Source organism: Micromonospora palomenae (assembly GCF_007829925.1).
GTDB classification, from domain to species: Bacteria; Actinomycetota; Actinomycetes; order Mycobacteriales; family Micromonosporaceae; genus Micromonospora; species Micromonospora purpureochromogenes.
Genome location: NZ_VIXA01000002.1, coordinates 1,073,815 through 1,530,266, shown reverse-complemented (window position 1 = coordinate 1,530,266; position 456,452 = coordinate 1,073,815). Strand labels below are relative to the sequence as shown.

At 72.4% G+C, this 456,452-nt stretch carries 414 protein-coding genes, 12 tRNA genes, 3 rRNA genes, 1 other RNA gene, 9 pseudogenes and 1 riboswitch (2 of these 440 only partly in view); of the genes and pseudogenes, 238 read left to right on the top strand and 201 right to left on the bottom strand.

The genetic code is table 11. The features are described 5' to 3' along the window. The 3 genes in view from mycP to FHX75_RS18240 are tightly spaced (at most 42 nt apart) and all read left to right on the top strand, a layout consistent with a single transcriptional unit that may run on beyond the window. Positions 1-619 carry the end of a type VII secretion-associated serine protease mycosin gene (gene mycP / locus FHX75_RS18250; protein WP_154941347.1) on the top strand. Its footprint begins 743 nt before the window's first position, so 619 of the gene's 1,362 nt are visible here — the last part of the coding sequence; its start codon lies off the left edge, out of view; its stop codon occupies positions 617-619. Between the two features lie 42 nt (positions 620-661). Then, complete coding sequence (locus tag FHX75_RS18245) at positions 662-1,462, top strand: phosphatase PAP2 family protein (protein ID WP_154941346.1); 801 nt, start codon at positions 662-664, stop codon at positions 1,460-1,462. 30 nt (positions 1,463-1,492) lie between these two features. After that, a complete protein-coding gene (locus FHX75_RS18240) occupies positions 1,493-2,215 on the top strand; it encodes a phosphatase PAP2 family protein (protein ID WP_154941345.1) in 723 nt (240 codons plus the stop codon). Positions 2,216-2,250: 35 nt separating this feature from the next. Here FHX75_RS18240 and FHX75_RS18235 read toward each other — a convergent pair whose 3' ends face one another. From FHX75_RS18235 to FHX75_RS18210, 6 genes are all read right to left on the bottom strand, one after another. Continuing rightward, the gene (locus FHX75_RS18235; RefSeq protein ID WP_088959917.1) at positions 2,251-3,429 is read right to left on the bottom strand and encodes a MarP family serine protease; all 1,179 of its coding nucleotides are present in this window, start codon (positions 3,427-3,429) and stop codon (positions 2,251-2,253) included. A gap of 58 nt (positions 3,430-3,487) precedes the next feature. Continuing rightward, positions 3,488-4,183 carry an NUDIX hydrolase gene (locus tag FHX75_RS18230; protein WP_154941344.1) on the bottom strand — a complete coding sequence of 232 codons (696 nt, stop codon included), beginning with the start codon at positions 4,181-4,183 and terminating at the stop codon, positions 3,488-3,490. Between the two features lie 114 nt (positions 4,184-4,297). After that, positions 4,298-5,023, bottom strand: coding sequence for a TlpA family protein disulfide reductase (locus FHX75_RS18225; RefSeq protein ID WP_154941343.1), 726 nt, complete (start codon positions 5,021-5,023; stop codon positions 4,298-4,300). Beyond that, complete coding sequence (gene nth, locus FHX75_RS18220; RefSeq protein ID WP_154941342.1) at positions 5,020-5,799, bottom strand: endonuclease III; 780 nt, start codon at positions 5,797-5,799, stop codon at positions 5,020-5,022. Before nth ends, FHX75_RS18225 begins: the two co-directional genes overlap by 4 nt. Before the next feature lie 51 nt (positions 5,800-5,850). Next, positions 5,851-7,008, bottom strand: a complete 1,158-nt coding sequence (locus tag FHX75_RS18215) for a CapA family protein (RefSeq protein WP_154941341.1) — start codon at positions 7,006-7,008, stop codon at positions 5,851-5,853. A 56-nt stretch (positions 7,009-7,064) separates the two neighbouring features. After that, the gene (locus FHX75_RS18210; RefSeq protein ID WP_154941340.1) at positions 7,065-7,727 is read right to left on the bottom strand and encodes an adenosylcobinamide amidohydrolase; all 663 of its coding nucleotides are present in this window, start codon (positions 7,725-7,727) and stop codon (positions 7,065-7,067) included. A gap of 222 nt (positions 7,728-7,949) precedes the next feature. Between FHX75_RS18210 and FHX75_RS18205 the strand changes: the two genes are divergently transcribed. Continuing rightward, positions 7,950-8,627 carry a Crp/Fnr family transcriptional regulator gene (locus FHX75_RS18205; RefSeq protein ID WP_067306583.1) on the top strand — a complete coding sequence of 226 codons (678 nt, stop codon included), beginning with the start codon at positions 7,950-7,952 and terminating at the stop codon, positions 8,625-8,627. A gap of 64 nt (positions 8,628-8,691) precedes the next feature. Here the strand turns inward: FHX75_RS18205 and FHX75_RS18200 are convergent, their stop codons facing one another. Beyond that, positions 8,692-8,937 carry a hypothetical protein gene (locus FHX75_RS18200; protein ID WP_154941339.1) on the bottom strand — a complete coding sequence of 82 codons (246 nt, stop codon included), beginning with the start codon at positions 8,935-8,937 and terminating at the stop codon, positions 8,692-8,694. A 231-nt stretch (positions 8,938-9,168) separates the two neighbouring features. Here FHX75_RS18200 and FHX75_RS18195 point away from each other — a divergent pair, with 231 nt between their 5' ends. The 9 genes from FHX75_RS18195 to FHX75_RS18155 all read left to right on the top strand — a co-directional run bounded on the left by FHX75_RS18195 (position 9,169) and on the right by FHX75_RS18155 (position 20,479). Continuing rightward, on the top strand, positions 9,169-9,912 hold the full coding sequence (locus FHX75_RS18195) for a metallophosphoesterase family protein (protein ID WP_154941338.1): 744 nt from the start codon (positions 9,169-9,171) through the stop codon (positions 9,910-9,912). A 180-nt stretch (positions 9,913-10,092) separates the two neighbouring features. After that, a complete protein-coding gene (locus FHX75_RS18190; protein ID WP_154941337.1) occupies positions 10,093-10,749 on the top strand; it encodes a TetR/AcrR family transcriptional regulator in 657 nt (218 codons plus the stop codon). Positions 10,750-10,788: 39 nt separating this feature from the next. After that, positions 10,789-11,646, top strand: a complete 858-nt coding sequence (locus FHX75_RS18185; protein WP_154941336.1) for a maleylpyruvate isomerase family mycothiol-dependent enzyme — start codon at positions 10,789-10,791, stop codon at positions 11,644-11,646. Then, a complete protein-coding gene (locus tag FHX75_RS18180) occupies positions 11,643-13,370 on the top strand; it encodes an acyclic terpene utilization AtuA family protein (protein WP_154941335.1) in 1,728 nt (575 codons plus the stop codon). The genes FHX75_RS18185 and FHX75_RS18180 overlap by 4 nt, the downstream gene beginning before the upstream one ends. Beyond that, positions 13,367-14,563 (top strand): acyl-CoA dehydrogenase family protein, encoded by a 1,197-nt coding sequence (locus tag FHX75_RS18175; RefSeq protein ID WP_154941334.1) that lies wholly within the window; start codon positions 13,367-13,369, stop codon positions 14,561-14,563. Before FHX75_RS18180 ends, FHX75_RS18175 begins: the two co-directional genes overlap by 4 nt. Beyond that, positions 14,560-16,161, top strand: a complete 1,602-nt coding sequence (locus FHX75_RS18170) for an acyl-CoA carboxylase subunit beta (protein WP_154941333.1) — start codon at positions 14,560-14,562, stop codon at positions 16,159-16,161. Before FHX75_RS18175 ends, FHX75_RS18170 begins: the two co-directional genes overlap by 4 nt. Before the next feature lie 11 nt (positions 16,162-16,172). Then, entirely contained in the window at positions 16,173-18,218 is a 2,046-nt protein-coding gene (locus FHX75_RS18165) for an acetyl/propionyl/methylcrotonyl-CoA carboxylase subunit alpha (protein ID WP_154941332.1), read from the top strand. Continuing rightward, entirely contained in the window at positions 18,215-19,378 is a 1,164-nt protein-coding gene (locus FHX75_RS18160; RefSeq protein ID WP_154941331.1) for an acyl-CoA dehydrogenase family protein, read from the top strand. Before FHX75_RS18165 ends, FHX75_RS18160 begins: the two co-directional genes overlap by 4 nt. Positions 19,379-19,489: 111 nt before the next feature. Further along, positions 19,490-20,479, top strand: a complete 990-nt coding sequence (locus FHX75_RS18155) for a hypothetical protein (RefSeq protein WP_154941330.1) — start codon at positions 19,490-19,492, stop codon at positions 20,477-20,479. Positions 20,480-20,569: 90 nt separating this feature from the next. Here FHX75_RS18155 and FHX75_RS30870 read toward each other — a convergent pair whose 3' ends face one another. The 4 genes from FHX75_RS30870 to FHX75_RS18135 form a co-directional block, all read right to left on the bottom strand. Next, positions 20,570-21,610, bottom strand: coding sequence for a hypothetical protein (locus FHX75_RS30870; protein WP_088959903.1), 1,041 nt, complete (start codon positions 21,608-21,610; stop codon positions 20,570-20,572). Next, positions 21,607-22,545: a transporter substrate-binding domain-containing protein gene (locus FHX75_RS18145; RefSeq protein ID WP_154941329.1), complete on the bottom strand. Its 939-nt coding sequence runs from the start codon at positions 22,543-22,545 to the stop codon at positions 21,607-21,609. The genes FHX75_RS30870 and FHX75_RS18145 overlap by 4 nt, the downstream gene beginning before the upstream one ends. A gap of 150 nt (positions 22,546-22,695) precedes the next feature. Further along, positions 22,696-24,498 carry an alpha/beta hydrolase gene (locus tag FHX75_RS18140; protein WP_154941328.1) on the bottom strand — a complete coding sequence of 601 codons (1,803 nt, stop codon included), beginning with the start codon at positions 24,496-24,498 and terminating at the stop codon, positions 22,696-22,698. Between the two features lie 170 nt (positions 24,499-24,668). Continuing rightward, positions 24,669-25,127: a hypothetical protein gene (locus FHX75_RS18135; protein ID WP_154941327.1), complete on the bottom strand. Its 459-nt coding sequence runs from the start codon at positions 25,125-25,127 to the stop codon at positions 24,669-24,671. Positions 25,128-25,245: 118 nt separating this feature from the next. Here FHX75_RS18135 and FHX75_RS18130 point away from each other — a divergent pair, with 118 nt between their 5' ends. Continuing rightward, positions 25,246-25,563 (top strand): hypothetical protein, encoded by a 318-nt coding sequence (locus tag FHX75_RS18130; RefSeq protein ID WP_154941326.1) that lies wholly within the window; start codon positions 25,246-25,248, stop codon positions 25,561-25,563. On the opposite strand, the gene FHX75_RS18125 is transcribed toward FHX75_RS18130, so the two are convergent. The 7 genes from FHX75_RS18125 to FHX75_RS18100 all read right to left on the bottom strand — a co-directional run bounded on the left by FHX75_RS18125 (position 25,550) and on the right by FHX75_RS18100 (position 33,447). Next, positions 25,550-27,073, bottom strand: coding sequence for a serine/threonine-protein kinase (locus FHX75_RS18125; RefSeq protein WP_154941325.1), 1,524 nt, complete (start codon positions 27,071-27,073; stop codon positions 25,550-25,552). The two genes, FHX75_RS18130 and FHX75_RS18125, sit on opposite strands and share 14 nt — an antisense overlap. Positions 27,074-27,104: 31 nt before the next feature. Next, positions 27,105-27,596: a hypothetical protein gene (locus tag FHX75_RS18120; protein ID WP_246158172.1), complete on the bottom strand. Its 492-nt coding sequence runs from the start codon at positions 27,594-27,596 to the stop codon at positions 27,105-27,107. Between the two features lie 146 nt (positions 27,597-27,742). Next, positions 27,743-31,336, bottom strand: coding sequence for an adenylate/guanylate cyclase domain-containing protein (locus tag FHX75_RS18115; RefSeq protein WP_154941324.1), 3,594 nt, complete (start codon positions 31,334-31,336; stop codon positions 27,743-27,745). Next, entirely contained in the window at positions 31,333-32,166 is an 834-nt protein-coding gene (locus tag FHX75_RS18110; protein ID WP_154941323.1) for an MBL fold metallo-hydrolase, read from the bottom strand. The genes FHX75_RS18115 and FHX75_RS18110 overlap by 4 nt, the downstream gene beginning before the upstream one ends. A gap of 134 nt (positions 32,167-32,300) precedes the next feature. Then, entirely contained in the window at positions 32,301-32,762 is a 462-nt protein-coding gene (locus tag FHX75_RS18105; RefSeq protein WP_154941322.1) for a RidA family protein, read from the bottom strand. Between the two features lie 5 nt (positions 32,763-32,767). Then, the gene (gene sp36 / locus FHX75_RS30865) at positions 32,768-32,923 is read right to left on the bottom strand and encodes a Sp36 family protein (RefSeq protein ID WP_088959894.1); all 156 of its coding nucleotides are present in this window, start codon (positions 32,921-32,923) and stop codon (positions 32,768-32,770) included. A gap of 47 nt (positions 32,924-32,970) precedes the next feature. Further along, positions 32,971-33,447 carry a hypothetical protein gene (locus FHX75_RS18100; protein WP_154941321.1) on the bottom strand — a complete coding sequence of 159 codons (477 nt, stop codon included), beginning with the start codon at positions 33,445-33,447 and terminating at the stop codon, positions 32,971-32,973. Positions 33,448-33,774: 327 nt separating this feature from the next. Between FHX75_RS18100 and FHX75_RS18095 the strand changes: the two genes are divergently transcribed. Genes FHX75_RS18095 through bagB form a run of 3 tightly spaced genes read left to right on the top strand, consistent with a single transcriptional unit; the run spans position 33,775 to position 36,566 of the window. Next, positions 33,775-34,356 (top strand): Rv0361 family membrane protein, encoded by a 582-nt coding sequence (locus FHX75_RS18095; protein ID WP_154941320.1) that lies wholly within the window; start codon positions 33,775-33,777, stop codon positions 34,354-34,356. Between the two features lie 26 nt (positions 34,357-34,382). Then, positions 34,383-35,360: an ATPase BagA gene (bagA, locus tag FHX75_RS18090; protein WP_154941319.1), complete on the top strand. Its 978-nt coding sequence runs from the start codon at positions 34,383-34,385 to the stop codon at positions 35,358-35,360. A gap of 54 nt (positions 35,361-35,414) precedes the next feature. Then, positions 35,415-36,566 (top strand): ArsA family ATPase, encoded by a 1,152-nt coding sequence (gene bagB, locus FHX75_RS18085; protein WP_170285399.1) that lies wholly within the window; start codon positions 35,415-35,417, stop codon positions 36,564-36,566. Between the two features lie 6 nt (positions 36,567-36,572). Here bagB and FHX75_RS18080 read toward each other — a convergent pair whose 3' ends face one another. Further along, positions 36,573-36,893 carry a WhiB family transcriptional regulator gene (locus FHX75_RS18080; RefSeq protein WP_088959889.1) on the bottom strand — a complete coding sequence of 107 codons (321 nt, stop codon included), beginning with the start codon at positions 36,891-36,893 and terminating at the stop codon, positions 36,573-36,575. 405 nt (positions 36,894-37,298) lie between these two features. Here FHX75_RS18080 and FHX75_RS18075 point away from each other — a divergent pair, with 405 nt between their 5' ends. Next, a complete protein-coding gene (locus FHX75_RS18075; protein ID WP_154941317.1) occupies positions 37,299-39,734 on the top strand; it encodes a penicillin-binding protein in 2,436 nt (811 codons plus the stop codon). A gap of 63 nt (positions 39,735-39,797) precedes the next feature. On the opposite strand, the gene FHX75_RS18070 is transcribed toward FHX75_RS18075, so the two are convergent. Then, complete coding sequence (locus FHX75_RS18070) at positions 39,798-40,253, bottom strand: GatB/YqeY domain-containing protein (RefSeq protein ID WP_154941316.1); 456 nt, start codon at positions 40,251-40,253, stop codon at positions 39,798-39,800. A gap of 25 nt (positions 40,254-40,278) precedes the next feature. Between FHX75_RS18070 and FHX75_RS18065 the strand changes: the two genes are divergently transcribed. Both FHX75_RS18065 and FHX75_RS18060 read left to right on the top strand, forming a co-directional pair. After that, on the top strand, positions 40,279-41,172 hold the full coding sequence (locus FHX75_RS18065; RefSeq protein ID WP_154941315.1) for a metallophosphoesterase: 894 nt from the start codon (positions 40,279-40,281) through the stop codon (positions 41,170-41,172). Positions 41,173-41,259: 87 nt separating this feature from the next. Further along, positions 41,260-41,336, top strand: a tRNA-Pro gene (locus FHX75_RS18060). Between the two features lie 58 nt (positions 41,337-41,394). Here FHX75_RS18060 and FHX75_RS18055 read toward each other — a convergent pair. Beyond that, positions 41,395-42,621 carry an epoxide hydrolase family protein gene (locus FHX75_RS18055; protein WP_154941314.1) on the bottom strand — a complete coding sequence of 409 codons (1,227 nt, stop codon included), beginning with the start codon at positions 42,619-42,621 and terminating at the stop codon, positions 41,395-41,397. A 377-nt stretch (positions 42,622-42,998) separates the two neighbouring features. Between FHX75_RS18055 and FHX75_RS18050 the strand changes: the two genes are divergently transcribed. Continuing rightward, on the top strand, positions 42,999-43,346 hold the full coding sequence (locus FHX75_RS18050) for a DoxX family protein (protein WP_154941313.1): 348 nt from the start codon (positions 42,999-43,001) through the stop codon (positions 43,344-43,346). A 72-nt stretch (positions 43,347-43,418) separates the two neighbouring features. On the opposite strand, the gene FHX75_RS18045 is transcribed toward FHX75_RS18050, so the two are convergent. From FHX75_RS18045 to FHX75_RS18035, 3 genes and pseudogenes are all read right to left on the bottom strand, one after another. Next, a complete protein-coding gene (locus FHX75_RS18045) occupies positions 43,419-44,855 on the bottom strand; it encodes a PKD domain-containing protein (protein WP_154941312.1) in 1,437 nt (478 codons plus the stop codon). A 464-nt stretch (positions 44,856-45,319) separates the two neighbouring features. Then, a pseudogene (locus FHX75_RS31700) lies at positions 45,320-45,766 on the bottom strand (SRPBCC family protein); the annotation flags it as partial. Positions 45,767-45,924: 158 nt separating this feature from the next. Beyond that, positions 45,925-48,588: a right-handed parallel beta-helix repeat-containing protein gene (locus FHX75_RS18035; protein ID WP_154941310.1), complete on the bottom strand. Its 2,664-nt coding sequence runs from the start codon at positions 48,586-48,588 to the stop codon at positions 45,925-45,927. Positions 48,589-48,760: 172 nt separating this feature from the next. Between FHX75_RS18035 and FHX75_RS18030 the strand changes: the two genes are divergently transcribed. Next, entirely contained in the window at positions 48,761-49,867 is a 1,107-nt protein-coding gene (locus FHX75_RS18030; RefSeq protein ID WP_211364494.1) for a calcium:cation antiporter, read from the top strand. A gap of 75 nt (positions 49,868-49,942) precedes the next feature. Here the strand turns inward: FHX75_RS18030 and FHX75_RS18025 are convergent, their stop codons facing one another. From FHX75_RS18025 to FHX75_RS18015, 3 genes are all read right to left on the bottom strand, one after another. Next, on the bottom strand, positions 49,943-52,561 hold the full coding sequence (locus tag FHX75_RS18025; RefSeq protein WP_170285398.1) for a right-handed parallel beta-helix repeat-containing protein: 2,619 nt from the start codon (positions 52,559-52,561) through the stop codon (positions 49,943-49,945). A 169-nt stretch (positions 52,562-52,730) separates the two neighbouring features. After that, positions 52,731-55,340, bottom strand: a complete 2,610-nt coding sequence (locus tag FHX75_RS18020; RefSeq protein WP_170285397.1) for a right-handed parallel beta-helix repeat-containing protein — start codon at positions 55,338-55,340, stop codon at positions 52,731-52,733. Between the two features lie 206 nt (positions 55,341-55,546). After that, positions 55,547-56,020, bottom strand: coding sequence for a hypothetical protein (locus FHX75_RS18015; protein WP_211364493.1), 474 nt, complete (start codon positions 56,018-56,020; stop codon positions 55,547-55,549). A 119-nt stretch (positions 56,021-56,139) separates the two neighbouring features. Here FHX75_RS18015 and FHX75_RS18010 point away from each other — a divergent pair, with 119 nt between their 5' ends. Continuing rightward, positions 56,140-57,420 carry an MFS transporter gene (locus tag FHX75_RS18010; RefSeq protein WP_154941307.1) on the top strand — a complete coding sequence of 427 codons (1,281 nt, stop codon included), beginning with the start codon at positions 56,140-56,142 and terminating at the stop codon, positions 57,418-57,420. 300 nt (positions 57,421-57,720) lie between these two features. Here the strand turns inward: FHX75_RS18010 and FHX75_RS18005 are convergent, their stop codons facing one another. Next, positions 57,721-59,433 carry a bifunctional metallophosphatase/5'-nucleotidase gene (locus tag FHX75_RS18005; protein WP_154941306.1) on the bottom strand — a complete coding sequence of 571 codons (1,713 nt, stop codon included), beginning with the start codon at positions 59,431-59,433 and terminating at the stop codon, positions 57,721-57,723. 320 nt (positions 59,434-59,753) lie between these two features. Here FHX75_RS18005 and FHX75_RS18000 point away from each other — a divergent pair, with 320 nt between their 5' ends. Beyond that, positions 59,754-60,551, top strand: a complete 798-nt coding sequence (locus FHX75_RS18000) for an alpha/beta fold hydrolase (protein WP_154941305.1) — start codon at positions 59,754-59,756, stop codon at positions 60,549-60,551. A 192-nt stretch (positions 60,552-60,743) separates the two neighbouring features. Here FHX75_RS18000 and FHX75_RS17995 read toward each other — a convergent pair whose 3' ends face one another. The 3 genes from FHX75_RS17995 to FHX75_RS17985 all read right to left on the bottom strand — a co-directional run bounded on the left by FHX75_RS17995 (position 60,744) and on the right by FHX75_RS17985 (position 62,885). Beyond that, complete coding sequence (locus tag FHX75_RS17995; protein WP_154941304.1) at positions 60,744-61,199, bottom strand: lamin tail domain-containing protein; 456 nt, start codon at positions 61,197-61,199, stop codon at positions 60,744-60,746. A 266-nt stretch (positions 61,200-61,465) separates the two neighbouring features. Then, on the bottom strand, positions 61,466-62,095 hold the full coding sequence (locus FHX75_RS17990; RefSeq protein ID WP_246158170.1) for a histone deacetylase: 630 nt from the start codon (positions 62,093-62,095) through the stop codon (positions 61,466-61,468). Positions 62,096-62,105: 10 nt separating this feature from the next. Further along, positions 62,106-62,885, bottom strand: coding sequence for a phosphodiesterase (locus tag FHX75_RS17985; protein WP_154941303.1), 780 nt, complete (start codon positions 62,883-62,885; stop codon positions 62,106-62,108). A gap of 253 nt (positions 62,886-63,138) precedes the next feature. Here FHX75_RS17985 and FHX75_RS17980 point away from each other — a divergent pair, with 253 nt between their 5' ends. Beyond that, positions 63,139-64,515 (top strand): sensor domain-containing diguanylate cyclase, encoded by a 1,377-nt coding sequence (locus tag FHX75_RS17980; protein ID WP_425463518.1) that lies wholly within the window; start codon positions 63,139-63,141, stop codon positions 64,513-64,515. Between the two features lie 55 nt (positions 64,516-64,570). Here the strand turns inward: FHX75_RS17980 and FHX75_RS17975 are convergent, their stop codons facing one another. Beyond that, entirely contained in the window at positions 64,571-65,632 is a 1,062-nt protein-coding gene (locus FHX75_RS17975; RefSeq protein WP_154941301.1) for an aspartate-semialdehyde dehydrogenase, read from the bottom strand. Between the two features lie 5 nt (positions 65,633-65,637). Further along, positions 65,638-66,903 carry an aspartate kinase gene (locus FHX75_RS17970; RefSeq protein ID WP_154941300.1) on the bottom strand — a complete coding sequence of 422 codons (1,266 nt, stop codon included), beginning with the start codon at positions 66,901-66,903 and terminating at the stop codon, positions 65,638-65,640. A 249-nt stretch (positions 66,904-67,152) separates the two neighbouring features. Between FHX75_RS17970 and FHX75_RS17965 the strand changes: the two genes are divergently transcribed. The 3 genes from FHX75_RS17965 to leuA all read left to right on the top strand — a co-directional run bounded on the left by FHX75_RS17965 (position 67,153) and on the right by leuA (position 70,689). Continuing rightward, positions 67,153-67,938 carry a hypothetical protein gene (locus FHX75_RS17965; RefSeq protein ID WP_246158168.1) on the top strand — a complete coding sequence of 262 codons (786 nt, stop codon included), beginning with the start codon at positions 67,153-67,155 and terminating at the stop codon, positions 67,936-67,938. Positions 67,939-68,023: 85 nt separating this feature from the next. Then, the gene (locus FHX75_RS17960; protein ID WP_088959871.1) at positions 68,024-68,554 is read left to right on the top strand and encodes a nitroreductase family protein; all 531 of its coding nucleotides are present in this window, start codon (positions 68,024-68,026) and stop codon (positions 68,552-68,554) included. Between the two features lie 383 nt (positions 68,555-68,937). Then, positions 68,938-70,689, top strand: a complete 1,752-nt coding sequence (leuA, locus tag FHX75_RS17955) for a 2-isopropylmalate synthase (protein ID WP_154941299.1) — start codon at positions 68,938-68,940, stop codon at positions 70,687-70,689. Between the two features lie 50 nt (positions 70,690-70,739). On the opposite strand, the gene FHX75_RS17950 is transcribed toward leuA, so the two are convergent. Continuing rightward, complete coding sequence (locus FHX75_RS17950; RefSeq protein ID WP_154941298.1) at positions 70,740-70,943, bottom strand: DUF1737 domain-containing protein; 204 nt, start codon at positions 70,941-70,943, stop codon at positions 70,740-70,742. Positions 70,944-70,995: 52 nt separating this feature from the next. Then, the gene (locus FHX75_RS17945) at positions 70,996-72,429 is read right to left on the bottom strand and encodes an MFS transporter (protein WP_154941297.1); all 1,434 of its coding nucleotides are present in this window, start codon (positions 72,427-72,429) and stop codon (positions 70,996-70,998) included. A gap of 107 nt (positions 72,430-72,536) precedes the next feature. Here FHX75_RS17945 and FHX75_RS17940 point away from each other — a divergent pair, with 107 nt between their 5' ends. After that, positions 72,537-73,196, top strand: a complete 660-nt coding sequence (locus FHX75_RS17940) for an HNH endonuclease family protein (protein WP_154941296.1) — start codon at positions 72,537-72,539, stop codon at positions 73,194-73,196. Beyond that, a complete protein-coding gene (locus FHX75_RS17935) occupies positions 73,178-73,639 on the top strand; it encodes a hypothetical protein (protein WP_154941295.1) in 462 nt (153 codons plus the stop codon). Before FHX75_RS17940 ends, FHX75_RS17935 begins: the two co-directional genes overlap by 19 nt. Before the next feature lie 53 nt (positions 73,640-73,692). On the opposite strand, the gene FHX75_RS17930 is transcribed toward FHX75_RS17935, so the two are convergent. The 5 genes from FHX75_RS17930 to FHX75_RS17910 all read right to left on the bottom strand — a co-directional run bounded on the left by FHX75_RS17930 (position 73,693) and on the right by FHX75_RS17910 (position 79,746). Next, a complete protein-coding gene (locus FHX75_RS17930) occupies positions 73,693-74,787 on the bottom strand; it encodes an ABC transporter ATP-binding protein (protein WP_154941294.1) in 1,095 nt (364 codons plus the stop codon). Beyond that, positions 74,784-75,770 carry an ABC transporter ATP-binding protein gene (locus tag FHX75_RS17925; protein WP_154941293.1) on the bottom strand — a complete coding sequence of 329 codons (987 nt, stop codon included), beginning with the start codon at positions 75,768-75,770 and terminating at the stop codon, positions 74,784-74,786. Before FHX75_RS17925 ends, FHX75_RS17930 begins: the two co-directional genes overlap by 4 nt. 169 nt (positions 75,771-75,939) lie before the next feature. Next, on the bottom strand, positions 75,940-76,968 hold the full coding sequence (locus FHX75_RS17920; protein ID WP_246158166.1) for an ABC transporter permease: 1,029 nt from the start codon (positions 76,966-76,968) through the stop codon (positions 75,940-75,942). Continuing rightward, a complete protein-coding gene (locus FHX75_RS17915; RefSeq protein ID WP_154941292.1) occupies positions 76,965-77,972 on the bottom strand; it encodes an ABC transporter permease in 1,008 nt (335 codons plus the stop codon). The genes FHX75_RS17920 and FHX75_RS17915 overlap by 4 nt, the downstream gene beginning before the upstream one ends. Positions 77,973-78,072: 100 nt before the next feature. Next, positions 78,073-79,746, bottom strand: a complete 1,674-nt coding sequence (locus FHX75_RS17910; protein ID WP_154941291.1) for an ABC transporter substrate-binding protein — start codon at positions 79,744-79,746, stop codon at positions 78,073-78,075. Positions 79,747-80,662: 916 nt separating this feature from the next. Here FHX75_RS17910 and FHX75_RS17905 point away from each other — a divergent pair. After that, positions 80,663-81,256 (top strand): hypothetical protein, encoded by a 594-nt coding sequence (locus FHX75_RS17905; RefSeq protein WP_154941290.1) that lies wholly within the window; start codon positions 80,663-80,665, stop codon positions 81,254-81,256. A gap of 316 nt (positions 81,257-81,572) precedes the next feature. On the opposite strand, the gene recR is transcribed toward FHX75_RS17905, so the two are convergent. The 4 genes from recR to ffs all read right to left on the bottom strand — a co-directional run bounded on the left by recR (position 81,573) and on the right by ffs (position 85,659). Beyond that, on the bottom strand, positions 81,573-82,166 hold the full coding sequence (recR, locus tag FHX75_RS17900) for a recombination mediator RecR (RefSeq protein WP_154941289.1): 594 nt from the start codon (positions 82,164-82,166) through the stop codon (positions 81,573-81,575). Positions 82,167-82,174: 8 nt separating this feature from the next. Continuing rightward, positions 82,175-82,483: a YbaB/EbfC family nucleoid-associated protein gene (locus FHX75_RS17895; protein WP_218896632.1), complete on the bottom strand. Its 309-nt coding sequence runs from the start codon at positions 82,481-82,483 to the stop codon at positions 82,175-82,177. Positions 82,484-82,591: 108 nt separating this feature from the next. Further along, on the bottom strand, positions 82,592-85,462 hold the full coding sequence (locus tag FHX75_RS17890; protein ID WP_154941287.1) for a DNA polymerase III subunit gamma and tau: 2,871 nt from the start codon (positions 85,460-85,462) through the stop codon (positions 82,592-82,594). 107 nt (positions 85,463-85,569) lie between these two features. Continuing rightward, positions 85,570-85,659: signal recognition particle sRNA small type (gene ffs, locus FHX75_RS17885), an RNA gene on the bottom strand. An 81-nt stretch (positions 85,660-85,740) separates the two neighbouring features. On the opposite strand from ffs, the gene FHX75_RS17880 reads away from it, so the two are divergent. After that, a tRNA-Ser gene (locus FHX75_RS17880) sits at positions 85,741-85,825 on the top strand. A gap of 66 nt (positions 85,826-85,891) precedes the next feature. Here FHX75_RS17880 and FHX75_RS17875 read toward each other — a convergent pair. Together FHX75_RS17875 and FHX75_RS17870 are read right to left on the bottom strand one after the other, a co-directional pair. After that, the gene (locus FHX75_RS17875; RefSeq protein ID WP_154941286.1) at positions 85,892-86,140 is read right to left on the bottom strand and encodes a flavin reductase; all 249 of its coding nucleotides are present in this window, start codon (positions 86,138-86,140) and stop codon (positions 85,892-85,894) included. Next, complete coding sequence (locus FHX75_RS17870) at positions 86,137-86,382, bottom strand: hypothetical protein (RefSeq protein ID WP_154941285.1); 246 nt, start codon at positions 86,380-86,382, stop codon at positions 86,137-86,139. Before FHX75_RS17870 ends, FHX75_RS17875 begins: the two co-directional genes overlap by 4 nt. A gap of 195 nt (positions 86,383-86,577) precedes the next feature. Between FHX75_RS17870 and FHX75_RS17865 the strand changes: the two genes are divergently transcribed. The 6 genes from FHX75_RS17865 (at position 86,578) to FHX75_RS17840 (ending at position 91,807) form a co-directional block, all read left to right on the top strand. After that, the gene (locus FHX75_RS17865; protein ID WP_154941284.1) at positions 86,578-87,345 is read left to right on the top strand and encodes a helix-turn-helix domain-containing protein; all 768 of its coding nucleotides are present in this window, start codon (positions 86,578-86,580) and stop codon (positions 87,343-87,345) included. Next, positions 87,336-87,527, top strand: coding sequence for a DUF397 domain-containing protein (locus FHX75_RS17860; protein ID WP_154941283.1), 192 nt, complete (start codon positions 87,336-87,338; stop codon positions 87,525-87,527). The genes FHX75_RS17865 and FHX75_RS17860 overlap by 10 nt, the downstream gene beginning before the upstream one ends. A gap of 88 nt (positions 87,528-87,615) precedes the next feature. Continuing rightward, positions 87,616-87,807: a DUF397 domain-containing protein gene (locus FHX75_RS17855; protein WP_154941282.1), complete on the top strand. Its 192-nt coding sequence runs from the start codon at positions 87,616-87,618 to the stop codon at positions 87,805-87,807. A gap of 158 nt (positions 87,808-87,965) precedes the next feature. Beyond that, positions 87,966-88,580 carry a hypothetical protein gene (locus tag FHX75_RS17850; protein WP_154941281.1) on the top strand — a complete coding sequence of 205 codons (615 nt, stop codon included), beginning with the start codon at positions 87,966-87,968 and terminating at the stop codon, positions 88,578-88,580. Between the two features lie 32 nt (positions 88,581-88,612). After that, on the top strand, positions 88,613-89,107 hold the full coding sequence (locus FHX75_RS17845; RefSeq protein ID WP_425463517.1) for a hypothetical protein: 495 nt from the start codon (positions 88,613-88,615) through the stop codon (positions 89,105-89,107). Between the two features lie 378 nt (positions 89,108-89,485). Continuing rightward, positions 89,486-91,807 (top strand): hypothetical protein, encoded by a 2,322-nt coding sequence (locus FHX75_RS17840; RefSeq protein WP_154941279.1) that lies wholly within the window; start codon positions 89,486-89,488, stop codon positions 91,805-91,807. A gap of 148 nt (positions 91,808-91,955) precedes the next feature. Here FHX75_RS17840 and FHX75_RS17835 read toward each other — a convergent pair whose 3' ends face one another. From FHX75_RS17835 to FHX75_RS17820, 4 genes are all read right to left on the bottom strand, one after another. Continuing rightward, positions 91,956-93,392 carry a YncE family protein gene (locus tag FHX75_RS17835; RefSeq protein WP_154941278.1) on the bottom strand — a complete coding sequence of 479 codons (1,437 nt, stop codon included), beginning with the start codon at positions 93,390-93,392 and terminating at the stop codon, positions 91,956-91,958. Positions 93,393-93,620: 228 nt separating this feature from the next. After that, positions 93,621-95,261: an FG-GAP repeat protein gene (locus FHX75_RS17830; protein ID WP_154941277.1), complete on the bottom strand. Its 1,641-nt coding sequence runs from the start codon at positions 95,259-95,261 to the stop codon at positions 93,621-93,623. Between the two features lie 275 nt (positions 95,262-95,536). Next, the gene (locus tag FHX75_RS17825) at positions 95,537-97,177 is read right to left on the bottom strand and encodes an FG-GAP and VCBS repeat-containing protein (RefSeq protein ID WP_154941276.1); all 1,641 of its coding nucleotides are present in this window, start codon (positions 97,175-97,177) and stop codon (positions 95,537-95,539) included. A 169-nt stretch (positions 97,178-97,346) separates the two neighbouring features. Beyond that, positions 97,347-98,144 carry a DUF3152 domain-containing protein gene (locus FHX75_RS17820; RefSeq protein WP_154941275.1) on the bottom strand — a complete coding sequence of 266 codons (798 nt, stop codon included), beginning with the start codon at positions 98,142-98,144 and terminating at the stop codon, positions 97,347-97,349. Between the two features lie 161 nt (positions 98,145-98,305). On the opposite strand from FHX75_RS17820, the gene FHX75_RS17815 reads away from it, so the two are divergent. Both FHX75_RS17815 and FHX75_RS17810 read left to right on the top strand, forming a co-directional pair. Then, positions 98,306-98,809, top strand: a complete 504-nt coding sequence (locus FHX75_RS17815; protein ID WP_154941274.1) for a SigE family RNA polymerase sigma factor — start codon at positions 98,306-98,308, stop codon at positions 98,807-98,809. Further along, the gene (locus FHX75_RS17810) at positions 98,806-99,537 is read left to right on the top strand and encodes a hypothetical protein (protein ID WP_154941273.1); all 732 of its coding nucleotides are present in this window, start codon (positions 98,806-98,808) and stop codon (positions 99,535-99,537) included. Before FHX75_RS17815 ends, FHX75_RS17810 begins: the two co-directional genes overlap by 4 nt. Before the next feature lie 65 nt (positions 99,538-99,602). Here the strand turns inward: FHX75_RS17810 and FHX75_RS30860 are convergent. Next, positions 99,603-99,701: transfer RNA gene (locus tag FHX75_RS30860), tRNA-OTHER, on the bottom strand. Between the two features lie 148 nt (positions 99,702-99,849). On the opposite strand from FHX75_RS30860, the gene FHX75_RS17805 reads away from it, so the two are divergent. The 3 genes from FHX75_RS17805 (at position 99,850) to FHX75_RS17790 (ending at position 103,632) form a co-directional block, all read left to right on the top strand. Further along, on the top strand, positions 99,850-100,683 hold the full coding sequence (locus tag FHX75_RS17805; RefSeq protein ID WP_154941272.1) for a hypothetical protein: 834 nt from the start codon (positions 99,850-99,852) through the stop codon (positions 100,681-100,683). 219 nt (positions 100,684-100,902) lie between these two features. Beyond that, positions 100,903-101,496 carry a hypothetical protein gene (locus FHX75_RS17800; protein WP_154941271.1) on the top strand — a complete coding sequence of 198 codons (594 nt, stop codon included), beginning with the start codon at positions 100,903-100,905 and terminating at the stop codon, positions 101,494-101,496. A 1,674-nt stretch (positions 101,497-103,170) separates the two neighbouring features. Beyond that, positions 103,171-103,632, top strand: a complete 462-nt coding sequence (locus tag FHX75_RS17790; RefSeq protein ID WP_246158335.1) for a DUF1877 family protein — start codon at positions 103,171-103,173, stop codon at positions 103,630-103,632. Between the two features lie 211 nt (positions 103,633-103,843). Here the strand turns inward: FHX75_RS17790 and FHX75_RS30855 are convergent. The 3 genes from FHX75_RS30855 to FHX75_RS17780 form a co-directional block, all read right to left on the bottom strand. After that, positions 103,844-103,971: transfer RNA gene (locus FHX75_RS30855), tRNA-OTHER, on the bottom strand. A 1,346-nt stretch (positions 103,972-105,317) separates the two neighbouring features. Continuing rightward, positions 105,318-106,232, bottom strand: coding sequence for an IS3 family transposase (locus FHX75_RS17785; protein WP_154940196.1), 915 nt, complete (start codon positions 106,230-106,232; stop codon positions 105,318-105,320). Continuing rightward, the gene (locus FHX75_RS17780) at positions 106,229-106,522 is read right to left on the bottom strand and encodes a transposase (RefSeq protein WP_170285395.1); all 294 of its coding nucleotides are present in this window, start codon (positions 106,520-106,522) and stop codon (positions 106,229-106,231) included. The genes FHX75_RS17785 and FHX75_RS17780 overlap by 4 nt, the downstream gene beginning before the upstream one ends. Positions 106,523-107,078: 556 nt before the next feature. Between FHX75_RS17780 and FHX75_RS17775 the strand changes: the two are divergent. After that, a pseudogene (locus FHX75_RS17775) lies at positions 107,079-107,336 on the top strand (tyrosine-type recombinase/integrase); the annotation flags it as partial. An 85-nt stretch (positions 107,337-107,421) separates the two neighbouring features. Here the strand turns inward: FHX75_RS17775 and FHX75_RS17770 are convergent. Further along, positions 107,422-107,508, bottom strand: a tRNA-Ser gene (locus FHX75_RS17770). Positions 107,509-107,583: 75 nt separating this feature from the next. Here FHX75_RS17770 and deoD point away from each other — a divergent pair. The 3 genes from deoD (at position 107,584) to FHX75_RS17755 (ending at position 109,517) form a co-directional block, all read left to right on the top strand. After that, positions 107,584-108,291: a purine-nucleoside phosphorylase gene (gene deoD / locus FHX75_RS17765; RefSeq protein WP_088959848.1), complete on the top strand. Its 708-nt coding sequence runs from the start codon at positions 107,584-107,586 to the stop codon at positions 108,289-108,291. A gap of 123 nt (positions 108,292-108,414) precedes the next feature. Then, positions 108,415-109,050 (top strand): TetR/AcrR family transcriptional regulator, encoded by a 636-nt coding sequence (locus tag FHX75_RS17760; RefSeq protein WP_154941268.1) that lies wholly within the window; start codon positions 108,415-108,417, stop codon positions 109,048-109,050. Beyond that, positions 109,050-109,517 carry an acyl-CoA thioesterase gene (locus FHX75_RS17755; RefSeq protein ID WP_154941267.1) on the top strand — a complete coding sequence of 156 codons (468 nt, stop codon included), beginning with the start codon at positions 109,050-109,052 and terminating at the stop codon, positions 109,515-109,517. Before FHX75_RS17760 ends, FHX75_RS17755 begins: the two co-directional genes overlap by 1 nt. 72 nt (positions 109,518-109,589) lie before the next feature. Here FHX75_RS17755 and FHX75_RS17750 read toward each other — a convergent pair whose 3' ends face one another. The 4 genes from FHX75_RS17750 to FHX75_RS17740 all read right to left on the bottom strand — a co-directional run bounded on the left by FHX75_RS17750 (position 109,590) and on the right by FHX75_RS17740 (position 111,519). Then, positions 109,590-110,036, bottom strand: a complete 447-nt coding sequence (locus FHX75_RS17750; protein WP_211364524.1) for a nucleoside deaminase — start codon at positions 110,034-110,036, stop codon at positions 109,590-109,592. A 208-nt stretch (positions 110,037-110,244) separates the two neighbouring features. Further along, complete coding sequence (locus FHX75_RS17745; protein WP_154941266.1) at positions 110,245-110,772, bottom strand: tRNA adenosine deaminase-associated protein; 528 nt, start codon at positions 110,770-110,772, stop codon at positions 110,245-110,247. A gap of 119 nt (positions 110,773-110,891) precedes the next feature. Then, positions 110,892-111,059, bottom strand: coding sequence for a hypothetical protein (locus tag FHX75_RS30850; RefSeq protein WP_170285394.1), 168 nt, complete (start codon positions 111,057-111,059; stop codon positions 110,892-110,894). 73 nt (positions 111,060-111,132) lie between these two features. Continuing rightward, positions 111,133-111,519: a hypothetical protein gene (locus tag FHX75_RS17740; RefSeq protein WP_246158163.1), complete on the bottom strand. Its 387-nt coding sequence runs from the start codon at positions 111,517-111,519 to the stop codon at positions 111,133-111,135. A gap of 79 nt (positions 111,520-111,598) precedes the next feature. On the opposite strand from FHX75_RS17740, the gene FHX75_RS17735 reads away from it, so the two are divergent. From FHX75_RS17735 to FHX75_RS17725, 3 genes are all read left to right on the top strand, one after another. Beyond that, positions 111,599-112,360: a M23 family metallopeptidase gene (locus FHX75_RS17735; protein ID WP_154941265.1), complete on the top strand. Its 762-nt coding sequence runs from the start codon at positions 111,599-111,601 to the stop codon at positions 112,358-112,360. A gap of 168 nt (positions 112,361-112,528) precedes the next feature. Beyond that, positions 112,529-115,447: a glycosyl hydrolase gene (locus tag FHX75_RS17730; RefSeq protein WP_154941264.1), complete on the top strand. Its 2,919-nt coding sequence runs from the start codon at positions 112,529-112,531 to the stop codon at positions 115,445-115,447. Positions 115,448-115,521: 74 nt separating this feature from the next. Beyond that, positions 115,522-116,592, top strand: coding sequence for a PHP domain-containing protein (locus tag FHX75_RS17725; RefSeq protein ID WP_154941263.1), 1,071 nt, complete (start codon positions 115,522-115,524; stop codon positions 116,590-116,592). On the opposite strand, the pseudogene FHX75_RS17720 reads toward FHX75_RS17725, so the two are convergent. Next, positions 116,475-117,697: pseudogene (locus tag FHX75_RS17720) on the bottom strand (DMT family transporter); the annotation flags it as partial. The gene FHX75_RS17725 and the pseudogene FHX75_RS17720 sit on opposite strands and share 118 nt — an antisense overlap. Positions 117,698-117,870: 173 nt before the next feature. On the opposite strand from FHX75_RS17720, the gene FHX75_RS17715 reads away from it, so the two are divergent. Continuing rightward, entirely contained in the window at positions 117,871-118,539 is a 669-nt protein-coding gene (locus FHX75_RS17715; RefSeq protein WP_154941261.1) for a Uma2 family endonuclease, read from the top strand. Further along, on the top strand, positions 118,523-120,193 hold the full coding sequence (locus tag FHX75_RS17710) for a DUF885 domain-containing protein (RefSeq protein WP_154941260.1): 1,671 nt from the start codon (positions 118,523-118,525) through the stop codon (positions 120,191-120,193). The genes FHX75_RS17715 and FHX75_RS17710 overlap by 17 nt, the downstream gene beginning before the upstream one ends. 62 nt (positions 120,194-120,255) lie before the next feature. Here the strand turns inward: FHX75_RS17710 and FHX75_RS30845 are convergent, their stop codons facing one another. The 6 genes from FHX75_RS30845 to FHX75_RS17680 all read right to left on the bottom strand — a co-directional run bounded on the left by FHX75_RS30845 (position 120,256) and on the right by FHX75_RS17680 (position 130,923). Continuing rightward, entirely contained in the window at positions 120,256-121,743 is a 1,488-nt protein-coding gene (locus FHX75_RS30845; protein ID WP_170285393.1) for a DUF6114 domain-containing protein, read from the bottom strand. An 83-nt stretch (positions 121,744-121,826) separates the two neighbouring features. After that, on the bottom strand, positions 121,827-122,432 hold the full coding sequence (locus tag FHX75_RS17700) for a DUF6230 family protein (protein WP_154941259.1): 606 nt from the start codon (positions 122,430-122,432) through the stop codon (positions 121,827-121,829). Positions 122,433-122,828: 396 nt separating this feature from the next. Beyond that, positions 122,829-124,010, bottom strand: a complete 1,182-nt coding sequence (pgfA, locus tag FHX75_RS17695) for a cell envelope lipid trafficking protein PgfA (protein WP_154941258.1) — start codon at positions 124,008-124,010, stop codon at positions 122,829-122,831. Between the two features lie 69 nt (positions 124,011-124,079). Further along, positions 124,080-124,895, bottom strand: a complete 816-nt coding sequence (locus FHX75_RS17690) for a class I SAM-dependent methyltransferase (RefSeq protein WP_154941257.1) — start codon at positions 124,893-124,895, stop codon at positions 124,080-124,082. Continuing rightward, positions 124,892-129,265 carry an alpha-(1->3)-arabinofuranosyltransferase gene (locus FHX75_RS17685; protein ID WP_211364492.1) on the bottom strand — a complete coding sequence of 1,458 codons (4,374 nt, stop codon included), beginning with the start codon at positions 129,263-129,265 and terminating at the stop codon, positions 124,892-124,894. The genes FHX75_RS17690 and FHX75_RS17685 overlap by 4 nt, the downstream gene beginning before the upstream one ends. Continuing rightward, positions 129,262-130,923, bottom strand: a complete 1,662-nt coding sequence (locus FHX75_RS17680; protein WP_154941256.1) for a substrate-binding domain-containing protein — start codon at positions 130,921-130,923, stop codon at positions 129,262-129,264. Before FHX75_RS17680 ends, FHX75_RS17685 begins: the two co-directional genes overlap by 4 nt. Positions 130,924-131,183: 260 nt before the next feature. Here FHX75_RS17680 and FHX75_RS17675 point away from each other — a divergent pair, with 260 nt between their 5' ends. Next, positions 131,184-132,344 carry a glycosyltransferase family 4 protein gene (locus tag FHX75_RS17675; protein WP_154941255.1) on the top strand — a complete coding sequence of 387 codons (1,161 nt, stop codon included), beginning with the start codon at positions 131,184-131,186 and terminating at the stop codon, positions 132,342-132,344. Positions 132,345-132,417: 73 nt separating this feature from the next. Here the strand turns inward: FHX75_RS17675 and FHX75_RS30840 are convergent, their stop codons facing one another. Together FHX75_RS30840 and FHX75_RS17670 are read right to left on the bottom strand one after the other, a co-directional pair. Further along, the gene (locus FHX75_RS30840) at positions 132,418-132,582 is read right to left on the bottom strand and encodes a hypothetical protein (protein WP_157745799.1); all 165 of its coding nucleotides are present in this window, start codon (positions 132,580-132,582) and stop codon (positions 132,418-132,420) included. Beyond that, positions 132,579-134,297 (bottom strand): MmpA family trehalose lipid delivery protein, encoded by a 1,719-nt coding sequence (locus FHX75_RS17670; RefSeq protein ID WP_154941254.1) that lies wholly within the window; start codon positions 134,295-134,297, stop codon positions 132,579-132,581. The genes FHX75_RS30840 and FHX75_RS17670 overlap by 4 nt, the downstream gene beginning before the upstream one ends. A 151-nt stretch (positions 134,298-134,448) precedes the next feature. On the opposite strand from FHX75_RS17670, the gene FHX75_RS17665 reads away from it, so the two are divergent. Then, entirely contained in the window at positions 134,449-136,794 is a 2,346-nt protein-coding gene (locus tag FHX75_RS17665; RefSeq protein WP_154941253.1) for a hypothetical protein, read from the top strand. 15 nt (positions 136,795-136,809) lie between these two features. On the opposite strand, the gene FHX75_RS17660 is transcribed toward FHX75_RS17665, so the two are convergent. Next, the gene (locus tag FHX75_RS17660; RefSeq protein WP_154941252.1) at positions 136,810-137,565 is read right to left on the bottom strand and encodes an FkbM family methyltransferase; all 756 of its coding nucleotides are present in this window, start codon (positions 137,563-137,565) and stop codon (positions 136,810-136,812) included. A 167-nt stretch (positions 137,566-137,732) separates the two neighbouring features. Between FHX75_RS17660 and FHX75_RS17655 the strand changes: the two genes are divergently transcribed. Then, positions 137,733-138,947 (top strand): polysaccharide biosynthesis protein, encoded by a 1,215-nt coding sequence (locus FHX75_RS17655; RefSeq protein WP_154941251.1) that lies wholly within the window; start codon positions 137,733-137,735, stop codon positions 138,945-138,947. Between the two features lie 101 nt (positions 138,948-139,048). On the opposite strand, the gene nudC is transcribed toward FHX75_RS17655, so the two are convergent. Beyond that, the gene (gene nudC / locus FHX75_RS17650) at positions 139,049-139,972 is read right to left on the bottom strand and encodes an NAD(+) diphosphatase (protein ID WP_154941250.1); all 924 of its coding nucleotides are present in this window, start codon (positions 139,970-139,972) and stop codon (positions 139,049-139,051) included. A 158-nt stretch (positions 139,973-140,130) separates the two neighbouring features. Between nudC and FHX75_RS17645 the strand changes: the two genes are divergently transcribed. Beyond that, entirely contained in the window at positions 140,131-141,927 is a 1,797-nt protein-coding gene (locus FHX75_RS17645) for a VanW family protein (RefSeq protein WP_170285392.1), read from the top strand. Between the two features lie 64 nt (positions 141,928-141,991). Here the strand turns inward: FHX75_RS17645 and FHX75_RS17640 are convergent, their stop codons facing one another. The 6 genes from FHX75_RS17640 to FHX75_RS17615 all read right to left on the bottom strand — a co-directional run bounded on the left by FHX75_RS17640 (position 141,992) and on the right by FHX75_RS17615 (position 150,052). Further along, positions 141,992-142,618, bottom strand: coding sequence for an NADPH-dependent F420 reductase (locus tag FHX75_RS17640; RefSeq protein ID WP_154941249.1), 627 nt, complete (start codon positions 142,616-142,618; stop codon positions 141,992-141,994). Between the two features lie 278 nt (positions 142,619-142,896). Then, positions 142,897-143,013, bottom strand: a 5S ribosomal RNA gene (gene rrf / locus FHX75_RS17635). Positions 143,014-143,106: 93 nt separating this feature from the next. Then, a 23S ribosomal RNA gene (locus tag FHX75_RS17630) occupies positions 143,107-146,216 on the bottom strand. Positions 146,217-146,584: 368 nt separating this feature from the next. Then, positions 146,585-148,101, bottom strand: a 16S ribosomal RNA gene (locus tag FHX75_RS17625). Together the 16S, 23S and 5S rRNA genes form the textbook arrangement of a ribosomal RNA operon. A 1,097-nt stretch (positions 148,102-149,198) precedes the next feature. Then, the gene (locus FHX75_RS17620; protein ID WP_154941248.1) at positions 149,199-149,450 is read right to left on the bottom strand and encodes an SCO4848 family membrane protein; all 252 of its coding nucleotides are present in this window, start codon (positions 149,448-149,450) and stop codon (positions 149,199-149,201) included. 137 nt (positions 149,451-149,587) lie between these two features. Continuing rightward, positions 149,588-150,052, bottom strand: coding sequence for a hypothetical protein (locus tag FHX75_RS17615; RefSeq protein WP_154941247.1), 465 nt, complete (start codon positions 150,050-150,052; stop codon positions 149,588-149,590). A 284-nt stretch (positions 150,053-150,336) separates the two neighbouring features. On the opposite strand from FHX75_RS17615, the gene FHX75_RS17610 reads away from it, so the two are divergent. The 6 genes from FHX75_RS17610 (at position 150,337) to FHX75_RS17590 (ending at position 155,955) form a co-directional block, all read left to right on the top strand. After that, positions 150,337-150,774 (top strand): PRC-barrel domain-containing protein, encoded by a 438-nt coding sequence (locus FHX75_RS17610; protein ID WP_154941246.1) that lies wholly within the window; start codon positions 150,337-150,339, stop codon positions 150,772-150,774. 49 nt (positions 150,775-150,823) lie between these two features. Beyond that, entirely contained in the window at positions 150,824-150,991 is a 168-nt protein-coding gene (locus FHX75_RS30835) for a hypothetical protein (RefSeq protein WP_170285391.1), read from the top strand. A gap of 95 nt (positions 150,992-151,086) precedes the next feature. Then, complete coding sequence (gene trpS / locus FHX75_RS17605; RefSeq protein ID WP_154941245.1) at positions 151,087-152,142, top strand: tryptophan--tRNA ligase; 1,056 nt, start codon at positions 151,087-151,089, stop codon at positions 152,140-152,142. Positions 152,143-152,430: 288 nt separating this feature from the next. After that, the gene (argS, locus tag FHX75_RS17600) at positions 152,431-154,149 is read left to right on the top strand and encodes an arginine--tRNA ligase (protein ID WP_154941244.1); all 1,719 of its coding nucleotides are present in this window, start codon (positions 152,431-152,433) and stop codon (positions 154,147-154,149) included. Positions 154,150-154,192: 43 nt separating this feature from the next. Beyond that, a complete protein-coding gene (locus FHX75_RS31695; RefSeq protein WP_246158161.1) occupies positions 154,193-155,257 on the top strand; it encodes a DUF3885 domain-containing protein in 1,065 nt (354 codons plus the stop codon). Between the two features lie 266 nt (positions 155,258-155,523). Beyond that, entirely contained in the window at positions 155,524-155,955 is a 432-nt protein-coding gene (locus tag FHX75_RS17590; RefSeq protein WP_154941243.1) for a protealysin inhibitor emfourin, read from the top strand. A gap of 57 nt (positions 155,956-156,012) precedes the next feature. On the opposite strand, the gene FHX75_RS17585 is transcribed toward FHX75_RS17590, so the two are convergent. Both FHX75_RS17585 and FHX75_RS17580 read right to left on the bottom strand, forming a co-directional pair. Next, entirely contained in the window at positions 156,013-156,858 is an 846-nt protein-coding gene (locus tag FHX75_RS17585; protein WP_154941242.1) for an alpha/beta fold hydrolase, read from the bottom strand. Positions 156,859-157,040: 182 nt separating this feature from the next. Beyond that, positions 157,041-157,565 carry a hypothetical protein gene (locus FHX75_RS17580; protein WP_154941241.1) on the bottom strand — a complete coding sequence of 175 codons (525 nt, stop codon included), beginning with the start codon at positions 157,563-157,565 and terminating at the stop codon, positions 157,041-157,043. A gap of 223 nt (positions 157,566-157,788) precedes the next feature. Here FHX75_RS17580 and FHX75_RS17575 point away from each other — a divergent pair, with 223 nt between their 5' ends. Further along, positions 157,789-159,288 (top strand): GGDEF domain-containing protein, encoded by a 1,500-nt coding sequence (locus FHX75_RS17575; RefSeq protein ID WP_154941240.1) that lies wholly within the window; start codon positions 157,789-157,791, stop codon positions 159,286-159,288. Positions 159,289-159,590: 302 nt separating this feature from the next. Then, positions 159,591-160,886 (top strand): lactonase family protein, encoded by a 1,296-nt coding sequence (locus FHX75_RS17570; protein WP_154941239.1) that lies wholly within the window; start codon positions 159,591-159,593, stop codon positions 160,884-160,886. Between the two features lie 91 nt (positions 160,887-160,977). On the opposite strand, the gene FHX75_RS17565 is transcribed toward FHX75_RS17570, so the two are convergent. Then, positions 160,978-161,394 (bottom strand): GNAT family N-acetyltransferase, encoded by a 417-nt coding sequence (locus FHX75_RS17565; protein WP_154941238.1) that lies wholly within the window; start codon positions 161,392-161,394, stop codon positions 160,978-160,980. A 60-nt stretch (positions 161,395-161,454) separates the two neighbouring features. On the opposite strand from FHX75_RS17565, the gene FHX75_RS17560 reads away from it, so the two are divergent. Continuing rightward, positions 161,455-161,601, top strand: coding sequence for a hypothetical protein (locus FHX75_RS17560; RefSeq protein ID WP_246158159.1), 147 nt, complete (start codon positions 161,455-161,457; stop codon positions 161,599-161,601). 405 nt (positions 161,602-162,006) lie between these two features. Then, positions 162,007-162,996 (top strand): hypothetical protein, encoded by a 990-nt coding sequence (locus tag FHX75_RS17555; protein WP_154941237.1) that lies wholly within the window; start codon positions 162,007-162,009, stop codon positions 162,994-162,996. A 271-nt stretch (positions 162,997-163,267) separates the two neighbouring features. On the opposite strand, the gene FHX75_RS17550 is transcribed toward FHX75_RS17555, so the two are convergent. After that, entirely contained in the window at positions 163,268-163,768 is a 501-nt protein-coding gene (locus FHX75_RS17550) for a hypothetical protein (RefSeq protein WP_211364491.1), read from the bottom strand. A gap of 380 nt (positions 163,769-164,148) precedes the next feature. Between FHX75_RS17550 and FHX75_RS17545 the strand changes: the two genes are divergently transcribed. After that, complete coding sequence (locus FHX75_RS17545; protein ID WP_154941236.1) at positions 164,149-165,453, top strand: pentapeptide repeat-containing protein; 1,305 nt, start codon at positions 164,149-164,151, stop codon at positions 165,451-165,453. Between the two features lie 265 nt (positions 165,454-165,718). Here FHX75_RS17545 and FHX75_RS30830 read toward each other — a convergent pair whose 3' ends face one another. The 4 genes from FHX75_RS30830 to FHX75_RS17530 form a co-directional block, all read right to left on the bottom strand. Continuing rightward, the gene (locus FHX75_RS30830; RefSeq protein ID WP_170285390.1) at positions 165,719-165,859 is read right to left on the bottom strand and encodes a hypothetical protein; all 141 of its coding nucleotides are present in this window, start codon (positions 165,857-165,859) and stop codon (positions 165,719-165,721) included. A gap of 108 nt (positions 165,860-165,967) precedes the next feature. Then, on the bottom strand, positions 165,968-166,783 hold the full coding sequence (locus FHX75_RS17540; RefSeq protein WP_246158156.1) for a hypothetical protein: 816 nt from the start codon (positions 166,781-166,783) through the stop codon (positions 165,968-165,970). A 97-nt stretch (positions 166,784-166,880) separates the two neighbouring features. Further along, positions 166,881-168,110, bottom strand: coding sequence for a helix-turn-helix domain-containing protein (locus tag FHX75_RS31265; RefSeq protein WP_154941235.1), 1,230 nt, complete (start codon positions 168,108-168,110; stop codon positions 166,881-166,883). A 200-nt stretch (positions 168,111-168,310) separates the two neighbouring features. Continuing rightward, a complete protein-coding gene (locus FHX75_RS17530) occupies positions 168,311-168,670 on the bottom strand; it encodes a GntR family transcriptional regulator (RefSeq protein WP_154941234.1) in 360 nt (119 codons plus the stop codon). Between the two features lie 149 nt (positions 168,671-168,819). Between FHX75_RS17530 and FHX75_RS17525 the strand changes: the two genes are divergently transcribed. From FHX75_RS17525 to FHX75_RS17495, 7 genes are all read left to right on the top strand, one after another. Next, entirely contained in the window at positions 168,820-169,239 is a 420-nt protein-coding gene (locus FHX75_RS17525; protein ID WP_154941233.1) for a hypothetical protein, read from the top strand. Positions 169,240-169,330: 91 nt separating this feature from the next. After that, positions 169,331-169,789 (top strand): hypothetical protein, encoded by a 459-nt coding sequence (locus FHX75_RS17520; RefSeq protein WP_154941232.1) that lies wholly within the window; start codon positions 169,331-169,333, stop codon positions 169,787-169,789. A 3-nt stretch (positions 169,790-169,792) separates the two neighbouring features. After that, on the top strand, positions 169,793-171,223 hold the full coding sequence (locus FHX75_RS17515; protein ID WP_154941231.1) for an FtsK/SpoIIIE domain-containing protein: 1,431 nt from the start codon (positions 169,793-169,795) through the stop codon (positions 171,221-171,223). Then, a complete protein-coding gene (locus FHX75_RS17510) occupies positions 171,220-171,834 on the top strand; it encodes a DUF2637 domain-containing protein (RefSeq protein ID WP_154941230.1) in 615 nt (204 codons plus the stop codon). Before FHX75_RS17515 ends, FHX75_RS17510 begins: the two co-directional genes overlap by 4 nt. A 71-nt stretch (positions 171,835-171,905) precedes the next feature. Beyond that, positions 171,906-173,558 carry a replication initiator gene (locus FHX75_RS17505; RefSeq protein WP_246158333.1) on the top strand — a complete coding sequence of 551 codons (1,653 nt, stop codon included), beginning with the start codon at positions 171,906-171,908 and terminating at the stop codon, positions 173,556-173,558. Continuing rightward, on the top strand, positions 173,555-173,797 hold the full coding sequence (locus tag FHX75_RS17500; protein WP_211364490.1) for a helix-turn-helix domain-containing protein: 243 nt from the start codon (positions 173,555-173,557) through the stop codon (positions 173,795-173,797). Before FHX75_RS17505 ends, FHX75_RS17500 begins: the two co-directional genes overlap by 4 nt. Before the next feature lie 125 nt (positions 173,798-173,922). Further along, positions 173,923-174,993, top strand: coding sequence for a tyrosine-type recombinase/integrase (locus FHX75_RS17495; protein ID WP_211364489.1), 1,071 nt, complete (start codon positions 173,923-173,925; stop codon positions 174,991-174,993). Between the two features lie 73 nt (positions 174,994-175,066). On the opposite strand, the gene FHX75_RS17490 is transcribed toward FHX75_RS17495, so the two are convergent. The 3 genes from FHX75_RS17490 to FHX75_RS17480 form a co-directional block, all read right to left on the bottom strand. Continuing rightward, positions 175,067-175,139, bottom strand: a tRNA-Arg gene (locus tag FHX75_RS17490). A 36-nt stretch (positions 175,140-175,175) separates the two neighbouring features. Then, a tRNA-Ser gene (locus FHX75_RS17485) sits at positions 175,176-175,266 on the bottom strand. Positions 175,267-175,756: 490 nt separating this feature from the next. Then, complete coding sequence (locus FHX75_RS17480; protein WP_154941228.1) at positions 175,757-176,398, bottom strand: hypothetical protein; 642 nt, start codon at positions 176,396-176,398, stop codon at positions 175,757-175,759. 97 nt (positions 176,399-176,495) lie between these two features. On the opposite strand from FHX75_RS17480, the gene FHX75_RS17475 reads away from it, so the two are divergent. Further along, positions 176,496-177,140, top strand: a complete 645-nt coding sequence (locus FHX75_RS17475; RefSeq protein WP_246158154.1) for a hypothetical protein — start codon at positions 176,496-176,498, stop codon at positions 177,138-177,140. Here the strand turns inward: FHX75_RS17475 and FHX75_RS17470 are convergent. After that, positions 177,127-177,900, bottom strand: coding sequence for a CPBP family intramembrane glutamic endopeptidase (locus FHX75_RS17470; RefSeq protein WP_154941227.1), 774 nt, complete (start codon positions 177,898-177,900; stop codon positions 177,127-177,129). The two genes, FHX75_RS17475 and FHX75_RS17470, sit on opposite strands and share 14 nt — an antisense overlap. Before the next feature lie 123 nt (positions 177,901-178,023). Between FHX75_RS17470 and FHX75_RS17465 the strand changes: the two genes are divergently transcribed. Continuing rightward, positions 178,024-179,142, top strand: a complete 1,119-nt coding sequence (locus FHX75_RS17465; RefSeq protein WP_154941226.1) for a globin domain-containing protein — start codon at positions 178,024-178,026, stop codon at positions 179,140-179,142. A gap of 109 nt (positions 179,143-179,251) precedes the next feature. Here the strand turns inward: FHX75_RS17465 and FHX75_RS17460 are convergent, their stop codons facing one another. After that, entirely contained in the window at positions 179,252-180,757 is a 1,506-nt protein-coding gene (locus tag FHX75_RS17460) for a peptide deformylase (RefSeq protein WP_154941225.1), read from the bottom strand. Positions 180,758-181,043: 286 nt separating this feature from the next. Here FHX75_RS17460 and FHX75_RS17455 point away from each other — a divergent pair, with 286 nt between their 5' ends. Then, positions 181,044-181,823: a ferric iron reductase gene (locus tag FHX75_RS17455; protein WP_154942015.1), complete on the top strand. Its 780-nt coding sequence runs from the start codon at positions 181,044-181,046 to the stop codon at positions 181,821-181,823. A 6-nt stretch (positions 181,824-181,829) separates the two neighbouring features. On the opposite strand, the gene FHX75_RS17450 is transcribed toward FHX75_RS17455, so the two are convergent. Continuing rightward, positions 181,830-183,656 carry a DUF6311 domain-containing protein gene (locus tag FHX75_RS17450; RefSeq protein ID WP_246158151.1) on the bottom strand — a complete coding sequence of 609 codons (1,827 nt, stop codon included), beginning with the start codon at positions 183,654-183,656 and terminating at the stop codon, positions 181,830-181,832. Between the two features lie 209 nt (positions 183,657-183,865). Between FHX75_RS17450 and FHX75_RS17445 the strand changes: the two genes are divergently transcribed. Then, entirely contained in the window at positions 183,866-184,576 is a 711-nt protein-coding gene (locus FHX75_RS17445) for a class I SAM-dependent methyltransferase (RefSeq protein WP_154941224.1), read from the top strand. Positions 184,577-184,688: 112 nt separating this feature from the next. On the opposite strand, the gene FHX75_RS17440 is transcribed toward FHX75_RS17445, so the two are convergent. Continuing rightward, the gene (locus FHX75_RS17440; protein ID WP_154941223.1) at positions 184,689-185,222 is read right to left on the bottom strand and encodes a YbhB/YbcL family Raf kinase inhibitor-like protein; all 534 of its coding nucleotides are present in this window, start codon (positions 185,220-185,222) and stop codon (positions 184,689-184,691) included. A gap of 126 nt (positions 185,223-185,348) precedes the next feature. Between FHX75_RS17440 and FHX75_RS17435 the strand changes: the two genes are divergently transcribed. Together FHX75_RS17435 and FHX75_RS17430 are read left to right on the top strand one after the other, a co-directional pair. Continuing rightward, positions 185,349-185,798: a hypothetical protein gene (locus FHX75_RS17435; RefSeq protein ID WP_154941222.1), complete on the top strand. Its 450-nt coding sequence runs from the start codon at positions 185,349-185,351 to the stop codon at positions 185,796-185,798. Beyond that, the gene (locus tag FHX75_RS17430; protein ID WP_170285389.1) at positions 185,795-186,151 is read left to right on the top strand and encodes a DUF5615 family PIN-like protein; all 357 of its coding nucleotides are present in this window, start codon (positions 185,795-185,797) and stop codon (positions 186,149-186,151) included. Before FHX75_RS17435 ends, FHX75_RS17430 begins: the two co-directional genes overlap by 4 nt. Positions 186,152-186,177: 26 nt before the next feature. On the opposite strand, the gene FHX75_RS17425 is transcribed toward FHX75_RS17430, so the two are convergent. Then, entirely contained in the window at positions 186,178-187,077 is a 900-nt protein-coding gene (locus FHX75_RS17425) for a 2-hydroxyacid dehydrogenase (protein ID WP_246158148.1), read from the bottom strand. Positions 187,078-187,460: 383 nt separating this feature from the next. Between FHX75_RS17425 and FHX75_RS17420 the strand changes: the two genes are divergently transcribed. Continuing rightward, entirely contained in the window at positions 187,461-188,960 is a 1,500-nt protein-coding gene (locus tag FHX75_RS17420; RefSeq protein ID WP_170285388.1) for a gamma-glutamylcyclotransferase family protein, read from the top strand. Positions 188,961-189,056: 96 nt separating this feature from the next. On the opposite strand, the gene FHX75_RS17415 is transcribed toward FHX75_RS17420, so the two are convergent. After that, positions 189,057-189,143 (bottom strand) — tRNA-Ser (locus tag FHX75_RS17415). A gap of 95 nt (positions 189,144-189,238) precedes the next feature. Between FHX75_RS17415 and FHX75_RS17410 the strand changes: the two genes are divergently transcribed. After that, a complete protein-coding gene (locus tag FHX75_RS17410; RefSeq protein WP_154941219.1) occupies positions 189,239-189,778 on the top strand; it encodes an AAA family ATPase in 540 nt (179 codons plus the stop codon). A gap of 9 nt (positions 189,779-189,787) precedes the next feature. Further along, positions 189,788-190,765: an NAD(P)H-quinone oxidoreductase gene (locus FHX75_RS17405; RefSeq protein WP_154941218.1), complete on the top strand. Its 978-nt coding sequence runs from the start codon at positions 189,788-189,790 to the stop codon at positions 190,763-190,765. Here the strand turns inward: FHX75_RS17405 and soxR are convergent. Beyond that, positions 190,752-191,216 carry a redox-sensitive transcriptional activator SoxR gene (gene soxR, locus FHX75_RS17400; RefSeq protein ID WP_154941217.1) on the bottom strand — a complete coding sequence of 155 codons (465 nt, stop codon included), beginning with the start codon at positions 191,214-191,216 and terminating at the stop codon, positions 190,752-190,754. The two genes, FHX75_RS17405 and soxR, sit on opposite strands and share 14 nt — an antisense overlap. 45 nt (positions 191,217-191,261) lie before the next feature. On the opposite strand from soxR, the gene FHX75_RS17395 reads away from it, so the two are divergent. Together FHX75_RS17395 and FHX75_RS17390 are read left to right on the top strand one after the other, a co-directional pair. Further along, positions 191,262-191,963 (top strand): transketolase, encoded by a 702-nt coding sequence (locus FHX75_RS17395; protein ID WP_154941216.1) that lies wholly within the window; start codon positions 191,262-191,264, stop codon positions 191,961-191,963. 4 nt (positions 191,964-191,967) lie between these two features. After that, a complete protein-coding gene (locus FHX75_RS17390) occupies positions 191,968-192,861 on the top strand; it encodes a transketolase family protein (protein ID WP_154941215.1) in 894 nt (297 codons plus the stop codon). On the opposite strand, the gene FHX75_RS17385 is transcribed toward FHX75_RS17390, so the two are convergent. Then, positions 192,847-193,554, bottom strand: coding sequence for a glycosyltransferase family 2 protein (locus FHX75_RS17385; protein WP_154942013.1), 708 nt, complete (start codon positions 193,552-193,554; stop codon positions 192,847-192,849). The two genes, FHX75_RS17390 and FHX75_RS17385, sit on opposite strands and share 15 nt — an antisense overlap. Before the next feature lie 123 nt (positions 193,555-193,677). Between FHX75_RS17385 and FHX75_RS17380 the strand changes: the two genes are divergently transcribed. Together FHX75_RS17380 and FHX75_RS17375 are read left to right on the top strand one after the other, a co-directional pair. Next, positions 193,678-195,984, top strand: coding sequence for a hypothetical protein (locus FHX75_RS17380; RefSeq protein ID WP_246158145.1), 2,307 nt, complete (start codon positions 193,678-193,680; stop codon positions 195,982-195,984). A gap of 222 nt (positions 195,985-196,206) precedes the next feature. Beyond that, positions 196,207-197,802, top strand: coding sequence for a ricin-type beta-trefoil lectin domain protein (locus FHX75_RS17375; protein ID WP_154941214.1), 1,596 nt, complete (start codon positions 196,207-196,209; stop codon positions 197,800-197,802). A 52-nt stretch (positions 197,803-197,854) separates the two neighbouring features. Here FHX75_RS17375 and FHX75_RS17370 read toward each other — a convergent pair whose 3' ends face one another. The 8 genes from FHX75_RS17370 to FHX75_RS17335 form a co-directional block, all read right to left on the bottom strand. Continuing rightward, complete coding sequence (locus tag FHX75_RS17370) at positions 197,855-198,457, bottom strand: hypothetical protein (protein WP_154941213.1); 603 nt, start codon at positions 198,455-198,457, stop codon at positions 197,855-197,857. A 56-nt stretch (positions 198,458-198,513) separates the two neighbouring features. Continuing rightward, positions 198,514-199,992: a sensor histidine kinase gene (locus FHX75_RS17365; RefSeq protein ID WP_154941212.1), complete on the bottom strand. Its 1,479-nt coding sequence runs from the start codon at positions 199,990-199,992 to the stop codon at positions 198,514-198,516. Further along, on the bottom strand, positions 199,985-200,677 hold the full coding sequence (locus FHX75_RS17360; RefSeq protein WP_154941211.1) for a response regulator transcription factor: 693 nt from the start codon (positions 200,675-200,677) through the stop codon (positions 199,985-199,987). Before FHX75_RS17360 ends, FHX75_RS17365 begins: the two co-directional genes overlap by 8 nt. Positions 200,678-200,745: 68 nt before the next feature. Further along, complete coding sequence (locus FHX75_RS17355) at positions 200,746-201,258, bottom strand: hypothetical protein (RefSeq protein ID WP_154941210.1); 513 nt, start codon at positions 201,256-201,258, stop codon at positions 200,746-200,748. 121 nt (positions 201,259-201,379) lie between these two features. After that, positions 201,380-202,312 carry a DUF1906 domain-containing protein gene (locus FHX75_RS17350; protein WP_154941209.1) on the bottom strand — a complete coding sequence of 311 codons (933 nt, stop codon included), beginning with the start codon at positions 202,310-202,312 and terminating at the stop codon, positions 201,380-201,382. Positions 202,313-202,461: 149 nt separating this feature from the next. After that, complete coding sequence (locus tag FHX75_RS17345; protein ID WP_246158142.1) at positions 202,462-203,337, bottom strand: DUF1906 domain-containing protein; 876 nt, start codon at positions 203,335-203,337, stop codon at positions 202,462-202,464. Between the two features lie 166 nt (positions 203,338-203,503). After that, positions 203,504-204,502, bottom strand: a complete 999-nt coding sequence (locus tag FHX75_RS17340; RefSeq protein ID WP_154941208.1) for a phosphotransferase family protein — start codon at positions 204,500-204,502, stop codon at positions 203,504-203,506. An 82-nt stretch (positions 204,503-204,584) separates the two neighbouring features. Continuing rightward, a complete protein-coding gene (locus FHX75_RS17335) occupies positions 204,585-205,757 on the bottom strand; it encodes a thiolase family protein (protein WP_154941207.1) in 1,173 nt (390 codons plus the stop codon). Between the two features lie 101 nt (positions 205,758-205,858). On the opposite strand from FHX75_RS17335, the gene FHX75_RS17330 reads away from it, so the two are divergent. Continuing rightward, a complete protein-coding gene (locus tag FHX75_RS17330; protein ID WP_154941206.1) occupies positions 205,859-206,296 on the top strand; it encodes a PH domain-containing protein in 438 nt (145 codons plus the stop codon). 34 nt (positions 206,297-206,330) lie between these two features. Here the strand turns inward: FHX75_RS17330 and FHX75_RS17325 are convergent, their stop codons facing one another. Beyond that, complete coding sequence (locus tag FHX75_RS17325; protein WP_154941205.1) at positions 206,331-207,278, bottom strand: rhomboid family intramembrane serine protease; 948 nt, start codon at positions 207,276-207,278, stop codon at positions 206,331-206,333. A gap of 27 nt (positions 207,279-207,305) precedes the next feature. After that, positions 207,306-207,836 carry a peptidylprolyl isomerase gene (locus FHX75_RS17320; RefSeq protein ID WP_154941204.1) on the bottom strand — a complete coding sequence of 177 codons (531 nt, stop codon included), beginning with the start codon at positions 207,834-207,836 and terminating at the stop codon, positions 207,306-207,308. 84 nt (positions 207,837-207,920) lie between these two features. Here FHX75_RS17320 and FHX75_RS17315 point away from each other — a divergent pair, with 84 nt between their 5' ends. Next, complete coding sequence (locus tag FHX75_RS17315) at positions 207,921-208,754, top strand: hypothetical protein (protein ID WP_154941203.1); 834 nt, start codon at positions 207,921-207,923, stop codon at positions 208,752-208,754. A 112-nt stretch (positions 208,755-208,866) separates the two neighbouring features. Here the strand turns inward: FHX75_RS17315 and corA are convergent, their stop codons facing one another. The 3 genes from corA to FHX75_RS17300 all read right to left on the bottom strand — a co-directional run bounded on the left by corA (position 208,867) and on the right by FHX75_RS17300 (position 212,066). After that, positions 208,867-210,015, bottom strand: coding sequence for a magnesium/cobalt transporter CorA (corA, locus tag FHX75_RS17310; protein ID WP_154941202.1), 1,149 nt, complete (start codon positions 210,013-210,015; stop codon positions 208,867-208,869). A 401-nt stretch (positions 210,016-210,416) separates the two neighbouring features. Beyond that, positions 210,417-211,511, bottom strand: coding sequence for an aminotransferase-like domain-containing protein (locus FHX75_RS17305; protein WP_154941201.1), 1,095 nt, complete (start codon positions 211,509-211,511; stop codon positions 210,417-210,419). A 165-nt stretch (positions 211,512-211,676) separates the two neighbouring features. Beyond that, on the bottom strand, positions 211,677-212,066 hold the full coding sequence (locus FHX75_RS17300; protein WP_154941200.1) for a CBS domain-containing protein: 390 nt from the start codon (positions 212,064-212,066) through the stop codon (positions 211,677-211,679). Between the two features lie 115 nt (positions 212,067-212,181). Between FHX75_RS17300 and FHX75_RS31690 the strand changes: the two genes are divergently transcribed. The 5 genes from FHX75_RS31690 (at position 212,182) to FHX75_RS17275 (ending at position 215,732) form a co-directional block, all read left to right on the top strand. After that, positions 212,182-212,358 carry an NUDIX domain-containing protein gene (locus FHX75_RS31690; RefSeq protein WP_246158139.1) on the top strand — a complete coding sequence of 59 codons (177 nt, stop codon included), beginning with the start codon at positions 212,182-212,184 and terminating at the stop codon, positions 212,356-212,358. After that, positions 212,355-213,125, top strand: a complete 771-nt coding sequence (locus tag FHX75_RS17290; protein ID WP_154941199.1) for a hypothetical protein — start codon at positions 212,355-212,357, stop codon at positions 213,123-213,125. Before FHX75_RS31690 ends, FHX75_RS17290 begins: the two co-directional genes overlap by 4 nt. A gap of 123 nt (positions 213,126-213,248) precedes the next feature. Continuing rightward, positions 213,249-213,980, top strand: coding sequence for a phosphocholine cytidylyltransferase family protein (locus tag FHX75_RS17285; protein ID WP_154941198.1), 732 nt, complete (start codon positions 213,249-213,251; stop codon positions 213,978-213,980). Further along, complete coding sequence (locus FHX75_RS17280; protein WP_154941197.1) at positions 213,968-215,035, top strand: iron-containing alcohol dehydrogenase family protein; 1,068 nt, start codon at positions 213,968-213,970, stop codon at positions 215,033-215,035. The genes FHX75_RS17285 and FHX75_RS17280 overlap by 13 nt, the downstream gene beginning before the upstream one ends. Then, on the top strand, positions 215,010-215,732 hold the full coding sequence (locus FHX75_RS17275; protein ID WP_154941196.1) for a CDP-alcohol phosphatidyltransferase family protein: 723 nt from the start codon (positions 215,010-215,012) through the stop codon (positions 215,730-215,732). The genes FHX75_RS17280 and FHX75_RS17275 overlap by 26 nt, the downstream gene beginning before the upstream one ends. An 85-nt stretch (positions 215,733-215,817) precedes the next feature. On the opposite strand, the gene FHX75_RS17270 is transcribed toward FHX75_RS17275, so the two are convergent. Then, the gene (locus FHX75_RS17270; RefSeq protein ID WP_154941195.1) at positions 215,818-217,074 is read right to left on the bottom strand and encodes a glycosyltransferase family 4 protein; all 1,257 of its coding nucleotides are present in this window, start codon (positions 217,072-217,074) and stop codon (positions 215,818-215,820) included. A 137-nt stretch (positions 217,075-217,211) separates the two neighbouring features. Between FHX75_RS17270 and FHX75_RS17265 the strand changes: the two genes are divergently transcribed. The 5 genes from FHX75_RS17265 to FHX75_RS17245 all read left to right on the top strand — a co-directional run bounded on the left by FHX75_RS17265 (position 217,212) and on the right by FHX75_RS17245 (position 222,688). Beyond that, positions 217,212-218,072 (top strand): Fpg/Nei family DNA glycosylase, encoded by an 861-nt coding sequence (locus tag FHX75_RS17265; RefSeq protein ID WP_154941194.1) that lies wholly within the window; start codon positions 217,212-217,214, stop codon positions 218,070-218,072. Between the two features lie 268 nt (positions 218,073-218,340). Then, the gene (locus FHX75_RS17260) at positions 218,341-219,912 is read left to right on the top strand and encodes a sugar transferase (RefSeq protein WP_211364523.1); all 1,572 of its coding nucleotides are present in this window, start codon (positions 218,341-218,343) and stop codon (positions 219,910-219,912) included. Positions 219,913-219,980: 68 nt separating this feature from the next. Then, a complete protein-coding gene (locus FHX75_RS17255) occupies positions 219,981-221,204 on the top strand; it encodes a sensor histidine kinase (RefSeq protein ID WP_154941192.1) in 1,224 nt (407 codons plus the stop codon). After that, a complete protein-coding gene (locus FHX75_RS17250; RefSeq protein ID WP_154941191.1) occupies positions 221,201-221,971 on the top strand; it encodes a LytR/AlgR family response regulator transcription factor in 771 nt (256 codons plus the stop codon). The genes FHX75_RS17255 and FHX75_RS17250 overlap by 4 nt, the downstream gene beginning before the upstream one ends. Before the next feature lie 63 nt (positions 221,972-222,034). Then, positions 222,035-222,688 (top strand): DUF5701 family protein, encoded by a 654-nt coding sequence (locus FHX75_RS17245; RefSeq protein WP_246158136.1) that lies wholly within the window; start codon positions 222,035-222,037, stop codon positions 222,686-222,688. 53 nt (positions 222,689-222,741) lie between these two features. Here the strand turns inward: FHX75_RS17245 and FHX75_RS17240 are convergent, their stop codons facing one another. The 4 genes from FHX75_RS17240 to FHX75_RS17225 form a co-directional block, all read right to left on the bottom strand. Continuing rightward, the gene (locus FHX75_RS17240; RefSeq protein ID WP_154941189.1) at positions 222,742-224,823 is read right to left on the bottom strand and encodes a hypothetical protein; all 2,082 of its coding nucleotides are present in this window, start codon (positions 224,821-224,823) and stop codon (positions 222,742-222,744) included. Positions 224,824-224,992: 169 nt separating this feature from the next. Then, the gene (locus FHX75_RS17235; RefSeq protein ID WP_154941188.1) at positions 224,993-227,071 is read right to left on the bottom strand and encodes a hypothetical protein; all 2,079 of its coding nucleotides are present in this window, start codon (positions 227,069-227,071) and stop codon (positions 224,993-224,995) included. A gap of 65 nt (positions 227,072-227,136) precedes the next feature. Beyond that, positions 227,137-228,408: a hypothetical protein gene (locus FHX75_RS17230; protein WP_154941187.1), complete on the bottom strand. Its 1,272-nt coding sequence runs from the start codon at positions 228,406-228,408 to the stop codon at positions 227,137-227,139. Positions 228,409-228,598: 190 nt separating this feature from the next. After that, a complete protein-coding gene (locus tag FHX75_RS17225; RefSeq protein WP_154941186.1) occupies positions 228,599-229,975 on the bottom strand; it encodes a hypothetical protein in 1,377 nt (458 codons plus the stop codon). A gap of 233 nt (positions 229,976-230,208) precedes the next feature. On the opposite strand from FHX75_RS17225, the gene FHX75_RS17220 reads away from it, so the two are divergent. Together FHX75_RS17220 and FHX75_RS17215 are read left to right on the top strand one after the other, a co-directional pair. Beyond that, positions 230,209-230,622, top strand: a complete 414-nt coding sequence (locus FHX75_RS17220) for a DUF485 domain-containing protein (protein ID WP_088959760.1) — start codon at positions 230,209-230,211, stop codon at positions 230,620-230,622. A gap of 1 nt (position 230,623) precedes the next feature. Then, positions 230,624-232,264: a sodium/solute symporter gene (locus tag FHX75_RS17215; protein WP_154941185.1), complete on the top strand. Its 1,641-nt coding sequence runs from the start codon at positions 230,624-230,626 to the stop codon at positions 232,262-232,264. A gap of 161 nt (positions 232,265-232,425) precedes the next feature. Here the strand turns inward: FHX75_RS17215 and FHX75_RS17210 are convergent, their stop codons facing one another. Together FHX75_RS17210 and FHX75_RS17205 are read right to left on the bottom strand one after the other, a co-directional pair. Further along, complete coding sequence (locus FHX75_RS17210; RefSeq protein ID WP_154941184.1) at positions 232,426-233,283, bottom strand: hypothetical protein; 858 nt, start codon at positions 233,281-233,283, stop codon at positions 232,426-232,428. After that, positions 233,276-233,776 carry a SigE family RNA polymerase sigma factor gene (locus tag FHX75_RS17205; protein ID WP_154941183.1) on the bottom strand — a complete coding sequence of 167 codons (501 nt, stop codon included), beginning with the start codon at positions 233,774-233,776 and terminating at the stop codon, positions 233,276-233,278. Before FHX75_RS17205 ends, FHX75_RS17210 begins: the two co-directional genes overlap by 8 nt. A 142-nt stretch (positions 233,777-233,918) precedes the next feature. Here FHX75_RS17205 and FHX75_RS17200 point away from each other — a divergent pair, with 142 nt between their 5' ends. From FHX75_RS17200 to FHX75_RS17130, 15 genes are all read left to right on the top strand, one after another. Next, complete coding sequence (locus tag FHX75_RS17200) at positions 233,919-234,683, top strand: ABC transporter ATP-binding protein (protein ID WP_154941181.1); 765 nt, start codon at positions 233,919-233,921, stop codon at positions 234,681-234,683. Further along, positions 234,668-236,356, top strand: a complete 1,689-nt coding sequence (locus FHX75_RS17195; protein ID WP_154941179.1) for an ABC transporter permease — start codon at positions 234,668-234,670, stop codon at positions 236,354-236,356. The genes FHX75_RS17200 and FHX75_RS17195 overlap by 16 nt, the downstream gene beginning before the upstream one ends. Further along, the gene (locus tag FHX75_RS17190; protein ID WP_154941177.1) at positions 236,356-236,871 is read left to right on the top strand and encodes an SRPBCC family protein; all 516 of its coding nucleotides are present in this window, start codon (positions 236,356-236,358) and stop codon (positions 236,869-236,871) included. Before FHX75_RS17195 ends, FHX75_RS17190 begins: the two co-directional genes overlap by 1 nt. Before the next feature lie 235 nt (positions 236,872-237,106). Further along, the gene (locus FHX75_RS17185; protein ID WP_154941175.1) at positions 237,107-237,682 is read left to right on the top strand and encodes a flavin reductase family protein; all 576 of its coding nucleotides are present in this window, start codon (positions 237,107-237,109) and stop codon (positions 237,680-237,682) included. A 199-nt stretch (positions 237,683-237,881) separates the two neighbouring features. Then, entirely contained in the window at positions 237,882-238,253 is a 372-nt protein-coding gene (locus FHX75_RS17180; RefSeq protein ID WP_154941173.1) for a DUF485 domain-containing protein, read from the top strand. Then, positions 238,231-239,904, top strand: coding sequence for a solute symporter family protein (locus tag FHX75_RS17175; protein WP_154941171.1), 1,674 nt, complete (start codon positions 238,231-238,233; stop codon positions 239,902-239,904). The genes FHX75_RS17180 and FHX75_RS17175 overlap by 23 nt, the downstream gene beginning before the upstream one ends. Before the next feature lie 99 nt (positions 239,905-240,003). Beyond that, on the top strand, positions 240,004-240,978 hold the full coding sequence (locus FHX75_RS17170) for an NAD-dependent epimerase/dehydratase family protein (RefSeq protein WP_154941169.1): 975 nt from the start codon (positions 240,004-240,006) through the stop codon (positions 240,976-240,978). 78 nt (positions 240,979-241,056) lie between these two features. After that, positions 241,057-242,289, top strand: coding sequence for an LCP family protein (locus FHX75_RS17165; protein ID WP_154941167.1), 1,233 nt, complete (start codon positions 241,057-241,059; stop codon positions 242,287-242,289). Between the two features lie 294 nt (positions 242,290-242,583). Then, complete coding sequence (locus tag FHX75_RS17160; protein WP_154941165.1) at positions 242,584-243,795, top strand: LCP family protein; 1,212 nt, start codon at positions 242,584-242,586, stop codon at positions 243,793-243,795. A gap of 211 nt (positions 243,796-244,006) precedes the next feature. After that, the gene (locus FHX75_RS17155; protein ID WP_484213864.1) at positions 244,007-244,945 is read left to right on the top strand and encodes an LCP family protein; all 939 of its coding nucleotides are present in this window, start codon (positions 244,007-244,009) and stop codon (positions 244,943-244,945) included. Between the two features lie 58 nt (positions 244,946-245,003). Continuing rightward, the gene (locus FHX75_RS17150) at positions 245,004-245,339 is read left to right on the top strand and encodes a rhodanese-like domain-containing protein (protein ID WP_088959745.1); all 336 of its coding nucleotides are present in this window, start codon (positions 245,004-245,006) and stop codon (positions 245,337-245,339) included. Positions 245,340-245,350: 11 nt separating this feature from the next. Further along, entirely contained in the window at positions 245,351-246,142 is a 792-nt protein-coding gene (locus FHX75_RS17145) for a glycerophosphodiester phosphodiesterase (RefSeq protein ID WP_154941163.1), read from the top strand. Between the two features lie 52 nt (positions 246,143-246,194). After that, complete coding sequence (locus tag FHX75_RS17140; protein ID WP_154941161.1) at positions 246,195-247,652, top strand: PAS domain-containing sensor histidine kinase; 1,458 nt, start codon at positions 246,195-246,197, stop codon at positions 247,650-247,652. 74 nt (positions 247,653-247,726) lie between these two features. After that, positions 247,727-248,143, top strand: coding sequence for an ATP-binding protein (locus tag FHX75_RS17135; protein WP_425463516.1), 417 nt, complete (start codon positions 247,727-247,729; stop codon positions 248,141-248,143). 61 nt (positions 248,144-248,204) lie between these two features. Beyond that, the gene (locus FHX75_RS17130; protein WP_154941157.1) at positions 248,205-249,089 is read left to right on the top strand and encodes a DUF5926 family protein; all 885 of its coding nucleotides are present in this window, start codon (positions 248,205-248,207) and stop codon (positions 249,087-249,089) included. Between the two features lie 52 nt (positions 249,090-249,141). On the opposite strand, the gene FHX75_RS17125 is transcribed toward FHX75_RS17130, so the two are convergent. Further along, entirely contained in the window at positions 249,142-250,353 is a 1,212-nt protein-coding gene (locus FHX75_RS17125; RefSeq protein ID WP_154941155.1) for an arginine deiminase, read from the bottom strand. 162 nt (positions 250,354-250,515) lie between these two features. On the opposite strand from FHX75_RS17125, the gene FHX75_RS17120 reads away from it, so the two are divergent. From FHX75_RS17120 to pheA, 5 genes are all read left to right on the top strand, one after another. Beyond that, entirely contained in the window at positions 250,516-251,253 is a 738-nt protein-coding gene (locus tag FHX75_RS17120; RefSeq protein ID WP_088959739.1) for a hypothetical protein, read from the top strand. Positions 251,254-251,436: 183 nt separating this feature from the next. After that, complete coding sequence (locus tag FHX75_RS17115) at positions 251,437-251,895, top strand: PAS domain-containing protein (RefSeq protein ID WP_154941153.1); 459 nt, start codon at positions 251,437-251,439, stop codon at positions 251,893-251,895. 76 nt (positions 251,896-251,971) lie between these two features. Next, positions 251,972-252,361 (top strand): ACT domain-containing protein, encoded by a 390-nt coding sequence (locus tag FHX75_RS17110; RefSeq protein WP_154941152.1) that lies wholly within the window; start codon positions 251,972-251,974, stop codon positions 252,359-252,361. 99 nt (positions 252,362-252,460) lie between these two features. Further along, a complete protein-coding gene (locus FHX75_RS17105) occupies positions 252,461-253,006 on the top strand; it encodes a hypothetical protein (protein WP_154941150.1) in 546 nt (181 codons plus the stop codon). A 10-nt stretch (positions 253,007-253,016) separates the two neighbouring features. After that, complete coding sequence (gene pheA / locus FHX75_RS17100) at positions 253,017-253,973, top strand: prephenate dehydratase (protein ID WP_154941149.1); 957 nt, start codon at positions 253,017-253,019, stop codon at positions 253,971-253,973. 39 nt (positions 253,974-254,012) lie between these two features. Here the strand turns inward: pheA and FHX75_RS17095 are convergent, their stop codons facing one another. The 3 genes from FHX75_RS17095 to FHX75_RS17085 all read right to left on the bottom strand — a co-directional run bounded on the left by FHX75_RS17095 (position 254,013) and on the right by FHX75_RS17085 (position 255,719). Continuing rightward, positions 254,013-254,735: an AIM24 family protein gene (locus tag FHX75_RS17095; RefSeq protein WP_154941147.1), complete on the bottom strand. Its 723-nt coding sequence runs from the start codon at positions 254,733-254,735 to the stop codon at positions 254,013-254,015. A 93-nt stretch (positions 254,736-254,828) separates the two neighbouring features. Continuing rightward, complete coding sequence (locus FHX75_RS17090) at positions 254,829-255,188, bottom strand: metallopeptidase family protein (protein WP_211364486.1); 360 nt, start codon at positions 255,186-255,188, stop codon at positions 254,829-254,831. Between the two features lie 99 nt (positions 255,189-255,287). Continuing rightward, entirely contained in the window at positions 255,288-255,719 is a 432-nt protein-coding gene (locus FHX75_RS17085) for an OsmC family protein (protein WP_088959734.1), read from the bottom strand. Between the two features lie 133 nt (positions 255,720-255,852). Here FHX75_RS17085 and FHX75_RS17080 point away from each other — a divergent pair, with 133 nt between their 5' ends. From FHX75_RS17080 to FHX75_RS17070, 3 genes are all read left to right on the top strand, one after another. Then, positions 255,853-256,563: a hypothetical protein gene (locus tag FHX75_RS17080; RefSeq protein ID WP_154941143.1), complete on the top strand. Its 711-nt coding sequence runs from the start codon at positions 255,853-255,855 to the stop codon at positions 256,561-256,563. Between the two features lie 204 nt (positions 256,564-256,767). After that, complete coding sequence (locus FHX75_RS17075) at positions 256,768-257,589, top strand: HAD family hydrolase (RefSeq protein ID WP_154941141.1); 822 nt, start codon at positions 256,768-256,770, stop codon at positions 257,587-257,589. Further along, positions 257,589-258,401 carry an HAD family hydrolase gene (locus FHX75_RS17070; RefSeq protein WP_154941140.1) on the top strand — a complete coding sequence of 271 codons (813 nt, stop codon included), beginning with the start codon at positions 257,589-257,591 and terminating at the stop codon, positions 258,399-258,401. Before FHX75_RS17075 ends, FHX75_RS17070 begins: the two co-directional genes overlap by 1 nt. Before the next feature lie 12 nt (positions 258,402-258,413). On the opposite strand, the gene FHX75_RS17065 is transcribed toward FHX75_RS17070, so the two are convergent. Then, positions 258,414-259,016, bottom strand: a complete 603-nt coding sequence (locus FHX75_RS17065; RefSeq protein WP_154941138.1) for a bacterial proteasome activator family protein — start codon at positions 259,014-259,016, stop codon at positions 258,414-258,416. An 80-nt stretch (positions 259,017-259,096) separates the two neighbouring features. Here FHX75_RS17065 and FHX75_RS17060 point away from each other — a divergent pair, with 80 nt between their 5' ends. Together FHX75_RS17060 and FHX75_RS17055 are read left to right on the top strand one after the other, a co-directional pair. Further along, the gene (locus tag FHX75_RS17060) at positions 259,097-259,894 is read left to right on the top strand and encodes an alpha/beta hydrolase family protein (protein WP_154941136.1); all 798 of its coding nucleotides are present in this window, start codon (positions 259,097-259,099) and stop codon (positions 259,892-259,894) included. A gap of 76 nt (positions 259,895-259,970) precedes the next feature. After that, entirely contained in the window at positions 259,971-261,197 is a 1,227-nt protein-coding gene (locus FHX75_RS17055) for an ABC transporter substrate-binding protein (RefSeq protein ID WP_154941134.1), read from the top strand. 74 nt (positions 261,198-261,271) lie between these two features. Here FHX75_RS17055 and ddaH read toward each other — a convergent pair whose 3' ends face one another. Then, the gene (ddaH, locus tag FHX75_RS17050) at positions 261,272-262,105 is read right to left on the bottom strand and encodes a dimethylargininase (protein ID WP_342798972.1); all 834 of its coding nucleotides are present in this window, start codon (positions 262,103-262,105) and stop codon (positions 261,272-261,274) included. Between the two features lie 59 nt (positions 262,106-262,164). Between ddaH and FHX75_RS17045 the strand changes: the two genes are divergently transcribed. Both FHX75_RS17045 and FHX75_RS17040 read left to right on the top strand, forming a co-directional pair. Then, positions 262,165-262,623 (top strand): Lrp/AsnC family transcriptional regulator, encoded by a 459-nt coding sequence (locus FHX75_RS17045; protein WP_088959726.1) that lies wholly within the window; start codon positions 262,165-262,167, stop codon positions 262,621-262,623. Positions 262,624-262,689: 66 nt separating this feature from the next. Then, on the top strand, positions 262,690-263,646 hold the full coding sequence (locus FHX75_RS17040; RefSeq protein WP_154941131.1) for a zinc-binding dehydrogenase: 957 nt from the start codon (positions 262,690-262,692) through the stop codon (positions 263,644-263,646). A gap of 36 nt (positions 263,647-263,682) precedes the next feature. Here the strand turns inward: FHX75_RS17040 and FHX75_RS17035 are convergent, their stop codons facing one another. The 3 genes from FHX75_RS17035 to mobA all read right to left on the bottom strand — a co-directional run bounded on the left by FHX75_RS17035 (position 263,683) and on the right by mobA (position 265,772). Then, positions 263,683-264,795: a T3SS (YopN, CesT) and YbjN peptide-binding chaperone 1 gene (locus tag FHX75_RS17035; protein ID WP_154941130.1), complete on the bottom strand. Its 1,113-nt coding sequence runs from the start codon at positions 264,793-264,795 to the stop codon at positions 263,683-263,685. A 90-nt stretch (positions 264,796-264,885) separates the two neighbouring features. After that, a complete protein-coding gene (locus FHX75_RS17030; RefSeq protein WP_154941128.1) occupies positions 264,886-265,140 on the bottom strand; it encodes a DUF6457 domain-containing protein in 255 nt (84 codons plus the stop codon). Next, positions 265,137-265,772, bottom strand: a complete 636-nt coding sequence (gene mobA, locus FHX75_RS17025) for a molybdenum cofactor guanylyltransferase (protein ID WP_154941126.1) — start codon at positions 265,770-265,772, stop codon at positions 265,137-265,139. The genes FHX75_RS17030 and mobA overlap by 4 nt, the downstream gene beginning before the upstream one ends. 84 nt (positions 265,773-265,856) lie before the next feature. On the opposite strand from mobA, the gene fdhD reads away from it, so the two are divergent. Beyond that, positions 265,857-266,714 (top strand): formate dehydrogenase accessory sulfurtransferase FdhD, encoded by an 858-nt coding sequence (gene fdhD / locus FHX75_RS17020; RefSeq protein ID WP_154941124.1) that lies wholly within the window; start codon positions 265,857-265,859, stop codon positions 266,712-266,714. Between the two features lie 37 nt (positions 266,715-266,751). Here fdhD and FHX75_RS17015 read toward each other — a convergent pair whose 3' ends face one another. Next, entirely contained in the window at positions 266,752-267,810 is a 1,059-nt protein-coding gene (locus tag FHX75_RS17015) for a DUF4192 domain-containing protein (protein WP_154941122.1), read from the bottom strand. Between the two features lie 151 nt (positions 267,811-267,961). Between FHX75_RS17015 and FHX75_RS17010 the strand changes: the two genes are divergently transcribed. The 5 genes from FHX75_RS17010 to FHX75_RS16990 all read left to right on the top strand — a co-directional run bounded on the left by FHX75_RS17010 (position 267,962) and on the right by FHX75_RS16990 (position 274,684). Continuing rightward, positions 267,962-268,876 carry a fructosamine kinase family protein gene (locus tag FHX75_RS17010; RefSeq protein ID WP_154941120.1) on the top strand — a complete coding sequence of 305 codons (915 nt, stop codon included), beginning with the start codon at positions 267,962-267,964 and terminating at the stop codon, positions 268,874-268,876. Beyond that, positions 268,873-269,886 carry a GTP 3',8-cyclase MoaA gene (moaA, locus tag FHX75_RS17005; protein WP_154941118.1) on the top strand — a complete coding sequence of 338 codons (1,014 nt, stop codon included), beginning with the start codon at positions 268,873-268,875 and terminating at the stop codon, positions 269,884-269,886. Before FHX75_RS17010 ends, moaA begins: the two co-directional genes overlap by 4 nt. A 3-nt stretch (positions 269,887-269,889) precedes the next feature. Then, complete coding sequence (locus tag FHX75_RS17000) at positions 269,890-270,135, top strand: MoaD/ThiS family protein (protein WP_154941116.1); 246 nt, start codon at positions 269,890-269,892, stop codon at positions 270,133-270,135. Positions 270,136-270,147: 12 nt separating this feature from the next. Then, positions 270,148-271,395 carry a metallophosphoesterase gene (locus tag FHX75_RS16995; RefSeq protein WP_154941114.1) on the top strand — a complete coding sequence of 416 codons (1,248 nt, stop codon included), beginning with the start codon at positions 270,148-270,150 and terminating at the stop codon, positions 271,393-271,395. Between the two features lie 94 nt (positions 271,396-271,489). After that, positions 271,490-274,684 (top strand): UvrD-helicase domain-containing protein, encoded by a 3,195-nt coding sequence (locus FHX75_RS16990; protein ID WP_154941112.1) that lies wholly within the window; start codon positions 271,490-271,492, stop codon positions 274,682-274,684. A gap of 35 nt (positions 274,685-274,719) precedes the next feature. On the opposite strand, the gene FHX75_RS16985 is transcribed toward FHX75_RS16990, so the two are convergent. Continuing rightward, a complete protein-coding gene (locus FHX75_RS16985) occupies positions 274,720-275,349 on the bottom strand; it encodes a prepilin peptidase (protein ID WP_154941110.1) in 630 nt (209 codons plus the stop codon). 11 nt (positions 275,350-275,360) lie between these two features. Next, positions 275,361-276,344 (bottom strand): EamA family transporter, encoded by a 984-nt coding sequence (locus tag FHX75_RS16980; protein WP_211364485.1) that lies wholly within the window; start codon positions 276,342-276,344, stop codon positions 275,361-275,363. A 282-nt stretch (positions 276,345-276,626) separates the two neighbouring features. Between FHX75_RS16980 and FHX75_RS16975 the strand changes: the two are divergent. The 3 genes and pseudogenes from FHX75_RS16975 to FHX75_RS16965 all read left to right on the top strand — a co-directional run. Continuing rightward, positions 276,627-277,115 (top strand): annotated as a pseudogene (locus FHX75_RS16975) (LppU/SCO3897 family protein); the annotation flags it as partial. Positions 277,116-277,350: 235 nt separating this feature from the next. After that, positions 277,351-277,761, top strand: coding sequence for an LppU/SCO3897 family protein (locus FHX75_RS16970; protein WP_154942007.1), 411 nt, complete (start codon positions 277,351-277,353; stop codon positions 277,759-277,761). 131 nt (positions 277,762-277,892) lie between these two features. Continuing rightward, positions 277,893-279,134, top strand: coding sequence for an ATP-binding protein (locus FHX75_RS16965; protein WP_154941106.1), 1,242 nt, complete (start codon positions 277,893-277,895; stop codon positions 279,132-279,134). 69 nt (positions 279,135-279,203) lie between these two features. Here FHX75_RS16965 and FHX75_RS16960 read toward each other — a convergent pair whose 3' ends face one another. Then, positions 279,204-279,749, bottom strand: a complete 546-nt coding sequence (locus FHX75_RS16960) for a GNAT family N-acetyltransferase (protein ID WP_154941104.1) — start codon at positions 279,747-279,749, stop codon at positions 279,204-279,206. A gap of 135 nt (positions 279,750-279,884) precedes the next feature. On the opposite strand from FHX75_RS16960, the gene FHX75_RS16955 reads away from it, so the two are divergent. Both FHX75_RS16955 and FHX75_RS16950 read left to right on the top strand, forming a co-directional pair. Continuing rightward, positions 279,885-280,430, top strand: a complete 546-nt coding sequence (locus FHX75_RS16955) for a DoxX family protein (RefSeq protein ID WP_154941102.1) — start codon at positions 279,885-279,887, stop codon at positions 280,428-280,430. A gap of 204 nt (positions 280,431-280,634) precedes the next feature. Then, on the top strand, positions 280,635-282,077 hold the full coding sequence (locus tag FHX75_RS16950; RefSeq protein WP_154941100.1) for a glycosyltransferase 87 family protein: 1,443 nt from the start codon (positions 280,635-280,637) through the stop codon (positions 282,075-282,077). Positions 282,078-282,111: 34 nt separating this feature from the next. Here the strand turns inward: FHX75_RS16950 and FHX75_RS16945 are convergent, their stop codons facing one another. From FHX75_RS16945 to moaC, 4 genes are all read right to left on the bottom strand, one after another. Next, positions 282,112-282,543 (bottom strand): molybdenum cofactor biosynthesis protein MoaE, encoded by a 432-nt coding sequence (locus tag FHX75_RS16945; RefSeq protein WP_280839100.1) that lies wholly within the window; start codon positions 282,541-282,543, stop codon positions 282,112-282,114. Beyond that, positions 282,540-283,799 carry a molybdopterin molybdotransferase MoeA gene (locus tag FHX75_RS16940; RefSeq protein ID WP_154941099.1) on the bottom strand — a complete coding sequence of 420 codons (1,260 nt, stop codon included), beginning with the start codon at positions 283,797-283,799 and terminating at the stop codon, positions 282,540-282,542. Before FHX75_RS16940 ends, FHX75_RS16945 begins: the two co-directional genes overlap by 4 nt. An 88-nt stretch (positions 283,800-283,887) precedes the next feature. Further along, complete coding sequence (locus FHX75_RS16935; protein ID WP_154941097.1) at positions 283,888-284,358, bottom strand: MogA/MoaB family molybdenum cofactor biosynthesis protein; 471 nt, start codon at positions 284,356-284,358, stop codon at positions 283,888-283,890. Next, positions 284,355-284,846, bottom strand: a complete 492-nt coding sequence (moaC, locus tag FHX75_RS16930; RefSeq protein WP_154941095.1) for a cyclic pyranopterin monophosphate synthase MoaC — start codon at positions 284,844-284,846, stop codon at positions 284,355-284,357. Before moaC ends, FHX75_RS16935 begins: the two co-directional genes overlap by 4 nt. A gap of 671 nt (positions 284,847-285,517) precedes the next feature. Between moaC and FHX75_RS16925 the strand changes: the two genes are divergently transcribed. The 5 genes from FHX75_RS16925 to FHX75_RS16905 all read left to right on the top strand — a co-directional run bounded on the left by FHX75_RS16925 (position 285,518) and on the right by FHX75_RS16905 (position 291,196). Beyond that, entirely contained in the window at positions 285,518-288,058 is a 2,541-nt protein-coding gene (locus FHX75_RS16925; RefSeq protein ID WP_246158135.1) for a putative bifunctional diguanylate cyclase/phosphodiesterase, read from the top strand. Continuing rightward, a complete protein-coding gene (locus FHX75_RS16920; RefSeq protein ID WP_154941093.1) occupies positions 288,055-289,350 on the top strand; it encodes a glycosyltransferase 87 family protein in 1,296 nt (431 codons plus the stop codon). Before FHX75_RS16925 ends, FHX75_RS16920 begins: the two co-directional genes overlap by 4 nt. Before the next feature lie 10 nt (positions 289,351-289,360). Continuing rightward, entirely contained in the window at positions 289,361-289,996 is a 636-nt protein-coding gene (locus FHX75_RS16915) for a phosphoribosyltransferase (protein WP_154941091.1), read from the top strand. Between the two features lie 29 nt (positions 289,997-290,025). After that, a complete protein-coding gene (locus FHX75_RS16910) occupies positions 290,026-290,436 on the top strand; it encodes a TFIIB-type zinc ribbon-containing protein (protein ID WP_154941090.1) in 411 nt (136 codons plus the stop codon). Between the two features lie 76 nt (positions 290,437-290,512). Beyond that, the gene (locus FHX75_RS16905; protein ID WP_154941088.1) at positions 290,513-291,196 is read left to right on the top strand and encodes a maleylpyruvate isomerase N-terminal domain-containing protein; all 684 of its coding nucleotides are present in this window, start codon (positions 290,513-290,515) and stop codon (positions 291,194-291,196) included. Between the two features lie 57 nt (positions 291,197-291,253). On the opposite strand, the gene dnaB is transcribed toward FHX75_RS16905, so the two are convergent. Beyond that, complete coding sequence (gene dnaB, locus FHX75_RS16900; protein WP_154941086.1) at positions 291,254-294,073, bottom strand: replicative DNA helicase; 2,820 nt, start codon at positions 294,071-294,073, stop codon at positions 291,254-291,256. A gap of 395 nt (positions 294,074-294,468) precedes the next feature. On the opposite strand from dnaB, the gene FHX75_RS16895 reads away from it, so the two are divergent. Next, on the top strand, positions 294,469-296,037 hold the full coding sequence (locus FHX75_RS16895) for a hypothetical protein (RefSeq protein ID WP_154941084.1): 1,569 nt from the start codon (positions 294,469-294,471) through the stop codon (positions 296,035-296,037). An 81-nt stretch (positions 296,038-296,118) separates the two neighbouring features. On the opposite strand, the gene rplI is transcribed toward FHX75_RS16895, so the two are convergent. The 4 genes from rplI to rpsF all read right to left on the bottom strand — a co-directional run bounded on the left by rplI (position 296,119) and on the right by rpsF (position 297,771). After that, positions 296,119-296,565, bottom strand: a complete 447-nt coding sequence (rplI, locus tag FHX75_RS16890) for a 50S ribosomal protein L9 (RefSeq protein WP_154941082.1) — start codon at positions 296,563-296,565, stop codon at positions 296,119-296,121. Between the two features lie 14 nt (positions 296,566-296,579). Further along, positions 296,580-296,819, bottom strand: a complete 240-nt coding sequence (rpsR, locus tag FHX75_RS16885) for a 30S ribosomal protein S18 (RefSeq protein WP_007073789.1) — start codon at positions 296,817-296,819, stop codon at positions 296,580-296,582. Positions 296,820-296,860: 41 nt separating this feature from the next. Continuing rightward, positions 296,861-297,400 (bottom strand): single-stranded DNA-binding protein, encoded by a 540-nt coding sequence (locus FHX75_RS16880; RefSeq protein ID WP_211364484.1) that lies wholly within the window; start codon positions 297,398-297,400, stop codon positions 296,861-296,863. A gap of 80 nt (positions 297,401-297,480) precedes the next feature. Then, positions 297,481-297,771, bottom strand: a complete 291-nt coding sequence (rpsF, locus tag FHX75_RS16875) for a 30S ribosomal protein S6 (protein ID WP_120328341.1) — start codon at positions 297,769-297,771, stop codon at positions 297,481-297,483. Between the two features lie 641 nt (positions 297,772-298,412). On the opposite strand from rpsF, the gene FHX75_RS16870 reads away from it, so the two are divergent. Together FHX75_RS16870 and FHX75_RS16865 are read left to right on the top strand one after the other, a co-directional pair. Continuing rightward, a complete protein-coding gene (locus FHX75_RS16870; protein ID WP_154941078.1) occupies positions 298,413-299,195 on the top strand; it encodes a deoxyribonuclease IV in 783 nt (260 codons plus the stop codon). Between the two features lie 5 nt (positions 299,196-299,200). Beyond that, positions 299,201-301,489, top strand: a complete 2,289-nt coding sequence (locus FHX75_RS16865; protein WP_154941076.1) for a hypothetical protein — start codon at positions 299,201-299,203, stop codon at positions 301,487-301,489. 151 nt (positions 301,490-301,640) lie between these two features. On the opposite strand, the gene FHX75_RS16860 is transcribed toward FHX75_RS16865, so the two are convergent. From FHX75_RS16860 to FHX75_RS16850, 3 genes are all read right to left on the bottom strand, one after another. Further along, the gene (locus FHX75_RS16860) at positions 301,641-303,152 is read right to left on the bottom strand and encodes a glycosyltransferase family 87 protein (protein WP_154941074.1); all 1,512 of its coding nucleotides are present in this window, start codon (positions 303,150-303,152) and stop codon (positions 301,641-301,643) included. 130 nt (positions 303,153-303,282) lie between these two features. Continuing rightward, entirely contained in the window at positions 303,283-306,060 is a 2,778-nt protein-coding gene (locus FHX75_RS16855; RefSeq protein WP_154941072.1) for a transglycosylase domain-containing protein, read from the bottom strand. 197 nt (positions 306,061-306,257) lie between these two features. Further along, positions 306,258-306,716 carry a DUF5318 domain-containing protein gene (locus FHX75_RS16850; RefSeq protein ID WP_154941070.1) on the bottom strand — a complete coding sequence of 153 codons (459 nt, stop codon included), beginning with the start codon at positions 306,714-306,716 and terminating at the stop codon, positions 306,258-306,260. Between the two features lie 175 nt (positions 306,717-306,891). Here FHX75_RS16850 and FHX75_RS16845 point away from each other — a divergent pair, with 175 nt between their 5' ends. Next, complete coding sequence (locus FHX75_RS16845) at positions 306,892-307,527, top strand: PadR family transcriptional regulator (RefSeq protein WP_154941068.1); 636 nt, start codon at positions 306,892-306,894, stop codon at positions 307,525-307,527. A gap of 23 nt (positions 307,528-307,550) precedes the next feature. Further along, entirely contained in the window at positions 307,551-308,630 is a 1,080-nt protein-coding gene (locus FHX75_RS16840) for an inositol-3-phosphate synthase (protein WP_154941066.1), read from the top strand. A 69-nt stretch (positions 308,631-308,699) separates the two neighbouring features. Here the strand turns inward: FHX75_RS16840 and FHX75_RS16835 are convergent, their stop codons facing one another. Further along, complete coding sequence (locus FHX75_RS16835; RefSeq protein ID WP_154941064.1) at positions 308,700-309,620, bottom strand: hypothetical protein; 921 nt, start codon at positions 309,618-309,620, stop codon at positions 308,700-308,702. A gap of 123 nt (positions 309,621-309,743) precedes the next feature. Next, on the bottom strand, positions 309,744-310,223 hold the full coding sequence (locus FHX75_RS16830; RefSeq protein WP_154941062.1) for a methylated-DNA--[protein]-cysteine S-methyltransferase: 480 nt from the start codon (positions 310,221-310,223) through the stop codon (positions 309,744-309,746). A 234-nt stretch (positions 310,224-310,457) separates the two neighbouring features. On the opposite strand from FHX75_RS16830, the gene FHX75_RS16825 reads away from it, so the two are divergent. Together FHX75_RS16825 and FHX75_RS16820 are read left to right on the top strand one after the other, a co-directional pair. After that, positions 310,458-311,000: a hypothetical protein gene (locus FHX75_RS16825; protein ID WP_154941060.1), complete on the top strand. Its 543-nt coding sequence runs from the start codon at positions 310,458-310,460 to the stop codon at positions 310,998-311,000. A gap of 41 nt (positions 311,001-311,041) precedes the next feature. Continuing rightward, a complete protein-coding gene (locus tag FHX75_RS16820) occupies positions 311,042-312,571 on the top strand; it encodes a flotillin family protein (protein WP_154941058.1) in 1,530 nt (509 codons plus the stop codon). A gap of 44 nt (positions 312,572-312,615) precedes the next feature. Here FHX75_RS16820 and FHX75_RS16815 read toward each other — a convergent pair whose 3' ends face one another. Next, entirely contained in the window at positions 312,616-314,085 is a 1,470-nt protein-coding gene (locus tag FHX75_RS16815; protein WP_154941056.1) for a CCA tRNA nucleotidyltransferase, read from the bottom strand. 129 nt (positions 314,086-314,214) lie between these two features. Between FHX75_RS16815 and murJ the strand changes: the two genes are divergently transcribed. The 7 genes from murJ (at position 314,215) to FHX75_RS16780 (ending at position 322,654) form a co-directional block, all read left to right on the top strand. Beyond that, positions 314,215-315,957, top strand: a complete 1,743-nt coding sequence (gene murJ / locus FHX75_RS16810; protein WP_154941054.1) for a murein biosynthesis integral membrane protein MurJ — start codon at positions 314,215-314,217, stop codon at positions 315,955-315,957. Between the two features lie 434 nt (positions 315,958-316,391). Next, the gene (locus tag FHX75_RS16805; protein ID WP_154941052.1) at positions 316,392-318,002 is read left to right on the top strand and encodes a protein kinase family protein; all 1,611 of its coding nucleotides are present in this window, start codon (positions 316,392-316,394) and stop codon (positions 318,000-318,002) included. A gap of 43 nt (positions 318,003-318,045) precedes the next feature. Beyond that, entirely contained in the window at positions 318,046-318,822 is a 777-nt protein-coding gene (gene sigM / locus FHX75_RS16800) for an RNA polymerase sigma factor SigM (RefSeq protein ID WP_154941050.1), read from the top strand. After that, positions 318,819-319,796, top strand: a complete 978-nt coding sequence (locus FHX75_RS16795; protein ID WP_154941048.1) for a hypothetical protein — start codon at positions 318,819-318,821, stop codon at positions 319,794-319,796. Before sigM ends, FHX75_RS16795 begins: the two co-directional genes overlap by 4 nt. Positions 319,797-319,988: 192 nt before the next feature. Next, positions 319,989-320,942: a thioredoxin-disulfide reductase gene (gene trxB, locus FHX75_RS16790; RefSeq protein ID WP_154941046.1), complete on the top strand. Its 954-nt coding sequence runs from the start codon at positions 319,989-319,991 to the stop codon at positions 320,940-320,942. 36 nt (positions 320,943-320,978) lie between these two features. Next, complete coding sequence (gene trxA / locus FHX75_RS16785) at positions 320,979-321,302, top strand: thioredoxin (protein ID WP_088959679.1); 324 nt, start codon at positions 320,979-320,981, stop codon at positions 321,300-321,302. A 194-nt stretch (positions 321,303-321,496) separates the two neighbouring features. Next, entirely contained in the window at positions 321,497-322,654 is a 1,158-nt protein-coding gene (locus tag FHX75_RS16780; RefSeq protein WP_154941044.1) for an N-acetylmuramoyl-L-alanine amidase, read from the top strand. Between the two features lie 36 nt (positions 322,655-322,690). Here FHX75_RS16780 and FHX75_RS16775 read toward each other — a convergent pair whose 3' ends face one another. Then, a complete protein-coding gene (locus FHX75_RS16775) occupies positions 322,691-323,356 on the bottom strand; it encodes a GNAT family N-acetyltransferase (protein ID WP_154941042.1) in 666 nt (221 codons plus the stop codon). Positions 323,357-323,651: 295 nt separating this feature from the next. Between FHX75_RS16775 and FHX75_RS16770 the strand changes: the two genes are divergently transcribed. Both FHX75_RS16770 and FHX75_RS16765 read left to right on the top strand, forming a co-directional pair. Then, positions 323,652-324,962, top strand: a complete 1,311-nt coding sequence (locus FHX75_RS16770) for an aminotransferase-like domain-containing protein (RefSeq protein WP_154941040.1) — start codon at positions 323,652-323,654, stop codon at positions 324,960-324,962. 7 nt (positions 324,963-324,969) lie between these two features. Continuing rightward, positions 324,970-325,968 (top strand): D-alanine--D-alanine ligase family protein, encoded by a 999-nt coding sequence (locus tag FHX75_RS16765; RefSeq protein ID WP_154941038.1) that lies wholly within the window; start codon positions 324,970-324,972, stop codon positions 325,966-325,968. Positions 325,969-326,270: 302 nt separating this feature from the next. Here FHX75_RS16765 and FHX75_RS16760 read toward each other — a convergent pair whose 3' ends face one another. From FHX75_RS16760 to rpmH, 9 genes are all read right to left on the bottom strand, one after another. Beyond that, positions 326,271-327,152, bottom strand: coding sequence for a hypothetical protein (locus FHX75_RS16760; RefSeq protein WP_154941036.1), 882 nt, complete (start codon positions 327,150-327,152; stop codon positions 326,271-326,273). Between the two features lie 2,202 nt (positions 327,153-329,354). Then, complete coding sequence (locus FHX75_RS16755) at positions 329,355-330,380, bottom strand: ParB/RepB/Spo0J family partition protein (RefSeq protein ID WP_154941034.1); 1,026 nt, start codon at positions 330,378-330,380, stop codon at positions 329,355-329,357. 27 nt (positions 330,381-330,407) lie between these two features. Continuing rightward, on the bottom strand, positions 330,408-331,766 hold the full coding sequence (locus FHX75_RS16750) for a ParA family protein (protein WP_425463497.1): 1,359 nt from the start codon (positions 331,764-331,766) through the stop codon (positions 330,408-330,410). A gap of 228 nt (positions 331,767-331,994) precedes the next feature. After that, complete coding sequence (gene rsmG / locus FHX75_RS16740; protein ID WP_425463515.1) at positions 331,995-332,696, bottom strand: 16S rRNA (guanine(527)-N(7))-methyltransferase RsmG; 702 nt, start codon at positions 332,694-332,696, stop codon at positions 331,995-331,997. Between the two features lie 118 nt (positions 332,697-332,814). Beyond that, a complete protein-coding gene (locus FHX75_RS16735; protein WP_154941028.1) occupies positions 332,815-333,417 on the bottom strand; it encodes a Jag family protein in 603 nt (200 codons plus the stop codon). Positions 333,418-333,631: 214 nt separating this feature from the next. Next, positions 333,632-334,615 carry a membrane protein insertase YidC gene (gene yidC / locus FHX75_RS16730; RefSeq protein WP_154941026.1) on the bottom strand — a complete coding sequence of 328 codons (984 nt, stop codon included), beginning with the start codon at positions 334,613-334,615 and terminating at the stop codon, positions 333,632-333,634. A gap of 3 nt (positions 334,616-334,618) precedes the next feature. Next, complete coding sequence (gene yidD / locus FHX75_RS16725) at positions 334,619-334,906, bottom strand: membrane protein insertion efficiency factor YidD (RefSeq protein ID WP_154941024.1); 288 nt, start codon at positions 334,904-334,906, stop codon at positions 334,619-334,621. Further along, complete coding sequence (gene rnpA, locus FHX75_RS16720) at positions 334,903-335,319, bottom strand: ribonuclease P protein component (protein ID WP_154941022.1); 417 nt, start codon at positions 335,317-335,319, stop codon at positions 334,903-334,905. The genes yidD and rnpA overlap by 4 nt, the downstream gene beginning before the upstream one ends. Positions 335,320-335,354: 35 nt before the next feature. Next, positions 335,355-335,492, bottom strand: coding sequence for a 50S ribosomal protein L34 (rpmH, locus tag FHX75_RS16715; protein WP_117668129.1), 138 nt, complete (start codon positions 335,490-335,492; stop codon positions 335,355-335,357). Positions 335,493-336,127: 635 nt separating this feature from the next. On the opposite strand from rpmH, the gene dnaA reads away from it, so the two are divergent. The 5 genes from dnaA (at position 336,128) to FHX75_RS32245 (ending at position 342,749) form a co-directional block, all read left to right on the top strand. Next, positions 336,128-337,921 carry a chromosomal replication initiator protein DnaA gene (gene dnaA / locus FHX75_RS16710; RefSeq protein ID WP_154941020.1) on the top strand — a complete coding sequence of 598 codons (1,794 nt, stop codon included), beginning with the start codon at positions 336,128-336,130 and terminating at the stop codon, positions 337,919-337,921. Positions 337,922-338,761: 840 nt separating this feature from the next. Further along, positions 338,762-339,895, top strand: coding sequence for a DNA polymerase III subunit beta (dnaN, locus tag FHX75_RS16705; protein WP_088959665.1), 1,134 nt, complete (start codon positions 338,762-338,764; stop codon positions 339,893-339,895). A 41-nt stretch (positions 339,896-339,936) separates the two neighbouring features. Continuing rightward, a complete protein-coding gene (gene gnd / locus FHX75_RS16700) occupies positions 339,937-340,809 on the top strand; it encodes a phosphogluconate dehydrogenase (NAD(+)-dependent, decarboxylating) (RefSeq protein ID WP_154941018.1) in 873 nt (290 codons plus the stop codon). Between the two features lie 16 nt (positions 340,810-340,825). Continuing rightward, positions 340,826-341,959: a DNA replication/repair protein RecF gene (gene recF / locus FHX75_RS16695; protein ID WP_154941016.1), complete on the top strand. Its 1,134-nt coding sequence runs from the start codon at positions 340,826-340,828 to the stop codon at positions 341,957-341,959. After that, complete coding sequence (locus FHX75_RS32245; RefSeq protein WP_425463496.1) at positions 341,949-342,749, top strand: DciA family protein; 801 nt, start codon at positions 341,949-341,951, stop codon at positions 342,747-342,749. The genes recF and FHX75_RS32245 overlap by 11 nt, the downstream gene beginning before the upstream one ends. A gap of 7 nt (positions 342,750-342,756) precedes the next feature. On the opposite strand, the gene FHX75_RS16685 is transcribed toward FHX75_RS32245, so the two are convergent. Then, positions 342,757-342,987, bottom strand: coding sequence for a hypothetical protein (locus tag FHX75_RS16685; RefSeq protein WP_154941014.1), 231 nt, complete (start codon positions 342,985-342,987; stop codon positions 342,757-342,759). Positions 342,988-343,076: 89 nt separating this feature from the next. On the opposite strand from FHX75_RS16685, the gene FHX75_RS16680 reads away from it, so the two are divergent. Then, on the top strand, positions 343,077-343,544 hold the full coding sequence (locus FHX75_RS16680) for a MarR family winged helix-turn-helix transcriptional regulator (RefSeq protein WP_154941011.1): 468 nt from the start codon (positions 343,077-343,079) through the stop codon (positions 343,542-343,544). Positions 343,545-343,600: 56 nt separating this feature from the next. On the opposite strand, the gene FHX75_RS16675 is transcribed toward FHX75_RS16680, so the two are convergent. Beyond that, positions 343,601-344,155 (bottom strand): hypothetical protein, encoded by a 555-nt coding sequence (locus tag FHX75_RS16675; RefSeq protein WP_154941009.1) that lies wholly within the window; start codon positions 344,153-344,155, stop codon positions 343,601-343,603. A gap of 523 nt (positions 344,156-344,678) precedes the next feature. Between FHX75_RS16675 and gyrB the strand changes: the two genes are divergently transcribed. The 6 genes from gyrB to FHX75_RS16650 all read left to right on the top strand — a co-directional run bounded on the left by gyrB (position 344,679) and on the right by FHX75_RS16650 (position 350,826). Continuing rightward, positions 344,679-346,625, top strand: a complete 1,947-nt coding sequence (gyrB, locus tag FHX75_RS16670; protein WP_154941007.1) for a DNA topoisomerase (ATP-hydrolyzing) subunit B — start codon at positions 344,679-344,681, stop codon at positions 346,623-346,625. A gap of 130 nt (positions 346,626-346,755) precedes the next feature. Next, a complete protein-coding gene (gene gyrA / locus FHX75_RS16665; RefSeq protein WP_154941005.1) occupies positions 346,756-349,275 on the top strand; it encodes a DNA gyrase subunit A in 2,520 nt (839 codons plus the stop codon). Between the two features lie 4 nt (positions 349,276-349,279). Continuing rightward, the gene (locus FHX75_RS16660; protein ID WP_154941003.1) at positions 349,280-350,164 is read left to right on the top strand and encodes a DUF3566 domain-containing protein; all 885 of its coding nucleotides are present in this window, start codon (positions 349,280-349,282) and stop codon (positions 350,162-350,164) included. Positions 350,165-350,462: 298 nt separating this feature from the next. After that, a tRNA-Ile gene (locus FHX75_RS16655) sits at positions 350,463-350,536 on the top strand. A gap of 42 nt (positions 350,537-350,578) precedes the next feature. Next, positions 350,579-350,707 (top strand): DLW-39 family protein, encoded by a 129-nt coding sequence (locus FHX75_RS31260; protein ID WP_211364483.1) that lies wholly within the window; start codon positions 350,579-350,581, stop codon positions 350,705-350,707. A 43-nt stretch (positions 350,708-350,750) separates the two neighbouring features. Next, positions 350,751-350,826 (top strand) — tRNA-Ala (locus FHX75_RS16650). Between the two features lie 15 nt (positions 350,827-350,841). Here the strand turns inward: FHX75_RS16650 and FHX75_RS16645 are convergent. From FHX75_RS16645 to FHX75_RS31995, 6 genes and pseudogenes are all read right to left on the bottom strand, one after another. Then, the gene (locus FHX75_RS16645; protein ID WP_246158131.1) at positions 350,842-351,162 is read right to left on the bottom strand and encodes a tyrosine-type recombinase/integrase; all 321 of its coding nucleotides are present in this window, start codon (positions 351,160-351,162) and stop codon (positions 350,842-350,844) included. 779 nt (positions 351,163-351,941) lie between these two features. Next, positions 351,942-354,101: an amylo-alpha-1,6-glucosidase gene (locus tag FHX75_RS16640; RefSeq protein ID WP_246158129.1), complete on the bottom strand. Its 2,160-nt coding sequence runs from the start codon at positions 354,099-354,101 to the stop codon at positions 351,942-351,944. A gap of 236 nt (positions 354,102-354,337) precedes the next feature. Beyond that, the gene (locus FHX75_RS16635; protein WP_281290824.1) at positions 354,338-354,730 is read right to left on the bottom strand and encodes a low temperature requirement protein A; all 393 of its coding nucleotides are present in this window, start codon (positions 354,728-354,730) and stop codon (positions 354,338-354,340) included. A gap of 587 nt (positions 354,731-355,317) precedes the next feature. Further along, a complete protein-coding gene (locus FHX75_RS16625; protein ID WP_170285386.1) occupies positions 355,318-356,490 on the bottom strand; it encodes an LPXTG cell wall anchor domain-containing protein in 1,173 nt (390 codons plus the stop codon). A gap of 179 nt (positions 356,491-356,669) precedes the next feature. Then, positions 356,670-356,960 carry a hypothetical protein gene (locus FHX75_RS31685; RefSeq protein WP_246158381.1) on the bottom strand — a complete coding sequence of 97 codons (291 nt, stop codon included), beginning with the start codon at positions 356,958-356,960 and terminating at the stop codon, positions 356,670-356,672. Positions 356,961-356,969: 9 nt separating this feature from the next. Beyond that, positions 356,970-357,110 (bottom strand): annotated as a pseudogene (locus tag FHX75_RS31995) (class I SAM-dependent methyltransferase); the annotation flags it as partial. 9 nt (positions 357,111-357,119) lie between these two features. Between FHX75_RS31995 and FHX75_RS16615 the strand changes: the two are divergent. Further along, on the top strand, positions 357,120-357,917 hold the full coding sequence (locus FHX75_RS16615) for an inositol monophosphatase family protein (RefSeq protein WP_154940997.1): 798 nt from the start codon (positions 357,120-357,122) through the stop codon (positions 357,915-357,917). On the opposite strand, the gene FHX75_RS16610 is transcribed toward FHX75_RS16615, so the two are convergent. From FHX75_RS16610 to FHX75_RS16585, 6 genes and pseudogenes are all read right to left on the bottom strand, one after another. Then, on the bottom strand, positions 357,914-358,624 hold the full coding sequence (locus tag FHX75_RS16610; protein ID WP_154940995.1) for a VOC family protein: 711 nt from the start codon (positions 358,622-358,624) through the stop codon (positions 357,914-357,916). The genes FHX75_RS16615 and FHX75_RS16610 overlap by 4 nt on opposite strands. Before the next feature lie 167 nt (positions 358,625-358,791). Next, positions 358,792-359,526, bottom strand: coding sequence for a VOC family protein (locus FHX75_RS16605; RefSeq protein WP_154940993.1), 735 nt, complete (start codon positions 359,524-359,526; stop codon positions 358,792-358,794). Positions 359,527-359,576: 50 nt separating this feature from the next. Then, positions 359,577-359,874, bottom strand: a pseudogene (locus tag FHX75_RS16600) (low molecular weight phosphatase family protein). A 15-nt stretch (positions 359,875-359,889) separates the two neighbouring features. Then, positions 359,890-360,363: a GNAT family N-acetyltransferase gene (locus FHX75_RS16595; RefSeq protein ID WP_154942000.1), complete on the bottom strand. Its 474-nt coding sequence runs from the start codon at positions 360,361-360,363 to the stop codon at positions 359,890-359,892. Between the two features lie 47 nt (positions 360,364-360,410). Next, positions 360,411-361,118: pseudogene (locus FHX75_RS16590) on the bottom strand (aquaporin); the annotation flags it as partial. Next, complete coding sequence (locus FHX75_RS16585; protein ID WP_342798926.1) at positions 361,115-361,426, bottom strand: ArsR/SmtB family transcription factor; 312 nt, start codon at positions 361,424-361,426, stop codon at positions 361,115-361,117. The gene FHX75_RS16585 and the pseudogene FHX75_RS16590, both read right to left, overlap by 4 nt. Positions 361,427-361,569: 143 nt before the next feature. Between FHX75_RS16585 and FHX75_RS30815 the strand changes: the two genes are divergently transcribed. The 5 genes and pseudogenes from FHX75_RS30815 (at position 361,570) to FHX75_RS16565 (ending at position 364,247) form a co-directional block, all read left to right on the top strand. Next, on the top strand, positions 361,570-361,719 hold the full coding sequence (locus tag FHX75_RS30815; RefSeq protein ID WP_170285384.1) for a hypothetical protein: 150 nt from the start codon (positions 361,570-361,572) through the stop codon (positions 361,717-361,719). A gap of 20 nt (positions 361,720-361,739) precedes the next feature. Beyond that, positions 361,740-362,198, top strand: a complete 459-nt coding sequence (locus FHX75_RS16580; RefSeq protein ID WP_154940989.1) for an ArsI/CadI family heavy metal resistance metalloenzyme — start codon at positions 361,740-361,742, stop codon at positions 362,196-362,198. Between the two features lie 253 nt (positions 362,199-362,451). Continuing rightward, entirely contained in the window at positions 362,452-362,724 is a 273-nt protein-coding gene (locus FHX75_RS16575; protein ID WP_154940987.1) for a hypothetical protein, read from the top strand. 73 nt (positions 362,725-362,797) lie between these two features. Further along, positions 362,798-363,745 (top strand): annotated as a pseudogene (locus FHX75_RS16570) (L-threonylcarbamoyladenylate synthase); the annotation flags it as partial. Positions 363,746-363,827: 82 nt separating this feature from the next. Beyond that, entirely contained in the window at positions 363,828-364,247 is a 420-nt protein-coding gene (locus tag FHX75_RS16565) for a CBS domain-containing protein (RefSeq protein WP_154940985.1), read from the top strand. A gap of 73 nt (positions 364,248-364,320) precedes the next feature. Here the strand turns inward: FHX75_RS16565 and FHX75_RS16560 are convergent, their stop codons facing one another. Together FHX75_RS16560 and FHX75_RS16555 are read right to left on the bottom strand one after the other, a co-directional pair. Further along, the gene (locus tag FHX75_RS16560; RefSeq protein ID WP_154940974.1) at positions 364,321-365,118 is read right to left on the bottom strand and encodes an MBL fold metallo-hydrolase; all 798 of its coding nucleotides are present in this window, start codon (positions 365,116-365,118) and stop codon (positions 364,321-364,323) included. A gap of 59 nt (positions 365,119-365,177) precedes the next feature. After that, complete coding sequence (locus tag FHX75_RS16555; RefSeq protein ID WP_154940972.1) at positions 365,178-369,683, bottom strand: cation-translocating P-type ATPase; 4,506 nt, start codon at positions 369,681-369,683, stop codon at positions 365,178-365,180. Positions 369,684-369,904: 221 nt separating this feature from the next. On the opposite strand from FHX75_RS16555, the gene FHX75_RS16550 reads away from it, so the two are divergent. The 6 genes from FHX75_RS16550 to FHX75_RS16525 all read left to right on the top strand — a co-directional run bounded on the left by FHX75_RS16550 (position 369,905) and on the right by FHX75_RS16525 (position 374,134). Further along, a complete protein-coding gene (locus tag FHX75_RS16550; RefSeq protein WP_154940970.1) occupies positions 369,905-370,165 on the top strand; it encodes a hypothetical protein in 261 nt (86 codons plus the stop codon). A gap of 89 nt (positions 370,166-370,254) precedes the next feature. Continuing rightward, entirely contained in the window at positions 370,255-371,631 is a 1,377-nt protein-coding gene (locus tag FHX75_RS16545; protein ID WP_246158127.1) for an MFS transporter, read from the top strand. 80 nt (positions 371,632-371,711) lie between these two features. After that, positions 371,712-372,356, top strand: coding sequence for a GAP family protein (locus FHX75_RS16540; RefSeq protein ID WP_154940968.1), 645 nt, complete (start codon positions 371,712-371,714; stop codon positions 372,354-372,356). 52 nt (positions 372,357-372,408) lie between these two features. After that, entirely contained in the window at positions 372,409-373,191 is a 783-nt protein-coding gene (locus FHX75_RS16535) for an SDR family oxidoreductase (RefSeq protein ID WP_154940966.1), read from the top strand. 37 nt (positions 373,192-373,228) lie between these two features. Next, positions 373,229-373,423 carry a hypothetical protein gene (locus tag FHX75_RS16530; protein WP_154940964.1) on the top strand — a complete coding sequence of 65 codons (195 nt, stop codon included), beginning with the start codon at positions 373,229-373,231 and terminating at the stop codon, positions 373,421-373,423. A gap of 162 nt (positions 373,424-373,585) precedes the next feature. Beyond that, positions 373,586-374,134: a YbaK/EbsC family protein gene (locus tag FHX75_RS16525; protein WP_154941997.1), complete on the top strand. Its 549-nt coding sequence runs from the start codon at positions 373,586-373,588 to the stop codon at positions 374,132-374,134. Between the two features lie 80 nt (positions 374,135-374,214). Here the strand turns inward: FHX75_RS16525 and FHX75_RS16520 are convergent, their stop codons facing one another. From FHX75_RS16520 to FHX75_RS16505, 4 genes are all read right to left on the bottom strand, one after another. Beyond that, complete coding sequence (locus tag FHX75_RS16520; RefSeq protein ID WP_154940962.1) at positions 374,215-374,847, bottom strand: DsbA family oxidoreductase; 633 nt, start codon at positions 374,845-374,847, stop codon at positions 374,215-374,217. Positions 374,848-374,867: 20 nt separating this feature from the next. Then, the gene (locus tag FHX75_RS16515) at positions 374,868-375,293 is read right to left on the bottom strand and encodes a SufE family protein (protein ID WP_154940960.1); all 426 of its coding nucleotides are present in this window, start codon (positions 375,291-375,293) and stop codon (positions 374,868-374,870) included. A 135-nt stretch (positions 375,294-375,428) separates the two neighbouring features. After that, complete coding sequence (locus tag FHX75_RS16510) at positions 375,429-375,848, bottom strand: CBS domain-containing protein (protein ID WP_154940958.1); 420 nt, start codon at positions 375,846-375,848, stop codon at positions 375,429-375,431. 56 nt (positions 375,849-375,904) lie between these two features. Further along, positions 375,905-377,674, bottom strand: coding sequence for a proline--tRNA ligase (locus FHX75_RS16505; protein WP_154940956.1), 1,770 nt, complete (start codon positions 377,672-377,674; stop codon positions 375,905-375,907). 513 nt (positions 377,675-378,187) lie between these two features. Here FHX75_RS16505 and FHX75_RS16495 point away from each other — a divergent pair. Further along, entirely contained in the window at positions 378,188-378,808 is a 621-nt protein-coding gene (locus FHX75_RS16495; protein WP_154940954.1) for a dihydrofolate reductase family protein, read from the top strand. Between the two features lie 157 nt (positions 378,809-378,965). Here FHX75_RS16495 and FHX75_RS16490 read toward each other — a convergent pair. Next, a pseudogene (locus FHX75_RS16490) lies at positions 378,966-379,208 on the bottom strand (proline--tRNA ligase); the annotation flags it as partial. A 134-nt stretch (positions 379,209-379,342) separates the two neighbouring features. On the opposite strand from FHX75_RS16490, the gene FHX75_RS16485 reads away from it, so the two are divergent. The 3 genes from FHX75_RS16485 (at position 379,343) to FHX75_RS16475 (ending at position 381,400) form a co-directional block, all read left to right on the top strand. Then, positions 379,343-379,873: a SigE family RNA polymerase sigma factor gene (locus FHX75_RS16485; RefSeq protein WP_154940952.1), complete on the top strand. Its 531-nt coding sequence runs from the start codon at positions 379,343-379,345 to the stop codon at positions 379,871-379,873. Next, on the top strand, positions 379,870-381,039 hold the full coding sequence (locus tag FHX75_RS31255) for a TolB-like translocation protein (RefSeq protein ID WP_211364482.1): 1,170 nt from the start codon (positions 379,870-379,872) through the stop codon (positions 381,037-381,039). Before FHX75_RS16485 ends, FHX75_RS31255 begins: the two co-directional genes overlap by 4 nt. A gap of 115 nt (positions 381,040-381,154) precedes the next feature. Next, positions 381,155-381,400 (top strand): hypothetical protein, encoded by a 246-nt coding sequence (locus FHX75_RS16475; RefSeq protein ID WP_246158125.1) that lies wholly within the window; start codon positions 381,155-381,157, stop codon positions 381,398-381,400. A gap of 17 nt (positions 381,401-381,417) precedes the next feature. On the opposite strand, the gene FHX75_RS16470 is transcribed toward FHX75_RS16475, so the two are convergent. Next, a complete protein-coding gene (locus tag FHX75_RS16470) occupies positions 381,418-381,603 on the bottom strand; it encodes a DUF397 domain-containing protein (protein ID WP_154940948.1) in 186 nt (61 codons plus the stop codon). After that, the gene (locus tag FHX75_RS16465) at positions 381,594-382,397 is read right to left on the bottom strand and encodes a helix-turn-helix domain-containing protein (RefSeq protein ID WP_154940946.1); all 804 of its coding nucleotides are present in this window, start codon (positions 382,395-382,397) and stop codon (positions 381,594-381,596) included. The genes FHX75_RS16470 and FHX75_RS16465 overlap by 10 nt, the downstream gene beginning before the upstream one ends. Before the next feature lie 271 nt (positions 382,398-382,668). Here FHX75_RS16465 and FHX75_RS16460 point away from each other — a divergent pair, with 271 nt between their 5' ends. The 5 genes from FHX75_RS16460 to FHX75_RS16440 all read left to right on the top strand — a co-directional run bounded on the left by FHX75_RS16460 (position 382,669) and on the right by FHX75_RS16440 (position 385,858). After that, a complete protein-coding gene (locus FHX75_RS16460; protein ID WP_154940944.1) occupies positions 382,669-383,016 on the top strand; it encodes a hypothetical protein in 348 nt (115 codons plus the stop codon). 31 nt (positions 383,017-383,047) lie between these two features. Next, the gene (locus tag FHX75_RS16455; RefSeq protein ID WP_211364481.1) at positions 383,048-383,509 is read left to right on the top strand and encodes an HIT family protein; all 462 of its coding nucleotides are present in this window, start codon (positions 383,048-383,050) and stop codon (positions 383,507-383,509) included. A gap of 121 nt (positions 383,510-383,630) precedes the next feature. Continuing rightward, entirely contained in the window at positions 383,631-384,398 is a 768-nt protein-coding gene (locus FHX75_RS16450; RefSeq protein ID WP_154940940.1) for an SGNH/GDSL hydrolase family protein, read from the top strand. Between the two features lie 2 nt (positions 384,399-384,400). Continuing rightward, positions 384,401-384,847, top strand: coding sequence for an imidazolonepropionase-like domain-containing protein (locus tag FHX75_RS16445; RefSeq protein ID WP_154940938.1), 447 nt, complete (start codon positions 384,401-384,403; stop codon positions 384,845-384,847). 108 nt (positions 384,848-384,955) lie between these two features. Beyond that, positions 384,956-385,858, top strand: a complete 903-nt coding sequence (locus FHX75_RS16440; protein ID WP_154940936.1) for a sulfurtransferase — start codon at positions 384,956-384,958, stop codon at positions 385,856-385,858. Between the two features lie 56 nt (positions 385,859-385,914). Here the strand turns inward: FHX75_RS16440 and FHX75_RS16435 are convergent, their stop codons facing one another. Next, entirely contained in the window at positions 385,915-386,499 is a 585-nt protein-coding gene (locus FHX75_RS16435; RefSeq protein WP_154940934.1) for a TetR/AcrR family transcriptional regulator, read from the bottom strand. A 100-nt stretch (positions 386,500-386,599) separates the two neighbouring features. On the opposite strand from FHX75_RS16435, the gene FHX75_RS16430 reads away from it, so the two are divergent. Together FHX75_RS16430 and FHX75_RS16425 are read left to right on the top strand one after the other, a co-directional pair. Next, complete coding sequence (locus FHX75_RS16430) at positions 386,600-387,754, top strand: FAD-dependent oxidoreductase (protein WP_154940932.1); 1,155 nt, start codon at positions 386,600-386,602, stop codon at positions 387,752-387,754. Between the two features lie 9 nt (positions 387,755-387,763). Next, positions 387,764-388,333 carry a VanZ family protein gene (locus tag FHX75_RS16425; RefSeq protein WP_154940930.1) on the top strand — a complete coding sequence of 190 codons (570 nt, stop codon included), beginning with the start codon at positions 387,764-387,766 and terminating at the stop codon, positions 388,331-388,333. Here the strand turns inward: FHX75_RS16425 and FHX75_RS16420 are convergent. Then, on the bottom strand, positions 388,224-389,516 hold the full coding sequence (locus FHX75_RS16420) for an MFS transporter (RefSeq protein WP_154940928.1): 1,293 nt from the start codon (positions 389,514-389,516) through the stop codon (positions 388,224-388,226). The genes FHX75_RS16425 and FHX75_RS16420 overlap by 110 nt on opposite strands. Before the next feature lie 109 nt (positions 389,517-389,625). Here FHX75_RS16420 and FHX75_RS16415 point away from each other — a divergent pair, with 109 nt between their 5' ends. The 8 genes from FHX75_RS16415 to FHX75_RS31990 all read left to right on the top strand — a co-directional run bounded on the left by FHX75_RS16415 (position 389,626) and on the right by FHX75_RS31990 (position 403,449). Then, positions 389,626-391,413, top strand: a complete 1,788-nt coding sequence (locus FHX75_RS16415; RefSeq protein ID WP_154940926.1) for an HSP90 family protein — start codon at positions 389,626-389,628, stop codon at positions 391,411-391,413. A gap of 7 nt (positions 391,414-391,420) precedes the next feature. After that, positions 391,421-394,258: a hypothetical protein gene (locus tag FHX75_RS16410; protein ID WP_154940924.1), complete on the top strand. Its 2,838-nt coding sequence runs from the start codon at positions 391,421-391,423 to the stop codon at positions 394,256-394,258. Between the two features lie 131 nt (positions 394,259-394,389). Beyond that, positions 394,390-395,016, top strand: a complete 627-nt coding sequence (locus tag FHX75_RS16405; RefSeq protein ID WP_154940922.1) for a TetR/AcrR family transcriptional regulator — start codon at positions 394,390-394,392, stop codon at positions 395,014-395,016. 177 nt (positions 395,017-395,193) lie between these two features. Next, the gene (locus FHX75_RS16400; protein ID WP_154940920.1) at positions 395,194-396,531 is read left to right on the top strand and encodes an acetyl-CoA carboxylase biotin carboxylase subunit; all 1,338 of its coding nucleotides are present in this window, start codon (positions 395,194-395,196) and stop codon (positions 396,529-396,531) included. A 154-nt stretch (positions 396,532-396,685) separates the two neighbouring features. Then, a complete protein-coding gene (locus FHX75_RS16395; protein ID WP_154940918.1) occupies positions 396,686-397,606 on the top strand; it encodes a hydroxymethylglutaryl-CoA lyase in 921 nt (306 codons plus the stop codon). Positions 397,607-397,790: 184 nt separating this feature from the next. Beyond that, positions 397,791-399,323: an acyl-CoA carboxylase subunit beta gene (locus FHX75_RS16390; protein WP_154940916.1), complete on the top strand. Its 1,533-nt coding sequence runs from the start codon at positions 397,791-397,793 to the stop codon at positions 399,321-399,323. A 74-nt stretch (positions 399,324-399,397) separates the two neighbouring features. Further along, entirely contained in the window at positions 399,398-400,552 is a 1,155-nt protein-coding gene (locus FHX75_RS16385; RefSeq protein ID WP_154940914.1) for an acyl-CoA dehydrogenase family protein, read from the top strand. A gap of 116 nt (positions 400,553-400,668) precedes the next feature. Continuing rightward, positions 400,669-403,449, top strand: coding sequence for an ATP-binding protein (locus FHX75_RS31990; protein WP_211364480.1), 2,781 nt, complete (start codon positions 400,669-400,671; stop codon positions 403,447-403,449). A 90-nt stretch (positions 403,450-403,539) separates the two neighbouring features. Here FHX75_RS31990 and FHX75_RS16375 read toward each other — a convergent pair whose 3' ends face one another. Next, positions 403,540-403,995: a MarR family winged helix-turn-helix transcriptional regulator gene (locus tag FHX75_RS16375; RefSeq protein ID WP_154940912.1), complete on the bottom strand. Its 456-nt coding sequence runs from the start codon at positions 403,993-403,995 to the stop codon at positions 403,540-403,542. Between the two features lie 81 nt (positions 403,996-404,076). Between FHX75_RS16375 and FHX75_RS16370 the strand changes: the two genes are divergently transcribed. Then, entirely contained in the window at positions 404,077-404,523 is a 447-nt protein-coding gene (locus FHX75_RS16370; protein ID WP_154940910.1) for an SgcJ/EcaC family oxidoreductase, read from the top strand. Positions 404,524-404,812: 289 nt separating this feature from the next. Here the strand turns inward: FHX75_RS16370 and FHX75_RS16365 are convergent, their stop codons facing one another. Beyond that, a complete protein-coding gene (locus FHX75_RS16365; RefSeq protein ID WP_154940908.1) occupies positions 404,813-405,313 on the bottom strand; it encodes a MarR family winged helix-turn-helix transcriptional regulator in 501 nt (166 codons plus the stop codon). Between the two features lie 102 nt (positions 405,314-405,415). Between FHX75_RS16365 and FHX75_RS16360 the strand changes: the two genes are divergently transcribed. After that, positions 405,416-405,994 carry a YceI family protein gene (locus FHX75_RS16360; protein ID WP_154940905.1) on the top strand — a complete coding sequence of 193 codons (579 nt, stop codon included), beginning with the start codon at positions 405,416-405,418 and terminating at the stop codon, positions 405,992-405,994. Positions 405,995-406,237: 243 nt separating this feature from the next. Then, positions 406,238-407,716: a glutamate-cysteine ligase family protein gene (locus tag FHX75_RS16355; RefSeq protein WP_154940903.1), complete on the top strand. Its 1,479-nt coding sequence runs from the start codon at positions 406,238-406,240 to the stop codon at positions 407,714-407,716. Between the two features lie 127 nt (positions 407,717-407,843). Here FHX75_RS16355 and FHX75_RS16350 read toward each other — a convergent pair whose 3' ends face one another. Continuing rightward, positions 407,844-409,226, bottom strand: a complete 1,383-nt coding sequence (locus FHX75_RS16350) for a hypothetical protein (protein ID WP_154941996.1) — start codon at positions 409,224-409,226, stop codon at positions 407,844-407,846. A 116-nt stretch (positions 409,227-409,342) separates the two neighbouring features. On the opposite strand from FHX75_RS16350, the gene FHX75_RS16345 reads away from it, so the two are divergent. Then, positions 409,343-410,026 carry a PASTA domain-containing protein gene (locus FHX75_RS16345; RefSeq protein WP_154940901.1) on the top strand — a complete coding sequence of 228 codons (684 nt, stop codon included), beginning with the start codon at positions 409,343-409,345 and terminating at the stop codon, positions 410,024-410,026. Positions 410,027-410,127: 101 nt separating this feature from the next. Next, the gene (locus tag FHX75_RS16340) at positions 410,128-410,961 is read left to right on the top strand and encodes a PASTA domain-containing protein (protein WP_154940898.1); all 834 of its coding nucleotides are present in this window, start codon (positions 410,128-410,130) and stop codon (positions 410,959-410,961) included. A 12-nt stretch (positions 410,962-410,973) separates the two neighbouring features. Here FHX75_RS16340 and FHX75_RS16335 read toward each other — a convergent pair whose 3' ends face one another. After that, positions 410,974-411,462: a hypothetical protein gene (locus tag FHX75_RS16335; RefSeq protein WP_154940896.1), complete on the bottom strand. Its 489-nt coding sequence runs from the start codon at positions 411,460-411,462 to the stop codon at positions 410,974-410,976. Between the two features lie 101 nt (positions 411,463-411,563). Then, positions 411,564-411,848: a hypothetical protein gene (locus FHX75_RS16330; RefSeq protein WP_154940894.1), complete on the bottom strand. Its 285-nt coding sequence runs from the start codon at positions 411,846-411,848 to the stop codon at positions 411,564-411,566. A 623-nt stretch (positions 411,849-412,471) separates the two neighbouring features. Here FHX75_RS16330 and FHX75_RS16325 point away from each other — a divergent pair. The 3 genes from FHX75_RS16325 to FHX75_RS16315 all read left to right on the top strand — a co-directional run bounded on the left by FHX75_RS16325 (position 412,472) and on the right by FHX75_RS16315 (position 414,101). Continuing rightward, the gene (locus FHX75_RS16325; protein WP_154940892.1) at positions 412,472-413,353 is read left to right on the top strand and encodes a helix-turn-helix domain-containing protein; all 882 of its coding nucleotides are present in this window, start codon (positions 412,472-412,474) and stop codon (positions 413,351-413,353) included. Beyond that, positions 413,323-413,544, top strand: coding sequence for a DUF397 domain-containing protein (locus tag FHX75_RS16320; protein WP_154940890.1), 222 nt, complete (start codon positions 413,323-413,325; stop codon positions 413,542-413,544). Before FHX75_RS16325 ends, FHX75_RS16320 begins: the two co-directional genes overlap by 31 nt. 149 nt (positions 413,545-413,693) lie before the next feature. Beyond that, complete coding sequence (locus FHX75_RS16315; RefSeq protein WP_088959607.1) at positions 413,694-414,101, top strand: hypothetical protein; 408 nt, start codon at positions 413,694-413,696, stop codon at positions 414,099-414,101. On the opposite strand, the gene FHX75_RS16310 is transcribed toward FHX75_RS16315, so the two are convergent. Next, positions 414,069-414,671 carry a hypothetical protein gene (locus FHX75_RS16310; protein ID WP_154940888.1) on the bottom strand — a complete coding sequence of 201 codons (603 nt, stop codon included), beginning with the start codon at positions 414,669-414,671 and terminating at the stop codon, positions 414,069-414,071. The genes FHX75_RS16315 and FHX75_RS16310 overlap by 33 nt on opposite strands. A 217-nt stretch (positions 414,672-414,888) precedes the next feature. Here FHX75_RS16310 and FHX75_RS16305 point away from each other — a divergent pair, with 217 nt between their 5' ends. After that, positions 414,889-416,763, top strand: a complete 1,875-nt coding sequence (locus FHX75_RS16305; RefSeq protein ID WP_154940886.1) for a S8 family peptidase — start codon at positions 414,889-414,891, stop codon at positions 416,761-416,763. Between the two features lie 103 nt (positions 416,764-416,866). On the opposite strand, the gene FHX75_RS16300 is transcribed toward FHX75_RS16305, so the two are convergent. From FHX75_RS16300 to FHX75_RS16290, 3 genes are all read right to left on the bottom strand, one after another. Next, positions 416,867-417,673: a WecB/TagA/CpsF family glycosyltransferase gene (locus tag FHX75_RS16300; RefSeq protein WP_154940884.1), complete on the bottom strand. Its 807-nt coding sequence runs from the start codon at positions 417,671-417,673 to the stop codon at positions 416,867-416,869. Further along, complete coding sequence (locus tag FHX75_RS16295) at positions 417,670-418,743, bottom strand: NAD-dependent epimerase/dehydratase family protein (protein ID WP_154940882.1); 1,074 nt, start codon at positions 418,741-418,743, stop codon at positions 417,670-417,672. The genes FHX75_RS16300 and FHX75_RS16295 overlap by 4 nt, the downstream gene beginning before the upstream one ends. 110 nt (positions 418,744-418,853) lie before the next feature. Then, positions 418,854-418,939: transfer RNA gene (locus FHX75_RS16290), tRNA-Leu, on the bottom strand. A 214-nt stretch (positions 418,940-419,153) separates the two neighbouring features. Here FHX75_RS16290 and FHX75_RS16285 point away from each other — a divergent pair. The 7 genes from FHX75_RS16285 to pknB are packed head-to-tail and all read left to right on the top strand — an operon-like array spanning position 419,154 to position 428,099. Next, entirely contained in the window at positions 419,154-419,948 is a 795-nt protein-coding gene (locus FHX75_RS16285; RefSeq protein WP_154940880.1) for an FHA domain-containing protein, read from the top strand. A gap of 6 nt (positions 419,949-419,954) precedes the next feature. Beyond that, on the top strand, positions 419,955-420,440 hold the full coding sequence (locus tag FHX75_RS16280; protein ID WP_088959602.1) for an FHA domain-containing protein FhaB/FipA: 486 nt from the start codon (positions 419,955-419,957) through the stop codon (positions 420,438-420,440). Beyond that, positions 420,437-421,855, top strand: coding sequence for a PP2C family protein-serine/threonine phosphatase (locus FHX75_RS16275; RefSeq protein WP_154940878.1), 1,419 nt, complete (start codon positions 420,437-420,439; stop codon positions 421,853-421,855). Before FHX75_RS16280 ends, FHX75_RS16275 begins: the two co-directional genes overlap by 4 nt. A gap of 29 nt (positions 421,856-421,884) precedes the next feature. Beyond that, complete coding sequence (locus FHX75_RS16270) at positions 421,885-423,375, top strand: FtsW/RodA/SpoVE family cell cycle protein (protein ID WP_154940876.1); 1,491 nt, start codon at positions 421,885-421,887, stop codon at positions 423,373-423,375. Then, entirely contained in the window at positions 423,372-424,877 is a 1,506-nt protein-coding gene (locus tag FHX75_RS16265; protein WP_154940874.1) for a peptidoglycan D,D-transpeptidase FtsI family protein, read from the top strand. Before FHX75_RS16270 ends, FHX75_RS16265 begins: the two co-directional genes overlap by 4 nt. Position 424,878: 1 nt before the next feature. Then, positions 424,879-426,306: a serine/threonine-protein kinase gene (locus FHX75_RS16260; protein WP_154940872.1), complete on the top strand. Its 1,428-nt coding sequence runs from the start codon at positions 424,879-424,881 to the stop codon at positions 426,304-426,306. Continuing rightward, positions 426,303-428,099, top strand: coding sequence for a Stk1 family PASTA domain-containing Ser/Thr kinase (gene pknB, locus FHX75_RS16255; RefSeq protein WP_154940870.1), 1,797 nt, complete (start codon positions 426,303-426,305; stop codon positions 428,097-428,099). Before FHX75_RS16260 ends, pknB begins: the two co-directional genes overlap by 4 nt. A gap of 71 nt (positions 428,100-428,170) precedes the next feature. On the opposite strand, the gene FHX75_RS16250 is transcribed toward pknB, so the two are convergent. The 4 genes from FHX75_RS16250 to FHX75_RS16235 are packed head-to-tail and all read right to left on the bottom strand — an operon-like array spanning position 428,171 to position 431,829. Then, complete coding sequence (locus FHX75_RS16250) at positions 428,171-428,821, bottom strand: aminodeoxychorismate/anthranilate synthase component II (RefSeq protein WP_154940868.1); 651 nt, start codon at positions 428,819-428,821, stop codon at positions 428,171-428,173. 4 nt (positions 428,822-428,825) lie between these two features. Continuing rightward, on the bottom strand, positions 428,826-429,110 hold the full coding sequence (locus FHX75_RS16245; RefSeq protein WP_154940866.1) for a hypothetical protein: 285 nt from the start codon (positions 429,108-429,110) through the stop codon (positions 428,826-428,828). Positions 429,111-429,115: 5 nt separating this feature from the next. After that, complete coding sequence (locus tag FHX75_RS16240; protein ID WP_154940864.1) at positions 429,116-431,026, bottom strand: class E sortase; 1,911 nt, start codon at positions 431,024-431,026, stop codon at positions 429,116-429,118. After that, positions 431,023-431,829, bottom strand: a complete 807-nt coding sequence (locus FHX75_RS16235) for a DUF881 domain-containing protein (RefSeq protein ID WP_154940862.1) — start codon at positions 431,827-431,829, stop codon at positions 431,023-431,025. Before FHX75_RS16235 ends, FHX75_RS16240 begins: the two co-directional genes overlap by 4 nt. A 230-nt stretch (positions 431,830-432,059) precedes the next feature. On the opposite strand from FHX75_RS16235, the gene FHX75_RS16230 reads away from it, so the two are divergent. Then, positions 432,060-432,323, top strand: coding sequence for a cell division protein CrgA (locus FHX75_RS16230; RefSeq protein ID WP_154940860.1), 264 nt, complete (start codon positions 432,060-432,062; stop codon positions 432,321-432,323). A 285-nt stretch (positions 432,324-432,608) separates the two neighbouring features. Further along, positions 432,609-434,807 carry a (Fe-S)-binding protein gene (locus FHX75_RS16225; protein ID WP_154940858.1) on the top strand — a complete coding sequence of 733 codons (2,199 nt, stop codon included), beginning with the start codon at positions 432,609-432,611 and terminating at the stop codon, positions 434,805-434,807. 69 nt (positions 434,808-434,876) lie between these two features. On the opposite strand, the gene FHX75_RS16220 is transcribed toward FHX75_RS16225, so the two are convergent. Beyond that, the gene (locus FHX75_RS16220) at positions 434,877-435,557 is read right to left on the bottom strand and encodes a GOLPH3/VPS74 family protein (RefSeq protein ID WP_154940856.1); all 681 of its coding nucleotides are present in this window, start codon (positions 435,555-435,557) and stop codon (positions 434,877-434,879) included. Between the two features lie 107 nt (positions 435,558-435,664). Between FHX75_RS16220 and FHX75_RS16215 the strand changes: the two genes are divergently transcribed. The 4 genes from FHX75_RS16215 (at position 435,665) to FHX75_RS16200 (ending at position 440,489) form a co-directional block, all read left to right on the top strand. Further along, positions 435,665-436,972 carry a hemolysin family protein gene (locus tag FHX75_RS16215; RefSeq protein WP_154941995.1) on the top strand — a complete coding sequence of 436 codons (1,308 nt, stop codon included), beginning with the start codon at positions 435,665-435,667 and terminating at the stop codon, positions 436,970-436,972. Further along, positions 436,965-437,969: a hemolysin family protein gene (locus FHX75_RS16210; RefSeq protein ID WP_154940854.1), complete on the top strand. Its 1,005-nt coding sequence runs from the start codon at positions 436,965-436,967 to the stop codon at positions 437,967-437,969. The genes FHX75_RS16215 and FHX75_RS16210 overlap by 8 nt, the downstream gene beginning before the upstream one ends. Positions 437,970-438,132: 163 nt before the next feature. Next, complete coding sequence (locus tag FHX75_RS16205) at positions 438,133-439,149, top strand: C40 family peptidase (protein WP_246158123.1); 1,017 nt, start codon at positions 438,133-438,135, stop codon at positions 439,147-439,149. Positions 439,150-439,299: 150 nt separating this feature from the next. Further along, positions 439,300-439,436, top strand: a riboswitch (cyclic di-AMP (ydaO/yuaA leader). A gap of 12 nt (positions 439,437-439,448) precedes the next feature. After that, on the top strand, positions 439,449-440,489 hold the full coding sequence (locus tag FHX75_RS16200) for a C40 family peptidase (RefSeq protein ID WP_154940851.1): 1,041 nt from the start codon (positions 439,449-439,451) through the stop codon (positions 440,487-440,489). A gap of 42 nt (positions 440,490-440,531) precedes the next feature. Here the strand turns inward: FHX75_RS16200 and dcd are convergent, their stop codons facing one another. Continuing rightward, positions 440,532-441,110: a dCTP deaminase gene (dcd, locus tag FHX75_RS16195; protein WP_154940849.1), complete on the bottom strand. Its 579-nt coding sequence runs from the start codon at positions 441,108-441,110 to the stop codon at positions 440,532-440,534. Positions 441,111-441,188: 78 nt separating this feature from the next. Here dcd and FHX75_RS16190 point away from each other — a divergent pair, with 78 nt between their 5' ends. Beyond that, entirely contained in the window at positions 441,189-441,755 is a 567-nt protein-coding gene (locus FHX75_RS16190; RefSeq protein WP_154940847.1) for a pyridoxamine 5'-phosphate oxidase family protein, read from the top strand. Between the two features lie 64 nt (positions 441,756-441,819). Here FHX75_RS16190 and FHX75_RS16185 read toward each other — a convergent pair whose 3' ends face one another. After that, positions 441,820-442,806, bottom strand: coding sequence for a zinc metalloprotease (locus tag FHX75_RS16185; RefSeq protein ID WP_154940845.1), 987 nt, complete (start codon positions 442,804-442,806; stop codon positions 441,820-441,822). A 235-nt stretch (positions 442,807-443,041) separates the two neighbouring features. Between FHX75_RS16185 and FHX75_RS16180 the strand changes: the two genes are divergently transcribed. The 3 genes from FHX75_RS16180 to FHX75_RS16170 all read left to right on the top strand — a co-directional run bounded on the left by FHX75_RS16180 (position 443,042) and on the right by FHX75_RS16170 (position 444,441). Further along, a tRNA-Gly gene (locus FHX75_RS16180) sits at positions 443,042-443,115 on the top strand. Positions 443,116-443,263: 148 nt separating this feature from the next. Beyond that, positions 443,264-443,704 (top strand): DUF6228 family protein, encoded by a 441-nt coding sequence (locus tag FHX75_RS16175; RefSeq protein ID WP_154940843.1) that lies wholly within the window; start codon positions 443,264-443,266, stop codon positions 443,702-443,704. A gap of 182 nt (positions 443,705-443,886) precedes the next feature. Continuing rightward, positions 443,887-444,441, top strand: a complete 555-nt coding sequence (locus FHX75_RS16170; RefSeq protein WP_154940841.1) for a GNAT family N-acetyltransferase — start codon at positions 443,887-443,889, stop codon at positions 444,439-444,441. 240 nt (positions 444,442-444,681) lie between these two features. On the opposite strand, the gene FHX75_RS31665 is transcribed toward FHX75_RS16170, so the two are convergent. Next, the gene (locus FHX75_RS31665; protein WP_246158121.1) at positions 444,682-445,146 is read right to left on the bottom strand and encodes a tyrosine-type recombinase/integrase; all 465 of its coding nucleotides are present in this window, start codon (positions 445,144-445,146) and stop codon (positions 444,682-444,684) included. Between the two features lie 283 nt (positions 445,147-445,429). Between FHX75_RS31665 and FHX75_RS16160 the strand changes: the two genes are divergently transcribed. Beyond that, positions 445,430-445,885, top strand: a complete 456-nt coding sequence (locus FHX75_RS16160) for a VOC family protein (RefSeq protein ID WP_154940837.1) — start codon at positions 445,430-445,432, stop codon at positions 445,883-445,885. A gap of 326 nt (positions 445,886-446,211) precedes the next feature. Then, positions 446,212-446,793 (top strand): hypothetical protein, encoded by a 582-nt coding sequence (locus tag FHX75_RS16155; RefSeq protein ID WP_246158119.1) that lies wholly within the window; start codon positions 446,212-446,214, stop codon positions 446,791-446,793. Between the two features lie 239 nt (positions 446,794-447,032). Here FHX75_RS16155 and FHX75_RS16150 read toward each other — a convergent pair whose 3' ends face one another. After that, positions 447,033-447,677 carry an SMI1/KNR4 family protein gene (locus FHX75_RS16150; RefSeq protein ID WP_170285383.1) on the bottom strand — a complete coding sequence of 215 codons (645 nt, stop codon included), beginning with the start codon at positions 447,675-447,677 and terminating at the stop codon, positions 447,033-447,035. 145 nt (positions 447,678-447,822) lie between these two features. Further along, complete coding sequence (locus tag FHX75_RS16145; RefSeq protein WP_154940833.1) at positions 447,823-448,416, bottom strand: maleylpyruvate isomerase mycothiol-dependent enzyme family protein; 594 nt, start codon at positions 448,414-448,416, stop codon at positions 447,823-447,825. Between the two features lie 397 nt (positions 448,417-448,813). Here FHX75_RS16145 and FHX75_RS16140 point away from each other — a divergent pair, with 397 nt between their 5' ends. The 5 genes from FHX75_RS16140 (at position 448,814) to FHX75_RS16120 (ending at position 452,661) form a co-directional block, all read left to right on the top strand. After that, complete coding sequence (locus FHX75_RS16140) at positions 448,814-449,368, top strand: RNA polymerase sigma factor (RefSeq protein WP_154940831.1); 555 nt, start codon at positions 448,814-448,816, stop codon at positions 449,366-449,368. Beyond that, on the top strand, positions 449,368-450,384 hold the full coding sequence (locus FHX75_RS16135; RefSeq protein WP_154940829.1) for a CU044_5270 family protein: 1,017 nt from the start codon (positions 449,368-449,370) through the stop codon (positions 450,382-450,384). The genes FHX75_RS16140 and FHX75_RS16135 overlap by 1 nt, the downstream gene beginning before the upstream one ends. A 301-nt stretch (positions 450,385-450,685) precedes the next feature. Then, positions 450,686-451,759 carry an FUSC family protein gene (locus FHX75_RS16130; RefSeq protein ID WP_246158114.1) on the top strand — a complete coding sequence of 358 codons (1,074 nt, stop codon included), beginning with the start codon at positions 450,686-450,688 and terminating at the stop codon, positions 451,757-451,759. A 51-nt stretch (positions 451,760-451,810) separates the two neighbouring features. Next, positions 451,811-452,260, top strand: coding sequence for a VOC family protein (locus FHX75_RS16125; RefSeq protein WP_342798890.1), 450 nt, complete (start codon positions 451,811-451,813; stop codon positions 452,258-452,260). Between the two features lie 20 nt (positions 452,261-452,280). Then, positions 452,281-452,661 (top strand): VOC family protein, encoded by a 381-nt coding sequence (locus FHX75_RS16120; RefSeq protein ID WP_246158322.1) that lies wholly within the window; start codon positions 452,281-452,283, stop codon positions 452,659-452,661. 94 nt (positions 452,662-452,755) lie between these two features. Here FHX75_RS16120 and FHX75_RS16115 read toward each other — a convergent pair whose 3' ends face one another. Together FHX75_RS16115 and FHX75_RS16110 are read right to left on the bottom strand one after the other, a co-directional pair. After that, positions 452,756-453,142: a VOC family protein gene (locus FHX75_RS16115; RefSeq protein WP_154940825.1), complete on the bottom strand. Its 387-nt coding sequence runs from the start codon at positions 453,140-453,142 to the stop codon at positions 452,756-452,758. Then, a complete protein-coding gene (locus FHX75_RS16110) occupies positions 453,139-453,501 on the bottom strand; it encodes a DUF1801 domain-containing protein (protein ID WP_154940823.1) in 363 nt (120 codons plus the stop codon). The genes FHX75_RS16115 and FHX75_RS16110 overlap by 4 nt, the downstream gene beginning before the upstream one ends. Positions 453,502-453,620: 119 nt before the next feature. On the opposite strand from FHX75_RS16110, the gene FHX75_RS16105 reads away from it, so the two are divergent. After that, positions 453,621-454,508, top strand: coding sequence for a LysR family transcriptional regulator (locus FHX75_RS16105; RefSeq protein WP_154940822.1), 888 nt, complete (start codon positions 453,621-453,623; stop codon positions 454,506-454,508). Positions 454,509-454,525: 17 nt separating this feature from the next. After that, positions 454,526-455,092 carry an NUDIX hydrolase gene (locus FHX75_RS16100; protein WP_246158111.1) on the top strand — a complete coding sequence of 189 codons (567 nt, stop codon included), beginning with the start codon at positions 454,526-454,528 and terminating at the stop codon, positions 455,090-455,092. Positions 455,093-455,101: 9 nt separating this feature from the next. Here FHX75_RS16100 and FHX75_RS16095 read toward each other — a convergent pair whose 3' ends face one another. Together FHX75_RS16095 and FHX75_RS16090 are read right to left on the bottom strand one after the other, a co-directional pair. After that, positions 455,102-456,205, bottom strand: coding sequence for a cytochrome b family protein (locus FHX75_RS16095; protein ID WP_154940820.1), 1,104 nt, complete (start codon positions 456,203-456,205; stop codon positions 455,102-455,104). Positions 456,206-456,294: 89 nt separating this feature from the next. Then, positions 456,295-456,452 carry the final stretch of a PadR family transcriptional regulator gene (locus tag FHX75_RS16090; RefSeq protein WP_154941991.1) on the bottom strand. It continues 163 nt past the right edge of the window, so 158 of the gene's 321 nt are visible here — the last part of the coding sequence; its start codon lies beyond the right edge, outside the window — the gene reads right to left on this strand; its stop codon occupies positions 456,295-456,297.

Genomic DNA, 456,452 nt, shown 5'->3' with positions numbered 1-456,452 from the left:
CCGGGAGCCCGGCGTGATCGCCGTGGCCGGGCTGGAGGGCAGCAGCGAGAACCTGTGGTCCGGCTCGATCACCGGGCACGCCACCACCCTGACCGCGCCGGCCACCCGCCTGGTCGGGGCCCGTCCGGGCGGGATCTACTGGGGGGTGCAGGGCACCAGTTTCGCCTCGCCGCTGGTGGCGGCGACCGCCGCACTGGTGCGCGCCCGGTTCCCGGAGATGTCCGCCGGGGACGTGGTCAACCGGCTGCTGGCCACCGCGAAGGACATCGGCCCCACCGGCCGGGACGACCGCTTCGGGTACGGCATGGTCGACCCGGTGGCCGCGTTGACCGCGGACGTGCCGCTGGTGCACCGCAACCCGCTCGACGACCAGACCTCCCCCGGCGTGGTCGGCTTCGGCCCGGCGCCCGGGTCGACCGACGACGCCCAGGCCGGTGGCACCGGCTCCGACCCGCTCGGCTTCACCGCGCCCCGGCAGCACACCCGCTGGTCCGCCCAGCCGGCCGGCGCCGAGGACGACACCGCGCCGCGCCGGCTCTGGACCGGCGTGGCCATCCTCGTCGCCCTGGTCACGGGCACCGCGCTGATGATCCGCCGGTTCCGCCTCTGGGGCCGCTGACCCCGGCCTGATCGGCCGCGTCGCTGGGTAAGAGCTGACGCCATGAACAATCCCGGCCAGCGCACCTCCGTACGCCCGTCGGCCCGCTCCTGGCGGGGTCGACGCCTGGACCGTGACCACTCGCTGGGCCTGCGGCTGACCCTGGCCTCGGCGGCGGCGTTCCTGGTGCTGGTGCCGTTCGCGCTGCTGGCCGTGCTGGTGGTGGGCGCCTGGCCGCCACTGCACCACCTGGACGCGGTGGTGACCGACGCGCTGTACCGCTACGCCGGCGACCATCCGGGCTGGGTGCGGGCGATGAACGGCTGGACCAACGTCTTCGGTCCGGGGCCGCTGCGGGTGGCGGCGCTGGGCGTGGTGGTCTGGCTGTGGACCCGCCGGGCCCGCCGGCTGGCCCTCTGGGTGGTCACCACGATGACCGTCGGCGGGCTGCTCGGCGCGCTGCTGAAACTGCTGGTCGGCCGGAGCCGGCCGGACCTGCTCGACCCGGTGGCCCGGGCGGCCGGCTTCGCCTTCCCGTCCGGGCACGCGCTGAACGCCACCCTGGCCGCCGGCGTGCTGCTGCTGGTCTTCCTGCCGTACACCCGGGGCCGGACGGCCGCGCGGGTGGCGCTCTGGGTGGCGGCGGTGCTGGTGGCCGGGGTGACCGGGCTGAGTCGGGTGGCGCTCGGCGTGCACTGGACCAGCGACGTGCTGGGTGGCTGGCTGCTCGGCGTGGCGGTGGTGGCGGCGACCTCCGCCGCGTTCACCACCTGGCGGGAGCGGACCGGCCGGCCCGCCGCCCGGCCCGCCGCCGAGGGGATGGAACCGGAGCTGGCCGACGACCGGAACGAGCCCGACGCGTAGTTGTGGCCCGGCGGGGGTAATGGGCGGCCCATGTCCGACTTCGCGGTGCAAGTCGTCAAGCGGGTGCTGGTGCCGGTGGCTCTGCTGCTCGCCCTCATGGTCCTGCTGGGGGTGCTGGTCACCCGGGTGCTGGACCGGGTCTGGCCGTTCACCGTGGAGGACGCGGTCAACCGGGAACTGGCCGCCGACCGCACCGGCGGCTGGAACGACGTCTCGCTGGTCTTCAGCACGCTCGCCAGCACCCAGGTGATCGTCCTGGTCACCGCGGTGGCGGCGCTGATCCTGCGGCTGGTGCTGCACCGCTGGCGGGAGCCGCTGTTCCTGTGCGCCGCGGTCAGCGCCCAGGCGCTGGTCTTCCTGCTGACCACGATGGCCATCGACCGGCGTCGCCCGGCCGTCGAGCACATGGACGTCTCGCCGCCCACCTCCAGCTTCCCGTCCGGGCACACCTCGGCGGCGGTGGCGCTCTACGTCGGCATCGCGCTGCTGCTGGCGCTGCGGGCGAGGAGCACCGCCGGCAAGGTCACCTGGTGGGCCCTGCTGGTCCTGGTGCCGGTCGGGGTGGCGCTGACCCGGATGTACCGGGGCATGCACCACCCGAGCGACGTGGTGGCGTCCTTCGTCAACGGCGGCACCTGCGTGGCGATCATGGCCCGGGCGGTGCTCGACCGGACACTGAGCTGGGGCCGGGCCCGGCTGCCCGGGGTCACCCCGTCGGGCGGGGACGTGACCGCCGCCCGCGCCCGGAGCTGACCCCGGCCGCGGTCACCCGGCCACCGTGGCCGGGCTCAGGTGCAGTCGCCCGTGCCCACCCCACGGGTACGCTCCGCGCCCTCCAGCGCCACCGGCCGCGCCTCCGCCGCCGTCACCGCGAAACCCGTGTTCGGGTCGTCCGCCGCCGCCGCGAAGATCACGCCGAGCACCAGGCCGTTGGAGGAGACCAGCGGGCCGCCGGAGTTGCCGCTGCGGACCAGCGCCCGGATCGTGTAGATCTCCCGGGTCACGTCGCCCGAGGAGTAGATGTCCGGCCCGGTGATCCGGTCGACGTCGCGCACCCGGGCCGGCCGGGCGTCGTACGGGCCGTCGAGGGGGAAGCCGAGCACGATCGCGTCCGAGCCGCTGCCGGCCTGCCCGGCGGCGAAGCGCAGGGACGGGCCGGGCAGCCCGGGCACGTGCAGCACGGCGAGGTCGCGGTCCGGGTCGTAGACGACCACCTCGCCGTCGTACCGCTCGCCGCGCAGCTCCACGGCGACGGAACGGGTGCCGGCCACCACGTGCGCGTTGGTCATCACCCGGTCGTCGGCGTACACGAAGCCGGAGCCCTCGATGCGGCGCGCGCAGCTCGGCGCGGAACCCAGCACCTTGACCACCGACCGCTGGCTGTTCGCCACCACCTGCGAGCCGGCCAGGGCCGGGTCGGGCGGGGAGACCTGCCGCGCCTGGGTGCGGCCCAGGCCGTTGAAGACGTCCGGGAAGCCGTCGGTGTCCACCGTGTCGCGCAGGGCGGTGGAGAGCTCCTGGGCCCGGTCGGGCAGCACCCGGTCCACCACGGTCAGCAGCGCGCTGTTCTTGACCGAGGCGGACAGCCAGGGCAGCGGGGAGGAGGCCAGCGGGACGGCGACCAGCCAGGCCACCAGCATCACCGCGAAGAGCGAGACGAACGCGCCGCCGATGTCGTCGGCCCGCTTCGCCACGTCGTTGGTGATCGTCCTGCGCAGGTGCGAGCCGAGCCAGCCGGCGAGCGCCTGCCCGAGCACGGCCAACCCGAAGACGGCGACCAGGGAGATCAGCACCCGGGTGCCGCTGTCGACGAACTGCCGGGCGAAGATCGGGCCGACCTGGAGGCCGAGGAGCGCGCCCAGGAAGAAGCCGGAGAGCGAGAGCGCCCCGATGGCGAAGCCCTGGCGGTATCCGCTGATCGCGAACACGAGCATGAGCAGGAGCAGGACGAGATCCACGACGGACACGCGTCAAGGGTACGGGCACCGGGCACGACCGGGGCGTTGCGCTTGCGGAACGTGACGGTCAGGTCAGCGGGCCAGCCATCTCGTCGACCTCGTCGGTGCCGGCGGACGGCGCCGGGGTGGCCCCGGCGGGCGGCAGTTCGATCACCCGGCCGCGCGGCCAGGGGCGGGCCCAGCCTCCCATCTCCAGCAGCGTGGCGAGCACGCCGGCGGTGAAGCCCCAGACCAGCATGCCGCGCACGGAGAAGGCGGGGCCGATCCAGCCGCTCGGGTGGCGTACCCGCATCCGGTTCTCCGGGTCGACCAGCTCGGCGACGGGCAGCCGGGCGACGTGGGCGACCTCGGCCGGCTCCCGGGGGTGCACCGGGTGCGGCGCGTGCCACCAGGCGAGCACCGGGGTCACCACGAAGTCGCTGACCGGGATCCACAGCCTGGGCAGCTCGGCCAGCACGGTCACGCTGGCCGGGTCGAGGCCGACCTCCTCGTTCGCCTCGCGCAGCGCGGTCGCGGAGGCGTCGGCGTCCTCCGGGTCGGCCGCGCCACCGGGGAAGGCCGGCTGGCCGGCGTGGTTGCGCAGGGTCGCGGCCCGCTGGAGCACCAGCACGTCCGGGCCGACGCCGGGCTCCTCGCCGAGCAGCACCAGCACCGCGCTCTCCCGGCCGCCCTCCTCGGGGGTGGTGAGCCGGGTGAAGTCCTCCACCCGGGCGGTGCCGAGCCGACCGAGCAACGGGTCGATCCAGGCCGGCGGGCGGGTCACGGCGCCACCTTCGTTCGCGACTGCGGGGCTCGCAGAACCGGCTCACTCCTCGCACTCACGGCGCCACCTTCGTTCGCGACCGCGGGGCTCGCCGGACCGGCTCGCTCCTCGCGCTCATTGGGACACCTGCACGCCGAGGTGCTGCCGGACCAGCGCGGCGAGCCGGGCGTCGTCGAGGGCGCCGGTGGCGTCGGTGTGGCGTACCCGGCCCTGGGCGTCGACGAGGAGGGTCAGCGGGAGGGCGTTGCGCCCCAGCTCCCGTTGCAGCGCCTCGCCCTGGTCGAACAGCATCGGGAAGCGGATGCCGTGGTCCTCGCCGATGGACTGGGCGGCGCTGCGGGTGTCCCGGCTGTTGACGCCGATCACCTGGAGCCGGCCGGCCGCACGCTCGCTGAGCCGCTGGAAGGCGGGCAGCTCCTTGCGGCAGGGCGGGCACCAGGAGGCCCAGACGTTGACCACGGCGGGGCCCCGGACGTCGCGCAGCGCCACCGGCGTGCCGCCGGTGAAGCAGGAGAGGATCAGGCCGGGCAGTACAGCCCCGACGGCTCCGCTGGCGGTAGGCGCGGTGGCGCCGGGCGTGGCGGTGCCGGTCGTGGCGGCGCCAGGCGTGGTGGCGCCGGGCGTGGCGGTGCCGGACGTGGCGGTGCCGGACGGGGCGGCACCGGACGGGGCGGCGGCACCGGTCGCGGCCGGCGGGCTGGTCAGCGTCGCGCAGTCGGCGAACGGCGAGGGGCGTTCGGCCCGGGCGGTCGGGGTGGCGGCGCTGCCCTGACCGGTGGCGGTGCAGCCGGCGACGGCCAGCAGCGCGGGGACGAGCAGGGCAGCCAACCGCCGGTTCACGGCGCCTCCGCGGCGACGGCCTGCCGCGGCACCAGCTCGGGGTCGACCCCGGCGGCGGCCGCGAGGTCCCGGGCTCGGGGGCCCTTGAGCAGCTTCGCGGCGGCGGCCGGCTCGGTCGGCCCGGTCCCGTACGACGGGCAGAGCTTCGCCAGCGTGCACGCACCGCAGGCCGGCTTACGGGCGTGGCAGACCCGCCGGCCGTGGAAGATGATCCGGTGCGAGAGCATGGTCCACTCGCGCTTGGGGAAGAGCGCGCCGATCTCGTGCTCGATCTTCACCGGGTCGGTCTGCGCGGTCAGCTTCCAGCGCTGCACGAGCCGCTGGAAGTGGGTGTCGACGGTGATCCCCGGGACGTCGAAGGCGTTGCCGAGGATGACGTTGGCGGTCTTGCGGCCGATCCCGGGCAGCGTCACCAGGTCGGCCAGCCTGCCGGGAACCCTGCCGTCGTACCGCTCGACCAGGGCCTGACCCAGCTTGATCAGCGAGTCGGTCTTGTTGCGGTAGAAGCCGGTCGGCCGGATCAGCTCCTCCAGCTCCGCCCGGTCGGCCCCGGCGTAGTCGGCCGCCGTCGGGTAGCGGACGAAGAGCTTCGGGGTGACCTCGTTGACCTTCTTGTCGGTGCACTGCGCGGAGAGGATGGTGGCGACGGCCAGCTCCAACGCGTTGGAGTGGTCGAGTTCACAGTGCGCGTCGGGGTGCGCCTCGGTCAGCGCCCGGCCGATCCGCCGGGCGCGCCGGGTCCGGCCGAGGTCCGTCTCGGTGGAGCTGATGGTCACGCCGGCCAGCCTACGTCGCCGGGACGACCACCCGCCGGGCCCACGCCCGGCTCAGCCGGCCTGCGGCGCGCTGATCCTGCCCTCGGCGTCGAACCGGGCCCCGGTCCGCGGGAAGTCGGCCCGGCTGAGCTGCTTGATGAGCCCGAGGCCCTGGTCGGCGGAGTCCATGGTCGGCTTGCCGACGGAGTTCATCCGGGTGGAGGTGAAGGAGCCGCCGGCGAAGCTGCCGTCCGGCTTGAGCGACACCTTGAGCACCCCGCCCCAGCCGAGCCGCCCGCTCGGGTTGAGCGACCGGCCGCCGCCGGCGAAGTTGCCGAGGCTGTAGGCGATCAGCCGGCCCTGGTAGAACTCCATGCCGCGCAGCACGTGCGGGCCGTGCCCGACGATCAGGTCCGCCCCGGCGTCGATCATGGCGTGGGAGAACTTCACCGGGTCGCCCCGGTTCTCGCCGTAGAACAGCTCGGTGCCCGGCTTGACCTTGGTCCGGTCGGCCCCCTCGGCACCCATGTGCACCTGCACCACCACGAGGTCGGCCATGGTGGCGGCCTTCTCGATGACCGCCGTCGCCGCGTCGATGTCGGTCAGGCTGTTCGACCAGGGGTACGACGAGAAGCCGGCCACCGCGATCTTGACGCCCTTGACCTCGACCACGGTGATCTGGTCCGGCGCGCCGGTGTGCTTGAGGCCCTGCTTCTCCAGCGCCTTCTGGGTGTTCGCGTACCCCTGCGGGCCGTAGTCGTAGCCGTGGTTGTTGGCCTGGTTGAGCAGCTCGAAGCCGGCGTCCTTGAGGTGGGCGGCGTAGCTGGACGGGGCCCGGAACTGGTAGCAGGCGGTGGAGTTCGCCCCGCACTTGCCGGTGCCGGTGTCCTCGGTCAGCGGCTCCTCCAGGTTGCCCATCACCAGGTCGGCGTCGAGCGCGTCGGAGATCTCGTCGAAGAAGCCCCGCCCGCCGTTGGCGGGGAGCCGGGAGGGGGCGTTGCCCATGATGATGTCGCCGGTCGCCGAGAGCGAGACGGCCTCGCCGGCCGGCGGCGAGGCGCTGCCGGACGGGGCCGGCGCACCGGTGGCGCCCCCGCCGCCGCCGCGCTGCCAGACGGGCGTGGTGTCGTCGTCCGACGTGCTGCAGCCGGCGGTGAGCAGCACGGCGAGGACCGCGCCGACGGCGAGTGCGGCACGGCGGCGGGTCCTGGAAGACGCGGGAGCGGACATCGCTGGCGACCCTACCGGGTAGGTAAGGGCACGACGATGGCCGATCGGACCGAAGTTCATCCCGCCCGCCGGTCGGACCAGGGGACGCAGGGCAGCGACCCGCCGTCCCGGACGGCGGCGTGCACGGCCCGGGCCAGCGGGGCGCCCCAGGTGGACCGGGGGCCGCCGTAGGGCTCGGCGGGGCCGTCGGCCGGGCAGAGCACGGTGACCGCGTCGGTGGGCGTACCGGTGGCGGGCAGGCCGAGTTCCCAGATCGCCTGCGCCTTCGCCTCAGTCGCCGTGGCGACGGCGTTGACCAGGGCGGCGTCGCCGAGCGCCGCCGGGACGTACACGATGATGTTGACCGTGCCCACCCGCTGGGCCGGCGCCGCCGGGGCCGGCGCGGCGGCCCAGACCGGCATGCCCAGCCCGACCGTCGCCCAGGCCCGCACGCCGGTGTCGGCCCGGGCCACCACCTCGGCGACGTCCACGCCGGTGAGCAGGCCGACCCCGGATCCGCCCAGGCCGAGGCCGCCGGCCAGCGCGGCCAGGTGGGCGGCCGGGTCGTCCCGGTGGTACGACATCGGCACGGTCGCGTTCACCACCCAGTTCCGGACGCCGATCCCGCCGCCGAGTGGGCCGGAGCTGGCCGCCCGCAGGGGCGCCCCGGCGCGCCACACCAGCAGCGGGATGTCCCGGCCGTCCTCGGGACGGCTGGTCAGGGTGGGGTCGCTCAGCACGCCCGTCACCCTACGGCCATTGACGACGACGCCCGGTCACTACCCGGGTACGGTCGCGCGATCGTAGCCCCTGATCAGGGCGGGAAGGTTACGCCCAACGATCAAGATTCCAGGGGTGCACCTCTGATTCGTGCTCACGTGCGCCTAGACTTGTCGGCGCGCGAGGGATAAGCGGACGGCGGACCCGGCCGACGGACGGCGGCGCGCAACCGGAGGTGCGCGATGGACGAGGTACTGGCCCGCAGCGGGATCTTCCAGGGTGTCGACCCGGAGGCTGCCGAGGCGCTCGCCAAGGAGATGGAGACGATCGACGTCCGCAAGGGCGAGATCGTGTTCAACGAGGGCGAGCCCGGCGACAGTCTCTACATCCTCCTGTCGGGCAAGATCAAGGTGGGGCGTCGGGCGGCCGACGGCCGGCAGAACCTGATCGCCGTGATGGGCCCGTCGGACATGGTCGGTGAGCTGTCGCTCTTCGACCCCGGTCCGCGTACGGCCACGGCCACCGCGGTCACCGACACCCGGCTGGTGCGGCTGCGCAAGCAGGCGCTGCGGCCCTGGCTGAACAACCGGCCCGAGATCGCCGAGCAGCTGCTGCGGGTGCTGGCCCGCCGGCTCCGCCGGACCAACGACTCACTGGCCGACCTGATCTTCACCGACGTGCCGGGCCGGGTCGCCAAGAACCTGCTCCAGATGGCCGGCCGCTTCGGCACCCGCGACGGCGGCGTGCTGCGGGTGACCCACGACCTCACCCAGGAGGAGATCGCCCAGCTCGTCGGCGCCTCCCGGGAGACGGTCAACAAGGCGCTGGCCGACTTCGCCTCGCGCGGCTGGCTGCGGCTGGACGGCAAGAGCATCATCATCCTCGACCCGGAGCGTCTGGCCCGCCGCGCGCGGGTCTGACCAGGTCAGGACGAACGTCGCCGGCCCGGCCCGCCGTCGTGCGGTCCGGGCCGGCTCTTCGGCGTCACGGCAACGAATCGTCGCGGTGCTCCGGCCGCCACGGGTCCTGCCGCTTGCCGAGCCTGGGCACGGGCCGGCGGTGTCGCCACCGCTCGGCCTGGTTGCGCCAGCGGTCCCAGGTCCACCTGAGGTAGGCGAGGTAGCTCGCGGTGGCCAGCAGACCGATCGCGAGGATCAGCCAACCCCCCTTTTCGGAAGGCTTGCCGCTCGGCAGGTAGACGTAGTCTCGATCCTCCGGGTCGTAGACCACGGTCAGCCGCTGGGTTCAGCCGGTGCGGTCGACGCCACGGCCGACGGTTGGCTGCGCCGCCGGCGCCGCTCGTTCCGACTGGCCACCCACCGCCTCCCGCCCGCCCCCGGCTGGCAATCTCGGGCTCACGGTAGAGCGCGGCACCAAGGTGGGCGGTGCCGGCGATCCAGGCGCGGTCTGCCCGGCGCAGAATTCCTGGACTCCGGCGCGGGTCGGGGCCAGGCTGGAACAATGCTCGAACGTGTCGCCGTTCTCTCCGACATCCACGGCGCGCTGCCGGCGCTGGAGGCCGTACTGGCCGAGCCGGACGTGGCCGCCGCCGATCTGATCGTGCTCACCGGTGACATCGCCGCCGGACCGCAGCCGGTCGAGGTGCTGGACCTGCTGGTCTCGCTCGGCGACCGGGTCCGCTGGGTACGCGGCAACGCCGACCGCGAGCTGGTCGAGGCGCGCGCCGGCCGCCCGTCGCCGATCGAGGTGTCGAACTGGGCCGCCGGCCAGCTCCGCGACGACCACCTCGCCCTGCTCGCCGTGCTGCCGCTGACCGTGACCCTGCCGGTCGACGGCCTCGGCCCGACGCTCTTCTGCCACGCCACCCCGCGCGACGACGAGGAGGTGGTGCTGGTCGACTCCCGACCGGCCCGCTGGGCGGAGGTGTTCGCCGGGGTCCCGGCCGAGGTGCGGGCCGTGGTCTGCGGGCACACCCACATGCCGTTCACCCGGCTGGTCGACCGGCGGCTCGTGGTCAACCCGGGCAGCGTGGGCATGCCGTACGGCGGTCCGGGGGCGTACTGGGCGCTGCTCGGCCCGGGGGTGCAGCTGCGGCGTACGGCCTTCGACGTCGAGGCGGCCTGCGCCCGGGTGGTGGCGGAGTCGGGCTTCCCGGACGCCGCCGACTGGGCCGACGAGTACCTGCGCTCGCGGCACAGCGACCTGGACGCCCTCGCCGCCTTCGGCCCACGCGACGGCCGCTGACCCCCGGTACGACGTCCCCGACCGGCCGGCCTCCGGCTCCTGATCAACTCCATTTCGGCGGAGCTGCGGTATCCGACAGCCGGTGACCCCGCCACACCGGCGAAACGGAGCGCACCCCCGCAGCCCGGCGAAGAAAAAGTCAGGCTTGACTGTTTGTTTCGGGGGCGGCACGCTGTCCCCGTGTCCACCGCATCGACGCGCGTCCCTCAGCAGGAGCGCAGCCGCGCCACCCGGGCCCGGCTGCTGGAGGCGACCGTCGACTGCCTGGTGGAGTACGGCTGGTCCGGCACCACCACCACGGTGGTCGCGGCCCGGGCCGGCGTCTCGCGCGGCGCGCAGCTGCACCACTACCCGACCAGGGCAGCCCTGGTGACCGCCGCCGTCGCCCACCTCGCCGACCGGCGGGCGGCGGAGCTGCGCACCGAGGCCGAGGCCCTGCCGGCCGGGCCGCAGCGGCTCGACCGGGTGGTCGACCTGCTCGGCGTGGCCTTCACCGGGCCGCTCTTCGTCGCCGCGCTGGAGCTCTGGGTCGCCGCCCGCACCGACGCCGAGCTGCGCCGCGCCCTGGTGCCGCTGGAGGCCCGGGTCGGCCGGGAGATGCACCGGCTGACCGTGGCCCTGCTGGGCGTGGACGAGCGCCGCCCCGGCGTACGGGAGGCCGTGCAGGCCACCCTCGACCTGCTCCGCGGGCTGGGCGTGGCCAACCTGCTCAACGACGACTCGGCTCGCCGTACCGCCCTGCTGCACACCTGGAAACGCCAGCTCGCCGCCCTGCTCACGCCCGACGCCGGCCCACCGGAGCGCGCCACGCCGGGGCCCGAGCGCGACAGGCAGTGACCCGCCCGTCCTGACCGGCACACCCCGCCCGGAGGCACCATGGTCGACCTGACAGCACTGCTCGCGGATCTGGCCGCCGAGTCCGAGCAGCTCGACGCCCTCGTCGCGCCGCTGCCGCCGCAGGCGTGGGCGCGGCCCACCCCGGCTCCCGGGTGGACGGTCGGCCACCAGATCGCCCACCTCGCCTGGACCGACGAGATGGCCCGGCTCGCCGCCACCGACGTCGACGCCTTCTACGCCTCGGTCACCTCGGTGCCGGACGTCAGCCGGCTCGTCGACGACGGCGCGGAGCGGTTCCTGGCCCCACCGGCCGAGCTGCTCGCCCACTGGCGTGCCGGCCGGGCCGCGCTGATCGACGCCCTCACCGCCGTCCCCGCCGGGGAGAAGCTGCCCTGGTACGGCACCCGGATGTCGCCCGCCTCGATGGCCACCGCCCGGATCATGGAGACCTGGGCGCACGGCGAGGACGTGGCCGACGCGCTGGGCGTCACCCGCGCCCCGACCGCCCGGCTGCGGCACGTCGCCCACCTCGGCTTCCGTACCCTCGGGCACGGCTTCGCCGCCCACGGCCGGGCGCTGCCGACGGCCCCGGTCCGGGTCGAACTGACCGCGCCGACGAGCGCGAGCGGTGCGCTCGCGAGCCCCGCAGCCGTGAGCGAGGACGGCTCGTCCGGCGACGTCTGGGCCTTCGGGCCGGCGGACGCGGCGGACCGGATCACCGGCCCGGCGCTCGACTTCTGCCTGCTGGTCACCCAGCGCCGGCACCGCGCCGACCTGGCCCTGACCGCCACCGGCGCCACCGCCGACGAGTGGCTGGACGTGGCGCAGGCCTTCGCCGGGCCGCCCGGCGCCGGCCGGGAGCCGCGCGCGGCAAGCGGTGCCGGAGCCCCGGCATGAGCGCCCCGCTCCGGGTCGGCAACGCCTCCGGCTTCTACGGCGACCGCGCCACGGCCTGGCGGGAGATGCTCGACGGCGGCGAGCTGGACGTGCTCACCGGCGACTACCTGGCCGAGCTGACCATGCTGATCCTCGGCCGTGACCGGATGCGCGACCCCGCCCTGGGATACGCGAAGACCTTCCTCCGCCAGCTCGAAGGCTGCCTCGGCACCGCGCTGGACCGGGGCGTGCGGATCGTGACCAACGCCGGCGGGCTGAACCCGGCCGGCCTGGCCGCCGCGATCGGCTCGCTCGCCGACCGGCTCGGCCTCACCGCCCGGATCGGGTACGTCGAGGGCGACGCCCTCACCCGTCCCGACGCGCTCACCGCGAACGCCTATCTCGGCGCGTTCGGCATCGCGGCCTGCCTCGACGCCGGGGCGGACGTGGTGGTGACCGGCCGGGTCACCGACGCCTCGCTGGCCGTCGGGCCGGCGATCGCCCGGTTCGGCTGGGGCCGAAACGACCTGGACGCGCTGGCCGGGGCTACCGTCGCCGGGCACCTGATCGAGTGCGGGGCGCAGGTCACCGGCGGCAACTTCAGCTTCTTCACCGAGCTGCCCGACGGCGGCCACCGGCCCGGCTTCCCGATCGCGGAGATCCACCCGGACGGTTCCTCGGTGCTCACCAAGCACCCGGGGACCGGCGGCGCGGTCACCGTCGAGACCGTCACCGCGCAGCTGCTCTACGAGGTGGGCGGTCCGGCGTACCTGGGGCCGGACGTGGTGACCCGGCTGGACACCGTGCGGCTGCACCAGGACGGGCCCGACCGGGTCCGCGTCTCCGGTGTCCGGGGCACGCCGCCGCCGGACACCCTCAAGGTCGGCGTCAACAACCTCGGCGGGTTCCGCAACTCGATGACGTTCGTCCTCTGCGGACTGGACGTCCCCGCCAAGGCGGCCCTGGTGCGCGGGCAGATCGAGGAGGCGGTCGGCAAGGAGGGGCTGGAGTTCACGCTGGCCCGCACCGACCACCCGGACGCGGCCGACACCGAGGCGGCGAGCGCGCTGCTGCACGTACACCTGCGCGACGGTGACAAGGCGCGGGCCGGGCGGGCCTTCTCGGCGGCCGCGGTGGAGCTGGCCCTGGCCTCCTACCCCGGCTGCACGCTGACCACGCTGCCCGGCGACGCCACCCCGTACGGCGTCTTCACCGCCGACACCGTGCCGCAGGACGCGGTCGAGCACGTCGCGGTAATGCCCGGCGGGGAGCGGGTGCCGATCCCGCCGCCGACCCGGACCGACGCCGCTGCCGCGCACGCCACGGAGGTCACACCGGCCACCGGCGGCACGGCGGCACGGCCGGAGGGCACCGGCCCGACCCGAAGGGCGCCGCTGGGCGAACTGGTCGGGGCGCGCTCCGGCGACAAGGGCGGCGACGCCAACCTGGGCGTCTGGGCCCGCACCGACGCCACCTACGCCTGGCTGCGCGGCTGGCTCACCGTCGAGCGGCTGGCCGAACTGCTGCCGGAGACCGCCCCGCTGACCGTCGAGCGGTACGAGCTGCCGCACCTGCGGGCGGTGAACTTCGTGGTGCGGGGGCTGCTCGGGCAGGGCGTGGCCGCCTCCACGCGGTTCGACCCGCAGGCCAAGGCGCTCGGAGAGCTGCTGCGCTGCCGGGTCGTCGACCTGCCCGCGGACCTGCCGACGGGTCCACCGCAACGAGTCGGGGAGGCCGGCGCATGAGCATCGTGGACACCCCGGAACGGCGCCAGCTACGCGAGCTGACCCGGGCCTTCGTCACCCGGGAGGTGCTGCCGCACCTGGCCGACTGGGAGCGGGCCGGCGAGGTGCCGCGCGAGCTGCACGCCACCGCCGCGAAGATCGGCCTGCTCGGCATCGGGTTCCCCGAGTCGGTCGGCGGCAGCGGCGGCGACCTGCTCGACTCGATCCTCGTCACCGAGGAGATCATCCGCTCCGGCGGCTCGTCCGGGCTGATCGCGGCGCTCTTCACGCACGGCATCGCGCTGCCGCACATGGTCGCCGCCGCCGGCGGCCAGAGCGGCGGCCTGCTCCGCGGCCGGCTCGGCGGCGGCCAGCTCCGGGGCGACGACGACCTCATCGACCGGTACGTCCGGCCCACCCTGGCCGGCACGATGATCGGCGCGCTGGCGATCACCGAGCCGGACGGCGGCTCGGACGTCGCCGCGATCCGCACCACCGCCCGCCGGGACGGCGACCACTACGTGGTGAACGGGTCGAAGACCTACATCACCAGCGGGGTACGGGCCGACTTCGTGACCACCGCGGTCTGCACCGACTTCCCGGGCAGTGGCGAGCTCAGCCTGCTGGTCATCGACAAGGGCACGCCCGGCTTCACCGTCGGGCGCCGGCTGGAGAAGCTGGGCTGGCACTGCTCGGACACCGCCGAGCTGTCCTTCGTCGACGTCCGGGTGCCGGTGACCAACCGGATCGGCGAGGAGAACACCGGCTTCCTCGCGATCATGCAGCACTTCGCCGCGGAACGGCTCTCGCTGGCCACCCAGGCGTACGCGACCGCGCAGCGCTGCGTGGAGCTGGCCACCCGCTGGTGCCGGGACCGCACCACCTTCGGCCGCCCGCTGGCCAGCCGCCAGCTCATTCGGCACCGGCTCGCCGAGATGCACACCCGCGCCGAGGCGGCCCGGGCGTACGTGCACGAGGTGGCCGCCCGGGTCGCGGCGGGCGAGCCGGTGGTGACCGAGGTGGCGATGGCGAAGAACGTCGCGGTGGCCGCCTGCGACCAGGTGGTCGACCAGGCGCTGCAACTGCACGGCGGCTTCGGCTACCTGCGCGACGCCGAGGTGGAGCGGCACTACCGGGACGCCCGGATCCTCGGCATCGGCGGCGGCACCACCGAGATCATGAACGAGATCATCGCGAAGGGCATGGGCCTGTGAGCACACTGGACAGCACGCTCGACCCCGCCTCGCCGACCTACCGGACCAACCGGGAGGGGCTGCTGGAACGCCTCGCCGAGCTGGACGCCGAGCTGGACCGGGCCCGGGCCGGCGGTGGCGAGAAGTACGTGACCCGCCACCACGCGCGCGGCAAGCTGCTCCCCCGGGAGCGGATCGAGCTGCTGCTCGACCCGGACAGCCCGTTCCTGGAGCTGTCCCCGGTGGCGGCGTACGGCACCGACTTCCCGGTCGGAGCCAGCGTGGTGACCGGCATCGGCGTGGTCGAGGGCGTGGAGTGCCTGGTCATCGCCAACGACCCGACGGTACGCGGCGGCGCGGTCAACCCCTGGTCGCTGGCGAAGACCCGGCGGGCCGGCGAGATCGCCCTGGCCAACCGGCTGCCGATGGTCAACCTGGTCGAATCGGCCGGCGCCGACCTGCCCACCCAGGCGGAGATCTTCATCCCGGGCGGCCGGGTGTTCCGCGACCTGACCCGGCTCTCCGCGGCGAAGATCCCCACGGTCAGCGTGGTCTTCGGCAACGCCACCGCCGGCGGCGCGTACGTGCCCGGGATGTCCGACCACGTCATCATGATCCGGGACCGTTCGCAGGTGTACCTGGCCGGCCCGCCGCTGGTGAAGATGGCCACCGGCGAGGTCACCGACGACGAGTCGCTCGGCGGGGCGGCCATGCACGCGTCGACGTCGGGGCTGGCCGACTTCCTGGCCGAGGACGAGCGGGACGGTATCCGGCTGGCCCGGCAGTGCGTGCGCCGGCTCAACTGGCGCAAGCACGGCCCGCCGCCGCGCAACCCCGTCCCCCAGCCCCCCAAGTACGACCCGGAGGAGCTGCTCTGCATCGCCAGCGCCGACCTCAAGGTGCCCTTCGACCCCCGCGAGGTGCTGGCCCGGGTCCTGGACGGCAGCGAGTTCGACGAGTTCAAACCGGCCTACGGCACGGCGCTGGTCACCGGCTGGGGCGAGCTGCACGGGTACCCGGTCGGGGTGCTGGCCAACGCCCGGGGCGTGCTGTTCAGCGAGGAGGCGCAGAAGGCGGCCCAGTTCATCCAGCTCGCCAACGCCGCCGACACCCCGCTGGTCTTCCTCCAGAACACCACCGGCTACATGGTCGGCACCGAGTACGAGCAGCGCGGCATCATCAAGCACGGCGCGCTGATGATCAACGCGGTCTCGAACTCGACCGTGCCGCACCTGACGGTGAACCTGGGCGCCTCCTACGGCGCCGGCAACTACGGCATGTGCGGCCGGGCGTACGAGCCGCGGTTCCTCTTCACCTGGCCGAACGCGAAGTCGGCGGTGATGGGGCCGGCGCAGCTCGCCGGGGTGCTCTCCATCGTCGCCCGGCAGGCCGCCGCCGCCCGGGGGCGCGACTACGACGAGGAGTCCGACGCCGCGATGCGGATGATGGTCGAGCAGCAGATCGAGTCCCAGTCCGGCGCGCTCTTCCTCTCCGGCCGGCTCTACGACGACGGGGTGATCGACCCCCGGGACACCCGTACCGTCCTCGGGCTCTGCCTGTCGGCGATCCACAACGGACCGGTGAAGGGCGCCGACGGCTTCGGCGTCTTCCGGATGTGAGGGGCACACTCATGATCACCCGACTGCTGGTGGCCAACCGGGGCGAGATCGCCCGCCGGGTCTTCGCCACCTGCCGGGCACTCGGCGTCGAGACGGTCGCCGTGCACTCGGACGCCGACGCCGACGCGCCGTTCGTGGCCGAGGCCGACCACGCGGTCCGGCTGCCGGGGAACACCCCGGCCGAGACGTACCTGCGGATCGAGAAGATCCTGGACGCGGCCCGGAGGACCGGCGCGGACGCCGTCCACCCGGGCTACGGCTTCCTCGCCGAGAACGCCGAGTTCGCCGCGGCGGTGACCGACGCGGGGCTGACCTGGGTCGGCCCGCCGGCCAAGGCGATCGCCGCGATGGGCGACAAGATGGAGGCGAAGGCGCTGCTCGCCGAGGCGGGCGTGCCGATGCTGCCGACCTGGACCGACCCCGACCAGATCACCGACTTCCCGGTGCTGGTCAAGGCGTCCGCCGGCGGCGGCGGGCGGGGCATGCGCGTGGTCCGCGACGCCGCGGACCTCGCCGAGGCCGTCGCCTCCGCGCGCCGCGAGGCGGCCGCCGCGTTCGGCGACGGCACGGTCTTCGTCGAGCGGTACGTGGAGCGTGGCCGGCACGTCGAGGTGCAGATCTTCGGCGACACCCACGGCACCGTGGTCGCCCTCGGCGAGCGGGACTGCTCGATCCAGCGCCGGCACCAGAAGATCGTCGAGGAGGCCCCGGCCGTCGTCGGGCCGCAGGTGCGGCAGCGGCTGCACGAGGCGGCGGTGGCCGCCGGCCGGGCCGTCGACTACGTCGGCGCGGGCACGGTGGAGTTCCTGCTCGCCCCGACCGGCGAGTTCTTCTTCCTGGAGATGAACACCCGACTCCAGGTGGAGCACCCGGTCACCGAGGCGGTCACCGGGCTGGACCTGGTCCGGCTGCAACTGCTGGTCGCCGAGGGCGAGCCGCTGCCGGTGGCGGCGACCCCGCCGGTCGACGGCCACGCGATCGAGGCACGCCTCTGCGCGGAGGACCCGGCCCAGGGCTTCCGTCCCGCGACCGGCACAGTGCACCGGTTCGCCGTCCCGGGGATGACCGGGGCGTTCGCCCCGACGAAGGGGCTGCGACTGGACTCCGGCGTGACGGACGGCTCGATGGTGGGCGTGCACTACGACTCGATGCTGGCCAAGCTGGTCGCCTGGGCGCCGACCCGGGCGGAGGCGGTCCGGGCGCTGGCGGGTGCGCTGGCCCGGGCCGAGTTCCACGGCGTCGCCACCAACCGGGACCTGCTGGTCCGGGTACTGCGCAGCGCCGAGTTCGCGGCGGCCGAGGCGGACACCGGTTTCCTGGACCGGCACCCCGAGGTCTTCGCCCCGCTGCTCCCCGCCGACCGTTGGCCGCTGGCGGCGCTGGCCGCCGCGCTCGCCTCGGCCGCCGCCCGCCGCGCCGAGGCGGGCGTGCTCGCCGGGCTCCCCTCCGGCTGGCGGAACGTGCCGGCGTTCCCGCAGGTCACCCGCTACGCCGGGCCGGACGGCGGCGAGATCGAGGTGCGCTACCGACTGGACCGCGCCGGCGCACTGGCGCAGTGGCACACCGACCCGGGCGTGACCTCGGCCGACGGGCCGTCGACAGGACCCGGGGCCGACCCGGCCGGAGCGGATGCCGACCGGTCCGGGCAGCCGCCGACGGTCGAGCTGGTGCAGGCGACCCCGGACCGGGTCGTGCTCGACCTGGACGGCGTGCGCCGGGCGTTCCGCGTACACCGGGTGGGGTCGGCGGTCTTCGTGGACGGCCCGGACGGGGCGACGAGCCTGACCGAGCTGCCCCGGTTCCCGCTGCCCACCACGGAGCTGGCGGCCGGGTCGCTGCTGGCGCCGCTGCCCGGCGCGGTGAGCCGGGTGCACGTGGCGGTCGGTCAGCGGGTCGCCGCCGGCGACCTGCTGCTGACCCTGGAAGCGATGAAGCTCGAACACCCCGTGCTCGCCCCGACCGACGGCGTGGTCGCCGAACTGCCGGTGCCGGCCGGCGGCCAGGTCGAAACCGGCGCCGTGCTGGCCGTGGTCAACTCCGAGGAGGACCCGCGATGAACTTCGACCTCACCCCCGAGCAGGACCAGCTCCGTGACGCCGTCCGCGCGCTGGGCCGGCGGTACGGCCACTCCTACTTCGTCGAGAAGGCGAAGACCGGCGGGCACACCAGCGAGCTGTGGAGCGAGGCCGGCCGGCTCGGCTACCTCGGCGTCAACATCCCCACCGAGTACGGCGGCGGGGGCGGCGGCATCACCGAACTGGCCCTCGTCTGCGAGGAGCTGGCGGCGGCCGGCTGCCCGCTGCTGCTGCTGGTGGTCTCCCCGGCCATCGCCGCCACGGTGATCAACAAGCACGGCACCGACGAGCAGCGCAAGCGCCACCTGCCCGGCCTGGCCGACGGCACCCAGAAGATCGTCTTCGCGATCACCGAGCCGGAGGCCGGCTCGAACTTCCACCGGCTCGGCACGGTGGCCCGCCGCGACGGCGACGACTGGCTGCTCTCCGGCCGCAAATGCTACATCTCGGGCGTCGACGAGGCGCAGTACGTGCTGGTCGTGGCTCGCACCGAGGACGCGTCGACCGGAAAGCTGAAGCCGGCGCTGTTCATCGTGCCGACCGACGCGCCGGGGCTGACCCGCTCCAAACTGGACATGGAGATCCTCTCCCCGGAGAACCAGTTCCTGCTCTACCTCGACGACGTGCGGCTGCCCGCCGACGCGCTGGTCGGCGAGTCCCTGGACGCCGGGCTGCCGGCGCTGTTCGCCGGGCTCAACCCGGAGCGGATCACCGTCGCCGCGATGGGCGCCGGCACCGGCCGGTACGCCATCGAGCGGGCCAGCGAGTACACCGCCACCCGCAAGGTCTGGGGCGGCCGGAGCATCGGCTCGCACCAGGGCGTGGCACACCCCCTCGCGCACGCGGCGGTGCAGGTGGAACTGGCCCGACTGATGATCCACAAGGCGGCCACCCTCTACGACGCCGGCCGCGACCTGGAGGCCGGCATCTCGGGCAACATGGCCAAGTACGCCGCCGGCGAGGCCGCCGCGCTGGCCGTGGACACCGCCGTGCAGGCCCTCGGCGGGGCCGGCATGACCACCGAGTACGGCGTCGCCACCCTGCTCGGCGCGGTACGCGCCGGCCGGATCGCCCCGGTCAGCCGGGAGATGATCCTCAACTTCGTCGCCCAGCACGTCCTCGGCCAGGACAAGTCCTACTGAGCCAGGCGGATCCGGGGCGCGCCGTACCGGAAAGGGTGGCCGGACCGACACCGTGATCCGGCGACTCCCCACTGTCACGATCAGCGGTGACAGACCACAGGGGAGGGTGTCATGGACAGAAGAGCCGTACTCAGGGGGCTCGCGGGCGCGGCGGTCGCCGCGCCGGCCGCCGGGCTGCTCGGCGCCGCGCCGGCCGAGGCCGCGACCCACTACGTGATGGCGACCGAGCAGGCCAGCGGTCGGATCCTCAGGTTCAACCCGGCGGCCTGGAGCAGCGGCACGGTGCTGTGGAAGGCGCCGAGCACCACCGGTACGTGGAAGAACCTCTCCGACGTCAAGCGGCGGGGCACCGCGAAGTGGGGCAACGTCATGCTGATGACGTCCTCCGGGATGGGCGACTACCTGGGCCGGGCCGCGATGATCGACGAGAGCGCGATCGGCTCCTCGCGTACCGGGGGGATCGTCTGGCAGGCCGCCGTGGACGGCAACCCGCACTCGATCGAGCGGATCGAGGGCAAGGGGGCGATCGTGGTGGCCACCTCCAAGGGGCCGACCGGCTCGGCCAGCGGTGGCGGCCTGCACCTGTTCGTACCGTCGACCAACGGCGGCAAGCCGGGCACCCGGGCGGTCAAGTTCTACGGCTTTCCGGGCGCGCACGGGGTCATCTACAACCAGAACGGCTTCGTCATCGCCGTGGGCACCGGTGAGGTCCGCCTCTACGGGATCACCGGCAACGGGTCCAGCACCCGGTTGTCGTACCGGACGAAGCTGACCTTCAGCGACGGCGCGGGGCGGGCGAAGGTCGGGCACGACATCCTGCCCGACCACGACGGCAGCGGCTACTTCTTCACCTCGTCGTACAACGTGCGCTCGCTGCAACTGGTGTACGCCGGCAACAGCTGGCAGTTCACCTCCAGCCAGGTCAGCGGGGCCGACCACGTCAAGGCGTACACCCGGCTGCCGAACGGGGTGCGGACCTGGGTGGTGCCGGGCTCCGGCGAGGGTGACTGGAGCCGCACCATCCACTTCAGCTCCGGCAACCACAGCAAGAGCGGCGCCCGCTTCTACCGGGTGCGGTACTACACCACCGCGTTCGGCTGACCGGCCGCGCGCCCGGGGCCGGCGGGCCGACGCCGGGTCCGGGCGCCGGGCCGGCCGGTTGTACCCGTGGTGACACCGCCCCGGGTCGGCTCAGCCCACGGCGCGGCAGGCGGCGTCGATGCGGTGCACCGGGCGCACCCGCCGGCCCGTCCCCTCCAGCAGCGAGTCCTCGACGTGGAAGTCGCGGATGCGCAGCCGGTGCCGGGGCAGCTCCTCCTCGCTGGGGCAGAGCACCTGGGCGCGCACCTGGTCCACCGGCACGTAACGGACGCCGCCGCGCTCCTGGAGCAGCACCACGTTCACGTCGTCCACGGTCACCACGTGCCCGCGGACGTCCTCGGTGACGCCGGGCGTCGACTCCACGGTGGTGACGGTGAGCGGCAGCACCGGCGTGCTGATCACCGGCAGGGCGGCCCAGACCAGCATGGCGAGCACGGCCGCCTCGGTCAGCGACGCCAGTGGCCGGATCACCGCCGCCGGCAGCGGACCGGTGACGCCGAGCGCGAGCAGCGGCGGCGCGACGAGCAACAGCAGGGCCAGCAGCTCCCCCTGTCGCCAGGCGTCCCGCAGGGTCGGCGCGAGCAGCCAGGCGTACCCGACGAACAGGGCGGCGAGGAGCAGCAGCCGGGGCGCGACCTGCTCGTGCAGCCGGGCCGGGGTGAGCTGGAACGCGGCGACGAACGCCGGGATCAGCAGCGGCAGGTAGAGCAGCTGCCAGGTCACCAGGGCGAGCAGGAAGCTGGCGACCACGAACCAGGCCGGGGTGATGTCCACCCAGCGGGCGAAGAGCGGCCGGCGGAAGCTGGCCGGCATCCGCTCCACGCTCACCCGGAGCACCGCGCCGAGCGCGAAGACCGCGACCAGGCCCGTCGAGAGCAGGCGGGCGGCCGTGGTGAGGAAGCCGGCCAGCAGGTTCACCGGGCCGACGTTCGCCACCAGGAGCAGGGTGGTCTGGAGTTCGCCGCCGGCCTCGACGCCGAGCCGGAGCACGGAGAAGATCGCCGGCACGCCGACCACCGCCGTCCAGAACGACTGGCTGGCCCGGGCCCGCCGCTCGGCCGGGTCACTCCCCTCCCGCGCCGGCCCGGCGGGGCCCACGTCACGCTGGGCGGGCACCGCCGGGGCGCTCACCGCCGGGGCGCCTTGTCGTCGAAGTCGACCAGCTTGGGTACGTCCAGCGGCTGCGGCTGTGACTTCGGCGCCTTCATCCAGGGCCCCAGCGTCCGGTTGTACGCGGTCAGCCAGGGACTGCTGATCCCGCTGCGCCCCTGCTGGTAGCTCTTGTCGAGGAAGAAGGCGACCAGGTCGCGCAGGGCCGGGTCGCCGATCGGCACCCCGATGCCGAGCGTCTCGCTGGTGCCGAACGGCATGTCGACGATCTCGAACTCGGTCGGGTACTGGGAGAGGAAGCCGGCGAGGATGGTCTCGTCGGAGCTGACCGCGTCGTACCGCCCCTCGCGGATGCCGTTGACGCAGTCGCCGACCCGCTTCACCACCAACGCCTTGACCTGGTGTTTCTCCAGCTCGGCCTCGGTGGTGGAGCCGCCACTGGTGCAGATCTTGTACGCCGGGTCGCGGAGGTCCTCGATGGTGCGGATCTTGTCCTTCAACCGGTTCGGGACCATCACCTCCTGGGTGGTGACGAAGTACGGCCCGGCGAAGCCGACCTGCTTCTTGCGCTCCTCGGTGATCGAGAAGCTGGAGACCACCAGGTCGACCACACCTCCTTGGAGGGCCGGAATGCGGTCCTCGGTGGCCAGCGAGACGAAGTCGATCCGCTGGTCGCCCTCGTAGCCCAGCGAGGCGGCGATGTACCGGGCGATCTCGACGTCGAAGCCGACGTAGGTGCCGTTGCGCAGCTCGCCCATCAGCGGCTCGGTGGCCGCCACCCCGATCCTGATCTTCGGCTGGCCGTCGATGTGCGACTCGCGCAACTTGTCCAGCACCGAGGGGAGCGGCGGATCCTGCCGGTTGTCGCACCCGGCCGCGGCGGCCAGCGTCAGGGTCAGCGCCACGGCCAGCGTGGTCGCGACCGAGCGGAACCTCGGGGAGGAGCTGTCGTTCATCGAACTACCTCGCTGACGGACACGGCCTGCGGGACACCGACAGTAGCGGTTTCCCACCACTTCGGTGGTCATCGGAACGGCGTGGAAAGTGACCGGGGTACGACAGGCGACCCGAGCGCCCGCCGTACCCCGGCGTCCTTCAGCGCACCGTCAGCGCAGCGTCAGCGTGCCCACGGCGGGCCGCGGCGCGACGACCGGCGGCAGCCGCTTCGGCTCGCCCCGGGCCGGCTCGCCCTCGGCGGCCAGCGCGCTCTTCGGCGCGGCGGCCCGCGACGTCTCCGGCTCGGCCGGTACCTCGACGAAGGGCTGCACGTCACCGGTGCAGAGGGTGCCCTTCTTCGGCAACGTGCCCTTGAGCAGGTAGGCGTCGACGGCGCCGGTCACGCAGGCGGACGTCCCGTAGGCGGTGTGCCCCCAGCTGTCGCTGCTGAGCAGCCGGCTGTTCGGCAGCAGCTTCGCCGAGCTGACCGCCGCGTCGTAGTTGGTGGCCGGGTCCCAGTAGTTGCCGACCACCAGCACCGGGGCGCTGGTCTTCCGGTTGAACGGACCGGTGTAGGCGTCCTCGTCGCGCACCGTCCAGGTGTCCCGGGCGCACGGCGCGGCGCTCCAGCCCCAGGCCCGCCCGAAGTACGGGGCCCGCTTGTCCTCCTTGGCCGTCAGCGCCGGCCAGGCACCCGCGTCCTTCGGGTGGTACGCGTCGGTGCAGTCGACACCGAGGAACGTCTCCAGCCCGTTGTTGTACGGGAAGTCGTACCGGCGCTGCTGCCGGGCCTGCTCGGCGCGCTTGGCGACGGCCGTGCGGGCCTGCGCCAGGCGGGCCGCGGTGGCCGATCCCGGATCGGTGAGCACCAGCAGGTCGGCGGTGATCGAGGCGATGTCGGCGTAGCCGTACGGGCTGTAGAGGGAGCTGAGGCTGGCGCCGACGAAGTCGGCGTAGCTGACGGTGAACGAGCCCCCGTCCGGGTCGTCGATCACCACCGGCTTCTTGCGCAGCCGCTGCGCCACCAACTCGTACGAGGCGACCGGGTCGCCGGCCGCCAGGGAGCACTTCTCCTCGCCGGCCTTGTCGCAGCGGAGCAGGATCTCGCGCAGCGCCTGGTACGCGCCGTCGGCGCTGCGCAGCCGGGTCTCCTGGAGGTCGCCGCGGGCCTTGCCCTGGCCGACCCAGGCGTTCGGGTCGAGCACCCCGTCGACGACCAGCGCGCGGAACCGGTCCGGGAACATGTTGGCGTAGTACTGGCCGAGCGCGCTGCCGTAGCTGAAGCCGAGGTAGCTGAGCTTCTTGTCGCCCACCGCCCGGCGCAGCACCTCCATGTCCCGGGCGACCTCGGCGGTGGACATCGCCCCGGTCAGCGGCTTGCCGGTGGTGGAGCAGGCCCGACCGACCGCCTTCGACGAGTCGATGTACGCCTTCTCCTCGGCCTTCGTCCACGGGAACGCCACGTTCAGCCCGGCGTACGCCCTGGTCTGGTCCTTGACCGACGGGAAGCATTTGACGTTGTCGCTGGCGGCGACGCCGCGCGGGTCGATGCCGACGATGTCGAAGCGGTCCAGCAGTTCATCGGAGAGGAAGTACGGCGCGGCGAGCGCGATGTCGGTGCCGGAGCCGCCCGGGCCGCCCGGGTTGAGGAAGAGACTGCCGATCCGGCTCTGCTGGTCGCGGGCCTTGACCCGGAGCAACGCGATCTCGGTGGTGGCCCCCTTGGGCTGGTCGTAGTCCAGCGGCAACCGGGTGGTCGCGCACTCGGCGTAGCCGTAGCAGGCGTACCAGTCGAGCTTGGGCGTGGGCACGCGGTCGACCCGCCGGGCTTCGGCGGGACTGGTGCGGTCCGATGTGGTGGGTCGACCCCAGCCGGTGGTGACGGGCGACGCGGTTGCGGGCGCGATCGCCGATCCGGCGAGGAAGAGGCCGGCGATACCTGCCGCGGCCAGGGACCGGGAAGTACGTGGCATGTGCTGCCTTCCGGTGGAGGACGGGGACTGTCGAGGTGACCCTCGACCTTCGTCACCCTAGGGGCGGCAGACAATGATCGCGGCCCGGCGAAACGCCATCAAAGGGACCAATTATCCGGACGATGTAACGAAATTTTCATTGTCGACGCTGTTTGGCATCCTTCCGCCACTCAGGAGCCGACCTCCTCGAACCAGTCCGGCTCCGGCCCGGCCGTCGACCCGCCCGACTCCGGCGGCACGTGGTCGTCGACCACCCGCCAACCGGCGGCGTCCGCACGCAGCAGCAGGAAGGCGTCGATCTCGCTGAATGGCGCGCCGACGGCGTACACGGTGCCGGCGTCCACGGTGGCCTTCTCCAGCGAGCAGACGCCCCGCGGGTCCGGCCGGGCGCCGGCGCAGTCGCCGACGTACCGGTGGTCGCCGCCGTAGCTGGCGGTCACGTAGCGGGACAGGGCCTCGGCGAGGGAGACCCGCGCCGCCGATCGGGTCGCCGGCGGCGGCGAGGGTGCGGCGGCGGAGGTGGTGACCAGCACGGAGGGGCGTGCCTCCTCCGGCGACGAGCCCGACCCGCAGGCGCCGAGCGGGCCCGACACCAGCAGTGCGACGACGATCCGGGACGTGCGGCGCATCGGCGTTCCTCCTTCGGACGAGGTGATCGGATCATCGCACCGGGTGGCCGGCGGATCCGCCGCCGCGACCCACCGGTGCGCGGATTGACAGCGCGTCCCACCCGGAGATGCTTGTCGGGTGGGACGAATCCTCAGGCCGGACCCGCGCGCCGTGGCGGCGGTCGCGTCGCTCGCCGCCGTCGCGGTGCTGGTGACCCTGCTCGTGCGGCACCCCGCCAACATCCTGACGGTGGGGCTGGCGCTGCTCTGCGTGCTGCTGGCCACGGTCGCCGGCACCGCCGTGGCCGCCCTGCGCGAGCAGCCCTCGACGGGCGCCACCCCGCCGGGGCCGCCGGACGCCGGCCCCCCGGTGCTCGACGCGGACACCCTCGACGCCCTGGACAGCGCGGCCGTCCGCGCGAAACTGGAGGAGCTGGACGACCTCAGGGACCGATGAGGGTGGGCGAGGCGAGCGCGTCCACCCCCTTGCCGGCCAGGCAGCGGTACGTCCGGCCGGTGTCCGTGCCGCTCGGCGGCAGGACCTCCAGGTTCCAGCCGGTGGGGTAGGCCAACCCGCTGGTGAGCCGGAAAATCCGCGCGTTGCAGACCCGGCGGACGGTCGGGTCCGCGCTGATCGCGGCGTGCCCCGCGCCGACCAGCGCGGGAGGCAGCTCACCCTCCACATAGGTCTCCCAGGTGTGCCGGCCGTCGCAGGACACCTGCGGCGCCACGGCCCGGTCGCCGCGCAACCGCACCGGCCCGAAGCACTCCAGCCCCGACGCGCAGTGCGCCCCGGGGGGCAGGGTCAGCGTGGACGAGCCGGCGAGGCAGCCCGGCAGCGAGCCCCACGCGGCCGGCGAGGCGGATCCGGTGGCCGTCGGCGTCGGCGTGGGGGCGGCCACGGACGCGGCATTGCCGGCGACCCAGGCACCGGCGCTGGCCGAGGCGGCCAGGGCGAGGACCCCGGCGCCGCCGAGGAACCACCGCCGCCGGCGGCGTCGCCCGTGCGGCACCGTCGGGTGGGCGTCCTCGGGCACCGGCCGCGGCGGGCCGGACCGGTCCACGGTGTACGGCCCGGAGGGGCCCCCGGAGATCGGCGCTCCGCTCACCGGCGCCCCGCTGACCGGGGACGACGGGACGGCGCCGAGCGGCAGCGCGGTGAGCAGGTCCCGCAGCTCGAGCGCGGAGGGACGCGCGCCCGGGTCGTTGGACATCCCGGCGCGCAGCACGTCGACCAGTTCGGTCGGCACCCCGGGCAGCTCCGGGATGGGCTGGTTGAACATCTCCAGCACGGTGACCAGGCTCGGGTTCCGCTCCGACTGCCAGCGGGGCGGGCGTCCGTGCATCACCGCGTAGAGGGTGGCGCAGAGCGCGTACACGTCGACGGCCGGCGAGGGCGGGCTGTGACTGAACATCTCCGGCGGGGCGTACGCCGGGGTGAGCACCTCCAGGGTGACCGAGGCGTCGCGCACCTCGGCCAGCACCGCCAGCCCGAAGTCGGCCAGCACCGCCGGGTTGAAGTGCGAGTGCAGGATGTTGGCCGGCTTGACGTCGCGGTGCAGCACCCCGGCCGCGTGGGAGTGGGCCAGCGCGTCGGCGATCTTGATGCCGAGGTCGCGGGTCTCCGCCGGGCCGAGCGGCGAGGTCCGCATCCGCTCGGCGTACGAGCCGTCGCAGAGCTCCATGATCAGATAAGGGTGCTGGTCGACGGTGACCCCGACGTCGAAGAGGTCCACCACGTGCGGGTGGGACGACATCTTCCCGGCGGCGCGCGCCTCCCGGAGGAACCGGGCCTGGTCCCGCTCGCTGTCCAGCGTGCGGTTCTCCACCTTGACGGCGACCTCGCGCCCCACTGAGATCTGCGTGGCCCGGTAGACGGTCGCGTAGCCACCCCGGGCGAACACCTGCAAATCAGTCAGACCGGGCACGATGGGCAGCCGGAGGGCGCCGGGCGGGGTCTCGGTCACAGCTCTGAAAATACCCGTCCCGCCGGAGCGCTCAGCGGACCGTACCGGCGGCCGGTGCGGGACCGGCGCTCTCACCGGCACCCGGCTCGACGCCGTCCGGGCCATCGACGGATGTCGGCGCGACCGCCCGGCGGGCGTCCCAGCGCAGGCCGACGGCGGTGGCGACCGCCCCCAGCCCCTCCCACGCAGCGACGCCGAGGAAGCGGTCCGGCGCGACGTCGGCCAGCACGATCAGGGTGAAGACGGTGAAGGTGACCAGCCGGAAGACGACGGTGAACCGGTAGAAGGCCCGCCACTCGGTGGCGACCGCCAGCAGGTAGTAGACGCCCATGTTGAACGAGGCCATCGAGGAGGCGGTGAGGAACGTGCCGGTGTAGTCGCCGGCCGCCCGCCGCGCGGGCACCTCGAAGCCGAGCATCCGCAACTGCGCCTCGGGCCAGACCAACCCGAGCGCGCCGAGCAGGAGCGCCAGCACGCCGAAGACCGCGATCGTCCAGCCGGCGCCGGAACGCGGCAGCCTCATCTGTCCTCCCCACCCCCAGGGCGCGGTCGGTCACCCGACCGCGTGGAAGGACACGCTAACCGCCCCCACCGACGCGCACATCCCCGAAACCGCCAGACCTCCCTCCCTCACCACCCCCCGCGCTCAAGCGCGGGCCGGGGGCGGGGTCAGGTTCCGGTGGAGAGGCGGGCGCGGAGGGCGTCGGCGGCGGCGCGTTCGCTGCGCTGCTCGGTCGCGTACGCCAGGCGGACCGCCTCCTCGGCGCAGGCCAGCGCCTCGACGGGCCGACCGCAGGCGGCCAGCGCCTCGGCCAGCACCCTCGCCCCGATCACCTGGCTGCGCACGTCCTCGGCGGGGGCGGCGACGGCCCGCCGGGCCCAGTCCAGCGCCTGCTCCCGCTGGCCGTGCGCGAGCAGGGCGGAGGCGTACCGGGCCATCGTCTGGCGGCGGGAGAAGAGCAGCGTCGGGGCGTTCGCGGCGGTGGTGGCCACCGGGGCGAGCAGCCCGACCGCGGTGGCCGAGTCGCCGGCGGCGAGCCGGGCGGTCGCCAGCAGCACCCGGGGCGCGACCTGGGCCGGCGCCTGCGGGTTGTGCGGTTCGACGGCCGTCAGCACCGCCCGGGCGTCCCGCTCGGCGGTCTCGCAGTCGCCCATGTCGAGCGCGACGAAGCCGCGCAGCGTGCCGGCCATCCCGGTGAGCAGCGGGTGCGAGGTGCGCTCGGCGTACGCGAGGGCGTCGGTGAGCAGGTCGGCGGCGTGCTCCGGCTCGCCCAGGCCACGCGCCACCACACCCCGGACCACCAGGGCGAAGCCGCGCCCCCAGTCGTCGGAGACCTCGGCGAAGTCCCGGTACGCCCGGCGGGCCGACCGGTCCGCCTCGGCGATCTCGCCCAGCTCGGCGCCGGCGAACGCCTCGACCGCGCGCAGCGTGCCGACCGCCCACGCCTCGCCGACCCGTTCGCCGAAGGGCAGGAAGACGTTCGCCAGCCGGCACGCCTCGTTCAGCCGGCCGGCGAGCAGCCGGGCGAACGCGGTGGTGCCGCGCAGCCAGGCCCGCCCGTACGGGTCCTTCAGCTCGGCGAAGAGCCGGGCGGCCCGGCCGAGCACCGCGTCGGTGCCGGCGAAATCGCCCCGGGTGGTGGTCACCCAGGCCAGGTTCTGCAACGACCAGGCCTGCCCCCGCCGGTCCTGCGCGGCGAGGCTGACCTGGTACGACGCGGCGAGGCGGCTGCTTGCCTGGCCGAGCCGGCCGGCGACGAAGTCGGCCATCCCGAGTCGGCGCATCGCCGAGGCGCGCAGCGTCGGCAGCCCGCCGGCGGTGGCCACCTGCAACGCCTCCTGCCAGCAGGTCGCCGCCCGGGCCTGGTCGCCGAGGGTCTGGTGGGCCTGCCCGGCGAGCAGGAGCGCGCTCGTCCGGGTGGCCGCGTCGTCGCCGGCGTTGGCCGCGATCTTCTCGGCGAAGGCGAGCGCGTCGGCGGGGCGGCCCACCTGGAGCAGGGCCCGGGCGTGCACCACCCGGTCGGCGGCGGGCACCCCGTCCCGGGCCAGCTCGGCGGCGCGTTCGGCGTACTCGACGGCGAGGGCCGGCTCGCCGGCGTGCATCGACCGGCGGACGGCCCGGCCCAGCGCGGCCACGCCCAGCGGGGTGACCGTACGGGCCGGCGCGTCCGGCCGGAGCTTGACCGCGTCGGCGAGCACGGCGGCCCGCTCGACGTGCTCGGCGACGAAGTCGTCCCGGGCCGGGTCGGTGAAGCCGCCCGGCGGGGTGACCCGGCTGTCCGGCACCGGGGCCGCCCACCGGGCCAGCGCGGCGTGCCGCTCGGCCAGCTCGGCCTTGCTCACCCCGGCGTACGCGGCCTCCCGCATGAGCGGGGTGGCGAAGGCGTACCCGGTGCGGGTGCGGTGCAGCATGCGGCGTTGCAGCAGCTCGTCGACGGCCCGCTCCAGCTCGACCGCGGCCACCGCGGCGGGCCGGCCGTCCCGCCCGACGCGCAGTTCGCGGAGCGCCTCCAGGGTGCCGGTCGGCACGGTGTCGCCGACCACGGCGGCGTCCCGCAGCACCGAGCGGGCGTCCGCCGGCAGCGCGTCGATGCGGGCGGCGAGCACGGCGGCCAGGTCGCGGGAGAGCAGCCGGCTGCCCAGCGAGCCGGGCGCCAGCCGCCAGCCGCCGGGGCTGCCGGCGCTCCGCTCGGCGACCGCGGTGAGCGCGCCCCGCTCCATCAGCAGCGTGACCAGCTCGGCCAGGTAGAACGGGTTGCCCTGGGCGGTGGCGAGGAGCCGGTCGGCGTCGGCCTGCGGCAGCCGGCCGCCGCCGAGGTAGGTGGTGAGCAGCCGGGCGGCGTCGGCACCGCGCAGCGGGGGCAGCGCGTGCACCTCGGCGTCGGCGACCCGGGTCAGCGCCCCCGCGGTGCGCACCAGCTCCGGCCGGCCGAGCAGCAGCACCAGCGCCGGGCCGGTGAGCCGGGACAGCGTCAGCCCGAGCGCGCTGATGGTCTCGGCGGTGGCGTCGTGCAGGTCGTCCACGACGATCACCAGCGGCGCCTCGGTGGCCAGGGCGCTGAGCAGGCCGGCGACCGCGTTCGGCACTGCCTCGGCGTCGGCGGGCGCGCCGCCGGCGGTCCACTCCCCGTTGTCGGTGGCGCTGCCGTGCCCGCCGGGCAGCTCGGCGTACCCGAGGAGGGCCAGCAGTTGGTCGGTGGCGAGCGGGGTGCCGCCCTGCCGGCCGAGTCGCTGGCCGAGCCGGCGCAGCCGCTCCTCGACGGCCGGGCGGGTGAGCGCGGTGGACGTGTCGTTGGGCAGGCCGACCGCGGCCCGGACCAGGTCGGCCAGCGGGGCGAGCCGGCGCCGCTCGCCGAAGGCGGCGCAGCGGACGGAGAGCACCCGGGCGCCGGTGTGTGCGGCGTACCGGCCGGCACCGACGTCGTAGCCGGCGGCGAGGCGTTCCACCTCGGCGGCGAAGCGGGACTTGCCGATCCCCGCCTCGGCGGTCATCAGCAGCACCCGGGGCTCGCTCCGGTCGATCACCTCGGCGAGCCGGCCGGCGACCCGGCCGATCTCGGTCTCCCGGCCGACGAACGGCGCCTCGTCGCCGAGGCCCGAGCGGGTGCCCGGGGCGTCCAGGAGCCCCAGCAGCTCGTACGCCTCGACCGGCTCGCGCTTGCCCTTGAGCCGCAACGGGCGCAGCGCCCGCCAGGAGGCGACGTGCCGGGTGGCGGCGGAGGTGCGTGCGCCGCCGTAGACCGCGCCGACGGCGGCGGCGTCGGCGAGCCGGGCGGCGGTGTTCACCGTGTCGCCGATGACGGTGTACTCGATTGCCGCCTGGATGCCGGCGATCACGTCGCCGGTGTTCAGGCCGACCCGCAGGCCGAGCGGCGCGCCGCCGCCCCGCTCGTCGTCGAGCACCCGGCGGACCGCCCGCTGCATGGACAGTGCGGCGCGGACCGCCCGTTCGGCGTCGTCCTCGTGCGCGACCGGCGCGCCGAAGACCGCCATGATGCCGTCGCCGGTGAGCTTGTCGACGTGGCCGCCGAAGGTCTTGACCGCTCCGGCGAGCGCGGCGAGGACCCGGTCGGTGACCGCGCCGACCCGTTCCGGGTCCAGGTCCTCCGACCAGGAGGTGAAGTCGGACAGGTCGCCGAAGAGCACGGTGACGACCCGCCGCTCGGCGGCGGGCAGGGTCGCGGCGGCCGGCAGCGCGGCGCCGCAGTTGTGGCAGAAGCGGGCGCCGGGCACGGCGACGGTGCCGCACACGGGGCAGGTCACGGTTGCTCCAACTCCGTGACCCCGGTGCCGGATTCCCGGGGGGCGACCCCGAGGTACTCCAGTTGGGCCCGGACCGACCATTCGGCGGCCCACCACAGCGACCGGTCGACGTCGGCGTAGACCCGGGCGACCACCTCGGGCGCGGTGGTCGCGCCGGCCTCGACCGCCGCGCGGACCTGGTCGAGCCGGGCCCGCCGGTGGGCCAGGTAGAACTCCGCCGCCGCGCCGCAGTCGGCCAGTGCCGGGCCGTGCCCGGGCAGCGCCGGGATCCCCCGGTACGCGGAGAGCAGTTCGAGGCTGGCGAGGTAGTCGCCGAGGTGCCCGTCGGGGTGGGCGACCACGGTGGTGCCCCGGCCGAGGATGGTGTCGCCGGTGAGCACGACCCGCTCGTCGCCGTGTTCGGCGAGGAAGCAGACCGAGTCGGCGGTGTGCCCGGGGGTCGGCACCAGGCGGACGGTGAAGCCGGCGGCCTCCACCGGGGCGTCCGGGGTCAGCGGCGCGGCGCCGATGGTGTGCGCCGGGTCGGCGGCCCGCACGGCGGCCCCGTCGAGCAGGTCGGCGAGGCGGGCGGCGCCCTCGGTGTGGTCGGGGTGCCCGTGGGTGATCAGCACCGAGCCGACCGGGCCGTGCGCGGCGATCCGACCCAGGTGGCCCTCGTCCGCCGGCCCGGGGTCGACCACCACGGCGGGCGCGCCCGGGGCGGCACGCAGCACCCAGGTGTTCGTCCCGTCCAGCGTCATCGGCCCGGGGTTGGGCGCCCGCAACAGGGTCACCCAGCCGGGCAGCCCGTCCGCGAGCGCGGCCACCGGCCCCGTCACATGCCCGCCCATGGCTGCGATCGTACGACCCCGCCCGCCACTCCCCGCGATCTTGCACCTTCGGCCGATGGTTTGTGGCCGTTCGCGGCTTTCAGCGGCCACGGAACCGCAGGATCGCGGGGAGAGGGCGGTGCGGTGCGGTGCGGTCAGGCGACCTCGACGATGACCTCGACCTCGACCGGGGCGTCGAGCGGCAGCTCGGCGACGCCGACGGCGGAGCGGGCGTGCCGGCCGGCCTCGCCGAAGACCGCGCCGAAGAGGTCCGAGGCGCCGTTGATCACGCCGGGCTGGCCGGTGAACCCGGACGCGCTCGCGACGAAGCCGGTCAGCTTCACGATCTTGACGACGTTCTCCAGACCGACCAGGGCGTCGACCGCCGCGAGGGCGTTCAGCGCGCACCGCTCGGCGAGGTCCTTGGCCTGCTCGGCGGAGACGCCGGCGCCGACCTTGCCGGTGGCGAGCAGCTTGCCCTCGGCGATCGGCAGCTGGCCGGAGACGTAGACGTGCTGGCCGGACTGCACCGCCGGCACGTAACTGGCCACCGGCGGCACGACCTCGGGCAGGGCCAGCCCGAGTTCCGCCAGCTTGGCGTGAGGCCCGTTGCTCATGCCCGTCAGCCCTTCGGACGCTTCAGGTAGGCGACCAGCTGGTCCGGGTTCGGGCCGGGGACCACGGCGACCAACTCCCAGCCGTCCTCGCCCCAGTTGTCGAGGATCTGCTTGGTCGCGTGGACCAGCAGCGGGACCGTGGCGTATTCCCACTTCTGCATCGGTGGAAGGCTCCCTTGCCTGGCGTGGACTGGTTTCCAGGCACAGCCTACGGTTTGGGCGTCGGCCGGGGCGCGGGACGCTGCTCGGGGGCGGTCGGCACCTCCCCGCACGGGCCTTCGTGGTCGTACGGCTGGGGGCAGCGGGACTTGTCGGGCAGCAGCAGGTCGCAGAAGACGCGGTGCCGGTTGTTCTGGTCGTCGACGGTCGAGACGGTGGTCTCCCCGGCGTCCAGCTCGGGCAGGAAGCCCAGCGAGACCGCCACCGTGCCGGCCAGCGCGGTGGCCGCCGACAGGTCGGCCACCCGGATCGGCAGGTGGATGACGTAGCCGGGCTCGTCCTCGTCCCGCCCGCCCGTGCGGTTGAGGATGCGCAGCACCTCGTTCGGCTCGGCGCACCGGCGGTACGACCGCTCGTTGATCGGGAGACCGCCGAGCGGCCCGTCCGCGTCCCCCCGGTCGGCGAGCCGGCCCGCCCGGTCGCCGGGCGGGAACTGGGCTCGAGCGATGTTGTCCGCGTCGCGCATGTACTGCCTCCGGGCCTCAAACCATGAACTGACCGCCGTCCGGACCGGACCCACCGCCCGACCCGCTCCCCCGCCGGCACGAACGTAGGACCGCAGCCCAGACGGCCACAACGGGACGCGCATGGTTGATCACCTCAAGTCACATATGCGACACATGCCTCGTCAGTAACGTGACGACGCGGGCCCACGGCTCGTGAACGGTGCGCCACGGAAGGACCCATCGACCGCTACCCTTCTGCCTCGGACGGGCGAGCGACGTCGCCCGCCGCGCCCGCACCCTCTTCCACGCCCAGCGGCGGCGAGGACGCCCATCCCCCGGGGGACCAGATGACCCAACCGCCGAACGACGGAGCGACCGGATCGCCGGCCACCCCCGCGCCGGGCGACACCACCCCCGACGAGCCCGGGCCGGGCGCCATCCCACCGCCCCCGCCCGCCTACCCCGCGTACCAGGCGCCGGTGGCCCGGCGTCGGCGCGGCCTGCTCATCGCCTCGCTCGTGCTGGCCGGCGCTCTGCTGCTCTGCGGCGGGGGCGGAACGGCCGCCTTCCTGGCCCTGCGCAACACCGAGGACGGCGAGGGCGCCAAGGAGCCGGCGGTCGCGGTGGACAACTTCCTCACCGCCGTCTACCGGGACCAGGACGCGAAGAAGGCGGCCGACCACGTCTGCTCGGACGCCCGCGACCAGGAGAAGCTGGACGCCAAGGTGGCCGAGGTGCGCAGGTACGCCGCCGGCTACGCCAACCCGCGCTTCCGCTGGGCCAGCCCGAAGGTGGACAACCAGACCGGGGACCGGGCCACCGTCACCACCAAGGTCACCATGACCACCGCCGACGAGAAGGTCGCCGAGCAGGCGCTGCGCTTCACCGTCGTACGGAAGACGGGTTGGTGGGTCTGCGAGGTGGCCTGACGCCGCCGGGTGGATAGGCTCGACGGGTGCGAGCAGCAGAGCGGCCGGCCGACCCGGCCTCCACCGGATGGCCGGCCCGCCTGCACGTGGTCACCGGCAAGGGCGGCACCGGCAAGACCAGCGTCGCGGCGGCCCTGGCGCTGGCCCTGGCCGAGGGCGGCCGGCGCACCCTGCTGGTCGAGGTCGAGGGGCGGCAGGGCATCGCCCAGCTCTTCGGCACCGACCCGCTGCCGTACGAGGAGCGGCACCTCACCGACGCTCCGGGTGGCGGCGAGGTACGGGCCCTGGCGGTGGACGCCGAGGAGGCCCTGCTGGAGTACCTCGACATGTTCTACAAGCTCGGGGCGGCCGGCCGGGCGCTGCGCAAGCTCGGCGCCATCGACTTCGCCACCACCATCGCGCCGGGGCTGCGGGACGTGCTGCTCACCGGCAAGGTGAAGGAGGCGACCACCCGCACCACCGGCCAGCGCCGGGCGTACGACGCGGTGGTGCTGGACGCGCCGCCGACCGGGCGGATCGGCCGCTTCCTCAACGTCACCGCGGAGACCGCCCGACTGGCCAAGGTCGGCCCGATCAAGACCCAGAGCGAGGGGGTCGCCGCGCTGCTGCGCTCCCCGATGACCGCGGTGCACGTGGTCACGCTGCTGGAGGAGATGCCGGTCCAGGAGACGGTCGACGCGATCGCGGAGCTGACCCAGCTGGGCTTCCCGGTGGGGCGGGTGATCGTCAACGGCGCCCGGCCGCCGGTGCCGGCCGGGCGTGAGGTCACCCAGGCCGAGCTGAAGCGGGGGCTGCTCGCCGCCGGGCTGCCGGCCGACCGGGCCACCGTGGCAGGGCTGGCCGGCGAGGCACGGGACCAGCAGATCCGGCGCGAGCTGGAGGACTCCCTCCGGACGGACCTGGTGGAGCTGGGGCTGCCCCTGACCGAGCTGCCGCTGCTGCCCGACGGGGTGGACCGGGCCGGGCTGGATCGACTCGCCGAACTCCTCGGCCGGGCGGATTGACTCACACCTGACCTCGGCACGGGCGCACGGACCCCACCGGCCCGATACGCTCGATTGGTGCCTTCCGAAGACGCGGCGCCACGGCTGGACGTCGACCAGATCCTCGCCGATCCCGGCGTGCGGATCGTCGTGTGCTGCGGCGCCGGCGGTGTGGGTAAGACGACCACGGCCGCCGCGCTCGCCCTGCGGGCGGCCGAGCGGCACGGCCGGCGGACGGTGGTGCTCACCATCGACCCGGCCCGCCGGCTGGCCCAGTCGCTCGGCCTGACCGAGCTGGACAACACACCCCGCCAGGTCAAGGGGCTCGACGTCGAGGCCAGCGGCGGCGAGCTGCACGCCATGATGCTGGACATGAAGCGCACCTTCGACGACGTGGTGCTCCAGCACACCGATCCGGCGAAGGCGGCGGAGATCTTCGCCAACCCCTTCTACCAGGCCATGAGCTCGACCTTCGCCGGCACACAGGAGTACATGGCGATGGAGAAGCTGGGTCAGCTGCACGCCCGCGGCGAGTGGGACCTGATCGTGGTGGACACCCCGCCGTCCCGCTCCGCGCTGGACTTCCTGGACGCCCCGGCCCGGCTCTCCCGCTTCCTCGACGGGCGGATGCTGCGGCTGCTGCTGGCACCGGCGCGCAGCGGGGGGCGGAGCATGTTCAGCCTCGTCACCGCCAGCTTCGGGATGTTCTCCAAGGTGGTGCAGAAGGTGCTCGGCGCGCAGCTGCTCACCGACCTCTCCGGCTTCGTCGCCGCGCTGGACTCGATGTTCGGCGGCTTCCGGCAGCGGGCGGAGCAGACGTACCGCATCCTGCAGGCCCGGGAGACGGCCTTCCTGCTGGTCGCGGCGCCCGAGCCGGACGCGGTCCGGGAGGCGGCCTACTTCGCCGGCCGGCTGCGCGAGGAGCGGATGCCGCTGGCCGGCCTGGTGCTCAACCGGGTGCACCGGCCGGCGGTGCCCGACCTGGGCGCGGCCGAGAGCGTCGCCGCCGCGGGGCGGCTGGCGGAGCTGGGCGGGCACGACGCGACCGTCGACGTGCTGCGGGCGCACGCCGCGCTGGCCCAGCAGGCGGTCCGCGAACAGCAGGTGGCGACCCGGTTCACCGAGGCGTTCCCGACGGTGCCGGCGGTGTCGGTGACGGCGCAGCCCGCCGACGTGCACGACGTCGACGGGCTGCGGACGATCGGCGCGGCGATCAGCCGGCCGTGACCGGCGTCAGCCGGCGGCGGTGACCAGGACCTTGTCCTTGCCGGTCTTGTCCTTGGCGTTCTTCTTCATCGCGGCCTCGAACATCTTGCGCCAGCTCGTCACCTGCGGGTGCCGGCGCAGCAGCGCCCGGCGTTCGCGTTCGGTCATGCCACCCCACACCCCGAACTCGATCCGGTTGTCGAGCGCGTCGGCCAGGCACTCGTACCGAACTGGGCAGCTCCGGCAGATCCTCTTCGCCACGTTCTGTTCGGCGCCCTGTACGAACAACGCGTCCGGGTCCCCGTTCTGACACGCCGCCAGTGACGGCCAGTCAGTGATCATGCCCATGTGTACACGTCCCCCCTTGCAGTACCTACCGACCTCGTGCGACCAGCCGTGAATTCCCCCCCGGTCGTCCGGCCCGTTCCTTCCCCAAGGAGGCACGGACGACGTGTGGCCCTGTCGCCGCCACCATCATGCTCTGTAGTCGCCTGATTACGCAACGTTGTCGGCGAAATCCATCATTCCGGACACTCCCGGCTTCCCGGGCCTTCGCCCGCCGCTTACCCGGCCCGGGTACGTGAAAACGCTGCGGAGGCTCCACCGTTCGGTGGAGACTCGCGGCAGGTCACACGCAACCACCCACCGGGGGTCGTGCGTTTAGCACAACGAGGTCGGCGCGCGCAGGAAATGGGGAAAGAACGCCCCAGCGCCCCTCGTTCCCTACTCGCGTACCCTGTCGAGGTGACCTGGATGCGGAAACGTGACCACAATGTCTTCACCAACGCCGCATCGCTGCTTGTCTGTGGCCTGCTGGCCGGCGTGGTGGTCGCGGCGGCGGCCTTCCCCGCGGTGGCGATGTCCGGCTTGGCCGCGAAGGCCGGCGCCGAGACCTTCGGCGCGTTGCCGAAGGAACTGACCGTGGCCCGCGCGCCGCAGATCAGCTACCTGCTCGCCTCCGACGGCAAGACACCGCTGGCGACCATGTACGACGAGAACCGGCGGGACGTGAAGCTGGCCGACATCGCGCCGGTCATGCAGAAGGCGATCATCGCCGCCGAGGACCACGACTTCTACAAGCACAACGGCGTCGACCTCAACGGTGTCGCCCGTGCCTTCGTCAACAACCAGTCCGGCGCCAACTCCCAGCAGGGTGCCTCCACGCTGACGATGCAGTACGTCCGGCTGGCCATCGCCTACTCGGCGACCCACCCGGCCGACGTGGTCGCGGCGACCGAGGACACCAGCGCCCGCAAGCTGCGCGAGATGCGCTACGCGATTCAGATCGACAAGGAGTTCTCCAAGGACGAGATCCTGGAGCGCTACCTGAACATCGCCTCGTTCGGCAACGGCGCGTACGGCATCTACGCCGCCAGCCAGGTCTACTTCGGCAAGCCGCCGAGCAAGCTGAAGATCGAGGAAGCGGCGATGCTGGCCGGCATGGTCAAGGCGCCGACCACCAACGACCCGACCACCCGTAGCGGCCGCCCGCTCGCCCTCGACCGGCGCAACTACGTGATCGACAACATGGTCAAGATCGGCGCCGTCAACCAGCAGGAGGCGGACGCCGCCAAGGCGGCCCCGATGGTGGTGAAGGACAAGCGCACCCCGAACGGCTGCGTCTCCACCAACGAGAAGGGCTGGGGCTTCTTCTGCGACTACTTCTACCGTTGGTGGCTGCAGCAGGAGACGTTCGGCTCGACCACGTACGACCGGGAGCGGCGGCTCAAGAGCGGCGGCTACACCATCGTCACCACCCTCGACGCGCAGGCGCAGCGGGGTGCGGACCGGGCGGTGCGCAAGGCGAAGAAGGAGACCGCCAAGGAGGCCGCCATGGTCGCCGTGGTGGAGCCGGGCACCGGTCGGGTCCGGGCACTCGCGGTGAACCGGTCCTTCAAGATCGACGATCCGAAGAGCCCGAAGAACAAGATCTCCAGCGACCCGGCGAAGGCCAAGAAGAAGATCCGCGGTAACTACCCGAACACGGTCAACCCGCTGCTCACCGGCGGCCAGGGCATCACCGGCTACCAGGCGGGCTCCACCTTCAAGATCTTCACCATCGTCGCCGCCCTGGAGAAGGGCATCCCGCTCGGCTACACCATCAACGCGCAGCAGAAGTTCAAGTCGGAATACATCATCGACAGCAGCTCCCCGGCCGCCTGCCCGGGCACGCACTTCTACTGCCCGACCAACTCGACCGGCAAGGCCGGCGGCGTGCTGAACATGTGGAGCGCCTTCTCCCAGTCGACCAACACCTACTTCGTCCCGCTCCAGCAGCAGGTCGGGGCGGAGAACGTGGTCGACGCGGCGAAGCGCCTCGGCATCCAGTTCCGGGCCGCCAACGACGCCAAGTTCGCCGGCACGAAGGACTCGGCGCACCAGTGGGGCGCCTTCACCCTGGGCGTCTCGCAGACCACCCCGCTGGAGCTGGCCAACGCGTACGCGACCCTCGCCGCGGACGGCAAGTACTGCGAGCCGATCCCGGTGCAGGAGATCAAGGACCCGGAGGGCAACAAGCTCGACATCGCCAACCCGCGCTGCGAGAAGCGGGTCAGCACCGAGGTGGCCCGGGCCGCCGTGGACGCCGCCCGCTGCCCGGTCGGCGACAACTCCTCCACCAGCAAGTGCGGCGACAGCCGGACCGCCCGCCAGGTCAAGTCGATCGTCAAGGCGCCGGTGGCCGGCAAGTCCGGCACCACCGACTCGGAGAAGACCGCCGCCCTGGTCGCGATGACCAAGCAGTACGCGGTCGCCGGCATCATGGCCGACCCGGACTGGCCGCAGACCAACGTCAAGATGAAGCACAACCAGCCCGACGGCATCAACCCGCCGGTCATCGAGACGCTCCGCGACGCGATGGAGGGCAAGGAGCGGATCAAGTTCGAGCCGCCGGGCAGGAAGATCTCCGAGGGCGACCAGCGCTCCATCCCGAGCGTCACCTGCCAGGACCTGGACGCCGCCAAGTCCCGGATCAACGGGGCCGGCTTCGAGGCGGTCGTCTCGGACGTCAAGGTCGCGTCGAACTGCCCGGCGGGCAAGGCCGCCGGCACCAGCCCGGAGGGCCGGACCATCAAGGGCGGCGTGGTCACCATCCAGGTGAGCAGCGGCGGCGGCACCCCGCCAACCACGGGCCCCGGCGGCCCCGCCACCCCGCCGACTCCCGGCCGACCCCCTCGGCCCCGCGGCTGACCTCCGCACGAACGACGGGCGGGCACCCTTTCGAGGGTGCCCGCCCGTTTCGCGTACCCGGGGTCAGAGGCCGAGCTGTCGGCGTACCTCGGCGGCCACCCGGCCCCCCTCGGCCTGGCCGGCCACCGCGGCCTGGGCCGCCTTCATGGCCGGGCCCATCTGCGCCTTGCCGGTGAACCCGCCGGCCGCGAGCGCCCCCGCGACCAGCTCGGCCAGCTCGTCGTCGGAGAGCTGCTTGGGCAGGTAGCGGTCCAGCACCTCGCCCTCGGCGGTCTCCTTGGCGGCCTGGTCACCACGGCCGGCCTCGGCGAAGGCGGTGGCGGCCTCACGCCGCTTCTTCGCCTCCTTGGTCAGCACCGCGAGCACCTCGTCGTCGGTGAGCTCGCGCTTGGCCTTGCCGGCGACCTCGGCGGTGCCGACGGCCGCGAGGGCCATCCGCAGCGTGGAGGTGGTCAGCTCGTCGCGCGCCTTGAGAGCGGCGCGCATGTCGGCAGTGAGGCGGTCCTTCAGCGTGCTCATGGACGGTCAAACTACCCTGAACGCCATGCGAAAGCGCACACTATTCCGCCTCGCCGCCGGAACCGTCGCCGCGGGCGCGGCCACCCTGGCGTACGCGTCGCTCGTCGAGCGCAACATGTTCACCCTGCGGCGGTACGACGTACCGGTGCTGCCGGCCGACGCGGAGCCGCTGCGCGTGCTGCACCTGTCGGACCTGCACATGATGCCCGACCAGGCACGCAAGCAGCAGTGGGTGGCCTCGCTGGCCGCCCTCGACCCGGACCTGGTGGTGGTCACCGGCGACAACATGGCCCACCCCGACGCGGTCGGAGGGGTGCTGCGGGCCCTGCAACCGCTGCTCGACTACCCGGGCGCGTTCGTCTTCGGATCGAACGACTACACCGGGCCGGTCTGGAAGAACCCGTTCACCTACTTCCTGCCCAACCGGGAGTACACCGAGGGTGTCGAGCTGCCGCACGAGGAACTGCGGGACGTGTTCACCGGCGCCGGTTGGGCGGACCTGAACAACGCCCGGACCTCGGTGAAGGCCGGCGGCCGCCTGGTGGAGCTGGTCGGCGTGGACGACCCGCACATCGAGCGGGACGACTACGACGCCGTCGCCGGGCCGGTCGCCGCCTCGGCCGACCTCGGAATCGCGCTCGCGCACTCCCCCGAGCCGGCGGTGCTGGACCGGATGGCCGCGGACGGCTTCAGCCTGCTGCTCGCCGGGCACACCCACGGCGGCCAGGTCTGCGTGCCCGGCTACGGGGCACTGGTGACCAACTGCGGGCTGCCCCGCTCGATGGCCCGCGGGCTGCACCGCTGGCCCGGCTCGGACTCCTGGCTGCACGTCTCCGCCGGCCTGGGCACCCACCCCACCGCTCCGGTGCGGTTCGCCTGCCCGCCGGAGGCGAGCGTGCTGACGCTCATCCCGCGCTGAGCCCCCGGCGCCTGCGCCCCGGACCGGGCCGAGGGGGTACCGAGTTTGACCATCGGACCGGGTGGGCTACTATTTGTCGGCACGCCTCGGGGTGTGGCGCAGCTTGGTAGCGCGCTTCGTTCGGGACGAAGAGGTCGTCGGTTCGAATCCGGCCACCCCGACCAGAGGTAAGTGAAGGTCAAGGCCCCTCCACGGAGGGGCCTTGATCCGTTCCTGGGTCGGTCAGCGAAGCGACCGGAAGGCGGTGCGCAGCTCTTCGGACAGGATCTGCGGCTGCTCCCAGGCCGCGAAGTGCCCACCCTTCTCCACCTTGTTGTAGTGGATGAGATTGGAATACGCCTGCTCCGCCCAGCTCTTCGGCGCCTGGTACATCTCGGTCGGGAAGACGCTCACGGCAGCCGGGACGGTGACGCCCTTGGCGGCGAAGAACGAGAGCTTGTTCTCCCAGTAGATGCGGGCCGCGGAATTTCCCGTGTTCATCAGCCAGAAGAGCGTGACGTTGTCGAGGACGTCGTCGCGGGTGAGGCCGACGGATTTCCCGGCGAAGGCCTGGCAGATCAGGTCCAGGCTGGCCGCGTCATGGTCGATCATGTAGCTGGCCAGCGCGATCGGTGAATCCGCGAACCCGGTCAGCGTCTCCGGACGCGTCCCCATCATCAGGGCGTAGGCGGAATGCTGCCAGAAGAAGGCGAGCTTCTCGCAGCATCGCTTCTCCTCGTCGGAGAGGTTGGGCGGCAGCGAGGCCAGCGGGTCGGTGGCTCCCGAGATGCCGCTCTGGAGCAGGGTGTCGATGTCGGGCGGGACGACACCGGGCATGTTGGTGTGGATGCCGGCCAGTTCCGGCGGCCTCTGCAGAGCGATGACGTCCGTGATGAGGGCTCCCCAGTCGCCGCCCTGCGCGACGAACCGCGAGTAGCCGAGGCGCCTCATCAGCTCGATCCAGGCGCTGGCGATGCGCTCCGGGCCCCAGCCGGGCTGGGTCGGCTTGCCGGAGAAGCCGAAGCCGGGCAGCGATGGGATCACCAGGTGGAAGGCGTCCGAGGCGTCCGCGCCGTGTGCCGTCGGGTCGGTGAGCGGGCCGACGATCTTCAGCTGCTCGATGATCGACCCCGGCCACCCGTGCGTGACGATGAGCGGCAGCGCGTCCTCGTGCTTCGATCGGATGTGCAGGAAGTGGATGTCCAGCCCGTCGATCTCGGTGATGAAATTCGGTAGGGCGTTCAGCCGCGCCTCGACCTTGCGCCAGTCGTACTCCTTCTCCCAGTAGCGGGCGAGCGCCTGGCTGGTCTCGAGCGGCACGCCCTGCGACTGGTCGCCGACGGTCTGCTTTTCGGGCCAACGGGTGGCCGCGATACGCGCACGCAGTGCCTTCAGATCCGCCTCCGGCACCTCGATGGTGAACGGCCGGATCTCCGCTGTCCTCGGGCGCGCTTCGGTCTTGACAGCCATGTGGCCACCTTCCGTTCGGGCTGATGAGAGGTCGAGCGGGAATCTTCTGCCCGCGTACCGCGACGCACGGCAAGCACCCCGCTCCTGCCTGGCGGGGGCATTTCGATGACGGCACTACCCGGACTTGCGGCAGGTCACAGAGGTGCGCGGCCCATCTGCCCAGAGCGTAGAACGCCTCGCCACGGGTCGCGGGCCATACAAGCGATCCCGCCCGGCCCTGCGGGCCGAGTCCGCCCGGGTGTCCGAATACCGGTTCCGCAGCGGTGATCCCGTCACGTTCCTGAACGCCTGTCACAACCCCGCGGGGCCCGGGGTCAGTGCGGTGAGGGACCCCGGACGACCCGCCCGGGTGAGCCATACACCGAGGAGCGCTCCTGATGTCCACCACGCACGTCGTCGTGACCCTGCTGGCCGCCGCCATGGTCGGCTTCTCCGCCGCCTCCGTCTTCCTCCGCGCCCCGTGGGTCGTGCAGCCGCTGGCCGACTACGGCGTACCCCGCTCGTGGTGGCCCTGGCTCGGCACCGCCAAGGCGGCCGGCGCGGCGGGACTGGTCGCCGGACTGTTCGTGCCTGTCGTCGGCGTGCTGGCCGGGATCGGCCTGGTGCTCTACTTCACCGGCGCCGTCGTCACCGTGCTCCGGGCGCGCTCGTACTCGCACATCCCGTTCCCCCTGCTCTACGCGGCGCCGGTGGTCGGCTCCCTGGCGCTGGTGGCCGCCTCCTGAGCGGCGTGGATGCCCTGGACAGGACCCGGACGGCGCGGTCGGGTGCGACCGGCCGTCCGGGGCGTCGACGGTTCAGGCGACCTTGACCGGCGCCGAGCGCAGTTCGTTGTCGTACGGGACCGCGTCCCGGGCGTCGAGCAGTTCGGCGACCGCCCGGAAGGAGACCTTGCCGACGGCCAGGTCCGCCGCCGTGACCGTGTAGTCGATGACGAAGCGGGTCGTCTTCCCGCTGTCCGTCGCCGGTACCGGACGGGTGGACGATCCGGCCGGCACGAAGCCGGTGGGGGTGCTGCGCTCGAGGTCCACCCGGACGTTCTCGTCGTACCGGGTGTTCCGGACCTGGACCACGACCCCGATGGTCTGCCCCACCCGCGCCGTCGACGGCACGTTCAGCTTCACGACGGCGACGTCGTGGGTCCGGACCGACACCACGTGGCTGACCGACGCGGTGCGCCCGTCGAGGGTGCGCACGGAATGCCGGACGGTCCAGTCGCCGTCGCCGGGGAACCGGTGCACCGGGTACGGCTCGGTCGACGTCGTCCCGTCCCCGAAGTCCCAGGCGAAGGAGGCGAAGCCCGCGCCGGCCGGGTCGTAGGCGGAGCTGCCGAGGCTGACCTGGTCGTACGAGCTGGGCTCGCTCGGGTAGTGGTAGAAGTCGACGGTCGGGTCGGCCGCCACGTCGAGCTGGAAGGTGTGCGCGGCGCTGCCGTCCGAGCCGACCTGGAACAGGTACGTCCGGCCGGCCTGCGCCACGAAGGTCAACGGGTCGTAGTCGTAGAGGGGCGTGTAGCCCACCAGGGACAGCGCGGTCAGCGAGGAACCGGTGTACGCGGCGATGCCGGCGTAGCCCGGGTTCGTCCGGGCCGTGATCGAGCCGGTGGTCGTCGGCGTGTACGCGTACCAGGCCGTGTAGGCGGAACTGACGTAGAACGAGGACTCCCCGCCCTCGCGGGTCGCGCCGGCGTAGTTCTGGGTGTTCGCGTACGGCAGTGCGCCGACCGTGATCGCGTCGGCGAAGTCGTCGTTGGCGGGGGCCACGGCCTGGTCGAGCGAGAACCGCAGCGAACCGCCGGTGGTGTCGCCGAAACCGCCGGTGCCGACCAGGAGGTGGTACGTCGTGCCCGCGGTGACCGCGAAGCGGATCCTCGACCGCTGGCTGCCGTTGTCGTCGTTGCAGGCCACCTGCGTGAGGGAGCCCTGCTCACCGGTCCAGGCCGAGAGCACGCTGTAGTAGTCGCTGCCGTACGTGTGGGCCTCGACGCGGCCGTCCACGGCCGGGGTGAAGCTGAACCACACGGACCCCCGGTTGGCGCACCCGGTCGGGTCCGTCGGGTCCGTGGTGGCGCCGGTGGTGTCGATGGTGGTGGTGAAGGGAGTGCTCCCCACCGTCGTCGCGGCGGAGAAGTCGTCGTTCGTCGGTGCGGCGTAGGCGGCGGTCTGCCCCGCGACGAGCAGGGCGACCACCGCCGCGCACGCGACGGCGAGCCGGGCGACACTGCGTCTGATCACTGGAATCCTCCTGGGCCCCGTATCCCACCTGGATGGTGACCGCCCGACCGTACGGCGACGAGCGCAGCGCCATAGTTAAATGGATCACTGGTTCCGGTTAAGGGCACAGGCGCGGGGCCCGGCGGTCCGACCGGGTGGTCGGTCCGCCGGGCCCCGCAGGGGGTACGTCAGAGCGGGCGGTTCGGCTCGCTGACCGGGCCACCGGGGTACGTGGTGGCGGCCGGGTCGGGCACGACCTCGACGTCGGTCACCACGTACTCGGTCTCGGTGGTGGTGGTCGTCGGCGTCCGGTCCTCGTCGGCGCCCGTGCGGTGCTTGGCGGCGGCGATCCCGGCGGCGGCAGCGGCACCTGCGGCGGCGGCGCCGGCCGCGACCGCGGTGCCCGAGACACCGGCCTTGCCGCTGTCACCCGCGGACGACGCCGCGTGCGCGACGCCCGGCGTGCCCACGCCGTGCCCCTCGCCGACCGAGCCGCGCCAGGCGCCGGTCTCGGCGCCCCGGGACTCGATGAAGCTCTTGAACTTCTCCAGGTCGGACTCGGCCTGCTTCTCGACGATGTTCAGCTTGTCGCCGGCCTTCTCGACCAGCCCCTCCGGCTCGTACTCCAGGTGCAGCCGGACCATGGTGCGGCCCGCGCCCACCGGCTGGAAGTAGACCGCGCCGGCGTTGGTCGCGCCCTCGGTCGCCGCCCAGGCGACCTTCTGGTCGGGCACCTGCTCCAGGACCCGGGCGTCCCACTCGCGCTTGACGCCGGCGATCTGGGCGACCCAGTGCATCCGCTGGTCGTCGAGCTGGCGCACCTCCTGCACGCCGCCCATGAAGCGGGGGAACTCCTCGAACTGCGTCCACTGGTTGTAGGCGGTGCTGACCGGGACGTCGACTTCGATCGACTTCTCGACCACGGTGGTCATGGCAATCCTCCTCGTTCCGGTCGACCTCCCTCCACGCGGGAGGGAGCAGCGTTTTCTCGTCCACCTAAATCCCTACCCACCGTCGGACGGCTGAACCGGAAAATGCCGGAGCCGGCGACATCCCGCTGGTCACGGGGGTCGCCGGCGCCGGCTGTACGTCAGGACGCGGGCGCGATGAAGTAGCCCGCCTGGTCGACGATCAGGTCCGTCCAACCACTGCTCTGGTGGTACGCGCCGACCTTCATGGCCGTCCCGGTCCGCACGATCGCCAGGTTGGCGGCCGTCTCGCCGGCCACGAAGTTGACGTTCGACGCGGTGGGCGGCGCCGCCCCGGTCTCCGGGTACACGGTGAGCACGCCCGCCGCGCTCGGCCTGGCGACCGTCAGGTTGAGCACGGCGGCGGTGGCCGCCGGGCAGCCGCCGGGGCAGCCGGTCCGCTGGGACGCCGGCACGAGAGCGACCCTCTCGGCCGGGGTGAGCTGGCCGGTGGACGTCCGGCCCTCCAGGCCGATGGACTGCCGGGTGTCGACGATGCGCTGCGGCCCGAGCGGCACGTAGCCGTCGGTGGCCCCGGCGGCGGCCGAGCCGTAGAAGCCGGCCAGGTCGGCCACCACGTGGGTGGTGCCGGAGCTGGCGTTGTGGATGCTCACCCTCCCGGCGACGACCGGCACGATCACCAGGTTGGGGATGGTCTGCCCGGTGACGAAGTTGAGGTTCGACGCCACCGGCACGGCGGCGCCCGCCGGGAAGACCTTCAGCACCCCGTTCGCGGTCGGCTTGGTCACCGTGACGTTGAGGATCGCCGCGGTGGCCCCGGGCGGGAGGCTGCCGGAGAGGTCCAGCTGCCGGGTGGTGTTGGCCGGGAACGGGCCCGTGGTGCCGGCGCGGGTGTCGAGCACCCGGGTCGGCGCGAGCGTCTTCAGGCCGCTACCGCTCGCGCCGTACCAGCCCTGGAGGTCGGCGACGACGTGCACGGTGCCGCTGCCGGTGTTGCGTACCCGGATCTTCCCGTTGCTCATCGGCACGGTGACCAGGTTCGGCACCGTCTCCTTCGGGACGAAGTTGACGCTGGACGCGTTCGGCAGCGTGGTGCCCGCCGGATAGACGGTCAGGAAGCCGGCGGTGGTCGGCTGGGTGGCCGTCACGTTCAGCACGACGGCGGTGATGTCGGCGGCCGGCACGCCGCCGATGCCGGGGATGGCGAGCTCGATCTCCGAGTTGCCGGGCACCGGCGTCCGGGTCGGCACCCCGATCGCGGCCCGGGTGTCCAGCACCCGGGTCGGGTCGACCGGCCGGTACAGCGCCCCGACGGCCGTGGACATCTGCCCGAGGTTGATGTCACCGGCGGCGGCGACGACGACCGCCCGGTCCGCCTTGCGGAAGCCGAGGTAGTTGACCCAGGCGCTGACCGAGACCGGGCCGGCCCGCCGGAACGTGTGGGTCGCCGACGCGTCGTTGCCCACCCGCCAGAACCGTTCGTCGCTGAACTTGAAGGCGACCGTCCCGCCCGGACCGTCGGTCGGGTACGGCAGCTTCGGCGTGACCGTGGCGGCCACCTCCAGCGGGCTGCCGCCGACCGTGCGGCGGAAGCTCTGGCCCGCGACCGAGCCCGTGCCGACGTACTCGACCGCGCCACGGTCGTGGTAGCCCGCACCGGTGCCGGTGTTGGCCACGTCGGGCAGGTCGGCGTGCGGGTTGCGGAGCAGGTCGGTGCCGAGGGCGCCGGGCGCCGCCGCGTCCGCCGAGTCGATCGCCGGCGACGCCGGGGTGGGCCAGTACCAGCCGAACGAGGTGCTCGCCGAACCATCGATCCAGGCCCGGGCCACGATGTCGTGAGCGCCCTGGCCGCTGGCCGCCTGGAACGCGGCGAGGCTGGCGTGGGCGGTGCCGGCCCAGTCGTACGGAGCGCCGCCGCCGGTCGGGTCGATCAGGTTGTGGTCCACCACCGTCCCCGGTGTGGACCCGGCCGACACCGTGATCGCCGTCGCCGCGGACGGGGTGGCGCACCGGGTGGGGGCGTTGGTCGCGCCGGCCGCCGCCTGGACGATGTTGTTGCGCACCGAGACCCCGGTCGAGGCCCCGGTGACCAGGACACCAACGTCGCAGCGGGTGACGATGGTGTTGCCGGTGACCACGGTCCCGGGGGCGTCGGCGACGACCAGCCGGCTGTCCCGGAACGCGTTGCCGGTCACCACCGTCCCGGTGACGCCGGGGTCGACGGCGACACCCGCCGACCCGCCGTAGAAGGCGAGGAAGCTCCGGCTGACCGTGACGTCACGCGACTCGCCGGTGATCCGGACCAGCACCTTGGCGTCGAGGTAGTTGCGGACGGAGAGGCCGTCCAGGGTGATCCGGCTGGAGCTGTCCACCACCACGGTGTCGCCACTGCCCCAGGCACCGACGTAGAAGCCCTGCAGGACGATGTCGTGCACCCGCCACAGGTCGAAGACCGTGTCGCTGATCTGCGTGTTCTGGTACGAGCCGACGTAGACCTCGCCGTCCGGTCCGTTGACCGCCCGGAAGGTGATCGGCGCCTCCGCGGTGCCGGACCGGGGGAAGTACACCCGCTCCGGGTAGATCCCCGGCTGCACCAGCACGGTCTGCCCCGGCTGGGCCACCAGTGCCGCCGCGGTGATGCTGCAGAAGGGCTTCGCCATGCTGCCGTCGGTGTCCAACGGCACGCAGTGCTTCTGGCTGACGTACAGCTCGGTGCCCGGCGTGGCCGCCTGGGTGACGGCGGTCGCGGGCGCCGCCGGCCCGATCAGGCCGAGGCTCGCGACCACCGGTATGAGCGCAAGCTGCGCCAGTCCACGTTTTCTCATCAACCGCCCCCGTGACGTGTCGAATGTGTGTCGCGGCAGCGTACCGGGGCATCGACCGGTCCCGTGGCCCCGTCGGACGGGCGTGACCGGAGACGGCACTGCGGGCACTGACGATGCGCATCCGAGCGGTTACGTTCGGCGTTCGGTCAGCGCGCCTGGCATTGTTGACGGCATGATCGCGCTGATTCGATCCCGTTTGACCAACTGGACCGTATTCATACCCATCCTCGCGGTCGTGCTGCTCGTCCTCACCTGGGGTCGCGACCTCTCCGGGGTCGCGGTCGCGCTGGTGGCTGCCTTCCTGGCCGGCGCGGTGCTCGCGGCCGTCCACCACGCCGAGGTGGTCGCGCACAAGGTCGGCGAACCGTACGGCTCGCTGGTGCTCGCCGTGGCGGTCACCGTCATCGAGGTGGCGCTGATCGTGACCCTGATGATCAGCGGCGGGGAGAAGACCCAGTCGCTGGCCCGGGACACCGTCTTCGCCGCCGTGATGATCACCTGCAACGGCATCCTCGGGTTGTCCCTGCTGATCGGCGCGCTGCGCCGCCGGGTGGCGGTGTTCAACTCGGAGGGCACCGGCGGGGCGCTGGCCACCGTGGCCACCCTCGCCACCCTGAGCCTGGTGGTGCCGAGCTTCACCACCAGCCGCCCCGGCCCCGAGTTCTCCCCCGACCAGCTGGCCTTCGCCGCGGTGGCGTCACTCGCGCTCTACGGGCTTTTCGTCATGGTGCAGACCGGCCGGCACCGCGACTACTTCCTCCCCGTGACCAGCGCGGGCAGGCTGCTGGACGGCGACGGCGACGCGCATGCCGACCCGCCGTCGACGCGGACCGCGCTGGCCAGCCTGGGCCTGCTGCTCGTCTCCCTGGTCGCCGTGGTCGGCCTGGCGAAGACCGTCTCCCCCGCCATCGAGGCGGGCGTCGCCGCCGCGAACCTCCCGCAGGCCTTCGTCGGCGTGGTCATCGCCCTGCTCGTGCTGCTCCCCGAGACCCTCGCCGCGGCCCGGGCCGCCCGTCGGGACCGGGTGCAGATCAGCCTCAACCTCGCCCTCGGCTCCGCCATGGCCAGCATCGGTCTCACCATCCCGGCGATCGCCCTCGCCTCGATCTGGCTGGAGGGGCCGCTGCTGCTGGGCCTCGGCGGCACGCAGCTGGCCCTGCTGGCGCTGACCGCGGTGACCGGGGTGCTCACCGTCGTCCCCGGCCGCGCGACCGTCCTTCAGGGCGGGGTGCACCTGGTGCTGCTGGCCGCGTTCGTCTTCCTCGCCGCCAGCCCCTGACCGCGCCGCAGAACGGCGCAGCGGCCGCGTCCCGATCGAGGAGACCGGGGCGCGGCCGTTGCGAGGCCGGGCTGGTCAGGGGGCAGCGATGAAGTAGCCCGCCTGGTCGACGACGACGTGGGTGCTGCCGCTGCTGTTGTTGTACGCGGCGATCCGGCCGTCGGCGCCGACCTTCACCACGGCCAGGTTGGACGCGGTCTCCTTCGCGACGAAGTTGACGTTCGACGCGGTCGGCGCGGCCTGGCCGGCCGGATACGCGGTGAGCACCCCCGCGGCCGTGGGCGCGGTGACGGTCAGGTTGAGCACCGCCGCCGTCGGCACGGGACATCCGCCGTCGCACTGCTGACTCACCAGGACGCCGGCCGACGCCTTCGCATACTTCGTGAACGGCCCGTCGTAGGGCTTGATCCAGCCGGTGCGGTTCCGGCTGTCGGCGATCCGGTGCGGTCCGTGCGGCATGTAGGTCTGGTCGGCGCCCGACGCGGCCGAACCGAAGTACCCGGCGAGGTCGGCCACCACGTGGGTGGTACCCGAACTGGCATTGCGGATCATCGCCTTGCCGGCGACGACCGGCACGATCACCAGGTTGGGGATCGTCTGCCCGGCCACGAAGTTCAGGTTCGAGGCCACCGGCACGGGCGACCCGTCCGGGTAGACCTTCAGCACGCCGGCCGCGGTCGGCTTCGTGACGGTGACGTTCAGGATCGCGGCCGTCGCGTCCAGCGGCACCCTCCCCGACAGGTCCAACCGCCGCTCACCGTTCGCGGCCAGCGCCGCGCCGGTACGGGTGTCCAGCACGCGGGTCGGGGTGAACGGCTTCAGGCCCGAGCCCTGCCGGCCGTAGAAGCCCTGCAGGTCGGCCACCAGGTGCACCGTCCCGCTGCCGGTGTTGCGCAGGCGGATGCGGCCGTTGGCCATCGGCACCGTGACGAGGTTCGGGACGGTCTCCCCGGCGACGAAGTTGACATTCGACGACTGTGGCGCGCCCACGCCGTCGCCGTCCGGGTAGACGGTGATGAACCCGGCAGCGGTCGGCCTGGTGACCGTCACGTTGAGCACCACCGCGGTGATGTCCGCGGCCGGCGTGCCACTGATGCTGGGAATCGGGAGCACGATCTCGGAGTTCGCGGCGACCGGCGTGGTGGTGGCGGTGCCGACGGCCGCACGGGTGTCGAGCAGCCGCGTCGGCGTCACCGGCTGGTAGAGCGCACCAACCGTGGTGCAGTGGTAGTAGGTGTATTCCGCCCCCAGCCGGAAGTCGGTGAAGCTGGTGTGCGTGGTGACGCACGCCTCCCCACCCCGACGGAACGAGTGGTCCAGCGTCCGCGCGGCGGTGACCCGCCAGAACGGCTCGTCCCAGAACCGGTAGGCGATGGAGCCGCCCTCGCCGTCGGTCGGCCAGGCGTACTGGGGTGCGGCGATCGCGGTCACGGCGAGCGGGTCACTGCCCCGCTTGCGCTGGATGCCCACCTGACCGCCGTTGACGCCACCCTGGGCCTCCACCGCGCCCCGGTCGTGATAACCCGGACCGGTGCCCGTGTTGACGACAGCGGGGTTGTCGCTGTGCGGGTTGAGCAGCATGTCGGTGCGGGTGAGCCCCTTGGCGGCGGCGTTCGCCGAGTCGACCGCCGGTGAGACCGGGTCGATCGGGAAGTACATCCGGGCCGGTCCCTGCCAGGCGCCGATGCGCGGGTCGGCGGCGATGTCGTGACCGCCCTGCCCGGTAGCGGCGCGGAACGACGGCAGGTCGGGGTAGGTGGTCCCGGCCCAGGAGTAGAGGGCGCCGCCGCTGATCGGGTCGATCAGGTTGTAGTCGGCGACGGATCCCTCGGTGGACTGCGGGGAGACCGCGATCGCGGTGGCGTTCTCCGCGGTGGTGCAGGCCGCGCGGACCCGGTTGGTGCGCACGACGTTGTTCTGGATCTCCACCCCGGGAGACGCTCCGGCCACGTCGATTCCCCGAGTGCAGTAGGTGAGCACCGTGTTGTTGGTGACCACCGTGCCGGGAACGTCGGTGGCCAGCAGACCCCCGTAGTAGAGCTGGTTGTGGACGACGACACTGCCGGTGACGCCCGGGTCGATCCGCACCGCCGGCTGCGGATTCGCGGCGACGTTGCTGAAGAAGCCCCGACTGATGGTGACGTCGCTGGACCCTCCGGTGATGCGCACGGCCTCGGGACCGCGCGATACGGAAGCCGTGACGCCGTCGACGGTGACCCGGGTCGAGCGGTCGACCACGAGGGGCGTCTTCTCCGGCTGGGTCGCCAGCCGGAATCCCTCGATCACGACGTCGTGCACTCCGGTCACGGTGAAGACCGTGCCGATGGTGGCGTTACCGTCGACGCTGCCCACGTCGACCCGGCCCTCCGGCCCGTTGACGGCGCGGAAGGTGATGGGCGCAGCCGCCGTGCCCGAGCGGTTGAAGGTCACCGCCTCCGCGTAGGCGCCGGGCTGCACCAGCACGGTCTGGCCCGGCTGGGCCACGGCCGCCGCCGCCGAGATCGTGCAGAACGGCGCGGTCATGCTGCCGTTGCCGCCCGGCGCGCAGTCCTTGTTGCTCACGTACAGCTCGCTCGCCGCCGCCGCGGTGACCGACGCCGGCGCGGCGACCGCCGCGGGCGCCGCCGGGGCCACCAGGCCCGCACCGCCGACCAGTGGTACGACCGCGAGCCGCGCCCACGCACGTCTGTCCATCATCCGCCCCCGTGACGAATCGATCATGCCTGGCCGGAGCGTACCGTGACGAATGCCGATGTGAGCAGGGTCGGACGGGCGGCGCCCGGCGGCCGATCGGCCAGGCCCGGACGGCGCAGCGGCCGCGTCCCGGTGTCGGGGCGCGGCCGCTGCGGACCGGCGGTGACCGTCAGGCCGGGGCGATGAAGTACCCCGACTGGTCGACGATGGCGTGGGTGTCGCCGCTGCTGTTGTTGAACGCCGCGACCTGGCCGTTGGCACCGACCTTGACCACGGCCAGGTTGGACGCCGTCTCCCCGGCGACGAAGTTGACGTTCGACGCGGTCGGCGCCGCCTCACCCGCCGGATACGCGGTCAGCACCCCCGCGGCCGTCGGCGCGGTGACGGTCAGGTTCAGCACCGCGGCGGTCGGCCGGGGACACTCGACGCCACAGCCCGTCTCGCTCTTCACCGCGACGGACGCGCGCTGGTACCTGCCCAGCTTGCCGGGGAAGACCCCCAGCCAACCCGAGCCGTCCCGGGTGTCGGCGATCCGGGTCGGCCCGTACGGCACGTAGACCTGGTTGGCGCCCGACGCGGCCGAGCCGAAGTAGCCGGCCAGGTCGGCGACCACGTGGGTGGTGCCGGAGCTGGCGTTGCGGATCATCACCTTGCCGGCGACCACCGGCACGATCACCAGGTTGGGGATCGTCTGCCCGGCCACGAAGTTGAGGTTCGAGGCCACCGGCACCGGCGAGCCGTTCGGGTAGACCTTCAGCACGCCGGCCGCGGTCGGCTTGGTGACCGTCACGTTCAGGATCGCCGCCGTCGCGTCGGCCGGGAGCCGGCCGACGAAGTCCAGCTGCCGGTCGGCGTTCCCGGCCACCGGCGTCGACGTCCGGGTGTCCAGCACCCGCACCGGGCTGAGCGGTTTGAAGCCGGAGCCCTGCCGGCCGTGGAAGCCCTGGAGGTCGGCGACCAGGTGCACGGTGCCGCTGCTGCTGTTGCGGAAGCGGATGCCGTCGCCCATCGGCACGGTGACCAGGTTCGGCACGGTTTCGTTGGCGACGAAGTTGACGTTCGACGAGCTGGGCAGCGGGGTGCCGTCCGGGTAGACGGTGATGAAGCCCGACGCCGTCGGCCTGGTGACCGTGACATTGAGGACCAGCGCGGTGATGTCCCGGGCCGGCACGCCGCCGACGCTCGGGACCGGCAGGACGACCTCGCCCTTCGGCGGTACCGCCGTGGTGGTGGCGGTGCCGATCGCCGCCCGGGTGTCCAGCAGCCGGGTCGGCGCCACCGGCGTGTAGGGCGCCCCGACCGTGGTGCAGTGGGAGTAGCTGTACTCGGCGGCGACCCGGAACCCGGTGAAGCTGGTCCGGGTCAGTACGCAGGCCGGACCGCCCCGGCGGAAGGAGTGGTCGCGGGTCCGGGCGTCGGTCACCCGCCAGAACTTCTCGTCGGCGAACTTGTAGGCGATGGCGCCACCGTCACCGTCGGTCGGCCAGGCGTACTGCGGGGCGGCGATCGCCGTCACGGCGAACGGATCGCTGCCCCGTTGCCGCTGGATGCCGACCTGGCCGCCGATCAGGCCGCCCTGCGCCTCGACCGCACCCCGGTCGTGGTAGCCGCTCCCGGTGCCGGTGTTGGCGACGGCGGGGTTGTCGGTACGCGGGTTGCCCAGCATGTCGGTGCGGGCGACCCCCTTGGCCGAGGCGTTGCCGGAGTCGACCGCCGGCGAGTTCGACTCCAGGGGGAACCACGACCGCATGGTGGTCCTCTGGCTTCCGAGCAGCGGGTCCGCCACGATGTCGTGACCGCCCTGCCCGGTCGCCGCACGGAAGGCGACCAGGTCCTGGTACGCCGTGTCGCTCCAGGAGTAGAGGGCCCCACCCGTGATCGGGTCGACCAGGTTGTAATCCAGCACTGTGCCGGCCACGGACGAGGCCGAGACCGCGATGGCGGTCGCGTTGGCCGGCGTGGTGCACGCCTGCCGGGCCCGGTTGGTGCGCACGATGTTGTTCTCGATCGACACACCCGGCGAGGCCCCGGTCACGTCGATCCCCCGGACGCAGTTCGTCACGAAGGTGTTGTTGGTGATCGCGGTGCCTGGCGCGTCGGTCACCCGCAGCCCGGAGTAGGAGAACTGGTTGCCGCTCACCACCGCGCCGGTGACCCCGGCGTCGATCGCGAGGCCCGGATTGCCCGCGGGCAGGTTCCCCAGGTAGCTCCGGCTGACGGTGACGCCGTCCGAATCACCGGTGACCTGCACGGCACCCAGCAGCGGACGCGACGCCAGAACGGCGACCCCGTCGATGGTGATCCGGTCCGAGCCGTCCACCACCGCGGCGGCCTGGCCGCTCGCGCTGACCAGACGGAAGCCCTCGATCGCGACGTCGTGCACGCCGGAGAGGGTGAAGACGGTGCCGGTCACGGCCCCGCTCGTGGTGTTGCCGACGGCGACCTGGCCGTCCGGGCCGTTGACCGCGCGGAAGGTGATCGGCGCGCCCTCGACGCCCGAGCGGGTGAAGGCGACCGCCTCCGGGTAGTTGCCCGGCTGCACCAGCACCGTCTGCCCGGACTGGGCCACGGCCGCCGCCGCCGAGACGGTGCAGAACGGCCGGTCCACACTCCCGTCGCCGCCCGGCGCGCAGTCCTTGTTGGACACGTACAGCTCCTCGGCCACCGCCTGGGTGACCGGTGCCGGCGCGGCGACCGCCGCAGGCGCCGCCGGACCCACCAGGCCCGCGCCGCCGACCAGTGGTACGACCGCGAGCCGTACCCACGCACGTCTGTTCATCAACCGCCCCCGTGACAAGTCGATCATGTTGTGCGCGGAGCGTATCGGGACGACTGCCGATTTCATCAGCGCCGATCGGTCGGTGCCCTCGCCCGTTCGGCCAGCGCCGCAACGGGGTGGGCGCCGGCGCGGCGACCGCCGCGGGCGCCAGCGCCGATCGGTCGGCGCCATTGGGCGTTTGGTCGCCCGGACACCCTCGACCAGGCTCAGTCGTGCCGTTCGGTGCGTTCGATCTCGGTGAACGCCGCCCCCAGGTAGCCCTCGACCGGCCGGCCGGTCACCGCCAGCAGATCGGCGACGAGGAGCGGGGCGTGCCGGGCGATCGCCGCCGGGTCGGGCGGGGAGTCGTCCTCGCCCGGGTCGTACACACCGAGCGCGGAGGCCAGCAGGACCAGCACCACGTGCGGGTCGACCTCCGGCCGCCACGGGGCCGCCGCCCGGACGCAGTGCTCCAGCACCTGCCGGACGTCGTCGCCGTCCAGCCCGTCCGGGTGGGTCTCCTCCAGCAGCAGCCGCACCACCGCGCCGAGGACCAGGCCGGACCGCTCGGCCCCGCCGAGCCGCGCGGTCGCCGCCTCGTACGCCGCACCGTCGCGGGCCTTGGCGGCCTCGACGGCGTCGGTCGCGGCGGCGGCGATCTCGCGGGCCGATGCGGGCAGGTGTCGCCAGGTCACGCTCACCGGGCCAGCATGGCAGAGCCGACCGACAGCTCCCGTGGACGTGCGCTTGATCACGTGGCAGGCGTGAGCGGCGGCAAAATGCGTCGCGACCTGTCAGACCCGGTGGACAGAATCGCGGCATGCTGCGCCGATCCCTCCCCCGCCGCCCGGAAGCCCGACGCATCCTGCTCGGCACCCTGCTGTCGGCGATCGGTCGCGGCCTCACTCTGCCGTTCCTGTTCATCTACCTGACCGACGTGCGCGGCCTCTCCGACCCGCGCGCCGGCCTGGTCATCGGCTGGTACGGCGCGGTCACCCTGGCGCTCTCCCCGCTGGGCGGGACGCTGATCGACCGGTTCGGCGCCCGCCGGGTGGTGCTGCCGTCCCTGCTGATCGAGGCGATCGGCACCGGGTCGCTCGCGCTGGTCGACTCGACCGCCTCCGCGTTCGGGGTGGCCACGGTGATCGCGATCGGCAGCTCCGCGATCTGGTCGGGGCAGAACACCATCCTCGCCTCGCTCACCGCCGACGACGAGCGGCAGCGGGTGTACGGGCTGAACTTCGCCCTGCTCAACCTCGGCATCGGCGTGGGCGGCCTGACCTCCGGCGCCATCGTCGACGTCACCCGACCGGTGACCTTCCAGGCGATCTACCTGCTCGACGCGATCAGCTACCTGACGCCGGCGGTCATCCTGCTGACCCTGCCGCACGTCGGGCACCGGCTCGCCGCCGGCGCGGTGGGCGCGAAGACGGGCGGCGGGGGTTACCTCACCGTGCTGCGGGACCGCCCGTTCCGCCGCCTGGTGATCTTCGGGCTGGTGCTCACCACCTGCGGGTACGCCCAGATCGAGGTCGGTTTCACCGCGTACGCGGTCCGGGTGGTCGAGGTGACCCCGCGCGTCGTCGCCTGGGCGCTGGCCGGCAACACCCTGATGATCGTGCTCTCCCAGCTGCTGGTGATCAGGCGGATGGAGGGACGCAGCCGCACCGGGGGGCTCGCGGTGGTCGGCGCGGTCTTCGCGACCGCCTGGCTCACCCTCGGCGCGGCCGGGCTGATCGGCACCGGCAACGCCCTGGCGGCGGCGCTCGGCGTGGTGGCCTGCGCGGCGATCTTCGGGTTCGGCGAGACCATGCTGTCGCCGGTGATGCCGGCGCTGACCAACGCGCTCGCCACCGACGAGCTGCGCGGCCGGTACAACGCGATGAGCTCGATGATCTTCGGGATCAGCGGGGTGATCGGTCCGGTCACCGCCGGTCCGCTGATCGGCGCCGCCGACGGCAAGGTCTGGGTCGCTGTCGTGGTGGGTGGCTGCCTGGCCGCCTCGCTGATCGCTCTCTCCCTGCGCCCCCTGCTCACCGCCATTCAGGACGGCCGCCCCGCCACCACCGCCCACCGCACCCCCGAACCCACCCCCGCCTGACTCCCTGCACCGCCTCCCCAGCCGCGCTTCACCCGCGCCGACGCCTCACCACGCCGCGCCCATCCCGCCGCAAGATCCGCGCACTTTCACGGAATGCGTGGCTATTTGATGCGCCATAGCCACGCATTCCGTGAAAGTGCGTGCGCGACGCGACGCGGCCCGGCGAAGCGCGGCCCGACGGGGGCGGCGCGGCCCGGCGGGGGACGGCACGGCCGGGGTGGCGCGGGGACCGGGGGGCGGAGACGGGGACGGGCCCCGGAGCGGCTGCTCCGGGGCCCGTTCGTGGACGGGGTCCTGCCGTCAGGCGGCGGGGACCTCGGCGGTGGTGCGGATGCGGTCCAGGGCCGGCGCGGAGACCGGCGAGGACGCGGTCAGGTACGCCACGAAGGCATCCAGGTCGATCATGCCGGTGACCTGGTTCGTGCCGCTCTTGAGCGCGGTGAACCCGTCACCGCCGCCGGCCAGGAAGTTGTTCACCGTGACCCGGTAGGTGCCGGCGTCGGTGACCGTCACGCCGCCGAGGGTGAGGCTGCCCCGGACGACCCGGGTACCGGCGCACGGGTCGGCGGTGGTGCCGGTGGTGCCGTTCACGTCGACTGTGTAGCGGACCGTCGAGGACGGGTAGAGGGTCCGGCCGACGACGAACTGCTGCTCCAGCACGCAGTAGAGCTGCGCGCCGGTGAGGTCGAGCGTAACCAGGTTGTTGGCGAACGGCTGGACCGTGAACGCCTCCTCGTAGGTGACCTGGCCGGCGTCGAGGTCGGCGCGGACACCACCGGGGTTCATGAAGGCGCCGAGCGCGCCCTGCTCGTTGTCGGTCGCCGCGAACTGCGCGTCGGCGATCACGTTGCCGAGCGGGGACTCGCCCTTGGCCGTACCGAACAGGGTCTCCTGCACGCGGTTGAGCGGCTCGGCGGTCTCGCCGACGACCTTGGTGGCGACAGGGCCGAGCGCCGTCTTGTAGCGGGTGATCAGCTCGGTCTGCGCCGCGTCCTTGGTGACGTCCCGGGTGACCACGACGTTGTTGGCCTTGGCGGTCAGCACGTCGCCGGTCTTCCGGTCGATCTGCAGGTCGATGTCGGTGACCAGGCGACCGAACGAGCTGGCGCTGGTGACCAGCTTGCCGTTGATCTCGCAGTTGTACGCCTGGTGGGTGTGCCCGCTGACCACGACGTCGATCGACGGGTCCATCCGGTTGGCGATGTCGACGATCGGGCCGGTGAAGCCCTTGCAGTCGTTGATGCCGCCGGTGGCCTCCTGCTGACCGCCCTCGTGCAGCAGCACGACGATGCTCTGCACGCCCTGCGAGCGCAGGATGCGGGCGTACTTGTTGGCGGTCTCCGCCTCGTCGCTGAAGGTGAGGCCGGCGACGCCCTCCTGGGAGACGATCTGCGGGGTGCCCTCCAGGGTCATCCCGATGAAGCCGACCTTGACGCCGTCGACCTTCTTGACCGCGTACGGCGGCAGCAGCGGCTGGCCGGTCGCGGTCTTGAACGCGTTGGCGGAGAGGTACTGGAAGCCGGCGCCCGTGTACGGGGTGCCGTCCGCGCAGCCGTCGACCGGGTGGCAGCCGCCGTTCTGGATGCGCAGCAGCTCGTCGGCGCCCTCGTCGAACTCGTGGTTGCCGACGCTGGCGAAGTCCAGCCCGGCCATGGTGAGCGACTCGATGGTCGGCTCGTCGTGGAACGCGGCGGAGAGCAGCGGGGAGGCGCCGATCAGGTCACCGGCGGCGACCGTGATGGTGCGCTCCTGCTCCTCCTCGGTGGCGCCGCGCAGGGCGGCGAGCTGGGTGGCGAGGTATTCGGCGCCACCCGCGGGCTGGCCGGCGATGGTGCCGCTGGAGCCGGTCGGCGGTTCGAGGTTGCCGTGGAAGTCGTTGAGGGCGAGCAGCTTGACGTCGACCGGCTTGGGGCCGGCCTCGGCCTGGCTCGGGTTGACGGCGACCGTGCTCAGCGCGGCCGCGGCGAGTGCGGTCAGGCCGATGGCGGCCCGACGCATCCCGGGGACGGACATGGAACTCCTCGTGAGGTTCGGCGTGGACGCGGCACGGGCGATGGTTCGCCCGGCCACCCTGATCCGTGCCGTGACAGGGGGGCGATCGCGGATGGCGGCGGTCGGGGGTCGCCGCTCCGTCAGGGGACAGCCTCTCATCTCCGCCACCGCCGGTCGACTGGGGAAGTCGAACAGACCTGCGGATACGTGAGGTGACCCGGCCTGGACGTTCGGACCATTCCGACATGACGGGTAGGTGAAGGCAGTCCGGCGGTCGGCGTCGGATTCGCGTCGGTGGCACCGACCAGGATGGGAGACGACGACGAGGAGAGGATCCACGGATGACTGACGCGACCCTGACGGTGGGCACGGTGCGCTCCGCCGACGGCACGACCATCGCGTACGAGCGCAGCGGCGACGGGCCGGCGATCGTGCTGGTGGGCGGCGCGTTCAACGACCGGACCACCACCCGCGCGGTGGCCGCCGCGCTGGCCGAGGACTTCACCGTGTTCGGGTACGACCGGCGCGGCCGGGGCGACAGTGGCGACACCGCCCCGTACGCGGTGCAGCGGGAGATCGAGGATCTGGCGGCGCTGATCGAGGCGGCCGGTGGCACGGCGTACCTCTACGGGATCTCGTCCGGCGCGATCCTCGCCGCCCTGGCGACCGCCGCCGGGCTCCCGGTCGCGGGGCTGGCCCTCTTCGAGCCGCCGTTCCGGGTCGGGCCGCACGACGGGTCGGGTGCGGCGCTCGCGCCCCGGCTGGCCGAGCTGGTGACGGCGGGCCGGCGGGGCGACGCGGTCGAGTGCTTCCTGCGCGACGCGGTGGGCCTCCCCGCAGACCAGGTACGCGGCATGCGTGACCAGCCGATGTGGCCCTGGCTGGAGATGATGGCCCCGTCCCTGGTCCACGACGCCACGGTCAGCGGGGACGGCACACTTCCCGCCGACCGGCTCGCCACCATCACCGCACCGACGGTGGTGCTGGACAGCACGGGCAGCCCGCAGTGGCTGCGCGACGCGACGGGCGCGACCGCCGAGGCGGTGCCGGGAGCCCGGCGGGTGACCCTGGAGGGCGGTTTCCACGAGGTGCCCGCCGACCGGCTCGCCGCCGAGCTGCGCCGCCTCCTGCTCGGCTGACCGGCCGCAGCGCCGGTCAGCCGAAGGGCGATCGCCGCAGACGTGGTCGACCGCCCCGGGCAGGGGTGGCGGCTCCCGGTGCGGAGGAGCCGGCGCCCGCTGCCCGGGGCGGTCGGATGGCGGGCCGGCATCCCGCCCCTTTTCGGGATGCCGGCCGCCGAACCTGCGGGTCGTGGCCCGCCGGGTGGCCCGTCAGCAGTAGGTGTAGCTGCCGCTGCTGCCCCAGGAGCAGGAGTCGATCGCCGTACCCGCGGAGTTGCGCAGGTAGGCGGTGTCGCCGGTGTTGTTCCAGATGTACGCGCCGGAGCCCCAGTACCGGTGGGTGGAGGTGTTGGTGCCCTTGCCGGTGTGGATGTAGACGCTGGCGCCGGAGGCCAGGCGGAAGTCGCTCCCGAACTTGTAGACGTGGTTCGCCTTGTCGCGCAGCGTCCAGTACTTCAGGTTGATGCTGGTGCTGCGCCGGTTGGTCAGCTTGACGTACTCGGCGTTGAGGCTGCTGTTGGAGCGGTTGTCGGTGCCCGGCGAGTTGTAGTAGACCTTCGTGATCTGAATGGCCGGGGTGGCCGCCTGCGCCGGGGTGGCGACGGCGAGCGTGCCGCCGAGGAGGCCGGCGAGCGCCGCGGCGTACCCGAAGAGCTTGTGCTTCATGTGTTCCCTTACCTGGTCGCGGGCCGACCTCAGGGGGTCGGCCAAGGAGCGGGCCGAGGCTATCGATGCGGTGCGGAAATTGTGGACCGTGAAACCTCTGCGGCGGCAAACAAATCCGCGAGTCCGGTGGGTCGAGACTGGACGGTGATCGAGGCCGGCGCGATCGTCGGCTTCGGAGCAGCCCTTCCGCCGACGCCCGCCCGCCGACCGGTCGGTGACGCGGCCCGATCGGCGGGCCGCCCGCCGGCTGCCCGACGGCGATCAGGTCAGCGTGCCGGCACGGCCGCCACCAGGTCGGTCAGATCGGCTCTGGTCCAGTGCCCGGTCACGCCGGGGCGGTCGGCCAGGTAGGCGACGGTCCGCGCGACCGACCAGCCGTGCGCCGCCCGCAGCCCGGCCGCGATCATCCCCAGGTAGGCCGGCGCCGGCGCGGTCCACTCCACCTCGCCCGCCCGCCAGGGCGCGGTGAAGGTCAGCATCGGCACCCCGTCGCGCACGCCGACCCGCAGCAGCGTCTCGTACCGGCCGGGGCCGAGGGTGGCCCGCCCGGCCTCGACGGCCACGGCGATCAGGTCGAGGTCGGCGCCGGGCGGTCGGTACATCTCCTGCGCGGCGATGTCGGCGAACTGCCCGGCGGTGAGCAGGTAGCCGCGCGCCGCCGCCGTGCCCGGCAACTCGGGGTCGTAGAACGCCATCCCGCCCGTCCAGGCCCGGGACTCCCCGGCGAAGTAGACGCCGCCGGGGACCAGCACCGCTTCCGTCCGGCGCGGTGGCCGGCAGTCCCGACACCCGGGGTACGACGGCAGCCCGCCGGGTGGCCGGCCACCGGAGAGGTACCAGCCGAGCCGTGCCGGATCCATGTTCGACCCGTACGCGACGTACCAGAGGAGCCGCACCCGGCGAAGGTCAGTAGCCGCAGGTCTGCCCGGCGGCGTGGCTGACCTGCACGGTGTGGGTGACGCAGCCGCCGTCGTCCACCGCGTGCAGCAGGAAGGCGGTCGGCTCGTCGACCCAGCCGATCTCGTCGTCGGCGCTCATGGTCAGCGACGCCTGCCGCCAGGTGCTCGGCGCGACGGTCAGCACGGTGCCGGCGTACCCGGTGGTCACCGGGCGGTGCAGGTGGCCGGCGGCGACGCGTACCACGTGGGGGTGTCGGCGGACGACCTCGGCGAGCGCGTCTCCGTCGGCGAGCCGGACGGCGTCGGCGGCCGGGACGCCGACGGCGACCGGCGGGTGGTGCAGGCAGACCAGGGCGGGCACGTCCGGGCGGCCGGCCAGCACCCCGTCGAGCCAGCCGAGCTGGTCCTCGCCGAGCCGGCCGCCGCCCTCCCCCGGGGTCAGCGAGTCCAGCACCACGACGGTCAGGTCCGGATGATCGACGTGGTAGTACGCGGAGAAGCCACCGCCCAGGTACGGGGTGCCGCCGAAGGCGTCCAGCAGCGACTCGCGGTCGTCGTGGTTGCCGGCGACCAGGTGCACCGGCAGGGGGTACCGGCCGATCACCTCGCGCAGCACCGCGTACTCGTCGGGGCGGCCTTGGTCCACCAGGTCGCCGGTGATCACCACGCAGTCCGGGCGGGGGCGCAGCGCCAGCACCCGGCCGAGCGCGCGGTGCAGGCCGGCGGCGGGCACGGCGCCGAGCACGCCGGTGGTCAGGTGCGGGTCACTCAGCTGGGCGATGAGCATTGCTCCTCCACTGCGACCGGGACCTTCACGCTAACCCGGCGAGCCGTCGCGGGCGGGCCCGTCGCGCAGCCCACAGGCCGTGTCCACAGCCTGTGGATGGCACATGTGTACGAACGACAGATGATCTTCCGCGTGGCGGACCGCCATCGGCTGAGTACGCTTGATCGCAGCCCCGGCGCCGGCCGGGCCCGCCCCCACCTGGAAGAACGTGGATCACGAGCGAGTCGTCCGCGACGTCACGGTCCGCCTGCCAATGGCGTCGACCGCCGTCGAGGCGTGCCAGTGGACCGTGGCCGCGCTCGCCCGGTACGCCCCCGCGACGATCTCCGTCCTGCTCCAGGTCCACGACCGGCTGCGCTGCGTCGCCGCCACCGGATCATGGCAGGTCTTCTCCACCGTGCCGCCGAAGTCCGGCATCGTCGGCCGGGTCTACGCCTCCGCCGAGGGGGCCACGGTGCCCGACGTCACCGCCGACCCGGACTACCTTCCGCTGCGCCCGGACGTGACCGCCGAGATCTGCGTACCGGTGCTCGACCCGGCGGGCCGCCCGATCGGGGTGCTCGACCTCCAGTGGAGCGGGCCGGCCGAGCTGGGGCGGTGGCGGCAGACTGCGGAACGGCTGGCCGGCCGGCTGGGCGCGCGGATCGTGGCCCTCGGCGGGCCGCCGGCCGAGAGCCGCAGCGAGAAACTGCTGCGACACGCCACCGCGTTCACCGCCGCCCCGACCGGCCGGGACCTGATGGCCGCGGCCCTCACCGCCGCCCGGGACGTCTCCACCCTCTCCTGCGCCGTGCTGGTGCTCGCCGGCCGGGGCGGCCCCCGCCTCGGCGACCCGACCGGTGCACCCGGCGAGTTGGAGTCGCGCATCCGGGCCGAGCTGAGCGAGGCCGGGGCCGGGCCGCTCAGCCGGATGGTGGCCCGGGCCCACCGGCACGGCACCGCGTACACGCTGGGCGAGGCGGGTCATCCGCCCACGGACGAGTACGCGCCGCTGGCCCGGGCCGGGGTACGCACCCTGGTGTCGGTGCCGTTCGGCCAGCCCGACGCGGGCGGGGTGCTGCTGGTCGCCGACGAGCGGCTGCTGCGGCCCGACCCGACCACGGTCAACCTGATCGAGCTGCTGGCCGGGCAGGCCTGGGGGGCGCTGGACCGGCTCCGTACGCTGGCCCGGCTCCGCGAGCAGGCCAGCTCCGACCCGCTCACCGGGCTCCGGCACACCGGGCCGTTCGGCCAGCGGATCAGGGCGGTCACGCCGGGGCGTACCGCCCTGCTCGCCATCGACGTGGACGGGTTCAAGACGGTCAACGACACGTACGGCCACCAGGCGGGCGACCGGCTGCTGGTCGGACTGGCCCGGGCGCTGGAGGGCGCGCTGCGCCAGGGCGACGAGCTGTACCGGGTCGGTGGCGACGAGTTCGTCGCGGTGATCGAGGTGAGCCGCCCCGAGGAGGCGGTCCGGATCGCCGAGCGGCTGACCGAGGCCGCCCGACGTACCGGGCGCACCATCAGCGTCGGCGTGGCCCTCCCCCAGGCCGGCGAGTCCCCGGAACTCACCCTCCGCCGCGCCGACCAGGCCCTCTACGCGGTCAAGCGCCACGGCCGCGACGGCGTCCGCCTAGCCGCCGCCTAACCCACCCCACCCCACCGACTCTCCGCCCGCGCTTGGGCGGGGGCTCCCGGTCGGGTCAGGGGCGGGTGAGTTCCTTGGCCAGGAGTTCGGCGATCTGGGCGGTGTTCAGGGCGGCGCCCTTGCGGAGGTTGTCGCCGGTGACGAAGAGGTCCAGGGCGCGCGGGTCGTCCAGGGCGCGGCGGATCCGGCCGACCCAGGACGGGTCGGTGCCGACCGCGTCGATCGGCATCGGGAACTCGCCGGCGGCGGGGTCGTCGACCAGGATCACGCCGGGGGCGTTGCGCAGCGCCTCCCGGGCGCCCTCGGCGTCCACCTCGGTGGCGAAGACCGCGTGCACGGCCACCGAGTGGCCGGTCACCACCGGCACCCGTACGCAGGTCGCGGAGACCTTCAGGTCGGGCAGCCCGAGGATCTTGCGCGACTCGTTGCGAATCTTCAACTCCTCGGACGACCACCCGAAGTCGCCGAGCGACCCGGCCCACGGCACCACGTTGAGCGCCAGCGGCGCGGGGAACGGGCCGAGCTCGTCGCCGACCGCCTGGCGCACGTCGCCCGGGCGGGAGCCGAGCACCCGGTCCCCGGCGATCTTGCCGAGCTGGAGGTGCAGCGCGTCCACGCCGGCCTGACCCGCCCCCGACACCGCCTGGTACGAAGCGAGCACCAGTTCGCGCAGGCCGTACTCGCGGTGCAGCGGGGCGATCGCCACGATCATCGCGAGGGTGGTGCAGTTCGCGTTGGCGATGATCCCCTTGGGCCGGTTGCGTACCTGCTCGGGGTTGATCTCCGGGACCACCAGCGGCACGTCGCGGTCCATCCGGTACGCGCCGGAGTTGTCGACCACGACCGCCCCGCGGGACACCGCGACCGGCGCCCACCGGACGGAGATGTCGTCCGGCACGTCGAACATGGCGACGTCGACGCCGTCGAACGCCTCCGGGGTGAGCGCGCCGACGGTCAACTCCTCGCCCCGGCAGCGCAGCTTGCGCCCGACGGAACGTTCCGAGGCGAGCAGCCGGATCTCGCCCCAGACGTTGCGCCGGGAGGAGAGCAGCTCGCACATCACGGTCCCGACGGCGCCGGTCGCCCCGACGACGGCGAGCGTGGGCTGCGCCGACACGGGCGCTACCGTCCCGTCCCCGCGTAGACCACGGCCTCGGAGTCGCCGCCGAGCTCGAACTGGTCGTGGATGGCCCGGACCGCCTTGTCGAGGTCGGTGTCCCGGCAGACCACGGAGACCCGGATCTCCGACGTGGAGATCATCTCGATGTTGACCCCGGCCGCGCCGAGCGCGGCGAAGAAGCCGGCCGCGACACCGGGGTGCGACCGCATGCCGGCGCCGATCAGCGACACCTTGCCGACGTGGTCGTCGTAGAGCAGGCCGCGGAACTTGACGGCTTCCTGGATCTTGCTGAGCGCGGCCATGGCGGTGGGGCCGTCGGTCTTGGGCAGCGTGAACGAGATGTCCGTGCGACCGGTGCCCTCGGTGGAGACGTTCTGCACGATCATGTCGATGTTGATCTCGGCGCCGGCCACGGTGTCGAAGATCCTGGCGGCGGCACCGGGCTCGTCCGGCACGCCGACAATCGTGATCTTGGCTTCACTGCGGTCGTGGGCGACCCCGGTGATCAGTGCCTGTTCCACGGGAAGGTCCTCCATCGATCCGGTGACCATGGTGCCGGTGTTGGTCGAGTATGACGAACGGACGTGGATCGGCAACCCCGCGCGCCGCGCGTACTCCACGCTGCGCAGGTGCAGCACCTTGGCGCCGCAGGCGGCCAGCTCCAGCATCTCCTCGTAGGTGATCTGCTTGATGTGCCGGGCGTTCGGCACGATCCGCGGGTCGGCGCTGAAGATGCCGTCCACGTCGGTGTAGATCTCGCAGACGTCGGCGCGCAGCGCGGCGGCGAGCGCCACGGCGGTGGTGTCCGAGCCGCCCCGGCCCAGCGTGGTGACGTCCTTGGTGTCCTGCGAGACGCCCTGGAAGCCGGCGACGATCACCACCGCGCCCTCGTCGAGCGCGCCCTTGAGCCGGCCCGGGGTGACGTCGATGATCCGCGCCCGCCCGTGCACCGAGGTGGTGATGACACCGGCCTGCGAGCCGGTGAACGAGCGGGCCTCGTACCCCAGGTTGTGGATGGCCATCGCGAGCAGCGCCATGGAGATCCGCTCGCCGGCGGTGAGCAGCATGTCCAGCTCACGGCCCGGCGGCAGCGGGCTGACCTGGTTGGCCAGGTCGAGCAGCTCGTCGGTGGTGTCGCCCATCGCGGACACCACCACCACCACGTCGTCGCCGGCCTTGCGGGCGGCGACGATCCGCTCCGCCACCCGCTTGATGCGCTCGGCGTTGGCGACGGAGGACCCGCCGTACTTCTGCACCACGAGTGCCACGACGGTGCACTCCCTCCCAGCGACGACCCTGAGCGTGCCGACGCCGCCGGTCAGATGGTCCGGCGGCGCGTGTCAGACCTGTCCAGGGTATCGGGCGGTACGCGAGGCCGGGTCGGGTGATCCCACCATCCGGCGGAAGCGGCCGGTGGACGCCCTGCCCAGGGCAGTCGCGCCGAGGCCCGCCGACACGCCGGCCGTCGTCGGCGGCACGGGTCCGTGGACGGCGGGCGGGCGGCGCAGAATGACCCGGTGCCTGCCCATCTGCGCGCGACATTCCGGTCGACCGGCGTCCTGGTCCTGCTCCTGCCGGCGCTCCTCACCGCCTGCACCGCCGACCGGCCGGCCCCGCCACCCACCGCCGGGTCCGCCGACCCGGCACCGGCCGAGGTGGACGCGGCCCGGGACGAGCTGGCCGCGCTGGCGGCGGCGGCGCGGGACCGCCACCTGACCGCCCGCTACACCCTCACCGGCACCGACGGGCCGGCCCGCGACGTCACGGTGACCAGCGCGGCGGACGGCACCTGGCGGGTCGACGTCCCGGGGGGCGTGCTCGGCGGCACGGCGGACGTCTCGCTGGCCGCCACCGCCGACGGGCTCTTCCAGTGCGGCCTGCCGTCGGCCGGCCGCCCCGAGACGGCCGGCTGCGTCCGCCTCGGCGACCGGGACGACGCGGTGCCGCGCCGGCTGGACCCCCGGGTGCAGCACCCGTTCACCGACTGGCTGGAGGTGCTCACCGACCGGCGCACGCCGCTCGCCGTCTCCCCCGCCACCGCGCCGGCCGGCGTCACCGGCACCTGCTACGCCGTGGAGACCACCTCCGCCTCGCTCAACCCACCGCTGGACGTCGGGATCTACTGCTACGAGCCGGACGGGACGCTCACCTACGTCCGCGCCGCCCTCGGCACGCTCACCCTGGCCGGACCACCCGGGCCGGGCCCGGCCACCGCGCCGCTGGCCGGGCCGGTGGTGAACGCCGAGCCGCTGGGCGTGGAGGCACCCGAGCCGAGCGACAGCACGGGCGCGGGAACGTCCTGACCCGGCGCGGCGTTACGGGTGCTCTTGACCACATTTGCCCCCACCCGCCCCTCAGGGCGAATCGCCCATAGGGGACGCTCTTTGCATGGTCGACCTCACCCCGCTGCTCGCCTTCCGTTGGAGTCCCCGGGCCTTCGACCCGGCCGCCGAGCTGACCGGGGAGGAGGCGTCCTCGCTGCTGGAGGCCGCCCGCTGGGCCCCCTCGACGGGCAACGCCCAGCCCTGGCGGTTCGCCCTCGGCCACCGCGACGACGAGACCTGGAAGCGGACCCTGGTCAGCCTCCCGGAACCCGACCAGCGCTGGGCCCGGCACGCCGCCGCCCTGGTGGTGGGCGCGCACGCCGGCACCGACCCGGAGCGGGCCGCGTACGACCTGGGGCAGGCGATGGCCCACCTCACCGTGCAGGCCACTGCGCTCGGCCTGTACGTGCACCAGCTCACCCGCTTCGACCGCGCCGCGCTCTGCGCCGATCTCGACCTGCCGCCCGCCGTACGCCCGCTGGTGGTGGTGGCGGTGGGCCGGCTCGGCGACCCGCTCGACCTGCCCGAGGAGCTGCGCCGGCGGGAGACCGCACTGCGCCGCCGACACCCGGTGCACGCCCTGCTGCTGCGCTGAGCCATCCGACGCCACCCGCTGGCCGGTCGGAGCAGTTGGCCGCCCGCCGCGCGGCGCGTACGTCGGGGCGTTCCGGCTCGGCAGCCAGCTCCAGTACCTGGCCGGCCCGGGCGGGCTGAGCGGGCCGTGACTCCGATCCCATAGTCCGGACCTCCCTTCCCACCCCCCGTCTCACCACGTAGGGTGACCCTGTCATGTGGCAGGCGTACCTCCTCCTTGGTCGCCGCGACGAGGCCTGACCGGCCGGCACCTCGTCGCGGAGTCGAACCGCGCCGTCCAGCACATCCGAACTTCCCCTCGGCACCGCCCGGGCATCGTCGCCCGGCACCCGCCGACACCTTCCGATTGCTGACGCCCGACATGACCCACGGGAGCACTCCGCCATGGCTCAACCCGCCACTGACGCCGAGACCGATCCGATCGCCCGGCAGCGCCCCAGCCGGATGCCGTTCCACCGCTACCAGCCGTACCAGCAGCAGTTCCGGATCGACCTGCCGGACCGCGCCTGGCCGACCCGGCGCGTCGACGTCGCGCCCCGCTGGTGCGCGGTCGACCTGCGCGACGGCAACCAGGCCCTGATCGACCCGATGTCCCCGGAGCGCAAGCGCCGGATGTTCCAGCTGCTGGTGCAGATGGGCTACAAGGAGATCGAGGTCGGCTTCCCCTCGGCCAGCCAGACGGACTTCGACTTCGTCCGGCAGCTGATCGAGCAGGACCTGATCCCGGAGGACGTCACCATCCAGGTGCTCACCCAGTGCCGGGAGCACCTGATCGACCGGACCTTCGAGTCGCTGCGCGGCGCCCGGCGGGCGATCGTGCACTTCTACAACTCCACCTCGACGCTCCAGCGCCGGGTGGTCTTCGGGCTGGACCGCGACGGCATCACCGACATCGCCACCCAGGGCGCCCGGCTGTGCCAGAAGTACGCCGAGATCCACACCCCGGACACCGAGATCCACTACGAGTACTCGCCGGAGTCGTACACGGGCACCGAGCTGGAGTACGCGCTGGAGGTCTGCGCGAAGGTCATCGAGGTGGTCGACCCGACCCCCGACCGCAAGCTGATCGTCAACCTGCCGGCCACCGTCGAGATGGCCATGCCGAACGTGTACGCCGACTCGATCGAGTGGATGCACCGGCACCTGCCCCGGCGGGACAGCCTGGTGCTGAGCCTGCACCCGCACAACGACCGGGGCACCGGGGTGGCCGCGGCCGAGCTGGGCCTGCTGGCCGGCGCCGACCGGATCGAGGGCTGCCTGTTCGGCAACGGCGAGCGCACCGGCAACGTGGACCTGGTGACGCTGGGCCTCAACCTGTTCTCCCAGGGCATCGACCCGATGATCGACTTCTCGAACATCGACGAGGTCAAGCGGGCCGTCGAGTACTGCAACCAGCTGCCGGTGCACGAGCGCCACCCGTACGCGGGCGACCTGGTCTACACCGCCTTCTCTGGCTCGCACCAGGACGCGATCAACAAGGGCTTCGACGCGCTGGCCGCCGACGCGGCCGCCGCCGGGGTGCCGGTCGACCAGCACCCGTGGGCGGTGCCGTACCTGCCGATCGACCCGAAGGACCTGGGCCGCACCTACGAGGCGGTCATCCGGGTCAACTCGCAGTCCGGCAAGGGCGGCGTCGCGTACATCATGAAGACCGAGCACCAGCTCGACCTGCCGCGCCGGCTCCAGATCGAGTTCTCCGGCGTGGTCCAGCAGGTCACCGACCACGACGGCGGCGAGGTCGACCCGGGCACCATGTGGGAGATCTTCGCCCGGCACTACCTGCTCGACCACCAGAGCGACCCGGCCGTCACGCTGTCCGGCTACACGATCGGCACCGTCGACGGCAAGGTCGAGATCGAGGCCGAGGTGGAACTCGGCGGGGAGCGCCGCGCGCTCGCCGCGGTCGGCAACGGCCCGATCGACGCGTACGTCAACGCGCTCCAGTCGGTCGGCGTGGCGGTACGCGTGCTCGACTACCACGAGCACGCGCTCTCCTCCGGTGGTGACGCGCAGGCCGCCGCGTACGTCGAGTGCGACGTCGACGGTCGGACGGTCTGGGGCGTCGGGATGGACGCCAACATCGTCACCGCCTCGGTGAAGGCGGTCATCAGCGCGGTCAACCGCGCCCGCGACTGAGGTGCCACGGCAGGGTCCGGCTCCGGCCGGGCCCTGCCGCCCGCGCCCGGTCAGACCGGGGTGACCCCGGCCGACCAGCCGTCGCCGAGCACCACCGCCTGGGCGACGACCACCCGCTCGCCGTCGAAGGTGATGGCCGGGGAGCCGTGCAGCCGGTAGCCGTCGGCCAGCGCCTCGCTCACCCGACGACAGAAGTCGGCGTCGTCCGGCCCGGTCAGCAGCCGGTAGCGCAGCCGGTCGTCATGATCGTCCATCCGCCGACCGTAGCAACCGGTCCGGTGGGTCGAGGTGGCAGCGAGGGGCGCGCTACGACGGCGGGGCCTGCCGGGGCGGCCGGTGCACGAGCAGGCCGGCCGTGACCGCGCCGGCCAGCAGCAGGCCGGCGCACCAGGCCAGCGCGCCCCGGTACGCGTGGGTCAGCTCGGCCGGCTGCTCGTACCCGGTGCCGGAGAGGCCGACCAGCAGCGGCAGCGCGGCCACCGCGAGCAGGCCGCCCACCCGGGACGCGGCGTTGTTGAAGCCGCTCGCCACCCCGGCGAACCGGTCCGCGACGGCGGCCAGCACCGACGCGGTCAGCGGGGCCACCACCAGCGTCAGCCCCAGCCCGAAGAGGAGCACCCCGGGCAGCACGTCCACCCAGTACGACGTGCCCGGGCCGACCCGGCGCAGCAGCAGCAGGCCCCCGACGGCGATCACCGGGCCGACGGTCAGCGGCAGCCGGGGGCCGATCCGCGCCGACAGGGCGCCGGCCCGGGCCGAGCCGATCAGCAGCAGCACGGTCATCGGGACGGTGGCCAGCCCGGTGCGGACCGCCGACCAACCGACGACGTTCTGTAGGTAGACGGGGAAGAAGAAGGTGAAGCCGCCGAGCGCCGCGTAGACCACCACGGTGAACAGGTTGAGCGCCGAGAAGAGGCGGCTGGTGAACAGCCCGGTGGGCAGCATCGCCGCCTCGCCCCGGCGTCGCTCCACCAGCACGAAGGCCACCGCGCCGAGGACGCCGACCAGCGCGGCCAGCAGCACCGGCAGCGAGCGTGGGCCCCGCGCCGGGGCGTCGATCAGGGCGTACGTGACGCCGGCCAGGCCGAGCGCGCCGAGCAGCGCCCCGGTCACGTCGAACCGCTTCCCCCCGCTGCGCGAGGCGTTCTCGTCACGGCTCTCCGGCACCCAGCGCAGCGCGGCCAGGATCACCGCGACCGCCAGCGGGAGGTTGATGAAGAAGATCCACCGCCAGGAGAGCGCGTCGATCAGCCAGCCGCCGAGGAAGGGGCCGAGCGCGGTGGTCACGCCGGCCAGCCCGGACCAGGCGCCGATGGCCCGGCCCCGGTCGTCGGGGTGGAAGCTCGACTGGAGCACGGAGAGCGAGCCGGGGGTGAGCAGCGCCCCGCCGGCGCCCTGGAGGAACCGGGCGACGACCAGCCAGCCGGTGTCCTGGGCCAGGCCGCAGAGAACGGAGGCGACGGCGAACCAGACCACCCCGAGCAGGAAGACGCGGCGCCGGCCGAAGCGGTCGCCCAACGCCCCGCCGAGCAGCACGAACGCGGCCAGGGTCAGCAGGTAGCCGTTGATCGTCCATTGCAGACCGGAGACGGTCGCCTCGAGTTCGGCGCCGAGCCGGGGCAGTGCCACGTTGACCACCGTGCTGTCCAGGAAGACCATTCCGGAGGCGAGGATCGCCGCCAGCAGCGTGCCCCGACCCGCGCCGCTGCGGAGCCGGAGCGCGTGAGGGGGTGCGGTCATGGGTACCAATCTGCCCGCGCCGCGTGGGAGATTCCACGAAACGCCGAAACGGTGCCCGGGTACTGTGCGGGATCGCCGGGAGCCCGCAAGCTGGAGAGGTGTCGTCTGTGCGTACCAGATCAGGAGCCCGTGGGACGGTGGCCGTCGCGCTCGCCGCGGTGCTCGCCCTCGGCGTGGGCGGTTGCGAGGTCTCGCTCGACGAGCCGGAGGCGCCGCCGAGCAGCGCCGGCAACGTCGGTGAACAGCTGGCCGAGCTGACCGTCGCCAAGGCGGGCTCGATGCGGGGCTACAGCCGCGAGCGGTTCCCGCACTGGCGGGACACCGGCACCAACTGCGACGTCCGGGACAGCGTGCTCAAGCGCGACGGGGAGGACATCCGCCTCTCCGGCTGCAACGTGGTCGCCGGCCACTGGGAGAGCGTCTACGACGGGCGCACCTTCACCGATCCCTCCGACGTGGACGTCGACCACATGGTGCCGCTGGCCAACGCGTGGCGCTCGGGGGCGAACGAGTGGGACGACGCCAAGCGCGGCGACTTCGCCAACGATCTGACCCGACCGCAGCTCATCGCGGTTTCCGCGACCTCCAACCGGGCAAAGGGTGACCAGGACCCGTCGCAGTGGAAACCGGCGAACCGGTCGTACTGGTGCAAGTACGCGGAGAGCTGGGTGACGGTCAAGCATCACTGGCGGCTGACGGTGACCAGCGCCGAGAAGGCCGCCCTCAGCGACATGTTGGAGGGTTGCACATGGGCGAACAAGCCGTGACCGGTGCCGGGGCGACTCCCGCGCCGGAGCAGATGCCGGACGCCGGCGGGGAGGACGCGGCCGCCGCCACCGGCAGCGGTGGCGGCACCGGCACGACGGCCGCCACCGCCGGAATGACCGCGGACGGCCACCCGGCGGCGCCCGCCGCCGTGCCGGGAGCCGGGATGAGCGCCGACGACCGCCCGGACGCGTCACCCCGGGAGCTGACCGCCGACCTGGTCGCCGGGCCCGGCGGCGTGATGACCGACGAGGCCGGCGTGGTGACCGGCGAGCTGACCCTGAGGACCCGGTACGCCGACGGGCAGGTCACCCTCTCCGTGCAGTACAAGGACGCCGACGAGTGGTACGCGGTGACCGGCGGGAAGGCCGCGCTGGCCGACCCGGCCGGGTTGGACGCCGTCCACGCCGTCGCGGTCGCCCTGCTCAACCGCCCGGAGGGCTGAGACACGCCGAGGCCCCCAACCCCCAGGCGGGGGTTGGGGGCCTCGGCACGCGCTCACGGCGTCGGGATCAGCTCACCGGTGTCCGGCGCCCCACCGTCGTCCGGCCGGACCAGCTCCGGCTCCACCTCGTGCGGACGGATCCGGCCGGCCGCGATCTCCTCGGCGTAGTGGCAGGCGACCTTGTGGCCGCCGACCACCTCGCGCAGCGCCGGCCGCTCGTCGGCGCAGCGGGTCGGCTGAGCCCACGGGCACCGGGTGTGGAAGCGGCACCCGGACGGCGGGTTGGTCGGCGAGGGCAGGTCGCCGGCGAGCAGGATCCGCTCGCGGCGGTCCTCCACCAGCGGGTCCGGCACCGGCACCGCCGACATCAGCGCCTTGGTGTACGGGTGCATCGGCTCCCGGTAGAGGTCGTCGCTGGACGCCTCCTCCACCAGGCCACCCAGGTACATCACGCCCACCGTGTCGGCGATGTGCCGGACCACCGCCAGGTCGTGCGCGATGATCAGGTACGTCAGGCCGCGCTCGTTCTGGAGGTCCTCCAGCAGGTTGAGCACCTGCGCCTGGATGGACACGTCGAGCGCCGACACCGGCTCGTCGGCGACGATCAGCTCCGGGTTGAGCACCAGGGCACGGGCGATGCCGATGCGCTGTCGCTGGCCGCCGGAGAACTCGTGCGGGTACTTGCTCAGCGCCGACGCGGGCAGGCCGACCGCCTCCAGGGTCTCCCGCAGCCGCCGGCTCGTCGCCGCCTTGTCGTTGGCGAGGCCGTGCGCCTTGAGCCCCTCGACCAGCAGCGACTCCACCGACTGCCGGGGGTCCAGGCTGGACAGCGGGTCCTGGAAGATCATCTGCATCCGGCGGCGGGCCAGGCGCATCTTCTCGCCCTTGAGCTGCCGGACGTCGGTGCCGTCGAAGAGGATCTCGCCGTCGGTCGGCTCGACCAGCCGCAGCAGGCCCCGGCCCAGCGTCGACTTGCCGCAGCCCGACTCGCCGACCAGGCCGTACGTCTCACCCGCCCGGATGGCGAGCGAGACGCCGTCGACGGCGTAGACGTACCCGACGGTGCGGTCGAAGAGCAGGCCGCTCTTGATCGGGAAGTGGACCTTGAGGTCGCGCAGTTCGACCAGTGGTCCGGTCCGCTCGGTCACGGGACCGCCACCTCCTCGGAAACGGGGTTGTTGCAGCGAAGGTCGCCGCCGGTGGCGGTGGGCTCCAGCGGGGGCGGGCCCTCCAGGCAGGCGTCCACGACGTTGTCGCAGCGGGGCGCGAACGCGCACCCCTCGGCCCACGGGATGTTGTCGGCCACCGAGCCGCGGATGGCGTGCAGCCGCTCGCCGCGCGGCGAGTCGAGCCGGGGCACCGAGCTGAGCAGCCCGTGGGTGTACGGGTGCCGGGCCCGGGCGAACAGCTCGTGCCGGGGGGCCCGCTCGACCACCTTGCCGCCGTAGAGCACGTTCACCGTGTCGCAGAGGCCGGCCACCACACCGAGGTCGTGCGTGATCATGATGAGCGCGGTGCCGGTCTCGTCGACCAGCTGCTTGAGCAGGGTGAGGATCTGCGCCTGGATGGTCACGTCCAGGGCGGTGGTCGGCTCGTCCGCGATCAGCAGCCGCGGCTTGCAGGCCAGCGCGATGGCGATCAGCGCGCGCTGCCGCATGCCGCCGGAGATCTGGTGCGGGTACTCCTTCAGCCGGCGCTCCGGGTCCGGGATGCCGACCGCGTCGAGCAGTTCCCGGGCCTCCCGCAGCGCCTTCTTGCGGTCCATCCCCTGGTGCCGCTCCAGCACCTCGGCCACCTGCACGCCGATCGGGATGACCGGGTTCAGCGAGGAGAGCGGGTCCTGGAAGATCATGCCGATGTCCCGGCCGCGGCGGTCCCGCATGTCGTCCGGGCGGAGCTTGAGCAGGTCGGCGCCGTCGAAGAGCACCTCGCCGCTGACCTTGTTGCCCCGCTTGGGCAGCAGCCCCATGATCGCGAGGCTGGTGACGCTCTTGCCGCAGCCGGACTCGCCGACCAGGCCGACCGTCTGGCCCGGCTCCACGCTGAAGCTCACCTTGTCCACGGCGGTGAACGGCCGCTCGCCCCGCCGCTGGAACACCACGCTCAGGTCGCGTACGTCGAGCAGGCTCATCGGGTCACTTCCTCACTGCACTGGTCGTTCGCTCGCGACTGCGGGGCTCGCAAGCTCACTCCTCGCGCTCGCCGGTACTGGCCCTTCGCTCGCGACTGCGGGGCTCGCAAGCTGACTCCTCGCGCTCGCCGGCGGCCCACGCCGGCCGTGCTGGTCCGCCGCACCGCCCTCACCGCCGGTTCTTCGGGTCGATGGCGTCGCGCATCGCCTCGCCCAGCAGGGTGAAGCCGAGCGCGACCACGATGATCGCGAGCGCCGGGTAGTAGGCCAGCTCGGGGCGGGCCTCGAAGTAGTGGACGCCGTCCACGCCGAGCATCAGGCCCCACTCGGCGCGGTTGATGTCCGGGTCGCCGAGGCCCAGGAAGGAGAGCGCTGCCGCGTCCAGGATCGCCACCGCGAAGGTGAGGGTGGCCTGCACGATCACCGCGGTCAGCGAGTTGGGCAGCATGTGCCGCAGCACGATGTTGCGCTCCTTGACGCCGAGCGCCCGCGCGGCGAGCACGTGGTCGCTCTCCCGCTGGGCGAGCATCGAGCCACGCAGCAACCGGGCGAAGATCGGCACGCTGACGATGGCCACCGCGAAGATGACCGTCCACTGGCTGGACCTGCTGGCCATGGCGACCAGGGTGATCGCCAGCAGCAGGCTGGGCAGCGCCAGCATCACGTCGGTGAGTCGCATCAGGACGACGTCGACCCAGCCACCGAAGGCACCCGCGATCGCGCCGAGCAGCACGCCGAGGGAGAGACCGATCAGGGTGGCGAGCACGCCGACGAAGAGGGTCTGTCGGCTGCCGTAGATGAGCCGGGAGAGGAAGTCGCGACCCAGCGGGTCGGAGCCGAGCGGGTGCCCGTCGGTGGCCCCCGGGATGTTCTCCACGGTCAGGTTCTTGGTGAGCGCGTCGAACTCCTGCGCCGGGTCGTGCGGCGCGATCAGCGGCGCGAAGACCGCCACGAGGATGAACAGCCCGACGATGATGGCGCCGACGATGGCGACCGGGTTGCGCCGGAGCCGTTGCAGCGCGTCGCGGAAGAGGCTGATGCCGCCGTTGTCGGCGGTGGCCCGGGCCAGCTCGTCCAGCCGCGCCTTCTTCCGGTCGCCGAGCAGGCCGATGTTCCGCTCGCTCACGCCGCCCGTGCGCTCGTCACCGGTACGGGGCGCCGGCGCGGTGGCGCCGGCCTGGGTGGTCGGATCGGTCATCGGACACGCACCCTCGGGTCGATGAAGGCGTAGGAGAGGTCGACCAGGAGGTTGACCACCACGAAGACCAGGGCGGCCAGCAGGATGATCGCCTGGAGCACCGGGTAGTCCCGGCCGCCGGTGATCGAGTCGACGATCAGCGTGCCGAGCCCGCCCCAGTTGTAGACCTTCTCGGTGAGCACCGCGCCGGAGAGCAGCGCGCCGGTCTGCAGGCCGATGGTGGTGACCACCGGCAGCAGGGCGTTGCGCAGGATGTGCCGGCCCCGGATGGTCTGGTGCCGCAGGCCCTTGGCCTCGGCGGTGCGCACGTAGTCCTCGTTGAGCACGTCGAGCACGCTGGCCCGGGTGATCCGGACGATCACCGCCAGCGGGATGGTGGCCAGCGTGACCGCCGGCAGGATCAGGTGCCAGAGCGCGTCGGCGCTGGCGTCGAACTCCCGGGTCAGCAGACCGTCGAGGACGTAGAACCCGGTGACGTTGGTGTTGTCCAGCCCGGTGGTGACCCGCCCGGACGGCGGAAACCAGTGGATGTTCTGGGTGAAGACGTCCTTGAGCAGGTAGCCCAGGAAGAAGATCGGGATCGAGATGCCGATCAGGGTGCCGGCGATCGTCAGGTTGTCGAGGGAGCGACCGCGCCAGCGGGCGGCGAGGTAGCCGAGCGGGATGCCCAGGCCCACCGCGATGATCATCGCGGCGAGGGCCAGCTCGATGGTGGCGGGGAAGGCGCGCCCGATCACCTCGGTGACCGGGTCACCGGTCCGGATCGAGTTGCCGAAGTCCCCGGTGAGGACCCGCTGCATGAACTTGCCGTACTGCACCAGGATCGGCTGGTCGTAGCCGAGCGCCTTGATCAGCAGGGCGCGACGTTCCGGGGTGGCCCGCTCGCCGAGCAGCGCCTCCACCGGGCCGCCGGGCAGGTTCCGCAGCCAGATGAAGATCAGCGCCGACAGCGCTATCAGGGTCACCACCAGCTGCAGCAGGCGGCGGACTATGACTCGCAACATCTCTCACACACCAGACTCTCGATGTTCGCGGAATCGGCCCGGGCCGGGGTGGAGCCCCCGACCCGGGCCGATACGCGCTTACGGCGTCAGCCGACGTACGTCACTTGGTGACGCTGACCGTGTTGAACCGCTCGTCGGTCAGCGGGCTGGCGACCAGACCCTTGACGTCCTTGGTGACGACGATGGCCGGCGGGGCGTGCCAGACCGGCACGGCCGGCAGCCACTTGCTGGCGATGTCCCGGTTGACCTGCTCCCAGGCCGCCTTCTTGGCCGCCTCGTCGACGGTGGCGTCGGCCTTGGCGATGGCGTCGAACATCTCGGTCATCGACTGGTCGCCGAACTCGACCTTGCCGCGGCCGAAGAACGTGCCGACGAAGTTGCCCGGGTCGTTGTAGTCACCGGTCCAGCCCAGGATGTGCAGGTCCTGCTTGCCGAACTGCTGCACGTCGTCCTTGAAGCCACCGTTCCACGGACGCGGCACACCGTTGACCTTGATGCCGACGGCCTGCAGGTCGTTGGCGAGGATCGTGAAGATCTCCTGCGGGTTCGGCATGTACGGCCGGGAGACGTCCGGCGGGTAGTAGAAGTTGAGGGTCAGACCCTCGGCGCCGGCCTCCTTGAGCAGCTGCTTGGCCTTCTCCGGGTTGTACTCGTACTTCTGCACGTCCGGGGCGTAGCCGAGCACGGTGTCCGGCATGAACTCGTCGGCGACCTTGGTCCCACCCGGGCCCTTGGTCTGCACGAGCTGCTGACGGTTGAGGGCGTAGGCGATCGCCTGGCGCACCCGCAGGTCCTTCAGCTTCGGGTTCTTCTGGTTGATGCCCAGGTAGAGGATGTTGAACGCCGGCCGGGCGACGACCTGGAAGCCCTCACCCTCGAGCGCCTTGCGGTCGGCCGGGGCCGGGAAGTCGATGCCCTGGACGGTGCCCGCGCGCAGCTCCTGCTTGCGGGTGTTCTCGTCCTTGATGATCTTGATGATCAGCTTGTCGACCTTGGCCTTCTCCCCGAAGTAGTCCGGGTTCCGGTTCAGGGTGATCTCGTTCTTGGCCTTGTCCCAGCCGCCGAACGTGAACGGGCCGGTGCCGACCGGGCCGCTGGTGGCGAACGAGCTGTACTCGAACGAGTCGCCGTTCTGCTTGACCGTGTCGGCGTCGCCCTTCTTCAGGGCCTCCGGGCTGGCGATCGAGAGCGCGGTCAGCGCGAAGGCGCCGGGGAACGCACCCTTGTACTGGTTGAGGGTGATGACGGCGGTGCCGTCGTCCTTGGCCTCGCACTTGTTGTAGACCGGCTTGCCGGCGTCGGGGTTCTCGTTCTTCGCGAAGCCGCCGAAGACGTCCATGTAGTAGATCATCTGCGACTGGGCGGCGGCGCCCTTCATGTTGTACCAGCGGTCGAAGTTGAAGCAGACCGCCGCGGCGTTGAAGGGGGTGCCGTCGTGGAACTTCACGCCCTGGCGCAGCTTGAAGGTCCAGACCTTGCCCTCGGGGTCGTGCTCCCAGCTCTCCGCCAGGCCGCCCTGAAGCTCGGCCGTCCCCGGCTTGTGCTGGATGAGGGTGTCGTACATCTGCCGGATCGGCCGGAACGACTCACCGTCATCGTTGAAGATCGGGTCGAAGTTCTTGGGGTCACCGGCACCCGCGAAGATGAAGGTGCCGCCCGTCTTGGCCTCGCCGCTGTCGTCGCTGCGGTCGCTTTCCGCACAGCCGGCCGCGCCGACCGCCAGGGCTGCAACGGCCGCGAGGGTCACGGCCGTTCTAAGCCTTCTCGCCTGCATCTCTCACCTCTGTCATCCGCGTGACCACGCCGGTTTCATGGCCGGTCCGTGAGCGGGAGGCTATGACAGGACTCACCCGCAGCGGAACGGCCGTTAGGCAATCGCTATCAAGCCGACACCAAGTGACCGCGTCTGACAGCCTCGGATCGGCCGACAAACGGGACTGTCACACCCGGCACCCCGGCCCGGACCGTTCCCGCCCCGCCGGCCAGAACCCACTAAAACCTCGCAAACCCTCCCTCCGGACCACCGCCCGCCCCCGCCGGCTCCTCTCCGGGTACGCGGACACCCGCCCCACCTGCCGCCAGGCGGACGGTGCCCGCCGCCGAGGCGACCGGTCCTCACCCGTCGACGTCCGGTGGTCGGCGTCCGGGTCGGGTGGGCGTCAGCCGATGTCGCCGTAGTGGCGGTGTCAGATCGGCGTGGAGACCGCCATCTCGGCGAAACGGTGTCGGTCGTCCAGGTCCGGTCGTGTTGTCGTAGGGCGACAAACCACGGACCCGGGAGCCGATGGCCCGGGCCCGGGGTGACCTGCGGCGGCTGTCCGTTTCGCGCCGGCGTCCGTCCGGCACGATGTCCGGTTCATGCCCGGATCGGGTAGGCGTCCAGTGACCGGCGGCACCCCCACCCCGGAATGGCGGCCGGCCCGAGGTCGTTACATCACCTGGACGATCGCAGCAGCACCCCCGCTGGCCTGGCCCGATCACTTGGGCCGCCCGGGATGCGGGCCCCCGGAATGATGGTGGGCCGCCGGTCGTTGCACATGGACCCGGCGCCGCGAGCCCCCCGCTCGTGAAGCCTGCCGGACAGAAGACTTTCCCCCTTGTGTGTGAGCGCCTGCTCGTGGTGCTTACGCCGCCTGTCATGTCGATCCCCTGGTCGACCGGCGGCGTCAACCCCCTGAAGGAGCTTCCCCATGAACACCACCATTCTGCGTAAGAGCGTGCTGGGTATCGCTGGTCTGGCCTTCGCCGGTGGCGTCTTCGCCGGCCCCGTGACCGAGGCCCACGCCAACCCGGTCGACGCCAAGGCCGCTGCCGTGGTGCAGGCCGACAAGCCCGGTGTGGACAAGGGCAAGCTGATCCCGCACGGCGTGCAGGGCAAGCAGTCGCACATCGACCTGGGCGACGAGCAGACCGCCAACGTCAAGGCGATCATCGCCGCGACGAAGAAGTCGGGCATGGACGAGCGGGCCGCCGTGGTCGCGATCGCCACCGCCCTGCAGGAGTCGAAGCTGGAGAACCTGGGTCACCTGGGTGAGCGCAACGACCACGACTCGCAGGGCCTGTTCCAGCAGCGTCCGTCGTCGGGTTGGGGCACGGTTGAGCAGATCACCGACCCGGAGTACTCGACGATGGCGTTCCTGAAGGGTCTGAAGCAGGTCGACGGTTGGAAGGACATGCCGCTGACCGAGGCCGCGCAGACCGTGCAGGTCTCGGCCTACCCGGACCACTACGCCCAGTGGGAGAAGCAGGCCGCCGACCTGGTCGCCAAGCACTGGAACAGCTGACCCACCTGAACACGCACGCTGGCCGGCACCCCCGAGCGGGGTGCCGGCCAGCGGCGTATCCGCCCCGGGAACCCACCCCGTCCGACCGAATCTTGGACTTACCGTCCCGTCGAAACGACAACTGTCCAAGATCGCCCCGCCAGGGGGTGCCGCGCGGGGGCGGGGGTACCGGGCGTGCACCCGCTAGTCCGGGGCGTGCTGCGGGCAGGGTCCCGGGCGTGCTCTGGTGGTGCGCCGGGTGGAACGCCGATGGGTCCACGCCTGTTCGCGTGGACCCATCGGATACGACTCGGCCGCCCCAGTGGCGTACGACGGCTCAGACTGCTCGGCGGCCCTCGAAGGCGCGGCCGAGGGTGATCTCGTCGGCGTACTCCAGGTCGCCGCCGACCGGCAGGCCGCTGGCCAGCCGGGTGACCGAGATGCCCATCGGCTTGACCATCAGCGCCAGGTAGGTCGCCGTTGCCTCGCCCTCGGTGTTCGGGTCGGTGGCCAGGATCAGCTCCCGGACCGTCCCGGCGCTGAGCCGGGTCATCAGCTCGCGGATGCGCAGGTTGTCCGGCCCGATGCCCTCCAGCGGGTTGATCGCCCCGCCGAGCACGTGGTAGCGGCCTCGGAACTCACCGGTCCGCTCGATCGCCACGACGTCCTTGGGCTCCTCGACCACGCAGAGCACCTCGTCGGTGCGGCGCGGGTCGCGGCAGATCCGGCACTGGTCGGACTCGGCCACGTTGTAGCAGGTGGTGCAGAACCGGACCAACTCCTTGACCTTGCGCAACGCGCCGGCCAACCGGTTGACGTCGGCAGGGTCCGCCGACAGGACGTGGAACGCGATCCGCTGGGCACTCTTCGGGCCCACGCCCGGCAGCCGCCCCAGCTCGTCGATCAGGTCCTGGATGGCACCTTCGTACATCAGCCGGCTCAGAACCCGGGCAGGCCGAGGCCGCCCATGCCGCCGGCGACCGGACCCATCTTCTTCTCGGTCAGCTCCTTGGCCGCCTCGGCGGCGTTGTGCAGGGCCGCGACGACCAGGTCCTCCAGGGTCTCCACGTCCTCCGGGTCGACCGCCTTCGGGTCGATCTTGATGCTCTTGATCTCACCGGCGCCGGAGACGGTCGCGGTGACCAGGCCGCCGCCGGCGGTGCCGGTCAGCTCGGCCTCGGCCAGCTCGGCCTGCGCCTTGGCAATCTGCTGCTGCATCTTCTGCGCCTGCTTCAGCATCTGCTGCATGTTCGGCTGTCCACCTGGGCGCACGGAGGGCTCCTTCTCGCACTCGTCTGCTCGGCCGCGCCCAGCCTAGTCGGGCGGCGGCACACGTCCTCGGTGGCCGACGCGCGCTCAGCGCGCGTCGACCTCGTCGATCTTCTCGGCGCCGAACGCCTCCCGGAGCAGCTGCACCGCCTGCTCCTCGCTGGACTGCCGGGCGGTCCGCTCGTCGATCACCTCGTCCAGCGGCTCGTCACCGGGGTCGAACCCCTCGTACGCCGGGGTCGCCGCCGGCTGGGGGCGTCCACCGCCGCGCAGCGGCCCGTCGAAGTCCGGGTCGTACGGCGGCTCGCCGGCCCAGTCGGCGTCCGCGGTCTTCCGCGCCGCCTGCGCGGGGCGTGCCGCCTTGCCCGTGCCGGCCGCCGCCGCAGCCGCCCGCGCCGCCGCGATCGCGCTGCTCACCGGCACCCCGCCGGTCGCCGTCGGTACGGCCGGCGACGGGGCCGACTGCGGGCCGGCCGGTCTCGGCACGGCGGTCGTGGTGGCCGTCGCCCCACCCGGGCGGGCCGGCTCCGGCCACTCGTCGCCGCCCGCGGTGGCGGTCGCGCCACCACCCGGACGGGCCGGCTCGGGCCAGCCCTCGTCGTCTCCGGCGCCATCGGCCGGGCCGCTCGGGCCGTGCACCGCCGGGCCGGTCCCGCCGTGGGTCGCCGGGCCGGCCTGGGCCCGGGCCGTCGGGCCGCCGGCACCACCGGCCTGCCCCGCACCACCGGGCTGCCCGCCGTCGCTGCCCGCCGAGCCGCTGGCACCGCCGGCAGGACCGGAGGCACCGTGGGTCGAACCGGCTGCGCCCATGGCGGTCCCAGCTCCCCCGGCCCCCGGGCCGCCGACCGAGCCACGGCCGGTGGACTGGCCGGCCGAACCGCCGGCGGCTCCACCGCCGGGCGCACCCGCCGGGCCACCCGAGTCCACGCTGCCGGCAGCATCGGACGCACCGCGCGGAGCCACGCCGTTCGGGCCAGCCGCGCCGCCCGAACCCGCGCCGCCGGAAGCACCCGACGCACCGCGCGGACCCGCGCCGTTCGGACCCGCCGGTCCGCCCAGGTCGCCACCGTTGGTCGCGTCGGACCTGCCTGCACCGCTGGCTGAGCCGGACGGGCCTGCACCGCTGGTTGAGCCGGACGGGCCCACGCCGTTGGCCGCGCCGGACGGGCCGCTCGGGCCCACGCCGGTCGGGCCGGCAGTGGCCGGGCCGGCGGGCGCGGGGGTCGGCGAGGAAGCCGGTCGGGTCGGGGCCGGCGCCCGGCTCGGGCCACTGAGCGTGGCCGCGCCGCGCTCGCCGGCCACCTCGCACCGGATCTGCCAGCGACCGCCGAACTCCTCGTAGAGCGCGTCGGACAGCACGGAGATGTGGTTGCCCATCATCTGGGCGAGGACCGGCGACTTGACGGTCAGCACCACGGTGTCGCCGTCCACGTCACGGACCACGGCGTCGCGCATCAGCGCCGCCGCGGGCTTCTTGATCCGGTTGACCTTGGCGACGATGTCCGGCCAAGCACGGCGTACCGCGACGGCGTCCAGCGCACCCGGGGGGCTGCTGCCCGGGCGGGGCGGCGCGGGGGTGGCCGGGTCGGGCATCACCGCCTCCGGCGGCACCCGACGGGGCGCGGCCGGCGGGGTCACCGGCTCCGCCGCCGGGGCGGCCGCCGGCACGGCGACGTCCCGCGATTCCACGGCCGGCACGCGCGCGCTCGGGGCGGCGGGGGCGGGCTCGGGGCGTACCTGGGAAGCGGGGGCGACCGGCGCGGGGCCGGCGGCGGCCGACGGCAGCTCGGCGCCACCCAGGGTGAGCCGGCGCTCCATCCGTTCCAGGCGCTGGAGCAGGCCGCCGGTGGTGTCGTCGGCGCCGGGCAGCATCATCCGGGCGCAGATCAGCTCCAGCAGCAGCCGGGGCGCGGTGGTGCCGCGCATGTCGACCAGGCCGTTGTGCACGATGTCGGCGCAGCGGGACAGGGTGCCCGGGCCGAGCCGCTGGGCCTGGGCGGCCATCCGCTCGACGTGGTCGGCCGGGCCGTCGATCAGACCCTTGGCCGCGGCGTCCGGCACCTGCTGGAGCACGATCAGGTCGCGCAGGCGTTCCAGCAGGTCGGAGGCGAACCGGCGCGGGTCGTGCCCGGCCTCGGCCACCCGGTCGACGGTGGCGTACGCGGCGGCGCCGTCCCCGGCGGCCAGCGCGTCGCACATCTCGTCGATCAGCGCGGAGTCGGTGACGCCGAGCAGCGCGGCGGCCCGGGCGTAGGTGACCCCCTCCGGGCCGGCGCCGGCGATGAGCTGGTCGAGCACGGAGAGGCTGTCCCGGGCGCTGCCGCCGCCGGCGCGCACCACCAGCGGGAAGACCGCCTGCTCGACGGTGACGCCCTCCGCCTCGCAGAGCTGTTCGAGGTACGGCCGGAGCGTCTTCGGCGGAATCAGCCGGAACGGGTAGTGGTGGGTCCGCGACTTGATCGTGCCGAGGACCTTCTCCGGCTCGGTGGTGGCGAAGATGAACTTGACGTACTCCGGCGGCTCCTCGACCAGCTTGAGCAGCGCGTTGAAGCCGGCCGACGAGACCATGTGCGCCTCGTCGATGACGTAGATCTTGAAGCGGCTGCTGGCCGGCGCGAAGAACGCCTTCTCGCGCAGCTCACGGGCGTCATCGACGCCACCGTGGCTGGCCGCGTCGATCTCGATCACGTCGATCGAGCCGGCGCCGTCGGTGGCCAGCGAGCGACAGGACGCGCAGGTGCCACAGGGCTCCGGGGTGGGGCCCTGCTCACAGTTGAGCGAGCGGGCCAGGATGCGGGCGCTGGAGGTCTTGCCGCAGCCCCGGGGGCCGGAGAAGAGGTAGGCGTGGTTGAGCCGCCCGCTGCGCAGCGCCTGCGACAGCGGCTCGGTGACGTGCTCCTGCCCGATGACCTCGGCGAAGGTGCGCGGCCGGTACTTGCGGTAAAGGGCCAGTGCCACCCGGACCGCCTCCTCTCGACCGAGCCATTCTGCGCCGGTCAGGCGCGGGTGACCACCCACCACCCCGTTACCTGACCCGCAGGTACGGTACCGGCACCCGGAGACAAAAAGGCCTCCCGTGCACCCGGCAGAGCTCGCTTATCCTTGCTGCCTTCCGGCCCTGGGGAGGTTCACGAGGTACCGCCGCACGGGAGGTGACACCAGCCTACCCGACTCCGGGTGGATCATCAGGGGGTGGTGGGGTGGCCGGCCCGCCGGCGACCTGTATCCTGGCTCGCGGAGGATTCGCCTAGAGGCCTAGGGCGCACGCTTGGAAAGCGTGTTGGGTTAACACCCTCACGAGTTCGAATCTCGTATCCTCCGCTCGACAGAGCGACACGAAGGGCCGGCTCCCGCACGGGGCCGGCCCTTCGTCGTACGCGAGAAAGGTCACCCGCGGGCGCGGGCCCAGGAGACGAACCGGTCAATCAAGCCCGCCGGGGACGTACCGGGGTCGGAACCGGCCAGTTCTCCGGCGGCCTCGGCCTGGAGGGTCGCCAGGTAGACGGTGAGCGCGGCCCGGTCGTGGCGGTACTCGGCGAGCAGCCGCAGCTTCGCCGCCGAGCAGGGCCAGGCGATGCCGCACGCCTGGCAGCGCCAGGTGGGTCGGGTGGGGACGTGCTCCCGGCGGCGGCTCACCGCGACGGCACCTCGACGGCGACGGCCCGGTCGACCCGGACGAACGCGAAGCGCTGGCGGATGCGGAGCGTCCCGTCCGGATTCACCTCGTGGCCGCGCAGCTCGGCCCAGAGCGCCCCCTCGAACCGGCCGACGCTCAGCACCTCGGTGATCCACAGGGTCAGCGGGCCCTTCCCGAAGCGGTACGCGTCGGCCGGGACACGGATCGTGGCGCCGACGGTGACGCGGGACCTGGGCGGCATTGGGCGGGCCTCCTTCGCGGTGGAGGGGCCGCCCCGCCTCCCCGTCGAGACGGCCCCTGACTGACGCCGGCCGCCGGGCTCACTCACCTCCACCGGCCGCGCCGTCCTCTGCGAACACCCTTCCGCGCGTCACCGGACAGGTACACCGCGTAGCTATATGGTCGGCGGATATTCGAGACATCCGATGGAGGGGCCGTGAACGACGCGCTACGGGCGGCGCTGAGCGACACCGGGCACACCACCGAATCCCTCGCCGAACGCGTCGGCGTCGACCCGAAGACCGTCGCGCGCTGGCTGACCGAGGGCCGCATCCCGCACCCTCGGCACCGCTTCACGGCGGCCGAAGCCCTCGGCCGGGACGTAGCGGACATATGGCCGGACACATCTAGACGTCGGGACCCGATCTGGTTCCGCCCCTGGCAGGAGATCGAGCGCGAGGCGGTGTCGCTGCGGTCGTATCAGTCGGTCGTGCTGCCGGGCCTTCTTCAGACCGAGGCGTATGCCCGCGCCGTGCTCGCCGGCGGCGGCGTGTTTCCCAGGGGCGATGTCGAGCGACACCTGGCGGCCCGGCTCGCCCGTCAAGGCATCCTCAAGCGGGACGACCCGCCGCAGTTCACGGCCGTCGTCGACGAGGCGGTCCTCCGCCGTCCGGTCGGGGGCCGGGCGACCATGCACGAGCAACTGCGGGCCCTGGTCACGGCGTGCGCCGAGCCGCACATCCGGGTGCACGTCGTGCCGTCCACGGTGGGCGCCTACGCGGGTCTCAATGGACCCTTCGTGATCGCCACCAGCCACGACCACCGGGTTGCGGGCTACCTCGACAACCAGCTACAGGGACAAGTGGTTAGCGACGCGGACGACATCGCGGCGATACTGACAGCGTGGGAAGACGTGCGCGGCGAGGCGCTGTCCCACTGGCAGTCTGTCGACCTCATCACGGAAGTGGCGGAGACATGGACCTGAACAACGCGCGGTGGCGCAAGAGCAGCCGCAGCAGCGGCAACGGGGGCGACTGCGTCGAGGTCGCCGACAACCTGCCCGGCATCGTCGGCGTACGCGACTCGAAGGACCCGACCGGCCCGGCGCTCGTCTTCGCGCCGGCAGCCTGGCGCGCGTTCGTCGCCCGGGTCGCCGAGCGGGCCTGACCCGAGCCTCAGCGGGAGCGCCCGGCCCCGAGGGGTCAGGCGCTGTCCCGCTGGCAACCAGTCGACCTCACCACGGAGTGGCGGAGACATGGACCTGAACAACGCGCGGTGGCGCAAGAGCAGCCGCAGCAGCGGCAACGGCGGCAACTGCATAGAGGTCGCCGACAACCTGCCCGGCATCGTCGGCGTACGCGACTCAAAGGACCCGACCGGGCCGGCGCTGGTCTTCGCGCCGGCAGCCTGGCGCGCATTCGTCGCCCGGGTCGCCGAGCGGGCCTGACCGAACCTGAGCGGGAGCTCGGCCCCGACGGGACGGGGCTCCGGCCAGCACGGGGCGGATGGCCGACGATCCGGCGGGTACCGTCCGGTTATCTGCGGCGGCACCGGATCCGTCGTACACATGTTCCATCCACAGCCTGTGGATTCCGGAGGGCTCGGATGAGTTACCAGCTCAGCGCCGTCGTCGCGGACGTCGAGCTGCTCCGCGAGCAGACCGCCGAGCTGGACCACGCGGTCCTCGCCGCGCTCCGGCAGGACTTCGCGCTGCTGCCGGTGACCCCGCAGCTGGTGCAGGAGCTGACCGGCGCGCTGCCCGACTTCGCCACCGACGAGCCGAGCGCGGAGCAGCCGTTCCAGTTGCTCCTCTCGCCGGCGTTGACGGAGCTGCTGGCCCGCTGGTCGCGGCGGGGGCCGGTGGCGTACCTGGAGGCGGAGTTCGCCGGAGGGCTCGGCCACCAGGCGGCGGTGGTGTGGCTGGGTGGCGAGGTGAGCTGGGGGCCGCGGGTCGACCGGCTCCTCGACGGGCCGCGCGCCGAGTGGCCGATCAACGCGGCGCTGGCCCGGTTGGGCGCCGAACCCGGCCCGTGGATCGACCCCTTCGCCGAGCTGGGTCTGCACTTGGAGCGGCACACCGACGGCTGGCTGGTCCACGGACGGCGGGGCCTGTCCGCCGACTACTGGGACGAGCTGGCGGAGGAGTGGGAATACCGGCAATCCGGCGAGGAGCAGCAACCTGAGCGGCCCGGTTCCGTTGGGGACTGGGGGATTCCATGAAATTGCGACAATTCGTATTCATTGCCACGCTGCTGACTGCTGCCTCGATCTCGGGGAGTGGTGTCCGTCCACAAGGGCCGAACGTACCGGCCCGCCCGGTCGGCGACACCGCGGTGGTCCACCTCAGCGGCCTGGCCGAGATCGAGTTCGGCGACACCGAGCAGGAGCTGTCCCGCCGCGGCGTGCTGCGCGCCGAGGCCGACGCCTGCGGGCCGACGCTGGCCGGACACGGGGCGGCCAGCCCGATCTTCGTTGACGACCGGCTGGTGCTGCTCTGGTTGGACGACCCGATGAGCACACCGGAGGGGATCACCGTCGGCACGCCGGTCGAGGAAGTGCTGACCAGCTACCCGGAGGCGATCCGGCTCGACGCTCCACAACAGACGTACCGATTCGACGGGCTGCTGGCCCGCGACGGCGACCGGGCGTACCTCTTCCTGCACGACGGCACCTCGGTCCGGGAGATCATCGCCGGGTACGCGGACTGGGCCCGCCGGCTCTTCGACGAGGGCTACGGCCCCTGCTGAACCGGCGACTCCGCCGGCCCGGCGGCCGATTGTCGAAGATCAGCTTCCGTGGAATCATCTCCTCGCCTGCGGGTTCGCCGTGCGGCACTTCATGGGGGAGTTGATGTGAGGACAACCCTGTCCGCCCGCCCGGAAAACCGGAGCAGCAGGGGAATTCCACGGCTCGCACTGGCCGCCGCAGCCGTGCTGACCGTCCCGACGTTCCTGGTCGGACCCTCCGCCGGTCCCGGCGCGACCACGCCGGCCGCGGCCGTCACCCGTTCGTCCACCGCCACCACACCCGCCGGAGCCGCAGCCCCGGCGTCGCCGCCGACCGCCACCGCGACCGCCCGGGCCTCGTCGCCGACCGCTCCGGCCCCCGCCGTATCCCCCACGCCCATGGCGTCGTCGGGAAACACGGTGGCCGGGCTGACTACGGAGCAGACCCGTACCCGGTCGGCCACGATCGCCCCGGCACCCCGGCAACCCCGCTCGTTCTGCGGCGGCAAGCTGACTTTCGGCACCGTGAACAACTGCGGGCTGATCATCGGCCAGGCGCAGGACACCTGGACGTTCAGCACGACCGCCGACTCGGACGTGCTGTACCTCCAGGTCGTGGAGCGGTCCGGGGTCAGCCTCACCATCCGGGTGAACCACCAGGACGGGTGGAAGGCGTGCGAGATCAACGCCTACCACGAATACCTCGACGAGTGTCGGCTCGGTCCCGCCGGCCCATACACGCTCACGGTCAGCACCACGATCGGCAGCGGGAAGGGGGGCTACACCCTTGCGGTCGAGTCGAGGCGGACGCCGTCAACCTGCGAGCAACTGCCGGCGGACGCCTTCTCGTGGGCGTCGGCAGGGTTCAGCGGCACTCTCTCGGCCGGATCGGCCGCTCGGTGCTTCACGTTCGACCAGCCACTCGGGAGCAAGCTGTTCATTGCCGAGCCGCACCTGCGTGATCTCACCGGCCTGCGGGCGGAGATCACGGACGCGCGCCACCAGCAGCTCTGCCAGTCCCACGTCACCTTCGCCGATTGCACGCTGAACTCGGCCGGGCCGTACCGGGTCTTCATCGAGCACATCGACGGCATGGCGACGGCCTACAACCTCAGGCTGCCGCGCATCTCCCAGGCGGTCGGCTGTCCGACGCTGCAGCTGGCCCCGTTCGGCGACCCTGGCGCGGCCGTCGGCCGGGGCCGGTTGGAGCCGAACGAGCGGGCCTGCCACTCGTTCTCCACCACCACCGCCGCTCAGGTCGCGGTCCGCGTCGACCCGTCCGCAATGGAGTGGAGACTGTACGACAACGGCGGGCGGTACATCTGCGACCAGTCCTCCGTCGAGTACTGCAACCTGCCCACGGCAGGGCGGTACACGCTGCTGCCGTGGAGCGGCAACGTCACCGGGGCCCGGGACTACCAGGTGGCGGTGACGCCGCTGCACCACGTCGACGGCTGCGGGGCGAGCACCGGCACCTCCTGGGACCAGCCGACCCTGCACGTACGGCTGACCTCGCCGGTGCAGACCAACTGTCATCCGTTCCAGGGCAGGGCCGGTGACCGGGTGGTCGCGTACACCGGGCCGCTCGAGACGATCGAGTGGCTGGTCGACCAGAGCGGTACCCGGATCTGCACCAGCTTGTCCCCGAACGACTGGTCCCCCGGTGACGGCGGCTGCGTGCTCCCGGCCGACGGCACCTACCGGATGATCTGGTTTCCGTCGCGGTGGGTCTCCGACAGCCTCGACCCGACGTACCAGGTACAGATCCGGCGGCTCACCGACGCCGCCGGCTGCCCCACCCTCGTGCCCGGCAACTACGACGCCGCGCCGGCACTGACCGGCATCCGCTGCCGCGCGGTCGAGATCGCGGAGGCCGGCGACTACCGGCTGCGCACCGTCAGCGCGACTAACGCCGACGTGTGGAGCTGGGTGTACGACCGCGAGGGCCGGGCGATCTGCATTCCCGACCGCTGCACCTTCCCCACCGCCGGCCGGTACCTTCTGGTGTTCGAGCCGCAGGGCGTGGTCGAGAACAACGTCGAGCACGCCGCTGCGCTCCTGCCCTGGGCACCGTCGGGCTGCGCCACGGTGTCCGACACCGGCTGGCGGGACGCGCCGCACCGCGGGACGTTCCGGGTCGCCGGGCAGGTCAACTGCCTCCAGTTGGCCAGTCCGGCCGGCTCCCACATCGCGCTGTCAGAGCCGGTCGAAAGCTTCTACGACCGGCGGACGGCGACCAGGGTGGTGGACGCCACCGGCGCCGTAGTGTGCGACTCGCCGAAGGGGTACAGCTGCGAACTGCTCGGGCAGGCACCCTTCTTCGCCCTGATCGACAGCGTCATCAACAAGCCCACCGCCACGTACGCGATGGCCTTCTCCAGGGTCGACGGGCCGCCCCCCTGCCCGGTACTTCCGAAGAACGCGGAGACCGCGGTGACCACCGGGGCGGACCGCTTCGTGGCCTGCTTCTCCATCCCGGCCGACCAGCACGCCGCGATGGAGAGCTTCACCTGGAAGCGGACCGCCGGCACCGGAGTCGCCGACGTGTCGGTCTTCGACGGCCGAGGCCCCTGGATATGCGGCCGCCAGGGCGGACTCGAAGCCGAGGCCACCCGCACCTGCAGCCTGTTGGACGGCCCCGTGACAGTGCTGATCGAGACGGACGGGAAGGACGCCACGTACCGGCTCACTCACCGGGACGCCAGCGCCCCGACCACGTGAGCATCGGTGGGCCGGCCCTGCGGGGCCGGCTCACCGACGAGGCCGTACCCGCGAAGAAACGCCCGACCGGTCCTCACGGACCGACCGGGCGTTTTCGCATCTCAAGAGCGGTGGCGGCGGAACCTACGGGTGGCGCCCCGGCGTGGGGTCACCGTCGCGGCGCGACCCCGGTCGCCGGTTGCCGGGTCGTCGCGGTGGTGAACAGGGACACCTGCACGGTGACGGACCGGCTGGACGCCAGGTGGCCGGCATCCCCGGGGAAGGTGACGGTGTAGGTGTTCGCCCCGCCGAACCGCGGCGTGTCGGTGAAGGAGAACGTCCCGTTCGCGGTGGTCGTGACGCTCGGCAGGACGTGGGTGCCGAAGCGGTCCCGCTTCGCCACCTGGAGCGTCCACGGCGACGACACGGCGGCATTGGTGAACGCCAGCTTGCCGGTGACCGTGATCTTCGTCCGGTACGTGCTCGACGGCGCCGACAGGGTGAGCGAGGACTCGGCCTTCGTGAAGTCGGTCAGCAGCCGCAGGGTCGGGTTGGTCCCGGTGTGGTCGGTGGTGACGGCGTAGAGCGTGCGGTTGTCGGCGCTGACCGCGAGGCCCTGCCGCTCGACGTGGGTGTCCGTCGGCAGCTTGTAGCTGCGCACCAGGCTTCCGTCGAGCCGCTCGACCCGGATCGTCGAGGACGTCTCCGCCGACCTGTTGGTGTTGGCGACGACGACGAAGGAACCGTTCGGGGACGTCGTCACGGCCGTCGGCCAGGTGCCGGACGGGTACCCGCCCGCCGCCGACAGGTCCGTCGTCGAGAACGCCACGTGCTGGGTGGCGGCCGCGGTCTGATCGCCGTTCAGAAATGAACAGCCCAGGATCACCCTGCTCGCGTCGGGGGTCAGCGCGGCGTCGTGCAGGCCGGTGCAGGTGTCCGACGGCATGGACGCGACCAGCGCAGGAGTACCGGACGAGACGTCGTACACGGTCGCTCTGCCCGAGGAGGGGGTGGTGACGGAGGACCGGTCTGCCACGAAGAGCAGATCCGGGTCGGCCGGGTTGCTCCGCAGCAGCGGGGGGCGGACGAAGGTGCCGTTGAGCGGCAGACCGAGGGCCGTGACCGGCGCCGCTCCGCGCAGGTCGAGCGAGCCCAGCAGGCCCTTGCCGTACGTGCAGCCGTATCCGAAGTAGAGCTTCCCGCCGGCGGGCGCCAGCCAGGTGGGACAGGTGCCGGCGCCGATGCTGTAGCGACGGGTCTCGGTCAGCGTCCTGGTGTCGATCGCGGCGATGGCGCCCGCCTCGATGAGCGCCACGTGCAGCGTCGCCCCGTCCGGGCTCAGCGCCATGCCGGAGGCGTCCGGCAGGTTCGGGATCGTCGTCTGCGCACCGCCCGTCAGGTCCGTCACCCGCACGCCCGACCCCGTTCGGCCGGGGCTGAAGAAGAGGTGCCTATGTGCGGAGTCGACGACCAGCTGCGCGTACGTCCCCATGCCGAGCCCGACGGTGCTGTCGGCGTGCGCCGCGCCGGAGCCCAGCGGCGATGCGATGCCCAGCGTCGCGCCGAGCGCCACGACCATGAGGCGTGCCAGCTGCTTGACGCGCACGTCTCACCCCCTCCAGTTCAAGATCAATGGTTACGTGCGGAGCAAGCTTAGGGGTAGGTACGGCTCGGCGAGGCCCCGCCGACACTTACGAGCCGAAGGCAGGGAGACCGGCCGCCGGGTCAGCTGAGCTCTTCGTTTCCGACGGTGGTCGTAGGTGGGGCACCGGACGGATGACGAACGCCCGGTCGGTCCCGGTGGACCGGCCGGGCGTTCGCCCAGGTGGGGCCGTCAGAAGATGCCGCCGCCGCTCTGCGGCCCGGCGATCCGCAGGCCGTACCGCAGCGGCCAGACCCGGTCGGTACGCACGCTCCCGCCGCTCCACGAGACGAACTGCGGTACGAGTCCACCGGTGGACCCGTGGAACGGGACGATCGAACCGGCCGCGTACCCGGCGGGGTAGCCGGTCACCTCCTCGCCGGTCGACGCCACGACGGCGTCCAGCGGCCCGGTGCCGTTGAGGTTCAACACCGCCACCGACGCGCCGAACTTGTCGCCGCGCTCGACCGTGCCCGGAATGTTCGCGTGGTTCTGGTCGAACGCCTGCGCACCACTGCCGGTGATTCCCGAGGCGGAGCCCTTGAGCAGGGTGACGACCCCGCCCTCGTCGGTCGGGCCGACCTCCTCGCCCGGCGAGCCGACCAGCACGTCCGCCCGACCGTCGCCGGTCACGTCGCCGGTGGCCAGCGCGGCGCCGAACCGGTCGCTGTCCTCCGGCTCGCCCGGCACCCCGGCGGTGCGCTGCGTGACGACCCGGACCGCGGTGGCGGACAGACCGGCGGTACGACCGGTGAAGACCGCGATCAGGCCGCCGTAGACGTGCGGGGTCTGGGCGCTGGGCGCCCCGGCGACGACTTCACCCAGTCCGTCGCCGTTGGCGTCGCCGATGGCGAGCGTCTCGCCGAGGTACCAGGCGATGGCACCGGTCTGACCGAGCGAGCCGAGGATCCCGGCACCGGTGACGGCCGTGGCGCCGGTGGACGATACGCCGGCCGGGGAACCCCACATCAGGGTGACCATGCCGGTGCCGTTCCAGGACGCCCCGTCGTTCTCGAGGGGAGCGCCGATCACCAGGTCGTGGTAGCGGTTGTTGTTGACCTTCCCGATCGCCAGCGAGTAGCCGAACTTGTCGCCGCGCTCGGCCGCGCCGGGCACCCCGGCCTGGTCCTGCTGGAGGAACTGGGCACCGGTGGCGGTGAGGCCGGTCGACCCGCCGTAGAGGACGGTGACCGACCCGGCATCCGTCTTCGTGCCGATCGCCTCGCCCCACGCGCCGATGGCCAGATCCTCCCGGCCGTCGCCGTTGATGTCGCCGGCGGCCAGCGTTCCGCCGAACCGGTCCTGGCTCTCCGCCGCACCCGGGACGCCGGCCGAGCTCTGGTTGAAGTGCTTCACCGAGCCGAAGACCAGGCCGCTGCTGCTGCCCGGGACGATCCAGACGCCGCCGGCGTGGGCCTTGTTGCCCGCGTCGACCTCGTCCATGTCGCCGATCGCCAGGTCGTCGTACCGGTCCCCGTTGAAGTCGCCCGCCGCCAGTGCCAGGCCGAAGCAGCCGCAGCCGCCGTCGCTGGACATCGCTCCGAAGTAGTAGTCCACCTGCGGGGCGGACGAGTAGCGCACCACGACCACCCCGGTCGGGCTGTACGGCAGATTCGTGTTGAGAGGGTCACCCATGGCGGCCACGTCGTCGACACCGTCGCCGTCGAAGTCGGAACGGGTACCTCCGGTACCCCGTACCGGCGTGGTCGCCTTCGCCACGCGGTGATGCTGGAGGACGATGCCGTCCCGGGTGAGGGTCTGGAAATCGTCCGCCGCCTGCGCGGGCGCACCGACCGCCAGTCCGGCCAGCACGGCCGCCAACGTTGTACTCATGGTCCTTCGGCCCACAAAAACCCCCGATCGTCGTGGGACTGCCCCGACACGCTAGAGGCATGGACGAACGGCGATAACTGGGTGAACGGGCAGGTCGAGCGCCGACCGGGTGGCGCTCTCCGCTGAACGGTCGATGCGGTCGATGCGGCGCCGCCCGGCCCGGGACTCGGCGCGCCGTGCCGATCGGGAATGGCTGCGAGCGGGCGTACCCCGGGAAGCGGGACGCCCGGCCGGTCCTCGCGGACCGGCCGGGCGTCTCCGTCAACCTGAGGTGGTCAGTTCCTTCCGCCGCCGCCCTGCGGTCCGGCGACCTGGCTGCCGTAATGCATGGGCCAGATCCGGTCGGTACGCAGGCTCGCGCCGCTCCACGAGACGAACTGCGGCACGAGCCCGCCGGTGGAGCCGTGGAACGGCACCATCGAACCGGATGCGTACCCGCCGGTGTCGCCGGCCACCTCCTCGCCGGTCGACGTCACGACGGCGTCCAGTGGGCCGGTGCCGTTGAGGTTCAGCACCGCGACCGACGCGCCGAACTTGTCACCGCGCTCGACCGTGCCCGGGATGTTCGGGTGGTTCTGGTCGAACGCTTGGGCGCCGCTGCCGGTGATTCCCGAGGCGGAGCCCTTGAGCAGGGTGACCACCCCGCCCTCGTCGGTCGGGCCGACCTCCTCGCCCGGCGAGCCTGCCAGCACGTCCGCCCTGCCGTCGCCGGTCACGTCGCCGGTCGCGAGCGAGGCGCCGAACCGGTCGTAGCCCTCGGGCTCCCCCGGCACCCCGGCGGTGCGCTGCGTGACGACCCGGACCGCACTGCCGGACAGGCCGGCGGTCCGCCCCGTGAAGACCGCGATCAGGCCGCCGTAGATGTCCGGGGTCTGGGCGCCGGGCGCGCCGGCGACGACCTCGCCCAGCCCGTCGCCGTTCACGTCGCCGATGGCGAGCGTCTCGCCCAGGTTCCAGGCGATGGTTTCGGGATGGCCGGTCGCGGCGCGCACCGCCGCTCCGGTGGCCGAGGTGGCGCCGGTGGACGACACGCCACTCGGCGAACCCCACATCAGGGTGACCATGCCGCTGCCACCCCAGAACATGCCTTCGTTCTCGCGAAGCGCGCCGATCACCAGGTCGTTGTAGCGGTTGTTGTTGACCTTCCCGATCGCCAGCGAGAAGCCGAAGTAGTCGTCGCGCTCAGCCGCACCCGGCACCCCGGCCTGGTCCTGTTGGAGGTGCTGGGCACCGGTGGCCGTCAGGCCGGTCGCCCCACCGAAGAGGACGGTGACCGCGCCGGCGCCCGGCTTGCCCGCGATCCCCTCCCCGTACGCGCCGATGGCGAGGTCCTCGCGGCCGTCCCCGTTGATGTCGCCGGCCGCCAGCGTCGCGCCGAACCGGTCCTGGTCTTCCGCCGCGTCCGGGACACCCGGTGAACTCTGGTTGAAGTGCTTCGCCGCATCGACCACCAGGCCGGCACTGCTACCCGGGACGACCCAGACCCCGCCGGCATTGGTCTTGTTTCCCGGATCCAACTCGTCCATGGCGCCGATCGCGAGGTCGTCGTACCGATCGCCGTTGAAGTCCCCGGCGGCGAGCGCCCACCCGAAGGCAGTGCTACCACTGTCCGGCGTCGCGGCACCGATGAGGTAGTCGACCTGCGGCGCGGACGAGTACCGCACCACGACCACGCCGGTCGCCCCGTACGGCAGGTTGGTGTTCAACGGGTCGCCGGTGGCGGCGATGTCGTCGACGCCGTCGCCGTCGAAGTCGGAACGGGTTCCACCGGTCCCCCGCATCGGCGTGGTCGCCTTCGCCACCCGGTGGTGCTGCAGTACGACGCCCTCCCGCGTGATGACTCGCACGTCGTCCGACGCCTGCGCGGGGGCACCCACCGCCAGTCCGGCCAGCACGGCCACCAGCGATGCACTCATAGTTCTTCGACCCACCAAAACCCCCGATCGTCGTGAACTGCCCCGACACCGTAGAGGGATGGAAGATCAGCGATAACTGGGCGAACGGGCAGGTCGCCCGGCGACCGGCCGGCACCGTCCGCCGATCGGTTGAGCTACGGCGACAGCGACGCGAAGGCGCGGGTCGTGTTCAGCCGAACCGGCCTCGGTCGCGGGGCGGTAAGGGGTCGTCGTAGGCGCCCGACGGACCGGTGTAGCGCTCACCGTCGAGGTACGGCAGGGCGTTCGCGGTGCAGCCGTGCAGGCCCAGCGACTGCTGCTGCATCACCGGTGCCGGTCGGCCCCGACCCGGGCACCGCTCGTGGCCCATGCCGAGCCGGTGCCCGACCTCGTGGTTGATCATGTACCGCCGGTAGGTGGCGAGGCTCGCGCCATAGTGCGGCACCCCCTTCACCCAGCGGGCCACGTTGAGCACCACCCGGTGGCCGTCGCGGCAGGAGGTGTAGCCGTCCGGCACGTCGTGGCACAGCTCGTCACGGGTACCCGGGGTGGCCAGGTAGATGGTGAAGTCGGCCGGCTGACCCCAGCCGACCCGGCGCAGCCGCAGCGTCCCGCCCGCGGTCCACCCCTGCGGGTCGTTCAACGTCCTGCTGACCTCCGCCGCGAACTCGGTCACCGGCAGGCCCTGGATGTCGCGCTCCACCGCCACCCGGTAGCGCAGCAGCCGCCCGGTCCCGCCGGAGGCCGGTGTTTCCGCAGCGGCGCGGTACCACCGGTTGCCGCCGTCAGCCGGATAGCTGATGGCGGCGGCTCGTGGCCGGGCGGTCACCGGTGGCGGCGCGGGGGTGGTGGTGTCCGCCCCGACGGCCGGGGCGGGTGGCTGACCAGCCGCCGGTCGCGCGCAGCCGGTCGCCGCACTGAGCAGCAGGGCTGCCAGCGACAGTGCCACACCGGCGGCGCGGGTCCGACCCGTAGTCTTCGTTGCCATGTGTCTCCCCTCGCCGCGCAGCGCCGGCCGGTCGTGCGCAGCGAGGAGGACGGGTGGCCCGGCCAGAAAGTTGATCTCGCGCGGACTCAACCTTTCACCCGTCCCACCCGTCCTGTCCGTCGTGGGATGCGCGAACGGCGGGCGAAGCGGGCAGGGCGGGCATGGCCCGGGGTGACGCGGAGTTCGTCGAGTTCGCCCGGGCGGCGTCCGGTCGACTGGTGCACGCCGCCTTCCTGATCACCGGCGACCACCACCAGGCCGAGGACGCGGCGCAGACCGCGCTGGTCCGCACCTACGCGTCGTGGTCCCGGGTCCGCGACAGCGACGCCTACGGATACGCCCGGACCGTGATGGTCAACCACCTCGTCGACAGCTGGCGGCGCCCGATCCGCGAGTACCCCACCGAGGACATCCCGGAGCAACGTCGGGACGACGTCGCGGACGAGGTCGCCACCCGACGCTGGCTGCTCGCCATCCTCGGCACGCTCAGCCCGCGCGAGCGCGCCATCGTCGTCCTGCGTTACTACTTCGATCTGCCGGAGCTGCAGGTGGCCCACGAACTCGACGTCTCGGTCGGGACGGTCAAAAGCACCAGTTCCCGCGCCCTGGAGAAGCTGCGCAGGGCCGGCGCCGGGGCGCCGGCGACCCACGGGGCGCACCGATGAACGAGACGGACCAGCTCCGGCAGGCCATGCGGGCGGGCGAACGGACCGGGCGGGACGTCCTCGACCTGACCACGATCATGCGCGAGGGTCGCCGCCTGCGTCGTCGCCGGCGGCTCGCCGGCCCCGGCGCGGCGGCGCTCGTGCTGGCGGTGGTCGCCGGCGTCACGGCCGCCGTGCAGCAGACCGGCCCGCCGGAGCCCGAGCGGCCGGATGCGCCGGCCGTCACCGCACCTGCCGTCCACCGCTCGGCGGACCCCACCCCGAGCCCGGAAGAGCCGCCACCGGTCCCGGTCGGTCGCGTGGTGGACAGCGGGATCCGGTACGGCGCCGACGAGCGGGTCTTCTACTTCGTCGCCGTCGACCTACCCGACGTACCCGGGGTGACGATCGGACTGGTCGCCGGCCGCCGCGCCGCCGACGGCAGGCTGACCTCGGACTTCCTGGTCAACGACGTCGAGGGCAACGACCGCCACCCCGGATTCCACGAGATCGGCTACGACCAGTCGGGATCCGGCCCGGACCGCAACCCCGTGCCCACCTTCGGATACTTCGTCGGGCCTGCGAAGCGCATCGTCGGCACCGTCGACGGCCGTCAGGTCGACGCCCGGCTGGCGAAGTGGAGTGCGGACCCGGACGTGGTGATCTTCTGGTTCGACCCGCAGCAACTGGCTCCCGGCGTACGCCTGGACGGCATCGTCGCCGACGACGCGCATGGCCGGAGGCTCTGAGCGCCGAAAGCGGAACGCCCGGCCGAATCCTCGCGGATCGACCGGGCGTTCTCGCTGTTCACGAGCGGTGGCGGCGGGATTTGAACCCGCGGAGGGCGTAAACCCTCACACGCTTTCGAGGCCTGCGATCATGCGTCCGGACCGGTCCGACAGTGCACATCACCAGCGGTTCGGCTGTCCGTCGGACCGCCATGGACGACCGCGTACGGCAGCGAATGAGACCACAGTTGAGACCACCCGGCCCCAAGCGAGCAGCGCGACAGGTCGATGCCATGGGCGAAGGGAGTCCGTCCGCTGACCTACGATGACGCGGTGCTGCTCCCTGAGTGGTTGTCGGATGTTTGGGCGCGAACCCAGGTGGTGCGGGTTCTCGAAGACGGTATAGGCGGCGGCCCCTTGGACGACCGCGCGGTGCTGTTTCAACTGGCCGACCGGACCCGAGTGAACAGGGCGCGGGAACTCACCACAAACGGGCAGTTCACCGGCGACATCTGTCGGTGCCTCGGTGGCCCGACGCTGGCTCTATATGACGCCAACGACCGGATTCTCGGCATTGGGACCATCCACGGGCACGGCAGCATTTCGTGGGAGCGGTCCAGGTTCGCCGACGACCTAAAGCTGGCCGAGCCAACCGCCCTAACCCTGTTCCTCTCCGAGTGCGGCGTCACCGGGCAGCTCCAGAGCCTGTTCACCGATCTCGTTATGACCCTCGGGTACTACGAGAGGTCCGACGCGCCGCAATTCCGTCCCGCTGGTGTCCCGGCTGTGCTGACCGATCGGCAGGTGCCCACCACCCTCCGCGACATGTTGGTCAGCGTCGGCGGCAACAGCGCCGCCAACCTCCCGCAGGAACGAGTGCGCGTGCTCGTGCAGCGCCTGGCCGTTGCTGAACCTGGCCCAATCGCCCGCGCGGACGCACTGCTGGGCTGGCTAGGCCGGCTGCCATATCCCACGGAAGCACTGTGGGGCGAGGGCGTCCTGGTGCGTCAGCTACTGGCCACGCTGTCCGAGGTAGACATCGTCGCGGCAGCGGCCACCGGTGAAGCAGTCGTGGCGCTAGGCGCGCTCAACTGGGCGGTCCATCAGCCGGACGACCGAGTGGTCGCCGCCGCGATCGCACCGACCCTGCGCCGCCTGCTGCCCTGACGAACTACCCAACACGCTTTCCAAGTCTGCTCGGCCCCATACGCGCTTGATCGGGCCGGTTCGCCACCTAGGCCAACTCGGCCGGCCGTTCGTCTACGGTCGCCTCCGTACGCTGACGAACGAGACGACAAGCGAGACGAAGACAGGACGGCGCCTCGGTGGCAACCGTCGATCTGGAGGTGGCCAGTGACCAAGTGGAGCCCACGCCGACGTTGGGCGGTGGTCGTCGTGGTGACGGTGGTCTTGGTGGCCGCGGGTGTGGTCACGATCGCCTGGGTCCGGCGTACCTCGTCGCCTTGGCCAGCAATGGCTGGCACTCCGTATGAAATTCCACTCGGATCGGATGGCTGCCCGGTCATCGAGGAGCGGCGCCAGTTCGTCGACGCCCATGGCCCGCTGGTGCCGCCCGGCGCCACGGAGGTGCTGCTGTGCACCACACCCACGGCACTGCCTGTCCAGCGTCCCGGGGTGGCGCACCCGCCGCGTCAGCGGGCGCTGCGTGCCGGGGCCGCCGATTTCGCCGCGCTGCTCAACCGACTACCCAACCGCAACGATGCCTGGCGGCAGTGGCAGCGGCGACACAGCGGCTGGTGGCCCGATGCCGCCCCAGAGCCGATGGGCGAGGCCTGCCCCTTGATCGGATACAGCCACGAGCACTCGTTCGTAATGCGCTACCCGGACCGGCCACCAGTGCCGCTGATCTACACGTGTGGCGGCCAGGCGGGCGGCCTCACGTCGGGCACTCGGACCCGGATGGATTACACCAAACCGCACCTGGTGGACGAGTTCCTGGGCCGCTTCCAGCAGCAGTAGCCCATCGGTCCGAGGCGTGCCGCAACTGCTCGGCTGGAAGGCGTCGGGACAGGCGCGATGTGTGCTGGGTTGGAGCGCCCCGGAAAGAGACGACCCCCGTCGGGGGGGAGCCTGATCAGCGTGACTGATGGGTGTTGGCGGGTGCTGTCGGGTCTGTTCCCTTGCACGGATCACACCGTCGCGCGTGATCGTCGTCCGTCGGACGGTGCAGAACTCGCTGACTCTCTGCTGACTCCCGAGGTTCTCACGGGCGTCCGGGCTGGGGTTGCGGCCGCCTCTAGAGCTCCTCCCAGTCGTGGGGCTTCTGGTAGACGTGGTAGCCGCGGAAGTACCAATCGGCCAACTCCCACAGCCGTTCGAGACACGCCGCGTAGTAGTCCTCCGCTCCGGCCGCGGAAAGCTCGGGTGCGCGGTGTCATTACGTACCGAGGTGGCGCAGTAGAAGTAACCCTCGGCCAGCCACCGCTCCAGTTGGTCCTGGTCCTCGTTGTCGCGGCACACCGCACGCATCGCCTGCTCAAGACGAGTGAATGCTGCTCGGTCCCAGACCCGATCGACGCGTAGCCGAAACAGGAACGAGCCAGGCTCGCTCCCAAACTCCTGCCGAAGTACATTCCGCGCGTTCACGGCAGGAGCATGCCCGCTAGTACTTACCGGCTCTCCCCCTACCCGATGACTCGATTACAAGCTCTGTGCGTCGCGTCCGCACGCGTCCAGCTACGGCTACGGCTACGGCTACGAGCGTCTACCGGATTCCTGACGTCGTCCCCACGCGCCGGTCCCAGGCGCGGGAACGGACCTCGGTAATGCCGCGTGACGCCCGAGGCCAGTCCACGTGTGTGGTGCTTGTATGGAACTGCATACTTTGCGGGTGACTCAGGACCGTCGATACAGCGTTCATCTCGACGTACTCATGGCGCTCATCACCTACCTCGCTCTGACCGGTTGGCGTAGCCGGTCTCCTCGCGGTCTGTCCCGGGACCTAAGGTTCGATGAGGGAGCGATCCTCAGCGCCCTCGACGGGTTCTCCGGCCTATTCCGTAAGAGCAAAGACCTCTACCCCACCGACATCGGGCCGCAGCATGCCTACACACTTCATGCCCGCTACGCCCGCCGTAGGCTCCGCAACCCAGGCCACACAACCTCCCGAACGGCCTGCCTCCCTGTCTGATCGCGACCCGAGCCCGGACGGGCGAGGGGAGGAGCTCGACACGGAGACGGTGCGGGCACTCCTCGACTTCGTGAGCCAACAAGCGAGGTCGGAACAAGATTCGCACCGGCAACGTAGGTCGCAAATCTGGGTGGTGGTGGGTGTGTTCGTCGCTGCCGCCGCGAGCGTGCTTGCTGCAGTCGTTCAGGCTGCCGCCTAGCCATGCCCAACCACTAGCTAGCTGGACCGCTTCGTCCCGAACGCGGGTTCGGGACATCCTTTGATGTCCTCTGATGCCGTTCTGCCCTGCACAGCGGGGCTTCCTTGCCGACCTGTGTCGTCTGATGCCGGTCGTTGCTGTTGCTCTCGCTGCCTCCTGGCTGCCTCAGCTCGCTGCCCTCTTACTAGGGGTTGACCTGTCGGCGGCCTGGACCTGGTCTTCGTCGACGACGCGCTCGTGCCTGCGGTGCCTGTTGGCCACGGGGCTCGCGTCGGTGGCGCCAGGTAGTTTGCCGAGAGTGAGTATGTGGATCTACTTTCAAGGGCTCGAATCCTCCGAGCTGCCCGGGAACCCAGCGGGATTTGAGTCCCTATTCGATGTGGAGTTTGACGAGCTGCGCCGGCGGGTCCGGGCAGGCGACGCAGTATGGCTGGAGAGCGGCTTCTTCCAGCTGAATGAGCTTTACTTGCTCCAGTCGCAGCTGGGCGGCGACCGGGAACTCCCCGTCTTCGGAGGCCGGCACATACCGGACCCCGGCGGCGGCCCGGGCCACGTGGCGCTCGAACCGCCGGACGTGGCGCGTACCGCGGCGTACCTGGAGAGAGTTTCGTTCCCGGACCGGTGGCAGGAGTGGCGGCAACTGCCCTCATCCGAGTCGGATGAGGAGCTGCGGGAGCGCCTGGCTCAGTACCACGAAGACCTACGCGCCTTCTACGCCAGGTCCGCGGAGCGGGGCTGGGCAATCGTCAAGCACTTCTCGTTCTGACCCGCTCGGGATTTCAGGTCGACGGCCGGAACCGCGAGGGATCGCGCAGGTAGGACGACTCCTTGACCCCCAGGCAACCAACACGGAACGCTCACCTGCGGCTTCGAAGCCGCTGAGCTGCCAGAGCGGTCCCCAGCGTCCGGGACAGTCCGCCAGTGTCCGTCCCGATCGTCACCCAAGTAGTCACCCAGCTGTGCCGGGAGACTGCGAGCGGACCGGAGGGGATTCGAACCCCCGGTGGGGCATGGCAGGCCAGTGGCCCCACGCGCCTTCGAGCCGCCGCCCGCGCACGGCACTCGGCATCTCAGCGCTGCAATAACCCGACTCTGCCACCGGTTCCGCCGACAGTCTGCCCTTGACACTGTCAGCTTGGGAATCGGATTGATCTACACGGTGCGTAGCCATCCCGCCTCGCAGACGAACACGCAGCGTCCAACTTGCCGCTGCCAGCGTGCCACGACGCACCGGTGTTGACCCCTGCACCGGGCACGCATCGGGCATGCCCTCCAGGCGCTGTCCGGCTTCGGGCCAGCGTCGTTCTGTGTGCCATACTTCCCGACATGGCTTCACAACGAAGGGACCGTGCCGCGTAGGCGGCCTGTGGCGCTACGCGCCGCTAAACCCAGTCGTCGGCAGGTGCACGAATCCCGTGCACACTTTCGGGGGATTTCCGGCAAGGTCGTCGCCGACATCGTTCGGGTGGAGCGCCAAGACAATCGGTTGCGCCCCGGTGATATCGGCCGTGCCCTTCGGGGCTGGACCGGCATAGCGCGAGGTCCGGCCCGTCATCTGCTGGATGATTTTGGCGGGTGCCCCTGCGGCTGCACCTTCGACTATCGAGAAGTGCTGGACATTGCCCTGCGGTCGCTACCTAGACGAGCGGCGCGGGAGCTTCGCCGCGTCGTCGGTGCGGCCGATGATCTATTCCTCAGTCGAACCCTGGCTAATCCCTGGGCCGATCCTCGCGCCCCTTGGTGGGAGCAGCGGATTTGAACCTCCAGACGTGCCCATCTCCGTCGCAACCACCCTGCACATACTGCTTGAGTAGTTCCTCGCCTCACTGTCTGCCGTTGACCCGCCCACTAGGGAGCGGACCGCTGCCCTGTCCCCCACGTCAAGACGGCCTGACGCACGTACGGACGCTGCCGGAACGGGCTGAGTCGGCTTTCGTGTCACGGACCGTGCCCCCGGCGGACACCGCCACAGTGGCGCAGTTGACCCAACCTCGCCCGGCACGGACCCGGCTCCCGGGGTCGGAGCTGGCCGCCGACGGGCACCCCTCCCCCTCCCAGGTGAGCAGTTGACCTGACCCTGAGCCGCTGTGGAGCGGGCTCCTGGACGACCGGCATGCCTTCGCGCGGCCACCGCCCCCATGCTTGGGGCTTGCCGCGCGGACCCGTCGTGCGCTTTCCTGCGCCGCGCTGCTCGGGCGCGGCGCGGCCGGCTGCCGGCACCGAACCTCCACCACTCTCTGAGCTACCCGTCTGCGGCGGCCCCCCGGGCTTCCCGCACTTCGCGCCAGCCGCCGGGCGTGTTGCGTGGCCGGCGTGGAGCGACAGCGGAGCGTCGGACGCGCGCCCAGGCGGCGGCGCGTGCGGCCCGTCAAGGGCCGCCTTGAAGACGTACAGAAACTTTGAACAACTCCGCCGGCAGCCGGTGTCGTACTCCGCATGATGAAGTGACCCCTATCGGCCGGACACCTCGATGTCTGTTAGGGACTCGTGGTGGATCTTTTCGTAGGTGTCGGGGCTGACGTTACCCAGACGGCTGTGCCGGCGGCGGGGGTTGTAGAAGCCCTCGATGTAGGAGAAGACCTCCATCTCCAGCTCGTGGCGACTGGGCCAGGCGCGGGTGTAGACCAGCTCGGTCTTCAAGGTGGCGAAGAACGTCTCGGCCAGGGCGTTATCGAAGCAGTCGGCCACGGAGCCCATCGAGGCGAGGACGCCGCAGGAGCGCAACGTGCGGCCGAACTCGAACGACGTGTACTGCGTCCCGCGGTCCGAGTGGTGGATGACCTGGTCCCGGGCGGGTCGGCGGTGCTGGATGGCCATGCCGACGGCGTCGAGGATCAGTTCGGTGCGCAGGTGATCGGCCATGGCCCAGCCGACGACGCGGCGGGAGTAGGCGTCGACGACCACTGCCAGGTAGAGGAATCCTTTCCAGGTGCGTAGGTAGGAGATGTCGGCGACCCACAACCGGTTGGGTGCGGTCGAGGTGAACTGCCGCTGGACCAGGTCCGGCGCGGTCGCGGTCGACGCGGCCTTGCGGCGGGGCTTTCCGCGCCGGCGTCGATGGGCGCCTTCGATACCGGCCAGACGCATCAGCCGGGCCACGGCCTTGCGGTTCCACCGGTGGCCGCGTTCGTGCAGCTCGGCGGTGAGCCGTCGGGCGCCGTAGACGCCGCGGTGCTCCGACCACGCCTGCCGGGTGACCTCGACGCGCTGCAGGTCGTGACGTTTCCGCTCGGCGGCGCGTTGGCGTCCCTGTCGAAGCCAGTCGTAGAAGGCGCTGTGGCCGACGCCGAGGAGCCGGCAGAGCAGACGGACCGGGTAGGTGGTCTTCTCCGCGTCGATGAACCGATACACGTCGGCCCGGTTCACCGCTCCGTCTCGCGTGCGAAGAAGACCGCGGCTTTTTTCAAGATCTCCTTCTCCAACTCCAGCTGGGCCACCTGCCGCCGCAACCGCAGCAGTTGGGCACGCTCATCGCCGCTGAGCGACGACGACTGGCCGCCGTCGCGTTCCTGGCGCAGTTGGGCCACCCAGTTGCGCAGCGTCTCGTGGTTGACGCCCAACTCCCGGCCCACGTCCCGGATCGTGCGGCCGGAATCCAGCACCAGCGCCGCGGCCTGACGCCGGAACTCCTCGGGGTACTTGCTCTGTCGAGCCAACGCGGTTTCCTCCTCCTCGGCAGGATGCCAAGTCAGGAGGTGTCCGGTCTCAGGGGGTCACTTCAGAGAGCGTGTGGAGTCGGCCCGGCTCGTCGGTACGACCCGGAGGTGATGCGTGGATTCTGGCCGCTAGCTCCTCGCCAACGCCTGCTCCGGCGACCAGCTCGCCAACGCCAGTTCGGTCGCCGCCGAACGACCGGGAGATCTGCAATCGCAACAGCGCAAACGACTTGGACACGGACGCGTCAAAGAACCTCGCCTTAGGTGAGGCAGCGACTCAATCGGCGAACTACAGGATCCGGGGTGCCGGTCTTGTGCTGGCACAGGCGGGCCGCACGGCCGACGGTAGCCCTGAGGCAAACCGGGCACTGATCGAGGCGCAGGAGGCTCTGGCTGGCGTGTGCATCAGCCTGTTCGGCAACGGCCCCTGGTGACGACGGGCACGTAACGGCCTCATTGGCGAGGTTCGCGCCGGACGTCTTGTTGATAGCCGGCCGACCTCCCTCGGCGGTTGCGTGGCGGCATCGCCGGTCTGCTCGCGCCACTGGCCGCCGTCTACGACGAGTGGAAGCGGCTGCTCAAACTCGCCGGACTACGGGATGGCCGGTTGCACGACGCCCGTCACACGGCCGCCACTGTTCTGCTGATCCTCGGCGTGGCCGAGCGGGCGGTGATGGGCATCATGGGCTGGTCGAACTCGGCGATGGCGGCCCGGTACCAGCACCTCACCGCCCAGGTCCGTCGGGACATCGCCCAGCGCGTTGGTGGCCTGCTGTGGGACAACCCGACAGAGGACCGGAAACCGGCCTCTTGAGCCGAACTGAGACCACAACTGAGACCACAAGCGGAACGCCCGGCCGATCCTCGCGGATCGACCGGGCGTTCTCGCTGTTCACGAGCGGTGGCGGCGGGATTTGAACCCGCGGAGGGCGTAAACCCTCACACGCTTTCGAGGCGTGCTCCTTAGGCCACTCGGACACGCCACCGCCGACGAGGGTACAGGACCGCCGGTCTGGATGCCGAACCGGTATGCCCGGCTCCGGCCTGGCAGGATCTTTGCCATGAGTACGCACATCGGCGCGAAGCCGGGAGAGATCGCCGAGCGGGTCCTGATGCCGGGCGACCCGCTGCGGGCCAAGTGGATCGCGGAGACCTACCTCGAGGACGCCACGTGCTACTCGACGGTCCGGGGCATGCTGGGCTTCACCGGCCGCTGGAACGGCGTGCCGGTTTCCGTCCAGGGCTCCGGCATGGGCATGCCGTCCGCCTCCATCTACGCCCACGAGCTGGTCAACGAGTACGGCGTGAAGACCCTGATCCGGGTCGGCTCCTGCGGTGCCCTGACCGAGGACCTCCAGCTGCGCGACGTGGTCGCCGCGATCGGGTCCTCCACCGACTCGAACATGAACCGGATGCGGTTCGACGGGCTGATCGACTACGCCCCGGTCGCCGACTTCGGGCTGCTGCGTACCTCGGTCGAGGTGGCCGAGCGGCGCGGCATCAGCATGCGGGTCGGGCCGATCCTGGCGGCGGACGCCTTCTACACCGACCGGCCGGACCTCTACGACACCCTGGCCGACTACGGCGTGCTGGCGGTGGAGATGGAGTCGGCGGCGCTGTACACGATCGCGGCCCGGTTCAAGGCGCGGGCGCTGACCATCCTGACGGTCAGCGACCACATCAAGACCGGCGAGAAGACCACCGCCGAGGAGCGCGAGCAGACCTTCAGCCAGATGGTCGAGATCGCCCTGGACACCGCCATCGCCTGATTTCCCCTTCTTTCTCGGCGCCCCGTCATCCGCCCCGGATGGCGGGGCGTCGCCGTGTCGAAGTGACCACGGTCACCGGACGAAACAATACGACCGGTCGTGCTTTTTGGTTAGCCTCTCCCCATGACAGTCGACGGACGCGTCGCCCGCGGCGACCGGACCCGGGGCGCCGCGCTGGACGCCGCGGTGGTGCTGGCCACCGAGGTCGGACTGCACGGGCTCTCGCTCGCCCAGCTCGCCGACACGCTCGGGGTGAGCAAGTCCGGCCTGTTCGCGCACTGGCGCTCCAAGGAAGCGCTCCAGCTCGCCACCGTCGACCGGGCGGTGGAGCAGTGGCAGGAGCGGATCATCGACCCGGCGCTGCGCGCCCCCCGGGGCGTCCGGCGGCTCTGGGCCCTGCACCAGGCCCGGATCGACTTCTACGCCGCCCGGGTGCTCCCCGGCGGCTGCTTCTTCGCCAGCACCGACTTCGAGTACAACGCCCGACCCGGCCCGGTCCGGGACCGGCTCGCCGAGGTGTTCGGGCGCTGGACCGCGTTCCTCGAACACCTCGTCGGGGAGGCGGTCGCCGCCGGCGAACTTCCCGCCGACACCGACGTCCCGCAGTTGGCGTACGAGATCGACGCGCTCGGGATCACCGCCGCGATGCGGTCCCGGCTGCTGGACCCCGACACCGCCTACCGGCACGCCCGCCAGGGCCTGCTGCACCGCCTGCGGGCGTTGTGCCCCGATCCGACCCTGCTACCGGAAGGCCTCTGATGAGCCACGCCCTCGCCACCCCCTCCGCCGTCGAGTACGGCCACGTCGAGCACGTCAGCGTGTACTTCGACGACCTCGACGCCCTCGGCATCCTGCACAACTCCCGGTACGCGGTGCTGCTGGAACGGGCCCTGACCGCCTACTGGGCCGAGCGGGGCGTCTCGTACCAGGGCGGGCAGCGCAGCGCGCCGGACACCTTCCACGCGGTACGCGAGTTCACCATCACCTACCGCGCCCCGATCGCGGCCACCGGGCCGGTGGCGGTGCACTTCTGGCTCGAACACTTCGGCACCAGCAGCGCCGAGTACGCCTACCAGTTCCGCTCGCTCGACGGCAGCATCGTGCACGCCGAGGGTCGGCGGGCGATCGTCCGGCTCGACCCGGCGACCCTGCGACCCACCCCGTGGACCGAGACCGGCCGCGCGGTGGCCGCGAACCTGCTCCGCCCCGCTCCGACTCCGGCCTGACCGGGCCGCAGGCCTCAGCGGCGACCGGGCGGAACGGGACACCAGCTCATGGATGGGCCGAGGATGTGGGGGTCAGCGGAAGAAGGCGCGTAGCAGGGCGGCGCTCTCGGACTCCAGGACGCCGCCGTAGACCTCCGGCCGGTGGTTGAGCCGGCGGTCGCGCAGCACGTCCCAGAGCGAGCCGGCCGCCCCGGTCTTGGGCTCCCAGGCACCGAAGACCACGGTGGACACCCGGGCCAGGACCAGCGCGCCCGCGCACATCGTGCAGGGTTCCAGGGTGACCACCAGCGTGCAGCCGTCGAGCCGCCAGCGGCCCAGCCGTTCGGCAGCCCGGCGCAGCGCCAGCACCTCGGCGTGCGCGGTCGGGTCACCGGTCAGCTCGCGCTCGTTGCGCCCGATCGACAGTTCGGTCCCGTCCGGCCCGTAGAGCACGGCGCCGACCGGGATGTCGTCGGAGGCGTCGGCGCCCGGGGCGGGCGTGTCCGGGCCGGTGACGGCGACCTCCAGCGCGCGGCGCATCCACAGTTCGTGCCGCTGCCGGCGGCCCGCCCCGTCCGGGTCGGCCAGCCCCTCGTCCGCGCCGGGCCCGACCCGGCCGACGGCCCCCGGGGTCGGCTGCCCCGGGCGTACGGTCTCCAGCGCCGGGTCGGTCGAGTCGACCGGCTCGGCGGCGCCGGCCAGCGGCGAACCGCCGCCCGACAGGGCGGGTCCGTCACCGGACGGACGGTCAGACCTCACGCAGTTCCTCGACCTCGTCGGCGCACCCGAGCACCTGGCACACCTCGGCCGTGACGTCGGCCGGGAGCATCCCCTCGTGGGCGCAGAGCCGGAGCAGCTTCTGGGCGGAGATGCCCAGGTCGGCGAGGATGTCCGCGTCGCCGACCGGGTCCGCCTCGGGGTCGACCGCCGGCTGCTCGCTCTCCTCGGTCCCGGCGGCGGACGGCCGGGGCTCCTCGCTCTCCTCCAGCCCGGTGACCGAGGTCTTCAGGTCACCGACGAGCAGCGCGCCCAGCCGGGACTCCTCGGCGTACGCGGAGTCGGAACCGAAGATCCGCAGGTCCTCACCCTCGTCCAGGCGGAGGATCACCAGGTAGGCGTCGTCCGCCTCGACGAAGAGCAGCGACAGGTCGGCGTCGGGCTCGACGTCGCGCAGCCGGTCGGCGACGTCCTCGATGTCGGAGGCGCCCCGTAGGTTCACCTCGGCGGCGCTCCACTCGCCCTCGTCGCGCACCACGGCGGCAGCGAAGTACGACACGGTCCCCCCAAAGGCCTCGGCACAGCACGCCGACTCGTTACGCGATGCACGTTAACCGGTCGGGTCGGCAGGCGACCGGTCAACGCCCCGAAGGGCCGGTCAATCCTGAGAAAGTCGCCTCAGCCGGCGACGCGACGCCGGGTGGCGATCAACTGTCGCAGCCGCTCGGTGCGCTCCCGCTGCGGCTTGTCCCGCTGTCGTACCGCGCGGGCCCCCGCCAACTCGGCGAGAATCTGCAGGCGGCGACGGCTGCGCTCGGGGTCGAGCCGCGGGGTGGTCCAGGCCATACCGGAAAGCGTCCCCAGTCACAGCGAGTACGTCAAGATGGCGTTCGAAGCGAAGCCGGGCAATGACGCAGCGTCACCACATCGGCCAGTCCGCGCTGGTCGCCCAGCGCACGACGACGATCGCGAACGCGATGCTCCAACCACCCGCTGTGACGATCGCCACCCCGGTCGCCACGCCCCGATCGCCGTAGCGGACGAGGCCGAGGGCGGCCAGCCAGGCCAACACGCCGGCGATCACGGTCCACCACGCGTACCCGGGGACGCCGCGGCCGAGGAGGCCGAAGAGCACCAGCCAGGCGGCGGCGAGCGCCGCGCCGGCGGCCACCCCGCTGCCGGTCACCGGGTGCGGTTCGCGCCACGTCGGCCGGCGCGGCGGCCCCGACGGAAACAGACCCGAGGGGGTACGCGCCATGAACTGCCCGGCGGCCGGCCCGGCCGGGTACGTGGGCTGACCATCCATCGCCGTCACCGCTCCCGTCCACGCACCCCCCGGCGCTCCGGGGGACCCTCCCACCGTATCCGTCTGCCAGGATGTCCGGATGTCGTCGCGATCGACCGGCCGCCGCGCGCGTCCGGCGTACCCGGTCCTGCTGTTGCTGGCACCGGCGTTGCTCGCCGGCTGCGCGCCCGGCGACCGGCCGGCCGCCGCGCCGAGCACGGTCTGGGACGCTCCCTCCGCGACGGCCACCGCGGACCAGCCGGCGCCGGCCACGGCCGCGCCCTCCGCGAGCCCGGCCGGACCGTCGACGTCGCCGAGCCGCGCGCCGCTGCGCCGGGTCTTCCCGGTACGCGCCGGCAAGGTCGCCTACCACCCGACGCACTCGGTGTATCCGGGCACGGACATCTTCGCCGACTGCGGTGAGCCGGTGGTGGCGGTGACCGACGGGACGATCCTGGAGGTGAGCCGGGTGGACCGGTTCGACCGGCGGGGGCCGTTGGGGCCGTACAACGGCGGGCTCTCGGTGTCGTTGCTCGGTGACGACGGGGTGCGGTACTACGGCTCGCACCTGAGCGCGATCAGTGCCGGTGTGGACGCCGGCGTGCGGGTCCGCGCGGGGCAGCAGCTCGGCAAGGTGGGCCGGACCGGCAACGCCAACAACGTCTGCCACCTGCATTTCGGCCTGTCGCCGAAGTGCACGGGCCGCGACGACTGGTGGATCCGCCGGGGCGTGGTGTGGCCGGCGAAGTACCTGGATTCGTGGCGCCGCAACGGCAACCGCTCGCCGGTCGCCGCAGTGACCTCCTGGGAGCGCGAGAACGGCTGCCCGAAGGCCCCGCGCGCGACCACAAACGCCGGCTGACCGGACGCACCGGAGCCCGCGCAACACGCTCGTCACCTGACTGACACATTGACGAAAGTCTTGTCAATCGTTAACGTCCGCATGAGAGAGCGCTCTCTCAGGTAACAAACCTCCCGATTCCGACGAACCGTGACCCGGTCCCCCGAGCCGGCGCGCGCTGGAGGAACGATGAACCCTCCCGTCCCACCCCGCCGCACCCCCTGGGTGCTCGCCACCACCACCGCCCTGGCCGTCGTCGTCGCCGGTCTCGCCCTCACCGCCACCGCCCCCGCCGAGGCCGCCACCGTCGGCGCCGGCAGCTACACCACCGACCGGGTCGGCCCCCTGCCCACCGGCTGCGGGGACCTGTCCACCAACCCCCGGCAGTTCGTCACCGCAAACGCGCCCGCCGGCCCGATCCCCACCAACGACTGGTGGTCGTCGCTGCTGTGGAAGCGGACCAACTGCGCGTACAGCGAGCCGCTGCACGCACACCCCGCCTCCTACCAGCCCTTCGGCGACGGCCTCGGCTTCTCCGCCACCTCCACCCCCACCGTCAGCGGCACGGCGACCGGGGTGGGCGAGTACAAGTACGCGTACGCCGAGGACATCCGGGTCGGCGTGACCGGGCTCGGCGCGCCGGTCGTCAAGGTCGACGACTGGACGGACTGGACGGTCAGCCCGTACTGGAGCGACGGCACGCGCACCCTGCGGGCCACCATCGGTCACGGCCTGCCGTTCGCCTACTTCCGAACCAGCGGCGGCGACGCGCTGATCAATCCCACCGGCGGCAGCCCGACGGTGTGGTCCCAGAACGGCGCCACCATCGGGTTCACCGTCCGGGGCCACGACTACGTCGCCTACGCCCCGACCGGCGCCACCTGGACCGTCGCCGGCGGCCGGATCACCTCCACCCTGGCCGGCAAGGGCTACTTCTCCGTCGCCCTGCTGCCCACCACGCCGAGCACCGACGCCACCGCCCGCGCCGACCTCGCCACCACCTACGGCCGGTACGCCCACGCACACGTCACCGGCACCCGGGTCTCCTACTCCTACGACCAGGCCAGCAGCCGGGTCACCACCACGTACGCCTTCACCACCACACCCCGGGAGGGCACCGCCACCCAGACCGTGGTGAGCCTCTACCCGCACCAGTGGAAGGCGCTGGCCGGCGCCACCCCGATCGGCCAGAGCTATCCGTCCGCCCGGGGCCGGATGAAGGTGCTCACCGGCGTCAGCCAGTTCCGCACCGCGATGACCTACCAGGGGGTGCTGCCGGAGCTGCCCGCCGTCGCCACCGGCGCCGGCGCCGACCTGGCCCAGCTCCGGGACCAGCTCGCCGCGGTGCGGGGCAACCCGATGGACCAGCGCGGCACCGACACGTACTGGACCGGCAAGGGCCTCGGGCGGGCCGCCCGGATCGCCGAGATCGCCGACCTGGTCGGTGACACGGAGACCCGTACCGCCGCGCTGAACGCCATCCGGTCCACCCTGAACGACTGGTTCACCGCCACCCCCGGCAAGACGGCCCGCGTCTTCTACTACGACCGGAACTGGGGCACCCTGATCGGCTACCCCGCGTCGTACGGCTCCGACCAGGAGCTCAACGACCACCACTTCCACTACGGGTACTTCATCGCGGCCGCCGCGACGCTGGCCAAGTTCGACCCCACCTGGGCCACCAACGACCGGTACGGCGGCATGGTCGACCTGCTCATCCGGGACGCCAACAACTACAGCCGCGAGGACACCCGCTTCCCGTACCTGCGGGACTTCGACATCTACGCCGGGCACGACTGGGCCTCCGGGCACGGCTCGTTCGCCGCCGGCAACAACCAGGAGTCGTCGTCGGAGGGGATGAACTTCGCCAACGCCCTCATCCAGTGGGGCCAGGCCACCGGCAACACCGCCGTCCGGGACGCCGGCATGTTCATGTACACCACCCAGGCGGCGGCGATCCAGCAGTACTGGTTCGACGTCGACGACGAGAACTTCCCGGCCGCGTTCGGGCACTCGACGGTCGGCATGGTCTGGGGCGACGGTGGGGCGTACTCCACCTGGTTCAGCGCCGACCCGGAGATGATCCAAGGCATCAACATGCTGCCGGTCACCGGCGGCCACCTCTACCTGGGCTACCGCCCGGCGTACCCCAGGACCAACTACGCCGAACTGGTCCGCAACAACGGCGGCGAGCCCACGGTCTGGCAGGACATCCTCTGGCAGTTCCTGGCCCTCGGCGACCCCGACGCGGCACTGACGAAGCTGCGCGCCAACCCCGGCTACACCCCGGAGGAGGGCGAGAGCCGCGCCCACACCTTCCACTGGATCCGCAACCTGGCGGCACTGGGTCAGGTGGACACCGGCGTCACCGCGAACCATCCGCTGGCGACCGTCTTCACCCGCAACGGCGCCCGCACCTACGTGGCCAGCAACATCACCGCCGCACCGCTGACGGTGACCTGGTCCGACGGCACCCGGCTGACGGTCGCGGCCGGACGGACGGCGACCACCGGGGCGTACACCTGGAGCGGCGGCAACGCCAACGGCGGCGCGAGCCCGAGCCCGACGCCGACCAGCCCGACGCCGACGCCCACCACGCCCCCGCCGACGACGCCGCCGCCGACCACGCCCCCGCCGACCGGCTCGCCGACGCGGTACCTGCTGCCCGGCGGTGGCCTGGGGGCGGCCGGCGGCACGACGACCACCACGGTGGCCGGCGCCGGCGGCACCAACCACGACGGCACGCCGACCAACCCGGTGGTCTTCACCGCGACCGGCCTGACCATGGCGTACTCGGGTGGGCAGACCCGGTTCGACCTGTTCCTCGACGCCGGCTCGGCCGTCGGCAACGGGGTGCAGGCGCGGGTCTCCTACGACCTGACCGGTGACGGGACCGTCGACCGGGTGGAGACGTACCGCTACTTCGCCACCGACCCGGTCCCCGGCTACGAGCACTACACCCAGAACGCCGGGCTGCTCTCCGCCACCGGCGCCCTCGGCAACCTGTCGAACGGCACGGTGAAGGTGGAGGTTTGGTCCGCCATCGGCACGAACCCGACGACCCTCGGCATCGGCGACCGCTCGGTCGTCACGCTGCCGTACGCCTGATCCGGCGTACCACCACCAGCCCGCGCCGCCGGTCGTACCCCCGACCGGCGGCGCGGGCGCGTAGTTTGCAGGTCATGACCGCCCGGGATCCCATCGCCGACCTGCGCCGGATCGCGTTCCTGCTGGAACGGGCCAACGAGGCCACCTACCGGGTCCGGGCGTTCCGGTCGGCGGCGAAGGCCCTGGCCGAGCTGCCGGCGAAGGAGGTCGCCGAGCGCGCCCGCACCGGCAAGCTCACCGAGCTGACCGGGGTCGGTGACGTCACGGCCCGCTGCGTCGCCGAGTCGCTGGCCGGCGAGGAGCCGGTCTACCTGCGCCGGCTGGTCGCCACCGAGGGCACCGACCTGGACGCCGCGGCCGCCGCGCTGCGGACCGCGCTGCGCGGCGACTGCCACACCCACTCCGACTGGTCCGACGGCGGGTCGCCGATCGAGGAGATGGCGCTCGCGGCGGTCGAGCTGGGCCACGAGTACGTGGTGCTGACCGACCACTCGCCCCGGCTCAAGGTGGCCCGGGGCCTCACCGCGGACCGCCTGCGCAAGCAACTCGACCACGTCGCGGCGGTGAACGATGCCCTGCCCAAGGGCTTCCGCATCCTCACCGGCATCGAGGTGGACATCCTCGCCGACGGCTCGCTCGACCAGACCGACGAGCTGCTGGCCCGGCTGGACGTGGTGGTCGGCTCGGTGCACAGCGGGCTGAGCGACGAGCGGGCGAAGATGACCCGCCGGATGCTGGCCGCGATCGACAACCCGCACCTGGACATCCTCGGCCACTGCACCGGGCGGATGGTGTCGTCCCGCCCGGCCGGGGTGAAGGGTCCGGGTGACCGCGCGCACCGGCCGCGTACCCGGGGCGAGAGCGACTTCGACGCGGACGCGGTCTTCGCCGCGTGCGCCGAGCGCGGTGTGGCCGTCGAGATCAACTCCCGGCCGGAGCGGCAGGACCCGCCGAAGCGGCTGATCCGCCGGGCCCTGGAGGCCGGCTGCCGGTTCGCCATCAACACCGACGCGCACGCGCCGGGGCAGCTGGACTGGCAGCGGTTCGGCTGCGAGCGGGCGGCGCTCTGCGGCGTCCCCGCCGACCGGGTGGTCAACACCTGGCCGGCCGACCGCCTGCTCAAGTGGGCCCGCACCCGCCGCTGACCCCCGGCTGAGGGGCCGCGATGTCGCCGAAACGGCGGTGTCCGCGAGCCGGGAGACCGCCGTTTCGCCGTAATGGAGTGGATCAGTGTCGGACCGGCACGGCGCCAGGTCCGGGTCGGCGAGGTCAGCGGGCGGCGGGCTCCGCGGCGGGCACGGCGGGGATGCCGGTGACGGCCTCGGCGCGCGGGCGGCGCGGGCCGATCAGGCCCTGCGTCACCGCGACGCCGAGCAGCACGACCAGGGCGCCGACGGGCTGGTGCCAGTTCAGCCGCTCGTCGAGCACCACCGCGCCGATCAGCACCGCGAAGATCGGGATCAGGTAGGTCACCGTGGAGGCGGTGCTCGCGCCGGCCACCCGGATGTTGCGCAGGTTGATCACGAAGGCCAGCCCGGTGCCGAGCGCGCCGAGCGTGACCACGCTGCCCACCACCGGCGCCGACAGCTCGGTCGGTACGGGCGGCGCCCCGACCACCAGCGGACCGACCACCGCGAGCTGCGCCGTCGCCACCAGCAGCTGCGCCGCGGAGAGCGACAGCCCGGAGTACGAGCTGCCGGCGATGAACTTCTTCTGGTACGGAATGGCCACGCCGTAGCAGGCCGCCGCACCGAAGCACATCAGCTGGCCGGTGAAGTGCGAGCCGCCGACGCCCTCCCAGACGCCGAGCACCACCAGCACGCCGAGGAAGCCCAGCCCGAGCCCGACCGCCCGGCGCGTGGTCAGCCGCTCGGTGCGGAAGGCCAGCACCGCCAGCGGCAGCACGATGAGCGGCGTGGTGGCGTTCCAGATGCCGGCGAGCATCGACTCGACGCGCTGCTCGCCGTAGCCGAAGAGGGTGAACGGGAGCGCCACCCCGAACGCGGCGACCACGACCAGGTGCGCCCAGACCCGGGGCTCGCGCGGCAGCCGGTCGCGGAGCACGGCGAGCACCACCAGCAGGGTGAGCGCGCCGGTGGCCACCCGGTAGAGGGTGAGATGCAGCGGGTGCAGCTCCTCGATGCCGACCTTGATGAAGAGGAAGCTCGCACCCCAGATCGCGGCGAGCGCCAGGAAGCCGGGCAGCCAGCTGCGCAGCGGCGCCCGGTCAGGGGTCACATGGGTGGTCACCCCTGACACTCTGCCGCAGGGGTACGACGATGTCCCGCGAAATTCGGACGCCGTGTCGACCGCCACAGCGACCCCGCCACCGCGCGGTCGTCGAGCGGTCGAGCCGGTGCGGGATCCGTACAGGAACCCCGACGGCGCACCGTCGTTGATCAGCCGGGAGGGGTGAGGCGTTGATGCTGCTGACGCGCGGGTCGGATCCGGTGCTCGACCTCGACGGCGGGTGGACGGTGCAGCGCGCGGAACGCCACCTGCGGGTCGGTGAGCTGGCCGGCGCGCGGCACGAGTGCGTCGACGGTCGGCTGGTGGTCACCCCGTTCCCGCCGGCCACCGAGAGCATCGCGATGGCGAGCCTGGCCAGCGCCCTGGTGCCGGCGGCCGAGGCGGCCGGCCGGCACGTGCTCGGCCGGGTCAACCTGACCTTCTCGCCGACCTGCTGGATCCAGCCGGACGTCACCGTGCTGCACACCTTCCCCGCCACCGACGAGGAGGAACGGTGGGTGCCGGCGCAGCTCTGCGCCCTGGCCGTGGAGTTCGTCCGGCCCGGCGGACCCGCGCCGGACGGGGCGGACAAGTGGCGCCGCTGCGCCGAGGGCGGCGTGCCGTACTTCATGCGGGTGGAGATCGGCGGCCGGCTGCGCCGGGTGGCGGTGGAGCTGTTCGGCCTCGACGGCGACGGGCACTACGTGCGCACCGCGCGGGCGGTCGGCGGGCAGCGGCTGCGCGCCCGGTCGCCGTTCCCGATCGACGTCGACCCGGCGCGACTGCTGCCCCGAACACGCCAAACACGCTCGACATCAGGGCCGGTCGGTCACGTAGGGTCGCAGCGTGGGACGAATCGATGACCTCGCGAACCGCTACGTGGCCGACTGGGCCCCGCTGAGCCCGACCGGCGCCACCTACGTCGGCATCGCCGGCTACGACGACCAGCTCGACGACCTCTCCCCGGCCGGCTACGAGGCCCGGGCCGAGCTGACCCGGCGCACCCTCGCCGACCTCGACGTGACCGAGCCGGACACGGAGACCGAGCGGACGGCCAAGGAGGCCATGCAGGAACGCCTCGGCCTGGACCTCGCCCGGTACGACGCGGGTGAGGTGACCAGCGAGGTCAACGTGATCGCCAGCGGGCTGCACGAGATCCGCATGGTCTTCGACCTGATGCCGACCGAGGGCGAGGCCGCCCAGGCCAATGTCGCCGCCCGGCTCAACCGGTTCGCCACGACGCTGGAGGGCTACAAGACCACCCTGCGCGAGGCGGCCGCCGCCGGCCGGATCAGCTCGAAGGTGCAGCTGGTCGAGGTGGCCAAGCAGTGCGACGTCTGGACCGACCCGAACGGCGACAACTTCTTCCACGGCCTGGTGGAGCGGCTCGGCGCGGACGGCACCCTCGGCGCCGACCTGCGCCGGGGCGCCGCGGCCGCCACCGCCGCCACCGCCGAGTTCGGCCAGTTCCTCCGGACCGAGCTGGCCCCGCAGGGGCGGGACAAGCAGGCCGCCGGCCGGGAGCGGTACGAGCTGGCCTCCCAGTACTTCCTCGGCGCGAAGGTCGACCTCGACGAGACGTACGCCTGGGGTTTCGCGGAGCTGGCCCGGCTGGAGGCCGAGATGCGGACGCTGGCCGGGAGGATCGTCGGCCCGGGCGCGACCATCGACGAGGCGGTGGCGGCGCTCGACGCCGACCCGGCCCGGACCATCCAGGGCAAGGAGGCGTTCCGGGACTGGATGCAGGCGCTGGCCGACAAGGCCATCAGCGACCTGCACGGCACCCACTTCGACATCCCGGAGCAGGTCCGCCGGATCGAGTGCTGCCTGGCGCCGACCAGTGACGGGGCGATCTACTACACCGGGCCGAGCGAGGACTTCTCCCGCCCCGGGCGGATGTGGTGGGCGGTGCCGCAGGGCATCACCGACTTCTCCACCTGGCGAGAGGTGACCACCGTCTACCACGAGGGCGTGCCGGGGCACCACCTCCAGGTGGCGCAGACGGCGGTCCGGGCCGAGCTGCTCAACCGCTGGCAGCGGCTGCTCTGCTGGGTCTCCGGGCACGGCGAGGGCTGGGCGCTCTACTCCGAGCGGCTGATGGACGACCTGGGCTACCTGGAGGATCCGGGCGACAAGCTCGGCATGCTCGACGGGCAGGCCATGCGGGCGGCCCGCGTGATCGTCGACATCGGCATGCACCTGGAGCTGGAGATCCCGAAGGACAACCCGTTCGACTTCCACCCGGGCGAGCGCTGGACGCCGGAGCTGGGCTGGGAGTTCATGCGGGCGCACTGCCGGGTGCCGGACGAGAACCTGCGCTTCGAGCTCAACCGCTACCTGGGTTGGCCGGGGCAGGCGCCGTCGTACAAGGTGGGCGAGCGGATCTGGCTCCAGGCCCGCGAGGAGGCGAAGGCCCGCAAGGGCGCCGACTTCGACCTCAAGGAGTTCCACCGGCAGGCGCTCGACCTCGGCTCGCTGGGGCTCGACCCGCTGCGCAAGGCGCTGGCCCGCCTCTGAGTGCGGTGCCGGGGGCGGGCGGGACGACCCGCCCCCGGCCACCAGGGGTGGTGGGACGCAGGTCAGGGGAGACTGAGCTTCAGCGCCGGCCGGGCGGTCAGCGTGCGGCAGTCGACGAACGCCAGGTCGATCACCGGGTCGGTGAAGGTGACCGAGATCGGCAGGGTGACCGGGATGCCGTCCGGGAACGGCAGGTCCGGCGTCAGCGTGATCTTGATGCCGAGCAGCCGACCGACGAAGCGGGTGGCGTAGAACGCCACGTCGCCCTGCACGGTGAGCCGGTCGGTGACGTACTGCTGGTTGCGCCCCGCCGGGCCGTCCGCCACCAGCTTGAAGTCGTCGGTGACCGCCTTGCTCATGCTGAACTTCAGCGCCTTGAGCGTGCCGTTCGCGGTCGGCAGGTCGACGATCCCCTCGAACCGCAACGAGCTCATGGTGACCGAGGAACCGGTCAACTTGGACGGCCGCTGGGCCACCTTCGGCTGCCCCGGCTCGGGGGCGATCCGCGGCAGCAGCTTGCCGGGCTCGACCTGGCCGGGCCGGCTCGGCCGACTCGGCCGGCTCGGCGCGCAGCCGGTGCGGCTCGACGTCCGACCGGTGGGGGTCGGCCTGGCGGTCGGCGCGGCCGCCTTCGCGCTCGGTGTCGGGCTGGCCGAGGGGCTGGCGCTCGGCTCCTCGCGCCCGCTTCCGGTGAAGAGGTCGCCGATCCCGCGCAGGATGTCGCCGAGCACCCCGCCGTCGCGGGTGGGGGTCGGCGACGGGCTCGGGCTGGCCGACGGCGTGGCGGCCGGCGCGCTCCGGCCGGGGGTGGCGGAGGGGGTGGCGGCCGGCACGGACGGGCAGGTGGTGGTCGCGGCCGGAGCGGGGACCGCCGGGGCGGCCTGCACCGGCGACGGGCGGGTGGCGACCAGCCCGGCGGCGGAGAGGCCGAGCACCACCAGCGCCACGGCGAGGTAGCGCGGGTCGCGGGGCCCGGCCGGCGGGGCGTCGTAGCCGGCGGGAGCCGGGGCGGGCCGCTCCTGCTCGTACGCCGGCGCGTCGCCGCGCTGGTGGGGCAGGGTCGGGAGCAACTCGTCCGCCAGCGTGGGGTCGTCGGATCCGGCGGTGTCCCGGTCCTCGGCACCCGGGGCGTCCACCGCCGTGGCGGGGGCGTCGGTCGACTTCAGCGGCGTCCAGGCGAAGCCGAGGGCGCTGCCCACCATGCCGAGCAGCAGGCCGACGAAGAACCCGCCGAGGTTGAGACCCATCAGCGAGTAGATCGTGGTGACCGCGGCGACGATCGAGTAGAAGAGCCGCTGCCCCGGGCTGAACCAGAGCAGCAACCCGCAGGTGAGCAGGATGACGGGGATCAGCAGCGAGTAGAGCCCGGTGGCTCCGGAGTGGAAGCTCAGGCCGTTGAGCGTCATCCGGGTGGAGGCGAACATCTCCACCCCGGCCAGCGCGGTGAACAGGCCGCCCCAGAACGGCCGGGTCCGCCGCCAGCGGCGGAACCCCCGCCAGGCCCGGCCGAGGCCACCGGCGCGGACGTGTTGCGGATCGGCGGTTGTCACGTACTCCTCCTCCTGGCGGAGCGGGGGAACGAGGGACAGGGACGTGGCCCGCGGCGCGTGCCCGCCGTGGGCCACGCTTCAGCTCAGAAGCATTCCTTGCCCTTGGCGGCGTCCCCGACGTTGACCTTCAGCCGGAGACCGGTCAGGTTGAAGGTGGCCGCCGTGGTGTAGCGGGACACCTGCTTCAGGCCGGTGATGGTGACGTGCTGGGCGTCCTGGCCGAACGAGCCGGCCCGCGCCGACGCGTTCAGGTCGGTGGCGTCGCGGCCGATCCTGATGTTGGTGAACGTCGCGTTGCCGTCCAGGCTGTCCATCGCGATCAGCATGTCCTTGGCGGTCGCCGGCTTGTCGTCACCGGCGTTGATGGTGAGGACCACCGGCAGGCCGGGCAGGTCGGCCCGGACCGACTGGCAGAGCTTGTACAGCTCGGCGCGGCTGATCTCGGAGAGGGCGACGGGGTGGACCTTGCCGTCCTTCTCCTTGACGATGCCGCCGTACTGCGTGAAGCCGTCGCCCTCCAGGCGCTCAGCACCGATCTTGAAGGTCTGGCCGGAGACGGTGATGTCGGACGCGATGGCGCCGGACTGCATGCCGAACAGGACAGCGCCGGCGGCGGCCGCCGCGGGCACCATCATCGCGGCGAAACGCCGCCACCGGGTACGTCCCGGGTTCTCGATCCGATCCTGCACGGGTTCCTCCTGGATGAGGGGCGGTGCTCTTCGGGGTGGTGTGCCGGTCGGTGGACGGGGGGCGTTGCGGGCCGGGCCGTGTCACCTGTTACCGGCGGGTAACGAACGTGCGCATGATGGTGCACCCGCTGAGGCGTGGGTCACAAGACCCCACCTACGGTCCCGTAACTTGTGGACCACCCGGTGATCGACTGCCGTCACCGACGGTGGAACGACACCCCGGATCCACGTTCGGATCAACCTTCCAAAAAGGGCATTCCGACGCCAGGCCAGTGACTCAGCGCAGTCAAACCATCGACAAGTTACGATTAAGTAACAAGTGCTGAGCGTGACGACGCGAACGCGAAAAGAGGGCGGGTCGACGAATCGACCCGCCCTCTTCGGATTGCTACCGCGTCAGTGCTTCTCCCGCTCGTCCGACGCCGGCCGCTGGGTCGGCACCGTCGGCTCGTCGTCCGCGCGCCAGTTCGTCGACGCGGGCGGGATCTCGTCGCTCAGCGGGCCGCCCTCGCGGTCCACGGCGGGCTGCTCGGCGGTCGGCCGCTCCTCGTCCACGACCGGCTCGTCGTACCGGGTCGGGGCCGGCGGGACGTCCGCGCGGTGCCGCGCCTCGCCGGCCGTGACGACAGCACCCTGGCGGGCCACCAGCAGGCCGCCGATCATCAGCACCAGACCCAGCACGGCCAAGCCCACCGGGACGTAGACGCTGATCAGCTGGAGGCTGTTCCGGCTCTCCTTGGCCCGGTCGGCCGAGGCGGTGATGGTCGCGTCGTTGTACGTGAAGTCGGCGTCCAGCAGCGTCGTTGGCGCGCCGACGTTCGGCGTGAGGACCTTCTTCTGCACCTCGCGCACCTTGATGTACGACCCGGTCACCGGGTCCACCCACACGGTGCGCTGGTTGCTGTAGACGAGCTTGGCGTCGGTCGCGCCCGGGGCGAAGGTGGCCAGCAGCGCGGTGAGCCGGCTCGGGTCGAGGTTCAGCGGCTCGTCGGTGATCACCTGCTCGAACCGGTACGTCTCGATGCCCTTGATGTTCTCCGTACCGGAGAACTTGGCGTCGCGGACCTGGCGCATGTCCCGGTCGAAGATCTTGTAGTCCCGCTTCTCGGTGTTGAAGGGGAACTTGTAGATCTGGCCGGCGAACTGGACCCCGGTGTCGCGCTGGCCGGTGTCGTCGAGCCACTGGCCCTGCCACTTCAGCGCCTCGCCGGAGACCCGGTCCATGGCGAGCTTGGCGCCGTACGCGCTGACCAGTTCCTTGTTGTCGACCCGGTCGACGGTCTGACCGACCTGCCACACCACGGCCTTGCCGTCGAGGTCGCCGCCCAGCTTCGCGGTCTCGTCCTTGAGCTGGTTGACCCGGACGGTCGACCTGAGGTCACCATTGTTGATCTTGATGGACCCGTTGTTGATCTGCAGGAACGTCGCACCGGAGGCTTCCGCCACCGACGTCGCTGCCTTCAGGTCGTAGGGGAGCTTGGTCAGCGCGGGGGTCACGACGAACACCAGCCCGGCGGCCAGCGCCAGGAGCAGTACGCCGACCCCGAACAGCACGGCACCGATGGCGCGGTGCTTCATGTTTCCTCCCTGGAGGAGCTCAATTTCGTCGTTGTCGATCAGTGGGATGGCCGCGAGGTTACTACCTGGTCACATCTGGACGCGACCCCCGGTCAGCCCAACTTTTTCCGCCTGCCCGGCAACCTCCGGCCGTTCACCGGTCCGGCGCAGCACGAGCAGGAAGTTCCACGAGCCGATCTCCCGCGCCCCGGGAACCCGGACGATCCACCGGCCCCACCAGGGGTGATAGCGCGGTAGCGCGTCCAGCACCTCGACCTCCGGATTGCCCCGGGCCCAGCGCAGCGCGTCGGCGATCGAGACCGGGAAGAGCGTTTCCCGGAACCGGTTCTTCGGCGGGCGTCCGTTGCGCCGCTCGTACCGCCGCCGGGCCCGCTGCCCGCCCAGGTAGTGCCAGGGCGCGGTCTCGTGCCCGCCCCACGGGGAGAGCCACGGGGTGAACGAGACGAACAGGACGCCACCGGGCTTCGTCACCCGGGCCATCTCGTCGAGCATCCGGTGCGGCTCCGAGACGTGTTCGAGCACGTTCGACGAGAAGCAGACGTCGACGCTGCCGCTGCGCACCGGCAGCGCGGTGCCGCTGCCGCGCAGCATCCCGGCCGAGGACTCGGCCGCGGAGAAGTCACCGACGTCCGGGTCGAGGCCCACGTAGCGGGCGCCGGCGGCGCGGAACGCCTGCGCGAAGTAGCCCGGCCCGCCGCCCACGTCGAGCACCGTCCGCCCGGACAGGCCGGTGTAGCCGGAGACCTGGCGTACCGAGTCGTCGGCCAGCAGGCCGTAGAAGTGGTCCGGGTCGGTCTGCTCGACCAGGAAGGCCCGGAACAGGGCCACCGAACGACCCAGCGTGGCGAACCGGCGGCGGGCTGCCGGTCCCTGTTCAACGGTCATCGCACTACCGTCCCGTCCTCGTCCTCACCGGCGGTCGGCCGGTCACCGTCCGCCGGAACTGTCGCACCCGCCCCGTCATCGCCCGTCGCCGACCCACCCGGCGTCCCACCGCGCACGTCCGGGTCGGTCGGTGCCGGCGGCCCGGGGGTCGCCGGGACCGCGCCCGGGACCGGGACCACCGCCGCGACCACCGCGCCGATCGCCACCAGCATCGCCGCCTGCACCCACGTCCCGTACGCCCACTCCTGGCCGTGCCCGCGCAGCCGGCCGGCGACCGCGACCACCGTGGCCACGGTCAGGCCGCCGAAGACCACCACCGGCAGCGCCCGGCGGGCGAGCTGGCGCAGCAGCATCGCCGCGAGCACGATCGCCACCGGCAGCACCCCGCCGAGGGCGGCGAGCAGCACCACCAGCAGCGTCCCGACGAACCAGGGCGCGCTCTCGGCGGGCAGCGAGGATGCGTCCTCCGGCCGCCGCCGGGCCGGCCAGGCGGCGAGCAGCAGCACGCCGAGCGCGGTCAGCGCGCCCACCGCCAGACCGCCCCGGTAGGCCCGGTCGGGGGCGAACTCCAGCCGCACCTCGCCGCCGGCTCCCGCCGGCAGCACCCAGGCCTGCTGCCACCCGTCGACCCGGGTGGCCGGCAACTCCCGTCCGTCCAGGGTGGCCGTCCACCCGGCGTTCGCGTTCTCGGGTACGACCAGCAGCGCGCTCTCCCCGGCGGCGACCCGGACCCGGCGCTGCGTCGGCGCCCAGTCGAGCACCGACACGTCGCGGTGCCGGGGCGCGGCGACCGCCGGGCCGGCCGGCCGCAGGGTCACGTCCTGCACCACGTAGCCGCGCGACGGCGAGCTGGCCAACCGGTGGCCGCCGGCCGGCAGGTCGGTCACCGCGCCGGTCTCCCCGCAGAGGGTGACCGGCATCGGCCGCCCGGCGACGACGTCGCCGAGGGTGCCGGTGACCGCGGTGTCGTACCGGAAGCCGTCGAGTTCCACGGCGGGGCCGGTGCCGCACGGGGCGGAGATCCGGGTGCCGGCGGGCAGCGGCCGGATCGTCAGCCCGGGGATCTCCACCTCGGCGATGCCGGCCGTCGCGGTCCAGCCGTTGCCGCGCCGGTCCGCCACCCGGTCGGTGGCCTCCCGCACGACGATCTCCACCCGGTCGGTCCGCACCGCGGCGAAGCGGACGAGCCCGTCCGGGGCGACCGGCACGAGCTGGGTACGGCCGCCGGCGCGCACCTCGACCCGGGTGGGCGGCGAGCCGATCGGCAGGTCGGCCGGGCGCAGCCGGAGCCGGTCGATCCGGCGTTGCCCCTGCCAGCGCAGGGTGAGGGTCGGTCGCAGGTCGCCGGTGCCGGCGAGCCAGGCGGTGCCCGGGTCCCCGTCGACCGCCGCGTACGGGGCCACGGACGGGTCGCCGGCCAGGTACGACGAGGCGCCGGCGGTCACCGACGCCCCGGCCAGCGTCACCGCGCCACCGGGGCGGGCCACCGCGGTGACCGTCAGCCGGTAGGTGCCCGCCGTGCTGCTGCGGAACACCCGATCCACCCCGAGCGGCTCCTCGCCGACCCGGGCCAGGAAGCGGTCACAGCGCACCACGGTGCCGGCCGGCCGGACGCCGGTCGTGGCCCGCGTGACCGGCACGACCTCGGAGTCCGCCGGCACGGCGTCGGAGCCGGCCGGGACCGCGCGGGGGTCGCCCTCGGGCGCGTCGGCGGGGAAGCACGCCGGCCGGTCGCCGGCACCCCGGCTGAACGACCAGGAGACCGGCCCGGTGCCGGTGCCCGGCAGGTCGGTCGGCACGCGCAGCGCCCGGTGGGGTGTGACGTCGGGGACGCTGAGTTCCCGGATGCCCACCCCGCCGTCGAGCCGGTTGTCGGCCACCGCCAGCACGGTGATCCGGATGGTGCTGGTGGCTCCGGGCAGGGTGTAGTACGTCTGCGCGCCGAGGCCGGCGGCGACGTCGTGGTCGACCGACCCCCGGTCGGTGCTGATCCGGAACCGGGTCACCGGCCAGCCGACCCCGAGGTCGTCGACGAACGCCAGCGAGACCTGCTGGACCTCGCGCGGGGTGTCCAGGTCGAGCTGGAGCCACTGCCCCACCGGCCCGGCCAGGGCCGCGGAGTGCCAGGCGGTGCCGGCGTCGCCGTCGACGGCGGCGAACGGCAGGTGCGACGGGTCGGCCGGGGTCAGGTTGTCCACGAAGCTGGCCGCCGTGGAGGCGCTGACCTCGCGCAGTCCCTGGTAGGTGGCGACCGTCTGGTGCCGGCGGCCACCGAAGGGCAGCAGGTCGAGGGCCACCCGCCCCTGCCGGCCCGACTCGGCGGCGGTCATGGTCTGGCTGAGGTTGTCCCGTACCCGGCCGATGTCCCGTTCCCGGCGGCGCAGGCCGTCGGTGACGATCCACTCTTCGCCGGTGGCGCCCACGTCGGCGTCGGGCCGGTCCCCGGCCAGCACCACCGGCCGGTCCCGCTCCACCACCCGCTGCTCGAGCAGCGGCAGCAGCGACTCGGGGCCGCCGCTGACCGTGGGCACGTCGGCGGTGAGCACCGCCGAGGCGGCCGGCACCGGGCGCTCCACCTCGAACACCTCGACGGCGGGCAGCGGGCCGGCGTCGTCGTCGACCGGGCTGCCGGCGGCCCGGCCGACCGCGTCGGTGCTGCCGAAGGTGGCCACCCGGGTGATCCCCGGCGACCCGGCGAGCGCCCGGCGCAGCACCGCCACCGGCGGGGCGTCGATCTGCGTACGGTCGATGTCGTTGCGCAGCAGCAGGTGCCGGAAGCCCGAGCGGGCCAGGAAGTCGGCCAGCCCGGCCGAGCCGCGCCCACCGGCCAGCACCGTCTCGACGGTGTCCATCATCCGGATGTTGCCGATCGAGCCGAGCGGGATCTGGTGGCGCACCGCCCAGGGCGCCCCGGCCAACGACTGCAACGGCTCGTCGATGGTGCGACCCCAGTCGTACTGGCCGAAGCCGGAGCCGGGCACCACCAGCGTGCGGGCCAGCGCGTCCCGGTCGGCGAGCCAGGTGGCCGCGGCCCGCCAGTGCGGCGGCAGGTCGGACCAACCGGGGCCGGGGCGCAGCAGCCCGGTCCAGGCCGGCGCGGCCGCGCCCAGGACCAGGGCGAGGACCGGTACGAACACCACCGGGCGCAGCCGCAGCCCTGGCCGGCGGCGACGGGCGGCGGTGTGCAGCCGGGTGATCCAGGCGTCGACGCCGTGCGCGAAGCCGAGCATCAGCGGCAGCCGCAGCACCGGTTCCAGCTTGTGCACGTTGCGGAACGGCGCCAGCGGGCCGTCCAGCAGGTCGCGGACCTGCTCGGAGAGGGGGCTGTCCAGGCTGCCGACGTAGCCCATGGTGAGCAGGGTCAGCCCGGCCAGGAAGCCGAGCACCAGGAACCGCCGCTCGGGCAGCAGGTTGCCGGCCAGCCCGGCCAGGCCGACCAGCGCCACCACCGCGGTGAGCGCCATCAGCGCCGGGTGGTCGATCAGCAGCCAGCCCGCCGGCCACCACGGGTCGCCCTGGACGATGTACGCCACCCACTGGTTGGTGCCGCGTACCGCCTGGAACAGCGAGGCGACGGCGGTGGTCGTGGTGGACGACTCGATGTAGTCGAGGAACGGCAGGCTGTACTGGCCGAGCAGCAGCAGCGGCACGATCCACCAGAGGCAGACCCCGACGACGCAGACGCACCACCAACCGACCAGCCGCAGGTGGGCGGCGTCCCAGCGGCGGGTGAGCAGCCACACCCCGGGCAGTACCAGGGCCAGCAGCACCACGGCGGCGTTGATGCCGCCCATGCCGAGCACGGCCAGCGCGGAGAGCGCGGCGGCCCGGCGCGGCGAGCCGATCCGCTTCACCTGGACCAGCGGCAGCAGCACCCAGGGCAGCATCGCCGCGGAGAGGACCTCCGAGGAGAGCGCGCCGATCTCGGTGAGCATCCGGGGCGCCAGCGCGTAGCCGAGCGCGGCGGCGTACCGGGTCGGTTCGGTGCCGATGGCGAAGGCGCGGGCCAACCGCAGCAGGCCGTAGAAGGCGGCGCAGAAGAGCACCGCGCACCAGAGCCGCTGTGTGATCCACGGCGGCATGCCGAGCAGCTGCCCGGCGCCGAAGAACGGCCCCATCGGGAACAGGTAGCCGTACGCCTGGTTCTGGAGTTCGCCGGAGGTGGCCTCCGGGTTCCACAGGTGCAGCGCCCGGGCCATGAAGTGCAGCGGGTTCGCCGCCAGGTCGAGCTTGGTGTCGAAGGTGACCTGGCCGGGGCGCTGCGCGAACGCCAGCACGGTGAGCAGCAGCAGGCTGAGCGCGGTGGCGGGGGCCTCGCGGACGGGCCGGACGATCCGGTCCAGCACCCGCCGCGCCGGGGCCGCGGTCACCGGCGGCACTCCGGGGGCAGGCAGCTCAGCTTGGCCAGGGCGGTGAAGAAGATCTGCCGCATCCCCTTCGGCTGGTCGGTGCGGTAGACCTGCCCGCCGGTGACCTTGGCGATCGCGTTCAGCTCGTCCGGGTCGACGTCCGGGCCGAGGCCGACGAAGACGATCGGCAACGGCTTGCGCGGGTCCTGCATGGCGGCCAGCTCGGCGAGGAACTTCTTCCGGTCGATGCCCTCGGCGTCCTCGTTGCGCCCGTCGGTCATCACCAGCACCAGGTTGATCCGGCCCGGGGTCCAGTGCCGCCGGGCCTCCCGGTAGGCCGCCAGGGTGGAGTCGTACAGGCCGGTGCCGCCCTGAGGCTTGACCTTCACCTCGGCCAGCCGCTGCGCCAGCGCGGCCCGCTGCGCGCGCAGCGGCCGGACCGGCAGGATCTCCCGGTAGTCCCGTTCGCCGTCGACCTTGGTGGAGAAGACCCAGATCCCGAGCTCGCTGTTGTCCAGCAGCAGCCCGGCGCCCTCGCGGGCGGCGCCCAGGGTGACGTCGAGCCGGGTGCCGCCGCCGGGCACCCGGGCGGCCATCGAGCCGGAGATGTCCAGCACGGTGAGGATCCGGGCGCTGCGCTGCACGCCGCTCCACCCGGTCAGCATCTCGGTGACCGTCTCCTCGGCGGGCAGCGCCACCGGTTCGCGGACCGCCGGGTCGAGGCGACGGTCGCGCGGCATCGCCGGCGGGTAGCCGGCGGCGGTGCGGAAGCCGTACCCGGTCAGCACCTCGCGGGAGGCGCTGGTCAGCAGGTCGCTGAGGAAGCCGGCGGCGGCGTCCCGCACGGCGTCGCGCGCGGCGGGCAGCACGGCGTACGGCAGGTCGAGCGAGGGCACCGCCACCTCCGGGTACGCGGCGACCAGCTTGTCGGCGCCGGCCAGCGCGTTGTGCCCGAGCACCGCCTGTTCGGTGGTGGCGACCGCGTCGGAGCGGCCGGGCAGCCCGGCGCCCGGCGGCAGCGCGGCCGGCGTACCGGTGGGGCTGAACGTGCGCCCGGCGAGCCGGCGCAGCGTCGCGGCCACCACCGCGCGCGGATCGCGCTCCCCGACGGCGAGCCCCCGGACGCCGAGCAGGGCAGCCACCCCGGCCGGGTCGGCGGCCGGGTCGGGAAGCCCGACCGTGCCGGCGCGGGCCCGGGGGCCGATCAGCGGCGCCCAGGTCAGCGGCTTGGCCGGCCAGCCCGACCGGCGGGCCGCCGGCTCGGTCACCGCGAGCACCACCGGGGTGCTCGCCACCGACGTGCCCTGCCCGGGCACCTCGAAGGCGCCGGCGGCACGGGCCCGCCGCAGCCAGAACGTCGACTCGGGCAGCCAAGCGTCGGCCACCTCGGCGCCACCGGCCAGCTCGGCGGCGACGGCGTCGGACTCCCGGGACTCCACGGCGATCGACACGCAGGGCTGCCGGCCGACCGAGGCGCGGGCGATCCGGTCCACCGCCGGGGCGACCACCGGGGCGGCGGCCACCCGCAGCCGCACCCGCTCCGCGCACTCCGGCGTCACCCGCTCGTCACGCAGCCAGACGTACCCGGCCCAGCCGACCAGCAGCAGCACCAGGGCCGCGCTGAGCAGCACCACCGGGGAACGGCGGGCGAGCAACCGCGCCGGAACGTCGCCCACCACGGCTGCCTCCCCTACTCGTCCTCGCCCGTCCGCCGGCACGCTGCCGCAGGTCACGGGTATCGCGGACGGCCTCGACCGGTGTGCTCACCGACCCCGCGTCGTGCCGCGCTGACACACCCTGCCAAGGTTTCGGGTCCCCGGCAAACCCCCGGTCGACGAGCTGTTATCCGATCGTCGCTGCCGGTCCGACCCATTGCGTACGCGGCCCGGGCCGCCCTAGGGTGGCGCGATCGTGCCACTTACTGACCGGTAGGAGCAGCGTGGACACCTCCAGCAGCACCACCGCTCGCCACGTGCTGTTCCTGAACTGGCGCGACACCAGCAACCCGGAGGGCGGCGGTTCCGAGGTCTACATCGAGCGGATCGCCGCCGAACTGGTCGCCGCCGGCCACCGGGTGACGCTGCTCTGCGCCGCCCACTCGGAGGGCGGCCCGGAGGAGACGAACCCCGACGGCGTACGCGTGCTGCGCCGCGGCGGCCGCCACACGGTGTACGCCCGCGCGGCCCTGACCTACCTGGCCGGGCGCTTCGGGCTGGGCCCGCTGGGCCGGCGCGGCGGCGGCCTGCCGGACCTGGTGGTGGACGTCTGCAACGGCGTGCCGTTCTTCGCCCCGCTGTACGCCGGCCGCCCGGTGCTCGCCCTGGTGCACCACGTGCACCGGGAGCAGTGGCCGGTGGTCTTCGGCCCGTGGATGTGCCGGCTGGGCTGGTGGATCGAGTCCTGGCTGGCGGTCCGGCTCTACCGGCGCTGCCGCTACGTCACGGTCTCCGAGGCCAGCCGCACCGAGCTGGCCGAGCTGGGGGTGGACGCGGAACGGATCGACGTGGTGCCCAACGGCACCCCGCCGGTGACCGGCCCGCCGCTGCCCCGCACCGCCCACCCGTCGCTGCTGGTGCTGGGCCGCCTGGTGCCGCACAAGCGGGTCGAGATCGCGATGCGCACGGTGGCCGAGCTGGCCGGGGAGCTGCCGGAGCTGGAGCTGGTGGTGGCCGGTCAGGGCTGGTGGGAGCAGCCGCTGCGGGAGGTCGCCGACTCCCTCGGCGTCGCCGACCGGGTCCGGTTCACCGGCTTCATCAGCGAGGAGGAGAAGCACGAGGTGCTCTCCTCCTGCTGGCTGGCGCTCACCCCCTCGCTCAAGGAGGGCTGGGGCCTGACCATCGTCGAGGCCGCCGCCCGGAGCACCCCGACGGTCGCGTTCCGCTACGCCGGCGGCGTCGCCGAGGCGATGGTCGACACCGAGACCGGTCTGCTGGTCGACGACGAGGCCGAGTTCACCGACCAGGTGCGCGAGCTGCTCGCCGACGACGTGCGGCGCAAGGCGATGGGTGAGGCGGCGCTGGCGCACGCGGCCCGCTTCACCTGGGCCGCGACCGGGGCACGCTTCGCACAGCTGGTCGCCCGGCTCACCGCCACCCGCTGACGGCCGGCGCGCGAACTGCCGCAGACACGCGACCGGGGCGCCCGCATCAGCGGACGCCCCGGTCGACGGTGGTTCAGCGCGTGCCGTACAGCGTGCTCTCGGAGCTCTGCTCACTCACCTTCGAGTTGGCGGCCTCCTTGGCGGACGGGCTGAGCGCATTCGCCAGACCGACGCTGCCGAGCAGGCCGAGCACGACCCCGAGTACCCCGACGGCGACGAACGCGGGCAGGTTCCTCATCCACCTTCTCCTTCCGCGGGACTCGCGTGCCGGGACGCTACCACGCGCCGCAGCACCTGCGCAGTGCCCGAAAAACCGATGGCCAACACCACCGTTCCGGCCAGCAGGTGGGCGTAACCGACCGGGCCGGGTCCGTCGCGCCCGGCCGGGGCCGTCCAGGACGGGTTCTCGTAGAGGGTCAACTCGGGGCCGGCGTGGGCCAGCCGCAGCCCGACCAGCGACGCCACGGGCACGGCGGGACCCGACGCCCGCTGCACCAGCACCCAGCGCGCCCCCATGGCGGCCAGCGGACGGCCGGCGGCGAGCAGGTCGCGTACCTGGGCCGCGCGCGGGTCCTCCTTGCCGACCGCGACGTCACCCACCCACAGGGTGTCGTCGATCAGCACCGGCGACGACAGCAGGCGCGGGGCCGGGTCGATCACCACCCGGCCGCCGTTCCAGGCGTACCGCTGGTACTCCTGGAACGGCAGGGAGATCACCTCACCCGGCCGGTCGGCCACCTGCCGGGCGACCACCGCCCAGTCCGCCGGGTAGTGCACCGGCGTCAACCGGCCGAGCGCCCCGAAGGCCAGGTCGGGCAGGAGCGCCACCGGCAGCATGGCCGCGCCGACCAGCAGCACCGTCCCGGTGGTCCGGTCGAACCGGGTGGCCAGCCGGTCGGCGAGCCGTTCCGCGCCGAGCGCCACGGCCACCGCGAGGGCCAGCGCGTACGGGACGAGCAGCTTCTGCCCGTCGCGGACCAGCCCGCCACCGGGCGCCGTGTCGACCAGCCAGCCGAGCAGCGCGACCCCACCGGGCAGCACGCCGAGCGCCGCCACCAGCCACGACCCGGCGGCCAGCACCAGCAGCCGGGCGGGCGCGCCGGCCGGCCAGCGCCGGCGCAGCAGCGACAGGCCGTACCCGGCGAGGAGCAGCAGCAGCCCGGTGGCCAGCGGCACGAACACGGCCTGGCGGGACGCCGGGACGGTCAGCGCGTTCCAGATCCCGCCGGTGCCGGCGAGCGCGACCAGCGACCCGCCCCAGTTCTCGGCGCGGGCGGCGAAGGCGGGCACCCCGGCCGGGTCGGAGCGGCCCCCGGTGGCGCTGCCCAGCCCGGCCACCAGCCACGGCGCGTTGAGCAGCACCGTCACCGCGAGCGCGGTGCCGGCCCGGCGGGCCGCGCCGGGGTAGCGGCCGGGCACCAGCACCGCCACCGCCACCAGGGCGATCAACCCGCCGGTCGGGGTGATCGCGGAGACCGCCGCCGCCAGCAGCAGCCCGGGCAGCGCCCCGGGCCGGCCCGCGCGCACCCCGAGCGCCGCCGCCACCAGCCAGGGCAGCATCGCGTACGCCAGCAGCAGCCCCCACTGCCCGAGCAGCAGCCGCTCAGCCAGGTACGGCGTCCAGGCGTACCCGAGGGCGGCGACCACCCGTACGGCGGTGCGCGTGGTGGGCACCAGCCGGGCGGCGCCGAGCGCGGCGAACCAGAGGATCGCCACCAGCACCAGTCGTTGCAGCAGCCAGCCGGGCATCAGCTGGGTGGCGAGCGCGACCACGGCGTCCTGCGGCACGGCCCGGGGCAGCGCCGAGGCCGGGGCGATCACGTCCCAGCTCAACGCCTGCCGGGGGACGAAGACCATGTCGTAGATGAGGACGTACCCGGGCAGCGCCAGCGGGGCGAGCACCACCGCCGCCACGGCGGCGGCCACGCCGTACGGCACCAGCCGTCCACGCATCCCTCGACCCCCACCTGCCTGCCGGGCGCGACCCGACCGCGCCGTGGTGGCTCGCCACTGTACGCGGCCCCGGCCCGCGCTCCGGCGACGACCGGGAACCACCCGATGACCTGATGGGACGCCAGGTGGCCGGTGTGGCAGTCTTCCCGCCATGGCATCGACCGGCACGACCACCTCCCCCGAAGGGACCGGCCTCATCGGCGGCTGGGCACGCGTCCACCCGGTCCGGGCGGTGGCCGTCGCCATGATCCTGGTCAGCCTGGTCTGGCGGGCGCAGCTCGCCTCCCGCGGCTACCTGGCGGTCGACGACTACGTGCTGATCGCCCGGGCCGCGGAGGCCGACCTGACCCCGGGCTTCCTGCTGACCCTGTACAACAACCACTTCATGCCGGCGGCGCTGCTGGCCACCTGGCTGGTGACCCGGGCGGCCGGCCTCGCCTACTGGCCGTACGTCCTGCTCCTCACCGCCGCCCAGGCGGTGCTCGCGGTGAGCTTCGCCCGGCTGCTGCGCACCCTGGTCCGCCCCGGCTGGGCGCTGCTGGTGCCGCTGGCGGTGTTCCTGTTCAGCCCGCTGACCCTGGAGGCGACCTCCTGGTGGGCGGTCGGGGTGAACATGCTGCCGATGCAGATCGCCATGGTCCTCGCGGTCGGCGCCCAGGTCCGGTACGTGCGCACCGGCCGGCGGCGGCACCTGGTCACCCTCGGCCTGGCCGTGCTCTTCGGGCTGCTCTTCTTCGAGAAGGCGCTGCTGGTGGTGCCGCTGGTCTTCCTGCTGACCGCGTTCCTCTTCGTCGGCGGCCCGCCGGTGCGGGCGGTGCTGACCACCGTCCGCCGGTACTGGCCGTCGTGGCTGCTGCTGACCGCCATGTCGCTGGGCTTCCTGGCGCTCTACGGCTCCCGGGCGGAGTCGTCGCTGCGCCGGCCGGACTCGCTCAACGAGGTGTTCTCCTTCCTCTGGCAGCTGCTGGGCTCCACCGTCGTACCGGGTCTGCTGGGCGGGCCGTGGCGCTGGCTGCCGGCCGGTGACGGCGCCCCGGTGACCGCGCCGCCGGAGCTGGGCCGGTGGATCGCCTGGGCGGCCTTCCTGGTGCTGGTGGTGCTGACCGTCCGGCTGCGCCGGGTCGCCGGCCGGGCCTGGCTGCTGCTGGCGTCGTACCTGACCCTGGTGACCGCCCTGCTGGGCGCCACCCGGCTCGGCTCGATCTACAGCGACGTCGCCGGCGCCGTCCCCCGGTACGTCAGCGACGTGGTGGTGGTGGCCGCGCTCTGCATCGGCGTCGCGCTGCTCGGCCTGCGGCCGGTGCCGGACCGGTTCGCCCCCGCCGAGCCGGCCCCGGCGGACCGGGCCGACGAGACCAGCCCGGCCACGGACGACGCAGATGCCGCGCCGGTGGACGGCGACGGGACCCCGGCGACCACCGGGGAGGCGGCGACCGACGACGAGGACCCGGACCGGTCGGCCGCGCCCGAGCCGGTGGCGGCCGACGCCGAGCGCCCGGCCGGCCCCGAGCCGGCCCCCCGGGTCGCCGTGCCGGCCGCCGCCTACCGTGGCCACGGCGTCCTGCACGCCGAGTACGACGACGACGATCTGCCGCCCCCGGTCCGTCCGCCGGCCGCGCGACCGTTCGACGCGCCACCGCAGCGCGCCGGCGCGGCCGCCGCCACGACCCCGCCGGCCAGCACTCCGCCGGCTGCGCCCAGCGCCGCGCCCGACCCGGCGGACCGGACCGGCGACCCGACCCCCACCGAGCCGCCCGTCGACCGGCCGGAGCGGCCGGCCGGGCTGGCGGCGTTCACCGGCGGCCGGGACCCGGACGACCCGCCGCCCCCGGCCGTGCTGGTACGCCACCGGGAGGCGGTCTCCGCCGGCCTGGCCCTCGCCCTGGTCGCCGGGGGTCTCGGCACCGCCTGGACGACCGCCCGGTTCGGCGACGAGTGGGCGGTCAAGGCCGGGCGCACCTACCTGGACACCGTCCGCGCCGAACTGGCCGCCGCCCCGCCCGGCACGGTCTTCTTCGACCAGCCGGTCCCCGGTGACGTGGTGCCCACGCTCTCCGCGCCGTACAACCGGCAGTCGACGTTCTTCCGCGCCCTGCCGGAGCGGCCCGTCTTCGTCACCGAGGCGGAGGCGCCGTCACTGTTCGACCCCACCGGCCGGATCACTCCGGTCCGCATCGACGGCCCCACCGTCCAGCCGGGGCCGGAGCAGGCCTGCGGGTGGAAGGTCACCGACGGCGAGACGGTGCGGATGCCGCTCACCGGGCCGCGCGACGACTGGTTCTGGGTGGTCCGGATCGGCTACCTCAGCTCCGGCGACAGCACGGCCACGTTCCGGTTCGGCGGCAAGGAGAAGCGGTTCCCGGTGAAGACCGGGCTGAACCAGATCTTCTTCGAGTTCACCGGCGGCGGGGACACGGCCGAACTGAGCGTCGCCGACCCCGACGTCACGCTCTGCACCAACGAGGTCGCCATCGGCACCCCGACGCCGCAGCAGTGACGCCCCCGGCCGGGGTCACTCCGGCCGGAACAGCACCGAGTTGACGTAGCGGGGACGGGGCCAGAGCACCCGGCGGGCGAAGCTCTGGCCCACCCGGGCGATCGCCTCCCGCTGGTGCCGCCCGAGGTCGAAGTCGGCCAGCGGCACCCAGGTACGCTCCGGCAGCACGTACCCCCGGTAACCCCAGCCGGTGAGCAGCTCCAGCAGCGGCTCCACCGGCTGGATCCGCTCCTCCACCTCGATCAGCAGCACCGGCCGGTCGCGGCGGATCGTCTCCGCCCCGCCGCGCAGCGCCGGCAGCTCGTGCCCCTCGATGTCGAGCTTGACGAAGCGCACGTCGGTCAGGCCCAGCGAGTCCAGGGTGATCCGGCGTACCTGCACCGGGCTGCCCTGCTCCGGCTGCTCCAGCGACGAGGTGCCGACGATCGCGCCGCCGTCGGGCAGGTAGAGCGCGGCGCTGCCCTCGTGGTCGGAGACGGCCGCCTCGACCACCTCGACGGTGGGGAAGGCGGTGCGCAGCTGGCGGGCCAGCGGGGGCGTCGGCTCGACCGAGACGACCCGGTCGGCGCGGCGCAGCAGGCGCGCGGTCCACGGGCCGTACCAGGCGCCGACGTCCACGGCGGTGCCGCCGCGCGGCACGAAGTCGGCCAGCCGGGCCAGTTCGGGCTCCACCCGCGGATAGACCAGCCGGATCCCGTCCGCGACCCACCGCTCGGGAAGCTTCGCGGCCAGCCCGGAGGTCGCTGCCGCGGCCACGTTCGTCGACGCCATGGGGCAGCACACTAGACCCTTCCCGGCCGCGAGGGCAGGGGTCGCGGGTGCGGGGCTGACGGCCGGACGGTCGAGCGGTACCGTCTCCCCGGTCGGGCCGGGGAGGTCGCGGCCGCCGTCGGCCGCGAGCCGCGGTCGTCGGAGCAGCGTGGGCCACTCGGGGCGGCATGACACAGACCATCGGCAGGGACGCCGGCGCGGCGCGGCTCGGTGCCGCCGGCGCCGCCGTCACCGTGGCCACCACCCTGAGCAACGCCCTGGCCTACCTGGTGCCGGTGCTCGGCGCCCGCCGGCTCGACCCGGCCGACCTGGGCGCGCTGGCCACCGTGCTGGCGCTGGGCGCGATCGCCGCCGTGCCCGGCTTCGGGCTGCAGATCGCCGTCGCCGTGCACCGCGCCCGACGCGGCCCCACCCCCACCGCCCGGCTGGCGCTGCTCACCGCCGGGGTCACCGCCGGCGTCACGGTCGCGGCGGCGCCGCTGCTCACCGTGCTGCTACGGCTCCCGGTGGCGCTGACCCTGCTGCTCGCGGCCACCACCTTCGCCACCGTGCTGGCCGGCCGCTGGCTCGGCGAGCTCCAAGGCGACCAGCGCTTCCTGCGCCTCTCCGCCGGGATGGTCGTGCTCGCCCTCGGCCGCTACGGCGGCCTGATCGTCGGTCTGGCGCTCGGCGCGGGCCCGGTCACCGCGCTGCTGCTCGCCACCGGCACCGGGCTGCTCGTCCTGCCGCTGCTGGCCCGCCTCGCCCGCACCGCCCGCCCGGGACCGTCCGTCGCAGGGGACGGCCTGCGACCCACCCACGTGATGACCGCGTGCGGGGCCACGCTGGCGATGCTCACCATCTCGTACGCCGATCTGCTGCTCGCCCGGCAGCTGCTGTCGGCGGACGGCTCCGGGGCGTACGCGGTCGGCGCGGTGCTCACCAAGGGCGCGCTCTGGGCGCCGCAGGTGGTGACCCTGCTCGCGCTGCCCCGGCTGGCGCAGGGCGACCGGCGGGCCCGGGCGCTGGGCCTGGCGGTCATCGTCGCCTGCGGCGCGGTCCTGGTGGCGGCCGCCGCGCTCGGCGGCGAGCTGGCGTTCCGGCTGGCCGGCGGCGCCGACTACCTGCACCTGGCCGGCGAGGCCCCGCTCTTCGCCGCCACCGGCGCCCTCTACGCGGTCGTCTTCATGCTGGTCAACGACCGGGTGGCCAGCGGCGCCCGGTTCCCGGCCGCCCCGCTCTGGGTGGCCACCGCCGGCCTGGCCGGCGCGGCGGTGCTGGTCGCGCCGCGCACGGTCGAGGGGATCCTCACCTGCGCGCTGGGCGCCGCCGCGCTGACCGCGGCTGTGCTGACCTGGCTGGCGCTGCGCCCCCGCGACCCGTCCCCCCGGCCCGGCATCTGATCCACTCCACTTCGGCGACGTCGGGTTGTCCGGGCGGCAATAACACCCCCATTTCGGCGACCTGGAGTTGATCTCCGGCGTCGGGAGCGGCCGGGCGGACGTCAGTCGCCGGCGGCGAGCCAGCTGCCGAGCAGGTGGTGATCGATCGAGTCGGGCCGGCCCAGCGGCCGCCCCTCGGTCACCCGGCGGCGCAGCTCGTCCCGGGTGAACCAGCGCGCCTCCAGCAACTCCTCGCCGTCCACCCGGACCTCCTCGGAGGCGGCGGTGGCCCGGAACCCGACCATCAGCCCGGCCGGGAACGGCCAGGCCTGCGAGCCCTGGTACGACAGCGCGGAGAGGGTCACCCCGGCCTCCTCGGCCATCTCCCGGCGGACCGCGTCCTCCAGGCTCTCGCCCACCTCGACGAACCCGGCCAGCGTCGAGTACGCCCCCTCGGGAGCGCCGGCGTGCCGGGCCAGGAGACAGCGATCGGGCGACCCGGGCGCCTCGACCAGCACGATGATCGCCGGTTCGATCCGGGGGAAGAGCAGCCGCCCGCAGCGCGGTCCCGAGCAGGCCCGCACGTGCCCGCCGTCGCGTGCCACGGTGGCCGAGCCGCAGCTGCCGCAGTACCGCTGCTGCCGGTGCCAGTGCAGCAGCCCGCGCGCGTACGCCTGCACCGCCGCCTGGGCCGGGTCGAGCCAGGCGACCAGGGCGCGCACGTCCGCGGTGGCGGTCGCGCCGGCCAGCCGGGCCGCCTCGGGCGCGGTACGCCCGGAGAGGTCCACGGCGAAGACCGGAGCCTCGCCGTCCAGCCCCAGGAAGACACTCTCCTCGGCGGCGGCGAGCACCTCGGGGGCGTCGGCCGGGTGCAGCCGAACCGGCGTCTGGTCGGCGGTGACGAGGCAGTGGTCCCGCCAGAGCGGCAGCAGCACGGCCCCGGGGTCGGTCAGCCGGGCGGAGATCCACTCGCGGTTGCCGCGCAGCGCCGCCGCCCGGTCCAGCCACCCGCCGCCGTACGCCAGCACCCGATCTGCCACCCGCACACCGTGCCACGGCGGCACCCGGGCCGGATGACCGGGTGGGTCCGGCCGACACGCGGTGCGCGAGGTGGCCGGCCGCACGGTGTCCACCGGCTTGCGCGTTGGTTACCGTAGACGTCTTCCGGGGGTCCGCAACCCCCATGTGGTACGTCCCGATCGAGGTGGCTGTGACCCTTTACGGCGACAAACGTGTCTCCGACGACCGGCCCACGGTGCAGGTCACCGCGGTGACCTGGCCGGGCGACGAGCCGGAGCCGACCGGTAGGCCCGGCAGGTCGCGCCGGGGCCGGCTGCTGCTCGCCGGCGGCCTGGCCGCCGTGGTGCTGGCCGGTGTCGGCGGTGCCGGTGCCTACGCGTACGCCGGGGACGTGCCCCGGGGCACGACGGTGCTCGGCGCCGAACTCGGCGGCCGGAGCCGGGACGAGGCGGCCCGGGAGCTGCGCGCCGAGCTGGAGCGCCGGGCAGCCACCCTGAACGCCCCGCTGACCGTGCTGGTGGGGGAGCAGAAGGCGGAGATCAGGCCGGCCGACGTGGGCCTGGCCATCGACGTGGACGCCACGGTGGCGGCGGCCGCCGAGGCCGACGCGCCCCCGGTGAGCCGGCTGCTCGGCTCGCGCACGGTCGACCCGGTGGTCACGGTCGACGCCGAGCGGCTGGACGCGGCGCTGCGCGGGGTCATGGGCGAGCAGGGTCGCGAGATGACCATGCCGGCGATCATCTTCACCGGCACCACCCCGAAGCCGGTGTACCCGAAGCCGGCCCTGTCGGTGGATCGGGAACACTCCGCCCAGGTCGTCACGAAGGGCTGGCTCGCCGGCGGGCAGGTGACCGTGCCGCTGGTGGAGCAGGCCCCGGCGACCACCGCCGAGGAGGTGGACCGGCTGGTCGAGGAGCTGGCCCGGCCGGCGGTCGCCAAGCCGGTCACGCTCACCACCGACAAGGGCACGGTGACCATCCCGCCGGCGGCGATCGCGCGCGGCCTGCGCTTCTCCGCCGACGAGGCCGGCAAGCTGACCCCCCGGGTGGACGTGAAGCGGCTGCGCGCCGCCCTCGGCGACAAGCTGGCGGCGATCGAGTCGCCGGCGAAGGACGCCACGATGACGATCTCCGGCGGCAAGCCGAAGATGGTGCCCGGCCGCGCCGGCCAGCAGCTGGACTCGGCCGCCCTCGGGCGCGACCTGCTCGCCGTCCTGCCCAAGGCGGACGGGCGGACGGTCAGCGGCCAGCTCAAGCCGGCCGAGCCGGAGCTGACCGAAGCGAAGCTCGGCGCGCTGGGCATCAAGGAGCGCGTCTCCACCTTCACCACCCGGTTCCCCGGCGGGCTCTCCTCGCCGCGCAGCCAGAACATCGTCCAGGCCGCCAAGGACGTCGACGGCACGGTGGTGAAGCCGGGTGAGACGTTCTCCCTGAACGGCCACACCGGCGAGCGCGGGTACGACCAGGGCTACAAGGACGCCCCGGTGATCGTCAACGGCAAGCTGGTGCCCGGCGTGGGTGGCGGCGTCTCGCAGTTCACGACGACGCTGTTCAACGCCACCTACTACGCGGGCCTGGAGGACGTCGAGCACAAGCCGCACTCGTTCTACTTCAGCCGCTACCCGGCGGTGATCGAGTCGACCATCTTCTGGCCGGACCTGGACTTCAAGTTCCGCAACAACACCCCGCACGGCGTCCTGATCGACACCTCGTACACGTCGAGCACGATCACCGTGTCGATCTGGAGCACGAAGATCTACGACAGCGTCAAGACCGAGTACGGCCCGCGCCGCAACATCACCAAGCCGAAGACGGTCCACCTGGAGCCCGGTCCCACCTGTATCGCCGCGGTGGGCAGCGATGGGTTCTCCCAGGACGCCTTCCGGGTCATCAAGAAGGACGGCAAGGTGGTCAAGCGGGAGAAGTTCAGCTGGACCTACGACGCCGAGCCCCGCTTCATCTGCGGCCCCGAGCCGTCCTGACCCCAGGCACGACGAAGCCCCGCCGGCTGGTCGCCGGCGGGGCTTCCTTCTGTCGTACGCCCGCTCAGGGCCGCGCCTCGGCCAGTCCCTGCCGCACGCCGTCGGCGTCGCGGTCCGTGCCGTAGACGGGGGTGTCGGGCTGCTGCCGCCAGCTCTCGTCGAGGGTGCCGGCGTCGACCGGGTCGAAGCCGAGCGAGTCGACCAGCTGCATCACGAGCTGCTTCGCGTCGGCGTCGTCGGCGGCCACCGGCAGGCCGATCCGGTCGCCGGCGCCGGCCGGGCGGCCGTTGTCCATCAGGTGCTGGGCCTGGATGTTGTTGAAGGCCTTCACCACCCGGGCGCCCTTGAGGTGCTCGGCGGTCCACCGGCTGGAGCTGAGGCTGCGGTCCAGCAGCTCGGGGATGTCGCCGTCGCGCTGCGGGTAGTAGTTGTCGGCGTCGACGACCACCTTGCCGTCGAACAGCTCCGGGGGGAGTTCGGGGACGGCCAGCAGCGGGATCGCCACGATCACCAGTTCGGCGTCCTGCACGGCCTGCTCCAGCGTGCCCGCGGTGGCCCCGGTCTCCTGCGCCAGGTCGGTGAGGGTCTGCGGCCCCCGCGAGTTGGCGACTGTCACGTCGTGGTCGAGGGTGCGCAGCCGCCGGGTGAGGGTCCCACCGATGTGCCCCGAGCCGATGATTCCGATCTTCATGACCACTCCTGCCTCCGCCGGTCCCGACGGTCAGTTCCGGTCGTACGGTGAAACAGGTACCCCGACCGGTCCGCACCGATTGCGGACGAGGCGTACTCCACGTCACGTTTCCCGCCATCACGGCGGGGGACCACGCGGCGGCGCGGGTCCCGCACCGACGGTACCGAGAAGACGTGGGTCGCCCGGGCGATTCGCCGAACGAGAGGCAGATTGATTTCCGGGGGTGGATATGCCAATCAGGGCCACCCCTTGAAAGGGGTGGCCCTGATCGAATGGTTGTCCGGCGGTGTCCTACTCTCCCACACCCTCCCGAGTGCAGTACCATCGGCGCTGGAGGGCTTAGCTTCCGGGTTCGGAATGTTACCGGGCGTTTCCCCTCCGCCATGACCGCCGTAACTCTATCGACATGTCAAACAACTCGACCAACACAAGAGTGCTGGGGTGTTGTTCGTTTGTCGGGAGTTGCACAGTGGACGCGTAGCAGCTTTGTAGTCAAGTCCTCGGCCTATTAGTACCGGTCAACTGAACCCGTTACCGGGCTTACATTTCCGGCCTATCAACCCAGTCGTCTAGCTGGGGGCCTTACCCATCCAAAGGATGGTGGGATACCTCATCTTGAAGCGAGCTTCCCGCTTAGATGCTTTCAGCGGTTATCCCTTCCGAACGTAGCTAACCAGCCGTGCCCCTGGCGGGACAACTGGCACACCAGAGGTTCGTCCGTCCCGGTCCTCTCGTACTAGGGACAGCCCTTCTCAAGTATCCTACGCGCACGGCGGATAGGGACCGAACTGTCTCACGACGTTCTAAACCCAGCTCGCGTACCGCTTTAATGGGCGAACAGCCCAACCCTTGGGACCTGCTACAGCCCCAGGATGCGACGAGCCGACATCGAGGTGCCAAACCATCCCGTCGATATGGACTCTTGGGGAAGATCAGCCTGTTATCCCCGGGGTACCTTTTATCCGTTGAGCGACACCGCTTCCACTCGCAAGTGCCGGATCACTAGTCCCGACTTTCGTCCCTGCTCGACCTGTCAGTCTCACAGTCAAGCTCCCTTGTGTACTTGCACTCAACACCTGATTGCCAACCAGGCTGAGGGAACCTTTGGGCGCCTCCGTTACCCTTTAGGAGGCAACCGCCCCAGTTAAACTACCCACCAGACACTGTCCCTGAACCGGATAACGGTCCGAAGTTAGATACCCAAATCAACCAGAGTGGTATTTCAAGATTGCCTCCACCCATACTGGCGTATGGACTTCACCGGCTCCCACCTATCCTACACAAGCTAATTCGGATACCAATGTCAAGCTATAGTAAAGGTCCCGGGGTCTTTCCGTCCTGCCGCGCGTAACGAGCATCTTTACTCGTAATGCAATTTCGCCGGGCCTGTGGTTGAGACAGTGGGGAAGTCGTTACGCCATTCGTGCAGGTCGGAACTTACCCGACAAGGAATTTCGCTACCTTAGGATGGTTATAGTTACCACCGCCGTTTACTGGCGCTTAAGTTCTCCGCTTCGCCCCGAAGAGCTAACAGGTCCCCTTAACGTTCCAGCACCGGGCAGGCGTCAGTCCATATACATCGAATTACTTCTTCGCATGGACCTGTGTTTTTAGTAAACAGTCGCTTCCCCCTGCTCTCTGCGGCCATACAACGCTCCACCCGCGTGGGGCTTCACGTCTCCGGCCCCCCTTCTCCCTAAGTTACGGGGGCAATTTGCCGAGTTCCTTAACCACAGTTCGCCCGATCGCCTCGGTATTCTCTACCTGACCACCTGTGTCGGTTTGGGGTACGGGCCGCTAAGAACTCGCTAGAGGCTTTTCTCGGCAGCATAGGATCACTGACTTCACCTGAATCGGCTCGGCATCACGTCTCAGCCTCTGTGCACCACGGATTTGCCTATGGTGCGGCCTACACGCTTACCCCGGCACAACCACCGGCCGGGCTCAGCTACCTTCCTGCGTCACCCCATCGCTTGACTACTACCCGCCAGGTTCCCACGCTCCCCAACATTGACCCGAAGGTCGCCGCCGGTTTGGGTGGTTAGCACAGCGAGGTTCGTCAGGGTCGCTCTTTCGCGGGTACGGGAATATCAACCCGTTGTCCATCGACTACGCCTCTCGGCCTCGCCTTAGGTCCCGACTCACCCAGGGCGGATTAGCCTGGCCCTGGAACCCTTGGTCATCCGGCGGAAGGGTTTCTCACCCTTCTTTCGCTACTCATGCCTGCATTCTCACTCGTGCCGCGTCCACAACTGGGTCACCCCGTTGCTTCACCCGCGGCACGACGCTCCCCTACCCATCCACACACCTGCACAAGGAATCAAGTCCAAGCGAGGTTGAAATGTGAATGCCACAGCTTCGGCGGTGTGCTTGAGCCCCGCTACATTGTCGGCGCGGAACCACTTGACCAGTGAGCTATTACGCACTCTTTAAAGGGTGGCTGCTTCTAAGCCAACCTCCTGGTTGTCTATGCGACCCCACATCCTTTTCCACTTAGCACACGCTTAGGGGCCTTAGCTGGTGATCTGGGCTGTTTCCCTCTCGACTACGAAGCTTATCCCCCGCAGTCTCACTGCCGCGCTCTCACTTACCGGCATTCGGAGTTTGGCTGATTTCGGTAAGCTTGTGGGCCCCCTAGACCATCCAGTGCTCTACCTCCGGCAAGAAACACGCGACGCTGCACCTAAATGCATTTCGGGGAGAACCAGCTATCACGGAGTTTGATTGGCCTTTCACCCCTAACCACAGGTCATCCCCCAACTTTTCAACGTTGGTGGGTTCGGCCCTCCACGCGGTCTTACCCGCGCTTCAGCCTGCCCATGGCTAGATCACTCCGCTTCGGGTCTAGAGCATGCGACTGAATCGCCCTATTCAGACTCGCTTTCGCTACGGCTCCCCCACACGGGTTAACCTCGCCACATGCCACTAACTCGCAGGCTCATTCTTCAAAAGGCACGCCGTCACCCCGCAAGGCTCCGACGGATTGTAGGCGAACGGTTTCAGGTACTATTTCACTCCCCTCCCGGGGTACTTTTCACCATTCCCTCACGGTACTCGTCCGCTATCGGTCACCAGGAAGTATTTAGGCTTACCAGGTGGTCCTGGCAGATTCACGGCAGATTTCAGGGGTCCGCCGCTACTCGGGAACACCCACAGAAGGTCAGCAACTTTCACGTACCGGACTATCACCGTCTACGGTTGGCTTTTCCACACCATTCGGCTAGCCACTGACTTTGTAACTCCTCGAACAAGTGTCAGCTTGTTCAGCGGGGTCCCACAACCCCGACCACGCAACCCCTGACAGGTATCACACGCAGCCGGTTTAGCCTCAATCCGCTTTCGCTCGCCACTACTCACGGAATCACTATTTGTTTTCTCTTCCTACGGGTACTGAGATGTTTCACTTCCCCGCGTTCCCTCCATACACCCTATGTGTTCAGGTGCAGGTGACACCACATGACTGGTGCCGGGTTTCCCCATTCGGACACCCTGGGATCACAGCTTGGTTGACAGCTCCCCCAGGCCTATCGCGGCCTCCCACGTCCTTCATCGGCTCCTGGTGCCAAGGCATCCACCGTTCGCCCTTGACAACTTGACCACAAAGATGCTCGCGTCCACTGTGCAATTCTCAACAAACGACCAACCCACAACCAGATCCACCCCACACCAGCCCGACCAACGCCGGCGGTATGCGAGGCCAGGTCATGCCTGGCAACCGTCCCCCACCAAGGTGGGGTCATGGTTCTGAAAGACAACCGAGGTTGTTCCTTCAGGACCCAACAGGGTGCTCTACATCCGTGCCCAGCCGCACCAGGACCCCGTTCCCTACCACCAAGGTGGTCGTACTAGGAGGAACCCGGCCGTTGCCAGGACCAGACTCGCCAGTGTCTCCGCCATTGAGCACCCCGCCACCACATTCGGATGGCGCGGGCTCCTTGCACCCTTTCGGGTGAAGGTGCTCCTTAGAAAGGAGGTGATCCAGCCGCACCTTCCGGTACGGCTACCTTGTTACGACTTCGTCCCAATCGCCAGCCCCACCTTCGACGGCTCCCTCCCACAAGGGGTTGGGCCACCGGCTTCGGGTGTTGCCGACTTTCGTGACGTGACGGGCGGTGTGTACAAGGCCCGGGAACGTATTCACCGCAGCGTTGCTGATCTGCGATTACTAGCGACTCCGACTTCACGGGGTCGAGTTGCAGACCCCGATCCGAACTGAGACCGGCTTTTTGGGATTCGCTCCACCTCACGGTATCGCAGCCCATTGTACCGGCCATTGTAGCATGCGTGAAGCCCTGGACATAAGGGGCATGATGACTTGACGTCATCCCCACCTTCCTCCGAGTTGACCCCGGCAGTCTTCGATGAGTCCCCGCCATAACGCGCTGGCAACATCGAACGAGGGTTGCGCTCGTTGCGGGACTTAACCCAACATCTCACGACACGAGCTGACGACAGCCATGCACCACCTGTGACCGCCCCCGAAGGACCTCACATCTCTGTGAGTTTTGCGGCCATGTCAAACCCAGGTAAGGTTCTTCGCGTTGCATCGAATTAATCCGCATGCTCCGCCGCTTGTGCGGGCCCCCGTCAATTCCTTTGAGTTTTAGCCTTGCGGCCGTACTCCCCAGGCGGGGCGCTTAATGCGTTAGCTGCGGCACAGGGAACCGGAGAGGCCCCCCACACCTAGCGCCCAACGTTTACAGCGTGGACTACCAGGGTATCTAATCCTGTTCGCTCCCCACGCTTTCGCTCCTCAGCGTCAGTATCGGCCCAGAGACCCGCCTTCGCCACCGGTGTTCCTCCTGATATCTGCGCATTTCACCGCTACACCAGGAATTCCAGTCTCCCCTACCGAACTCTAGCCTGCCCGTATCGACCGCAGGCTTGGGGTTGAGCCCCAAGTTTTCACGGTCGACGTGACAAGCCGCCTACGAGCTCTTTACGCCCAATAAATCCGGACAACGCTCGCGCCCTACGTCTTACCGCGGCTGCTGGCACGTAGTTGGCCGGCGCTTCTTCTGCAGGTACCGTCACTTACGCTTCGTCCCTGCTGAAAGAGGTTTACAACCCGAAGGCCGTCATCCCTCACGCGGCGTCGCTGCATCAGGCTTCCGCCCATTGTGCAATATTCCCCACTGCTGCCTCCCGTAGGAGTCTGGGCCGTGTCTCAGTCCCAGTGTGGCCGGTCGCCCTCTCAGGCCGGCTACCCGTCGTCGCCTTGGTAGGCCATCACCCCACCAACAAGCTGATAGGCCGCGAGCCCATCCCAGGCCGAAAAACTTTCCACCAAGCCTCATGCGAGGCCAGGTCATATTCGGTATTAGCCCCGGTTTCCCGGGGTTATCCCAAAGCCTAGGGCAGGTTGCTCACGTGTTACTCACCCGTTCGCCGCTCGAGTACCCCGAAGGGCCTTTCCGCTCGACTTGCATGTGTTAAGCACGCCGCCAGCGTTCGTCCTGAGCCAGGATCAAACTCTCCAACAAAAACTTGTCGAAAAACTGTCCTGACAACAAAAGTGTTGCCAAAGGAATCCCAACCAACAGCACTCCCGAAGAAGAACTGCCAGTCCGGGGTATAAATCATAATTGGCACTGGCTTATCAAGCACCCTGTTGAGTTCTCAAAGAACAACCACACACCGCCCGGAAACCCCCCGAAGAGGACCCCCGACCCGGGGCATTTTCGCTCTGTCGCGACCGCCGCTCTCGCGCCGGGCACTTTTACTACGTTACCTCACCGTCTTCCCCGTGTCAACCGGTGTGTCCCGGTCTATCACGCTTCGTACGGGTTGGCGCCCGCGACCGCGCGCAGCGGTCACCCGCAGCGCTTGATCATCGGATTTGGCAGGCCGGCCGCTGCGGTGTCCCGCAAGCTCGCCCGGTGCCCTGCCGGTCGACAACCTTACCCGGTCGGTTCCGCCCCACCAAATCCGCCTCGCAGCGTCTTCGGGGCACCGCCCGGTCCCAGGCTCCGAGGAGTACCACCCTCGGTGCCGGGAGCTCGTTGCCGCGCTCCGGCCTCCAGGTCTTTCGCCCTGTTTCGTCCGTTCCGCGCTGGCAGAGAGAAAGTTACGCGTCTGCGGGTTTGATCGTCAAATCCGCGGGTAGCGTCCCCCGTCACACCATCTTCCCCCGACTATCCCCGCAGGTCAGGCACTTCGCGCCAGTCCGCCGGAGGTCGAGGCCCCGCCGCAGGGGTAGCAACGCACGGGGTGGCCGGGGAGATTCCGGGGCGCCGCTGAACGCATGACACTGCGGGTGATCGAGCGACCCGCCGGACGCGACGGCGGTTCCAGCTCGGCATGGTCGGCGCGGCGTGCTCCCCCACCGAGCGGGCCAGGCAGCTGGGTTCACGACCGATGGTCTGCCGCTCCCTACAAGGGAGAACCGATGGTCTGCCGCTCCCTATAGGGGCGGAGAGGAACCCGGTGGCTCCGCGCCACGGCTCGGTGGCTCCGCACCACGGGCTGGAGAAGTGACTGCGCGCTTCGGGGCTGGGGCGAAGGTCCGCCGGAAGGCGACCCCGCCTTCGCCCGGAGCTGACGGGCCAGGGGGCGGTCGTTCAGTGGGGGACCCGGCGGGTCAGGCGGACCGCCGGCGGGCGGCGAGCCAGCCGCGTACGCCGAGCACGCCTACGGTGGTGCCGATCGCCAGCGACGTGGCGATCAGCAGGGCGTGCACCCAGAGGAAGCCGGTCGGTGTGCCGTCGCCGACCGTGCCGGTCGACCAGGCGCGCGGGTCGTTCCAGATGGCGACCGCGAACCGGGGCCAGATCACCCAGCTCCACACCCCGACCGCGACGAGGAAGACGGACCAGCCGCGGGAGAGCACCATGGCTGGCCAGTATGCCAGCGGGCGACGCCCCGCCGACCGGTACCCGCAGCTCAGTGGGCCGCTTACCGGTGCGGCGAGGGCGGCCGCTCGGTTCCCGGGAGCCCGCGACGAGCACGGACCCCGGGGACCGGGAGCGGTCAGAAGCAGGTGCCGATGCCGCCGATCGCCGGGTTCGCCCGGTCGTGGTAGTGCACGGTGCCGTCCGGGTCCGCCATCAGCGCGCCCCAGATGATGCAACCACCGCGGACGTACGCCCGGGTGGGGCCGGCCGCGTACAGGCGGTTGCCGTCGTCGGTCTGGGTGGGCAGGTACTGGGCGGCGAGGTAGACCTGGGTACGGGTCAGCACGCCGACGTACGCCGCCTTCACCGTCACCGTGCAGCCGTACCCGGTCAGCGGGTTGTAGAGCAGGTGCACGGTGCCGAGCCGAGCGCCGGTCGCCTGGTTGCGGATGGGGTCCTTGTCGATCTCGGTGTAGCCGAGACCGCAGAGCGACTGCGCGGTGTACGGGTTGACCGCCGCCTGCGCCGACGCCCCGCCGGCGCCGACGAGACCCACCGCCAGGGCCGTCACGATTCCGATACGCCGAATGGTGCGAAACATCTGCGTCCCCTTTCTCGGTGCTGCCGGATGCAGGACCAGAATCGTCGGCGGCACCCGCCGGACGAATGTGCCAAGTGGACACTGCCCCATCCCGCCGGGTGTGCGTGGAAACGATCACAGCGCCGCTGACCTGGGGTCCGACGTCGGAGGAAATAGACGTTCACCGAATATGACGTACTTCGCACCGCGCGCATTCGCGTGAACGAAGAATTGCCGTACCGTTTCCCGCGCGCGCGGGCGGGGCACTTCGGAGGTGGACGACGACGAATCGGAGGTGTCCGCAGATGCAGCCGTTCAACCCGTGGACCTGGCGCGATCCGGCGGCGCTCGCCGGCGGGTACGACCGGGCGGAACCGGGCGAGGAGCCCCGGCGGCGGACCGAACACGACGGGCCCGATGCTCCCGGCCCGGGGACCCCGGTGGACCTGGTCGGCTACCGGGTGGAGGCCACCGACGGCCGGATCGGCGCGATCGACGAGGCCAGCGATGACGCCGACGCCCGCTACCTGGTGGTGGACACCGGGCCGTGGATCTTCGGCCGCAAGGTGCTGCTGCCGGTGGGCACGATCGCCCGGGTCGACCACCTGGAGCGGGTGGTGCACGTCGACCGCACCCGGGAGCAGGTCAAGGAGTCGCCGGCCTTCGACCCGGACGCGTTCGGCGAGCCGGACTACCGCCGCCGGGTGGGCAGCTACTACGAGGAGAGCTACCGCAAGGGCTGACCTGATCGGCCGGGCCCACGATCCGCGTCGGTGCGGTTACCGTGGATGCATGGTCCGGCCGGTCATCCTCGCGCCGGAGGCCGTCGACGGCCTCCCGCGTGACCTCCTGCCGTCCTTTCCGAGCGGCCCCGGCGACGGCCGGGAGCGGATCCTCGACGTGCTTCGTGCCGGTGGGTTGCGGTTCCGCGCCGGCGCGCGATGGCGGTTCGTGCTCTGACGAGCCGACCCCACCGACCCTCAGGCGACCACGCCCCGGGTCGATCGCGCGCGCGTGCGCGTCCCTTCAATCCTCCGCACGAAAGGCCCATCACCATGTCCGTTGCACGGATGCTCACCGGGGACCGCCCCACCGGGCGGCTGCACCTCGGTCACTACGTCGGCAGCATCGCCAACCGGGTGGCGCTGCACCGGCGGTACGAGAGCTACTTCATCATCGCCGACCTGCACATGCTGACCACCCGCCACCGCCGCGAGGACATCGCCCAGGTGTCCCGCAACGCCCGGGAGATGGTCACCGACGTCCTGGCGTGCGGGGTCGACCCGGCCCGGGCCACGTTCTACCTCCAGTCCGCCATCCCCGAGGTCGGCGACCTGAACACGCTGTTCCAGAACCTGGTGACCGTGCCGCGCCTGGAACGGGTGCCGTCGGTGCGGGAAATGGCCCGGGACGCCGGCCGCGCGGAGATCCCGTACGGCCTGCTCGGCTATCCCGTCCTTCAGGCGGCGGACATCCTCTGCGTGAAGGCGCAGGTGGTGCCGGTCGGCAAGGACAACGCGGCGCACGTCGAGGTGACCCGCGAGATCGCCCGCCGCTTCAACCACCTGTACGGCGAGGTCTTCCCGGTGCCGGAGATGATCGCCTCCGACACGCCCACCCTGGTGGGCACCGACGGCCAGGGAAAGATGAGCAAGAGCAGGGGAAACGCCATCGCGATCGCCGACGACGCGGCGACCGTGCGCCGCAAGGTGATGGCCATGTACACCGACCCGAACCGGGTCCGCGCCGACGTGCCGGGCACCGTCGAGGGCAACCCGGTCTTCGCGTACCACGACGTGTTCAACCCGGACCGCGCGGCGGTGGGGGAGCTCAAGGCGCGTTACCGGGCCGGTCGGGTCGGCGACGTCGAGGTCAAGGAGGCCCTGGCGGCGGCGCTGAACCGGTTCCTCGACCCGATCCGGGAGCGTCGCGCCCGGATCGAGGCCGACGCCGGCCTGGTCGACCAGCTGATCGTGGACGGCACCGAGCGGACCCGTGAGCAGGTCCGCCGGACCGTGGTCGAGGTCCGCCGGGCGATGGGGCTGACCGGGGCGTACCAGCAGGTGCGGCGCCGGGCCGAGCGCGCCCGCAAGGCCGCCGCCACTGCCTGACGGCGACGGTACGGCCACCGGGCCGGCCGGGAACGCGGTGTACGCGTCGCCGGCCGGCCCGCTAGGCTCTCCGACATGACCAGCGCGCCTGCCCACACCACCGGACCGTCCTGTGACGTCCAGGTCGGTGCGGAGCGACGCCGGCGATCCGTCGCCCGCCCGCGCTGACCTTTTCCCTGCGACCGGCGGATCGAGCCGCCGGTCATCGCCGTTCGTCCTCGGTCCGCCCGCATTCTCCCGTGTCCAGATCCGCGTGACCGCGCGGATCCGAGCGAGATCGGCGTACCCATGGATCTTGAAAGGCTGCTCACCGACCGGCTGGCGCCGGCGTTCGCGACCGTGGCCGGCGGCCCGGTCGACCCCCTGGTGCGGCGCTCCCCGCGCGCGGACTTCCAGTCCGACGCGGCGCTGGCGCTGGCCCGGCGGCTCGGACGCCCGCCGCGCGACATCGCCGCGGCGGTGCTGGAGCACGCGGAGCTGGACGACGTCTGCGCGGCCGCAGAGGTCTCCGGGCCGGGCTTCCTCAACCTGACGGTGGCCGACCGGACGCTGGCCACGCTGGTCTCCGGGCTGGCCGGCGACGACCGGCTCGGCGTGCCGGTGGCGCCCGCGCCGGAGACCGTGGTGGTCGACTACTCGGCGCCGAACGTGGCCAAGGAGATGCACGTGGGGCACCTGCGCTCCACGGTCATCGGCGACGCCGCGGTCCGGCTGCTCGACTGGCTCGGGCACCGGGTGGTGCGGGTCAACCACCTGGGGGACTGGGGCACCCCGTTCGGGATGCTGATCGAGCACCTGGTCGACCTCGGGGAGGCCGAGGCGACGCAGGAGCTGTCGATGGGCGACCTCGACTCGTTCTACAAGGCGGCCCGGGTGAAGTTCGACGCCGACGAGGCGTTCCGGGAGCGGTCGCGGCAGCGGGTGGTCGCGTTGCAGGGCGGCGACGAGCGGACGCTGCGGCTGTGGCGGCTGCTGGTGGAGCAGTCCGAGCGGTACTTCCTGACTGTGTACGAGCTGCTCGACGTGACGCTGACCCGGGACGACTTCCGGGGCGAGAGCGCCTACAACGACCGGCTGGGCGGGGTCGTCGACGAGCTGGACCGGCTCGGGCTGCTGCGCGCCAGCGACGGCGCGGACTGTGTCTTCCCGTCCGGGTTCACCGGCCGGGACGGCGAGCCGTTGCCGCTGATCGTGCGCAAGGGCGACGGCGGTTACGGCTACCCGGCCACCGACCTGGCGGCGCTGCGGCACCGGACCGACGACCTCGGCGCGACCCGGCTGCTCTACGTCGTCGGCCTGCCGCAGCGGCAGCACTTCGCGATGGTCTTCGCCGTCGCCGAGGCCGCCGGGTGGCTGCGCCCGCCGACCCGGGCCGTGCACCTCGGCTTCGGCTCGATCCTCGGCTCCGACGGGCGGATGCTGCGCAGCCGGGCCGGCGGCTCGGTGAAGCTGGTCGGGCTGCTGGAGGAGGCGGTCGCCCGGGCCACCGAGCTGGCCCGGACCAAGAACCCCGAGCTGGACGCCGAGGCCGCCGCCGAGATCGGCCGGGCCGTCGGCATCGGCGCGATCAAGTACGCCGACCTGGCCACCGACCGGGCCCGGGACTACGTGCTGGACTGGGAGCGGATGCTCTCCCTGGACGGCAACACCGCGCCCTACCTCCAGTACGCGTACTCGCGGATCCGGTCGGTCTTCCGGCGGGCCGGGACGGACGCGCGGCCGGACGCGGAGATCCTGCTCACCGAACCGGCGGAGCGGGCGCTGGCGTTCGAGCTGCTCGGCTTCGCCGGGGTGGTCGCCGAGATGGAGCGGAGCCTGGAGTTCCACCACCTGGCCGGCTACCTGCACCGGCTGGCCAGCACGTTCAGCGCCTTCTACGAGCGCTGCCCGGTGCTGCGCGCCTCCGGCGAGCTGCGGGAGAGCCGGCTGGTGCTGGCCGACCTCACCGCCCGGACGCTGCGGCAGGGGCTGCACCTGCTCGGCATCCGGACCGTCGAGCGGATGTGACGCGCGGGTGCGTCGTCACGGCCGGGTCTGCCATGATCCGGCCGTGACGCAGCGATGGGCGACGCTGGCGGAGATCGGCGCGGCGCGGGACCGGTTCGAACGTGAGCTGCGCTGGCGCCGGCCGGTGCTGCACGGCATCGGCTTCCCGTCGGTGGACCTGGCGTACCCGCGCTCCCCGGAGGACATCTGCTTCCTGCGGGTCAACGGCGCGGGGAACGTACTGCCCGCCGCCGTCCTGGCCACCGTCGTCGGCTGGCACGGCGGCACGGGCTCGGTCCGGGTGACCCAGGAGCAGCTCGGCCGGGCGATCGAGCTGCTGGCGCCGGCCGAGGCGTGCACCGACGTGCCGCACCCCAACCTGGCGGTCTGGCGCGAGGTGTACGGCTGGTCGTGGGGCGACGACGGCGAGGATCTGGTGGCGGTCTTCGACGCCGACCCGGACGAGCCGACCGACGACCCGTACGTGCGGACGCTGCGCGAGGTGGCGGCGTCCGGACGGCAGGACGTGCCGAAGGGCGAGGTCCGCTTCTGGCCGCAGGACGGCGGTGGGGAGCTGCGGGCCGCCTGGGAGGCGCGCTGGCCCCAGCTCCCGCCGATCTTCCGTTCCCTGCCGGTCGAGCCGGAGCGCTGGGTCCGCTTCCACTCGCTGCCCGGCTCGAAGCGGTACGCCGACACCGACGAGGAGTACGCGACCATCCTGCACCGGCACGACACGGTGCTGGCCGAGCTGGGCGCCACCGACCTGGTGGTGATCACCGTGGAGGTGCTGGGCACCCCGACACCCGGCCGCCGGCAGCCGGTCCTGGCCGAACTGCTGCCCGAGGCGGAGTGCTGGTCGGTCTTCTCCTGGCCGGATCTGGAGCCCGAGCTCTGCTTCGGCCACGCGTACGCCAGCCGGGTGGACCGGCGGTCGGTACGCCTCGCTGGCCTGCTGCGCCGGGTCGCCGACGACGAGGTCGACCACGTGATCATCGCGCCGCCGGACCTGAGCTGGCTCTACGCGCCGTACGACGGCGGGGCGGACGTGCTGCTGCCCACCCGGGAGGGCCGGGACGAGCTGCGGGAGCGGCACCCCGACTGGCTCTCGGCCCACCCGTCGGGGTGGTGACCCGGGCGGACACCCTAACCGGCGAAAAAGCCGGGAAATGAATTCTTTAAATGGGCTGAAACAATCGCAACAAATTGCACCGGTCGCACTGTCCTCTCGGGACTTACGGCCCATGGATCGGTTGTCGAACCGGTGCTAGAAATGTCGCGACAAGGAATGGGCGAACGAGCCTGCCGACAACAATCGGCGGCCCGGTCCGGGCGTCGCGACCGCTGACTTCCGGATCCGCCGCGTTCCACCATTCCCACGAGGAAAGGGGTTCAGCCATGCCTGCCATGCTGCGCGCCATCGGCCGGATCATCACGGCGTTCGCGCTGCTCACCGGGGTCGGAGCCGCCACGCTGGCGGCCGCGGCACCGGCCCGGGCCGCCGCCTGGAACGACGCCTACCAGGTGACCGTCGCCCGCACCGGCGGATTCGCCGGGGTCAACGAGCGGTACGCCGTTTCCGCCGGCACGGTGCACATCTACACCGCCGATCTGCTGGCAACGGCCAGCACCCGCGAATTCCGTCGCCTCTCGGCGGCGTACCCGGCGGGCCCGGGCGCTGACCGGTTCCACTACACCGTCGCCGTGACCTACCGCAACGGAGTCACGAAGACGGTGTCCACCGAGGACGGCGCGCCTGCGCCCGAGGTGCTGTGGCAGGTCGTCGACATGACGATGCAGATCAGCCGGGACCTCGCGCCGGTGAGCTGATCCCCTGCGGCGCGCCGGCCGGTCCGTGGCACGCGGACCGGCCGGCGCGTCACCCGCTCACCGGTCGGCCGACAGGAAACCCTCCACCGACGACGCGAAGGTGGCCGGGTCGTCGACCCAGGGAAAGTGCCCCGCCCTTGGCTGCACCAGCAGCTCGGCCCGGGCGAACAGGCGGGCCAGCTCCCGCACCGCCGTGGCCGTCGGCCAGATGTCGTACTCACCGGCCACCAGCAGGGTCGGCGCCGGCAGGGTGGCCAGCCGCGCGGGCAGCGCCGGGTCCGGGGTGAAGCCGGCGTAGAAGCCGTCGGTGGCGGGCGCGGAGAACTGGGCCGGCTCGGCGGACGCCTGCGCCCGGGCCGCCGCGTCCCACCGGCCGTACAGCAGGGGGGCGGCGAGCCAGCGGTAGCGCTGCTGCTCCTCTTCGGTGGTGGCGTCGGCGTGCAGCGCGGCCAACGCCTCGGCGTACCAGGGTTCGTGCGCCCGCTTGGCGAGGACGTCGGCCACGGCGAGGTCCGACTGGATGTCCACCACCCGCAGTGACGGCGCCACCAGGACGAGGTGGTCCAGCCGCTGTGGGTGCCGGTCCGCGTAGAGCAGGCAGATGCCGCCGCTGGCGGAGTGCCCGAGCAGGTCCATCCGGTCAAGTGCCAGGTGGCGGCGCAGCGCCTCGACGTCGTCCACCAGCCGGTCGACGCGGTAGCTCGCCGGATCGGCGGGGACCTTCGACGCGCCCGTCCCGCGGTTGTCGAGCAGGATCAACGTCCTGGTCGCGCTCAAGCCACCCAGCTCGGCGAGGTATTCGACTGCCTGGCCGGGCCCGCCGGGGACGCAGACCAGCGGTGGACCGGAGCCCACGCACCGGTAGGCCAGTTCCGTGCCGTCGGACGATCGAAAGCGCTGCATGGCGCCCCATCCTGCCACCGGCGGCTCGCCGGCTTCCCCCGTGCTGGGCATCCTGGACCTGCCGGACGCGGGTCAGGGCACGCGCGCGGCCGTCGTCGGACCGCGGGTCGGTCCGGGCTGGTCAGGCCCCGGCCGCCGCACCGTGGCAGGTCGATTTTCCGTGGCTCCATCGCGGGCCGGGCCTAACGGCCCGGAGTCGCCTTCACGCCCGGGCTGCCCCCGTCACCCGGGCCGGTCACCACGGCACCCACGATCCCGACCACCGTGGCGAGCAGGATCGCCCCGACGGCGATCGCCACGGCCGTGAGCATCCCCCGTGGTCCCCGTCCAGGGGGAGCGAGCGGGTGACGGGTGCGGACGACCGGCGCCCCTCGTCGCGCAGGGCCTGGCCCGGCCGGGGTCGGCCCGGCGTCCGGCGCCGGCGTCCAGGTCGGCGCCGGGGTGGGCGGGTGCGCAACGGGCGTCGGCTCGTCGTACGGCTCGGGAGCGGGCGACGGCGCCGGTTCCTCGGAGTACCGGTCGGGGACGTCGACGAACCGGCGGACCAGCGCGGCACCCCGGAAGTCGTGCTCGGCGGCGCAGTGCAGGCAGACGTAGTCGGTCGTCGACCGGCCACAGCGGGGACACAGGCCGGCGGGGTTCAGGGCGTCGTCCCGGTCGGGCGGCGCGTCCCACCCGGGGCGGCTGTCATCGGTGGAACCCGTCACGTCGTCCTCACCGTACGGGCCGGGAGCGGCCGGCGCATCGACGGCGATCCGCTCGCACCGTCCGTCCCGCGCACCGTATCCCGCCGGGTGCGGGGCCGCCATCCGTCAATCCCGCTGGCCGGGACGGTCGAGGTGGACGGTTCAGTTTGGCGACAGGTGGGGTCGCGTCGGTGTAGCGATTCCGGTGGTTGGCGGCCGTCGATCTCCGCCTTACCGTGTTGCCGTGAGCGTGTTCGACGGGGTCGACTGGGAAGCGCGCCCGACGGGCCGGTATCGCGGCCTGCACTCGGTGCCGGGCGGTCCCGGCCTGAGCCTCGCCTACCTGACGCTCTGCCTGACCGGCATCGCGGTCTATCCGTACCTGTCCGACGCGCAGCGGATGGTCGACTACCTCGTCCTGTCGTTCGCGACGGTCCCCGCTGTGGTGGTCGGGCTGATCCGGACGCCCGCCGACAGCCGCAAGGCCATGTGGTTCCTGCTCGCCGCGCTGGTCAGCTTCAACGCCGGCAACGTGGCCTGGTATTGGTACGTCTTCGCGATGGGGCTGCCGAGCGGCGACGGCACGATCGCCGCGATCTTCGCGGCGCTGGCCCAGGTCTTCATGTTCTCCGGGGCGATCACGATCGTCGCGCGGCGCGGTCGTGACGACGTCGGCGGGTTGATCGACAGCACCATCGTGGCGATGGCGGTCGGCGGTGTGATCTGGAGCTTCCTGCTGCTGCCGCACCTGCGGGAGGTCGCCGCCGCGCAGGTGTCGCAGATCGCGACGTGCGTGACGGTCTTCATGCTGACCGGCATCTTCGGCTGCCTGACCCGGCTGCTGCTCACGGCCAGGGAGTTCATTTCGGCGCTGTGGTTCCTGGTCGCGGCGATGGGCTTCTCGCTGGCCGGGGTGACCACCGTCGCGCTGGTGGTCGTACCGGGATCCGCTTCTCGGCCCGCGTACACGGACATGATCTACCTCGCCGGCTACACGGCGGTGGGGTTGTGCGGGCTCGCCCGGTCGGTGGTACGCCTGCTCCAGCCCGGTCCGGCGCCGAAAGACGACCTGAGCAAGGGGCGGCTGGTCTTCCTCGGGCTCGCGCTGTGCGCCATGCCCGCCGTGGGCGCGGCCAGTGAGCTGTCCGGCCGGGACGTCGACACGGCCCTGCTGGCCGTCAGTACGGCGGCGGTGACCCCGCTGGTCATGCTCCGGATCTGGGGCGTGTGGTCGGAGCGGATGCGGGTCCTCCGGTACCAGGCGAGCTTCGACCCCGTCACCAACCTGCCGAACCGTCACGAGTTCGCCAACCGGTTGGACGCCGCGCTCGCGGGCGGTCGGCCGGTGGTCGTGCTCTTCTGTGATCTGGACGGGTTCAAGGCCGTGAACGACCGGTACGGCCACACCGGCGGTGATCAACTGCTGATCCAGGTGGCCGAGCGGCTGGCCCGTTGCGTGCGCCCGGGCGACACGGTGAGCCGATTCGGCGGCGACGAGTTCGTCGTCCTCTGTGTCGACATGGAGCGCTACGACGCGACGGAACTGTGCCTGCGCATCGAGACGGCCTTCCGCGAGCCGTTCGCGGTCGACGGTGAACCGGTCGTGATCGGAGCGAGCATCGGCATGGTCTGCAACGACCGCACCGAGAACGGTGAGCAGTTGATCCAGCGGGCGGACGCCGCGATGTACACGGCCAAGCAGGAGCGCCAACAGGTCCCCGGCGTACGGACCAGCGTGGCCTGACCCGGACCGCTCCGGGTTTACTGAATGTCATCGGTGCTGGGCTTCTGGCGGCTGCGGCGACGGCAGGAATTGTTGGTTGTCGGCCCGCTCTCCGCTTCGCAATAACGTGGGACATCGCTTCTCCGCGCAATCCACTATGCTCCGACGGGTCGCGCCGGCGGCGGCGGGGAATTGACCCGCGCGATTCATGGCCGGCGTCGGCCAATCACACAACCGGAAGTCACCGCGTAACCTCGGAACGTTCGGAGGCCTCAACGATGGCCCGCCCAAGGACGCGACGATCCGTCGCGATCATCGCGCTCGTGCTCTCACTCGCCGGCGTCGTCTCGATACCGGCTCCCGCCTCGGCCGCGTTCAGCCAACCCCTTTCCATATCACCGGCGGGGTACGACTCCTACGATCAGCAACAGGCCTACGACCGGCAGGGCGACGCGCTCTTCGTCTGGGTGCGTGAATCCCACACCTATCCGCACCCGCGGTACGTCGAGTTCAAATCCCGCAGCTACAACGGCAGATGGGGCACCACGACCACCCTGTCCCCGGCCGGCCAGGCCCCGCACAGCCCGCAGGTCGCGGTCGATGACGACGGCGACGCGATCGTGGCGTGGCGCGCGTACAACGGCGTCGACAACAGCATCTACGCGCGGAGAATCTCCAAGAGTGGCACCCTCGGGCCGCTCATCGCGGTGTCGGCGGGCGGGATGCAGGCCCATGGCACCTACGTGGCGATCGACTCGGACGGCGACGCCGTGGTGACCTGGGCCGAGCGGCACGACACCGGCGCTGTCTTCCCGATGATGCGCCGGTACAGCAGCAGCGGGACGCTGTCACCCGCTGTCGTGCTGGCGTCGACTCCGACAGCTGCGGAACCGCCGGCGGTGGCGTACGACCGCGAAGGCGACGCCGTCCTCGCCTGGGCCAACGACAACGTCGTGCAGGCCCGCACCCTCAGCGCTGATGGGACCATCAGTGAGCTCAAGACCGTTTCCGCGCCCCTCTCGCCGATCGACCGTCATTTCACCGCCAAGGTGACGGTGGACCGGGACGGCGACGCACTCGTGACCTGGCGCCACTGGAGCGACCAGGGCCAGAGCACGCGGGTCTGGGGCCGCTGGGTGGCCCGCGACGGGACCGTCGGCAACGTCCGTCAGCTCACCCCCGCACTGCACACGGACGTGGTGAACCACTCGGTCGCCGGCGACCTCGACGGCGACATGCTGCTGACCTGGGACCTGTTCTCCACCGGGCACCTGTACGCCGTCTCCATCAGCCCCACGCAGACGGTGGGACAGCCGGTGCTGCTGTCGACCTGGGGCCGTCTGCACACGGTCCGCGTCGACGACGACGGTGACGGCATCGTGGTCTGGCAGGGGAAGGGTCTCAACAACTCGGTCGGCAGCGTGGAGGCACGTCGCGTGACCCGGTCGGGCACCTTCGGCACCACGGAGGTGATCGCGGGGATCGGTGTCGATCCGACAGCCGCGGTGACCCATGAGGGACGGGCGGCCGTCGCCTGGGAACGGCGGTTCCAGGTCGATCTGCAGATCCAGGTGAGCGTCGACCCCTACTTCGTCACCACCCAGGGAATCCGCTCCTAGACCGACGGATGGCTGTTGGTGATGTCTGAGGGAATGGGGTCCGGCCGGACGGCGGGACCCCATTCGCTGTCCCTGGTCCGGAGACGTGTGGCTATCTCGACGTATCGCCCATGGGCTTGGTACACAGCACGTCGGGCATGGGCAGGTACCCGAGTGCCTGCCAGAACCTGAGCGCCGTAGTGCTGTCCGGCATGACCAGGAGGTTCACCCGCGGACATCCCAACGCGGTGAACCGTGCTTCGAGCTCACCTACCAACATGGTGGCGATGCCCCGCCGGCGGTGGGCAGGGTCCACGGCCAGGCGCAGGATCCAGCCGCGGCGCCCGTCGTAGGTACCCAGGACCACGCCCGCAACGGCACCGTCCAGCTCCGCGACCAGGAACAGCTGCGGGTCCCGGGTGAGCTTGGCCGTCAGTTCGTCACGAGGCAGCACGTCCCGCCCCGCCGCGGCCCACAGCGCGGCGACATCGTCGTAGTCGCGCCAGCAGAACTCACGGATTTGGACCAATGCGACTCCTTGTCACTTGGCGGACCCTGGCCGCGGCGCAGGTGCATGACGACGGGATACATGGACGCGGTGGAGGAAGCGCTACTCAACTCGCTCTTCACCGCCGCCACCACCACCGGCGTGGGCGGTCATACCAGTCACGCTGTTCCGCACCGAGCCGTGATCCGGCGGTTGTCGGCCGCCGGCCGGCTGGCGGCGCGAGCCTGACTCCCGGGGATGGGCGGGCCACCCGAGTGGCACGAAAACGCCCCTCAGGGTCGACTTCCGTCGACGATCTGAGGGGGGCGTTTTCCCTGCTCAACCGCTGTGGGCCCGAAGGGACTCGAACCCCTAACCTTCTGATCCGTAGGAGCGTCCCGCAGCTGTCGTCGCCCGCCTCGCCTCCCCACTGGCTCGGGGCCAGCGTTCATCCCGTGGCGGCTGTTGGCGTCGTGCTGGGGTCGGGCTGGGGTCAGAGACTGTCAGCTTGGGAACCGTACAAGATCCCCCGCTGAAGCCTGCCGTACCCAGCTCAGCGGCTTTACCGAGTGGCCTGGAGTGACCCCTGTTGACCCCGGCTACTGGCCCGCTAATGGCCCGCCGATCCTCGCGAATCCGGTTGCCGGGTGACCGATGATGGTCGTGATGACGACAACACGAGGCGAACGCGATCAGCCCAGTCTTCAGCGGCGGCTGGAGGTATTGAAGCTGCCGGTTGTGCCACTGGAACGCCATGGATTTCTGACGCCCTCAGACCGCGCGGATATGGAGCGCGAGCCTGAGGCGGTCGGCGTTGGGCCCGATGGCACGGCGTTCGCCGTCTGGTCACACCGGATGGACTCCCGGCGCAAGCAGGTGACCTGGCATCTCGGTGGCAAGGGGATCCGGATTGTCGGTGCCATCGACGTGGAGACAGACCTTTGCGCGTCGTTCGTGCAACCGCTGCCGGAGGGGCGGGTCCTGCTGGCGGCGGCTCGCACTGGGCGTGGCGCGATCAACGGTGAGGTATGGACACGCGACGGCGATCTGGAGTACCGAGGCCACCTGGGTGATGCCATCGAGGAACTCCAGACGACGCCGTCCGGCAAAGTATGGGCGGGATATTTCGATGAGGGAGCGTTAGGCGGAAGCGGGCCGGAGGGACACGGCCTTGCCCGGTTCAACCAAGACCTGACCGTTGACTGGCTCTACCCGCACGATGCCGGGCTTCCGTACATCTCTGACTGCTACACGCTCAACCTGCACGGCGAAACTGCTCACTTCTGCCCTTACACGGATTTCCATATCCAGTCGGCGTCAGGTGACAAGGTTACGGATTGGGGGGCGTCTCCCTATCAGTCCGCGCACAGCATGCTGGTCAGTGGCGCAGACCGAGCTCTTCTAGCGGGCTGGGGCTCCGAGTACGACGTCGTGACGCTGCTGCGCATTGGCCGAGACGGCGTGCGCCGCATCGGCGGGCAGTGCCGCCTCGTGCTACCCGATGGCATCGAAGCACAACGTCTCCGCTACACCTGCCGGAGCGGCGACCTGCACGCCTTCACCCGAGGCACTTGGTACCGCACCAACATGGACGAGCTACAGGCTGTTGCGCTGAGCTCAATAGCGGACGCGGAGAGCGGGTGACGAGAATCGAACTCGCATATTCAGCTTGGGAATCGCACAAGATCGGCTATAAGCGCGCCTCTACGCCTGTTCGATGCGCTCTCGCGTGGCCTGGTTTGGCCCCGCGTGACACCACCTTGTGGCCCGTAGGTGGCCCGGCCGGCCCTCTGATCCGTAGTCTCGGCGAGAATGTCCGGCTTGGTGTAGTGCCATCGGTATCGCGTGGTCGTAGCGATTCGCCCGTCCAGGGCTGCGTCTCCCGGTCCAACACCGCTGCTGTCACGCGTTGCTGTCATGGCGGCGGTACGTGTAGGAGCCGCCGGGCCTCTGCCAGAACTTCGGCGTCAAGGGCGGCTGTGGCCTCGGTGCTGGGGCTGACTGGGCCGTACCCCAGCATGTCGTACTGGTCGTCGAGGGCGGCCAAGGGCCCAGCAAGAGGCAGCCGATCGTGGCCGAAGGTGCGGTGCGTCCAGTCGGCCAACTCACGAGGGCTGAGGTCACCCGCGACGGCACGGGTGGCGAGCACCCTCAATGCGGCGACCTCGCTCTCCCTGCTGCCTTGTGAGTAAGACGGGAGACCGAGTTCATTGAGGGCCGCGGGCAAGGGCCCGTGCACTGCTGTGTCGGCCTGGCGCAGTGGCACACCGGCAAGCTCCGCCAAGGAGGAGCTGTCGACGCCTGCGGCAAGCGCGTCACAGGCAGCACGTACGACATCGTCGGCGCTGCCGTAGCCGATTGCCCAAAGCACGACAGCATCGTGCAGTTCCGAGATTGCCTCGCGCTGGGTGGTCACCGGACGAGAGTGGACCAAGTTGCTCCACCCAACAAGCGGGTTAGGAAGTGTGGACACGGGCGGAAGCTGCTCGGCAGCAACCTGGCTTGACCTGCGTCGTCATGCCGGTTCGCACGTCCAGGAGTTGACCGCCGTTGACCCGGGTCACCCCTCCCAACGGGCACGCAACGGGCACGGCGTCACCGAGGGGGTTATGAGATCATGATGGACGGTCCGATGACCCGCCCACATGCGCTGCTAGCGGCGAACACACATCTCGGCATCCCTCAGCCCTCCCCCGCCGTCGCCGTCTTGCGGACTGGATGCCGACTGCACGCCAAGTCGGCGGCTTGGGACCTCTCGAAGCTGAAGGCCTTGACGCAAGGGGCGATCATCATCTCATGCCGAAAAGGATCAGGCTTGGCGCTCTTGTGCAACCCTTTGGCCTTACCCTCTTTATCACTGGGGCATTTCTGGCCACATCGCCATGGCAGTGGGATATTTGGCCTTGGCTTGCAGATCGTCCCGCAATACTGACCAGCATGGCCGGACTAGCTATTATCACTTCCCTCCAGTTGCGCCGGCGGCGCATTAGAAATCCGACACGAAGCGGAATCGGCTTAGAAAATCCTGAGCAACCGCCGCTTCATTGGATTCTGTCAGACGCAGGAATTGGGTTTCTAACAGCAGCAGTTGCTCTTGTCGGCGCTTGCGCCATGGCCGTGATGCTGACGGTTGCGAAAAATGCATCCGCCGGCAGTGAGCAAGCCAAGCTGCAAATAGAAGCCATCAAGTACGGATTAGGTGTTATTGCGAGTGGGGGTGCGCTAGCAGCACTGCTGCTGGCGCTTCGCCGTCAACGATTGGCGGAGAGGTCGCACGAGCTCGCGATACGCGCACAAGAGTTGGCGACCAGAGCCCACGAGCATACGGAATCTGACGCTGCGGAACGTCGGGTTACGGAACTCTACTCTAAGGCAGTCGAGCAGCTGGGGAGCGACAAAGCCGCCGTTAGACTGGGAGGCCTCTACTCGCTTGAAAGAGTGGCTCAAAACAACCCGGTTCATCGGCAAAGCATCGTCGACGTGATCTGCGCCTACCTTCGCATGCCATCCGCAGTGGCGGCGAAAATGAATTCGTCGAAAGTGATCACGGCTCAAACGAAGAGCGCGGCAGAGGAGTTGCTGGTCCGCAAAGCGGCTCAAGAGATGCTAGCGCGCCACTTCAAGACCTTGAATTTCGACACCGGGGAACCCTTGCCCAGCCCAGAGTACTGGGGTCGTCTGAAAATCAACCTGTCAGGCGCGTCTCTGCATAGTTTCGATTTTTGGCACTGCCATGTCGAAGAGGCAATTTTCACTGGTGCGGAATTTCATGGCTACGTACAGTTTCACGGCTGCACATTCGATCGTCGCGCATTCTTCAGTGACGCGAAGGTATACGGCGAAGCTTATATCGTTGCGTGCGACTTCAAAGGCGTCGCCTGGTTTGACGACACCAAATTCTACGGTGATACGTACTTCGAGGGATCAACCTTTGATGCTTACGTCACCCTAGAGAACTGCCTTCTAAGTAAAAGCGTTGATTTTAGCGATGTAACCTTCTCCGAACCACCAAAAGCCGCAGGGATTAAATTTAATGGCGAAATGAAAGACCTACCGCCGGAGCTGCGGCGATACGTCAAGCTCGCCGGCGAAGATCACTGATGGCTGCAAGTTCCTTCCCCCTGCCCAGCGCGCCTCCCACCTAGCGCCATCCCGTCTGCCGCCGACCCACACACCGTGGAGCGGGCCAGGGCCAGGGTGACAAGGTGGAGCGCCCTACCGGACGAACGACCTTGTCGCCCTGGCCCTGGTCTGCTCGGCTCTGCCTGGGTCGGTGGCCGGCGGGATGGCATCCCACCACCCACGAACCGGAACCGTTCGGCAACTCCATCTCGGAGTCGTCTGGCCCCCGCCGGAGGCATGCCCTTCAATTGGCCGGCGCGCCGGCCGATGCCGGCGCTTGCGCCGCCAGCAGGCCGAGCGCGGCCGGCGCGGCCCGCTTGCGGGCCGCCTTGATCTGATAGAGCGCAATTCGGCAGTCGGTAGCGCCAGCCACTTGTCCCGTCACGGGAGATGCTTGACACTCGCGTCCCACCAGATGCTTGACATGATCGGGTTCACGCGAACGGCGACCGCAGCGCGTCTCCTCCAGCGTGTTACCCGGACTGCCCGGCCGTCATTGCTTCTTCCATCGCGCGGCCAGCTGCTGGTAGTGCGCGACGAGCTCGTCCCGTGTCACTCCTCCGCCGTAGACCGAACCCCACAGCAGGTCCCGAAAGCGCAGGTAGTCGAGGTCCTTTGGCGTCGCCTTTAGGTCATCCTCAAGCGGCCACCCTCTGCTCGCCATGTACTGCTCGCCCGACGCCCTGACGTCGGCCATACGCACCACAGGCTCGTAATCTCCGAAGGCCGGATCGTCGGGGTCTATGACAGGCAAAATCTCAGACGCTGATGCGAAACCCAGACCCGCGAACAACGTCAACACGGCGTCCTGCATCACCGGCAGGTCATCTTCCCCGCTCATGAGGATTGATGCGATGGCCTCCGTCGAAGGCGTCCGGCCTGCTTCCACCGCCCAGGTACGCAACGCCTCTACCGCGAGGTGCGGGCCGACTCGCTCGGGCCTACCCTCCACGTGCTGGAAGCCGCACGGCTCATCGGTGTTGGGCAGGTGCAGCGAGAGGCTGAGCCCCGCCGGAGTTCGGCCCTCTAGATGGGCGCAGGCGCTGTTGGACACGTATGCCGCCAGAACTGGAGCCGCCGTGGTCGCCACCAGGTCGTCCACACCCGCGGACAACCGCAAACGCTCGGTGTAGAACGGCACGACGCCCACCCGCTGCCAGCCCTGGCCCAGGTCGTAGAGCCCAACCTTGTTGTTGCCCCACCGGGTTGGCGTGGCGAAGGAAGACCCGAACGCCTCGCGCACCCCGGGCTGCGCTGGAAGCGTGGCGGTCTTCGGCTTGGCCAACAGCAGCGTCCCGAACCAACCCATGGGGGCGAACTCTACGACGAACCAAACCTAGGCCGTCAAGCATGTCCTGGGACGGATTCGTCAAGGATGTGGTGGGACTAGACAGTAGCGCCGGCCACTAGCCGCCTAGGTTGCGGATCTCCTCGTAGAGATCGTCCGCTGCGCTCGACCCTCGGTAGGGGTCAGCACGGAGCATGGCGGCGAACCTGGCAAGCCGCTTCTTGATCCAGGAGATTTGGCGGTCTGCTGGTAGGTCGAGGATGGGGCGGATGGCGGCCGTGGCGGAGTCGAGGTCACCGACTTGCAGGAGAGCGGTCCCTTGGTAGACGTGGGCTAGGGCCTCGTCGTCCAGGGACCGGCTTTCCGGCGGCTCCTTCTCCCATAACGTGATTGCCTGCTCGGCCTCTCGTGCGGCGCGTTCCGCGTCGGCTCCTCCTGCTAGCCAGATCAGGCTGCTTCCTGCGTAGTAGTGCTGCTTGGCGACCGAGAAGCCGAAGAGACCATCCACCGAGTCCGTGGTGGCTAGCTCCTCCCGCTCCGTCTGGGCGAGGTCGAGCGTTCGGTTCGCTCCCACGGAGTCGCCCAGGTTGGCGTGGCACTGCGCCACGCCGCACAGAAGCCGAATACGGCCGGTGCCCCTCGCCTTGTACCGCAGTCCGTCGTGCACGTAGTCCAGGGCGTGGGCGTAGTTGCCCTGAAAACGCGCGATCAGGCTCTGAGTGCCGCGTGTCCACGCGCGCAGCTCGTTGTCTCCGGCATGTTCGGCACAGGTCCAAGCGGCCTGTGCGTGGGTCATGGCCGCGTCGGCGCTCCCCAGGTCTAGGGCGGCGTACGCCAGTACGCCTTGCAGCCTGCCCAGCAGGAGGTAGAGGTCTTTGAGTTCGTGGGGGCGGTAGTGGCGTTCGCGTAGCCGTTGCAGGACTTCGCCGCGCAGCTCGACGGCACCTTGCAGCATCGGGCCGGGTGGCGTTCCGAGGTAGGCCATTGCCAATCCCCCCACGCCGTCGCTGATCTCGGCCAGGTCGTGTCGCTCCTCGGCGGCGGTGAGCAGCCGGAGTGAGTCCTTGACGGATGCGGTCAGCAGCCTGCCCGTCCGCTCGGCGTCGTGTCGCTCGCTGGCCTCAGCCTCCCAAGCTCCGACGAGGGCGCCGCGTGTGCCGAATGCCTGGTCGGCTCGCTCTGCGAACTGTCGTTCCGGGAACTTCTCGCCCTGCTCGACCTTGCCGATGTAGCCGCGGTTGTAGGTGATGCGCTCCGCGAGATCGCGCAGCGACCACGCGCGCTCAGCCCGCAATCGCCGTAGCTGAGCGCCGAACGACGGGTGGTCGGCGCTGTGTGTGGCTGCCATGTATGGCCTCCCTGCTGTCGCCTACTCGCCTCACTTGATGTTGGGCGACACCCAAAGTATCGACGTTGCGACATGTCCTCGGGAGCCTGGAAACATGAAGCGGACCCTTACACCGGAGGAAGCGAACGCGATACTTGCCCGACTCGACATCTTGGCCGCACGCCTCGCGACCCTGACGCAACGGGTCGATGCGCTGGACGCTAGCTCGCCGGCCCGCCCTCAAGGCGACGCAGGCGCTCGTCCAACCGCGCAAGTTCGTCGTGCATCGAGTCGAGACGCTTCATGATCTCGTCGTGGACGGTCGTTGAGGCTGCGTCGGTCTCACCGCTGCGGCTACGCACGAAAGTGCCGCGTCCCTGCCACGAGACGATGAGGTCTTCAGCTCGTAGGTCTGCGAGCGCCCGCTGCACGGTCATCTTGGCCACGCCGTACTGCTCGGCCAGCTCAGCAACGGTCGGCAGCCGGTCGCCTACGGCGTACAGACCGTCCCGGATTGCTGCGCGGAGAGCGTCGGCAACCTGCTGGTACGGCGGTCGCCGGTTATCCATGTCCAGACCCACGATCCAAACCTAACCGTCCTAGCTCGCCTGAGCGAGATAGCAAACCCAAGGATCTTGCTGGCGTCCATTGTGGTTACTAGTAGACCTAGGTAACCTATGCACACGTCAAGCGCCGGGAACGCCGGCCGACTCAACTAGGAGGTTTGGGCATGGTCCCGAACACGATCAAGGTTCCGGTTCCATTCGACTACGTCTTCCCGCACGGGGCGCTGTGCCTGAGTGTCCAGCCGGTGACGGACTTCGACAAGCGCGGCCAGGGCGACGACCAGGCCCGCGACAAGGACACGGGCGAGCGGCTGTGGGTGGTCAAGGTCCTGGACCTGGACCCCGAGGCCGGCAAGTTCGGCGGGTCCAACGAGGTGAAGGTGAAGATCAGCGCCCCGCAGCAGCCCGTCCCGCCGGCGTCGGCCATCCCGGGTTACCCGCCGGCGGTGGAGTTCTCTGAGCTGACGCTCACGCCCTATGTCGATTCGCAGCGGTGCAAGGCGACGGGGAAGTGCCGGGCGCGGCAGGCGTGGTCGATCCGTGCCGGTGCCATGTCCGCCGCCGCCGTGAAGCAGGCGGCCTGACCAGACCAGGACGCGCGGGGCGGGACTTCACCCCGCCAAGGACGACCCCCGCCCCGCGCTCTACCCGTTCTCCCTGGAAGGAGTTGGGCTGATGCCCACGGTATCGAACGCTGCCCGGATCGCCGGGAACCCGCGTCCCGGCCCGCACCGGAAGACGCACCGCCGCACTGTGATGCGCCTGGCCGGTCCCGGTGTCCGGGCCGCCCGCGACGTCTACACCACCGTCCCGGCCGACGCCGTGCGCGTGGCGGCGCTGGTCGAGATCGCCGCCGCCGCTGCCGCCCTGGCCCGGACGGTGGTGAAGCTGCGCCACCTGGACCCGGACCTGATCGCCCCGCACGTGGCCGACCGCGTCGACCTGCGCGCCGTGCTCGGCCGTGGCCGGTGGCTGCCGACCATGACCCGCCACGTCCCGGCCCCGGAGTCCGGCCCGGTCGACCTGGCCGCGCTGATGCCGGCCCGGCCGCCGGTCCGTCGTCGGGTGGTGCGTCGTCGTCCCGGCTCGCCGGGCCAGGCATCCCTGTTCGCCTCCGTGGTAGGGGAGGGCTGAGCTGTGCCGCTGGTCAACGTCATCCGGGGCGACCGGATCGACCCCGCCCCGATCAACGTCCGCACCCCGTTCATCCGCATCCCCATGTGGCTCGCGCTGTCGTGGTGGACGCTCAAGGCCCTCGGCCGCCTGGCCGTGGTGCTGGTCCGCTTCTGGTACGTCACCGCCCCGGCGGTGTTCTTCGCCTGGCTCTACCTGCGCTGGGGCTGGGCCGGTCCCGCCGTCGTGGTGGGCGCCATCGCCGCCGTCTCGACTGGGTGGGCGTTCGGGCACCGGGCGTCGTGGCTGCGGTTCGGGTGGTGGCCGGTGCTGTCCCGCTACCGCCGGTGGGTCTACCGGCGCAACTGGCACGCCGCCATGGTCACGGCCAAGCTCGCGGTGTCCTTCGACTCGCACACCGTCCTTCCCGTGCTGCGGAAGGTGCGGTGCGCCTCCGGCGTCGACGTGGTCACCGTCCGCATGGTGACTGGCCAGATCCCCGACGACTTCGCCAAGGTCGCGGAACGCCTCGCGCACACCTTCGGCGTCCGCCAGGTCAAGGCATCCCCCGGGCCGCGCCCGGACGTGGTGCTGCTGCATCTGTTCCGCGGTGACCCCCTCGCCAAGGTGGTCCGGCCCCTGCCGGTGCCGGCAGTGCCCGAGTTCACCGCGCTCGCGGTTGGCCGGCAGGAGGACGGCGACGGCTACCCGCTGCGCCTGTTCGGCACTCAGGTCCTGGTCGTGGGCGCCACCGGGGCGGGGAAGGGCTCGGTCATCTGGTCCGTGGTCCGGTCCCTCGCCGCTGGCGTCACGTCGGGGCTGGTGCAGATCTGGGGCCTGGACCCGAAAGGCGGGATGGAGCTCGGGATCGGCGCGCCGATGTTCACCCGCTTCGCGTGCAAGGACTACGCCGCCATGGCGGAGCTGATCGAGGAAGCCGCCACGACAGCCCGCAACCGGGCGGCCAAGCTGCGCGGGCGGACCCGCCAGCACACCCCCACCCCTGATGAGCCGCTGATCGTCCTGGTCATCGATGAGCTGGCGAACCTCACCGCGTACCTCACCGACCGCCAGCTCAAGGACCGGATCAAGGCCGCCCTGTCCATCCTGCTCAGCCAGGGCCGCGCGGTCGGTGTGCACGTCGTCGCCGCCATTCAGGACCCGCGCAAGGAAGTGCTGCCGTTCCGGGACCTGTTCCCCACCCGCATCGGCCTGCGGCTCGCTGAGGCCGCTCAGGTGGACCTGGTGCTCGGCGACGGGATGCGCGACCGGGGCGCGCTGTGCGACCGCATCCCGCAATCCCTCCCGGGTGTCGGCTTCGTGGTCATCGACGGTGACCCCACCCCAATGCGGGTCCGCTTCTCCTACCTCACCGACGACGAGATCCGCGACATGGCCACCACCTACGGCCGGCTGCGCGTCATCGACGGCGAGATCCTGGACGGTGCCGCATGAAGCCCCACCCCACCCACAGCCGCGCCGACCGCATCGACGGCCTGGTCCTCGTCGTCATCCTGCTCATCGTCGCCGGCTTCGCCGGAGCCGCGTCGTTCACCCACGTCAAGGACTGGACCCTCGACAACAGCCCACCCGGCACCGGCGAGTGGTTCGGCTGGGCCAACGCCGTCATCTCCGAACTCATCCCCACCGCCGCCCTGCTCACCATCCGCCGCCGCAAGCGCACCGGCGGCCCGATCGGCTACCCGATGTTCCTGCTCGCCGCCGCCGTCGCACTCTCCCTCGCCGCGCAGCTCGCCGTGGCCAAGCCCGGCCCGTCCGGCTGGCTCCTGTCCGCCGTGCCCGCGCTGGCGTTCATCGGCCTGTCCAAACTCGTCCTCACCACCGGCCCCACACCGACCACCGACGACACCGCCCCAGCCCGGCCGGTCGAGCCGACCGCCCCGCCCGTCCGGCAGACTCCGCCGCCCGCCACCGCGCCGGCCGCTCCGGAACCCGTCGCCCTGGCCCCGGTCGAGCCGGCCCGTCCCGCCCCGCTCGCCCCGGTGCCGCCGGCCGCGTTCACCCGCCGCAACGGCATGCCCCTGACCGGGGAGGTGACCCGTTGACCATCACCCCGACGCTGCCCGGCCTCACCCCCACCACCGAGGGTCCGAGCCCGGGCTCCCGGGCCGCCCGGATGCTCATGCCCCGCTCCGTCGACGTCGTCAAGGACCTGGCCGCTGACTACGGCGTCTGCACCCGACCCGTCTCCCTGCGCCGCACCGACCTCGACTCCGGCCGGACCGAGGTCATCGACATGCCCTGCGGCGCCACCCAGGAAGCCAAGTGCCCCGCCTGCGCCACCCGCGCCCGACGCCTGCGGCAGCAGCAAATCCGGGAAGGATGGCACCGCGACGACGAACCCGACCCCGGCCCCGAGCCCGCCACGGAAGCGCAACGCGGTCTGATCGTCGCCCGCGCTCACCTGGAATTCGCCCGCGACGAGGCGGCCCGCGCTTCGCAGTGGGACCAGGTCGCCGACCTGGACGACGCCATCGCGGAACTGGAAGCCCAGATCACCACCGAAGGACTCCGCGGCCGACCCGCACCCCCGCACGCCACCGACGACCAGGAGGACGGCGACGGCAAACGCCGGGTGCGCTCGACCAAACGCCGCCAGGACGCTCCCGACCTGCCCCGGCTCCCGGTGCAGAACCGGACGGTCGGGCGGACGTATGAGGGGCACGGCGGGCAGGTGTTCCGGCCGTCGATGTTCCTCACCCTCACCCTCACCCTCGGCTCCTACGGCCGCGTGCACTCCGACGGCACACCCGTCGACCCCGATACCTACGACTACCGGCGCGCGGCCTGGGACGCGGTGCACTTCCCTCGGCTGCTGGATCGGTTCTGGCAGAACCTGCGCCGTGCGGTCGGCTGGAACGTCCAATACGCGGGCGCGGTTGAGCCGCAACGCCGTCTTGCCCCGCACGCGCACTTCGCCATCCGGGGCACCATCCCCCGCGCGCTGGTCCGCCAGGTCGCCGCCGCCACCTATCACCAGGTGTGGTGGCCGTCCGTCGAGCATCGGGTCTACGAACCGGGGCGGGCGCCGCAGTGGGACGCCGACGCCGCCGGCTACACCGACCCGACCACGGGCCGGCTGCTCCCGTCGTGGGATGACGCCCTGGACCTGGTCGACGCCGACCCCGACGCCGAACCCGTGCACGTCGTCCGCTTCGGCGTCCAGGTCGACGCCAAGGGCGTCCTCGCCGGAACCAAGGACGCGGACCGTTGCGTCGGCTACATCACCAAGTACCTCACCAAACAAGCCGCCGACTGCCACGACGTGACCACCGGCCGGCAACGGGCGCACCTGGAACGCCTGTGGCAAGAGCTGCGGCACACGCCCTGTTCGGAGCGGTGCGCCAACTGGCTGCTCTACGGCGTCCAACCGAAGAAGGCCCGGCCCGGGTTGAAGCCGGGCAACTGCAAGAACAAGGTCCACAAGCGGGAAACTCTCGGCATCGGCGGGCGGCGCGTCCTCATCTCCCGCCAGTGGTCCGGCAAAACTCTCACCGACCACCGGGCCGACCGCCGGGAGTGGGTCAAGGCGCTGCTCGGGGTCACCACCGACGCCGACACCGCCCCGGCCGGCGGCGAGCAGCGGCACGCATGGGAACTCGCCAAGCCCACCGACCCTGACGTTGCGCCCCTCGGCCACCGGGTCCTGCGCGCCATCTCGGAGCGCATCCAGTGGCGCGCCCAGCTCGACGCCGCCAGACGCAACCAGGTACCGCCCGATGTCTCGGCAACTCTGCTCGACGCTCATGACAAGGAGGAACGACGGTGATTGTCTCCGACGTCCGGCCGGTGCCGGCGCGGTTGTGGGAGCTGCCGGCGGATGATCTGCCGCCGTTGTTGCTTCGGCCGGAGCAGGTGGCCCGGGTGTTGAACATCGGACGGTCGAAGGTCTTCGACCTGATCCGCTCAGGGCAGCTCCGGTCGGTAAAGGCCGGCGGCTCACGCCGGATTTCGGCAACTGCTCTGCGCGAGTACGTGGCGCGGTTGGAAGCCAGGGAGGACGACTGATGCCACGGTCAGAAAGCGCCGGGGAGCAGCCGCCGGCGGAACGGAAGCCGCGGCGGTCCAAACGGGGTAACGGTGAGGGATCGATCTACCTGCGCAAGGACGGCCGGTGGACGGCGGCGTACTTCGTGCCCAAGCCTGGCGGCGGGGAGTCGCGTCGCTACGTCTACGGCCGCTCGCCCGAGGAGGTCGAGACGAAGCTTGTCGAGATGCGCAAGCAGGTCCAGGCGGGCGCGCCCCTGGCTCCTGCCGGCCTGACGGTCGCCCGGTACCTGGAGGAGTGGATGGAGCAGGTGGCCGCCCCTCGGGTCCGTCCGAACACTGCCCGGTCATACCGGGACCTGATCGCGAAGTACCTCGTGCCGAGGCTGGGCCGGAAGCGTCTGGGCCAGCTGGGCGCCCGGGACGTTCGGCAGTTCCTCGCTGCGCTCGCGGGTGACGGAGTGGGAGAGCGGACGGCACAGTTGGCACACGCGGTGCTGCGGGCGGCGCTGGAGGACGCCATGCGGGAGGAGATCATCCCGCGAAATGTGGCGAAGCTGGTGCGGGCACCTCGGCCGGTGAAGCAGGAGCGGGAGCCGTTGACGGTTCAGCAGGTTCGGACGCTGCTCACCTCGACGCGGGATCACCGGCTGCACGCGCTGTTCGTGGTGTTCGCGGTGCTCGGTCTTCGGCGCAGTGAAGTGCTGGGCCTGCGGTGGGATGACGTGGACCTGGAGGTGGGCGTCCTGCGGGTTCGGCGCAGCTTGCACCGTGTCGAGGGGCAGTTGGCGACCTTCCCGACGAAGACGCAGCGGTCGGCCCGGGCGGTGCCGCTGCCGGGGATGGTCGTGCGCACGCTGCGGGATCACCAGCGGGGCCAGGAGGCGGAACGCCTGGCGCTCGGGGCGAAGTGGCCGAGCTTGGGCTACGTCTTCACCACGCCGATTGGCACTCCGCTCGACCCGAGCAACTGCACGCGGCTGGTTCAGTCTGAGTGCGCGGCGGCCGGGCTGCCGGCGATCCGGCTGCATGACCTGCGGCACGGCTGTGTCTCGGTGCTGCTTGCTCTGGGCGTGCCGCCCCGGACGGTGATGGACATCGTGGGGCACAGCACGTTGGAGATGACCATGACGGTCTACGGTCACGTGAGCCTGGACGACAAGCGGGCGGCGCTGGATCAGCTGGGCGGCCTGTTCGATGACGGGGCCGGGAAATGACGTTGCTGTCACTGGTTGCTGTCAGGGCCGGTCGCAAGCGACCGGCCCTCAGCGTTTTTCCTGTTCAGATGTGTGCGCCCGAAGGGACTCGAACCCCTAACCTTCTGATCCGTAGTCAGATGCTCTATCCGTTGAGCTACGGGCGCTCGGTGCTTGGCCAGTCTACACACCCGGCTTTCGCGCGGAGACTCCGGGATTCGAACCCGGGAGGGGCTTTAAAACCCCAACCGCATTAGCAGTGCGGCGCCATAGACCAGACTAGGCGAAGTCTCCCTGGTGGCCCCAGCAGACCACCGCGCCCGAGGATACAGGTCCGCCCCCCACCGGGGCAAAGCGACTACCGCAGCGACGTGTTTTCACCGTGTGCGCCGTCACGTTCGCGACTACGCTCCATCGACATGCAGGAGCAGACGCCGAGCGATCCGCCCCGCCGCGAGCCCGCCGAGGGGCCCCGCCGGCGCTCTCCGAAGGCCACCTTCACCCCACCCCCGGCCCCACCGAAGGCGGCCGGGGCGGGCCAGGACGAGGGTACGGACGTCGCGCCGGGCAAGCGCCGTCCGGCGAAGGCCGCGCCCGCGGTCCTGTTTCAGCCACCCACTCCCGATCAGCCGCTGCCCCGCCAGCCACGGCCCGCGAGGAAAGCGTCCGTTAGCGCCGGCACCCCGACCGAGCCCGCTGGGACCGGCCCGGCCGACGTACCTACCGGTCGAGAGGGAGCCGGTGCGAGCCCCAGCGGTGGCACGGCGGCCGGTGGCGCAGCCGGTCAGCAGGAGATCACCGGGCAGGTGACCGCCGACACACCAGCCGCGAATCGGGCCCCTAAGCGGAGCACCTCGACAGCCCGACAGGCCCCCCCGGGGCGACAGACGACTGTTGCCCCGGTCACCCCGGGCGCGGCCGAGCCGACCGGTCCGGTGAGTTCCGGCACGACGCCCCCAACCTCGGCGGCAGAGCCCGACGCCGCGCAGCCGGAGACCCCTGCGTCGCCGACGAGGCGGAAGACCGCGAGGAAGGCCACCCCGCGCAAGGACACGACCTCGCGCGCCGCCACACCGGGCGAGAGCCGCACGGGCACCGGAGGCGGGAGCGCCACCAGCACCTCAGGCGAGAGCCACCCGACCCTGCCGGACGAGAGCCAGCCGACCGCGCCCGGCGAGAGCCACACCAGCACCCCGGGCGAGAGCTCCGTGGTCGCGGAGAACGACAGCCGGACGACCGTCCCCGAACAGAGTCGAGTTGCCACGCCCCGAAGCCGGACGACCGCCTCGGGCGAGAGCCGCACCGCCGCGCCGAGAAGGACGGCCACGCCCAAGAAGGCGACCCCACCGAAGAAGGCGACCCCGAAGAAGGCGACGCCCGGGCCAGCCCCGACCACGGTCGAGCAGCTCAGGACCACCTCCGACACCCCCGCACCGACCGCCGACACCGGCGCACCCGGACCCGGCACGGCCCGGCCGGCAGCTGACCCAACGATCAGGATCGAGCAGCAGCCGGCGGCTCCGGTGCGTACCCGGGAACTGGGCCTGGCGGAGATCCGGAGCCGGCTGCTGGAGCACCCCGGCTTCGCGCCGGAGCTGCTCGCCCTGGCGGCCGTGGCGGGGATCGGGCCGCGCGCCCACGACTGGGCGCAACGGCTGCGGACGGCGTACCCAGATGCCGGGCCGGACGGGCTGGCCCGGCTGGCCAGCCGGCGGTTCGTGCGGGTGGCCGGGGCCGGTGGCGCGGCAGCGGCGGTGGCCGGGCTGTTCGCGCCGGTGGCGGAGCTGGCGGCGGTGCTCTGGAGTCAGGCCGGGCTGGTGCTGCACGTGGCGGCGGCGTACGGCCGGGACCCGCTGGACCCGGAGCGGGCGGTGGAGCTGCTGGTGCTGACCCAGGTGCACCCGGACGCGGCGAGCGCGCGTACCGCGCTGGCGGCGGCGCGGGCGGCGGACGGGCCGGGGGACCGGCCGTGGCCGCGCGCGGCGGAGGCCGCCTGGCGGTTGGCGGCGCCACTGGCCGTGCAGGCCGGCGGCTGGGCGATGCTGCGGTTGGCGTCCCGGCTGCTGCCGGGGGCGGCGGTGCTCGCCGCCGCGGCGGGTGACGCGGCTGCCGCCGAGCGGCTGGCGGCGCGCGCGGTGGCCGCCTACCGGCCGGTCAGAGCCAGCTGAACCACTCCTTGGGCAGCGACGCGTAGCCGACGAAGGCGATCACGTCGAGCAGGGTGTGCGCCACGATCAGCGGCATCACCCGCCGGGTGCGCAGGTAGAAAAGGCTGAACACGACGCCCATCACCGCGTTGCCGACGAACGCGCCGAAGCCCTGGTAGAGGTGGTAGGAGCCGCGCAGCAGCGCGCTCGCCGCGATGATGGCGGCGAGCCGCCACTGGAGCTGGCGCAGCCGGGTCACCAGGTAGCCGACCACGATCACCTCCTCCAGCACGGCGTTCTGGACGGCGGCGAGGATCAGCACCGGCACCGCCCACCACAGGTCGGGCAGGCCGGCGGGGACCAGGGTGGCGTTGATCCCGAGCTGCGCGGCCGCCCAGAACAACGCCAGGCCGGGCAGGCCGATCAGCGCCGCGAGGCCGGCGCCCCGGGCCAGGTCGGATCCGGGTCGGCGCAGGTCCATCCCGAGCGTCCGCGCCGGATCGCCGGGGTCCCGCGCCAGCAGGTGTAGGGCGAGCAGCACCGGCAGCAACGCGAAGACGATGCCGAGGAGCTGGTACGTCAGGTCCAGCCACGGCCGGGCCGACTGCGAGGTGTTGAGCGAGGCGGTCTGCTTCGACAGCGGCCCGTCGGCGGCCAGCTTCGCGATGATCGACACCAGCGCGTAGACGGCCGACCGGCCGAGGGAGAGCCCGAGCACCAGCAGGGTCTCGGTGCCCAGCACCCGGCGGGTCACCGGGCGGGTCAGCTCGTCGACGGTCACCGCACCACTCTGCCGCACGGTCGGGGCCGGCGGGAACGGTCGCACAGCCTGTGCGACCGGTGCGCACACTCCGTGGACATTCTATGCGGGCCCGATCCGCCGTCAGGAGGAGGAGCGCCCCCCGTGGACAACTTCGCACGGCTGCTGAAGGAGAGCTGGACCCTGGTCGAGGAGGACCGGGACCGGCTGATAGGTCACTTCTACGCCCGGCTGTTCCTCCTCGACCCGGACCTGCGCAAGCTCTTCCCGGTGCAGATGGCCGCCCAGCGCGACCGGCTGGTGGAGGCCATCGTCACCGCGACCCAGGTGGTGGACGACCCGGAGAGCTTCGACGAGTACCTGCGCTCACTCGGCCGCGACCACCGCAAGTACCACGCGGCCGCCACGCACTACGAGACGATGGGCGTCGCGCTGCTGGACGCGCTGCGCAGCACCGCCGGCGACGGCTGGAACCTGGAGTACGACCAGGCCTGGCGGGACGCGTACGCGGCGATCAGCGAGAAGATGCAGGCCGGCGCGGCGGCGGACGACGATCCGCCGTTCTGGCACGGCGAGGTGCTGACCCACGAGCGGCACGGGCCGGACACGGCGGTGCTGACCGTCCGCGCCCTCCAGCATCCGCTGCGCTGGAAGGCCGGGCAGTACGTCAGCATCGAGGCGCCCCGGCACCTGCCGCGGGTGTGGCGGACGTACTCGGTGGCGAACGCCCCGAACGACGACAACGTGCTGGAGTTCCACATCCGTACGCCGGCCGGGGCGGGTTGGCTCTCCGGCGCGCTGGTCCGCCGGACCAGACCGGGCGAGCTGCTCCGGCTGGCCGCGCCGATGGGCTCGATGACGCTGGACCGCGAGTCGACCCGGGACATTCTCTGCGTGGCCGGCGGGGTCGGCCTGGCCCCGGTGAAGGCGCTGGTGGAGGAGCTGACGAGGTGGAACCGGACCCGCTGGGTGCACGTGTTCTACGGCGCCCGGCACGCCGACGACCTGTACGGCCTGGCGGGTCTGGAGGAGCTGGTGGCCGCGCACCCGTGGCTGTCGGTGACGCCGGCGTGCAGTGACGACCCGGACTTCGACGGCGAGCACGGGGAGATCTCCGACGTGGTCACCCGGTACGGCCCGTGGACGACGCACGACTGCTACGTCTCCGGCTCGGCCCCGATGGTGCGCGCCACCCTGCGGGCGCTCGCCGAGGACGAGGTGCCGCCGCCGAACATCCGGTACGACACCTTCGGCAACCTGTAACGACTTTCCTCCCCCCGAAAAACCGGGTCGCGTGCCCCCGCCCCCTGGGGCACGCGACCCGGGCCCCGTCCGGCCCCTGACGGCGTCCCGCACGTGCCCCCGGACGCCGTCAGGGGCCGGTCTCCCGGTATTCCTCGACCGGCACCAACGGCACGCCCGGCGCCATCCGGTCGGTGTAGAGCCGCCCCTGGAGGTGGTCGACCTCGTGCGCCACCAGCCGGGCCATCCCGTACGCGAACGAGGTGATGATCCGGCTGCCGTCCCAGCGGGCGTGCTCCACGTCGATGCGCAGTGGCCGGGGCACCAGGCCACGGTGGTCGGCGAAGGACAGGCAGCCCTCGTACTGCTCGTCGGTGTCGGGGCTGGCGTCGACCACCCGGGGGTTGAGCAGCACCACCGGCGCGGCGGACCGGTCGGCGGGGCGGACCACGGCCGCCGCCGCGTCCACCCCGACCTGCGGGGCGGCCAGCCCCATGCCGGCGCTGAACGGGTGCAGCTCGTCGACCCGGGTCAGCAGCGCGGTGAGCCGGTCGACCACTTCCCGGGCGGCGGTCTCGTCGCCGGGCAGGTCGAACGGTCGGGCGGGCCGGCGCAGCAGGTCGGCGTCGTGGGGCAGCACACCGAGGGCGCGCAGCCGGTCGCCGGCCCGACCGGCCGCCGTGGCCCGTTCCGCGTCGGCCGGTTCACCCCGGAACCGCCACTGGAGGCGGTAGCGGGAGTTGAGCGGCGGATCGTCGGTCGCCCAGTCGAAGATCGCGCGGTCACCGCGGTCGTGCCGGCGGATCGGGGTACGCAGCGGGCCCTCGTCGGCGGAGAGCGAGGTCTCCACCCCCCAGACCCGGGGGTCGAGCGCCACCGGCAGGTCCAGCCGGACCGCCAGGTGCCGGGTGGGCAGGCGTACGGCGCGCTGGAACCAGGGGCCCCACTTCTCCCGGCCGACGTGGTACGCGTACTCGATCTCGACCCGTTCACCCGGGTGCAGCGGGAACGGCCCGTCGCCGTTCTCGAAGAGCAGCCAGATCTCCTTGTACGCGTCCCGGTCGTGCTTGGCCCGCCAGTGCATCGGCTCGCGGCTGCCACCGTCGTCCCGGTACGCCCGCAGCCGCAGCTCGGCGAAGGTGAGCGGGTGCTCCCGGTGGTGCCGGTTGGAGCGGCCCGGGTCGTCGGGGTAGCGGTCGACGGCGACCCGGACGAGGTGGCGGGTCACCGGTTCGGTGCCGACGTTGTGCAGCTGGCGGCGCACCACGCAGTGGTAGCCCTCGTCGGTGTGGGTGAGGGTGGCGGTCTCGCGCTCGACGACCAGGCCCGTGCCGGGGGGCAGCCACTGCCCGGGCGGTGGCAGCTCGCGGTGCGCCGGGACCGGGCGGGCCTGGCGGAGCTGGTCGTACTCCCGGAAGCGTTGCCAGATCGCGCCGCTGGCGTCGAGGACGGCCTCGGCGCGGCGGGCGAAGTCCTCGGTGGGCCGGTGCCGGCGCCCCTCGACGTGGCTGACGTAGGACGGGTCGAAGCCCATCAGCGTGGCGAGTTGCTTCTTGGAGAGTCCTCGCCCCGTCCGGTGCCGGGCGAGTTCCGCGGCGAAGGACTCGGCGGCCCGCTCCAGGGGGGAGGTCGTCATCAGCTTCCTCACGGCCGGGACGACAAGTCTTCACGTTCGACCACCCCGGCCGCACCTGAACTGGCACTTTGCCGACATTTGGCTTGACACCACGCGCGTTTCCACCCTCACCCACCGGGTACTACCCGGAGCCCGGGCGGTCCGTCGCCAGCGCCGTCGACGGAGTGACCCGGGCCTCTCGGTCCGCCTTTGGTGAGGCTTCCCTTACGCAGAGAGCTGTGGTTAGGCTAGCCTTAGCTGGACGGACGGCACTTCGGACAAGGGGACGGACCAGGTGACAGCGGTGATGCCAGGGTGCCAGCTCGCCCCGCCGCTCGCCCCGGTGACCACCACCCTCCGAGCCATGTTCGGCACCGACGACCTGCCCGGCCTCGCGCCGGGCCTGCTGGTCGTCGACGAGGCCGGCTGGAGCCCGGCGACCGGTCTGATCGACGGCACCCGCCTCCCCGAGTTCCTCGCCGCGGCGTCCCGCCGCTGGGGTGGCACCCCGCACGCCTGCGCCGCGCTGGCCTGGAAGTCCTACAGCTACTGGACCGCCCTGCCGGTGGTGCTCGGCTGGGCCTCGGCGCGCCGGGTGCCGCTGCTCGACCCCGCCGACGTTCTGATCCACTTCGAGGACCACCACCAGCTGCTCACCATGGGGCTGCGCGGCTCGACCGCGGTCGCCGTGCTGCCGAACGACCCGCTGGCGCTCGCCGGCCACCCCGAGGTGCGGGTGGTCGCCGACGAGGCGGAGCTGCTCCGCGTGCTCCGCGCCTCGCTGCTCGACGCCCACCTCGCCCCGATGATCGCCGCGATCCAGACGGAGGTCCGGGTCGGCACCCGTACGCTGCTCGGCTCGGTCGCCTCCGGCATCGCCCACGGGATCCTGCGCGCGGCCGACACCCTCCCCGGCTCCTCGGTCCGCAGCATCTCCACGCTGCTCGACGCGCTCGACCTGGCCGATCTGGTCGAGCTGGTGCCCGGCCCGACCGGCGAGCCGACGGTGCAGCGCCGGACCTGCTGCCTGGCCTTCACGCTGCCGAAGCCCAAGATCTGCCAGGGCTGCTGCGTCCGCCCGTCCTGACCGCGCCTACCCCGTCAGCGGCCGGACGTCCCAGAGCCACACCCCGCCGGTGAAGGTGGGGGTGATCCCGGTCAGCTCGGTCATCGCCCAGCGCAGGGCGTCGGCGTTGCGGTGCGTGCCGAGGACCACCGCCCCGGCCCGCCAGTAGCGCAGGTCGTCCACCGCCGCGGCCCGGTCCTGCCGGGTGATCGGCGGGATCACCCCGGTCCGGGCGACGTGACCGAAGTAGTTGCTGGTCCGGCGGAACGGCGCGGTGAAGAGGGCGACGTCCGGCTCGGGCGCCGACGGCCGGGTGTCCGGCGCGAGGAAGTAGCCGCGGGCGATCGGCATCTCCAGCCGGGTCCGGGACGACCAGCGCAACGGGTCCGCGTAGGTGTTGTCGGGCAGCGGCAGGGTGACGATGCTGCGTCCGCCGGCGACGTACGGGCGCCACGCGCCGGAGGTGACGAATGCCGGGGTCGGGTCGAGCCGGGTGACGGGCAGCGGGGTGGGCACGTTCGGCAGCAGGGCCATGACCAGGACGGTGACGGTGGCGAACCGGATCTGCGTCCGCGTGCCCGGATACCGGCGGGCCAGTTGGCGGGCGTGTTCCGCACCGAGCGCGAGCAGCACCCCGACGACCGGCGTGACCGCCAGCGACCAGCGGGTGGGCACCACGGAGTGCAGCAGCGGCAGGTCCTCCAGCAGCGCCCATGGGGCGGGCACGCCGGTGTCCCGGCCGTTGAGCTGGATCTCCCGGCCGAGCGAGAGCACCGCGAAGAGCACGGCGAGGACCGCCAGGCCGAGCACCAGTGCGCTGCGCCGCAGCCACCAGACCAGGGCGACGGTGAGGACCACCAGCGGCCAGCCGAAGAAGGCGTTCTCCTCGGTCGCGTTCTTGGCCAGCGGCCTGGCGGAGCGGGCGTCACCGGCCAGCGACTCGCGCGAGTACGCCACGAAGGCGGCCAGGTCGGTGCGGTAGCCCCGGATCAGCCGGGACAGCCCGTGGTACGAGCCGGGGCCGAAGAGCTGCACGTAGAGCGGGTACGCCAGCAGCACGGCGGACAGGACGGCGGCGACCCCGAGCCCGGCCAGGAAGGTGCGCGTGCCGCGGCGCAGCTCGGGCCGGCCGATGGCGACCGCCGCCACCACCACGCCCAGCGCGATCGCGGTCATCAACAGGATCTCGAGGTTGAGAAAGGCCTGCCAGACGATCAGCAGGCCGAGCAGGAGGCCGTTGCGCAGCCACCGGCCGGGCTCGGCGAGCCGCAGGGTCCGCCAGGCGATCAGCGGGACGACGAACTGCGACACGATGTTCGGGTGGGCGTTGGCGTGCGACACCATCGCCGGGGCGAACGCGCAGAACGCGGCGCCCAGCCACGCCGGCCCCCGCGACCGGGTCACCACCCGGGAGAGGAAGAAGTACCAGGCGGTCCCGGTGGCGGCCATTCCCAGGGTGAGAAAGAGCAGAAATGACCACTGCGGCCCGAAGAGGACGGTGACCGGCGTCATTGGTATTGAAATGGACAATACGGAGGTATTGGCCATCAGGTTCACGCCGTCGGGCACGTTCATCCGGTCGGAAGCGAACGGGTAGGCGAATTCGGTCACGACCCGGGCGCCGTGGGCCATCATCCACTCGAACTGCGACTGGTCGGACCGGTTGTCCCGCAGCCCGCTGCCGGGGCGCGTCCAGAGTCGCAGGGTCACCCAGAGTGCCAGCAGCACGAAGCTGAGCACCGCGGCGACGTCCCGCCGCCAGCCCTCCCGCCACCGTACGCCGTGGTCGTCGCCGACCTCGGCATCCCCGACGCCGGGTCGTTCGGCCTCGGGGTCCGAATCGGGAGTAGTCATGACAATTCGGAGCGTAGTTGGCTTATGGCGGTGACGTGACATGTTTCGGAGGACTGCGTACTATGTGCCGGGTTCGCCGACCCCCGATCACGTGCCCAAACCCGACCGCATTTCGGCCACCACGGTGCCCCGTTTCCTCCGCCGCTGACGCGGATGATTCACTCTGTCGGTCCAGGCGCGGGTCGAGTCATATCGTGAGGAATCGACGCATGGCAGAAATCACTGGGGATCAGCGCGTCCAGTCCGAGGTCCTGGAGGGCCTCGCGACGGCGGTCAACCACCGGAGCTGGTTCGTCGAGCTGGCCGTGCCCCACCTCGGCGACAACCCCATCGAGATCGGCAGCGGCCTCGGCGACTACGCGCTCGAGTGGTCGCGGCACGTCCCCCGCTTCACCGCCACCGAGGCCGACCCGGACCGGCTGGTGCAGCTCAAGGAGCGGCTGGCCGAGGAGCCCACCATCGAGGTACGGCAGATGCTGCTGCCGCACCCCGAGCGCGGCGACTACAGCGCGGCCGTCTCGTACAACGTGCTGGAGCACATCGAGGACCACGTCGGCGCGCTGCGCAGCATGCGCGACCTGGTCCGGCCCGGCGGCGCGGTGATCATCATCGTGCCGGCCTTCCAGTTCGCGATGAGCCCGGCCGACATCGCCACCGGGCACGTGCGCCGCTACACGAAGAAGACCCTGGCCGCGGCCATGACCGAGGCCGGGCTGACGGTCGAGACCATGCACTACGCCAACGCGCTCGGCCTGATCGGGTACTTCATGGCCACCAAGGTCTTCCGGCTGATGCCGAAGGAGGGCCCGATGGTCAAGGTCTACGACACCCTGGTGCTGCCGGCCACCAAGGCCGCCGAGCAGCGGATCCGCCCCCCGTTCGGCCAGTCCGTCTTTGCCGTCGCCCGCGTCCCCGCCTGACCCGTCCCACCGGGACGCCGCCCGACCTCGGCGCGCCGGCCGGGACCGCGGACGGTGGTGGCCTCCCACCGGTCGGGGGAGGCCACCATGTGCGGTCTCAGGCCCGCGCGGGTCACTCCTTGATCTGGTACGTCGGGCGGATGACCGCCCGGGCCAGGGTGTGGAAGGCCAGGTTGAAGCCGACGTAGGCGGGGCTGGCGGTGGGGCCGACGTCGAGGCGCTCGACGTCCAGCGCGTGCACCGCGAAGACGTACCGGTGCGGGCGGTCCCCGGGCGGCGGGGCGGCGCCGCCGTAGCCGGTGTCGCCGTAGTCGTTGCGGACGCTGAACGCGCCGCCGAGGTCGGCCTCCTTCGCCCCGGTGGGCAGCTCGGTCACCGACGCCGGCAGGTTCACCAGCACCCAGTGCCAGAAGCCGCTGCCGGTCGGGGCGTCCGGGTCGAAGCAGGTCACCACGAAGCTCTTCGTCTCGGCCGGGAAGTCCGACCAGGCCAGGTGCGGGGAGACGTTCTCGCCGCCGGCGCTGCCGTGCGCGTACCGCGCGTCCATCGGCTCGCCGTTGCGCACGTCGTCACTGGTCAGGTTGAACGACGACACGGTCGGCAGCAGCTCGTACGGGTCCGGGGCGATCGGTCGTTCCAGGGTCATCGGGGGTCCTTCCGGTGCGCGTGATGTCCTCCGCCCTTCTTACCCCGCCGCCGCGCTGGAACGAACCGAAAGCGACGCCACGTCCGGATCCCTCCGCGCACGGCAACCGGCGACTACACTGTAGTCATGAGTAGTCCCCGCTCGGTGCGCTTCGACGAGGCGGTGCTGGCCCGCCTCGACCGGTACGTCCGGGAACACCCCGGCTCCTCGTCCTCCTCGGTGGCCAACATGTTCGTCGACGAGTCGCTCCGCACGTACGAAAATCCCGGCGTGATCTTCCGGTCCGGCCCGGCGGGCCGGCGGGCGGCGCTGAACGGGGGCCCGGACGTCTGGGAGGTGATCGGCGCCCTGCACGCGGTGCGGGCGGAGGCACCCGAGCTCGAGGGCGAGGAGTTGGCGGCGGAGCTGACGGAGGTCACCGGGCTCGGTCGGGAGCAGATCGCGACGGCGCTGCGCTACTACGCCACCTACTCCACCGAGATCGACCAGCTCATCCGCGCCAACCACGAGGCCGCCGAGCGGGAGGAACGCCTGCGGCAGGCCGAGCAGAGCCTGCTGAAGCGCCGTGGCGCATGACCGCGCTCCTGCTCGACGAGATGTACCCGCCGGCGCTCGCGCGGCAGCTCCGGGAACGCGGGCACGACGTACTGGCGGCACTGGATCTGGAGGTGGGCCTGTCGTCGCGGTCCGACGAGGACGCGCTCGCCTGGGCGACCCGACACCAGCGCTGCGTGGTCACCGAGAACGTCCGCGACTTCGCCCGGCTCGCCCCGCAGATGCCGCACGCGGGGATCATCCTGGTCTCGGCCCGCCGCTTCCCTCGGACACGAAGCGGGCTCGCCAGGCTGCTCGACGCGTTGGACGGCGTCCTGGCGACGAAGTCAGTGCCGACGCCGGACTCGGTCGCGTGGCTCGGCAGCCCGGAGTGAGCGGCGACGAGACGTGAGGCGGAGGGTTACGGCCCGACAACGACGTTCGCGAGCGGCTCGCCCGCCGCGTACCGCCGGACCTGGTCGACCACCAGCCGGCGGGCCCGGGGCGCCAACGCGGCGGTCAGGCCGCCGACGTGCGGACTGATCAGGACGTTCGGTGCGGACCACAGCGGGTGGTCGGCGGGCAGCGGCTCGGGCTCGGTGACGTCCAGGGCGGCGTGCAGCCGGCCCGCGCTGAGCTCGGCGAGCAGCGCCTCGGTGTCCACCACCCGCCCCCGTGACACGTTCACCAGCAGGGCGCCGTCGGCCATCCCGGCGAGGAAATCCTTGTTCACCAGGCCCTCGGTCTCCGGGGTCAGCGGCGTGGCCAGGATGACGACATCCGCTCGCGGCAACAGCTCCGGAAGTTCGGAAACCGGCCGTACGCCGGGGCGGGCGCTGCGTGCCACCCGGCTGATCTCCACCTCGAACCCGGCGAGCCGGCGCTCGATCGCGGCGCCGATCGAGCCGTACCCGACGATCAGCACCCGGGCGTCAGCCAGCCCGGCCGACCAACCCGAGGCCCAGCGGCCCTCGCCCCCCGCCCGGACGAAGTCCGGCAGCCGGCGCCGGGCGGCGAGGGTGAGCGCCACGGCCAGCTCGGCGGTGGCCGCGTCGTGCACGCCCCGGCCGTTGGCCAGCGTCAGGCCGGGCCGCAGGTACGGCAGGACATGGTCGTAGCCGGCGGTCACGGTCTGCACCACTTTGAGCCGGGGCATCCGGGCGATCGGCTCGCAGAAGCGCGGATCGATGATCCCGTACGGAACCGCATAGAACTCGACATCGTCCAGATCTTCCGGGACGGGTTGAGTGCCGTCGTACAGCGCGACGTCCAGAGCGCCAAGCTCGGCCACTGCGTCGGGGTGAGAGATCAAGTAGCGCACGGCGACAATCATGCTCGATCGGGTCGAGCCAGCCATGCCCCGCACGCGCGCGACGTCGCTCGCCTTGAGCGCCGCCGCTCCGCTCCGACTCGCGAACGCCTACCTGTCAGCCGTGTTCGACCGGGGGGACGGGTGCAACCGGATCAACGACACCGGCCCCTTCCATGACACAAACGTGTGCGTGGGAATTCCACACGGTGGCCATTCGCGCCTTTTTCATCGAATGGGATTTGGCCCGCAATGCTTGATTCGAGATCAATTCGTGTTTGAAGTGGGCCGATACCATCCGCCACATGAGATTGCACAGGTACCGGGTCCATCCGCGGATCCGGACTTCCCTTGCGGTCCGGGTCGGTCGCCTCCGACTCCCCGCCATCGTCGCGGTGTACGCGCTGGCCTGCCTGTTCGCGGCATCGCTCCTGGCAGTCACGCTCGCGATGGTCAGTGCGAAGGGGGTGAATTTCGGGGCAGCCTTCCGCAGGGCGCTCGCCACGATCTTCTCCCCCGGGGAGATCCTCCTCGCGGACGGAGAATCCCCGGCCTACTACCTGTTCGGCGGGATCGCGTCCTTACTCGGCATCCTCTTTCCGATCTTTCTGCTGGGTGCCTTCGTGTTCAAATTGTTCCAGCAGGATCCCCTGGTCTGGCGCGAAACGGTGTCGCTGGAGCCACGGCCGAACAGGCCGCCCGTGCTGTGCTTCCGCTTCTACAACGGCACCACGTCCACTCTCAGCCGGATCAGCATCCAGGTGATCGCGCGGGTCCGCTCGACCGGCTCACCCGGCACGGTCAGCAACATGGAGCTGCACGTACGCACAGGCGACGGGGACCGGGAGGAGCCCGAAGCCTCCTGGCCGTACGCCCGAAGCGGCGTGCCCTTCACCATCACCGCCGCCCTCGGCGACGGACTGACCGCGCAGGAGACCAGCGAAGGCACGATGATCTGCCTTCCCGGCCGGGACGAGGCGGTGGACAAGCGCCGGGTGTCCTTCCTGCTGCTCGCCTCGGGCATCATGCTCGCCACGGGGAACAACTTCTTCAGCGCCCGGGAGTACAGGGCGAGCGAGGATCTGCTTTTGGGCCACTTCCAGGAGATCGGCACCGACTACCAGACCCCGCCGAAGACGTGGTCCGGGTGGCCCAACTTCGACGGCAACGGCGAGATCTACGTGTTCGGCTACGGCTCGCTGGTCAGCCCCGAATCGGTGGAGTTGACGCTGGGGCACGACGTGGATCGGGCGAGATTCAACTACGCGATCCTGGCCGGGTGGCGGCGGTCGTGGAACGTCGCCTCCGACAAAGGATCACATCCGGAGCGGACGTTCCGGCTCGCCGACGGCAGTGAGTACACCGGGGTGACGGTGGTGCTGGGTATCGAGGAGAGCCGCGCGGTGGCGGGATGCAACGGTTCGGTCTTCCCGGTCTCCCGCCAGGACCTCTCCCTGCTCGACGTGAGGGAGCGAAACTACGAGCGCCGAGAGGTCAGCAAGTCGGTGACCTGGGCGGGGAAGCCGGACGAGTGCACGGTCTACACGTACGTCCCGACCGCCGAGGCGACGGCGAAGCTCGCCGCCGCACAGGCCATCGGGCGGCCCATCAACATCCGTGCCGGCTACCTGGATCTGGTCCGCCGCGCCTACGAGCAGATCAACCAGTGGGCTAGCTACCAGCGGACGACGCCGCGCCCACCCTTCCCGGTGGACGAGATGGCGGTGGAGATCGACCCGGGGCTGGCCCCGCCGATCCAGCGGGCCATGAGCTCCTCGTACTTCGGCGATCCCCGAATGGCTCGCCCGGTGCCGGACGGTCGACCCGTGGCCGACGACACGGGCGTTGGCGGCCGCAATGAGAGCTATCCCGCCGGTCACCTCGACCAAGCCTGATCGGGCCCCGGTGGTACCGCCAGTCAACAACAGCAGCGAACAATCCGCCCCTGACCGGCGTTTGCGCTGGTCAGAGGGCATGTTGGCTGTTCGGGGCGGAGGGTGTGGGATTCGAACCCACGAGGACGTTGCCGCCCTACCGGTTTTCAAGACCAGCGCCATCGGCCACTAGGCGAACCCTCCCGGACCGTCACCCTCGGGTGTACGGCCGGTGCCTAGTTTGCCACGGACGCCGCACGCCGGAACCGGCCTCCCACCCCTATTGCGAGGATGCCCTGATGTGGGACACACCGACGATCGTGCTGATCACCGGGATCATGGCGGCCGGCAAGTCCACAGTGGCCGAGGAGCTGGCCCGACGCCTGCCCCGCTCGGTGCATGTACGTGGTGACCTCTTCCGGCGGATGGTGGTCAACGGTCGGGCGGAGATGACCGCCGAGCTCTCCGAGGAGGCGTGGCGTCAGCTCCGGCTCCGCTACGACCTCGCCGCGCAGACCGCCGACGGGTACGTCGAAGCCGGCTTCACCGTCGTACTCCAGGACGTGGTCGTCGGGCCGGAGCTGCCGGCGATGGTCGACCGGATCCGGCACCGGCCGCTGCTGGTGGTGGTGCTCGCCCCGCGACCCGAGGTGGTCGCCGCCCGCGAGCAGGCGCGACCCAAGACGGGGTACGGCGACTGGCCGGTGGTCGACTTCGACGCCGGGTTCCGGGCCGACACGCCGCGGATCGGGCTCTGGCTGGACACCTCGGAGCAGACCCCGGCGCAGACGGTGGACGAGATCCTGGGCCGGGCGTGGACCGAGGGGCGGATCGGGTAAGACTGGGCCATGCACGCGATCACGATTCCGGAACCCGGTGGACCCGAGGCACTCGTCTGGGCGGAGGTGCCCGACCCGGAGCCCGGCCCGGGGGAGGTGGTGGTCGACGTGCGGGCCAGCGCGGTGAACCGGGCCGACCTGCTGCAACGGCAGGGGCACTACCCGCCGCCGCCGGGCGCGCCCGCGTACCCGGGGCTGGAGTGCTCGGGGGTGGTCGGCGCAGTCGGCGCCGGCGTGACCGGGTGGGAGGTCGGCCAGGAGGTCTGCGCGCTGCTGGCCGGCGGCGGGTACGCGGAGCGGGTGGCCGTGCCGGCCGGGCAGCTGCTGCCGGTGCCGGCCGGTGTGGACCTGGTCGACGCGGCGGCGCTGCCGGAGGTGGCCTGCACGGTCTGGTCGAACGTGGTGCGGCTGGCCCGGCTCGGCAAGGGCGAGACGCTGCTGGTGCACGGCGGTGGCAGCGGGATCGGCACCTTCGCCGTCCAGCTCGGGGTGGCGCTCGGCGCGACCGTGGCGGTGACCGCCCGCGCGGCCAAGCACGACCGGCTGCGGGAGCTGGGCGCCGCGCACACGATCGACTACCGGGAGCAGGACTTCGTCGAGGAGGTCCGCCGGGCCACCGACGGTCGCGGCGCGGACGTCATCCTCGACATCATGGGTGCCTCCTACCTGAGCCGGAACGTGGCGGCGCTGGCCGACGGCGGTCGGCTGGTGGTGATCGGCATGCAGGGCGGCCGCAAGGCCGAGCTGGACCTGGGTGCGCTGCTGGCCAAGCGGGCCTCGGTGGCCGCGACCGCGCTGCGCTCCCGCCCGCTGGACGACAAGGCGGAGATCGTGCGGGGCGTCCGGGAGCAGGTCTGGCCGCTGGTGGAGGCCGGCACGATCCGGCCGATCGTGGACCGGCGGCTGCCGATGACCGAGGCGGCGCAGGCGCACCGGCTGGTCGAGTCGAACGACCACGTGGGCAAGGTGCTGCTCACGACGCCGTGACGGCACCGTTTCCCGTTCGGGGCAGCACCAGCCGGGCGCCGGGCCCCTCGCCGGCGAGCGAGTCGCCCGGGTTGTAGAGGCTGCAGCGCTGCAACGACAGGCAGCCGCAGCCGATGCAGCCGTCCAGGTCGTCGCGGAGCTTGCCGAGCAGTCGGATCTTCTCGTCCAGCCGCTCCCGCCAGACCCGGGACAGGGCGGCCCAGTCGTCGGGGGTCGGGTTACGGGAGGCGGGCAGCGAGTCGAGCGCCTCGCGGATCTCCTCCAGCGAGATGCCGACCTGCTGGGCGATCCGGACGAACGCCACCCGGCGCAGCTCCGTGCGCGGGTACCGGCGCTGGTTGCCGCCGGTGCGTTCGGCGCGGATCAGGCCGAGCCGTTCGTAGTAGCGCAGCGCGGACGGGGCCACGCCGCTGCGGGTGGAAAGCTGCCCGATGGTGAGTGATTCGTGCATCAGTCGCCTTGAGTTGAAGTTGACTTCAACTTGCAGGCTAGCCGCATGACCACCACGACCGCCACCGCCCCACCCGTACCGGGTCCGGTCGCCGCACCGCTGGAGCGGCTGCGCGCCGGCCGCGAGTTCGGCCCCAACGTCTACTCGACCGTCGACGTGCTCTGGGTGCTGTACGACCGGATCCTGCGGATCACCCCGCAGACCGTGGACGACCCGGAACGGGACCGCTTCCTGCTCTCCAAGGGGCACGCCGTCGCCGGCTACTACGCGGTGCTCGCCGCGAAGGGCTTCGTCCCGGCCGACTGGCTCGACGATCAGGGCGGCCCGGACAGCCGCCTCGGCGACCACCCGGACCGGCTGCTGGTGCCGGGCGTGGAGATCGGCTCCGGCTCACTCGGCCACGGCCTCGGGCTGGGCGTGGGCACCGCGCTGGGGCTGCGCGCCCAGGGTCGCACCGACCCCCGGGTGTACGTCCTGCTCGGCGACGCCGAACTGGACGAGGGCTCCAACCACGAGGCGATCGCGTACGCCGGAGCGACCGGGCTGGCCAACCTGACCGCGATCGTGTTGGACAACCGCTCCGCCAGCCACGGCTGGCCGGGCGGGGTGGCCAGCCGGTTCACCGTCAACGGGTGGGCCGCCGCCACCGTCGACGGACGCGACCACGACGCCCTGCACGTCGCCCTCACCGGGCACGACAAGCACCGGCCGCACGTCGTCGTCGCGGTCGTCGAGAACGGGGAATGAGAGCATGCGGGAAACCTTCGTCGCCAGCGCGACCGAACTGCTGGCGGATCCGCGTACCACCATCGTGCTGGCGGACATCTCGGCCGCCGCGTTCGCCCCGGCCGCCCGCCGGTATCCCGACCGGGTGCTCAACGTCGGGATCCGGGAGCAGTTGATGATGGGGGTGGCCGGCGGCCTGGCGCTGACCGGGCAACGCCCGATCGTGCACAGCTACGCCCCGTTCCTCGTCGAGCGGGCGTACGAGCAGATCAAGCTGGACCTCGACCACCAGGGGGTGGGCGCGGTGCTGGTCAGCGTCGGGGCGTCGTACGACCGGGCGGCGGCGGGCCGGACGCACCTCAGCCCGGCGGACGTCAGCCTGCTCGACACGCTGAACGGCTGGACCGTGCACGTGCCCGGCCACCCGGACGAGGTGCCGGGGCTGCTGCGCGACGTGGTGTGCGGGCAGGGCTCGGCGTACCTGCGGCTGTCGACGCAGCGCAACAGCCGCCCGTACGGCGGGGACGGCTCGCTGCGGGTGCTGCGGGACGCCGGGCCGGGCGCGGCGCTGCTGGTGGCCGTCGGGCCGGTGCTGGACGCGGCGCTCGCGGCGGTGACCGACCTGCCGGTGACGGTGGCCTACACCCACCGGCCGCGGCCGTTCGACACCGCCGGCCTGCGGGAGCTGGCCGGCACGGAGGTGATCCTGGTCGAGCCCTACCTGGCCGGCACCTCGGCCCGGGTGGTGTCGGAGGCGCTGGCCGACCGCCCGCACCGGCTGCTCAGCCTCGGCGTGGGCCGGTCGGACCTGCGGCGCTACGGCACGGCGGAGGACCACACCCGCTGGCACGGGCTGGACGCCGCCGGCCTGCGCCGGTCGGTCGACGGTTTCCTGCGGACGGCGTCAGCGCGGGGCTGAGCCGGCGGGACGGCGGCGGGTGCGCTCCCGGCCGAGGATCCAGAGCGCCTCGACGCCGTCCTTCCAGGTGATCTTCTTGCCCTCCTCGCGACCGCGCGCCCGGTAGCTGATCGGCACCTCGTACGGGCGGATGCGGCGGCGCAGCAGCTTGCCGGTCACCTCCGCCTCCATGCCGAAGCCGCGGGACCGGACGTCGAGGGAGCGGTAGAGCTCGACCGGCATCAGCTTGAAGCAGGTCTCCAGGTCGCCGATGTAGGAGTTGAACAGCACGTTGGCGGCCATCGTGACGCCCTTGTTGCCCATCACGTACCAGAAGCTGTAGGCGCTGTGGCTGCCGAAGGTGCGATTGCCGTAGACCACCGTGGCACGGCCGTCGAGGACCGGGTCGAGCAGGCGCGGGATGTCCTGCGGGTCGTACTCCAGGTCGGCGTCGAGGATGACCATGTATTCACCCTCGGCGCTGTCCACGGCCGTCTTGATGGCCGCGCCCTTGCCCGCGTTGCGCTGGTGGGTGATGACCCGCAGTCGGGCGTCGTCGGCCCGGCCGAGGATCTCACCGGTGCCGTCCCGGCTGCCGTCGTCGACCACGACCAGCTCGATCTCGCACGGGTAATCGACCGCCAATGCCTGCTTGAGGGCATCCGCGATGCGTTCTTCCTCGTTGTAGACCGGCATGAGGATCGAGAGCTTCACGGGGATCTCCACGGTGGCGACAGTAAGTCGGCCCTAGCCTAGCGTGGCTGCTCAGCGCCAGGGAGGCCGCCACCACGGCCAGGGGGCACCCACCCTTCAGGAACATGGTGTTAACTCTCGCCCATGTCGGCAGCCGGCTGGATGGTCGTAGTGGCGCCCGTCGCCGCGTTCGTGGTGCTCACCTCGGTGCTGTGGACCCGCCGCCCGGACGCGGTCGCCCCGCTGCGCCTGGCCGTGGTCCGCGCCGCGCTGCTGACCGGCGTCTTCGCCGTACTCACCGTGGAACTGCTGGGCGCGCTGAGCGCACTCACCCTGCCGGCCGTCGCCGCGGCCTGGCTGCTCTTCGTCGCCGCCACCGTGGCGGCGGCCCGCCCGTGGCAGCGCCGCGCGGCGGTGGCGTCCGCCGCGGTGGCGCCCGCCGCCCGGGCCGGGACGCTCGTCGGGGCGGCGACCGGCGCCCCGGCGACCGGCACCGGCCCGACCGCCACACCCGTCTCCCCCGCCGGCCCGTCCGACGCCGCCCCGCCCCCGGCGTCCGCGCCGGGCGGCCTCGCGTCGGCCCTGGCCGGCGTCCGGGCCCGGCTGGCCCACTTCCGGGGTACGGCGAGCCGGGGCGAGCGGCTGCTGGCCGGCACGGTCGGCGCGCTGGTGCTGGTGGAACTGCTCGTCGCGTTGCTGGCCGAGCCCAACAACTTCGACTCGCAGACCTACCACCTGCCGAAGGTGGAGCACTGGGTCGCCCAGGGCAGCCTGGACTTCTGGCCCACCGCGATCCACCGGCAGGTGACCATTCCGCCGGGCGCGGAGTACCTGCTGCTGCACCTGCGCCTGCTGACCGGCGGCGACGCGCTGCACAACCTGGTGCAGTGGGCCGCCGCGCTGGGCTGCCTGGTGGTGGCGACCCGGGTCGTCGCGCAGCTCGGCGGCGGGCGGCGGGCCCAGCTGCTCACCGCGTTCCTGCTGGCCACCACGCCGATGGTGGCGCTCCAGGCGACCAGCACCCAGACCGACCTGGTGGCCGCCGCCTGGGCCGGCTGCGCCGGGACGCTGGCGCTGGACGGGCTGCGCCGGCGCGCGGACATCGGGAGCCTGCTGGCGCTCGGCGCGGCCACCGGCCTGACCGCGCTGACCAAGACCAGCGGCCTGCTCGCGGTCGGGCCGCTGCTGGTGCTCTGGGGAGTCGCCCAGCTCCGGCTGGCGTTCCGCCCGGCGTCGGCGGAGGTGGGTCCAGGTTCGGCGACGGGCGGCGCGCGCTCGCCGTCGACCAGCCCGGTGCCGGCGGGATCGGGCCTGGCGGGCTCGACGCCGACGGCCTCGGCGCCAGCCGGTGCGGGGTCTGCCGGGCAGGGTCGTGGCGCCGCCGGGGTGGTGCGGACGGTCGCCGGATCGCTGCTGGTGCTGCTGGTGGCCGCGGCGGTGGTGGGCCCGTTCCTGGCCCGGGTGACCGCCGAGTTCGGCCACCCGCTCGGCCCGCCCCGGCTCCGCGAGTCCATCCCGATGGAACGGCACGACCCGGCGTCGATCCTGGTCAACGCGCTGCGGATCGGCCACACCGCGTTCGACACCCCGCTCGCGCCGCTGCGCGCCGGCACGGCCGGGGCGATCAAGGACGGCTCGCGGGCGATCGGCGTCGACCCGCAGGACCGCGCGATCACCTTCGGGCGGGAGGTGTTCCCGGTGCCGGCCTGGTACCCGGACGAGGACCGGGTGGCGTTCCCGCTGGCCGGCACGCTGGCGCTGCTGGGGGCGGTGTTCGCGCTGGCCCGGCCGGCCCGGATCACCCCGACCGGGCCGGCGGCCCTGCGGGCGTACGCGGTCGCGGTGGTGGTGGCCGTCGGGCTGCACACCGCGACGATCAAGTGGCAGCCCTGGGGGAACCGGCTGCTGCTCTACGCGCTGGTGGCCGCCGTGCCGCTGGCCGGGCTCTGGCTGGACGCGCTGCTGCGGCGCCGGCTCGGGCCTGGGCGTCGGTCGGTGGCGGCCGGGCTGGTGGTGAGCATGCTGGCCGCCTCCGCGCTGGCCGGCGTGCTGGCCCTGTCGTACGGCTTCCCGCGCCGGTTGGTCGGCGCCGGCTCGGTCTTCACCACCTCCGAGTGGGACACCCGCTTCCTGCGCCGGCCGCAGTGGGCCGAGGAGTTCCGCTGGGCCGCGGCGGCGGTACGGGCGAGCGACGCCCGCCGGATCGGCCTGGTGCAGCAGAACGACAACTGGGAGTACCCCTGGTGGCTGCTGCTCCGCGACGAGGCGGGCCGCTCGCCGGAGCTGATGGCGTTGCAGTCGGTGCTGCCGGAGCGGCCGCCGGCCGACCCGGCCTCGATGGACGCGATCGTCTGCACCGGCAGCCGTACGGCGTGCGCCAAGCTGGTGCCGGCGGGCTGGACGCTGGAGTTCCGCGACTACGTCGGCTACGCCCTGCCGCCCGGCCGCTGACCGCCCCACCACCGCGTCCCGCCCACCCCCCCGTGCCGCTGTGCGGCGTGTCGGGCTGTCCGACGGCCGGGAATCCCCGACCCGCCGCAAAGGGGGAGCAGGCGGCACCCGCCGCGCAGATGGCGGAAACCTTTCCGAGACATATTCACATCCGTGCATCCCGCGCGTTACCGTCCGGTAACTCGATCGACATCCCACGATCGAGCCGAAAGGAGTGCGTCGATGCTTGGCACCCCCACCAGGCGCGCACCGGGGATCCGACGGGCACTGACCGTCGTCTCCGCCGCCGCGCTCGTCCTGCCCCTGCTCCTCGGGCCGGCCTCCCCCGCAGCCGCCGCCGACCGCCCGACCGTCCAGCCACTCCCGACGAACCTCGAAGCGATCCGCGCCGCCGAGGCCACCGCGCTCTACGGCGCACCGGCGATCCGCCCGCTGGAGCAGCGCCGCACCGCCCTGGTCACCATGGGCGACAGCGAGATCTCCGGCGAGGGTGTGGGCAACTACGTGCCCGGCACCCACCAGAACGGCAACTGGTGCGACCGCTCCTACGACCAGGCGGTGTTCCGCACCGGCATAGCCGCCGACGAGAAGTACAACATCGCCTGCTCCGGAGCCACCCCGTGGAACCTGATCCGGGGCGGGCCCACCCAGCACAACGAGCTCAACCAGGGCGACTACCTGGCCATCAAGGCGCGCAACACGCACGTCAGGCTGATCTGGGTGGTGGTCGGCGCGAACGGCGACGGCACGATCCAGTTCGGTCCGGTGGCCACCGACTGCACCATCCGCCGGGTCTTCTTCCAAGGCCCCTGCTACCCGACCTACACCGACCAGTGGACCATCCGCACCGACGGCAGCCGGCGGGCCGTCGAGGACGCGCTCACCGACATCCGGCGGACCATGACCGACGCCGGCTACCTGGGGTCGGACTACGAGCTGGTGCTGATGTCGTACCCCAGCCCGGGCAGCCCGGACGTGGAGGACAACCCGAACTTCCCCGGGTGGTACGCGGGCGGCTGCCTGCTCTACCTGGCCGACGCCGCGTTCGCGCGGAACAAGGCGGTGCCGCTGTTCGAGTCGGCGCTGCGGGCGGCGGCCACCAACACCGGCACCCGCTACCTCGACGCCAGCCGGCTCTTCCACGGCCACGAGGTCTGCACCGACAACACCTCGGTCCGCGGCCTCTACATCGAGGTGGGGATCTGGGACGAGAACGCCGCCCGGCAGTCGTTCCACCCCAACATCCGCGGGCACGGCATGTTCGCCCAGTGCATCACCCAGTTCTGGAACGCAGGCCTCCAGCGGGCCACCTGCGTCGACCCGGCCAGCACCGGCACGGGCGTGCTCCGGCCCGGGCTGCTGGAGTTCAAGCAGCTGCGCAACGCCGCCACCGGCACCTGCGTGGACGGCAGGGGGTACGACTCGCGCAACGGCACCGTCCAGCAGTCGTACGCCTGCCACGGCGGCCGTAACCAGGGCTTCTGGTACGACTCGGCCCGCCAGTCGCTGCACTCGGAGCTGTCGCACGACCGCTGCCTGGACGTGGCGGGCGGCTCGCTGACCGCCGGCACGGCGGTCAACATCCACGACTGCCACGGTGGTGCCAACCAGAAGTTCGTCTTCGCCGGCAACCAGCTCAAGCCGGCCGGCGCGACCAACCTCTGCGTGGCGTTCGACAACCCGTGGCTGGGCACCCCGCGGCTGCGGCTGGCCGGCTGCTCCACCAGCAGCCGGCAGCAGTGGTCCTTCGAGTCCCGGTCGTTCGCCAACCCCGTCGGGTACGGGCACGACGACTTCATCGGGTCCCGGGTCTACTGACCGCGGAGCCGGCGCGGTGGTCCGCGCCGGCTCCGTCCCGGGTCTGCCCGGACTACTGCTGCTTGAACGGCACCACGATCAGGCGGGCGACGGTGGCGTCGCCGTCCTTGGCGCCGGCGACCCCGATCCTCGTGCCGACCTTGACGTCGCTCGACTGGATCGTCGTCCGCCGCTCGATCACCCGGAGCTTGTCGCCGAAGGTCCAGGTCAGGGTGAAGCCGTCGGTGGACTTGACGGTCACCGAGTCACCGTCGACCGCGGTGACCTCGCCGCGCTGCACCACGACGGTCTTGGTGCCGCCGTCCTTGGTCTGCACGACGGCCTCGCCGTGCAGGGTGTTCTTCCGCAGCAGCACCCGGGCCTGGCGACGCTTGCGCCACTCCTCGGCCCGCTCACCGCGCTTGCCCTTCGGGCCGGCCTCCGGCTCGGCCGATCCGGAGGCCGACGGCGCGGGAGCGGCCACCAGCTCCAGCTCGGTCGGGTCGAAGCCCATGGCGGCGAGCGCCTGTCCCTCCACGCCCATCGCCGCGGCGACGTCGACCGCGGCCTGCTGCGCCGTACCGTCGGCGACCTGGGCCGGGCCGCAGCCGGTGAGGCCCAGCGCGACCGCCGCGAGCAGCGACGTGGTGGCGACGGCAAATCCCTGACGTGCCATGACACTCCCTCTCGTCCGTGGTGCTTCCAGCGTCGCGCGGCCCGATGGGCGCCGCGTCAGGCCGATGTTCGGGTCAGGTAAGGATGGGCGGGCAGCCGGACGGTGAACGCCGCCCCGCCCTCGGCGGCGTGCCCGGCGGCGATCTCCCCGCCCAGCCGGCGGACCAGGCCGGCGGCGAGCGCCAGCCCGAGTCCGCTGCCCACCTTGCGCACCCCCCGGTAGCGCTCGTGCAGCGCCCCGCGCTCGAAGGCCACCGCCAGGTCGTCGTCGGTGAAGCCGGGCCCGCCGTCGCGGACCTCCACCACCCCGCCGGCCGCCGGGTCCGCGCCCGCCGGCCGGACCGCGAGCACCACCGGCGCCCCCGGGGGTACGACCCGCAGCGCGTTCTCCAGCAGCCCGTCCACCACCTGCCGGATGCGTCCCGGATCGGTGTACGCGGGCACCGGCGTCTCCGGCGCCTCCAGCCGGAACGGCACCCCGACCGCCGCGCACCGGTCCGACCAGGTGCGCTCGGCGTCGACGGCCAACCGGGTGAGGTCGACCGGGACCGGTTCCAGCGGGAAGTCCGCCGCCTCCAGCCGGGCCAGCGCCAGCAGGTCGCTGACCAGCCGGTCCAGGTGCTCCGCCTCGGCGAGCATGGTCCGCCCGGTGCCCGGCGCCTCGTCCGCGTCGATCACCCCGTCGGCCAGCGCCTCGGCCCAGCCCCGGATCGCGGTCAACGGGGTGCGCAGCTCGTGCGAGACGGAGAGCAGGAACTCCCGTTGCCGTCCCTCGCTGGTGGCCAGCGCGGCGGCCAGCCCGTTCAGCGCGTACGCCAGGTCGGCCACCTCGTCCGGCGGCTCCACCGGTACGCGTACCGCCCGGTCGCCGGCGCGCAGCCGGGCGGCGGCGTCGGCGGCGTGCCGGATCGGCCGGGCCAGCCGGCGGGCGAGGAGCAGTCCGGCGGCGACCCCGGCGGCGAGCCCGGCGAGCAGCGGCAGCCAGAGACTGCGCAGCACTTCCCGCCAGGGGCCGCTGGTCGTGGCGCGGGTCAGCACCACGCCGTCCCCGTCGGGCAGGGCCCGCCCCTCCACCAGGGCACGCCGGCCGTCGACCAGCCGCCGACCGGAGACGTCCTTGCCGGCGGAGATCCGGTTCACCACCTGCCGGGGCAGCCCGGGGCGGTCGGCCGTGCCGGCGCGCACGACGTACACCTCGATCTCCTGCTGGCGGAGCTGGCGGATCAGCCGGTCGCTCGCGGCGTCCCGCTGCCGCACCGGGCGTACCCGCAGCACGTCGGCGGCGAGGCGGGCCTGCGCGGCGAGCGCCGCCTGGTCGCGGCGCTCGGCGCCGCGTACCGCGAGGGGGACCGCGACCAGGGCGGTGACCAGCACGGAGACCAGCGCCACCGCGCAGGTGACCAGGACCGCGCGAGCGGTGAGGGTGTCGGTGAGCCGGCGACGCCGGGGCGCGGGTGCGGGCCGGGGCCCGAGCACCGGCAGCGCGACGGTGGGCTCGTGCGGCCGGTCGGGGCGCGGTCGGCCGGGGTCAGCCATCGGCCGCGTACCCGACGCCGCGGTGGGTGCGGATCACACTGGCCCCGCCGAGCTTGGCCCGGACCTGCGCCACGTGCACGTCGACGGTGCGGGTGCCGGCGTGCGCCGCGTACCCCCAGACCCCGGCCAGCAGCTCCTCCCGGGTGAAGACCCGACCCGGTCGAGCCATCAGGTGAGCGAGCAGGTCGAACTCGGTGGACGTGAGCTGGACCGGGGCGCCGCCGGCGGTGACCGTGCGGCGGGCCGGGTCGAGGGTGACCGCGCCGACCGTCCGGGCGCGCTCCACCCCCTCGGGCGCGCCGGCCGTGCGGCGCAGCACCGCGCGGACCCGGGCGACGAGTTCGCGGGGACTGAACGGCTTGGTGACGTAGTCGTCCGCGCCGAGTTCCAGCCCGACGATCCGGTCGACCTCGTCGTCGCGGGCGGTGAGGAAGATGACGGGCGTCCAGTCGCCGGCCTCGCGCAGCCGGCGGCAGATCTCCGTGCCGGCCAGGCCGGGCAGCGTGATGTCGAGTACGCAGGCCACCGGGCGCAGCCGGCGGGCGGCGGCCAGGCCGGCCGTGCCGTCCCGTTCCAGGTGTACGCCGAAGCCGTCCCGGGCCAGGTAGAGCCGGACCAGGTCGGCGATGGCCGGCTCGTCCTCCACCACGAGGACGAGTCCGCGCTGCGGGGCGTCGACGGTCACCGGCCCATGATGACCGACCGGCGGTCACCGGCGACGTACGGCTGTGTTCGGGTCAGGTAAGGATGCGGTCAGCGGGCCGGTACGGGCCGCAGCGCCGGACCACCGGCGGTGGCGGGCGCCTCGCCGATGGTGGCGACGACCCGCTCCTTCGGCGTGCGCAGCCGGGTACGGAACGCGTGGTTGAGCAGCGTGTCGAGCTGCCACACCTGCTTCGGGTGCTGGGTGTGGATCACGAACCGCTCGCGGACGCCGTCGATCGCGGTGGCGGCCAGGTCGACCGACTGCGAGCGCGGGTCCGGGCTCCAGGTGACGTTGCTCAGCTCGCGCAGCTCGGTGTTGAGGTGCAGGCGGAGCCGGTGCAGCACCCGGGTCTGCTGGGTGACCACCATCCGGCGGTGGGTGAGCAGGAGAAGGTATTCGCCGGCCACCGGCCGGTCGGGGCGACCGCACCGGGCGACCAGGATGGTGGCGTCGCCGGAGCCCACGCACTGCCGGAAGATCGGCATGTGCCGGCTCACGGTCTGGACCGCCAGGCCGGTCTCGGCGGCGGCCGGGAGGAACGTTCGGGAGAAGACGTCCATGACCTGCCCAACGAGCCTTGACCTGGGGTGATGTGGGTCACTGCCGACTTTTGGAAGTTCCACGACCCCCTGTCGCACCGCCTGTCCGTCATCGGAGCGACAAACGCGAGAACGGCTCGGGTCAGCGGGTCGAGCGGGTCGTACGGAACGGACCGAACCCGGCGGCGCGGGAACTGGGCCGGGTCGGCGTCACCGTCGCCGACCGGTACCGGGTCATCGGCACCTCGAGGTCGAGGTAGTTGCTGTCGATGTTGAGCCGGACGCCGCCCCAGGTCTCGTGGTGGTCGCCCTGGTACTGCTTCATCCGCCGCTTCGGCACCCAGTAGTTCGCCGGGATGGTCGGGTCCGACGTCGTCTGCACGCCGTCCCAGTTGGCGAAGTCCACCACGTCCGGTCGGATGTGACCGGGCTGGGCGTAGGCGCCGACGTGGTCCTGGAGACCGGCGGACCGGGTGTTGGTGTAGAGGCCGGACAGGTAGCCGTGGTCGTGCAGGCGGGCGGTCCACGCGCTGCTGAACTTCAGGACCGCGGTCGAGCAGGCGGCGTCGCCCGCGGGGTAGCGCTCCATGTCCAGGATGATCGTGCTCTGCACCGGGAGGCCGAGGCCCCGGGCCTTGGTCACCGCGTCGTCGGCCGCCGCCCGCCCCTGCGCCGCCGCCTGCGCCGGGTCGATCCGCCGCTGGTACGTCGAGCACGGCGCCTGGAGGCCGACGTAGAGCGGGAAGAACCGCCAGCCCTTGGCCTGCTGGTTGGCCACCCACTCCTTGGTGAGGTTCGCCTGCGCGCAACCCCGGTTGACCCCACCGATGTAGATCCCGATCGCCCGGTACGGCGACTGGAGCCAGGCCGTCATCTGGGCGCCGGAGGGCGCGGCGCAGGTGTCGAAGCCCAGCCCGGTGAAATTCCCCGGGTGCGGCCCGGTGTAGCCGGCGGCCCGAGCCGGGCGGTCGGTGACGGCGACCCCGGCGGTGGCGAGGAGCATCCCGGCCACGGCGGCGGTCAGCAGCCGGCGCGCGGCCCGCCGCAGACCCGACGGCGCGGAGGTGATCGTCACGGGTTCCCCGTTCTGATGAGGGTCGTCGGACGGCGGAGCGGGCGTGGACACGCGCTCGGCACCGACCGGGGGGATCCTGCCCGGCCGCCGCCGGGCTGTCCACCCCGGTCGGCGTCCGCTCCGTCGTCGGGTGGCTGGAAGGGCTCGGGTCAGCGGGTCGGCCTCACCACAGCGGACCGGTACCGCGTCGGCGGCAGCTCCAGGTCGAGGTAGTTGCTGTCGATGTTGATCGTGACGCCGCCCCACGTCTCGTCGTGGTCGCCCTGGTACTGCTTCATCCGCCGCTTCACCCAGTACGTCGCCGGGATAATGGGCTCAGCCACCGTCTTCACGCCGTCCCAGTTGGCGAAGTCCAGCAGGTCGGGAGACACGTGTCCCGGCTTCCCGTAGGCGGCCACGTGGTCCTGGAGACCGCCCCCGCCGCTGCTGGTGTAGAGACCGGAGAGGTAGCCGTGGTCGTGCAGGCGGGCGCTCCACGCGCTGCTGAACGAGAGCACCGCGGCCGAGCAGGCGGCGTCGCCCGCGTTGTAGTACTCGATGTCCAGGATGATGGTGCTCTGCAGGACGATGCCGAGGTTGCGGGCGTTCGTCGCCGCGTCGTCGGCCGCCGCCCGACCCTGGGCCGCCGCCTGCGCCGGGTCGATCCGCCGCAGGTAGGTCGTGCAGGGCGCCTGGAGGCCGACGTAGAGCGGGAAGAGCCGCCAGCCCTTCGCCTGCTGGCTCGCCACCCACTCCCGGGTCAGGTTGGGCTGGGCGCAGCCCCGGTTGACCCCGCCGATGTAGACGCCGACCGCTCGGTACGGCGACTGCAGCCAGGCGGTCATCTGGGCGTCCGACGGCGCGGTGCAGGCGTCGAAGCCCAGCCCGGTGAAGGTGCCCGGGTGCGGTCCGGTGTAGCCGGCGGCCTGCGCCGGCTCGCTCGGTGCGGCGACCGCCGCGGTCGCGAGAAGCATCCCGGCCACGGCGGTGGTGAGCACCCGGCGGGCGGCCCGACGCAGACCCGACGGAATGGAGGTGATCGTCACGGATTCCCCGTTCTGGTGAAGGTCGTCGGACGGCGGAGCGGGCGTGGACACGCGCTCAACACCGACCGGGGGAATCCTGCCTGGCACACGGGCGTGCTGTCCACCCCGTCGGCGTCCATTTCGGAGCCTGCCGGGAGATCAGATCCGCGCGCCGGGCAGCGGACGGTCAGACCGGCAGCGGGGCGAACAGCTCCCCGAGCCAGCCGGGCACCGCCTCGGCGTACTCGGCGCGGGCCGGGTCGGGGGTGACGAGAGCGCGCTGCCAGGACAGCGCCCGGCTGACCGTGGTCACCCGCATCGCCAGCTCGGCGGCCTCGCGCAGCGCGGCCCGGTCGTACCGGTCGGTCCACGCCTCCAGGTACGCGTCGCGCAGCCGCAGCAGCGCCGGGTCGTCAGCGGACAGTTCGCCGGCGTACGCCACGGAGCGCAGCGTCACCAGCAGCGTGCCGAAGGGGTGGGCGACGGAGGCGTCCCCCCAGTCGAAGAAGCGGTACCCGTCGGCGGCGACGAAGACGTTGCCGTCGTGCAGGTCGTCGTGCTGGATGCTCGCCGGCATCCCGAAGTCCGCCAGCCGCCCGCAGAGCGCCTCGAACTCCCCCCGGTACGCCCGCAGCCGCTGGTGCAGTTCCGGGTCCATCCCGTTCTCCGCGCCGAGCAGCAGCGCCTCCTCGTCGTCCAGCAGCACCTCGAACCGTTCCGGCAGCCCCGCCGGCCGGTGGTCGGGCACCCCGAGGGCGAGCAGCCGCTGCGCGTGCGGCGCGACGGTGAGCTGGAGGGCCGCGTACCCGGGCAGCAGCCGCTCCCAGCGGGACAGGTCCGGCTCGGCGGCGAGCGTGTCCCGCAGGCTCGGGCCGCCGTCGGGCAGCAGGGACCAGCCGCGCCCGGTGTCCACGGCGATCGGGTGCAGCACCCGGTCCGGGGTGAGCCGGGCCAGCTCGGCCAGGAGCCCGGCCTCGTGCCCGGTGCCCGGGTTGTTGGCCTTGAACCAGACGTCCCCGCTGTCGGTGGGCACCCGCCAGACCAGCGACCAGGGCCGCACCCGGGGTTCGACCGGGCCGGTCACCCGACGACCGCTCCGGCCGAGCCGGTCGGCCACCCACTCCAGGGCGGTCGCCTGCCAGTGCGGGTCGGCCCAGTCGGTCCGCGGCGTCGAGGTCTCGGTCACGCCGCGCAATCTAGGCCGTCGCCGGTGGCGGAGTCACGCGTATTCCGCCCGCCCCGGCGACGACCCGTCGTGGTCGTGTCCGTCAGAGCAGCTCGACGATGGTGGCGTTGGCCATGCCGCCGCCCTCGCACATGGTCTGCAGGCCGTACCGGATGCCGTTGTCGCGCATGTGCTGGAGCATGGTGGTCATGATCCGGGCGCCGCTGGCGCCGAGCGGGTGGCCGAGGGCGATCGCGCCACCGCGCGGGTTGAGCCGGTCCGGGTCCGCCTCGGTCTCGGCCAGCCAGGCCAGCGGCACCGGGGCGAACGCCTCGTTCACCTCGTACACGCCGATCTCCTCGATGCCCAGCCCCGCGCGGCGCAGCGCCTTCGCGGTGGCCGGGATCGGCGCGGTGAGCATGGTGACCGGGTCGTCGGCGGCGACCACTGCGGTGTGGATGCGGGCCAGCGGTCGCAGGCCGTGCCGGCTGGCCCACTCGCTGGTGGTGACGGCGAGCGCGGCCGCGCCGTCGGAGATCTGCGACGCGGACCCGGCGGTGACCACGCCGTCGGCGCGGAACGGGGTCTTCAGCTCGCCGAGCTTCTCCAGTGAGGTGTCCCGGCGGATGCCCTCGTCGGCGGCGAACTTGCCGCCGTCGGCCAGCGCCACCGGGGCCAGCTCGGGGTCGAACGCGCCGGCGTCCTGCGCGGCGGCCGCCTTCTCGTGGCTGGCCAGCGCGAACTCGTCGAGCTGGGTACGGGAGAAGCGCCAGCGCGCGGCGATCAGCTCGGCGCCCACGCCCTGGTTGAACGGCAGCGGCTCGTCCTGGGCGAAGCCCTCGACGCCCCGGTAGCGGTCGCGGAGCTGGTCGCTGAACGGAATCCCGCCGGCCACGCTGGAGCCCATCGGCACCCGGGTCATCGACTCGACGCCACCGGCGACCACCAGATCGGCCTGGCCGGAGGCGACCGCCGCGGCGGCGAAATGCAGCGCCTGCTGGCTGGACCCGCACTGCCGGTCGACGGTGGTGCCGGGGACCGACTCGGGCCAGCCGGCGGCGAGCACGCCGTTGCGGGCGATGTTCCAGGACTGCTCGCCGACCTGGGACACGCAACCCCAGACCACGTCGTCGACCTGGCCGGGCTCGATGCCGGTGCGCTCGGCGAGCGCGCGCAGCACGTGCGCCGAGAGGTCGACCGGGTGCACGGCGGACAGGCTGCCCTTGCGCCGCCCCACCGGGGTGCGTACCGCGCCGACAATGACTGCGTCACTCATATCTACTCCCCGGTAACCTGGCTGCCGTCGATACTACGTCCTCCGGGAGCCGGTGTCGTCCGCCCCCGACAGTGGCCGCGTCCGGCTGGCATGCTGGACCCGTGCAGCCTCCATCGTCCCCATCCCACCAGTGGCGGGTGCCGCCGGCCCTGCCGGTGGTGAAGCTGGTCGGCGCGGTGCTGCTGGTCGCGCTCGGCCTGCTGCTCTCCGACGGGGACCGGGTCCAGGCGGTGCTGACCGTCGCGGTCGCCGTCGGCCTGGTCGGCTGGGCGCTGCGCGACCTGCTCGCCCCGGTCCGCCTCGCCGCCGACCCGGCCGGGGTCACCGTAATCCACGGGTACGCCGGCCGGCGGCACCTGCCCTGGCCGGCCGTCGAGGCGATCACGGTGGATCGGCGGTCCCGCCTCGGGCTCTCCACCGAGACCCTGGAGATCGACGCCGGGGAGTCGCTGCACCTCTTCGGCCGGTACGACCTGGGCGCCCCGCCCGACGAGGTGGCCGGGACGCTCCGGTCGGTCCGGGCCGCCGCCCGCCACTGAGCAGCGGCTCAGCCGATGAGCATCGGGCAGCGGCTCAGCCGGTCAGCATCGCGGTGCGGACGAGCACCAGGCCGAGCAGCGCCACCAGGATGACCGCCGTACCGGCGGCCTGGAAGACCGACCGGCGCATGCGCGGCGCGTACGCCAGCACCAGACCCATCGCCGCGCCGGTGAGCAGGCCGCCGATGTGGCCCGGGATGGAGATGTTCGGCACGGTGAAGGTGAAGATCAGGTTGATCACCAGGATCGGCACGATCGCCGAGGTGTCCCGGCCCAGCCGCCGCATGATCACGAAGACCGCGGCGAAGAGCCCGAAGATCGCGGTGGACGCGCCGGCCGACGCCGCGTTCGGTTCGCTGAACAGATAGGCCGCGACGTTGCCGCCGAGGCCGGCGACCAGGTAGAGCCCGAGGAAACGCAGCGGCCCGAGCAGGGCCTCCAGGTCCCGGCCGAGCACCCAGAGCGCCCACATGTTCAGCAGCAGGTGCACCAGGCCGTAGTGCAGGAACATCGCGGTGACCAGGCGGTACCACTCGCCGGCCGCCACGCCGTGCGGCTCCCCGAACGGGACGTAGGAGGCGTAGCTCAGCACCGCGCCCCACTCGGTCAGCGGGGTGCCCCCGCCGAGCAGCCCGCCCAGGCCGGAGCCGCCGACCATCGCGTCACCGCCCCGGTCGCTGAGGATCGACAGCACCATGGCCAGCACGTTCAACGCGATCAGGGTGCGGGTGACGAGGCCGCGGCGGCCGGCGGCACCGCCACCGAAGGCGGTGCGCGCCGGCCGCACGCTGCGGCGTCCCTCGTTCACGCACTCCGGGCACTGGTGGCCGACGGAGGCCTCCCGCATGCACTCCGGACAGATCGGCCGGTCGCAGCGGGTGCAGCGGACGTACGTCTCCCGGTCGGAGTGGCGGTAGCAGACCGGAGTGGTCGGCACCGGCCCGCCGGTGGCGTCGCCGGCCGGCCCGGGGCGTTCAGTCATGCGTGCAAAGGTACCTCGCCAGGGCGATCAGGCCGAGGTGCGCTCGATCTCGACCCGCTCGATCACGACGTCCTGCAGCGGCCGGTCGCTCGGACCGGTCGGGGTGTTCGCGATCGCGTCCACGACCTTCGCCGACTGCTCGTCGGCGACCTGGCCGAAGATGGTGTGCCGGTTGTTGAGGTGCGGGGTCGGCGACACCGTGATGAAGAACTGCGAGCCGTTGGTGCCCGGCCCGGCGTTCGCCATCGCCAGCAGGTACGGCCGGTCGAAGCGCAGCTCCGGGTGGAACTCGTCACCGAACTTGTAACCCGGGCCACCACGGCCGGTGCCGGTCGGGTCGCCCATCTGGACCATGAAGCCGCTGATCACCCGGTGCGAGATGGTGCCGTCGTAGTACGGCCCGCTGCCCGGCTGACCCGTGCGCGGGTCGGTGTATTCCTTGTTGCCCTCCGCCAGGTCGACGAAGTTGCGGACCGTCTTCGGAGCGTGGTTGGGGAAGAGCTCCAGCCGGATCGGGCCAGCGTTGGTGTGCAAGGTGGCGTAGACAGCCTCGGCCACGGGTACTCCTCACTCGTTGGTCAGTTCCATGCGGATCCTCCCATGTGCCCGATCTGGCAGTGCGGAGGCATCCGAAGGTGGAGGATGACGAAGGAACAACTCCCAGGAGGTGGGACCGTGTTTGGAATCGGGCGGCGCAAGACCCAGGGGCAGCTCGCGAAGGCTGAGCTCAACCAGGGCATCGGTCACCTGAGGCAGGCCGCCACGTACGCGGCGAAGGGTGCCGGCGCCACGGTGGGGCCGCGGGTCCAGGCAGCCCGTGGCGTCGTCACGCCGACCGCCGTCGTCGTGCGGGACCGGGCGTCCAGCGGTTTCGCGTCGACGGTCGCGGCGCTCGCGCCGCTGGCCCTGGCGGTCCGCAACGCCCAGGCGCAGACGGCGGGCAAGGCCCTCACCGGCCGCAAGGCCGCCGCCGCCAAGCAGACGGCGATGAGCAAGAAGGCCAAGGCCAAGAACCTGAAGGCCGCCAAGAAGAAGCAGAAGAAGAGCGGGTCGATGATGACCGGCCTGCTGGCCGCCGGCGCGGTCGCCGGGGTGGCCGGCGCGATGGCCATGCGCCGCCGCCGCGAGCAGCAGGAGTGGGCCGAGTACGACCCGACGCAGGGCGTCGAGACCGTCCGCGACGAGGTGGACACCCTGGTCGTGGAGACCCCCTCGGCGAACGGAGGCAAGGTGACCGACTCGTCCACGATGTCCAGCGGCGCCGGCACGGCCGGTGGCCCCACCGGCGCGGGCAGCTCGGCGGTGGCCGGTGGCGACAGCGCCTCGACCACCACCCCCGGCACCCAGCCGGTGATCAACCCCAGCGACAAGGTTCCCTCGGTCGCCGAGGGCGCCACGGACGTCTCCGGCCGGCCGGCGGACGACCTGAGCAAGGCGCTCGGCAAGAACGGCGCCAAGTCCAGCAGCCGTCGCTGACCAGGCGGATCGCCGGCGGCGCGGGAGGCGACTCCCGCGCCGCCGGCGTGTCCGGGGTCGGTCGCGCGCCCGCCGGCCCGACCGGCGTCGGCGTGGATCGCCGGCGTGCGGGTCAGAGCCAGCCGTTGCGGCGGAACCAGCGGTACAGCGCCAGCGAGATGGCGAGCATCAGGGCCAGCACGCCCGGGTAGCCGTACGTCCACTTCAGCTCGGGCATGTTCTCGAAGTTCATGCCGTAGACCCCGGCGAAGGCGGTCCAGACCGCGGCGATGGCGGCCCAGGCGGCGATCTTGCGCATGTCGTTGTTCTGGTCGACGGTGACCTGCGCCAGCCGCGCCTGGAGGATGGAGTTGAGCAGGTCGTCGTAGGAGTTGACCTGCTCGACGGTGCGGCTGAGGTGGTCCTGCACGTCCCGGAAGTAGCGCCGCACCTCCTGCGGCACCTCCCGGTTGACCTGCGCGGTCAGGGTCAGCAGCGGTCGCTGCAACGGGATCACCGCCCGCTTGAACTCCACCAGTTCCCGCTTCATCTGGTAGATCCGCTGGATCCGGCCGCTGCTCTGCCGGTCGAAGACGTCGGCCTCCAGCACGTCCAGGTCGTCCTCCAGCTGGTCGGCCACCTCCAGGTAGAGGTCCACCACCCGGTCGGTGATCGCGTACGCCACCGCCCACGGGCCGTGCAGCAGCAGGTCCCGCTTGGCCTCCAGGTCGGCGCGGACCGGGGCGAGCCGGCAGGCGTCGCCGTGCCGGACGCTGATCAGGAAGTTCGGCCCGATGAAGAGCATCACCTGGCCGGTCTCGACCACCTCGGAGTTCTCGGTCAGCTCCGCGTGCTCGCAGTAGCGGGCGGTGCGCAGCACCAGGAAGGTGACGTCGCCGAAGCGCTCCAGCTTGGGGCGCTGCTGGGCTTTGACCGCGTCCTCGACCGCCAGCTCGTGCAGGCCGTACGTCTCCGCGATGGCGGTCATCTCGGCCAGCTCCGGCTCGTGCAGGCCGAGCCAGACGAAGGCGTTGCGCTCCCTGCGGGCCGCCTCCAGCGCGTCGGCGTAGTGCCACTGGCCGGGCTGGCGTTCCCCGTCGACGTAGAGGCCGCAGTCGACCACGCCGCTGCGCCCGGGCCCGGCCGGGGCCGGGATGCGGGGGGAACCGTCGGCGTTGAGGATGCGGGACATCGCCCGGACCGGCGCCGTCCAGGCGCGGGGGCTGAGCACCCGCCCGGTCTGCTGGTTCGTCGACCGCTCCCGCTGGACCCGGTCCGTCATGGCGTCCCCCTCCCCACGCTGCTGCGGCTTGCAGGCTACGCCCCCGCCGGCCGCGTCGCCCCGCGCCGGCCGGCTCGCCGGCAGCTTCGGTGATCACGCGGGTGTACTGCCAATACGCCCGATCGGACGGAATCCACCGCCACCGGCGCAAGATCACGAAGGGGTGGCGCCGGGTGGGCCGCGCCGCGTTCAGGGGGGTGAGGGGGCGACGCGGCCCACCCGGCGCCGGTGGGGGCGGGGGGTGATGCCGGGCGGCGTCGCGCGCGTACGGGCGGCGCGACCGGTGACCCGGCCGCGCGTGGGCAGGTGAGCGACGCTCGCAGCATTGTGAGCCGCCGGCCGGCCCGAGGGGTGCCCCGGGCCGGCCGGCATCGCCAGATTGTCGGAAACCCGACAGATGTTCAGCCCCGGACGGCGGCCACGGCCTCCGCCAGCCTGCGGACGCCCTCGTCGATCCGGTCCGCCGTGACGGCGGAGAAGGCCAGCCGGAGCGCGTGCTGCCCGCCGTCGACCATGAAGTCGGTGCCCTTGACCACGGCGACGCCGCGCTCGGCGGCGGCCGGGGCGAGCCGGGCCACGTCCACGTCCGCCGGGAACTCCACCCAGAGGAAGTAGCCACCGTCCGGCTCGACGAAGCTGGCCTCGGGGAGGTGCCGGCGCAGCGACTCGGCGAGCACCCGGGCCCGCTCGCCGAGGGCGGTCGACACGGTCTCGATCGACCGCTCGATCGCGCCCGAGACGCAGAACTGGTGCACGATCGCCTCGGAGACCATGCCGGGCGAGATGTAGAGGCTGGTCGCCTTCTTGGCGATGTCGGCGATCAGGTCCGCCGGCCCGACCAGGTAGCCGACCCGGACGCCCGGGCAGACCGTCTTGGTGAAGCTGGAGGCGTGCACCACCACGTTGCGGGTGTCCAGCGAGAGCATCGACGGCAGCGCCTCGCCCCGGAACCGGATGTCGGCGTACGGGTCGTCCTCGAAGATCGTGAACTCGTACTCGACGGCCAGGTCGAGCAGCTCGCGGCGCTTCTCCAAAGAGAGCGTCACGCCGGCCGGGTTCTGGTAGTTCGGGATGACGTGCGCCAGCCGGGGCCGCACCCCGGACTCCAGCAGCTTGCGCAGCTCGGCGGTGTCGAGGCCGTCCGGCTGGATCGAGACGCCGTGGATCTCGCCGCCCATGCGCTGGAGGTTGAGCAGGGTCCGGTCGTACGTGGGACGCTCCACCACCACCGCGTCGCCGCGGCGGACCAGGTGGTCGAAGAGGAACGCGTCCGCCTGGAGCGAGCCGTTGGTGATCAGCACCTGATCCGCCTCGACGCCGTGCTTCTCGGCGATCCACTTCCGCAGGGGTGGGTACCCGACGGAGGTGCCGTACGCCGTGATTCCGGCGGGGTCGGCGTCGAAGGCACGGACGGCGGCTGCCTTGAGACCCTCGACATCGACGATGTCCAGCGAGGGAGCTCCACGGGCGAACGAGATCAGCTGCTCGGCGGTCATGCGCACGAGCCTAGGGCCTGTCCCGGCCGGTCCGACCGGCATACACGCCAAGTTCAACATGCGGGCAGATGATCGACTGACGGACGTGAGCGGGACTCTCGTCAGCGGGTCGTTCGGGCCGGTCAGGGGCCGCCGCGACAGGTGCGGACGACCCCCGGCCGGGACTCAGCCCACGGTGAGCCGCTGCTGCGACCAGACCCGCATGAGGTCGCGTACGGAGATCACCCCGGCCACCTCCCGGCCGTCGAGCACCACCAGGTGGCGGAAGCCGCCCCGGGCCATCGCCGCAGCCGCCTCCTCCACCGTCCAATCCGGACCGGCGTAGACGACGTCCCAGCTCACGTGTGCCCTCGTGCGCTCCACGTCGCAGTCCAGCCCGGCCCCGATCGCGTTGAGCACGTCCCGTTCGGTCATGATCCCGACCCCTTCGGACTCGGGGTCGATCACCACTGCCGAGCCGACCCGGCGGGCCGACATCATCTGGGCGGCCTGCCGGAGCGTGTGCTCCGGACCCACCATGAGCACCTGGTTGGACATAGCTTCCCGAACCTGCATCACACATCACCCCTTTGGGACGGCGGCACCCGGTACCCACATGGTGGGCCCACGTGGCAGACCGGGACAAGACCGGGCATCGGCGCGACCGACGCCCGCTCGCTACTGTCGGCACGTGCCCACCGAGCCTCTCCGCTGCGCCGGCGCGCTGATCGTGGACGACGACGGCCGCCTCTTCCTTCAGCGCCGATCTCCCGAGCGGAGCCTTTTTCCCAATGCCTGGGACATCGGCGACGGCCATCTGGAACCGGGCGGGACCGCCGTCGCCGCGCCGCGGTCGATCGGTCGGTGAACTCCGACGTCGAGCTGGCGCCGCACCGGTTCGCCGGGTTGGTCGCCCCGGCGGTCGACCGGACCTTCGTCGCCGGCATGCTCGCCGGCCGCGACGGCGGCGGCGCCGAGCTGAGCCAGCGGTACGGCGGGCCGGCCGCCACCGGCTTCCTGGTCGAGTTCCGCACCCGGCTCGCCGCGCCGGGCGGAACGGTCGACGGGGCGGGCTTCGCCGCCGTCACCCGCTACCGGGATCCGGCCACCTGCCAGCGCGCCCTGGACAAACAGGTGGCGCACGGGATGATCGTCCGCCAGCCGGACGGCGGCTTCGCCGCCACCGAGCGCGGTACCGACTTCCTCACCGAGATCTACCAGGTGCACGGCGAGGTCACCGAGGAACTGTGGGCCGGACACGACGACCGGGTGCTGCGCCTGGTCGAGGCGTTCGGCCGGCTGCTGGCGTACGCGCTGCTGCTCGCCGGGGAGCCCGACGCCGAGCCGACGCCCGCGTTCGCCACCATGGCCCCGCCATACGAGCCGGACGGCACGCCGCCCGGGGTGCTCCTGCTGAACCGCCTCGGCACGCTGCGTTACCACCGGGCCGACGCGCACGCCGCCGCGTGGACCGCCGCCGGGCACACCGCGTCGAGCGTCAGCGAGCTGCCGGAGGGGCCGGAACGCCGGGCGATCGAGCTGGAGACCGACCGCCGCGCGGCCGGCCCGTACGCGGCGCTCACCGCCGAGGAGCGGCTGGCGGTGCTGGCCGACCTGGCCGCCCTGCCCGGCTGAGAGGCCGTCGGGAACCCCGCGGCGAGGTTGCCGACAGCCGCTCTGCACCCGTTGACGGCAGCCCCACCGTCACGCGGGGCTATCCTCCACGGTGACCTGGAGTCGTACGAGGGAGGACCCCGCATGATCGGGATGGTGCTCGCGGCCGGTGCGGGGCGCCGACTGCGCCCGTACACCGACACCCTGCCCAAGGCGCTGGTGCCGGTGGACGGTGAGACCACCATCCTGGACATCGCGCTGCGCAACCTCGCCGAGGTCGGGCTCACCGAGATCGTGATCGTGGTCGGGTACGCCGCCGACGCGGTCGTCCAGCGCCAGGCGGCACTGGAGGAGCGCTACGGCGTCCGGCTCACCCTCGTGCACAACGACAAGGCCGAGGAGTGGAACAACGCGTACTCGCTCTGGCTGGCGCGGGAGCACTTCGCCCGGGGCGTGCTGCTGGTCAACGGCGACACCGTGCACCCGGTGAGCGTGGAGAAGACCCTGCTCGCCGAGCGCGGGCCGGGCATCCTGCTGGCGATCGACAACATCAAGGCGCTGGCCGAGGAGGAGATGAAGACCACCTTCGACGCCGCCGGCCAGCTCACCCGGATCACCAAGATCATGGACCCGGGCGAGGCGTACGGGGAGTACATCGGCGCGACGCTGATCGAGCCGCAGGTGGCCGACGCCCTCGCCGACGCGCTGGAGGCGACCTGGCGGCGTGACCCCAACCTCTACTACGAGGACGGCTACCAGGAGTTCGCCGACCGGGGCGGCGAGGTGCGCGCGGCGCCGATCGGGGACGTCTCGTGGGTCGAGGTCGACAACCACGCCGACCTGGCCCGGGCGCGGGAGATCGCGTGCCGCTACTAGCTCGTACGGTGCTGACCCCGCTGCACATCGACGTGCGGCGCGGGGCGGTGGCCGACCTCGCCGCGATCCTCGCCGACGGGCGGATCTCCGCCGGCGGGGACGTGGCCGTGGTGGTGGGGCCGGGGCAGGGCGAGCAGATCGCCGAGCTGATCCGGCCGTCGCTGCGGTCGGCCGACGTGTTCACCGTCGCCGGTGGCACCCTGCAGGCCGCCGACGACCTGGGCAGCAAGCTCCGTGCCCGCTCGTACGACGCCGTGGTCGGCATCGGTGGCGGCAAGACGATAGACGTCGCCAAGTACGCCGCCACCCGGCGCGGACTCCCCATGGTCACCGTGGCCACCAGCCTGGCCAACGACGGGATCGCCTCCCCGGTCGCCAGCCTGGTCAGCGAGGGGATCAAGGGCTCCTACGGGGTGCACATCCCGATCGCGGTCATCGTCGACCTGGACTTCGTGGAGAGCGGCCCGGAACGGCACAACCGGGCGGGCATCGGCGATGCGGTGAGCAACATCAGCGCGCTGGCCGACTGGGAGCTGGCCCGGCAGGTCCGGGGCGAGCCGGTCGACGGCCTGGCCGCCTCGCTGGCCCGGATGGGCGCCGAGGCGGTCCTCAACCACCCGGGCGACATGGCCGACGACGCCTTCGTCACCGTGCTCGCCGAGGCGTTGATCTCCAGCGGCCTGGCGATGGCGGTCTGCGGCACCAGCCGGCCGGCCAGCGGTGGCTGCCACGAGATCATGCACGCCGTCGACGCGCTTTTCCCCGGCACCGCCTCGCACGGTGAGCTGGCCGGGCTCGGGGCGCTGTTCTGCACCTGGCTGCGCGGCGACCGGCGGCGCTTCACCGAGATGTCGGCCTGCCTGGCCCGGCACCAGCTGCCCCGGCTCCCCGCCGAGGTGGGGCTGACCGACGACCAGTTCGTCGAGGCGGTGCAGTTCGCGCCGGCCACCCGGCCGGACCGGTACACCATCCTCGAACACCTGGCGATGTCGCCTACCGAGACGCGGGAGCGGCTGGCAGACTACGCCGGTGCAATCCGCGACCACTGTGGCTGAGCCCCGTCCCACCGTTGCCGACTTCCACCGGGTCAACCGGGGCGGCGGCCTGTTCAGCGAGTCGCTCAGCCAGTGGCTCGGCGCGGTCTTCGCGCTGGTCGCCCAGCGCCTGGGGCTGCGCCCGACGGCGCTGACCATCGCCAACCTGGTGCTCGGGCTGGCCACCTCGGTGGCCGTGGTGGCGCTCGCCGACCGGGTCGCCGCCGGCGACGTACCGGCCTGGGTGGTCGGGCTGGTCGCGCTGGTCGGATGGCAGGTCGCGTACTCGCTGGACTGCGCCGACGGTCAGTTGGCCCGGGTGACCGGGCAGGGCAGCGCGGCGGGCGCCCGGGTGGACGTGCTCTGCGACGTGGCCGCCCAGATCGCGCTGGTGGCCGCCCTGGCGGCGACCGCCGTGGCGCAGCGGCCGGAGACGCCGACCTGGCTGGTCGCGGTTTTCGCCGGCACCTGGATGGTCAACCTGGTGACGTCGGTGATGCAGGCCGGCCCGAACGCCGCCAGCATGGTCACCTCGACCTCGCTGCCGGTACGCCTGGTGAAGCTGGTCCGCGACTACGGCGCGGTGATCTTCGTGGCCGCGCTGGTCCTGATGCTCGCCCCGGCCCTCACCTTCTGGGTGATCATCGCCTTCACGATCGTCAACGGCGGCTTCCTCCTGGCGAGCATCGCCTTCTCCGCCCGCGCCTCCCTCCGCTGACCCCCTCACCCCCGCCGCACTTGCCGAGAAAGAGTGGCTATTTCGGCTCCGAAAGCCTGAAAGTGCGCGCGAGAGGCAGGCGGGGTCAGGGGCGGGTGACGGAGGCGTAGATGTCGAGGAGGCGCTTGGTGACCACGTCGGGGTGGAAGGTCTGCTCGTAGCGGAGCCGGGCCGGCTGGGACAGCGCGGCGGCACCGGCTCGCGCGACCGGGAAGGCGGCGGCCATCGCGGCCGGCTCCGGCGGGACCACCCAGCCGGCGGTGCCGGTCACCACGCCGGCGGGCAGCGGCGCGACACCCTCGCCGGGGATCGCGGAGGCGATCTCGGCCGACCCGGTGCCGGCCGGCTCGCGGGGACCGTCCGCCCCGACCAGGTACGGGATGCCGCCGAGCGCGGTGCCGAGCACCGGCCGTCCGCTGGCCAGCGCCTCGATGATCACGGTCGGCAGGACGTCGTGCCACATCGACGCGGCGATCACCACGGCGCTCGCCTCGACCGCGGCGCGTACCCCGGCCCGGTCGAGCTGGCCCAGGTAGACCACGTCGGCGCGCTCCGCGGCGGCCGCCTCGACCAACGGTCGCAGCTCGCCGTCGCCGGCGACGCGCAGCGTGCCCAGCGTGCCCACCGGGTGCCGACGCCACGCCTCCAGCAGCAGGTCGAGGCCCTTCTCCGGGGTGAGCCGGGCCATGTAGAGGAACCCGTCGCCGAGCGGGGCCGGCCGGCCCGGGTCGGGCACGGAGTTGGGCTTGACCACGATCCGCTCGTCCGGGATGCCGTAGTCCCGCAGGTGGTCGGCGATCGCCGAGGTCAGCGCGATGAACCGGTCGACCGAGCGCCAGGTGCCCCGGTGCACGGCCAGGGTGGTCGCCATCAGCGCGCTCTGCGCGCGGGAGTTGCGGTAGCAGCGGTGCACGACCGCCGGCACGCCGAGCGCCCGGCCCTTGCAGTCCTGGCAGATCATCCCGTCCCGGAAGTAGATGCCGGAGGAGCAGACCTGCCGGTAGTTGTGCACCGTCTGCACCACCGGCACGCCGTGCCGGTGCGCGGTCCGCACCACCCAGGGCGAGATCAACGGGTACGGGTTGTGCAGGTGCAGCACGTCGGGACGGTGCGTGGTGAGCAGCCGGGACAGGTCCTCCTGGGCGCGCGGGGCCCAGATCGGGGAGATCGGCAGCAGCGCCTTGGCCGCCTTCGACATCGACGGGATCTCGTCGGAGCTGCGGATGAACGGCAGCACCTCGACACCGGCGTCGGTGAGCTGGGCGATCTCCGAGTCGACGATCGTGTTCTCGCCGGAGGGCTGGGCTTCCCGGTACCGGTTGTGCGCCACCACGATTCTCACGGAGCTCGCCTTTCGTTCGCGACTGTGCCGCTCTCTGCTCGCGACTGCGGGGCTCGCAACGCTCGCTCCTCGCACTCGCGGCGGGGACTCGCAAGCTCGTTCCTCGCGCTCACGGGAAAGAAGGCTACCGTTGGAACGTGCCCGAACTACCGGAGGTGGAGGCGCTCGCGGGTTACCTGCGTGAGCGCGCGGTGGGGCGGCGGGTCGACCGGGTCGAGGTCGCCGCGATCAGCGCCCTGAAGACGTACGACCCGGCGCCCTCGGCGCTGTCGGGCCGGGCGGTGGTGGACGCCCGCCGGCACGGCAAGTTTCTCGACGTGGTGGTCGACGGCGGCGTGCACCTGGTGGTGCACCTGGCCCGGGCGGGCTGGCTGCACTACCGGGAGGCGTTCCCGTCCACCACCCCGCTGCGCCCCGGCAAGGGCCCGGTCGCCCTGCGGGTCCGCCTCGACGACGGCTCCGGCTTCGACCTGACCGAGGCGGGCACCCAGAAGAAGCTGGCCGTGTACCTGGTGACCGATCCGGCGCAGGTGCCCGGGGTGGCGAAGCTGGGGCCGGACGCGCTCGGCGCCGACCTGCCCACCTTCGCCGAGCGGCTGCGCAGCCGGCGGGGCCAGGTCAAGGGGGTGCTGACCGACCAGGCGGTGCTCTCCGGGGTCGGCAACGCGTACTCCGACGAGATCCTGCACGCGGCGAAGCTCTCGCCGTTCGCGATCACCGACCGGCTCACCGACGACCAGCTGGCCGCGCTGCACGCGGCGACCCGGGCGGTGCTCGGCGACGCGGTCCGCCGCTCGCTGGGACAGCGGGCGGCGGAGCTGAAGGGCGAGAAGCGCTCCGGTCTGAAGGTGCACGCCCGGACCGGCCTGCCCTGTCCGGTCTGTGGCGACACGGTGCGGGAGGTGTCCTTCGCCGATTCGAGCCTCCAGTACTGCCCGACCTGTCAGACCGGCGGAAAGCCCCTCGCTGACCGTCGGTTGTCTCGGCTCGTACGGTGAGTGATGACACTCGGCGATTACGGAGAGGAATCGTCCCGAGCGCGTGGAAGCTGCCCGTCCGCGCCTCTACCGGGGCCGCCATCCATCGGTATAGTGGCTCGGTCCCCGGCTTCGAAAACTGACGTGGAGCCGGCCGGATCCCTGCTGGCAACACCAGGCGCAATGTCCTTCGGGTCAGCGTCCGGCCCACTGGCAGCGTGGGAGACTGGAACGGTGGGCGACCCGGGCCCCTCACGGCGAGTGAGCGGCGCGTGTCATGCGGGAGGACATGGGTGAGGTGACGACAAGCCTCCAGCGCCCGGTAACCAACACAGGCCGGAGCAAACTCGTGCGGCACGTCGACAGCTTCGAGATCCAGCCGCCGACACCGCCGTCGCACAATGGCGTCCCCCGGTCGGCGTGGGCGAGGGCCCGTCGCCGGGTGTCGCGCTGGCACCGCCCGTACACCATCGCCCTGCTGCTGCTCGACTTCGCCGCCGTGATGCTGGCCGACTGGATGGCCCAGGAGGCGTTCGGCCAGGCGCGGGCGGGTTTCTACAACGCCCAGGAGGACCCCACCTGGTTCTACACGGTGGCGTTCCTGCTGCTGCCGCTCGGCTGGGTGGTCATCCTCTGGGGCAACCGCGCCTACGACCGGCGCTATCTCGGCCTGGGTCCCGACGAGTTCAAGCGGGTCATCCGGGGTGGGGTGGCGGTCGCCGCGACGGTCTCCTTCATCGCGTTCGCCACCAAGACCGACCTTTCCCGCTACACGGTCGGTTTCGCCCTGCTCGGGGCGTTGACGCTGGTCCTGGTGGGGCGGCTGACCGCCCGCTTCCTGCTGCACATGGTCCGTCGCCGGGCCGGCCACGCCGGGCACCGGATGGTGCTGGTGGGCACGCTGCCGGAGTGCCTGGAGGTCTTCACGGCGGTCACCCGCAACCCGGGCGCCGGCCTGGTGCCGGTCGCCATCCACATCACCGACGGGTACGCCGCCGCCCGGGGCATCGAGACCCCGGTGCCGGTGTACGCCGGCCGGGACGTCCTCGCCCTGGTCCGCGAGGTCGGCGGCGACACCATCGCGGTCTGCGGCTCGGCCAGCGCCGAGCCGGGTGAGCTGCGCCGGCTGGCCTGGCAGTTGGAGGGCTCCGGCGTCGACCTGGTGGTCGCCCCCCAGCTGACCGACATCGCCGGCCCCCGGGTGCACATCCGCCCGATCGAGGGCCTGCCGCTGCTGCACGTCGAGGAGCCGACCCTGTCGGGCCCGGCGCTGCTGATGAAGAGCCTGCTGGACCGGGTCGCCGCCGGACTGGGCCTGCTGCTGCTCACCCCGCTCTTCGCGGCCATCGCCCTGGCGATCCGGATCTCCGACCCCGGGCCGGTCTTCTTCCGGCAGCCCCGGGTGGGCCACGAGGGCCGCACCTTCCGGGTCTGGAAGTTCCGGACCATGTACGTCGACGCCGAGGATCGGCTGGCCGGCCTGGTCGACCAGAACGAGACCGACGGCATGCTGTTCAAGATGAAGCAGGACCCCCGGGTCTTCCCGGTGGGCCGCTTCCTGCGCGCCTCGTCGCTAGACGAACTGCCCCAGTTGATCAACGTGCTGTGGGGGGAGATGTCGCTGGTCGGGCCGCGTCCGCTGCCCGCCGACGACGGCGACTTCCTGGGTGACGTGCGGCGCCGGCTGCTGGTCCGGCCGGGCATGACCGGGCTGTGGCAGGTCTCCGGCCGCTCCGACCTCTCCTGGGACGAGGCGGTCCGGCTGGACCTCTACTACGTCGACAACTGGTCGCTGGCGTACGACCTGAGCATCCTGTGGCGGACGGTGGGCGTGGTACTGGCCCGCAAGGGCGCGTACTAGGCGGGTCGGCCGCCGGAGACTCCCGGCCGGGGCTTGGCGTGGCGGCCCGCAGCGGCAAGGATCGCTGCGTGGATGGCAACCTCTCCGCCGTCGTCGGCGTCGTCTCGCTGGTCACGGCGCTGGCCGCCGCGCTCTGGGCGGTGCTGCGGCTGCGCGGCCGGCGGGGCATCGCCACCGCCACCCAGCGGGCCACCTACGAGGTGCTGCACACCGCCGGCCTGGCCGCCGAACCGCTGCGTACCGGCCTGACCCCGGCCGGCGCGGCGAAGGCCGTACGTCATTTGCGGACCCTGGTGGGGGCGGTCGGGCTGGCGCTCACCGACTCCGACGCGCTGCTCGCCCTCGACGGGCGCGGCGGCCACCACGGCGACCAACTGCTCGCAGCGGCCCGGCGGACGGTGGAGGCGGGTCGGTCGACGGTGCTCGGCGAGTCGGAGCTGCACTGCGACCGGGTCGACTGCCCGGTACGCGGGGCGGTGCTGGCGCCGCTGAGCGCGCAGGGCCGGGTGGTCGGGGCGCTGGTGGCGGTCGCCGACGCCCCACCCGCGCCCGGGCTGGTGCAGGCGACCCTGGAGACCGCGCACTGGGCCGGCAACCAGCTCGCCCTGGCCGAGCTGGACTCGTCCCGGGAGCGGCTGGCCCGGGCGGAGATCCGGGCGCTGCGCGCCCAGATCAGCCCGCACTTCATCTACAACGCGCTGACCGCGATCGGCTCGTTCGTCCGCACCGACCCGGAGCGGGCCCGGGAGCTGATCCTGGAGTTCGCCGAGTTCACCCGCTACTCGTTCCGGGCGCACGGCGAGTTCACCACGCTGGCCGAGGAGCTGCGCTCGATCGACCGCTACCTGACCATCGAGCGGGCCCGGTTCGGCGACCGGTTGCAGGTGCGGTTGCAGATCGCCCCGGAGGTGCTGCCGGTGACGCTGCCGTTCCTCTGCCTCCAGCCGCTGGTGGAGAACGCCGTGCGGCACGGGTTGTCCCGCAAGCCCGGCACCGGCATGGTGAGCATCGAGGCCCGGGACGCGGGCGCCGAGTGTCACATCACGGTGGAGGACGACGGAGTGGGCATGGATCCGGCCACGCTGACCGCGGGGATCGCGGAGCTGGCCCGCGCCGGCAGCGACCCGACCGACGACACCGGCCAGCACGTCGGCCTCTCCAACGTCGACGAGCGGCTCCGATCGGTCTTCGGGGACCGGTTCGGCCTGGTCGTCGAGACCGGGCCCGGCTCGGGTACGAAGGTGAGCCTGCGGGTGCCGAAGTTCCACCCCGGCGTACGGGCGGGATCGTGACCGTGAACGCGACGCCGGGTTTCCTCCGGGTGCTGGCGGTCGACGACGAGCCGCCGGCGCTGGACGAGCTGGCGTACCACCTGCGGGCCGATCCCCGGGTGGCCCGGCTGCACACGGCGGGCGACGCGACCGAGGCGCTGCGGGTGCTCCGCGACGCCGACGTGGACGTGGTCTTCCTGGACATCCGGATGCCCGGCCTGGACGGGATGGAACTGGCCCGGGTGCTGCGCCGGTTCGCCCGGCCGCCGGCGATCGTCTTCGTCACCGCGTACGACGACGGCGCGGTGGACGCCTTCGACCTCGGCGCCACCGACTACGTCCGCAAGCCGGTACGCGCCGACCGGCTGGCCGAGTCGCTGCGCCGGGTGATCGGCTCCCGGGTGGTGCCGTCACACCCGGCGGCCCTGGCCCGGGCCGAGGAGGACCCGACTATCCCGATCGAGCTGGCCGGGACGACGCGGATGCTGCCCCGGTCGGCGGTGCGCTGGGTGGAGGCGCAGGGCGACTACGCCCGGCTGCACACCGCCGACGGCTCGCACCTGGTCCGGGTGTCGCTGGCGACCCTCGCCGAGCGCTGGGCCGACGCCGGGTTCGTCCGGATCCACCGGTCGCACCTGGTGCAGCTGAAGCTGATCGCCGAGCTGCGGCTGGTCAACTCGGGCTACGTGGTGGTGATCGACGGGACGGAACTGCCGGTGAGCCGGCGGCACACCCGAGAGCTGAAGGACAAGCTGGTGCGGGCGGCCAAGCAGGACTGGAATCGCTGAGCGGGAATAATCCCGGACTGGCGTACACTGTACGGTAGGCCATACGACAACGGGAGGCCAACCGTGACCGTGTTCGACCCCGCCACCGAGTTCGACCGCCAGCTCGACGGGCTGATCCGCCTGGGCTACCCGGAGCTCGCCGGGCTCACCGAAACCGCCTTCCGCGACCTGGTCACCCCGCTGCGGGACGCCGCGGTCAGCGGCGCGGCCGGGCTGCCCGCCCCGACCGACGCTCGGGTGCCGTTCCTGCTGGTGACCACCCGCGACCTGGTCCCGGTGCCCGATCGGCTGGCGCTCACCACGCTGGCCGGCAAGCGCAAGCCCGGCTTCCTCGACCGGAACTTCCCCCTCGACGACCTGCCCCGGTTCGACCCGATCAAGGAGCTGGAGGCGCCCGCCGGACCGGCGTACCTGCTCTTCGACGTCGACCGGGGCGAGGAGTTCCGCAACCTGGCCCCGGCCGCCGCGATGGAGGGCATGACCGCCCAGGATCGGTTGCCGCTGACCATCGACGAGGGGATCGCCTTCATCACCCACTTCCCCGCCGCGCTGGCCAGCAACCGGTGCTTCTCCCTGGTCGGGTCCCGCTGCGGGGACAAGCGGGTGCCGGCGCTCTGGATCAGCCAGGGCGCGCCGAAGCTCGGCTGGTGCTGGTACGGCAACCCGCACACCTGGCTCGGCTCCGCCACCGCCCGCCCGGAACGCGTCGGGCTGTGACGACCGCGCGGCGGCGCGGCCTCCGGGCCGCGCCGCCGCGCCGCTGCGACCGGTTACCGGGCCCGGTGTCCGGCCGACAGCACGACGAAGGGTGACGTGGCGGACGGAGTCGAACCGCTCGCGGTGGCCGGGTAGAGCCAGTACGAGCCGACCACGTCGGCAACCAGGTGGGTGCTGCCGGAGAGATTGTGGACGTTGAACGCGTCCTTCGGTCCGATGCCGGTGAAGACCGCGTTCGACACGATCTGACCCGCCGCCGGATTGAGATTGCTCGCGGTCGGCTTGGCCGCGCCGGTGTCGGCCGGCCAGACCGTGAGCACCGTGCTGGTGGTGGGCGACACGGCGGACACGTTCATCGCCAGCGCCCGGGTGGCGTCGGTGGCCAGGGCCGACGGCGTGGTGACCTTACGGGTCACGTTGGCGCCGAGCGCACCCGACGTGCCGAGGCCGGTGCGGCTGTCGACGATGCGGGTGGGGCTGACCGGCGTGAACCGCAGCCCGTCGGCGACGGTGCCGTCGTCGAACACGCCCACCAGGTCCACCACCACGTTCGCGGCCTGCGAGGTGTAGACGGAGAACGCGGGCAGTGGGTAGCCGCGTCCGCAGTCGGTGCAGGCCCGGGTCTTGACCACGACCAGGTTCGGCACCACCTTGCCGGCCGCGTAGTTCACCGTCGACGCGATCGGCACGGCGCCCTCGCCGGACCAGACGGTGAGGAAGCCGGCCTTCACCGGCGCCACGGCGGTGACGTTGAGGACGAGCGAGCGCACCTTCGGGCTGAGTGTCGCACCGAAGTCGACGAAGCCCTCCCGGGCCCCCCGGGCCGGGATCGCACCGCCGTCGGTACGGGTGTCGAAGAGCCGGCGGGGCGTCAGCGGGTGGTACTGGGCGCCCAGCGGCGGCATGGGCTGGAACCAGTTGCTGCCGGCGTAGAAGCCGGAGACGTCGACGATGGCGTGGGTGTGGCCGGTGCGGTTGTAGACCTTGACCCTGCCGTCCGCGCTGAGCTTGACCGTCACGTTGTTCGAGCCGAGCCAGCCGGCCGGAAAGTTGATCGAGGACGCGTTGGGGCGTTCCTCGTCCGCCGGGTACACGGTCAGGAAGCTGCTCGCGGTCGGCCCGGTCACCGTCACGTTCAGCACCACCGCGCTGAGGCCGCCGGTCGGCAGCCCACCCCGCCCGGCGACCTGCAGTTCGACCATCTCGCCGGGAGCGATGGGACGGCCGAGCACCCCGGTGCCGTTCCGGGTGTCCATCAGCCGGAACGGCGTGGTGAGCGGGTAGTAGGTGCCGATCACCCCTTCCCAGCCCTCGACCGTGAGCGACTCGGTCCGCTGCCCGTACCCGGTGTTGTCCGGCATGACCAGGCTGGCCGTCTGCACCCGCCCCTTGGTGGGGGCGCCGGCGATGGTCACCGTGCAGACCTTGCCGGTCGGGAGGATCCGGCCCGAGCAGGTGTCGCCGGTGATCGCGAACGCCGCCCGGTCGCTGCCCTCGATCCGCGCCGTGCCGAACGCTGCGTCGCCGCTCCCCGCCGAGGTGAAGGTCTCGGTACGGGTCACCGGCGCACGTCCCACCTCGACCCGGCCGAAGTCGAGCGGACCGCTCGGCAGCACCGCGGAGTACCCCTCGTCGGAGTTCCAGCGGATCTCCCCGTCGACCACCTCGGTGCGGTTCGCGCAGTGGAACTCGTAGGCCGCCGCGAAGGCGGTCAACACGCCCGTCGCGTCCCGGCGCACCTGACGTACCCAGACGGCGCCGACGCCGTCCGACACGCACTGCACCGCGTCCACGTAGAGCCGCGCCTGGAGGCCGGGCGAGGTGGAGGCCGGGTAGGTCCGCCCCTCCTGCCAGGTCTCACCGTACGGCGGCCGGACGTCGACCCTGGTCGACTTCGGGCCGGACGGCTCGGACCAGCGCGCTTCGAGCGCGAACTGGTCGCCGTCGTTGAGCATCGGGACCATCGTGGCGTTGCTGCCGTCCCAGGAACCGGTGTCGTCCCCGCCGACCTGGGTGTCGTCGACGACCAGCGCGGTGTACGGCGCGGTGGGCGCGGCCTGGGCGACCGCCGGTGCGACCGCCGTCGCGAAGACCCCGACGGCGAGCACGCCGAAAAGAGTGCGGATTCTGCGCATGGAGACCCCGGGTGGCAGGAGAAGGGGGAGGGCGAAGCCGGCCCAGCGTAGGGGCGTTGATCCACAGTCGGCAAGGTGGTGCGCCACACCGAGCTGATCATCGGCTGTTCGGCGGATACGTCGAAGGGCGCCCCGGCCACCGCCGGGACGCCCTTCCGGACGACGAACGTCAGCCGGGTACGCCGGTGCCGCGTACGGCCAGCGGCTGCCGGCCGGCCACGCTGGTCGTGCTCGCGGTGCCCGAGTAGAGGTAGAACCGTCCGACCACGTCGGCGACCAGGTTGACGCTGCCGGTGAGGTTGTGGACGTTGAACGCGTCCTGCGGGCCGATTCCGCCCAGCACCGCGTTGGAGACGACCTGCCCGGCGGCCGGGTTGAGGTTGCTCACGCCCGGCTTGGCCAGGTCGGCGTCCGCCGGCCAGACGGTGATGACGGTGTCTCTCGTCGGCGCCACCGCGGTCACGTTCATCGCCAGCGCCTCGGTGGTCGAGGTGACCACCGCCGACGGCGCGGTGATCTTCCGGATCTCGCCGGCGCCGAGCGCGCCGTTGGTGCCGAGACCGCTGCGGCTGTCCGCGATCCGGGTCGGGCTGAGCGGGGTGAACCGCAGCCCGTCCGGCAGCGAGCCGTCGTCGATGACCCCGACCAAGTCCACCACCATGTTGGTCACCTGGGACGTGTAGATGGTGAAGGTCGGCACCGCGTACGGGAGACCGTTGCAGTTGGTGCACTTACCCGTCTGCACGAAGGCCAGGTTGGGCACCACCTTGCCGGCCCCGTAGTTCACTGTCGAGGAGGTCGGCACCGGTCCCTCACCGGACCAGGCGCTCAGGAAGCCCGACTTGGCCGGCTGGACCGCGGTGATGTTGAGGACCAGCGCCTTGACCCGCGGGCTGGACGTGCCGAAGTCGACGTAACTGCTGATGCTCTGTCCCGCCGCCAGCGCCGTGGGACGGGTGTCGATGAGCCGCCTGGGCTCCACGGGCTGGTACTGGCCGCCCCAACCGACACTGCTCTTCACCGTGTCGCTGGCGGCGTAGAAGCCGACCACGTCCACCACCACGTGGGTGGAGCCGGCCCGGTTGTAGATCATGATCTTCCCGTCCGGGCCGAGCTTCACCGTGACGTTGTTCGAGCCGAGCCAGCCGGCCGGAAAGTTGATCGACGACGCGGTGGGAGTCGACTCGGTGGACGGGTAGAGCGTGAGAAAGCTGTTGGCGGTCGGGCCGGTGACGGTCACGTTCAACACCACCGAGCCGACACCACTGGCCGGTACGCCGCCCCGCCCCGCGACCTGCAACTCCGTCGCCTGGTCGGCGCCGATCGGCCCACGGCCCGTGCGGGTGTCCAGCAGCCGCTGCGGCGCCAGCGGGTAGTACATGCCGATCACCGTGTCGTACGCGGTGAACTTCAGCGGCACCACCCGCTTGCCGTACGCGCTGTTGTCCGCCAGTTCCAGGTTGGTGGTGTAGTCGCCCCAGCGCAGCGCCTTCGGCGCCACGACCACGCGGCAGAAGTTGCCCGGCGTCACCGTCCTGCCGGAGCAGCCGTTGCCGACGATGGAGAACGACGACGCGTTCGCCCCGGAGATGCGGGCCACGTCGAAGGTGCTGGGCAGGGTGCCCTTGACGAGGAAGGTGGCCGCCGCGGTCGGCGTCGTGCCGCCGATCGCCACCCGGCCGAAGTCGACCGGCGCGGGCGAGGAGACCACGCCGACGTAGTCGAGGCTGGAGTTCCACCGCAGCTCACCGGTGACCGCCCCGGCGTTCGGCGAGCAGTGGAACTCGTAGGCCCCGGCGAAGGCGGTCGCCGCGCCGGTCCCCGCGTCGTACGCGATCTCGCGGACGGTGAGGCTGCCGTAGGAGTAGGCGCCGTTGCAGCCGGTCGAGTCCGAGGACATGTCCAGGCCGGCGTGCGTGGCGTTGCTGGACCCGGAGGTCTGGTAGGTCTGGCCGGCGGTGAACGACTGGCCGACCGGAGGCGTGAGCCACATGGCGATGGTGGAGCCGCCCGGCAGGCCGCTCACCCCCATGCTCAGGCCGCCGGTGCCGTACGCGCGGCCGGTGACGGTGGAGTTGGTGCCGTCGTGGACGCCGGACTGCTTGACCGGCTTGCCGTAGGCGTCGCCCACGTCGACGGTGAGGACGGTGTACGGCGCGGTCGGCGCGGCGAGCGCCACCCCCGGAAGTACGGCGGTGGCACACGCCCCGGCGACGAGCACGCCGAGGAGACTGCGGATTCTGCGCATGGAGACCCCGTGGATGAGAAGGAACAGTAAGGGGTGCCCCGGCCGGAGCCGGGGCACGCCCCGCGTCACGGCCAGTAGAACCGGCCCACCACGTCGATGACGACGTGCGTGGTGCCCGCGTTGTTGTGCACGTTGAACCGCTTGTACGGCCCCAGGTCGGCGAGCACCGCCGCGGAGACGGTCTGCCCGGCGACCGGGTTGAGGTTGCTGGTCGTCGGTGTGGTGTCCGGCCAGTCGGCCGCCCAGAACTTGAGTACGGTGTTCCGGGTCGGCGCCACCGCGGTCGCGTTCAGCACCAGGACGTCCTCGTCCTTCTGGACCATCGCGGCGGGGGCGGTGACCGCGCTGGTCGCGCCGGGACCCAGTGCGGTGGGGATGCCCTGACCGATCCGGCTGTCGACGATCCGGGTCGGGTTCATCGGCTGGAACCGCCGGCCGAACTGCAGCGTGCCGTCGTCCATCATGCCGAAGGCGTCGACGACGACGTGCGCCGCCGCGGAGGTGTAGAGGCGGAAGGTCGGCGCCCCGGCCGGGCCGCAGGAGAAATCGTTCTCGCCGCAGGGCCGGCTCTGCACGAACGCCAGGTTCGGCGTGACCGTACCGGCGGAGAAGTTCACCGTGGACGCGGTCGGCCGCTCGCCGACCCCGGACCAGACGGTCACGAAGCCGTCCGACTCCGGATCCACCACGGTGACGTTGACGATCAGCGCCCGGACGTGCGGGTTGTCGCCGCCGTGGCGCATGGTCAGGTCGATGACGCTGCCGGCGGGCCGCTTTCCGTCGATCCGGCTGTCGTACAACCGGTGGGGCGGATGCGAGTGGTAGCGGCTACCCATGCCCCGACCGGCCAGGGTGTTGTCGGCGGCGTAGAAGCCGACAACGTCGACCACCACGTCGGTGTGGCCGTTGCGGTTGTAGAGCGACACCTTGCCGCCCGCGCCGAGCTTCACGGTGACGTTGTTGGAGCCCAGCCAGCCGGCCGGAAAGTTGACCGAGGAGGAGACCTGACCCGCCGGGTACGCGGTGACGAAGCTGTCCGCCGTGGGGCCGGTGATGGTCACGTTCAGCACCACCGCGCCGACGCCGGTGGCAGGCACGCCGCCACGGCCGGCGACCTGGAGGTCCAGCGTCCCGCCCGGGCCGAGCTTGGCGACCGGGGCGCCCAGGCCACTGCGGGTGTCCAGCAGGCGGGCGGGAGAGACCGGGTAGTAGGTGCCGGTGACGTCGATGGTGGCAGCGGACGCCGGCTCGGCCGCAGTGGCGGCGACCCCGGGCAGCGCGGTGATTGCGCACGCCCCGGCGATCGTCGCGCCGAGAAGGGCACGAATTCTGCGCATGAAGACCCCGTGAAAGAGAAAGAAGAGGGGGAAGGTTCGGCCAGCGTAAGGCGGCGATCGATGGCCGGCAACCCGGTCCGGAAGGGCGAACGGGGCACTGCCGGCATACCGGGCCGGCGCCCGAAACCCGCCGGAAGCGGCGAAGGGCGCCCCGGCCGTCGGCCGGGGCGCCCTTCGGTGGTGCGGGTGCTCAGCGGTGGGAGGCGCCCACGAACTGAGGCTTGCTCTTGCCGGCGTCACCGGAGAGCGTGGCCGCCGGAGCGGCCGGGTAGTAGAACGTGCCCACCATGTCGGCCACCACGTGGGTGCTGCCGCTCAGGTTGTGCACGTTGAACACCCCGTTGGGCTCGATGATGCCCAGCACGGCGTTGGACACGACCTGGTTGGCGTACGGGTTCAGGTTGCTGGTGCTCGGCTTCGGGATCTCCGGGATGTCGGCCGGCCACACGGTGATCACCGTGTTGTTGGTCGGCTTCACCGCGGTCACGTTCATGACCGCCACGCCGGTGTCCGGGGTGCGCAGCGTGCCCGGAACGGTCACGCGACGGACGCTACCGGGACCCATGGCGCCGGTGGTGCCCAGGTTGGTGCGGCTGTCCACGATCCGGGTCGGGCTCATCGGCGCGAAACGCATGCCATACGGCGAGAAGCCGTCGTCGACCGCGCCGACCACGTCGACCAGGACGTGCGCGGAGGCCGAGGTGAAGATCTTGAACTTCCGCGAGCCCACGGTGCACCACTGGAACGGCTCGGCACCGGTGCACGGGGTGGTCTGGATGAACGCGGTGTTCGGCACGTTGCGGCCGGCGCCGTAGTTCACCGTGGACGCGGTCGGCTTGGCGGTGGCACCCGACCACGCGGTGAGGAAGCCGGCGCTCGCCGGCGCCACCGCGGTGAGGTTGGTGACCAGGGTCCGCATGTGCGGGTTGCGCTCCGGCCCGAAGTCCAGCGCGTACTCGAGGGTGGTGCCGGCCGGCGGCTTGCCCTCGGGGTCGGTGCGGGTGTCGAACGCGCGGTCGGGCTCGTACCACTCGTACTGACCACCGTTGCGGTTGGTCATCGAGTTGTCCTTGGCGTAGTAGCCGACCACGTCGACCACCACGTCGGTGTAACCGTTGCGGTTGTAGACGGAGACCTTGCCGCCCGTACCGAGCTTCACCGTGACGTTGTTGGAGCCCAGCCAGCCCTTGGCGAAGTTGACCGACGAGGCGTCGGGCCGGGTCACACCCGCCGGGTAGGCGGTGACGAAGCTGTCCATCGTCGGGCCGGTGATGGTCACGTTCAGCACGACGGCGCCGACGCCGGCGGTCGGTACGCCACCCCGGCCGGCGACCTGGAGGTCGACCTTGGCCAGCGGGCCGATCTTCGCCTTCGGCGCGCCGAGGCCCTCGCGGGTGTCCATCAGACGGGCCGGGGAGACCTCGTAGTAGGCCCCGGTGGTGTCGGCGAGATCCGCCGTCGCCTGCTGAGGCGCGGCGGCCGGAGCCGCGGATGCCGTACCCGGCACCACGGCCAGTGCACATGCCCCGGCGAGAGTCGCGCCGAGCAGAGTGCGGAATTTGCGCATAGAAACCCCGTGGAAGAAGAGGAAACAGGGAATTGCTGCCCCAGCGTAGGGGGCGCAGTCAATACCGGCAAGGACATACCGCGCCACAACACAAGGGGTGAACGCGCGGGGACTTAATGCCGTCTTAATGTTGAACTCGTGAGTTGTCCACAGGGGTGAAGCGTTCTCCACAGGTTGTCCACAACCCCGGTGGACACCCTTGACATCCGCGCTGAGCAGGCGAGACTGCCCAGGTGACCGCCGCCGACGATCCGGTACCGGCCCCCCGGGCGCCACAGCCACCCGGGCGGGCGCGCATCGTGCTGGCAGAGGTGTCCCGCCGGGACAGCCGGGCCGAACGCACCCGCGTCGAACTCGCCCAGCAGACCCGGGTCGGCGAGGCGCTGGTCCGGGGCCTGGTCCGGGCGCAGCTGGCGCTCGCGCTGCGGATGAGCCTGGTCGTGCTGATCGGGCTCGGCGGCCTGCCCTGGCTGTTCGCGATCGCGCCGGCCGTCGGGCGGGTCACCGTCTTCGGCGTCAACCTGCCCTGGCTGCTGCTCGGGCTCGCCTCCTTCCCGTTCCTGATCGCGGTGGGCTGGGCGTACGTGCGGCTGGCGGAACGCAACGAGCAGGACTTCACCGACCTGGTCCAGCGGCCGGAGCGCTGAGATGGGCAACGGCTACGTCGTCCCGGCCATCGTGGCGGTCACCCTGGTCACCCTCGGCATCGGCTTCTACGGGCTGCGGCTGGCCCGCACCACCTCCGACTTCCTGGTCGCCTCCCGCGCGGTGAGTCCGACCTGGAACGCCGCCGCGATCGGCGGGGAATACCTCTCCGCCGCCAGCTTCCTCGGCGTGGCCGGGCTGATCCTCAAGTACGGCGTGGACGTGCTCTGGTACCCGGTCGGCTTCGCCGCCGGGTACCTCGCCCTGCTGCTCTTCGTGGCCGCGCCGCTGCGCCGCTCCGGCGCGTTCACCCTGCCCGACTTCTGCGAACTGCGGCTCGGCTCGCGCCGGTTGCGCACCCTGGCCACCGTGTTCGTGATCTTCATCGGCTGGCTCTACCTGGTGCCGCAGTTGCAGGGCGCCGGGCTGACCCTGGCCACCGTCGCCGGCTCGCCGTACCCGGTGGGGGCGCTGCTGGTCGCCGTCGTGGTGACCACGAACGTGGCGTTCGGCGGGATGCGGGCGATCACCTTCGTCCAGGCCTTCCAGTACTGGTTGAAGCTGACCGCGCTGGCCGTACCCGCGATCTTCCTGGCGCTGCAGTGGCAGGCCGACGCCCGGCCCGCGGTGACCCCGCCCGACGGGCCGGCGTTCCGGACCGCGACCACCGTCGTGGTCGAGCACCGCGCGGCGCTCACCTTCGCCGACGGCACGATCCTCCAGGTACGCCCCGGCGACCGCCTCGACTTCGCCGCCGGCGACCCGGTGCCCGAGGTGTCCGGAGTGGCCACCGACGCGGCCGACTGGCTGCTGCCGGACACCGCCGGGGACGACGACCGGGGCCTCTTCGCCACGTACTCGCTGATCCTGGCCACGTTCCTCGGCACCATGGGGTTGCCGCACGTCCTGGTCCGCTTCTACACCAACCCCGACGGCGCGGCCGCCCGGCGCACCACGCTGGTGGTGCTCGCCCTGGTCGGCGTCTTCTACCTGCTGCCCACCATCTACGGCGTGCTCGGCCGGATCTACACGCCACAACTGCTGGTCACCGGGCAGACCGACGCGGTGGTGGTGCTGCTGCCCGGGGCCGCGCTCGGCGACGGGGCCACCGGCCGGCTGCTCGCCGCGCTGGTCGCGGCCGGCGCGTTCGCGGCCTTCCTCTCCACCTCGTCGGGGCTGCTCACCAGCGTCGCCGGGGTGATCTCCACCGACGTGCTCGGGCGCGGCTCGGTACGCGGCTTCCGGCTGGCCACGGTGATCGCCGGCGGGGTGCCGGCGGTGCTCGCGCTCAACGTCTCCGGGCTGGACGTCTCCCAGGTGGTCGGGCTGGCCTTCGCGGTCGCCGCGTCCAGCTTCTGCCCGCTGCTGGTGCTCGGCATCTGGTGGCGCGGACTGACCGATCTGGGCGCGGCGGCCGGGGTGCTGGTCGGCGGCGGGGCGGCCGTGGCGGCGGTCCTGGTCACCGTGCTCGGGCCACCGCTGTCCGGCTGGCCGGCCACGCTCATCGCGCAGCCGGCCGCCTGGACCGTGCCGCTCGCCTTCACCGTGATGGTCGCCGTCTCGATGGCGACCCGCCGACGGGCCCCGGCCGACGTCGGGGCCACCATGCTCCGGCTGCACGCCCCCGAGGCGCTGCGGCTGTGACCCCTGACGAGATCCGGGAATCGTCAGGCCGGCTGGAGCAGGCCGATCAGGTCGCCGTCGGCGTCGCATACCGAGGCGACTCGCTTGCCGCCGCGGAACCGACGTCGTGCGGCGCACCGCCCTCCTACCCGGGGCAGGAGGGCGGTGCGTCCGGGGGTGAGTCAGCAGCTGTCGGTGCCGGCGCAGAGCCGGCGGGCGGCGTCGCGGCCGAGCTCCCGGCTCGCCGCCGGGTCGGTCAGCCCCTTCTGCCACAGCTCGCTGACCAGGTCACCCTGGCGGACGAAGAGGTGCAGCGCCTCGCCGCCGCTGGTGTACCTGACACGGACCAGCACGGACTCCTCGCCGGCGAAGCCGCTGGCGACCACGGTCAGGGTCACGCTCTCACCGCCGCACGAGTCCACCCGGTCCCGCACCAGGCCGAGGTAGCGATCGGCGTCGCGGGGAGCGAGGCGCTCGACGCGCTGCAACACCATCCGGTCGGGACCGCCCGACAGGCGGCGGCCCCGCTCCGCGCGGGCGTCGAGCCGGAACAGCGGGTGGTCGGCCCGGGTACAACCGGCGGCGCTGAAGGCGAGGTTCCAGTCACCGTCGATGTCGCCGCCGGCGACCCGGTAGCCGGACGGGCCGTCACCGTTCTGGAGCATCGCCGCCGTCGGGATCGCCGGATCGGCGGCGGAGGTGGTCGGCCGGGAACTGGTCTGCGGCGGGCGGGACGGCGACGCGTCGTCGGGACGGGACGGGGTGCCCGGCGACCGGGTCGGGCCCGGGGTGGTCGACGGCGTGGATGTCGGCGTGGGCGAGCCGGTTCCCGGCGTCACCGGCAGCGGGGCGGCGTCCCGGCCGCCGGCCAGGGCGGCCACGCCACCGGCCACCACGGCGACGGCCACCACGCTCGCCAGGCCCGCCGCGATCCGGGTACGGCGGATGCGCTGCCGGCCGCGCCGCCGTACCTGATCGGTGGGCGCCCAGCTCAGGTGCTCGGTGTCGCGGTACAGGTCGGCGAAGAGCGGATCAGGCATTGCGAACCTCCTCGGGGAGGGTGGTGTCGAGCAGGTCAGCCAGGGCGCGGCGACCCCGGGCGAGGCGGGCCTTGACGGTGCCGGCGGGCGCGTCGGTCTGGGCGGCGATCTCGGCGATCGACAGGTCGGCCAGGTGGTGCAGGACGATCGCCCGGCGCTGCTCGGCCGGCAGCTGCCGCAGCGCGCTCACCAGCGCGACGGTGTTCTCCGACGGTGGTGCGACGGCGGGGTCGGGGCCGTGCCGCCGGTAGGCGGTCAACCCGTTGCGGATCTTGCGCCACCGGTTGACCAGCAGGCGGTAGCCGACGGTGCGGACCCACGCCTCCGGGTCGCCGTACCCGCTGATCCGGTCCCAGCGCTGCCAGGCCCGCACGTACGCCTCCTGCGCGGCGTCCTGCGCCTCGGTCAGGTCGCCGCTGAGCGCGTACAGCACGGTGACGACCCGATGTCTGGTGGTTCGATAGAACTCCTCGAACCCCGAGTCTGTGTCCACAGTTCCTCCCCGTCCCGGTCCTGCTCCTGTCACCCGCCGGTGAGTCGACCGGTTGCATCCGACGCGGATACGTCGCGGGGATGACCGGGGATCATCCTGCGGCCGGAGGATGGGTTGGTCCGGCCCGGATACGGTCGGACGCATGACTGGTGAGCACCCTGCGCTCGCGCTGCGCGGCCTGGCGAAGCAGTTCGACGGCAAGATCGCGGTGGCGGGCGTCGACCTGGCCGTCCCGGCCGGCTCCTTCTACGGGCTGCTCGGCCCGAACGGCGCCGGCAAGACCACCACGCTGTCGATGGCGGTCGGTCTGCTGCGGCCCGACCACGGCCGCGCCTGGGTGCTCGGGCACGACGTGTGGGCCGACCCGGTGGGCGCGAAGCGGCTGCTCGGCGTCATGCCGGACGGCGTACGGCTCTTCGACCGGCTCACCGGGGCGGAGCTGCTGGCGTACCACGGTCTGCTGCGCGGAATGGACCCGGCGGTGGTGGACCAGCGGGCCGCCGAGCTGCTGGACGTGCTGGCGCTCACCGACGCCGGACGGACCCTGGTGGTCGACTACTCGGCCGGCATGAAGAAGAAGATCGGCCTGGCCTGCGCGCTGCTGCACGGCCCCCGGGTGCTGGTGCTGGACGAGCCGTTCGAGGCGGTCGACCCGGTCTCCGCCGCGCTGATCCGCGACATCCTCCAGCGGTACGTCTCCGGCGGCGGCACGGTGGTCTTCTCCAGCCACGTCATGGAGGTCGTCGAGCGGCTCTGCTCGCACGTGGCGATCCTCGCCGAGGGCACCATCAAGCGGGTCGGCACCCTGGACGAGGTGCGCGGGGACCGGTCGCTGGAGGAGGTCTTCGTCGAGGTGGTCGGTGGCCGCACCGCGACCGGTGAGGAACTGTCGTGGCTGTCGCGGTGACCGTCCCGGCCGAACCGGTCCGGCGGGTCTCCGCCCGGCACTTCGTCCGGCTCAAGCTGCGGGTGATGGGCAACAACTTCCGGGGCCAGGGCTGGCGGATCGCGATGTTCGTGATCGGCGTCCTGGTCGGCCTCTGGTTCGCCGCCGGCGGTTTCCTGGCGCTGGCGGCGCCGGGCTTCGCCGACGAGCCGCGGTACGCGCTGATGACCGCCGCGTTCGGCGGTGGGCTGCTGGTGCTCGGCTGGCTGCTGCTGCCACTGGTCTTCTTCGGCGTGGACGAGACCCTGGACCCGGCCCGGTTCGCGCTGCTGCCGCTGCCCCGCCGCACCCTGGTCGCCGGGCTGTTCGCGGCGGCACTGGTCAGCGTCCCGGTGCTCGCGGTGCTGCTCGCCGCCTCCGGGCTGGTGGTCACCGCCGCCGCGCTGGGCGGCTGGCCGGCCGGCCTGGTCGCGGCCATCGGGGTGGTCGCGGGGCTGCTGCTCTGCGTCGCCGCCAGCCGCGCGGTGACCAGCGCTTTCGCCACCATGCTGCGGTCCCGCCGGGTACGCGACCTGGCCGGCGTGCTGCTCGCGGTGGTCGCCGCCCTGCTCGGGCCGTTGCAGATCGCGGTGCTGGCGGCGGTGCGGGAGGCCGACTGGGACCGGCTGACCGGGGTGGCCGAGGTGGTGGGCTGGACCCCGTTCGGCGCGCCCTGGACGGTCGGCGTGGACGTGGCCGAGGGGCGGGCCTGGGCCGTACCGGTGAAGTTGCTGATCACGGCGGTGACCATCGGCCTGCTGCTGCTCTGGTGGTCGCGGTCGCTGGAGTCGGCGATGGTCGGCGCGGCCAGCGCCGCGCCGGCCAAGGGCCGGCGCGGGCCGGCGGGCGGGGCCGTCGCGCAGCTCTTTCCCCGGGCGCTGGCCTGGACGCGCCGGGACCGGTTCGGCGCGCTGGTCGCCCGGGAGGCGCGCTACTGGTGGCGGGACGCCCGGCGCCGGGCCAACCTGATCACCGTCGCGGTGGTCGGGGTCTTCGTGCCGGTGATGGTGAACCTCGGCGGCCCGCAGTTCGCCGCCGGGGACGGCCCGGACCTCACCGCCGGCAACTCGTCGCCGGTCCTGCTCAGCCTGTCGATGCTCTTCGTCGGGGTGCTCGCCTCGGTCACCCTGGCCAACCAGTTCGGCTTCGACGGCAGCGCGTACGCGGCGAACGTGGTGGCCGGGGTGCCCGGTCGGCTGGAGCTGCGCGCCCGGATGACGGCCTTCTCGGTGTACGTGGTGCCGATGCTCGGCATCGTGTCGGTGGTGATCGCGCTGGTGATGGGCGAGCCCGGCTGGATCGGGGTGGCCGGCGGGGCGCTGCTCGCCGCGTACGGGGCTGGATTGGCGATCAACGGGTACGTGTCGGTGCTCGGGGCGTACTCGCTGCCGGAGACGAGCAACCCGTTCGCGATGAACACCGGGGCGGGGGTGGCGAAGAGCTTCCTCACCCTGCTGTCCATGGTCGCCTCGGCGGCCGCCGCGGTACCGATGGTGGTGGCCGCGGCGCTGCTCGGGGACGCCTGGCTCTGGCTGGCCCTGCCGCTCGGCACGGCGTACGGGCTGGGGGCGGCGCTGCTCGGCTCGTACCTGGCCGGGGACGTGCTGGACCGGCGGATGCCGGAGCTGCTGGCCACCGTCACCCCGCGCCGCTGATGCCGGTCGTCGAGGCGGTGGCGACCGTCCCGGTCCCGCCCGAGCTGGCCTTCGCGGTGTCGCAGACCACCGCGCCGGTGCGCTACCGGTGGGACCCGTTCGTCCGGGAGCAGCACTTCACCGACGGGGCGACCCGCCCCGGCAAGGGGGTGCGGACCTTCACCCGCTCCCGGCACGGCCTGGTCATGGTCAGCGAGTACGTCTCGTTCGCGCCGCCGACGAACGTCGGCATGAAGATGGTGCGGGGGCCGTGGTTCTTCGAGATGTTCGCCGGCGGCTGGCGGTTCGCGCCCGCTGCGGTGCCCGGCCACACCGTCGCCACCTGGCGGTACAGCTTCCGCTGCCGGCCGGCGTTCCTGCGGCCGGTCGCCGACCGCGTCGGCGTCTGGCTGCTCAGCCGGGACATCCGCCGCCGGATCGCCGGCTACGCCGCCGGCTGCGCGGACCCCGAGGTGCTGGCCGCCGCCCGCCGCTCGCTCGCCGCCGACGATCCGGCCGACGGGGGTACGGCCTGAGCCACCTCCGCCTCGGACGCGCCACCCCCGTTTGCGGCAGGTCGGGGTGTCCGACGTGCCGGACAGCCCGACACGCCGCAAACCCCGGGCGTGTCGCGCCGGGAAGGCGGACATGACCTTGAGCGTGATGCCGCTGAGTCATAAATATGCCTCTGAGTCATATCGCTCGTCGCGGCACGCGTCTCCGGCCGCCGACACGCCGGAACGCAAACCGGCGTAGCGCCACCGCGCCGACCTGCACGGGCGCTTCATCGGCTGGGCGCGGGCCCGGGGCGGCACAATGTTTCACGTGAATCATGAGCCGGGTGCCGAGATCCACCACACCGATCCGTTCGCGGTGCCCGCCGGGCAGCGCTCGCCCGTACGCCGGTTGCGGGGTCGGCTGGCGGCGCCGGTGACCCTCTGGACGGCGCCCGGCCCGGCGGGGCTGACCGTCTCGTCCACCCTGGTCGCCGAGGGGGAGCCGGACCGGCTGCTCGGGTTGATCGACGCGGAGTCGGACCTGTGGGCGGCGGTGGAGGAGGCCGGCCGGTTCGCGGTGGCGCCGTTGGGGCCGCCGCACCGGCAGCTCGCCGACCGGTTCGCCGGGCTCTTCCCCTCCCCGGGCGGGCTCTTCGCCACCGGATCGTGGCTCGACACCCCCTACGGCCCGGTCCCCGCCGACGCCGGCGGGTGGGCCGGCTGCCGGCTCGACACCGCTCGGGAGTACGGCTGGGGCCTGCTGGTCGAGGCCACCATCGAGGCGGTCGACCTGACCGAGGAGACCATGCCGCTGCTGCACTACCGGGGCCGGTACCACGAACTGACCTGACGGCCCGGCGACAGCTCGTGGTGGCCCGGCGAGCGCCCGCCCGACCTACCGCTCGTCGGAGTGACCTGCGTCACTCGGCGCAGCCCGCAGACCGTTCGGCGCAGCCGCCGACCGGCCCCGATCTCGGCCTTCCCTGGATGGGAGCGCGCTCTCTACGGTGCGCGAAACTTCCCAGGCCTGTGAAGGTGGTGATCCACAGATGTCCACGGACACACCCGCGTCCGCGCCCGCCGAGTCGGCGGCGGAGCGGTATCTCGCCGTACAACGGTCGGACGAGTTCGCCGGGTTGCGTCGCGCGTTGCGCGGCTTCGTCTTCCCGATGACCGTCGCGTTCTTCCTGTGGTACGCGCTCTACGTCATCCTCTCCGCCTACGCGCGGGGCTTCATGGGCACGAAGCTCTTCGGCAGCAACATCAACGTCGCCCTCGTCTTCGGCCTGCTCCAGTTCGTCTCCACCTTCCTGATCGCCTGGCTCTACTCCCGGTACGCCGACCGGAAGATCGACCCGGTCGCCGACCGGATCCGCGCCGAGATCGGGGAGGTGACGCATGAACACGGTCCTCGCGGCTGAGGCGGGCAGCACCACCGCCCGCAACCTCACCATCACGCTCTTTCTGGTCTTCGTGGCGGTGACCCTGGCCATCACCATCTGGGCCAGCCGGCAGACCAAGACGGCCACCGACTTCTACGCCGGCGGCCGGTCCTTCTCCGGCTTCCAGAACGGCATGGCGATCGGCGGCGACTACATGTCGGCCGCCTCGTTCCTCGGCATCGCCGGCATCATCGCGCTCTACGGCTACGACGGCTTCCTCTACTCGATCGGCTTCCTGGTCGCCTGGCTGGTGGCCCTGTTGCTGGTGGCCGAACTGCTGCGCAACTCCGGCCGGTACACGATGGCCGACGTGCTGGCCTTCCGGATGCGGCAGCGTCCGGTGCGTACCGCCGCGGCCGTCTCCACCATCACGGTGTCGATCTTCTACCTGCTGGCCCAGATGGTGGGCGCGGGCGCGCTGGTCGCGCTGCTGCTCGGCATCAAGCCGGGGACGACCTTCCTCGGCATGGACGCGGACACCGCCAAGGTCGCCACCATCATCATGGTCGGCGCCCTGATGATCATCTACGTCACGGTCGGTGGCATGAAGGGCACCACCTACGTGCAGATCGTCAAGGCGTTCCTGCTGATGGGCGGCGCGCTGGTGATGACGTTGCTGGTGCTGGCGAAGTACAAGTTCAACCTGTCGTCGCTGCTCGGTGACGCCGCCGCCTCCTCCGGCAAGGGCAGCGCCTTCCTCGAACCCGGGCTGCGCTACGGCGTCGAGGTGGCCGGCAATTCGACCCAGACGTTCTACAACAAGATCGACCTGCTCTCGCTCGGCATCGCGCTGGTGCTCGGCACGGCCGGCCTGCCGCACATCCTGATCCGCTTCTACACCGTCCCGACCGCCAAGGCGGCCCGCAAGAGCGTGCTGTGGGCGATCGGCATCATCGGCACCTTCTACCTGCTCACCCTGGCGCTCGGCTTCGGCGCCGCGGCGCTGGTCGGCAGCGAGGCGATCACCGCCCAGGACAAGGCGGGCAACACGGCGGCGCCACAGCTCGCCGAGGCGCTCGGCATCGACTTCCTCGGTGGCGATCTCGGCGGGGCCACCCTGCTGGCGATCATCGCGGCGGTCGCCTTCGCCACCATCCTGGCCGTGGTCGCCGGGCTGACCCTGGCCTCCTCCTCCAGCCTGGCGCACGACTTCTACGCCAACGTGCTGAAGAACGGCCAAGCCTCCGAACGGCAGGAGGTAACCGTCGCCCGCGTCTCCGCCCTGGTCATCGGCGCGGTCTCGATCGTGCTCTCGATCTTCGCGCAGAGCCTGAACGTGGCCTTCCTGGTGGCGCTGGCCTTCGCGGTGGCCGCGTCGGGCAACCTGCCGGCGATCCTCTACAGCCTCTTCTGGAAGCGGTTCAACACCTCGGGGGCGGTCTGGGCCATCTACGGCGGACTGCTGGCCGCCGTGTTCCTGGTGTTCTTCTCGCCGGTGGTCTCCGGGGCGCCGACCTCGATGTTCCCGGACCAGGACTGGCAGTGGTTCCCGCTGTCCAACCCGGGCATCCTCTCGATCCCGTTCGGCTTCCTCTGCGGCTGGATCGGCACGGTGATCTCGAAGGAGCGCGACGAGGAGAAGTACGCGGAGCTGGAGGTGCGGGCGCTGACCGGCGCGGGAGCGCACTGACGTCCACCACCGGAAGGGGCCCCGGCGCGCGTGCCACGCCGGGGCCCCTTCCCGCATGCCGCGCCGTATCCGGGGGGCTGCCTTAGTAGGCTGGCCGGCATGAAGGTAGCCCCGCGTTTCGGCAGCGGTCATCGCGTCCTGGTCACCGGCGGCGCCGGTTTCGTGCCGTCCCACCTGGTCGACGCCCTCGTCGGGCGCGGCTGCCAGGTCGTCGCGCTGGACAACTTCGTCACCGGTTCGAAGGACAACGTCGCGCACCTGCTGGACAACCCGTCCTTCGCCCTGGTCGAGGCGGACATCTCCGACGGGCTGCCGGCCCACCCGGCGCTGGCCGAGCGGTTCGACGCCGTCCTGCACATGGCCTCCCCGGCCAGCCCGACCGACTTCGAGAAGCTGCCGGTGGAGATCCTGCGGGTCGGCTCGGCGGGCACCCTGCACCTGCTCGAGCGCGCGCTCGCCGACGGCGCCCGGTTCCTGATGGCCTCCACCTCGGAGGCGTACGGGGACCCGAAGGAGCACCCGCAGCGCGAGACGTACTGGGGCAACGTCAACCCGATCGGGGTGCGCGCCGTCTACGACGAGGCGAAGCGCTTCTCCGAGGCGGCCACCATGGCGTACCACCGGAGCAAGGGGCTGGACGCGGCGATCGTCCGGATCTTCAACACGTACGGCCCGCGGATGCGCCCCGACGACGGCCGGGCCATCCCCACCTTCATCTCCCAGGCGCTGCGCGGCGAGCCGATCACCGTGCACGGCACCGGCAACCAGACCCGGTCGATCTGCTACGTCGACGACCTCGTGCGCGGCATCCTGCTGCTGCTCGACTCGACCGAGACCGGGCCGATCAACTGCGGCACCGAGCACGAGATGAGCATGCGGCAACTCGCCGAGACGATCGTGTCACTCTGCGGAAGCAGCTCCGAGGTGACGTACATCACCCGCAGTGCGGACGATCCGGAGATGCGGCGACCCGATCTAACCCTCGCCCGGGAGCTGCTGGGATACGAACCCACCGTGGCGCCCGAAGACGGACTGCGACGCACGATCGACCACTTCCGGGCGCGGCTAGGGTAGCGCCCCGCCCGGTACGCGGGGCGCGACGCGGCGTTCGCCTTCGGGCAACGCTCGACCGGCATACGTACGCTGAATCGCATGTCCGCCACATCGTCAGCCGGCGTCCCGCTTCCGTACCTGCACCGGAGCGCCGGACGCGCCGCGGTCCCCGGTCCCGACCGGGCCGCCGGGCGCGCCCGGCCGTCCGAGACGCAGTGGTACCCGTCGTACGACGAGGAGCGCCCCCGCTCCGGCGGGCCCGGCAGCCCGGGCGGACCCGGCACACCGCCGGGGCCGGGCGGTCCGGGTGGCCCCGGCCGGCGTGGCCCCCGCCCGCGCTGGGGGCGGATCGGCCTGGTGGCCGGCGTGGCGGTGCTGGTGCTGGCGCTGCTCGGCGGCCTGGGGGCGTGGGTCTACACCGACAACCTCGACAAGGACCTGGCCCGCACCGACCCGTTCTCGGAGATCACCGGCGGGCGGCCGGCCAAGGCGGTGAACGGCGCGCTGAACATTTTGCTGGTGGGCTCGGACTCGCGCGACCCGGACGCGCCGGTGGACAAGCAGAGCCAGTGGCGGGCCGACACGATCATCGTCATGCACATCCCCGCCGACCACAAGTCGGCCTACCTGGTCTCCATCCCGCGTGACCTGTACGTGCCGATCCCGGAGAGTGCCGGCGCGGAGTGCGACTCCGGGCGGCGCGCGAAGATCAACGCGGCGTTCGCGTTCGGTGGCCTCCCGCTGGCGGTCCGCACGGTGGAGTGCTTCAGCGACGTCCGGATCGACCACGTCATGGCGATCGACTTCGGCGGCTTCAAGGAGGTCACCGACGCGCTCGGCGGGGTGGACCTCAAGGTGGAGCGGAGCATCACCTCGATCCACAAGCCGTACCGGAAGTTCACCAAGGGCACCATGCACATGGACGGCGCCACGGCGCTGGACTGGATTCGGCAGCGCAAGCAGTTCCCGGAGGGCGACTTCGCCCGGATGCGCCACCAGCAGGAGTTCCTGCGCGCGCTGATGGACAAGGCGGCGAGCACGGGCACGCTGGCCAATCCGAAGAAGCTGAACGCCTTCCTCCAGTCGGTCACCGACGCGGTGACCGTCGACAACGGCTTCTCGCTGGTCGACATGGGTGTGCAGTTCCGCAACCTGCGCGGCGAGAACCTGACCTTCATCACCAGCCCGAACACGGGCAGCGACACGATCAACGGCGAGTCGGTCGTGGTCTCCGACCGGGCGAAGGCGCTGGCGATGTACAAGGCGATGTCGGCGGACACGATGGCGGCCTGGGTGGCGGCCAACCAGAACCCGGACACCAAGGGCAGCTGACCCGGTTCCTCCCCGGGCGGCCGGACCTCCCCGGCCGTCCCGGGCGGACCGACGAGGGCCGGTGGTGGCGGCCGGTGTTGCCGGCACATTTCGACGGACGTCATCAGAGGTGTGTTCACGTCTGGTTCCATCATCGGCCGCCAACCACCGACCAGACGTATTGACTCATCCGTTCGGTTGAATTGCGGTCGGAAGTGTCGGGATATCCAGGAATTGAGCCTGTGACGATCTCGCCTTGGCGGGAAGCGGTACGTAGAGTGGTCCCGCCCCCCGACCACGCGAGCTGGAGCATGCATGCCGGTTCAGACCAGCCCCCGCCCGACGTCGCTGGATTCCGACCCCCACGCGCGGGCGTCGACAACGATCCCGTCCCAGGGCGGGCGGAGCGGGCGGCGCACCGGCGGCGCCAGGAAGCGCACCAAGCGCAAGGACCCGCTCTGGGCCCGCCTGACGGTGATCTTCGGCGCCGTGCTGATGATGACCAGCGGCATCGCCATCGTCGGCAGCAAGGCGCTGATCAGCCAGGCGACCGGCAGCATCGCCCAGAAGAACCTGCTGGGCGGGGCGGGCAAGACCGACGCCGAGGGTGGCGCCGACCTGGACGGCCCGATCGACATGCTGCTGCTGGGCGTGGACGCCCGCGAGCGGTGGGCCGCCGACGACGTCCGGGCGGACAGCATCATCGTGCTGCACATCCCGGCCAGCCACGACCAGGCGTACATGATCTCGATCCCCCGGGACACCGAGGCGCAGATCCCCGCCTTCAAGAAGAGCGGCTACGCCGGTGGCACCGACAAAATCAACGCGGCGTTCCAGGCCGGCGCCCGCAACGGCGGCGGCTGGGAGGGCGGCGCCCAGCTGATGGCCCAGACCATCAAGAACATGACCGGGATCAGCTTCGACGGTGCCGCGATCATCAACTTCGGCGGATTCAAGAACGTCATCGACACCCTGGGCAGCGTCCGGATCTGCGTCAAGCACGAGGTGAAGTCGATCCACACGGTGATGGTCGACGGCAAGCAGATGTGGAAGGCGGACGCCAAGAAGACCGGCCGGCCGATGACCCCGGTGGTCTACAAGAAGGGCTGCCGCCAGATGTCCGGCCTCGAGGCGCTGGACTACTCCCGGCAGCGCTACGGCCTGCCGAACAGCGACTACGACCGCCAGCAGAACCAGCAGCAGCTCATCAAGGCGATGGCCCGCAAGGCCACCGAGAAGGGCATGCTGACCAACCCGGTCAAGATCAACCAGCTGATCCGGGCGGCCGGCAAGGCCTTCATCCTCGACGTCGGCGACGCGCCGATCGCCGACTTCATCTTCACCCTGCGCGGCATCAGCGCCAACGAGCTGACCATGCTGCGCACCAACGGCGGCACCTACAACGGCAACGCCAACAACCGCGAGGCGCTCAGCCCGCAGACCCTGGAGATGTTCCGGGCGGTCAAGAACGACAAGCTGGGCGAATTCGTGTACGCCAACCCGGCGGTGCTCTCCACCCGCCAGTGACCCGGTGACCGGCCGGTAGCCACGCCGAAACCGGCCGGAGCGCGGTGACCGGCCCGTAGCCTGAAGTGAGCATGTCTCACGTAACGGCCACGGGGAGGGCGTCACGGCCAGGTCAGCGCGGTCCGACCGGGGGCGGGGTACACCGCCACCCGGCCGCCCGGCCTCCCGCTGGCCCCGGCTCCTGCTGACGGTCGGTCTCGCCCTGGTGCTGGTGGCCGTCGTCGCCGTGGTCGGCATGAAGGCGCTCACCTCGCGCTACGAGCGCACCATCACCCGGGAGCAACTGCTCGCCCCGGACGCCCGGCAACCCCGCACCGACCTCTCCGAAGGGCTGAACTACCTGCTCGTCGGCACCGACCGGCGGGGCGCCAGCGACGGGCCGGACCAGCGCTCGGACACCATCCTCATCGTGCATCTACCGCCCGGGATGCGGCAGGGCTACCTGATCTCCGTCCCGCGCGACCTGCTGGTGGCCATTCCCCCCGGCGGCACCAACGGCTACCGCGGCGGCCAGGACAAGATCAACGCTGCGTACGAGCACGGCGGGGCCGGCCAGGGCGGAGCCCAACTGCTCTCCGCCACCCTGACCCGGCTCACCGGGATCCGCTTCGACGGGGCCGCGCTGGTCGACTTCGCCGGCTTCAAGCAGGTCATCAACCTGCTCGGCGGGATCCGGATGTGCGTGGACACCGAGGTCCGGTCGATCCACACCGGGACCGTGTTCGCCACCGGATGCCAGCAGATGGACGGCGCCCGGGCGCTGGACTACGTCCGGCAGCGCTACGACCTGCCCCGCGGCGACTACGACCGGCAGCGGCACCAGCAGCAGATGCTGCAGGCGGTACTAAACCGGGCCGGGGAGACGAACCTGCGCGGCGACCCACTGAAGCTGGACCGGGTGCTGCGGGCGGTGGGCGGCTCGCTGACGCTGGACACCAACGGCGTCAGGATCGAGGACCTGATGGTGGCCCTGGGCTCGCTGCCGTCGGACGCGCTGAGCGGGGTGCAGGTGCCGTCGTACCCGGAGACCATCGACGGGATCTCCTACGTGGTGCTCGACAACGGCGGCAACGGCCTCTTCGACGCCGTACGCGGCGAGCGGGTGCCGGGCTGGGCGACGGCCAACCCGCGCTGGGTCACCCGGTTGTGATCCGGCGTACCGGCCCGGCCCGTGCCGATGGCACCGGTGAGGATCTAGGCTGCTACCCGTGTTCGGATCCCAGGTACCCAGCGTTCCCGTGACCGAGATCGACGACGAGACCTACCTGCTGGACGTCCGCGAGGACGACGAGTGGGTGGCGGGCCACGCCCCCGGCGCCCACCACCTGCCGATGATGGAGCTGCCGGCCCGGCTGGCCGAGGTGCCCACCGACCGGGACGTCGCGGTGATCTGCCGTTCCGGCGGGCGTTCCGCCCAGGTCGTCGGCTACCTGCTCAACAACGGATGGGAGCAGGTGCGCAACGCCGACGGCGGGATGCGCCAGTGGGAGGCCGTCGGCCGGCCGGTGGTCGGCGGGGACGGGCAGCCCGGCCGGGTCATCTGAGAGCCGGCGCCATGGGCGATCCGCTGGTCTTCGCGCACCGCGGCGCGTCGGCCGACCTGCCCGAGCACACCCTCGCGGCGTACCTGCGGGCCCTGGACGAGGGCGCCGACGGGCTGGAGTGCGACGTCCGGCTCACCCGGGACGGGCACCTGGTCTGCGTGCACGACCGCCGGCTGGACCGGACCAGCAACGGACGCGGGCTGGTCAGCGCCCGCACCCTCGCCGAGCTGGAGCTGCTCGACTTCGGCTCCTGGCATCCGGGCTGCGTACCGGCCGACGGCGACGAGGTGCTGGACGAGTCGCACACCCGGCTGCTCACGCTGGAGCGGCTGCTGGAGGCCGTACTGGCCGCCGGCCGGCCGGTCCGGCTGCTGGTGGAGACGAAGCACCCGTCCCGCTACGGCGGTGACGTCGAGCGCCGGCTGGTCGCGCTGCTGCGCCGGTACGGGCTCGCCGAACCCGGCCCCGACGACCCGGTACGGGTCACCGTGATGTCGTTCTCCCCGCTGGCCGTACGCCGGGTCCGGGAGCTGGCCCCGGCGCTGCCCACGGTGCTGCTGCTGGAGGTGCTGCCGCGCTGGCTGCGGCTCGGCCGGCTGCCGTTCGGCGCCGGGATCGCCGGGCCCGGCATCGGCCTGGTCCGGGCCCGCCCGCAGCTGGTGCCCGCCCTGCGGGCCGCCGGCCACCAGGTGTACGTCTGGACCGTCAACGAGCCGGACGACCTGGAGCTGGTGCTGGCCGCCGGGGTGGACGGGGTGATCACCGACCGACCGGCGCGGACGCTGGCCCGGCTGGGCCGGTGAGGCCCACCGGACGGGGCTGCCCGAACTCCGCCCGAGGGGGCACACTCGGGACATGCCGGAGCGTACCGATCTCGCCGCCCTGATCACCGGCCACAGCGCGGTGATCGAGATGATCAATTCCGGAGACGCGGGCCTGCCCGTCCTCACCCAGCTGCTCCGGGTGGCCCGCGCGGCGGTGGGCGCGGCCAGCGTGGCCTTCGTCGAGTTCGCCCCGACCGGCGGCCGGGTCATCGCGGCCAGCGGCAACGCCAAGTGGATGATCGGTCGCCCGCTGCCGGCGTCCGACCCGGTGACCGTCTGCCTGCTCGCCGGCCCCCGGGTCCGGCAGATCCGGGTGGACCACCTCCCCGGGCAGCTCGCCGGGGAGCTCGCCGCCCGCGGGCTACGCCGGATGATCGGGGCCCGCGCCGAGATCGGCGGGCTGACCGTCGGCAGCCTGCACGCCCTCTACGCCGACGGCGAGGACGCCGCGGACCCGGAGGGGCAGGCCGTGCTGGGCTACGTGGCCGCCTGCATCGCCCACATGTACGGCGACCAGAGCGGCCTGCCGGTGCACGGCGACGGTCCGGTGGTCGCGGCGCTCGCCGACGGTCTGGCCGTGGTCGACCGGGAGGGGCACGTGCGGCTCTGGAACCCGGCCGCCGCCCAGGTGACCGGCCGCTCCTCCGCCGAGGCGCTGAACCGGCCGCTGCCCTTCCCGCTCCCCCCGTCCGGCCAGGTGCTCGACCACCAGATGCCGGACGGGCGCTGGCTGCGGATCACCTCCGGGGAGCTGGCCGGGCCCGGCACCCAGCGGGTGGTCACCTTCCGCGACATCACCGACCAGCAGCGCCGCGACTCCGAGCGCGACCTCTTCGTCGCGGTGACCAGCCACGAGCTGCGCACCCCGGTCACCGTGATCAAGGGGTACGCGGACACCCTCACCGACCACTGGGAGTCGCTGACCGACACCGACCGCCGGCAGGCGGCCCGGATCATCGGGCAGCGCGCAAACGAACTGGCCCGGCTGATCGACCGCCTGCTCTCCTCGGCCATCGACGGCCGGCCCGGCGGTGAGCCGGCCGTACCGTTCGACCTCGGCGAGGCGCTGCGCGCCACCGTGCCGGACCTCCCCGCCGACCTGCGCCACCGGCTCGTCCTCGACCTGCCGGCCGACCTGCCCAAGGCGCTCGGCGACCGGCACAGCATGGCCACCGTCCTGACCGAGCTGGGCACCAACGCCGCGAAGTACTCGCCGCCGGAGTCGCCGATCGAGGTCACCGCCGGCACCGACGGGCAGACCGTGCTGTTCCGGGTCAGCGACCGGGGCATCGGCATCCGGCCCGAGCACGTGGAGCGCGCCTTCGACCGGTTCTGGCAGGGCGAGTCCGGGGACCGCCGGGGCTATCCCGGCGCCGGACTCGGCCTCTATCTCGTCCGCCGGATCGTTGAACAGCAGAATGGATGGGTATCCCTCCGGCCGAGGAACGGTGGCGGTACCGTCGCAGAGGTGCGGCTGCCCCGGGGATGACCTGCGCGGGGCGCCGGGGGACGGGGCGAGAAGGAGCGAGGGTGTCGACGCACGCGGTCGAACGTTCGTGGTGCGTGGTGGTTCCCCACCACGCCACCGGAGCGCGGCTGGCCCGGCACCGGCTCGCCGACGAACTCGCCGAGGTCGTACCCCCGATCCTGCTGGCCGACCTGGTGGCGGTCCTGGCCGAGCTGGTGGGCAACGCCGTCCGGCACGCCGACCCGCTGCCCGGCGGGGTGGTCCGGGTGGCCTGGCGGCTGCGGCCCACGCCGGGCGGCCCGACCGTGTCGATCCGGGTGACCGACGGTGGCGCGCCCGCCGGCCCGCGGATGCGGGCGGCCAGCCCGGACGCGGTCGACGGCCGTGGCCTGCACATCGTCGCCGGCCTGGCCAGCCGCTGGGGAGTCGACCGGGACGGCCTGGGGCAGAGCGTCTGGGCCGAGTTCGACCCGACCGGCTCGGCCCGACCGGACCTGGTCGTCGCCGGTTGAGCCGGCCCCGGGGGCGGGTCCTCCCCACACCGTCCCGGCCGGGCCTCTAGGCTGTCTCGCCGTGAGCAAGCGTCGAAAGAACCAGCGCGCCGTCGAAGCGACCCCCCGCCGGGAGAAGGTCCGCGACATCTTCGTCCCCCGTCCGTTCGAGGGGCTGGCGGACGAGCCGGAGTGGATCGCCCTGCGCGAGCTGGTGCCGGCCGCCTCCGCGCCGCTGCGACTCACCCCGGAGCTGGTCGAGGAGTACGGCGACCGCCCGGTCACGCTCGCCACCGTGCTGCCGATGGCCGCCCCGGCGATGACCAAGCCGGACGGGCGGGTCTTCATCGGGCTCCAGCGGCACCAGCAGTCCGGTGACGTCTCGCGCGACCTGGCCGAGGCGCTGCTCTGCGCGCTGCGCACCGAGCCGGGCGGCCAGGTGACCGTGCCGCCGCTGCCGGGTCCGGGCCCGCGCCTGCAGGACATCCTGGTGGACGGCCCGCTGGAGATCACCATGCACGACGGCTTCGACTTCTGGCTGGACCCGGGCGCGGCCGACGACCCGTCGGTGCAGGCGTCGCTGGAGCGGGCGAACGCCGCGATCTACCCGACCGTACGGCTCGCCGCCGCCCGGGCCGCCTACTGGTGCCAGGTGCCGGAGAAGGCGCACGTGCGCTGGGTGCTGCCGGAGGACGAGGACACCGCGCTGGACGCGTTGTCCCGGCTCTCCGCCGCCGGCACCCTGACCCTCGGCGAGGGCACCCGCTTCGCCGGCATGTTCCGCGCGCACGGCCGGCTGGTGCCGGTCTGGGACCTGCCCGAGGACGTCCCGGCCGCCGACTGGGAGGCGCCGGCGAGCGCCTTCGCCGAGCGGTACGCCGAGATGCTGGAGGAGAAGGAGCCGCTGGACGCCGCCGGGCGGCGGGCCCGCCAGGGGCTGCTCGGTCGCCAGCTCACCCTGCGCTGACCCGCGCTCGACCGGCCGCTTCCGGGCCCGCGTGACCGGCCCGGAAGCGGGGTCAGGGCCGCCGTAGTGGCTCGCGGACCAGCGGGCAGGACATGCAGCGCGGGCCGCCCCGGCCCGAGCCCAGCTCGGAACCGGCGATCGGGATGACCTCGATGCCGGCCCGTTCGAGCTGGGCGTTGGTCTCGGTGTTGCGCTCGTAGCCGACGCAGAGCCGGGGCGCCAGGGCGAGGGTGTTGTTGCCGTCGTCCCACTGCTCGCGTTCGGCGGTGACCGGGTCCAGCCCGGTGTCGATCACCCGGAGCTGGTCGAGGTCCATCGCGTCGGCGGCGGCGCGCAGGAACGGCGCGGGGCCGTCCACCCGCGGCTCACCGTCCGGCCCGGCGATCACCGTGTACGCCGACAGGCTGCTGGCGATGTTCGGGTACATCAGCACCGCGTCGGCGTCGACCATCGTGCAGACCGTGTCGAGGTGCATGGTGGCGCGTTCCTGGGCGATCGGCACCACCAGCATGGTGTGCGCCAGCCCGGCGGCGAAGACCTGCCTGGCCAGCCGCTCCGCGCCGGCCGGGGTGGTCCGCTCACCCACCCCGACCGCGAGCACGCCGGGGGCGAGCAGCAGCACGTCGCCGCCCTCCAGGTGCTCCAGCTCCGGGTGGTAGACGGCCTGGGTGCCGACGAAGCGCGGGTGGTGGCGGTAGATCGCGTCGGTCAGGGTGGACTCCCGCCGGCGGGCCGGCATGGCGAGGCTGGTGACCCCGACCCGGTCACCGATCCACAGTGACGAGTCGCGGGTGAAGAGCAGGTTGGGCAGCGGGTCGATGACGAAGTCATGCCGGTCCATCAGCGTCCACACCAGCCCGCCGGGGCGTTCCGGGCTGATCCGCACCTCCTCGTGGGCGAGCCCGGCGATGAACACGTCGGCCAGCGCCGCCGGATCGAGGTAGGCGAGGTGGTCGGAGACGCGGCGGCGCAGCGTGTCGCCGAGCCGGGGCGAGCGGAGCACCACCTCGGTCAACTCGGCGCGCGCGTCGGGGACGGCCAGGGTCTCGGCGAGCAGGGTGGCGAGGTAGAGCACCTCCACGCCGCGCCCGCGCAACGCCGCCGCGAAGGCGTCGTGCTCCTCCTGCGCCCGTCCCACCCATGGGATAGCGTCGAAGAGCAACGAGTCGTTGTTGCGGGGGGTGAGCCGGGCCAGCTCGGGTCCGGGGCGGTGCAGCAGCACCGTGCCGAGCCGACCGACCTCGCTGTCCACGTAGTGGGTCACCCTCGCAGCGTAGGGCAGGTGCGAAGGGTGTTCGGGAGAGAAGTGAGGATGAATATGGCATTCATCCGCACTCATTCCGGCGCTCCAACTTGCCGTACCCGGGGGATGGCAACGTAGGGTAGTGAGGACATAACTTCGAGGGACCTTTTGCCGGAGGTCGCGATGACTGTCTTTCCCGCTCGTCGAGCCGTACCCACCCGGGCACTGCCGCCCGTGGCGGTGCCGCACCCCCGGGCCGAGGCGCCGTCGGCGCTGGAGCCGGCCCGCCCGACCCCGTTGGAGTGGGCCCGCCGCCGTCGGGCGGAGCGCGGCGCGCGCCGGCTGGAGGCCGCCGGGGCGCGCGCGCTCGGTCAGCTCGACCACCTGGGGCCCGCCTGGCACGTCATCGAGTGGCCGCGCACGGACGTCGCCGACGTGCTGCTCGACCGCGGCCAGGACGACCGGGCCGGCTTCCTGGCCATCGGCCCGAGCGGGCTCTTCGCGGTGAGCATCGCCGACCACGGGCGCGCCCGGGTGCTGGTCGCCGGGGACGTCGTCCAGATCAACGGCAAGCGGCCGCCGTACGTGGCCGAGGCCCGGCGCGACGCCAAGCGGGCGAGCAAGGCCCTCTCCGACGCGGTCGGGCTGCCGATCCCGGTGACGCCGGTGCTGACCTTCGTCGGCTCCGGCGTCATCAGCGTCTACGGCCTGCCCAAGGACTGCCTCATGGCGACCCACCGGGAGCTGGACCGGCTCCTCGTCGCCGGGGGCAACCGGATCAGCCCGGCCACCGCGGAGAAGCTGTCCCGGGTCGCGCAGCAGCCGCAGACGTGGCTCAACGGCACGTACCGTCCCGCGGCCGACTACCGGTGGTACGACGAGGGCCGAACGGCCGCTGACAAGCCGGCCGCCCGCCGGTAACGTCACCGTCGACGCCACGCGGCCCGGTGTTCACCGAGGTCAGCTACGGTCCGCGCCGTCGCCGGCCGCCCGGTCGTTCCGGGCATCCGATCGTCACCGGCGGCCGGTGGCAGCAGCGCGGTACAGCGACCGTCGCGGCGACCGGCTAGCGTGGACAGACCGTCGGTGTACATAGGAGGCTCGGTGGCCCACGTCGAACTCTCGCTCTCCGAAGTGTTCGCGCCGACGCCGCGGACACCGACAGAGCCGGGGTGCGACAACGTCGGGCAGTGGTCGGCCATGGTCTCCCACGCCGAGGAGCCCTGCCTGCTGATCGACGCGGACACCCGGGTCGTGGCGATCTCGTCCGCCGGCTGCGACCTGCTCTGCCTGGGCGCACCGGAGGACGTGGTGGGCCTGCCGCTGCTGGAGGGCGGCCTGCGGCTGCTCGACTTCACCGCCGCCCGGGGCGAGCTGACCGAGCAGGAGACCGACAAGATCCCGCCGCTGCTCGCCCTGCACTCCGGCCGGCTGGCCCGGGGCCTGCTCCGGGTCCAGCCCGCCGGCGAGGACGCGCCCGACGCCACCGTCGACGCCATCTCCACCCCGGTGCTCACCGACGGCTCGGTCGCCGGCTCACTCACCTTCTTCTCCGAGATCTGACCTGCTTCCGAGGTGTGGCGGGCGCCGCACGCCGCGATGCTGGGGCGGGCCGGCACCGACGCCGTAAGGTGCCCTCATGCTCGATGTCGCCCTGCTCCCGGGGGAGTACGCCGTGTGCCGGCTGGCCGCCGGCACCTCCCTGCCCCCCGCCCTGTGGGCCGAGCCGGGCGTCGCGGACGTGGTCACGGTGAGCTGGACGGCCGACGGGATCTCGGTCATCTGCCCCGCCGGCCGGGCGCCCGCGCAGGCGGACGTGGAGACCGACTGGCGGTGCCTGCGCGTGGTCGGGCCGGTCGGCCTCGCGCTCACCGGCACCCTCGCCGCCCTGGTCGACCCGCTCGCCGAGGCCCGGGTCAGCGTGGTCGCGTTCTCCACCTACGACACCGACCACGTGCTGGTCCCGGCGGTACGCCTCGGCGAGGCGACCGGCGCGCTGGAACGGGCCGGGCACCGGGTGCTGCGCTGACCTTCACCGCGCCGCCGGATCCTCCTACGATGGGCTCGGCCACCCCCGGCCGTCACGACCCGATGCCACCCGAGGCTCGATCCCCCCGAGGACCGGTCCGTGCCGCCTGACGCACCGCACCGCACCCCACCCCGCCGGCTGGCCGTCGCCGGCGCACTGCTCGCCGTCGTGCCGCTCGCCGCCTGCGGCGCCCCGCCGGAACCCGCCCCCGCGCCGGCCATCAGCTCCCGGCCGGCGCTCGTCACCCCCGCGGCGCCGACCGTCGCCCCGCCGGTGACCCCGCCGCTGGGCATCGCGCCGACGCTTCCGCCAACGCCCAGCCCCACGCCCGGCCTGGTCGCCGTCGCCTGCGCCGGCCGGCCCTCCGCCGACCGGGTGGTAGGGCTGCTGCGCGGCCGGGTGCTCCCCCGGGGCGTGTCGGTGCGCGCCACCCAGGGGCCGCTCTGCGCGGCCGACTGGCAGTACACCGTGCTGGCCGTGACCGGGCACGAGGAACTCCAGGTGGTCACCCGTACCGAGTCCGCCGCGCTGCGCCTGGTCACCGCCGGGACGGACGTCTGCTCGATCGAGGTGCGGACGGTCGCGCCGCCCGGCATCCGGACGTTGGCCTGCGACGCCGGCACGGGGGCGGTACCCGGTGCGTAGGCTGGGCGACATGCCCGGTACACCACCGACCCGCTACGTCTACCTCGGACCCGAGGGCACCTTCGCCGAGCAGGCGCTGCGCACCGTGCCCGCCGCCGAGCACGGCAGCCGTACGCCGGCGCGCAGCGTCGGCGAGGCGCTGGAGAGCGTACGGGCGGGGGACGCCGACGCGGCCCTGGTGCCGCTGGAGAACTCGATCGGCGGCGCGGTCGGGGTGACCCTGGACGAGCTGGCCGAGGGGGACCCGGTGGTGATCACCCGGGAGGTGATCCTGCCGGTCGAGTTCGTGCTCGGCGCCCGCCCCGGCACCACGCTCGGCGCGGTGCGCAGCGTGGCCGCCCATCCGCAGGCCTCCACCCAGTGCCGGAACTGGCTGCGGGACCACCTGCCCGACGCGACCGTGGTCGACGTGCTCTCCAACGGCGCGGCGGCGGCCGGGGCGGCCGCCGGCGACTACGACGCGGCGATCTGCGCCCCGATCGGGGCCACCCGGCACCGGCTGGCCGTGCTCGCCGACAAGATCGCCGATCACCCCGACGCGGTGACCCGCTTCGCGCTGGTGTCCCGCCCCGGCCCGCCGCCGCCCCCCACCGGGGACGACGTCACCTCGCTCGCCGTGTACATCGCGCACGACCGGGTGGGCGCCCTGCTGTCGGTGCTGATGGAGCTGGCCGTACGCGGGGTCAACCTGACCCGGATCGAGTCCCGCCCGACGGGCGAGGCGCTGGGCCGGTACGTCTTCTTCCTCGACTGCACCGGGCACGTGGCCGACGTACGGATGGGCGAGGCGTTGCAGGGGCTGCGCCGGGTCTGCGCCGACGTGCGCTTCCTCGGGTCGTACCCCCGGCACCGCTGGGTCGACGGGGCGGCCGAGCGGCCGGTCCCGGCGCCCGCCGGTCTCTCCGACGCCGACTACGCGGACGCGGCGGCCTGGCTGGCCCGGCTGCGGGCCGGCGAGCTGAGCTGACCCGGCGGGGCACCCGGACCGGGCACCCCGCCGACCCGGTCAGCTGAGCAGGCCGCCGAGCAGGCCACCCTGCTGCTGCTGGGCGCCGCTGCCCATGACCGGCGGCTCCTCGGAGGGCTGCACCACCACGAAGCCCTGGCCGGCGAAGCTCATCGTGAACGCCTCGCCGGTGCTGCGGCCGAGCAGCGTGCCCAGGCCGAGCTGCTCGGCGCGGTGGTAGCCGGTCTGGAGGTTGGCCGACCAGCAGACGGCGGCCTGCGGGTCGACGTAGGTGGGGGCGTCGACGTTGAGCACCACCGGGGTGCCCTTGGTGGTGATGGCGATCCGGCCGTGGCCGCTGAAGACGCAGTTGAACAGGCCGGACGACGAGGCCATGCCGGCGCCGCCGACCATCTTGATGTCGTACGACAGGGTCGAGTCGAAGGCCAGCACGCTGGAGCCGTTGATGGAGAGGGCGTCGCCCGGCTCCAGGTCGATGATGTGCACGTCCTTGCTCAGCTCGGCGAGGAAGACGTCGCCCTGACCGCTGAGCTTCATCAGCGGCACACCCTCACCGGTGAGGCGCTGCTTGATGAACTTGCCGATGCCACCGGAGCCGAGCGCCTGGAACTGCACCTGCCCCTGGTAGGCGACCATCGAGCCGACCCGGGCCATGGCCTCGCCGTTCAGCTCGATCTTCAGCATCTTGGAGTTCTGCAGCCGCATGCCGGGCTGGGCGGACTCCTTCTCGAGGTTCTCCGCGGAGAACAGCGCGCTGCGCATCGGTTTCCTCCTGGTTCGGGGTGTGTCTCACCGGAGGGTAGGTGACCAGCGCAACCGGTCGCATCGGCCGAGCGGGGCCGCCGAGCAGGACCGTCAGCCCCAGCCCAGGGCGTGCAACCGGTCGTCGTCGATGCCGAAGTGGTGGGCGATCTCGTGGACCACGGTCACCGCCACCTCGTCGACCACGTCGTCCTCGGTGTCGCAGATGCGCAGGATCGGGCGGCGGTAGATGAGGATCCGGTCCGGCAGCACACCGGTGTAGTCCCATCCCCGGCTGGTGAGGGCGTGCCCCTCGTAGAGGCCGAGCAGGTCCTCGCCGGGCGGCGGGTCGTCCTCGACCAGGATCACCACGTTGCTCATCAGCCCGAGCAGTTCCTCGGGCACCTCGTCGAGGGCCTCCCCGACCAGCTCCTCGAAGCGTTCCCGACTCATCTCGACCGCCACGCCGTCCATTGTCCCCGACGCCGGGCGGCCCGCCCGGTCAAGATCCGCGCGGAGCCACGGAAGGGGTGCCGGTCCGGCACCCCTTCCGTCGCGTACGACCGGTCGGGGTCAGGAGGCCAGGCGGGCGGAGAGGCTGATCTGCGCGCCCGGGGAGAGCAGCCGCGAGATCGGGCAGTTCTCCTTGGCGGCCTCGGCCAGCTTGGTGAACTGCGCCTCGTCCATGCCCGGCACCTGGCCGACGGTCTCCAGGTCGATCCGGGTCACGGACATGCCCGCGTCGGTCTTGTCGAAGTGGACCTTGGCAGTGGTGTCCACCGACGAGTCGGTGGCGCCCGCGTCGGCGAGCTGCTTGGAGAGCGCCATCGAGAAGCAGCCGGCGTGCGCGGCGCCGATGAGCTCCTCGGGGTTCGTCCCCTCGCCCTCCTCGAAACGCGACTTGAAGGAGTAGTTCCCCTGGAGTCCACCCTTGCCGGTGCGGACGGTCCCGGAACCCTCGGTGAGGTTGCCCTGCCAACGTGCGGAAGCGGTACGGATAGGCATGCACCCGACGCTAACCGAAACCGCACCGTCGGGCGACCGACCCGGCGTACCCGCCGCCGCCACGTCGTGCCCCGACCGGCGCCGCCGGGCGTGTCATGATGCGGTTCAGGCCCGCGACGGCGGAAGGTGGCCGATGTCTCAGGATCTCCCCGTCCCGCGACAGGAGGACCGCTCCGACGGCACGGCCGTCGTCGAGTGGGGCTCGCCGTCCCCCGCCCCGGCCGGACGGTGGGGCCGTGCCCTCGGCGGGCTCGGCCGGGACCGCCGGCTGCCCCTGGTGCTGGCCGTCCTCGGCGCGGTCGCGGCGACGGCCTCCCTGGTCGGCGAGTGGCTGGTGATGACGCTGCCCAACGGGGGCCCGGAGGGCAACGTCACCGTCCGGGTGCCCGGCGGGGTGGCCGAGGTCGACGGCTTCGGGGTCGCGTACCTGGTGGGGCTGCTGCTGCTCGCCGCCGTGACGGCGCTGGCCCTGCGCGGCGGCCCGGCCGTCCGGCGGGAGGCGCGGCTGGCCGGGCTGGCCGTGGCCGGCGCGCTGCTGGCGCTGCTGACGGCGACCGCCTTCTCGCTGGACGATTCCGGACAGCGGGCCCTGTTCTACTCGTCCGAGGACGGCTTCCGGGTGGACTACGGGCGGGGCCTGGTGATGGCCTTCGTGGCGACCGCGCTGGCCGGGGCCGCGCTCCAGCTCGCCGGCCGGCAGCCGGCCGAGCGGTCGGAGGCGGACACCGACCCGGAGGCGGAGCCGGTCGACCACCGCCGGCCCGGCCGCGCCCAGGACGACGGCCCGGCCGACCTCACCGTCACGCCGACCGTGCCGTTCGCCCGTCGGGAGTCGGCCGGCTGACCGGCCGTCCCGACCGGGCCGCGCCGGTGCCGGGGCGCCCACCGGGACGGGGCCCGGGCGTCACCGGGCGTTGGCGCCGGATTCGCCGGAACGCCGTGGTCGGGACCGGTACCGCGAGGTACGGTTGCTGCCCGCCGTCACTCCGGGTCGAGGCACCGATGACCGAAACGGCTGGCTGCGACGGCGGCGGGCGAAGGAGGAACCATGATCCGCCCGGGCCTGCCCAAGCTGATCGCCACCGATCTGGACGGGACGCTCGTCCGTAGCGACGAGACCGTGTCCGCGTACACCCACCAGGTGCTCGACCGGGTGCGGGCCGCCGGCATCCCGGTGGTCGGCGCGACCGGTCGCGGCCCCCGGCTCAAGGAACTCACCCGCAACGACATCCGCGCCGCCGACTTCCTGGTGATGGCCGGCGGCGGCTGCGTGGTGGACCAGAGCGACCCGGCCGGCCCGGTGGTGCTGCGCGACGAGCGGCTGCCCGGTGCGGTGCTGGCCGGACTGCTGGCCGACCTGGAGGCCGAGGTCGGGCCGCTGACCGTGATGGTCGAGGCCTCCGCCGAGCAGGATGCGCCGCTCTGGGGCGACTACCACCCGAGCTGGCCGTACCAGGACCGGTTCGAGGCGCGCAGCCGCGCCGAGTGCCTCTCCTGCGACGTGATCAAGGCGTTCGTCCGGACCGCCGACCACCACGTGGACGAGCTGCTGGCCACCGCCCGCCGGATCGTCCCGCCGCAGGTGGCCACGCTCACCCAGGCCGGCCTGGGCTTCGTCGAGATCTGCCCGCCGGGGGTGGACAAGGCCACCGGGCTCAGCGTGGTGGCCGAACGGCTCGGCGTCGACCCGGCGGAGGTGCTGGTCTTCGGGGATATGCCCAACGACCTGCCGATGTTCGCCTGGGCCGGCTGGGGCCGGGTGGCCGTTTCCAACGCGCACCCCGCGGTCCGCGCCGCCGCGGACGAGATCACCCTGCGCAACGACGACGACGGAGTCGCGGTCTACCTGGACCGGCTACTCTCCCGGTGATGGGAGAGACACCCCGACTGGTCGCGACCGACATCGACGGCACCCTGCTCGGCGACGACCGGACGCTCAGCGCGCGTACCGCGACGGTGCTGCAGCGGATCTGCGCGCAGGGCACGCCGGTCGTGCTGGTCACCGGCCGCCCGATCCGCTGGCTCCAGCTCGTGTACGACCAGCTCGCCGCCCCGCTGCCGGCGATCTGCGCCAACGGCGCCGTGGTGTACGACCCGGTCGCCGACGAGGTGCTGCGGGCCGACCCGCTCGCCCCGGAACTCCTCGCCGAGGTGGCCCGCCGGCTGCGCGCGGCGGTGCCCGAGGTGAGCTTCGCGGTGGAGATCGTCGACAGCCGGCAGATGCGGCACGAGGCGCACTACCCGCTGCGCTGGGACGCCGACCACGACGCCATCCGGGCCGTCGAGTCGCCCGAGGAGCTGCACTCCGTACCGGCGGTGAAGCTGCTGGCCCGGGCCGGGGAGCAGGACCCGGACGTCTTCGTCCGGGTGGTGGCCGGGGCGCTGCAGGGGCTGGCCGAGGCGACGCACTCGTCGTACAGCGGGCTGGTGGAGATCTCCGCCGCCGGGGTGACCAAGGCGGCCGGGCTGGCCTGGTACGCCGCCCGCCTCGGCATCCACGAACGCGACGTGCTCGCGTTCGGCGACATGCCCAACGACCTGCCGATGCTGACCTGGGCCGGTCGGGCGGTGGCGGTGGCCAACGCACACCCCGCCGTCCTGGAGATCGCCGACGAGGTGACCGGGGCGAACTCCGCCGACGGCGTGGCGGCGTACCTGGAGAAGGTCTTCGGGGTGGGCTGAGCGGACGACCGGTCAGAGGTACTGGCCGGTGGGATGCCCCTCGCCACCCTGCGGCTGGCCGATGCCCGGCATGCCCGGCACCATCCCGCCGGGACCGCTCGGCAGCGCCTGGCGGCCGGAACGCATCTGCTCCAGCTGCACCCGGGCGGCCATCTGCTGGGCGACCAGCGCGGCCTGGATGCCGTGGAACAACCCCTCCAGCCAGCCGACGAGCTGGGCGTGGGCGATGCGCAGCTCGCCCTCGCTGGGCGCCTTCTCCTCGGTGAAGGGCAGCGAGATCCGCTCCAGCTCCTCGCGCAGCTCGGGGGCGAGGCCCTCCTTGAGCTCGACGATCGACCGCTCGTGGATCTCCCGCATCCGGTGCCGGCTGGCGTCGTCCAGCGGGGCCGACTTGACCTCCTCCAGCAGCTGCTTGATCATGCTGCCGATCCGCATCACCTTGGCCGGCTGCTCGACCAGGCGGGTCGGGTCCTCGCCCACCTGCTCGTCGGTCTGCACGGTGCCGACCGGGCGGCCGTCCGGGCCGACCACCACCACGGTGCCCGAGTGCCCGGTGTCCTCGGTGCCCGGCTCGTCGTTCTGTCCAGCGAAGTGCGCGTCGGTCATGGCACCCATCTTTACCCACGCCCGCGAGCCACACGCGGTGGGACCGGTCACGACCCCCGCCCGGTGGCGGTCGCGCTACCGTCGCCGACATGCCCGCCGACCCGCGCGCCGTGCTCACCCGGCCCGCTCCGCCCCCCGACCTCACCCTCGCCTACGGCGACCACCCCGACCAGATCGTCGACCTGCGCCGTCCCGCCGGGGACGGCCCGGCCCGGCCGTTGGTCGCGGTGCTGCACGGGGGCTTCTGGCGCGCCGAGTACGACCGGACCCACACCGGCCCGCTGGCCACCGCGCTGGCGGCGCTGGGCTGGCCGGTGGCGCAGCTGGAGTACCGGCGGACCGGGCAGCCGGGCGGCGGCTGGCCGGGCACCCTCACCGACGTGCTGGCCGGGGTGGCGGCGCTGCCCGCGCTGGCCGCCCGCGCCCTGCCGGGCCGGGTGGCCGCCGGACCACCGCTGCTGCTCGGACACTCGGCCGGCGGGCACCTCGCGCTCTACGCGGCGGCGCATGCCCCGGCCACCGTACGGGGGGTGCTGGCGCTGGCCCCGGTCGCCGACCTCGCCGAGGCGTACCGGCTGGACCTGGACGGCGGGGCGGTGGCCGCGCTGCTCGGCGGCGGCCCGACGGAGCACCCGGACCGGTACGCGGCGGCCGATCCACGGGAGTTGGTGCCGCTGCGGACACGCACCGTGATCGTGCACGGGGTCCAGGACCTGCAGGTGCCGGTCACGATCAGCCGGGGCTACGCGGCTGCGGCCCAGGCGGCGGGGGCCGATGTGAGCCTCGTTGAACTGCCGAAATGCGAGCACTTCGGGCTCATCGACCCGGAGTCGGCCGCCTGGCCGCACGTCAGAGCTGCATTGCAGTCGCTGCACAAAGATCAATAGCCATTGACGCAGCGTCGTCAACCAGGTAGAACGCCGAGGGGGCGGTGACGCCCCGCAACGCTCCGGAAGGATTTTGGTGTCGCAGATGAACCGCAGGCGCGCCCTGCAGCTGCTGGCCGCGCTCGGTACCACCGGGCTGGTCGCCGGCTGTGGCACGGACGACGAGGGTGAGCCGGTCGCGACCGGCTCGCCGATCAAAATCGGTCTCGTCGCCCCCGAAAGTGGCTCGGGCAAGACCATCGGCGAGGACATCGTCAACGGCTTCGAGCTCTACCTGGCCACCCACGGCCAGCGCCTCGGCGGGCACCCGGTGACCCTGGTGAAGGCCGACGAGGGCGACAGCGCCAAGACCGGTCAGGACGCCGTCAACGACCTGCTCAAGCAGGGCGTGCTCGCCCTCACCGGGGTGGTCAACCCGACGGTGATGTCCGGCATCCGGGACATCGTGGAGAAGGCCCGGGTGCCGCTGATCGGGTCGAACGCCTCGCCGGTCAGCCTGCAGAGCGTGGTCTACATCTGGCGCACCTCGTACGTGCTGGACGAGCCGGGCCGGGCGCTCGGGGCGTACCTGAAGCAGCGGCTGCCGTCCGGCAGCCGGGTGTTGATCATCGCGCCGGAGGGCGGCGCCAGCCTCGACGTCGTGCAGGGCTTCCGCCAGGGCTTCGGCGTCGACGACCCGCGGATCGCCGGCGAACCGGTCTGGACGAACCCCACCGCCAACCCGGGCGAGAGCACGTACGCCTACGACATCCGGCAGGCGCTCAACCGCAAGCCCACCGCGATCTTCTGCCACTTCTCCGGCACCGCGGCCATCCAGTTCATCAAGCAGCTGCGCCGGCACCGCCCGGCCTACACCGGGCCGATCTACGCGCCCGGCTTCCTCACTGAGGGCAGCGTGCTCAACGAGGTACGCGGCGTGCTGGTGAACGACAAGGAGGACCGGCTGCTGCCCGGCCCGATCCAGACGGTGTCGAACTACTCGGCCGACCTGAACAACAACGCCAACCGGATCTTCGCCTCCGCGTACCGGAAGACGTTCAACGTCTCGCCCAGCACGTACGCGATGGCCTCGTACGACGCCGCCCAGGTGCTCGACGGGGCGATCCGGATCGCCGGGGCGAACCCGACCCCGCAGCAGGTCAATCTGGCCCTCGGCAAGGTGGGCCAGATCGACAGCCCGCGCGGGGTGTGGCAGTTCAACCAGCCCCGCACGCCGCAGCAGCGGTGGTACCTGCGCACCGTGCAGTTCGACGGCCGGCTGCTGTCCAACGTCATGCTCAACGAGATCGCCACGCTCGGCTGAGCGCCGGGCCCGATACGCGCCGAGGGCCGGTCTCCCCGCAGGGAGGCCGGCCCTCGGCTTATGCCGTGGTGGCGTCAGTGACGCAGCTCGGCGATGCAGCACTTCACGCTGCCGCCGCCCTTCTTCAGCTCGGCCAGCTCGACCGGCACCGGGTGGTAGCCGGCCGCCTTGAGCTTGCCGGCCAGCCGGGTCGCCTCGCTGTTGAGCACGACGTTGAGCCCGTCGCTGACCAGGTTCAGGCCGAAGGTCATCGCGTCCTCGTCGTCCGCGACCACCGCGTCGGGGAAGAGCTGGGCGAGCACCTTCTGGCTGGCCGCCGAGAAGGCGCCCGGGAAGTAGACGATGTTCTCGTCGTCGATCGAGGCGAGCGCCACGTCGAGGTGGTAGAAGCGCGGGTCGACCAGGCGCAGCGACACCACCGGCCGGCCGAGCGCCTCCTGCGCCTCGGCGTGCGCCGGCAGCTCGGTACGGAAGCCGTGGCCGGCGAGGACCAGCCCGCCGTGCGCCTCCGGCAGGTACGCGAAGTCGCCCTCGCCCTCGTTGGTCTCGCTCGGCGCGATGAACCGCCAGCCCTGCGACTCGTAGAACGCCCGGTGCGCGGCGGCCTCGGCGGCGCGCTGCTCGTGCTTGAACTGGGCGCCGTAGACCGTCCCGTCCACCACGAAGGCGCCGTTGGCAGCGAAGACCATGTCCGGCAGCCCGGCCTCGGGGGTGAGCAGGTGCACGTCGTGGCCGAGGCCGACCAGCGTCTCCCGCAGGCGGTCCCACTGCTTGACCGCCAGCTCCGCGTCGACCGCGGTGGTGACGTCCATCCACGGGTTGATGGCGTACTCGACGGCGAAATGCTCGGGCGAGCACATGAGATATGTCCGCTTTCGCGGCACTCGCTGCTGGTTCACGGTGACCAAGAGTAGGTAGCGTAGAACTTTGGTAACAGCCAGAACTCTTGCTTTCTGAAGGCGGAACGTTGCAGATAGACGCGGTCGACCAGCGAATCATTGCGTTGCTCGTGGCGGACGCTCGCGCGTCGTACGCCGACATCGGCAGCCGGGTGTCACTCTCCGCTCCGGCGGTGAAGAGACGCGTCGACCGGCTCCGCTCCGCCGGGGTGATCCGGGGCTTCACCGCGGTGGTCGATCCGGCCGCCGTCGGCTGGACCACGGAGGCCTTCGTCGAGCTCTTCTGCGCCGGCCGGACCACCCCCGCGCAGATCGGGGTGGCCGCCCGGCGACACCCGGAGGTGGTCGGGGCGTACACCGTCTCGGGCGAGGCGGACGCCCTGGTGCACCTGCGGGCCGCCGACATCGCCCACCTCGAGGAGGCGCTGGAGCGGCTGCGGGCGGAGTCGTTCGTGACCTCCACCCGGAGCACCATCGTGCTCTCCCGCCTGGTCGAGTCCCCCGGCGTCGGCCCGTCCACCGGCTGATCCGCGCTTGACCTCAACCCCACTTCATGTCGTCGACTGGACCGGACGGCGGCGTGAGGGGGGATCGTGCGGGCGGTGTGGCTGCGGGAGTTCGGCGGGCCGGAGGTGCTGGTGCCGGGAACGGCGACCGATCCGACGCCCGGGCCGGGGCAGGTGCTGATCGAGGTGGCGCACGTCAACCTCACCTTCGTCGAGACGATGTTCCGGGCCACCGGGTTCGGGCCGTTCCGCGGCCCGTTGCCGGTGATCCCCGGCAACGGGGTCGGCGGCGTGATCGGCGCGGTGGGCCCGGACGTGGACCCCGGGCTCGTCGGCCGGCGGGTGGTCAGCGGCACCGGCGGCACCGGCGGGTACGCCGAACGGGTCGTGGTGGACCGGGCCGCGCCGGTCGAGGTGCCCGACGCGCTGGCGCTGGACGACGCGGTGGCGCTGCTCGCCGACGGCCGTACCGCGCTGCTGCTGACCGACGCGGCAGCGCCCAGGGCGGGGGAACGGGTGCTGGTCGAGGCCGCCGCCGGTGGGGTGGGCGGCCTGCTGGTCCAGCTCGCCGCGCGGGCGGGAGCACGGGTGGTGGGCCTGGCCGGCGGCCCCCGCAAGACGGAACTGGTCCGGGCGGCGGGCGCCGACGTCGTGATCGACTACCGGGAGCCCGGCTGGGCCGACCGGGTACGCGCCGCGACCGGCGGGGTGGACGTCGTCTTCGACGGCGTCGGCGGCGACGTGGGCCGGACGGCGTTCGACCTGCTCGACCCCGGCGGCCGGATGCTCAGCTTCGGGCTCGCCTCGGGTAGCTGGACCGACGTGCCGGCGGAGACCGCCACGGCGCGCGGGGTGGCCCTGCTGCGACCGACCGCCGGGCCGGACGAGCTGCGCGCGCTCACCGCGCGGGCGCTGGCCGAGGGCGCGGCCGGGCGGCTGCGCCCGCTGATCGGGCAGCGGTTCCCGTTGGAGCGGGCCGCCGAGGCGCATGCCGCGATGCAGTCGCGGGCCACCGTCGGCAAGACCCTGCTCGACGTCGGCTGAGGAGTCGGCGCACGGGACGAGCGGGCGCCGCCGGGGTCAGAGGTACATGCCCGTCCGGTGCTCGGAGTCCGCCGGCCGGCCCGGCTTGTCGCCCTCGCCGAAGAACCGCTTGCCGCCGAACTCCCCGTGCAGCCGGTCGTCCAGCTCGTCGGCCAGCCCGGTCATCACCTGCACCGCGAGCATCAGGTGGGTGGCCTGGAAGTTGCGGCCGAAGACCGGGATGGAGGCCCAGACGGTGTCGTCGGCGCAGTAGAGCCGGCCGATCGGCATCCGGTTGGTCAGCTCGGAGAGCTTCACGTAGAGGCGCTCGGTCGGCTCCACCTCGGTGAGCACCGGCGAGAAGACGTCGACCAGCGGCGGGTTGTCGCGTACCCGGACGAACACCATCGCCGAGCCGGCGCGGATGTTGATGTCGCCGTCCGAGTCCACCTGGAGCTGGTCGGACTTCGACTTGAGCATGGTCGACACGACCGTGCGGACCCGCTCCTCCAGCGCCAGCACGTCCTCGCCCTCTTCGCTCTTCTGCGCGCTCGCGGCGGCGGCCAGCGCCTCGTCGAGGTCCGCCTCGACGTCGCGGTCCGGGCCGAACTCGCTGCGCGCGGTGCCGAGCGGTTCGGCCGGCAGCGGCTCCCCCTCGGCGTCGTGCACGAGGTAGACGAGGAAGGCCGGGTGCGGGGCGCCGTAGACGTCGCGCAGGGTGCGGGAGAGCAGCGCGGCCACCTTGCTGGCGTCGGCGGTCGAGCCCTCCAGGCCGAACTGGTCCCGGGAGCCCTCCAGCACGCCCGGCGGCGACCAGCCCAGCGCGATCATGTCCGCGACGGCGGCCCGGTCCAGCCGGTAGCCCTGCGGCAGGGTGGCGTTGCCGACCGCCCGTGCGGAGACCCGCCCCCCGTCGCCCACGTCCACGCTGATCGAGTAGACGGCGTTACCGGTGCCGGAGGCCGTCGGGTCGAGGGTCAGCTCGACGTGCGCCCCGGTGGGCAGCCCACGCAGCCGCTCGGCCAGCGCGCGGGCGAACTCCCGCCACGCCTCGGTCACCTTGGCCCGCAGGTCGGCCGTGCTCGGCTCGTCCAGCAGGACCGACTCGTGCTGCTCCGGCGAGCTGCCGGGCTGATCACCGGTCGGCTTCGAGGGGTGGTCTGCCGTCATGATCGCCTCCGTCCGTCAAGGTCACCCTACCCAGGCCCACCCGGTGTCGAATCCACCGCGACCGGGATCGGACAACGCGGCGGGTGCGACTCAGTCGGGACGGTCGCCGCCCAGCTCCACCGGCCAGGTCGCGGCCAGGGCGCTCAGCCGCGCGGCGGCGCCCGCCGGGTCGGCGCCGCGCCCGACCGCCACCCCGAGCAGGTACGCGCTCACCGGCGCGCCCGGCCGCAGCACCTGGTGGGCGACATCCCTGGCCAGGTCGAGCACCGTCGGCACCGGGACCTCGGCCGGGTCGAGCCCCAGTTCGGCGCAGGCCGCCGTCAGCCAGTCGTCCATCACCGTCATCGCGTCCACTCCTCCGCCCGGCGTACGTCGGAGTCAGTGTCGCAGTCGAACCACGGCGGCGGGCCGCTGCCGGACCACGCCAGGTCACGCACCCGCAGCTCGGCGAGCAACTCCCGCATCGAGGCGCCTTCGGGCGTACCGCCCCGACGCCCGACGAGGCGGGCCAGCGCGTCCCGCAACGCCGCCGCCCGCCACACCCCGCACAGCGGCTGCCGCCGGCCCCGGTCGTCGAGGAAGCAGACCCCGTCCGGCCCGTCGTCCACGTGACCGCGCGGCGGTGCCCCGTCCGGCTCCGGGTGCAGCGCGCGCAGCAGCACGCCGACCGCCTCCCGGGTGAGCAGCGGCAGGTCGGCGGCGAGCAGGGCGACGGTGGTCGTGTCGGGGGGCAGCAGGGCGAGCCCGGCCGCGGTCGCCGCCACCGGGCCACCGCCCGGCGGTCGCTCCCGGGTCACCAGCACGTCGCCGGGGACCGCGTCGGCCGGCCCGACCAGGATCCGCGGGGCCGCGTCGGCGACGGCCGCCAACACCCGCTCCCGCATCGGCATTCCACCGACCGGTAGCGCCGGCTTGTCCCGCCCGCCCATCCGGCGCGCCGCACCGCCCGCGAGCACCACCGCCGCGTACGCCGTCACCGGGCCACCGTAGCCTCGCGCCGACCCGTCCGGCCGGCCGGCGTCGTGGTGCGGGTCGCTCGGCGGGCGGGGGAGGATGGCGGGATGGGACGGGCGACTGACCGGCGGAGTGTGCTCCGCATCGACCTCGACGCGGTGGCCGACGGACGCGCCCCGGTACGCCGGCAGGACACCCTCTCGGTGGAGGAGCCGCTGGAGATCCGGGTCGGCCCGGCCGGACCCGGTCGACGCCGGCCGCTCGCGGTCACCATGCGTACCCCCGGCGACGACATCGACCTGGCGATCGGCTTCCTGCTCACCGAGGGGCTGGTCAGGTCGACCGACGACGTGCTCACCGCCCAGCTCTGCGCCGGGGCGGAGACCCCGAACACCTACAACGTGGTGGACGTGGTGCTCGCCCCGGGCGTGCCCGAGCCCACCACCGACCCGTCGCGGAACTTCTACACCACCAGCTCGTGCGGGGTCTGCGGCAAGGCCAGCATCGAGGCGGTGCGGACCCGGTCGCCGTACCCGGTGGTGGACGATCCGCTCACCGTCCGGGCGGACGTGCTCGCCGCGCTGCCGGACCGGTTGCGGGCGGCCCAGCGGGCCTTCGACCGCACCGGCGGCCTGCACGCGGCGGGGCTGTTCACCGCCGAGGGCGAGCCGGTGGTGCTGCGGGAGGACGTCGGCCGGCACAACGCGGTGGACAAGGTGGTCGGCTGGGCGGTGCGGGAACGCCGCCTTCCGCTGGCCGGTCACCTGCTGCTGGTCTCCGGTCGGGCCAGCTTCGAGCTGACCCAGAAGGCGTGGATGGCCGGCGTACCGCTGCTCGCGGCGGTCTCCGCGCCCAGCTCGCTCGCCGCCGACCTGGCGGAGGAGGCCGGGATGACGCTGGTCGGCTTCCTGCGCGGCCGGACGATGAACGTCTACGCCGGCGGGCACCGGGTGCTGGTCGGCTGACCCGTTCGCCGGAGCCCCGCGGGACGCGACGTCTCCCTCATCCGAGGCCCCGCCGCACGTGTCGTCGCCGGCGGGGACGCCGCCGGACCACGCCCGGCTCTCCGACGGCCGGCCAGCCGTCCAGCTCCGATGGGGGCACACCGCGGCGGAGCAGGTCGTCGAGGAGCTGGGCCAGGGAGTAGTCGGGGTGAACGGCCAGCGCCCGCTCCAACGCCACCGCGGCCAGCGCGCCCTGGCCGGCTCGCCAGGCGGCGAAGGCCAGCAGGCTCGCCGGCGCGGCGATCAGCTCCTCCTCGGCGCGGCGCAGCACGTCGCCCCAGAGGTCGATGTCCTCCTCCCGCCCGTCGGTGCGTTCCCAGGCGTGGTCGCGCACCGGGAGGTGGGTCAGGAGCAGGCTGAGCCAGGCCACCTCGTCGTCGGTGAGCCGCTCGCCCCGGCGGTGCGCCCGCCGGGCGTCCCGCACGGCGGCGACGCCGGCCGCCCGGATCGAGCGACCGCCGAGCAGGTCGGCGGCGGGCGCCTCGGTCAGCAGGGTGAGCAGCCGCCGCTCGGCCCGGACGCCGGCCTGCCGCATCGCCGCCCGGTCCTGCCCGTCGGCGGCGGCCACCTGGGCGGTGAGGGCGGCCCGGTCGGGCAGCGCCACCTGACCGGCGTAGACCGCGGCGGCGCTGACCTCGCTGCTGCCCGGGTCGTACGGGGTGCCGTCGGGCGGGCAGCAGGCCGCCTCCGCGCACAGGTACGACCAGTACCGGCCGTCGGTCACCCGCATCGCGTCGAGCACGGTCAGGCCGGCCGTGGTCAGTGCGGCGCGTACCGCGTCGACGGTCGGGGTGACCCGGTCGGCCGGGCCGTACCCGATGACGGTGGCGGCGTCGGCGTCCTGCCGGCCGAGGACGCCGCCGAGGTGGTCGGCGGGCAGCCGGGGGTCGGCGCCACGGTCGGGCAGGTCGGCACGGGCGGCGAAGACGACCCGCTGGGCGCGCATCGCCACCACGACGACGCTGTCGGCGGGGTGGAAGCCGAGCAGGTACGGCACGGCGGCGAGCAGGTCGGCGGGCGAGCGGACGGTGAGCCGGGGGCGGTCGGTCGCGGTCATGCCGGCAGCCTGCGACCCGGGGGACGCGCCCGACAGGCCCTGTGGACGACACGCGGGTTGTCCACAGACACGGAGAGTGTTCCCACAGGTAACAGGGATTTGCCGAGTTTCGGGATCCACCGGTGTCCCACGGAGCGGCTACCTTGCGCTGATGGACCTGGCGTACCTGCGGACGCATCCGGAGCACCTGCCGACGTTCCTGACCCACCAGCGGATCCGGGAGACGCCGGTCGCCGGCGGGGACGTCTGCGCCGCCTCCCGACTCACCCTGGACGACGGCCACTCCGTCTTCGCCAAGAGCTGGCCGGAGCGGGCCGACCGACCGGTGCCGGAGAGCTTCTTCGCCAGCGAGGCGGCCGGGCTGCGTTGGCTGCGCGCGGCGGGCACGGTGGCCGTACCGGAGGTAATGGTGGCCCTGCCGGAGCTGCTGGCCTTGGACTGGGTGGAGCCGGGCGAGCCGTCCCCGGAGGCGGCCGAACGGTTCGGCCGGGAGCTGGCCGGGATGCACCGGGCCGGGGCGTCCGCCTTCGGCGCCGACTGGCCCGGCTTCATCGGCCCGCTGCCGCAGGACAACACCCCCGACGAGGGCCCCTGGCCGGACTGGTTCGCCCGGCGTCGGCTGCTGCCGTACCTGGCGCTGTCGGTGGACGGCGGCGCGCTCGGCGGCGCGGATGCCGCGCTGGTGGAGCGGGTCGTCGCCCGGATCGGCGAGTTCGGCGGCGACGAGCCGCCGGCCCGGGTGCACGGCGACCTGTGGCCGGGGAACGTGCTCTGGGGCGCGGACGACCGGGCCTGGCTGGTCGACCCGGCCGCGCACGGCGGGCACCGGGAGACCGACCTCGCCCAACTGGCCCTCTTCGGCGGCGCGCCGCACCTCGAGCGGATCATCGGCGCCTACCGGGAGGAGTGGCCGCTGGCCGACGGCTGGCGGGAACGACTGCCGCTGCACCAGCTCCACCTGCTGCTGGTGCACACCGCCGCCTTCGGCACGGCGTACCGGGATGCGGTCACCCGGGCCGCCCGAGCAGCGCTGGGCGGGACCGACCGCGCTACGGTCGACGGGTGACCGTCGCCCCGCCCGCCGAGGGCGCCCTCGTCGACCGGTACGGCCGTGTCGCCCGGGACCTGCGCGTCTCGCTGACCGACAAGTGCAACCTGCGCTGCACGTACTGCATGCCGGCGGAGGGTCTGCCCTGGCTGGCCGGGCCGCAGCTGCTCAGCGACGACGAGATCGTCCGGTTGGTCCGGGTCGCCGTGGAACGGCTCGGCGTGACCGAGGTCCGCTTCACCGGCGGCGAGCCGCTGATCCGGCCGGGGCTGGCCGGCATCGTCACCGAGGTGGCCACGCTGACCCCCCGCCCCCGGATCTCCCTCACCACCAACGGCATCGGCCTGGACCGACTCGCCCCCACGCTGCGCGCGGCCGGGCTGGACCGGGTGAACGTGTCGCTGGACACCCTGGACCGCGACCGATTCACCCGGCTGACCCGACGGGACCGGCTGGCCGACGTGCTCGCCGGGCTGGCCGGCGCCGCCGCCGCCGGGCTCACCCCGGTGAAGGTCAATTCGGTGCTGATGCGGGGCGTCAACGACGACGAGGCCCCGGCGCTGCTGCGGTTCGCCCTGGACCACGGCTACGAGCTGCGGTTCATCGAGCAGATGCCGCTGGACGCCCAGCACGGCTGGGACCGGGCCACCATGGTCACCGCCGACGAGATCCTCGCCTCGCTGGCCGGCGCGTTCGCCCTGACGCCCGACCCGGCCGAGCGGGGCGCGGCCCCGGCCGAGACCTGGCTGGTCGGCGGCGGACCGGCCCGGGTCGGCGTGATCGCCAGCGTCACCCGCCCGTTCTGCGGCGACTGCGACCGGACCCGGCTCACCGCCGACGGCCAGGTCCGGGCCTGCCTCTTCGCCACCGAGGAGTCCGACCTGCGCGGCGCGCTGCGCGGCGGGGCGGACGACGCGGAGCTGGCCCGGCGCTGGCAGGTGGCGATGCGGGGCAAGCGCGCCGGGCACGGCATCGACGACCCCACCTTCCTGCAACCGGCCCGGCCGATGTCCGCGATCGGAGGCTGAGCCGTGGACCTCACCGTCCGCTACTTCGCCGGGGCCCGGGCCGCCGCCGGCCGCACCGAGGAGACCGCATCCGCCGGCCGGTCGCTGGACGAACTGGTCGGTGAACTCGCCGAGCGGCACGGGCCGGGGCTGGCCGCCGTGCTGGAGGTGGCGAGTTTCCTGGTCGACGGGGTGCGCTGTCATGATCGTGGGACACCGTTGCCGGCCGGGGTCACGATCGACGTGCTGCCCCCCTTCGCGGGCGGCTGAGAGAGGGCTGGCATGTTGGCGACTCTGGCGTTCGTGGCCACCCTGGCCCTGATCATCGGGCTGATCCACTTCTACCTGTGGAAGCGGCTGGTCAAGGACACCACCCGTCCCGGACGGTGGCGGCGGATCGGCGCGGTCGCCGCGCTGCTGCTGGCGCTGCTCGTACCGGCGACGATGGCCGGCACCCGGGCGGTCGGGGCGTTCTGGCTGGCCTGGCCGGGCTACCTCTGGCTGGCGGTGATGTTCTACCTGCTGGTCCTGCTGCTGGTGCTGGAAGTGCCGATGGCGGTCGCCCGGCTGGTGCTGCGCCGCCGGTCGGCGATCGCCGAGTCGACCGCCGCCGCGCCCGAGCCGGTGCTGGTCGGGGCGGCCGGCACCGCCGACCCGCCGGCCGTCGAGGCGGTGGACCAGCCCGACCACGACGCCTCGCGCCGGCTGCTGCTGGCCCGGGGCGCGGCGATCTTCGCCGGGCTCACTGCGGCCGGCGTCACCGGGTACGGCGTCCGGGTGGCGACGGGCCCGCCCGAGCTGGACCGGGTCCGCATCCCGCTGGCGAAGCTGCCGCGCAGCATGGACGGCCTGCGGATCGCCACCGTCTCCGACATCCACCTCGGCCCGCTGCGCGGACGGGAGCACACCGAGCGGATCGTCGCCGCGATCAACCGCCTCGACGCCGACCTCGTCGCGGTCGTCGGCGACCTGGTCGACGGCTCGGTCGCCGAGCTGGGCGGGGCCGCGGCGCCGCTGCGCGGCCTGCGCTCCCGCTACGGCAACTTCTTCGTCACCGGCAACCACGAGTACTACTCGGGCGTGGAGGAGTGGGTCCAGGAGGTGGACCGGCTCGGCCTGCGGGTGCTGCAGAACCAGCGGCAGGAGATCCGCGCCCGGGGTGGCGTGCTGGACCTGGCCGGCGTCAACGACGTGACCGCCGCCGGCACCGGCCTGGCCGCGCCGGCCGACTTCGCGGCCGCGCTCGGCGACCGCGATCCGAGCCGCCCGGTGGTGCTGCTGGCCCACCAGCCGGTCGCCGCGCACGAGGCGGCGAAGTTCGGCGTCGACCTCCAGCTCTCCGGGCACACCCACGGCGGCCAGATCGTGCCGTTCAACCTGGCCGTCAAGCTCCAGCAGCCGGTCGTCTCCGGGCTCGGCGAGGTGGACGGCACCAAGGTGTACGTCACCAACGGCGCCGGCTTCTGGGGCCCGCCGGTGCGGGTCGGCGCCCCGCCGCAGATCACCCTGGTGGAGCTGCGCGCCCCATAGCGCGACCGGGCGGCGGAGTCCAGCACCGGATTGCTCAGGTCACGCGTACGCGTGGCGGCGGGCGGGTGATGGACCGGCCGTGACAGGATGCGGCGTGCCTCCGTTCAGCGCCGCACCCCCCGGTGGCGTCCCGCCGTTCGTCGCGGACCTGCACATCCACTCGAAGTACTCGCGCGCGTGCAGCCGCGATCTCACCCTGCCCAACCTCGGCTGGTGGGCGCGGCGCAAGGGCATCGGCGTGCTCGGCACCGGGGACTTCACCCACCCCGCCTGGTACGACCACCTGCGCGAGACGCTGCACCCGGCCGAGCCCGGGCTCTACCGGCTCGCCCCGGAGGCGGAGCGGGACATCGCCCGCCGGCTGCCGCCCCGGCTGGCCAGCGAGGCGGAGAGCGACCCGGTCCGGTTCATGCTCAGCGTGGAGATCTCCACGATCTACAAGCGCGACGACCGGACCCGCAAGGTCCACCACCTGATCTACCTGCCCGACCTGGACGCGGTGGCGCGGTTCAACACGGCGCTGGGCCGGATCGGCAACCTCGGCTCGGACGGCCGGCCGATCCTCGGCCTGGACTCCCGGGACCTGCTGGAGATCACCCTGGAGGCCAGCCGCGACGGCTACCTGGTCCCGGCGCACATCTGGACGCCCTGGTTCTCCGCGCTCGGCTCGAAGTCCGGCTTCGACGCGATCGCCGACTGCTACGCCGACCTGGCCGAGCACGTCTTCGCGGTGGAGACCGGCCTCTCCTCCGACCCGGAGATGAACTGGCGGGTCGGCAGCCTGGACGGCTACCAGCTCGTCTCGAACTCCGACGCGCACTCCCCGCCGGCGCTGGCCCGGGAGGCGACGGTCTTCTCCGCCGACCGCGACTACTTCGCGATCCGGGAGGCGCTGCGCACCGGCGACGGGCTGGCCGGGACGATCGAGTTCTTCCCGGAGGAGGGGAAGTACCACGCGGACGGGCACCGGCTCTGCGGCGTCAACTGGTCGCCGGAGCGGACCCGGCAGGCCGGTGGACGCTGCCCGGAGTGCGGCAAGCCGCTGACCGTCGGCGTGCTGAGCCGGGTCGAGGAGCTGGCCGACCGGCCGACGGGGCACCGCCCCGCGCACGCCCGCGAGGTCACCCACCTGGTGCCGCTGGCCGAGATCCTCGGCGAGATCAACAAGGTGGGTGCGCGGAGCAAGAAGGTCGACGGGAAACTCCACGAGCTGGTCGCCGCGCTCGGCCCGGAGCTGGAGATCCTCACCCGTACCCCGCTGGACGAGATCGGGCGGGTCGGCGGCGAGCTGCTGGCCGAGGGGATCGGCCGGCTGCGCCGCGGCGACGTCCGCCGGGTGCCGGGCTACGACGGCGAGTACGGCGTGATCACCCTCTTCGACCCCGCGGAGCTGGGCGCGAAGGGCACGGGGGCGCAGGCGGAGACGCTCTTCGACGTACCCGTGCCGGCGCAGCGACGGCCCGCGGAGCCGGCGGCGAAGGCGAAGGCCCGTCGCCCCGCGGCGCCGAAGGCCGAGCCGAAGCGGAAGGCCGCGCCGCCGCCTCCCCCGCCGATCGCGCCGGCGCCCTCGCCGCACGAGCCGTTCGAGCCGATGCTCGCCGGCATGGAGGAGGTCGGCACCGGCCTGCTCGACCGGTTGGACGCGATGCAGCGGGTGGCCGCGTCCGCGCCGGGTGGCCCGCTGCTGATCGTGGCCGGGCCCGGTACCGGCAAGACCCGGACGCTCACCCACCGGATCGCGTACCTCTGCGCGGAGCTGAACGTCTTTCCCGAGCAGTGCCTGGCGATCACCTTCACCCGGCGGGCCGCCGAGGAGCTGCGGCACCGCCTCGACGGGCTGCTCGGTCCGGTGGCCGAGGACGTCACCGTCGGCACGTTCCACTCGCTCGGGCTGGCCATCCTGCGGGAGAACGCGGCCGCCGCCGGGCTGCCGGCGGACTTCCGGATCGCCGACGACGCCGACCGGGCGGCCGCCCGCGCCGAGGCCGGCGACGACCCGGACCGCTACACCGCGCTGCTGCGCAAGCAGGACCTGGTCGATCTGGACGAGCTGCTGACCCTGCCGGTCGCGCTGCTGAAGGCCGACAAGAAGCTGGTACGCGACTACCGCGAGCGCTGGCGGTGGATCTTCGTCGACGAGTACCAGGACGTCGACGCGGTCCAGTACGACCTGCTGCGCCTGCTCAGCCCCGCCGACGGCAACCTCTGCGCGATCGGCGACCCGGACCAGGCGATCTACTCGTTCCGGGGCGCGGACGTGGGCTACTTCCTGCGCTTCTCGCAGGACTTCACCGACGCCCGGCTGGTCCGGCTGAACCGCAACTACCGCTCGTCGGCGCCGATCCTGGCCGCCGCCGTGCAGGCCATCGCGCCGTCGTCGCTGGTGCGGGGCCGCCGGCTCGACCCGGCCCGGCTCGACCCGGAGGCCCCACTGGTCGGCCGCTACCCGGCGGCCTCCGTCGCCGACGAGGCCGATTTCGTGGTACGCACCATCGACGAGCTGGTCGGCGGCCTGTCCCACCGGTCGCTGGACTCGGGCCGGATCGACGGCCGGTCGACCACGCTCTCCTTCTCCGACATCGCGGTGCTCTACCGCACCGACGCGCAGGCCGCCCCGATCGTGGACGCCCTCGCCCGGGCGAACATCCCGGTGCAGAAGCGCTCGCACGACCGGCTGCGGGACCGGCCGGGGGTGACCGCCATCGCGCGCGAGCTGCGGCACGCCGACGGGCTGGACGGGTCGTTGCCGGCCCGCGTCCGGCTGGCCGGGCAGGTGCTGGCGGAGCGCTTCGCCGTGCCGACGCTGGACGGCGCCGCCGCGGTACGCCCCGAGGACGTCCGCACGGCGGTCGACCTGCTCACCCCGCTGGCCCGCCGGTGCGGCGACGACCTCGGGCTGTTCCTGTCCCAGCTCGCCACCGGCGCGGAGGTGGACGCGCTCGACCCGCGCGCCGAGGCGGTCACCCTGCTCACCCTGCACGCCGCCAAGGGGCTGGAGTTCCCGGTGGTCTTCCTGGTCGGGGCCGAGGACGGGCTGCTGCCGCTGCGCTGGCCCGGCACCGAGCCGGATGACGACGCGGTCGCCGAGGAGCGGCGGCTCTTCTTCGTCGGCCTGACCCGCGCCCAGGACCGGCTCTACGTCAGCCACGCCGCCCGCCGGGTCCGGCACGGGTCGGAGCGGGAGTGCCGGCCGTCGCCGTTCCTCGACGTGATCGACGCCGGGCTCTTCGAGCGCTTCGGCGAGACCGAGCCCCGCCGACCGAAGGACCGGCAGCTCCGCCTGATCTGACCCGCCGGGCCGGCGGGCAGCAGGGCCGGCCCGGGTCAGGCGAGGAGCACGGCCAGCCAGGCCCCGGCGAGCAGCGCCGGGCCGAACGGCAGGGCGGTGTCCCGGCGTACCCGGCGGGCGGCCAGCAGGACCAGCACCAGCACGCCGTTGAGCAGGTGCGGCAGGAGCAGCCCGTAGCCGAGGATCGGCCAGCCCAGCCAGCCGAGCGGCAGGCCGAGGGCGGCGGCGAGCTTGACGTCGCCGAAGCCGAGCCGGGCGCCGGGCAGCAGCGCCAGCAGGACGTACCCGGCGAAGGAGAGCGCGGCCCCGGCGAGGGCGACCGCCAGGCGGCCCGGCGTGCCGGCGGCGAGCGCGGCCACCCCGAGGCCGGCGACGCCGCCGACGGCGGCCGCGCCGACCAGCGGATCGGGCAGCCGCAGGCAGGCCAGGTCGACCACCGCCAGCACCACACCGAAGGCCGCCACCAGCAGGTACGCCGGCAGGGCCGGGTCCGTCCCGAGCGCGGCGGCCAGCCCGGCGAACACCACCGCCCCGACGAGCGCCCAGCCGACCGTCCACCGGGCGGTGGCGGACCGGTCCGTGGTGAACCGGCCGGCGAACGTCGGCGCCGCCGCGCCGACGAGGCCGCCGCAGAGCGCGGCGGCGGTCAGCAGCCCGACGGACACGGGCCGGGACGTTACCGGTGCGCCGGTTCCACGGCTGCCCCGTTGACGGGCTCCGCCGCCGGCCGCCGGGGTCGCTCGGTGCTCACCACCAGCGCCACGCCGGCCACGATCACCGCGCCGCCCAGCAGCACCTGCGCGGTGATCGGCTCGGCGACCAGCAGCGCGCCGAGCCCGACCGCGACGGCCGGGTTGACGTAGGCGTACGTGGCGACCAGTGAGATGGGCGCGTGGTGCAGCAGCCAGACGTACGCGGTGAAGGCCACCAGCGAGCCGGCCACCATCAGGTACGCCAGCGCCGCCCAGGACCGGCCCGTCACCTCGCCCGGCGAGAAGTCGCGCAGCTCGCCCCGGGCCAGGGCGAGCACGGCGAGCGCCGCCGCGCCGGCGAACATCTCGTACACGGTGGCGACGAACGGGTCGGCGGGCATGGCCAGCCGACCGGACAGGAACGAGCCGACCGACCAGCAGGTGGCCCCGACGACCACGGTGAGCGCGCCGGCCAGCGGCACCGCGCCCGTGCCGCCGGTGGGCAGCACCAGCAGCACCAGGCCGAGGAAGCCGAGCGTCACCCCGGCGAAGGTCCAGCCGCGCGGCCGGTCGCCGGTGGCGGTGCGCAGCAGCACCACCAGCAGCGGGACGGTGGCCACCAGCAGCGCGGCGATGCCCGACGGCACGGCCACCCCGGGCGGACCCGCCTCGGCGAGCACCACCAGGCCGTTGCCGCCGGCCAGCAGCAGCACCCCGACCAGGGCGGTGGAGGCGAGCTGACGCCGGTCGACCCGCAACGCCCCCGGACCGCGGCGCACCCGCAGGACGACGGCGAGCACCAGCCCGGCGGCGGCGAACCGGAGGGCGGCCGAGGCGAGCGGCGGCATGGACTCCACGGCGATCCGGATGCCGAGATAGGTGGAGCCCCACAGGACGTAGACCAGCAGCAGCGCCGTCCAGATCAGGGCGGGCCGGGTGGGTGTCGCACTCGCGGGAGGTGAGCTCATCGGTGGACCACGCTACGGTGACCACGGCGTCGGTGTCCCGCACGGGTGTCCGGCCTCTCAGCACCGAGTACGCAGGAGGCGTGCATGGCGAACTACGGGCCACCGGGTGGCGGCGCCCCGGAGCCGTGGGGCGGGCGACGCCCGGACGACGCGTACGGCGCCGCACCGGATCCGCACGGCCCGCCCGCGTGGGGCGAGTCGCAGGCCCACCAGCCGTACCCGCAGCCGGGGTGGGCGTCCACCGACGTCCACCCGCCCAGCGAGCCGTACCGGTCGGCCGGCCCCAGCGCGTACCTCGGCGACCCCACGCCGCCGCAGCCGAAACGGGGCCGGGGCCCGCTGATCACGGTGCTGGCCGTGCTGGCGGTGCTCGTCCTCGGCGGTGCCGCCACGCTCTGGTACCTGGCCGGCGGGGACGACGAACCGGCGCCGAACGCCGCGCCCACCGCCTCAGCGGCGCCGAGCGCAGCGCTGCCCGGGCCGGGCGAGCCGGTGCCGACCACCCCCGCGCCAGCCTCGTCCGCCGATCCGCGCTTCGTCAAAGCGGGCCAGTGCGTGCGCAACGAGGGCCCGGCGGGCGGCAAGCCCAAGCTGCTGATCAGCGACTGCGCCCCGAAGACGTACGAGGTGCTGCGGCGCTTCGACGGCGAGACCAGCGGTGAGAAGGACGCCGAGGCCAAGTGCGCCAAGGTCACCGGCTACACCAACTGGTACTTCTTCGACAGCGAGCTGGACACCCTCGACTTCGTCCTCTGCCTGAAGCAGCGCTGATCCCACCCCTGGGGAAGACATGGCATCCTTCGGACCACCCGGTCAGCCGGACGACCCGTACCAGCGACCCACCTCCGGCCCCGTCGGACCGCCACCACCCTTCCCGGGCGGCGGACACCCCCCGCCCGGGCCGTTCCCGCCGGCCGGGCCCGTCCCGCAGTTTCACGCGCCACCACCCCCGGGGTACGCGCTGCCGCCCGTGCCCCCGCCCCGGCGCAACGGCGGCCGGATCGCCCTGGTCATCGGTCTGGTCGCGGTCCTGCTGCTCTGTCCCTGCCTCGGGCTGGCCGGCTTCGCGGTGTGGCGGGTGACCGGCGCCGACGAGGCGTCGCCGGCGGTGGTCACCTCGGCCGAGCCGTCGGCGGCGGCGACGGAGGAGCCGGGCACCGACCCGAGCACCGCCGAGCCCGCGGAGGGGATCGACGTGGCGGTGGGCGACTGCGTGGTCAACGACGGCACGGACGAGGAGGCCGAGCTGCGCGAGGTGCCCTGCGGCCCGGACACGTTCGAGGTGCTGGTGCGGATCCCGGCGACCACGGACGGGCAGCGGTGCCGGGCCCTCTCGCCGAGGTCGACGGTCAACTACGTGCACGACAACCCGGTCGACCTCTTCGACTACGTGCTCTGCCTGCGGAAACACTCCTAGTAGGTCAATCTTGCCCTGTCTAGCGTCCATGCTAGACAGGGCAAGATTGCTGTCGAGGCCCGCAGACACGCCGGTAGCTCCGTCTATGCATCTCTAGTCCCCCGGCTAGACGGCCCGATACTCTGCGATGCGTGGATCCGGTCCGCAACCCGTACGCCCCCGGCGCCGGCCAGCGCCCGCCCGAGCTCGCCGGCCGGGGGCGGGAGCTGGACGTCTTCGACGTGGTCCTGGAACGCATCGCCCGGGGTCGCCCCGAGCGCAGCCTGATGCTCACCGGGCTGCGGGGCGTCGGCAAGACGGTGCTGCTCAACACCCTCCGCTCGCAGGCGATCAACCACCTCTGGGGCACCGGCAAGATCGAGGCCCGGCCGGACCAGTCACTACGCCGGCCGGTGGCCGCCGCGCTGCACATGGCCGTCCGGGAGCTGGCTCCCCGGCACCGTGCCCCGGACCGGATCGACGCCTTCCTCGGCGTACTCAAGGCGTTCGCCCAGCGCTCCGCACCCGCCGGGCGCGGTGCCGCCGCCCCCAAGCTGCGCGACCGCTGGCAGCCCGGCATCGACGTGCCGGCGAGCAGCGGCCGGGCCGACTCCGGCGACATCGAGATCGACCTGGTCGAGCTGCTCAGCGACGCGGCCGGGGTGGCCGCCGACGTGGGCACCGGGATCGCCGTCTTCATCGACGAGATGCAGGATCTCGGCCCGGAGGACGTCTCCGCGCTCTGCGCCGCCTGCCACGAGCTGTCCCAGCTCGGCGCGCCGCTGATCGTGGTGGGCGCCGGCCTGCCGCACCTGCCGGCCGTGCTCAGCGCGGCCAAGTCCTACTCCGAACGGCTGTTCCGCTACCAGCGCATCGACCGGCTCGACCGGATCGCCGCCGACCAGGCGCTCTGCGCGCCGGCCGAGCGGGAGGAGGTCGAGTACGAGCAGAAGGCCCTCGACCTGCTCTACGAGAAGTCCGGCGGTTATCCCTACTTCGTCCAGGCGTACGGGAAGGCGACCTGGGACCACGCGCCCCGCTCCCCGATCACCGCGGCGGACGTCCGGGTGGCCGCCCCCGAGGCGGAGGCCGAACTGGCGGTCGGCTTCTTCGGCTCCCGGTTCGAGCGGGCCACCCCCGCCGAGCGCGAGTACATGCGCGCGATGGCGACGTTGTCCCTGGTGGAAGGGGAGGCCGACGGCGGCGGCCGGGACGACATGGACGCGGCCGTGCCGACCGCCGAGATCGCCCGGGCGCTCGGGCGCAAGCCGGCGAGCCTCTCCCCGGCCCGGGACGCGCTGATCAAGAAGGGCCTGATCTACTCCGGCGAGCGGGGCACGGTCGCCTTCACCGTCCCGCACTTCGGCCGCTACCTGCGCACCCAACCGGCCTGACCGCCGCCAGCCGGGGCATCTCCGCCGGCACCCGGCGCAGCAGCCACGTCGACGGCGCCCCGGTCGCGGTCAGACGCGGGACCAGGGTGCCGGGAACAGCACCTCACCGCGCGGCGGCGGCCCCTCGCCGCTGGTGCTCGGCGGCAGCGCCAGCGCCTGCCACGGCTCCCCGAGACCCGACCACGGGCTGGTCAGCCCCATCCGGTCCGCCCGGACGAACCCGAAGCGCCGGTAGTACGCGGGGTCGCCGAGCACCACCACCAGGCGCTCACCCAGCTCGGTCGCGGCGTCCAGCCCGGCCTGCACCGCCGCCGTGCCGTGTCCGACCCGCTGCCGGTGCGGGGCCACCGCGACCGGCCCGAGCGCCAACGCCGGGGCGCGGACGTCGTCGGACTGGACGAAGACCCGGCTGAGCAGGGCGTAGCCCACCACCTCGCCGCCGTACTCGGCCACCATCGCCAGCTCCGGGATCCACGCGTCGCTGTCGCGCAACTCGTCGACGAGCGCCACCTCGCCGGGGACCGCCGCGTCGGGGCGGGCGAAGGCGGCGGCCAGCACCATGCGGACGGGCCCGGTGTCCGCCGGGTCCTCGGGGCGCAGCCGCAGGGTCGTCACCCGCGCGACGTTACCGGTCGGAGCACGTCCATCAGCAACGGTCGCTCGAATCGGCGTGGCGTCACGTCCATGTCGGAAGGTCCCGGATCGGCCGTTGCCGGGGTAGCGGACGCCCGGACGGGGTATGACTGATCCATGAAACCCGTGCGCTCCCTCGCCCGCGTCATGTTGAGCGGCATCTTCGTGGTCAGCGGGGTCCGCAACTTCCAGCACCCCGAGCGGCTCGTGCCGACCGCCCAGCCGATCACCGACCGGGTCGCTCCGTTGATCTCCAACGTCGCACCGCAGCTTCCCACCGACACCACCACACTGGTCCGCGCCAATTCGGCGGTGCAGTTCGCCGCCGGCCTGCTGCTGGCCACCGGAAGGTTCAGCCGGCCGGCCGCGCTCGTGCTCGCCGGCACGTTGGTGCCGGTCACCATCGCCGGGCATCCCTTCTGGAAGAACGACGACCCGATGGCGCGCACCAACAACCAGATCCACTTCCTGAAGAACCTCGGGCTCTTCGGCGGCCTGCTGCTCGCCGCCGCCGACACCGAGGGGAAGCCGGGTCTGCGCTGGCGGGCCGGTCATCGCATCGGCCACTCTCGACGTTCCGTCACCCGTGCGGTGCGTACCGCCCGCCGGGAAGCGCGGATCGCCGCCCTCTCCGCGTCCACGGCCCGGCGACTTCCGGGCTGACCTGCGTCAATACGGCCATCACCCCCCGCAAGGCCGCGAATTACCTGAACCACCCGTCTGCCGTTAACGCGGTGGAAATGTCAAAAACATGTGTGGGATCGGACACGGTCGCATAACGCGGGAGGCATCAACGTGAGGCGCCGTTCTAGGCTCCGTACCGGACCTGGACGGGTAGGACGACCTTGGTACGGGGGTGGCCACGCCATGCCGGCGATCGTCGGTAGACGGCTGGACCGCCTCGCCCCAGTCCGTCGCGCAACGCGTGGGATCGATCGTAGGACAGTCGTACGGACCGGCATCGTGGCCGCCGTCGCCTATGCCGCATGGCTCGCCATCGGTGCATTCGGGCGGCCGTACAACTTCTTCGACATGAAGATCTACCACGGCGCGGTGGTGTGGTGGGCGAGCGGTCACGAGCTGTACGAGTTCATCGCGCCGACCACCACCCTCGGCTTCACCTACCCGCCCTTCGCCGGCCTGATGATGCTGCCGATGGCGCGACTGCCGGTCGAGGCGGCGGGCTGGATCAACGCGGCGGGCAGCATCGCCGCCCTCGCGCTCGTGCTGGCCGCGCTGCTGCGGCCGATCGTGGACCGGCTCGGCTGGCCGCTCTGGTTCACCGTGGGCATCGCGACGTCGATGTCCGTCGCCATCGAACCGGTCCGGGAGACCCTCGGGTACGGCCAGGTCAACGTGCTGCTCTTCGGGCTGATCATGGCCGACCTGATCGGGCTGCGCTGGCGGTCCCGGCGGGGCACCCACGGCCGCCCGACCGACGGCCCGTTCGTGCGCTTCCTCTACAGCGGGGCGTGGGCCGGCATGGGGATCGGCCTGGCCACCGCCGTCAAGCTGACCCCGGCGCTCTTCATCGTCTACCTGCTGATCACCCGGCAGTGGCGGACGGCGGCCACCGCCGTCGGCACCACCATCGGCGTGACGCTGGGGACGTTCGCGCTGGTCGGTACGGAGTCGCGGGCCTACTTCGGCGGCGTGCTCTGGCAGACCGAGCGGGTCGGCGCGGCCGACATGACCCCCAACCAGTCGCTGGCCGGCCTGCTCGCCCGGCTGTACGACTCGATCGAGACGCCCGGCCTGCTCTGGCTGTCGTTCTCGGTGCTGATGCTGGCGGTGGGGCTCTCCCGCGCCGCCACCGCCCGGGCCGACGGCGACGAGTTGACCGCGTTCACCCTGGTCGGGCTGACCGCCAACGTGATCAGCCCGATCTCCTGGACGCACCACCTGGTCTGGGTCATCCCGGCGATCGTCGTGCTCGCCGACGCCGCCGTACGCCGCCGCGAGGCGAGCCGGGGCCTGGCGGCGCGCGCCGGCCAGGCGTCGTCGTACGGGGGGCCGCCCGGGGTGAACGGGCTGCGCCCGCCGATCTGGTACCCGACGCTGACCGGCCTGCGGCACGCCGTCGCGGCGGCGGGGCTCTACCTGCTCTTCCTCGTCTCGCCCATCTGGCCGTACGAGCACCAGCTCCCCGAGGTGTCGCACTACCAGGACGGGCTCGTCGGCGCGCTGATGGAGAACTCCCTCGCGCTGGCGCTGATCGTGCTGGTCGCCGCGCTGCCCTGGCGCCCCGGTGCCGAGCCGGCCTTCTACACCGACCGCCTGGCCCGCACCGCCACCACCGCCCGCCGCTGACCGCCACCGGCCCGGATCATGAGGGTCGGAGCGGTCAGGGGCAGTTGACCCATTCCTCGGTGCCGTCGGTGAAGACCTGGCGCTTCCAGATCGGCAGGCGCGCCTTGACCTCGTCGACCAGGCGGGCGCAGGCTTCGAAGGCCGCGGCGCGGTGCGCGGTGCTGACCGCGGCGACCAGTGCCACGTCACCGATCTCCAGCCGGCCGATCCGGTGCGACACCGCGACCGCGTACACCTCGGGTTCGGCGGCGATCTCGGCGGCGACCTCGCGCAGCACGTCGGCGGCGCTCGGGTGGCCTTCGTACTCCAGCAGGGTGACCCGACGGCCGTGGTCGTGGTCGCGGACCACGCCCTGGAAGGAGACCACCGCGCCGGCCCGCCGGTCGGCGACCGCGGCCTCGTGCGCGGCGAGGTCGAGCGGCTGGTCGGTGACCGCGAGGACGGCCACCGTCGGGTCGGCGGTCACCACGAGCGCTCCCCGGGCAGCAGCGGCAGCGGTACGACCGGCACCCGCGCCCCGACCTCGCCGGTGGTGCCCGGACGGATCACCGCGAACCCGTCGGCGCCGGCCAGCCCGCGCAGCATCGCCGAGCCGACGTGGCGCAGCGGGTGGGCGGTGCCGGCGGCCCGGTCCAGCCGGACCAGGGCCAGATGCGTGTAGTCGCCCCGGCCGGGGACCGGCTCGGCGAGCGTGGCGTGCGGCAGCACCGGCATCGGCCGGCCGGTCAGCCCGGCCAGCAGCGGTGCGACCAGCGAGACCAGGGCGACGATCGCGGACTGCGGGTTGCCCGGCAGCCCGGCGACGAAGCGGACCCGACCGTCGGCGCCGGCGAGCCGGGCCAGCAGCATCGGGAAGCCCGGCCGGACCGCCACGGTGTTGACCACGTAATCCGCGCCGAGCGCCTCCAGGGTGGGATGCAGGTGGTCGACCGGACCGTGCATCGTCCCGCCGGTGGTGCAGACCAGGTCGGCGTTGGCCAGCGCGGACCGCAGCGCGGCCACGTGGGCGGGGAGGGTGTCCGCCACCGGGCCGACCACGTCGGAGGAGCGCACCTGGCAGCCGTACCGGCGCAGCCAGGCCGGCACGGCCGGGCCGAGCGCGTCGCGTACCCGGCCGGCGCCGGGCGGGCCGGCGGTCAGCAGCTCGTCGCCGAAGACCAGCAGCGCGGCCCGGGGCTGCCGGCGCACCGGCAGCTGGTCGTGGCCGCAGGAGGCGGCCAGCCCGATCAGCGCCGGGTCGACCGGGGTGCCGGCGGGGAGCAGTTCCTCACCCGCGTACGCCTCCTCGCCCGGCTCCCGCCACTCCGGGTGGGGCCGGGGCGTGCCGGTCACCCGTCCGTCGGCGGTACGGCTCGACTCCTCGATCCGGAGCACGGCGGTGGTGCCCTCGGGGACCATCGCGCCGGTGGCGATCTCGACGGTGGTGCCGTCGGCGGTCAGCGGGGGCGGGGTGTTGCCGGCCAGCACCCGCCCGACCACGTCCCAGGGGCCCTCGCCACGCACCGCCCAGCCGTCGACGCTGGAGGTCGGGAAGGCGGGCAGGTCGGTCCGCGTGGTCAACGGCTCGGCGAGGGTGTGCCCGTCGGTGTCGGCCAGCGGCCGCCGGACCGCGGGGAGCGCGGCGGCGAGGCCCACCGCGTACACCCGGGAGCGGGCCTCCTCCCAACCGGCCGGCGGCGGTGCCGCGACCTGTGCCGCGGCGGCGGCGGTTTCCGTGCTCACCGGGGGCCTCCGTTCACCGACTGCGGTGCGCGCGTCACGTCCGCGCGCTCACCGGGCGAGCCTATCGCCGTGGACTCCGGACCGGGCGTCAGTGGTCGCCGCCGCGCAACTGCTCGACGGCGTGACCGAGGATCGGGCCGAGCACGGCGAGGCCGTCCCGCGCGCCGCCGGTCGACCCGGGCAGGTTGACCACGAGCATTCGGCCCGCCACCCCGGCCAGCCCTCTCGACAGCGCGGAGGTGGGAACCCGGTCGCGGCTGTGCGCCCGGATCGCCTCGGCGATGCCGGGGATCTCGTAGTCGAGCAGCGCGCGGGTCACGTCGGGCGTCCGGTCGGTGGGGGTGATCCCGGTGCCGCCGCTGGTCAGCACCACGTCGATCCCGTCGGCCAGGGCGCTGCGCAACGCCTCGCCCACCGGCTCGCCGTCGGGAACCACCACCGGCTCGTCCACGGCGCAGCCCAACTCCCGCAGGCCAGCGACGAGCAGGGGTCCGCTGGTGTCGGCGTAGACGCCGGCCGCGGCGCGGTTGGAGGCGACCACCACCCGGGCCCGGATCACGGCCGATCCTCGGGGCGGACCCACTCGCCGGTCTTGCCGCCCTCCTTGCGGAGCACCCGCACCGCGTCGACGGAGGCGGCCGGGTCGACCGCCTTGACCATGTCGACCAGGGCCAGCCCGGCCACCGCCACGGCGGTCAGCGCCTCCATCTCCACCCCCGTCCGGTCGGCGGTCCGCGCGGTGGCGGTGATCTCGACGGTGTCCCCGGTGAGCCGCAGGTCGACCGTCACGCCGTGCAGCGCGATCGGATGGCAGAGCGGGATCAGGTCGGGGGTGCGCTTGGCGCCCATGATGCCGGCGAGCCGACCGACCGCCAGGGCGTCGCCCTTCGGCAGGCCGTCGCGGCGCAGCAGGTCGACCACCTCGGCGGTGGTGCGCAACCGGCCGGCGGCCACGGCGAGCCGGCCGCTGACCGGCTTGGCGGAGACGTCGACCATGCGGGCCGCACCCGCCGGGTCGACGTGGGTGAGCTGCGCGGGATCGGTCACGACCGCAGCCTATCCGCCGGGTACGACCGGGACGTGAGCCCGACCGCGACGGGCCGGGCCGAACCCCGTCCCCGATTCACGACCCGCTGTTCATCAGCGATTTCCCTGATCGTGACTAAACGCTTCAGGTGCGCAAGCGCCCGACGCAAAGGGAGTTCGCCGCATCGTCGGCAGCGGGTAGGCGGGGTGTGACTGATGAAAGGCGCAACTTACAGAACGCGAATCACGACGAATGCTCGGTCGGCCATACGCGAGAGTTTCGATACGACTACACTCCGTCGGCCGTCGGCCGTCGGCCGCTTCCCGCTTCCATGTGCGGCGCACGCCACCTCGGGGTACCCGGAACTAGGCCCCCGCACCCGATGACGAAACCGTTGCTGATCCACCATTATCTAGCGTTAACAAGAACCGATAGCCACGCAGCGGTCAGTCTCCGCAAGGAAACGGAACGTCACGACTCCGCGCCCAATTCTCATCTATTGCCCATAGTTACATTTATCCCTCCAAAATTGGCCTAACCGCACTTAGGCTGTGCTGGTCCGAGACGCCGACCGGGAGTCGGGGTCACGACCAGTGAAGGGATCAGGGCGATGTCCGCACACGAGTGGCTGTAGACGATTGTGGCGACGGGATGACCGCACGTAGCCTTGGCCTCTGCTCAGCGAAACCGAGTGGCAGTCGAGGACGCGGTGGCACGACCGGGCGAAGGCAAGACGGAGGCCGAGCGGCAGCTGACGCTGCACGTCGGCCTCGTCTGCGTGGTGGCCGCGGTCGCGGTGGCCTTCTCCGTACGCCAACTGGTCAACCTCGATCTCTCCCTTGACGACCTCACGCTGTCGCTCACCCTGGTCTTCATGGCCGCCCTCGGCGTGCGGATCAACTGGCGGATCCGCATCCGCGCGACGGTGCACGCGATCTCCTGGAGCGAGACGGCCATCGTCCTCGGCCTGGCGGTCGCACCGGCGCCGCTGGTGGTGCTGACCACCGGAGTCGGCGTGGCGACCGCGCTGCTGTCGATGAAGCCGTCGCCGTTGAAGACGGCGTTCGGTGTCGCGAAGAGCACCCTGCTGGCCGCCGGCGCCGGCGTCACCCTGCACGCGCTGGGCTGGTCCGAGACGGCCGACCTGCGGCACGCCATCGGCATGGTCGGCGTCGCCTACGCCGTCGCGGTGGTCCTCGACGAGGTGCTCACCCTGCCGGTCATCGCGCTGGCCACCGGCACCCAGGTCCGCCGGCTCTTCCGGGACGACCTCGGGCTGCGCCTGACGAGCGCACTGGCCCGCTTCGTCCTGATCGCCGTCACCCTGGTCATCCTCCGGGGCGACAACCGACTCCTGCTGGCGGTGCCGCCGCTGGTCCTCAGCCTCCACCTGCTCTACTCCAACCGGGTCAAGGCCCGCACCGAGCAGCAGGCCTGGCAGCGCCTCGCCCGGACCACCGACGCGCTCAACGTCGTCGACCTGGACAAGGTCCTCACCACCGCGGTCACCCAGGCCGGGGAGCTCTTCTCCGCCGACGAGGTGGAGATCGAGCTGCGCGACGGCGGCCGCACGGTCCGCGGCGCCGGCGGCACCATCGGGTACGACGGACCGGCCGGCGAGCCCAGCACCGTCGACGGTTCCGTGCTGCCGGCCCGGCTGGAGGGCCACGACGGCAGCGCCGACGTGGGGGTGCTGCGGCTGCGCTTCCGGGGACCGGTCCAGCTCTCCGAGCGGGAGCAGTACACGCTGCGCACCTTCGCCTCGGCGCTCTGCACCGCCGTCCGCAACGCCCAGGCGTACGCCGAGCTGGCCCGGGTGGCCGCCGAACACGCGCACGCCGCCACCCACGACGCGCTGACCGGCCTGGCCAACCGGCGGCAACTGCTGGAGCGCGGCACCGACCAGCTCAGCACCCGGCACGCCGAAGGGGTGACCGCGCTGGTGCTGATCGACCTCAACCACTTCAAGGAGGTCAACGACACCCTCGGCCACGCCGCCGGCGACCAGGTGCTGATGCAGGTCGCCGACCGGTTGCGGGCCGCCGCGCAGGCCGAGGACCTGGTGGCCCGCCTCGGCGGCGACGAGTTCGCCGTACTGCTGCGCGGGCTGCCCGCCCCGGCGGTCGCCGCGCACCGGGCGGAGACGCTGATCGGCGCCCTGCACCAGCCGTTGGACGTGGACGGCATGCGGATCAGCGTCGAGGCCAGCGGGGGCATCGCCGTGGCGCCGGCCAGCGGCGGCATGCCGGAGCTGCTGCGCCGCGCCGACGTGGCGATGTACCAGGCCAAGCGGGCCGGTCAGCGGGTCTCCACGTACGCGCCGACCCGCGACACCGCCGACCTCGGCCGGCTCACCCTCGGCGGCGAGCTGCCCCGGGCGGTGGCCGACCACGAGTTCACCGTCAACTTCCAGCCCATCGTGGACCTGGCCAGCGGCGAGGTCACCGGCGCGGAGGCGCTGGCCCGCTGGCACCACCCGACCCACGGCATGATCGACCCACTGCGCTTCCTGGAGGCGGTGGAACGCTCCGGCCTGCTCCCCGCGTTCGCCGAGGCGATCCTCGACCAGGCGCTGCTCGCCGCCGTGAGCTGGCGGGCGGCCGGCTTCGACCTGCCGGTCTCGGTCAACGTCTCCCCACGCAGCCTGCTCGACGCCCGCTTCCCCGGCGCGGTGCTGGCCCGGCTGCGGGCCCACGACCTCCCACCCGACCGGCTCGTCCTGGAGCTGACCGAGACGCTGACACTGAGCCAGCTCGACGTGGTCGACCGGGTGCTCAGCCGGCTGCGCGACTCCGGCGTCCGGCTGGCGCTGGACGACTTCGGCACCGGCTACTCCTCGCTCTCCCTGCTCTCCCGCATCCCGGTGCACGAGCTGAAGATCGACCGCAGCTTCGTCACCGCGATGGAGGGCTCCGCGGAGGCCGCGGCGGTCATCCGCTCGACCCTCGACCTCGGCCGCAGCCTCGACCTCACCGTGGTCGCCGAGGGCGTGGAGAGCGAGCCGCAGCGCCGGGCGCTCTGGGAGCTGGGCTGCGCCGCCGGCCAGGGCCACCTCTTCGCCCGCCCACTGCCGTCCGGCAGTCTCCTCGCCGCCCTGCAACGCGGCTCGGGCGGCCGGCCCGGCACCCTCGTCCCGCCGCTGCACGACACCGGCGCGGTCATCCGCCTCGCCCCCGGCCGCCGCCAGCCCGGCCGGAGCCGCCCGACGGGTCTGCCACACTTGCCGGCGTGACCGCCGCCTCCCGCACCTGGCGCGCCCTGGACTCCACCGCCGGCGGCCTCGCCCTCGACCTCGGCCTCTACACGGTCTCCGCCGCCTTCGCCGCGGTCACCGCCGCCACCTCCACCCTGGCACCGCACCGGGCCTGGGGGAGCGTCGCCGCCGTCGGCTACCTGATCGCCGCGCTGCTGGTCGCCGGCCAGCTCCTGCTCCGAGGCCGCCGCCCCGAGCTGGCCGGGGTGCCGGCGCGCTCGGCGGTCACCGCGCTGACCTGGGCGACCACCGCCCTGCTGCCGCTGGTGATCCAGAGCATCCAGCGGGCGTCGGGGCGTACCGACCGGGCGCAGGAGGAGGTGGTGGTCGTCGAGCACTCCGGCATCCGGCTCGCCGAGCACGGCACCCCCTACCTGGGGCCCGACGCGATCGCCGCGCTCCCCGCCGACGAACGACTGCTCGGCTACACGCCGTACCAGCCGGGGATGGCGCTGTTCGGGCTGCCCCGGGCCGGCGTGGACGTTTGGTGGACCGACTCCCGGGTGTGGTTCGCGCTGGTCACCGCGCTGGCGCTGGCCGTCGCGGTGGTCGCGCTGCGCGCCGCCGACCGCCCCTCGGCCGACCGCCCCCACCCGGCGGCGGTGCTGCGCGGCGTACAGGCCGCGACCGTGCTGCCGATCTGCGCGCTCACCCTCGCCACCGGCGGCGACGACCTGCCCGTACTCGCGCTCTGCCTGCTGGCGCTGGCGTGCGCCGCCGCCGGCCGGCCCGGCGCGGCCGGCGTGGCGGTCGGGCTCGCCGGCGCGTTGAAGCTCTTCGCCTGGCCGGTCGCCCTGGTCCTGATCTTCTGGGGCGCCACCCGGCGGGCCGGGCTCCGGGTCGCCGTCGGCGCGCTCGGCCTGCCGGTGCTCGCCGTGGTGCCGGCGGTGCTGGTCGACCGGGACGCGCTGGTGGAGAACGTGCTGCGGTTCCCGCTCGGCCACGGGCTGGTGACCAGCCCCGCCCAGTCCCCCTTCCCCGGGCACCTGATCGCGACCGGACTGCCCGGTGGCCGGGTGATCGCCGCGACGCTGCTCGTCGCCGCCGGCGTGGCGATCGCCTTCCGACTGCTGCGCCACCCGCCCGGCACCGCCACCGCCACCGCGCTGATCTGCGGATACGGCCTGCTGGCGGCCATCCTGCTGATGCCCACCACCCGCTTCGGCTACCTGCTCTACCCGCTCGCCCTGCTCGTCTGGGCACCCGCGCTGGCCGGACAGCCGACCACCGTTTCGCCGGAGTCGCCGACACCGGCCCTCCCCAGGGCGTAGACCTGAGGACATGAGCAGCACCTACCGCGATCGTGAGGATGCCGGCCGACAGCTCGCCGAACGGCTGACCGGCCTGGTCGGAGAACCCGACGTCATCGTGCTGGGGCTGGTCCGGGGCGGGGTGCCGGTGGCCCGGGTGATCGCCGACCGGCTCGGCGCGCCCCTGGACGTCCTGGTGGTCCGCAAGCTCGGCATGCCCTGGGCGCCCGAGGTCGCCTTCGGCGCACTCGGCCCCGGCGGGGTCCGGGTGCTCAACGACGTGGTCGCCGCCCGGCTCGGCCCCGACGACGTCGCCGACGTGCAACGCCGGGAACAGGCCGAACTGGAACGCCGAGAGGCCCGCTACCGGGCCGGCCGACCACCGCTGGACCTCACCGGCCGGACCGCCGTGATCGTCGACGACGGGCTGGCCACCGGCGCGACGGCCCGGGCCGCCGTCCAGGTCGCCCGCCACCTCGGCGCCCGCCGGGTCGTCGTCGCGGTGCCGGTCGGCTCCCAGGAGGCGTACGAGATGCTGGCCGCCGAGGCCGACCAGGTGATCTGCGCCCAGCGCCCGCCGGAGTTCGGCGCGGTCGGCGCCTACTACGAGGACTTCCACGAGGTCTCCGACGACGAGGTCAACGAGGCGCTGATCGCCACCGCCTGAACCTCGCGCCGACGGGGTACGGTCGAGCGATGCAGCTCACCTGTCCCAAGTGTCACGGAGACATGCGCCAGTACGAGCGCAGCGGAGTCGTCATCGACCAGTGCACCGAGTGTCGGGGGATCTTCCTCGACCGCGGTGAACTCGAGAAGCTGTTCGAGGCCGAGGCGAACTGGAACCAGCAGCAGGCCGCCCCGGCACCCGGGCAGCCCGCGGGCCACGGTCCCGCCCAGCCCGGCCACGTCGCCGGCGGGTACGCCCCGCCCCCGCCGCCGCCCCCGCACCAGCCGGGCTACCCGGCCGCGCCGCCGCCGCCGCACGCGCCGGCCTACCCGCCGCAGCCGGCGTACGGCCACAGCGGGCACCAGCAGCAGCACCACGGCTACCACGGGCACTACAAGCGCAAGAAGCACAAGAGCTTCCTCGACGAGATGTTCGGCTGACCGCCACCGGGGCCGGGGCACCCGCCCCGGCCCTTCCGCCCTGCCGATCCGGGCGGCCCGTGGCAGGCTCCCCGTCATGACGTCGATCGCGCAGCACGAGGCGCTCGCTCAGGCGTACGAGGGGATCACCGCCGTGGTCGCCGGGCGGGACGACGCCGACCTGCAACGACCCACCCGCTGCCGGGGCTGGCTCGTCGCCGACCTGCTCTTCCACGTGCTCTGCGACGCCCAGCGCGCCCTGGTCGCCCTGGCCAGCCCCGCCGACGGGCCGCCCGACGTGGACGACGTCAGCTACTGGCGTTCCTTTCCGCCCGGCGGGGACGGCGACGCCGCCGCCCGGCACGCCTGGTGGGCCCGCCGCTCCGCCGCCGCCTTCGACCGCCCCAGCGGAGTGGTCCGGCTCTGGTCCGACACCGCCCCCGCCGCCGTGCGCGCCGCCACCGCCGCCGACCCGGCCGGCTGCGTCAGCACCCAGGGGCACGTGCTGCACGTACCCGATTTCCTGGCCACGCTGACCACCGAGGCCGTCATCCACCACCTGGATCTGGTGCTCGACCTGCCCGACGCGCCGCCGCCCGGGCCGCTCGCCTGCCGCGTCGCGGTGACCACGGTGGACGGGCTGCTCAGCGACGACGCGGTCCGCCCGAGCGACTGGGACGACGCCGCATACCTGCTCAAGGCCGCCGGCCGCGAGCCGCTCACCGACCGGGACCGCGCTGAGCTGGGCGAGGCCGCCGGCTGGTTCCCGCTGCTCGGCTGAACCGCCGCCGTCGCTGCGGATCGACGGGCTGCTGGCCGGACGGTCGCCGGGCGACGGTCAGACGATCGCCATGTCGACGAAGCGGGAGAGGTGCAGCTGGGCGGCGACAGTGATGCTGTCGGTGGGCCCGTTTCGGTGCTTGGCGACGATGAAGTCCGCCTCGCCGGCGCGGGGCGACTCCTTGTCGTAGTAGTCGTCGCGGTGCAGCAGGATGACGACATCGGCATCCTGCTCGATCGATCCCGACTCACGCAGGTCGGACAGCTGGGGGCGCTTGTCGGTCCGCTGCTCGGGGCCACGGTTCAGCTGGCTCACCGCGATCACCGGGCACTCGACCTCCTTGGCCAGCAGCTTCAGGCCACGGGAGAGGTCCGCGACCTCCTGCTGGCGGCTCTCGGTCCGCTTCGGTGAGGTCATCAGCTGGAGGTAGTCGACCACGATCATCTTGAGGTCGTGCTTCTGCTTGAGCCGGCGCGCCTTCGCCCGGATCTCCATCAGGTTCATGCTCGGCGTGTCGTCGACGAAGAGCGGTGCCTCGCTGATCTCGCCCATGCAGCGGGCCAGCTTGGTCCAGTCGTCGTCGGAGAGCTGGCCGCTGCGGAGCACGTGCAGCGGAACCCGCGCCTCGGCCGAGAGCAGTCGCATGACGATCTCGACCTTGCTCATTTCCAGCGAGAAGATCGCCGCCGCCTGGTTGGCACGGATAGCGGCATTTCGGGCGAAGTCCATGCTGGCGGTGCTGTTGTGCGTCGGGATCATCGCCCGGCCCGCCAGGTAGAGGTGCTCCGGGTTGTCCACGGTCACGCAGCGGACCGGCACGCTGGGCACCGGCCGGACGTCCACGATGTAACGGGAGGTGGTCCGGACGTCGGACGACGTCCGGCGCCGTGCGGCGTGGGCGGACCGCTTCCGCTCCAACCGGAAGACCGTGTCGGGCGTGGAGAAGTTCAGCGTGTACCCGATGGACGACGCGGCGCTGCGGCCGCGTACCGGCTTCTCGTTGATCGTGCAGCGGTATCCGAGGCTCACGATCAGCTCGCGGACGCCCTCCGCCAGCCGCTTCGACGTCGAGGTGTACTGCAGGTTGCCGGTGGGGGCGACCGTCCCGTCGGTGTCCATCAGGCCGGCGAGCAGGGCGCGTCGCTGGGCCTCCGACGCCCGCAGGTACTCCTGCGGGATGTGCTTCTCCGGCGACACCCCGAGAGCCCGGAGCAGCGCGCGGAACGATCCGTGCCGCCCGTGGCACTCGGCGCACCGCCGCGTCGACGGGTTTTCCCGCAGGGCCCGGGTGGACGAGCCGCAGTCGACGCAGCGCCGGCCGGCCGGAGCGGGCACCTCGGGGAGCACGATGGTGTAGAGCAGCGGGCCGCTCGGACGCACCACGAAGCCGTCCCGCACGACGTGGTCGACCAGCTCGGGATCGGCGGTGGTGAAGCGGCTCGCGTCGGAGTGCCCGTCCCCCAGCCAGACCCCGAGCGTGTACGGCGGGATCGGCAGCTCCCGCTCCGGCAGTTGCAACGGAGCGGCGTTCTCGACGGCGTGGTTGAGCCGGCCGTCCGCGCCGGTACGCAACGTCGCTGCGATCTCGGCGGTGGTGACGACACCGTCGTGCCGGACCCGGGCACCGGCGTTGACCGGACGTTCGGCGCGCTCCCGCAGCCCGGTCAGGAGCGGGCCGGCGGGGTAGCCCGGTGCGGTCCAGTTCCGTGTGTTGCCCGCCCGGGTGACCGGTCGGCTGACCCGGCCGTTCGCGCCGACCTCACGCGCGACGGTGTGCAGCACGTTCTTGAACTCGGAGCCGACGAGTTCGAGGGTCTGCGCGAGGGTGACCAGTCGCCGAGGCTCGGCACCGGCGGCCGCCTCCGCCGCACCAACCTTCGCCAGGGACGACTGCGGCCAATGCGACCGGAGTCGCGACTCGGGCTGACGGCGGCTGGCCCGGGTGGTGGTCTTCCACAGATGCTCGGCGTCGGCCACGATGACGCTGCCGTCGGAGAACTCGACCTCGTAGCAGGGACGGTCGTACCGGACGTCGAAGGCCGCGGTGATCGTTGTCGGCCGCCCGTCGGCGGCGATCAGCTGGTCGCCGACCTGGACCTCGCCCATGGTGGTCCAGCCGTCCGGGGTCGGCAGCGGGGTGTCCAGGGCGAGCGCCTTACCCAAACCAGGCCGGCCGGCCACGATGATGAGTTGCCCCGGGTGCAGGCCGTTGAGCAGCCGGTCCAGGTCGGTGAAGCCGGTCGGCACGCCGGTCATCACCCCGCCCTGCGCCCCGACCGCCTCGATCTCGTCGAGCGTCGGCTGGAGCATGTCGGCCAGCACCGCGAAGTCCTCGCTGACCCGGCGCTCGGTGATCTCGTAGACCGCCTGCTGCGCGAGGTCAACCACGTCGTCGACGTCCCGACTACCGCCGGCAGCGGTGCCGTAGCCGAGCTGCACGATCCGCGTGCCGGCCTCGACCAGCCGACGAAGCACCGCGCGCTCGCCGACGATCCGGGCGTAGTACGCGGCGTTCGCTGCTGTCGGCACTGCGGCCATACAGGTGTGCAGATAGGGGGCGCCGCCGATCCGGGCGAGATCGCCGGAGTCGGCCAGGGCGGCCGCGACGGTGATCCCGTCGGCCGGCTCACCCCGGCCGTAGATGTCCAGGATGGCGTCGAAGATGGTGGCGTGCACCGGTCGGTAGAAGTCGCTCGACTTCAGGATCTCCACGACGTCGGCGATGGCGTCCTTGGAGAGCAGCATGCCGCCGATGACGCACTGCTCGGCGGCGACATCCTGCGGTGGGGTCTTGTCGAACTGCCCGTCGCGCTGCGCGGGGGCGGGCGGCTGCCCGCCGGCCCGGGGCTCCGCCCGCATGTCGTCGGTGACCGACACGGATCCCCCTCCACTGCGTCGGGTCGATACCAGCTCTACCGGCCGGGTGCGACAACTTCCGATCGACCCGGCCGGTCGATCGGGGACGATCGCGCGACCGGTCGGTGCCCCACGATACGGAACCCGAGGTCAGACCCCAACCAGGCCGGTGGACGAGCCTCGGGACAACCTGTGGATGGAGTGGACGAGCATGTGCGCAGCGTGTGCACAGGTTGTGGAAAACCGGTGGGGAATTCTGGGCCGTTTGGCTCTGACCTGCGGAAACATCATCCCCACCCTGTGGACGGGTATTTTCCGGTAAGGCTTTAGGGTCGGATTTCCCGTACTATCTGCTGGGAACGGCTACACCTGGACAGCGGATTGCGCTTTCGGTTGAGAAGGGTCACGCTCCGGCCGTGAGTTACCGGGACTGGGAGCGCGGGGAGGGCAGCCCGCGCGAGCGTCAGCCGGTCGCCCCGTGGGACGACTTCGGCGAGGCTGTCCCGGCCGATCCCTACCGGTACGCGGCCGAGGGCTACCGCACCCCGAGCCGACGGCGGGCCGTCGAGCGCGGCCAGCAGGAGCCGGTCGACGCCTACCTGCCGCGCTGGGCCGTGGAGTCGGGCATCGCGCACGCCGACGGCCGGGGCCGGCACGCCGCGCCGGACGACGACGAGTACGACGACCGCCGCCCGGTCTCCGGGGGCGGGCGGCGCAGCGAGCGCAGCTGGGGCGAGCCCCGGGCGATCGGCGCCGCGGCCGAGTCCGACCACACCCGCGAGTGGACCTTCGACCGTCCGCAGGAGCAGGGGTACGTCGGCAGCCGGCGCGCCGACTCCGTGGAGGACGAGCCGGTCTCCGGTGCCGCGCCGACGCCCCGTCCACGCCGGTCGCCCTCGCGCCGTCCCCAGGTGATCTGGTCGGGTGTCGAGGAGTCCGACGAGGAGCCGGCCGCGCGGGAGGTGGAGCGGCCGACCCGGCGCAGCCGGCGCGCCTCGGCCGACGCCTGGTCCCGCCCGGCGGTCGACCCGTGGAGCCGTACCGAGCCGGTGGCGGAGCCGGAACCGGAGTACCGGCCGGCGGTGGACCCGTGGGACGCCTCCGGGGTGCACGCCTGGCAGCGCTCGGGCCCCGAGGACCGCTGGGACGCCGCCGGTGGCGCCACCCGCTGGGATCAGGGCGACAGCACCGGCCAGTGGGACCGGTTCACCGACACCGGCCAGTGGGACCGTGGCGACCTGGCCCGGCGGGACCGGTACGAGGAGCCGAGCCGGTGGGACGACCGCACCGACGTCAGCCGGTGGGAGGACCGCACCGACGTCAGCCGCTGGGACCGTACCGAGCCGCCCCGGTCGGCGGAGCCGGTGACCGGTGAGGGTTGGTCGTGGCCGGAGCAGCCGGACGGGTTCTGGTCGGGCACGCGGCTGGCCGGGGACGATCCGCGGTGGATGGATCCGCCATCCTCGGCGCCCCGGTCGCCGGCGATCGCCTACACCGCACCACGGCCGCGCCCGTCTCCCCGTCGTCGCCTGGAGCCGGCCGCGCCGGTCGCCGCGCCGTCGTGGCGTGACCGGATCGATTCGGTCGGCGGCGGGGTGTGGAACCGCCGCCTGGAGGACGACCTGCTGGACCCGGATCCGGGTGGTCCGCTGCGTCCGCTGCTCTACACCGCCGCCTGCTATCTGGTGCCGGCGGCGCTGGTCTTCGGGTGGCTGCTGACCCTGGACGGCCAGGCGCCAGCGGGGTGCGTGACGGACATCAGCGGCGGCGGCTGCGATTCGCCGCGGGCGCACGCCTTCGCGTCGTTGGTGGCCGGGGCGCCGCGCTTCGGGCTGGCGCTGGTGAGCAGCCTCGTCGTCGCGGGGCTGCTGCGCCGGGTGGGCACGACCTGGCGGTCGGCGACGGTGGCGCTGGCCGCAGCGGTGGTCGGCGGGGGCCTGTCCACGGTCATGATCAGCGCGGTGACCGGCCAGCCGATCGGCTGAGCCCGGGGCCAGTCGCAACGAGGGCATGCGAAAGGGCCCGCACCGGAGTCCGGTGCGGGCCCTTTCGTCGTGCGGTGGGTGTCAGCCCTGAACGACGTTGAGGTCGAACTTGGCGGTCACCTCGGGGTGCAGCTTGACCCGCACCGGGTAGGAGCCGGTCGACTTGATGTGACCGGGCAGCTCCAGCCGACGACGGTCGAGGGTCGGGCCGCCGGCCGCCTTGACGGCGTCGACGATCTCGGCCGAAGTGACCGAGCCGAAGAGCCGACCGCCGTCACCGGCGCGGGCCTTCAGGTTGACCTTCAGACCTTCGAGCTGGTCCTTGACCTCGTTGGCGTGGCCGAGGTCGCGGATCTCGCGGGCCGAGCGGGCCCGCTTGATGACCGTGACCTGCTTCTCCGCACCCTTGGTCCAGCTGATCGCGAAGCCCTGCGGCAGCAGGTAGTTACGGCCGTAGCCGTTCTTGACCTCGACGATGTCGCCGGGGGCACCGAGACCGGAAACTTCCTGGGTCAGGATGATCTTCATGTCGGTGCCTCCTCTCAGCGGGCCGTGGCGGTGTACGGCAGGAGCGCCATCTCACGGGCGTTCTTGACCGCACGGGCGATCTGCCGCTGCTGCTGCGAGGTCACGCCGGTCACCCGCCGAGCGCGGATCTTGCCGCGGTCGGAGATGAACTTGCGCAGCAGCGCGGTGTCCTTGTAGTCGATGTAGGTGATCCCGTCCTTGTCGAGCGGGTTCACCTTCTTCTTCGGCTTGCGAAGTGCCGCAGCCTTGGCCATTGCTCGTGCTCCTGGTTTGCGATCGCGGGCGCTCGGCGCCATTAGAACGGGGGCTCCTCGTCGAAGTTTCCGCCGCCCGAACCGGAGCGCGACGGAGACGGCGCGGCCGAAGCCCAGGGGTCGTCGAAGTTGCCTCCGCCGCCACCCTGGCCACCACCGCCACCAGAACCGAAGCCACCGCCGCCGGCGCCACCCGAGCGCGACATCTTCTGCACCTTCGCCGTGGCGTAGCGCAGCGACGGGCCGATCTCGTCGACCTCGAGCTCGATGACGGTGCGCTTCTCACCCTCGCGGGTCTCGTACGACCGCTGACGCAGCCGACCCGAGACGATCACGCGGGCGCCCCGCTGGAGCGACTCGGCGACGTGCTCCGCCGCCTGCCGCCACACGGTGCAGGCCAGGAAGAGCGGCTCGCCGTCCTTCCACTCGCCGGAGGCCTTGTCCATGAACCGGGGCGTCGAAGCGACCCGGAACTTGGCGACCGCCGCACCGGACGGGGTGAACCGCAACTCGGGGTCATCGGTCAGGTTGCCGATGACCGTGATGGTGGTGTCTCCTGCCATGACCATCTCCTCGCGCACTCATCGTTCTGCCGTACAGGCTCTCAGAGCCGTGTGACAGTGGCGATGAGGCTGATCCGGGCGAACCGGGATTTGAATGCTTAGCGCATCTCCGGCCGGATGACCTTGGTGCGCAGCACGGACTCGTTGAGCCGCAGCTGACGGTCCAGCTCGGCCACCGCCTCCGGCGTCGCCTGCAGGTCGATGACGGCGTAGATGCCTTCGGCCTTCTTGTTGATCTCGTACGCGAGGCGCCGGCGGCCCCACACGTCGGTCTTCTCCACCGAGCCACCCGCGGTCCGGATCACGTTCAGGTACGTGTCGAGCGACGGGGCGACGGTGCGCTCCTCGAGACTGGGGTCGAGGATCACCATTACTTCGTAATGACGCAAGACGTGCTCACCTCCTGTGGGCTTGGCGGCCACGGTCCTTCCGTGGCAGGAGGTCGTGCGTCGCTGTCCGCTCCCGGGTCCGGGGGAACCCGGCCGGACGCGGACAACCGGACCAGGATACCCGGTCCGGACGATCATGCCCGGGCAGGCCGGACCCGTCGGCCGGGCGTGGCGACAGGGGCCCGCCCCGACGCCCGAAGGCCGGTGGCGGACCCCTGTCCACATGGACCGCGGGGCGTCCCGTCCGCATTCCTTGGGTGGGACCTGGGGAGGAACGACCACACCGATGAGGTTGGATCGAGGACGCCCCGCGGAGCTCTTTCCTGTTGTTATCCGACGGTACAACGGCTCTCGTCACTAGTTGGTGGAAATGCAACTATTAGTCCGAGATTCCCGTCGGTGGTCGGTGGACCAGGTCGGGCGGGTCCCGCCCCCGACGTGCCGGGCCGCACGACGGGGGGTGACCCCGCACCGGGATCGACCGTGGTGCCCCTGGCCCTGCGGGCCGGAAAAGCCCGGCATCGATCCCACCCGGGTAAACGAACGCCCGCCCCGACGGTGACGCGAGCGGGCGGCATCCGGTGCCCCGACTCCCGCCTCCGTCACCCCGGGCGTCGGGGATGCGACGTAGGCTCGCCTGCATGCGTATCGGAGCCCACGTCGACCAGGCCGACCCGTTGGCGGAGGCGGCCGCCCGTTCCGCCGAGGCGGTGCAGTTCTTCCTCTCCGACCCGCAGGGATGGAAGGCCCCGAAACCCCGCGAGGACGCGGCCCGGCTGCGCGCCGCCGAGGTGGACCTCTACGTCCACGCCCCGTACGTGATCAACGTGGCCACCCTGAACAACCGGATCCGGATTCCCAGCCGCAAGCTGCTGCTCGGGCACGCGGCCGCGGCGGCGGAGATCGGCGCCAAGGGGCTGATCGTGCACGGCGGGCATGTCAACGCCGGTGACGACCTCGCCGTCGGCTTCGACAACTGGCGCAAGACCTTCGCGTACGCGGCGGACTCCGGCGGCTTCCCGGTGCCGGTGCTGATCGAGAACACCGCCGGCGGTGAGAACGCCTGCGCCCGACGGCTCGACGCGCTGGCCCGGCTCTGGGACGCCGTCGGCGACCACGAGGTCGGCTTCTGCCTGGACACCTGCCACGCGTACGCGGGCGGCGAGGAACTGCTCGACCTGGTCGACCGGGTCAAGGCGATCACCGGTCGGATCGATCTGGTCCACGCCAACAACTCCAAGGGCGGGTTCAACTCCGGGCAGGACCGGCACGACAACCTCGACGGCGGCACCATCGACCCGGACCTGGTGGTCGCGGTGATCCGCGCCGCCGGCGCGCCGGTGATCGTGGAGACGCCCGGCGGGGCCGCGGGTCAGGGGGCGGACATCGCCTTCCTGCGGGACAAGCTCGGCACGGGGGCCTGACCCGGATGACCACGAACGCGACCGGCGGCGCCCAGCCGACCGGGCAGACCGACGGGCCCGACGAGCAGGGCAGCACGCCCCCGGGCGCCACTGGTGCAGACGGCGCCGCCACGACGGCCACCACCAGGACCCCGGGAACGGACAACGCCACCGACGCGAAGTCCACGACGAAGGACACCGCGAAGGCCGCCACCGGTCACGCCGGAACGGGCGCCGCCAGCAACGCGAAGTCCACGACCACGGACACCGCGAAGACCTCGGAGACGGGCGACCCCGCCGAGGCGAAGTCCACGACCACGGACACCGCGAAAACCTCGGAGACGGGCGACGCCACCGACGGGAAGCCCGCGACCACGGACACCGCGAAGGCCACCACCAGCGACGGCGGAAAAGACGGCGCCACCGACGCCAAGGCCGCGACCACGGACACCGCCAAGGCCACCACCAGCGACGCCGGGAAGAACGACGCCAAGGCCGGGAGCGACGGCGACGAGAAGAAGGACGGCGACGGAAAGCCGCGGGACCGCTGGTCGGCGTTCGCTCCGGCGCCCGACCCGGTGCCGGGGCGTCCCCGCCGCGCGGCGCAGGCCGTCGGTCGGCTCCTGGTCCACGAGTGGACGCTGGCCACCCTGGCCGCGCTGGCCCTCGCGGTGGGCATGACCTGGCCGACGCTGCGCTACCCGCTCTACACGCTGCCGCAGGACTACTGGGACCCGAGCCTGCAGGCCTGGCAGATGGCCTGGTCGGGGCACGCCCTGCGGACCGAGCCGGCCCAGTTGTTCCACTCCAACACGTTCTTCCCGGAGCAGTGGAGCTTCGCCTTCTCCGACATGCTGCTCGGCTACGCCCCGGCCGGCATGATCGGCATCGGTCCCGAGGCGGCCGTGCTGCGCTACAACATCATGTTCGTGCTGGCCCACGCGCTGGCCACCCTCGGGGCGTACGCGCTGGCTCGGCAGCTGGGAGCGGGCCGCGCGGGGGCCGCGGTGGCCGGGGTCAGCTACACGTACGCCCCGTGGCTGCTCGCCCAGGCGGGGCACCTGCACATCGTCTCCAACGGCGGCATCCCGCTGGCGCTGGCCATGCTGGCCCGGGGTCACGGCTGGTCGCTGCGGTACGGCTACCGCCCGGAACGGCGGCACGAGGGCTGGACGTACACCGGGTGGCTGGTGGCGGCCTGGCAGCTCAGCCTGGGCTTCGGGATCGGCCTGCCGTTCGCGTACGTCCTGGCCGGCATCGTGCTGGTCGCGGCCACGACCTGGTTCCTGCGGCGCTGGGTCCTCCGGCCGGTGAAGCGTCCGTTCGGCACCCGACTCTTCGTCGCGGACCTGGTCGGCGGGCTGATCTTCGCCGGCGTGGGCGCGCTGCTGGCCATCCCGTACTTCAAGGTCGCGGAGCTGCATCCCAACGCGGCCCGCACGCTCGGCGACATCGGGGTCTACTCGCCGCCGGCGCTGGGCTTCTTCACCGCCCCGGCGGAGTCCCGGGTCTGGGGCGACCTGCACGAGGCGGCGCGCGCGACGCTGCCCTGGCACCCCGAGATGACCCTGCTGCCCGGCTTCGTGCTCTACGCGCTGGCCGCGGGGGGCCTGTTCTTCTCGGTCTGGAAGCTGCGGCAGCGGCTGCTGCTGCTCGCCGGGGTGCTGGTCACCATGGTGCTGGCCATGGGCACCCGGTTCTTCGACGGCACCTTCACCTACGGCCTGCTCTTCGAGCACCTCCCGGGCTGGAACGGGCTGCGCACCCCGGGGCGGATGATGCTCTGGACGACGCTGCTGCTCGGCCTGCTCGCGGCCGGTGCGGTGAGCGCCTTCGCCGACCGGGTCGGCGAGATCGCCGCCGAGCGTGCCCCGTACCGGCCGTCGCCGTGGCTGCGGGTGGCCACGGTGGTGCCGGTGCTGCTCGTCCTGCTGGAGGGGTTGAACGTCACTCCGCACCCGGTGGTCCCGGAGCAGCCGGTGGCGATGCGGACCGTGGACGGCCCGATGCTGGTGCTGCCGAGCAGCCAGAACCTCGATCAGCCGGTGATGCTCTGGTCCACCAGCACCTTCCCGGACCTGGTGAACGGCGGCAGTGGCTTCACCCCCACCCAGCTCGACGAGGTGCGCCGGGTGACACTGGCCTTCCCCGACCAGACCAGCGTGGACTACCTGCGCACGCTCGGCGTCCGCAACGTGGTGCTGCTGCGCGACCAGATCGTCGGCACTCCGTGGGAGGTCACCGTCAACGCGCCGGTCGACCAGCTCGGCATCACCCGCGAGGAGGTCGGCGACGCCGTGGTGTTCCGTCTCTGACGCCGGCTCGGGTGGGGTTTCGGGGGAGCCCGGCCGGCTCCGGGCGGTCAGGCTTGATCCCTGCGCCGGCCGGGCTCCCCCGAAAACCCTGACGGCCCGAGGCCGTCCTGGACTTGGGGTCTCCAGACGGTGGTGACGGTGACCTGGGTCTTCAGGCGGTGGTGGTGACGGTGGTCGGCGGTGGTGCCGGACGGTGCGCGGTGTGGCGGTCGGCCAGCCAGGGGGCGTCGGGGGCGCCGTCTAGGAGGCCGCCGTCCGGATCGTCGGCGTAGGTGCGCCGCACCGCGTCGCGTTCCGGGTGCAGGATGTCCCGGATCACCAGCACGCAGAGCAGCACGACCGTGCCCAGCCGGAGCGTCGAGGCCAGCACGAACACGCCCTCGGGGAAGACCGGCCGGCTGGTCGCCGCGCCGAGCAGCTCGCCGTAGAAGGCGGCGAAGTAGCAGACCTCGGCGAGCTGCCAGGCGAGGAAGGCGCCCCAGCGGGGGCGGGCCAGCACCGCCAGCGGCAGCAGCCAGAGCACGAACTGCTGCGACCAGACCTTGCTGAAGATCAGGAACGCGGCGACCACCAGGAAGGCGAGCTGGGCCAGTCGGGGCCGGCGGGGGGCCAGCAGCGCCAGCGCGGCCACGCCGAGGCAGGCCAGGATGAACAGCGCGTACGACAGGGTGTTGAGCGTCGGGATGTGCGTGTTCAACCACTGGAACGGCCCCTGGTCGCCGGCCACGCCGGTGTTCACCTTGCCGTCGAAGTACCGCCCGATGTACCAGAGCGTGCCCCAGTCGATGGGGCGGGTGTCGTTCAGCTCGAAGAAGCGGTACCAGTTCTCCCGGTACGGGATCGCCACCGGCAGGTTGACCGCCAACAGCACGACCACCGCGGTGCCGATGGCGGTCAGCGCGGCGCGCACCCGAGCGGCCCGCAGCGCGAGCAGCAGGATGGGCCAGAACAGGAACAGCGGCCACAGCTTGGCGGCGCCGCCGAGGCCGAGCAGCAGCCCGGCGAGCGCCGGTCGGCGTCGGGCCCACGCGGCCAGGCCGAAGGCGGCCAGCCCGATGGCGAGGAAGTCCCAGTTGACCGTGGCGGTGAGCAGCAGCGCCGGGGCCAGCGCGAAGAGCGCGGCGTCCCAGGGTCGTCGGCGGCGCAGGGCGAGGATCACCGCGACGGTGGCGACCGCCAGCGCGCCGAGCGTCAGCGCGTTGAGGTTGTAGAACCACTGGCCCTGGTTGAGCTGCGGGTCGTCGGCGCCCAGGCTGTGCACCGGCAGACCGAGCGCGCCCATGAAGTAGCCGGTGAGCACCGGGTACTCGACCGGGTGGTCCCGGTAGGGGACCTTGCCCTCGTTGAGCCCCTCCGCGTAGTAGAGGGCGAGCACGTCGGTGTAGCAGAGCCGGGTGTACTGCACGTTGTTCTGCCAGGCGCCGTCCTGGCAGGGCGACTTCTGCACCCAGTGCAGCGCCAGGGTGAGGCAGGCCAGCGCGAGGACGATCCGCGCGGCGGTCCAGAAGCGCCCTTCCCGGCTGGCGGGCCGGTCCAGCGCGACCGCGTGGTCGCCGAGCGGGCCGCCGATCATCTCGGAGGCGCCTCGGACGAATCCGTCCGACCGGGACGGGTGGTCGCTGGTCCCGGCGTCGTCGAGGCCGGCCGTCGACTGGGTGCTCATGAAGAGGCATCCTGCCGTACGTCCGGGGTCGCCGTCCCGTCCCGCGGCACCACAACCGGAAAATCAACTCGTGGAAAGGCGACGGCGGCCGGACCCGGGGTCCGGCCGCCGTCGACGGTGTCAGGGTTGGTTACTCCCGGAGGCGGGGTGACAGGGTCGGCAGGATGCCGCCACCGCCACCGCCGTCGTTGTCGTTGCCGCCGCCGCCCGGTCCGCGGGGATCGGTCGGGGTGCCCGGGCCCTGGTTGCCGCCGCCGTTGGGGTTCTGCGGGCAGAACAGGCCGAGCGGTCCACAGTCCTGCGGCTGTCCGGGGAGTGGCGGCGGCGGCGGAGGCGGGGTGCCGTTGCCCGCTTCCTTGTCGCCGATGTTCGCGGCCGGCGGGAAGTCCAGCTTCTCCTCGCCCTTGAGCGAGTCGTCCATCACCCGCTCCCAGATGTCACCGGGCATGAGGGAACCGCTGATGTTGCGGCCGTCCTTCATCTTGATGGCCTCCCGCTTGCCCTTGTTGCCCACCCAGACGGCGGTGGCGAGCTGCGGGGTGTAGCCGACCATCCAGGCGTCACCGTTCTCGTTGGTGCCCTCCTTGAGCTCCCACGTACCGGTCTTGGCGGTCGCCTTCCGGCCGCCGTCCAGCGTGTGGTTGACCTTGGCCGGGTAGTCCTCGAGCACGTTGGTGACGTCGGCGACCACGTTGGGGTCGATCCGCTTCTGCGGCTTGAGCTGCTCGCCGCCGAGCTTCTCCCACTTGCCGGTGTCCTTGTTCTGCTTCTCCGCGGAGACCAGGAAGTGGGCCTTGTTGTAGACGCCCTTGTTGGCAAAGGTGGCGATGCCGTTGGCGTGGTCGAGCACGGTGATGGGGTACTGACCGTAGGCAACCACGTGGTAGAAGGGGTTGGGCGCCAGGTCCTTGGGGTCTTCCTTGGTGAGGTCGTGCCCCTTCGGCGGGTTGGTGTTGGTCTGCCACATCATGCTGACGCCGGCCTTCTTGGCCATCCCGACGATCTTGTCCGCCCCGATGTCGAGGCTGACGTGGTAGAAGGGCACGTTCAACGACTTCAGGGTCGATTCCCGCAGCGTGCAGGAGTCGCCGCAGCTGGGGTTGTCGGTGCCGGCGTTGCTGACCCGGAACTTCACACCGTCGGGGGTGAAGGCCTTGCCCTTCCAGCGCGAATCGATGGCCTTGCCCGCCTCGATCGCCGCCGCCAAGGTGTAGATCTTGAAGCTCGAACCCGGCGAGTGCCCGCCGGTGACGTTGCCGCTCGCGTCGGTGTTCTTGCCGGCGTAGTCGGTGCCCGTGCCGTCGTCGCCGCCGTAGTAGCCGAGCACGCGGCCGTTACGCGGGTCGATCGACACCACCGCCGCCATCAGGTTCTTCCGCGCGCCGTCCAACTCCGAGCCCTTGGTGGCGCGCTGGGCGGCACCGGTGATCGCATTCTGGACCTTCATGTCGATGGTGGTCCGGATCCGGTACCCGCCCTGCTTGAGCATGAGCGAGCAGAGCGGCTTGCGATCCGTCGCCTCGGCCTCGTTGTCGGTGCAGAGCTTCTTCTCCCGCATCTCGGGCACGAGGTAGTTGACGACGTTGCCGATCGGGTTGTTGACCCCGAACTTCTGGCCCGCCCGCGATTCCTTCGGCGTCTGGAGCGTCTTGGTGGGGTACGCGGTGGGACGCGGCGGGTGGTTCGGCGTGCCGACCCAGCCCTCGCTGGCCATGTTGTTGATGACGTAGTCCCACCGGGACTTGGCGTCGGTCGGGTTGACCGCCGGGTCGTAGCCCTTGTGGCCTCCCGGGGTGAGGCTGGGCTCCGGCTGCTTGATCAACGCCGCCAGCACGGCGGCCTCCGCCACGTCGACCTTCGACACGGACTTGCCGAAGTAGGCCTGCGCGGCCGCCTCGATGCCGTACGCGTTCCGGCCGAAGTAGATGGTGTTCAGGTAGTGCTCCATGATCTGTTCCTTGGTGAACTGATCATTGAGCTTGGAGGCGACGATCGCCTCCTTCACCTTCCGGGCGTACGAGTCGTCCTGGAGGTTCTCGTAGGCGTTGCGGGCGTACTGCTGGGTGATCGTCGAGGCGCCCTGCTTGTCACCGCCGCTGAGGTTGTTCCAGGCGGCCCGGGCGATGCCCTTGTAGTCCACACCGGAGTGGCGGTAGAAGTTCTTGTCCTCGGCGGCGGCCACCGCGTCCCGCATGTGCTGCGGGATCTGGTTGATCGAGACGAAGGTTCGGTTCTGCTCACCCACCTTGGCGATGGGCGTCTTGTTGTCGGCGGCGTAGATCGTGGTGGCCAACGGCAGGTTGATCTGGTTGGGCAGCACCACGTTGGTCGAGTAGTAGGTGAACCCGATCACGCCGATGCCGGCGAGCATGATGAAGACCGCGAAGCCCGCGATCAGCATGTTGACCCGCCTGCGCTTCTTTGCCCGGGCGACCGCGTCCGGGTCGCCGGGTCCGGGTCCGCCACCGCGGCCGCCGCGTCCCGGGCCGTTGGGGCCGCCCGGACCGCCGGGGCCACCGCCGGAGACGGGCGCCACGCCGGCGCGGGCCACCGCCGCCCGACCGCCGACGGCGGCCGATCCGACGCTCGCCCGCCCGGCGGAGCCGACGCCCACCGGGGCGCGGCCGGCCTGGCCGGGGGCCGGGGACACCGGAACGGACGCCCGTCCCGCGCCGGCCCGGCCACCGGGTGCCGGCGAGACCGGCACGGAGGCCCGTCCTGCGCCCGCGCGGCCCACCGAGGCTGAACCGGCCGCTCCCGCCGCGCGGGGCGGCACCGACGCCGAGGCCCGGCCGGCGGGCGCGCCGCCGACCGAGGCCCGGCCGGCCGGAGCCGCGCCGGGGTCACCGTTCGAGCCCGGTACCTGGGCCCGCGCACGCGGGGAACTGGGATCGCCGTACGAGTTCATTCCTCACACCCTGCCGGTCGCGGTGGGACGCGGGGGCGCCACCACCGGGTTGCCGTGAGTTGACACACGTGACGCCCGCTCGCGGTGCGACCGGAGCAACGTCGTCAGATACGTACTATTCGGACCAATCGGGCCGTCGAGCTGCCGGGCGGGGTGTCCGTCGTCGACGGCACCGGTAGCGACCGGTCCAGCCAGGTTCACCGTTGCGCCTCTCGCCTTCGCTCTCGCGCCGGGCCGGCCCCGGTGGCGGTCACGCCGCCCACCGCGCCCTGCTCCGACCCGCCCTCGGCCAGCCCGTCCCGGCCGAGCAGGAACTGCTCGACGAGATGGTTCCAGTCACAGCCGAGGCACACCTCCACCACGAAGACCTGGAACTCACGCAGCGTCATCGCCAGCACGGGCAACTCGGCCAACGTGCGCGCCTGGCCGGCGGACTGCTTGAGCTCGTCCCCGTAAATGTAGTGGACGTGGATCAGGTTCTCGCTCCGACAGATCGGGCAGCGCTCCTCGGTCGGTTCCCCATGGAACCGGGCGGCGTTCTTCAGGTACGGCGAGGCGTCGCAGACGTCGTAGGTGCCGACCCGACCGGCGAGGAGCTCACGCAGCACCGCCCGCTTCTTCAGCGAGTAGTCCACCACCTGGCGCTGCGTACGCATGCGGTGAAGGGTACGCGGTCCGGCCGGGCGAGGCGACCACCGTCACGATGAGTGACAAGAACATCCCGGAGCGGGGGTTTGCCCTGATCGCTGGTGAGGTACTAACGTGCGATGTATCGGTCCGATACATCGAGGCGGTTAACGGCCCTGTGCCGGGGTAGGAAGGATGGCGCCCGTGCTCGAGCTCGCCATCCTCGGCCTCCTGCAGGAGGCCCCGATGCACGGCTACGAACTCCGCAAGGAGCTCGCGGCCAAGCTGGGGGCCATCCGGGCGGCGATCAGCTACGGCTCGCTCTACCCGACCCTGCGCCGGCTGCAGGCGGCGGGTTGGATCACCGAAGCCGCCGAGACACCCGCGACCGCCGAGGAGGTTCCCGCGCTGACCAGCCGACGAGGTCGGGTGGTCTACAAAATCACCGCGGAAGGCAAGGAACGCTTCGCCCAGCTGATCGCGCAGGCCGGGCCCGAGACGTACGACGACACGGGCTTCGGTGTGCACTTCGCGTTCTTCGCCCGGACCGACCAGGCGACCCGACTCCGAATCCTGGAGGGTCGCCGACGCACGATCGAGGAGCGTCGCGAAGGTCTTCGCGACGTGCTGGGCCGGGCGGCCGAGCGCCTCGACGCTTACACCTTGGAACTGCAGCGCCACGGCCTTGACGCCTGTGAGCGCGAGGTCCGCTGGCTGGAGGAGCTCATCGCCAACGAGCGCTCCGGCCGAGCCCCGACGGTCCCACACGGGACGGCCGGTGGCCGACGAGAAGACAACAGCCCGCCTCCGCCTGGAGAGACCAGGAAAGAGCGGCCGTGACAGAGAAGAAGGAGGCAGACGCTATGGGCTCCGTCCGCGTCGCCATCGTCGGTGTGGGTAACTGCGCCTCGTCCCTGGTTCAGGGCGTCGAGTACTACCGGAACGCCGACCCGAACGACCGCGTCCCGGGTCTCATGCACGTCGCCTTCGGCGACTACCACGTCTCCGCCGTAGAGTTCGTCGCGGCGTTCGACGTGGACGCCAAGAAGGTGGGCATGGACCTCGCGGAGGCAATCGTCGCCAGCGAGAACAACACCATCAAGCTCTGCGACGTGCCGCCGACCGGCGTCACCGTGCAGCGCGGTCCGACCTTCGACGGTCTGGGCCAGTACTACCGCGAGATCGTCGAGGAGTCCGACGCCACCCCGGTCGACGTGGCGCAGGCGCTGCGCGACGCGCAGGTCGACGTCGTCGTCTGCTACCTGCCGGTCGGCTCCGAGCAGGCCGCCAAGTTCTACGCCCAGGCCGCGATCGACGCCGGCTGCGCGTTCGTGAACGCCCTGCCGGTCTTCATCGCCTCCGACCCCGAGTGGGCGCAGAAGTTCACCGACGCGGGCCTGCCGATCGTCGGTGACGACATCAAGAGCCAGGTCGGCGCCACCATCGTTCACCGCGCCCTGGCGAAGCTCTTCGAGGACCGCGGTGTCGAGTTGCTGCGCACCTACCAGCTCAACTTCGGCGGCAACATGGACTTCATGAACATGCTGGAGCGCAAGCGGCTGGTCTCGAAGAAGATCTCCAAGACCCAGTCGGTGACCTCGCAGATCCCGCACGAGATGAGCAAGAGCGACGTGCACATCGGCCCGTCCGACCACGTGCCGTGGCTCGACGACCGCAAGTGGGCGTACATCCGCCTGGAGGGCCGCTCCTTCGGTGACACCCCGCTCAACGCCGAGCTCAAGCTCGAGGTGTGGGACTCGCCGAACTCCGCCGGTGTGATCATCGACGCCGTCCGCGCCGCGAAGATCGCCCTGGACCGCAAGATCGGCGGCCCGATCCTGTCGGCCTCGTCGTACTTCATGAAGTCCCCGCCGGTGCAGTACGCCGACCACGACGCGCACGCCGCCGTCGAGTCCTTCATCAAGGGCGAGGTCGAGCGCTGACGCGCTGACCAGCAACACGGCCGAGGGCCGGGTCCATTCGGACCCGGCCCTCGTCGCGTACGTGCAGGCCTACTTGGCCCAGGACGGCTTGGTCCGCCGGGCCAGCTGCGTCCGCCGGTCCTCCGCCGCCAGTGGGTCGTCGGTGGGCAGGATCGCCGGGTTGACCCGGCCGGCCGCGACGACGAACGCCACCACGTCGAGGATCACGTGGGTGGTCTGCTGCGCGTGCACGGAGATGTAGTCGATCACCGGGCTGATCCCGGTCAGGAAGAAGTTCGACAGCGTCTGGCCGGCCTGAAAGTTGATCGTCGAGAACGACGTCGGACGCTGAGCCGAGTGCGGGTAGACCTGCAGGAACCCGGCGGCGAGCGCGCCGGTGACGGTCACGTTGCCGTACACGGCCTGACCGGAGTAGACGAATTCATCCAGGTTGACCTGGATCGTGCGGCCGCGCAGCAGCCGGCCCGAGCTGTCCAGGTTGCCGGCCGGGTTCACGATGCGGGCCCGACCGGCGGCGGTCCGGGTGTCGATCACCCGCTGCGGCACGACCGGCACCAGCTGGTTGGTGTTCGTCTCCGTCCGGATGTACTCGACGAAGTTGCCCGTCTCGGGCGGCAGGCCCTCGCCGGTGACCGCCCAGATCGTCCCGGACCGATCCATCGTGACCGAGCCCATCTCGGACTTCTGGTTGATGCTCTCCCCGTTCGGGGTCAGCCGCAGTGCCGGGCTGGCGACCTCGACACCCTCCATGTTGGTGATGGTGGGGTTCTCCAGTCGGAGGGTGGCCGAGGTGGCCGAGCCGCCGCGCAGCGTGGTGGGCGTGCCCGCCTCGTTGACCTGCCCCTGGAGTACCGGCTGACCCGGTGCGGCCTGGGCCGGGCCGGCGGCGGCCGCGCCCACCGCGGCGGTGCCGGCGAGGCCGGCGGCGACAGTGCCTGCCCGACGCAGCAGGTGGCGACGGCCGATGGCGCTGTCCTGATCCTTGCTCACGATGAATCCCCCATGAGGTGGTGGCGAGTGGCGCCTCGGTCGTACCGGTGATCGAGATGCCTTATGCCGGGGGAACGCCTGATCGAACGATCAGGTTGCAGTCGGGCGCCGCAATTTTCAGGCTCAGGACCAGGCGCGGCGCAGGGCGACCCCGGCCTCCAGCTCCAGCAGCCGCACCTTGCGCGGCAGCCCACCACCGAAGCCGACCAGCTTGCCGCCCGCGCCGACGATCCGGTGGCACGGAACGAGCACCGGGACCGGGTTGCGGTTGCAGGCCACCCCGACCGCCCGGGCGGCGCCGGGATCACCGACCAGCCGGGCCACCTCGCCGTAGGTGAGCGTCTCCCCGTACGGGATACGGGTCATCTCCCGCCACACCGCCCGCTCGAACTCGGAGCCGCGCCGCGCCGCCACCGGCACGCCGAAGTCGGTCAGCTCTCCGGCGAAGTACGCGCGCAGCTCCGCCACCGCCCGCCGGGCCAGCTCGTCACCGGGCTCGTCGACCGCCGACTCCACCCGGCCGAAGTGCGCGCCGCACACCGCCTCGTCGTCGGTGGCCACGGAGAACTCCCCGATCGGCGAGTCGAGCACGGTCCAGCGCATCCCGCCATTCTTCCCCGCCGGTACGACGGGCAGGCGTTCGGCATGACGACCCGGGGGAGAGTCGACCGAGCCGCCCGACGGACCGACGCGTGGCTGAGGCAAACTTTTCCGCCCCACCGGCGTCTGAGTTACGGAGGTGGGCGGTGACCGCGGGCCGGGAGCTGGAACGGCAGCCGCTGCCCCGGGAACTGGTCGACCGGGACGTCACCGTGGCCCCGCAATAATCAGGCGGGAATGTTGCACGACGTCGATACCGTGCAGGTCGTGGCCACGGGGACCTTCATCTTTCTGATCATCGGTGGGGCGGGCGTCGCCGTGCTGGCGCTCTCCCTGCTCGGCGCCGAGTTGCTCCACTTCGGTCACGCCGATGTCGACGGTCCGGTCTCGGTCGAGGCGGTCGCCGGCTTCCTCGGCGCGTTCGGCTTCGGCGCCGCGATCGTCAACGAACTGGTCGGCGGCCGTACCCCGGGGATGATCGCGGCCGCGGCGGCCGGTGGCGCGCTCGCCGCCGTGCCCACCGCGTGGCTCGCGGCCCGGCTGAGCCGGGCGGCGCGGGACATGCGGACCGACCCCACCCCGACCCGGGACGACCTGGTCGGCGCGCTCGGCCTGGTGGTCACCCCGGTGCCCGCCGTCGGTTACGGCGAGGTCCGGGTACGCGTCGCCGGCCAGCCGGTGAAGCTCAACGCCCGTGCCGACCACCCGATCCCGGTCGGCGCGCAGATCTTCGTGGTGCAGGCGCTGAGCGAAACCAGCGTCCACGTCGAGACCTACTGACCACCCTCTCCTCACCCCCTTTCGCAGAGACGGAACTGCCCATGCCCCTTGTCATCGCCGTCGGCGGCGCGGTCCTGCTGGCGCTCGTCCTGGTGCTCTTCGTGCTCTCCCGGATCAAGGTCGCCGGCCCCAACGAGGCGTTCATCGTCACCGGCCGCAAGGGCCGGACCACGCAGACCGCCGACGGTGGCCGCTCCACCGACATGTCCGGCCAGAAGGTCGTGCTCGGCGCCTCGGTCTTCGTGCTGCCGGTGGTGCAGAAGCTCCAGTCGCTCGACCTGTCCAGCCGCCGCATCGACGTGGGCATCCGGGGCGCGGTGAGCAAGCAGGGCATCCGCACCGACCTGCACGGTGTGGCGATCGTCAAGGTCGGTGGCACCGAGGACGCCATCCGCGCCGCCGCCCAGCGCTTCCTGCACCAGCAGGACGAGATCGACAACTTCACCCGCGAGGTGCTGGCCGGCGCGCTGCGCTCGATCGTCGGCCGGCTCACCGTCGAGGAGGTCATCCGGGACCGGGCGGCGTTCGCCAGCGCGGTGGCCGAGGAGGCCGAGCACTCGATGACCAACCAGGGGCTGGTGCTGGACACCTTCCAGCTCCAGGACATCCTCGCCGAGGGCTCCTACCTGCAGGACCTGGGCCGGCCGGAGGCCGCCCGGGTGCTCAAGGACGCGGCCATCGCCGAGGCGCGCGCCCGGCAGCAGGCCGAGCAGGAGCGGCTGCTCGCCGAGGAGGCGATCGCCGAGGCGAACCGGAACCTGTCGCTCAAGCAGGCCGCGATCCAGGCCGAGATCGACGCGGCCAAGGCCCGGTCCGCGGCGGCCGGCCCGCTGGCCCAGGCCGAGCGGGACCAGGCGATCCTCTCCGAGCAGCAGAAGGTGGCCGAGCGCAACGCCGAGCTGAAGCAGCGCCAGCTCGACACCGAGGTTCGCAAGCCGGCCGACGCGGCGCGCTACAAGGTGGAGCAGGAGGCCGAGGCGGCCCGCAACGCGGCGGTGCTCAACGCCGACGCGCAGCGGCAGGCCGTCATCGCCGCCGCCCAGGCCGCCGCCGAGCAGTCCCGGCTGACCGGTGAGGGCGAGCGGGCCCGCCGGGCCGCGCTCGCCGAGGCGAACGCGATCGAGGGTGCCAAGGAGGGTGAGGCGGAGCAGCGCCGGCGCTCGGCGATCGCGGAGGCGGTCGAGCGGGAGGGCCAGGCGGAGGCCGCGGCCATCCTGGCCAAGGGGCAGGCCGAGGCCGACGCGATGGCCCGCAAGGCGGAGGCGTTCGCCGCGTACGGCGAGGCCGCCGTGCTGGACCTGCTGGTCAAGGTGCTGCCGCAGGTGGTCGAGGCGGCCAGCGCCCCGATCGGGGCGATCGACAAGATGACCGTCATCTCCACCGACGGCGCGTCGTCGCTGACGAAGTCGGTGGCCGGCAACGTGGCGCAGGGCCTCCAGCTCGGCTCCGACCTCACCGGCATCGACCTGCCCGGCCTGCTCGCCCGGCTCGGCTCGGCGTCCGCCGGCGGTTCGCAGTCGGCGGGCAACGGCAAGCCCGCGGTCGACGGCAGCGCGGTCGAGACCCGCTGACCAGCTGAACGAGGGCGCCGTCCACCCGGGCGGCGCCCTCGGCGTCAGCTCTGGTCGATGACGCCCTGCTCGCGGGCCCAGCGCAGCAGCTCCGCCTCGGCCTCGTCCCGCTCCAGCGGGCCGCGCTCCAGGCGCAGCTCCTTGAGGTACTGCCAGGCCCGCCCGACCACCGGCCCCGGCGGTACGCCGAGCAGCTCCATGATCGCGTTGCCGTCCAGGTCCGGTCGGACCCGGGCGAGGTCCTCCTCGGCGGCGATCCGGGCGATCCGCTCCTCGAGCGCGTCGTAGTCCGCCGCGAGCTGGGCCGCCTTGCGGCGGTTGCGGGTGGTGCAGTCCGAGCGGGTCAGCTTGTGCAGCCGGGGCAGCAGGTCACCGGCGTCGGTGACGTACCGGCGCACCGCCGAGTCGGTCCACTCGCCCCGGCCGTACCCGTAGAACCGCAGGTGCAGGGCGACCAGGGCGACCACCTGCGCGGTGACGTCCTTGGGGTAGCGCAGCGCCTTCATCCGCGCCTTGGTCAGCCGCGCGCCGACCACCTCGTGGTGGTGGAAGCTGACCCGGCCGTCCGGCCCGACCGACTTGGTGGCCGGCTTGCCCACGTCGTGCATGAGCGCGGCCATCCGGAGCACGAAGTCGCAGCCGTCGGTCTCGTACGAGACCGCGTTGCTGACCACGGTGAGGGTGTGCTCGTAGACGTCCTTGTGCTGGGCGTGCTCGTCGATCTCCAGCTTGAGCCCGGTCAGCTCGGGCAGGAAGCGCTCGGCCAGCCCGGTGTCGACCAGCAGCCGCAGCCCGGTGATCGGGTCGGCGCCGCAGAGCAGCTTGGTGAACTCGTCCCGGATCCGCTCGGCGGTGATCCGGTCCAGGTCGGCGGCCATCCGGGCCATCGCCTCGTGCACCTCGGGGTGCACGGCGAAACGCAGCTGCGCGGCGAAGCGGGCCGCCCGCAGCATCCGCAGCGGGTCGTCGCCGAAGGACTCCCGGGGCGTGCCGGGGGTACGGATCACCTTGGCCGCGAGGTCGTCCAAGCCGCCGTGCGGGTCGGTGAACCGGTGGTCGGGCAGGCTGACCGCCATCGCGTTGATGGTGAAGTCGCGCCGCCGCAGGTCCTCGGTGAGGCTGGTCCCGTACTCGACGATCGGGTTGCGGCTGACCTGGTCGTACGCCTCGGCGCGGAAGGTGGTGATCTCCAGCCGGAGCCCGTCGCGCTGAAGCCCGATGGTGCCGAACTCGCGGCCGGTCTCCCAGATCGACTCGGCCCAGCCCTTGATGATCCGCAGCGTCTGGTCCGGGTGGGCGTCGGTGCAGAAGTCCAGGTCTTCGCCGAGCCGGCCGAGCAGGGCGTCGCGGACGGAACCACCCACCAGGTGCAACTCGTGCCCGGCGCGCGCGAAGCGGCGACCGAGCTCGTCGGCGACCGGGGACACGCGGAGCAGTTCGGCGACGGCGTTGCGCTGCGCGGCGGTGAGCTCGCGGCGGTCGGCGGCGTGGGGTGCGGAGGCAGCTTCGGACATGGGATCGCCAGCCTATCGGGCCGGGGCGGGATCTGATCCGCCGGGCGCGGGTATGAGGGCGGCGTTGACTAAGGTCTTGGGCGTGCGGGCCGGTCGTCCGGCTCCGACGTACCCCCTTGGAGGCAGGAGATGAGCGGCGGGCTCTACCGCAGCGCGAACGCCACGCCGGACGGTGCGATCCCGCCGACCGACGAGGCGACCTTCATCTCCGCCGAGCCGCTGAACCAGCCGGCGGTGGAGGCCACCGCGCCGCCGCCGGAGCAGGTGGGGGAGGCCAGCGCCGCGGCGAACAGCGCGGTGATGGCGGTCGGCAGCCTGATCAGTCGGGGTACGGGCTTCATCCGCAACCTGATGATCGGCGCGGCGCTGGGCAACCTGGTCGGCAACGCGTACACCACGGCCCAGTTCCTGCCGAACCAGGTGTACGAGTTCCTGCTCGGCGGCGTGCTCACCAGCGTGCTGATCCCGGTGCTGGTCCGCCGGCGCAAGACCGACCCGGACCGGGGCGAGGCGTACGCGCAGCGGCTGCTCACCCTGGCGGTGATCGCGCTGGCCGCCGCCGCGCTGATCGCGGTGGCGTCGGCGTCGGTGCTGACCGCCATCTACGCCAGCGGCAAGGACCGGGACTACACGGAACTCGTCACCAGCCTGTCGTACCTGATGCTGCCGATGCTGTTCTTCACCGGCGTCAGCGCGCTGATCGCCGCGGTGCTGAACACCCGGGGGCACTTCGCCGCGCCGATGTGGGCGCCGATCCTCAACAACCTGGTGGTCATCGGCGTCTTCGGCCTCTACATCCTGGTCTACGGGGCGAAGGCGCTGAAGCCCGGCGAGCTGGGCGTGGGCCAGATCCTGCTGGTCGGCGGCGGCACCCTGCTCGGCGTGGCGGTGCAGGCCGCCGGGCTGCTGCCGGCGCTGCGCAAGGTCGGCTTCCGGTGGAAGTGGCGGTTCGACTTCCGCGAGCTGGGGCTGCGCGAGCTGGCCCAGCTCGGCGCCTGGATGTTCTGCTACGTGGCGGTCAACCAGCTCGGCCTCTTCGTGGTGGTCAACCTGCTCACCCGGGCGGCGGGCGAGGACAGCGCCGGCATCCTGATCTACAACAACGTCTTCCTGCTGCTGATGATGGCGCACGGCATCATCGCCGTCTCGATCATCACCGCGCTGATGCCGCGGATGAGCGCCGCCGCCGCGGACGGGCGCTTCCGCGACGTCACCGCCGACCTGTCCCGGGGCACCCGGATGGTGACGGCGGTGCTCGCCCCGATCGCGGTCTGTTACGCGGTCCTGGCCGACCCGATCTCCCGGGTGGTCTTCCAGTACGGCGCCTTCGACGCCGACAACGCCCGCGCCACGTCGACGGTGCTGCTGGTCGCGGCCGTGGGCCTGGTGCCGTTCGCGATCAGCCAGCTCTTCACCTTCGCCTTCTACGCGCTGCCGGACACCCGTACCCCGGCGCTGGTCAACATCCCGGTGGTGGCGCTGCGGGTGCTGCTCCAGGTGGGCCTCTTCGTCGCCTTCTCGCCTGCCTTCGCGGCGGCCGGGATGATGCTCGGCAACGCGATCTCGTACGTGGCGGCGGCGGTCATCTCGGCGATGCTGCTGCGGCCGCGGGTCGGCCGGATCGGGCTGGGCGGGATCGTGCGCACGATGGGCAAGGTGATCGTCGCTTCGCTCGGTGCGGCGCTGGTCGGCCTGCTGGTGGTCAACCTGCTTCCCGGTGACCCGGCCGACCTGGGCTGGCTCGCGGCGGCGGTCCAGCTGGTGATCGGCGGTGCGGTGATCGGCGCGACCTACCTCGGGCTGGCCATGGTGCTGCGGATCGGCGAGATCACCGAGGTCGTCGGGATGGTCCGCCGCCGGCTCGGCCGCTGAACCGGCGGCCGGCCGCCCCGGCACGGAGGGTGAACGAGGATCACCAGCCTGGGGACGTGGCTGTGGATAACTCCGCGTTTCCCCGGTCAGCTACCGGATCGGCCTGTGGACAACCAACCGTACGGCTGAGTATGGAGGGCCGTTCGGAGGGAACCTGACAGGACGTCGGCGGACCGCCACACCAGGGCCGGCCCCTGCTGCGATCACTTGCGGTCAACCTCTAGATTGGCTAGTACATGTGCCAGCAACGTGGCTGACAACGGTCGTAACCGGGCGAGGTCGTCCACACCCGGCACGTCGCCGGGCACGGCGGGAAGATGACATGTCGGGATGACGGGCAGTCCAGGTAAGGTCGCTCTCGACGGATACGGCAGGTGGCCGACGTACGCGTCGAGACGCCGGCCGGTTCCTTCGAAGGCAGAGCGGGAAGCCACATGCCCAGCAGCGCGGGTCCATCGATCGACACGATCACCGAGGGAGGACGGGTGACCCAGGTCGGCGAGGGTCAGGAGGCGGAGGAGACTGCTCCGCCCGTCATGACCTTCGGTGCTCCCACGGCCGGTGAGATCCTCGCCGAGCGGTACGAGCTGGTCGAGCACATCAACAACGACAGCGCCGGGCGGCTGGTCTGGCGGGGGGTCGACGTGGTGCTGCGCCGGCCGGTCGCGGTCGTGCTGCGTTACCCCGGCGGCGACTCGGCCACCGAGATGCTCCAGGCGGCGGTGGCCGCGAGCCGGGTCATCCACCCCAACCTGGTCGGCGTCTACGACGCGATCGACGAGGACGAGCGGGCGTACGTCGTCCGCGAGTGGGTCGACGGCAACTCCCTGCGCGAGATGGTCGCCGACGGGCCGCTGGACCCGGCCCGGGCCACGGCCATCGGCAACGCCGTCGCCAGCGCGCTGGCCGCCGTGCACGCCACCGGCATGGTGCACGGCAACGTGCACCCGGGCACCGTGATGATCAGCGACGACGGCCGGGTGGTCCTGGCCGACGCGCGCACCGACGGCGCGGACAGCCAGGAGAACGACATCCGGGCGGTCGGCGGCATCCTCTACTTCGCCCTGACCGGGCACTGGCCGCACGCCGAGGCCCCGCTGCGCGGCGCGACCGCCGGGCACGGTCGGGCCGCCATCCCGGACGCGGTCCGGGACGCCAGCGGCGCGATCGCCGCGCCCCGGCAGGTCCGGGCCGGCGTGCCGGCGTACCTCGACGACCTGACCATGGATCTGCTCGACGCCGAGATCGCCCCGCCCTCGTCGGACGTGCTCGCCGCCGAGCTGGCCCGGCTCGACGTCCCGGCCGAGGACCACTTCCTCGACCAGACCGGCACCATCCGGTTCACCGCGGACCCGGGCGACGACCCGTCCCCGCTGGCCGCCGCCGGTGGGCGGAAGGTCGCCGTGGGCATCGCCGGCCTGCTGGCGGTCGCCCTGGTCGGCCTGCTCATCGGGATCAGCGCGCTGGGCGGCGACGACAAGTCGCCCGACACCGAGCCGGTCGCCCGCCCGTCGAACAGCGCCCCGTCCAGCCAGGCCAGCGCACCCGCGCCCGCCGTGCGCAAGCTCAACGTCGAAGAGGTCCGGATTGTCGACCCGGACAGCCGGGACCGCGCAGAGGTGCGCGACGCCGAGAAGGTGATCGACGGCGACGAGGACGAGGGCTGGGAGACCCAGAGCTACCGGAACAACGGCAAGTTCGGCGGGCTGAAGGATGGCATGGGCATCTGGATCGACCTGGGCGCGCCACACACGGTCAAGTCGGTGCAGGTGGTCCTCTCGTCCACCGACGCCTCCGCCGAGTTGCTCGCCGGTGACGCCGACTTCCCGCCCAGCTCCGCCGGTGACAAGCAGCTGAAGGCCGCCTACACCACCCGGATCGGGCAGCCGTTCGAGGGGCACGACGGCACCAAGATGACCTTCAACGGCTTCGACGCCGACAAGACGTACCGCTACCTGCTCTTCTGGATCACCGAGCTGCCGGAGAAGGACAGCGGAGACGGCTGGAAGCTCGGCGTCCAGGAAATCACGGTCCAGGGGTCGTGAGTCGCCCGCCGCGCGCCCGGCACCGCATCCGACGGACGTGGTGATGGCCGGTCGCGGCGGGCGTACGCCCGATCCGGCGACCGGCGAGGCGGTGCCGGTGGTACCGCCGCGCGCGGTCCCGCCCGCCGAGGCGAGCGACGTCGAACTGCTCCGCGCCCACGTGGCCGGTGACCGGGACGCGTTCACCGAACTGTTCCACCGGCACCGCGACCGCCTCTGGGCGGTGGCCCTGCGGACGCTCGGCGACCGCGAGGAGGCCGCCGACGCCCTTCAGGACGCGCTGCTCTCCGCCCACCGGGGCGCTGCCCGGTTCCGGGGCGACTCGGCCGTGACGACCTGGCTGCACCGGATCGTGGTGAACGCCTGCCTGGACCGGATCCGCCGCCGCCAGGCGCATCCGACGGTCCCGCTGCCCGACGGCACCCGGGTCGACGAGGGTGGCTCCGGCGGCGTCGAGCCGGCCGCCCCGGCCGCGGACCACGACACCGCGTTGGTCGTCCGGCAGGCCCTGGCCACGCTGCCGGTCGAGCAGCGGTCCGCCCTCGTGCTGGTCGACGTGCAGGGCTACCCGGTCGCCGAGGTGGCCCGGATCCTCGGCGTCGCCGAGGGGACGGTGAAGAGCCGCTGCGCCCGCGGCCGCGCCCGGCTGGCGGTCCAGCTCGGGCACCTGCGGACCGGCTCCGACGACGCCGGGCCGAATGCGGTCCCGGTCGCCGGCCGGGGCGTGCCCGGCGTCACCCTCGGGAACCCCCGGGCCGCGGAGGGCGTCGGATCGGGGTCGGGGCACTCCCGACGGGACGCCAACCAGGAGGACGCGTGACGACCGGGAAGTTCAGCGGGGTCGACCACGACCTGCTCGCCGACTACCTCGGCGGGGCGCTGGACGGCACCCCGGAGGAGGCCACCGTCGCGCGGCTGGTCGAGCAGGACCCGGCCTGGGCCGTGGCGTACGCGGCGCTGGCGCCGGCCGTCGCCCGGGTCCGCGCCGACCTGGCCGGCTGGGCCGAACCGGCCCCGCAGATGCCGCTCGCGGTCACCGAACGACTCACCGCCGCGCTGGCCGGCGCCGGGCCCGCCCCAGCCGACCCACCGGCGCTCACCACCCCGGTGGATGCCGTGACGCCGGCCGGCGAGCGGCAGCAGCCGGTGCCGGCGCAGTCCGCGCGGGGTCCGGGGCGTACCGCCGGGGCCGGACGGGACGACGCGACCGGGCCGGGCCGTCGGCGCCGGCGCTGGGGGCGGCTCGCCGCCCCGGTCGCGCTGGCCGCGGCCTCGCTCGCGGCCGTCGGGCTCGGCGTCGACCACCTGCTCGACACCTCGGGGGGCGGCGGCGCGGCCGAATCGACGGTCGCCAGGGGCGACGCCGCCTCGGCGACGGCACCCTTCCGGGTCACCGGCGCACCGCAGACCAGCGGCACCGACTGGACGCCGCAGACCCTGGCCGGTGGCGCGGCCTCGACCGTGCTGCCCCGGGTGGCCACCGACGGCCCCGGGCTGACACCGGGCGGGTCGATCGAGAAGGCCCCCGAGGCGAACCGGCGCCCGTCCCCCGGCGGGCTCCTCCGGCTCGCCGCTCCGAACGCGCTGGACGCCTGTCTCACCGAGATCGCCGCCGAGCACGGACGCGGGACGATCACCGTGGAGCTGCTCGACTACGCCAGCTTCCAGGGGGAAGCAGCACTCGTTATCCGGTTCGCCGATCCGTCGGGAGAGCGCTGGGCCTGGGCGAGCGGCGCGGAGTGTGGCGTGCCGGGATCCGGCGCGGACAGCCGCTACCGGGCGCGGGTAGGGTGAGGTCACGGTCGTCGACATCCGTCGCCGCGTGACGTGACCCACCGGATGACCGGTTCGGGAATCCCCGCTTCGTACGATGACGTTCTGCAAGTCAGCCGCCGGCGTCGCTGAGCCGTCGGCACTCGGATCGGCGTCGTCCCGGCGGTGGGTCAGCCGGGGGCGGATGTCGAACACACACATCGGGAGACGGCAGTGGACGAGGTCCGCAACCTGATCATCATCGGCTCCGGGCCGGCCGGTTACACGGCGGCGGTCTACGCCGCGCGCGCCAACCTCAAGCCGCTCGTCATCGAGGGTGTGCAGTCCGGCGGCGCCCTGATGACGACCACCGAGGTGGAGAACTTCCCCGGCTTCGCCGACGGCATCCTCGGCCCCGAGCTGATGGACAACATGCGCAAGCAGGCCGAGCGGTTCGGCGCGGAGTTCCTCACCGACGACGTCACCCGGGTCGAGCTGCAGGACACCGGCATGATCGGGTCGGACGCGGTCAGCACCGTGTGGGTCGGCGAGACCGCCCACCGGGCCAGGGCCGTCATCCTCTCCACCGGCTCGGCCTGGCGTCCGCTGGGCGTGCCGGGCGAGCAGGAGTACCTGGGCCACGGCGTGTCGTCCTGCGCCACCTGTGACGGCTTCTTCTTCCGCGGCCAGCACATCGTCGTCGTCGGCGGTGGCGACTCCGCGATGGAGGAGGCGAGCTTCCTCACCCGGTTCGCCGACTCGGTCACCATCATCCACCGGCGCGACTCGTTCCGCGCCAGCAAGATCATGGCCGACCGCGCCCTCGGCAACGACAAGATCAAGGTCGAGTGGAACAGCACCGTCGAGGAGATCCTCGGCGAGGACGGCAAGGTCAGCGGCGTACGGGTCCGCAACGTGCACACCGGCGACACCAAGGTGCTCGACGTGACCGGCGTGTTCGTGGCGATTGGCCACGACCCGCGCAGCGAGCTCTTCCGGGGGCAGGTGGAGCTGGACGACGAGGGGTACGTGAAGGTCCAGGCGCCGAGCACCCGGACCAGCGTGCCGGGTGTCTTCGCCGCCGGCGACCTGGTCGACCACACCTACCGGCAGGCCATCACGGCGGCCGGCACCGGCTGCGCCGCCGCCCTCGACGCCGAGCGCTTCATCGCCACGATCAGCGGCTGAACAACCGAACAACGAAAGTCCCGGAGGAGGGTCATAGTGGGAGCAACAAAGGTCGTCACCGACGCGAACTTCGCCACTGACGTGCTGAAGTCCGACAAGCCGGTACTGGTGGACTTCTGGGCCGAGTGGTGCGGGCCGTGCCGCAAGGTCTCCCCGCTGCTGGAGGAGATCGCGGGCGAGATGGGCGACCAGGTCACCATCGTCAAGCTCAACATCGACGAGAACCCGGAGACCGCCCGCGCCTACCGGGTGATGTCCGTACCGACCCTCACCATCTTCAAGAACGGCGAGCCGGTGCAGTCGATCGCCGGCGCCAAGCCCAAGGGCGAGCTGGTCCGGCTGATCGAGTCGGCGCTCTGACGTTCGCAGCACCGGAACCCCCGTACCCTCCCCGGGTGCGGGGGTTCCGTCGTTCCCGGCCCTGAGCTGGGCGAACGCCGGGTGGACGGCCATCGGGCACGGTACGCTCCGTAGGCATCCGCTACGCGCCAGAGCACTCCGGTCGCGCGACCGTGGCGCCCGCCCAGCCAGCATCCGTGCAGAGGGGGTCGTGCGTGCGTCCGATCCGACCCGGTGACCGTGGACCCGCGGTGACGGAGATCCGCACGGTCCTGACCGGCCTCGAACTGCTTCCGCCCGCCATCGGCGACGAGTTCGACGTCGCCACGGAACGCGCGGTCCGCGCCTTCCAGCAGTCCCGGGGGCTCAGCGTCGACGGTCGGGTGGGTGCCGAGACCTGGCGCGCCCTGGACGCCGCCCGCTGGCGGCTCGGCGCCCGCACCCTCTACCACGCGGTGCCCGAACCCCTCACCGGCGAAGATGTCCGGTCGCTTCAGGAGCGGCTGCTGGAGATGGGGTACGACGTGGGCCACGCCGACGCCATCTACGGCGTCCGCACCGCCCGCGCGGTGGCCCAGTTCCAACGCGAGGTGGGCCTGAAACCGGACGGCTCCTGCGGCCCGCACACCATGGGTGCGCTGCGCCGCCTCGGTCGCAAGGTGGTCGGCGGCCGGCCGCAGTGGCTGCGCGAGTCCGACGCGATCCGGCAGTCCGGGCCGACCCTGGTGGGGCGGACGGTGGTGATCGACCCGGGCCACGGGGGCACCGACCCGGGTGTGGTGGTGCCGGACGGCCCGCTGCGCTGGTGCGAGGCGGATCTGGTGCACGACCTGGCCAGCCGGCTGGAGGGGCGGCTGGCGGCCGCGGGCGTACGGGTGCAGCTGACCCGTGGACCGACGCCGGCGACGTGCCTGCCGGACACCGACCGGGCGCAGCTGGCCAACTCGCTCGGCGCGGACGTGTTCATCTCGCTGCACACCGACGGGCACGCCAACCCCGAGGCCGACGGGGTGGCCACCTACCACTACGGCACCGACAACGGCGTCACCTCGGCGACCGGGGAGCGGCTGGCCGGGCTGGTGCAGCGGGAGATCGTGGCGCGGACCGGGCTGCGCGACTGCCGTACCCACGCCAAGGCCTGGGACCTGCTGCGGCTGACCCGGATGCCGGCGGTACGCGTCGAGGTCGGCTACCTCACCTCGCCGCGGGACCGGAACCGGCTGGTGGACCCCCGGTTCCGGGACAAGGTGGTCGAGGCGATCGTGGCCGCCGTGCAGCGGATGTTCTTCCCGATCGAGCGGGACGTGCCGACGGGCTCGATCGACGTCAGCGAGCTGCGCAAGGTGGTGGCCGCCGGCGCGGTGATGGACTGAGCCGCGTTTTCCTTCCGGCGACCCCTCGGGCTGGCCTCAGCTGGTGGTCGCGCGGGTGGCCGGGGCGGGGCGTACCGGGCGGAGCAGGGTCTCGGGGCTCATCGAGCCGAGCAGCTTCTCCAGCGCGTACTCGACGTCGGACTTCCAGCTCAGCGCGGTGCGCAACTCCAGGCGCAGCCGGGGGTAGCGCGGGTGCGGCCGGACGGTCTTGAAGCCCACCGAGAGGAAGAAGTCCGCCGGGGCGACGCAGGCCCGGGTCGCGTCGTCGCCGTCGCCGAACTTGGCGTCGCCGAACGCCTCGATCGCCTTGATGCCGCGCTTGGTGAGGTCCCGTGCGACGCCCTGGACGAGCATCCGGCCCAGCCCGCCGCCGGCGAACGAGGGCACCACGTTGGCGGTCATCAGCAGCGCCGCGTCGGCCGAGACCGGCGAGGTGGGGAAGGCCATCGACCGGGGGACGTAGGCGGGCGGGGCGTACATGACGAAGCCGGCGGGCATGCCGTCGACGTAGGCCAGCTTGCCGCAGGAGCCCCACTCCAGCAGGGTCTGGGAGACCCAGGCCTCCTTCTCCAGGCCGGGGTCACCGGCGGCGCAGGCCCGGTCGGCGGAGACCGGGTCGAGCTCCCAGTAGACGCACTGCCGGCACGGGCGGGGCAGGTCTTCCAGGGTGTCGAGGGTCAGACTGACCAGACGTCGCGACATTGGCGCATCCCCACAATAGGCTCGGAGGTGAAACCAGCGCGGAACGACGCCGCCGCCTTCCTGCCCCCCGACGAGCGATCGTACGCCGCCAGCCGACCGTACGGGAGGGGACGCGCGAACGACCACCCGAGCCGGGGACGGCGGTCCGGGATGTGGACGCGGCCCACGTCAGGGGTTCCGGGGTGGCGGCCGCGGACTAGGATCGACCAACCGGCGTCCCGCGCCGCCATGGTCGCCGGTTCCGCGGGTACCACACGGGGCGGGAGCCCGACCGACACCCGATCGAGGTGATGTCATGACCGGCACGACGCTCGACGACTACACCGACCGGTACGCCCGGCGCGTCCGCGGGATGACCGCCTCGGAGATCCGGGCGCTCTTCGCGGTGGCCAGCCGGCCGGAGGTCGTCTCGCTCGCCGGTGGGGCACCCTACATCGCCGCGCTGCCGCTCGACGCGGTCGGCGAGATGCTGGGCAGGCTCGGCTCCGAACACGGGGTGACCACCCTCCAGTACGGCATCGGCCAGGGCACCCTGGAGCTGCGCGAGCGGATCTGCGAGGTGATGGCCCTCTCCGGCATCGACGCGTCCTGCGGCGCCTCCCCGGAGGACGTGGTGGTGACCGTCGGCGGCCAGCAGGCCCTCGACCTGGTGGCCCGGCTCTTCCTCGATCCCGGGGACGTGGTGCTCGCCGAGGGCCCGACGTACGTCGGCGCGCTCGGGGTGTTCCAGGCCGCCCAGGCCCAGGTCGCGCACGTGCCGATGGACGACGAGGGGCTGATCCCCGAGGCGCTGGAGGTGGCCATCGCCGACCTGGCCCGCGCCGGGCGCCGGGTGAAGTTTCTCTACACCATCCCGACCTACCAGAACCCCACCGGCGTGACGCTCAGCGAGGAGCGCCGCGAGCGGGTGCTGGACATCTGCGAGCGCGCCGGCCTGCTCGTGGTCGAGGACGACCCGTACGGTCAGCTCGGTTTCGAGGGCGAGGCGCCCGCGCCGCTGCGGGCCCGCCGCCGCGACGGGGTCTTCTACCTGAGCACCTTCTCCAAGACCTTCGCCCCCGGCCTGCGGGTCGGCTGGATCCTCGCCCCGCACGCGGTCCGCGACAAGCTGGTGATCGCCAGCGAGGCGCAGATCCTCTGCCCCAGCGGCTACGCCCAGGCGGCCGTGGCGACGTACCTGTCGACGATGCCGTGGCGGGAGCAGCTGAAGGTCTACCGGGAGGTCTACCGGGAGCGGCGGGACGCGATGCTCACCGCGCTGGAGGACCTGATGCCGGCCGGCACCACCTGGACCACTCCGGCCGGTGGCCTCTTCGTCTGGGCGAACCTGCCGGACGGCCTGGACGCCAAGGCGATGATGCCCCGCGCCATCGCCGCCCGGGTCGCCTACGTGCCGGGCACCGGCTTCTACGCGGACGGCACCGGCACCGGCAATATGCGGCTCAACTTCTCCTTCCCCTCGCCGGAGCGGATCCGGGAGGGCGTCCGCCGGCTGGCCGGCGTGATGGAGCAGGACATCGCCATGCGCCGGGTCTTCGGCACGGTGACCCCGGCCGGGCGCCGGCGGCAGGGCGGCGCGGACGCGCCGGGACCCGACTTGGCATGATTCCGGCATGGCCGTGACCTCTGCCGGGGCATCCCCCGTGACCGATCCCGCCGTCACCGCCGACCTGCACGTGCTGGTGCTCGCCGGTGGCCTCTCCTACGAGCGGGACGTCTCGCTGCGTTCCGGCCGCCGGGTGCTCGACGCGCTGCGCGCGGTCGGCGTGGAGGCGGAGCTGCGGGACGCCGACGTGGCGCTGCTGCCCGCCCTGGCCGCCGACCCGCCGGACGCGGTGGTGATCGCGCTGCACGGCGCGACCGGCGAGGACGGTTCGCTGCGCGGCGTGCTGGACCTCTGCGGCGTGCCGTACGTGGGCTGCGACGCCCGCGCCTCCCGGCTGGCCTGGGACAAGCCGTCGGCGAAGGCCGTGCTGCGGGAGAACGGCATCCCCACCCCCGACTGGGTGGCGCTGCCGCACGACCGCTTCTCCGAGCTGGGCGCGGTGGCGGTGCTCGACCGGATCGTGGACCGGTTGGGGCTGCCGCTGATGATCAAGCCGGCCCAGGGCGGTTCCGGCCTGGGCGCCGCCGTGGTCCGGGACGCCGCGGCGCTGCCCGCCGCGATGGTGGGTTGTTTCGCGTACGACTCGACGGCGCTGGTCGAGCGGTACGTGCCCGGCATGGACGTGGCCGTCTCCGTGGTGGACCTCGGTGACGGCCCGCGCGCCCTGCCGCCGGTGGAGATCGTGCCGCGCAACGGCGTGTACGACTACGCGGCCCGCTACACCGCCGGCCGGACCACCTGGCACGCCCCGGCCCGGCTGGACAGCGCCGTCGCCGACACGGTCACCGAGGTGGCGCTGGCCGCGCACACCGCCCTGGGCCTGCGCGACCTGTCCCGGGTCGACCTGATCGTCGACGCCGACGGCCGACCGCACGTGCTGGAGGTGAACGTCTCGCCGGGCATGACCGAGACGTCGCTGCTGCCGCTGGCGATCCAGGCGGCCGGGCTGGACTTCGGTCGGGTGCTGGGGTCGCTGGTCAGCCGCGCCGCCGCCCGGCGCGGCTGACCGCTTCCCTGCGCTGCCGATGCAGCGGTCGGGTGGAACTACCCGGCCGCTGCGTTGGGCCAGCGCGTCGGTGAACGATCGCCCGGGCGGGCCGAGCAAGGGGTGCGCTCGCTCTTGCCGGCAGTAGGACGAAGACCGCGGCCAGCGGGTCGACGTTTCCCCCGGTTACTAGTCAACGACTGGTGTTCGCCGGCCACGCGCTCCCCGCGGCGGCCTCACCTCACGGGCCCGGTTCCTCGGCGGGGCTGCGCAGCGGACTGGCCGCCGACCCCGTTCCAGACCCCGTCACCGCCCGGGGATCGTCACCGTCCCGAGGTCGTCTGTGCTTTAGATGCCGTCGCCTCGCCGGTAGCGTCGTCGTGCTGGGGAGCGGCACCCTCCTGGTCGCCGTTGCTGTCCTCCGCGTCGGCGCTGTCCGCGTCGGCCGTCACCTCGGTGTCGGCGGTCACCGTGGCGTCGGCGGTCACCTCGGCGTCGGCAACGTCGTCCGAGTCGTCCGCCGGTACAGGCGTCTCCTCGTCCGACTCGATCACCGACACCGGCTCCTCCTGCTGCTCTGCGGTCTCCTGCTCCCGAGAGGCCTGCGCGGACAGGCTGGACGGCGCCTGCCACTGGATGCGCGGCGGCTCGGCCAGTGGGCGTCCGCCGAACTCGGCCAGCCAGGCCGCCACCATGGCGAGGTTCTCCCGCCACTGGGACTCGGAGATGGGCGGCAGGATCGAGTCCCACAGCGACAGGAAGGTGCCCCGAAGCTGAAGCCGCCCGTACGGCCGGGCCAGGAACCACATGTGCAGGTGCGCCGACCCGTCACCCCAGCGGTTGACGTGCACGCGGGCGACGCCGTCCAACGACCGGATAGCGCGTTCGAGTCGTACCGTCATGACTCCCAGCTCGGCGGCGAGCAGGTTGGGCAGGTCGCCGAGGTCGAGGTGGGAGCGGGACTCCAGGATCAGCACCATCGGCAGGCCGGTGGGCCGGTCCATGGCGCGTACCCGCCATCGCTCGCCCACCCAGATGTAGGCGTCGTCGGGGGCGTTGCAGGCCGTGCATTCCCGGTGCCCTTCGCCCTTGCGGGGCGGCTCGACCGGGACCGGATCCTCGAGTTGCTTGACGCGGAGGTCCCCCTCGAAGGGGAAGGAGGGCCACTGGGTGAAATCCGGGACTGCGGGAGGGGTGTCGTGCACGACGCTGACCCTAACCGAGTCGGAGACCGCTGTCCCTACCCGAACGACGACGATCGTGAGTCCATCTCGTGGGTGGCGGGGTGCCCGGCGAGAGCGCACGAACGCCGCCCGAGAGCAGTTGTCCACAGGCTGGTGAGATCACCACCACAGCACGTCATCCACAGGCCAGGACGCCATCTGACACCGTGTTTCACGTGAAACGAGGGGTGCCTGTGGAAAACCGCTGTGGATAACCGGGGGTTCAATCCACAGCCCCGACCACAGGCAGGGCGGGCCCGTTTCTCCCAACGAGCGAAGCGCCCGTTGGCTGCTGCCGGAAGCGGCGTTTCTACCGGGCGTCGCACGCCGGCGGCGGGCACCGGGATGGGCATTCCCGTCGTCGACGCGCCTCATCTTCGATCTGCCGCAGTCGGTGTTCCGGGTTGAGCGGGCCTGCAACCGCAGGGGGCCATCATCGGTCCGGATCGCTTCCACGTCGGCGCGGGCGTCGGAGGCTGGAGCGGAGCGATCCGTGGGTAGGCCCGAACGACCGCTCGCTCGTTTCACGTGGAACCTCGCCGGTTTCACGTGGAACGCCGGGAGGTGGTCTCCCCATGTGGCGAGCGGGCGCGGCGATTGCGGCCAGGGCCGGCGGCGTCCCAGGCACGGACCGACCGCCGTGGCCGTCCAGCCTGTCCGATGACAACCGGCCGACCTCCTGGAGCGGGGCGCCGACGCGGGCCGCTTGGCGCCCATCGGGTTCGACCGGGATGGCTCGGCCCGGGTGGCGGCGGTGGCTCACTCTCGGCGTGATCCATGAGCCACGTCCTTGTGCGCGACCACCGCGCCAGCGCGGGCCACGATCGCTACGCAGGCGGGCTGGATGCTGGCCCACGTCATTGGGCGCATCTGGCCACCTGGCCCCCGGACTCCGCCGGCGTTGGGTGACTGGCCACCAAAACTTCGCCGGCGTTGATGACTGCCGCCAAGGCTCCGCTCGCGTTGGGTGCCTGCCGCCAGGAGGTGTGGGCGACCTACCTGCGCGTCGAGAAGGCCGCCGACAACGGCTCGACCCGCCGAGGCCTCCGCCGCCGTGATCGGCGGCACCAGACTCGGCTACCCGCTGCCCGACACCTACCACCTCCGGCAGGCTTGTTCGATGACGATCCGGATCTGCCCGGCGAGCGGGACGAGGGCAGCCGACACCACGAGCTGACATCGGTGAAGCCGGCAGCCCGGGCAGCTCGCCGATCGCCTTTGGCGCACTCCAGCCGCACCCGCCGAAGGCGGAGCGCTGGCATTGAGATCGATCCCCCTGGGCGGAGTCTGAGTCGTTGGGCATGTCACGGGAGTGCTTTCCCAGGGCTCGTTTCACGTGAAACGAGGGGCCGAGGTGCCGGCCGGTCGGGCAGGTGTCATCTCCTCCCCAACCGGAGCGACCACCAATGCCCTCTCAGGCGCCCCAGGCGGGACAAGGCCGGTCACTGCACCCCCGGGTTGCCACAGGGGCGCATCGAGGGCTCAGGCGGCGCTACAGGGCCTCCTATGACTAACCCTGAAAGAGCCAGCGTCCGAGCCACGCCCACGGCGGGCGGCGGGCGGCGGGCGGCGGGCGGCGGGCGGCGGGCGGCGGGCGGCGGGCGGCGGGCGGCGGGCGGCGGGAAGATACCGCCACGACGAGCAACCCGTCCGCCGAGTCACTGGCTTATCCCGTGAAGCAGAGCGACGAGGACGGCACGTTCCTCGCGCTGCGTTCGCCACCCGCTTGGTAGATGACCCTCTCGCACGTCTGTCCCCGTAACCCAGGCCGGTGATGGAAGCTGCCGACCATTTGGCGGGTCCGGTGGGAACTGCGAGTTGCCGCCCAGCCCAACACCAACCCGGTCGGTCTGCCGGTTCGCGACGCATCGGCTGCCCGCCACCGGCCCCTCCGCCGGAAGCCGCACCGCCTCACTACCGACAACCCGGCCGGCCCGGGGTCGAGCCGGTCCCGATGAAGTGCTCAGCGACGCAGCCTCCCGAGGAAGCCGCCACGGCGGCCCCGACGCCCTCGACGGCCTCCAGCCGCCGCCCAGCCCAACGCCGCGCACCGGTTTCACGTGAAACACGTCGCGGCGCCCACGCAAGACGCGCAAGCCACCGACGCCCGCAGCGGCTGCGGCAAACGAACCGGCCGCGTGCCCTCAGGGGCGACGCGGCCGGTGATGAAACCCAGGGGCGGGGTCAGTCCTCCGCCTCCTCCTGCTCGCCGACGCCGATGATGCCCACGATCCGCTCCAGGTCGTCCACCGTCGCGAACTCGATGGTGATCTTGCCCTTGCTCCGGCCGATGTCGACCTTCACCCGGGTGTCGAAGCGGTCGGAGAGCCGGTCGGCCAGATCGGTGAGCGCCGGGGCGTGCGGCTTGGTGCGCCGCTTCGCCGCGGGCGTCTTCGCCGGCCCGTCGTTGAGCGCGAGCGCCACGATCTCCTCGGTCGCGCGTACGGACAAGCCCTCGGCGACGATCCGGAGGGCGAGCTGTTCCTGCGCCTCCGCCTCGTCGAGGCTCAGCAGCGCCCGGGCGTGGCCCGCCGAGAGCACGCCGGCGGCGACCCGGCGCTGCACCTGCGCCGGGAGGTTCAGCAGCCGGATCGTGTTGGAGATCTGCGGCCGGCTGCGGCCGATCCGCCGCGCCAGCTCCTCGTGGGTGGCGCCGAACTCCTCCAGCAGTTGCTGGTAGGCCGCGGCCTCTTCCAGCGGGTTGAGGTTCGCCCGGTGGATGTTCTCCAGGAGGGCGTCCCGGAGCATCGCGTCGTCCTTGGTGTCCCGGACGATCGCCGGGATGCTCTCCCGGCCCACCGCCTGGGCGGCCCGCCACCGACGCTCGCCCATGACGAGTTCGTACTTCTCGGCGTCGAGCTGACGGACGACGATCGGCTGGAGGAAGCCGACCTCCTGGATCGAGGTCTTCAGCTCCTCCAGCGCCTCCTCGTCGAAGACGTGCCGGGGCTGCTTCGGGTTCGGCACGATCGCGTCGACCGGGATTTCGGCGAAGCGGGCACCCGGGACCGGGCTCAGCTGCGGCTCGGGGGGCGCCGACGGGGTGGCGACCGGCGCGGTCACCGCCTCGACGGGAGGGGCGCCCGCAGTACCGCCGGTGTCGGCTTCGACGGGCGCGGTGAGGGTGGTGCCCGGCGCCTCCGGTGCCGGCCCGGTCGGGATCAGCGCCCCGAGCCCTCGACCCAGACCGCCACGGGGACGGTTCTTCATGCGACGCCTCCCAGCGACTCGTGCGCACTACGCATTCCGGCTCACCGGCTCCTTGACACCGCGCTCGGCAATCTCCTGGGCGGCCTCGAAGTAGCTCGTCGCCCCCCGCGAACCGGGATCGTAGGTCATCACGGACTGCCCGTAGCTGGGAGCCTCGGACACCCGGACGTTGCGCGGGATGACCGCCTGGAGGACCTTGTCGCCGAAGTGGTTCCGGACGTCCTGCTCGACCGCGTCGGCCAGTCGGGTACGCCGGTCGTACATGGTGAGCAGGATCGTGGAGACCTCGAGCTTGGGGTTGAGGTGCTGCCGTACCAGGTTGATGTTGTTGATCAGCTGGTTGAGGCCCTCCAGCGCGTAGTACTCGCACTGGATGGGGATGAGCACCTCCTGCGCGGCGACCAGCGCGTTGACCGTCAGCAGGCCGAGCGAGGGCGGGCAGTCGATGAAGACGTAGTCGAAGTGCCCCGGGTACGCGTCGATGGCCCGGGCCAGCCGGGACTCCCGGGCGACCACGGACACCAGCTCGATCTCCGCGCCCGCCAGGTCGATGGTGGCCGGCACGCACCACAGGTTGGGGATGCCCTCGACCTCCTGGGCGACCTCCTCCAGCGGCACGCTGTTGATCAGGCAGTCGTAGACGTCCGGCACGCCGGTGTGGTGCGGCACGTTGAGCCCGGTCGAGGCGTTGCCCTGCGGGTCCAGGTCGACCACCAGCACCCGGTTGCCGTGCAGGGCGAGCGCCACCGCTAGGTTCACCGTGGTCGTGGTCTTACCCACGCCGCCCTTCTGGTTCGCGACGCACATGACCCGGGTCCGGTCGGGCCGAGGCATGGTCACCTCGCCACTCGGATTCAGGATCTGCACGGCGCGCATCGCCTCCATAGCCAACGGTGGGTCATCCTCTTCGCGCGTCGGGGTTTCACGTGAAACGTACGCGGCGGCGGCCGGGTCGACGGCCACGCCCCCGGCCGCCGGCGCCGGCGTGTCCGCGGCGACGGACTCGGAGTCCGCCACCGCGCCGGGGTGCGGCTGCTGGGGTACGGCGGGCGGCACGTTGCCACCGACCGGTGTCTCGAAGCGGGACGGCGCGCCGGAGTTGCGTTGGACCGGGGCGGTGCGGTCGCTGGGCGCGTTGACCGGCCGGCCCGCGTCGTCCGCGATCGGCGGCGGCGGAATGTACGACTCGGGAGAGGGGCGTGCGGCGCCGACCGCGGGCACGTCCCGATGGACCACCGGATCGCAGTCCGGCGGGCCGGCGGAACCCGGCTGGCCGTCGGCGGGCCGGAGGTCGTGGTCGGTTTCACGTGAAACAGGGTCCACTCCGGAGGGAATGCCCTCCGGGCGTCTCACCCGTGGATCGTCGTACCTGCCGTCGTCATGCACCTGTCATCCCTGCCCGCTCCGGATGGTCGGTCCGCACCCCGTCAATCAGGCCACACGCGCACTCGCACCGCAGCGCGTACGGTCCCGGCGGGAGCGGTCGGGACCCGGTGCGCCCGACGCCCGCCCGCCCCACACTATCGACGCGCGGCCAGCCTACGGGGGACGGGCGCGGCGGGTCCATCTCGGTTGTCCGCCGGCCGGTGCGACACGCCGGAACCCGAGCGGGGATCATCGAGCGCGCTTGCGTCCGCCCCGTGAGCGCTTGGGTGCCTTCTTGGCGGACGGCGGTCGGACCACCCGCTCGCGCACGATCTCCACCACGGTGGTCGGCGGGTCGATGACGCCGACACCGCAGAGGTGCACGCTCGGCTCGCCACCACCGAGCCGGTCGATGATCTCGGCGTGCTCCGCGACCTCGTCCGCCGCGGAGGCGCCCTTCAGGGCGATCAGCCGGCCGCCGGGTACGGCGAGCGGCAGGCACCAGCCGGAGAGCCGGTCGAGCGGCGCGACCGCTCGCGAGGTCACCACGTCGGCGCTGAACGGGCCGGTGCCCGTCGCGTCGGTGGCCGCCTCGTCGGCCCGGCCACGGAACACCCGGACCGTCTTGGCCAGCCCGAGCTGCTGCACCGCCTCGATCAGGAAGGAGGTCCGCCGGGCCAGCGGCTCGACCAGGACTACCTGGAGGTCGGGGCGGGCGATCGCCAGCACCAGCCCGGGCAGCCCGGCGCCGGAGCCGACGTCGATGACGCTGGCCCCTTCCGGGATGCGCTCGGCCACGGCGGCGCAGTTGAGCAGGTGCCGGTCCCAGATCCGGGGCGCCTCCCGCGGGCCGATCAGGCCGCGTACCACCCCGTCGGTGGCGAGCAGCTCGGCGTACGCGGCCGCCAGGTCCAGCCGGTCACCGAAGAGCGCCCGGGCCGCCGGGGCCAGCTCGGCCGGCAGCGCGGCGTCCTCCGGCGAGGGAACGGGGCGGACAGGCGACGGCCCGGGCGGCGTGCCACCCGGGCCGGTCACGGCGTCGGCCGTGGCGTCGTCGTGGGTCACCCGGTCAGTCCGCCGGCCGGACGATGATGCGGCGGTTCGGCTCGACGCCCTCGGACTCGCTCTCCACACCGCTCATGGCGTTGACCACGTCGTGCACGCACTTGCGCTCGAAGGCGGACATCGGCTCCAGCCGGACCGGCTCGCCGTGCTCCTTGACCTTCTCCACCGCGTTCTTGGCCACGGCGGCGAGTTCCTTGCGCCGGGTGGCGCGGTAGCCACCGACGTCGAGCAGCAGGCGGCTGGGCGTACCGGTCTGGCGGAACACCGCGAGCCGGGCCAGCTCCTGGAGCGCCTCCAGGGTGGCGCCGCGCTGGCCGACCAGGTTCTGCAGCTGCGCGCCGACCACCTCGACGACCGGGCGCCCGCCGGAGACCAGCTCGTCGATGTCGCCGTCGTAGTCGAGGATGTCGAGCAGGCCCTCGATGTAGTCGGCAGCGATCTCGCTCTGCGCGAAGAGCTCGCCCTCGCCGGCGGCCTTCTTCGGGGCGGCACCCGCCTCGGCCGCCGCCTCCCCGGCCTCCTCGGGCTCGCCCTCACCGGTCACGGCGGTCGGCACGATCTCCTCGTCCACGGACTGCTCCGCACTGGGGATGCTGGTGTCGGTCACGGTGTCATCTCCGTACTCGCTCGGCCGGACCGTCGGGTCCGCTGGTTTCCCGGGGCGTCCGGCGGGAGAAGGCCGGTGCCCACGGGCACGTCTTGTACGGGCAGTCTCGCCCGTGACCGCGCCAGGCGCGGCGGGTTCCGGCCCGGCGCCGGCCGTACGGCGGCTGCGCGATGCCGGAAGGCCGCCGCCGGTGGTCCCGACGGCGGCCCTCGGGTCAGCCCTGCCGCTTGGCCGGCCGACCCTTCTTCGGGTTGGTGGGCTTCGCACCCGGCTTCGGCCCGGCGACCTTCGGCGCGGCGGGCTTGGCCGGCACCTGCGCGGCGGGCTTGGCGCGGCTGAGGAAGCCGCCGGTCTTGGCCGGCTGCACCGGATTGCGGGGCGCCGTGCTGCCGGGCTTCTGGTTGGTCACCAGCGGCGGGAACTTGCGCAGCACCCACTGCTGCTGGCCGAGGGTGAAGAGGTTGTTGGTGACCCAGTAGATGATCACACCGATCGGGAAGATCGCGCCGGAGATCAGCAGCGACAGGGGGATGCCGTAGAGCATCAGTCGCTGCACCATCCGCTGCTGCGGGTCCTCCGCCCATCCGGTCTTGAGGATCATCTGGCGGCTGGTCAGGTAGGTGGTGCCCATCATGACCAGGACCAGGATGCCGGCGATGATCTTCACGGTGGTGCCGTTGGCGCCGAGGCGGGCCAGCTCGTCGGCGGTCGAGCCGAACTTGCCGGCGATCGGGGCGGTGAAGATCTTCGCGCTGGAGGCGCTGTTGAACTGGTCGACCGTCCAGCCGTAGAGGGTCTTGTTCGACTTGGCCGGGTCGAGGCGACGCAGCACGTGGAAGAGACCGAGGAAGACCGGGATCTGGAGGAACATCGGAAGGCAGCCCATCAGCGGGTTGGCCTTTTCCTTCCGGTAGAGCTCCATCATCTCCTTCTGGAGCGTCTCCCGGTCACCCTTGTGCTTCTCCTGCAGCTCCTTGACCTTGGGCTGGAGCGCCTGCATCGCCCGCTGCGACTTGATCTGCTTGACGAAGACCGGGAAGAGGATCACCCGGACGGTGACCACCAGGAAGATGATCGCGAGGATCCAGGCCCAGTTCGTGCCGAGCACCGAGCCGACCGGCACCTTGATGGCGTCCCAGGCCGAGTGCCAGGTCAGCAGGATCCACGAGATCGCGTAGTAGATCCAGTCGAGACTCAATTCTCAGGCTCCAGTCACGTCGGCACGGCGGCGGCTGCCCGGCTCGGGCACCGGGTCGTGTCCACCTGGGTGGAAAGGGTGGCAGCGCGACAAGCGCAGGACCGTCAGGCCGGCTCCCCGGAGCGCGCCGTGCCGGGCCACCGCCTCCAGGGCGTACGCACTGCACGACGGGTAGAACCGACAGCGGGCCGGCAGCGCCGGGCTTATCCAACGACGGTACGCGATGATGGGGCCACTCAGCACTCGGGCACCCAGGCTGGTAGGCCGCGAACCGGCGGATCCGGTGCTCATCGGGACCGCCGCCCCCGGGGTGCCCGCGCGGCGGCGATCGCCGCATCCAGGTCGGCCCCCAGCCGGAGGTAGTTCGCCTCGGCGGCGGCGGGCAGTGCGCGTACCACCAGGGTGCTTCCCTCGGGCAGCGCGGCCAGGCGCTCGCGGACCAGGTGCCGCAGCCGGCGCCGGACCTTGTTGCGGACCACGGCGGGGCCGACGGCCTTGGACACGACGAAGCCGGCGCGGGTCGGCGCGGAGATCGTCTCCGTGCCGCTGACCCGCGCCGGCTCCGGCGAGGTTGTCGCGGTGGGTTCGGGGGTCGTCGGCAGCGTCAGGTGGACGACGACGGCACCTCGTCCGGCGCGTCGGCCACCCCTGACCGCTGCGGCGAAGTCATTGCTGCGCCGCAGTCGCTGTGCGGCCGTCAGCACGACTGCCCACGTCCCCCGGACCGGACCCGGTCGGCTCAGGCCGACAGGCGGGTGCGGCCCTTGGAGCGGCGGGTCGAGATGATGGCGCGACCGGCCCGGGTGCGCATGCGCAGCCGGAAGCCGTGGGTCTTCGCGCGCCGGCGGTTGTTCGGCTGGTAGGTGCGCTTACTCACGTCAGGCTCTCCGTTTTCGTACGTCCACGGCGCGGGATCGCCGGGGTCGTGTGGTGGTCCAGGCCACCTCGGCGGTGACCATCCGATCCATGCTGCCCGGCGACCCGGGACCTCGGCGATGCGGGGAAGTGATCGCGGACAGCAAGCACCCATCACCCTAGCAGAGGGCGACAGAGCAGCCCCTCCAGCCTACGCAGGGGGGCAATGACCGTCAAACAGGTCACCGGAGGCACGAGCAGGGCGGCCGTACGACCGAACCGGCGGTTTTCACTGATGCCGCCAAGCGGCCGGAGCGTCGGCGGTTGATGGTGCCGGGCCGTCGCTGTTACCGTGCCCGATTGCGGTCAGCGTCGGGGGTCCGGGTTGTCGCTGGCAGGCAAGACCGGACACGGCAGTGAATCGTTCGCCACGGTGAACCCGCGCAACGTCCCGCCCGACCAGGGGGGCAGGTCCGACCCGCGCACGGCGGGCGGCACAATCGGTCGGTACACACAGGCTGTGGATAACTTGTGGATGCCGGTCGGTCAGCCGCCCGGTGGGGTGAGGTACCACCCGCTCGAACGCGGTGGCGGGCCCGGAACGGCCGACTGGACGACAGCGGCGACCGGGAGCAGAGGCGAGGGGGTGGCACGACGGTGGCCGGTACGACCGACCTTGCTGCGGTGTGGACCGCGGCGACGGACGAACTCGCCGACGAGATCATCTCCGCGCAGCAACGCGCGTACCTGCGGCTGACCCGGCTGCGGGCGATCGTCGAGGACACCGCGCTGCTCTCCGTCCCGGACGCCTTCACCCGGGACGTGATCGAGTCCCGGCTCCGCCCGGCCATCACCGAGGCGCTCACCCGCCGGCTGGGCCGACCGATCCAGGTCGCGGTCACCGTCCGGGTCGCCGAGGACACCGCCGGCCGACCCGCCGGCACCGTCTACCGCAGCGGCCCGGAGCCGGCGCAGCTCGGCCTGGACGTGCCCGCGGACGACTTCGCCCCGGAACCGCCCGCCTTCGCGGACCTGGCGCCGGGCTACCCGGAGCTGCCCGCCGAGCCGGAGTCGCCGGTCGCGCCACCGGCATCCGACGGCCACCGCCCGGGCCGCATCCCGGCCAGCCGCGACGGCGGCCAGGACACCCTCTTCGGTGCCGCGTTCGCCGAGCCGCTGCGGGGCGCCGGTCCCGGCCCGGACCGGCGCGGCTTCGAGGAGCGCGCCCTTCCCGACGGGCCGGGGGTCGACGGCCGCGGCTTCGAGCCCGCGTACCGGGGGGAGGCCAGGCCGCCGCGCGACCAGCACGGTCCGCGCGGCCTGCCGCGCGACGGGGGTACGGACAGCGGCCCCGGCCGGTCCGCCGCCGACCACCGACCCGGCGGGCGGGACGACCGTCGCCCCGGGGGCGCGGAGGGCGGCGGCAACCGACTCAACCCGAAGTACATGTTCGAGACGTTCGTCATCGGCTCGTCGAACCGGTTCGCCCACGCGGCGAGCGTCGCGGTGGCCGAGTCGCCGGCGAAGGCGTACAACCCGTTGTTCATCTACGGCAGCTCCGGGTTGGGCAAGACCCACCTGTTGCACGCCATCGGGCACTACGCCACCACGTTGGGCAACGCCCGCTCGGTCCGGTACGTCTCGACCGAGGAGTTCACCAACGACTTCATCAACTCCCTGCGTGACGACAAGACCAGCGCGTTCCAGCGCCGCTACCGCGACGTCGACATCCTGCTGATCGACGACATCCAGTTCCTGGAGAACCGCGAGCGGACGCAGGAGGAGTTCTTCCACACCTTCAACACGCTGCACAACGCCAACAAGCAGATCGTGATCACCTCCGACCGTTCGCCGAAGCAGTTGGCGACGCTGGAGGACCGGCTGCGGACTCGGTTCGAGTGGGGCCTGCTCGCTGACATCCAGCCGCCGGACCTGGAGACCCGGATCGCGATCCTGCAGAAGAAGGCGGCCCAGGAGCGGCTGTACGCCCCGCCGGACGTGCTCGAGTTCATCGCCTCCCGGGTGTCGAACTCGATCCGGGAACTGGAGGGCGCGCTGATCCGGGTCACCGCGTTCGCCAGCCTCACCCGGTCGAACGTCGAGCTGTCACTGGCCGAGGAGGTGCTGCGGGACTTCATCCCGGACGGCACCGGGCCGGAGATCACGGCCGACCAGATCATGGTCTCCACCGCCGACTACTTCGGGGTGAGCCTGGAGGACCTGCGCGGGCACTCCCGGTCCCGGGTGCTGGTCAACGCCCGCCAGGTCGCGATGTACCTGTGCCGGGAGCTGACCGACCTGTCGCTGCCCCGGATCGGGCAGGCCTTCGGTGGGCGGGACCACACCACGGTGATGCACGCCGACCGGAAGATCCGTCAGCAGATGGCGGAGCGCCGCTCGCTCTACAACCAGATCGCCGAGCTGACCAACCGGATAAAGCAGAACACCTGAGCGACGGCTTCGGGTCGCGGCGCGGCGTCAGACGCGCCGAGCCGAAGTCGTCGTCACGTACGTCACGCCGGCGCCCGCCGGTGAGGAAGCGCGGAGAAGCGCCCGGCCAGTTCGGTCGGGCGCTTTTTCGTCCCTGTGGAGAGCCGAGGTTGACCCTGCACCGGGTCGAGGGATCAGGATCGGTGTCGTGTTCGTCCACAGCACGCACCGGTTGTCCACACCCCCTGTTCCACAGGCGGTGGACAACCACGTAGCGTCCCGAGCCGGTTACCCACAGACTGTGGACAAACCCTGGGGACGGAGCTGTGGACGCCTGGGGACGACGGTCCGGTTGTCCACCGACGACGGTCGACCTGTGGGCGGCCTGTTGAAGGTTCTGGGGACAACGGCTCCGGGGGCCCTCGCCGGTGTCCACAGCACTGGGGAGAAACCCGGTGGATTACCCGTGGACAACCGGTGGACAACCGTGGACAACCTGGGGGTCCGGCCGGCCTGTGGACCACAACACCGGTTTACCCCCCGGTTCTCCACAGCCAAACCACCGGTGGATAACCTGTCTGACCTGGGCGGACGCGGGTTCTCCACAGTTTGCACAGGTGCGATGAAGACGATGAGTTATCTCTTCTAAAAGAATCAAAAACCAATCATCACCGTTGGACTTCCTGTGGATCGGCTCGGACGCCGCCGTCGGCGGTCGCTCCGGCATCTGGATCAACGGGGTCGGGCGCACAGCCGATGCCCACGCGCCCTAAGGTGCGATGGGTACCCGCACGGTCGGGCGGGACGGTAGGCAGCGGTCGGCATGAGAGAGTTGTCGCTGACGTCGACGCGGAGGCATTGATGAAGTTCCGAGTAGAGCGCGACGCGCTCGCCGAAGCGGTGGCGTGGACCGCGAAGAGCCTGCCCAACCGGCCGTCCGTACCGGTGCTCGCCGGGGTGATGCTCCGGGTCACCGACGGCAACCTGCAGGTCTCCGGCTTCGACTACGAGGTCTCCAGCCAGGTGACCGTCGAGGTGCAGGGGGACGCCGACGGCGCCGCCCTGGTCTCCGGCCGCCTGCTCGCCGAGATCACCAAGGCGCTGCCGGCCAAGCCGGTGGACATCGCCGCGGTCGGCGCGCACCTGGAGCTGGTCTGCGGCAGCGCCCGGTTCACCCTGCCGACCATGCCGGTAGAGGACTACCCGGCCCTGCCCGAGATGCCCGAGAGCGCCGGGACCGTCGACGCGGCCGCCTTCGCCGCCGCCGTCGCCCAGGTGGCCGTGGCCGCCGGCCGGGACGAGACGCTGCCGATGATGACCGGCGTCCGGTTGGAGCTCTCCGGCGGCACGCTGGCGATGCTCGCCACCGACCGCTACCGCCTGGCGCTGCGCGAGATGGAGTGGAACCCGGACGACCCGGAGATCAGCATCAACGCGCTGGTGCCGGCCCGCACCCTGCACGACACGGCCAAGGCCCTCGGCCCGCTCGGCGGCCAGGTCAACATGGCGCTCTCCCAGGGCGCGGCCGGCGAGGGCATGATCGGCTTCTCCGGCGGCACCCGGCGCACCACCAGCCGGCTGCTCGACGGGGCGAACTACCCGCCGGTGCGCTCGCTCTTCCCGGCCACCCACAACGCCGAGGCGCGGGTGCCGGTCAGCACGCTGATCGAGGTGGTCAAGCGGGTCGCCCTGGTGGCCGAGCGGACCACCCCGGTGCTGCTGAGCTTCTCCTCCGACGGCCTGGTGGTCGAGGCGGGCGGCACCGAGGAGGCGCGGGCCAGCGAGGCGATGGAGGCCACCTTCACCGGCGAGCCGCTGACCATCGGCTTCAATCCGCAGTACCTGATCGACGGTCTGGCCAACCTGGGCGCCCAGTTCGCGCAGCTCGCGTTCGTCGACGCCTTCAAGCCGGCGGTGATTTCCCCCGCCGGGGAGGATGGCGAGGTCATCCCGGGGTACCGGTACCTCATCATGCCGATCCGCGTTTCCCGCTGATCGCAGCCCCAGCAGACCCAGACGCACGGAGGTAGGAGCAGATGCAGCTCGGCCTGGTAGGACTCGGCCGGATGGGCGGCAACATGCGCGAACGGTTGCGCGCCGCCGGGCACGAGGTGGTCGGCTTCGACCACAACGCGGAGCTGAGCGACGTCCCGAGCCTGGCGGCGCTGGCCGAGAAGCTGGAGTCGCCGCGCGCGGTCTGGGTGATGGTCCCGGCCGGCGTCACCGACGCGACCATCGACGAGCTCGCCGGCGTGCTGGGCGAGGGCGACATCATCATCGACGGCGGCAACTCGCGCTTCAGCGACGACGGCCCCCGCGCCGAGCGGCTCGCCGAGCAGGGCATCGGCTACCTGGACGTCGGCGTCTCCGGCGGCGTCTGGGGCCGGCAGAACGGGTACGCCCTGATGGTCGGCGGCGCCCAGGAGCACGTCGAGCGGCTGATGCCGATCTTCGAGGGGCTCAAGCCGGAGGGCGAGTACGGCTTCGTGCACGCCGGCCCGGTCGGCGCCGGCCACTACGCCAAGATGGTGCACAACGGCATCGAGTACGGCCTGATGCACGCCTACGCCGAGGGCTACGAGCTGCTGGCCGCCTCGGAGCTGGTGACCAACGTGCCGGGCGTCTTCAAGTCCTGGCGCGAGGGGACCGTGGTCCGCTCCTGGCTGCTCGACCTGCTCGACCGGGCCCTCGACGAGGACCCGGAGCTGACCGAGCTGAGCGGCTACACCGAGGACACCGGCGAGGGCCGCTGGACGGTCGACGAGGCGGTCCGGCTCGCCGTGCCGCTGAACGTCATCACCGCCTCGCTCTTCGCCCGGTTCGCCTCCCGCCAGGACGACTCGCCCGCGATGAAGGCGGTCGCCGCGCTGCGCCAGCAGTTCGGCGGGCACGCTGTCCGCAAGCGCTGACCGGTATCCACAGCCTGTGTACGTCCGCCGGCTCGAACTGGTCGACTTCCGCTCGTACGAGCGGGTCGGCGTCGACCTGGAGCCGGGACCGAACGTCCTGATCGGCGCCAACGGCGTCGGCAAGACCAACCTGGTCGAGGCGCTGGGCTACGTGGCGACCCTGGACTCGCACCGGGTCGCCACGGACGCCCCCCTGGTCCGGATGGGCGCCACCTCCGCGGTGATCCGCTGTGCGGTGGTGCACGAGGGGCGGGAACTCCTGGTCGAGTTGGAGATCGTGCCGGGCAAGGCCAACCGGGCCCGGCTGGGCCGCTCACCGGCCCGGCGGGCCCGGGACGTGCTGGGCGCGTTGCGGCTGGTGCTCTTCGCCCCGGAGGACCTGGAACTCGTCCGGGGCGACCCGGCCGAGCGCCGGCGTTACCTGGACGACCTGCTGGTGCTCCGGCAGCCCCGGTACGCCGGGGTGCGCGCCGACTACGAGCGGGTGGTCAAGCAGCGCAACGCCCTGCTGCGCACCGCGTACCTGGCCCGCAAGACGGGTGGGTCGCGGGGCGGGGACCTGTCCACCCTGGCCGTCTGGGACACCCACCTGGCCCGGCACGGCGCCGAACTGCTGGCCGGCCGGCTGGAACTGGTGGCCGCGCTGGCCCCGCACGTGACGAAGGCGTACGACGCGGTGGCGGCGGGGCGGGGCGCGGCGGGGATCGCGTACCGACCGTCGCTGGACCTGGCCGAGCCGACCACCGACCGGGCGGTGCTGGCCGAGGCGCTGACCGCCGCGCTGGCCGAGGCCCGGTCGAACGAGATCGACCGCGGCACGACGCTGGTCGGCCCGCACCGTGACGAGCTCAGCCTCACCCTCGGCCCGCTGCCCGCCAAGGGGTACGCCAGTCACGGCGAGTCCTGGTCGTACGCGCTGGCCCTGCGGCTGGCCGGGTACGACCTGCTGCGCGCCGACGGCATCGAGCCGGTGCTGGTGCTGGACGACGTCTTCGCCGAGCTGGACGCGGGCCGCCGGGAGCGGCTGGCCGAGCTGGTCGGCGGGGCCGGTCAGCTCCTGGTGACCTGTGCGGTCGACGACGACGTGCCCACGGCGCTGCGCGGCACCCGGTACGCGGTGGGCGAGGGGACGGTGCGACGTGTCGACTGAGCCGGAGCACGCCGCCGAGGGCGGTGGACCGAGTCGCCGGACCGGCGGCCCGAGTCGCGCCGCCTCGGGCGGCCCGCGCGGTGCGCGTACCCCTCGGGGAGCTGGAACCGACGCGGGCGGTGCCGCCGCCCACGCGGCCGGTGCCGGCGCGGACGCCGCGCCTGGTGGTCGGGGCGCCGGAGCCGGCGGGCCGGCGCGACCGGCCGGTGCGACCGGTGGGCAGGGTGGCGGGAACGTCGACGGGGCGCGACCGGCCGCTGCCGGTGCGGACGCCGCAGCCGGGGCGGGCGCGGCCGGGCCGGAGCTGGCGCGGGCGGTGCTGGACGCGGCCAGGGCGCGCCGGGCGGATGCGGCGAAGACCCGGCGGAAGAGCGCGGTCTCCGGCGACGGCGGCGAGCGGCGGCTGCGCGGCTACTCCGGGCCGGGCCCGGACCCGCGCGACCCGCAGCCGCTCGGCGTGGTGCTGGAACGGCTGATGAAGGCGCGCGGCTGGCAGCAGCCGGCTGCGGAGGCGACCGTCTTCGGCGCCTGGGAGAAGGTCGTCGGGTCGGAGATCGCCCAGCACAGTCGCCCGGTCAAGCTGGAGGACGGCGAGCTGACCGTGGAGGCGCGCTCGACGGCCTGGGCCACCCAGCTGCGGCTGCTCGCCGGCTCGCTGCTCAAGCGGATCGCCGGCGAGGTGGGCCACAACGTGGTGCGCAAGCTGCACATCCACGGCCCGGCGGCGCCGTCCTGGTCGAAGGGCCCGCGGCGGGTCCGGGGCCGCGGCCCGCGCGACACCTACGGCTGAGCCCGGGTCACCGCTCGGCGCGGCGGGCCGCACGCTCGGCGCGCTTGCGTTCCCGCTGCTCACGGCTCCAGCGCTTGCGGTTCTCCAGGTCCCGCTTCCACGCCTCGCGGGCCTGCGTGGAACCGCCCTGCACGGCACCCTGCACCCCCTCGGCCGGGCCGGCCAGGTACTTGAAGGCCCAGGCCCACAGCCTGCCGCCCTCGCCGGGAGCCCGCTGCTGCCGCTTCGCCTCGCTCATCGCGCCCGACCTCTCCTCAACGTTTTGTGCCCCAACGATTGGTACGCCAATGATTGGTACGATAGCAACGACCACGAGGAGGCCGATCGGTGCGTGACCAGTTGGACGGGGATCCGCTGGCGCTGGAGCAGCAGGTGTGTTTCGCCCTCTCCGTCGCCGCGCGCGGGGTCGTCGCCGTCTACCGGCCGCTGCTGGAGCCGATGGGGCTGACCCACCCGCAGTACCTGGTCATGCTCGCGCTGTGGCAGCACGCGCCGCTGTCGGTCCGGGAGCTGAGTCGCCTGCTCCAGCTCGATCCCGGCACGCTGTCGCCCCTGCTCAAGCGCCTGGAGGCGGCGGGCTACCTGCGGCGCGAGCGGGACGCCGCGGACGAGCGGAGCCTGGCCGTCACGCTCACCGCCAGCGGTGAGGCCCTGCGCGCCCGCGCCGAGCAGATCCCGCCGACGATCGTGGAGCGGCTCGGAATGCCGATCGAGGAGCTGCGGCGCCTGCACACGATGCTGACCGAGGTGATCGGCGCGGCCAACCGCGCCGCGACGGGCCCGACGACTTCCTGACCGACGCCGGCGACCCGCCCGGTCAGGTCGACGGGGCGGGTCGGGCCGGCGCGGGATCAGGCGTCGGCGTAGACGGCGAAGCCGCGGTCGGCGCAGCGGCGGTAGAAGGCGGCCAGCACGCCCAGCTCGGCGCAGGTGAAGTCCCACTGCGGCGGGTCGCCGTTCTCGTCGCGCAACGCGTCGAGCCGGGTGTCCAGCCAGCGCAGCTGCTGCTCGGCGAGCCGCCCGTCGGCCAGCAGCGAGCGGAGCACCTCGCTGACCGACTCGAAGGTGACCGGCTCGCCGAACGGCCGGTGCTGGGCGACGAACTTCTCCACGCCGCCGGCGATCCAGGAGCACCCGTCCGGGTCGATCACCGGGTCCTCGTCCTCGGCGGCGGCGTCAGTGGCGTAGAGCACATTTTCCAGGCCGAGGATCAGGTCGACCAGTTCGGTGTAGGCGGTCGCCCGGACCGTCCCCGTCTTGGCGATGTGTTCGGCGAGCGCCGCAGTCGGTGCGGAGATTCGCGGGATGTCCACGATCTCCCCGAAGTCGACGAACTCGGCCGGCGCGACCGGATCGTAGAAGCGGCCGGTCCGCGGCCAGTGCACCGCGACGTTGTCCAGCCCCATCTGGCGTCACCCCTTGTGAGCACGTGTCGGATCGATCGAGTCGATCGTCCCGGTTACGGATGGTAAAGATCAAGACGAGCACCGGTGGCGCCGCAAAGGTACGGTACGGCCGCTCTGCGCGCGACCCCCGACCGGCCGTCGGCCCGGCCCGATTCCGTGGCGGCCCCGCCCTCGATCCCCCCTTGGCGTGTAGGGGGAGTCGCGGCCAGCGGGATTCGGGCCGCTACGGAGGTCTCAGACGCCGCGCAGGGGGTGCCGAGTGGCGTCTCTGTCGTCCGCGCACAGTAGGATTGACAGCGAGACGAAGACCCGACGCGGAGCGACGGACACGGGGCCAGGGGGCCCTTGGTCAACGTACCGCGGCGGGTGGAGCCGATCGCGATCCGCGGGCAACCGCGGCGACCGGCGTACGCGATCCGTGACCTGGAGTTCCCGGGGGCGATCCGTGCGCCGACGTCGCGTCCTGTCCGCCGAACCCGCGCCTCCGCGCCCTGGCGCGGCCGGCGCGAGAAAGTGGCCGAGGGTGGCAGCGCAGGACAAGCAGGAGTACGGCGCCGAGTCGATCACCGTCCTCGAGGGGCTCGAGGCGGTGCGCAAGCGGCCCGGCATGTACATCGGGTCGACGGGCGAACGTGGTCTGCACCACCTCGTGTGGGAGGTCGTGGACAACGCCGTGGACGAGGCGATGGCCGGCTACTGCGACACCATCGACGTGGTGCTGCTCGCCGACGGCGGGGTCCGGGTCACGGACAACGGCCGTGGTTTCCCGGTCGACCTGCACCCCAAGCTGAAGAAGCCGGGTGTCGAGGTCGCGCTGACCGTACTGCACGCGGGCGGCAAGTTCGACGGCAAGGCGTACGCGGTCTCCGGCGGTCTGCACGGCGTCGGCGTCTCGGTGGTGAACGCCCTCTCCACGAAGATGGCGGTGGAGATCCACAAGTCCGGCTTCGTCTGGCGGCAGCAGTACACCAACTCCAAGCCGTCCCCGCTGGAGAAGGGCGAGACGACTGACCGGACCGGCTCGGCGGTCTCCTTCTGGCCCGACGCCGACGTCTTCGAGACCGTCGACTTCGACTTCCAGACCATCTACCGGCGCCTGCAGGAGATGGCCTTCCTCAACCGCGGCATCACCATCCACCTGCTCGACGAGCGGGTCCCGGAGGGCGAGGAAGGCAAGATCCGCGAGGTCACGTTCCGCTACGACGGCGGCATCGCCGACTTCGTCCGGCACCTCAACGCCTCCAAGAACCCGATGCACAAGACGGTGGTCGAGTTCGACGCCGAGGAGGAGGGCATGTCGGTCGAGATCGCCATGCAGTGGAACGAGTCGTACGGCGAGTCGGTCTACACCTTCGCCAACAACATCAACACGCACGAGGGCGGCACCCACGAGGAGGGCTTCCGGGCCGCGCTGACCAGCGTCGTCAACCGCTACGGCGCGGAGAAGAAGCTGCTCAAGGGCGACGAGAAGCTCTCCGGTGAGGACATCCGCGAGGGCCTGGCCGCGATCATCTCGGTCAAGCTCACCAACCCGCAGTTTGAGGGCCAGACCAAGACCAAGCTGGGCAACACCCCGGTGAAGAGCTTCGTGCAGCGGGTCTGCAACGACCGGCTGGTCGACTGGTTCGACCGCAACCCGGCCGAGGCCAAGACCATCATCCAGAAGGCCTCGCAGGCGGCCCGGGCCCGGATCGCCGCGCAGCAGGCGCGCAAGCTGGCCCGGCGCAAGTCGCTGCTGGAGTCCGGCTCGATGCCGGGCAAGCTGGCCGACTGCCAGTCCACCGACCCGCGCGAGTCCGAGGTCTTCATCGTCGAGGGTGACTCCGCCGGCGGCTCGGCCAAGCAGGGGCGCGACCCGCGGACCCAGGCGATCCTGCCGATCCGCGGCAAGATCCTCAACGTGGAGAAGGCCCGGATCGACCGGGTGCTGAAGAACAACGAGGTCCAGGCGCTGATCACCGCGCTGGGCACCGGCATCCACGACGACTTCGACATCGAGAAGCTGCGGTACCACAAGATCGTGCTGATGGCCGACGCCGACGTCGACGGCCAGCACATCCAGACGCTGCTGCTCACCCTGCTCTTCCGCTTCATGCGGCCGCTGGTCGAGCTGGGCCACGTCTACCTGGCCGCCCCGCCGCTCTACAAGATCAAGTGGAACAAGAAGGGCGACGACGCCCAGTACGCGTACTCCGACCGGGAGCGGGACGGCCTGATCGCGCTGCGCCAGCAGAAGAAGGCCAACGCCCGGCCGGACGACATCCAGCGGTTCAAGGGTCTCGGCGAGATGAACTACCCCGAGCTGTGGGAGACCACGATGAACCCGGCCACCCGCACCCTGCGCCAGGTCACGCTCGACGACGCCGCAACCGCCGACGAGCTGTTCAGCGTGCTGATGGGTGAGGACGTCGAGGCGCGCCGCTCGTTCATCCAGCGCAACGCCAAGGACGTGCGGTTCCTCGACATCTGACGGTGGTGGGCGGGTCGGCCGGGCGGTCCCCGGCCGACCCGCCGGTCCACAGAGTTATCCACAGCTTGGCCGGTTTCCACAGCCGTTATCCACAGCACGAAAACGACTCTGAGTCTGATAAGGGTTAACAGTGACCGATACTCCCGAGTCCACCCCGAACGAGCCGGAGATCCCGGAGACAACCGCGGCCGTCGTGGCGCACGACCGGATCGAGCCGGTCGGCCTCGAGGTCGAGATGCAGCGCTCGTACCTCGACTACGCGATGAGCGTCATCGTCGGGCGGGCCCTGCCGGACGTCCGGGACGGGCTCAAGCCGGTCCACCGCAAGATCCTTTACGCCATGTTCGACTCCGGCTACCGGCCGGACCGCGGCTACGTGAAGTGCTCCCGCGTCGTCGGTGACGTGATGGGTCAGTTCCACCCGCACGGCGACTCGGCGATCTACGACGCGCTGGTCCGGATGGCGCAGCCCTGGTCGCTGCGGTACCCGCTGGTGGACGGCAACGGCAACTTCGGCTCCCCGGGCAACGACCCGGCCGCCGCCATGCGGTACACCGAGTGCAAGCTCGACCCGCTGGCCATGGAGATGCTGCGGGACATCGACGAGGACACCGTCGACCTGCAGGACAACTACGACGGCCGGGCCAAGGAGCCCACCATCCTGCCGTCGCGGATCCCCAACCTGCTGGTCAACGGCTCCGAGGGCATCGCGGTCGGCATGGCCACCAAGATCCCGCCGCACAACCTGCGCGAGATCGGCGCGGCGGTGCAGTGGTGCCTGGAGAACCCGGACGAGGACGAGGCGACCACCCTCGAAGCGCTGCTGGAGATCGTCAAGGGCCCCGACTTCCCCACCTACGGCCTGATCGTCGGCCAGGCCGCGATCCAGGACGCGTACCGGACCGGGCGCGGCTCGATCCGGATGCGCGCCGTGGTGGAGGTCGAGGAGGACAAGCGCGGCCGTCCCTGCCTGGTGGTCAGCGAGCTGCCCTACCAGGTGAACCCGGACAACCTGGCCGAGCGGATCGCCGAGCTGATCAAGGAGGGCAAGCTCGCCGGCATCGCCGACATCCGTGACGAGTCCTCCGGGCGTACCGGCATGCGGATCGTGCTCGTGCTCAAGCGCGACGCGGTCGCCAAGGTGGTGCTGAACAACCTCTACAAGCACACCCAGCTCCAGGAGACCTTCGGCGCCAACATGCTGGCCCTGGTCGACGGGGTGCCGCGCACGCTGAACCTGGCCCAGTTCCTCCGCTACTACGTCGAGCACCAGATCGACGTGATCCGCCGGCGGACCGCGTTCCGGCTGCGCAAGGCCGAGGAGCGGGCGCACATCCTGCGCGGTCTGGCCAAGGCGCTGGACGCCCTCGACGAGGTGATCGCCCTGATCCGGCGCTCGCCCACGGTGGACGACGCCCGGCAGGGCCTGATCCGGCTGCTGGAGATCGACGAGATCCAGGCGACCGCGATCCTGGACATGCAGCTGCGCCGCCTGGCCGCCCTGGAGCGGCAGCGGATCATCGACGACCTCACCAAGCTCGAGATCGAGATCGCCGACCTCAAGGACATCCTCGCCAAGCCGGAGCGGCAGCGCAGAATCGTCTCGGAGGAGCTCGGCGAGATCGTCGCGAAGTGGGGCGACGAGCGGCGTACCAAGATCGTGCCGTTCGACGGCGAGGTCTCCATGGAGGACCTGATCGCCCGCGAGGACGTGGTGGTCACGATCACCCGCACCGGGTACGCCAAGCGCACCAAGGTCGACCTGTACCGGTCGCAGCGGCGCGGCGGCAAGGGCGTCAGCGGCGCGACGCTGCGGCAGGACGACATCGTCAGCCACTTTTTCGTATGCTCCACCCACGACTGGATCCTGTTCTTCACGAACAAGGGCCGCGTCTACCGGGCCAAGGCGTACGAGCTGCCGGAAGCCAGTAGGGTGGCCAAGGGCCAGCACGTGGCCAACCTGCTCGCCTTCCAACCGGACGAGCAGATCGCGCAGATCATCGAAATCCCGAACTACCAGGTGGCTCCCTACCTGGTACTGGCCACGAAGAACGGCCTGGTGAAGAAGACGCGGCTCGAGGAGTTCGACTCCCCCCGTTCCGGCGGCATCATCGCGATCAACCTGCGCGATGAGGACGAGCTGGTCGGTGCTGCCCTCGTCGCGCCCTCCGACGACCTGCTGATGGTGTCGAAGAAGGCGCAGGCGATCCGGTTCAACGCCTCCGACGAGGCGCTGCGGCCGATGGGGCGGGCGACCACGGGCGTGATCGGCATGCGCTTCACCGACGACGACGTGCTCCTGGCCATGGAGGTGGTTCGGGAGGGTCTGGACGTTCTGGTGGCCACGAACGGGGGATACGCGAAACGTACCCCGATCGAGGAATACCCGGTCCAGGGTCGGGGAGGTAAGGGCGTGCTGACTGCGAAGATCACCGAGCGACGCGGTGGTCTGGTCGGCGCCGTCGTGATCGACCCGGAGGACGAGCTGTTCGCGATCACGAGCAACGGCGGCGTCATCCGGACTCCGGTGAAGCCTGTACGCCGTACGCGTGACCGGAACACAATGGGGGTCAAGCTGATGGACCTCCCGGACGGCGTAACTATCGTGGCGATTGCTCGCAATGCCGACGAGCCTGACGAACAGGACTAGTTGAATGACGGAGACACAGGCGAAGTCGGGGAACAAGGGGACCTCGGCCACCCCGGTCGACGAAGAGGCCGCCACTAGCGGCACATCGGCGGCCGGCCGCGCCGCCGTGGGCCGGGCGACCGTCCCCGCCGACGCGCCTGCCCCGAAGTTCACCCGGGCCCCCGGCATGGCACCGCCGCCGGACAAGCCCGGGGAGGACTCGGGGGCGAGCGAGAAGGCCGAGACACCGGGCGACGCGCCGACCTCCGCGGCCGCGCCGGTCAGCGCCCCGGTCGCGCCGGCTACCACCACGCAGCCGATCAAGGCGGGCACCGCCACGTCCCCGTCCAGCACCGGCACCCAGCCGAAGGTGGGCGGCCCGACCAGGCCGTCGCCCGACGGCGCCCGTCCGGCCGGCACCGCCCGCCCCGCCAACGGCGGCGGCCTGCCGCCGGGCATCAGCGGAGCGGCGGCCGTCGGGGCCGCGCGTGTGGGTGACGCGGTACGCGCCGCGCGTACCTCGGTCAGCTCGGCCGCGTCCCGCGGACCGCGCCGGGCCCGGCTGAACCTCAAGCGGATCGACCCGTGGTCCGTGATGAAGTTCGCCTTCGCCGTCTCGGTGGTGCTCTTCATCGTGGTGGTCGTCGCCACCTCCGTGCTCTACCTGGCCCTGGACGCGATGGGCGTCTTCCAGAGCGTCAACGACAGCCTCACCGACCTGGTCAACGCCGGCGGGCAGAGCTCCGGCGGGTTCCAGATCACCGCCAGGGGCGTGATCCTCAGCTCGGCGCTGATCGGCCTGGTCAACGTCGTCCTGTTCACGGCGCTCGCCACCCTCGGCGCGTTCGTCTACAACGTCTGCGCCGACCTGGTCGGCGGGATCGAGCTGACGCTCGCCGAGCGCGACTGACACCCGACGACGCCGGGGCACCGCCAACGCGGCTGCCCCGGCGTCGCCGTGTCCGGCCCCCTTCACGCGCCCGCCCGGCGTCGATGCTCGGCACACGGGTTGCGGCGTGTCGTGGTGTCACGGCGAGCTGACACCGCGACACGCCGCAAACGGAGTTGATCTCGGCGCGGGACCGCCCGGGGGAAAGCGGTCGCCTGCTCGTCGCCGATGCGGGTACGGTCACGAGTGGGACGGGCGCCACGGCCACCCCGATTTGGGGCCGGACGTGGCGATGGGTTAACCTTGCTCGTCGCCACGCGGGGCTATAGCTCAGTCGGTTAGAGCGCAGAGCTGATAACTCTGAGGTCGCTGGTTCGATTCCAGCTAGCCCCACCGCACCGTTCCGACGGCTAGTCGAGCGCGAGGGGTCGCCCCATGTTCAAGAAGCTTCTGGTCCTGGTCGGCGTCGTCGGCGTGGCCGCCCTGGTCGCCAAGAAGGTCAAGGCTTCCAACGACGAGCGCGCACTCTGGCACGAGGCCACCACCGCGCCCGACCTGCGCTGATCCCGCTGGCACCGGCCAGCACAAGGCGGCTCCGACCGCCCTCGGGGCCCTAGCTCAACTGGCAGAGCACTGCCTTTGCAAGGCAGGGGTTAGGGGTTCAAGTCCCCTGGGCTCCACCACACCATCCACCCTGGTCACGGGCTGTCTTCATCCTTCATCGGCTTCCCGTCAGATTGAGGATCTTCTTCGTCAGTCAGCGGATCGTCAGCAGAACCGTCGAAGACCCGGCGCACCGACTCGTGAAAATCCGCCGGAGTGTGCGTGTAGCGGTTAAGCGTGGTCGACGCCTGCTCATGGCCCATCACCGCCTGGACGACGTTGACAGGGACTCCACCGGACACTAACCACGTCGCGTAGCAGTGCCGCAGGTCATGGAACCGGAGTCCACCGGTGGCCTTGGTCGCCACGCAGTCAACCGCTTCCCGCTCGGTGGTGAACTCCGCCGACCATTCCACGCCGTCGCGGTCGGCCAGCTCGCGCGGAACTTGAACGGCCCGAACTCGGTCACTTGGCCGAGAAGCCCCGCCCGGACAAGGGACGGGCGCCAGACCTGACGCCGGAAGTTGCTACGCAACATCAAGGCGGCCCGCAACGGGCCGCACGCGCCGCCGCCAGGGCGCGCGGCCTGCTCTCCGCTGTCGCTCCGCTCCGGCCACGCAACACGCCCGGCGGCTGGCGCGGAGAGCGGGGAGCCCGGAGCCCGGAGGGCCGCCGCAGAACGATACGACCGTTGACCGGTGGGGTGGTGGGCCGGCAGCCGGCCGGGCCACGCGGCCAAGAGCCCGCGCGGCGTAGGGGAGCCCACGCCGGCCGCGTCGGCGAGCTGGCGGGCCGTGCGGGGTTGCGGTTACTGCGCCTCCGGCGGGGGCGCTCCGGCTCCAGGATGGCCGAAGACCGTCGGCAGCCGCCGGGTCCGGCGGTGGTTGCGGAAGGGGAGCCATCCCGCCTGTCATCGACCCGGGCGAGCCGAGCAGACCGCCGCTCGACCCGCCAGCGTCCGTACGAGCCGGCGCGGTCCGCCCGTTGTGGCGGGCCGGGCGGCGGCCCACTCCCCTGGACGGCGGGTCGACGGCACACGGGATGGCCAGGAGCGCTCAATTACTGGGGATGGAGGGTGGGATCAACCCGGTGGGCGCCTCCGGGTCGACCCGGGCCAGCGACAGGTTCAGCTGGGCTGGCCGGTGGCAAACCGTTGATCACGATCAGCGGTCGCGGTGCCGGCGTCTCCGGCAGGTCAGGTCGTCAGCCGTACGTGGCCGATGGTGCCGATGGCTTCGATGTTCCAGCGCTTGCCGAAGGCGTGTAGCCGGGTGATCAGTACCCGGCCGATCTCGTCGGGCAGGCAAGGATCTACTACGAGTTCACCGTTGCGCGCCTCGGCAGCGAGCATCGCCCGCATCATCAGCGCCGGCGCGCCGGTCGCCCACGCCTGCGGGCTGCACGGAGTTGGGTACGGCACCGGGAACCTTCCGTGGGTACGTGAATGGCCTGCGAACGTCTCGGGCAGTCGGAAGTCGAAGGCTGCGGCGGCGTCGAGCATCGCGAGCGCCAGCTGGTTCACCTCCGTGCGGAAGCCGTACCGGGTAAGCCCGGCGGCGATCAGCGACGTTTCGTGCGGCCACACCGTGCCGCTGTGGTAGCCGATCGGGTTGTAGCCGCTGTCATCTGTGGACAGGGTGCGGATGCCCCAGCCGGAGAACATTGACTCGGACATGAGTTGCCGGGCCACGATCGGTGCGCGGTCGTCCGGCACGATGCCGCTCCAGAGCAGGTGGCCCATGCTCGAGGTCATCGAGTCGATCCGGCGTTTGTCGCCGTCGAGACCGACGGCGTAGTAGCCGCCGCGCCCATCGATCCAGAAGTCGCGGTTGAACCGCTCGAACAGCTGCCGGGCTTCCTTGCGCAGCCGGGCCGCGAGCGCGGGGTCGGCGAGCGGTCCGGCGGCCAGTTCGGCGAGCCGCAGCTTCGCGTCGTACGTGTAGCCCTGGATCTCGCAGGTCGCGATCGGCAGGACGGGGAGTTCGGCGTCGGCGAACTGGATCCCGTCCCAGGAGTCGCGCCAGCACTGGTTGCCGAGCCCTTCCGACGAGCGGGTGGCGTACTCGACGTACCCGTCGCCGTCGCGGTCGCCGTACCGGTCGATCCAGTTCAGTGCGGCGATCGCGTGGTCCCGGAGGGAACGGACGAACTCGTCGTCGCCGGTCCACCGCCAGTACTCCGACAGCAGGATCAGCCACAGCTGGGTGGCGTCGGCGGTGCCGTAGTACGGGCCGTACGGCTTTTCGCCCAGTCGGGTCAATTCCCCGCCGCGGACCTCGTGGAGGATCTTGCCCGGTTCCTCGTCGGTGAAGTCGTCGCATTTGGTGCCCTGGAACCGGGCCAGCGCGGTCAGGGTGCCGCGGGCCAGGTACGGATTCAGGACGATGGTCTGATACGCCATGATCAGCGCGTCCCGGCCGAAGAGGGTGAGGAACCACGGCACTCCGGCGCTCGGCAGCAGCACCTCTTCGCCACCGATTTTGGCCCTGGCCCGCAAGGCGAGGATGTCGTCCGACGCCTTGTACAGCATCCGGGCGAGCAGCTGGGAGTCAGTTTCGATATTGGGCCGCTCGGCGAGCCACCGGCTCGTCGGGTCATCGCGCGGCTCGCCCTCGTCGAAGCGGACGTGCACGGACGGCAGATCCATCGGCCCGAGCGCCAGCGGCACGTGCAGGTCGACCCGCTGCCGTTCACCGCGGTGCAGGTCGAGATCCCAGACGAGGTCGTCACCGTCAACCCGGGTTGCGGGCGGGCGGGCGTGCACCACCGTGTCCGCGGTGAACCCATCGTTGGCGTAGCAGAACTGCAGCCGTGATCCATCCGCGACGTGCTCGCGGGTGATCTTCGCGGACCGGTCGCGTACCCCGCTGCCCCTGATCTCCAGCAGGTCGGCGAAGTCGGTCCCGACCTGCAATCGCAGCTCGACCCGGGCCGGCCTGGCGGCGAACGACGTGATGTCGATCCGTTCGTGCAGCCCGTTCCGACCGACGATACGGCGCCGCCTTACGTCTATCGCGTTCGCGGGAAGCTTCGGGTGGCCGGGGTTGGTCAGAAAGAAGTCGGCGGAGTAGTAGTCGGTCACCGCCGAACCCAAGGTGACCAACCGCTGGCCGTTGATCGTGAGCAGCCACCGGTTGAGATGCCGGGTGTCCTCGACCAGCAGGCCGCCGATCGAACCCGGCGGGACGTCGCCCGACGCATCGGAGTACATGAACGTCCGGCCGTCGAGCACGCCGATCGCGTCTGGGCCGAGCCCCGGTGGGAGCGTGGCCACTTCCTGGCCGGCCGTCCGTACGTCGACCGTGATCCCGGGCAACGGATCCGCGGGCGTCGCCCGCTTCGACGTGCTCTCCACGGCACCCTCCCCCCAGCGCATTTCGGAGCCCACCAATCTTCACCGTACGAGACGTGATGGCCGACCGAGCCGGTTCCGGCGGGTTCGTCGGCCAAGATCCGATCGGCGGCCGCCGACCGCAACAGCGCGACCGTGTCCCCGCGAGGCCAGGCCGCCGTCGGGTCCGAGCGCCTGCCGGAACCGCGCGACCGGCCGGAACCGGGGACGCATCGCCCGATGTTCCGGCCAACCGGCGGTCAGTGAGCTGGCGACGGCGGTTCTGGCGGGCGGCCCCGGGCCCGTGCCGCGTCGGCGCCGGCGATCAGGACCAGGACGGCGGCAGCGGCGATGGCGGCCCCGAGCGGCGGTGCGGCGGCCAGCGCCGGTGCCCCGGCGACCAGCGCGAGCAGCCCGATCAGCCGCGATCGGGACACCCGGCTGAACTCCACGTACTCGAACAGGGAACGCCCGATCAGGAACAGCGCGGGTCCGCCGAGGATGACGCCGAGCCAGGCCGGCTCCGCATGGTCGAACGGGTGGTCGATGACGAGTTCGCGGCCGACCGCGGTGGCGACGATCCCGGCCATCATGACCAGGAGGCTGTACGACGTGGATCGGCCGAGGCGGCCCGGTTCCGGCGCCGAACCGATGGCCGCGGATTTTGATCAAGTACTCGATCGTATGTGCGCGTCATCGAAGAACTTCCCGTCCGTGAGCCCGGCCGTCTACGGGCCACGGCGCGCCAGCCCCACCTGGTTCATCGACCGCAACGAGTGGCAGCGACGGCACTGACTCCGCGATGCAGCGACAGGGCCCGCCGTCAGCAAGAAGTCAGCGAGACGTTCGACAACAACCCATAACCGCTGGCACAGAACAGCGAGGTCCACGAAGCGAATGCCACTCGCCGACCCTGATCGGTGAGCGTCGACTGCATCGAGCCGCCTTTGCAAGGCAGGGGTTAGGGGTTCGAGTCCCCTGGGCTCCACCAGCACTTTCTTGGTTGACCTCGGTCGCGAGCACAGCGATCCGTGCAGCCAAAGCGGTCGCGCCCTCCCCTCCTCGCCCAGCACGCGATCGATGGCCGAGGCAGCCTGACGAGCCCGCGCCGGCAGGTTCGAGTCCCGCCCGCCCCACCACGGAACGCCCTGCGCTCCTCGCGGCCCTCGGGATCGTCGGCTCGGCGGTCGGGATCCTGGAGGGCCAGCTGCAACCGCCGACACCGGTCACCCGTCGAGGGTCACCGGATGGCCCGGCGTCGTCGGGTCAGGAGCAGCAGCACACCGCCACCCACCAGCATGGCGAGGCCGGCCCCGGCGGTCAGCCCGGCCTGGGACCCGGTGATCGGCAAGCTGCCGCCACCACCAGCGCCACCACCGTCACCGGGGCTGCCGCCACTACCTCCGCCGCTGCTGTTCGCGGCCACCACGACCGCGAACCCGTCCTGGTTGTCGCTGTCGTCCACGTCGACCGCCCGAACGGCGACGGCGTTCGTGGGAAGGTCGCTCCGCGCCGGGCCGGAAAGGTCCGACCGCGGGGCGCTCAGGCCCTCGACCCGGACGGTCCCGTTCCGCAACGTGACCGGCGCCTTCGTGGCGGCCGACACCGTCACCAGGTGGTACAGCTCGACGGCGGAGTGGAGCTGGTCGTTCGGGTCGGTGTCCTGGTCGACAGGAACGAGGGCCAGTCGGTCGTAGGTGCAGACCGCCGCACGCCCGGCGTCACTGAGGACGCATTCATCCGGCGGCCTGGTGAACGTCGCGCCCGTGGGCACGCGCAGTTCGACCTTGACGCCATCGACCGGCTTCCGCCCCTGGTTGGCGATCGTGTAGCGCACCGCGCCCGTCTCGCCCGGATTCAACGTGCCGGTGGATGCGAGGCTGCCGTCGGCAGCGATCCGCACCGACTGCGTCACGTCCGGCGCGACCACCGAAAGGTCGGCTTCGGGGTGATCCACCACCTGGATCGGGAACCACTTCGTATTGTCGGCCGGATTCGTGTCGACCGGCTTGACCTCGACCGTCACCTTGATCCGGCCCGCGAGGGGCTCTCCGGTCTGGACGGTGGCGAGGATGGGAAGCTCCACCGTCTCGCCCGGCCCCGGAAGCTGATCCGGCAGCAGGTCGCAGTACCAGCCGGAGACATCGCCGTCGCAGTCACGCGGCCCGCCGGTCGGCCAGAGCATGATCCTGAAATCGAACCTATCCAGCTCCGACGCGTCGACCCGGACGACGACCCGGGTCGGGGTCGCGTCGCCCCGGTTGCTGATCTTCAGGTGAAGCGTCTTCTTCGTGACCCCCAGCGGAATCGTCGCGCCGGCCAGGTCGACAGTGAGGTCCGCCCCCGCCGGCGCCGCCGAGGCGGACGCGGCGGGCACGCCGACCCCTCCGAGAAGAAGCAGCACGGTGGCCACCGTTCGGGGCAGCCACGGAAGTCCGAACCTCATGACGGAGCCCTCCGGATGAACGGGCGGTGCGATCCGTGGACACTATCGGCACCCGGCCGGGTTCGGTATCCCCCGCGTGACCCGTGTCGGGGGCGCGACCAGTGCCGTATCAGGCTACGTGCGCCCGGTCGTTGCGTGCTGTCGCACTACGCAGCCTCGAGGACGAAGAACAGGAAGCACAGGATGTACCCCGAGGGGGAGGTCACGAGGTCGGGAAACGCCTCGCGGGCACCGGGCGCGGGAGGTGGTTCGCTCACGACGGCGATCCGGAAGCCGGCTGCGGTGAACTCGTTGGCTATTGCGTGCATTGGCCGGTGCCAGTACGTCAGCACGGCGGGCTGGCCGTTGAAGGTGTACTCGTCGGTCCACTGTTCGGTGGCGAAGTAGTCGCCTTCGGGCCTGATCAGGTGGTAGACGAAGGGATGGTTGACGGCCACGATGAGTCGGCCGCCGGGTACGAGGACGCGTCGCAACTCGGCGAGTGGTGCCGTCCAGTCCTCTAGGTAGTGAAGGACGAGGCAGGCGATGGCATCGTCGAACGAGGCGTCGGGGAACGGTAGCGGATCGCCGCAGCTTCGCCCCGATATGGTGCGGGCATGATCGACTCGTACGCGAGCCTTGACGATGCCGGGGTTGCGGTAGCTGCGGCACGTGCCGGCGCGGACGTGGTGCGCAACATGTACGGCCAGCGGCTCACCCGCATCGACAAAGGCGCCGGGGATTTCGCCACCGCCGTCGATGTGGAGGCTGAGCAGGCGATCCTCGATGTCATCCGTGCTGCTCGGCCCGATGACGCGGTGCTCGGCGAGGAAGGCGGGCAGCGGGGCGCGGCCGACGTCGTGCGCCAGTGGTTGGTGGACCCCCTGTGCGGCACGCTGAACTACGCCGTCGGCAACATGCTGGTGGCCGTCAACGTGGCGCTGCGCCATGGGGCAGCGGCGGTGGCCGACCCGTTCAGCGGCGAGGTCTTCTTCACTGACGGTGAGTCCGCCTGGGTGCGACATGACGGTGCCGATGCGCAGCTGACGCCCACGCCCGCCACCCAACTGGTGGACGTCAACCTGGATCCGCCGTTTCCGAGCGCGCCCGGATTCCGGGCCGTGGACCTGCTGGCGCACCCTGGGTTCGTCGAACGGTTCCGGCCGCGGGTCGTGTCCACAACGCTGGCCTTGGCCTGGGTCGCGGCCGGCAAGCGCGCCGCATACGTCACCGATGGCGGTGACCTGGCCGAGAGCGTGCATTTCGCCGCCGGCATCGCTTTGTGCCGGGCCGCCGGCTGCGTCGTCACCGGAATCGACGGCGCCCCGATCGGTCGCGCAGGCCGCGGGCTGGTGGTGGCCGGCGACGCCGAGACCCACGGGCTGCTGATGTCGATGATCGGCAACCGAAGCTAGAAGCTCCCTCTCACGCAGAACTCGTTGCCGTCGGGATCAGCCAGCACGACGGCGCCGTCCTCACCGACCTCGAGCCGAGTGGCCCCGAGGGAGACCAGCCGGTCGACCTCCGCCTGCTGGTCGTCACCGGCCGGGGCGATTTCGAAGCCCTGCCGGTTCCTCACCTCTTTCGGGGCCACGGGCGGCCCGCCCCACGCGACCTTTGTGCCGCCGTGCGGTGACTGGATCGCGGTCTCCTGGTCCTGGTCCCACACCAGCGGCCACCCCAGCGCCTCGCTCCAGAACAGGCCGACCTCCCGGGTGCCGTCGCAGGCGAGTTCCCCGAGCAAGCCACACCCGGCGAGGAAGGCATTGCCCGGCTCGATCACGCAGAACTCGTTGCCCTCGGGGTCGGCCAGGACGATGTGCCCCTCCTCGGGGCGCTGCCCGACGTCGAGGTGGCTGGCGCCGAGCCCCAGCGCCGTCGCCACCGTGTGCTGCTGGTCGGCGCGGCTGGCGCTGGTCAGGTGAAGGTGCATGCGGCGGTTCGGCCCCACCTTTTCCGCGCCGCCGGGGGCGAACCGGAGGCTGAGCTGGGTGTCGTCACCAGGCAGGAGCGCGCCACCGGCGTCCTCGACGACCTCCCGGCCGAGCAGGCCGGCCCAGAACTGCGCCAGGCGAGCCGGGTCGTGCGCATCGAAGGTCACCGTCAGCATTCGCGAGAGCATCACTGCACGGTAGACACGGGCCCGCAGGACAACAAGACGGTTTCGGAGAGGTCGGTGCGAGAGTGGCGGTGCCGATCGTGCTGGTCCGGGACAACCTCAACACCCACGTCAGCCGACGGATGCACGCGCGTGTACATGATGGTGGCGTGGTGGATCGAGGGTTTGGGTCAGCCTGGGGCGAGGAGGCAGAACTCGTTGCCTTCCGGGTCGGCGAGGACCGTCCACGGGACATCGCTTTCTAGGTCGATGGCGGTGGCGCCGAGAGTCCGCAGTCTGGCAGCCTCGGCCTCCAGGTCGTCACCTGGGTATGGGCGGACGTCGAGGTGGACGCGGTTCCACACGGTCTTCACGTCGGGTGTGCGCAGGAACTGCAGATATGGGCCGACGCCCTTGGCGGAGCGCAGCACCGCGTTGTGGTCGGTCACCTCGTGCAGGGTCCAGTCCATGGCCTGGCCCCAGAAGCGGGCCATGGCTCGCGGATCCGCGCAGTCGACCACTACCGCGGCGATCGGTCCGGTGTCTCGGTAGAGCGGTCGGGGGTCCAGCACGCAGAACTCGTTGCCCTCTGGGTCGGCCATGACCGTCCATGGGACGTCGCCCTGACCTACGTCGGCGGGTGTTGCGCCGAGATCCTTCAGGCGCGCCACCACCTCCGCCTGATGGGCCGCCGAGGTGGTGGCGAGGTCGACGTGCACGCGGTTCTTCACCGTCTTGGGTTCCGGGGAGACGATGAGGTCGAGGCAGACAGCGACGGGGTCGGGGTAGACGAAGCCCTCGGGTTCGAGGTTGGTCACGCCGGGTCCCTCGCTGGAGACTCCCCAGCCGAGCGCCTTCGCCCAGAAACCGCCCAGCGCGGAGTCGTCGCGAGCCTTCATGTTGATCTGAACGAGCCGCGTTGCCATGCCGACGATGCTAGGGCCTGCCGAGTCGGCGGTGGTGCCCCCGGGTATCGCTAGCGGTCCCGCTCGATGCTGGCGAGCAGTTCGACGACCCGACTCCTGATCTCGTCGCGGACCTGGCGTACGACCTCGATGGGCTGCCCGGCCGGGTCGGTGAGCTTCCAGTCCTCGTAGCGCTTGCCGGGGAAGACGGGGCAGGCGTCACCGCAGCCCATGGTGATGATGACGTCGCTGGCTTCGGCGGTGTCCCTCGACGGTGTCTCCGGCGAGGTGGCGCAGCCATCCGGCGGCCATCTGGGATCGGCCGGCGTTGTGGACGCAGACGAACAGAACGCTGGGCTTGTCGCTCATCAGTGGGTCTTCCTGTCAGTTGATGGTGGGGCTGCGGCGTTCGATGAGGGTGACGTCCCGCCAGGTGCCGTGGTGGCGGCCGATGCGCTCGCGGGTACCGACGACGCGGAAGCCGCGGGCGGTGTGCAGGGCCAGGCTGGCGGTGTTCTCGGGGAAGATGCCGGACTGGATGGTCCAGATCCCGGCCTGCTCGGTGGAGGTGACCAGGGCGTCGAGCAGCAGGCGTCCGACTCCTCGCCCGCGGGCGTCGGGGTGGACGTAGACGGAGTGTTCGACCACTCCGGCGTACACGCACCGGTCGGAGACCGCCGAGCAGGCGATCCAGCCGACCACTCGGCCGGTCTGGTCGACGGCGACCCAGCGCTGGTCCGGCATCCGGGTGGCGGTGAACCTCTCCCAGGTCGGTGGCTCGGTCTCGAAGGTGGCGTCGCCGGTGGCGATGCCGAGCCGGTAGATGTCGAGCACGGCTTCGGCGTGCTCCTCGCCCATTGCGGCGATCCTGATCCCGTTCACCGGTTCTCCTCCTCGCCGAGCCGGGGGACGACGACGGCGTCGGCCGCGTCCCCACTGTCGGGGTACCAGAGGGCGAGCGCGGCGACGGCGAGCAGGCCGCCGGCGAGCTGGGCGGCGACGAAGCCGGGCACGGATGTCGGCATGATGCCGGCGAACGTGTCGGTGAAGGCACGCCCGATGGTGACCGCCGGGTTGGCGAACGAGGTCGACGAGGTGAACCAGTACGCCGCGCCGATGTAGGCGCCCACGGCTGCGGGCGCGGCGGCGGAGCGGCCGCTGCGGGCGAGGGCGAAGATCAGGACGACCAGGCCGGCGGTGGCCACGACCTCGGCCAGCCACAGGTTCCCGCCGGTCCGGGCGGTGCCGGAGAAGGTCACGGCGGGCAGCCCGAACATGAGGTCGGCCAGGATCGCCCCGGCGATCGCCCCGGTGACCTGGGCTCCGGTGTAGGCAGCGAGGTCCCGGGGGGTCAGGCCGGTGCCGGCGCGTCGCCCGAGCCACCAGTCGACGGCGGAGACGACCGGGTTGAAGTGTGCGCCCGACACCGGCCCGAAGGTCAGGATCAGCGCGCCCAGTGCCAGGGCGGTGGCGATCGCGTTCTCCAGCAGCTGGAGGCCGACATCGTCCGGGGAGAGACGGGCGGCGGCGATCCCGGAGCCGACGACGGCGGCGACGAGAAGCGCGGTGCCGGCGAACTCGGCAGCGGCCCGGCGGGGAAGGGCGAGGTTCACGCGCCGGCCTCGACGGCGGGCCGGGCGGGGATGTCCAGGAGCAGGCCGAGCTGGCGGAACGCCTCCGCCTTGACCCGGTACCAGACCCAGGTGCCGCGCCGCTCCGAGTCGACCAGGCCCGCCTCGCGCAGCACCTTGAGGTGGTGGGAGATGGTCGGCCCGGACAGGTCGAACGCGGGGGTCAGGTCGCAGACGCAGATCTCCGGCACCGAGGCGATCATCGACATCAGTCGCAGCCGGACCGGGTCACCCAGGGCCTTGAACATCGGCGCGACGACCTCCGCCTGCGCGGGGTCCAGCGGACTCACGGCGATCGGAGGGCAGCAGGCCACCGCTTGCAGGTCCACCACCGGCAGCGCTTATTTCGACATGCCTCTAGGTTGACAGACTTCAAAACAAGGTGCAACAGTGGGGTCCCTGCTTCGAAAATCGTCTAGACAAGGACGAAGCGATGGTCAAGCTGTTGCGCCGCCGGCACACCGCCGCCCACGGGGTGACGTTCTGCGACTCGTGTGGGCAGGTCTGCACCGCGGACTGCCGAACCGACGCCCGCTACGAGCGCACCCGCACCACCGCACTGATCCACCAGCACATCCGCTGACCCGTCCCAGGAGGAGAATCATGTCCCGCGTCCAGCTCGCCCTGCGCGTTTCCGACCTCGGAGGCTCCGTCGCCTTCTACTCCAAGCTGTTCGGCGTCGAGCCGGCGAAGCGTCGTCCCGGCTACGCCAACTTCGCCATCGAGAACCCGCCGCTGAAGCTCGTCCTGCTCGAAGGCGAGCCCGACCAGCCCACCGTCATGGACCACCTCGGGGTGGAGGTGTTCAGCACCGACGAGGTCAGCGCGGCGACCAGGCGCCTCACCGACGCCGGCCTCATCACGCTGGAGGAGAACAGCACGGAGTGCTGCTACGCCCTCCAGGACAAGGTCTGGGTACGCGGACCGGGCAACGAGCCGTGGGAGGTCTACACCGTCAAGGCCGACTCCCCGCAGTTGGAGAAGGCGACCGCAAGCGCCTGCTGCACGCCGGCCGCCGAGAAGGAGCCCGCCACCAGCGGAGCCGCCGCAAGCTGCTGCTGACCGTCGCGGCCGCCTGCCCCACCAAACCCGTGCGGCAGGAACGACGAGGTTTGGCTGTACGGATCCCCGTACAGCCAAGCCTGTCGGCCTTCGTCGGTCGGGACAGCGGGCGGTGGCAGGCGCTGCCTATCCTCTGCGCCATGGGCGCTATCAAGCCGTGGCATCTGCTGGTTCTGATGATCTGTGTGCTCCTGCCGACCGCGGCGGCGATCGTGGGTGGGGTCTGGGCGGTCCGTCGCTCACGCAACGGTCGATGAGCGACCCCACGCCGCAGGTCCTCCAGCTGTACTGCCGGGTGGCGGTGTCGGTCACCGACCTCGCCGCCCTGACCGCACACGCGGTGGCCCAGCTCCGCGCGGCCGACATCGACTGGTCGCGGGAGGAGGACGACCTGGACTCGGCGGTCGCGGAACTGCGCGGCGACCCGGCCCGTGCCCTCGGGTCGGTCGCCGACATCAGCCGCATCCTCGACGACGTGCCGGGAGTGGAGTTCCGGGGCGGGACCTGCCGGGCCGAGGGCGGGTGATCGCGCGGCCGACCGGAGCACCGGTACGTCGGCAGGCTAGCGTCGGGGCGTGAGCACCGGATCCCCACGCGTCCTGCCCGCCGACAGCGGCATCGCCGAGGCCGCCGCCGTCCTGCGCGACGGCGGGCTGGTGGCCTTCCCGACCGAGACCGTCTACGGCCTCGGCGCGAACGCCCTGGACGCCCGGGCCGCCGCCCGGATCTTCGAGGCCAAGGCCCGGCCCAGCTTCGACCCGCTGATCACCCACCTGGCCGACGCCCCCGACCTGGAGAAGCTCGTCGGGCCGGTGCCCCCGGCGGTGGCCGCGCTGGCCGAGCGGTTCTGGCCGGGGCCGCTCACGCTGCTCGTGGACCGGCCGGCCGAGATTCCGCCGATCGTCACCTCGGGGCTGGACACCATGGCCGTCCGGGTGCCGGACGAGCCCTCCGCCCGCGCCCTGATCCGCGCCGCCGGGGTGCCGGTGGCGGCGCCGAGCGCGAACCGGTTCGGGCAGCTCAGCCCGACCCGGGCCGAGCACGTGGTCAAGGGTCTCGGCGCGGCGGTGGACGTGGTGCTCGACGGCGGACCGACCCGGTGCGGGATCGAGTCGACCATCGTCGACGCGCGCGGCGCGCAGCCGGTGGTGCTGCGGCTCGGTGCGCTCGCCCTGGAGGAGCTGGTCGAGGCGGTCGGGCCGGTGAGCGTACGGCCGGGCAGTTCCGGGCAGCCGGTGGCGCCGGGGACGCTGGCCGCGCACTACGCGCCGCGTACCCCGTTGCGAGTGGTGGCGGGGGCGCAGCCGGCGCCGGCCGACGGCGGCCGGCGCGGTTTCCTGGCCTTCCGGGAGCGGCCGGCTGACGGGTACGCGGCGGTCGAGGTGCTCTCGCCCGCCGGGGACGTGACCGAGGCCGCCGCCCGGCTCTTCGACGCCCTGCACCGGCTGGACGCGGCCGGGGTGACCGAGATCCTGGCCGAGGCGGCGCCCGACACCGGGGTGGGCCGCGCGATCAACGACCGGTTGCGGCGCGCCGCCGCCACCTGGGACCCGGCTGACGCTCGGATGCATGGTCCCGCGGACCGGGGGTACCGATTCAGTTACCAACCCCCGGAAAGCGAGGTGTCCCATGCCGACCGCACGCGACATCATGACCAACGACGTGACCTGCGTCCGTGAGCAGGACGACCTGCGGGCCGCCGCCAAGCGGATGGCCGAGCTGGGCGTCGGCTCGCTGCCGATCTGCGGCGACGACAACAAGCTGAAGGGCATGCTCACCGACCGCGACATCGTGGTGAAGGTTCTCGCGCAGGGCAAGGACCCGGCCAACGTGACGGCCGGCGAGCTGGCCCAGGGCGAGGCGGTGACCATCGGCGCCGACGACGACGCCGCGGAGATCCTGCGCACGATGGGCCAGCACAAGGTGCGCCGGCTGCCGGTGATCGACGGGCACGAGCTCGTCGGGATCGTGGCGGTGGCCGACGTGGCCCGGTCGCTGCCCGAGCGCCCGGTGGGCGACCTGATCGAGGCCATCTCCGAGCGTTCCTGATCCCGTCCCATCATCGATCGCCGCCCTCCGGCTCCATGCCGGACGGCGGCGATCGGTGTACGGAAACCCTCGCTCAGCCGGTCAGCGGCACGGTCTCGCCACGAAGGATGGTGCGCACCCCCGAGACGAGCCCGCGCCGCTTCGCCTCTTCGACGAAGTGCCGTAGCGGCGAGCGGAACAGCGGGTAGTCGTCGTAGTGGATCGGCACGGTCAGCTTCGGTCGGATCAGCTCGACCAGGTCTGCGCCCTGCTTCGCGTCCATGGTGAGCAGGATGCCGGCGATCCGGGTGCCGCCCAGGTGGATCAGCATGGCGTCGATGTCCGGGAAGCGCTGCGGGATCTCGGCGAGCTGCGGGCGGCGCAGGGTGTCCCCGGTGACGTAGAGGCGGAACTGGCGCGTCCCGTCCCGGTCCAGGTCGATCATCGTGCCCATCACGTCGGGCAGCAGCCGGTCCAGCGCCCCCGGGCCGTGCTGGCCGGGCAACGAGGTCAGCCGCAGGATGCTGGACCCCCGACTGAACTCCCGTGACCGCCAGGTGGGCAGCCCCTCGGCCGCCCGGAATCCCCACTTGCGCAGCTTCCGTTCGGCCGCCGGAGTGGTGATGATCGGCAGCTCGCGGTCGAGCCCCTTGCGGGCCACCCGGTCGAAGTGGTCGCCGTGCAGGTGGGACAGGACCACCGCGTCCAGGGCGGGCAGTTCGGGGATGGTCAGCGCCGGCTCGGTGCTGCGGCGGGACCACAGACCCTTGCCCAGGTACGCCCGCTGGCCCCGGTGCAGGAAGTTCGGATCGGTCAACAGGGTGAAGCCCCCGATCCGGAGCACCGTCGTCGCGGTGCCGATGAACGTCACGTTCGGCTGGTCCGTCTCCACGCGTCCCACCTCCACCCCCGGCCGTACCCGGGACGGGCGGGGCCATGCGGGCCGCCGCCCTACCGACCGGACGTCTCCTCCGCGGCGGACCCGTCGCCGGGGCTCTCCTCGGCCGGCCCGTCCCCGGCCGATTCGTCGGCGGTCGACCCGGTCGGTCCGTCGCCGGTCGGCGGGAACCGCTCGACCAGTCGGGTCAGCGCGCCGTTGGCGAAGGTGGCGCCGAGCGCCGAGCCGGCGGCGATGCCCCACCCGACCGGCCCGAGCGGGGTGCAGCCGAAGAACTGGCTCACCCCGGGCGTCTGCACCACCGCGCCCAGCACGCCGAGGGACACGGCGGTGGAGGCGAGCACCATCGGGCTGGTGCCGCCGGCCAGCACCGTCTGCCCGAGCTGGGTGCCGACCAGCGACACCAGCGCCACCGTGCCGGCCCGTTTGCGCCGTCCGGTGTACCGGGCGACCGTCCAGCCGGCGGTCGCGCCGAGGGTGGTGGCCGCCGCGCGCAGGCCGATCTCCCGGGTCATCGTCTCGCCGAGGGAGGTGTCCGGACCCTCGCGCAGCAGCCCGTCGGCGTGGTCGGCGCCGGGTGGCCGGACCGCGATGGCCAGCGCCGGCGCCAGGTCGGTGAGCAGGTTGACCAGGAGCAGCTGCCGCCCGGTCAACGCGGACCGGCCGGTCGCCGCGGCGGTCAGCACGCTGAACGCGATCTCGCCGAGGTTGCCGCCGACCAGGATGCTCAGCGCGTGGCGTACCGAGGACCACATCGCCCGCCCCTCGACCAGGGTGGCGATGATGGTCTCCAGCCGGTCGTCGGTGACCACCAGGTCGGCGGCGGCCCGCGCGGCGGGGGTGCCCCGCTGGCCGAGGGCGATGCCCACGTCGGCCAGCCGGATCGCCGGCGCGTCGTTGGCGCCGTCGCCGGTCATCGCCACGGTACGGCCGCACTTCTGCAACGCCTGGATGATCCGCACCTTGTGGGTGGGGGTGCAGCGGGCGACCACGTCGGTGCGGGCCAGCCGCTCACCCAGCGCGTCGTCGTCGAGCTGGTCCAGCTCGGTGGCGGTCACCACCCGCTGCGCGTCGTGGCCGTCGCTGATGATCGAGGCGATCGCCTCGGCGGTGGCCGGATGGTCACCGGTGATCATGATGGTGTGCACGCCGGCCTGCCGGATCCGGCGCACGGCCGGGGCGGCGCTCTCGCGCACCCCGTCGGCGAGGGCGAGGAAGCCGACGAAGACCAGGTCGGTCACCTGCTCGTCGGTGACCGTCTCGGCGCCCACCCGGCACTCGGCGACGGCGAGAATGCGGTGCCCGGCCCGGGCCCGGTCGGCGAGCATCGCGTGCAGCCCGGCCCGCCCGTCGTCGTCCAGGTGCTCGTCCCGGCCACCCGGGGTACGCCAGGCGCTGCACCGGGGCAGCACCGTCTCCGGCGCCCCCTTGACGCTGAGCAGCAGCCGATCACCGGTCCGCCCGACGGTGGCGTGGTAGCCGCGGGACGGCTCGAAGGGCAGCCCGCCGACCGCCGCCCAGCCGTCCGCGCCGACCTGCTCCACCACCCCGGCGTCGCGGGCGCCGTGCCGGACCGCCCGATCGGTGTGCTGCGGCAGGTCGTCCGGGTCGTCGGCGGCGGGGGTGGCCCGCAGCGCGGCGGCGAGGGTCGGTCGCAGCCCGTCGTCGAGCCGGTCCACCGGGGCGTACCGGCCGTCGTCGCCGACGCCGGCCAGCCGCAGGCTCCCCTCGGTGAGGGTCCCGGTCTTGTCGAAGCAGAGCACGTCGACCCGGCCCAGCGCCTCGATGGTGCGCGGGTTGCGGACCAGCGCGCCGTGCTCGGCCAGCCGCCGGGCGGCGGCCAGCTGCGCGGCGCTGACCAGGAACGGCAGCCCCTCCGGCACCGAGGCCACGGCCAGGTTCGCGGCGGTCGCCGCCGTCTCCGCCAGGGGTACGCCCCGCAGCAGCCCCGCCCCGGCGACCGCGATCGCCGATCCGGCCGCCAGCGGGAGCGCCGCGCTGGTCAGCTTGCCGAGCCGGGCCTCCACCCCGCTGGCCGGCGGCGCCTGCCCGGCCAGCGCGAGGCTGCGGCCGGACTCGGTCTCGGCGCCGGTCGCCACCACCACGGCGGTGCCGTGTCCGGCGGCGACGGTCGTCCCCTCGTAGAGCATCGAGTGGCGGTCCGCCACGGCGGCGGCGACCACCGGTTCGACGGTCTTGCCGACCGGCAGCGACTCCCCGGTCAGCGACGACTCGTCCGCCTCCAGCCCGTCGGCGGTGAGCACCCGGCAGTCGGCCGGCACCGCGTCGCCCGGCCCGAGCGTGACCACGTCGCCGGGCACCAGCGCCTCGGCGGGGAGCACCCGCTCGGACCCGTCGCGAAGGACCCGGGCGGTGACCTCCGTACGGGACAGCAGCTCGGCCAGGGACCGTTCGGTGTTGCGCTGGTGCACCGCCCCGATCAGCGCGGAGCCGCCCACCACCCCGCCGACCAGGGCGGCGTCGACCAGCGAGCCGAACACGGTGGAGAGCACCGCCCCGGCGACCAGCACCGGGGTGAGCGGGTTGGACAGTTCGTCGACGAAGGCGCGTAGCAGGCCGCCGCCCGCGCCGGGTCCCGCGCCCGTGCCGGCGGTGTGCCGGCGGCGCGCCTCGGCCTCGGCCAGCCCGCCGGGAGTGGTGTCGAGCTGCCGCAGCACGGTGTCCACCGGCATCAGGTGCCAGGCGGTGGTGGCCGGGGTGGGCGCGCCGTCCGGGTGGGGCAGCCGGTGCGCCCGCCAGACGCCGTGGGCGAAGGCCAACGCGGCCGCTCCGTTCACCGCCGCCAGGCTGCGTCCGGGCAGCTCCTGCCGGTCGGCGGTGAAGGCGCCCAGCGCGCCGAGGCCGGCGCCGGCCATGGCGAGCCGGATGTTCTGCCGGGTCATCCGGTGGGCCACCCCCGCCGCCTCGATGACCAGGGCCGGGATCCGCAGGTCGGTGCCGACCAGCAGGTGGGCGCCCCACGGCGGCAGCGCCTCCGGGTCGGCGACGCCGAGGCCGCAGTCGGACGCGGCGAGCGCCGCCCGGTCACCGGACACCACCAGCACCACCGCGCCCTCGCGTTGCAGGGTGCGCACCGACTCGGCGAGGCGGTCACCGCCGGGCAGGACGGTGTCGGCGAAGGCGTACCGCTGGGGGTCGTCGCCGGCCACGACCAGCCGTAGGCCGGCCTGCCGGGCGGCGGTGGGCAGCGCGTCGACGCCCGGCGCCGGCTCCGGCTCGACCCGGATGACGGCGGCGAGGGTGTCGTGGTGGGCGAGCCCCAGGAGCTGGCCGCCGCCTTCGCGCAGCCGGCTGCTGTCCGGGGTGTCCCCGGGATCGGTGACGTCGAGGCCGTCGAGCGGGCCGAGCCGCCAGCCGTCCGCCTCCCGCGAGGCGTCCGGGTCGGCCGGGTCGAAGAGCGCGAACGCGCGGGCGGCCACCTCCCCGGTCGCCGCACCGCCCAGCGGGGCCAGGTCGGCGAGCACACCCCGGGCCGAACCCAGCACGGCCGCGTCCAGCACCACCGTGTCGATCCGGTCCAGTTCGCGCAGCACGCTGCGGTCCATCGCGATCACGCCGCGCTGGGCCAGCATCCGGCCGAGCTGTGCGGCGTACCCTTCGCGGCCGCTGCCCGGGGCCTTCGGCAGCGAGGACAGGGCGAGCGCGGCGGCGCGCTTGCGGCCGACGACCGGCACCGCGGCGGCCCCGGCCGCCGCGCCGGCGGCCAGCGCCCAGCTGATGTACCGCTCGACCGGGCCGTCGGCCTTCGGCCGGCCCCGCTCGGTGGCGGGCGAGCGGGCGACGGCCCGCTCCGGGTCGCCGGTCAGCCGCGGTTCGGCTTTGTTCCAGGCGGAGAGCTGCGCCCGCGCCTCACCCCACTGCACGATCCGCTGCACGCTGTCCAGGGCGATGCCGGTCCAGCCGCCGGTGAGCCCCTGGACGACCGCCTCGGCCAGCGGGAACAGCACCTCGGCGCGGGGGTCGGCGCGCAGCCCCCGGTCGGCCAGCGCGTGCAGCTTCGGGTGCAGGTCGATCGCGCCCAGCAGGCCGGCCACCTCGCCGGGGACCGGGGTGAAGGGCAGGATCCGGGTGGCTGCCGAGATGGTCAGGCCGAATGCGTCGGAGGCGAGCGCGCCGAGCGTCCGGGGCGTCCGCGGCCCCTCCTCGGCCGGGTGCGGGGGCGCGATCTCCGGATCCGGCTCGTACGGGCAGACCCGTTCGGTGCGGGCCACCGTGGCGATCAGGTCGCGCAGCCGGGGCTTCGGCTCCTCGACGGCCACCACCACCCGGCCGGACGGCGCGTTGACCCGGGCCCAGGTGACCCCGGGAATCCGTTCCAGCGCCGTCTCGACCTGCCGGGCCAGCCGGTCGCCGCCGTCCTGGCAGACGCCGTGCACCTCGATGTGGTGCCGTCCGCCCCGGGACCAGACCCGGCGCCGGGTCAGCCCGACCGCGCGGACCAGCCGCGACGCGGCCGAGCCGACGGTACGGGACGCGTCGGCGACCAGCGGTGGCACCGGTGGCAGTACGCGGTCGGCGACCCGGCCCAGCGCCGTCATCGAGCGGTACGGCCGAGCCGCCGGCCCCGCTCCCCGCCGTGCCCGCCGCTGCTGCCGTACGCCATCTCGCCTCCCGCGCTCGTCAGGCGGCCTGGCTTCCCGGCGAGCGGCCGGTTATGCCGTCGCGAGGAGGGAAGTTTGCGCCGGTCGGGGCGCATGGAGGCGGGGTGGACGTGGAATCCGGGTGGACGTCGGAGGAGTCGGATCAGGGGGAGGCCGCAATGAGCACCATCACGCGACACCTCAGCGGTGGTCAGGAGATGGTCCGCGCGTACACCCGCCGGGTGGAGGTCCCGATGATGGGCGAGATGGCGGTGCCGCCGCCGGACAAGCTCGCCTACTACGCGGGGCTGGGGGTACTGGCCGCGCTGCAGGTGATCGAGTGGCCACTGGCGCTGGTGATAACCGCCGGTCACGTCCTCGCCGACCAGCACATGTCCGGCCTCGCCAAGGGGTTCGGCGAGGCGCTTCAGTCGGCCTGACGAGACCGGGCTCACGGTTGACCTCAACCCGGGTTGAGGTCGCAGGCTGAGCCCATGTCGATCACATCTCGCCGGGCCCGGTCGGGCCGGTGACGGCCACCGCCGCGCCGCCGGTCACCCCGGCCGCCCGCCTGTACGACCCGCGCCTGCGGGCGATGACGGTGGGCATCGTCGCCCTGGTCTCCCTGCTGGCGTTCGAGGCGCTGGCGGTCGGCACCGCCATGCCCACGGTCGCCCGCGCGCTGGACGGTCTCGCCCTGTACGCGCTGGCCTTCGGCGGCACGTTCGCCGCCGGGGTGCTCGCGATGGTGCTCTCCGGCATCTGGTGCGACGCCCGGGGTCCCCGGGTCCCGATGTGGAGCGGGGTCGGGCTCTTCGTGGCCGGGCTGCTGCTGGCCGGCACCGCCACCGCGATGGGGCAGCTCGTCGTCGGCCGGGCCGTGCAGGGCTTCGGCTCCGGGCTGCTTTCGGTCGCGTTGTACGTGGTGGTCGGGCAGGCGTACCCGGAGGAGCTGCGCCGGCGGGTGTTCGCGGCGTTCGCCGCCGCCTGGGTCGTACCGTCGCTGGTCGGGCCGGCGGTGGCCGGGCTGATCGTGGAGCACCTGGGGTGGCGCTGGGTCTTCCTCGTGGTGCCGGCGGTGGCGGTTCCGGCGGCGCTGCTGGTCCACTCCGGCCTGCGCACCCTGTCCGCGCCGGTCGGCGGTCGGGTGCCCGCCGGGGCGCTGGCGAGGATCGGCTGGGCGGCCGGGGCGGGGGTGAGCGCCGCACTGCTGCACCACGGGGGGCAGCAGCGCGGCCCGCTCGCCGTACCGCTGGTGGTGCTGGCGCTGGTCGGCCTGGCCTGCTGCGCGCCCCGGCTGCTGCCGGCGGGGTTCCTGCGTGCGGCGCGTGGGCTGCCCACGGTGATCGGCCTGCGCGGCCTGGCCTCGGCGGCGTTCACCGGCGCCGAGGTGGTGATCCCGCTGATGCTCTCCCGCGAGCGTGGCTTCACGCCGACCGCCGCGGGTCTGGTGCTCACCGTCGGGGCGATCTCCTGGTCGGCCGGCTCCTGGTTGCAGGGGCGGCTGCCGGCGCCCCGCTCCTCCGCGACGTTCCCCCGGGCCGGGCTGGCCTGCATCACGGTGGGGACCGCGACGGTCGCGCTGGCGGTCGCCCCGGCCGTGCCGGTGGCGGTCGCGGTGGCGGGCTGGGCGGTGGCCGGCACCGGGATGGGCCTGCTCTTCCCGTCCCTGTCGGTGCTCACCCTGGACCTGTCCGCCCCCGGTGAGCAGGGGCGCAACAGCTCGTCGCTGCAACTGGGCGACTCGCTCTTCGCCGCAACGGTGCTGGCGCTCACCGGCACCGTGCTGGCCGCCGGGGCGGCGCCCGGTCCCGTCGACTACGCGGGGATGCTCGCGGTCGCGGCGGGCTGCGGCCTGCTCGGACTGCTGCTCGTCGGGCGGGTGGTGCCCGCCGTACCCCGCTGACCCGCCGCGCCCCTCCGGCGGTCGGGTGATGCGGCGAATCGGCCCTGGCCGGCGGGGTGGGCCGGGAGGATGGGGAGGCGATGAGCCTCCTGACCGTCCTGCCGTTGGCCGTGGTCATGGTGGCCGGCACGCAGCTGGTCGCGGCGGTCTTCCTCGCCTCCGGCGACCGGCCGCGGCAGGCCTCGCTGGGCTTCCTGGCCGGCGCGGCGGTCGTGGTGGTCGCCGGCACGACGACCGCCTGGGTGGTCACCCGGCGCGTGACCGGGCTCGCCGAGGACGTCGGGGCGGGCCCCCGGGAGGAGATCAGGACCGCCATCGGCCAGGTGGTGCTGGCGCTGCTCGTGGCGCTGGCCGTGGTGGTGTTCCTGCGCCGGCACTCGAAAGGTCAGCCGGCCTGGATGAGCCGGCTGCAGCACGCCGGTCCCTGGTCCGCGTTCCGGCTCGGCCTGCTGATCATGGTGGCGATGCCCGTCGACGATCTCACCATGGCCACCGTGGGGGCGAACGTCGTCCGGTACGACCTGCCGTGGTGGCACCTGGTGCCGTTCGTGCTGCTCACCCTGCTGCTGCTCGCCCTGCCGTTGCTGGCGCTGCTGCTGCTCGGTGGGCGGGCCGAGCGCGCGCTGCCGAGAATGCGGGACTGGGCCGACCACCACTCCTGGATCGTCAGTGAGATCGTCGTCGGCTTCTTCATCCTGATGACCGGGGCCGACCTGCTCAGGTGACGTCACGATCGGCCCGCCAGTCCCGTCGAGCTGTCGACCGAAGGGAGTCGAGATGAAGGTGCTGGTCACCGGTGCCGGTGGCACGCTCGGGCGGGCGGTGCTGCCCCGGCTGCGGGCGGACGGGTTCGACGTGCGGGCGATGAGCCGGCGGCCCCGGCACGACCCGGCGGCGGAGTGGGTGGTCGCCGACGTGGAGACCGGGGTCGGGCTGGCCGAGGCGGTGGACGGCGTGGACGCGGTGCTGCACCTGGCGTCGCAGCCGAACAGCCGGCGTACCCACCGGGTGGACGTGCTGGGTACCCGTGACCTGGCCGTCGCCGCCGGGGCGGCCGGTGTCGCCCACCTGGTGTACGTCTCGATCGTCGGCGTCGACCGGGTGCCCTACGCCTACTACCGGCACAAGCTGGCGGCCGAGCGGGTGGTGGCCGCCGGTCCGGTGCCCTGGACGGTGCTGCGGGCCACCCAGTTCCCGCCGTTCCTCGACGCGCTGCTGCGCACGGCGAGCCGGCTCGGCCCGGTGATCGGCGACCCGGCGGTGCTCGCCCAGCCCGTCGACCAGCACGAGGTCGCCGGCCGGCTCAGCGAACGGCTCACCGCCGGCCCGCTGGGCGGCATCGAGGAGTACGGCGGTCCACAGGTGCTCCGCTTCGACGAGGCGGTGCGCGCCTGGCGGGCGGCCCGGGGCTCGCGCCGGCCGTTGCTGCCGGTGCGGATTCCCGGCCGGCTGGGCAGCGCGCTGCGCGCGGGCGGGCTGACCACCACCGCCACCCCGACGGGCCGGCGGACCTGGGCGGACCACCTGGCTGACACGTACGGGGGAACCGGCCGGAGATGAAACCTCATCCCGTTCACGTTCGCCTTACCGTGGCGCCATGTTCACCGTCATCGCCACCGTCATCCTCTACGTCTTCGGGTTCGTCTTCCTCTACGGCGTGATCCGGCTCGCCGTCCGGCACGGCATGGAGGACCTGGAGGCCCGCCGGCCGCAGGTGCTGCGGGTCGCCCAGTCGGCCTCCGCCGACGACCGCGCCTTCATGCGCGAGAACGCCTTCCTCAGCGGTAGCTGAGCCGGCCGTTCCGGGCCGGCGTGATCCACCCCGTTTGCGGCGTGTCGCGGCTTCGGCAGCGTGGGACACCGCGACACGCCGCAAACGGGGTCGATCAACCCCGCCGGCCGGGCGGGTGCCGACGGGCGGATCGGTGCGGCGGGTGCGAGGATCGCAACCGTGATGGGGACGTTGAAGACCGAACCTGCCCGCACCCGACTCGACCTGCTGGCGTCGCCGGTCGCCGCCGCGTTGGCGCAGTGGCCGGTCGAGGCTCCGGTGGACGTCGACGACGTGCTGGTCGCCCCGATCGACGCGACGCTCGCCGACACGGCCGCCTTCTGCGCGGCGTACGAGGTGGGGCTGGAGGTGTCGGCGAACTGCGTCGTCGTCGCCGGCAAGCGCGAGGGGGAGATCCGCTACGCCGCCTGCGTCGTGCTCGCCACCACCCGGGCGGACGTCAACGGGGTGGTCCGGCGGGCGCTCGACGTGCGCAAGGCGAGCTTCGCCCCGATGACCGACGCGGTCGAGCTGACCGGCATGGAGTACGGCGGGATCACCCCGATCGGCCTGCCGGAGAGCTGGCCGATCCTGGTCGACTCCCGGGTGATCGCCACCCCGCACGTGATCATCGGATCCGGTGTCCGGCACAGCAAGATCGCGCTGCCCGGCCCGGCGCTCGGCGTGCTGCCCGGCGCGCGGGTGGTCGAAGGACTGGCCCGCCCGGCCTAGCTCCGCCGCCTCGGGCTCAAGGGTGAGGCGACGTCCGTCGATGTGGTTGCACGTGAAACATCACAGGGGTCGATGTCCGGTCAGGTGCCCGACTCGCGGCGCTCCACCTCGGACAACGCCGCCAGCAGCGTCTCCGGCTCCTGGGCGCCGGTGACCGCGTACTTGCCGGCCAGCACGAAGGTGGGCACGCTGCTCACCCCGAGCTGCTGGGCGGCGGTCAGGTCGGCGGCCACCTCGCGGCGCCCGACCGGGGAGTCGAGGTGGTCGCGGACCTCGGTCTCGTCCAGGCCGACCTTGCCGGCCAGCTCGACCAACGCGTCCCGCGAGCCGAGGTCCACCCCGTCGGTGAAGTGCGCCGCGTAGAGGGCCTCGACCGTCTCCTCGGCCAGACCGCGCTCGGTGGCGTACCGGATCAGCCGGTGCGCCTCGAAGGTGTTGGCCTGCACCGCGCGGTCGAAGCGCATGTCCAGCCCCACCCCGGCCGCGACCTGGGTGACCTGGGCGAACATCGCCTCCGCCCGCTCCCGGCCACCGAACTTCGCGGCCATCGCCTCGACCAGCGGCCTGGGCTCGGTCACCGGCGTGGGGTCGAGCTGGAAGGGGCGGTAGCGGACGGTCACGTCCCCGCCGTACGACGCCAACGCCTGCTCCAGCCGGCGCTTGCCGATCCAGCACCAGGGGCAGACCACGTCGGCGTAGATCTCGATCTCCATAACGCCAGTGAACACCCAGCTCAGCCCGCTTGTTCCCGGACCTGGCGCTTGAGCCGGGCCAGGATGGCGGTGCCGCCGCGCACCCGCAGCGGGCTGATCGCCTGGGCCAACCCCATCCGCTGGTAGAGGTCGTCCGGCACGGCGAGCACCTGCTCCGCGCTCGCCCCGTCCAGGCCCTCGGCGAGGATGCCGGCGAAGGCGCGGGTGGTCGGCGCCTCCGGCGGGCAGTCGAAGATCGTGCTCACCGTCCGGTCCGGGTTGACCTCGGCGCGGAGGAAGAACGAGGTCTGGCACTCGGGCACCTGCTCCATGCCCTCCCGGTCCACGCCTGGCGGCAGGGGCGGGATGACGTCGGCGTATTCGAGCAGCATCTCCAGCACCACGTCGCGGGGTGCGGCGGCGAACTCCTCGACGATCTCGGCCAGCTTCGTCGGCATCTCGGGCATCCCGCCAGGCTACCGCCGCCCGCCCGGGACGCTCGGCGGTCGGCGGACCGGCTTCCGGTGACGAAGGTCGCCGCCGGGCTCCGTCGACCCGGTACCGCCACGCCCACGAGAGCGAGGGGCACCGGGACGACGGGATCAGGCGTTCGGCGCCGCCTCGCTGATGTCGGCCAGCGCCGAGGTCGGGTCGAGCTGCATGGCCAGGTCGCCCAGGGAGACGATGCCCACCAGCTTGCGCTCGTTGTCGCAGACCAGCACCCGCCGGATGTTGCGCTCGCGCATCAGCGACGCCGCCTCCGAGGCGGTGGAGTGCTGCTCGATCATCACCACCTCCCGGGTGGTGATCGAACCGATGGTGGTGGTCGACGGGTCGCTGCGCTCGGCCACCGCCCGTACCACGATGTCGCGGTCGGTCAGCACGCCGGCGAGGGTGGCGCCGTCGGTGACCACCACGTCGCCGATGTCCGCCTCCTTCATCACCCTGGCCGCCTCGTCCAGGGTGGTCTCCGCCGACAGGTAGACCACCTGCTTCGTCATCACGTCACTGACCCGGTACATGAGAGCCTCCGAAACACCCTTGGTCGATCCCGCAGCGGTACCCCGTGGCGCGCCCGCTACACCCGGTTGCCGAGTGCGCGGTCCACCTCGTCGACCAGCCGCTCGACCAGCCCGTCCATCGGCAGCTCCGCCCGCTCGCCACCGGCTCGGTCACGCAGCTCGACGTACCCGTCGGCGAGACGGCGGCCGACCACGACGGCGCGCGGGATGCCGATCAGCTCCGCGTCGGTGAACTTCACCCCGGCGGAGACGTTCACCCGGTCGTCGACCAGCACCCGCAGGCCGGCGGCGGACAGCCGCCCGCCGAGGGCGAGCGCCGCGTCGAGCTGCGGCCCCTTGCCGGCGGCGATCAGGTGTACGTCGACCGGCGCGATCGCCGCCGGCCAGACCAGTCCCCGCTCGTCGTGGTGCTGTTCGGCGATCGCGGCCACCGCCCGGGAGACCCCGATGCCGTAGCAGCCCATGGTCGGCCGGACCGGCTTGCCGGCCGAGCCCAGCACGTCGAGCGCGAAGGCGTCGGTGTAGCGGCGGCCGAGCTGGAAGATGTGCCCGATTTCGATGCCCCGACGCATGGTCAGCGCACCGGTGCCGCAAGCCGGGCAGGGGTCGCCGGGGCGCACCTCGGCCGCCTCGATGGTGCCGTCCGGGGTGAAGTCGCGGCCGGCGACCACGTTGGTGGCGTGCCGGCCCGGCTCGTTGGCGCCGGTCAGCCAGGCGGTGCCGGTGACCACCCGCGGGTCGACCAGGTAGCGGACGCCGAGCTTCGCCATGATCTGCGGTCCGATGTAGCCGCGGACCAGCTCGGGATGGGCGGCCCAGTCGTCGAAGACGGCCACGGTGGCCGGGGCGAGGCCCGCCTCGACCCGCTTCAGGTCCACCTCCCGATCGCCGGGCAGCCCGATGACCAGCAGCTCCGACGACTCCGCGCCCGGCCGGCGCACGCTCAGCACGACGTTCTTCAGCGTGTCGGCGGCGGTCCAGTCGTCCCGGTCGGCCAGCCGGCGAGTGTTCGCCAACTCGACCAGCGAGGCGATGGTGGGCGTCTCCGGGGTGTCGTGCACCTCGCTGGCCCGCTGCGCGTCCGGGTCGGTCGCGGCCGGGGCGGGGGTGGTCACCGCCTCGGTGTTCGCCGCGTAGTCGCACTCCGTGCAACCGACGAAGGTGTCCTCACCGACCGGCGTCGCGGCCAGGAACTCCTCCGACGCCGAGCCGCCCATCGCCCCGGACATCGCGTGCACCACCGTGTAGTCGAGCCCCAGCCGGTCGAAGACCCGCCGGTACGCCGCCCGGTGCCGCTCGTACGACTCCCGCAGGCCGGCCTCGTCGAGGTCGAACGAGTAGGCGTCCTTCATCAGGAACTCGCGCCCGCGCAGCAGGCCGGCCCGGGGCCGGGCCTCGTCGCGGAACTTCGTCTGGATCTGGAACAGCGTCACCGGGAAGTCCCGGTACGAGGTGAAGAGGTCCTTCACCAGCAGCGTGGCCATCTCCTCGTGCGTCGGGGCGAGCAGGTGCTCGGCGCCCTTGCGGTCGGCCAGGGTGAAGATGTCGTCGCCGTACTCCGTCCACCGGCCGCTGGTCCGGTAGGGCTCGGCCGGCAGCAGCGCCGGGAAGTGCACCTCCTGGTCGCCGACGGCGGTCATCTCCGACCGGACGATCTCGGTGACCCGGTCGAGCACGAGCTTGCCCAGCGGCAGCCAGGTGTAGCCCCCCGGCGCGGCGCGACGGATGTAACCGGCGCGCAGCAGGAGCCGGTGGCTCGGCACCTCCGCGTCCGCCGGATCCTCGCGCAGGGTCCGCAGCAACAGGGTCGACGTACGTAGCAGCATTCGCGCAGCGTACGACCGGCGCGGCGGGGCCGGCGACGCCATTACGCGGGTTGGTGTCGAAACTTGTCGCGCACATCGGCTGCCCGCACGGCAACCCGGCGAACGCGGGGTGGCGTCTGGAAATGCATCATCGGCACTGGCCCGAACCACGCGGAGGCGACTCGGGCCCCGACCACGCGGTGGACCGGACGTGGCGGTGTGCGAACCGCGTGTCGCAGCTCAGGGGCCCACTGTGCTGATTCGGGTTGTGCATCAGAGGCGTCGGGTGGGACCGGCGACGGCTGCCGGCGGGGATACTGTCCCCTGTGAAGTACGTCTCCCGGGTTCCGCAACCGCCGCTGGACCAGCTGGTCGACGACCTCTACTACCTCGAGGGCACCCCGCCGTACTCGCGACTGAAGTGAAGGTCGTGCTCAGCGTCGACGCCGGGCCGCTGCCGGCCGATTGATTTCTTACAAGCGCCCGCACCGGCATCCACCTCAGAATCAGCACATCACGACGCGAGGAGATCCAATGGGCAAGGTGATCATGGGCTGCGCCGCCGTCTCGATCGACGGGTTCATCGCCAACGAGAGCGACGAGGTCGGCCCGCTGTTCGACTGGGCGGGAAACGGCGACGTCGAGTGGACCTGGAGCGGCGAACCGGAGGAGTATTCGATGCACAGCACGCGTGCCTCCATAGAGTTCGTCAGAGCCGTCTACCCGCGCATCGGCTGCGTGGTGATCGGCCGCCGGCTGTTCGACCTCACGGACGGGTGGGACGGGGTGCCGGCCGCCGGTGAGCACGTCTTCGTCGTGACGCACAAGCCGCCGACGGACTGGAAGTATGCGGGGACCGCCCCGTTCACATTCGTCACCGACGGGGTCGAGTCGGCGATCGAGCGGGCGCGGGCATTCGCGGGCGACGACCGGATCGTCGACCTCGCCGCCGGGCAGATCGGAGGTCAGGCGCTGCGACTCGGGCTCGTCGACCAGGTCGTGATGAACATCGTTCCCGTCGTGTTCGGATCGGGTCGCCCGTTCTTCGGCGCGATGGGCGCCGGCGACATCGTCCCCCTCGACAACCCCGCCCGCGTCGTCCAGGGCGACCGTGTGACGCACCTGCTCTACGACGTCTCCCGCCCGTCGGCGTGACGCGGCGGCTCGTCGCCTGCGGAATCAGTGCGGACCGCCGGCCTCGGACGCCGGGTGACCGCGGTCCAACGGCTCGCCCTGCCGGCCGGCCCGGCGCGGGACAACCCCGCCGTCTCGCCGGACGGCCGCGGCTGGGCGCGGCGGACGGCAGCTACGGCAGGGTGGCCATCTCCTCGTGCGTCGGGGCGAGCAGGTGCTCGGCGCCCCTGCGGTCGGCCAGGGTGAAGATGTCGTCGCCGTACTCCGTCCACCGGCCGCTGGTCCGGTAGGGCTCGGCCGGCAGCAGCGCCGGGAAGTGCACCTCCTGGTCGCCGATGGCGGTCATCTCCGACCGGACGATCTCGGTGACCCGATCCAGGACGAGCTTGCCCAGCGGCAGCCAGGTGTAGCCGCCCGGCGCGAGGGGGGCCGACGACGCCATTACGCGGGTCGGTGCCGAAACTTGTCGCGGACATCGGTCGCCCGGACGGCAACCCGGCGATCCCGGGGTGGCGTCTGGAAAGGCATCAACGACTACCCCAAGGATCGGCTCGTGTGGACCCTCTCCTGAGTGAGTTCGACTCGTTCGTCCGTACCCGGACGCCGGCGCTGCTGCGCTCGGCTTACCTGCTGACCGGCGACCAGCACCTCGCCGAGGACCTCGTCCAGTCGGCACTGGCCCGTACCCACCGATCGTGGGGCCGGCTGCACGACAGCGGCAACGCCGAGGCGTACACCCGCAAGATCATGTATCACCTGCAGGTCTCCTGGTGGCGACGCCGGCGGGTGCCCGAGTCGGTGACGGGCGAGCTGCCCGAACCACGCGGAGGCGACTCGGGCCCCGACCACGCCCACCAGACCACCCTGCGGCTGACCCTGCGGGCCGCCCTGGCCAAGCTCTCCCCGAAGCAGCGGGCCGTGCTGGTCCTGCGCTTCTTCGAGGACCGCACCGAGGCCGAGGCCGCCGAGATGCTCGGCGTCACCGTCGGCACCGTCAAGAGCCAGACCTCCAAGGCGCTGGCCAAGTTGCGCACCGTCGCGCCCGAGCTCGCCGAGCTGTACGTCCTGGAAGGAAGCGCCCGATGAACGACCAGCGTCTCCGGCTCGACCTCGCCGATCTGGCCGAGGAGGTCACCCCGGTCGACCTGCGGGACCGCGCCCTGCGGACGTCCCGCCGGATCGGCATCCAGCGCGCGATCGCCACCTCGGCCGCAGCGGTGGTGCTGTTCGGCGCGGCCACCGGAACCGCGTTCGCGTTCCTGCCGAACCGGGGCGCCGACCCGGTCCCCGGCACCACGCCGTCGGTCACCGCCAGCCCGTCGCCCACCGCGTCCCCGACCCCGTCGCCCTCCGGCAGCCCGTCGATCGCCCCGCCGGCCACGTCGACCAGCAGCCAGCCCGCCAGCAGCGCCAGCTTCGGGCGGCTCCACTACGGCCCGGTCAACACGGGCGAGGCCGCCACCGCCAACCTCTACTCGTGGACGCCGGGTGGCACCCCCGTCCGACGGCTCGCCCTGCCGGCCGGCCCGGCGGAGCTCAATGCCGCCGTCTCGCCGGACGGCCGCAGGGTGGCCTGGGTCGAGGACGGCGGCGCGCTCTGGACCTCCGCCCTCGACGGCTCCGGCAAGCGCAAGCTCCACGACCTGGTCGACAACATGTGCTGGTCGCCGACCTGGTCGCCGAACTCCCGGCAGCTCACCGTGCGACTGGGCGCGGCGGACGGAAGCTTCAGCAAGGTTGGCTTGCTGGACGTCTCGTCGGGCGCCTTCACCGAGGTGGCCGGCTTCGACGGCTGCCACCCGGTCTGGGCCGCCAACGGCACGGTGGCCTTCGCCGACGGGTCGAACGGCACCGTCGTCGTCACCGACCGCACCGGCGCCGGGCGGCGCACCATCCCGGGCCTCGGCAGCAAGGGCAGCCGGTACGTCTGCTTCGACGTCGCCAGCATCTCCCCGGACGGGCGGCGGATCGCGCTGTTCCGGATCGACCGCGACGGCACCTACGGCGACGCGGCGCGCAGTCTGCTGGCCAACGCCGTGCTCGACACCCGGACGGGCAATGTGGTGAACCTGCCGCTGGGCGGCCGCGAACTGCGGCAGGCCTACTTCCAGGCGGACGGCTCGCTGGTGGCCCGGGTGCGCAGCGGCAGCCGGTACACCCTGATCCTGATCGACAAGGCCGGGAAGAAGGTCGCCGAGAAGGCGGAGCCGAGCAGCCTGGCCTCGATGCAGATCATCGCCGCCGTCGACTGACCCATCGGGTACGACAGGGGCGGGCCGTCCTCCGGGGGGCGGCCCGCCTGCTCGCCGTTTCGCCGGTATGGCGGTATCCCGGCGTGGTCGACGCCGCCACTTCGGCGACCTGGAGATGACCACTCGACCGCAGTTGCTGAGCACCGAAGCTCCGCACCTCGTCGTCTGGTCCTCGATCTGGCGGAAACGGCCGGACGCGAGGGTACGGTTCGATCTCCCGCCCGACGGCGGAGGCGGGACTGACCTGCGCTGGACCCTCTTTCTGGCCGAGCCGACGCCGGAGCCGGCGCTGCTGGGGCACATGCGTAAGCGACTCAACCAGCTCATCAACGCGAACCTGCGGTTCACGTTCGGCCAGTAGGTGGACGGCCCCGACCGTCAGCGCCCCTTGGCAAAGGTGACGAACGCTCGCCAGGTCTGCGGGTCGAAGGTGAGTACGGGACCGGCGGGGTCCTTGCTGTCGCGGACGCCGACGACACCGGGCAGGTTGTCGGCCACTTCCACACAGTCGCCCTGGACGCCGCTGCGGGTGGATTTGCGCCAGGTAGCGCCAATCAGCTCCATGACGTCACCACTTCCTTCATCAGCTCAATCGACTGCCGGCGAGACAAGGCCTCGTTCCGAACGCTCTCCCACCTCGCCAGCAGGATAGCCAGATCGTCATCCTTATCGACCACGACGCCGCCCAGTTGATGCTCAAGTTGCCCGATCCATCCGCCTTCGCTTGTCCTCGCGAGTGTGAAGTGGCCAGTCAGTCCAACATGCATGCTGATCTCGGCGGGGATGACGTGGATGCTGATGTGTGGACGCTCGCTGGACGCGATCAAGTGGGCAATCTGTTCGGCCATGAGCCCTCGGAAGGCCTCGTCGGTGCGGCGGAGGACGCTCTCCTCGACCACTGCCACGAACTGCGGCGGGTCCGAGCGGATGAGAACAGCTTGCCGGTCCATTCGAACCGCTACCCGCCGCTCCACTTCGTCATCGCTGATCATGTCGTCGGTGCGGATCACCGCCCGGGCGTAGTTCTCTGTCTGCAACAGGCCGGGAATCAGCGTTGGTTGATAGCAGCGCATCTGCTGCGCCTGGCGCTCCGCCTCCAGCCATGGCCGGAACCAGCTCGGCTGCCCGTCCCGCTCCGCGAGCTTCAGCATCGACGTCAACAGCCCACCCGTGCCGAGCACCTCGTCCGCCCGCTTGAGGAAGAACCGGTCGAGCGGGCGCTGGCCCAGCTCGACGGCGGAGACCTGGGAACCTGAGAAGTGGACGAGCTTCCCGAACTCCTCCTGACTCAGCTCGGCGTTCACCCGCAGCCGGCGCAGTTGTGCCCTGATCAGCTCGGCGGTCGGCTCGCGTTCCACAGTTCCTCCACGATTCCCTTGGCGTCTCCACGGCCCGTCCCCGCGGCCGGAAGAGCTGACCGGGCCCCGCCCCGACCAGCGTCGATGCCTTCCGACGGTAGTCGCGTCCTCGCCAGACTGTCACGTAGCGGGTCGCCTGCCGTCCGGCCCGCTCGGGGGCCGCCCGTGACCCCCGGTGCAGGGGCGGCCCCACCCCACGTCCGGAGGAGGTCGAGATGCGCCAACGGTCCGGCTCGTCGAGGGCACGAGGCTGGGCGAAAGGAAGCAGCCGGTGACTTTCAGCCAGCTCCCGGTACCCCGCCTCGGCCCGCACGCCAACCGGCCCCGCGCGTATCCGCCAGGCCGCCCACCGCACCTGCCGATCCGCCCGCTCTGGGTGTGCCGGGGCTGCGGCCTGCCGTGGCCCTGCGCCGAGGCCCGGCTGCTGCTCAAGATCGAGTACGCCGATCACCCGGTCGAGCTGGCCATCTACCTCTCCGGGCTCTACCACGAGGCCACCCACGACCTGTTCCGGCTGAACCCGCACGACGGGCCCACCCCACGCGAGCTGTTCGCCCGGTTCGTTGCGTGGGGGCCGTACCGGCGGCCGATCGTCGAGCCCTCGGAAGACGACCGGTGAGCCGAGCCGCCCGATGAGGCACCATCTGGTCATGATCGATTGGCGACTCGACCGGATCGGTTCGGCGCTGCGCGGAGAGAATCCCACCGTCCTGGCCCGGCTTCCCGGCGGGTTCGCCGTGATCGGGGACGTGCAGTGGCTCCCTGGCTACTGCGTGCTGCTGGCGGACGACCCGGCCGTGCAGCGGCTCACCGACCTACCGAGGGCGAAGCGGCTCGCGTACCTGGAGAGCATGGACCGGCTGGGCGAGGCGGTCGAGCGGGCCTGCGCCGAGGCCGACCCGGCTTTCCGGCGGGTGAACCTGGAGATCCTGGGCAACACGGACCCGTACCTGCACGCTCATGTCTGGCCCAGGTACGAGTGGGAGCCGCCGGAGATCGTCGGCAAGCCGGTCTGGCTGTATCCGGCGTCGAAGTGGCGAGACCCGGCCTCGGCGCTGAGCGAGCAGCACGACCAGCTGCGGGCCGCCATCACCCGGTACCTCACCGGGTAGCGGCCCCTGGTCGAGCCGGATCGATGACCTCCGCCACGTTCGCCGGACGGGTGGCAGCGCCGGGAACCGACCCGGTGACAGACTGGTCGCCGCAGGCAACGAAGAGCGTGAGGGAGGCGGCGTGCGCTGGCGCAGCTTCGTCGCGGTGGGGGACAGCTTCACCGAGGGCATGGACGACGCGTACCCGGACGGAACCTACCGCGGGTGGGCCGACCTGGTGGCGACCCGACTGGCCGCCGAGGCCGGCCCGGACTTCGGGTACGCCAACCTGGCGATCCGGGGTCGGCTCTTCCCCAGCGTGGTGGCCGAGCAGGTGCCCGCCGCCCTGGCGATGAAGCCCGATCTGATCAGCTTTGCGGCTGGCGGCAACGATGCGCTGCGCCGCAACTTCGACCCGGACACCCTGGTCACCCGCTTCGACGACGTGGTGCGGCAACTCCGCTCCGGCGGCGCCGACGTGATCCTCTTCCGGTTCGCCGACGTGATGGCGCGGTTGCCCGGCCAGCGCCTGGTCGCCCCCCGGATGGAGCTGATGAACCGGGCGGTCGGCGAGACCGCCGAGCGGCACGGCGCGATCCTGGTCGACCTGTACGCCGACGACACCTTCCTCAACCCGATGCTGTGGAGCACCGACCGGCTGCACCTGTCGGCCGCCGGGCACCGGCGGGTCGCCGCCCAGGTGCTGACGGCGCTCGGGGTGGGCTGCGACGAGGAGTGGCTGCTGGTCCCGGAGCAGCCGGCTCCCACGCCCTGGCTGGCCGCCCGCGCCGCCGACCTGCGCTGGGCCGGCCAGCACCTGGCCCCGTGGATCAAGCGGCGGCTCACCGGGCGGTCCTCCGGCGACACCGTCACCGCCAAGCGCCCACTGCTCGGGCCGGTCAGCGACTGACCGTGCGGACCATCCACGCCGCCACGCTGCTGCGGTCGACGCCGGAAGGCGAGCCGGTCGCCGGCCGCGCGGTGCTCGTCACCGGCAACCGGATCGAGGCGGTCGCGCCGCTGGACGAGTTGACGGAGGCGTACCCGCAGGTGCGGGTCCGGCGGTGGGCCGGCACCCTCGGGCCGGCGCTGGTGCACGACGGGCCCCTGCCGCCGGCACCGAGCCCGCGCGAGCGGGTGCACGCGCTGTTCCGGCTCGGCGTCGCCGCGGTGCTCGCCGCGCACGTCACCGAGCCGGAGCTGCGGGCCGCCGCCGTCCGCAACGACGTCGCGGTGCTCGACCGGGTACGACCGCCGGCGCTGGTGCCGACCGGCCGCGCCGACCTGGCCGTCTTCGCCGACGACGGCCGCTGCCTGGCCACCGTGGTCGCCGGGCGGCTGGTGCACCGCCGCGCCTGAACCCGGGTGGGCGTCGATCCTGAGTGGTCGCGTGCCGGCGGTCACATCCGCCGCACCCGATTTCCGATGGCCGGCCGCCGTGCCGGGATCCGGCGTACCTTGGGGATCATGCCTGTGCCGAGCGATCCGAATCCCCGCCTCCAGTCGTACGCCGATCCGCAGCGCCTGGTCACCACCGAGTGGCTGGCCGAGCACCTAGGCGACGAGGGCCTCGTCGTGGTGGAGTCCGACGAGGACGTGCTGCTCTACGACACCGGTCACATCCCGGGCGCCGTCAAGGTCGACTGGCACACGGAGCTGAACGACCAGGTGACCCGCGACTACCTCGACGCGAAGAGCTTCGCCGAGCTCTGCGCCGCCAAGGGCATCGGCCGGGGCGACACGGTGGTCTTCTACGGCGACAACTTCAACTGGTGGGCCGCGTACGCGCTCTGGGTCTTCTCGCTCTTCGGCCACGCCGACGTACGGCTGCTCGACGGCGGCCGGCAGAAGTGGATCGCCGAGGGGCGGGAGCTGACCCGGGAGAAGGTGACCCGTCCCCGCGCCGAGTACCCGGTGCCGCAGCGCGACGACACGCCGATCCGGGCCTACCGGGAGCAGGTCATGGCGCACGTCGCCGCGGGCCGGCCGCTGGTGGACGTCCGGTCGCCCGGCGAGTACACCGGCGAGATGCTGCACATGCCGGACTACCCGCAGGAGGGCGCGCTGCGCGGCGGGCACATCCCGGGCGCGGTCAGCAAGCCGTGGAAGTCCGCCGCGAACGAGGACGGCACCTTCAAGTCCGCGGACGAGCTGCGCGCCATCTACGCCGACCAGCTCGGGCTGAGCCCGTCGGACGACGTGGTGGCGTACTGCCGGATCGGTGAGCGGTCCAGCCACACCTGGTTCGTGCTGCGGCACCTGCTCGGCTACCCGCAGGTGCGCAACTACGACGGCTCGTGGACCGAGTGGGGCAACCTGGTCCGGGCGCCCGTCGCCAAGGGCGACCAGCCCGGCGGCATCGCCGGCTGAGTCCTCCCGCCGCACCGACGGCCGTGGTCACCGCTGGGTGACCACGGCCGTCGTCGTCACGGGGTACGCCCGTCCGGGGCCGTCCCGGTCAGGTAGCGCTGGAGGGTGGGGCCGACCCAGGCGACCAGCTCGGCCGGCGTCGCGTCCACCATGGGCGGCAGGCCGACGATGTAGCGGGTGAATGCCAGGCCGAGGATCTGGCTGGCGACCAGGCCGGCGCGGCGGGCGGTGGTCGCCGGGTCGGTGCCGAACCGGGCCACGACCGCGCCGAGCTGGTCGGCGAAGAGGCCGCGGATCCGCTCGGCGGCGCCCGGGTTGGTGCTGGCCGCCCGGAGCAGGGCGGCGAGCGTCTCGTCGCCCTCCCAGCGGTGCAGGAAGTGCCGGACCAGCACCTCGCCGAGCTGCCCGGTGGGCACGTCGGCCAGCTCCGGCAGCCGCAGGTCGAACTCGGCCGCCGCCGCGAAGAGTCCCTCCTTGTTGCCGTAGTAGCGCATGACCATCGACGGGTCGATCCGGGCGTCGGCGGCGATGGCGCGGATGGTGGCGCGCTCGTATCCGTCGGCGGCGAACCGTTCCCGGGCGGCGCGCAGGATCGCGGCGCGGGTGGCGTCCGAGCGGCGGGCGGGGGTTGCGGCGGTCATGTCCCCGACTCTATGCCAACAAGCGTTGACACGGCGTTCCGACCCGGCCTAGCCTTGCCTACAACCGTTGGCAAACACTTGTTGGCATAGGAGGTGGGCCATGTTGCCCGAGCGCACCGACGTCCTGGTGGTGGGGGCCGGGCCGACCGGCCTGACCGTCGCCGCCACCCTCGCCCGGCGGGGGGTGGACGTGACCGTGGTCGACCGCGCCGCGCAACCGCCGGTCACCTCCCGGGCTGCCGTCGTGCACGCGTACACCCTGGAGATGCTGGACCGGATCGGCGCCGCCGCGCCGCTGGTGGCCCGGGGAGCGGCGTCGCGCCGGTTCACCGTCCGCGACCGCGACCGGGTGCTGTTCAACGTCGGCTTCGGTGACCTGCCGAGCCGCTACCCGTACGCGCTGCTGGTCTCCCAGGCGGTCACCGAGGCCGTGCTGACCGACCGGCTCACCGCGCTCGGCGTCCGGGTCAACCGGCCGTACGAGGTGAGCAGCCTGGACCGCGACGACGCCGGCGCGGTGGTCGGGTTCGCCGACGGCGGCCGGGTCCGCGCCCGGTGGGTGATCGGCGCGGACGGCATGCACAGCACCGTGCGTGAGCTGGCCGGGATCGGCTTCGGCGGACCGGACGGCCGCGGCGAGTCGTTCGTCCTCGCTGACGTGCGGGTGCGCAGCGTGCTGCCCCGCGACGAGATCGCGCTCTTCCTGGCCCGGCCGGGGCCGCTGGTCTGGGCGCCGCTGCCGGACGGGGTGGTCCGGGTGGTCGCCTCGGTCGCCCAGGCCCCGCGCGTGCGGGACGCCGCGTACTTCCAGGCGCTGCTCGACGAGCGTGGGCCGGCCCGGCGGCCGGACCGGGTCACCGACGTGATCTGGAGTTCCCGGTTCCGGATCCACCACCGGGTCGCCGAGACCTACCGCGCCGGCCCGGTGCTGCTGGCCGGCGATGCCGCGCACGTGCACAGCCCGGCCGGCGGGCAGGGGATGAACCTCGGCATCTGCGACGCGGTCGCCCTCGGCGACACCCTCGCCGACGTGGTCGCCGGCGGACCCGACACCCTGCTCGACGACTACTCGGCCGCGCGCCGACCGCTGGCCGGGGAGGTCGCCGGCTTCGCCGACCGGCTGACCCGGCTCGCCACCGTTTCGCCGGCCGCCCGCCCGCTGCGCGACCTGCTGCTCCGCGCCGTCGCCGCCGCACCGGCCGTCCGTCGGCGGCTGGCGCTGCGCCTCTCCGGACTGGCCCAGCGTCCGGTCTAGGCTGCCCCGATGAGGCAGGTGTGGCGGGAGTGGGGTGACGTGCTGCTCGCCACGCTGGTCGCGGTGCCGGTGACGGTGCTGCTGGTCGCGCTGCTGGCCCGGGTCAGGGCCGCGCCGACCCGGCGGGAGGCGTGGCGGCGCAGCGCCGTCGAGGTGGGCATGGTCGCCGGGACGCTGCCCTGGGTGTGGATGATCCTCACGCCGCGCGCCGCGCCCGGCGAGGTCAAGCTGGTGCCGCTGCGTGACCTGGTCGATCTCGTCGCGGCCGGCCCACCGGCCACCGTCGTGGTCCAGGTGGTCGGCAACCTGCTGGTCTTCGCCGCGCTGGGCTTCCTCGCCCCGGTACGCTCCGCCGCCCTCGCCGGCGTCGGCCGGCTCTTCCTGCTCGGTGCCGCCGCCTCCGCGCTGGTCGAGTCCGCCCAGTACGCGCTCGACCTCGGCCGGGTCACCTCCGTCGACGACGTGCTGCTCAACGCGACCGGAGCGGCCCTGGCCGGGCTGCTGTCCCGGCGGTGGTGGGCGGGGCGTCGTCCGGTGCCGGCGCGGCCGGCTGCAGTGCCCGCCACGCCGCGAGCGTGACCAGCGCGAAGACCACCGCCGCCGCCCCGACCACCGGGCCCACCCCGTACGCCGCCCCGGCCAGCCCGGCGAGCGTCGCGCCGACCGGCGCGGTGAGCACTGCCGCCATCCGCTGGGTGGCACCCACCCGACCGAGCAGCGCGGCCGGCACCCGGCCCTGTCCGTACGCCGCCCACAGGCTGTTCCACACCGTGCTCCCACCCGCGAAGACGGCCAGCGCGAGCCCGGCCGGCACCGGGTGCCGGACCAGCGCGAACCCGGCCAGGGCGACGGTCTGTGCGAGGAGTACCGCGCGCAGCGCGGAGGTGGTGCCGAGCCGGGCGGCCAGCCGCCCCGCCCCGAGCGCCCCGGCCAGCCCGCCGAGCACGACCGCCGCCATGAACAGCCCGTACCCGGCCGGCGGCACCCGCAGCACGTCCAGCGCGTAGAGGACCAGCACCGCCATCAGCGCGCTGATCGCCAGGTTCGTCCCCGCGCTGAGCAGGGTGATCCGCCACATCGTCGGCTCACCCCGCAGCCACCGCACCCCGTCCGCGGCCTCCCGCCACACCGAGCGCCTGGCGACCCCACGCTCGTGTCGGCCCTCGCGGCCCCGCAACCCGGCGTCGGCGGCGGACCGGGAGAGGGCGAGGGTGAGCAGGGCGGCGAGGGCGAAGGTGGCCGCGTCCACGGTGAGCGGGACGCTCGGCGAGACCGCGAAGAGCACGCCGGCCAGCGGGGCGCCGAGCAGGCCGCCGGCCAGCGCGGTGCCGGCCTGGAGGCGGCCGTTGGCAGCCGGCAGGGCCGGCGCGGGCACCAGGGTGGGAAGCAGCGCGAACGAGGCGGCGTCGAAGAGGACGCCGAGCGCGGCGAGCAGGAACGCCGTCGCCACCAGCGCCGGCACCCCGGCCAGGCCGCCGGCCACCGCGCCGGCCAGCGCCGCGACCACGGCCGCCCGCAGGGCGTCCACCAGCGCCATCGTCCGGCGGCGGTCCCAGCGGTCGGCGTACACGCCGCCGAGCAGGCCGAGCAGCAGCGGCGGGAGCTGCGCGGCGACGGTCACCACGGCCACCGCCCGGGGGTCGCGGGTCAGCGTCGCGGCCAGCAGGGCCAGCGCCGGCGTACGCAGGGCGTCGCCGAACCGGGAGGAGACGGCGGCGGACCAGAGCAGCCGGTAGTCCCGGCCGAGTGGGGTGGCGGTCATGCCGACGGACCCTGCCCTCTCGACCGGGTCGAGGGTCAAGGCGACCACGGGTCGGACAGCGTCGGTCATCACCGGTACGGTGAGCGCCGAATCCGACCGGGGAGAGCGTGTGGACCGCACCTTCCAGGTCGACCTCCGTGGCGTGGTCGACCTGCTCAGTCATCACCTCTACGGCAGCCCACGGGTGTACGTCCGGGAACTGCTCCAGAACGCCGTCGACGCGATCACCGCCCGCCGCGCCACCGATCCGGACGCCCCCGCCCGGGTACGGATCGAGCCGCCGGAGCTGACCGGCGACGGCACCCTGCGGGTGCACGACACCGGCGTCGGCCTCACCGAGGCGCAGGTGCACGAGCTGCTGGCCACCATCGGTCGCAGCTCCAAGCGCGACGAGCTGGGCTTCTCCCGGCACGAGTTCCTCGGCCAGTTCGGCATCGGCCTGCTCTCCTGTTTCCTGGTCGCCGACGAGATCCGGGTGGTCACCCGGCACGCCGACCAGCCGACCGTGCTCTGGACGGGCTGGTCCGACGGCCGGTACGCCGTCCGGCTCGCCCCGCCCGAGCAGGCCCGGCCGGAGCCCGGCACCACCGTCACGCTGGTGCCCCGCCGCGACGCCGACCAGTGGCTCGGCGTGCCGACGGTGACCGAGCTGGCCCGGCTCTACGGCAGCCTGCTGCCGGTCGACGTGCGGGTCGGCGACACCCCGACCACCGCCGGGCCGCCGCCCTGGCCGACCGCCCCCGGCGCCCCGCTGGACCGGGCGGCCCTGGTCCGCTACGCGCAGGAGACCCTCGGCTTCGTCCCGTTCGACGTGGTGCCGCTGGCGGTGCCGGAGGCCGGGCTGACCGGGGTGGCCTTCATCCTGCCCACCCCGGTGAACCCGGCGGCGCGGGCCGGGCACCGGGTCTACCTCAAGCGGATGCTGCTCACCGAGCACGCCGACGGGCTGCTGCCGGACTGGGCCTTCTTCGCCCACTGCGTGGTCGACGCCAGCGAGCTGCGGCCCACCGCCAGCCGCGAAGCGCTCTACGAGGACACCCTGCTCACCGGCACCCGGGACGCCCTCGGCGACCAGGTGCGCGGCTGGCTGGTCCGGCTGGCCAAGCACGACCCGCGCCGGCTCGCCGAATTCCTCCAGGTGCACCACCTGGGGGTCAAGGCGCTCGCCCTGCACGACGACGAGATGCTGCGCCTGGTCGACCAGTGGTGGCCGATGGAGACCAACGTCGGCACGCTCACCCTCGCCGAGTTCCGGCAGCGCCACGGCCTGCTCCGGTACGCCGCCAGCCTCGACGAGTTCCGCCAGCTCGCCGCCGTCGCGGCGGCGCAGGACCTGGCCGTGGTCAACGGCGGCTACACGTACGACACCGAGCTGATCGAGCGGCTGCCCGCGGTGGACCGGTCGGTGCTGATCGAACGGCTGGAGCCGAGCGATCTGACCACCCGCTTCGACGCGCTCGAACCGCACGTCGAGCTGGCCCTGCGGCCGTTCCTGACCGGCGCCCAGCGGGCCCTGGAACGGCTCGGCTGCGAGGTGGTGGTCCGGGCGTACGACCCGGTCTCGCTGCCGGCGCTCTACCTGGTCAGCCGCTCGGCGGCGTTCAACGACCAGCTCGCCGCCAGCCGGGAGAAGGCCGACGAGCTGTGGGGCGGCGTGCTGGACGCGCTGGCCGCCTCCGCCCCGCCGGACCGCCCGCAGTTGGTGCTCAACCACCGCAACCCGCTGGTCCGCCGGGTCACCACGCTGACCGACCCGGAGCTGGTCGGGCTCGCCGTCGAGGCGCTCTACGGGCAGGCGCTGCTGCTCGGGCACCACCCCATCCGCGCGGCCGACGCCGCCCTGTTGAACAGTTCCTTCCTCGGCCTGCTCGGCCGGGCCGTACCGGGACGGGAGTGAACCGACCGTGAGCGACGACGACCTGTGGCGGCTGCTGCACGAGGCCCACAACATGCCGTACGGGGCGGGGCAGACCGCCGCGCTGGAACAGCTGATCCGGCGGGCCGACGCCGGCGACGACCGGCACCTCGCCTTCGCCGCCCGGATGCAGGCCACCACCGCGTACGTCTACGGCGGCGAGCCGGCGAAGTCGTTCGTGACCTTCTCCTGGTGCCTCGCCGAGTTCGACCGGGACCCGCAGCCCTACCACCAGCGCTTCGCCCACCAGCTGCTCTGGCACTTCAAGTACATGGTCAGCGCCATGCTGAAGTTCCCCGAGCTGCCGCTGGACCGCACCTACGCGGTGCTGGAGGACATGGAGCGGCGCTACCGGGACACCGGGCACTCGCTCCAGGCCGTGTACAAGCACCGCTACCTGGTGGCGTCGCACCTCGGGGCGCACGACGAGGCGGCCGAGTGGTACCGCCGGTGGATGACCACCCCCCGCGACGCTCTCTCCGACTGCGCCGGCTGCGACCCGACCACGCAGGTGCACCACCTGTGTGAGGTGGGTCGGCACGACGAGGCGGTGGCCCTGGCCGAGCCGGTGCTCGCCGGCCGGCTCAGCTGCACCGAGCAGCCGCAGGCGATCCTCACCGCACTGCTGCCGGCGTACCTGGGTACCGGCCGGGGCGAGGCCGCGCGGAACGCGCACCGGGAGGCGTACCGGCGGCTGCGGTCGAACCTCTCCGACCTGTGGGAGATCGCCGACCACGTCGAGTTCTGCACCCTGACCGGGAACGACGCCCGCGCCCTGGAACTCGTCGAGCGGCACCTGGACTGGCTGGACCGGGCACCCACCCCGGCCGCCGCCATGCACTTCGCCGCCACCGCCGCGGCCGCGCTGCGGCAGGTGCCGGGTGAGCTGACCGTGCACCGCCGGGCGTTCGGCGACCGGCCGGCCGGGGAGGTGCCGGTGGGCACCCTCGCCGCCGAGCTGACCGACACGGCGACCGCGCTGGCCGCCCGGTTCGACACGCGCAACGGCACGGCGTACCAGTCGGAGGTGGTCGCCCGGCGGCTCGCCGCGCAGCCCGTCGGGGAGCACCTGCCGCTCTCGGCCAGCCTGCGTCGCCGCCCGACCCGCGCCACCGAACCGGCCCCGGCCGACGTGGTCGGGGCGGAGCCGGTGCGGGTGCCGGCCGGGGCGAGCGCCGAGGAACTGCTCGCCCTCGCCGACGAGTGCTGGCGCACCCACCGCACCGACGACTGCGCCACCGTCCTCAAGGCGTACGACGAGCGGTTCGGCGACGCCGAGCTGCCGGCGGCCACCGTGGCACGCCGGCTGGAGCTGCGCGCGGGCGAGCTGAACGACGACGGTGACCCGGCGGCCTCCATCGAGGCCAACCGGGTGGCGCTGGCCGCCTGGCGGGCGGTGCCCGACCCGGTGCGCGCACAGGTGGTGGCCGGGCGCCTCGGCGCGCTGCTCTGCATGACCGACGAGGGCGCCGAGGAGGGGCTGGCGCTGGCCCGCGAGTCGGCCGACCATCTCGACCGGCACGGCGACCAGCGGGAGCGGGCCGCCGCGCACGACCGGCTGGCCCTGGCGTACGTGCACCGGCAGCGCTGGGCCGACGCGCTCGACGAGATCGACCGGGCCGCCGCCGAAGCGGACGTCGACCCGTGGCTGGCGGCCCGGGTGGCGCTGCACCGCGCGCACGTCCTGGAGGAGCTGGACCGGGGCGAGGAGATGGGCGAGGCGGCCGAGCGGGCCCGCCGGCTCAGCCGCGAGGTGGGCTCGGCCGGCATGCTGGTCGCCGCCTGCCTGGCGTACGCCCGCTGGGCCGACGAGCCGGCCGAGGCCGTTGCCGCCTGCGACGAGGCGCTGCGGGTGGCCCCGGCGGACGCCCGGCTGGCGGTCCGGGTGGCCCGGGGCCGGGCGCTGCTCGCCGCCGACCGGGCCGCCGACGCGGTGGACGACCTGGCCGAGGCGGTGACCCTCTGCGTGGAGCAGGGCGCCGTGGGCGACGCCTTCCTGCGGTGGGAGCTGGCCAACGCCTACCGGGTGGCCGGCCGGCTGAGCGAGGCCGCCGAGGTGGCCGAGGAGGCGGTGCTCGGGCTGGACCGGCTCGGCGCCCAGGCCGAGGCGGACCGGTGCCGGCACCTGCTGGCCGGCGTCTACGAGGGCCTGGGCGAGATCGACCCGGCGCTCGCCCTGCTGGAACAGCTCGCGGAGAACCTGGACAGCCCGGACAACCTCCCGCACCGGGCGCAGGTGCTGGAGGAGGCCGGCGGCATCCTCTACGACGCCGACCGGGACGCGCTGGCCGCGCAGCGGTTCGCCGCGTCGGCGTCGGCGTACCGGCTGGCCGAGCTGCCGCTGGACGAGCTGCGGGCCCGTCGGCGGCAGCTGCTGGCGCTCTTCTGGTCTGGTGACCTGCCGGCCGCCGCCGCGCTCGTCGACGTGGTGGACGAGGCCGCGGCGGCGCTCACCGGGCTGCCCGAGGAGCCGCCCGTGGTGACGTACGAGCGGGCCCTGGCGGCCGAGGCGGTGGCCCGGGTGCTGACCGCCGAGGGCCGCACGGTCGCGGCGCTGGACCGGCTGGACGGCGTGGCCGACCGGCTGCGGTCGATCGAGGCGTTCGGCGAGGCGGCGCAGGTCGAACTGCTCACCGGTGACCTGCTGCTGCGCGGTGACCGGCCGGCCGACGCGGAGCGCCTGCTCCGCGAGGTGCTGGGCGGGCTGCCGCCCGGCTCCCGGCCGGCCGGCCAGGCGGCCTGGCTGCTCGCCCGGGCCCTGGACGAGCTGGGCCGGTCGGCCGAGGCGGCGAAGCTGCGCGCCGAGCACGGGATCGAGGAGAACTGACGGTGGTCGCCGGCCCGGGCGGCGGTGTCCGCGCAGGCGGGGAGCGCGCGGTGGGCCGGCGGCGGGGCGGTGAACCGACCGACGGGTAACCGAGCCTCCACCACGGCCGGCGCGCGGTCTAGGCTTGCCCGGTGGCGGTGGAGCAGCAGGCGCGGGGCGGGGCGAACGGCGCGACGGGCGCGGGCCGACGCCGGTCCCGTCGGGACGAGATCCTGGAGATCGCGGTCGGCCTCTTCGCCGCGCGCGGCTACCACGGCGTGTCGATGGACGACATCGGCGCCGCCGCGGGCGTGACCGGGCCGGCGCTCTACCACCACTTCGCCGGCAAGGAGGCGATGCTGGTCGCCGCGCTGATCCCGGTCAGCGAGGGGCTGCTCGCCGGCGGCCGGGACCGGGCCGCCGGCCACCCGGACGACCCGCGCGGCGCGCTGGAGTCGCTGATCGATTTCCACGTCGACTTCGCGCTGGCCAACCCGGCGGTGATCGCGCTGCACCTGCACGAGCTGGACCGCCTCCCCGACGAGCCGCGTCGCAAGATCCGCCGGCTCCAGCGGCTCTACGTCGAGGAGTGGGTGACCGTGCTGACCGCGCTGCACCCGGGGCTGCCCGACGGCGAGGCCCGGGTGCTGGCCCACGCCGCCTTCGGCCTGATGAACTCCACGCCGTTCCTCGGCGGCGAGGTCGACCGCCGCCGCCGCGCCGAACTGCTCCGCGCCGCCACCCTCGCCGCCCTCCTCGCCCCCACCGACCCCGCCTGACCCCGCCGGGCCCCCGGCCCGCCTGCTTCGGTGATCAAGAAGTTCGGGTCAGGAATCCGGCTCAAGCCGACGCAAACTTCTTGATCACCGCGCCGGTGGGAGCCGGGCGACTCGTGAGTAACCGGCGGCTCGTGGTTACCTGGCACCCGTCCCCACCCCTGGACGTCGGGAGGAAACATGATCGAGTCGCTGCTGGTCGCCAACCGGGGCGAGATCGCCCGCCGGATTATCCGTACCGCCAAGCGGCTCGGTATCCGCGCGATCGCGGTGCACTCGGAGGCCGACGCCGGCCTGCCGTTCGTCACCGAGGCCGACGAGGCGGTCTGCGTCGGCCCGGCCAACCCGGCGCAGAGCTACCGGAACGTCGAGGCGATCCTCGCCGCCGCCAAGTCGACCGGCGCGCAGGCGATCCACCCCGGCTACGGCTTTCTGTCGGAGAACGCGGACTTCGCCCGTACCGTCGAGGCCAGCGGCCTGATCTGGGTCGGGCCCCGCGCGGACGCGATCACCGCGATGGGCGACAAGATCAATGCCCGGAACCTGATGGCGGCGGCCGGCGTTCCGGTCGCGCCCGGCACCACCGACCCGGCGGCCGACCTGGACGCGGCGGTCGCGGCCGCCGCGGAGATCGGCTACCCGGTGATGGTCAAGGCCGCGGCCGGTGGCGGCGGCATGGGCATGGGCGTGGCCACCGACGAGACCGCGCTGCGCACCGAGTACGACAAGGTGCGCTCGTTCGCCGAGCGGATGTTCGGCGACGGCTCGGTGCTGATCGAGCGGTACTTCCCCCGGGTACGCCACGTCGAGGTGCAGATCCTCGGCCTGGCCGACGGTCGGGTGGTGGCGCTGGGCGAGCGGGAGTGCTCGGTGCAGCGGCGCAACCAGAAGCTGGTCGAGGAGTCCCCGTCGCCGGCGGTCTCCCCGGAGCTGCGCGAGCGGTTCCTGGCGGCGGCGGTACGGGCCGGCGAGGCGGTCGGCTACCGCAACGCCGGCACGGTGGAGTGCCTGCTGGACCCGGCCACCAACGAGTTCTTCTTCCTGGAGATGAACACCCGCCTCCAGGTCGAGCACCCGGTGACCGAGCTGGTCTACGGCGTGGACCTGGTGGAGGAGCAGCTGCGGGTGGCGGCCGGCCTGGCGCCGACGTTCGACCCGGACGCGCTCGCCCCGCGCGGGCACGCCATCGAGCTGCGGATCAACGCGGAGGACCCGAAGCGCTTCCTGCCCGGACCCGGCGCGATCAAGACCTGGGTCGAGCCGACCGGCGAGGGCGTCCGGGTCGACTCCGGCTACATCGAGGGCAACACGGTCACCCCGTTCTACGACAGCCTGATGGCCAAGCTCATCGTCAGCGGCGCCACCCGCGCCGAGGCCATCGAGCGCGCCAAGGCGGCCGTCGCCGCCTTCGAGCTGGCCGGCCCGAAGAACAACCTCCCCTTCTTCGCCGAACTCCTCGAGAACGAGGAGTTCCTCTCCGGCGACTACGACACCGGCATCGTCTCCCGCATGCGCTGACCCCCCGACCCCGGTCGATCATGAAGTTGTCGTCCCGACACGCCGTCGGCACGGGCGACAACTTCATGATCGACGGGTGGGGTGCGGGCGGGCGGTGCGGAGTGGGAGGGTGGGGGAACCAGCACAGCACTACGTCACAGTGAGGTGACCCCTTATGGCGGAACTGCCGGACTTCGTCTCCATCCGTGAGGTCGGGCCGCGGGACGGGCTCCAGAACGAGGAGCCGATCCCCACCGACGCCAAGGTGCGGCTGCTCGACGCGCTCTCCGGCACCGGCGTCCAGCGGATCGAGGCGGTGTCGTTCGTGCACCCGAAGGCGATCCCGCAGATGGCCGACGCCGACGAGGTGTGGCAGCGCGCCACCCGGGCCGACGGGGTGCGCTACTCGGCCCTGGTGCCCAACACCCGGGGTGCGCAGCGGGCCCTCGCGGCCGGGTTCACCGAGATCGAGGTGGTCGTCTCGGCCAGCGACACGCACAACCGGCGCAACGTGAACCGCTCGACCGAGGAGTCGCTGGACGACATCGCCGAGCTGATCGACCTGCTGCACGGCGCCGGCGCCCGGGCCGAGGTGATCGTGGCGACCAGCTTCGGCTGCCCCTACGAGGGCGACGTCGACCCGCAGCGGGTGGCCGGCATCGTCGACCGGGTCGTCCGCGACGGCGCCGACCGGGTCGCGTTCGGCGACACCACCGGCATGGGTACGCCCCGGCGGGTCCGCGAGCTGGTCACCGCCGTACGGGACCGCAACGCGCACATCCCGGTGCTGCTGCACTTCCACAACACCCGGGGCACCGCCCTGGCCAACCTGCTGACCGCCCTGGAGCTGGGCGTCACCGAGTTCGACGCCAGCGTCGGCGGCCTCGGCGGCTGCCCGTACGCCCCGGGAGCCAGCGGCAACCTGGCCACCGAGGAGGCGGTGCACATGCTGCACGACATGGGTATCGACACCGGCATCGACCTGGACGCGCTGATCGAGGCGGCCGAGCTGGCCGAGGAGCTGGTCGGCAAGAAGCTCCCCTCCGGCGTGCTGCGCGCCGGCCCCCGCACCCGCCTCACGCCGCTGCCGACCTGACCCGCCCCTTCCTCGCCGTGATCAGGAGGTGTGCGGCGCACACCTCCTGATCACCATGTTTGAGCGGCGGGTCGGCCGCCGGTGGCGGGTCGCCGGAGGGTGGTCCGATGCGCTAGCCTAACGATCGTTCAGGTAAGTCGGTCCGCTCACGAGGTGGCCCGGCCCAGGCGGCGAGGGAGTCGGCGTGACGCTCGACGGTGAGGCACTGGAGCAGCTGCGCAAGCGCGCCCGGGCCGGCGGTGCGGACAAGTACCACGCGGCGAACGCCGCCAAGGGCAAGCTCTTCGCCCGCGAGCGGGTCGCGCTCCTGGTCGACGAGGGTTCCTTCGTCGAGGACGGCCTCTACGCGAACGCGATGGCCGACGGGCTGCCCGCCGACGGCGTGGTCACCGGCACCGCCACCATCGACGGCCGGCAGGTCTGCCTGATGGCCAACGACTCGACGGTCAAGGCCGGCAGCTGGGGCGCCCGGACGGTCGAGAAGATCATCCGGATCATCGAGCGGGCCTACTCGACCGGCGTGCCGATGGTCTACCTGGTCGACTCGGCCGGGGCCCGGATCACCGATCAGGTCGACCTGTTCCCGGGTCGGCGCGGCGCCGGCAAGATCTTCTGGAACCAGGTCCGCGCCTCGGGTTCCATCCCGCAGGTCTGCGCACTGTTCGGGCCGAGCGCGGCCGGCGGGGCGTACATCCCGGCGTTCTGCGACGTGGTGGCCATGGTGGACGGCAACGCCAGCATGTACCTCGGCTCGGACCGGATGGTCGAGATGGTCACCGGCGAGAAGACGACGCTGGAGGCGATGGGCGGCGCCAAGGTGCACTGCGCCGAGTCCGGGGTCGGGCACTTCCTCTGCAAGACCGAGGCCGACGCGCTGGACGTGGTGAAGCGCTACCTGTCGTACCTGCCGGCGAACTGGCAGCAGCAGCCGCCGGCCGCCGAGGCGGTCGCGGCGCCGGAGAAGGCCGACCTGGCCGCGCTGGTCCCGGCCAGCGAGCGGCAGGCCTTCGACATGCGCCGGTACGTCAAGGGCCTGCTCGACGACGGCTCGTTCTTCGAGATCCAGGCGCTCTGGGCCAAGGAGCTGACGATCGGCTTCGGCCGGCTGAACGGCGAGGTCGTCGGCGTGGTCGGCAACAACTCGATGTTCAAGGGCGGGGTGCTCTTCGTCGACTCGGCCGACAAGGCGACCCGGTTCGTGCAGCTCTGCGACGCCTTCAACGTGCCGCTGCTCTTCCTGAGCGACGTCCCCGGCTTCATGGTCGGCAGCGCGGTGGAGAAGCAGGGCATCATCCGGCACGGCGCCAAGATGATCACCGCGATCTCCGAGGCGACCGTGCCGAAGATCTGCGTGGTGGTCCGCAAGGCGTACGGCGCGGGCCTCTACGCGATGGCCGGGCCGGGCTTCGAGCCGGACGCGACCATCGCGCTGCCCACCGCGAAGATCGCGGTGATGGGGGCGGAGGCCGCGGTGAACGCCGTCTACGCCAACAAGATCGCCGCGATCGCCGACGAGACCGAGCGGGCCGCCTTCGTCGCCGCGAAGCGCGAGGAGTACGAGCGGGACATCGACGTCGTCCGGCTCGCCAGCGAACTGGTGGTCGACGCCATCGTCGAGCCGCACGAGCTGCGCGCCGAGCTGGTCCGCCGGTTCGCCGCCGCGCGTACCAAGGACCGGCACTTCTCCCGGCGCCGGCACGGCGTCACCCCGGTCTGACCCGGCCCACCTCAGCCCGCAGCACCGTCGCGGCGTCACGAGCGCCCGGCGGCTCGTCCACACAGGAGGATCAGATGGACTTCCGGCTCACCGAGGAACAAGAGGCGCTGCGGTCCAGCGTGCGGGACTTCGCGCGTGAGGTGGTCGCCCCGGTCATCGCCGAGCACTACGAGAAGCACACCTTCCCGTACGAGGTGATCCGCCAGATGGGCAAGATGGGCCTGTTCGGCCTGCCCTTCGGTGAGGAGCACGGCGGCATGGGCGGCGACTACTTCGCGCTCTGCCTCGCCCTGGAGGAGCTGGCCCGGGTCGACTCCAGCGTGGCGATCACCCTGGAGGCCGCGGTCTCCCTCGGCGCGATGCCGATCTACCGATTTGGTACTCCGGAGCAGAAGGCGACCTGGCTGCCGAAGCTGCTCAGTGGCGAGGCGCTGGCCGGTTTCGGGCTGACCGAGCCGGGCACCGGCTCCGACGCCGGTGGCACTCAGACCCGCGCGGTGCTGGACGAGGTCACGAACGAGTGGGTGATCAACGGCTCGAAGGCGTTCATCACCAACTCGGGGACCGACATCACCGCGCTGGTCACCGTCACCGCGGTCACCGGCACGAAGCCGGACGGCTCGAAGGAGCTGTCGACCATCATCGTGCCGACGGGGACGCCGGGCTTCACGGTGGCGCCGGGCTACTCCAAGGTCGGCTGGACCGCCTCGGACACCCACGAGCTGACCTTCGACGACTGCCGGGTGCCGGCGGCGAACCTGCTCGGTGAGCGGGGTCGGGGCTTCGCGCAGTTCCTGCGCATCCTCGACGAGGGTCGGATCGCCATCGCCGCGCTCGCCGTCGGCCTCGCCCAGGGCTGCGTCGACGAGTCGATCAAGTACGCGAAGGAGCGGCACGCCTTCGGCCAGCCGATCGGCAACTACCAGGCGATCCAGTTCAAGATCGCCGACATGGAGCTGAAGGCGCACACCGCCCGGCTGGCGTACTACGACGCCGCCGCGCGGATGCTGGCCGGTGAGCCGTTCAAGCGGCAGGCGGCGATCGCCAAGCTGCACGCCAGCACGATCGCGGTGGACAACGCCCGCGAGGCCACCCAGATCCACGGCGGCTACGGCTTCATGAACGAGTACCCGGTCGCCCGGTTCTGGCGCGACTCCAAGATCCTGGAGATCGGCGAGGGCACCTCCGAGGTGCAGCGCATGATCATCGCTCGCGACCTGGGCGTCTGATCCGGCCCCCGGCCCCTGTCGCGCCGCCGCATGGCAGGGGCCTGTCGGATTCCGGCGCGTCGGCTGGACGACGCACCCGTGTCGACCGTCGTATCCGGTCCGTACCCTTCGTGGCCATGACACCGGCTCATGATCACCAGTTGGCGCCGGGTGGTCGTACCCCGCTGGCGGAGCTGTTGCGGGGGCATCGGCTCCGGGCCGGTCTCACCCAGGCCGAGCTGGCCCAGCGGGCCGGGATCGGCGTGCGGACCGTCCGTGACCTGGAGCGCGGCCGGTCCAGCCGGCCGCAGCGCACCACCGTGGAGCTGCTCGCCGACGCGCTCGGCCTCACCGACGGGCCGCGCGCCGCCTTCCTCACCACCGCCCGTGGGCGGGTCACCGTCCCGGCCGTCGCCGCGGACCCGGGCCGCGTGCCGAGCGCCGGGTCCGCGCCCCGCGAACCCGACCCCTCGGGTACGCCGATCGCGCTCCCGCCCCCGGTCGAGCTGATCGGGCGGGAGCGGGACCTGGCCGACCTCGCCGCGCTGCTCACCACGGACCACTGGCCGCCGGTGGTGACCCTGGTCGGGCTGGCCGGCGTGGGCAAGACGGCGCTGGCCCTGGCGGTGGCGCACGAGGTCGTCGCCGCGTATCCCGGCGGGGTGGCCGGCGTGCTGGTCGGTGAGGGCTCCGACGCCGCCGACGTGCTGGCCGCGATGAGCGCCGTGCTCGGCGCGGCCCGCCTGCCCGACCTGGCCGTCCGGCTGCGCAACCGGCCGGCGTTGCTGCTGGTGGACGCGGCCGAGCGTGCCCCGGACCCGCTGGCCGAGGCGTTGCGGCAGCTCACCGACGCGGTGCCGAGCCTGCGGGTGCTGGTGACCGGGCGGCACCCGGTGGGCGTACCCGGGGAACTGGTCCGCCCGGTGGCGCCGCTGGACGTGCCCCCGGCCGACGTGGTGGACGCCGCCGACCTGGCCCGCTACCCGGCGGCGGCGCTCTTCGCCGCGCGACTCGCCCGGGTCCGCCCCGAGCCGCCCGACCCGCGGGAGCTGCCCGCCCTGGCCGCGCTGGTGCGCCGGCTCGGCGGGCTGCCGCTCGCGATCGAGCTGATGGCGGCCCGGGGCCGGATCCTCGACCTCGACGAACTGCTCGACCGGTACGGCGACCGGGTCCTCGACCTGGCCAGCCCCGACCTGGGCCGACGCGGCTGGGAGGCCGCCGAGCCGGCGGGGTCGGGCCGCGCGCGGGCGGCGGTGGCGGTGACCCTGCGCGAGGCGGTGGCCACCAGCTACCGGCTGCTCGCCGCCTCGGAGCGCGCGGCGGTACGCCGACTCTCCGCGTTCGCCAACCGCTGGTCGGTGGAGCTGGCCGAGGAGCTGCTGGCCGACGAGGCCGACCGGGACGGCGCGGTGGTCGTCGACCCGGTTCCGCTGCTGGACCGGCTGGTGGAGCTGGGGCTGCTCAGCGTCCGGGGGTCCGGTCCGTTCCGGTTCCGGCTGCTCGACGCGGTCCGGGACTTCGCCGTCGAGCGGGCCGCCGGCCGGGGCGAGCTGACCGCGATCCGCCGCCGGCACGCCGTCGTCGTGGCCCGGCTGGTCACTCGGACGGCACCGGACCTGGTCGGGGCGAAACTGCCCGCCGCCGTACGCCAGCTCGACGAGGCGACCAGCGACATCAGCGCCGCGCTGGCGCACGCCGCCACCGACGACCCGCTGACCGCGCTGCGGCTGGCAGCGGCGCTGACCCGCTGGTGGCGGCTGCGCGGGCGGGACGTCTCCGGGCGGCAGTGGCTGCGCCGGCTGCTGGCCGACCCGCGTACCGCCGACGCCGACCCGGTGCTGCGGGCCTGGGCGCTGCTCGGGGTGGCCCGGCTCGCCGCCGAGCACGGGGCGGGGGCGCAGGAGCTGCCGGCCGCCCGCGCGGCGCTCGACGTCTTCGCCGCACACGGCGAGGTCACCGGCGAGCTGGAGGCCCGGACGGTGCTCTGCGCGCTGCTCGTCGCCACCGGCGAGCACGACGAGGGGCGCGAGCAGGCGCAGGCGGTGCTGGCGCTGGCCACCCGGCACGGCCGGATCCGCGACATGGCGGTCGCCCAGAACAACCTCACCTGGCACGAGATCCGCCTCGGCGACCTGACCGGCGCCCGGCGGCGGCTGGCCATCGTCGACCGACTGGCCGCCCAGTGCGACGAGCGGCGGCTGCGGCTGCTGGCCCGGGCCAACCTGGCCGACGTGGCCCGCCTTGAGGGCCGGTACGCCGAGGCGGTGGAGCAGGGCCGCCGGGTCGCCGGTGCGCTGGCGGACCTGGGCGACCCGGGACACCGTCGCCGGGTGCTCGGCACGGTCGGCCTGGCGCTGGCCCGCGGCGGTCGGCTGGACGAGGCCGTCGACGTGCTGGCCGAGCTGCGGGCGGAGGCGCGACCGGTGCCGCTCCCGGGTCCGGCGGTCCCGGTCGACGGGCCGCCGGCGGCCGACTCCCAGTCGCGCCGCGACGTGGCCGCGTCCGGATCCGCGCTGCCGAACGGTGTGGTCGCGGCCCGCTCCGGGCCGGTGTCGCCGGGAGCCGTGGTGCCGTCGCCGTCCGGGTCGGGTCGGCTCGGGTGGCCGGTGGGGCAGGGGCGCGCGGCCACGGCGCTGGCGACCCCGCAGCCGGAGGAGGGGATCGTCGCCCTGATCGAGGGGACGGTGGCGCTGCACCGGGCCGACCGGGAGCTGGCCGCGGAGTGGTTCGGGGCGGTGGTGGAGGCCGGCGTCGACGGTCAGTACCGGCGGGACGTGGTCGAGGCGTTGGTGGGGTTGGCGGCGAGCACGGGCGACCCGGCCGTGCTGGACCGTCTCGACCGGGCCTGCCGGGAGAGCGGGATCCGCCTGCTGCCGTACGAGCAGGATCTGCTCCGCGGGCTCCGCCCGGTCGGCTGAGACCCGGGCGTCGTCCACGCGACCCGGCCCCTGCGCGGCCGGCGAGCGAGGGGTGGCATGGCCACCCGGCGAACGCGAGTGGTCGACGCGCTAGCCGCGGGTGTGTTTGCGGATCTCCTCGGTGGCCTCGCGGTAGGCGGGTGCGGCGTGGGTGAAGTAGTCGAAGAGCAGGTCGAGCTGCTCGGGCGTGTAGCGGGCGAGGACGTCGGCGATCTTGCGGCGTCCGGGTGTGACGACCTGGTCGATGCGGGCGAGCGCGTCGGGGACCGGTTCGACCACGACCTTCCGGCGGTCGGACGGGTCCGCGGCCCGGCGTACGTAGCCGGCGCGTTCGAGCCGGTCGATCAGGCGCGTCGTGGCGCCGGTGGTCAGGCCGGTCCGGGTGGCCAGTTCGCCTGAGGTCAGCGCGCCGTCGAGGCTGATCAGGCTCAGCGCGTACCACTCGGTCGCGTGCAGGCCGGCGGCCTCGGCGCCCGCCATGCCGTGCAGCCCGACGGCGTCCAGGTAGCGCCGGAAGATCACGTGCCGCTCCTGCGGACTTGCCATCTCGTCGATTCCTTCTCTAATATCTGCACGTGCGCAGATACTGCACGTGAGCAGCATCTGTATCACGTCGCTGGAGGAATCATGCACGCGGATGACCGGACAGCCGTTACCGACGTCCTGCACGCTCTGGTCGACGCGTGGGGTCGGCACGACGCCGACGCCTACGGCGGCCTGTTCACCGACGACGCCACCTACGTCACCTTCGTCGGCACCCGCTATCAGGGCCGGCGGGACATCGTGGAGAGCCACCGCACCCTGTTCGCCAAGTTCCTCAAGGGCACGCGGCTCGCGGACGAGGTCATCGACGTCCGGTTTCCCGGCCCGGACACGGCCCTGGTGACCGGCCGCGGCGACACCTACAAGGGCAGCCGGCCAAAACGGCTGAGCAAGGTCCAGACCTACGTCCTGGTGCGTCAGGCGGACGGGTGCTGGCGCATCGCGGCGTTCCACAACACCAAGCGCAAGCCGCTCATGGAGGCGATCTCGTTCCGGACCGCCCCCGGCCTCGTTCCCACCGACCGGCACTGACCACACCGCACTCGCGCTGGTCGTCACGGCGGGCGCCGGTACGCCTGACTGGCGAATCGATCGCCACCAGGGGCACAACTGCGGGGGCGGGGAGGCGCGAGCGAAGAAGCCCCCTGGTGATTCCCCTCGCTCAATCGCTCGCGCCGGCACCCCCCCAGGTGCTCCCCCCGCGCTCGACGAAGGCTAGCCACCCCTGACGTCCGCTTTGCGGGACTTCACTGGGTTGTCCGGGCCGGCGTGGCCAGTTCTGCCGGTGGTTCTGCCGGTAGCGCGAGGCGGGGTGCCGGCGTCAGGCCGCCGGTTCGTTGGCGGGGGCCGGCTCGGTGCTGCCGGCGGTCGCCCCCGGGTGGACGGCGTCCCGCACCCGGCGCAGGCCGTCGAGCATGGCCGCCAGCGCCGCGGGTTCGAGCTGGCCGGTGAACCACTGCTCGATGATCCGCAGGTGACCGGGGAGGGTCTCGTCGAGGCGTTTCAGTCCCGACGGGGTGACCACCGCGTACGAGCTGCGGCGGTCGGACGGGCAGGCCCGGCGGCACAGCAGGCCGTCGCGTTCCATCCGGTCCACCACGCGGGTCACCCCGCTGGTCGACAGGGAGGTCTGCGCCGCCAGGTCGGTCATCCGCAGCTGGTGCCCGGGGGACCGGGCGAGCCGCATCAGCACCTCGAACTCGACGGCGGAGAGGCCGTGCTCCTCGTACTGGTCGGCGAACCGGGCCGACAGCCCGGCGTACGCCTCGACGAGGAGGCCGACGGCGGTGATCCGGGGGTCGTCGAACACGTTCTGATCCACCTGGTCATCCTAACAGTGCTTGACACGGGGAATATTGCTGCGGTTATAGTTGCTGCATCAGTCGTTGGGCTTCTAAACAATCTCTTCCCTGGAGGACGCACCATGACCAGCACCGAGTCGGTTACCCGCGACTGGGAGGGCCTCACCGTCCCTACCGCCGGCACCTACCTGCTGGATGCGGCTCACAAGCGGGTCGGGTTCGTCGCCCGGCACATGATGGTCAGCAAGGTACGCGGTGAGTTCGCCGACGCCTCGGCGACCATCACCATCGCCGAGGACCCCATGCAGTCCTCGGTCACCGCCACCATCCAGGCCGCCAGCATCAACACCGCCCAGGCCGACCGGGACGCCCACCTGCGCAGCCCGGAGTTCCTGGACGCCGAGGCCTTCCCGACGCTGGAGTACCGCAGCACCGGTGTGAAGTCCCGGGACGGCAACGAGTTCGTGCTGCTCGGCGAGCTCACCATCAAGGGCGTCACCCGGCAGGTGGAGCTGGACGTCGAGTTCGAGGGCGTCGGCCGCAGCCCGTTCGGCCAGGACATCTTCGGCTTCTCCGCGAGCACCGAGATCGACCGGGAGGACTTCGGTCTGACCTGGAACGTGGCGCTGGAGACCGGCGGCGTGCTGGTCGGCAAGAAGATCAAGATCGAGATCGAGGGTGAGGCCGTCCGCCAGGCCTGATCCCTGCGGACCCCTCCCGGCGAGGCCCCTGCTCTCCTGAGCAGGGGCCTCGCGCCGTCTCCCCGTGCAAATTGTCACGAATTATTCGTCGGCCGGGCCGGTGCCCGCGGTGGCCGCTGGGTAGAGAGGGCCACAGCGCGTATTCGTTGGGCCACTGGCCCTGGCGAGGTGGCGCTCTTACCGTGGTTGTTCACAACGCGGGCGGGACGACACGGTCCCGCGCGCCTCGCGCCGGGAGGGCACATGGGTAGGGACGTCGAGCAGGGCGCCTTCTCCCGGGAAGACCGGGTCCGCTACCGGCAGAAGGTTCGGCGCAGCCTGGACGTCTTCGCGTTGATGCTGGACGACTTCGGCTTCGACGCGGACCGGCCGATGACCGGCCTGGAGATCGAGCTCAACCTGATGGACCCGGCGGGCGAGCCGGCGATGCGCAACGAGGAGATCCTGGCCGCCATCGCCGACCCGCTCTTCCAGACCGAACTCGGCCAGTTCAACCTCGAGCTGAACGCCGCGCCCCGGCTGATCGAGGGCAGCGGGTTCGCCGAGTACGAGGCCGACCTGCGCAGCAGCCTGACCCGCGCCGACGAGCGGGCGGCGAAGTCCGATGCCCGGATCGTCCTGGTCGGCATCCTGCCCACGCTCACCGAGCGGCACCTGGTGGTGGACAACCTCTCCACCAACGAGCGCTACCGGGTGCTCAACGACCAGATCGTCGGCGCCCGGGGCGAGGACATCGAGCTGGACATCCGGGGCGTGGAACGGCTCCAGACGCACACCGACTCGATCGCCCCCGAGGCGGCCTGCACCAGCCTCCAGTTCCACCTCCAGGTCGCGCCGGACAGCTTCGCCGACTACTGGAACGCCTCCCAGGCGATCGCCGGGGTCCAGGTCGCGATCGGCGCGAACTCCCCCTTCCTCTACGGGCGTCAGCTCTGGGCCGAGACCCGGATCGCCCTCTTCGAGCAGGCCACCGACACCCGCCCCGACGAACTCAAGGCCCAGGGCGTACGACCCCGGGTGTGGTTCGGCGAGCGCTGGATCACCTCGATCTTCGACCTGTTCGAGGAGAACGTCCGGTACTTCCCGCCGCTGCTGCCGATCTGCGAGGACGAGGACCCGGTGGAGGTGCTGCACGCCGGCGGGGTGCCCAAGCTCTCCGAGCTGCGGCTGCACAACGGCACGGTCTACCGCTGGAACCGGCCGGTCTACGACATCATGGACGGTCGCCCCCACCTGCGGGTAGAGAACCGGGTGCTGCCGGCCGGCCCGACCGTGGTGGACATGCTGGCCAACGCCGCCTTCTACTTCGGGCTGGCCCGCGGGCTGGCCGAGTCGGACCGCCCGATCTGGAGTCAGCTCACCTTCAGCTCCGCCGAGGAGAACTTCCACGCCGCCGCCCGGCGCGGGATGGACGCCGTCCTGCACTGGCCCCGCCTCGGGGACGTGCCGGTGGCCAAGCTGGTCCTCGACACGCTGCTGCCGACGGCGGCGACCGGGCTGGACCGGTTCGGCGTCGACCCGGCCGAGCGGGATCGACTGCTCGGCGTCATCGAGCAGCGCTGCCGTACCGGCCGCAACGGCGCGGTCTGGCAGACCGAGGCGGTCTGGGCGGCCGAGCGGCACCGGGGCATGAACCGCGAGGCCGCTCTGCACCACATGGCCCGCCGCTACGCCGAACTCCAGCGCAGCAACGAACCCGTCCACACCTGGCCCGTCGACTGACCCACCCTCCACACCGGGCCGTTACGACACTGCACTTTCACGGAAAGAGTGGCTATCCGACGCGGAATAGCCACTCTTTCCGTGAAAGTGCCTGGATCTTGGGCCGGGTGGGGGCGCGACTGAGCGGTCAGCGGGGGCGGCGGGACGGGCGGGTTCGGGGGGCGGTGGTGGGTGACGCGTCCGAGGTGTCGATGGTCTCGGGCGTCGGGTCGGGGGCGGTCTCGTCGGTCGAGGTCGTCGACTGCGCCCCGGAATCCCGGACGGGAGGGGTGGCCCGGCCGCGGCGGGCCGGGCGGGCCCGTCCGGTGCCGGTGGCGGGCGAGCCGTCGTCCGGGCTGCTGGTCCCGGCCGGCCGGGTGTTGGCCGGGGCCGGGTCCGTACCGAGCGGATCGGTGAGCCCCGTCCCGTCCGGTCGGGTGGCGGTCGTGGTCGCCGTGCCGACCGTCGGTCGGGCGGCCGCGCCGGAACCCGGGTCGCCCGTCGGGCCAGCGGCCCGCCGCGTCGCGCCGGACGGGCCGGGGCTGTCGAAGGGCTCGCCTCCCGACGCAAGGTCGCCGTCGAACGCCCCGTCGTCCAGGTCGCCGGTGCGCTGCCGAGGGATCATCGCCGGGCGAGCGGCCGCGCGCCGTTCGGCGCGCTGGGCGAGCGCGGCCACCAGCACCGAGCCGGCCGCGCCGACGAGGACCGCGTACGGTGCGACGAAGTGCGCCGAGACCTGCGCGGGGGTGACCTCGGCCAGCCGGGGCACGGCGACGAAGTAGGCGACCGCGACGAGCAGCGGACCCGCCGCACCGGAGACGGCAGCGCCGAGCCGACGCTCCGCCACCCGGGCGATACGCCGCGCGGCCAGCGCGCCGATCAGCAGCGCGGAACCGGCGGCCAGCAGCACCCCTGGCCAGTAGACGTAGTCCCGCAGCCAGAACCGGGCGCTGTCGCTGTTGATCTGCCAGATCCCGAGCTGGGCGGTGGTCAAGCCGCGTCCCGCGAGCACCCCGTCCGCGACCGACACCACGGCGAGCAGCCAGATCCAGCCCACCGTGGCGATCACGTTGGTCGCGACGGCCCGCGTGTGCAGCGCCCAGATCGCGGTCAGCAGCCCGACCAGCACGCCGACCGCCGCGTACCCGGCGGCCAGGCTCTGTGGCGAGAAGGTGTCCGGCACGGTCGCCGTCCGGGCCGGCACGGCCACCAGCAGCACCGTGATCAGCGCACCCACCGCGCCGGCCACGGCCAGCGTCATCCGGCGCAGCGTGCTGCCCGGCGTGGCGTCGCCGTCGTGTCCCCGTTCCTCCAGCCGCTGGGCGCAGACGGCCCCGGCGATGGTGGAGACGGCCGCGATCCAGGTCGCCCAGGCGAGGCTGGCGTACCAGGCGGCGCCGGCGGCGGCGGGCTCGCCCGGTGCCCAGTCGATGACGCCCAACCCGTAGGCGAAACCCAGTTGTGCCGCACCCACGCCGGCAGCGACGCCGACCGCGGTGGCGACCGATCCTCCCCAGCCCAGTCTGGCCATGCCGGGGAGCGTAGCGTCCCCTGGTCGGCGCGGCGAGCCGTGTAACGGCCCGGACGACGTGCGGTGACGGCTTGGCATCGCCCGGTACGGTCGCTGGTGACGAGGCGGAGAGTGCGATGAGCGACGGACACACCCTTCTGGACACTCCCGAGCCGGGGCGGCGAGGTCGCGCCCCGCTGCTGATCGGCGGCGGGCTGGCCTTCGTCCTGCTGGCCACCGTGGGTGCGACCGCCGGCTGGGTGCTGGCCGGGCCGGACGAGCCGTCCTCCACCGATCCGCCGGCCGTGGCCGCGTCGACCGCCCTGACTTCGGCACCCGCCCCGACCTCGGCTGCCCCGTCACCGGCGGCGCAGCCGGCGACCGTCGCACCGACGACCCCCCGGACCACCGCGCCCGCCGCGTCGAGCAAGCCTCCCGCCGGGTACGTGACCGTCCCCGACCTGGTCGGCGACGGCTTCGAGGGGGTACGCAGCGACCTGCGCGACCGGAAGCTGGGGTGGCGGCTGATCTTCGGCACCGGGTTGGGCGAGAAGGTCGAGCGCCTGGACCCCGCCCCCGGCACCCGGGTGAGTCACGGCACCACCGTCAAGGTGTACGTCGCCGGGCCGGCACCGGAGGCGGAGGTGCCCGATCTGGACGACTACGACTGCGCCGACGCCGCCGCGACGATCGTCGAGCGCGGCTTCTACCCGCGCTACCGCACGGGCCGGGTCGGCAAGGTCCGCTCCCAGGATCCGGAGCCGGACGTGACCCGGCACTGGAACGACGAGGTCGCCATCTCCTGCGGCGGCGAGGAGTAGGCGCGGGCGGGTCGCCGCGCCGATCCCGGCGGCTGGTGATCCCGACCGTTACCGTGGACCGTCGAGGGCACGACGCCTGCCCCGGTGGGAGAGGACGTGCGATGAGCGACGACCGCCAGGAGCCCGCCGACGACGCGACCCGCCCGCTGCCCTCCGATGACGACCGGACCCGCCCGCTGCCCCGCGCCGGCGACGAGCAGCCGCCGGGCCGCCCCACCCCCGAACCCTTGGACGCCACCGCCCGGCACGAGCCGCTGGACGCGACCGCCCGGCACGAGCCGCTGGACGCCACGGCCCGGCACGAGCCGCTGGACCGGACCCGGCCGCTGCCCCCGGCCGGTGCCGGGGAGCAGACCGTGCCGGCCGCGCCGCCCGTCTGGTCCGGGCGGGCCGGGGTGCCACCGCCGCGTCCGGCCGACTACCGGGAGCCGGTCGAGTGGTACGGCGAGGAGCAGCGTGGGCGTCGCTGGTGGATGCCGATCCTGCTGGGCATCCTGGCGCTGCTGTTGCTGGCCGCCCTCGGCACGGGGATCTGGCTGGTGCTGCGGGCGGCCGAGGAGCGGGACGAGGACCCCGCACCGCCGCCGCCAACCAGCGCACCGGTGACCACTGCCCCGACCACCGCCGCCCCGACCACCGAGGCGCCCAGCACGCCGGCCACCACGGCAGCCGCCCAGATCCCGGTGCCGCCCCTGGTGGGGCTGCCGCGGGCGTCGGCCGAGCGGATCCTGGACCGGCTCGACCTGTCGTACCGGGTGCGGACGCGGGAGTCGTCGGAGCAGCCGCCGGGCACCGTGATCGAAACCGACCCGGAGGCGGGTGAGCTGGTCGACGCCGGTGACCGGGTGACGTTGGTGGTGGCCGCCGCGCCGTCGCCGACGGCTTCCCCGACCCGGACGGTCGAGCCGACGCCCGAGGTCACCCCCACCGGCTAGGAGGCTGTCGGCTCACCACATCCGGCGTCGCGTGCCGACCAGTCCCAGCCCGGCCAGGGAGATGGTCAGGCCGAGCAGGCCGGAGTAGAAGAGCGACTGGCTGAGGGCCTGCCGGGCGTCGGCCGGGGACGAGCCGGCCAGGGCCGCCTCGTCGCCGCCGGGCCGGGATCCGGCGCCGCCGGCGGGATCCTCCGAGGCGTTCGCCTCGGGGCCCGGTGCGGTGTCGCCGTACCGGTCGTCGGGTGCGGCGAGGTCCGCCGGGTAGTCGGAGTCGTCCTCGTAGCCGGGGTACCCGGCCACGCCGGGAGGTGGTGAGTTCTGCTCGACCACGGTGATCTCGGGAGCAGGAACCGGTTCGGCCAGCCGGGTCGCCGATTCGGCCGGATAGCGCACCACCACCACGAGGGTGGTGACGGCGCCGACCAGCGCCAGCAGCCCGAAGGCGTAACCGATACGGGACCTGTGGTGCCGCCGCGCGGCGGGCATATTGACCATGGCCATCCCAGGTTCAGGGTCCGGGACGCGCGGGGTGGTGACTTTGCCGGGGTGGGCGTACCGAGTCTATGGCGACGGCACGCCCCCCGACCGGGTAATGGCGGAGGTCAGCCCACCGCCACCGGGGCGCGGCTGATCGTCCGTCGGGTCCGTACGGTGTGCTGGCGCGGCACGGGCGCCGTCTGGAGCTGCCGGAGACCGGCCTCCTGTACGAAGATCGACCGTCGGTTGACCGCGTCCCCCGCCGCGTTCAACTCGTAACCGTCGAGCCAGAGCCAACCGTCGTAGGTGGGCCAGTCGAGCACCCGGATGACCCGGAACGTGATGGGTCGGATGAACTGGACACTCGCCGCGCGAGTCACGTGCAGTACGTCACCGGAGCGGGGAAGCACATGGGCTCCTGGGGAGGGTATGGCCGGCGGTGCCGGACCGGAGGTTATGGGGGAAGGTTTCTGGGCCCGGTGCCGGGATCGTGCCCCGCCGGCCGGTGGATCGGTGGCGGTGGTCGGGCCGTACCCGCTGGTGGCGGACCGCCACCCGACCATCACCGTGCTGCTCCCGGTTACCGCTCCCGCCGCCGCAGCCGTCGGGCGTGCAGCGGCGGGGTCATCACCCCGGGGCAGGTCTCGTCGTCGCAGCTGGACCGGGTCGCCCGGCCGTCTCGCCGCCGGTGTCGTCGCCGAACCGGGGAAGCGTGGGGAGACGGTGAGTAACCCGAGCCATACGGACAGAGTGCATCAGGGACGTGCGACATGCAAGTTGCACGTCGACTTTTGCCGATACGCGAGCGCGACACGTGAACGAGGCGCTTGATGACGCCGACCCCGGACCGGCACACTGGACGCCGGTTTCGCCCGACGCGGCCGGTCGACGACCGGCACCATCCCTGCCGCGAACGATCGCCCGCCGTTCGGTCGCGCCTCGGCGGGTGTCGACGCAGGCGCGAGCCACCGGGAGGTAACCGGGTGAGCGCGAGGAACGGGGACCACCACCCGGTGAGCCGCGGGGTGCCGCGGTGACCGAGCGGCGCAGCCCCACCATCCGGCGTCGCCGACTGGGCGCCGAACTGCGCCGCCAGCGCGAGGCGGCGGGGATCACCATCGAGACGGTCGCCGAGCAGCTCGAGTGCTCCGCCTCGAAGATCTCCCGGATCGAGACCGGCCACACCTCCGCGACCCCGCGGGACGTCCGCGACATGCTGCGGATCTACGGCGTGGTGGGCGTCGAGAGCGACGAGCTCGTGCAGATCGCTCGGGAGGCCCGGCAGAAGGGCTGGTGGCACCCCTACAGCACCGTGCTGGTCGGGGCGTACGTCGGCCTGGAGGCGGCGGCCAGCTCGATCCGGGCGTACGAACAGCAGGTGGTCCCGGGCCTGCTGGAGACCGAGGAGTACGCCGGGGCAATGATCCGGGCGGCCCGCCCGGACTTCACCGTCGACCAGGTGCAGCAACGGGTGCGTGTCCGTCTGGGCCGTCAGTCGTTGTTGACCCAGGACGATCCGGTCGATTTGTGGGTGGTGCTCGATGAGGCGGTGCTGAGCCGGCCGGTGGGCGGCGACGCGGTGATGCGTGGCCAGCTCCAGCGGCTGGTGGAAGTGGCGGAACTGCCGAACGTGACGCTTCAGGTCCTGCCCTTCGAGGTGGGCGCGCACGCCGGCATGGACGGCACCTTCACCATTCTCAGCTTCCCCGAACCGAGTGATCCCGATGTCGTGTACGCGGAGAACGCCACGGGTGGGCTCTTCCTGGAGAAGAGCGACGAACTGCAGAAGTACAGCTTCATCTTCGATCACATTCGAGCAGCGGCAATTCGCCCGGAGGAATCCATAGCTCACATCGCGAAACTGGTAGAGGAGCCGCTGTGGAAATGGCGACCAAGAAGTTCCCCGTGGACCTGAGGCACGCGACGTGGTTCAAGAGCTCGAAGAGCGGGCCGAACTGCGACAACTGCGTCGAGGTGGCGTACGTGACCGGGGCGGTCGGCGTTCGGGATTCGAAGGACAAGACGGGCCCGGCCCTGGTCTTCGCTCCGGGAGACTGGCACGCCTTCGTCACCCGGACACGGAGCGGCGGGTTCGTCCAGCACTGATCGACGCAACGTGGCGTTGACGACGGGTCGGCCGGGATCTCCCCGGCCGGCCCGTCGCCACTTGCGTTCCGTCTCGTTGAACCCCTCGATACGGCGCTGGTCGACAACCCGCCGCACGGATCGGAAACCGAGCGAGGCAGGCGAGACGGATGACGACGATCGGTTCAGACAACCTCACCAACGGCCCGGGCAAGTCGGAGCGTTTCGGCGGCAAGTACCGCGGCGCCCGCCGGGACACCGTGCTCACCGAGGTCGTGTCCACCGACACCGAGGTCGGCGGGCGGGACGCCGGGTCGGCCGCGCCGGAGCAGGCCGGGCCGCCGCTGACGCTGCCCTCGCTCGACCCGAACCCGCTGACCGAGCCCTCGTTCCCGCCGGCCGGGTGGCCGCTGGAGCCGAGCGAGTCGCTGGTCGACCACCCGCTGCTGCGCGGCCTGCTGATGGAGTTGCCGCCCAAGGGCAGCGTGCCGCCGCCCGGCTGGCTGGACCGCTGGTTCGAGGCGACCCGGGCGATCCTGGAGCTGCTATACGTGCAGGGGCCGAGCCGCACGCGCTGAGGTCGCCGTCGCCTCCGGTAACGCCCGCTCGGCGAGCCGGTTGTGGCGGAGCGCCAGGCGTACCCCGATCGCGATGACCGCGAGACCGCCCAGGGTGACGGCCGGTCCGGTCAGGCGGGGATCGGCGGCGAGGTCCAGCCCCGCGGCCGACAGCACCGGCGGCAGCGTGGCCAGCGCGGTGACCTGCACCGGCAGGCCGATCAGCGGATGCGCCCCGGCGGCCCGCAGGCCGTGCGGCGCCGGCGTCTCCGGCGCGGTGGCGAACGCGCCGGCACCGGCCCGGAGCCGGCGCAGCCGCCGCACCGTACAGACCGCGACGGCGAGCGCCGGGCCGGCGGCCAGGCCGAGACCGGCGGCGGCCCGGTCGACCGGCGTGGCGCCGGCACTGGTCAGGCCGACCGCCAGCACCGCCGCCGTCAGGCCGAGGCCGGTCAGGGTCAGAGCGAGCAACCATCCGGTACGCCGGCGGAGTGCGCGGGCGCGGTCCAGCCGGGGCAGTCGGTCCGCCACCGCACCGGCGGCCAGCCAGACCGCGGCGATCGGCAGCAGAACGATGAGATGGCCATCCATGTGCTCAGCCTTGTCCAGTTCGGCGGTCGGCGAATCCGGGGCCGGCCCCCGGTTCGCCCCCTACCTCACCCGTAGGGGCATCCCGCCGACGTTATGAACGCTTCGACATGTTTAACTCCCGGACCCCACCGATCTACCCTCATGTAGATCGGCAACCATCGATCAACCTCGGATTCGCGGGTGGACGGTCGGCTGCCGGTCGGAGGGAGGTAGGGAGATGGGTCTTTCACACAGGTCCGCACTCGTGGGGGTGGCCACCCTGGCGATGTTGGCAACCGCCGCACCCGCCATGGCCGCCGAGCCCGTCGGGGTGATCCGGGAAGCGGGCGGGGCCACCGCCGTGCCGGACAGCTACATCGTGGTCTTCAAGGACAGCGCCGTCGGCCGGAGCCGGGTGGGTGACAACGCCCAACGGCTGGTCGGCAGGCATGGCGGCAAGGTCGCCCGCACCTACACCGCCGCGCTGCGCGGCTTCGAGGTCACGGTCGGCGCGACGGCGGCGGCCCGGATCGCCGCCGACCCCGCGGTGGCGTACGTCGAACAGAACCACACGGTCTCCATCTTCGGCACGCAGGCCAACCCGCCCTCCTGGGGCCTGGACCGGATCGATCAGCGCAACCTGCCGCTGAACAGCTCGTACACCTACCCGACCACGGCGTCCAACGTGCGCGCCTACGTCATCGACACCGGCGTGCTGTACGGGCACAACGACTTCGGCGGCCGGGCGGTCTCCGGCTTCGACGCGGTGGACGGCGGCTCCGCCGACGACTGCAACGGCCACGGCACGCACGTCTCGGGCACCGTCGGCGGCTCCTCGTACGGGGTGGCCAAGGGCGTGCAGATCGTCGGTGTCCGGGTGCTCAACTGCCAGGGCAGCGGCACCAACGCCCAGGTCGTGGCGGGCATCGACTGGGTGACCGCGAACGCGGTGAAGCCGGCCGTGGCGAACATGAGCCTCGGTGGCTCCGCCAACAGCTCGATCGACACGGCGGTCACCAACTCCATCAACTCCGGCATCACCTACGCGGTCGCCGCCGGCAACGGCGACATCTTCGGAAACCGGCAGAACGCCTGCAACTACTCCCCGGCCCGGGTCGGGTCGGCGATCACCGTCGGTGCCACCCAGAACAACGACGCCGCCGCGAGCTTCTCCAACTTCGGCACCTGCGTCGACATCCTGGCCCCGGGCGTCAACATCACCTCCGCCTGGTACACCGGCAACAGCGCGACGAACACCATCAGCGGCACGTCCATGGCGTCACCGCACGTCGCCGGCGCCGCGGCGCTCGTCCTCTCGGCCAACCCGTCGTGGAGCCCGCAGCAGGTGCGCGACAACCTGGTCAACGCCGCGACCCCGAACGTGGTGACCAACGTGGGCACCGGGACCCCGAACCGACTGCTCTACGTGGACAACGGCACCACCCCGCCGACCAACGACTTCTCGGTCTCGGTGTCGCCGACCTCCGGCTCCACCGCCCCGGGCGGTTCGGTGACCGCCACCGTGGCCACCGCCACCACCAACGGCGCCGCGCAGTCGGTCAGCCTCTCCGCCAGCGGCCTGCCGGCCGGCGCGACCGCCTCGTTCAACCCGTCCACGGTCACCTCGGGCGGCTCGTCCACGCTCACCATCGCCACCTCGGCGAGCACCCCGCCCGGCACGTACACCGTCACCGTCACGGGCACGGCCGCGTCGGGCACCCGCACGGCGACGTACTCGCTGACGGTGACCGGCTCGGGTGGTGGCGGCTGCTCCGGCAGCAACGGCACGGACGTCGCGATCCCGGACACCGGTGCCACGGTGTCCAGCTCGATCGTGATCTCCGGGTGTGGCCGCAACGCCTCGTCGGCGTCGACCGTCGCGGTGAACATCGTCCACACCTACCGCGGTGACCTGGTCATCGACCTGGTCGCCCCGGACGGCTCCGCGTACCGGCTGAAGAACAGCAGCTTCTTCGACGGTGCCGACAACGTCAACGCCACCTACACCGCGAACCTCTCGTCGGAGGCGGCGAACGGCACCTGGCGACTCCAGGTGCGCGACGTCTACTCGGGCGACACCGGCTACCTCAACACCTGGACCCTGACCCTCTGACGCACCCTCGCCGCGGGGCTCCTTCCGACCGGAAGGGGCCCCGCACCATGCCTGGCCAGGCCCGCCGGCTCCGCAGACCTGCCGGGTGGCGCGGCTGCGCGGGTCAGACCGAGAAGGTGGCCGGGCGTTCCGTCGCCGGCGCCGGTGGCTGCGCCTTCCACAGGCCGGTCTTCTGCCCGGCGAGGCGGGTCAGGTACGCCGGGTTGAGGATGACGTACCGGCGCCAGAGCCGCTTCGGCTCCAGGCCGAGCCGCCAGAACCACTCCAGCCCGGCCCGCTGCATCCACGCGGGCGGCTGCTTGAGCAGGCCGGCGTGGTAGTCGAAGGCCGCGCCGACCGCCATCAGCGGCATGTCCAGCAGCGGCCGCATCGCGTACGCGAAGACCTCCTGGCGCGGGCAGCCCAGGCCGACCAGGACGAGCCGGGCCCCACTGGCCCGGATCCGGTCGGCGATCTCCACGTCCTCGCCCGGCTGGACCGCGCGGAACTTCGACGGCTCCACCCCGGCGATCTTGAGCGCGGGGAACATCCGCTCCAGCGCCGGGATCAGCCGGGCCAGCGTCTCCTCGGTGGAGCCGTACAGGTAGACCGGCAGCCCCTCCTCGGCGAAGCGGCGCAGCACGTGCAGGGTCAGCGTGGGGCCGTAGACCCGGTCCGACAGGCCGGCGTGGTGCAGCAGGTTGAGCGCCCAGCGGACCGGCTGGCCGTCGGGGGTGACCACGTCGAAGGAGTTCAGCCGGGCATTGTGCGCCGGGTCGAGCACCCCGGTCATCACGCCGTGCACGGCCAGCGCGGTCAGCGCCAGCGGCCGGCGCTCGTGCGCGGCGGCCACCACCTGTTCGGTCGCCGAGGCGTAGTCGGTCGCGTCGACCAGGACGCCCAGGACGTTCCGCTTGCCCTTGCCGGTCATGCCTGCGGCACCCACTTGTCGACGTTGGCCTCGTAGATCTCCCGCATGATCATCGGTACGTCGTAGACCTGCTTCCAGTCCGGGTAGTCGGCCTGGAAGGCCTCGTTCGAGCCGATCCACCACTTGTGGTCGCCGATCCGGTTCGCCTCGACGTACTCGGTGACCATCTCCCGGCCGGTGATCTGCTCGGCCAGCCTGAACGCCTCGCGGTTGGAGGTGTTGGAGTGCCGTCCGCCGCCCAGGTTGTAGACGGCCGCCGAGCGCGGGTTGCGGAAGAACGCCTCGAACGCGGAGACCACGTCCGAGCTGTGGATGGCGTCCCGGACCTGCTTGCCCTGGTAGCCGAAGATCTTGTACGTGCGGCGCTCCATGTTCGCCCGCATCACGTACCCGAGGAAGCCGTGCAGCTCCGTCGCGGAGTGCGCCGGGCCGGTCAGCGTGCCGCCCCGGAAGCAGGCGGTCTTCATGCCGAAGTACCGGCCGTACTCCTGCACCATCACGTCGGCGGCGACCTTGGAGGCGCCGAAGACCGAGTGCAGGCAGGCGTCGATCGACATGTCCTCGCGGATGCCCTGCTCGTACGGGTGGCCCGCCTCGATCTCCCACCGGGTCTCCAGCTCCACCAGGGGCAGGCTGTTCGGGCGGTCGCCGTAGACCTTGTTGGTCGAGCAGTGGATCACCGGTGCCTCGATGCAGTGCTCGCGCACGTTCTGCAGCACGTTGAGGGTGCCGCCGGCGTTCACGTCGAAGTCGGTGAAGGGGTCGCGCACCGCCCAGTCGTGCGAGGGCTGCGCGGCGGTGTGGATCACCACGGCGATGTCCCGGCCGTAGCGCGCGAAGAGCTTCGCCAGCGAATCCCGGTCCCGGATGTCGATGCTGTGGTGCGAGTACGCGGACCCCAGCTCGTCGGCGAGCCGCCGGACGTTCCACGCGGTCGACGCCTCGGCGCCGAAGAACTCCTGCCGCATGTCGTTGTCGATACCGACCACGTCCAGGCCGAGACCGGCGAAGTGCCGGACCGCCTCGGACCCGATCAGACCGCCCGACCCGGTCACCAACGCGACACTCACACGCCACTCCTGGTCAATAGGAGGCAGGGAAACCCTCGGAGCATAGCGTGACGTCCGGCACGCCCCGATACGAGTCGAGGGCCCCGCAAGCTGCGGAGCCCTCGTCGATCTGGTGGGGAAGGGGGGAGTTGAACCCCCACGTCCTTTCGGACACACGGACCTGAACCGTGCGCGTCTGCCATTCCGCCACTTCCCCGTGGCTTGACCTCGAACACTGTAGCTGGTGCCGATCCCGCTGTCGCCAGCGGGCCTACGTGTCCTGCGTCATCGCCTCGACTGGTTACGCTCCGTGGAGCGGTCACCGCCTCGGCGGACGAAACATTAGCACGCCCGGAGGGCCCCTTTCGAACGGGCCGGCACGCGCCCGCCGAGCGGCGCGCGAGCTGCATGCGCGCCGGCCGGATACCATCATGTCCTCGGGACCCGAGGAGGAGCCGGTGAGCGTGCTGCAACGCTTCGAGAAGCGTCTGGAAGGCCTGGTCGAGGGGGCCTTCGCCAAGGTCTTCAAAGGGGTGGTCCACCCCGTGGAGATCCTCAACGCCATGCAGCGGGAGGCCGAGGCGCACAAGGCCATCCTGGCCGGTGGGCGCACGTTGGTGCCCAACCGCTACGTGATCGATCTCTCGCCGTACGACCACAGTCGGCTGGCGCCGTACGCCGCCGCGCTGGCCCAGGAACTGGCCCAGTCGCAGGCGGAGTTCATCGGCGAGCAGGCGTGGACGGTCTACGGCGACGTGATCGTCGAGATCGAACGCGGCGAGGGACTGGACACCGGCATGTTCCGGGTCACCGCCGAGGTCTACACCGGTGGCGAGGTCGCCCCGGTCTCCGCGCCCGGTGGCTACGACGCCGGCCCGCCGGCGTACCCCGCGTACGACCAGGGCGGCGGCTACGGCCCGCCGCCGGGACACGGCGCCGGCGCCCGCAACGTCCGGCTGGTCTCCGGCGACGGCCGCACCTACCCGCTCCAGATGGGGTCGACGGTGATCGGTCGCGGCGACCAGGCGAACCTGCGTCTGCCGGACGTCGGGATCTCCCGGCGACACGCCCGGCTGGACTTCGACGGCGGCCAGGTCGTGCTGACCGACCTCGGGTCGACCAACGGCACGATGGTCAACGGCCAGCGCGTCTCCGCGGTCGCCCTCAACCCCGGCGACATGATCCAGCTCGGCACGACCACCCTGACCTTCCGCGTGGACGGCTGACGCGCCTTGCCGGAGCTCGTCATCACCGTCGCCCGGTTCGGGTTCCTCATCCTGCTGTGGATCTTCGTGTTCACGGTGGTCGGCGTGATCCGCCGCGACCTCTTCGCAGGAGCCCGGTCGGGCCGGCTGGTGGCCGCACCGCGCGCGGTGGGCGCCTCCACCGGGCAGGCGGCGAAGCCGGCGAAGGTGAAGCGGGGCAGGGCCGCGCACCAGCTGGTGGTCACCGCCGGCCAGCTCGCCGGCACCCGGATCACCCTCGGCGAAGCCCAGATCACCATCGGACGGGCCGAGGACTCCACCCTCGTCATCACCGACGACTACGCCTCCGCGCGGCACGCCCGGCTCGTGCCGCGCGAAGGGCAGTGGTTCGTCGAGGACCTCGGCTCGACTAACGGCACCTACCTGGATCGCGCTAAGGTCACCGGACCAACCCCCGTCCCCCTCGGCGTGCCGATCCGGATCGGCCGCACTTCTCTCGAATTACGGCCATGACTCTGACCCTGCGCTATGCGGCCCACAGCGACCGCGGTCTGATCCGAGACGGAAACCAGGACTCCGTCTACGCCGGGCCGCGGCTTCTCGCCGTCGCCGACGGCATGGGCGGCATGGCCGCCGGTGACGTCGCCAGCAACATCGTCATCGGTGCCATGGCGCCGCTCGACGAGGACGTCCCAGGGGACGCCCTCGTCGACGCGCTGCGCTCGGCCGTGGGCACCGCCAACCAGCAGCTCCGCGACACCGTGGACGCCAATCCGCAGCTGGAGGGGATGGGCACCACGCTCACCGCGACCCTCTTCTCCGGCAGCAAGCTCGGAATGGTCCACATCGGTGACTCGCGGGCCTATCTCCTGCGCAACGGTGAGTTCGCGCAGATCACCAAGGACGACACCTACGTCCAGATGCTCGTGGACGAGGGCCGGATCAGCGCGGAGGAGGCGAGCAGTCACCCCCAGCGCTCGCTGCTCACCCGCGCCCTGGACGGTCGCGACATCGACCCGGAGTACAGCGTCCGCCAGGTGCTGCCCGGTGACCGCTACCTGATCTGCAGCGACGGGCTCTCCGGCGTGGTCAGCGCGGACACCATCGCCGACACCATGCGGGAGTACACCGACCCGCAGCAGTGCGTCGAGCGGCTGGTGCAGCTCGCGCTGCGCGGCGGCGGCCCGGACAACATCACCGTGATCATCGCGGACGCCACCGATCAGGACATCGTCGAGGCGAGCCCGATCGTCGGCGGTGCCGCGTCCCGGGACCGGGGCATGGCCACCTCGGCCGACGTCTCCACCCCGGCCGCCCGCGCCTCGGCGCTCTCCGCGCCGCGTCCCCCGGTGCCGGAGGACCCGGCCGCCAACCGGGACGACGAGCCGGATCGCCCCCGCCGCCGGCCGCTGCGTACCGTGGCGATGCTGGTGGCGCTGCTGGTGATCCTGGGCGGCGGTCTCTTCGCCGGCTGGAGCTACACCCAGCGGCAGTACTACGTCGGGGCGACCGAGGCGGGGCAGCTCGCGGTCTTCCGCGGCGTCCCCGGCCAGGTCGCCGGGCTCGACCTGTCCAGCGTGCACTCGACCAGCCAGGCCAAGCTGGACGACCTCACCCTGGCCGCGCAGGAGCAGGTCAAGCAGGGCATCCAGGCCAAGAGCGAGCCCGACGCGGCCCGCCGGCTGGCCGAGTTGACCGTCGACGACCCGGCCAACCCCAACCTCAAGCCGGTCTGCCCGCCGAGCCCGACCGTGGCGGCGAGCGCCTCCCCGGCCGCGCCGACCGGCAGCCCGGCCCCGCCCACCCCGACCGCCAGCCGCCCGCCGGCCGGCACCGTCACCCCCGCGCCGACCACCACGCCCGACGCCCCGGCCTCCGACCCGGTACCGCCGGTCGTGGACCCGGCGGGCTGCCGGTCGACCGAGTGAATGTCGGCTGAGAGCCCAAGGATCGATCCGTGACCGCAGCCGCCACACCGGCAGCCTCGCCCGCCACAACGGGCGAGGCTGCCGCTGTGCGCCTGGCCCGGTCCCGGCGCAACGCGGAACTCTCCCTGCTGCTGCTGGCCCTGGTGCTGGTGGCGGCGTACGGGGCGATCGTCGAGGCGAACATGCTCGACACGGTCACCCCGGACTTTTGGATGCCTGCGGCGGCGCTGGGCGTGGTCTTCCTCGGCATGCACCTGGTCATCCGGTGGCTGGCGCCCTTCGCCGATCCGGCTCTGCTGCCGGCGGTCGCCCTGCTCAACGGGATCGGGGTCGGCTTCCTGCGGCGGCTCGACCTGAGCAAGGCGGCGCCGGTCGAGCGGGAGACGCTGGCCGTCTTCGCCGGCACCGGCGGTCGGCAGCTCGCCTGGACGCTCGCCGCGGTGGTCCTCGCCGCCGGGCTGCTCGCCCTGATGCGCGACCACCGCTCGGTCTCCCGGTACGCGTACACCCTGGGTCTGGCCGGCATCGTGCTGGTGATGATCCCGGCGGTGCTGCCCGGCCGGTTCTCCGAGATCAACGGTGCCAAGCTCTGGATCCGGGTCGGCGGCTTCTCCATCCAGCCCGGTGAGTTCGCCAAGCTGGCCCTGCTGGTCTTCTTCGCCTACTACCTGGTCCGCAAGCGCGAGGTGCTCTCGCTGGCCAGCCGCCGGATCCTCGGCATCGACTTCCCCCGTGGCCGGGACCTCGGCCCGGTGGTCGTGGTGTGGCTGATCAGCCTCCTGGTCCTGGTCTTCGAGAAGGACCTCGGCACCTCGCTGCTGTACTTCGGCATGTTCGTGGTGACGCTCTACATCGCCACCGAACGGGTCAGCTGGCTGCTGATCGGTCTGGTCCTCTTCTTCGGCGGCGCCTACCTCGCGTACGTCCTGGGTGGCACCGTCGGCGGGCCGTTCGCCAACTTCTACACCCGGGCGGAGATCTGGCTGGACCCGTTCGCGGAGCCGTACGACCGGGGTTACCAGCTGGTGCAGGGCCTGCTCGGCCTGGGCAGCGGCGGCCTCTTCGGCACCGGCCCCGGTGCCGGCGAGCCGCTGGAAATCCCCGAGGTGCAGAACGACTTCATCTTCGCCGGCATCGGCGAGGAGATCGGCCTGTTCGGGCTCACCGCGCTGCTGGTGACCTACCTGCTGATCGTCGAGCGGGGCCTGCGGGCCGGGCTCGCCGTCCGGGACTCGTTCGGCAAGCTGGTGGCCGGCGGTCTCGCCTTCACCCTCGGGCTTCAGGTCTTCGTGATCGTCGGCGGGATCAGCAAGCTCATCCCGCTGACCGGTCAGACCACGCCGTTCCTCTCCGCCGGTGGGTCCTCGCTGATGGCCAACTGGCTGCTCATCGCGGTGCTGCTGCGGATCTCCGACGCGGCCCGCCGCCCGGTGACCCAGGGCTCCGGCCCGGCGGCCCGACCGGCCGGTGGCCCGCCGGAGCAGCTGCACGGTGCTCCCACGGAGGTGATCCGGCCGTGAACGCACCCCTGCGCCGCGTCGGCGTCGTCGTCATGATCCTGTTCGGTCTGCTCTTCGCGAACCTGAACTGGATCCAGGCCTACAAGGCGGACGAGTACCGCAACAGCGACTACAACGGCCGGGTCCAGGTGGCCGAGTACGAGCGCCGGCGCGGCAACATCGAGGCCGGCGGCACCGCCTTCGCCACCAGCAGAGAGACCAGCGGCAAGCTGAAGTTCCTGCGCAGCTACCCCGGCGGGGCGAAGTACGCGCACGTGCTCGGCTACAAGCCGGTCAACCTCGCCGACACCGGCATCGAGCGGGTCGAGAACGAATTCCTGGCCGGCACCAGCGACGCGCTGATCGCCAACCGGATCAAGGACATGTTCACCGGCGACGAGACCGGTGGCGGCAACGTGCTGCTCACCCTCTCCAAGCGCGCCCAGGACACCGCGTACGAGCAGCTGCGCAACAACAACAACGGGGTGAAGAAGGGCGCGGCGATCGCCATCGACCCGCGTACCGGGGCGGTGCAGGCGCTCGTCTCGATGCCCAGCTTCGACCCGAACCCGCTGGCCGACCACGACACGAACCAGGCCTCCGCGGCGTACAACCGGCTGGAGCAGGACCCGGACGGTCCGCTGAAGAACCGGGCGCTCTCCGAGACGCTGCCCCCCGGCTCCACCTTCAAGATCGTCGTGGCCGCCGCAGCGCTGGAGAACGGGGTCGGCAAGAACACCCAGATCCCGGCCGGGGCGAGCTGGACCCCGCCCACCTCGGGCTCCCCGATCCGCAACGCCGCCCCGTCGATCTGCCCCGAGGCGCAGGTCAGCCTGATCGAGGCGGTCCGGGAGTCGTGCAACACCGGCTTCGCCCAGCTCGGCGTGAAGCTCGGCGCGGACACCGTCAAGGAGAAGGCCCGCCAGTTCGGCTTCGAGCAGGACGACCTCACCGTCGGCCAGCTCGGCGAGGACGGCCTCACCGTCGCGCCGAGCCGGACCGGCGCGATGGAGGCCCCCGGCGGCGGCACCGACCCGGCCGCGCTGGCCCAGTCCTCCATCGGGCAGCGCGACGTCAAGATGACCCCGTTGCAGGGCGCGCTGATCGCCGGCACGGTCGCCAACGGCGGCAGCCAGATGCGGCCGTACCTGGTCAAGCAGCTGCTCGCGCCGGACCGCACCACCAGCTACTACACCGCCAAGCCCCGCGAGCTGCGCCAGCCGGTCAACGGCCCGGTCGCCGCCGACCTGCGGGAGATGATGGTCGCCGTGGTCGAGGACGGCACCGGCAACAAGGCGCAGATCGACGGCTACACGGTCGGCGGCAAGACCGGCACCGCCCAGTCCGGTCCGCAGACGCCCGACCACGGCTGGTTCATCGGGTTCGCCCTCGACAAGAACGGCACCCCGGTCTCCGCGGTCTGCGTGGTGCTGGAGGAGGCGGGCAGCGGCGGCAGCGCCGAGGCGGCCCGGATCGGTGGCCGGATCATGCAGGCGGCCATCGCCGACTCCGGGGGCCGCTGACATGCTTCACCCCGGCGTCCAGCTCGGCAACCGCTACCGCCTCGACGAGCGGATCGCCAGTGGTGGCATGGGCGACGTCTGGCGCGGCACCGACCAGGTGCTGGGCCGTACGGTGGCGGTGAAGAGCCTGCTCCCGGCGCTGCTGGACGATCCCGGCTTCGCCGAGCGGTTCCGGGGCGAGGCGCGCACCATGGCCACCATCAACCACCCGGGCGTGGTCGACGTCTACGACTTCGGCAGCGACCAGCAGATCGCCTTCCTGATCATGGAGTACGTCGAGGGCGACGCGCTGTCGGCGACGCTGAGCCGGGTCGGCCGGCTCACCCCGGCCCGGACGATGGCACTGGTCGCCCAGGCGGCGGACGCGCTGCACGCCGCCCACGAGAAGGGCATCGTGCACCGGGACGTGAAGCCGGGCAACCTGCTGGTCCGGCCGAACGGGACATTGGTGCTGACCGACTTCGGCATCGCCCGCTCCGACCTGGTCGGGCAGCTCACGGCCGCCGGCTCGGTGCTCGGCACCGCCTCGTACATCTCCCCGGAGCAGGCCACCGGCGCGGTCGCCACCCCCGCCTCCGACGTGTACGCGCTCGGCGTGGTGGCGTACCAGTGCCTCGCCGGCCGGCGTCCGTTCGACGGGGACAACCCGCTCGAGATCGCGATGAAGCACGTCCGGGAGACGCCCCGGCCGCTGCCCGGCGACATCCCGCCGCAGGTCCGGGCGATCGTGGAGCGGGCCCTGGCGAAGGATCCCGCGGCCCGCTGGCCCAGCGCCGCCGCGCTGGCCTCGGTGGCCCGGCAGGCGAAGCTCGCGCTGTCCCAGCAGGCCCGCGCCGGTGGGCACGCCGGCCCGGTCTCGGGGGCGCCCGCCTCCCCGGCCGCCCCGGTGGCCCGCGCCCAGGTGCCGGCCGCCGGCCAGCAGCACCGGCCGCCCGCGCTGGCCCAGCAGCACCGCCCGCCGGCCGCCGGACAGGCCCGCCCGCCGGTCGCCGCGCGGCAGCCGCAGCCGCCCGTCGCGGCGCAGCGCCCGCCGGCCCCGGCCGGGCCGCAGTCCCGGCCACCGGTCGCGCAGCCCGCGCCGCCGCGCGGGGTCGGGTCAGCCGCTCCCACCCGGTCCGACCGCCCCGTCGGGTACGCCCGGCAGCCGGTCCCGGCCGCTGTTCCGCCGCGTCGTTCCAGGTCAGGGATGGTGACCGTGGCCATCCTGCTGGCCGTACTGGTCCTGGTCTGCTCCGGCGTGATTTCCTACAGGGCGCGGCAGGGCGCGCTGACCGGTGACCCCGGCGCATCCGGACCGCTGAGCGTGACGTCCGGCGCGGTGAGCGCGTACGGACGCGACGATCTGGCCCAGAAGCCGTACCGTCTGGTGGAACGGCTTCGACCGGGTGGCGGCGAGACGACGACGAGCGAAGGACGACGAACGCGATGACAGCGCAGGCCCGCCTGCTCGGTGGCAGGTATCAGGTCGGCGAGCTGCTCGGCTACGGCGGCATGGCGGAGGTTCACCGTGGTCGTGACCTCCGGCTGGGCCGGGACGTCGCGATCAAGATGCTCCGCACCGACCTGGCCCGGGACGCCACCTTCCAGATGCGGTTCCGTCGGGAGGCGCAGAACGCCGCCTCGCTGAACCACCCGGCGATCGTCGCCGTCTACGACACCGGCGAGGAGACCGCGCCGACCGGCGAGACGCTCCCGTTCATCGTGATGGAGTTCGTCAACGGCCGCACGCTGAAGGAGGTCCTCGGCGTCGAGGGCCGGCTCCAGCCGCGCCGGGCGTTGGAGATCTGCGCCGACATGTGCGCGGCGCTGGAGTTCAGCCACCGGCACGGGATCATCCACCGGGACATCAAGCCGGGCAACGTGATGCTCACCCAGACCGGCCAGGTCAAGGTGATGGACTTCGGCATCGCCCGGGCGCTGGCCAGCGGCGCGACCACGATGACCCAGACCAGCGCGGTCATCGGCACCGCGCAGTACCTCTCCCCGGAGCAGGCGCGCGGCGAGTCCGTGGACGCCCGCTCGGACGTCTACGCCGCCGGCTGCGTGCTCTTCGAGCTGATCTGCGGGCACCCGCCGTTCGTCGGGGACAGCCCGGTGAGCGTGGCGTACCAGCACGTACGGGAGGCCCCGCCGACGCCGAGCGACATCAACCCGGACGTCAACCCGGCGGTCGACGCGATCGTGCTGAAGGCGCTGTCGAAGAATCCGCTCAACCGCTACCAGAGTGCCGGCGAGATGCGGGCCGACCTGCTCCGGGCGGCCGCCGGCCGGCCGGTGCTGGCCACCCCGGTCATGCCGCAGGACGAGACGGCGCACCTCGCCCCGGCCGCCGGCGGGTACCCGACGCAGGTCGCGGGCGCGCAGACCCGGCAGCAGGCCCCGGCGCGGGTCGGCGACCCGGGTCGGCGCAAGAGTTCGGCCTGGGTGATCGCCGCGTTCGCCGCGGTCGGCGTGCTGGCGGTGATCGCCCTGGTGGCGGCGCTGCTGCTCAACAACCGTGGCCCGGAGAAGGTCCAGGTGCCGAACCTGGCGGGCAAGGACCAGGCCACCGCCTTCACCGAGATCCGCAACGCGGGCCTGGTGCCGGGGCTGGGTGACGAACTCTTCAGCACCACCTGCAAGAAGGGCACGGTCGCCGAGCAGACCCCGCCTGCCGGCAGCAGCCTGGAGGAGAACCGCCAGGTGACCGTCCGGATGTGCGGCGGTCCGGGCACCGTGGCGGTCCCGGCCGGACTGGTCGGCGGCACCTACGAGAGCGTCAAGCAGCAGTTGGAGTCCGAGGGCTTCAAGGTCAAGCCCCAGGAGAAGGACAGCGCACGCGAGAAGGGCCTGGTCCTAGAGGTGAACCCGCCGTCCGGGACGAAGGTCGCCGAGGGCGCCACGATCACGGTCACCATCTCGAAGGGCAACGTGGGCGACGTCCCGCGGGTCATCGGCCTCACCGAGGAAGAGGCCCGAGCTGAGCTGACCAAGGCCGGCTACAAGGTGAAGGTGCGCGACGGCGATGAGGTGCCCGCGGCGGAGGCCGGCCGGGTCACCGACCAGAGCCCGAATGCGGGTACCAACCTGGCCAAGGGCAGGGAGGTCATCATCGAGGTGTCCATCCCCGAGCCCACCCAGGAGCCGAGCCCGCCCACCGCGACTCCGAGCAGCCCGACCCCGACCACCGGCACCGGTGGCGGCCTGTTCCCCCCGCCCCCGGACGGTGCCCCCGTCCGGTGAGCTGTATGCAGCACTGAGGAAGGCCCGGTCCCCCGCAGAGGGACCGAGCCTTCCTGCTGTCGTAGGTGGGGTCAGGTGTTGGCGAAGGCGGCCCGCCGCCGCGCGTCCACCTCGGCCGCCAGCTCCGGAGCGCGGTCCAGCGCCTCCGGGTGGCCGCAGGCGGCCAGCCAGTTCGCCAGCATCAGGTGGCCGCCCTCGGTCAGCACCGACTCCGGGTGGAACTGGACGCCCTCGATCGGCAGCGTCCGGTGGCGCATCGCCATCACGACGCCGGACCCGGTCCAGCCGGTCACCTCCAGCTCGTCCGGCAGCGTCTCGGGGAGCACGGCGAGCGAGTGGTAGCGGGTGGCGGTGAACGGGTCCGGCAGCCCGGCCAGCACGCCGACCGAGTGGTGGCGTACCTCCGAGGTCTTGCCGTGCAGCAGCTCGGGGGCCCGGGTCACGGTGGCGCCGAACGCCTCACCGATGGCCTGGTGGCCGAGGCAGACGCCGAAGATGGGCAGCTTGCCGGCGTACTCCTTGATCACGTCGAGGCAGATGCCGGCGCGGTCCGGGCTGCCCGGGCCGGGCGAGAGCAGCACCCCGGCCGCGTTGAGCCGGCCGACCTCGGCCACGTCGATCTCGTCGTTGCGGCGGACCTCGCAGTCGACGCCGAGCTGGCCGAGGTACTGCACCAGGTTGAAGACGAACGAGTCGTAGTTGTCGATGACCAGGACACGCATGGGCTCACTCGTCCGGGGAGGGGGGCGGGGTGTTGTTCTGGTCGGTGTCGTACGGCAGCTCGTGCTCGTCGCCGGACGGGGCGTCCTGCTCGACGCCGGGGTCGGCGGGGTCGCCCGGCACGCCGGTGTCCTGGGTGACCTGCACGTCGTCGAAGGGGGTCACCAGGGGTTCGGCCCAGGGAAAGACGACGTACCAGAGCAGGGCCACGGTCGCGGCGGCGAGCAGCAGCGAACCGGTGATCTTGCCGGCCAGGCCGAAGGGCAGTTTGCGCCAGATCCAGGAGTACATCGTCGTCAGCCTCCCAGCGCCGCCGGGCGGCCCTCGGACTTGGGAATGCTGGCCGCGGCGTCCAGCTCGGCGTGGATGATCAGGCGTTGGTAGTTGTCGAACTTCGGGTTGCAGGTGGTCAGGGTGAGCAGCTTCTTCGGCTTCTCTCCCGGCCCCAGCTTGATCGGCGCCGGCGCGACGACCTCCACCTGGTCGGGGCGGACGATCCGACTCTTGATCACCTTGTAGACGTACCAGTCGGTCTTGGTCTCGACGACGATCGCGTCGCCGTCATTGAGCTCGTCCAGCCGCCAGAAGGTGGCCCGGTTGCGGTGCCCGGCGACGGAGAAGTTGCCGACCTGGCCGGGCATCGCGCTCTTCGGGTAGTGGCCCGGGGCGTACCGGATGTCCTTCTGCGTGACGCCCTCCACCACCACCCAGTTCTTGTCGAGCTTGGGGATGTAGAGGCCGGCGATCGGCCTGCCCTCCACCGGGGGCTTGGGCTTGGGCTTGGCCGTCGTACCGGCGGACGGCGCGACGGTGGGGTCGCCGCTCGGGCCCCACTCCTGCGCCAGTTGGCTACTCAGGTCGCCCTGGTGGGCGTCGACGATGGCCGACTTGCCCCAGATCTCGTACCCGGCGAAGAGCAGCACCACCAGGCCGAAGGTGATCAGCACCTCGCCGGTGACCCGGACGCCGGAGCGCAACCGGGACGCCAGGGACGGCCGGGTCAGCTCCGAGTAGACGCTCTTGTAGCCCTCGCCGGTCTGATGGGGGCGGAGCTGGACCACCCGCTCGCCGCGCCGGGGCTGCGGCGGCTCGGCGGGCTTGTCCTCGGCCGGGCCGTCGCGCTCGGGCACGGGGGGCACCGCGCCCATCAGCGCCGTCGAGTCCAGCGCCGGCTGGGCGGGGGCGGGGCGTCCGCTCACCGCCGGGATGATCGCGGTGGCCGCCGGGTCCGCGAACCGGTCCGCTGCGCCACCGGCCCGGTAGGCGCCGGTCGGCCCGCTGTCCGGGCCGCCGGCGGCGCCCCAGGCGTCCGTTCGACCGCCGGAAGCGGCCACGCCCGCGGGTCCACCCTCGGCAGCGGCCGCGCGGGGCCGGTCACCTTCCGGCGCGACCGCGCGGGGCAGTCCGCTTTCCGGCGCGACCGCGCGGGGCAGTCCGCCTTCCGGGGCGGCCGCGCGGGGCAGGCCACCCTCGGGAGCGGCCGCGCGGGGCAGGCCGGGCCCGCCCGGGCCGGCCTCCGGCGCGGGTACGCCGGGACGGTCCGCGCCGGACGGGTACGGGTGCCCCGGGCCGGCGAGGTCGCCGGCGGCGGGCTGCCGGGTACGTCGGGCCTCGGGTGCGCTCGCCGGACGGTCCGTGGGACGGGCGGCGACGATCGGGAGGAAGGCGGTGGGCGCCTCGGTGGCGGGCTGCGGCCGTACCCCGGATCTGGGCTGGTGGTCGGCGGCGGCCGCCGGGGCGGGCGGGGCCGGGCGCTCCGACGGCGCGGGTGACCGGTGGATCGCCGGCGCGGCCGGCGGCACGGCGGCCGGGGCCGACGGTGGCTGAGCGGCGGGCGCGGCCGGGCGGACCGGGGCGTTGCCGGGCCACGCGGGCGGCGCGGGGCGGGTGGGGCCTTCGGTTGGACGGGCCGGCGCCGGGCCACCGGAGAACGGGTGGGCCGCCGGACGGTCGGGTGTCGGGTCAACGGGCGGCCGGGCGCGACCCGGGTCGGTGGTCGCGCGGTCGGTCGTCGGGTCGGGAGCGGCCGATCGGGGGGCCGGGCCAGGCGGGGTCGGCGGCCGGTTCGCGGACGAGCGCGACGGCAGCACCGGGTCGGGCCAGCTGTTGCGGCGGGCCGGCGGGGTCGAGCCCTCGACCGTGGGGATGACCGCGGTCTCCTCGTCGCTCCGGTCGCGGTGGCGCGGGTCCCTGCCGTCGGGACTCATCGGGGCACCGTTGCCGATCGCAGAGCGGTGGAGTCCTCGAAGGCCGGCACGGTCACGGAGGAGACGGTCTCCTTGTAGCCCAGCTGGTAGTGCTCGACCGCCTGCTTGAACAACCCGACTCCCTCAGAGCCGGCGAGGGCCTGCTGGAGGGCAGCGGGATCGCCGATTGCTACGATCTTGAACGGTGGGGAGTACACCCGGCCGTGCAGCAGCAGGGTGTTACCCACGCAGCGTACCGCGCTGGTGGACAGCACGCGGACGTTCATGATTGACATGGCCTCCGCGCCGCCGGCCCAGAGCGCGTTCACCACCGCCTGCACGTCGCCCTGGTGGACGACCAGGTCGTCGTTGGTCGCGTCCTTGGGCAGGGTCTGGTCGTTGCGGCGGGGCGCGTCGTCCAGCTCGACGGTCACCCCCGGCCCGGACAGCGCGGTAAAGCCGGCGGCCTCCAGGCTGCGCCCGGCCCGGTCGCGCTGCTCCTTCACGGGGCCGTCGGTGTCGGCCAGCGCGGCGGTCTGGTTCTCGACCTCGGCGCGCAGCCGGGCGGCCCGCAACTCGCTGGCCGCCACCTGCTCGCGCCGGTCCTCGATCAACTGGGTCAGCTGGGGCCGCCGGTCCTCCCGCAGGGCGGTGCCGCCGGCGGTGGTGGCGGTGGTGGTGAAGAGCAGCCCGGCCGCGGCGGCGATCAGCGGCACCCCGATCGACCAGCCCGGTCGCCGCTGCCGCGGACGCCGTGGCAGGAGCGCGGCGACCGCGCGCCGCATGGCCTTCTGCCAGGACGCCGCGCCGGATGTGTACTCCACCGAGCGTTCCCTCCGCCTCGTCTGGTTGATGCCCGCCACGACGCCGACGGGCGCGGGTGCGCCGGGGCGTTTCCCTCTTTCCGGTCACTCCGCGCACCGGCCTGACCCCATTCGTGGCTTGGGCGGGCCGTCCGGACTACGCTAGCTGTCGAACATTATTGGCCATGGACCGTCGCCCCCGCGCCCGGTTGTCAGGCCGGACGAGGTCGTCACCCCCTCTGGAGAGCGTCGTGCCCAAGTCTCAGGTCCGCAAGAAGAAGGTGTACACCCCGCCGACGGACGTGCGTCCGACGAGCACGGCGGCGACGCGCAAGCCTAGCCCGGTGTGGCTGCCGGCTACGGCGGTCGCGCTGATCGTCGGCGGCATCGGCTGGCTGGTGGTCTACTACCTCTCCGAGCAGGAGTACCCGGTCGCCACCTGGGGCTACTGGAACCTCGCGGTCGGCTTCGGCGCGATGGTCAGCTCGCTGATCCTGCTCTCCCGCTGGCGCTGACCCGGCCCTCTGTCGAGGCGGTGCCACGTCACCTTCGCGGAACCCTGCCCGGCGCTCCCGCGCCGGGCACCCTATGGTGTGCGCAGGGCGGCGTGGCCGGGTGCGAGAAGACTCACGTTACTGCTGGGTAACCTTGCGCGTAGGCTGCACTGCATGACCGAGCGGAGCGAGGTCATCGACCGGCCCGGTCGAGGGGGTGGCAGCGGCGCGACGCCGGTGACGCCCTGACACCGGCCACCCGGTCGCCGAGCCGCTCGACAGGCAGCAGACCGGGAGGCCAACTCGATGGGCAGCGTCCAGATCGTCACCACGATCCTCGCGGCCGCCATCACCGCCGTGGCGGTGTGGCTTGCGGTGCGCGCGGTCATGAAGATGACGGCCGTCATCCGGCTCGGGCAACCCGCCCCGGAGCGGTTCACCGACAAGGGCGCCCGCACCAGGACCATGCTGGTGGAGACCGTCGGCCACACCCGCATGCTCAAGTGGAGCGTGGTGGGTGCCGCGCACTGGTTCGTGATGGTCGGCTTCATCGTGCTGTCGCTGCTGGTGCTCGAGGCGTACTTCGAGGTGGTCACCCCGACCGGCGGGCTGCCGATCATCGGGCACTGGACGGTCTTCGGCCTGGCCACCGAGATCATCGGCGTGCTGGGCCTGGTCGGCATCCTGGTGCTGATGGCGATCCGGCTGCGCAACCGGCCCACCCGGCCGGGCGGTCGCTCCCGGTTCACCGGCTCGACGATGTGGCAGGGCTACTTCGTCGAGTGGATCGTGCTGCTGGTCCTGATCTTCGGGTTCGTGATCCGGGGCTTCAAGGTCGCCACCGACCACTTCGAGTACCCGGTCTGGGCCACCCCCGTCAGCCACGCGGTCGGGGCGGTGCTGCCCGACTGGCAGGACGGCGCCAGCGTCGCCGCGCTCATCAAGATCGCCATCTCGATGACCTGGCTGATCGTCATCTCGCTGAACGTGACCATGGGCGTCGCCTGGCACCGCTTCCTGGCGTTCCCCAACATCTTCTTCAAGCGCGAGCCGGCCAAGCCCGCCGGCTCCGGCCTCGGCGCCCTGCGGCCGATGATGAGCGAGGGCAAGCCGCTCGACTTCGAGGAGGCCGACCCGGAGAAGGACCAGTTCGGCGTCGCCCAGGTCGAGCAGTTCACCTGGAAGGGCCTGCTGGACTTCAGCACCTGCACCGAGTGCGGCCGCTGCCAGTCGCAGTGCCCGGCCTGGAACACCGGCAAGCCGCTGTCGCCGAAGCTGCTGGTCCTGAGCCTGCGCGACCACGCGTACGCCAAGGCGCCGTACCTGCTGGCCGGCGGCGGCAAGGACCTCACCGGCGAGGAGAAGGCCACCGCCGCGCAGCTCGCCCACATGGACGTGCTGGCGCTGGCTGAGGCGGACAAGCCGCTGATCGGCACCGCCGAGGAGGGCGGGGTCATCGACCCCGACGTGCTCTGGTCGTGCACCACCTGCGGCGCCTGCGTCGAGCAGTGCCCGGTCGACATCGAGCACGTCGACCACATCGTCGACATGCGCCGCTACCAGGTGCTGATCGAGTCGAGCTTCCCGTCCGAGGCCGGCGTCATGCTCCGCAACCTGGAGAACAAGGGCAACCCGTGGGGCGCCCCGCAGAACACCCGCGAGGACTGGACCAAGGGCCTCGATTTCGAGGTGCCGCGGGTCGGCGAGGTGGACGACTTCGAGTACCTGTTCTGGGTCGGCTGCGCCGGCGCGTTCGAGGACCGGGCCAAGAAGACCACCCGCGCGGTCGCCACGCTGCTCAACGAGGCCGGCGTCAAGTTCGCCATCCTCGGCGAGGGCGAGACCTGCTCGGGCGACCCGGCCCGCCGGATCGGCAACGAGTTCGTCTTCCAGATGCTCGCCCAGCAGAACGTCGAGACCCTGAACGAGGCGTTCGAGGGTCGGGAGAAGGCCAAGCGCAAGATCGTGGCCACCTGCCCGCACTGCTTCAACACGCTGGGCAACGAGTACGGCCAGCTCGGCGGCGAGTTCGAGGTCGTGCACCACACCCAGCTCCTGGCGCACCTGGTCTCGACCGGCAAGCTGACCCCGGTGCAGCCGGTGGACGGCGGGGTCACCTACCACGACCCCTGCTACCTGGGCCGGCACAACCGGGTCTTCGCCGCGCCGCGCGAGGTGCTGGGCGACGCGATCGCCGGCGAGCTCACCGAGATGCCCCGCAACAGCGAGCGCTCCTTCTGCTGCGGCGCCGGCGGCGCCCGGATGTGGATGGAGGAGAAGATCGGCAAGCGGATCAACGTGGACCGGGTCGAGGAGGCCATGGCCACCGGTGCGCGGACGGTCGCCGTCGGCTGCCCGTTCTGCTCGACGATGCTCAACGACGGGGTCAACGGCAAGGGCGCCGGCGAGCAGGTCGAGGTCATCGACGTGGCCAGCGTGCTGCTCCGCTCGGTCAAGCCCGAGCAGACGCAGGGCGACAAGGAGACCGAGCCGGTCGCCGGCTGAGGCGTACGCCCGGATCACCGGACACCCGACGGCAGTGGCACCTACGAGGTGCCACCGCCGTCGTCGTGCTCAGGAGACGGTGGTGGTGACGATCGCGGCCGTGGTGGCCGCCGTGGTGGCCACCAGGACGGCGGCCTGGGTCTCCTCGATGGCCTTCTTCGTCGCCGCGGACGCCCAGTCCCCGGCGGCGATCTCCGAAACCCGGGCCGTCAGCCGCTCCTTCGGCACCTCCCGGAAGAGCGTGCGGTCCAGCCCCACCGCGCGGGCGAGACCGATCAGCGCGGCCGTCCGGGCGTCGACCGGGCCGTCGGCGGCCACCGCGTCGAGCATCCGCCGCCGGGCGGCCGTCTCCGCCGCCGGCTCCGCGCCGGTCGGCGACGGATAGCGGGTACGCGGGAAGACCAGCAGCACCCGGTCGGACTCGCGGTGCAGCACCCCGCCGTCGACCAGGCCCGCCAGCACCCGGTCGGGCAGGCCCTTGGCCAGCCGGCTCATCCAGTCCTTCGGCTTGCGACGCTTCCCGCCGGCGGCGAGGGTGGCGAGGGCGTCGTCCAGCACCGGGTGGCCCGTCGGGGTCGGGTCGGTCACCGACAGCCGGTCGTCGGCCACCGCCACCCGGCCGGCCAGGGCCAGGTCGAGCAGCACCGCCCCGACCAGGCCGTAGTCGAGGCGCGGCCGGCCGAGCCGGTTGGTGCCGGCGTCGTCGTGGGCGAGCAGGACCAGTTCGTCGGCGAGGGTGAGGGTCGGCATGCGTCCACGTTAACCACGGGTCACCAGAGCCGCCTCGGGCGAAGTCGTGCGCCGCGAGCGGCCGTGGAACAATCGCGCTCATCGACGGCCTGTTGCTCGGCACGCTGTTGCCCCTGGTCGGCTTCGTCCTGCTGACCGCCGGCAACGCGTTCTTCGTCGCGGCCGAATTCGCCCTGGTCACCGTCGACCGGGCGGAGATCGACCGGCGCGCCGATGCCGGGGACGCCGCGGCGGCCACGGTACGCCGGGCGTTGCGCGGGCTGTCCTTCCAGCTCTCCGGGGCGCAGTTCGGCATCACGCTCACCGCGCTGCTCACCGGCTATCTCGCCGAGCCGGCGCTGGCCCGGCTCTTCGCCCCGGTGCTGCGGCCGGTGGGCGGGGCGGAACGGTTCGGCCCGCTGCTCGCCCTGGCGCTGGCCACCCTGCTCTCGATGCTCTTCGGCGAGCTGGTGCCGAAGAACCTCGCCCTGGCCCGGCCGATGCCCGCCGCCCTGGCCACCGCCGGCCCGATGCACCGCTTCTCCCGGACCTTCGGCTGGCTGATCCGGGCGCTGAACGGTTCGGCGAACCGGCTGGTCCGGGCGCTGGGCGTGGAGCCGCAGGAGGAGCTGGCCAGCGCCCGCTCCCCGGAGGAGCTGGGGCTGCTGGCGGCCATCTCGGCCCGGGCCGGCGCGCTGCCGCCGGACATCGCCATGCTGCTGCGCCGCACCATCCGCTTCGGCGACAAGCGCGCCGCCGAGGCGATGACCCCCCGGGTCGACGTGGTCGCGCTGCGGGCCACCGCCACCGTGGCCGAGCTGCTGGAGGCGTCCCGGCAGACCGGACGGACCCGCTTCCCGGTGTACGAGGAGACCCTCGACCTGGTCACCGGCGTCGCCGGCGTACCGGACGCGCTCGGGGTGCCGCTGGACCGCCGCGCCTCCACCACCGTCGCGGCGGTGGCCCGCGAACCGGTGTACGTGCCGGAGAGCCTGGACCTCGACGGCGTGCTGGCCGCGCTGAAGGACGCCGGCGCCGACCTGGCCATCGTGGTCGACGAGTACGGCGGCACCGACGGCGTGGTCACCATCGAGGACCTGGTCGAGGAGCTGGTCGGCGAGATCGCCGACGAGTTCGACCCGGACGCGGTGGACGACGCCGGTGCGACCGAGCTGACCGTCCCGGGCGGCGAACGGACCGTCCTGCTCGACGGGGTGCTCCGCGAGGACGAGCTGGCCGAGCAGACCGGCTTCCGGCTGCCCGAGGGCCCGTACGAGACGCTGGCCGGGTTCCTGATGGCGCGGCTGGGCCACATCCCGGTGCCCGGCGAGACGGTCGAGGAGTCCGGGTACGAGTTCACCGTGGTCGAGGTGGAGCGGCACCGGATCGAGCAGGTCCGCGTCGTGCGCCCGGAGGAGCCGGACGGCGATGACTGAGCTGCTGATCGCCCTGGCGTTGCTGCTCGGCAACGCGTTCTTCGTGGGCAGCGAGTTCGCGCTGATCGCGTCCCGCCGTACCGTGGTCGAGCCGCTCGCGGCGACCTCCCGGCGGGCCCGCTGGGCGCTGTCGGCGATGAACCAGATCCCGCTGATGATCGCCGGGGCGCAGCTCGGCATCACGGTCTGCTCGCTGGGGCTCGGGGCGATCGCCGAGCCCGCCCTGGCCCACCTGATCGAACCGGCGTTCCACGCGCTGGGGCTGCCGAGCTCGGCGGTCCACCCGCTGTCGTTCCTGATCGCCCTCGCGGTGGTGGTCTTCCTGCACACCGTGGTCGGCGAGATGGTGCCGAAGAACATCACCCTGGCCGGGCCGGAGCCGTCCGCGCTCTGGCTCGGGCCGGCCATGCTGGCGTTCTGCGTGGCGACCAAGCCGCTGCTGGTCGCGATGAAGTGGGCGGCCCGCCAGGTGCTGTGGCTGTGGCGGGTGGAGGCGACCGAGGCGGTGAAGACGGTGTTCACCGCCGAGGAACTCGCCGGGCTGGTGTCGCAGGCGCGCACCGAGGGTCTGCTGGACGCGGAGGAGCACGCCCGGATCACCGGGGCGCTGGCCCTGCACCGGCGGACCGCCGCGGACGCCCTGCAACCCTGGTCGACGGTGACCACGGTGGCCGAGGACGTCTCACCGGCGTCGCTGGAGGTGCTGGCCACCCGGACGGGCCGGTCCCGCTTCCCGGTGGTGCAGCGGTCGACCCGCCGGGTGCTCGGCTTCGTGCACGTCAAGGACGTCCTGGGGTACGCCGGGGCGTCCCGCCGGGCCCCGGTGCCCGCCGACGTCTACCGGCCGCTTGCGGTGGTGCCGCCGGACCGTACGCTGGCCGACCTGCTGCTGGCGATGCGGCGCGAGCGGCGGCACATGGTGCTGGTGAGCGACGGTCGCCGGCCGCTCGGCGTGGTGACATTGGACGACGTATTGACCGCCGTCGTTGGAAAATGAGCGAACACCCTTTGTGTGCAAGTGGTTGCACAGGCGTGATGCTGTAATGAGCCACCTTGAATTCGTACGGACGGTTCCCTAATGTGGGGCACCGACCGCTGTGGGTCGTCTGCCTCCGTCTTCCCCTCAGCGAGGCGCCCGGCGGTCGGTCGCTAAGGAGTCGGTGCCGGTGGCAACCATGCCCCCTCATCGTCACGCCCAGGGTCGTCCGCCCACTCACCCCACCGGCCTGCGCCGGATCGCCCGCCGCCTGCTCACCCTGGTCGCCGCCGTGGTCGTCGGCGCCGGGATGTTCGCCGTGCCGGCGCACGCAGCGCCCACGCCGGAGGAGATCGAGGCGGCGATCGACAAGCAGTGGGAACAGCTCGAGCCGACCATCGAGCAGTACAACAAGGTCCGCGCGCACCTCAAGGTCAACCGCAAGAAGTCGGCGGAGCTGGAGAAAAAGATCCAGCCGCTGGCCCTGCAGACCGAGCTGGCGATGAACCGGGTGGGCGACCTCGCCTCCCGGTACTACATGACGGGCCCCTCGCAGGACATCGGCGCGCTGCTGGTCAGCGCCAAGCCGGGCACCCTGACCGAGCAGCTGACCATCCTCGACCGCCTCGCCGCGCAGGAGCGCAAGGAGCTCCAGGTCGTCATCAACGCCCGGCAGAAGTACGACGGCGAGAAGCAGAAGCTCGACGCGCTGATCGCCGCGGAGGTCAAGCAGGAGAAGGAGCTGGCCGCCAAGAAGGCGCAGATCAACTCCGAGATCAAGCGGCTCCAGGCGTCGATGCCGAAGACCGTCGTCAAGGTGGCCGGCTGCCCGACCGTCAAGGGCGTGGTGAGTTCCGCCGCGCAGACCGCCATCCGGGTGGCCTGCCAGCAGGTCGGTGACCCGTACGTCTGGGGTGCCGACGGGCCGAACTCGTTCGACTGCTCCGGCCTCACCCAGTACGCCTACAAGGCCGCCGGCATCTACCTGACCCACCACACCGGCGCCCAGTGGAACGAGGGCAAGGCCATCCCGCGCTCCGAGGCGCGCCCCGGCGACCTGGTCTTCTTCTACAGCGACCTGCACCACGTGGGTCTCTACCTGGGCAGCGGGCTGATGGTGCACGCGCCACGGACCGGCAAACCCGTCCAGGTCACCAGCATCGACTACATGCCGGTCGCCGGCTTCCGACGACCGAACTGACCCCGAGCCCGCCGCGAAACCCCCGGTCGACCGACCGGGGGTTTCGCGTATCCGGGACCCGGCACGGCATGGCGGGTTGCGGATCGATAACGGTCGTCTCTACTCTGATCCTTCGTCGGCCGCGACAGGTCCGTCCAACCCGGGCGGCAGTGGCCGGCACCGCCGAATCGCCCACGGGCGAGCCGGGGACCCAGGTAAGCCGGGGTGAATCCGCAGCCACTGCGGTAGGGCGCTCCCTTCCCGCCCGAACCCGTCAGCTAACCCGGTAGGCGGTCGCGGAAGAAGGAGCCCGGAGCCCGGTGGCACACCATGCCCCGCGGCCACCGTCGTACCGGTCGACCCAGGTCGCCCGGCTGACGGCTGCGCCGCGCCCACGCTGGTCCCGCTTCACCACCGTCCTTGCCGCCCTCGCCGGTGCCGCCGTCGTACTGACCGGCGCTGCCACGGCGGCCCACGCCGACCCCTCGGTCGCCGAGATCGAGCGGCAGATCGACCAGGACTGGAACAGGCTCGAACCGATCATCGAGCAGCACAACGCCACCCGTCAGGACCTGGCCGCCAAGCGCCGGCAGGCCGACGCGCTGGCCAAGCGCATCGAGCCGCTGCAACTCCAGGTCGACCTCGCGATGAACCAGGTCACCGGGCTCGCCGCCGAGGCGTACAAGGGGGAGAACGTCTCCGCCGTCAACGCCCTGCTCGGCAGCAGTTCCCCCGGCGAACTGGTCGACCAGCTCGAAATGCTCGACCGGTTCGCCCAGCGCCAGCAGCGCGACGTGCGGGCCGTCAAGGAGTTGCGGGACAAGCTGGCCGCGGAGAAGGCGCCGCTGGACCAGATGGTCGCCCAGCTGACCCGGACCGAGGCCCAGCTGGCCGCGAAGAAGAAGCAGATCAACGCCGAGATCGACCGGCTGCAGAAACTGCGGCTCAAGGTGTACGGCAACGGTGGCGGGGGTGCGCTGCGCCCGGCCCCGTGCCCGGCCGGCTATCCCGGCGGCCCGGCCGGCACGGCGGTCAAGTTCGCCTGCGCGCAGATCGGCAAGCCGTACGTCTGGGGCGCCGAGGGCCCGAACTCGTACGACTGCTCCGGGTTGATGCTCGCGGCGTGGGCGAAGGCCGGTGTCTCACTGCCGCACAACGCCCGCCAGCAGCGCCAGGTGACCGCCCGGGTCAGCCGGGCCGACCTGCGCCCCGGCGACCTGGTCTTCTACTACGCCGACCTGCACCACGTCGGCATGTACGTCGGTGGCGGCTGGGTGGTGCACGCCTCCCAGGCGGGCCAGCCGGTCAAGATGAAGCGGGTCGACGACGGGCCGGTCAACAGCTACGGCCGGCTGGGCTGAGCGCGCGCCGGGCTCCCGGGACTCCGGGGGCCCGGCCCGGCGTCAGCGGGTGGGCCAGGTGCGCCAGTTCTGCCAGGAGCGACTCGGGGTCGGCCCGCGCTGGCCCTGGTAGCGCGACCCGTAGACGGCGGAGCCGTACGGGTGCTCGGCCGGGGACGAGAGCCGGAAGATGCAGAGCTGGCCGATCTTCATCCCGGGCCAGAGCGTGATCGGCAGGTTCGCCACGTTCGACAGCTCCAGCGTCACGTGACCGGAGAAGCCCGGGTCGATGAAGCCGGCGGTCGAGTGGGTGAGCAGGCCGAGCCGACCCAGGCTGGACTTGCCCTCCAGGCGCCCGGCGAGCTGGTCGCCCAGCGAGATGACCTCCAGCGTGGAGGCGAGCACGAACTCGCCGGGGTGCAGCACGAACGGCTCACCCTCGGGCACCTCGACCATCGAGGTGAGCTCGTCCTGCTGGATCGCCGGGTCGATGTGCGTGTACAGGTGGTTGTTGAAGACCCGGAAGAGCTTGTCGAGCCGCACGTCGATGCTGGACGGCTGCACCAGCGTGGGCTCGAAGGGCTCCAGCGCGAGCGTGCCCGCCTTGATCTCGGAGACCAGGTCGCGGTCGGAGAGCAGCATCGGCACACCATATCGAGCGGACCGGGTGACCTGCGTGTCGGACTACGCGTTCGTACACATGTTCGATAGGATGTCCGTATGGCTTCCTGGTCCGAATTCGCCGCTGACGAGCCCCGACTCGCCGACGGGATCCGCCTTCTCATGCAGCAGTACGGGCCGGGCTTCGGCTACCTGGCCACCGTCCGCGCCGACGGTGGGCCCCGGGTGCACCCGGTCTGCCCCGTGATCACCGACGAGGGGCTGTTCTGCTTCGTCGTCGACTCGCCCAAGCGGCGCGACCTCGAACGCGACGGGCGGTACGCGTTGCACTCGTTCCCGCCTGAGGAGACCGACGACGAGGCGTACGTCGCCGGTCGCGCGCAACCGGTCACCGACCCGGCCCGGGTCGCCCGGGTGGCCCGCCTCGGCCGGGCGGCGCCGCAGGTCGACTGGCGACTCTTCGAGTTCAGCGTCGACGTGGCGATGCTGACCCGCCGCGACCAGGGTGGGCTCGGCCAGCCCGGCGAGGGCCACGGGTCCTCCGCCGTCCAGGTCTGGCTCGATCCGGTCGCCGCCCACCGCGGCGGCGACGCCGCCGGCGTACCCGATCGGCGGCCGGCGCGCCGCGGCCGCCACGGTTTCGACACCCGCCGCCCCGCCGCCTGACCGCCGAGACGCCGATGCCGGCCCCGTCCTACGACGGAGCCGGCACCGGTGTCTGCTGAGGGTGTTACGCCGCGCGGTACGCGTTCCATGCGGTCAGCATGCGGCTCGCCTGGCCAGCGGTGAACTGGTACATGCACGAGTCGTAGGTGTAGTCCATGAAGTTGGTGATCGGGTCCAGGCCGGCCGTGGCGCAGGTGTCCCGCCCGGTCGGGCACTGGAACGCCGGCGAGGCCTCGGCCGGGGTGTCGCTGACGCTGTCACCCGAGCCGGAGCATCCACCCTGGAACGTGTGGTAGAGGTTCAGCCAGTGGCCGACCTCGTGGGTGCCGGTGTCGCCCTGGTTGTAGTTGGCGGCGGTGCCGCCCGGCAGCGACTCGCTCAGCACGACCACGCCGTCCATGCTGTTCAGCTTCCGCTGCGGGAAGGTCGCCCAGCCGAGCAGGTCGTCGCTCAGCTCACCCAGGTAGACGTTGAGCGTGTTCTTGCCGCCCTCGCGCAGGGAGGTCTTCATCGACCGCTCCGCCGAGGAGCCCTGCACGATCGGGTACCACGCCGGGTTGGTCACCCGGTTGATCTTCGTCAGCTGGAAGCCGAAGGCCGTGGCCGCGCCGCCGGTGGCACCCGAGTAGGCCTGGTTCAGCACGCTGATCTGTGAGGTGATCATCGAGTCCGGGATGTTGCCGCCGGCGCGGGTGCTGTCGCGCTGGATCACGTGCACGACGACCGGGATGGTGACGCTGGCCAGCGGGGCGGCGGCCTGGGCGCCGGCCCGGAAGCTCGCCCGCTCGCGCAGCGCGGCGGCCAGGTCGGCCTCGCGTTCGCGGACCTGCTTGGCGGTCAGCTCGTTGGGTTCGTGCTTGGCGATCCCGCCCTTCTTGATCCGAGCGTCCGAGTGGACGTCGGCCGGCTCGGCGCAGACCTCGCTCGGGGCGGCGGAGAAGGCGGAAGCAGCGGGGACGACGCCTACCGCGGCGGTGCTGAGCAGCAGCGCGAGGGTCGTCGACGCGACACCGGCGGCACGCCGGGTCAGCAGGTTGGGACGGAGTCCCATGGGCCCACCTCTTTCTGGCGGCGTGACAGGGGGTATGTCACGCCGTGGTCGAGAACGTGGGGGTGACGTTACAACCGATCGACAGATTTGAGAACGACCATATGTTGCCGCTGTGAAACTTTTAGCTCCACGTGGATACGTTACGTCCAAGATCGATCACGGCGGAGGGCGTGCCGGCGTGCCCGGGGTACCTGGGTGCACGGCGGCGGTCGCCTCAGGTACAGTGGTGCCGCCTGCGGGTGTAGTTCAATGGCAGAACATCAGCTTCCCAAGCTGACAGTGCGGGTTCGATTCCCGTCACCCGCTCCACGATCGAGGCCCTGGCCAGGACGCGAGTCCGAGCCAGGGCCTTCGATGTTCCGTAGCCAAGGACCAGGCCGCGTGCCATTAGCCTCGGTCATCCCTGGTGCGTTCTCGACTGCCCGACGAGGAGATCCGCCAGCCATAATGCGGCATCATGAACGCCCCACTGATCATCGGCTATCCACCCGCAGAGAGCACGTGGGTGCTTCATCCACCAGAAGACCCGTGGGGTGACGGGTACGTCGCCGTGATGCAGGTGGAGCTGCATGACCAAGGACTCACCGCTCGGCGCGGAGTAGAGCTTGCATGGCCGACTCACGCCCGGGAGCCGGACCTCGTTATCTTCTTCCAGCAGCTGGCCGACGACTGGCGCGGCTGGGAGGGTGAACGTAGTTGGCGATCATTGGACGCCACGATGCGGATCACCGCCCGCCATGACGGCAAGGGGCACGTCTCTCTAGGCGGAACCCTTCACCAGGACTCCTACTCACCCGACGGATGGCTCGCGCGAGTATTCATCACCGTCGAGGCGGGAGAACAGATGACCTCGCTCGTTGCCGCTCTTCGTGCCCACTTCGAGGGACTGGCGAGGTGACCCGTACAGCCATTCGTACAGCCAAGTACGCCCGCTGACACCGACGCTAGCCGACAACGACGGACCGGCTGACCAGGTGTGCAGTCACCTGACCAGCCATCCGCGATCTTCTGCGAATCACCTGGTCAGCAGGCCCTGCTAGCGTCAGCCGCACATAGATGATCAGTCGGAGGCCAGCAGGAATGACCCCCACGTTCCCCGAGACCCGCCTGCTGGCGGGCGATCTCTTGCTGCGGCCCTTCTCCGCAATCGACATCGAGGAAAATCAGATCGCTTGCGCGGACCCGCTCATCCAGCAGTGGCTCCCGCTGCCCCAGCCCTACACCCGCCAGGACTCCGCTGACTGGTGCACCAAGATCTCCCATTCCCTGCGGGAGACCGGAGACGGGATCCACTTCGCGATCGTCGACGCGAACACAGACCGCCTCCTCGGCACCGTCGGCCTGAAGAAGACCGACTGGCGCGGCCTGGTCAGCGAGATCGGCTACGCGGTCGCCCCCTGGGCTCGCGGCCGAGGCATCGCGGCCGAAGCCACGCGGACCATCGGTCACTGGCTACTGGTTGACCACCGCTTCCAGCGCATGGAACTCAAGGCCGCCACCGGGAACCTGTCCTCCCAGAGGACCGCTCTCAAGGCCGGCCTGCAACGCGAAGGCATCATGCGCAATGCCGGCTTCATCCACGCCGGCCGCGTCGACCTGGTCCTCTTCTCGCTCACGCCGGACGACCTCAAGTGAGGCGTGCCATTAGCGTGCCATTGGGCCAGGACAGCAGGGGCCAGCCGAGGCCACGAGAGACCGCCGCGACCAGGCCGCCAACCCGGTAGACAGGCGGACATCGACAATTCCCAAGCTGACAGTGCGGGTTCGATTCCCGTCACCCGCTCCACCACGAAGGCCCTGGCCAGGACGACAGTCCGAGTCAGGGCTTTCGATGTTGCTGCGGCCAGCAGCGCCCGGCGGGCCATCCCCGGGCCGCTAGCCACGCTTCTTGCCCTTGCTCTTGGCCTTGTCAGAGGAGCCGGCGGCCGGCTTCTTGGCCTTCTTGCGCTCGGCCTTCATCGCGGCGCTCACCGCCTGGGCGATGGCCCGATCCGCCTCCGAGGTGGCGTGCTGGTAAATCATGGCCGCTTGCGCCGAGTCGTGACCCATCCGGGCCATCAGTTCCCGAGTGCTCGCACCCGTCCGCGCCGCGATCGTGTTGCCCGTGTGCCGCAGATCGTGGAAATGCAGACCCGGCACGCCGAGCTTGCCGACCGCCGTCGACCAGCCGATGACCTTGTTGAGGTTGCCGCGCCAGATCGGCCGGCCGGACGGCGTCGTGAACACCAACGCTTCCGGGCTGTCGTCGACGAACGCCGCCAGGTGCTCGCACAGCGCCGGCAGGATCGCCGCCGGCACTGACACGGCACGGTCTGCCGACTGCCCGACGAGGAGATCCACGCCTCCGCGGTCGGCCTGCTTAGAGGTCGCGCAGATAGGCAGGGACCATGACGGCGAACACCTCACAACCTCCGGATCCTCCGCGACGTGGCCCAATCGGGGGTAACGTCCGGCGGTAGGAACAGCGGCGGCAGTAGCCGCTCCCGCTCCTCGATCACAGGGGCGTTGATCCGGTCTTGGTGACTGATGGCCGGCGGGAGCCCGGGTGGCCCGGGGCCAGGACCAAAGGGTTCCCGCCGTCGGGACAGAACACCGCAGACAGGACGGACAAGGAGTGGGTACGATGGACGTCAATCTTGAGGTGGTCACGATCCCGGTGTCGGATGTCGACAGGGCGCTGGAGTTCTACCGGGATCGCCTGGGCTGGCGACTGGACGCAGACATCAAGGTCGGCGACGACGTCCGCGTCGTGCAACTGACCCCGACTGGTGACGGCCATACGTCCATCGCGTTCGGTAAAGGCCTGCCGATAGCCGCTGCACCGGGGTCGATGCGGCACCTAGAGCTAGTGACCTCCGACGTCGTGGCCACACGGGAGGAGCTGGCCCAGCGGGGCGTCGACGTCACCGAGGTCTACCACGGCCCCGGCAGCCCTTTCTGGCCCGAGACGCGCCAACCCGGCCCCGACCCCGAACGTAAGAGCTACAACTCGTACGCCTCATTCCAGGACCCGGACGGAAACGGCTGGACGCTGCAGGAGGTCACTACCCGCATGCCGGGTCGCGAGGCCCGTTCGTGACATTACAAGCCGCGTCGTTGCTACACCACCTACCGCCTGCCTCCTGAGACGGGCCATCCACGGGCCACAAGCCGATGTCATCGGGGGCTACGTGAGGCCGCCTACGGCCGAGGCGAGCAGGAGAAGCGGCGCACGTCGAAGCGATCTTGTGAGATTCCCAAGCTGACAGTGCGGGTTCGATTCCCGTCACCCGCTCCACGATCGAGGCCCTGGCCAGGACGCGAGTCCGAGCCAGGGCCTTCGATGTTCCAAGGTCAACGATCAATGGCGGAGGTAATCTCGCTCCGCACCGGGCCGGCCGTGCGCGACGGGTACATCATGGTGCGGTGGATGGAGGAGTGCGGCTGCGCCGGGACACGGCGAAGGTGCGCAGGAACTACCTGTTCGTGGCCTTCCTCGGGGCCGGCGGCTGGGGCGCGGCCCGGTACTCCGAGGCGGACCCGAACTCTGTCTTCACCAGCACCGGGCCCCTCAAGTACCTCGCGGCGGCGCTCTTCATCGTCGCTGCCTGCGCCCTGGCCTCTCTCCTCTGGCCCTTCGTCATCCACGTCCACGACGACGGGATGACCCTTCGGTCGCACGGCGTGACGACGCGGCTGCCGTGGGGCTCGGTCGAGATGCTGACCGCGGCGAAGAGAGGCACCGGCTGGACGGACCCGATGTTGCAGATCCGGGTGGCTCCGGGAGTGCGGATCAAGGGGCGCATCGGCAGTGACCACGACGGGCGGCGGGTGTACAACCTGCTGCCGCTCGAGGACTTCACCCTTCCACCCGAGCAGGTAGTCGCCATCCTGCGGGAGCACAGCGGCGGCAAGGTCGAGGCCCAGGACTACCTCAACTATCGGGCGGGCAAGAGAGCGGTCGCGCGCTGGCTGACCGAGGAGCACAGCGAGGACAGCAACGGATGACGTAACGGCGGGGCTCCCTCAACCCGACGGGCGCGGAGGTGCCCTGCCCGGACCACCGCTTCTGAAGTTCGAGGTGGACGAGGTGAAGGGCTGCCACCACCGCTGGACAAGCGCCGCAAGATCACCGCCACTCATGGGTGAACTCCCTAGAAGATCACTCAATGCGGACGCCAGTGCGCCCCGGCGTGCCAGTAGCGTGCCATTGGGCCAGGCCAGCCGCTCCAGCGTGAGGCCCCAGCTCAGGAGTGGGGAGGCGCCCAATCGTCGATCCGCAGGTCGTCAACGCGGTCGCTGCGGAGCAGGTCGGTATCGACGGCTTCCAGCTCGTCAGCGACTTCCACCCACAGCTGCGTCACGGACTCCCACCGCGGTGTCGTGCCCTGGTGCTCCCGGGAGAACTCCACCAGGCACCCGTGTAGCGGACCCTCACGCAGGTCAATGAACAGGCCACCTCCCCCACCGTTGCCAGCGATGGGCAGCCATCGGGGGAGCCAGTACAACTGCGGTAGGAGGGTGCCCGCCGGCTGGGTGTTCTGACCGACCACGAACCGTTCCATCTCCTCCCGCATCCCCGGCGGGTAAACGTCCTGCTGGACCTGCAGGTGCATCCGCCAACGCTCCAACGCCATGGAGGTGGGGTAGGGACTCGAGAAGTCAGGGATCAGACTTCCACTCGGTTGGCCGATACCGTGCCGGACTCCGTTGGACAGCCCCCACCAGATCCGAAGGTCGGCCGGGAGCGCCACACCAAGGGCGGTTGCCACCGTGTCGATCTCGGCTGCCGTCGCCGGCGGGTTCAGCTCCGCACGGAATCGGGGGGCAAACCGCGACAGCCAATCCTCGATCCGGTGCCACGCCCGCTCCACCGCGGTGTCGGTACCCATGCTGTGATCAAACCTCCGAGGCGTTCGCGCCGTCGCACCGGGTGACCTGACGACTGCCTGTGCGCCAGCGGCTCCGGGATGGCCAACATCGTCGGCAGCCGCCCGGTCCGTGGATGGTTGCGGGATGGCATCGCGTCTCATGGGGTCATTCGCCCAGCGGCGCACCGCGCCAGTGCCATTCCCTCAGGCGGGGGCGTCCTGGCAGCTCGATCCGGCCGGTGGACCACCGCAGCGCCGCCCACGGGTCCACACTGGCCAGTTCCTGCGCCGCTTCGGGAAACAGCCGAGCGAGTACCCGGGTGCACACGTCACGCGGGGGATCGATGGCGAGACCCAGACCCTGCGCGATGTCATCGCCGTGCAGCAACGTCTCCACGCACCCCATCGCGGCGAAGCCCTCCGGATCGGCTTGACCGCTGGGGTGGTAGGCCCGAACGTCCGGTCCGGACGTACGTACCGTGGCTGCCAGGATACGGCCGCCCGCCTCGGCGAACTCCAGTACCTGTTCCGGGGAAGCGTCCTTGTCGGCGGTTGCCATGAAGCGCACAAACCGCTTCTCCGGCCGGGCCACGAGTTGACCCGCGAACGACAGCAGGCAATCACCGATGTGCTCGGCGGTGTGCCAGCAGTCCCACTCCAGACTGCCCGCCCGCGCGAACCAGTCCAGGTCGGTCGCTGGTCGTAGGCTGGCAACAACGCTGGACAATGCTGCGTCGAGATCATCGGCGGTGACCGCCACTGTTTCCTCCAGGTTCGCGAGGCCGATGTTGCACCGGCGTTGATCGGAGCGGCCAGCTTGCCTGGTGGGTGCGACGAACTGAGTGACAACAGGTGTGGAGGCCAGCGGACCTGGACGGATGCCCGCGGCCCTTGTCCAGTCCCACCCACTCGGTCTCTCAGCCCACGACGACCACGAGCCTTGGCGCCGTGCCCGATCCGTGCCCGCGTAGGAGTCGACACCGGCCATCGGCGGCATGCCGCGAGCCACGACGCGAACGCTTCGTGCTCCTGTCTCCGGCGATCCGGCTACCCCGGGGAGTTGTTCGGTGCGGGAGGGATGGGTCGTTGGCGGTAATCATCGGACCGGCGGTGACACAAGCCAGGGTGGGAGTTCGTCAACCAGGCGGGAGTCTTGGATGGGTCCACCGGAAAGACGCGATGAGGATTGGTTCACCAGGGTCTACGCCGCCGAGTACGGACCGGTCGTGAAGTACGGCCAGCGTCGGCTTGCCGATCTGAACGCGGCGGCTGAACTCGCTCAGGAGGTGTTCGTCATCGCCTGGCGGCGCCGCCGCGAGGTTCCGGACCGCAGCCTGCCCTGGCTGTACGGGGTGGCTCGGCGCCTGCTCGCGAATGAATGGCGAGCTCGGCGAGCCGCGCCGGACCTACTACCGATTGCCGACGCCGGCCTTCTGCAGAAACCGGGATCGTCCGGCGCCGACGCGACCGTGGGGGTAGCCGATCTCCAGGCCGCTCTGGCCACCCTCGCCGACCTCGACCAGGAAATCCTCCGGTTGGTCGGCTGGGAGGAGTTGACGGTCTCCGAGGCTGCTCAGGTCCTTGGCTGTACCCGCACCACCGCCGCAGTGCGCTTGCACCGCGCCCGTAGACGCCTCAACGACGCGATGTCGTACCGATCTGGATCACCGGCGCAGCAGCCGGTGCTGGCTAGCCCTCGAAAGGCTCTGTGATGTTCGGAGAAGAGCGAGCGCGCACCCTCCTCCAGCCGATTGACCCGGCCCGGCACAGCACCATCGCACCGCCCCGCCTGTCGGCACACGACCTGATCAACCGCGCAGAGGCAATCGCCGAGCCGATCGCCCACCGCCGTCAGGCACGCCCGACCCGCAGGCTGGTTCTGACGGCCGGGACCCTGGCCGTCGCGGTCGGGGCCGCAGCAATCGCCCAGACGTTCGGTACGGCGAGCCCGGACACCTCGGAGATCGCCGGTCCGCCCGGGGCGGATCCGGGGGTGGTGCTCGTGCCGGTGGCGTACGGCTCTGGCGCCCGTGATGCGGGGGACCAACTGCGCGCGTTGGCGAGCAGGCTCGTCGACGCGGAGTACGACAACCGCACCGGCCGGTACATGTACCACCACACGAAGACGTGGGGTGACCCGGTGATGGCGTCTCCTGACGGTCGCTACCAGGTCGCCTTCGCGGACGAGACCAAGGTCTGGCAGGCGGCCGACGGGACCGGTGAGCAGGTCACGATCCAGCTTGAGCCGCAGTATCCGGACCAGGAGTCCCGGGACTACTGGCAGCGCAACCTCAAGTTCAAGGCTGCGGCACCCGCCGCTTCCGGGCCCACCCGCGAGCCGCTGCCGCCGTTGGATCTCGCGCCGCTGCCGTCGGAACGGACGAAGTTGACGGAACTGCTCAAGGTCAGGTTCGGGGCCGGCGTGGTCAGCAAGGAGGTGAGCACGGTGTACGGGCGGTACGTCGTACCGCGGCGGACACGCGCCGAGATCCTGCGGGTCCTCGCCGACGTACCTGGGTTCCGGTGGCGCGGTCAGGTGACCGATCGGGCCGGCCGTAAGGGCGTGGCCATCACCTTCGACGACCGCGAGCACAATCGGCAGTCCCTCCTGATCTTCGATCCGAACACTGGCGAACTGCTCGCCCACGAGCTGCTGACCCTCTCGTCGGTACGGATCAGCGCGTACCAGTTGATCCTCAGCGCTGCCTGGAGCGATCGACTCAACTGAACTGCCGGTGCCGGGGCCGCTTCCTCGGGGCGGCCCCGGTCCGCGTTTCACCTTGACGGTCGGGGCGGGCCATTCCGTTCGTAAAAGCGATGCCTGCTGCCCGTCCCGCGCCCGTGTCGATCCCGGCGCTGCTTTCCCGGTAAGCCGAGCGCCTCGGAAGTGGCGGCTCCCGCGTCGACGATGCGACAGATCGCCGATCTTCGCCACCCGGGCTCCGCCGACGTACGACGATGTCGGAGAGCCGATGGGTTCTCGGAGGTGGGATGTGCGGGGCCCGGTTCGGGGTACTGCTCGGGAGACTGTGCGGCGCAGCGGCCGCGAGCTGTACGACCGACTTCGCACGTACCTGATCGTGGCGATGCAGGCGGGTCTGGCGGCCGGCCTGGCGTGGTTCGTCGCGGACACTGTGCTGGACAACGCGCAGCCGTTGTTCGCGCCCGCCGTGGCGATCGGCGTGATAGCGGGAGCCATCGGCCACCGGCTCCGGCGGTCGGGCGAACTCATTGCCGGGGTGGTGGTGGGGGCGTTCGTCGGGCACTGGCTGCTCCGGCTCACCGGAACAGGGCCGGCGCGAACCGGTCTGGTCGTGGCGCTGGCCATCTCGGTGGCGGTCCTGTTCCGCGGCGGCGGCGCCACCATGGCGCAGGCAGGAAGCACGGCCGTGCTGCTGGGACTGATGACGGGGGGACCGGATCTGGCGGTGCCGAGAACGGAGAGCGCTCTGGTCGGTGGCGTTACCGCCCTCGCCGTGGCGCTGCTGATCCTGCCGCTCAACCCGCTGCGCGTCGTCCGCCGGGCGGCCGGTCCGACGGCAGATCTCTTCGCCGGTCAACTCACCGCCGCCGCGCAGGCGCTGACCAGCCGTGACCTCACGCGGGCCGATGAAGCCTTCCGCGCCTTCGCCACCGGCCAGGCGCAGCGACAGCAGACGGCGGAGATGATTGCCGCGGCGGGAGAGGTCGCCGCTCTCTCCCCTTGGCGCAGGAGAGGGTTGGGCATGGTCCGTCGGTATCAGGGCGCTGCCGAGCACCTCGACAACGTCTACACCAGCGGCCGCGAGATGATGCGGTGGATCGTGGTGACCATCCGCGAGGGCGAGCCGGTGCCGGCGAACGTTCCAGCGGCGATCGAGCATTTCGGCGAGGCGCTCAGGCTGCTGCATCGTGACTTCCTCGCCGGACGGGAGCCCGAGCCGACGCGCGCCCGAGCACTGCAGGCGATCAGGGAAGCCGACGAGGCGTGCGCCGAGGGCCTGGAGTTCTCCGCGAACGCCGTCGTCGCACAGTTGCGCGCTGCCGTCAGCGAGCTGCTGCAGGCGTCGGGACTGCCGGAGGCCGAGGCCAACGAGCAGGCAGGTCTGACAAGGCACGGTTGAGAAGAGACGCCCGGCTCCGCGCTCGCCAACCAGGGACCGCCGCCCTGCAGAATGGCGGTGGAGGTGATCGATATGGTCGACCGGGAGAACGTGCCCAGGCTGTGTTCGGTGGTGCTGGACTGCACCGACGCCAGGTCCCTCGCGGAGTTCTACCGATCTCTGTTGGGCCTTGTCTACCGGCCTGGTGACGAGCCGCCGGAAGCAGGGCAGGTGGATGAGCGTGGTCGCGACTGGCTCGTGCTGAGGGCCCCCGACGGCGCTCCCCAGCTGGCCTTCCAGCAGGTCGACCAGCTGCCGGAGACGACCTGGCCGGAGAACCGGGTGCCGCAGCAGTTGCACCTCGACCTGACCGTGGCGTCGGTCGAGGAGTTGCAGGTGCAGCACGAGCGCGTCATGCGTCTCGGTGGTCGGCTGCTGTACGACCGCAGCGACGACCCCGACGAGCCGCTCCGCGTCTACGCCGATCTGGCCGGTCACCCGTTCTGCATCTTCGTCGGCTAGTCCCAGGAGGGCTGGTGTCGATGTTCCGCACCCCGCAGGTCGTCCTCTTCAGCGCCGACGTCCCGCGCGCCGTGGCGTTCTACACGCGGCTGGGCTTCACCGAGACCTTCCGGGTGCCGGCCGACGGCGAGCCGATCCACGTCGACCTGACGCTCGACGGCTACCGGATCGGTATCGCGTCGGTCAGGTCCACGCGGGACGACCATGGCCTCGACCCGGTGCCGGATGGACAGCGGGCCGCCGTGATTCTCTGGACCGACGACACCGCCACCGCCTGGGCCCGGCTCACCGGCGACGGCGCTCCCGCCCTCGCCGCGCCGCACCCCTGGCTCGATCGCCTCCTGATCGCCTGGACCGCCGACCCGGACGGCAACCCGATCCAGATCGTCCAGCACTTGTGAGGCGATGCGCCGACCTTGGCCGACGTGCTGGGGACCGGCGCGGCTCAGGCGGCCCGACCGCGCCCGTCACCACCCCGTGGGCCACCGGCCCTGATCAATCGTGCGGGTACCAGCGCAGCTCGACGACGTTGCCGTCCGGGTCGCGGACGTACAGGGAGGTGGCCGAGCCCCGGGCGCCGAACCGGCCCACCGGCCCCTCCACCACGTCGAAAGCGCCGGCGGCGATCACCTCGTGCCAGTCGAGCGGCGCGACCACCAGGCAGAAGTGGTCGACGTTCGCCGAGCCCCGCTGACCCTGGACCAGGTCGATGATCGTTCCGGCGTCGACGCGCACCGAGGGGAAGGGCACCTTGCCAGCCCGCCACTCGTCGACGCGTACCGGGGCCAGGCCGAGCGGTCCGCAGTAGAACGCCAGCGCGCGCTCGACGTCGGCGACGGTGAGCACCAGGTGGTCGAAGCCGGTCACCCGTACGGTGCTCACGCCGCCTCCCGGGCATACGCCTGGCGCAGCCAGTCGCCGAACAGGGCCGGGTCGACCTCGTCGGCGGCCCGCAGCTTCACCGACGCCATCGACCGGGCACCCGGCAGCAGCCGGCCGGACGGGTCGTCGACCTGCTGGCCCTGCCAGAGCCCGAAGGTCAGGTACGACGGGTACGCCTTGACCAGGCAGACCGGGTCCCGTCCCGGCCGGTCCCCGCGGCCCCAGACGGGGTGGCCGTGCCAGACGGCGCCGGTGGCGCCGGGCAGCGCCGCTTCGATGACCGGCCGCAGCTTCACGGCGATCTCCCGCAGGGGCTCGTCGAGCCCGTCGAGGTATTCGGTGACGGTGGTCGTACTCATTGCGCGCTCCTCGGCGTAGCGGTTTGTCTGCCGGCTTCCAGCCTGGTCGGAGCGGGGAACGCGACCAAGCCGCGATCGGACTACGATCGTTGAACCGAATTCAACGACGGGAGCCCGGGTTGCTGGAGCGGCACGAGGTCGAGACCTTCCTGACCCTCGCCGAGGAGCTGCACTTCGGGCGGACCGCCGAGCGGTTGCGGGTCACCACCGGGCGGATCAGCCATGTGGTGAAGAAGCTGGAGCGGCGGATCGGCGCGCCGCTCTTCGAGCGCACCAGCCGGGTCGTCCGCCTCACCCCGATCGGCCACCGGCTCGCCGACGACCTGCGACCGTTGGTCGCCGGGATGGAGGACGCCGTACGGCGGGCCGTCGAGGCCGGGCGCGGCGTCACCGGCGAGCTGCGGGTCGCCTTCCTCGGCGAGTGGACCGCGCCGGTGCTGCTCCGCGCGGTCAACCTGTTCCGCGAGCGGCACCCCGACTGCGAGGTGCACGTCCACGAGGCCCAGCTGGCCAACTCCCGGTCCAGCCTGGTGGACGGCTCGATCGACGTACTCATCGCCGCGTACCCGTTCGACGGAATGGCCAACGGCCCGGCGCTGCTGTCGGAGGGCCGGGTGCTGGCGGTGGCGGCCGGGCATCCGCTGGCCGGCGCGGAGTCGGTTTCCCTGGAGGTCCTCGCCGACCACCCGGTGGTGCAGTACCCGGCGGTGACCTCGGCGGAGTTCAAACGCGACCGCACCCCGGACCGCACGCCGTCCGGGCGTCCGGTGCCGACCGGACCGGTCGGCAACACCTTCTCGGAGATGCTCTCGCTGGTCGCGATGGGCCGGGGCGTGCTGCCGGTCGGCGAGCACACCCGGCGGTACTACCCGCGCCCGGACGTCGCCTACGTGCCGATCCACGACGCGCCGCCCATCCGGCGGGGCCCGGTCTGGCTGGAGACCAACACCACCGAGCGGGTACGCGAGTTCGTCCGCGCCGCGGCGGAAACCGTGCGCCGAGGGTGACTGGCAGGATGCCCGGCATGCGGGTGCTGGACGAGATCCGGGCGCTGGTCGAGTCGATCGCGCCCCTCGACGACCTGGAGGCGGCGCACCGGGCGCAGTGCCTCGACTGGCTGGCGGCGACCGACGACGTCTTTCGGCGGGCGAAGCCGCGCACCCCGTCGCCGCACCTCGTCGCGTACTTCCTGCTGCGCGACGCCACCGACGGCGGCGTCCTGCTGGTCGACCACCGCAACGCCGGGCGGTGGCTGCCCACCGGCGGCCACGTGGAGCCCGGCGAACATCCGGCGCAGACCGTACGCCGGGAGGTGGTCGAGGAACTGGGCGTGCCGGCGGTCTTCCCACCGGAGCCCGGTGAACGTCCGCTCTTCGTCACCGTCACGCCGACGGTCGGCCCGCCCGAGGACCGGCACATCGACGTGAGCCTCTGGTACGTGCTGGCGGGCCGTCGGGACCAGCCGCTCACGCCCGACCCGGGGGAGTTCCGTGCCGTCCGGTGGTGGACGCCCGCCGAGGTGGCCGCGGCGGACCCGGCCACCCTCGACCCGCACCTGCCCCGGATGTTGACCAAGCTGGCTGCGGGCTGACCGGAGCGCTCAGCCGCTGGCGAGCGTCGATATCCGGTCGGCGTCCCGCCGGGGCAGGGTCGCCAGGGCGATCCCGAGCAGCGCGCTCACCGATCCGACCAGGAAGAACAGTGAGAAGGTCGGCTGGCCCAGCCACTCCCAGAGCGGATGCCACTGGGGGTGCCGTTCCGCGCTGTGGTGGCTGGCCACCGACGGCACGGCGACCAGGATCGGCAGCCACCACAGCAGCAGCGTCACCCCGAAGAGGATCTTCACCACCGCCCGGGCCGGGTGGGGCTCCTCGGTGCGCCGGCTCGCCCAGCCGAAGACCAGCCAGCCGGCCAGCGCGCCGAGCAGCCCGCCGCCGATCGCTGCCGGGAGGACCAGCGGCGGCGTGGTGCGGCGCAGGGCGATCGACAGGTACGGGTACTCGGGCTCCGGCCGCGAGTTGACCGTGACGGTGAGGAGGGTGTCCCCCCGGCTGGCGTCGAGGGTGGTCCAGGTGACCGGCACGAAGGAGGCGCAGAGCTTGTCGGCGCAGTCGTCGAAGGTTTCCGCCGCCGACTGGTCGAGGTGCCAGCCGGCTTCCCGGAGCCGACGCTGGGCGACCGCGAGGGTCTGCTCGGGCGGGGCGGGTGGCGGGCCGGCGGCCCACGCGTCGGTGGCGGTCTGCTGGTACTCCCCGCCGTCGCCGAGGAGCACGTTGTCCAGGGCTTGCAGGGTCAGCGGCTGGGTGTAGTACCCGAAGAACGTCGACGGGGTGGTGATCTCGTCCGGTTCGTGGTCGGGCAGCACGGTCCGGAAGACCGCACCGGTCTCGGCGCGGCCCGGCAGCGGTCGGGCGGTCTCCCAGGCGACCCGGGCGGCCAGTGCCGCGCTGAAGAGCCCGCAGACGACCGCGGCCAGCACCGCCCAGGCGACGACCGTGCTGCTGGCCGGTCGGCCGAGCCGGCAGCGCATCCCGTTCCGGATCAGGTCGACGGCCTCCCGCAGCCGTGGCCTGGTCCGGCCGGGCGGTGCGGTGTCGAGCAGCAGGGCGACCAGCTCGTCGCCGCGCTCCCGTCGGTAGGCGCGCGGGTAGCAGCGCAGCAGTCGGCGGTAGCGGCGCGCGAGCGGGTCGCCGGTCGATGCCATTGCCTTCCCTCCGGGGGCTCGGTCTCGCCTCGGGTGGTGCGGGGTGCCGTCCCGCCGGCCGGCGGGAGGTGGAGCTGGTGGGTGGCGCTTCAGGCGGTGCCGGGACGGAACGCGCGCAGCCGGGCCTCGGCGGCGGTGGCGAGCTGGCGCAGCCGGCTGGCCTCGGCCCCGAGGGCGGCGTGCCCCTCGGAGGTGAGACGGAAGTAGCGGCGCCGCCGACCGTCCACGGTCTCCTCCCGGTCGGGCT

Excerpts from the sequence above, each read along its gene's own strand:
- FHX75_RS18245 (WP_154941346.1), top strand. The coding sequence starts at position 662 with ATGAACAATCCCGGCCAGCGCACCTCCGTACGCCCGTCGGCCCGCTCC.
- FHX75_RS18240 (WP_154941345.1), top strand. The coding sequence starts at position 1,493 with ATGTCCGACTTCGCGGTGCAAGTCGTCAAGCGGGTGCTGGTGCCGGTG.
- FHX75_RS18215 (WP_154941341.1), bottom strand. The coding sequence starts at position 7,008 with ATGTCCGCTCCCGCGTCTTCCAGGACCCGCCGCCGTGCCGCACTCGCC.
- FHX75_RS18205 (WP_067306583.1), top strand. The coding sequence starts at position 7,950 with ATGGACGAGGTACTGGCCCGCAGCGGGATCTTCCAGGGTGTCGACCCG.
- FHX75_RS18195 (WP_154941338.1), top strand. The coding sequence starts at position 9,169 with ATGCTCGAACGTGTCGCCGTTCTCTCCGACATCCACGGCGCGCTGCCG.
- FHX75_RS18185 (WP_154941336.1), top strand. The coding sequence starts at position 10,789 with ATGGTCGACCTGACAGCACTGCTCGCGGATCTGGCCGCCGAGTCCGAG.
- FHX75_RS18180 (WP_154941335.1), top strand. The coding sequence starts at position 11,643 with ATGAGCGCCCCGCTCCGGGTCGGCAACGCCTCCGGCTTCTACGGCGAC.
- FHX75_RS18175 (WP_154941334.1), top strand. The coding sequence starts at position 13,367 with ATGAGCATCGTGGACACCCCGGAACGGCGCCAGCTACGCGAGCTGACC.
- FHX75_RS18165 (WP_154941332.1), top strand. The coding sequence starts at position 16,173 with ATGATCACCCGACTGCTGGTGGCCAACCGGGGCGAGATCGCCCGCCGG.
- FHX75_RS18160 (WP_154941331.1), top strand. The coding sequence starts at position 18,215 with ATGAACTTCGACCTCACCCCCGAGCAGGACCAGCTCCGTGACGCCGTC.
- FHX75_RS18155 (WP_154941330.1), top strand. The coding sequence starts at position 19,490 with ATGGACAGAAGAGCCGTACTCAGGGGGCTCGCGGGCGCGGCGGTCGCC.
- FHX75_RS18145 (WP_154941329.1), bottom strand. The coding sequence starts at position 22,545 with ATGAACGACAGCTCCTCCCCGAGGTTCCGCTCGGTCGCGACCACGCTG.
- FHX75_RS18140 (WP_154941328.1), bottom strand. The coding sequence starts at position 24,498 with ATGCCACGTACTTCCCGGTCCCTGGCCGCGGCAGGTATCGCCGGCCTC.
- FHX75_RS18135 (WP_154941327.1), bottom strand. The coding sequence starts at position 25,127 with ATGCGCCGCACGTCCCGGATCGTCGTCGCACTGCTGGTGTCGGGCCCG.
- FHX75_RS18120 (WP_246158172.1), bottom strand. The coding sequence starts at position 27,596 with ATGAGGCTGCCGCGTTCCGGCGCCGGCTGGACGATCGCGGTCTTCGGC.
- FHX75_RS18110 (WP_154941323.1), bottom strand. The coding sequence starts at position 32,166 with ATGGGCGGGCATGTGACGGGGCCGGTGGCCGCGCTCGCGGACGGGCTG.
- FHX75_RS18105 (WP_154941322.1), bottom strand. The coding sequence starts at position 32,762 with ATGAGCAACGGGCCTCACGCCAAGCTGGCGGAACTCGGGCTGGCCCTG.
- sp36 (WP_088959894.1), bottom strand. The coding sequence starts at position 32,923 with ATGCAGAAGTGGGAATACGCCACGGTCCCGCTGCTGGTCCACGCGACC.
- FHX75_RS18100 (WP_154941321.1), bottom strand. The coding sequence starts at position 33,447 with ATGCGCGACGCGGACAACATCGCTCGAGCCCAGTTCCCGCCCGGCGAC.
- FHX75_RS18095 (WP_154941320.1), top strand. The coding sequence starts at position 33,775 with ATGACCCAACCGCCGAACGACGGAGCGACCGGATCGCCGGCCACCCCC.
- FHX75_RS18080 (WP_088959889.1), bottom strand. The coding sequence starts at position 36,893 with ATGGGCATGATCACTGACTGGCCGTCACTGGCGGCGTGTCAGAACGGG.
- FHX75_RS18075 (WP_154941317.1), top strand. The coding sequence starts at position 37,299 with ATGCGGAAACGTGACCACAATGTCTTCACCAACGCCGCATCGCTGCTT.
- FHX75_RS18070 (WP_154941316.1), bottom strand. The coding sequence starts at position 40,253 with ATGAGCACGCTGAAGGACCGCCTCACTGCCGACATGCGCGCCGCTCTC.
- FHX75_RS18065 (WP_154941315.1), top strand. The coding sequence starts at position 40,279 with ATGCGAAAGCGCACACTATTCCGCCTCGCCGCCGGAACCGTCGCCGCG.
- FHX75_RS18055 (WP_154941314.1), bottom strand. The coding sequence starts at position 42,621 with ATGGCTGTCAAGACCGAAGCGCGCCCGAGGACAGCGGAGATCCGGCCG.
- FHX75_RS18050 (WP_154941313.1), top strand. The coding sequence starts at position 42,999 with ATGTCCACCACGCACGTCGTCGTGACCCTGCTGGCCGCCGCCATGGTC.
- FHX75_RS18035 (WP_154941310.1), bottom strand. The coding sequence starts at position 48,588 with ATGAGAAAACGTGGACTGGCGCAGCTTGCGCTCATACCGGTGGTCGCG.
- FHX75_RS18030 (WP_211364494.1), top strand. The coding sequence starts at position 48,761 with ATGATCGCGCTGATTCGATCCCGTTTGACCAACTGGACCGTATTCATA.
- FHX75_RS18025 (WP_170285398.1), bottom strand. The coding sequence starts at position 52,561 with ATGGACAGACGTGCGTGGGCGCGGCTCGCGGTCGTACCACTGGTCGGC.
- FHX75_RS18020 (WP_170285397.1), bottom strand. The coding sequence starts at position 55,340 with ATGAACAGACGTGCGTGGGTACGGCTCGCGGTCGTACCACTGGTCGGC.
- FHX75_RS18010 (WP_154941307.1), top strand. The coding sequence starts at position 56,140 with ATGCTGCGCCGATCCCTCCCCCGCCGCCCGGAAGCCCGACGCATCCTG.
- FHX75_RS18005 (WP_154941306.1), bottom strand. The coding sequence starts at position 59,433 with ATGTCCGTCCCCGGGATGCGTCGGGCCGCCATCGGCCTGACCGCACTC.
- FHX75_RS18000 (WP_154941305.1), top strand. The coding sequence starts at position 59,754 with ATGACTGACGCGACCCTGACGGTGGGCACGGTGCGCTCCGCCGACGGC.
- FHX75_RS17995 (WP_154941304.1), bottom strand. The coding sequence starts at position 61,199 with ATGAAGCACAAGCTCTTCGGGTACGCCGCGGCGCTCGCCGGCCTCCTC.
- FHX75_RS17985 (WP_154941303.1), bottom strand. The coding sequence starts at position 62,885 with ATGCTCATCGCCCAGCTGAGTGACCCGCACCTGACCACCGGCGTGCTC.
- FHX75_RS17980 (WP_425463518.1), top strand. The coding sequence starts at position 63,139 with ATGGCGTCGACCGCCGTCGAGGCGTGCCAGTGGACCGTGGCCGCGCTC.
- FHX75_RS17960 (WP_088959871.1), top strand. The coding sequence starts at position 68,024 with ATGGTCGACCTCACCCCGCTGCTCGCCTTCCGTTGGAGTCCCCGGGCC.
- leuA (WP_154941299.1), top strand. The coding sequence starts at position 68,938 with ATGGCTCAACCCGCCACTGACGCCGAGACCGATCCGATCGCCCGGCAG.
- FHX75_RS17950 (WP_154941298.1), bottom strand. The coding sequence starts at position 70,943 with ATGGACGATCATGACGACCGGCTGCGCTACCGGCTGCTGACCGGGCCG.
- FHX75_RS17945 (WP_154941297.1), bottom strand. The coding sequence starts at position 72,429 with ATGACCGCACCCCCTCACGCGCTCCGGCTCCGCAGCGGCGCGGGTCGG.
- FHX75_RS17935 (WP_154941295.1), top strand. The coding sequence starts at position 73,178 with ATGGGCGAACAAGCCGTGACCGGTGCCGGGGCGACTCCCGCGCCGGAG.
- FHX75_RS17925 (WP_154941293.1), bottom strand. The coding sequence starts at position 75,770 with ATGAGCCTGCTCGACGTACGCGACCTGAGCGTGGTGTTCCAGCGGCGG.
- FHX75_RS17920 (WP_246158166.1), bottom strand. The coding sequence starts at position 76,968 with ATGACCGATCCGACCACCCAGGCCGGCGCCACCGCGCCGGCGCCCCGT.
- FHX75_RS17915 (WP_154941292.1), bottom strand. The coding sequence starts at position 77,972 with ATGTTGCGAGTCATAGTCCGCCGCCTGCTGCAGCTGGTGGTGACCCTG.
- FHX75_RS17910 (WP_154941291.1), bottom strand. The coding sequence starts at position 79,746 with ATGCAGGCGAGAAGGCTTAGAACGGCCGTGACCCTCGCGGCCGTTGCA.
- FHX75_RS17905 (WP_154941290.1), top strand. The coding sequence starts at position 80,663 with ATGAACACCACCATTCTGCGTAAGAGCGTGCTGGGTATCGCTGGTCTG.
- recR (WP_154941289.1), bottom strand. The coding sequence starts at position 82,166 with ATGTACGAAGGTGCCATCCAGGACCTGATCGACGAGCTGGGGCGGCTG.
- FHX75_RS17895 (WP_218896632.1), bottom strand. The coding sequence starts at position 82,483 with ATGCAGCAGATGCTGAAGCAGGCGCAGAAGATGCAGCAGCAGATTGCC.
- FHX75_RS17870 (WP_154941285.1), bottom strand. The coding sequence starts at position 86,382 with ATGCCGCCCAGGTCCCGCGTCACCGTCGGCGCCACGATCCGTGTCCCG.
- FHX75_RS17860 (WP_154941283.1), top strand. The coding sequence starts at position 87,336 with ATGGACCTGAACAACGCGCGGTGGCGCAAGAGCAGCCGCAGCAGCGGC.
- FHX75_RS17855 (WP_154941282.1), top strand. The coding sequence starts at position 87,616 with ATGGACCTGAACAACGCGCGGTGGCGCAAGAGCAGCCGCAGCAGCGGC.
- FHX75_RS17850 (WP_154941281.1), top strand. The coding sequence starts at position 87,966 with ATGAGTTACCAGCTCAGCGCCGTCGTCGCGGACGTCGAGCTGCTCCGC.
- FHX75_RS17840 (WP_154941279.1), top strand. The coding sequence starts at position 89,486 with ATGGCGTCGTCGGGAAACACGGTGGCCGGGCTGACTACGGAGCAGACC.
- FHX75_RS17830 (WP_154941277.1), bottom strand. The coding sequence starts at position 95,261 with ATGAGTACAACGTTGGCGGCCGTGCTGGCCGGACTGGCGGTCGGTGCG.
- FHX75_RS17825 (WP_154941276.1), bottom strand. The coding sequence starts at position 97,177 with ATGAGTGCATCGCTGGTGGCCGTGCTGGCCGGACTGGCGGTGGGTGCC.
- FHX75_RS17820 (WP_154941275.1), bottom strand. The coding sequence starts at position 98,144 with ATGGCAACGAAGACTACGGGTCGGACCCGCGCCGCCGGTGTGGCACTG.
- FHX75_RS17815 (WP_154941274.1), top strand. The coding sequence starts at position 98,306 with ATGGCCCGGGGTGACGCGGAGTTCGTCGAGTTCGCCCGGGCGGCGTCC.
- FHX75_RS17810 (WP_154941273.1), top strand. The coding sequence starts at position 98,806 with ATGAACGAGACGGACCAGCTCCGGCAGGCCATGCGGGCGGGCGAACGG.
- FHX75_RS17790 (WP_246158335.1), top strand. The coding sequence starts at position 103,171 with ATGTGGATCTACTTTCAAGGGCTCGAATCCTCCGAGCTGCCCGGGAAC.
- deoD (WP_088959848.1), top strand. The coding sequence starts at position 107,584 with ATGAGTACGCACATCGGCGCGAAGCCGGGAGAGATCGCCGAGCGGGTC.
- FHX75_RS17760 (WP_154941268.1), top strand. The coding sequence starts at position 108,415 with ATGACAGTCGACGGACGCGTCGCCCGCGGCGACCGGACCCGGGGCGCC.
- FHX75_RS17755 (WP_154941267.1), top strand. The coding sequence starts at position 109,050 with ATGAGCCACGCCCTCGCCACCCCCTCCGCCGTCGAGTACGGCCACGTC.
- FHX75_RS17750 (WP_211364524.1), bottom strand. The coding sequence starts at position 110,036 with ATGCGCCGCGCGCTGGAGGTCGCCGTCACCGGCCCGGACACGCCCGCC.
- FHX75_RS30850 (WP_170285394.1), bottom strand. The coding sequence starts at position 111,059 with ATGGCCTGGACCACCCCGCGGCTCGACCCCGAGCGCAGCCGTCGCCGC.
- FHX75_RS17740 (WP_246158163.1), bottom strand. The coding sequence starts at position 111,519 with ATGGATGGTCAGCCCACGTACCCGGCCGGGCCGGCCGCCGGGCAGTTC.
- FHX75_RS17735 (WP_154941265.1), top strand. The coding sequence starts at position 111,599 with ATGTCGTCGCGATCGACCGGCCGCCGCGCGCGTCCGGCGTACCCGGTC.
- FHX75_RS17730 (WP_154941264.1), top strand. The coding sequence starts at position 112,529 with ATGAACCCTCCCGTCCCACCCCGCCGCACCCCCTGGGTGCTCGCCACC.
- FHX75_RS17725 (WP_154941263.1), top strand. The coding sequence starts at position 115,522 with ATGACCGCCCGGGATCCCATCGCCGACCTGCGCCGGATCGCGTTCCTG.
- FHX75_RS17715 (WP_154941261.1), top strand. The coding sequence starts at position 117,871 with ATGCTGCTGACGCGCGGGTCGGATCCGGTGCTCGACCTCGACGGCGGG.
- pgfA (WP_154941258.1), bottom strand. The coding sequence starts at position 124,010 with ATGAAGCACCGCGCCATCGGTGCCGTGCTGTTCGGGGTCGGCGTACTG.
- FHX75_RS17690 (WP_154941257.1), bottom strand. The coding sequence starts at position 124,895 with ATGACCGTTGAACAGGGACCGGCAGCCCGCCGCCGGTTCGCCACGCTG.
- FHX75_RS30840 (WP_157745799.1), bottom strand. The coding sequence starts at position 132,582 with ATGAGGAACCTGCCCGCGTTCGTCGCCGTCGGGGTACTCGGGGTCGTG.
- FHX75_RS17670 (WP_154941254.1), bottom strand. The coding sequence starts at position 134,297 with ATGCGTGGACGGCTGGTGCCGTACGGCGTGGCCGCCGCCGTGGCGGCG.
- FHX75_RS17665 (WP_154941253.1), top strand. The coding sequence starts at position 134,449 with ATGGCATCGACCGGCACGACCACCTCCCCCGAAGGGACCGGCCTCATC.
- FHX75_RS17660 (WP_154941252.1), bottom strand. The coding sequence starts at position 137,565 with ATGGCGTCGACGAACGTGGCCGCGGCAGCGACCTCCGGGCTGGCCGCG.
- FHX75_RS17655 (WP_154941251.1), top strand. The coding sequence starts at position 137,733 with ATGACACAGACCATCGGCAGGGACGCCGGCGCGGCGCGGCTCGGTGCC.
- FHX75_RS17640 (WP_154941249.1), bottom strand. The coding sequence starts at position 142,618 with ATGAAGATCGGAATCATCGGCTCGGGGCACATCGGTGGGACCCTCACC.
- FHX75_RS17620 (WP_154941248.1), bottom strand. The coding sequence starts at position 149,450 with ATGGTGCTCTCCCGCGGCTGGTCCGTCTTCCTCGTCGCGGTCGGGGTG.
- FHX75_RS17615 (WP_154941247.1), bottom strand. The coding sequence starts at position 150,052 with ATGTTTCGCACCATTCGGCGTATCGGAATCGTGACGGCCCTGGCGGTG.
- FHX75_RS17610 (WP_154941246.1), top strand. The coding sequence starts at position 150,337 with ATGCAGCCGTTCAACCCGTGGACCTGGCGCGATCCGGCGGCGCTCGCC.
- FHX75_RS30835 (WP_170285391.1), top strand. The coding sequence starts at position 150,824 with ATGGTCCGGCCGGTCATCCTCGCGCCGGAGGCCGTCGACGGCCTCCCG.
- trpS (WP_154941245.1), top strand. The coding sequence starts at position 151,087 with ATGTCCGTTGCACGGATGCTCACCGGGGACCGCCCCACCGGGCGGCTG.
- argS (WP_154941244.1), top strand. The coding sequence starts at position 152,431 with ATGGATCTTGAAAGGCTGCTCACCGACCGGCTGGCGCCGGCGTTCGCG.
- FHX75_RS17590 (WP_154941243.1), top strand. The coding sequence starts at position 155,524 with ATGCCTGCCATGCTGCGCGCCATCGGCCGGATCATCACGGCGTTCGCG.
- FHX75_RS17585 (WP_154941242.1), bottom strand. The coding sequence starts at position 156,858 with ATGCAGCGCTTTCGATCGTCCGACGGCACGGAACTGGCCTACCGGTGC.
- FHX75_RS17560 (WP_246158159.1), top strand. The coding sequence starts at position 161,455 with ATGGACGCGGTGGAGGAAGCGCTACTCAACTCGCTCTTCACCGCCGCC.
- FHX75_RS17555 (WP_154941237.1), top strand. The coding sequence starts at position 162,007 with ATGATGGTCGTGATGACGACAACACGAGGCGAACGCGATCAGCCCAGT.
- FHX75_RS17545 (WP_154941236.1), top strand. The coding sequence starts at position 164,149 with ATGCCGAAAAGGATCAGGCTTGGCGCTCTTGTGCAACCCTTTGGCCTT.
- FHX75_RS17540 (WP_246158156.1), bottom strand. The coding sequence starts at position 166,783 with ATGGGTTGGTTCGGGACGCTGCTGTTGGCCAAGCCGAAGACCGCCACG.
- FHX75_RS31265 (WP_154941235.1), bottom strand. The coding sequence starts at position 168,110 with ATGGCAGCCACACACAGCGCCGACCACCCGTCGTTCGGCGCTCAGCTA.
- FHX75_RS17525 (WP_154941233.1), top strand. The coding sequence starts at position 168,820 with ATGGTCCCGAACACGATCAAGGTTCCGGTTCCATTCGACTACGTCTTC.
- FHX75_RS17520 (WP_154941232.1), top strand. The coding sequence starts at position 169,331 with ATGCCCACGGTATCGAACGCTGCCCGGATCGCCGGGAACCCGCGTCCC.
- FHX75_RS17510 (WP_154941230.1), top strand. The coding sequence starts at position 171,220 with ATGAAGCCCCACCCCACCCACAGCCGCGCCGACCGCATCGACGGCCTG.
- FHX75_RS17505 (WP_246158333.1), top strand. The coding sequence starts at position 171,906 with ATGCTCATGCCCCGCTCCGTCGACGTCGTCAAGGACCTGGCCGCTGAC.
- FHX75_RS17460 (WP_154941225.1), bottom strand. The coding sequence starts at position 180,757 with ATGACGACCTCCCCCCTGGAGCGGGCCGCCGAGTCCTTCGCCGCGGAA.
- FHX75_RS17455 (WP_154942015.1), top strand. The coding sequence starts at position 181,044 with ATGCCAGGGTGCCAGCTCGCCCCGCCGCTCGCCCCGGTGACCACCACC.
- FHX75_RS17450 (WP_246158151.1), bottom strand. The coding sequence starts at position 183,656 with ATGACTACTCCCGATTCGGACCCCGAGGCCGAACGACCCGGCGTCGGG.
- FHX75_RS17445 (WP_154941224.1), top strand. The coding sequence starts at position 183,866 with ATGGCAGAAATCACTGGGGATCAGCGCGTCCAGTCCGAGGTCCTGGAG.
- FHX75_RS17440 (WP_154941223.1), bottom strand. The coding sequence starts at position 185,222 with ATGACCCTGGAACGACCGATCGCCCCGGACCCGTACGAGCTGCTGCCG.
- FHX75_RS17435 (WP_154941222.1), top strand. The coding sequence starts at position 185,349 with ATGAGTAGTCCCCGCTCGGTGCGCTTCGACGAGGCGGTGCTGGCCCGC.
- FHX75_RS17430 (WP_170285389.1), top strand. The coding sequence starts at position 185,795 with ATGACCGCGCTCCTGCTCGACGAGATGTACCCGCCGGCGCTCGCGCGG.
- FHX75_RS17410 (WP_154941219.1), top strand. The coding sequence starts at position 189,239 with ATGTGGGACACACCGACGATCGTGCTGATCACCGGGATCATGGCGGCC.
- FHX75_RS17405 (WP_154941218.1), top strand. The coding sequence starts at position 189,788 with ATGCACGCGATCACGATTCCGGAACCCGGTGGACCCGAGGCACTCGTC.
- soxR (WP_154941217.1), bottom strand. The coding sequence starts at position 191,216 with ATGCACGAATCACTCACCATCGGGCAGCTTTCCACCCGCAGCGGCGTG.
- FHX75_RS17395 (WP_154941216.1), top strand. The coding sequence starts at position 191,262 with ATGACCACCACGACCGCCACCGCCCCACCCGTACCGGGTCCGGTCGCC.
- FHX75_RS17390 (WP_154941215.1), top strand. The coding sequence starts at position 191,968 with ATGCGGGAAACCTTCGTCGCCAGCGCGACCGAACTGCTGGCGGATCCG.
- FHX75_RS17380 (WP_246158145.1), top strand. The coding sequence starts at position 193,678 with ATGTCGGCAGCCGGCTGGATGGTCGTAGTGGCGCCCGTCGCCGCGTTC.
- FHX75_RS17375 (WP_154941214.1), top strand. The coding sequence starts at position 196,207 with ATGCTTGGCACCCCCACCAGGCGCGCACCGGGGATCCGACGGGCACTG.
- FHX75_RS17370 (WP_154941213.1), bottom strand. The coding sequence starts at position 198,457 with ATGGCACGTCAGGGATTTGCCGTCGCCACCACGTCGCTGCTCGCGGCG.
- FHX75_RS17365 (WP_154941212.1), bottom strand. The coding sequence starts at position 199,992 with ATGGCTGACCCCGGCCGACCGCGCCCCGACCGGCCGCACGAGCCCACC.
- FHX75_RS17355 (WP_154941210.1), bottom strand. The coding sequence starts at position 201,258 with ATGGACGTCTTCTCCCGAACGTTCCTCCCGGCCGCCGCCGAGACCGGC.
- FHX75_RS17335 (WP_154941207.1), bottom strand. The coding sequence starts at position 205,757 with ATGAGTGACGCAGTCATTGTCGGCGCGGTACGCACCCCGGTGGGGCGG.
- FHX75_RS17325 (WP_154941205.1), bottom strand. The coding sequence starts at position 207,278 with ATGACTGAACGCCCCGGGCCGGCCGGCGACGCCACCGGCGGGCCGGTG.
- FHX75_RS17315 (WP_154941203.1), top strand. The coding sequence starts at position 207,921 with ATGACGAAGGAACAACTCCCAGGAGGTGGGACCGTGTTTGGAATCGGG.
- corA (WP_154941202.1), bottom strand. The coding sequence starts at position 210,015 with ATGACGGACCGGGTCCAGCGGGAGCGGTCGACGAACCAGCAGACCGGG.
- FHX75_RS17305 (WP_154941201.1), bottom strand. The coding sequence starts at position 211,511 with ATGACCGCCGAGCAGCTGATCTCGTTCGCCCGTGGAGCTCCCTCGCTG.
- FHX75_RS17300 (WP_154941200.1), bottom strand. The coding sequence starts at position 212,066 with ATGCAGGTTCGGGAAGCTATGTCCAACCAGGTGCTCATGGTGGGTCCG.
- FHX75_RS17285 (WP_154941198.1), top strand. The coding sequence starts at position 213,249 with ATGATCGGGATGGTGCTCGCGGCCGGTGCGGGGCGCCGACTGCGCCCG.
- FHX75_RS17260 (WP_211364523.1), top strand. The coding sequence starts at position 218,341 with ATGGGTGAGGTGACGACAAGCCTCCAGCGCCCGGTAACCAACACAGGC.
- FHX75_RS17240 (WP_154941189.1), bottom strand. The coding sequence starts at position 224,823 with ATGCGCAGAATCCGCACTCTTTTCGGCGTGCTCGCCGTCGGGGTCTTC.
- FHX75_RS17235 (WP_154941188.1), bottom strand. The coding sequence starts at position 227,071 with ATGCGCAGAATCCGCAGTCTCCTCGGCGTGCTCGTCGCCGGGGCGTGT.
- FHX75_RS17230 (WP_154941187.1), bottom strand. The coding sequence starts at position 228,408 with ATGCGCAGAATTCGTGCCCTTCTCGGCGCGACGATCGCCGGGGCGTGC.
- FHX75_RS17225 (WP_154941186.1), bottom strand. The coding sequence starts at position 229,975 with ATGCGCAAATTCCGCACTCTGCTCGGCGCGACTCTCGCCGGGGCATGT.
- FHX75_RS17215 (WP_154941185.1), top strand. The coding sequence starts at position 230,624 with ATGGGCAACGGCTACGTCGTCCCGGCCATCGTGGCGGTCACCCTGGTC.
- FHX75_RS17210 (WP_154941184.1), bottom strand. The coding sequence starts at position 233,283 with ATGCCTGATCCGCTCTTCGCCGACCTGTACCGCGACACCGAGCACCTG.
- FHX75_RS17200 (WP_154941181.1), top strand. The coding sequence starts at position 233,919 with ATGACTGGTGAGCACCCTGCGCTCGCGCTGCGCGGCCTGGCGAAGCAG.
- FHX75_RS17190 (WP_154941177.1), top strand. The coding sequence starts at position 236,356 with ATGCCGGTCGTCGAGGCGGTGGCGACCGTCCCGGTCCCGCCCGAGCTG.
- FHX75_RS17180 (WP_154941173.1), top strand. The coding sequence starts at position 237,882 with ATGTCCACGGACACACCCGCGTCCGCGCCCGCCGAGTCGGCGGCGGAG.
- FHX75_RS17175 (WP_154941171.1), top strand. The coding sequence starts at position 238,231 with ATGAACACGGTCCTCGCGGCTGAGGCGGGCAGCACCACCGCCCGCAAC.
- FHX75_RS17170 (WP_154941169.1), top strand. The coding sequence starts at position 240,004 with ATGAAGGTAGCCCCGCGTTTCGGCAGCGGTCATCGCGTCCTGGTCACC.
- FHX75_RS17165 (WP_154941167.1), top strand. The coding sequence starts at position 241,057 with ATGTCCGCCACATCGTCAGCCGGCGTCCCGCTTCCGTACCTGCACCGG.
- FHX75_RS17160 (WP_154941165.1), top strand. The coding sequence starts at position 242,584 with ATGCCGGTTCAGACCAGCCCCCGCCCGACGTCGCTGGATTCCGACCCC.
- FHX75_RS17145 (WP_154941163.1), top strand. The coding sequence starts at position 245,351 with ATGGGCGATCCGCTGGTCTTCGCGCACCGCGGCGCGTCGGCCGACCTG.
- FHX75_RS17140 (WP_154941161.1), top strand. The coding sequence starts at position 246,195 with ATGCCGGAGCGTACCGATCTCGCCGCCCTGATCACCGGCCACAGCGCG.
- FHX75_RS17120 (WP_088959739.1), top strand. The coding sequence starts at position 250,516 with ATGACTGTCTTTCCCGCTCGTCGAGCCGTACCCACCCGGGCACTGCCG.
- FHX75_RS17110 (WP_154941152.1), top strand. The coding sequence starts at position 251,972 with ATGCTCGATGTCGCCCTGCTCCCGGGGGAGTACGCCGTGTGCCGGCTG.
- pheA (WP_154941149.1), top strand. The coding sequence starts at position 253,017 with ATGCCCGGTACACCACCGACCCGCTACGTCTACCTCGGACCCGAGGGC.
- FHX75_RS17095 (WP_154941147.1), bottom strand. The coding sequence starts at position 254,735 with ATGCGCAGCGCGCTGTTCTCCGCGGAGAACCTCGAGAAGGAGTCCGCC.
- FHX75_RS17090 (WP_211364486.1), bottom strand. The coding sequence starts at position 255,188 with ATGGACGGCGTGGCGGTCGAGATGAGTCGGGAACGCTTCGAGGAGCTG.
- FHX75_RS17085 (WP_088959734.1), bottom strand. The coding sequence starts at position 255,719 with ATGCCTATCCGTACCGCTTCCGCACGTTGGCAGGGCAACCTCACCGAG.
- FHX75_RS17080 (WP_154941143.1), top strand. The coding sequence starts at position 255,853 with ATGTCTCAGGATCTCCCCGTCCCGCGACAGGAGGACCGCTCCGACGGC.
- FHX75_RS17075 (WP_154941141.1), top strand. The coding sequence starts at position 256,768 with ATGATCCGCCCGGGCCTGCCCAAGCTGATCGCCACCGATCTGGACGGG.
- FHX75_RS17070 (WP_154941140.1), top strand. The coding sequence starts at position 257,589 with ATGGGAGAGACACCCCGACTGGTCGCGACCGACATCGACGGCACCCTG.
- FHX75_RS17065 (WP_154941138.1), bottom strand. The coding sequence starts at position 259,016 with ATGGGTGCCATGACCGACGCGCACTTCGCTGGACAGAACGACGAGCCG.
- FHX75_RS17060 (WP_154941136.1), top strand. The coding sequence starts at position 259,097 with ATGCCCGCCGACCCGCGCGCCGTGCTCACCCGGCCCGCTCCGCCCCCC.
- FHX75_RS17035 (WP_154941130.1), bottom strand. The coding sequence starts at position 264,795 with ATGACGGCAGACCACCCCTCGAAGCCGACCGGTGATCAGCCCGGCAGC.
- FHX75_RS17030 (WP_154941128.1), bottom strand. The coding sequence starts at position 265,140 with ATGACGGTGATGGACGACTGGCTGACGGCGGCCTGCGCCGAACTGGGG.
- fdhD (WP_154941124.1), top strand. The coding sequence starts at position 265,857 with ATGGGACGGGCGACTGACCGGCGGAGTGTGCTCCGCATCGACCTCGAC.
- FHX75_RS17015 (WP_154941122.1), bottom strand. The coding sequence starts at position 267,810 with ATGACCGCGACCGACCGCCCCCGGCTCACCGTCCGCTCGCCCGCCGAC.
- FHX75_RS17010 (WP_154941120.1), top strand. The coding sequence starts at position 267,962 with ATGGACCTGGCGTACCTGCGGACGCATCCGGAGCACCTGCCGACGTTC.
- FHX75_RS16995 (WP_154941114.1), top strand. The coding sequence starts at position 270,148 with ATGTTGGCGACTCTGGCGTTCGTGGCCACCCTGGCCCTGATCATCGGG.
- FHX75_RS16980 (WP_211364485.1), bottom strand. The coding sequence starts at position 276,344 with ATGAGCTCACCTCCCGCGAGTGCGACACCCACCCGGCCCGCCCTGATC.
- FHX75_RS16955 (WP_154941102.1), top strand. The coding sequence starts at position 279,885 with ATGAAACCCGTGCGCTCCCTCGCCCGCGTCATGTTGAGCGGCATCTTC.
- FHX75_RS16950 (WP_154941100.1), top strand. The coding sequence starts at position 280,635 with ATGCCGGCGATCGTCGGTAGACGGCTGGACCGCCTCGCCCCAGTCCGT.
- FHX75_RS16915 (WP_154941091.1), top strand. The coding sequence starts at position 289,361 with ATGAGCAGCACCTACCGCGATCGTGAGGATGCCGGCCGACAGCTCGCC.
- FHX75_RS16910 (WP_154941090.1), top strand. The coding sequence starts at position 290,026 with ATGCAGCTCACCTGTCCCAAGTGTCACGGAGACATGCGCCAGTACGAG.
- FHX75_RS16905 (WP_154941088.1), top strand. The coding sequence starts at position 290,513 with ATGACGTCGATCGCGCAGCACGAGGCGCTCGCTCAGGCGTACGAGGGG.
- rplI (WP_154941082.1), bottom strand. The coding sequence starts at position 296,565 with ATGAAGATCATCCTGACCCAGGAAGTTTCCGGTCTCGGTGCCCCCGGC.
- rpsR (WP_007073789.1), bottom strand. The coding sequence starts at position 296,819 with ATGGCCAAGGCTGCGGCACTTCGCAAGCCGAAGAAGAAGGTGAACCCG.
- FHX75_RS16870 (WP_154941078.1), top strand. The coding sequence starts at position 298,413 with ATGCGTATCGGAGCCCACGTCGACCAGGCCGACCCGTTGGCGGAGGCG.
- FHX75_RS16865 (WP_154941076.1), top strand. The coding sequence starts at position 299,201 with ATGACCACGAACGCGACCGGCGGCGCCCAGCCGACCGGGCAGACCGAC.
- FHX75_RS16860 (WP_154941074.1), bottom strand. The coding sequence starts at position 303,152 with ATGAGCACCCAGTCGACGGCCGGCCTCGACGACGCCGGGACCAGCGAC.
- FHX75_RS16855 (WP_154941072.1), bottom strand. The coding sequence starts at position 306,060 with ATGAACTCGTACGGCGATCCCAGTTCCCCGCGTGCGCGGGCCCAGGTA.
- FHX75_RS16850 (WP_154941070.1), bottom strand. The coding sequence starts at position 306,716 with ATGCGTACGCAGCGCCAGGTGGTGGACTACTCGCTGAAGAAGCGGGCG.
- FHX75_RS16840 (WP_154941066.1), top strand. The coding sequence starts at position 307,551 with ATGGGCTCCGTCCGCGTCGCCATCGTCGGTGTGGGTAACTGCGCCTCG.
- FHX75_RS16830 (WP_154941062.1), bottom strand. The coding sequence starts at position 310,223 with ATGCGCTGGACCGTGCTCGACTCGCCGATCGGGGAGTTCTCCGTGGCC.
- FHX75_RS16825 (WP_154941060.1), top strand. The coding sequence starts at position 310,458 with ATGTTGCACGACGTCGATACCGTGCAGGTCGTGGCCACGGGGACCTTC.
- FHX75_RS16820 (WP_154941058.1), top strand. The coding sequence starts at position 311,042 with ATGCCCCTTGTCATCGCCGTCGGCGGCGCGGTCCTGCTGGCGCTCGTC.
- FHX75_RS16815 (WP_154941056.1), bottom strand. The coding sequence starts at position 314,085 with ATGTCCGAAGCTGCCTCCGCACCCCACGCCGCCGACCGCCGCGAGCTC.
- murJ (WP_154941054.1), top strand. The coding sequence starts at position 314,215 with ATGAGCGGCGGGCTCTACCGCAGCGCGAACGCCACGCCGGACGGTGCG.
- FHX75_RS16805 (WP_154941052.1), top strand. The coding sequence starts at position 316,392 with ATGCCCAGCAGCGCGGGTCCATCGATCGACACGATCACCGAGGGAGGA.
- sigM (WP_154941050.1), top strand. The coding sequence starts at position 318,046 with ATGGCCGGTCGCGGCGGGCGTACGCCCGATCCGGCGACCGGCGAGGCG.
- FHX75_RS16775 (WP_154941042.1), bottom strand. The coding sequence starts at position 323,356 with ATGTCGCGACGTCTGGTCAGTCTGACCCTCGACACCCTGGAAGACCTG.
- FHX75_RS16770 (WP_154941040.1), top strand. The coding sequence starts at position 323,652 with ATGACCGGCACGACGCTCGACGACTACACCGACCGGTACGCCCGGCGC.
- FHX75_RS16765 (WP_154941038.1), top strand. The coding sequence starts at position 324,970 with ATGGCCGTGACCTCTGCCGGGGCATCCCCCGTGACCGATCCCGCCGTC.
- FHX75_RS16755 (WP_154941034.1), bottom strand. The coding sequence starts at position 330,380 with ATGAAGAACCGTCCCCGTGGCGGTCTGGGTCGAGGGCTCGGGGCGCTG.
- yidD (WP_154941024.1), bottom strand. The coding sequence starts at position 334,906 with ATGAGCACCGGATCCGCCGGTTCGCGGCCTACCAGCCTGGGTGCCCGA.
- dnaN (WP_088959665.1), top strand. The coding sequence starts at position 338,762 with ATGAAGTTCCGAGTAGAGCGCGACGCGCTCGCCGAAGCGGTGGCGTGG.
- gnd (WP_154941018.1), top strand. The coding sequence starts at position 339,937 with ATGCAGCTCGGCCTGGTAGGACTCGGCCGGATGGGCGGCAACATGCGC.
- FHX75_RS16685 (WP_154941014.1), bottom strand. The coding sequence starts at position 342,987 with ATGAGCGAGGCGAAGCGGCAGCAGCGGGCTCCCGGCGAGGGCGGCAGG.
- FHX75_RS16675 (WP_154941009.1), bottom strand. The coding sequence starts at position 344,155 with ATGGGGCTGGACAACGTCGCGGTGCACTGGCCGCGGACCGGCCGCTTC.
- FHX75_RS16660 (WP_154941003.1), top strand. The coding sequence starts at position 349,280 with ATGACGGAGACACAGGCGAAGTCGGGGAACAAGGGGACCTCGGCCACC.
- FHX75_RS31260 (WP_211364483.1), top strand. The coding sequence starts at position 350,579 with ATGTTCAAGAAGCTTCTGGTCCTGGTCGGCGTCGTCGGCGTGGCCGCC.
- FHX75_RS16615 (WP_154940997.1), top strand. The coding sequence starts at position 357,120 with ATGATCGACTCGTACGCGAGCCTTGACGATGCCGGGGTTGCGGTAGCT.
- FHX75_RS16610 (WP_154940995.1), bottom strand. The coding sequence starts at position 358,624 with ATGCTCTCGCGAATGCTGACGGTGACCTTCGATGCGCACGACCCGGCT.
- FHX75_RS16605 (WP_154940993.1), bottom strand. The coding sequence starts at position 359,526 with ATGGCAACGCGGCTCGTTCAGATCAACATGAAGGCTCGCGACGACTCC.
- FHX75_RS16595 (WP_154942000.1), bottom strand. The coding sequence starts at position 360,363 with ATGGGCGAGGAGCACGCCGAAGCCGTGCTCGACATCTACCGGCTCGGC.
- FHX75_RS30815 (WP_170285384.1), top strand. The coding sequence starts at position 361,570 with ATGGTCAAGCTGTTGCGCCGCCGGCACACCGCCGCCCACGGGGTGACG.
- FHX75_RS16580 (WP_154940989.1), top strand. The coding sequence starts at position 361,740 with ATGTCCCGCGTCCAGCTCGCCCTGCGCGTTTCCGACCTCGGAGGCTCC.
- FHX75_RS16575 (WP_154940987.1), top strand. The coding sequence starts at position 362,452 with ATGAGCGACCCCACGCCGCAGGTCCTCCAGCTGTACTGCCGGGTGGCG.
- FHX75_RS16565 (WP_154940985.1), top strand. The coding sequence starts at position 363,828 with ATGCCGACCGCACGCGACATCATGACCAACGACGTGACCTGCGTCCGT.
- FHX75_RS16555 (WP_154940972.1), bottom strand. The coding sequence starts at position 369,683 with ATGACGGCGCTGGGCCGGGTCGCCGACCGCGTACTGCCACCGGTGCCA.
- FHX75_RS16550 (WP_154940970.1), top strand. The coding sequence starts at position 369,905 with ATGAGCACCATCACGCGACACCTCAGCGGTGGTCAGGAGATGGTCCGC.
- FHX75_RS16540 (WP_154940968.1), top strand. The coding sequence starts at position 371,712 with ATGAGCCTCCTGACCGTCCTGCCGTTGGCCGTGGTCATGGTGGCCGGC.
- FHX75_RS16535 (WP_154940966.1), top strand. The coding sequence starts at position 372,409 with ATGAAGGTGCTGGTCACCGGTGCCGGTGGCACGCTCGGGCGGGCGGTG.
- FHX75_RS16530 (WP_154940964.1), top strand. The coding sequence starts at position 373,229 with ATGTTCACCGTCATCGCCACCGTCATCCTCTACGTCTTCGGGTTCGTC.
- FHX75_RS16525 (WP_154941997.1), top strand. The coding sequence starts at position 373,586 with ATGGGGACGTTGAAGACCGAACCTGCCCGCACCCGACTCGACCTGCTG.
- FHX75_RS16520 (WP_154940962.1), bottom strand. The coding sequence starts at position 374,847 with ATGGAGATCGAGATCTACGCCGACGTGGTCTGCCCCTGGTGCTGGATC.
- FHX75_RS16515 (WP_154940960.1), bottom strand. The coding sequence starts at position 375,293 with ATGCCCGAGATGCCGACGAAGCTGGCCGAGATCGTCGAGGAGTTCGCC.
- FHX75_RS16510 (WP_154940958.1), bottom strand. The coding sequence starts at position 375,848 with ATGTACCGGGTCAGTGACGTGATGACGAAGCAGGTGGTCTACCTGTCG.
- FHX75_RS16505 (WP_154940956.1), bottom strand. The coding sequence starts at position 377,674 with ATGCTGCTACGTACGTCGACCCTGTTGCTGCGGACCCTGCGCGAGGAT.
- FHX75_RS16495 (WP_154940954.1), top strand. The coding sequence starts at position 378,188 with ATGGGCAAGGTGATCATGGGCTGCGCCGCCGTCTCGATCGACGGGTTC.
- FHX75_RS31255 (WP_211364482.1), top strand. The coding sequence starts at position 379,870 with ATGAACGACCAGCGTCTCCGGCTCGACCTCGCCGATCTGGCCGAGGAG.
- FHX75_RS16475 (WP_246158125.1), top strand. The coding sequence starts at position 381,155 with ATGACCACTCGACCGCAGTTGCTGAGCACCGAAGCTCCGCACCTCGTC.
- FHX75_RS16470 (WP_154940948.1), bottom strand. The coding sequence starts at position 381,603 with ATGGAGCTGATTGGCGCTACCTGGCGCAAATCCACCCGCAGCGGCGTC.
- FHX75_RS16455 (WP_211364481.1), top strand. The coding sequence starts at position 383,048 with ATGATCGATTGGCGACTCGACCGGATCGGTTCGGCGCTGCGCGGAGAG.
- FHX75_RS16440 (WP_154940936.1), top strand. The coding sequence starts at position 384,956 with ATGCCTGTGCCGAGCGATCCGAATCCCCGCCTCCAGTCGTACGCCGAT.
- FHX75_RS16435 (WP_154940934.1), bottom strand. The coding sequence starts at position 386,499 with ATGACCGCCGCAACCCCCGCCCGCCGCTCGGACGCCACCCGCGCCGCG.
- FHX75_RS16430 (WP_154940932.1), top strand. The coding sequence starts at position 386,600 with ATGTTGCCCGAGCGCACCGACGTCCTGGTGGTGGGGGCCGGGCCGACC.
- FHX75_RS16425 (WP_154940930.1), top strand. The coding sequence starts at position 387,764 with ATGAGGCAGGTGTGGCGGGAGTGGGGTGACGTGCTGCTCGCCACGCTG.
- FHX75_RS16420 (WP_154940928.1), bottom strand. The coding sequence starts at position 389,516 with ATGACCGCCACCCCACTCGGCCGGGACTACCGGCTGCTCTGGTCCGCC.
- FHX75_RS16400 (WP_154940920.1), top strand. The coding sequence starts at position 395,194 with ATGATCGAGTCGCTGCTGGTCGCCAACCGGGGCGAGATCGCCCGCCGG.
- FHX75_RS16395 (WP_154940918.1), top strand. The coding sequence starts at position 396,686 with ATGGCGGAACTGCCGGACTTCGTCTCCATCCGTGAGGTCGGGCCGCGG.
- FHX75_RS16385 (WP_154940914.1), top strand. The coding sequence starts at position 399,398 with ATGGACTTCCGGCTCACCGAGGAACAAGAGGCGCTGCGGTCCAGCGTG.
- FHX75_RS31990 (WP_211364480.1), top strand. The coding sequence starts at position 400,669 with ATGACACCGGCTCATGATCACCAGTTGGCGCCGGGTGGTCGTACCCCG.
- FHX75_RS16375 (WP_154940912.1), bottom strand. The coding sequence starts at position 403,995 with ATGGCAAGTCCGCAGGAGCGGCACGTGATCTTCCGGCGCTACCTGGAC.
- FHX75_RS16370 (WP_154940910.1), top strand. The coding sequence starts at position 404,077 with ATGCACGCGGATGACCGGACAGCCGTTACCGACGTCCTGCACGCTCTG.
- FHX75_RS16360 (WP_154940905.1), top strand. The coding sequence starts at position 405,416 with ATGACCAGCACCGAGTCGGTTACCCGCGACTGGGAGGGCCTCACCGTC.
- FHX75_RS16355 (WP_154940903.1), top strand. The coding sequence starts at position 406,238 with ATGGGTAGGGACGTCGAGCAGGGCGCCTTCTCCCGGGAAGACCGGGTC.
- FHX75_RS16350 (WP_154941996.1), bottom strand. The coding sequence starts at position 409,226 with ATGGCCAGACTGGGCTGGGGAGGATCGGTCGCCACCGCGGTCGGCGTC.
- FHX75_RS16345 (WP_154940901.1), top strand. The coding sequence starts at position 409,343 with ATGAGCGACGGACACACCCTTCTGGACACTCCCGAGCCGGGGCGGCGA.
- FHX75_RS16340 (WP_154940898.1), top strand. The coding sequence starts at position 410,128 with ATGAGCGACGACCGCCAGGAGCCCGCCGACGACGCGACCCGCCCGCTG.
- FHX75_RS16335 (WP_154940896.1), bottom strand. The coding sequence starts at position 411,462 with ATGGCCATGGTCAATATGCCCGCCGCGCGGCGGCACCACAGGTCCCGT.
- FHX75_RS16320 (WP_154940890.1), top strand. The coding sequence starts at position 413,323 with ATGGCGACCAAGAAGTTCCCCGTGGACCTGAGGCACGCGACGTGGTTC.
- FHX75_RS16315 (WP_088959607.1), top strand. The coding sequence starts at position 413,694 with ATGACGACGATCGGTTCAGACAACCTCACCAACGGCCCGGGCAAGTCG.
- FHX75_RS16310 (WP_154940888.1), bottom strand. The coding sequence starts at position 414,671 with ATGGATGGCCATCTCATCGTTCTGCTGCCGATCGCCGCGGTCTGGCTG.
- FHX75_RS16305 (WP_154940886.1), top strand. The coding sequence starts at position 414,889 with ATGGGTCTTTCACACAGGTCCGCACTCGTGGGGGTGGCCACCCTGGCG.
- FHX75_RS16300 (WP_154940884.1), bottom strand. The coding sequence starts at position 417,673 with ATGACCGGCAAGGGCAAGCGGAACGTCCTGGGCGTCCTGGTCGACGCG.
- FHX75_RS16285 (WP_154940880.1), top strand. The coding sequence starts at position 419,154 with ATGTCCTCGGGACCCGAGGAGGAGCCGGTGAGCGTGCTGCAACGCTTC.
- FHX75_RS16275 (WP_154940878.1), top strand. The coding sequence starts at position 420,437 with ATGACTCTGACCCTGCGCTATGCGGCCCACAGCGACCGCGGTCTGATC.
- FHX75_RS16260 (WP_154940872.1), top strand. The coding sequence starts at position 424,879 with ATGCTTCACCCCGGCGTCCAGCTCGGCAACCGCTACCGCCTCGACGAG.
- pknB (WP_154940870.1), top strand. The coding sequence starts at position 426,303 with ATGACAGCGCAGGCCCGCCTGCTCGGTGGCAGGTATCAGGTCGGCGAG.
- FHX75_RS16250 (WP_154940868.1), bottom strand. The coding sequence starts at position 428,821 with ATGCGTGTCCTGGTCATCGACAACTACGACTCGTTCGTCTTCAACCTG.
- FHX75_RS16245 (WP_154940866.1), bottom strand. The coding sequence starts at position 429,110 with ATGTACTCCTGGATCTGGCGCAAACTGCCCTTCGGCCTGGCCGGCAAG.
- FHX75_RS16240 (WP_154940864.1), bottom strand. The coding sequence starts at position 431,026 with ATGAGTCCCGACGGCAGGGACCCGCGCCACCGCGACCGGAGCGACGAG.
- FHX75_RS16225 (WP_154940858.1), top strand. The coding sequence starts at position 432,609 with ATGGGCAGCGTCCAGATCGTCACCACGATCCTCGCGGCCGCCATCACC.
- FHX75_RS16220 (WP_154940856.1), bottom strand. The coding sequence starts at position 435,557 with ATGCCGACCCTCACCCTCGCCGACGAACTGGTCCTGCTCGCCCACGAC.
- FHX75_RS16210 (WP_154940854.1), top strand. The coding sequence starts at position 436,965 with ATGACTGAGCTGCTGATCGCCCTGGCGTTGCTGCTCGGCAACGCGTTC.
- dcd (WP_154940849.1), bottom strand. The coding sequence starts at position 441,110 with ATGCTGCTCTCCGACCGCGACCTGGTCTCCGAGATCAAGGCGGGCACG.
- FHX75_RS16190 (WP_154940847.1), top strand. The coding sequence starts at position 441,189 with ATGGCTTCCTGGTCCGAATTCGCCGCTGACGAGCCCCGACTCGCCGAC.
- FHX75_RS16185 (WP_154940845.1), bottom strand. The coding sequence starts at position 442,806 with ATGGGACTCCGTCCCAACCTGCTGACCCGGCGTGCCGCCGGTGTCGCG.
- FHX75_RS16175 (WP_154940843.1), top strand. The coding sequence starts at position 443,264 with ATGAACGCCCCACTGATCATCGGCTATCCACCCGCAGAGAGCACGTGG.
- FHX75_RS16170 (WP_154940841.1), top strand. The coding sequence starts at position 443,887 with ATGACCCCCACGTTCCCCGAGACCCGCCTGCTGGCGGGCGATCTCTTG.
- FHX75_RS16160 (WP_154940837.1), top strand. The coding sequence starts at position 445,430 with ATGGACGTCAATCTTGAGGTGGTCACGATCCCGGTGTCGGATGTCGAC.
- FHX75_RS16150 (WP_170285383.1), bottom strand. The coding sequence starts at position 447,677 with ATGGGTACCGACACCGCGGTGGAGCGGGCGTGGCACCGGATCGAGGAT.
- FHX75_RS16140 (WP_154940831.1), top strand. The coding sequence starts at position 448,814 with ATGGGTCCACCGGAAAGACGCGATGAGGATTGGTTCACCAGGGTCTAC.
- FHX75_RS16135 (WP_154940829.1), top strand. The coding sequence starts at position 449,368 with ATGTTCGGAGAAGAGCGAGCGCGCACCCTCCTCCAGCCGATTGACCCG.
- FHX75_RS16125 (WP_342798890.1), top strand. The coding sequence starts at position 451,811 with ATGGCGGTGGAGGTGATCGATATGGTCGACCGGGAGAACGTGCCCAGG.
- FHX75_RS16120 (WP_246158322.1), top strand. The coding sequence starts at position 452,281 with ATGTTCCGCACCCCGCAGGTCGTCCTCTTCAGCGCCGACGTCCCGCGC.
- FHX75_RS16110 (WP_154940823.1), bottom strand. The coding sequence starts at position 453,501 with ATGAGTACGACCACCGTCACCGAATACCTCGACGGGCTCGACGAGCCC.
- FHX75_RS16100 (WP_246158111.1), top strand. The coding sequence starts at position 454,526 with ATGCGGGTGCTGGACGAGATCCGGGCGCTGGTCGAGTCGATCGCGCCC.
- FHX75_RS16095 (WP_154940820.1), bottom strand. The coding sequence starts at position 456,205 with ATGGCATCGACCGGCGACCCGCTCGCGCGCCGCTACCGCCGACTGCTG.